The organism is Roseateles chitinivorans, assembly GCF_050632145.1.
Lineage (GTDB): Bacteria > Pseudomonadota > Gammaproteobacteria > Burkholderiales > Burkholderiaceae_C > Roseateles > Roseateles chitinivorans_B.
Genome location: NZ_CP192577.1, coordinates 1 through 450815 on the forward strand (window position 1 = coordinate 1; position 450815 = coordinate 450815).

A 450815-nucleotide genomic window follows, 5' to 3' on the forward strand; every position below is an offset into this window, starting at 1 on the left:
CCTGACATCCCCGACAGTTCCTTTCGAGGACCGCCGCAAGACATTTGTCTGTGCAGCGAAGACAGCGACTGTAGCACGGCGTCGGAGCGGTTCGCAAGAACTGCAAAGGAAAGTTGTTGACAGTTGACCGCATCTCGCACGAGTCATCGCCAAGCCATTGATTCGTCTTGGATTGAGCGGCCGACCCATCAAGAAAAAGACCCGCCAAGGCGGGTCTTCGATGAGGGATTGAGGGGCGGTCCGTCAGTCCGCGTCCTGGAATGCCTCTTCGCGCTTGTTCTTGATGGACGGCAACATCACGACCACCACCATCAGCGCTGCGGCGATCAGCAGCCCCGCCGACAGGGGCCGGGACATGAACGTGGTCCAGTCGCCGCGCGACAGCAACAGGGCGCGACGCAGGTTCTCTTCCATCATCGGCCCCAGGATGAAGCCCAGCAGCAACGGAGCCGCTTCGCAACTCAGCTTGTAGAAGAGATAACCGATCACCGCGAACGCCGCCGTCATGTACACGTCGAAGTTGTTGTTGTTCAGCGTGTAGGTGCCGATGCAGCAGAAGACGGCGATCGCCGGGAACAGGAAGCGGTAGGGCACCGTCAGCAGCTTGATCCAGATGCCGATCATCGGCAGGTTCAGGATCACCAGCATCAGGTTGCCGACCCACATCGACGCGATCAGCCCCCAGAACAGTTCCGGATTGCTCGTCATGACCTGGGGGCCAGGCTGGATGCCCTTGATCGTCATCGCGCCCACCATCAGCGCCATCACGGCATTGGGCGGGATGCCCAAGGTCAGCATCGGGATGAACGAGGTCTGAGCGCCGGCGTTGTTGGCCGATTCCGGACCCGCCACCCCTGGATGGCGCCCTTGCCGAACTTCTCCGGTGTCTTGGAGACCTTCTTCTCCAGCGTGTAGGCCGCGAAGGAGGCCAGCAGCGCGCCACCGCCCGGCAGCACGCCCAGCACCGAACCGAGCGCCGTGCCGCGCAGCACCGCCGGCCACGCATCGTGGAAGTCCTGCTTGGTCGGCCACAGGCCCTTCACGCTCTTGGTGAAGACCTCGCGATGCTCGGCCGGCTGGCCGAGGTTCGCGATGATCTCGCCGAAGCCGAAGACGCCCATGGCGATCACGACGAAGTTGATGCCGTCAGTCAGCTCCGGCACGTCGAAGGAAAAACGGGGCGTCCCTGAGATCACATCCGTGTTGATCTGCCCGAGCAGCAGTCCCAGCACGATCATCGAGATCGCCTTGATCAGCGAGCCGGAAGCCAGCACCACTGCGCCGATCAGGCCCAGCACCATCAGCGAGAAGTACTCGGCGGGACCGAACTTGAAGGCCAGTTCAGTCAGAGGCGGCGCAAAGGCCGCGATGATGACCGTGCCCACGCAGCCTGCGAAGAACGAGCCCAGGCCCGCCGCAGCCAGTGCCGGACCGGCGCGCCCCTGGCGCGCCATCTGGTAGCCGTCGATCGCCGTCACGACCGACGAGGACTCGCCAGGCACGTTGATCAGGATGGCCGTCGTCGAGCCGCCGTACTGCGCGCCGTAATAGATGCCGGCGAGCATGATCAGCGCCGGCGTTGCATCCAGCGAGTAGATCGATGGCAGCAGCATCGCGATCGTCGCGACCGGGCCGAGACCCGGCAGCACGCCGATCAGGGTGCCGAGCACTGCGCCACCGAAGGCGTACAGGAGGTTCTCCGGCGTGAAGGCCGTGCCGAACCCCAGCATCAGGTTGTTGATCAGATCCATGCGTGACTCCTCAACCGCCCAGGAAGGTCGGCCAGATGGGGATCACGAGATTCAGACCCCAGATGAAGATGGCGTAGCTGCCCGCGGTGAGGACCACGCTGCTGAGCAGCGCATCGCGCCAGCGGAACTCGTCGCTGGCGAACGAGCACATCGTGATCAGCAGCGGCAACGTGATGATCATGCCCAGGCGCGGCAGCGCGAATCCGAACATCACGATCGCGCCGACGACGATCAGCAGCGGCTTCCAGGCGAAAGCGCCGACGGGCTGACCGCCTTCCGATTCGATGGTGAGCGCCTTGAACACCACCACCGCTCCCATGATGGCGAGCAGGACGCCCAGCCCGAACGGGAAGTAACCAGGCCCGGGACGGGCGGACGTGCCAAAGCTGTAGTTGATGATCGAGCCGGCCGCGAACGCGGCGCCAACGACCAAGAACATCAGCCCTGACCAGAAGTCGCGTTGACTCTTGATCTTCATGGAGGGACCCTCTATCGGCTTGAATGGCCGCGATTCTAGGAATCGGGTCCCTCTCGGGGTCTGTGGTTATCACGTAAGGGGAGACGCCGCTCATCGCACGGGGCGTATGGCGATCTTCACGCGCCCGCACGGCGCGGGGCTCGCGCGTTGTCTGCGCGGGCTTACCCGCCCCCGTGAGCCTGGGGGGCGGCAAGCGGATGGATCCGGCGCCCTCAGGTCTCCCAGGTGGGGATGCTGCGCAGCACTTCATCCATCGTCGTGAGACCTTCCGCCACCTTCATCGCGCCGCCAAGGCGCAAGGGGCGGAGGCCTTCCTGCACCGCCTGGCGGCGCAGCGCCGTCATGTCGGTGACCGGATGCAGATGCTTGCGGATGCTGTCGGTCAGCAACAGCAGTTCATACAGCCCGGCGCGGCCACGGAAGCCGGTGTTGCGGCAGTCCAGACATCCCACCGGCCGGTAGGGCTTGACGCCGCCATTCAGGCGCCACGGCTTGAGCATCTCGTTGAGTGAGTCGCGCGTGACATCGGGATCCGGCTCCTTGCAGTTCGGACACAGCGTGCGCACGAGCCGCTGCGCCAGCACACCGATCACGGTCGCGTCGATCAGGTAGTTGGGCACGCCCAGGTCCACCATCCGGGTGATGGCGGAGGCCGAATCGTTCGTGTGCAGCGTCGAGAACACCAGATGGCCGGTCAGCGAGGCCTGGATCGCCATCTCGGCGGTCTCCAGGTCGCGGATCTCGCCGACCATGATGATGTCCGGGTCCTGCCGCATCAGCGCGCGCAGCCCCTCGGCGAAGTTGAAGTCGATGGCGGGCTGCACCTGCGACTGGTTGAAGGCGGGCTCGATCATTTCGATCGGGTCCTCGACGGTGCAGACGTTGACCTCGTCGGTGGCCAGACGTTTCAGCGTCGAGTAGAGCGTGGACGTCTTGCCGCTGCCGGTCGGGCCGGTCACCAGGATGATGCCGTGCGGACGCGCGGTCAGGCGGCTCCAGCGGTCCGCGTCGTGGGTCGAGAAACCGAGCTGGGAGAGATCCTTGACGGCGGTGTCGGGGTCGAAGATCCGCATCACCATCTTCTCGCCGAATGCGGTGGGCAGCGTCGACAGACGCATTTCCACTTCTTCCCCGGCCGGATTGCGCGTCTTGATGCGGCCGTCGAGCGGACGGCGCTTCTCGACCACGTCCATGCGCCCGAGCAGCTTGATGCGCGCGGTCATCGCGCCCATCACCGTCGGCGGCAACTGGTAGACCGTGTGCAGCACGCCGTCGATGCGGAAGCGGATCACGCCCATCTCGCGGCGCGGCTCCAGGTGGATGTCGCTGGCGCGCTGGTCGAAGGCGTACTGCCAGAGCCAGTCCACGACCTGCACCACCCCCTGGTCGTTGGCGTCGAGTTGCCGGTTGCTCCGACCCAGCTCGACGAGTTGCTCGAAGCTCGCCTGCTGGCTGGATTCGCCGGACTTCGTCGCCGCACGCACGGAACGGGCCAGCGTGAAGAACTCGGTCGTGAAGCGCGTGATCTCCTGCGGGTTGGCCAGCACGAGCTTCACACGCTTGCGCGTGTGCGATTCGATCTGCGGCACCCAGCTGGTGTCCTGCGGCTCGGCGACGGCAATGGTCACCTCGGTCAGTCCCACCTGGATCGGCAGGCAGCGGCGCGCTTCCGCGTAGCTGGCGGACATCACGTCGGCGACGCGGCCGACGTCGACCTTCAGCGGATCGATGCGGACATAGGGCAGCTTCAGGCGCCCCGCGAGCCATTCAGTCAACGCTTCGGTGTCCAGGGGGCGACCATTGGCGACCCTCACCAGCCCGGCCGCGCCCAGCCGGATCAGGGGATGCTGCGCGCTGTGGCCAGCGCCGAAGCGCGCCTCGGTGCGCTGCACCTGCTCCTGATCGACGACACCGTCCTCGGCAAGCCAATGCAGCAGTTGGCGCCAATCGAGCCGGCCGCCGCCGGTCTCGGCCGCCTTCGGCTTGGCGGGCGCCACCGGTGGCACGGGCGCCGTCGCCTGGCCGGCCGCCTTCGTAGCGGGAGCGGGAGCGGGTGCGCCGCCCTTGTCCTTGGAAGTCGTCGACGTGTTAGGTTTCATGGTCACTCGTCCGTGTCGACGGCCGCGGCCGCGTGGAGCTGATGGATCACGTTCATCGGCAGGGGCCGCACCAGCTTGAGCCACTTGGTCGCCGGCAGATCATGGCGGGCTTCGATGTGGGCGGCGCGTTGCTCGAGCACCTCGCGCTCCGGCACGGCCACGCCGCGCCCCGCGACGACGATGGTGTTGCCCTCGCGGGTCGGCGTCAGGTGCCAGACCTGGTCGGAGCCGAACACCTTCGCGATCCGGGATGCGCTGCGCGTGAAGCTGGCGCTGCGGCCGAACAGGTTGACCGTCATCAGCCCGCCGTCGGCGAGCACGTGATGGCAGTCGGCGTAGAAGGCCTCGTCGTCGAGGACCGGCGCCGCCGCCTCGTGGTCGTACAGGTCGACGTTGAGCACCTGCGCGTTGCCCCAGTTCGCGGCGTCGGCGACCCAGGCGCCGGCATCCTCGTTGACCACGCGCAGCCGCTCGTCGTCGTCGGGCAGGTGGAACCAGTGCCGGTTGGCATTGATGACGGTCGGATTGATCTCGACCGCCGTGGTCTTCATCTTCAGCTGCTTGCGGCAGAAGCGCGTCAGCGCGCCGGCCCCCAGGCCGAGCTGCACCGCCTGTCCTTGCGTCATCTCGCGGACATCGCGCCACAGCATCCAGGCCATCATCCGCTGGACGTATTCCAGCTCGAGCTTCTCGGGCTTCTTGAGCCGCATCGCCCCCTGGACCCAGATCGAGTCGAGATGGAGGAAGCGCACGCCGTCGAACTCGCTCAGGGTCGCCTCGACCCATTCGGCCTGTCTGCCGCCCTTGTCCTTCTTCGAATCCCGGTGCTTGCTCACGGCTGTCGTTCCCATGCCGGGTCCGCGGAGCCCGGTCTCGTCATGTGTCGGTCAAGCGCCCGGTCAGCTGTCGCCAGGCGCGAAGCTTGTCATCGTAGGGCATCGTGTAGGCAGGGCTGGAGCTGGGGAGCCCCAGCACCTGGTAACGGGCTGCAAGAGGTCCGAGCTGCTTCAGTCCGAAACGCAAGGCCGTGCCGCCGTTGAAACCGATCGTGCGCAGCGCCGGCAACTGCTGGATCAGGCGTCCGAGGTCGCTGGCGAAAGGGTTGCGGATCGCGCTGTCGAGGCTGCCTTCGCGTTCGGTCTCGGTGATCACGTCCCACACGGCCACGCGGTGGGCCCGCAACGCGGCAAGACGCTCGGGGTAGGCCATCGCGACCAGATCGACACCGAAGACCTCGCCGACCAGCCGCCAGAACTGGTTGCGCGGGTGGCCGTAGTACTGCTGCGCCTGCAACGAGGCGACACCGGGGAAGCTGCCCAGCAGCAGCCATTGCGCATCCGGCGCATGGACAGGGGGAGCCCCTGCCAGCGGGCGGGCTCGCGCGGTCCGGGTGGGTCGAGCGGATCACCCATGCACGGCCGGAGCGTCCAGCGCGCCCAAACGCGGCAGCGCGGCGCGCGCATTGCGACCGGTGATCGCGGCCGTCTCCTGAACCGTCCAGCCGCGCAGTCCGGCGAGGATCTCGCCGATGCGCGGCAGTTCGCCCGGCTCGTTGCGCGAGCGGGCGCCCGCGGCGCGCTCCTCGGCGGTCCGGTACAGCCAATGCGGGGGAATGTCCGGCGCGTCGGTCTCGAGGACCAGCGCCTCGGCCGGCAGCTCCACGGCGAGGCGACGGATCTGCAGCGAACGCTCGAAGGTCAGCGTGCCGCCGAAGCCGAGCTTGAAGCCGAGCTCGAGGAACGCGTCGGCCTGCTGCCGACTGCCGTTGAACGCATGGCCGATGCCGCCGGTCTGCAGACCGATGCGACGGAGACCGCCGAGCAACTGGTCCGCGCTGCGGCGTACGTGGAGGATCACCGGCAGCCCATGCCGTTTCGCAAGCTTGAGCTGCTCCACATAGAAGTGCTGCTGCGTGGCCGCGTCGAGGTCCTTGACGAAGAAGTCCAGGCCGATCTCGCCGATGCCGACGAGGCGCGGATCGTCGCGGCACTCGGCCAGCATCCGGTCGAGGCGGCCGAGGTCCTCGTCGCGCGCGTGCATGACGTACAGCGGATGGATGCCCAGCGCATAGCTGAAGCCATGCGCATGGGCCAGCGCCCTCGCCCGGTCGAAGTTCCCCGCGACGACTGCCGGAATCACGACCTGCGACACCCCTGCCGCCAAGGCGCGCGCGACGACGGCGTCGCGGTCGGCGTCGAACTCCGAGGCGTCGAGATGGCAGTGCGTGTCAGTCCACATGACGACCCAGGGAGGGTGGAAGCGGAACGACCGAGGCGGCGCTCAGCGGAACACGACCGTGCGGTGGCCGTTGAGCAGCACGCGATGCTCGGCATGCCACTGGATCGCACGGGCGAGCGTCACGCACTCGACGTCGCGACCGATCGCCACGAGCTGGTCGGGCGTCATCGAGTGGTCGATGCGGGCGACGTCCTGCTCCACGATCGGCCCCTCGTCGAGGTCGGAGGTCACGTAGTGCGCGGTCGCGCCGATCAGCTTGACCCCGCGCTCATGCGCCTGGTGGTACGGGCGGGCGCCCTTGAAACTGGGCAGGAAGCTGTGATGGATGTTGATCGCCCGCCCTTCCAGGAAGCGGCACAGCTCCGGCGACAGGATCTGCATGTAGCGCGCCAGCACGACGAGGTCGATCTGCTGTTCCTCGATCAGTTCGCGGATCTTGCGCTCCTGCGCCTGCTTCTGCTCATCGCTCGCCTGCAGCAGCGGCAGGTGATGGAACGGGATGTCATGCGACGCGGCCAGCTGATAGAAATCGCGGTGGTTGGACACGATCGCCGGGATCTCGATCGCCAGATGCCCGGTCTGCACGCGGAACAGCAGGTCGTTCAGGCAATGTCCGAGCTTGGACACCAGCAGCAGCACGCGCGTCTTGCGCTGCGCGTCGACCAGTTCCCAATCCATGGACAGCCGGGCGGCCAACGGCGCGAAGGCCTCGCGCAACGCGGCCGCCGGGCGGGCTTCGGCGCATTCGAACTCGATGCGCATGAAGAAGCGCCGGTGATCGGCATCGCCGTGCTGGGCCGAGGTCAGGATGTTGGCGCCCTGCTCCAGCAGGACGCCGGTCACGGCATGGACGATGCCGGCCTGGTCGGGACAGCTGAGCTTCAGGATGAAGCGGGTGGACGGGGATTCCGAGGAAGGCTTCGATGCGGTCATGATGACCCGCATCGTAATCGAGCGCTCAGCGGCTGTTCAGGCCGCCAGCGGCTGCAAGGCGCCGGCGACCAGCCGGCGCTGATGTTCGCAGCGCGCCGCCAGGTCCTGGTCGTGCGTGACCATGACGAAGGCGGTGCCCAGCTCGCGGGCCATCTCCAGCATCAGTTCGAAGACCGTGGCGGCCGTCGAGCGGTCGAGGTTGCCGGTCGGCTCGTCGGCCAGCACGCAGGCCGGGCCGGTGACCAGCGCGCGGGCGATCGCCACGCGCTGGCGCTCGCCGCCGGACAGCTCGCCCGGACGGTGCAGCACGCGCGGGCCGAGACCCACGCGCGTCAGCACCTTCGCGGCCTGCTCGCGCGCCTGCTCCTGCGGCATGCGGCGGATGCGCAGCGGCATCGCGACGTTGTCCAGCGCGCTGAACTCCGGCAGCAGATGGTGGAACTGGTAGATGAACCCGAGGTGCTGGTTGCGCCAGTCGCCGCGGGCCTTCTCGCCGAGCACGCCGAGGTCGCGCCCCATGAGTTCGACGCGTCCGGCGGACGGCTTGTCCAGCCCGCCGAGCAGATGCAGCAGCGTGCTCTTGCCCGAGCCCGAGGCGCCCAGCACCGCCAGCGTCTCGCCGGCCTTCACCGTGACGTCGAGGTTGTGGAAGACCTGCACGTCCAGCGGCCCTTCGACGAAGCGCTTGCCGAGGCCCTGCCCTTGCAGCACCACCTGTCCGGCGGGAATGCGCGCGCCCGTCGGCGAGGCGTTCTTCTTGACGTCATTCATAGCGCAGCGCCTCCGCGGGCTGGACGCGGCTGGCGCGCCAGCTCGGATAGACCGTCGCGACGAACGCCAGGATCAGCGAGGTCACGGTGATGGGCACGATGTCGGACCACTGCGGATCGCTCGGCATGTGGCTGATGACGTAGATGCTGGCCGGCAGGAAGGTGGTGTGCAGCAGCTTCTCGATGGCGGGGACGATCACGTCGAGGTTGTGCGCGACGACCAGCCCCAGTCCGAGGCCGCCCAGCGTGCCGATCACGCCGGCGAGCGCGCCCTGGATCATGAAGATCCCCATGATCGAGCGCGGGCTGGCGCCGAGCGTGCGCAGGATCGCGATGTCGGCCTGCTTGTCGGTGACGGTCATCACCAGCGTCGACACCAGGTTGAATGCGGCGACCGCGACGATCAGCGTCAGGATGATGCCCATCATCCGCTTCTCGACCTGGACCGCGTCGTACCAGTTGGCGTTGGTGCGGGTCCAGTCGCGGACATAGATCGCCTGTCCCGCCTGCAGCAGGTCGCGCTGCAGCTGCGCGCCGACCTGGCGGGCCAGTTGCACGTCGCGCAGCTTCAGCTGCACGCCGCTCGGCGTGCCGGTACGGAACAACCGGGCGGCATCGCCCACGTGGATCAGCGCCAGACCGCTGTCGTACTCGTAGTGGCCGGCTTCGAAGACGCCGACCAGCGTGAACTGGCGCAGCGTCGGCTGGACGCCCAGCGGCGTCACCTGCCCCGACGGGATCGCCAGCGTGATCTTGTCACCGCGCTGCACGCCCAGCTGGCGCGCCAGCTCGACGCCCAGGATGATGTTCCATTGGCCCGGCTGCAGGCGCTCCAGCAGACCGTCCTTCGCGAGTTTCTCGGCGATCGGCGTCACCGTCGGCTCCAGCGCCGGATCGATACCCCGCACGATCGTGCCCCGCATGTCCGAGCCCCGCGCGATCAGCGCCTGGCCCGACACGAACGGCGCTGCGGCGGCGACCTCGGGATTCTTCTTCGCCTGGTCCGCCACGGCGCGCCAGTCGGGCAGGCCCTCGCCCGTGTCGTTCAGCAGCTCCACATGCGCAATGACGGACAGCATCCGCTCACGGACCTCCTTCTGGAAGCCGTTCATCACCGACAGCACGATGATCAACGCGGCGACGCCCAGCGCGATGCCGAACATCGACACGCCGGAGATGAAGGAGATGAAGCGGTTGCGGCGCCCTCCACGCCCGGCTCGCGTGTAACGCCAGCCGATCTGCAACTCATAGGGCCAATTCATAGGGGGTGGATGCTAACCGCTCGCCCTGCTCTCGCCGCTTAGGGCTGGCTGATGAGCAACGGACACCAGGGCGGGCCCCAGGCCGCTGTCGCATCTCGCTCGGGCGCCAACTCGCTCCGCTCACCTGCGGTTCGCTCTGCTCGAACAGACGGCGCCCAAGTCAGTTTTTGGAAGGCTCGATGCGACAGCGGCCTGGGGCCCGCCCCGGTGTCCGCGATGCAGCGAGCCGTCCGTCAGTGGGCCTCGTCCCAGTTGGCGCCGACACCGACTTCCGCCAGCAGCGGCACCTTGAGCGCGGCAACGCCGGCCATCAGCGTCGGGATCTCGGCCTTCACCCAGTCGAGTTCCTCGTCCGGCACCTCGAAGACCAGTTCGTCATGCACCTGCATGACGACCTTCGTCTTCTTGCCCTGCTCGTCCAGCGCCTGCTGCACCGCGAGCATCGCCAGCTTGATCAGGTCGGCCGCCGTGCCCTGCATCGGCGCATTGATCGCTTGACGCTCAGCAGCGGCCTTTCGAGGGCCGTTGCCGCCCCTGATCTCAGGAAGCCACAGACGACGCCCAAACACCGTCTGCACGTAGCCCTTCTCTTGGGCGAACTGCTTCGTGTCGTCCATGTAGCTGCGCACACCGGCGAAGCGCGTGAAGTAGCGATCGATGTAGTCCTTCGCCGCCTTCTGCTCGATGCCCAGCGACTGCGCCAGCCCGAACGCGCCCATGCCGTAGATCAATCCGAAGTTGATCGTCTTGGCGTAACGACGTTGCTCCGGCGTGACCGCGTCCAGCGCGGCACCGAACACCTCGGCCGCCGTCGCGCGGTGCACGTCCTGCCCTTCCTGGAACGCCTTCAGCAGGCCCGGGTCCTCGCTCATGTGCGCCATGATCCGCAGCTCGATCTGCGAATAGTCCGCCGACACGATGTGATGCCCCGCCGGCGCGATGAAGGCCTCGCGCACGCGCCGGCCCTCCGCCGTGCGGATGGGGATGTTCTGCAGGTTGGGTTCGTTGCTGGACAGCCGCCCCGTGACCGCCACCGCCTGCGAGTAGGTCGTGTGGACGCGCCCGGTCGTGGCATTGACCATCAACGGCAGCTTGTCGGTGTAGGTGCTCTTGAGCTTGGCCAGCGAGCGGTACTCCAGGATCTTGGCCGGCAGCGGGAAGTCCGCCGACAGCTTCTCCAGCACTTCCTCGTCCGTCGACGGCGCGCCGGTCGCGGTGCGCTTCACCACCGGCAGGCCGAGCCGGTTGAACAGGATCTCGCCGATCTGCTTGGGCGAGCCGATGTTGAACGGCTGTCCCGCGATCTCATAGGCCGCCTGCTCCGCCGCCACCATGCGCTGGCCGAGGTCGGCGCTCTGCGCCTGCAGCCGGCCCGCGTCGATCAGCACGCCGGTGCGCTCGATGCGCGCCAGCAGCGCGGACACCGGCATCTCGATCTGTTCGTAGATGAACTTCAGGCCGGCGTCCGCCTCCAGGCGCGGCATCAGCGTCTGGTGCACGTGCAGGCACATCTCGGAGTCCTCGCAGGAATACTCCGACGCCTTCGCCACTTCCACCTGCGCGAACGGGATCTGGTGCGCGCCCTTGCCGCACAGGTCCTCGTAGCTCAGGCCCTTGCGGCCCAGCACGCGATCGGCCAGCGCTTCCAGGCCGTGGCCGCGATGCGCCTCCAGCACGTAGCTCTCCAGCATCGTGTCGAAGGCCGTGCCCTGGACCGCGATGCCGTGGTTGGCCAGCACGTGGGTGTCGTACTTGACGTTCTGCGCGACCTTCTTCTTCAGCGGATCCTCGAGCCAGGGCTTCAGCTTCGCGAGCACCTCGTCCATCGGCAGCTGCTCGGGCGCGTCCGGGCCGTCATGACGGATCGGGATGTAGGCGGCCTCGCCCGGCTTCACGCTGAAGCTGATGCCGACGATCCGCGCCTGCATCGGATCCAGCGAATCGGTCTCGGTGTCGAAGGCGGACAGTTCCGCGGCGTTCAGCTGCTCGACCCAGGCATCGAGCCGGGACATGTCCAGGATGGTCTCGTAACGCTTGTCGACGGGGATCGCCGGGGGTTGGGCCTGCGCATGCGGATCGGTCGCGCCCGCCGCGCCGACGTCGGCTTCCGGCTTGGTGCGCTTGGGCGCGTCGCCGCCGAGCTTTCCTTCCAGGTCGCGTTTCCAGGTCTTGAAGCCGTTGCGCGTGTAGAAGTCGAGCAGTCCGGCCTCGTCGACCGGGTTGAAGGCCAGCGCCTCCAGCGCCGGCCAGCCCGTGACATGCGTGCACAGGTCGCAGTCGACCTTGACCGTCACCAGCTTGCGACCCATCGGCAGCCAGTCCAGCGCCTTGCGCAGGTTCTCGCCGGCCACGCCCTTGATCTGGCCCGCATTGGCGATCACGCCGTCCAGCGAGCCGTGCTCGCCGATCCACTTGGCCGCGGTCTTCGGGCCGACCTTCTCGACGCCGGGCACGTTGTCGACGGTGTCGCCCATCAGGGTCAGGTAGTCGATGATGCGGTCCGGCGGGACGCCGAACTTGGCCAGCACGCCGGCCTCGTCCAGCTTCTCGTTGCTCATCGTGTTGATCAGCGAGACGTCCGGCGTCACCAGCTGCGCCAGGTCCTTGTCGCCGGTCGAGATCACCACCTGGTGCCCCGCCTGCGCCGCCACCCGCGACAACGTCCCGATGCAGTCGTCGGCCTCGACGCCGGGCACCGTCAGCACCGGCCAGCCCAGCAGCTTCACCACCTCGTGGATCGGGTCGATCTGCTCGCGCAGCGCGTCCGGCATCGGGGCGCGCTGGGCCTTGTACTCGGGATACCACTCGTCGCGGAAGGTCGGGCCGGAGGCGTCGAAGACGCAGGCGGCATGCTCGGCGCCGTAGTCGTCGCGCAACTTCTTCAGCATGGCCACCATGCCATGGATGGCGCCGGTGGGCTGCCCGCCGGGACCGCGCAGGTCGGGCATGGCGTGGAATGCGCGATAGAGGTAGCTGGATCCGTCGACCAGCAGCATCAGAGGTTTGCTCATCCCGGCATTGTTGCAGGCGCGCGGCACCCCGCCTGTCAGGAGGCCGGGCCTTCAACCGGCACTCGCCCGGGGGGACGGGGTTTTCCTGGGGCCCGGCTTAGAATCGACATCACCATGAAAACCACCCGCCTCGCCCCGCTGCTGGCCGTCCTGGCCGCCCTCGCGTTCCAGGCCCACGCCGCCGGTGCATCGACACCGACCCCGGCGCCCATCCCCGCCGAGCCGCTGAAGTTCCGCGACGTGCCCGAGGTGAAGATCGAACAGCTCGTCAGCGAGGACGACAAGGTCCGGATCGAGGAGACGCGGGTGCGGGGCCTGACCCAAAAGGTCGTGGTCAAGAACAAGGACAGCAAGGCGCCCGAGTACGAGATCCTGCTCGGCGACACCGGCCGTGACATCCCCACCCGCCAGGGCGACGACCGCGGCAACGCGGGCGCGCGGGTCTGGCGCCTCTTCAATTTCTGACCCGGGTGGGCCGATCCGTTCCGGTCGGCCTCCGGTCCGTTCCCTTTCCTTTTCATGGCCGTATTCACCGACGTCTCGACCGAGCAGGCGCAAGCGCTGCTGGACACGCTGAGCCTGGGCGAACTGCAATCGCTCAAGGGGATCACTGCCGGCATCGAGAACACCAACTACTTCGTCACCACGACGCGCGACGGCCAGCAGCACGACTACGTGCTGACGATCTTCGAGCGCCTGAGCTTCGAACAGCTGCCGTTCTACCTGGAGCTCATGCGCCACCTCGCGCGCAAGGGCGTGCCGGTGCCCGCGCCGCAGCCCGACGCGCAGGACCGCATCCTGCACACCGTGGCCGGCAAGCCGGCGGCGGTCGTGGACAAGCTGCTCGGTGGCCATCAACTGGCCCCGGACGTCTTCCATTGCGAGCAGGTCGGTGCCGGCCTCGCCCGGATGCACCTGGCCGGCCAGGATTTCCCGCTGCACCAGGACAACCTCCGCGGCCTGCCCTGGTGGCGTGACACGGTGCCCGTCGTGCTGCCGCACGTGACGCCCGACCAGGCCGAACTGCTGAGCGCCGAACTGGTCTTCCAGGAACAGCTTGCCGCCGGCGCCGCGGCGCTGCCGCGCGGCCCGGTCCATGCGGACCTGTTCCGCGACAACGTGATGTTCGACGGCCTGCCCGGTCGCGAGCGGCTCAGCGGTTTCTTCGACTTCTACTTCGCCGGCGTCGACAGCTTGCTGTTCGACCTGTGCGTCTGCCTGAACGACTGGTGCATCGACCTGGACAGCGGCCGTCTCGACGAGCAGCGCGCCGGTGCCTTCGTCAAGGCCTACGAGTCGGTGCGCCCGCTGACCGGGGCCGAGCACCGCCTGCTGCCCGGGCTGCTGCGCGCGGCGGCGCTGCGCTTCTGGATCTCCCGGCTGTGGGACTTCCACCTGCCGCGCGAGGCCAGCCTCCTCAAGCCTCACGACCCCACCCATTTCGAGCGCGTCCTGCGCGAGCGCATCGCCAGGCCCTGGCATGCGCTGGAGTCCCTGCCATGATCCTGCACCTGCAAACGGTCCCGCCGCGCAACGGCCTGCTCTGGGTGCGCCACGGGCTGAAGGTGCTGCGGCGCAAGCCGATCGCGCTGATCGGCCTGTTCGCCGTCTTCCTGCTGGTCTCGTCGCTGCTGCAGCTGGTGCCGCTGCTGGGGCAGCTCGTGGTGCTGGCGGCGCTGCCGCTGGTGTCGCTGTCCTTCATGCTGGCCTCGCACCAGGTCCTGCAGTCGCACACGCCGACGGCCGCGGTCTTCGCGCAGCCGCTGCAGCTGACCAAGGAGCGCCGCCGCGACCAGTTGATCCTCGGCCTGCTCTACGCGCTCAGCACGATCGCCGTGATGTTCCTGGCCCATTGGCTGGACGGCGGCGCCCTGGTGCGCGCGGTCGAGCAGGTGGCCGCGGCCGGCGGCGCCGGGACCGGCAAGCCCGATCCGAAGGCGATCGAGGCCACGATCGCCGATCCGTCGCTGACCACCGGCATCGGCCTGCGCCTGCTGCTGACCGGCCTGATCTCGATCCCGTTCTGGCACGCGCCGGCGCTGATCCATTGGGGCGGTCAGGGCGTGATGCAGGCGCTGTTCTCCAGCACGCTGGGCGTGTGGCGCAACAAGGGTGCGTTCGCCTTGTCCGGGCTCGTCTGGGTCGGCCTGACCTTCGGCGCGACGATGGCGCTGACCATCGTCGGCATGCTGCTGGGCCTGGCCAACCTCCTGCCCTTCCTGCTCGTGCCGCTGGCGATGATCCTGACGACGGCGTTCTACTGCTCGCTGTACTTCACCTTCATCGACTGCTTCATGTTCGGCGCGCCGAAGGACCTCCCGGAGACGCCGATCACCCCGGTTTGATGCCGGTTTGATGCAGGTTTGATGCCGATCTGACGTCGGTCGGACACCTGTCCGCCCCTCGGGCACGATCAAGTCCACCGTCTCCCGTCACCCCAAAGCCGGTGACAGGTCTTGCCCCTGCGACGGCCCGTCGCTTCCCCGGCATTTGCTTCGCCATTCGCACCGACAGGCCGCGAAGGATTTGCTAACGGCTTTTTCACGGCGCCGTCACTTGCCCTTCGCAGAATCCGCCCGCCTTTCCATTGCAGCGGAGCCTTCACGAATGAGCAAGCAGCACGACATCGTTGCCAGCCAAGACAGCATCAACGAGTACGACGAGGACGCGGTGGTCAATCCGTCCGCCAACCCGCATTTCGAAGACATCCTCGCCGCGCGCCTGTCGCGGCGCGTCGCCCTCAAGGGCGGCATCACCACGGCGGCCTCCGCGCTGCTCGGCGGCTCGATCCTGAGTGCCTGCGGCAGCAGCGACGACGCCCCGGCCCCCGCGCCGGCACCGACGCCCGCACCGCTGAAGATCGGCTTCAACGCCGTAGCCAAGAACAAGAACGACCTGGTGACCGTGGCCGACGGCTACAACGTCAGCATCCTGCACGCGCTGGGCGACCCGCTGCAGTTCGGCGAAGAGTCCTGGAAGGACGACGGTTCGGAAACGGCCGACTCGTACAACCGCCGCATCGGCGACGGCCATGACGGCATGTACTGGTTCGGCATGAGCGACGCCGGCGCGTTCGACGCCAAGCGCTCGGACCGCGGCCTGCTGGCCGTCAACCACGAGTACGTCGTCGCGCCCTACGCCCTGCACCCGGCCGGCCGCGCCACCGGCGCCGCGCGCAACGCCACCGAGGTCGAGAAGGAGATCTACGCCCACGGCGTCTCCATCTGCGAAGTCAAGCGTGACACCACGGGCACCGGCATGAGCATGGTGCGCGGCTCGAAGTACAACCGCCGCGTGACCTCGGCCACGACGATGGACTTCACCGGTCCGGCCAAGGGCAACGTCCAGCTGCAGACCTCGTTCAGCCCGACCGCCGTGCAGACCCGCGGCACCAACAACAACTGCGCCAACGGCTATACCCCGTGGGGCACCTACCTGACCTGCGAGGAGAACTACCTCAACGTGATCAGCCGTGCCGCGGGCGACGACGCGCAACGCAGCGCCAAGGACGTGGCCAGCCTCAACCGCTACGGCCTGCCGCAGAACCGCAAGAGCCCCTACCTCTGGGAAACGGCCGGCAGCGCCGACCTGTACGCCCGCTGGAACTCGTCGGTGACCGGTGCCGCCGCGACCGCCGACTACCGCAACACGATCAACACCTTCGGCTGGGTGGTCGAGATCGATCCGTTCGTGACGGACTCGGTCCCGGCCAAGCGCACCGCGCTGGGCCGCTTCAACCATGAGGGCGCCTGGCCCGCCGAGGCGGTCGCCGGCAAGCCGATCGTCATCTACATGGGCGACGACTCGCGCAACGAGTACATCTACAAGTTCGTCTCCAAGGCCAACTGGGATGCGGCCGACGTCGGCAAGGGCATGGCGGCCGGCGCGAAGTACCTGGACGAAGGCACGCTGTACGTGGCCAGGTTCAATGCGGACGGCACCGGCAACTGGATGCCGCTGACCTTCGGCGCGAACGGGCTGACCGCCAGCAACACGACCTATGCCTTCACCGATCAGGGCGACGTCGTGATCAATGCGCGCATCGCGGGCGACATCCTCGGCGCCACGAAGATGGACCGTCCCGAGTGGGGCGCGGTGCACCCGACCAATGGCGAGGTCTACATGACCTTGACCAACAACAACGACGCGAACCGCGTGGCGCCCACGGCCACGCCGACGGGTCGCCAGGCCAGGCCGGACGCCGCGAACCCGCGCTACTACGAGGACCTGAAGGGCACGACCTCGCAGAAGGGCAACCCCAACGGCCACATCATCCGCTGGAAGGAAGACGCGACCGACGTCACCAAGCTGACCTGGGACGTCTACCTGTTCGGTGCCCAGGCCGATGCGGCGGCGGACGTGAACCTGTCGGCGCTGGCCGACAGCAACGACTTCTCGAGCCCGGACGGCCTGTACTTCGACAAGCGCGGCATGCTGTGGATCCAGACCGATGACGGCGCCTACACCGACATCACCAACTGCATGATGCTGGCGGCGCTGCCGGGCAAGGTCGGCGACGGCGGCGTCGCGAACGCCGCAGGCGGCACGCAGACCCGTGCGGGCGCCAAGGCGACGTCGGACACCCTGCGCCGCTTCCTGGTCGGCCCGAAGGAATGCGAGATCACCGGCATCGCGATGACGCCTGACTACAAGACGCTGTTCTTCAACGTGCAGCACCCGGGCGAGGAATCGACGCCGGACTGGAACGCGAAGACCTTCGGCAGCTACTGGCCGGCCAACCAGGCCGACCCGACGGTGAAGAAGCGCCCGCGTTCGGCGACCGTGGTGATCACCCGCAAGGACGGCGGCGAGATCGGCATCTGATCTAGCGGGCGATCTCCGAAGCGAGCGCGGCCTGGCGGTCGCTCTCGCCCAGGAGGCGTCCGAGCACACGCTCGATCACGGGCTGCGACACCTCGCCCGCGAGCTCACGAGCCACCCCTCCGCCTGTGCGCGCACCAGCTCGCACAGGCGTTTCAATTCCAGCGTGATGCTGCGCGGCGCGATGTCGCAGTCGCGAGCGAAGCCCGCCCATGCCTGCGCATCGAACGCCCGGGCCTGCCCGTCTCCGAGCGTGAAGCCATGCGCCGGCGCCACGCGCAGCCCGCCGTGATCGACGAAGAAGGACAGGTCCGTCCCGCCCGTGCCTTCGCAGCCGATGAGCTGGCGGAACATCGTCCAACGCAGCAGCGCACGGCTGTCGACCAGCGGCGTGGGGCTGTGCGCCAGCAGCGAGAAGAGCTGCGCGAACGTCACCTCGTCCTGATCGGACGGCGGCACGCCGAGCGCCTGGCAGGCGTTGATCGCGTGCAGGCGACGCACGCGGCCGTCCTCGAGCCGCTGCCGATCGACGCGCTCGACCACGAGCACCAGCTCCGGCACGCGCTGCCACTGCACGGGCGCCACGTCCAACCCCACGCGCGCGGCGAGCCGCATGCAGAAGAACTCGTTGAAGAGCGCATCGTCCGGCCCATCCGCGTCGGGCGCGGGCTTCAGCACATGCGTCGAGGCCATCTGCGGTCCGTCGACGAAGTACCAGCCCCCATCGCGTTCGACATAGAGGCCGAGCTGGTCCCGGGCACCGCCGAGTGCGCCCCGCACCTGGCCCTCCCACACCGCGAAGGGCCGCTCATCGCGGTGGCGAATGCGCTCCGAGAGTTCATCGCGTGGGATCGCCCGTTGCACCGGACCCGCCGGACGTTGAAGTCCGTCCGCGATCAACCTCACGGCGCCGGGCAGGTCCCGGCCCATCAGGCGCAAGGCGCCGTAGCTGTCGTCGGGCGCCAGCCCCAGCGCCGCGAAGATCCGCCGTCGGGCCTCGTCGGCGGGCAGCAGGTGGTCGAAGAAGGCGAGCACCGCGTCCGTCGCGGACTCGCTGCCCGGTCCGCCGCGCGGCGGCATCGGCAGCGACGGCGCCAGCGGAAATGCCAGCACTTCCGAGGTCCATCGTTCGAGATAAGCCAACGACAACCGGCGCCGTGCGCCCGTTGTCGCGGGCACGACGTCCGCCGGCTTCAACCAGCCGACTTCATGCTCGTCGAGCCAGACCTCCACACCGTTCATGCATCGTCCAGGTCGGAGAACTTCGAGTCGCGCGCGGTGCGGATCGCGCGCCGGACGACCTCCCGCTGCTGCGACGGCACGGCGAAGAGGCTCACGCCGAGCGCCCTCGCCGCCTTGAGCACGGTGGACAGGCTCACGCCGCCCTGGCCCGTCTCGATGTTGATCAGCGTCTGGCGCGACATGCCCAGCGCCTCGGCGGCCTCGACCAGCGGCAGCCGCGCGGTGGTCCGGGCGGCGCGGACAGCGGCGCCCAGCGCCAGGGCATCCTCGACCATCGGGTCGTCGGGCGGATCGATCGGTACAACAGTGCGCATGGAGATTCCAGGATCAAAGACGTCATCGTCGGATCTCCCTCCCGGGCAATCGTGATTCCTGTTTGCTGGAATCTTTATCGCTCACCGCCCATTCTGCGCCTGGAGGCACGCCTCGCGGCGTGCTCCGTACGATATCCGCTCAGTCGATCGGGGTCAGCTTGGCGACGCTGAGCGCCAGCCACTTCGTGCCGTGCCGGCCGAAGTTCACCTGCGCGCGCGCATCCGGTCCGCTGCCCTCCAGCGTGAGCAGCACGCCCTCGCCGAACTTGTTGTGGAACACGCCCTTGCCGACGCGCAGGCCGCCGTGCTCGTTGCCGGTCTTCTCGGCGGCCGACTGCTTCATCGCCTTGGGCACCGGCGCCTGCGGGAACGCCGACGGATCGACGCGGCCCGCGCCGACCATCGACTTCAGCCCCGAGCCGCGCTGCCACGCCTGCTGGTAGTCCTTCGCGAAGCCCGAGCCGAAGCCCTGGTTGCGCGGCGTCAGCCATTTCAAGGTCTCCTCGGGGAGCTCCTCCATGAAGCGGCTCTTGATGTTGTAGCGGGTCTGGCCATGCAGCATCCGCGTCTGGCAGAAGCTGATGTACAGCCGCTGGCGCGCGCGCGTGATCGCGACGTACATCAGCCGGCGTTCCTCCTCCAGGCCGTCCGAGTCGGACAGCGAGTTCTCATGCGGGAACAGGCCCTCTTCCATGCCGGTGATGAACACCGCGTCGAACTCCAGGCCCTTGGCCGAGTGCACCGTCATCAGCTGGATCGCGTCCTGGCCGGCCTGCGCCTGGTTGTCGCCGGCCTCCAGCGACGCATGCGTCAGGAAGGCGGCCAGCGGCGACATGATCTCGCCGGTCTCCGCATCCGGTGTGGCCGGCGCGGCCGGCGCGACCGCCGCCGGCAGCCCCGCCGCGATCGCGCCGGGCGAGTGCTCGTCCACCGGCAGCGCCACCGCGTCCTTGCCGAAGCCCTCCTGCGTCACGAAGGCCTCGGCGGCGTTGACCAGTTCGCTCAGGTTCTCCAGCCGGTCCTCGCCTTCCTTCTCGGCGCGATAGAACGCGGTCAGGCCGGAGTGCTCGATGATGTGCTCGATGATCTCGCGCAGCGTCAGTCCGGCCGTGGCCTCGCGCATCGCGTCGACCAGGCCGACGAAGCCCGCCAGGCTCGCCCCGCCCCGCCCCCCGACCGCGCCGATGCTCTGCACCAGCGAGCGCCCGCTCGGCCGTGCCGCGTCCTGCAGCTGCTCGACGGTGCGCGCGCCGATGCCGCGCGCCGGGAAGTTGACGACGCGCAGGAAGCTGGTGTCGTCGTTGGGGTTCTCGATCAGGCGCAGGTAGGCCAGCGCGTGCTTCACCTCGGCGCGCTCGAAGAAGCGCAGGCCGCCGTACACGCGGTACGGGATGCCGGCATTGAACAGCGCCGACTCGATCACCCGCGATTGCGCGTTGCTCCGGTAGAGCACCGCGATCTCCTTGCGCTCCACCCCTGGCGGTGCAGCGCCTGCGCCTCCTCGAGCAGCCATTGCGCCTCGGCGAAGTCGCTGCTGGCCTCGTGCACGCGCACGGGCTCGCCCGGGCCGGCCTCGGTGCGCAGGTTCTTGCCCAGCCGGTGGCTGTTGTTGCTGATCAGCGCGTTGGCCGCGTCCAGGATGTTGCCGAAGCTGCGGTAGTTCTGTTCCAGCTTCACGACCTGGCGCACGCGGTACTCGCGCTCGAAGTCGGCCATGTTGCCCACGCGCGCGCCGCGGAAGGCGTAGATGCTCTGGTCGTCGTCGCCGACCGCGAACACGCCCTGACCGCGCCCCGGCGGCGCGAACATCTTCAGCCAGGCGTACTGCAGCTTGTTGGTGTCCTGGAACTCGTCGACCAGCACGTACTGGAAGCGGCGCTGGTAGTGCTCGCGCACCGCCTGGTTGTCGCGCATCAGCTCGAACGAGCGCAGCATCAGCTCGGCGAAATCGACGACGCCCTCACGCTCGCACTGGTCCTGGTAGGCCTGGTAGATCTCGACCAGCTTGCGGGTCTGCTCGTCGCGCAGGTCGATGTCCTTGGGACGCATGCCGTCCTCTTTCGCGCCGGCGATGTACCAGGAGACCTGCTTGGGGACGAAGCGTTCCTCGTCGAGCTTCATCGCCTTGATGACGCGCTTGACGGCGGAGAGCGTGTCGCCCGAGTCCAGGATCTGGAAACCTTGCGGCAGGCCGGCCAGTTTCCAGTGCGCGCGCAGGAAGCGGTTGCACAGCCCGTGGAAGGTGCCGATCCACATGCCGCGCACGTTCACCGGCAGCATCGCGGACAGGCGCGTGACCATCTCCTTGGCGGCCTTGTTGGTGAAGGTCACCGCCAGCACCGAGGCCGGCGTCGCATGGCCCTGGCTCATCAGCCAGGCGATGCGCGTCGTCAGCACGCGCGTCTTGCCGGAGCCGGCGCCGGCCAGGATCAGCGCGGGTTCCTGGCCCAGCGTCACCGCGGCGTGCTGCTCGGGGTTGAGGTTGTCCAGCAGACCGCGCGGCGCGCGCGGCGTGAACAGGTCCTCTTGCGGCGGGGTCGGGCGCTCGTCGCCAAAATCCTGGGAATTCATCCAGCCATTCTAGAGAGACTGGCATCATGCCGCCTTCATGAAGACAGAAAAATCCAAGACTGCGGCGAACAGCGGGGCCAACCGCGCGGCCCACAGCGCGACGAACGGTGCGGCCAAGCAGGCGACGGCCGCCGGCTCAGAGGGAAGTCAGTGCCCCTGCGGCACGGGCCGCTCGTACACCTCGTGCTGCGGCGCCTTGCACCGCGCCTTCGCCGAGACCGGCGCGCTCATCGCAGCGGACGCGCAGGCCTTGATGCGCTCGCGGTACACGGCCTACACGATGGACCTGATCGAGTATCTGCTCGCGACCTGGCATCCGAGCACCCGTCCGGCGTCGCTCGATCGGGGGAGCAGGACCTGAAGTGGCTGGGCCTCGAGGTGCGTCGGCACACGCGCCAGGACGCGGACCACGAGACGGTGGAATTCATCGCGCGCAGCAAGGTCGGCGGGCGCGCGCACCGCATGCGCGAGGTCAGCCGTTTCGTGCGGGAGCGCGGGGCGTGGCTGTACGTGGACGGCCAGATCGACTGACCAGCCGCACGGCCGGCGTGCGCCGCACGACGCCACCCAAGGCCGTGACGAGCCGGACCAGGAAGGACCGGTGACCGATGTGAAACTCCTGGGGCATGGCGAACTCCTGCTGGCGACGGCGGTGCGGATCGAGGGTCCCGCCATCGACGATCGATGGCGCTGAAGGCCTGCTGCGATGATGCGCAGTCGGCATGACAGGATTTTGGCGAACCACCCTGTGACTGGCCCCTCCCCCAAACGGGGAAAAGAGGGCAAAAAGCGCTCCAGGCGTGCGCACACCGTCCCCTTCAGCGATGACATCTCCCGCCCCACCCCATCCCTGCGTCCTGTCCTTCGTGCCATCCCGCGTCGATGGGGCACCGACAGGCTCGCCGTCGCCGTCGCCGTCGTCCGCCCTGTTTCGAGCGCTGCCGCTGCGCCACCTGGATGAGCACCTGGCGGTGATCGACAAGCCCGCGGGGCTGCTGGTGCACCGCACCGCGATCGATGCCCACGAGGAAGACGCCGCGCTGCAACGCCTGCGCGATCAGCTCGGCCGGCCGGTCTGGCCGGCGCATCGCCTGGACCGCGGCACGTCGGGCGTGCTCGTCTTCGCGCTGAGCGCCGAGGTCGCCAGCCTGCTCGGCGTCGCCCTCGCGGAACGTCGCACGCACAAGCGCTACCTGGCGCTGGTGCGCGGCTGGCCCGCCGCCGATGCCGGCGTCATCGACCATCCGCTCGCCCGCGATCCGGAGTTGCCGTCCGCCGGCCAGCCGCATCTCGACGCGCAGACCGAGTGGACCTGCCTGCGTCGGCATGAAGTCCCGGTCAGCACCGATCCTCGCTTCCCGACGACGCGGCTCGCGCTGCTCGCGTGCGAGCCGGTGCAGGGACGGCGCCACCAGATCCGCCGGCATCTGAAGCACCTCGCGCATCCGATCGTCGGCGACGCCAACCACGGCAAGGGGCCGCTCAACCGCGCGCTCGCGGCGCACTTCGGCCTGCAGCGCCTGTGGCTGCACGCGCAGCGGCTGACGTTGACGCATCCGATCACCGGCGCGGCGCTGGAACTCGACGCGCCGCCCGGACCGGAGTGGGCCCCCTTCCTCTGAGGCGGAGGCCTCAGCCGAACCGCACCGTGTAGATCGGCGGCAGGTGCCCCGACACGAGCGACCAACGGTCGCCGGCATCGTCGGTCGCCCACAGGTTGCCGGTCGTGCTGCCCATCAGCAGGCGCCGCCCGTCGTCGTGCGCGGCCAGGCCGTGGCGGTAGACGAGGTCGTAGCAATGCGCCTGCGGCAGGCCGTTGCGCAGCGTCTCGAAAGTCTTGCCGCCATCGCGCGTGCGGTTCACCACCAGCGCACCGTCGACCGGCAACCGCTTCTCGTCCTTCACGCCCGGCACGAACCACGCGGTGTCCGGATCGCCCGCATGCGCGGCCACCGCGAAGCCGAAGCCCGACAGCGGCGGCTTGATCTCGCCCCAGTTCGCGCCGCCGTCGACCGAGCGCCAGACGCCGTTGTGATGCTGGCACCAGAGCACGTCCGGATCGGCGGCGCTGGCGACGATGCGGTGCGGGTCCTGCGTGTTCTCCTCGCCCTGCTGCTCCGGCGGCAGGAAATCGGCGCGCATGCCCTTGGCGCTGATGTGCCAGGTCGCGCCGCCGTCGTCGCTGCGCCAGGCGCCGCCGCAGGAGATGCCCAGCAGCAGCCGCCTCGGATCACGCGGATCGACGTTGATCGAGTGGATGCCCGGCGCGTCGTAGCCGCCGCCGAACCAGCCCAGCCGCTCGGGCTTGTCCCAGAGCGTGTCGACGAGCTGCCAGGTCTCGCCCTGGTCGTCGCTGACGAAGAGGCCGCCGGGGATGGTGCCGGCCCAGAGCCGCCCGTCGCCGCCGCGCTCCAGCGCCCAGATCTGCTGGAGCTTCCAGGGCGGGCCTTCGGCCCCTTCCGGCTGTTCCGGGAACGCGGGTGAGGCGAGTTCGCGCCACGTGACGCCGCCATCGTCGGACGCCTGCAGCTTGGCGCCGAAGTGCCCCAGGTTGAGCGCCGCGAACATCCGGCCGCCACCCGCCGGAGCGGGCAGCACCATGCTGACGGGGTCCCCCACGAAGCTGTGGCGGTCGATCGACCATCCGCCACCGGCGGGATCGCTGCGCAGTTCGAACAGACCCTTGCGGGTCGCGGCCCAGGCGGTGGTGGTCATCGGTGTCTCCTTGCGATGGCTGGTGTTGCGATGGCGGACATCACCTCCCACGACGATCGGGCGTCGCGGTTCTCGACAGGCCAGGGGCGGCAGCGTTCAGCCGCCCGACAACGCCTGCAGCACGTAGACCTTGGACTGCGCCGTCAGCGGGTCGCTGAGCGCCTGCCGGTCCCGCGCGCGGTGGCCGTCGATGAACACGGCGACGTGGGTGCGCAGGTGCCCCTGCTCGTCCAGGATGTAGCCGCGCAGGCGGGGATTGCAGTCGAAGGCGAGCGTGAGCGCCTCCCCCAGGGTGCCGGCGTCGCAGTCCAGCTGGGGGTGTCGACGAAGCGATGCAGTTGCGACGTGAATTCGACGTGGGCCATGGTGTCCATCCTGCGACGAAGCGGTCCGCCTGAAAAGAGCAGAATCGCGGGCCCTCGCGCCCGCAGCACCCATGACCAACGACACCTCGACCGCCGCCGATACCCCAGACGCCATCAGACACGCCCGCACCGGGATGCTCTACGCCGCGCTGGCCTACATCGCCTGGGGGCTGTTCCCGCTGTACTTCAAGCGGCTGAGCGACGTCAGCGCGTTCGAAGTCATCGCGCACCGGACGCTGTGGTCCATGGTCTTCGTCGCGATCCTGCTGACGGCGCTGCGCCGCTGGGCCTGGCTCGGACCGGTGCTGCGCTCGCCGAAGCTGCTGGGGACCTGCGCGGTGTCGGCGATGCTGCTCTCGACCAACTGGCTGGTCTATGTGTGGGCGGTGCAGCACGGCCATGTCGTCGAGGCCAGCCTGGGCTACTTCATCAACCCGCTGGTCAACGTGATGCTGGGTTTCGTGTTCCTGCGCGAACGGCTGCGACCGGTGCAGTGGCTGGCGATCGCACTCGCCGCGGCCGGCGTGATCTGGCTGACGGTGACCGCCGGACGGCTGCCGTGGATCGCGCTGGTGCTGGCGTTGAGCTTCGGGATCTACGGGCTGATGCGCAAGACGGCGCATCTGGGGGCGCTGGAGGGACTGTCGCTGGAGACGCTGATCCTCTCGCCCTTCGCCGCTGTCGCGCTGTTCTGGTGGACCAGCCAGGGCACCAGCGCATTCGCGACCGGCGACGCCGTTCACATCGGCTGGCTGCTGCTCGCCGGGCCGCTGACGGCCGTGCCGCTGCTGCTGTTCGCCGCCGGCGCCCGCCGCATCACGCTGACGACGCTCGGCCTCGTGCAATACCTGTCCCCGACGATCCAGTTCCTGCTCGGGGTCTGGCTGTATCACGAGCCGCTCGCCGGCGCGCGGCTCGTCGGCTTCGTGCTGATCTGGTCGGCGCTCGCGGTCTACAGCGCGGAGAGCCTCTGGCGCAGTCGGCGTTGAACCCCACAAACGACTGACGCCCCTTTCGGGGCGTCAATCAGGGGGCTGAACCGCGATCAGTTCCGGATGATGTGGTCGAAGGCGCTGAGTGCCGCCTTCGCCCCATCGCCGGCCGCGATGATGATCTGCTTGAACGGCACCGTCGTCGCATCACCCGCAGCGAACACGCCCGGCACCGAGGTCTGACCCTTCGCGTCGACGATGATCTCGCCGTGCTTGGACAGCTCGATCGTGCCGCGCAGCCACTCGGTGTTGGGCACCAGGCCGATCTGCACGAACACGCCTTCGACCTCGACGCGCTTGCTTTCGCCAGTGGCGCGGTCGACGTAGTTCAAGCCGTCGAGCTTGCCCGCCGTGCCGGTGAACTCGCTCGTCTGCGCCTGCTTCAGGATGACGACGTTCGGCAGGCTTTCGAGCTTCTTCACCAGCACCGCATCAGCGCGCAGCTGGTCGCCGAACTCCAGCAGCGTCACGTGCGACACGATGCCGGCCAGGTCGATCGCCGCCTCGACGCCGGAGTTGCCGCCGCCGATCACCGCCACGCGCTTGCCCTTGAACAGCGGACCGTCGCAGTGCGGGCAATAGGCCACGCCCTTGTTCTTGTATTCTTGCTCGCCGGGGACGTTGACGTTCCTCCAGCGCGCGCCGGTCGAGATGATCACCGTCTTGCTCTTCAGCGAGCCGCCGTTGGCCAGCTTCAGCTCGACCAGTCCGCCCGGCGTGGTCGACGGGATCAGCTGATCCGCACGCTGCAGGTTCATCACGTCGACGCCGTAATCCTTGACGTGCGACTCCAGCGCCATCGAGAACTTCGGACCGTCGGTCGACAGCACGGAGATGTAGTTCTCGATCGCCAGCGTGTCGTTGACCTGACCGCCGAAGCGTTCCGCCGCGATGCCGGTGCGGATGCCCTTGCGGGCCGCATACACCGCCGCCGCCGCGCCGGCCGGACCGCCGCCGACGATCAGCACGTCGTACGGATCCTTGGCCGACAGCTTGGCCGCGTCCTTCTCCGCCGCGCCGGTGTCCAGCTTGGCGGCGATCTCTTCCACGGTCATGCGGCCCGAGCCGAATTCCTGGCCGTTCAGGTAGATCGTGGGCACCGCCATGATCTCGCGGGCGTTGACTTCGTCCTGGAACAGCGCGCCGTCCACGACCACCGTCTTGACGCGCGGATTCAGCACCGACATCAGCGACAGCGCCTGCACGACGTCCGGGCAGTTGTGGCAGGTCAGGGACATGTAGACCTCGAAGAGGTAGTCCCCGTCCAGGCCCTTGATCTGGTCGATGGTGGACTGCTCCACCTTCGGAGGATGACCGCCCGTCCACAGCAGGGCCAGCACCAGCGAGGTGAACTCATGGCCCAGGGGAATGGCGGCGAAGCGCAGGCTCTGCTCGGTGCCGGTGCGCTTCAGGCTGAACGACGGCTTGCGCGCGTCGTTGCCGTTCAGGTTCAGCGCGATCTTGTCGGACATCGCGGCGATGTCCTGCAGCAGCTGCTTGAGCTCTGCGGCGCTCTCGGAGTCGTTCAACGAGGCTTCGATCTCGAACGGCAGCGTGACCCGCTCCAGGTAGGCCTTGAGCTGCGCCTTCAGGTTGTCGTCCAACATCGTTGCTTCCTTCCAATATTCTTAAGCGACTTCGAGAACCGGCCTCCCTGTCAGATCGAAGGGGCGGCCGAGCACACGCCCGCGGACCGGATCGGTCCACGCGCGATGCGTTTGCAGTGAGGGGAGAGGAACGTCCTCATCCGGATCACCGGTCCGGGGGGAAAGGCGTCCGCTCGGCCCGCCTTCCTCCCCCGAAGGGCGAGATCCTTAGATCTTGCCGACCAGGTCCAGCGACGGGGCGATGGTCTTGTCGCCTTCGTTCCACTTGGCCGGGCAGACCTGACCCGGGTTCTTGGCGACGTACTGGGCCGCCTTCAGCTTGCGCAGCGTTTCCTTGACGTCGCGGGCGATCGCGTTGTCATGCACTTCCAGGGTCTTGATGACGCCGTCCGGATTGATCACGAAGGTGCCGCGCAGGGCCAGGCCTTCTTCCGGGATGTGCACGCCGAAGGCGTTCGTGAGCGCGTGCGTCGGGTCGCCGACCAGCGGGAACTTGGCCTTGCCGACGGCCGGCGAGGTTTCGTGCCACACCTTGTGCGAGAAGTGCGTGTCGGTCGTGACGATGTAGACCTCGGCGCCCAGCTTCTGGAACTCGCCGTAGTTGTCCGCCGCGTCTTCGACTTCCGTCGGGCAGTTGAAGGTGAAGGCGGCCGGCATGAAGATCAGCACGGACCACTTGCCCTTGAGCGACTCTTCAGTGACCTCGATGAACTTGCCGTTGTGGAACGCTTGGGCCTTGAAGGGTTGGACTTGGGTGTTGATCAGGGACATTGCTTCGTTCTCGCTGTCTGGGGTTGATGGGATGGGAAGAATGATAGGGGGACGAGGCTATCGGTGGGTTTGAATTCCCCAATGCAGCCTATTGCGTATCCCTATTGAGCCAAGCTATCAAAAATCATTTGTGCGATAGCAAAAACGTCATATCGGCGACAAACCGCTGTCAAAACCGCCAGATCGGCCTTCCCCGCGTTCAAACCCGACGAACGACGATCAGACCGCTTCCAGCGCCAGCAGTTCCTCGACGGTCTGGCGACGGCGGATGAGTCGGTCCGAGCCGCCGTCGACCAGCACTTCGGCGATCAGCGGCCGGCTGTTGTAGTTGCTGGACATGGAGGCGCCGTATGCGCCGGTGTCGTGGATGACCAGCAGGTCGCCGACCTGGGCTCGCGGCAATTCCCGCGCCAGGACGACGCCGCCCTCGGCTTGGGTGAACACGTCCCCGGATTCGCACAGCGGACCGGCCACCACGGTCTCCTGGAGCGGTCGGCGCTGGCCATCCGCAGGGATCAGGCTCATCGCGTGGAAGCTGCCGTACATCGCCGGCCGCATCAGCTCATTGAAGCCGGCGTCCACCAGCAGGAAATGCTGACGGCCCTGCGCCTTGACCGCGCGGACCTCGGCCAGCAGCACGCCGGATTCCGCCACCAGATAGCGACCCGGTTCGATCTCCAGGTCCAGCGGATGGCCGACGACGTTCTCCGCCTCCTTCCGCGCGGCATCCCACAGGCTGAAGTAGTGCGCGGTATCGATCCGCTCGCCGCCCTCCTGGTAGGGAATCGACAGACCGCCGCCCGCCGAGATCGCCAGCAGGTCCAGGCCGCTGCCCTTGACCGTCCGGACCAGGTCGACCATGGCGCTGCCGACGCGGCCCAGATGCTCGTAGTCGACCCCCGACCCGATGTGCATGTGCAGCCCGATCAGCGTCAGCCCGCGGCGCGCGATCACGGCCAGCGCGTCCGTCAGCTGTTCGTGCCAGATGCCGTGCTTGCTGTGTTCGCCGCCGGTGTTGGTCTTGTTGCTGTGGCCGTGGCCGAAGCCCGGGTTCAGGCGCAGCCATACCGGGTGGCCGGGCGAGACCTCGCCGAGCTGCTCCAGCATGTCGATCGAACCGGCGTTCACCGGGACGCGGTGCTCGACGACGGTCTGGAGCGTCTCGCGGTCCAGCAGGTCGGCGGTGAACACGATGTCCGAATGGACCGCGTCCGCGCCTGCGCCGACGGTGAAACCGGCGGCGAAGGCGCGCAGCAGCTCGCCGCGCGACACGGAATCGACCTTCACGCCCTGCTCCCGCATCAGCCGCAGGATGTGCGTGTTCGAACACGCCTTCTGGGCGAAACGGATCGTGTCGAACCCGCCCAGCGCGCCGATGCGCTCGCGGATGACGGCGGCGTCGTAGACCCACAGCGGGGTGCCGTACTTGGCGGCGAGCGCCTGCAGTTGCTGTTCGCGGACGGGGGTCAGGGCTTGCGGCATGTCAGAAATCCTTGCGTCGAACGCATCGTGAACGTCCCGGAGTGATGACCGCAAGCATCCGTCGGACGTTGTATTCAATCAAATGCTTTGTTTTGCTTGCTGAATTCATTTCTGATATGCACTGATATCCTGCCGGAATGTCCCTGCCGATCACGCACCGCCACATCGAGGTCTTCCGCGCCGTCATGACCGCCGGCAGCGTGACCGGCGCCGCGCAACTGCTGTTCACGTCCCAACCGACGATCAGCCGCGAGCTGGCACGGATGGAATCGCTGCTCGGCTACGCGCTGTTCGAACGCACGGCGGGGCGGCTGCGTCCGACGGCGCGGGCGCTCGCGTTGTTCGACGAAGTCCAGCGTGCCTACCAGGGTCTGGACCTGGTGGTCGCGCGCGCCCAGTCGCTGGGGCGCGCCGAGGACGAGCGCCTGCGCGTCCTCACGCTTCCGGCGCTGGCGCACGCGCTGCTGCCCGATGCGAGCGCCGATTGGCTCGCCCGGCACCCGCAGGCGGCGCTGACGCTGACGCCACAGGAATCGCCGCTGCTGGAGGAATGGATGGCGGCGCAGCGTTTCGACATCGGCCTGAGCGAGGTCTCCGCCACCGTGCCGGGCACACGCAGCGAAACGCTGGCCGAGCTCGACGAGGTCTGCATCCTCCCCGCCGGACACCGGCTGCTGGAGCGCGCGGTGCTCACGCCGCAGGACTTCGAGGGCGAGCGCTTCGTCAGCCTGTCGGCCGAGGACCCCTATCGCCGCCAGTTCGACGCCATCTTTGCAAGTGCCGGCGTGCGGCGTCGTCTGCAAATGGAGACACACAGCGCGATCGCCGTCTGCGCGCTGGTTCAGAAAAACCTGGGCATCGCGCTCGTCAATCCGTTGACGGCGCGGGCCTGCGCCGGCCCCGATCTGCACCTGCGACCGTTCTCGGTGTCGGTCCCCTTCCGCGTCCAGGCGCTGTGGCCGCTGCACCGCGCCGCGCATGCGCTGACGCAGGACTTCATCGACGCGGTGAAACGCGCGCTCGCCCCCGCGCTGGTCAAGTCGCCCGACCGACCGGGGCTGCAGGCGGCCGCCAAGGCAAAACGGCGCTGACCGCGAGGCCAGCGCCGTTCGAAGGACAGCTCCAGGGAACGCGTGCGCCGCTCAGGCGGCCTTGATCGCCACCGGCGCCACGGTCGTCAGGAAACGCTCGCGGATCGAGCGCTCGATGCCGGCGGCATCCAGCCCGCACTGGGCCATGAGCTTGCCGGGTTCGCCGTGCTCGACGTATTCATCGGGCAAGCCCAGCTGCAGCACCGGCAACGACAGGCCTTCGGCCTGCAGCGCTTCCAGCACCGCGCTGCCGGCGCCACCCATGACGCAGCCGTCCTCGACGGTCACCAGCGCGTCGTGCGTGCGGGCCAGTTCCCTGACCAGCTCGACATCCAGCGGCTTCACGAAACGCATGTTGGCGACGCTGGCGTCGAGCGCCTCCGCCGCCTTGAGCGCCGGATGCAGCAAGGTGCCGAAGGCCAGGATGGCCACCCGCGGCGCATGGGCGCCGGCGCGACCGCCGGTCGACGGCTGCGACGAGGTCCGGCGCATCTCGCCCTTGCCCCAGGGCAGCGCGACCATCTCCTTCCGGATCTCCGCACCGATGCCGGCGCCGCGCGGATAACGGACCGTCACCGGGCCGTTGTGCACGTGGCCGGTGTACAGCGCCTGGCGGCACTCGTTCTCGTCCGACGGCGTGATCACGCTCATGTTCGGAATGCAACGCGTGAAGGCGATGTCGTAGTTGCCGGCATGCGTCGCGCCGTCGGCGCCGACCAGGCCCGCGCGGTCCAGCGCGAACAGCACCGGCAGGTTCTGCAGCGCCACGTCATGGACCATCTGGTCGTAGCCGCGTTGCAGGAAGGTCGAGTAGATCGCCACCACCGGACGCAGCCCCTCGCAGGCCAAGCCGCCGGCGAAGGTCACCGCATGCTGCTCGGCGATGCCGACGTCGTAGTACCGCGTCGGGAAGCGCTTGTGGAACTCGACCATGCCCGAGCCCTCGCGCATCGCCGGCGTGATGCCGACCAGCGTGGGATCGACCTCGGCCATGTCGCACAGCCAGTCGCCGAACACCGTCGTGAAGGTCTTCTTCGCCGGCGCGGTCGACGGCTTGATGCCTTCGGCCGGGTTGAACGGCGTCGGGCCGTGGTACTTGACCGGGTCGGCCTCCGCCAGCTTGTAGCCCTGGCCCTTGCGCGTGACCAGGTGCAGGAACTGCGGGCCCTTCTTGTCGCGCAGGTTCTCCAGTGTCGGGATCAGCGCGTCCAGGTCGTGCCCGTCGATCGGGCCGACGTAGTTGAAGCCGAACTCCTCGAAGATCGTCCCGGGCACGAACATGCCCTTGGTGTGCTCCTCGAAGCGGCGGGCGAACTCGTACAGCGGCGTGTGCTTGAGCACCGACTTCGCGCCCTCGCGCGCGGCGGCGTAGAACTTGCCGCTCATCAGCCGGGTGAAGTACTTGTTCAGCGCGCCGACCGGCGGGCTGATCGACATGTCGTTGTCGTTCAGGATCACCAGCACGTCGCCGAGCAGGCCGCCATGCGCGACGCCGGCGTTGTTCAACGCCTCGAAGGCCATGCCGGCGGTCATCGCGCCGTCGCCGATGATCGCGACCACGCGGCGCGACTCGCCCTTGATCCGGGCCGCCATCGCCATGCCGTGCGCGGCCGAGATCGAGGTGCTGGAGTGCGCGGTGCCGAAGGTGTCGTACTCGCTCTCGTCGCGGCGCGGGAAGCCGGAGATGCCGCCCTGCTGGCGCAGCGTCGCCATCGCGTCGCGGCGGCCGGTCAGGATCTTGTGCGGGTAGGTCTGGTGGCCCACGTCCCACACCAGCCGGTCGCGCGGCGTGTCGTAGACGTAATGCAGCGCGACCGTCATCTCCACGGTGCCGAGGTTCGACGACAGATGGCCGCCGGTCTTGGACACGCTGTTGAGAATGTGCGCACGGACCTCGTCGGCCAGTTGCGGCAGTTGGCCACGCGACAGCCGGCGCACATCCGCGGGGCTTTCGATGGTCGACAGCAGCGTCTGCGCGGCCGTCGCGTTCGATGGGTTCTCGCTCATGGCGTCGCCTCTCCTTGTCGCAGCGTCCACGCCGGATCCTTTCCGGATCCGGCAAGGATCTCAGTTGTCGCGCTCCACCACCTTGTCAGCCAGCAGGCTGAGCCAGGCGGTGTCGGCCAGGCCGCTGCCGGCGAGCGCCTGATGCGCCTCGTCCCGCAGGCGGAGCGCGTACGCGCGGGCGGGCTCCAGGCCCAGCACGCTGACGTAGGTCGGCTTGTTGTTGTCCTGATCCTTGCCGGCGGTCTTGCCGAGCACGTCGCTGTCCTGGGTGACGTCCAGGATGTCGTCGACGACCTGGAAGGCCAGGCCGATCGCGGCGCCGTAGCGGCTCAGCGATTCCCACGCGGCCGGCGTCAGTTCGCCGCAGGCGGCGCCCATCAGGACGCTGGCCTGCAGCAGCACGCCGGTCTTGCGGCGGTGCATGTCGCGCAGCGACGCCTCGTCCAGCGGCTTGCCGATGCTGGCCAGGTCGATCGCCTGGCCGCCGGCCATGCCGTCGTAGCCGCTGGCGCGCGCCAGCAGCCGGCACAGCTTGGCCTGCAACGCGGGCGCGACGCCCTCGTCCGGCGTCAGCACGTCGAAGGCCAGCGCCTGCATCGCGTCGCCGGCCAGCATCGCCTGGGCCTCGCCGTACTGCACGTGCAGCGTCGGCTTGCCACGGCGCAGCACGTCGTTGTCCATGCACGGCATGTCGTCATGCGCCAGCGAGTACGCGTGGATCAGCTCCACCGCGCACGCCGCGCGCATCGCGGCCTCGCGCTGGCCGCCCGCGGCGTCCGCCGCGGCCAGCACCAGCAACGGGCGCAGGCGCTTGCCCGCGCCGAGGACGGCATACCGCATGGCCTCGCCCAGGCCCGCCGGCGCCGCCTCGGGCACCCAGGCCTCCAGCGACCGCTCGACGTCCTCGAGCGATTGCTTCACCCAACGTTCAAAAACCCCTGCATCCACTTATTCATCTCCCCAAGCCTGCGCGCCGCCGCCTTCAATGACCTGTACTTGTTGTTCGACGGCCTGAAGTCGGGTGCGGCAGTATTTGAGCAAGGCGGCTCCCCGCTGGTAGCTGGCCAGCAGCTGATCCAGCGGCAGTTGACCGGCTTCCATGGCCTGCACCAGACGTTCCAACTCCTCGACCGCCAGCTCATAGCTGGCAGGCTCCTGCTCGTGGATCGCGGGCTGCGCCGGTTTGGCGCTGGCGGAAGGCTTGCTCATTTCAAAACACGAAAATGAGGATTGTAAGCACCGTCAACGCTCCGCCCGTCGTCCGACCGTCGGGGGATGTGAGCCGAGCGCCACAGGCGTCAGCGGCTGTTTCGGGCGCTGGGTAAAGCTTGACACCCTCGCGTTTCCCCGCCATTGGTAGCCCGGGTACAATCACCGGTTCCCTTGCCCGCTCCGATCCCCTAAAAGGGGCCAAAACGGGGCCGGCGATCAGTTTCACTCAGTCCCCACGCATGCCGGCCCGTTCACCTGGGGGGCGGCCGTCACGGTTGACATTGGAGTCTTGGAGACCCTCTTGGATCATGTCCGACCTGAGCATCCCTCTCAGCGCGCTTGAACGCAACGGCACGGGCAGCACGGCCCCCAGCCACCCCCAGCTACCGGTCACCTCCTACTTCGACGAGGACCTGTTCCGCCGCGAACAGGAACTGATCTTCCAGCATGGCCCCCGCTACCTCGGTCACGCGCTCGCCGTGCCGGAGGTCGGCGACTACTACGCCCTGCCGCAGGAGGGCGAAGGCCGCGCCATCGTGCGCAGCGCGCAAGGCCTGGAACTGATCTCCAACGTCTGCCGGCACCGGCAGGCGGTGATGCTGCGTGGCCGCGGCAACACGCAGAGCAACATCGTCTGCCCGCTGCACCGCTGGACCTACGACCTCAAGGGCGAGCTGGTCGGCGCGCCGCACTTCAAGCAGGACCCCTGCCTGCACCTGAACCGCTACAGGATCCGCGAGTGGAACGGCCTGCTGTTCGAGGACAACGGCCGCGACATTGCCGCCGACCTGGCGAAGCTGGGGCCGCGCGGTGCGCTGGACTTCAGCGGCTACCAGCTCGACAAGGTCCATGTCCACGAGTGCGACTACAACTGGAAGACCTTCATCGAGGTCTACCTGGAGGACTACCACGTGGGCCCGTTCCATCCGGGCCTGGGTCACTTCGTCACCTGCGACGACCTGGCGTGGGAGTTCGGCCGGGACTATTCGGTGCAGACGGTGGGCGTGAACAAGGCGCTCGAGAAGCCGGGCTCCGAGGTCTACGCCAAGTGGCACGACCAGGTGCTGGGCTTCTCCGGCGGCCAGTCGCCGGAACAGGGCGCCATCTGGCTGACCTACTACCCCAACATCATGGTGGAGTGGTATCCCAACGTGCTGGTGGTGTCGACGCTGTTCCCCAAGGGGCCGCAGAAGACGACCAACATCGTCGAGTTCTACTACCCGGAAGAAGTGGTGGCCTTCGAGCGCGACCTCATCGATGCCCAGCAGGCCGCCTACATGGAGACCTGCATCGAGGACGACGAGATCGCGCTGCGCATGGACGCCGGCCGCAAGGCGCTGATGGAACGCGGCGACGACGAGGCCGGCCCATACCAGACGCCGATGGAAGACGGCATGAAGCACTTCCACGAGTGGTACCGCGGGCTGATGAAGCGCTGACACCACGCCGACGGCGGGTTCACACGCCAGCGCACACGTCGCGCACCCGCCCCGCCCCTGCGCCACCGCGGGGCGCACAACGCCCCGCTCTTGCGGGGCGTTCGTTTTTGCGGCTCGCCACAACAGGCCGGACCGACCTTCGGCGCGAGAATCGACCGCATATGTCTGCCCCCTTCTGATGGTCCTGGCGACCTTGCTGTTCGCCACCATGGGTGTCTGCGTCAAGCTGGCTTCGGCCTACTACGGCGCGGGCGAGATCGTCATGTATCGCGGCCTGGTCGGTACGCTGTTCCTGTTCGCGCTCTCGCGGGCCAAGGGGCTGTCGCTGAAGACTTCCGTGCCGGCGATGCATTTCTGGCGCAGCCTGTCCGGCGTGATCGCGCTGTCGCTGTGGTTCTTCGCGATCAGCAAGCTGCCGCTCGCCACGGCCATGACGCTGAACTACATGTCCTCGGTCTGGATGGCGCTGTTCCTGATCGGCGGCGCGGTGCTCATGGGCGCGGCCAAGGTCGATCCGCGGCTGATCATCACCGTGCTGCTGGGTTTCGTCGGCGTCGGGCTGGTGCTGCAGCCGGCGATGGAGGACCAGCAGGTCTGGCACGGCCTGGCCGGGCTCGCGTCCGGGATGCTGTCGGCGATGGCCTACCTGCAGGTGACCTCGCTGGGCCGCGCGGGGGAGCCGGAATTCCGCATCGTCTTCTACTTCTCGATGGGCGGCGTGGTCGCCGGCGCGTTGACGACGATCGTGTCGCACGGCGGCTGGCACGGCCACACCTGGACCGGCGCGGCGCTGCTGCTGGCCGTCGGCGTGCTGGCCACGGCCGCCCAGCTCCTGATGACGCGCGCCTACGGCACCGGCAAGCCGCTGGTGAACGCATCGCTGCAGTACCTGGGCATCGTGTTCTCGGCGTTGTATGGTGTGCTGATCTTCGGTGACCTGCTGGGCCTGCTCTCGTGGATCGGCATCCTGCTGATCGTCGTCGCGGGCCTGGGGGCGACGCTGTTGCGCGCCCGGAACACCCCCAAGGACGCCCAGCATTCTGTCCAGGAATCTTGAACGGCCATGACGACTTCAGCGACGCCTCACCCGGTTCCTTCCTCGGCATCCCCGTCGACGTCCCCCGAGGCGTCGTCGACGCGCCCCGCTCCGGCGGGCCTTGACGGGCTGATCTCGGTCGAGCAGTTGCGGGCGCTGGTGAACTCGTCCGCGCCGCCGCTGATCGTCGACGTCCGCTTCGATCTGGCCGACACGGCGGCCGGCGAGCGTGCGTACGCGGCCGGCCATCTGCCCGGTGCGTTCTACCTGAATCTGGACCGCGACCTCAGCGGCCCGAAACAGGACGCCGTCGGTGCGTTCCGCGGCCGCCACCCGCTGCCCGAGCGGGAGGCCTTCGCGGCCCGCCTGCGGGACCTCGGCATGGCGCCGGGCCGGCAGCTCGTCGCCTACGACGCCGCCGACGGCATGTACGCGGCCCGCCTGTGGTGGATGCTGCGCTGGCTGGGCCACGCGCAGGTGGCCGTGCTCGACGGCGGGTTCGCGGCCTGGCAGCAGGCCGGCGGCGTGGTGACGTCGGAGATCCCCCCTCGGCCCCACCGCCTCCTTTGAACCTGCCGCCCCGCTCGAGGCCCCCTGGTCCGCCCAGGACCTGCTCGCCGGACTCGGCCGCGTCCGGCTGATCGACGCCCGCGCGGGCGAGCGCTTCCGCGGCGAAGTCGAACCGCTGGACACCCAGGCTGGCCACATTCCTGGTGCGACGAACCGCTTCTTCAAATCCAACCTGACACCGGAGGGCCGCTTCAAGCCGGCCGACCAACTGCGCGAGGAATTCAGCGCGCTGCTCGGCCCGCAGGGACCGGACGGCACGGTGCACCAATGCGGATCGGGCGTGACCGCCTGCCACAACCTGCTGGCGATGCATCACGCCGGGCTGCCGGGCAGCCGGCTCTACCCCGGATCCTGGAGCGAATGGAGCGCCAACCCGCGGCTGCCGCTCGCAAAAGGCTGACTGAAGGGCTGACAAAGGGCTGACCGACGTGCTGACGCCGGCCCTTATTGACATTGCGCATGGCGCGAGCACCATGGGAAGCCCAGACTGCGAAGGCAAGCCCTGACCCCGCCCGTGGTGCGGGTCGGGACCACCCAGCCCCACCCCGTTCGCTCGAAGGAGGCTCGCCATGTTCCAGCGCATCCTGATTCCCACCGACGGTTCCGACATCACCGCCAAGGCGATCTCCACCGCCATCCAGCTGGCGAAGTTCCACAATGCGCGGCTGTTCGCGATCAGCGTGAAGGAACCCTTCCCCTACAGCGCCGTCTCGGAGATGCAGCCGACGCCGCCGCAGGAGTTCTTCGACGCCCAGGAGCGCATCGCGCAGGAGCGTCTGGCCCATGTGCTCTCGCTGGCGCGGGCCGAAGGCCTGGAGATCGACGCCCACAGCGTCGAGGCGTTGCACCCCTGGGAAGCCATCATCGAGCACGCCAAGCGCGTCGACGCCGACCTGCTGGTCATGGCCACGCACGGCCGACGCGGGCTGCAGGCGCTGCTGCTCGGCAGCGAGACGCAGAAGGTGCTGTCGCACTGCGCCTTCCCGGTGCTGGTGGTGCACGGCGAGGGCGCGCCTCAGTAGGCGCCTCCGGCCAGCAGTCGCTCAGTGGAGCAGTCGCTCAGTGGGCGTGTTTGCCGCCAACGACGATCAGCACGAACACGATCCCCACGCCCAGCCACAGCAGCTGCAACGCGGTGTCCTTCCAGGGCAGCCGACGCTGCAGCTGCGGGATCAGGTCGGCGACCGAGACGTAGACGAAGCTGCTCGACGCCGCCACCAGCAGGTAGGGGAACAGCTGCTGCCATGGGCCGACGACGTAATAGCCCACCAGCCCGCCGACCACCGCCGCCATGCCCGACACGGCGTTGAAGAACAGCGCCTTCTTCCGTGTGAAGCCGGCGTTCAGCAGCACGATGTAGTCGCCGACTTCCTGCGGGATCTCATGGGCGACGATCGCCATCGCGGTGACCCACCCCAGGTGGTGATCCGCCAGGAAGGCCGCGGCGATGATGATGCCGTCGCAGAAGTTGTGGATCGAGTCCCCCACCAGCACCGACAACCCACCCCGACCGGCCTGCTCCTGGTCGAAATGATGGTGGTGGTGGTGCCCGTCCCCCTCATGGTGGTGCGTGTGGCGGTAGAGCTCCGCCTTTTCCAGCAGGAAGAAGAACATCAACCCGCCCAGCAGCGCCAGGAACAGGTTGTGCGGATCCGCCCCGCTCTCGAACGCCTCCGGCAGCACGTGCAGCAGCGCGGTCGACAGCAGCACGCCGGTGGACAGGCTCACCAGGTGCTTGACGATGCGGCTCAGCAGGCCGACCGTCAGCATCGCCGCGATCGTCACGGAGGCAAGTCCACCGGCGAAGGTCACCAGCAGGATGTAGGTCAGGGTCATGGATAAAAAAGGCGCACCACTGAGGGTGCGCCGGTTGGGTTCCCAAAATTGTCTCAGACTCGTCAAGCCCCCGCTTTGGAAGGCTCTGGCATCACGGCGTGGGGGAGCGCAGGCTCGAGGAATGACTCCGAGAAGCCGGGCGCGGGCTCTCCACGGGGCATGAGGGCTCCCTCCTGGACCCTCGAGCCCCATGCCGGCCCCAGCCTCTCTCGCTGACTTCGGGCCGTTGGCGTTCAGACGCCGTGCTGTTTGAACCAGGCCTGGCAGCGGGCCCAGCCGTCCTTGGCGGGCTCGGACTTGTAGCTCGGGCGGTAATCAGCGTGGAAGGCGTGGCCGGTGTCGGGGTAGACGACGAACTCGCTCGCCTTGGCGGCGGCGCTGCCCTGCTTGAGCGCCTCCTGCATCGCCGCCACCGTGGAGACGGGAATGCCGTTGTCCTGGGCGCCGTACAGGCCCAGCACCGGCGCGTTCAGTTGACCGACGACGTCGATCGGATGCTTCGGGGTCATCGCATTCGTCTGGCCCTGCAGGCGGCCGTACCAGGCCACGCCGGCCTTCACCGCCCTGCTGTGCGCCGAGTACAGCCACACGATGCGGCCGCCCCAGCAGAAACCGGTGATCGCCAGCTTCGAGGTATCGCCGCCCTGCTGCTTCGCCCAGGCGACCGCGGCGTCCAGGTCGTTCATGACCTGCGCGTCGGGCGTGCGCTGGATGATCTCGCTCTGCAGCTTGGCGATGTCCGAATAGACCTTGGCATCGCCTTGCCGCGCGAACAGGTCGGGCGCGATCGCCAGGTATCCGAGCTTCGCGAAGCGGCGCGCGACGTCGGCGATGTGCTCATGCACACCGAAGATCTCGCTGATCACGAGCACGACGTGCGCATTCTTCTTGCCCGCCGGCTGCGCGACATAGGCCGGCATCTTGAAGTCGCCGACCGGGATAGCCACCGGTCCCGCATCCAGGCCCTGCGTGTCGGTGGTGATCGTCTGCGCCGAGACCGGCAGCACCGCCGCCGCGAAGCCGCTGCCCACCGCCGTGCCGACGAACGCGCGCCGGCTGAAGGCGCGTCCCGGGGTCAGCGTGTCGATGTCGTCGCGGATCGCGTCGACCAGTTCGGGGGACACGCCGGCGGCGCCCTCGTCGCGGGAATCGGAATTCGTCATCTGCGGCTCCTCGGTTGGGATGCGGGGTGGACGGAACGCCGGATGCTAGCGCGAGTGAAGATGAAAGCACTTCGTTCCCGGAAGGGACACCAAACACCGCGACAATCCCGACCCATGACGCAAGCGCAAGTTCCCCTGACCCTGGCCGCCATCGACATGGGCTCCAACAGCTTCCGTCTGGAACTCGCCCAGTTGCAGCACGGGCAGTACCGCCGCCTGGATTACCTGAAGGAAACGGTGCGCCTGGGCGCGGGCCTGGATGCGATGAGCATGCTGACCGAGGAAGCCACCGAGCGCGGGCTCGCCTGCCTGCGCCGTTTCGCGGAACGGCTGTCGGGCCTGCCGGGCCGCCAGGTGCGCGCGGTCGCGACGCAGACGCTGCGTGAGGCGCGCAACCGCAACGCGTTCCTCGCGCGCGCCCAGGAGGTGCTGGGCCATCCGATCGAAGTGATCTCCGGCCGCGAGGAGGCCCGCCTGATCTACGCCGGCGTGGCCCGGCTGCAGACGGCCGAGGATCCGCGCCTGGTCATCGACATCGGCGGCCGCTCCACCGAGATGATCCTGGGCCGCGGCCCGCAGCCGGTGAGCACCGAATCCTTCCAGATCGGCAGCGTCAGCCTGTCGATGCGCTTCTTCCCGGACGGCCGCTTCACGGCCGAGGCCTTCCGCGCCGCGCAGGTCGCCGCGGGCGCCGAACTGGAAGAAGCCATCACCCAGTTCTCCCGCCAGTCGTCCCAGCCGAGATGGCAGCAGGCACTGGGCTCGTCGGGCACCGTCGGCGCCGTCTCGCAGATCCTGGCCGCCAGCGGCGTGAGCCCGGACGGCTCCATCACCCTCGACGGCCTGCGCTGGTGCATCGAGCAGTGCCTGGCCGCCGGTCGCGTCGACGCGCTCAAGCTCCCCGGGCTCAAGGAGGATCGCCGCGCCGTCGTCGGCGGCGGACTGTGCATCCTCTACACGCTGCTCACGCATTTCGACATCGATCGCCTGTATCCGGCGAAGGGGGCCCTGCGCCAGGGCGTCGTCTTCGACCTGGCGGAACGCCTCGACCCACGCCTGCTCGCCGCCGGTCGCGACATGCGCGAACAGTCGGTCGCCGAGCTGCAGCGCCGCTTCGCCGTCGACCGGGCGCAGGCCGGTCGCGTGCAATCGCTCGCGCAGCGGCTGCACATGCAGCTGTCGCCCAAGGCCGAGGAAGAACACCGCCGCGAACTGTCCTGGGCCGCCGCCCTCCACGAGATCGGCATGATGGTCTCGCACCACGACCACCATCGCCACAGCGCCTACCTGCTGTCTCACGTCGACGCGCCCGGCTTCTCGCAGAACCAGCTGCGACGCCTCGGCGATCTCGCGCTCGGTCAGCGCGGCGGACTGCGCAAGCTGGAAGAACAGCTGCAGGAAGAACCGATGGTCTGGCAGCTGCTGGCGCTCCGGCTGGCAGCCATCAAGTGCCACGCCCGCACGAACGTCGATGCGGGCGACATCAAGATCCGCCGAGAAGGCATGGACGTCACCATCGAGATGCGCAAGGGCTGGGCCGATACCCATCCCCGCGCCCACTTCCTGCTCCGGGAGGAGCTGGAGGCCTGGGCCAAGGTGGGGAAGGTGCAGCTGGCGCTCGACGCCTAGGGGCGAGCGCGACGGGCATGGCCCGGGCCGGCGACGGCGTCGAGCGGGCGCCAACTCGCTCTGCTCACCTCCGGTTCGCGCCGCTCAGACAGACGGCGCCCAGTCAGTTTTTTGAAGCTCGACTTCGTCGCCGGCCCGGGCCATGCCCGTCCATCGGGAACGAGGACTTCGGAGGGCGTCCGAGCGCCGTCAGAGCTCTTCGCGGTACAGGCGCATCAGCGCCTGCTGTGCACAGACGCCGTTGGGGTTGTCCTCGGTACCGATGCGCTGCGAGGTGCCGTCAGGTCCCAGTTGCCAGGCGTCCAGCGTGTCGTACAGGTAAGGCGTGAGGCCCTCGTCGATCACGCGCTGACGCAGCTTCGCGTCCGTGATCGGCCACGCCACCTCGATGCGTCTGAGCATGTTGCGCGCCATCCAGTCGGCGCTCGACAGGTACAGCGCCTCCTGCTCATCCTTGCCCCAGCGGAAGTAGAAGATCCGCGAGTGCTCGAGGAAACGACCCACCACCGAGCGCACCAGGATGTTGTCCGTCTCGCCCGGCAGGCCCGGCGGCAGCATGCAGGCGCCGCGCACGATCAGGTCGATCTTCGCGCCGGCCTTGCCCGCCCGGATCAGGCCGTTGATCAGCTCGGCATCGGTCAGCGCGTTGATCTTCAGGACCACGCGCGCCGTCTCGCCGCGCTTCGCCGCTTCCTCGACCTGCGTCAGCAGCTCGCACATCGTGCGGTGCAGGTTGAACGGCGCGAGCAGCAGCTTCTTCGGCGCCTTGAACTTGGACAGCGACGCCAGCTGGCTGAACACCAGGTCCATGTCGGCCGTGATCTCGGCGTCGGCCGTCAGGTAGCCGAGGTCGGTATAGAAGCGCGCGGTCTTCGGGTTGTAGTTGCCGGTCGACAGGTGCCCGTAGCGGCGCAGCTTGCCGCCCTCGCGGCGCGTGATCAGCATCAGCTTCGCGTGCGTCTTCAGGCCGACGATGCCGTACACCACCTGCGCGCCGACGGCCTCCAGCCGCTCCGCCCAGTTGATGTTGGCCTCCTCGTCGAAACGCGCCTTCAGCTCGACGACCGCCAGCACTTCCTTGCCCCGCCGCGCCGCCTCGATCAGCAGGTCCGCCAGCACCGACTGGCTGCCGGTGCGGTAGATCGTCTGCTTGATCGCGAGCACGTCCGGATCCTCGACCGCCTCGCGCAGCAGCTGCACCACCGGATCGAAGCTCTCGAACGGGTGATGCAGCATCACGTCGCCCTTGGTCCGCAGCTTGTCGAAGATGGACTTGCCGCGTGGCAGCCGGCCCTTGGGCCAGCTCGGCTCGTAGGGCTGGAAGCGCAGGTCCTCCGCGTCGGTCTGGTCGATCAGCTCGTTCAGGCGCACCAGGTTGACCGGGCCGTTGACGCGGTACAGCGCCGCCTCCGGCAGATCGAACTGCTCGAGCAGGAACCGCGACAGCTCCTCGGGGCAGGTGTTGACCACTTCCAGCCGCACCGCGCGGCCGAAGTGGCGCGTCGTCAGGCCGGAGCGCAGCGCGTGGCGCAGGTTGGCGATCTCTTCCTCGTCGACTTCCAGATCCGAGTCGCGCGTGACGCGGAACTGCGAGAAGGCCTCGACGTGCCGCCCCGGGAACAGCTCCTCCAGATGCGCGCGGATGACGCTGGTCAGCAGCACGAAGCTCTGCTTGCCGCCGCTGATGGCCGCCGGCACCTTGATCACGCGCGGCAGCACGCGCGGCACCTTGACGATGGCGATGCGGTTGTCGCGGCCGAGCGCGTCCTTGCCCGACAGCCGGGCGATGAAGTGCAGCGACTTGTTGCCGACCTGCGGGAACGGATGCGCCGGGTCCAGGCCCACCGGCACGAGCAGCGGACGCACTTCGCGCTCGAAGAACTTGGCGACCCACGCGCGCATCTCGTCGGTGCGGTCGGCGTGGTTCAGGATCTGGATGTTGTGCTCGCGCAGGGCGGGCATGACCTGGTCGTTGAAGATCGCGTACTGCTCGTCGATCAGGTCGTGGGCGGCGCGGCCGACGCGCTCGACGTCGCGCGGCGTCACCAGGCCGCTGCCGTCGCGCTGCATGTCCAGCATGTCGGCGAAGCGCACCTCGAAGAACTCGTCGAGGTTGCTGGACACGATGCAGATGTAGCGCAGCCGCTCCAGCAGCGGCACGTCGACGCGCTGGGCCTGGGCCAGGACGCGCCGGTTGAACTCGAGGATCGCGTTTTCGCGGTTGAGCAGCGGGACGTCGGGCAGAGTCATGAACTGATTCTATGAAGCTGGTGTGACAGCCCAATGACCCTCTTTCGGGCGGGTTCCGCACGGTTTCACCGAAGTCGGGCCGTCCCGTCGCCTCGGCGGACGACAGGCGTCGTCATCGAGCGGGCGGCGTGCGACGATGAAGCGAGGGAGGGAGGCGTCAGGCCGGCTGGCGCATCGCCGCGGCCAGCGCTTCGGCAGTTCCCTGCTCCGCGAGCATCCGCTGGCGCTCGGCCCAGTCCAGGATCTCGAGGTGGCCGTCCGGGTGCTCGACCAGCGCGGTGAGGCTCTCGACCCAGTCGCCGTCGTTGGCGTAGGTGATGCCGTCGATGTCGCGCAGCTCGGCGTGGTGGATGTGGCCGCAGACGACGCCCTGCACGCCGCGCTTGCGGGCCTCGCGGGCGAGCGCCTGCTCGAACTCGCCGATGAACGAGACCGCGCGCTTGACCTTGAGCTTCAGGTACTTGCTCAGGCTCCAGTACGGCAGGCCCATCCGGGCCCGCAGCGAGTTGAGGTGGCGGTTCAGCTTCAGCGTGAACTCATAGAGCGTGTCGCCCAGATGGGCCAGCCACTTGGCATGCTGGATGACGCCGTCGAAGAGGTCGCCATGGGTGACCCAGAACTTGCGGCCGTCGGCGGTCTCGTGGATCCACTCGTGCGCGACCTCGATGCCGCCGAAGCTGTGCTGCAGGTACTTGCGGGCGAATTCGTCGTGGTTGCCAGGCACGTAGATCACGCGCGTCCCCTTGCGCGCCTTGCGCAGCAGCTTCTGGACGACGTCGTTGTGTTCCTGCGGCCAGTACCAGCTGCGGCGCAGCTGCCAGCCGTCGACGATGTCGCCGACGAGGAAGAGCTGCTCGCACTCCACCTCCCGCAGGAAGTCGAGCAGCGCCCGGGCCTGGCAGCCCGGCGTGCCCAGGTGCAGATCGGAGATCCACACCGTGCGCACGCGGATGGATCCGCCGTCTTCGGGTTCCGCCGCCTCGGCCCCAGGCGGTTCGTTCGAAATCGCGGCGGCCATGAGCGTGTCGGTCAGCATGGCCCCACAGGTTGCCGACCCTGGATGAAAGCTTGATGACCGGACCCCCGATAATCCCCGCCATGCACCTGATGATCCCCTTCGCCAGCTCGCTGGACCCTCATTTCGAGGGCGCCCTGCGCGAGCTGGAGCTGCCGAACCTGGGCCGCCTGCTCGGGTTGCTGGCCCCGGTGGAGGATGTCGGCGACGCCGACGAGACCGCCCCGCTCCCCCGCACGAACTCTTTCTGGCGCGCCGCCGCGGCGTCACCGACGACCCCCCCATCGCCGCGTGGCGCGTGCGCGCAGCGGGCCAGGATCCCGCCGGCGCCGCCTGGGCGCTGCTGACGCCCGCCCATTTCGCGATCGGCACCGAGGGCGTCACCGCGCTCGGCCCCGAGACGCTCGATCTGGACGATGCCGAATCGCGCGCCTTCCTCGATGCGCTGTCGACCGCGCTGTTCCCCGCCGCCGAAGGCTGGCGGACCGCGTGGCTGTCCAGCGGCGAATGGGCGATCGCGCATGACGATCTCGACGGCCTCGACGCCGCCAGCGCGGATCGCGTGCTCAACCGGGGCGTCGAGACCTGGTACCCGCGCGCCCGTCGCCTGCGCACGCTGCTCAACGAGGCGCAGATGCTGCTGCACGACCACCCGCTCAACCAGGCGCGCGAGCAACGCCGCCTGCGGCCGCTGAACGCCGTCTGGATCGGCGGCGGCGCGCGGGAGCGCGGTCATGCGCTGCCCGCCGACCTCCTGATCGACGACCGCCTGCGCGCGCCGATGCTGACCGGCGATCTCTACACCTGGAGCGAAGGCTGGAAGGCGCTGGACCAGGGGCCCATCGGGCAGGCGTTGAACGCCGCGCGCGCCGGCGGGCCGGTGGCGCTCACGCTGAGCGGCGAGCGTCTCGCGCGCACCTGGAGACGGCAGCCGGCCGGCACCTGGCAGCGGCTGAAGGAGAAATTCGCGTCGCCGAGCGCGTCCGTCGCCACGGCCATGGAGTCCCTGTGATCAGCCCCCGCCTCCTGACCCGCGACGTCCCGCCGGACTCCGCCCACGCGCTGCAGGAAGCCGGCTTCTCGCCGCTGCTGTCGCGCCTCTTCGCGGCACGCGGCGTGCTGTCGCGCGACGAAATCGATCCCGACCTGAAGCATCTGCTGCCGCCCGAGGGGCCGTTGGGCATGCTCGGCATCGACAAGGCCGCCGTACTGCTGGCCGACGCGATCACCGCGGGCGAGCGCATCTGCATCGTCGCGGACTACGACTGCGACGGCGCCACCGCCTGCGCGGTGATGCTGCGCGGCCTGGCGTTGCTGGGCGCGCAGCCGGGCACGGTCAGCTACGTGGTGCCCGACCGCGCAGTGCACGGTTACGGCCTGACGCCGACCATCGTCGAGCTGGCGCTGAAGCACGAGCCCCAGCTGCTGGTGACGGTCGACAACGGCATCGCCAGCCACGCCGGCGTGGCCTTCGCGCGCGCGCTGGGCCTGAAGGTCCTGGTCACGGACCATCACCTTCCCGCGGTCACCGCCGACGGCCAGCCGACCGTGCCCGACGCCGACGCGCTGGTGAATCCCAACCAGCCGGGCTGTCCCTTCCCCGGCAAGAGCCTGGCGGGCGTCGGCGTGGCGTTCTACGTACTGACGGTGCTGCGCGGCGAGCTGCGCCGCCGCGGCGCCTTCGGTGAGAACCCGCCGCCGCGGCTCGACGGCCTGCTCGACCTGGTCGCGCTGGGCACCGTCGCCGACGTGGTGAGACTCGACGCCAACAATCGCCGCCTGGTGGCGCAGGGCCTGCGGCGGATGCGCGCCGGCCGCATGCAGCCGGGCGTGCAGGCGCTGTTCACCGCGGCGAGCCGCGACGCCTCGCGCGCCAACAGTTTCGACCTCGGCTTCGCGCTCGGTCCCCGCATCAACGCCGCCGGTCGCCTGGACGACATGACGCTGGGCATCACCTGCCTGACGACGGACGACAGCGAGCAGGCGCTGGCCCTCGCGCGCGAGCTCGACCGCATCAACCGCGAGCGCCGCGAGATCGAGGCCGGCATGCAGGAACAGGCCCTCGCGCTGCTCGAGCGCCTGATGACGGACCCGCGCCTGAACGGCGCACCGCCGCCCGCGCTGGCGCTGTTCGACGCCGATTTCCACGAAGGCGTGGTCGGCATCGTGGCCTCGCGGATCAAGGACCGGCTGCACCGCCCGGTGTTCGTCTTCGCCGAGGGCGCGGACGGCCAGCTCAAGGGCTCGGGCCGATCGATCCCCGGCTTCCATCTGCGCGACGCGCTGGACCTCGTGTCCAAGCGCCATCCCGAGCTGCTGAAGAAATTCGGCGGCCATGCGATGGCGGCGGGCTGCACGCTGGGCCCAGGCGGCGTCGACGCCTTCCGCGCCGCCTTCGAGGACGTCGCCCGCGAATGGCTTGACGAGGCCTCGCTCACCCGCACGCTGCGCACCGACGGCCCGCTGCCGCCGGAGGCCTTCTGCGCGGAGACGGTCCAGGAGCTGGAGGCGCAGGTCTGGGGCCAGGCCTTCGAGGCGCCGCTGTTCTGCGACCGCGTGCAGGTCGTGAACCAGCGCATCGTCGGCGAGCGCCACCTCAAGCTGCGCCTGCGCCAGGGCGCCTGGATCCGCGACGCCATCTGGTTCGGCCACACCGAGCAGTTGCCCGAGCAGGTCACGCTGGCCTACCGGCTCAGCCTCGACGAGTTCCAGGGGCAGCAGCGTGTGCAGATGGTGGTGGAGGCGATGGCCGAGTAGTTCAGCCGAGCAACTGCTTGCGCACCCACTCCACGATCGCCGCCGCCGGCATCGCGCCGGACTCGCGCGCGACCTCCTGCCCGTCGAGGAACAACAGCATCGTGGGAATGCTGCGGATGCCGTAGCGCGCGCTCTGCTGCGGCGCGGCCTCGGTATCGAGCTTGACGAAGCGGACTTCCGGCAGCATCGCGGCGGCTTTCTCGAACTGAGGCGTCATCATCCGGCAGGGGCCGCACCACTCCGCCCAGCAATCGACGACGACCGGCAATTCGGTGCCGGCGATGAACTTGTCGAACACCTCCGGCGTGAGATCCAGGGCCTGCGCCTGCATGAGCGGCGTGCTGCAACGCCCGCAGTCGGGCGATTCGCTCAATCGCTCGCGCGGCACGCGGTTCTTCGCGCCGCAGGACGGGCAGACGATGTGAAGGCTGACGGCGGCGGAGTGATCGGTGTCCATGGCGGTCTCATGTCGAAGGATCCGGTGCAATGTACCGGCGGGCAAGCCATGTTCCCTGCTCCTCGCTCGCTCATCGACGCTGTGGGCCGCCCGGCGTCATGCGACCGAGGTACGGCGATTGCCACCCTTCCCTCAACGAGAACTCTGTTGAAGGAACCAAGATGGCTGCATACAAGGACGATGGGAAGCTGTGGGTGCTGGTGGCCGACGAGGGCGTGGCGCGTCTGCTGAAGCTGCCGGAGGAAGGCGGCGACCTGGAGGACGTCACGACGCTGAGCGACGCCGCCGCCCACGCGAACAACGCCGACCTGCGCCGCGATGCCGAAGGCCGTCGCGGCAACAACGTGACCTCGTCGGCGGGTGTCGACGAATCGCACCAGGAAGCCATCAGCTTTGCCGCGCGTGTGGCCAAGACGCTGGACGACGGCTACAACAACGGCGAGGTGACGCAGCTGCGCGTCGTCGCCGCGCCGCGCTTCCTCGGCCTGCTGCGCAAGGCGCTGAGCCCGCAGATCGCCAAGATCGTCATCGACGAGACCAACGTCGACGTCGTGCACGAGAGCCTGGGGGCGCTGACGACGCGGCTGTTCCCCGAGCGGGACTTCAGCAAGCAGAAGCCGTGAGGTCCTTCACACCTGACCCCTGCTGTAACAGTTTGTCAAATCGATGACATAGAGGCCACCCAGAATGGGGACACCACATGGCGCACCGTCCATCGTGGTGTCTCCGCATGCCGACCACCCATCTGCTTCCGCCCGACCCGCTCAGCATCGCCCTGTCCGCCATCATTCGCGACGGCGCGTTGGACATCCACTTCCAACCGCTGGTCGAGGTCGAGCGCGCGAACATCCTGGGCTACGAAGCGCTGACGCGCGGGCCCGCCGACACGCCGCTGCATTCGCCGCTGGTGCTGTTCGAGACCGCCGCTCGGCTGGGCCGCCTCGTCGAACTGGAACGGATCGTCGTGCGCCGCGCGCTGCGCCGCTTCAAGGAACTCAACCTCCCCGGCCAGTTGTTCCTCAACCTGACCGCCGACACGCTGCAGGCCACCAGCGACCGCGGCACGCTGATCGCGCGCGAGTTCGCGCAGCTCGACCTGCCCGCGTCGCGCGTGGTCATCGAGCTCACCGAGACGCGCCCCATCCTCGAGCCCGAGCGGCTGCAGGACGCCATGCGCAGCCTGCGCGAACTGGGCTTCGTCGTCGCACTGGATGACCTGGGCGAGGGCTTCGCCAGCCTGAAGCGCTGGATGGACATCCGGCCGGACTTCGTCAAGATCGACCGGCACTTCATCGACGGCATCGCGCAGGAACCGCTCAAGCAGCAGTTCGTGCGCTCGATCCTGGAGATGGCGGCCAGCTCCGGCTGCACCGTCGTCGCCGAAGGCCTCGAACAGCTGAGCGACCTCACCGTGCTGCGCCGCCTGGGCGTGCCGGTCTGCCAGGGCTACCTGCTCGCGCGTCCAAGCGCCGCGCCGCGCGCCGCCCTGCGGGCCGAGGTGGACGCGCTGCTCGCGCCCGAACACCGCCGCCGCAACGCCGACTGGATGCGGCTGCCGCCCGACGCGATCACGACCGCCGCGCAACTGGCCCGCCGCAGCCACACGGTCACGCCCAAGCTCAACTGCCAGACGGTCGCGGACATGTTCCAGCGTGACGAGCAGCTGTTCTCGATGCCGGTCCTGGACGACTCGAACCGCCCGATCGGCATCCTGCGGTCGCTGCAGGTGCTCAAGCGCAGCGCGGAGCGCTACTTCATGGACATCCATGAGAAGCGCTCCTGCACCGCGCTGATGGACCCTCAACCGCTGATCTTCGACGCCAGCACCTCGCTGCGCGAGATGAGCGACGCCATCTCCAGCCTCGACGACCGGCTGATGGTCGACGGCTTCATCGTCACCCGCAACGGCGAGTACTTCGGCACCGGCCGCAGCACCGACCTGCTCAAGGCCGTCTCCGACCTGCAGGTCCACAGCGCGCGCTACGCCAATCCGCTGACGCTGATGCCGGGCAACGTGCCGACCGACCAGCACCTCGACGCCTTGCTGCACGAGGGCCGCGAGTTCGTCGTCGTCGCCTGGGACATCGACCACTTCAAGCCGTTCAACGACGTCTACGGCTACGCCGCCGGCGACGACATCATCAAGCTCTGCGCGCAGATCCTGCAGGACGCCGCCGACCCCGCGGTGGACTTCGTCGGCCACATCGGCGGCGACGACTTCGTGATGGTGCTGGGTTCGCCCGACTGGACCGCCCGCGTCACCCGCGTCTGCCGCGAGTTCGACCGCCAGATCCGCCCCTTCTTCTCCGCCGAACACCAGGCGCTGGGCGGCTACGTGACGCTGAACCGGCAGAACCAGGAATCCTTCAATCCGCTGCCGACGCTGAGCGCCGGCGTGATCCAGGTGCAGCCCGGCGCCTTCGACAGCGTCCGCGCGCTGTCCGCCGCGCTCGCCGAACCCAAGCACGTCGCCAAGTGCGGCACCGGGCCGAGCCGCTATTTCGTCGACCGCCGCCGATCCAGCACCGGCGTCACGGACATGGCGCCGCTCCTAGAATCGGCGGGGTGAACACCCCTTCCCCCGTTTCGACGACGCCACCGGCTCCGCCGGCCTCTTCCGCCGCCAACGACGCGCCGCCGGCTCCCGCCGCCGTGCCCGGCGGCATCGGGCGGCCGGCGCTGCACGCGCAGACGAACGCGGATCTCCATTGCCACTCGACCGTCTCCGACGGCACGCTGGCGCCCGAGGCCCTGGCCGCGCGCGCCAAGGCCAACGGCGTCGAACTCTGGGCGCTGACGGACCACGACGAGGTCGGCGGCCAGTCGCGCGCGATGGCGGCGGCGAAGGCGGCCGGGCTGCCCTACCTGACCGGGGTCGAGATCTCGGTGACCTTCGCCGGCAAGGTCGTGCACATCGTGGGACTGGGCTTCGACCATGAAGACCCGCGCATGGCCGCCGGACTGCGCGCCACGCGTGGCGGCCGCGGCGCACGGGCGAAGGAGATGTCGGACGATCTGGCCAAGGCCGGCATCCATGGCGCCTATGAAGGCGCGCTCAAGTTCGCCGGCAATCCGGAGCTGATCTCCCGCACCCATTTCGCGCGCTTCCTGGTGGAGACCGGCCAGTGCTCGGACGTGCCCGAGGTCTTCCGCCGGTACCTCACCGAAGGCAAGCCCGGCTTCGTGCCGCACCGCTGGGCGGCGCTGCGCGACGCGATCGGCTGGATCGTCGACGCAGGCGGTCTGGCCGTGATCGCGCACCCGGGCCGCTACGGCTTCACGCCGACCGAGGAATACGCGCTGATCACCGAGTTCATCGCCCACGGCGGACGTGGCATCGAGGTCGTCACCGGCAGCCACACCGCGGCGGACATGATCCAGTACACCGACACGGCGCTCGAATTCGACCTGCTCGCGTCGCGGGGCTCCGACTTCCACAGTCCGGAGGAAAGCCGCGTCGACGTCGGCAAACTCGACCAGCACCTCTCCGGCCGGTTGAAACCGGTCTGGGACGCGCTCGAGCACCGCATCCACTGGCCGGACTGATCCTCGCGGATCGCGGCACCGGACGCTGCGGATGACGGCGGATCGTTTCGGATCGACCGGCATCCCGACCCCGCATCAACGGCATCATCCGCCGGCGCAGGCCGGCTCCATGATCGGCCCGCACGCCGATTGCCCCAGGTGAGGACCATGGCCCAGATCTTCGAAGTCCATCCCGACAACCCGCAGCCCCGCTTCCTGCGCCAGGCGGCGCAGATCCTGAGCCAGGGCGGCATCGGCGCGATCCCGACGGACTCCAGCTACGCGCTGGTCTGCCAGCTTGACGACAAGGCCGCCGCCGAGGCGCTGCGCCGCATCCGCGGCGTCGACGACAAGCATCACATGACGCTGCTGTGCCGCGACCTCAGCGAGCTCGGCAGCTACGCGCGCGTCGACAACAAACAGTACCGGATGATCAAGACGGCCACGCCGGGGCCGTTCACCTTCATCCTGGAGGCGACCAAGGAAGTGCCGCGGCGCCTGTCGCACCCATCGCGCCGCACCATCGGCCTGCGCGTGCCGGACCACCGTGTCACGCAGGACCTGCTGGCGCTGATCGGCGGTCCGCTGCTCGCCACGACGCTGATCCCGCCCGGGGAGCACGAGCCGGTCAACGACCCCGAAGAGATCACCGCACGCTACGACAAGCTGATCCAGCTGATCATCGACGCGGGCGCCTGCCCGATGAAGCCGACCACGGTGGTCGACCTGACGGCGGAGCCGCCGGTGCTCGTGCGCCGCGGCTGCGGCGATCCGGCCTGCCTGGGCCTGGAACTCGAAGAGGCTGACGCCGGCGAGTGACTCGCGAGGGGCGATACGCCCGTTCGAGGCTCCATGCAAAACGCCGGCACGAAGCCGGCGTTTTGCATGAAGAGGCCCTTGGCCTCGACGAAGCTCAGACCGCCGCGGTGATCACGATCTCGATCTTCCACTCGGGCTTGGCCAGCTTGGCCTCGACCGTCGCGCGCGGCGGCGTGTGGCCGGCCGGCACCCAGGCGTCCCAGGCGGCGTTCATGCCGGCCAGGTCCTTGACATCGGCGATGTAGAGCTGCGCGCGCAGGATCTTCGTCTTGTCGCTGCCGGCGCGGGCCAGCAGCTTGTCGATCATCGCCAGCACCTGCTCGGTCTGGCCCTTGACGTCGGCGGTGGCGTCCTCGGGGACCTGGCCGGCCAGGTAGACCACGCCGTTGTGGATGGCCATCTCGGAGAGACGCGGGCCGACGTCGAAGCGTTCGATGTTGCTCATTTGCTGTGCTGGTTGGGCTTGTTGGAAGGCTTGGAATTCGGCTTGGGGTCGCGCTGGGCATGGCCCTTGTGACCCCGCTTGTGCTCATGCCGGTGCGCGCGCGCCTCTTCGTGGCGATGTGACTTGGCGGCGGGCACATGCGGCACAGGGGCCGACTTCTGGCCGAGCTTGCTCTCGGTCCCTGCCATCAACTTCTTGATGTTGGGGGCATGGCGCCAGATCAGCAGCAGGCTCATCAGCGCGATGGCCGGCAGCTCGGGGCCGACATCCCAGATCAGCATCTGCAGCAGCGGCGCGGCGACGGCGGCGGCCAGCGACGCGAGCGACGAGTAGCGGAACACCGCCGCCATCACGATCCACACGCCCAGCACGGCCAGGCCGAGCCACGGATTGATCGCGAGCAGCACGCCGGCCGCGGTGGCCACGCCCTTGCCGCCGATGAACCTGAAGAACACCGGCCAAAGGTGGCCGACGAAGGCGGCCAGACCGACCAGCGCGGCGGTGCCCTCCTCCAGGCCGTACGGCGCGCCGAACCTCAGCACCAGCACGACGGGGATGTAGCCCTTGAGCGCGTCGAAGACCAGCGTCAGGATGGCGGCGGCCTTGTTGCCGGAGCGCAGCACGTTGGTGGCGCCCGGGTTGCCGCTGCCGTAGCTGCGCGGATCGGACAGGCCCATCAGCCGGCTGACGATCACCGCGAAGGACAGGGAGCCGATCAGATACCCGGCCAACACGGCCGACAAGGGGAACAGGACACTTTGCATGGGGCGCTATTCTGCCCCGGACTTCAGCGCGCACTCGACCGGACGGGCCTCGAGCAGCTCCGTCAAAACCCGGGGCTCGATGCTGATCAGGTAACCGCGGCGCCCGCCGTTGATCAGGATCCGGGGCAGCGCCAGCACCGTGGATTCGACGAATACGGGCATCGCCTTGCGCGTTCCGAACGGCGACGTGCCTCCGACGAGGTAGCCGCTGTGGCGCTGCGCGACGTCGGGCTTGCAGGGCTCGACCTTCTTGCAGGGGATCTGCCGGGCGAGTTCCTTCAGGCTGACGGTGCAGTCGCCGTGCATCAGCACGATCAGCGGCTGCGCCTTCTCGTCCTGCATCACCAGCGTCTTGACGACCTCGTGCTCGGGCACGCCGAGCTGCTTGGAGGACTCGCCGGTGCCGCCATGATCGACGTAGTCGTAGACATGTTCCCCGAACGCGACCTTGTGCTGGCGCAGCATCTGCGTCGCCAGCGTCTCGCTGACATGGGCGGATTTCTTGCTCATGGCGCGATTCTCCGCGCTGGCCGCGCCAGGTGCTTGTACGAGCTTGCTGCGCGCCGCACCTGCCGCACGTGCCGAGCGGGCGGCCGTCCCTGCGCAAGGCCTGCTGACAACCGATGGCAGCGCCCGCGCTACGCTCCGGCGCACTTCGTGTTCACCGGACCCTCATGACGGACGCCGCCTCGACCTCCAGCTACAACCTCAAGGACCTGATCGGCGAGACCGCGCTGCGATCGCTGGCGACCGTGTTCGCCGAAGCGGCCCCAGGCTTCCAGCGCAAGCGCTTCCTCGCCGTGGCGACCGAGGGACTCGAGCCGCTGTCGATCATGCAGCGTGTCCATCGCGTGGCGGAGGCACTCGACGCCGCGCTGCCCGGCAGTTTCGCGGCGAAGCTCGATGCCGTCGTCGCGGCAGCGCCGAAGACCGGCGGCGCGTTCATGAACATGGGGCTGTGCGACTTCGTCGCGAGCTACGGTTTGCACGATCCCGCCGCGTCGCTGAAGGCGCTCAAGCGGATGACCGGACACGGCACCGCCGAGTTCGCGATCCGCCCCTTCCTGCGCCAGGACCTGGCCGGCACGCTGAAGACGATGACGCGCTGGACCACCGACCGCGACGAGCATGTCCGCCGTCTCGCCAGCGAAGGCAGCCGGCCGCGGCTGCCGTGGTCGTTCCGGCTCGACGCGCTGGTCGCCGACCCGGCGCCGCTGGCGGAGGTCCTCCAGGCGCTGCGCACCGACGACAGCCTCTACGTGCGACGCTCCGTCGCCAACAACCTGAACGACATCACCAAGGACCATGCGGACTGGGTCTTCGCGCACGTCGCCGACTGGGATCTGACGGACGAACGCAGCGCGTGGATCGTCAAGCATGCGCTGCGCTCACGGATCAAGCAGGGTGACGCACGAGCGCTGAAGCTGATTGGCGCGAGCGAGGGCGCGCTGGCTGTCGTGGAGCGGCTCGCGATCGAGCCGTCCCGTGTGGCGCTCGGCGGCGAGGTCGAGATCGCTTTCGAGCTGCGATCGACCGCCGAGGCGAAGCAACGACTGGTCGTCGACTACGCCGTCCACTATGTGAAGAAGAACGGCCGCGCCTCGCCGAAGGTCTTCAAGCTGAAGACGGTGGAACTCGAAGCAGGCGCGTCGACGCCCATCCGCATCCGGCGCGCGCTGCGCAACTTCACCACGCGCACGCACTACGCGGGCACGCACGCGATCGAGGTGATGGTCAACGGCCAGAAGCTGGCCGGCGGTACGTTCGAGCTGATGATTGATTGATTGATCGATTGATCGGCTGACCGGCGCTCACTGCGCCGGATCGCGGATCTCCCATCGGATGCGGTCGATTCGGGCCAGCGTGTCGGCATCGAGGGTCCGGCCGAGCGCCGCGATGTTCTCGTCCAGCTGCGCCGCCGTCGTGACGCCGATCAGCGTGCTCGCCGTCTGCCAGCGCGAGCTCACCCACGCGATCGCCAACGTCGACGGCGTCATCCCCAGTTCCGCAGCCAACGCGTTGTAGCGCCGCGCCGCGGCCAGCGTCTCCGGCCGTGCCCAGCGCTGCTTCTTCATGCTCTCGAAGATCGCCAGCCGGCCTGGCTTGGCAGGATCGGCCAAGCCGTGCTGGTCGTACTTCCCCGTCAGCGAGCCGAAGCCCAGCGGCGAGTACGCCAGCAACCCGACCTGATGCCGGTACAGCGCCTCGTCGAGACCGTTCTCGACGATGCGGTTCACCAGGCTGTAGGCGTTCTGCACGCTGACGATGCGCGGCAATCCGTGCTGCGCGGCCAGATGCACGAATTCGCCGACGCCGTAGGCCGTCTCGTTGGACAGGCCGATGTGGCGGATCTTCCCGGCGCGCTGCAACTGCGCGAGCGCCTCCAGCTGTTCATGGATGGACGCGACCGGCTTGTCCTTCGCCGGCTCGAAGTAGACCCCGCCGAACATCGGCACATGCCGCGCCGGCCAGTGGATCTGGAACAGGTCGATGGTCTCGAGCTGCAACCGCTTCAGGCTGTCCTCGCAGGCCTGCACGATCTGCGCGCCGGTCAGGTCCAGGCTGCCGTCGCGGATCCAGTCATAACCGCGCGAGGGACCCGCGACCTTGGTCGCGACGACGACCCGCTCGCGCATCCCGGGCCGTGCCTTCAGCCAGCGACCGATGATCTCCTCGGTCCGGCCGAAGGTGTCGGCGCGCGCAGGCACCGGGTACATCTCGGCGATGTCGAGCAGGGTGATGCCGGCGGCGACCGCGCGATCGAGCAGCGCGTGGCTGCCGGCCTCGTCGACCTGCTCGCCGAAGGTCATCGTGCCCAGGCCGATGCGGCTGACCGAGAGGTCGGACTGTCCAAGGGTGACGCGTTCCATCTTGTTCTCCATGACATGCGCGGCGTGATCGCAGACCGGCGCGCCGGCCATCGTCGATGACCGGTGCGCTCAGGAACCGCGCGCCGCAATCGGCCAGTGTGCATGAGGCGGCCCGCCGCCGCCGGAGGTCGGCGCGATGGCCGGGCGATCGGCGCGCGGGCCCCGGCGCATGCCTTTACGCGGCAAGTCATTGCGCCAAGGAAATTATTGTTTTACAGTAATTTCTTGCCACCCGACGGTAAGACCATGAGCGACACGACCTTCCCCGCCAGCCTGCGGCGCATCCGCTGGATCGCCCACTGCGTGCGCGCGATGGCGCTGCTCGCGATGGCGGTGGTGGTGGGTTTCCACGCGATGTTCTGGCCCAACCGCGGCCTGGTGGAGCGCACCGCGCGCAAGGACTGGTGCCTGGACTGCCCGATGCAGTTCGATGCTGTCTCACGGGCCTGGGGCCTGGCGGTCAACCTGCCGCAGGCGCTGCTGACGCTGTTCGCGCTGCTGTGCCTGTGGCGCCTGTTCGGTGCCTATCTGCGCGGCGAGGTCTTCACCGACGGCGCGACGCGTCATCTGCGGCGCCTCGGTCAGTCGGTGACGGCGATGGCGCTCGTGATGCCGCTGACCGACACGGTCACCATCCTGGCGCTGACGCTCGGCAACCCGCCGGGACAACGGATGCTCTCCGTCCACCTCGGCAGCCAGCACTACGTCGTGCTGCTGCTCGGCCTGGTGCTGACCGCGATGGCGATGGTGATGCGCGAGGCCCAGCGCATGGCGCAGGAGAACGCCGAGTTCGTCTGAGCGGACCGGCCCAGGAATCCCGCCCATGCCCATCGTCGTCCGACTCGACGTGATGCTCGCGCAGCGCAAGATGCGCTCGAAGGAGCTGGCCGAGGCCATCGGCATCACCGAGGCCAACCTCTCGCTGCTGAAGTCCGGCAAGGTGCGCGGGGTGCGCTTCGACACGCTGTCGCGGATCTGCGCCGTGCTGCAGTGCCAGCCCGGCGATCTGCTCGCCTGGGAGCCGGGCGACGAACCCGAGGACGGAGGACCCGATGGCGGCGCTTGATCCAGCGGCTTCGCGTAGCGGGGTTGCTTCGCCTGGCCCGGGTGCGTCGAAGCGACGCGTCGGTCCGCGCGCGCTCGCGCTCGGCGCGGTGCTGCTCCTGCACGTCGCGCTGATCGCTTGGCTGCAGCATGCCTGGCACCGGGCCGAGACGCACCGCGAGCAGCGCAGCTCGACCGTCCGGATGGTGACGATCCAGTTGCCGCCGCTGTCAAAGCCTGCCCCGGCAAAGACACACACGACGAAGACGACGACGACGGCCCGATCTCCCGAGCGTCGAGCAAGTCCTGACCCCCAGGTGCCGCCTCCCGGCGACGCTCCGTCGACGCGTCCGTCGGCCCGCGTCCAGTCGCCCCGGCCCGACGTCGATCGCCACGAGGAAGAGCCCCGTTCCACCGTCGTGATCGCCGCGCCCGCGCCGGCCTCCTCGAGCGCGTCCGGTCCGAGCGGCCGGGACCTGATGTACGGCGCCGCGACGCAGCGCGCGGTCCGTCAGGGGACGCAGGGCCAGCCGCTGCTGGCCGAGCGGGCCGACAACGCCAGCCTCGCGCCCGACCGGGTCGACGCGTCGACGAAGCTCGGCAACGAGATGATGAAGGGCGCCACCGGCGACTGCCTGAAGGGCGAGTTCGCCGGCGCCGGCGCGGGCCTGCTCAGCCTGCCGTTCTGGGTGCTCGCCGAGGCGCGCGGCAAATGCCGGCGATGAGCCCGGTCACGGGCGCGCAGGCGCAGGCACCGGCACAGGCGCACGCGATCGTTGAAACCCCGATGCGGGACAGAGGCCTCGTCAACCCGCACCGGCCGCACACCGTTCAGCGCAGATCGCATCCGCGACACCCGTCTTGCGACACAGGGAGAGAGTTGAAGTGAAGCCCCAGCAGTTCACCCGCGCGGCGCGCCGCGCTCCGGTCGTCGCGCTCGCCGTCGCCGTGATGAGCCTTCTCGCCGCCTGCGATCCGGTCGCCGCGGCGACCGCCGCGGAAACGGTCTCGGCGGTCCCGGCGGCTCCGGCGTTGCCGACAAGCCCGGCCGCCTCGTCGGCCGCCGCCTCCGGCGCGATTGCCCTCCCCGCGGTCCAGAGCGACATGAAGCGCGGCGCGTCCTTCCCCTACAAGCGGCTCAACGAGTTGCTGCAGAAGCTGCGCACCGAGGGCGAAGGCCTGTTCGTGAGCCGCTTCGTGCTGACCGACGCGAAGGACAACACCAAGCCGCCGCCGGCCGGCACCAAGCTCGCGCTGATGAGCGACGACGACTACATCCCCATCCCCGTCGACGACCAGGGGCGCTTCGACCTGCCGACCTTCTCCGAGCAGCGGGTCAAGGACATGGACTTCGGCACCAACGTGCCCAAGGGCGACCTGGGCGTGCGGCTGAGCATCGACCTCGCGACGCCGCCCGAGATGCTGGACATGGGCACGGTCCGCCGCATCGTGTCGGTCGGCCAGCGGCTGCGGACCGAGCTGCTGCCCTGGTACGTGCGCTGGATGTTCCCGCAGATCGACGGCGTCATCGTCTGCAGCGACCAGCCGCAATGGACCCTCGACTGGATGGAGGGCGGCCAGCACCTGCGCCTGCCGCTGCCGTCCGAGGCGAAGCAGCGCGAGCCGGAGACACCCAAGGACAAGCCGTCCCGCGCCTGCACCGTGCTGACGGGCCAGGAGCAATGGCCCGATGCGGCGCTGCTGCAGCCGCAGCCGGGCGCCAACACCAAGCTCTACGTCAAGCTGCGCAACACGCGCGCGAGTTGAGCGGCCGGTGCAGTCAACGGATCAGACAACGCGTCCCGTCGCCCGGTCCGCTTCCAGCTGCCGCAGCACGCGGCGCTGCACCTTGCCCGTGGTCGTCATCGGCAGCGCGTCGAGGAACTCGATCTCCTTCGGATACTCGTAAGGCGCCAGCCGCTGCTTGACGAAGGCCTGCAGCTCCGCGATCAATGCGCCCGACGGCTGCCGCCCCGGCGCCAGCACGACGAAGGCCTTGACCAGCGCGCCACGCTCCGCATCCGGCTTGGGCACGACGGCCGCGTTGGCGACGGCGTCGTGTCGCACCAGGCAGTTCTCGATCTCGCCCGGTCCGATGCGATAGCCCGCGACCTTGAACTGGTCGTCGGCACGCCCCTGGTACCAGAGATAGCCGTCCTCGTCGGCACGGGCGAGGTCGCCGGTGCGGCACCAGCTGTCCGCCGGATCGCCGGTGAACTTCGCGGCCGTGGCCGCTTCGTTACCCCAGTAGCCGAGGAAGAAGATCGGATCCGGCGCGCCGTGCGCGTCGCGACGATGGACAGCCACTTCGCCGATCTCGCCGTGGGGGCAGACCTGACCCTCGTCGTCGATGACGGCGACGCGATGACCCGGATAGGCACGACCCATGCTGCCGGGCTTGGCCGGCCACAGCCTCGCGCAGTTGCCGACGACGTAGTTGATCTCGGTCTGGCCGAACATCTCGTTGATCGTGACGCCGAGTTCGCGCTGCCCCCACTCGAAGACGGCATCGCCGACGGCTTCCCCGGCGCTCATGACGGCCTGCAGCTGCAGCGTGTAGCGCCCGGCGGGATGCGGCACGGCCTTCATCATCGCCTTCAGCGCGGTCGGGAACAGGAAGGTGTGGCTGACGCGATAGTGCTGCATCAGCTCGAAGGCCTTCTCCGGCGAGAAGCGGCCCTGGTAGCCGAGGATGGGCCGGCCGAAGCACAACGACGGCAGCAGCGCGTCCATCAGGCCGCCGGTCCAGGCCCAGTCGGCGGGACTCCAGAACACGGCCTCGCTGCGCACCGTCGGATCGTGCGGATGGAAGCCGAACCAGTTCTGGCTCGCGATGAAACCGGTGAGGTTGCCCAGCAGCGCGCGCTGCGGCAGCAACGCGCCCTTGGGCGCGCCGGTCGTGCCGCTGGTGTAGATCAGGATCGCGGGATCCTCGGCCGCGTTGTCGCGCGCGGCGAAGCGCGCGTCCTCGGGCTGCAGCGCGGCCATCCAGCCGATCTCGCCCTCCCGGGCATCGGACTCGCCGACGACCAGCACGTGGCGCAGCGCCGGGGACGACGCGCGCACCGAGCGCAGCGCCTCGAGCGCGCCGCCTTCGACGATGGCGACCTTGGCCTCGCTGTCCTTGAGCCGGTACTCGAGCGCATCGGGGCCGAAGAGCATCGACAGCGGCATCGCGACCGCGCCGAGCTGGTTGATCGCGATGTGCGCGACGGCGGTCTCGAAGCGCTGCGGCAGCACGATCGCGACGCGGTCGCCGGCCTCGACGCCCAGGCGCCTCAGCGCGTTGGACAAGCGGTTGGCCGCGCGTTGCAGTTGACCGAAGGAGTACTGCGCGCGGCATCCGCTGTCGCTGTCGAACAGGATGGCCGGCGCATCGGGCGTCTCGCGGGCCCAGCGGCCGCAGCAGAGCTCGGCGATCGCGAGCCGCTCGGGCACCTGCCAGCGGAAGGCGCCGTGGACCAGCGCATAGGCGTCGGGCGCGGCCCGCGTCGCCGCGGGGGCGCGGTGATGCCGTCGGCCGGGCCGGCGTCCTTGGCGGTCTTGCCGGTCATCGGGTCTCCATCCTGGTCTGGCACAAGAGCGTGGATGCTAGCGAGCGGGTCCTGGGCGGTCTTCATGGAAAGCCCGTAGCGCCATGTCGGTGCCTGGCGTGAACGGCGATGCCCGCGAGAGGTGCATGGGCGGACGGTGGGCGATCCGCATATCGATATCCGGATCGTGCCTCCTACACTGGTCCGCATGACGCTCAAGATCCTGCACAACCCCCGCTGCTCCAAGTCGCGCGAGGCGCTCGCGCTGCTGGAGTCCCGTGGCCTCCATCCCGAGGTCGTCGAGTACCTCGAGACGCCGCTGACGCTGCCCGAGCTGCAGACGCTGCACCAGCAGCTCGGCACGCCGGTGCGCGCGATGGTGCGCGACAACGAGGACGACTATCGCGAGCTGGATCTGGCGGACACGTCGCTCACCGACACGCAGCTGCTGCAGGCGGTCGCGGACCGTCCGAAGCTGCTGCAGCGGGCGATCGTCGTGCAAGGCGAGCGCGCGCTGATCGCGCGTCCGCCGGAGTTGCTGAACGACTGGCTGAAGTGATCGGCCGGGGCTGGGTCAGCCGGTGATCTTGCCGGCAGCCTCAGTCCCCTCGCTTGCTGCTTTCGGATTCGTAGAGCGCCTCCACCGGGTTCGCCGCCTCTGCCCACTTCAGCAGTGGGCTGAAGGATCGTGCGTCCTCGCGGCGGGGCCCGAACTGAACGAGGTCCCGTGAGAAGGACGGCGGGTCGGAGAGAGGATTGCGGCATTCCGCGTTCATCACCACCTTCTCGCCTCGCACGACCGAGAGCCGGCCATCACTCGTGCAAGTGCCCCCTGAGCATTCAGTCATCAGATAGCGCACGTTGCCGCGGTCGAACCAGACTTGATTGATCCGGGCGCGTGGATCGATCTGCTGCGAAAACGCAGAGAACGTCTTGCCGTTGTCGGGTGCTGCGGTGTATTCGAGTTCGACCTTCTCGGCGGTGCCAAATCGATAGGTCAACGCCCGCACCTCACCACTTGCTGGAGCGGCGCACAGGGAAGCCGACTTCTCTCCGATCAGACAGTGGTACTTGACGGTTTCGTCAGGCCGGCAAAGAGCGTCCGGCGACGCCGTCGCTGCGAACGGCGCAAACAATACCGCCGCAAGTCCGCAGAGGCCGATTGACTGCTTCACAGGACTGCTCCGATGGAATCTCTCAACCACTGAAATGGTCAGCCCTTGAACCGCGCCAGCGCATCGCCGGCCAGACGGCACAGCCGCCAGTCCGGCATGATCGTCGCGCCCATCTTTTCGTAGAAGCGGATGGCGTTCTCGTTCCAGTCGAGCACGCACCATTCGAAACGGCCGTAGTCGCGCTCGATCGCGATCTGCGCCAGGCGCGTCAGCATGCGCTTGCCCAGGCCCGCGCCGCGATGCGCGGGCTGCACGTAGAGGTCCTCGAGGTACATCCCCGGCTTGCCGAGGAAGGTCGAGAAGTTGGTGAAGGTCAGCGCGAAGGCGACGACGGTGCCGCTCTCGTGCTCGGCGACCATGGCCTCGCAGACGGGGCGCTCGCCGAAGAGATGCGGGAGCAGCTTTTCCGGCGTCACGTCCATCAGGTGCGTGAGGTGCTCGAAGTCGGCGAGCTCGCCGATCAGGCCGACGATGGCGGTCAGATCGTCTGGGCGCGCGGGGCGCAGCATGTAGGTATCGGGCGTGGCGGTCATTCGAACCCGGCTGGCCGGCTCAGTGACAAAGGCTCGGAGCGTACACGGTGTGCTGGCTAGCGCCGCCCTCTGATCGATAAACTCCAACAGCCCGCCCGAACGGCTTCCCCATCCCTCCATGCGCGAGTTCTTCCTCTCTTCAACCTTGCCCATCCCAGTCACCGAACTCGACCGCGTGCTGGATCAGCGGCGGGAGCCGAAAGGCGCAGGTCAATGGCCCGGAACCCGCACGGTCCGTAAGCGCAGCTTGCTGTTGAGCAGTTGGTCCCACGAGCGCAAGGTGTCGCCCGTGCCCGGCGGTTGCAAGCTCGAGGATGCCGTCCGCTTCGAACCGCGTTTCGGCTTCCTCGCCGCGTGGCAGAAGGCGTCCTACCTCATGAGGTTGCTTCGGTTGCATCAGTCGCTTCGAAGCGCGCACGGCGAGATCAAAGGGGACTGAACCGCTACACGCTCAAGCGCGAACAGGTCTGATCCTTGTCTCCATGGCGAAAGCGCCGATGAGCGCGCGGCACTACAGTCGCGCTCCATGAGCACCGCACCGAGTTCCTCGCCCTCGTCCGAGTACACCGTCCGCCGTCCGCATCGCAGCGGATTCCTGACGCTGCGCGGCCTGCGCCACCACGTGTTGCGCTGGGGTCCGAGCCCGACGGGCAGCGGCCGCTGCTCGTGATGGTCCACGGGTGGATGGACGTCGGCGCCTCGTTCCAGTTCATGGTCGACGCGTTCCGCGAGGATCGCAGCGTCGTCGCCATCGACTGGCGCGGCTTCGGGCTCACCGATTCCAACGGCGGCGACGCGTACTGGTTCCCGGACTACCTCGGCGATCTGGACGCGCTGCTCGACGCCGTCAGCCCGGATGCGCCCGTGGACCTGCTCGGCCACAGCATGGGCGGCAACATCGCGATGACCTATGCGGGCGTACGCCCGCAGCAGCTGCGCAAGCTCGTGAACCTCGAAGGCTTCGGTCTGCCGGACACGACGCCCGACATGGCGCCGGCGCGGCTCGAGAGCTGGCTCGACGAGCTCAAGGCGCCGCAGAGCCTCAAGACCTACGACAGCGTCGACGGCGTCGCCCAGCGGCTGATGAAGACGAATCCGCGGCTCTCCGCCGACAAGGCCGCGTGGCTCGCGCCGCATTGGTCGCGCCAGGGCGACGACGGGCGCTGGCACATCCTCGGCGACCCCGCGCACAAGCGGACCAATCCGGTGCTCTACAAGAAGGCCGAGGCCCTCGCCTGCTGGTCGCGCATCGCGGCGCCGACGCTGTGGGTCGAGGGCAGCGAGACCCAGCTCTCGCAGTGGTGGGGCGACCGCTATCCGCGCGAGGACTTCGAGACCCGGCTCAGCGTCGTCAAGGACCTGCGGCGCATCACGCTCCAGCAGGCCGCGCACATGATGCATCACGACCAGCCGGAGGCGCTGGCGCGGGCGGTGCAGGAGTTCCTGGGGTCGACCTGAAGCGCCCGGAAGTCGGACGCCCGCGGCCTCAGGCAACCACTCGGGCCGGACCGCCGCGATAGCGCCAGAACGTCGGCAGCAGGAAGCCGGTGGCCACCACGCCGACCACGCAGATCACTCCGCCGACCCAGATCGCGCTGAACACGCCGATCGCGTCCGCGCTGAAGCCGGCGCGCGCATTCCCGATCAGCGGACCGGCCAGGTAGCTGATCATCTCGATGCCGGCCAGCCGGCCGCGCAGGTGGTTGGGGATCGTCTCGTTCCAGATCGTGCCGCGGAAGACCCCGCTCACCATGTCGGCGGCGCCCGCGACCGCCAGGCAGACCATGGCCCACCAGAGTCCGGGCGCGAATCCCAGCGCCACCGTCCCCGCCGCCCAGACGGCGGCGGCCACGACGACGGCGCGGCCGTGCCGCGTCACCCGCCCGGTCCATCCGCTGAAGGTGGCAACGACCAACGCGCCGATCGACATCGAGGACAGCAGCCAGCCGACCGACTCCGTCTGGCCGTAGGCCTGCGCCATCGCCGGAAACAGCGCCACCGGGAACGCGAACGCCATGGCGACGTTGTCGACGATGTAGGTCCCCAGCAGCTCCGGCTTGCTGCGGGCGTAGCGCACGCCTTCCGCCAGATCCGCCAGCAGGTGCGGCGTCTCCAGCCCGCGCTTCGCATCGTCCACGAGCGCTCGCGGCAACCGTGCCAGCAAGGCCATCGACAGCACGAACGAGGCGCAGTCGAACACGTAGGCCCACACGGCGCCGCCCGCCGCCAGCAGCACGCCGGCGAGGGCGGGACCCGCCACCATGCCGAAGGTGCCCCTCAACGACGACAGCGCGGCCACGGCCGCGTATTCATCGGGCCGCGCCGCCTTCTGCGTCAGCGCCTCCAGCGCGGGACGATGGAAACCGCTGGCCCCTTGCAGCAGGGCCACCAGCAGGTAGATCGCCACGACGCTCGGCACCTCCGCGTGCGCGTTGAGCAGCAGCCCGGACACGCACAAGGCCATCACGGCCTCGGACCCGATCAGCAGGCGCTTGCGATCGACCCGGTCCGCCACCGCGCCTCCCAGCAGCCCGCAGATCACCACCGGTCCGAGTTGCGCCAGGCCCAGCAGCCCGACCTGCATGTTGGAGCCCGTCAGCTGGTACAGCTGCCAGGGCACGGCCACGTAGCTGACCATGGTGCCCAGCGCGGAAAAGAACTGGCTGAGGAACAGCAGGCGGAAGGCCGGGTTGCGGCGAAGGGGACCGATGTCGATGAGCATGGGGGTCGACGTGACGCGGATGGGCGCGGATGAAAAGGGGAACGTCGACGGTAGCCGGCGCTTCGTCGATGCGACGTCGACGCCATGACAACTTCTGTCGATCGACGGACAGGATCGCAAAGGAGCCGCGCGCTAACGGAAGTATCTGGACGGCGTGGTCCCGAACATCGCGTGGAAGGCCGCCACGAAACTCGAGGTGGACTCATAACCGACCTGCTGCGCCACCTCGGTGACGGTCTCGCCGTCGGCCAGCAGTTCGATCGCCGCGAGCATCCGCTTGCGCAGACGCCACGCGCCGAAGGACATCCCCGTCTCCTCGACGAACACCCGCATCAGCGTCCGGGCGCTGGCGCCCACCCGACCGGCGAGCACGTCGGCCGACTCCCGGTTCCCCGGCTCGGCCGCGAGCAGATCCGCCACCTTGCGGGCGCGCCGGTCCTTCGGGAGCGGCACGTCGACGCGCGCCTCCGTCGCGGGCACGGCCTCATCCAGCAGCACGCCCGCCAACCGGGCCTGGGCCGCATCCGCCTCGTCGCCGTGGTCCCGCGTCGCGCATTTCAGGATGATCTCCCGCAGCAGCGGGGACACCTCGACGAGCAGGCACTCCGCGCCCGGCGGCAGCGCATGGACCTCGGGACTGACGTACATCAGCTTGATCTCGGCCGTCCGCTTCACTGTCAGCGCGTGCTGAACGCCGGCCGCGATCCACAGCGCCCGGCTCGTCGGGAGGACCCAGGAAGCGGTCCGCGTCTCGACGTGAACCACGCCGTCCGACGCGTAGATGAGCTGATGCCGATCGTGGGCGTGGAAGCCGAGGCCGCCAGGTTTCCACCGCTCCGACAGCCCGACGACGTGCGCGACGGCGAAGGCCTTGCGCACGGCCGGACTGAGTTGGCGATTGATCGACATGGGACGTCATCCTATCGATATCCGGACGACGGACCGGTCGCTACGCTGAAGCCCAGGCCTGCTTCCACGACTCGTCACCCCGGAATCCCGACATGCAACGACCCCAGCGTCCCCCTGACCACCCTTCCCGCGCTGTGCGCGCTCTGCGCCGTCCTGGCGGCCTTCTCCCCGCCGGGTACCGCCGCGACCATCGGCTCGCGCGCCGTGATTCCCGACGGCGTGGATGTCTACGAGCACGTCCGCCCGGACGCCGACCACGTGCGTCGCGAAGTCATGATCCCGATGCGCGACGGCACGCGGCTCTTCACGGTGATCCTGATGCGCAAGGGCACGTCGAACGCGCCGCTGCTGCTGTCGAGGACACCCTACGACGCGAAGTCCACGACGAACCGGCTGCCGAGCCAGCGCCTCGCGGATCTCGTGCCGGTCGCCGACATCGAGTTCGTCGACGACGGCTACATCCGCGTGCTGCAGGACATCCGCGGGACCCATCGCTCGGAGGGCGATTTCGTGATGACGCGGCCGATCGCCGGCCCGCTGAACGACTCGGGCGTCGACGAGTCCACCGACGCCTACGACACCATCGACTGGCTGGTCCGCCATGTCCCCGAGAGCAACGGCAAGGTCGGCGTGATCGGGAGCAGCTACCTCGGCTTCACGACGCTGATGGCCGAGATCGATCCGCACCCGGCACTGAAGGCGGCCGTCGCGATGAGTCCCCAGGTCGACGCCTGGATCGGTGACGATTACTTCCACAACGGCGCGTTCCGCGTCGGCAGCCTCGACTACGTCGTCTCGCAGAGCACCGGGAAAGGGGCCGCCGGCGCCGCCATCGCGCGCGGCACGGGCGACGACTTCACGGCCTACCTCGAAGCCGGATCCAGCGGCGACTTCGCGCGTCGCTGGGGCGTCGACCGATTCCCCTATGCCCGCAAGCTGATGGAGAACCCGGCCTACACGGCGTTCTGGTCGTCGCAGGCCGTGGACCGCTGGCTGGCGCTGCGGCCGCTGACCGTGCCCACGATGCTGGTGGTCGGGCAGTGGGACCAGGAGGACAGCTACGGTGCCACCGCGGTCTACCGCGCGCTCGCACCGAAGGATGTCCGCCACGACATGGTGTCGCTCGTCATCGGCCCGTGGCGCCATTCGGGCGTCAACCACTACGGCCACGACCTCGGGCCGTTGACCTTCGCCGGCGACACGGCGCTGCAGTTCCGGACGGAGACGATGAAACCCTTCCTCGACCGGCATCTCAAGGGCGTCGACGGCCCGCGGACGCCGCCCGTGCTGAGCTACGCGACGGGCATCCATCGGTGGCAGGCCTCGGACCGGTGGCCGGTGGGCCGGCTGACGCCGCTGTTCCTCGACGGGCAGTTCACCGCGAGCTTCGATCGGCCCGAGCGCGAGGGTCACGACGACTACGTCTCGGATCCCGCCCGCCCCATCCCCTTCGTCGCACGTCCGGTGCGCCTCAAGGCATCGACCCCGCAATGGCGGACCTGGCTCGTGCAGGACCAGCGCTTCGTCTCGGATCGCCCCGACGTCCTGTCCTACCGCACCGCCCCGCTGCGCCAGTCCGTCCAGATCATGGGCGCGCCGGAGGTCAGCCTCTTCGCGGCGACGTCCGGCACCGACAGCGACTGGGTCGTGAAGCTGATCGACGTCTATCCGGACGAGGCGCCGGAAGGCGCGGACCAGGGCGCCAAGCCGACGATGGCCGGTTATGAACTGCCCATCGGCATCGAGATCTTCCGCGGTCGCTACGTCCACGGCTTCGCGACGCCGGCGCCGCTGACGCCGGGCCAGGCGGAGCACTACCGCTTCGCGCTGCCGAACGTCAACCACGTGTTCCTGCCCGGCCACCGGATCATGGTGCAGGTGCAGTCCAGCCTCTTCCCGGTGTACGACCGCAACCCGCAGACCTACGTCGGCAACATCTTCAACGCCGCGCCACAGGACTACCGGCCGGCGACGCAGCAGATCCACCGGGGCGGCGCGAAGGCCAGCGCCCTGCTGCTGCCGATCGTCGGCGGCTCAGACGCCGTCCGATGACGGACCGGCCACCACCGCCGCCTGATACGCCGCGACGAACTCCGGCGGCATCCGCTTCGGACGGCCGCCGCTGATCTCGATGCAGACCAGGTCCCAGCGACCGCGCATCAGCGTCTGGCCGTCGCTCGCCCGGCGCAGTTGGAAGCGGCGTTCCATCGCGAGCTTGCCGTCGCCGGACGTCAGCCAGGTGCCCAGCACTAGCGCCTCGCCTTCGAAGGACGGCAGCAGGTAGTCGTAGCCGCCGTGGCGGATCGCCATCGCGCGGTCCAGCCGGCGGTAGTCCTCCAGGTCCAGCCCCAGCGCCACCGAGTGCGACCACGCCACCTGCTCGCACCACTTCACGTAGACCGCGTTGTTGGTGTGGTTCAGGCCATCGATGTCCGCCGGTTGGGGGCTCACGGCCAGCCGGTGGGGGGACGGGTGGTCCCAGCCGCTGGACAGCGGATCGACGGGGTCCTGGATCGCTTCGCTCATCGGGGGGCGCTCATCTGGGGGTGGGTTCCGTGGGATTTCCGACGCTGCTGCTCGGGGAGCGACAGGGTAGCGCCACGAGGCAGGCAGAATGCCGCCCTTTTCCGGCGTCGTCCGTCGCCCGTGCGACCTGCGCGACAGCCGCACATTCCAGAGCATTCCGAACATCGCGCCGACAGGGCCCCGCCCTGCCGGCTCCGCCTCCCCGCCGTCCGCTGCCCGTCCCCATGAACATCATCGTCACCGAAGAACTCAAGGCCTACATCGATCCCCTGACCGAGGACGAACACGCCGCGCTCGAGCGCAGCATCCTCGCCGAGGGCTGCCGCGACGCGCTGGTGCTCTGGGGGGACATCCTCGTCGACGGCCACAACCGTCACGGCATCTGCACCAAGCACGGCATCCCCTTCCAGACGGTCCAGAACACCCGCTTCAAGTCGATGGAAGACGTCCACTTGTGGATGATCGACCAGCACCTGGGTCGCCGCAGCGTCTCCGACTTCCAGCGCGGCGTGCTCGCCCTGCGCAAGAAGGAGATCATGGAAGCGCGCCGGCTGGCTGTGCTCAACGATCCGGCCCCGGAAGCCCCGGCCGCCGACGCGAGTGCCACGCCGGTGCCCGACGCCCCGCCGCTGAAGAGCCGTGAAGCGATCGCGCGCGCCGCGCGCATCAGCAGCGCGACCGTCACGCAGATCGAGAAGATCCAGAAGGCCGCCGCCCCCGAGCTCGTCGCCGCCGTGCGGTCGGGCGAGGTGTCGATCAGCGCCGCTGCCGTCATCTCCGACCTGCCCGCCGAGGAGCAGGCCGCCGCCGCCGCCGGCGGCAAGAAGGAACTGCGCCAGGCCGCCAAGCGCGTGCGCGAGTCCAAGGTCGGCAAGAAGGCCGCGGGCGACGCGGTCTCCGAAGTGGCGGTCGCCCTGCTGGACGTGCCGACGAACGAGGACGGTGAGCTCGAAGCCGATCCGGCAGTCGCCCTGCTGCGCGCTCAGGTCGGCGCGCTGCAGGACGAGAACGTCAAGCTGCGCGCGCAAGTCGCGGAGCTGCAGGCGCAGCTTGCCGCCGCGAAGCAGGACGCGTCGCCGTTCTGAGCCTTTGACCCCGCCGTCGGCAGAAGCCGGGGTGGGGTCTCCTCATACGTCTCGCAGGCTCCACAAATCGTCGACCCCACCCCGGCTTCCGCCGCCTCGAACCGAGCCCCCGCACGAGACATCGTGAGAGTCCTCGGTAGCAAATCCGTGGAAGGACGGCAGTGGTCGGGGACGGTGAGGTGTGGGGTTTCCGCGCTTGCCGCGGGGGCCCCATACCTCGGCGGCCAACGCCCAGGCCGAGGCAGGTAGGCGGCCCCTCAGAACCCCGTGATCGGCCCGGCGCGCTCCTTCTCCGGGCGTTTCGACTCCATCTCGTCGAAATACGGTGCCGGGTCTTGCACCCCCGCCTCCGCTTCCCGGCGGTTCATGACGGTCGCATAGATGACCACGATCGCCACGTAGACGATCAGCGCCCCCTGGGATCCCACCCAGAAGCTGAACGGCCAGCCGAAGAAGTCGAAGCTGAGCACCCGCGCGAAATACGCGACGCCGAAGGTCACGAGCGCCCACACGACGAGCAGCATCAGCGTCAGGCGCCAGTTCCCGCGGCGCACCCAGCGGCGCCGGGCGCGGAACATGCCGGAGGGGGTGCCGACGGAGGGAACTCCGGGCGTTCCGGAGCGGTAACCCGCATCGGGGACAGGCGGTTTCGGACGCATCCCGGCATCTTAGGGAGCCCGTTCGCCTCAGCATGAGAAAATACCCGGCTTCGGGTCCCCCTGTCGGGGGCTCCACCCTACGAACGCTTCGAGCGAATCATGGAAATCGAACACATCAATGCGATCGGCAACACGCTGACCGATCTGCAAGCGCGTACCGACGCGCTAAGGGGGTACCTTTGACTACGACCGCAAAGCGCTGCGGTTGAATGAAGTCAACGCCGCCCTGGAGAACCCCAACGTCTGGAACGACCCCAAGCGGGCCCAGGAGCTCGGCAAGGAAAAGCGCACGCTGGAACAGGTCGTCGAGACGATCAACCACCTGACGTCCAACATCACCGACAACCTCGAGCTGTTCGAGATGTCCAAGGACGACAACGACGTCGCCGGCATCCAGACCATCGAGGCCGAGTCCGTCAAGCTGGCGGAGAAGGTCGAGGAGCTCGAGTTCCGCCGGATGTTCAACAACCCGGCCGACCCGCTGAACTGCTTCATCGACATCCAGGCCGGCGCCGGCGGTACCGAGGCCTGCGACTGGGCCGGCATGCTGCTGCGCCAGTATCTGAAGTACTGCGAGCGCAAGGGCTTCAAGGCCGACGTCGAAGAGCAGACCGACGACGAGATCGCCGGCATCAAGAGCGCCACCATCAAGGTGGAAGGCGAGTACGCCTTCGGCCTGCTGCGCTCCGAGTCCGGCGTGCACCGCCTGGTGCGCAAGAGCCCGTTCGACTCCTCGGGCGGCCGCCACGCCAGCTTCGCCTCGCTGTTCGTGTATCCGGAAGTGGACGATTCGATCGAGATCGACATCAACCCGTCGGACGTCCGCACCGACACCTACCGCGCGTCCGGCGCCGGCGGTCAGCACATCAACAAGACCGACTCGGCGGTGCGCCTGACGCACATCCCGACCGGCATCGTCGTCCAGTGCCAGGACGGCCGCAGCCAGCACAGCAACCGCGACGTCGCCTGGAAGCGCCTGCGCTCGCGCCTGTACGACCATGAGATGAAGAAGCGCATGGCCGAGCAGCAGAAGCTCGAGGACAGCAAGACCGACGTGGGCTGGGGCCACCAGATCCGCTCGTACGTGCTGGACCAGAGCCGCATCAAGGACCTGCGCACCAACGTCGAGATCTCCAACACCCAGAAGGTGCTGGACGGCGACCTCGACGCATTCATCACCGCCTCGTTGAAACAAGGCGTCTAAGAAGACTCCGAGACAAATGCCCCGGCGCTCGATCCCCGGCCCGGGGCTTCTTCATTCCTACAAGGAAGCCCGCCATGCGTGAAGGCACTGCCACCCTGATCCGCCGCGCCGATTACGTCGCGCCGATCTTCTGGATCCGCACCGTCGACCTGTGCTTCGACCTCGATCCGATGAAGACGCTGGTCGCCAGCAAGATGCGCCTGGAACGCAATGCCGCGGTGCCTCACGGCCCCCTGCGCCTGCATGGCGAAGAGCTGAACCTGCTGCGCGTGCTGATCGACGGCGAGAGCGTGTCCTTCCGCCAGGAAGGCCATGAGCTGATCATCGACAACGTGCCCGACGCGGACTTCACGCTCGAGATCCGCAACACCTGCTGCCCCGACAAGAACACGACGCTGTCGGGCCTCTACACCTCCGGCGGCAGCTTCTTCACGCAGTGCGAGGCCGAAGGCTTCCGCCGCATCACCTACTTCCTGGACCGCCCCGACGTGATGGCGGTCTACACGGTGACGATGCGCGCCGACAAGGCCAGATTCCCGGTGCTGCTGTCCAACGGCAACCTGGTCGAGTCGGCCACGCTGGACAACGGCCGCCACCTGGCGAAGTGGCGCGACCCCTTCCCCAAGCCCAGCTACCTCTTCGCGATGGTCGCCGGCGACCTGGTCGCACGCGAGCAGCGCATCCGCACCCGCGGCGGCAAGGACCATCTGCTGCAGGTCTACGTCCGCCAGGGCGACCTGGAGAAGACCGAGCATGCGATGAACTCGCTGATCGCCTCCGTCGTGTGGGACGAGGCGCGCTTCAACCTGCCGCTGGATCTGGAGCGTTTCATGGTCGTCGGCGTGTCCGACTTCAACATGGGCGCGATGGAGAACAAGGGGTTGAACATCTTCAACACCTCGGCGCTGCTGGCCTCCCCGCCACCGCGACCGACGCGGACTTCGCCCGCATCGAGTCCATCGTCGCGCACGAGTATTTCCACAACTGGACCGGCAACCGCGTCACCTGCCGCGACTGGTTCCAGCTGTCGCTCAAGGAAGGCCTGACCGTCTTCCGCGACCAGGAATTCAGCCAGGACATGGCCGCCACGCCGAGCGCGCGCGCGGTCTGCCGCATCGAGGACGTGCGCGCGCTGCGCGCCCGCCAGTTCCCCGAAGACGCCGGCGCGATGGCCCATTCGGTCCGTCCCGACGAGTACGTCGAGATCAACAACTTCTACACCGCCACCGTCTACGAGAAGGGCGCGGAAGTCGTCCGGATGTACCAGACGCTGGTCGGCCGCGACGGTTTCGCCAAGGGCATGGCGCTCTACTTCGAGCGCCATGACGGCCAGGCCGTGACCTGCGACGACTTCGCGCAGGCGATTGCGGACGCGAACACGGGCTCGCCGCTGACGACGCGCCTGGACGCGTTCAAGCGCTGGTACGCGCAGGCCGGCACGCCGCGTCTGCAGGCCCGCGGCGTGTACGACGCCGCCGCGCAGACCTGGACGCTGACGCTGACGCAATCGAGCGCGGCCGCGCAAGGCCAGGCGGCCAAGCTGCCGCAGGTCATCCCGGTCTCGCTGGGCCTGCTGTCGCGCGACGGCCAGTCGCTGCCGCTGATGCAGCAAGGTGAAGACGGCGCCGCCGGCGCCACCGACACCGAGCGCGTGCTGGTGCTGGACCAGGCCGAGCAGTCCTTCGTCTTCGTCAACGTGCCATCCGAGCCGGTGCCCTCGCTGCTGCGCGGCTTCTCCGCGCCGGTGGTGCTGGACGACGGCCTGGGCGACGCCGAGCTGCTGGTGCTGCTCAAGCACGACAGCGACGCCTTCAACCGCTGGGAAGCCAGCCAGCGCCTGGCCCTGAACCGCATCCTCGGCGCGGTGCGCTCCGGCCAGCCGCTGGTGCTGGACGCCGCCTACGTCGACGCGATGCGCGCCGTGCTGCGTCATCCGGAATTGGATCCGGCCTTCAAGGCGCTGGCGCTGCAACTGCCCGACGAGGCCTACATCGCCGAGCAGCTCGACGTCGTCGACCCGCAGGCCATCCACGCCGCCGTCGAAGCGGCGCAGACGCAGCTGGCCTCGGCGCTGCAGGCCGACTGGGCCTGGGCCTTCGACGCGCACCAGGTGACCACCGGCTACAACCCGGATCCGGTGCAGAGCGGCAAGCGCGCGCTGGTGAACCTGTCGCTGGCGATGCTGGTGTTGAACGCGACCCGCGGCGGCGACGGCGTGTGGCCGGGCCGCGCGTACCAGCGCTTCAAGGACGCCACCAACATGACCGACCGCATGGGCGCGCTGTCCGCGCTCGTGAACGCGCACGCGGAACTGGCCGACAGCGCGCTGGCGCGCTTCCACGTCCAGTTCAAGGGCGAGGCGCTGGTCATCGACAAGTGGTTCGCGCTGCAGGGCCGCGCGGCCGAGCGCGACGGCAAGACCTTCGCGAAGGTCAAGCAGCTGATGAAGCACGTCGACTTCACGCTGAAGAACCCGAACCGCGCGCGCAGCCTGATCTTCTCGCTGGCGATGTTCAATCCGGCCGCCTTCCACCGCGCCGACGCGGCGGGCTACGTCTTCTGGGCGGAGCAGGTGCTGGCGCTGGACGCGATCAACCCGCAGGTCGCTGGTCGTCTGGCGCGCGTGATGGACCGCTGGACCGCACTGGCCCAGCCGTACCGCAGCGCCGCCCGCGAGGCCATCGCCCGCGTCGCCGCCAAGCCGGACCTGTCCAACGACGTGCGCGAGATCATCCAGCGCGCGTTGGCGTCCGACACGCAAGCCGCGGTGCCGGAGTCGACGTCCGGAGCGGCGACCGGCGAGCCGGCGGCACAGCCCTGATTCCGCGCCCGGAGCGGTCCGTGCGCCGGGCCGTTCCGCGGCGCACGAGATTTGCAACCATCGGAGTCGTTTCATGAGTCAACGCGTCAGCCTGACCCAATACCTCGTCGAGCAGCAACGTCTGCACGGCCACATCCCCCAGCAGTTGCGGCTGCTGATCGAGGTGGTCGCGCGGGCCTGCAAGCGCATCGCCATCAGCGTCAACAAGGGCGCGCTGGGCGACGTGCTGGGCACGGCCGGGTCCGAGAACGTGCAGGGCGAGGTCCAGAAGAAGCTGGACATCATCGCCAACGAGGTGCTGATCGAGGCCAACGAGTGGGGCGGCCACCTGGCGGCGATGGCCTCGGAGGAAATGGAAAGCATCCACCTGGTGCCCAACCGTTTCCCGCAGGGCGAGTACCTGCTGATGTTCGATCCGCTGGACGGCTCGAGCAACATCGACGTGAACGTGTCGATCGGGACCATCTTCTCGGTGCTGAAGAAGGTCGAGGGCAGCAAGGGCGTCAGCGAGGAGGACTTCCACCAGCCCGGCACCGCGCAGGCGGCGGCGGGCTACTGCGTCTACGGACCGCAGACGACGCTGGTGCTGACGGTGGGCGACGGCGTCGCGATGTTCACGCTGGACCGCGAGCAGGGTTCGTGGGTGCTGACCGCCGACGACGTGAAGATCCCCGCGGACACCAAGGAGTTCGCGATCAACATGTCCAACATGCGGCACTGGGACGAGCCGGTGAAGCGCTACATCGACGAGTGCCTGGCCGGCACGACCGGTCCGCGCGGCAAGGACTTCAACATGCGCTGGATCGCGTCCATGGTCGCGGACGTGCACCGCATCCTGACGCGCGGCGGCGTGTTCCTGTACCCGTGGGACAAGCGTGAGCCGAACAAGGCCGGCAAGCTGCGCCTGATGTACGAGGCCAACCCGATGGCCTTCCTGGTCGAGCAGGCCGGCGGCGCGGCCACCAACGGCCGCCAGCGCATCATGGACCTGCAGCCGGGCAAGCTGCACGAGCGCGTCTCGGTCGTGCTGGGCTCGAAGAACGAGGTCGAGCGGGTCACGCAGTACCACCTGGAGGCCGACAAGGCCAAGTGACCTCTCGGAGGTGACCTGACGCCGCGATCCGGCACGCGCCGGATCCGGCGCATCCATCAACGAAGGCCGCTCGATGAGCGGCCTTCGTGCGTTCCGGCAGCCTCAGAACAACTGGCCGTCGTCGTCGTTGCCGCGGTTGTCGGCGGCAGGCTCGTCCGCCGCGGGCTTGTTGGCTGCGGCGTGGTCGTTGCCCTTGAGCTCGGCGAACTTGCCGGCCATCGTGGGATTGCCCTTGGTCAGCTTCTTGATCGTCACGTCCTGGGCCTTGTCGTTGGCCAGGCGCAGGTTGCGATCGGTGCCGAGCAGCGCTTCCTTGGTCTTCTGCAGGTGGTCGATGGACTTGTCGATCTCGTCGATCGCGGTCTGGAAGCGCCGCGACGCCAGCTCGTAGTTCTTGCCGAACGCCGACTTGAAGCTCTCGAGCTGGGTTTCGAAGTGGGTGATGTCGATGTTCTGCGCCTTGACCAGCGCGAGCTCCGACTTGTACTTGAGCGAATTCATCGCCGCGTTGCGCAGCAGCGTGATGATGGGCAGGAAGAACTGCGGCCGCACCACATACATCTTCGGATAGCGGTGGAACACGTCGACGATGCCGGTGTTGTAGAGCTCGCTTTCGGGCTCCAGCAGCGAGACCAGCACCGCGTACTCGCAACCCTTCTCGACGCGATCCTTGTCGAGCTCCTTGAGGAAGTCCTCGTTGCGGTTCTTCGTCGCGGTGCGGTCGTTCTCGTTCTTCATCTCGAACATGATCGAGACGATCTCGGTGCCGGACTCATCGGCGTCGCGGAAGATGTAGTCGCCCTTGCTGCCCGAGCGCGCGTCGTTGTCCTTCTCGAAGTAGGCGCGCGGGAACGCGGTGGCGCGGATGCGGTTGAACTCGGTTTCGCAATGCAGTTCGAGGGTCTCGCCGACCATCTTGGTCGACAGCCGCGCCTTCATGTCGCGCAGGCGCTCGATGGCGTCGTCGCGGTCCTTGATCTGCGTCTCGTACTTGTCCTTGAGCGACTTCTCGGCGAGCTGCTTCTCGAGTTCGGCGCGCTCGAGCCCGCTGCGCAGCTGGTCGCGTTCCTTCTCCACCGCGCCGACGGCCTGCGACATCGCCAGTTGCTGCGTCACGCCGGCCGCGTCGAGCTTGGCCTTCAGGCTCTGGATCTCCGCGTCCTTGGCCGCGGCGGACTGCTGCGCCTGCTTCTCCAACGCGGCGAGCGCCTCGCTCACCGCGAGCTTGCGCTGCACCTCGCCGGCATCGAGCCGGGCCTTCAGTTCCTGGATCTCGCCGTCCTTGAGGGCAGCGGCCTTCTGCAGCTCGCCGGCGGTCTTCGCCTGCGCAAGTTCGACGGCATTGCGCTTGTCCTGCTCGGCCAGCGCCAGCCGCTCGTGCAACTGCTTCTCGAAGTCGGTGTCGCGCACCTGCTTGAGGATGTCGGCGTAACCCGCCTCGTCGATCTTGAAAGCCTTGCCGCAGTGTGGGCAGATGATGTCATGCATGGGGGCTCCCCTTCTCTTGTTCTTCAAAGACGTCGCCGATGGCTTGGGCCGCAGCGGCGGGCGCGCATTGCAACAGCATATGCGGCGCGTCGATATCAACGATGGTGCATCGCGGGTTCCGGGCGGCGATCTCAGTGGCCGCTCCCGCAGCGACAATGCGGTCCCGCGACGCCCGCAGGCAGAGGATGGTCACGGCGACGCGTGACGCCTCCGCGGTCGCGTCGAAGGACAGCACCTGCCGCGCTCGACGCGCCATCACGGCGGGCGCCACGCGACCCACCGCGCGATGCAGCGCCTCCTGCCGCGTGGCGGTCGCGAAGCCGCCCAGCAGCGGCACGCTCATCGCACCCTTCGGGAGCAGGTGCATCGGCACCCAGGTTGCCATCGGCTTGAGCAACGCCAGTGCGCGATTCGGATATCGCGCGAACGACGCGGCCAGCACGACGCCGCGAAGGCCGAGCGGATGTTCGGCCGCCAGCTTCAACGCGATCGGTCCCGAGAACGACTCTCCGAGCAGGATGAACGGCTCGTCGTCAGGCAGCGCGCGGCGCGCCTGCGCGAGGACCTCGTCGTCGTCGAGCCAGCGGTCCGCCGGATAGCGCACGACCACCGGTCGCAAGGTCGACGGCAGCGCGCTCAGGAACGGCTCGAACAGATCGCCGGTCCCGTCCATGCCGGGCAGCATCACGAGCGCAGTCATCGATTCAGAGCCACTTCAGGCGCACATCGAAAGGAGTTCAGAAGAACGTCCGCACACCGCCGATGACGCGATAGGTGTCGTCCACCGTGTAGAGCAGTGGCCACTTGTCGAAGGTCGTGCAGGGGTGGCCGACGCCGAAGGCGATCAGGTCGCCGACCTGCAGCAGCAGCGCGCCGCCGTCGGAACCGGTGCCGCTCGCCCCGCCGGCATCGACATAGGCGTGCTGGTCGTTGAGCTTCGTGACGGCCCAGTGGGCCGGCGTCGCCCGCGGTGCGTCATGCAGGCTCGGCCGGTACCACCACAGCGGTTGCGGCAGGCAGGCGTCGTAGCTGAGATCGCGGCGGCCGGCCGTGCAGATCGCGCGGCCGGGTTCAGGCACCGACTGCACATAGGCCCAGACCTCGATCGCGTTGCGCAGTCCGGGGCCTTCGCCCCACAGCGCGCCGGCGCGCTGTCGCATGCGGTCCTGCATGCGCTCGTACTGCAGGCTGTCGTGGCTGAGGTAGCAGCCGCTGCGCAGCACCACGCGCAGCGCGTGTCCGGTGCCCGCGGCCTCGACCGACGCCAGCGTCTTCGCCGCCATGTCGAAGAACGCCGAGCCGCCCGCCGTCAGCAGCACCTCGTCCGCGGCGAACCAGCCTTCGGCGCAGCCCAGTCGCGTCAGCTCCGCCACCGTCTCGATCATCGTCAGCGCGCCGAGTTCCACGCGCGCCGTGTCGTCGCCGCTGTAGACGCCCTCGAACGCCTCCACGCCGCGCAGCACGATCGTCGGCGCGGCATCGCGGATGAGGCGACCCAGCGTGGCCCCCTCCTCCGTCGTCCGGACGCCGGTGCGCCCGCCCGGCGTACCGACTTCCAGCAGCACTTGAAGCGGTCGCTTCAATCCGCGCTCCTCGGCGGCACGGCGCAGCAGATCCAGGCCTGCGGCGGAGTCGACCAGCAGATAGAAGTCAAAGTCCGGGGAGGCTTCCAACTCGCGGAACACGAGCTCCAGATCCGCCTTGCCGATCAGCTGATTCGCGAGCAGCACGCGCGGCACGCCGAAGCGCCGGTAGGTGCGCACATGCGCCGCCGTCGCCGCCGTCATGCCCCAGGCGCCTTCGTCGAACTGGCGCTGGAACAGCTGCGGCGACATCGTCGTCTTCCCGTGCGGCGCGAGGCTCACGCCGGCGCGCGCCGTGAACTCGCGCATCCAGCGCGCGTTGTGGGTCAGCGCCGAGTCCTTGAGGATCGCCGCGGGGAGCGGCAGGTCGCCCGCCAGCAGCGACAACCCCAACGCGCCGAGCCCGCCCAGCGGCACGCCCTCGGCGATCGCGGGCAGGCCCTTGAGCGTGCCGGGCAGCGGCTCGGTCTCGAGGGCGGCGAGCGTGAGCGTCACCGGCGCGTGGCCGGGCCGATCATCGGGGTCTTGGTCGTGTGGGCTCATGGCGTGCCATGTTGCCACCGACCGCGCGCGCCCGTGGCGCGACGCGCCCGCCAATCGTCAGGGGATGGTCGGGCGTTCGGCGCTCAACGCGACGAACGCTGCCGGCGGCGCTGCCAGAACAGCAGCCCCCGGCGGCAAAGGCCAGCGCCAACGAGTTCGGCTCCGGCACCTCGGCCGCGCGGAACGCGATCGAGTCGACCTTCAGCGCGCTCCAGACATAGGGATCCTCCGTCTGCTGGACGCCGAAGAAGATCGACCACAACCCGCCCTGCCCGAACGTGTAGGACGAGACGTTGCCGCGCAGGTCGACCACGGCTTCCGTGCTGCCGTTGTAGGCCACGAAGAAGGCGTTGTCGACGTTGCCGGGGAAGCCCACGTTGCCGGAGGCCACTTCACCCAACCGTTGCGAGACCCACTCCAGCGTGTCGCCGGCCGCGACCGTCACGTCCTGCGCGATGAAGCCGCCGCGCAGGTAACGCCCCGCGACGTTCTGCGAGAAGAAGCTCGGGGCGCCCGCGCCGGACGGGCTGAACGGCACCGGCAGTGGACAGGCGACGTTCCAGATGTCGGACGCGCAGGTCACGTTCTGGTTCAACGGCCACGTCGACATCGCGACGATGAGCGCCGAGTTGTTGCCAGCCAGTGCCGGATAGCCGTTGCCGGCGTTGACGATGGCGGTCGAGGAGCCGTTGACGTTGGCTCCGGTGGCGTACCACCCGTTCAGCGTTCCGCCTTCGAAGTTGCCGTTCACCACGGCGGCGCCGTGCGCCGACATGACCGCGGCCGCGCTCAACAGCGCGACGCCCAATGCTCGTTTCATCTCACTCCCCCTTGATCGCGACGCGCGACATGCGCAACGGCGGATGCTAGGAAGTGACCCGGCCGGCGGGCATCCACAAGGCTGAGGAGACCTGTCCCCGAAAAGAAACAGGCCGAAGGAAAAGGGCCAGAAGAAGAAGGCCAAAGAAAAAGCCGCCTGGGAGAACCCAAGCGGCTTTTCTGGATTGGTGCCGATGAAGAGAGTCGAACTCCCGACCTTCGCATTACGAATGCGCTGCTCTACCAACTGAGCTACATCGGCGCTGTCGCGAACAACAGAGTCTGCGACTATAGCGCAGATTTTCGACGCCGACAATTTCCGCGCCCTCGTCGCACACAGACAACGCCGCGGTCGATTCACTCCTCGCCCAGATTCGCCTGCACGCGCTTCAGCAGCGCGGCGAGCTGCACCTGCTCCTCCGTGCTCAACCCGGCCAGCGCCTGCACCGACACCTGCTTCGCCTGCCGCTTCAGTTCGCGCTGCACCGTCAGGCCCGCCTCGCTGACGCTCAACCGCACCTGGCGACGATCGACCTCGTCGGTCTTCGCCTCCAGCAGGCCCTTGTCGCGCAGCGTCTTGATCAGCCGCGCCAGCTGCGCCTTGTCCCGGCCGCTGTGCGATGCGAGATCGCTCTGCGTGGCCTGCGGATGCCGCTCGAAGAAGAACAGCACCTTGCCTTCCATGTGCGTGATGTCCTGCGGACCGTCGCGCAGGAAACGGTACTGCAACGCGCGGTAGCGATGCATCACCGAATGCACCAGCTCCAGGACGTCGTCGTCCTTGCCCCTTCGGCCAGTGGTGTTAGTTGACATTGTCAATCGTTCCGTCGCAAGATGGATGACATTGTCAACGATATCGAAGCGCACCGCAATGAAGCCCGACACCCTGAACACCCCGAACCTCCCCAGCCCCTCCGCCGCACCCGCCGAGCCAGCCGCGAGCCGCGTCCAGCGCGTGCGCCACGAGCTCAAGCGCCGCGAACTGACCGTGACCGGCGTCGACGACGTCACACCGAACTTCCGCCGCGTGACGCTGACCGGCGACTCGCTCGTCGACTTCATCAGCGCCTCCTTCGACGACCACGTGAAGCTGATCTTCGAACCCGATGCCGACGGCGCCCCGGTCATGCGCGACTACACGCCGCGCCGCTTCGACAACGCGACCCGCGAGCTCGTCATCGAATTCGCGCAGCACGGCGACGGCCCCGCCGCGGCCTGGGCCGCACAGGCTCAACCGGGCGACACGCTGACCGTCGGCGGGCCGCGCGGCTCCTTCATCATCCCGACGGACTTCGCCTGGCACCTGCTGGTTGGCGACGAGACCGCCCTGCCCGCCGTCGCGCGCCGCCTCGAGGAACTGCCCGCCGGCACGCGCGTCATCGCGCTGCTCAACGTGCCGGAGAGCGACCGCCGCGACTTCGGCACGCCGGCCGGCCTCGACCTGCACTGGGTCGACGGCGACGACGCGTTGCTGGCCGCCACGCGCGCGCTGATCCTGCCGTCCGGCGAGGGCTACGCCTGGTGCGCCGGCGAGGCCGCGGCGATGGCCGCCGTGCGCCGCATCCTCGTCGACGAGAAGGGCCACGACCGCCATGCGGTCCGCGCCTCGGCCTACTGGAAGCGCGGCGCCAGCCATCATCACGAGCACCTGGAGTGACCGGCGACGGAGGAGGCGGCGGCGCGTGTGGGCGTGTGGGCGCCTCCTCACTTTCGCTTCACACGTGCGTGGCACACTGACCCGCATGTCTGAAGCCCTGCATGACCCGCGCTGGCGCAACGCCTGGCGCTTCCTCTTCCTGGCGGTGGTGGCCGGTGCGAGCTGGCTGGCGTTCTCGCCCCATCCGCCGCCCGCGGCCGACCTCGGCTGGGACAAGGCGAACCACTTCACCGCCTTCGGCACACTGGCCTTCATCGGCATGCAGTGCCTGGCCGCCGGCCCGCGCCGCCGCTGGATCGTGCTGGCGATGCTGCTGGCCTACGGCGTGGCGATCGAACTGGTCCAGTCGCAGATCCCCGGTCGCGACGCGGACGCACAGGACGTGCTTGCCGACATGATCGGCGCCGTCATCGGCGTCGCCGTGCACGCGCTGGCGCTGCGCCTCTTCACGCCGCGGGCGACTCCGGCTCGCTGAGTTCCCGGCGCGACATCGCAATCGCCACCGCCTGCGCGCGGTTGTTCGCACCCAGCTTGCGCAGGATCTTGCGCACGTGGTTCTTGACCGTGAACATGCTGATGCCCAGCTGGATCGCGATCCCCTCGTTGCTCAGGCCCGCGCGCAGTCCCTCGACGATCTGCTGCTCGCGCGGCGTCACCAGCGAGCCCGCGCGTCGCGGCAAGGCCTGACCCCGCGGTTGCAGCCGCGCGCGCCGCCAGGCCGCGTGCAGCGCCGGCGTCAGGAGCTCCAGGCGGCGCAGGTGATCGTCCTGCCAGCCCTCCCCCGCGAACAGGAACAGGCTCTGCGGCCGCTCGCCGTCGGCAGCGACGCCGTGCAGCGCCAGCTCGCGCAGGCCCGCCTCCAGCAGCGGCTGGAACAACGCCAGCTCGGACTCCCGCGTCAGGTCGATGTGCAGCGGCCGCCGACCGTCTCCCCAGCGCCGGATCAGGTGCAGCCACAGGCCGTGGTCGGCCGATTCGAGCTGCGTGTGCAGGCCGTCGCCGATGGGCTTCAGGTGGAAGAGCTGCGCCGCCAGCCGCGGCGAGGGCGGCTGGTCGCCGACGCAGACCATCAGCCGGTGCGGCAGCAAGGGCTGCAGGCGGCTCTGGCTCCACACGAAGAATTGCGCCGGGGTCGCGGGCTGGCGCGCACTCCACAGCGCCTCCAGCAGACGCTCCGACAGCACATGGTCCTGCAGCCAGGACAAGGGCAACCCGTCCCCGTCGATCCCGCCGTACAACGGCATCGCCGCGGTCACCGCCGGAAGCACGGGCGGCGGGACGACGGGCCCGGTCGCCGACGACAGGGCGGGTGCGGCGGTCGAAGGCAGCGTCGGCGGCGACAGAGACGGGGACGTCGAGGGCGGCATCATGGGCATGGGCAGTGGCGTTGAGCCGGGTCGCCGTGAGCCTGCCCGCGCGGCGTGACGCCCCGATGAATCGCCGCCGTCGCGGCTCGAGGCTTCCCGCGGCGGGCGGCGGGTACCCGACTTGCCCTACCTGACATCGGGTGGCAGTTGAGCCGTCCCGCCTGCGTCCGCCGAGCGGCCCGCGCCGGGCGTGGACACGGCAAATCGGCTACCGTTGTCGTCCGGCCCTTCCTCCCCCGGGGCCGCAGGAGTTGCTTGCATGTCGGATCACGATCTGCCGCTGCCGCGGCGCGATCTCGCGCGCCGTTTCGAAGCGGTCCGGCGCCACACGCTGACGCTGGCCGAGCCGCTGTCCGCCGAGGACCAGGCCGCGCAGTCGATGCCGGACGCGAGTCCGGCCAAGTGGCACCAGGCCCACACGAGCTGGTTCTTCGAGGCGCTGCTGTTGCGCCCGCACCTGCCGGACTACCGGCCGCTGGACGAGTCCTTCCACTTCCTCTTCAACTCGTATTACGAGGGCCTCGGCCCACGCCATCCGCGCCCGCAGCGCGGCCTGCTGACGCGCCCCTCGCTGGGCGAGGTGCGTGCCTACCGCCGCCATGTCGACACGCACATCCAGCAGCTGATCGCGCGCTGCACCGACGCGGTGTGGCACGAGATCGCCCCGACGCTGGAACTCGGCCTGAATCACGAGCAGCAGCATCAGGAGCTGCTGCTGACGGATGTGCTGCATCTGCTGTCCTGTCATCCGTGGCGGCCGGCGCTGATCGATGCGCCGCCGGCCCCGATCGCGGGCGGCTCGAGCGAATGGCTGCGCCACGACGGCGGTCTCGTCGAGATCGGCCATGACGCGCGCGCGGCAGATGCCGCGGCGACAGGTTTTGCCTTCGACAACGAAGGCCCGCGCCACCGTGTCTGGCTGGAGCCCTTCGAGATCGCGAGCCGCCTCGTGACCTGCGGCGAGTTCCAGCGCTTCATCGACGACGGCGGCTACCGCGAGCCGCGCTGGTGGCTGTCCGACGGCTGGGCCATGGTTCAGCAGCAGGGCTGGAAGGCGCCGCTGTATTGGGTCGACAACAGCGAGAACAACGACGACAGCGACGGCGGCGGGGACACGGCCAGCGCCGGCTCGCGCTGGTCGGTGTTCGGCCTGCACGGGCTGCGTCCGATGGACCCGGCCGCCCCGGTGATGCAACTCAGCTTCTACGAGGCCACCGCCTTCGCGGAATGGGCCGGCGCGCGGCTGCCGAGCGAGCCGGAATGGGAAGCCGCCTCGGCCTTGCCCGGCATGGCACAACTCGACGATCAAGCCTGGCAGTGGACCCGCTCGGCCTATCACCCGTATCCCGGGTTCCGCCCGCTGGACGGCGCAGCCTCCGAATACAACGGCAAGTTCATGGTCGGCCAGCTGGTGCTGCGCGGCGGCAGTCTCGCGACGCCGCCCGGTCACACACGCCCGACCTACCGCAACTTCTTCCCGCCGGCCGCCCGCTGGCAGTTCACCGGGCTGAGACTGGCCCGCGATGCGCGCCCGCGCACGGAGACCCACGCATGAGCAGTTTCGCCGAGGACCTTCACGCGGCGCTCGCCGGCCCCGAGCACGCGATCTCGCCCAAGTACTTCTACGACGCCCAGGGCTCGGCCCTCTTCGAACAGATCTGCGTACTGCCCGAGTACTACCCGACGCGCACGGAGCTGGCGCTGCTGAAACGGCACGCCGACGAGTTCGCCGCCCGCATGGGCCCGGGCGCGCAGTTGATCGAGTACGGCGCCGGCGCGCTCGTGAAGGTGCGCCTGCTGCTGGAACGCACCGAGGACCTGCACAGCTTCGTTCCCGTGGACATCTCCGGCCCGCACCTGCTGGCCGCCTGCGACGCGCTGCAACGCGAGCAGCCCGCGCTGCGCATCCTCCCGGTGGTGGCGGACTTCACCCGCATGCATGTGCTGCCCGATGCGCCGACGGACGGACGGCGGGTCGGCTTCTTCCCGGGCTCCAGCATCGGCAACTTCAACCCGGACGAGGCGCTTGGATTCCTGCGTCTGCTGCGCGAGGAACTCGACGGCGGGGCGCTGCTGATCGGCGTGGACCTGATCAAGGATCCGGCCCGGCTGCATGCGGCGTACAACGACGCGCAAGGCGTGACGGCTCGCTTCAACCTGAACCTGCTGCGTCATGCGCAACGGGAGCTGAAGCTGGAGTGCGACCCCAGCGGCTTCGACCATTACGCGTTCTACGACCCGCGCCAGCACCGCATCGAGATGCATCTGCTGCCGCGCGGCGAGCAGCACCTGCAACTGCAGGGCCGGCGCTACACGCTGGTGCCAGGCGAAAGCCTGCACACGGAGAACTCCTACAAGTACAGCGTGGAGAGCTTCCAGGCGCTCGCGCGGGAAGCCGGCTTCAAGCCGTCAGCGCACTGGACGGACGAGCAGCGCTGGTTCAGCCTGCATTGGCTGGAAGCCTGAGGAGGAAAGACCGTCGGGAGGCGATCCCTTCGGGGATCGGAGGCGCCTGCGTTCAGGCGCGACGCCCGGTCAGGCGTCGTAGCCGTAAACGTCCGCGAGCTTGCTCAGCAGCGTGGGCTCATCCTTCGGGGAGAAGGCATACGGGTACAGGGTGCGGGAGCGGTTCTCGTCGTCGTTCAGGCTGCCGCCGTGCTTGCGGACCTTGCCCTCGACATAGTTCAGCGACAGGCTCATCAGCACCGCCGGCGCGCCGACGCTGCGATGCATGCGCTGTTCGCCGTGCGGTTGGAAGTCCAGCATCCGGCGGTAGAACGCGGTGTGGCGAGGATTGACTTCGATCACCAGGAACTCTGCGCCCCAATGATGGGCGGCATGCAGGTAGGCCAGATGGAACAGGCTGGCCAGCACCAGCTTGGACGGGCCCTCCGGGTCGGCGGCCAGTCGCGTGAACTCGCACAATTGCCAGCCCTGCTGACGCATGCCGGTCATCTCGCCCGGGAAGCTCTGATCCGCGGCGAGGTTGCCGCCGTCGCGGCGCAGCCCGAGCGTCGCCACCAGGCGACCTTCCCAATAGGCACCCAAGGTCACGTCCGCGGAACGGCTCAGCCTGTAACCCCGTGACGCGTACCGGCGCTCCAACAGCGCATGACCGGTGCCTTCCATCAGCGCACGGATCTCGATGCGGCCGAACTCCGTATCGCGGGAAACGAGCTCCACGGAGTCGGAGCGGACGAACGACATCCCCGAACCAATGGACTGCAGCGCCTGCAAGGGGCTTGCGGGCGCTTCCAATTCAATGTTCGACATGCGAGATTCGTCGCTCATTCCCAACTCCAGACTGCTTGGTTATCAAGGGCGAGTCTATGGCCCACTCAAAGTAATTACTGCAGGCCGCTACGATAGTTAACAAATGCGACCCTCGTCTTACGGGTCTGTCCCGGGTTCTTACGGGGGTCAATCCCTTGCCAGGCTGAAACCCCGCATTTGAGGGAATTCAGTTACATAGCGGGCACGGCAGCGGACAGCGGGGTCGGGTCTCGTCCACGTGCGTATTCATCGAATCCGCCGCCCGGGTTTGGCGCGCTTCCCGGCCGCCCGTTTGTTGCATGTGTAACCAGATGCTTTTCGTTCAGATAACGAATTCATGGGACACCAGGCTCCACTTTTTGCGGAAAGCCGTACGGCATCTGGGGATATTTGTCGCTTCGCACGCGATTCGACCGCTGAGCGACCAGGAAGTTCGTATCGCGTTGCGTCCTGACGCCAGTCGTGAAACCGGTCACGAACCGCTCACGCACACGGTCGCGCGGCGAGCGCGTCGAGGCGCTGGCGCGCCTCGGCCATCAAGGCGTCGACACGGCCGTCGGCCTGGGCAGCGATGGCATTCAGGTCGAACATGGCCGAAAGTTCGCTGTCCGAAATTGCCATCGCCGGGAGATCACCGACATCGACCGCCGTACGCAGCAGCTGCTCCAGCGAGCCTTCCCCCTGCCGTACCCGGTGGATCAGGTCGCGGATCATCGCGCCGGTTCGCTGACGGCCCAGCCGCGGCATCAGCAGGTGCTCGAGGCGCTCGCTGGCCACCAACCCCTGACGCTCGAGCACATGCGCCCGCATCCGGTCGGTCCGGATGACCGGTTCAGCCAGTGCGCGGTTGAGGGCCTGTACCGCCGCATGCGCGCCACCCATCAATCCGCTCCATTCGGCCAGTTCGGCCTGGTGCTGGCCCAGCCCGCGTTCGTGCTCCGGCGTCATGCAGCTCATCAGCCCGGCCACCCGCTGCGGCGCGCGCTGCACCGCCGCCATCGCCTGCAGCGCCGCGACCGGGTTCTTCTTGTGCGGCATCGACAGGCAGGCGCCGTAGCCCTCGCCGGGCGGTTCGTGGAGCTCGTCGACCTCGGCCTGGGCCATCAGCGCGAAATCCTGCGCCAGCTTGCCGAGGTTGCCGCAGAGCAGGCCGACCTCCAATCCCAGCCGCAGCCAGCGGTCGCGCTGCGTGTGCCAGCACATGTCCGGTCGGGGGAGCGAGAGTTCCGCGGCGACGGCGGCCTGCATGTCGTCCGCGCGGTCGCCCATCGCGTCCAGCGTGCCGACCGCGCCGCCCAGCTGCAGCAGCAGCGACGCCTGGCCCTGCTCGCGCAGGCGCTCGGCGCTGCGCAGCAGCGGCATCAACCAGTTCATGAGCTTGAAGCGCAGGCTGATCACCTGCGCGGGCTGCATCATCGTGCGGCCCAGCATCGGCACGGCGACGTGGCGCTCGGCCAGATCCAGCAACTGCCCGCAGAGCTGCTGCAGGTCGTCGTCGAGCAGGCGCAGCGCCTCGCGCGTGCGCAGCACCATCGCGGTGTCGATGAGGTCCTGTGCCGAGGCGCCGCGATGCACGTAGACCGCGGCGGCAGGGTCGAACAGCGCGACCGTCTCGCGCAGGCGCTGCACGACCGGCAGCGCCAGGTTGCCGCTGTGCGGCGCGGCGGCGATCAAGGCCGGCACGTCGTAGAGCTCGGCGCGGCACAGGCTCGCGATCGCCTGCGCCGCCGGCGCCGGGATCAGGCCCACGCGGGCCGCCGCGCGGGCGAGCGCGGCCTCCACATCCATCATCGCCTGGACCACCGCGGTCGGCGAGAACACCGATTCCATCGCGGTGGACGACAAAAAAGCCTCGAACAGCATCCAACGTCCTTTAAGGACTTCCGATGCTATCGAGGCTCCCGTGTACGCCGTACTCAAGCAAACCCGCTTGGGGTTTGTCTCAGCCGGTGATCGCCCGACCGGCCCCTTCGACGGGGTCGTCGAGGGGCCCCTCGGGCGAGGGTCGCGCCGCTCAGTTCGCCGGCACGTACATCTGCGCCAGGCGGCTCATCAGACGCAGCGACAGGCGATGCATCGTGATGACCTCCAGCAGGCCGTTGCGGTGCAGCTCGACGATCTTCGCGTCGGGCAGCTCGGCCAGGGCCTTCTCATTGATGGTCAGGAAGCCGTCCACGTCCAGCTTCTCGCCGCTGGGCAGCTGCGCCTCGAAGCGCATGTCCTGCAGCAGGTCCAGGTCCTGCAGCAGTTCGCAGGCCTGGCGGGTGCGCTCGGCTTCGCGCTCGAAGTCCTCGCAGAACTGCTTGGCGTTGAGCAGCAGCTCGGTGGCCTCGCCGTCCGCCTTGAACAGCGGCTCGCCGTCGGTCTCGGAGAACGCGCCGGAGCCCAGGTCCAGGCACAGCGCCATGTCGGAGGTGCTCTCCTCGATGCGGGCCATCGCGAACGGCCAGCGGCGGATGTAGGCCGGCACGTAGCGGCCGGTCCACTGGCCGTCCTTCACGAACAGGTTGCTGCCCTGGCGCAGGCCGAACACCGCCAGCGGGGCGACCGCCGGACGCTGGCCGTCGGTCGCCTGGCCGACGCGCACGAACACCACCGGGTATTCGAGGCTGGCGTCGGCGAATTCGGCCACGGCGACGAACAGCGAGTTCAGCTGCGTCACGCGGTCCAGCACCGGCGCGCCGACCTTCATGCGCGTGTTCTTGTGCTGCACCCGGTCCACGGGGACCAGGTTCTCATACATCGGGGGGTTGCTCATTGATTCACTCCATCGTCCGCCAGTCGCGAGACCAGCACCTTGTCCACACGCTTGCCGTCGAGGTCGACCACCTCGAATCTCCACGCGTCCCACTCCGCCACGTCGGCCGTGCGCGGCAAGCGCCCCAGCAGCAGCATCACCATGCCGGCCAGGGTGTTGTAGCGCCCACGGTCCTCCTCGGGCAGTTCCTTCAGATCCAGGCGGTCCTTCAGCTCGGTGACCGGGATCAGGCCGTCCATCAGCCAGCTCCCGTCCTCGCGCTGGACCGCCCAGGCGTCTTCTCCATCGGACGAGTTGAACTCGCCCGCGATGGCCTCCAGGACGTCGCGCATCGCGACGACGCCCTGCACTTCGCCGTATTCGTCGACGACGAACACGAGCGGCGTTTCCGCGCCGCGCATGTGCGCGAGCAGTTCCATGCCGGACAGCGTCTCGGGCACGAAGACCGGCGGTTCCAGGCCGGTCGACAGATCCAGCGACTCACCGGCCAGCGAGCGCGCCAGCAGGTTCTGCGCGCTGACCGTGCCGACCACGTCATGCAGCCCGCCGCGGCAGACCGGGTAGCGGCTGTAGCCGTGCGCGCGCAGGATCTGCAGCATCTGGTCCGGGCGGTCGCTGATGTCGAGCCACGCGATCTCGGCGCGCGGGATCATCATCGAGCCGATCTGGCGCTCGTCCAGGCGGAACACGTTGCGCACCATCTGGTGCTCGTGCTCCTCGATCACGCCGGCATCCAGGCCTTCCTCGAGGCTGGCGGCGATCTCCTCTTCCGTCACCGCGCGGTTGGCGCGTCCGCCCATGCCGAGCAGCTTCAGCGTGAACTCGGTGCAGAAGCTCAGCAGCTTGACGAAGGGCCGCGTCACCAGCGACATGATCTCCATCGGCGGCGCGACCAGGCGCGCGACGTTTTCCGGGTACATCTGGCCCAGACGCTTGGGGACCAGCTCGCCGAAGATGATGGTGACGAAGGTCAGCACCAGCACGACCAGGCCGGTGGCGGTGATGTCGGCGGCGCGGGCGCTCAGCGGCGTGCTGGCGCGCAGCACGTCGGCCAGCGGACCGGAGAAGGCGGCCTCGCCGACGATGCCGTTGAGCACGCCGATGGAGGTGATGCCGATCTGGACCGTGGACAGGAACTTCGTGGGGTTCTCGTGCAGGTCCATGGCGGCCTGCGCCCCGCCCTCCCCGCTTTCCACCATCACTTGCAAGCGTGCCTTGCGGGACGCCGTGAGGGCCATCTCCGACATGGCGAACAAACCGTTGAGCAGGATCAGGAAGAGAACTAGGGCGGTATCCATTGACAGCGCGGACCGGGTACTAACCCCGAGTCGCGCCCAAAACACAAGGTCGGCAAGGTTAGCAGAGCCTGTGTGACATCGGCACCGCAGAATCCCGCTATGCATTACCTCATCGGCGATCTCCAAGGCTGCTGCGACGCGCTGGCGCGACTCCTGGACAAGATCGATTTCTCCCCGTCCCGCGACCGGCTCTACCTCCTGGGGGACCTCGTCAACCGCGGCCCCGATTCCCTGACGACGCTGCGGCGCCTGCAGTCGCTGGGCGACGCGGCGCAGTGCCTGCTGGGCAACCACGACCTGCACCTGCTCGCGACCGCGGCCGGCGTGCGGGCCCCGCACAAGGGGACACGCTGGACGCGATCCTGCAGGCGCCGGACCGCGAGGCGCTGCTCGAGTGGATGCGCCGGCAACGCCTGGCGATGCGGTCGCAGGGCTGGCTGATGGTGCACGCGGGCGTGGTGCCGCAGTGGGACGCGGACCAGACGCTGGCACTGGCGGACGAGGTGCACGCGCTGTTGCGCGGGCCGGAACTGGCGGAGTTCCTGCCGCAGATGTACGGCAACGAGCCGGATCGCTGGAAGGACGAGCTGACGGGCGTGCCGCGACTGCGCTTCATCATCAACGTGCTGACGCGGATCCGCTTCTGCAACGCGAAGGGGCGGCTGGACTTCAAGACCAAGGAAGGTCTGGGGACGGCGCCGGAAGGCTTCATGCCCTGGTTCGAGGTGCCGGAACGGCGCACGGCCGGTCATCCGATCGCCTTCGGGCACTGGTCGACGCTGGGCCTGGTGCAGCGGCCGGACCTGCTGGCACTGGACACCGGCTGCGTCTGGGGCGGCCAGCTGTCGGCCGCTCGCGTGGCGGAGGGTCAGGCGCTGGAGATCATCCAGGTCGACTGCGTGCAGGCGAAGAAGCCGGGAGCGGATTGAGCGGCACTCGCCGGCGGCCTCTCCGGGCACGCTTAGAATGTCGACTTCTCCTGTGACAGGAGACGTGGCTCGATGTGTCTGTCGGCCGCACTGAAGGAAGCGTGGCCGAGTGGTTTAAGGCACTGGTCTTGAAAACCAGCGACGGGCAACCGTCCGTGAGTTCGAATCTCACCGCTTCCGCCACTCACTTTTCGAACGCGTCCCGCCTTCCAGCCCGCAGTTGAGGAGCTCATCGATGGCCTCCACATTCGACGTTGCCAAGTACATCACCGAGCAAACGGGTGAGGTCTCGGCCATGAAGCTGCAGAAGCTGATGTTCTACGCGCAGGCCTGGAACCTGGTGTGGGAAGAGGCGCCGTTGCTCGACGAGGAGTTCCAGGCCTGGGCCAACGGCCCCGTGCTGCCGAGCCTCTATCAGAAGCACCGCGGCATGTTCAAGGTCGATGCCACCCTGTTCCAGACTGCCGACAGCGCACGGCTGTCACCGGCGGAGCGCGGCAACATCGATCGGGTCCTCGCCTTCTACGGCGACAAGACCGCGCAGTGGCTCAGCAATCTGACGCACCAGGAAGATCCCTGGAAGAACGCCCGCGGCGACACGCCGATAGGCGAAGCGTCCACCACGGTGATCAGCCAGGGCGCGATGCACGAGTACTACTCGTCCCTTTGATGGGTTGACGGCTCGATGGGCAAGAAAAGCGAGGACCGCGCCCGCAGGAAGGCCGCCGCCCAAGCCAGGTTCGAAGCAGGCAAACCGGCGATGCTCGCCCGGGTGCCGACGGCAGACGCCCCCCGTCATGCCATGGCGCCCGCGCCCAATGCCGAGCCCCGCTTGGCGCCTCATCTCGCCCGCGCTGCGACGGTCGCTGCGCGCGCGCCGAAGACGCGCGAGGACGGCAGTCGCTTCCATGCCCGGATGACGTGGTGCACCACGCGCGCGGACAAGGACGATCACTGGTCCTGGGGTGAACCCCGCGCCTGGTCGGAGGAAGAGTGGGACGAGACCATCCACCCTCCGATGCGCGACCTCGCAGGACTCACGTGGGGCGAGATCGACAAGCTCGCTTCAGGCTCCGGCCACAAGATGCATCACCTGCACGAAGTGGGTGACCTGATTGAAGAAGCCCAGCAACGCTGGGTGAGCCTGGACCTGGATCAATTCGACTCGGTCTTCCGGTTCCGTCTCAGCGGCCAGAAGCGTCGCGCGTGGGGATTCATCGTCGACGCGCACTTCCACTTCGTGTGGTGGGACCGCGAGCATTCCCTGTATCCCACCGAGCCCCATTGAGAGTCATGTCGACCCGTCCCACGCTCCACGCCCCTGCCCTGCTCGCCCTCATCGGCGGCAACGAGGACCGGCTGACGCCGGGGACGGTGCTGCGCGAACTGATCGCGGCGTGTGATGAGGGGCGATCGGCCAGTCCGATGGCAGCGCCGCTGCAGGTCGTCGTCCTCAGCACCGCCAGCGGCGAGCCCGACCTGCTCTGGTCCCAGTACGAACCCGCCTTCCGAGCACTCGGTGCCGAGCCGCGCTGGCTCGATCCACGTGACCGTGACGCGGCCGGCGCCACCGATACGCTCGATGCCGCGCGAGCGGCCGATCTGCTCTTCATGACCGGCGGCGATCAGGAGCGGCTGGTCGACGTGATCGTCGACACGCCGCTGCATGCGCTCATCCGCGAACGCCATCGTGCCGGGGAGCTCGCCGTCGCCGGCACCAGCGCCGGAGCGTCGGCACTCGGCGCACACATGCCGGTGGGTGATCTCGACGAGCAGTTCGCGGGGCCGCCGCAACCGCTGCACCGCGCGCTCGGGCTGATGCCCGCGCTCGTCGTCGATCAGCACTTCGCGCAGCGCAAGCGCCATGCTCGGCTGCTGCGGCTCGTGTCGCTCGATCCGAGACGGCTCGGCGTCGGCATCGACGAGGACACCGCGCTGCTCGTCCGTCCGGATGTCGGCCTGCAAGTCGTCGGCAGCGGCGCGGCGACGGTCATCGAAGCCGGCCGCGCCAGCGATCGACGCGAACCCGCCGGCGTCATCGCGCTGGAGAACCTCGGCTTCTACCTGCTCGCCGCGGGCACGTCGTTGCGCTTCGGCGATCCGGCGGTGCCGCCGCATCTGCTGCGCGTTCTGCACGCGATCGCCGCCTCGGCCTCGCTGCGCGACTGACGCGCGATCAGAGACCTGCGGCCACGTGCGCCGCGAAGCCCGTGACGCCCGGTGCGACGCCGTCTCCCAGCTCGTGCCCGTCGGGATAGTCCCCGCCGTTCTGCGCGCGGAAGGCCACCGGCGCCTCGTCGAACACATGGGCCAGCCGCTCGCGCCAGGCGGCCGATGCCGCCTCGACCGCTTCCGGCATCATGCGCCCCGCGCCATGCACCGCATGCGTCTTCAGCACCGACATGCCCGGATAGAACAAGGTGCCATGCGTGATCGGGAACAGCAGCTGATCGATGGGTCCGTTGATGCCGCGCGGGCCGTAGTCGGCGGCCGGACCGCCGGTCGTGACCGACACCATCGCACGCCGGCCTTCGAAACCGCCTTCGCCGTAACGCACCCGGTTGCCCTGCCCGTTGCGGCCGTAGGCCAGTCCGCGCGCCCAGACGCGGTCGATCCAGCCCTTCATGATCGCCGGCATGCCGAACCACCACAGCGGGAACTGCAGGATCACCAGATCCGCCGCGAGCAGCTTGCGCTGTTCCTCGACGACGTCGGCCGGCTGGTGCCCCTGCTCGAAGGCATGGCCGGACTCGCGCACGAAGTCCAGGCGTCCCGTGTCGGTGCGGACCGGGAAGTCCTGCTCGTCGTAGACGGCCTTCCAGCCCATCGCATACAGGTCGGACTGCAGCACCTCGTGGCCGGCGGCACGCAGCGTCTGCCCGGCGACGTCGACCAGCGTGCGCGTCAGGGAGGTGCGCTCCGGTTGAGCGTGGACGATCAGCACGGTCTTGCGATCGGGGAAGTCGGTATCGGGGGAACGGGTCATGGAAGGCTCCGGAAAGTCGAAGTGGCTGGGAATGAACGGGAAGCAATGAACGCAGTCTGACGATCCGCGACCCATCCGTGAAATCACGTCTTCTCTGTCCTACTATCGATTTCATGGATACCAGCCGCATCGACCTGAACCTGCTCGTGACGCTCGAAGCACTGCTGAACGAGCGCAACGTGACCCGCGCCGCCGCGCGCCTGAGCCTGAGTCAACCGGCCGTCAGCGCGCAGCTCGCGCGGCTGCGCGACGTCTTCGACGATCCGCTGCTGCTGCCCGCGCAGCGCGGCATGACGCCGACGGCGAAGGCGCTGTCGCTGCTGGAACCGCTGCGTCTGGCGCTGGACCAGGTCCGCAACGTCGCGAGTTCGCACCTGAACTTCGACCCCGCCACCGCCGACCTCACCGTCACGATCGCGGCCTCGGACTACCTGCAGACCAGCGTCCTGCAGCCGCTGGTGCTGCGGCTGCGCCGCGAGGCGCCCGGCATCCGCATCGCCGTGCGCCACATGGACCCGGCCCAGCACGCCGCGCAGATGGCGCGCGGCGATGTCGACCTGGGCCTGATGCAACCGATCGAAGCCGCGCCGAGCCTGCGCATGCGCGCGCTGTTCCACGAACGTTATGTGCTGATCGCCCGCCGCGGTCATCCGGCGCTGGCAGGCAAGCCGGGCGGGCAGGCGATCGGCAAGCTCAGCGCCAAAGCTTTCGCCAGGCTGGAGCAGGTCATCGTCTCCCTCGCTGGCGGCGCCTTCTCGACGCCCGTCGACCAGGCCCTGGCCGGCCTCGGCCTGAAGCGCCAGGTCGTGCTCTCCGCCGCGTCCTTCCTCTTCGTGCCGGACATCGTCAGCCGTTCCGACCTGGTGGCGCTCGTGCCCGAACGTCTCGTCAAGGGACGCGCCGCAGGTCTGCAAGTCCTGACCCCACCGCTGCCGATCGAGGGCTTCGACATCGCCATGGTCTGGCACGAACGCAACCAGGGCCATGCCGCCCAACGCTGGCTGCGCGAGCAGGTGCTGGCGGTGGGCGGGGCGTGACGACGTCGTGAATCAACGACGATTCGACGTCGTCAAAACACTCATACAACGTATGACAAACAGGTTCTTAACCTGAAGCTGTCCGCAAGCTGTCGAACCACCTTCGATGAGCCATCGCTGCGCAGAAATGCGTACGACACGGCAGAGCGGCGCCGGAACCATGGGCACATCTCGATACCTCCCGGTGTGCCATGACCCTCAATCGTTCACTCGTCCGAGGCCTGTTCCTCGCCGCGGTGGCCCTGTTCTTCGGACTGGGCGCGCTGCGTTATCCCATCGGCCGCATGGACCATGCCGGCGCCGGCATGTTCCCGCTGATGATCAGCATCCTGCTGGGCCTGGTGGCCATCTCCACCATCGTGCGCGGCATCGTCGCCGGCGGCCCCGGCCTGGAGTTCCAGGTCAAGAACATCGGCCTGATCCTGGCCGCGCTGACCGCGTTCTCGCTGACCTCGCGCTTCGTCAACATGTCCGCCGGCATCGTCGTGATGGTGTTCATCGCCACGGCCGCCGGCAGCAACTACTCCTGGAAACGCAACGTGGTGATCTCGATCGGCCTGCTGGCCATCGCCTTCGCCTTCCAGAAGTTCCTCGGCCTCAACCTGCCGCTGCTGTAAGGCCCCGACCATGGAAATCCTCCACAACCTCGCGTTCGGCTTCGAGCACGCGCTGACCTGGCAGAACCTGATGTTCTGCGCGATCGGCTGCGTCGTCGGCACCCTCGTCGGCCTGCTGCCGGGCCTCGGCCCGCTGGCCACCATCAGCGTGCTGCTGCCGCTGACCTACTCCATCCCCGTCAACGGCGCGCTGATCATGCTCGCCGGCATCTACTACGGCGCGCAGTACGGCGACAGCGTCAGCGCCATCACGATGAAGATCCCGCATGCGAGCTCCATCGTGGCCTGCATCGACGGGTACCAGATGACCTTGAAGGGGAAGACGGGCCTGGCCCTCTTCACCGCGGGCATCTCGAGCTTCATCGGCGGCACCGTCGCCATCGTCGTGCTGGCCTGCCTGGCACCGACGCTGGGTGAAGTGGCCTTCCTGTTCGGCCCGGCCGACTACTGCTCGCTGATGCTGCTGGGCTTCCTCTGCGTGAGCTTCGTGACCACCGGCAGCCTGCTCAACGGTCTGGCGATGTGCCTGATCGGCGTGCTCTTCGGCCAGATCGGCACCGACGTCAACAGCGGCCTGGAGCGCTACACCTTCGACATGCCCTTCCTCGCCGAAGGCGTGGGCCTGGTGAGCATCGCGCTGGGCTGCTTCGGCATCGCGGAGATCTCCAAGAACCTGGACGCCAAGAACGAGCGCACGCCCTTCAACGGCAAGATCCACCTGATGCCGACCTGGCCCGAGTTCAAGCGCATCATCCCGAGCGCCCTGCGCGGCAGCGTGATCGGCTCGGTGCTGGGCATCCTGCCCGGCGGCGGCCCGACGATCGCCCAGTTCGCGGCCTACGCCGTGGACAAGAAGGTCAGCAAGTACCGCCACGAGATCGGCGACGGCGCCATCGAAGGCGTGGCCGGCCAGGCCGCGGCCGACGAGGCCGCCGCCCGCACCAGCTTCATCCCGCTGATGTCCATCGGCATCCCGGAGAACCCGGTGATGGCGCTGATGATGGCCGCGTTCATCATCAAGGGCATCCAGCCGGGTCCCAACATGATCGGCGGACACCCGGACATCTTCTGGGGCCTGGTCGCCTCGATGTGGGTCGGCAACGTGTTCCTGGTCGTGCTGAACGTGCCGCTGGTGCGCTACTGGCTGTCGGTCTTCAAGATCCCGTACAACGTGCTGTTCCCGTCGATCCTGTTCTTCTGCTGCATCGGCACCTTCAGCGTCAACAACAACCTGGACGACATCTTCGTCACCGCGGCCTTCGGCCTGGCCGGCTACATCTTCATGCGGCTGGACATGGACCCCGCGCCGCTGATGCTGGGCTTCATCCTGGGCCCCATGCTGGAAGAGAACTTCCGACGCGCGATGCTGATCAGCCGCGGCCACTTCGACGTCTTCGTGCAGCGCCCGATCAGCGCGACGCTGCTGGCGATCATCGCGTTCTTCATCGCGTGGCAGTTCATCGCCTTCATCCTGTCCAACCGCAAGGGCACGAAATCCGCGGGCGGTCATGACGACGACGACACCAAGGGCAAGGACGGCGGCGGGGTGACGCCGCAGGTGGCTTGATTCATCCCCCACCGGCGCGGCGACCACCGCCGCGCCGGGCGCGTTCGGGCGCGCTCCGCCACCTTCAGCCGCCGGCCGTGATCACGACCGGCGGCTTTTTCTTGCCGCGTCGGCGAGCGCCGGACTCAGGCCGTGCCCAGCATGCCCTTCTGCTCGATGAAGGCGACCACCTCGTCCAGTCCGCTCAGCGTCTTGAGGTTGGTCATCACGAAGGGCCGCGTGGGCCGCATGCGTGTCGTGTCGGCCGCCATCACGTCGAGGTTGGCGCCGACATGGGGCGCGAGGTCGGTCTTGTTGATCACGAACAGGTCGCTCTTCGTGATGCCGGGCCCGCCCTTGCGCGGGATCTTCTCGCCGGCGGCGACGTCGATGACGTAGATCGTCAGGTCGCTCAGTTCCGGGCTGAAGGTCGCGGCGAGGTTGTCGCCGCCGGACTCGATGAACACGACGTCCGCCTCGGGGAACTGGGCCAGCATGCGATCGATCGCCTCGAGGTTGATCGACGCGTCCTCGCGGATCGCGGTATGCGGACAGCCGCCGGTCTCCACGCCCAGGATGCGCTCGGCGGGCAGCGCGCCGCTGATCGTCAGCAGGCGCTGGTCCTCCTTCGTGTAGATGTCGTTGGTGATCGCGACCAGGTCCCACTTCCCGCGCATCGCCTTGCACAGCATCTCCAGCAGCGTCGTCTTGCCGGAGCCGACCGGTCCGCCGATGCCGACGCGCAACGGCGGCAGGCGCTTGGTGCGGCCGGGGATGTGATGGAGGGCGGAGGTGGACGTCGTGCTCATGATCGGAACAATCGGGAGTACTGGGTTTCGTGGCGCGCCGCGAGGACGGACAGCATCGGCGCGAACAGCTGCCGCCGCGCGGGCGGCGTGGCGATGGCCTCGGCCACCGCGGCGGGGATCTCGGACGCGAGCCGCGTCAGCACGCGCTGGCCGGCGGTCTGGCCCAGCGGCACGGCCTTGAGCGCCGCCTGGACCTGGTTCTCCGCCCAGCCGAAGGCCTGCGTGAACAAGGCCTGCTCGAGCGGGACATCGATCGTGGCGAGCGCCAGCGACATGACGAAGGCGTAGGGCAGCGGCTGCCCGTCGGCGCAGGCCGTGAGCAACGCGAGCTGCGCGGGCGAGGCCATCGGCTGGCCGCGCAGCCAGACCAGCAGCGACTGGCCCATCTGCTCGCTCTGCAGGCGCGCCTCGGCACCGTCGCGCGTGACGCGCAGCCAGCGCGCGATCTCGCGCAGCGCGGGCTCGTCGCCGGACCGCCACGCGGCGATGCCCTGGGCGATCGCCGCGAGGTCACCGCGGGCGAGCAGCCGCAGCTGCTGGCTGAGCCACGCGCCGGCGCTGGTGTCGTCGTGCACGAGACCGTGCTCGACCGCCGCTTCCAGCACCTCCGAATACGAGAACGCGCCGATCGGCAAGGCCGGCGACGCGAGCCACGTCAGCCGCAGCAGCGGCGGAACGGGATCGAAGACGGGATCAGTGGTCGTGACCACAGCCCGGACCGTGCACATGGGGCGCCGGAGCGGCCTGGATCGCGATGGTCTTCTTCGCGGCGGGCTTGTGACCGTGATCATGCGAGTGTCCGTGCGAATGCTCGTGGCCATGGTCATGCGCGGCGTCGTGCGAGTGTTCCTTGCCGTGGTCATGCGCATGCGCGTGGCCATGACCTCCGGCCGCGTAGGCGCCGGCCTCGGGCTCGAAGCCTTCCTCGACCTCGTTCACGATCAGGTGCATCGCGCGCAGCATGTCGGCGAGCACATGGTCGGGCTCGATCTTGAGGTGATCCGGCTTCAGCTCGATCTGCACGTGGCGATTGCCGAGGTGATAGGCCGCGCGGATCAGGTCGAACGGCGAACCGTGCGCCGTGCAGGCGGTGATGCGGAGCAGCGCCTGCGGCGCCGCCACGACGCGGACCAGCGAGCCGTCCTCGGCCACCAGCACGTCGCCGCCGCGCACCGTGGTGCCGCGCGGCAGGAAGACACCGAGCTCGCGGCCCTGGCTGTCGGCAACCTGGAAGCGGCTCTTCTGGCGCGTGTCCCAGTCGAGCGTCACGGACGCGGCGCGCTTGAGCAGCACGGGGGCCAGGCCGGCGCCCTGCGCCAGCAGTTTGGAGACTTGGATCATTCAGAACAGGAAGTAGCGCTGCGCCATCGGAAGCACCGAGGCGGGCTCGCAGTGCAGCAGCAGGCCGTCGGCGCGCACCGCATAGGTCTGGGGGTCGACCTCCATCCGCGGGGCATAGTCATTGTGGACCATGTCCTTCTTGCCCACGCCACGGATGCCCTTCACCGCGACCGCGGTCTTGGCCAGGCCGTAGCGCTGCGGCGCCCCGGCGGCGATCGCCGCCTGCGACACGAAGCTCAGCGAGGCCCGCGCCAGCGAGCCGCCGAAGCTGCCGAACATCGGCCGGTAGTGCACCGGCTGCGGCGTCGGGATCGACGCGTTGGGATCGCCCATCGCCGCCATCGCGATCACGCCGCCCTTGAGGATCAGCGAGGGCTTCACGCCGAAGAAGGCCGGCTTCCAGATCACCAGGTCGGCCCACTTGCCGATCTCGATGCTGCCGACCTCGTGGCTGACGCCGTGCGCGATCGCCGGGTTGATCGCGAGCTTGGCGACGTAGCGCTTCACGCGGCCGTTGTCGTGGCGCTCGCTGTCGCCGGGCAGCTGTCCGCGCTGCTGCTTCATCTTGTGCGCGGTCTGCCAGCAGCGCAGCACCACCTCGCCCACGCGGCCCATCGCCTGCGAGTCCGAGCTGAACATGCTGATCGCGCCGAGGTCGTGCAGGATGTCCTCGGCCGCGATCGTCTCCTTGCGGATGCGGCTCTCGGCGAAGGCCAGGTCCTCGGCGATCGCCGGGTCCAGGTGGTGGCACACCATCAGCATGTCGACGTGCTCGTCGAGCGTGTTGATCGTGTACGGCCGCGTCGGGTTGGTCGAGCTCGGCAGCACGTTGGCCTCGCCGACCACCTTCAGGATGTCGGGCGCATGGCCGCCACCCGCGCCTTCGGTGTGGAAGGTGTGGATCGTGCGGCCCTTGAAGGCGGCCACCGTGTCCTCGACGAAGCCGCTCTCGTTGAGCGTGTCGGTATGGATCGCCACCTGCGTGTCGGTGACCTCGGCCACGTCCAGGCAGTTGGAGATCGCCGCCGGCGTGGTGCCCCAGTCCTCGTGCAGCTTCAGGCCGATCGCGCCGGCCTCGATCTGCTCGACCAGTCCCTCGGGCCGGCTCGCGTTGCCCTTGCCGAGGAAGCCCAGGTTCATCGGGAACGCGTCGGCGGCCTGCAGCATGCGCTCGATGTGCCACGGTCCCGGCGTGCAGGTGGTGGCGAAGGTGCCGGTCGCGGGACCGGTGCCGCCGCCCAGCATGGTCGTCACGCCGCTGGCCAGCGCCTCCTCGATCTGCTGCGGGCAGATGAAGTGGATGTGCGAATCGATCGCGCCGGCGGTGACGATCGCGCCCTCGCAGGCGATGACCTCGGTGCCGGGGCCGATGACGATGTCCACGCCCGGCTGCGTGTCCGGATTGCCGGCCTTGCCGATCGCGACGATGCGGTGGTCCTTCAGGCCGATGTCGGCCTTCACGATGCCCCAGTGGTCCAGGATCAGCGCGTTGGTCATCACCGTGTCGACGGCGCCCTGCGCGCGCGTGCGCTGCGACTGCGCCATGCCGTCGCGGATGGTCTTGCCGCCGCCGAACTTCACTTCCTCGCCGTAGCCGCCGGCGCGCAGGGTCAGGTCCTGTTCGACCTCGATGACGAGCGCGGTGTCGGCCAGCCGGACACGGTCGCCGACGGTCGGGCCGAACATCTCGGCGTAGGCGCGTTTGCCGATGCGGGCCATCAGAGGGCTCCCTGGATCAGGCCGCGGAAGCCCCAGACCTCGCGGCTGCCGGCGTAGTCGACCAGCTCGACGGTGCGCTGCTGGCCGGGCTCGAAGCGCACGGCGGTGCCGGACGCGATGTTCAGGCGCATGCCGCGCGCGGCCTCGCGGTCGAAGACCAGCGCGCCGTTGGTCTCGGCGAAGTGGTAGTGGGAGCCGACCTGGATGGGCCGGTCGGCGCCGTTGACCACGGTCAGCGTCAGCGTGCGGCGGCCCGGGTTCAGTTCGAGTTCGCCCTCGTCCACCAGCAGTTCGCCGGGCGTCATGCGACCACCATGCGGGCGAGCAGACCCAGGCCGAGCAGCGCGATGACGCCGCCCGCTGCGCGCGACCAGACCGGCGCGAGCGAACGCAGCTTCATCCCGAGGGCGAGACCGCCCGCATGCAGCAGCGCGGTCGCCAGGACCATGCCGGCAAGCGCGGCGCCGCCTTGCAGCTCGGCGCCGTGCGCCAGGCCATGGAAGACCGCAAAGGCGCCGACCAGTGCGGCCGACATCGTCGTGCTCAGCCGCCAGCGCGCGGCGGCGACCAGTCCCAGCACGAGCACCGAGGCGGCGACCATGGGCTCGACACCTGGCACCTGGAAGCCCTCGTCCGCGAGTGCGAATCCGGTCAGCGCGCCCGCCAGCAGCAGCCCGGCGAAGGCGAACGGCGCCGCCAGCATGCGGCGTCCGGTCTGCGTCAGCGCGCTCCACAGGCCGACGGCGAGCATCGCGGCCAGATGGTCGAGCCCGGTGAACGGATGGGAGAAGCCGGCGCCGAACACGGCAACGGCGCTCTGGGTGCCGTGGCCGTGCGGAACGCCTTCGCCGGTATGGGCGAAGACGAAGACGGGCAGCACGGCGGCGACGGTCAGGGCGAGCGCCTGGAGGGCCGTCACGGCGGCGTCGGCGAAGGACGCGGGAAGGAGTCGAGCGGTCATCGCGGTCCTCAGGGGAATCAATGGATCGGGGGATCGTCGATCAGGGGATCGGCTGGTGGACGGTCACGAGCTTGGTGCCGTCGGGGAAGGTGGCCTCGACCTGGATGTCGGGGATCATCTCGGCCACGCCGTCCATGACGTCGTCGCGGGTGAGGAGCTCCCGCCCCTCCTTCATCATCTGGGCGACGGTCTTGCCGTCGCGGGCGCCTTCCATGACGGCGGCGCTGAGGAAGGCGACGGCTTCCGGGTAGTTGAGCTTCAACCCTCGCGCCTTGCGCCGCTCGGCGAGCAGCGCGGCGGTGAAGATCAGCAGCTTGTCTTTTTCGCGGGGCGTGAGTTCCATGGCCGGCGGTGATGTGGCGACGACGCGCCATTCTTGGTCCCGGTCCTGTCTCTAGCAAGCCCCATGCCGGTGCGGGCACGGTTCATGCATTTCCTGGACGGCCCCCGCCCATGGACGCTCCCCTGCCCTCCCAAGACGCCCCGCAGCACATCATCAAGCTGCGGCGGGACTACAACGCCTGGGTGGCGCGGGAGACGATGGAGGACTACGCGCTGCGCTACACGCCGCAGCGCTTCCGGCGCTGGTCGACCTGGCGCGTGGCCAACACCGCCTTCGGCGCCGCGTCCTTCCTGATCCTGGAGGCCGTCGGCGCGACGCTGCTGCTGCATTACGGCTGGACCAACGCCGCGCTGGCGATCCTGGCCACGGGGCTGATCATCTTCCTGGCCGGCCTCCCGATCAGCGTCTACGCGGCCCGCCACGGCGTCGACATGGACCTGCTGACCCGCGGCGCGGCTTCGGCTACATCGGCTCGACGCTGACTTCGCTGATCTACGCCAGCTTCACCTTCATCTTCTTCGCGCTCGAAGCGGCGGTGATGGCCTACGCGCTGGAGCTGGCGCTCGACATCCCGCCGCAGTGGGGCTACCTGATCTGCGCGGTGGTCGTCATCCCGCTGGTGACCCACGGCATCTCTGCCATCAGCCGGCTGCAGCTCTGGACCCAGCCGCTGTGGCTGGCGCTGCTGGTGCTGCCCTTCGCGTGGGTGGGATGGCGTCATCCTGGTGCATTCGATGGCATCACGACCCAGGTTGGGTCGCAGTCGGGCACCGCGGCCTTCGACGTGCACGCCTTCGGTGCGGCGCTGACCGTCGGCGTGGCGCTGATCACCCAGATGGGCGAACAGGCCGACTACCTGCGCTTCATGCCCCGCCAGACGAAGGGGAACCGCCTGCGCTGGTGGGCCGCCGTGCTCGCCGGCGGACCGGGCTGGATCGTGCTGGGCGTGCTGAAGATGCTGGGCGGCGCGCTGCTGGCCTACCTTGCCGTCAGCCATGCGGTGCCGGCCGAGCGCGCGGTCGATCCCAACCAGATGTACCTGGCCGCCTACGAGTACGTGTTCCCGCAGTACGGCTGGGCGGTCGCGGTGACGGCGCTGTTCGTCGTCGTGTCGCAGCTCAAGATCAACGTCACCAACGCCTACGCCGGCTCGCTGGCGTGGAGCAACTTCTTCTCGCGCCTGACGCACAGCCATCCCGGCCGGGTCGTGTGGGTGGTGTTCAACACGCTGATCGCGTTCATGCTGATGTCGATGAACGTGTTCGAGGCGCTCGGGCACGTGCTCGGCCTCTACGCCAACATCGCCATCGCCTGGATCATGGCCGTCGTCGCGGACCTGGTGATCAACAAGCCGCTGGGCCTCTCGCCACCCGGCATCGAGTTCAAGCGCGCCCACCTCTACGACGTCAATCCGGTCGGCGTCGGCGCGATGGCGCTGGCCTCGGTGCTGTCGGTGGCGGCCCACCTGGGCGTGATGGGCACGCTGGCGCAGGCCTGGTCGGCGGCGATCGCGATGGTGACCGCGCTGGTCACGGCGCCGCTGATCGCGTGGGCGACGAAGGGGCGCTACTACCTCGCGCGGCCGGCGGCGGAAATCGCCGCGGCGACGACCGAGGGCGTGCGCCGCTGCGTGATCTGCGAGCGCGACTACGAAGGCCCGGACATGGCGCACTGCCCCGCCTACCGCGGCCCGATCTGCTCGCTGTGCTGCACGCTGGACGCACGCTGCGGCGACCTGTGCAAGCCGCAGGCGAGCCTGGCCGCACAGTGGACCGCCGCACTGCGCCGCGTGCTGCCGCAACGCAGCTGGCGCTACATCGACACCGGGCTCGGCCACTACCTGCTGCTGATGGGCGTGATCACCCCGCTGCTGGCGACGCTGTTCGGACTGCTCTATCACCAGCAGCTGCAGCAGTTGCCGCCGCTGCTCGATCTGGCGGCCCAGGAGGCCCTGCGCGTCAGCCTGCGCTCCGGGATGCTGAAGACCTTCCTCGCGCTGCTGCTGGTGGCGGGCACGGTCGCATGGTGGCTGGTGCTGGCGCACCAGAGCCGCGTCGTCGCCCAGGAGGAATCGAAGCGCCAGACGCAGGCGCTGATGCGCGAGATCGACTCGCACCGCCGCACCGACGAGGCGCTGCAGGGCGCGCGGCTGCAGGCCGAGCGCGCGCAGGCCGCGGCCGAGGCCGCCAACCAGGCCAAGAGCCGCTACATCAGCACCATCAGCCACGAGCTGCGCACGCCGCTGAACAGCATCCTCGGCTACGCGCAGCTGATGGCGGCGGACGCCTCGCTGCCGCCGCAGCGCCGACAGGCGGTGCAGGTCATCAAACGCGGCGGCGAGCACCTGATGCAGCTGATCGACGGCACGCTGGACATCGCGCGCATCGAGGCCGGCCGGCTGAGCCTGGAGCCCGCGCCGGTGCGCTTCGACGAGCTGCTGCGCGAGCTGGCCGACATGTTCGAGCCGCAGGCGGCGGCAAAGGGCCTGAGCTTCCGCTTCGAGCCGCAGGGCGCGCTGCCCGAATGGGTGCGCGCGGACGAGCAGCGTCTGCGCCAGATCCTGATCAACCTGCTGGGCAACGCGATCAAGTTCACCACCGAGGGCGAGGTCACGCTGCGCGTGCGGCACGGCCGCGAGATGGCCACGCTGGAGATCGCCGACACCGGCCCCGGCATGGACGCCGCGGAGCTGGCGCGCATCTTCGAGCCGTTCGCGCGCGGCACCAGCGGCGCCGGCGGCGCGCCGGGCGCGGGGCTCGGACTGACGATCTCCAAGATGCTCACGGCGCTGATGGGCGGCGAGATGTCGGCGATCAGCGAGCCCGGCCTCGGCTCGACCTTCAAGGTCCGCCTGTTCCTGCCGGAACTGCACGGCCGCATCTGGGACACGCCTCGCATGCGCCGCGCGGCCAAGGAACGCCTCGGCCTGGACGGCGTCTCGCCGCGGATCCTGATCGTCGACAACGAGTCGGATGACCGGCAGCTGCTGATCGAACTGCTGGAGCCGCTCGGCTTCACGGTGCGCGACGCCTCGAGCGGTCATGATGCGCTCGACCTCGTCGCGGCGGGCTGGGTACCGGACGCGGTGCTGATGGACCTCGCGATGCCCGGCATCGACGGCTGGGAGACGATCCGTCGGCTGCGCCGGATGCTGGGCGATCTCGGCGTGAACGCGCCGGCGGTGGCGGTGGTATCGGCGAATGCGTTCGAGCGCGGCCAGGACAACGACGCCGGCATCGCCGCGCGCGACTTCATCCTGAAGCCGGTCCGGCACGAGCTGCTGCTGGACTGGCTCACCGAACAGCTGTCGCTCTCGTGGCGCGTCGGTCCCGAACGCGTGGCGGCCGGTCCGCCGCCCGCGCCCGAGCCGATCGAGGTCCCGCCGGTCGATCGATTGACCGGGCTGCGCGAGGCGCTGCAGCTCGGCTACTACCGCGGCGTGCTGCAGCAGCTCGATGGGATCGAAGCGGCCGACGCGGTGTGGCGCCCCTTCTGCGAGGCGCAGCGTGCGCTGGCGCGGCAGTTCCAGTTCGAAGCGATGCTGCGCGGCCTGACGCGCAGCGAGAACCCCGCGTGAGCCCGGCCATGACGACGCCCGTGATCCCCGCGATGCCCATGGCCTTGACCGCGACAGATGTTGGACGACCTGCGATGAACTCTCCGCTTCCTTCCGCCGTGGCCGCGCTGCTGGACCAGCAGCAAGGGGATCGCGTCCTGATGGTGGACGACGTGCCGGACAACCTGTCGCTGCTGCACGACGCGCTCGACGAGCACGGCTACATCGTGCTGGCGGCGACCAGCGGCGAGGCCGCGCTGGCCTGCGTGCAACAGGGCCGGCCCGACATCGTGCTGCTGGACGCGATGATGCCGGGCATGGACGGCTTCGAGGTCGCGCGGCGGCTCAAGGCCGATCCCTCGACGGCGCACATCCCGATCATCTTCATGACGGGGCTGACGGAGACGGAGCACCTCGTCGCCGCGCTGCAGGCCGGCGGCGTCGACTACGTGACCAAGCCGCTCGATCCGCGCGCGGTGCTGGCGCGCATGCAGGTCCACCTGCAGGGCGCGCGGCAGGCGCGGCAGACGCGCCAGGCGCTGGACGCCTTCGGCTACGCGAGCATCGCGGTCCGCGCCTCGTCGGGCCGGCTGCTCTGGCAGACGCCGCTGGCGCGCGAACTGCTGCAGCTCTACTACGGCACGATCGCGCCGCAGACGCCGGCGCCGGTGCTGGCCTGGCTGCGCAAGACGCTCGACGAGATGGCGGCGCACACGCCCGCGGACGGCATGCCGCCCCAGGAGCCGGCCCGGCTGTGCGCCGAGCTCGGCGCGCGGCGGCTGAGCTTCCGGCTGCACCACTGCATCGGCGGAGAGGACACGCCCGGCGTCGCGGGCGTGGGGGCGGCGGCCGGCGGCGACTGGCTGATCGTGATGCGCGAGGTCTCGGACGTCGCCGTGATCCGTTCGCTGGGGCTCGCGTTCAGCCTGACGGCGCGCGAGGCGGAGGTGCTCTACTGGGTCGTGAAGGGCAAGATCAACCGCGACATCGGCGAGATCCTCGGCGCCAGTCCGGCGACGGTGAAGAAGCACCTGGAGCGCATCCACGCCAAGCTCGGCGTGGAGACCCGCACCGCGGCCGCGTCGATGGCACTCACGCGGGTCAGGGAGATGCATCCGCAGTGGGAGGTCTGAGGGGGCCGGGCCGATGGCGCGATCGGATGACAGGCTGGCGGCATCGGATTGGCGCGCAGGTGATCGCCTGCGGACGATGACGGCACGTCGACCTCCAGTTCCCCGACATGCGTCCCGCGCCTCCGATCAATAGGGCGAGTTGGGAATCTCGACCGTCTTCATGCGCTCCTCGGAGAACCAACCCATGGCCATCCCGTCAATCCTGCCGGACACGACGTTGGCGTAGTCCTTCGCCTGCTTGGCCCGCTTCTCTGCCCACATCTGCTCTTCGCTGACGATCGTCACCTTGCAGCGGAGTTTCGGCTCCTCCGCTTTCTTCACTTCTTTCCTTCGTTGATTGCGCTTCATGCTCTGATTCCTCAAGAGTTGGATCAATGAAGTCGTCGATTGCCTCACGCGCCCACTTGGAAAGAAATAGCAGATTGTTGGAAACCTCAAGGTTGGATTTAGTCCCCACGGACGACCATGCCTTTTTCATGCAACTCATAATGTTGCATGAAATCCAACAGCCAGCTGTCCGACGTTCTCCACGTGCTGCTGCACATGGCCGAGGGGAAGGCCCTTCCACGTCCGAGTCGCTCGCCGCCGCGATGCAGACCCACCCCGTCGTGCTGCGCCGCCTGATGGGCGGCCTGCGCGAGGCGGGCTTCGTCGCCTCCGCGAAGGGCCACGGCGGCGGCTGGGTGCTGTCGTGCCCGCTGGAGCGCATCACCCTGCGCGACGTGCATGAGGCGCTCGGCGGTCCATCGCTGGTGTCCCTGGGCTTCCGCGAGGAGCACCCGGAGTGCCTCGTCGCCCGCGCCGTCAACGACGCGCTCGGCACCGCCGTGCAGGAGGCCGAGGCGCTCCTGCTGAAGCGGCTGGGCGCGGTGACGCTCGCCACGCTGTCCCGCGACTTCCACCAGCGCATGGTCGAGCTCGGCCACGCGCCTCACCGACTCGAGGAGCATCACCATGAAGATTGATTTCGCCGTCATCGGCGGCAGCTACGCCGGCATGGCCGCCGCGCTTCAACTGGCGCGGGCGCGACGCCAGGTGCTCGTGGTCGACGCGGGTCGACGACGCAACCAGTGCGTCGACGACCACGACGGCGAAGCGCACGGCTTCCTGACGCAGGATGGGCGAGCCCCCGCCGCGATCGCCGAGGAAGCCCGCCGCCAGCTGCGGCTCTATCCGACCGTGCAGTGGATGTCCGGGCTCGCCGATGACGGCCGCGTGGCGCCGGACGGTCGCCTCGAATTCCGCGTCGGCGACGTCGCGGTCAGCGCCGGGCGGCTGATCCTCGCCACCGGCGTCCGCGATGAACTGCCGCCCGTGCCCGGCCTGGCCGAGCGCTGGGGACGCAGCGTCTTCCATTGCCCGTACTGCCACGGGTACGAACTGGACCAGGGCCGGATCGGCATCGTCGCGGCATCTCCGCTGGCGCAGCACCACGCGATGATGCTGCCCGACTGGGGCGTGCCGACGCTGTTCCTGAACGGTGTCTACGAACCCAGCGCCGAGGACCTCGATGAGTTCGCCCGCCGCGGCACGCGCGTCGAGCCGACGCCGATCGCCCGCATCGACGGCTTCGCCGACGTGGTCCTGCGCGACGGCCGGACGCTGACGATGGACGGTCTCTTCACCCAGCCGCGCACCACCCCGTCGAGCACCATCGCCGCGCAGCTCGGCTGCGCGATGGAGGACGGGCCCATGGGGCCCTTCATCAAGGTGGGAACGATGCAGGACACCAGCGTGCCGAACGTCTTCGCCTGCGGCGACGCGGCCCGCGCGGCCGGCAGCGTCACGCTCGCCGTGTCCGACGGCGCGATGGCCGGCTTCGGCGCGCACCGCTCCACGATGTTCTGAAGCGACGAAGGCCCCTCGCGGGGCCCTCGTCATCCGGCGCTCGATCGCCGGACCTTCATGCGGCCGCCGGAACGGCCCGCCAGATTCAGGGCAACCGGATCCGGTCGCCTTCGCGCACCTCGCGCGTCTGCTCCCCGCTGCGGCCGACCGTGAAGGTCACGCGCAGCGTCTTGGTTTCACCGTTGGCGGGATCCGCGCCGATCAGGTCGTTGTCGACGCGGACGTCGAGCACACCGCCACGGATGTTGCTGCGCAGACGTTCCGTCACGTCGAGGACGCGGCCGCCCTTGCCGTAGGTGGCGCGCACGATGTTCAGGCGCTGCCCCTGGGCCGGCCCCTGTCCACCGGGGTTGTAGCCGCCCGGATTGGCGCTGCCGGGCCGGCCGTCCCAGCCGCCGTTCCAGCCGCCCTGGCCCCATTCGCCGCGACCCCAGCCGGTGAACTGGCCGCCGTCGATCCACGCGCCCTCGCGGTAGTCGAAGGTGCGCACCTGGCCGCTGCGGTCGCGCGCATAGATGCGCAGCGTCTTCGTGCGGCCCACCGCCGGGTCGTCGCGGAACAGGTCGTTGGTCACGCGCACCTTGGCGTCGCGGCGCGCCAGTTCGCGCAGGCGGCCGGTGACGTCGATGCTGGCCTCGGGGATGCCGTACCGCGCGCCCAGGATCGCGTAGGCGCCGTCATCGTGACCGCCGCCGCCCTCCCAGTTGCCGTGGCCGCCGCCCTGGCCCCAGTCGCCGCCGCGCCAGCCGGTGAAGTCGTTGCCGTCGATGACGCTGCCCTCGCGGAACTCGAACGTGCGGTTGTCGCCGTTGCGGTTGCGCGCGTAGATGCGCAGCGTCTTCGTCTGGCCGTAGGCCGGATCGTTGCCGAACAGCTCGTTGGTCACCCGCACGCGGTCGTCGCGCCGCGCCAGGTCGCGCAGCCGGTCGGTCACGTCCATGTTGCGCTGCGCGGTGCCGTAGCGCGCGCTCAGGACCTGCCACTCGCCGTCATCGCGCGCCGCCCAGGCCGACGACCCCGTCAGCATCGCCACCAGCAGCATCAGCGCCGCCAGCATCGCCCGGCTGATCTGCGCGATCGCGCGCACCGGCCTCGGGGCGGTCCTCGTCATTCCAGTCATTCCAGTCATCTCAGTCGTCGCAGTCCTCGTCATCGCGGGTCCTCCTGGTTCTTTCGTGTTGTTCGACGTTGTGCGTCAGCCCCCGTTCCCCGAGGTCACGACCTCGTCCCGGAACGGGCTCGCATGTTGCATCAATGACGTCTCAACGACGTGACCGCAGCGGCGGTGCACGCACAGCTCGTCGAGGTGTTACGAACGGTCACCACCGCCGAAGGTCGAATCGAACCGCTAGTCGAACCGGGAATCGAACCGGGAATCGAACCGGGAATCGAAGCCGGAGTCGAACTTCGAATCGAACCTGGAATCGGCGACATCGACCGTCGGCGCGTACATCACGTCCGAGCGCAGCACGTACTTGGTCCCCGAGGTCACGGGCGCGCCCTCGTGCCAGGTGTCGTGGACGAAGACCAGCGCACCGCCGGTCCTGGGCCGCACGGCGAAGTCGCGGAAGCCCGTCTCGCCGCCCTCGAAGCCCTCGTTCAGGTAGACCAGGAAGGTCAGCCGGCTCACCAGGCCGTCCTCGCGCCACGGCCCGTCCTTGTGCATCCGGAACCGCTGGCCCGCCGAGTACTTGTAGAAGCGCAGCTCCCGCGGCAGGCCCACCGGGCGCGAGCCGTCGAGCTCCGGCAACGGCAGCTGCCGCAATCGCGCCCACAACCGGCTGACCCAGGCGGCGCTGGCCACCAGGGTCCGCTCGTTGTTGCGGATGTGGGCCAGCAGCTGCTGCCCCGCCTCGAGCCGGACCGTCGCGGCGTCGAAGCCGCTCTGCTCCGCCAGCGCGATCACTTCGGTGCATTCCTCGGGGGAGAGGAAACCCGGCACGGTGAACACGCGATCGTTGTGGGTCTGGATGTCCATGACCCATTCTCACCGGATGTACGCCATGTGCCGTATATGCCGCGCGTCCCCTACTTCCTAGCATCCGCTCACTTCCCGAAGTCCTGCGAAGTCCGTCGAAGTCTTCCTTCATCCACCGGAGCTCCCCATGTCCTCGCAACCGAAATCCCCCCGCCCGCAAGGTCCCCGGCGCCGCCACGCGCTCAAGACCCTGGCCGTCGCCGGCGCGCTGACCGGCCTGAACCTCGCCGCCCTGCCCGCCTTCGCCGCCGACACCATCAAGGTCGGCGTGCTGCACAGCCTGTCGGGCACGATGGCGATCTCGGAGACCGTGCTCAAGGACACCGTCCTGATGGCCATCGACGAGATCAACGCCAAGGGCGGCGTGCTGGGCAAGAAGCTGGAGCCGGTGATCGTGGACCCGGCCTCCAACTGGCCGCTGTTCGCCGAGAAGACGCGCCAGCTGCTGACCCAGGACAAGGTCGCGGTGATCTTCGGCTGCTGGACCTCGGTGTCGCGCAAGTCGGTGCTGCCGGTGGTCGAGGAGCTCAACGGGCTGCTCTTCTACCCGGTGCAGTACGAGGGCGAGGAACTCAGCAAGAACGTCTTCTACACCGGCGCCGCGCCCAACCAGCAGGCGATCCCCGCGGTCGACTACCTGATGAGCAAGGACGGCGGCGGCGCCAAGCGCTGGGTGCTGCTGGGCACCGACTACGTGTACCCCCGCACGACCAACAAGATCCTGCGCGCCTACCTGAAGAGCAAGGGCGTGAAGGACTCGGACATCGACGAGAAGTACACCCCCTTCGGCCACAGCGACTACCAGACCATCGTCGCCGACATCAAGAAGTTCTCGGCGGGCGGCAAGACGGCGGTGGTGTCGACGATCAACGGCGACTCCAACGTGCCGTTCTACAAGGAACTGGGCAACGCCGGGCTGAAGGCCAAGGACGTGCCGGTGGTGGCGTTCTCCGTGGGTGAGGAAGAGCTGCGCGGCGTCGACACCAAGCCGCTGGTCGGCCACCTGGCGGCGTGGAACTACTTCATGTCGATCAAGAACCCGACCAACGATGCGTTCATCAAGAAGTGGTCGACGTACGCGAAGGCCAAGAACCTGCCGGGTCACAAGGACAAGCCGCTGACCAACGACCCGATGGAGGCCACCTACATCGGCATCAACATGTGGAAGCAGGCGGTGGAGAAGGCCCAGTCGACCGACACCGACAAGGTGATCGCGGCGATGGCCGGCCAGACCTTCAGCGCACCGTCGGGCATCACGTCCAAGATGGACGAGAAGAACCACCACCTGCACAAGTCGGTGTTCATCGGCGAGATCCGCGCGGACGGGCAGTTCAACGTCGTGTGGAAGACGCCCGCGCCGGTGAAGGCCAAGCCGTGGAGTCCGTACATCGCCGGGAATGAAGGCAAGCCTGACGAACCGGCGAAGAAGTGATGCGGCGCGCCCTGCTCCTCGGAATCCTGCTGGCGATCGGCGGCCTCGCGTCGACAGCGCAGGCGCTGACGCAGCCGCAGGCGCTGTCCGTGGCGCAGGGCGAGACCGATGACCGGATCACCGCGCTCGGCAGGCTCGTCGCGGCGCCGGATGCGCGCACCGCCGTGCTGCTGCAGGCGCTGTCCGACGAACGCGTGAAGCTCGGGCCCGATCAGCGCGTACTGATCACGACCGACGCCGGCGTCGTCGACGCCGCCACCGGCGCGGCGGTGACGCTGTCGCCGGACGCCCAGTCCTCGCTCGAGGACGTGATGCTCAACAACCGACTGCGCGGCGAACTCGACGGCGCGCTGGCCGCGCTCCATCTGTCGAGCGCGGACAAGGCCGAGCGCCTCGCCGCCGCGAAGGCGCTGATGGAAGCCGGCGGCGACGACGCCCGCGTCGCGCTGCTGGACACCGCCATCGCGAAGGAACGGGACGCCACCGTCCTCGACGCGCTGAAGCTCGCCCGCGCCGCCGCGCTCGCCGCGAGCCCGGACGCGACCAAGCGCCTCGCCGCCGCCAAGCTGCTCGGCGAATCGCACAGCCCCGAGACGCGGCTGCTGCTCAACCAGCGCCTGTCCGACGAACAGGACCCCGAAGTCAAACGCGCGCTGCAGCGCTCGCTGCACGCGGTCGAGGACACCCTCGCCTGGGGCGAACGCCTGGGCGCCCTCTTCACCGGCATCAGCCTGGCCAGCATCCTGCTGCTGGTCGCGCTCGGCCTGGCCATCACCTACGGCCTGATGGGCGTCATCAACATGGCCCACGGCGAGCTGATGATGATCGGCGCCTACGCGACCTACCTCGTGCAGGTCGCCTTCCGCCAATGGCTGCCGGGCTGGTTCGACGCCTACCTGATCGTCGCCATGCCGGTCGCCTTCCTCGCCTCGGCGCTGGTCGGCGCGGCGCTGGAGCGCACCGTGATCCGATGGCTCTACGGCCGGCCGCTGGAGACGCTGCTCGCCACCTGGGGCCTGAGCCTGGTGCTGATGCAGGCGGTGCGCTCGCTCTTCGGCGCACAGAACGTCGCGGTGGAAAGCCCGTCGTGGATGGGCGGCTCGCTGGCGCTGATGCCCGGACTCGCGCTGCCCGCGAACCGGCTCGTGATCATCGTCTTCTCGCTGGTGGTGCTCGGCGGCATGTCGCTGCTGATCGCGCGCACGCGGCTCGGCCTGTTCGTCCGGGCCGTCACGCAGAACCGCCCGATCGCCTCCTGCATGGGCGTGCCCACCGCGCGCGTCGACACCTATGCGTTCGCGCTCGGGTCCGGCCTCGCGGGACTGGCCGGCTGCGCGCTCAGCCAGGTCGGCAACGTCGGCCCGGACCTCGGCCAGAGCTACATCGTCGACGCCTTCATGGTCGTGGTGCTCGGCGGTGTCGGCCAACTCGCCGGCACGGTGCTCGCAGCGCTCGGGCTGGGGCTGGCCAACAAGGCGCTGGAAGGCGTCGTCGGCGCGGTGCTCGCCAAGATCGCCGTGCTGCTCTTCATCATCGTCTTCATCCAGAAGCGGCCGCAGGGCCTGTTCGCGGTCAAGGGCCGCGCGCAGGAGTCCTGAATGCGCAGGGATCCCCTCATGACCGCGACCTCTCCCGCTTCCACCGCGCCACCCGCGGCGCTGCTGCTGCCTCAGCGCCCCGCCCTGCTGAGCCGCGGCGGCTGGCTCGCCGTGCTGGCGGCCCTGACCGTCGCCTGCGTGCTGCTCCCATCGCTGAACCTGCTCGTACCGGCCGGCCATCCGCTGCACGTCGACGGCTACTGGATCAGCCTGCTCGGCAAGTTCTGCTGCTACGCGATGTGCGCGCTGGCGATGGACCTGATCTGGGGTTTCGCCGGCATCCTGTCGCTGGGCCACGGCCTGTACTTCGCGCTGGGCGGCTACGTGATGGGCATGTACCTGATGCGCCAGATCGGCACCGACGGCCAGTACCGCAGCGCGCTGCCGGACTTCATGGTCTTCCTCGACTGGAAGGCACTGCCCTGGCACTGGGCGCTCAGCGACAGCTTCCTCGCCACGATGCTCCTGGTGGCACTGGTCCCGGGCGGCATCGCCTTCGTCTTCGGTTTCTTCGCGTTCCGTTCGCGCATCAAGGGCGTGTACTTCTCGATCATCACCCAGGCGATGACCTACGCCGCGATGCTGTTCTTCTTCCGCAACGAGAGCGGCTTCGGCGGCAACAACGGCTTCACCGACTTCAAGCGGCTGCTGGGCCTGTCGATCACGACGCCGGGCATGCGGATGACGCTGTTCGTGCTGAGCGCCGTGGCGCTGGTCGGCTGCTATCTCGGCCTGCGCTGGCTGACCCGCGCGAAGTTCGGCCGCGTGCTCAGCGCCGTGCGCGACGCCGAATCGCGGCTGATGTTCTGCGGCTACTCCCCGCTGCCCTACAAGCTGGCCGCGTGGGTGCTGTCGGCGTTGATCTGCGGCCTGGCCGGCGCGTTGTACGTGCCGCAGGTCGGCATCATCAACCCCGGCGAGATGAGCGTCGCCAACTCCATCGAGATCGCCATCTGGGCGGCCGTCGGCGGCCGCGGCACGCTGGTCGGTCCGATCGTCGGCGCCTTCGCGGTCAACGGCGCGAAGAGCTGGCTGACGCAGGTCGCGCCGGAGTACTGGCTCTACCTGCTGGGCGCGCTGTTCGTCGCGGTCACGCTGTTCATGCCGGACGGCATCGCGGGGCTGCTCAAGCGCAAGTTCGGGAAGAAGCGCGGCGGCCTCCCGGCGGGCGGCGCCGAGGAGACGACCCCATGAACCCCGACCTGCTCGAACAGGGCGCCGAACGGCTGCGAGCCGCGAGCGGCCCGGGCTACGGTCGCGTCGTGCTGCCGGGCCAGCTGGACCTGGCGCACGGCCGCATCCTGTACCTGGAGGACGTGCACGTCAGCTTCGACGGCTTCCACGCGATCAACGGCCTGTCCATCGACATCGCGCCCGGCGAGCTGCGCTGCATCATCGGACCGAACGGCGCGGGCAAGACCACGATGATGGACATCATCACCGGCAAGACCCGGCCCGACTCGGGCACGGTCTTCTTCGGCGGCACGATCGACCTGCTGCGTCACAGCGAGGCCGAGATCGCGCAGCTCGGCATCGGCCGCAAGTTCCAGCGCCCGACGGTGTTCGAGGCGCTCAGCGTCTACGAGAACCTCGAGCTCGCGCTGCAGGGGTCGCGGGCGCTGCGGGCTTCGCTGTGGGGCGTGCTCAGCGGAACGCAGCGGGACCGGCTCGCGGAAGTGCTGACGCTGATCCGCCTGCAGGACCGGATGACGCGCGCCGCGGGGCTGCTGAGCCACGGGCAGAAGCAGTGGCTGGAGATCGGCATGCTGCTGGTGCAGGACCCGAAGCTGCTGCTGCTCGACGAGCCGGTGGCCGGCATGACCGACCAGGAGACCGAACGCACCGCCGAGCTGATCCTCACGCTGAAGGGCAGGCACAGCATCATCGTCGTCGAGCACGACATGGGCTTCGTCGACCGCATCGCGGAGAAGGTGACGGTCCTGGCCGAAGGCTCGGTGCTTGCCGAGGGAACGCTCGCCCAAGTGCAGGCAGACGAACGCGTGATCGAGGTGTACCTTGGAAGATAGGGCCCACCCCTACCGGCTTCGCCGGCCCCTCAAGGGGCGACCCCGATGGCCCGGCAGAGCCGGTTCCATGGGGTCCGCTTGGTTTGATAACGACGAGATGCCTGTCCATGCTCATCGCTGAGTCCATTCAACAGTACTACGGCGGTTCGCACATCCTGCGCGACGTGTCGGTGAGCGCCTCGCCGGGACGGATCACCGTGCTGCTCGGCCGCAACGGCGTCGGCAAGACCAGCCTGTTGAAGAGCCTGATGGGGCTGGTGCCGATCCGCTCGGGCAGCGTCGCGCTGGCGGGCGCGGACATCACGCGTGCGACGCCGTACCAGCGCGCGCGTGCGGGCATCGGCTACGTGCCGCAGGGGCGCGAGATCTTCGCGCGGCTGACGGTCGAGGAGAACCTGCGCATGGGCCTGGCCGGCAAGCCGGGTGGCACGCCGGTGCCGGAGCACCTGTACGACCTGTTCCCCGTGCTGAGGCAGATGCTGAGGCGACGCGGCGGCGACCTGTCGGGCGGCCAGCAGCAGCAGCTCGCGATCGCGCGGGCGATGGCGGCATCCCCGAAACTGCTGATCCTCGACGAGCCCACCGAAGGCATCCAGCCCAGCATCATCAAGGACATCGGCCGCGTCATCCGGCGCCTGGCCGACGAGGGGCTCGACGGTCACCCGGTCGCGATCCTGCTGTGCGAGCAGTACTACGACTTCGCGGCGGAACTCGCCGACGAGTTCCTCGTGCTGGAGCGCGGCAGCGTCATCGCGCGCGGCGACAACGCGGCCATGCAGACGGCGGAGATCCGCGGGCTGGTCGCGATCTGAGCGGGACCGGCTGCCGCAGGGTTCAGCGGGCCGCGCTGGCGGCGTCCGCCGGCGGCGCCGCCACCTTGGGCACGCTCACCTCCACCGTCGCGCCCTTGCCGCGGATGGCCTGGAACGCGGAGCGCTCCGCCAGATAACCGAGCTTCTCGGCAAGCTGCGCCGGCGACATGATGTCCGCCACATCGTTCACCGCGGCCATGGGATCGTGATACTTGTTGGCGTCGAACTGCTGCTGGCGCTTGAGCACCGTCAGCGTGCGCGCGTCCAGCGCGATGCGCTCGAAGAACATGTAGGGGGCGACGAAGATCTTGCTGCGCACGACCTCCCCCGTGTTCGGATTCACCACGCGCTGACCGCCGTCCTCGGTGTCCCCGGGCGGCAGCGAGGCGTCGATCATGTCGCGCCCCCGCCCAGCGGCTGCACGTACACGCCGAGGCCCTGGAGCTTCGTGCCCATGCCGCGCGCCTCGTATTGGCGGTACCTGGGCACGATCACCTCGATGCGGTCCCATCCGGCGCGCTCGGGCACCGCGCGCAGGTGATCGATCAGCGCGTCCAGCAGGACGCTGTCACGGCCGCTGCCCTTGATGTCGTCGAGCCGCGCCTCCAGCTCGGGCGGCGGATTCCAGGTCAGCAGCACGCGTTCGGCCTCGGGGTACTCCTGCTCGATGCCGCTGTCCAGACCGCGCAGCACGGCGGTGTTCAGCGACTGGCCGGGCACGCGCAGCGGCGTGCGGACGTAGGGATCGAGGTGGGTGCCGACGCTGCGCTTCTGGCGGACCACCGTGAGGCGGTCGCCGACCGCCGCCATCAGGGCCACGACCTTGGGTTGCTCGGCGTTGCCCGAGGGCGAGGCGCAGGCCCAGGGGCTGCAGATCGAGGCCAGGCCTCCCAGCGCCAGCGCGGCAATGAGGATTCGCATGTGTGTGGAGCTCCCTGCGGGCCGCGCGTGAGGTGGTCTTGAGGTATCGCGCGGCGCGACGGATTATGGGAGCACCAGATCGGGAATGCGGATCACCCCTCCGGGGGAGTCGCGCGCGATGGCCCGGGGAGCGCCGGGCTCAATCCGCCTGGATCTTGGCCGACGAGATCACCTTGCCCCAGCGCAGGAACTCCGCGTCCGAATGCGCCTGCAGCTGCTGCGGGTTCATGTAGTCGGCGGTGGCGCCGAGTTCGGCGGCCTTCTTCCTGAACTCGGGCGTCGCCATGATCTTCTGGATCTCGGCCGTGAGCTTGTCGACCACCGCCTGTGGCGTCTTCGCCGGCGCGAAGACGGCGAACCACGAGCCCGCATCGAGGTTGGGCAGCCCGGCCTGCGCCGCGGTCGGCACGTCGGGCAGCGAGGACAGGCGCTCCTTGCCGGTCACCGCGACCGCGCGCAGCTTGCCCGCGGCGATGAAGGGCATGAACGGCGGCGGGGTGCCGAAGGTCAGGTCGACCTGCCCGCCCAGCAGGTCCTGCAGCGCCGGGCCCGTGCCCTTGTACGGGACGTGGATCATCTGGATGCCGGCCTGCTGCTCCAGCATCACGCCGGTGACGTGCTGCAGCGAGCCGTTGCCCGAGGACGCGAACGACAGCTTGCCCGGGTTCTTCTTCGCGTAGGCGATCAACTCGGCGGTGGTCTTCGCGGGCACGCCCTCACGCAGGACGATCAGCTGCGGCGCGGTCAGCACGTTGGCGACCGGGCGCAGGTCCTTCAGCTCCCACGCGCCCTTCTGGATGTGCGGCGTGATCACGTGATAACCGGAGTACTGCATCAGGATCGTGTAGCCGTCCGGCTCAGCGCGCTTGGTCGCGACGGCGGCCAACGCGCCGCTGGCGCCGGAGCGGTTGTCCACCACCACGGTCTGTCCCAGCGCCTTGCCCAGCGGCTCGGCCAGCATGCGCGCGGCGATGTCGGTGGTGCCGCCGGGCGCGGCGCCGACCAGCATCGTGATCGGCTTGTTCGGATACGACTGCGCCCATGCGGCGGTCATCGGTGTCAGCGCGGCGACGGCGCCCGCAAGCAGCGCGACGGCGGGTGCGCCCACGGCGAGGCGGCGGATTCGGTTCATGGTCTTGTCTCCAGGAGGCCGCTCGTGGCGGCGTTGTCGTTGGGGGTGAAGCGGAAAACGTCCTGCGGCAACGGTCTTGCAGGAAAAGGCTTGCGGGCGCGGGGCCGGCGGTCAGGGGTGGACGGGCGCTCAGGCGTCGCGGGCCAGCGCGCGCTCGCGGATCGCATCGAAGTCGCGCGGCCGCGGATGCAGGTCCAGCCGGCGCCCGGCGCTGACGATCTGGCTCGGCACGGCGTGGCCGATCAGCGGCGGCAGGCGCTTCGCCGCGGCGATCAGCCGCTCGAGGTCCACGCCGGTGTCGCAGCCCATGCACTGCAACGCATGGACGATCTCCTCGGTGCAGACATTGCCGGTCGCGCCCGGCGCGTACGGGCAGCCGCCGATGCCGCCGAGCGACGCATCGAAGCGGTCCGCGCCGGCGTCGATCGCCGCGATCAAGTTGGCCAGGCCCATGCCGCGCGTGTTGTGGAAGTGCAGCGTGAGCTGCGCCTCGGGCCAGCGCTCGCGGAAGGCGCGCACCAGCGCGACGACCTGCGTCGGATAAGCCATGCCGGTGGTGTCGCACAGCGTCACGCCGCGCGCGCCGAGGTCCTCGAGGAAATGGCCGCACCAGCCCAGCACCGTGTCGACCGGCACGTCGCCCTCCATCGGGCAGCCGAACGAGCACGACAGCGACACGTTCACCGCGGTGCGGGCCTGGTGCGCCATCGCGGCGACCTCGGCCAGCCCGGCGAAGGACTGCTCGCGCGTCATGCGCAGGTTGGACAGGTTGTGGCTCTCGCTGGCGGACATCACCAGGTTGAGCTCGTCGGCGCGGGCCTCGATGGCGCGCTCGGCGCCGCGCACGTTGGGCACCAGCACCGTGTAGATCACATCCGGCTTGCGCGTGATGCCGGCCATCACCTCGGAAGCGTCGGCCAGCACAGGGATCGCCTTCGGCGAGACGAAGGCCGTGACTTCGACCTTGGCCAGGCCCGCCTCCGACAGCGCATCGACGAGCGCGATCTTGTCGGCGGTCGGCACGAAGGTGGTCTCGGCCTGCAGGCCGTCGCGGGTGCCGACGTCCTGCATGAAGATGCGCCGGCCGGCGCCGGTCCAGACGTCGGAAGGCGCGCGGGCCGTCGCGCCCGCGATGGCGCCGGATGCGGAGGAAGAAGTGGAAGAAGAGGAAGCAGTCATCACGGACCTTCAGGAAACGATCTTGCGGTCGCGGAGCGCGGCGATCTGGTCGTCGGTGAGCCCGATCTCGCGCAGCACCTCGTCGGTGTCGCCGCCCAGTCGCGGCGCGGCGCGGCGCACGGCGCCGGGGGTGCCCATCAGCTTGGGCACGATGCCCGGCACGTCGAGCTCGTGGCCGTCGCGCGTCTGCTGCTTGATGATCATGTCGCGGGCGCGGAAGTGCGGGTCCTCGACGATGTCCTTGGCGGTATAGACGCGGCCGGCGGGCACGCTGGCCTCGCCCAGCGGCGCCAGCACCTCCTCGACGGTGCGGGTCGCGGCCCAGGCGCCGATCGCGGCGTCGATCTGCTCGACGCGGGCGACGCGGCCGGCGTTGTTGGCGAGCGCCTCGTCGTTGGCAAGGTCCTCGCGGCCGATCACCTGCATCAATCGCTTGAAGATCGAATCGCCGTTGCCCGCAATCAGCACGACGCCATCCGCGCACGGATAGGCGTTGGACGGCGCGATGCCGGGCAGCGCGGAGCCGGCCGGGCCGCGCACGGCGCCGAAGGCGCTGTACTCGGGGACGAGGCTCTCCATCACGTTGAGCACGGCGTCGGTGAGCGCGACATCGATGACCTGGCCGCGGCCGCCGTTGACCTTGCGGTGGTAGAGCGCGGTGAGCACGCCGATCGTGCCGTGCAGCGCGGCGAGCGTGTCTCCGATGGAGATGCCGCAGCGCACCGGCACGCGGCCGGGCTCGCCGGTCAGGTGACGCAGGCCGCCCATCGCCTCGCCGATCACGCCGAAGCCCGGCAGGTCGCGGTAGGGACCGGTCTGTCCATAGCCGCTGATGCGCAGCATGATCAGGCCCGGATTGGTCTGCGCGAGTTCCTCATAGGACATGCCCCAGCCCTCGAGGGTGCCAGGTCTGAAGTTTTCGATCAGCACATCGGCTTCGGCGATGAGCTGCCGCGCGATGTCCTGCCCGTCCTTCTGACGGAGGTCCAGGGCGATCGAGCGCTTGTTGCGCGACTGCACCTGCCACCAGACGGAGGTGCCGTCCTGGATCATGCGCCAGTTGCGCAGCGGGTCGCCGCTGCCGGGGGCCTCGATCTTCACGACGTCGGCGCCGAAGTCGCCGAGCGTCTTCCCGGCGAACGGACCGGCGATCAACTGCCCCATCTCGACGATGCGCAGCCCGTGCAGCGCCTGCAGACCTTCCATGGCTCGATGTCTCCTTGTAATGGAGACGGATTCTGGGAAGGACCGCCTCCGGTGGGAATGCCGGAGTGGCGGCGCCAGCTTTCACGGATCGCGAAAGCGGGCTGGGGTTGCCACCTAGGTCAACTGGGCGAACCTACGCGCGTCCCTTCTTGCTCCCTCTCCCGCAAGCGGGAGAGGGAGCAAGAGAAATACCGAGCGGTGGTCACAAGCAAAGGTGATCGATGAACACCCGCACATGCCTCGGGAGCGCGTCGAGATCGCGCACCCCGATGAGCAGCGTGCGATCGGACCAGTCCTCGTCGAGTCCCACGCGCCGCAGGTTCAGCGGCTTGAGCAGCGGTTCGACCGCCACGTCCGGCAGCACCGCGATGCCCATGCCCGCGGCCACCATGCGGCACATCGCGTCGAAGCTGCGGACCTGGATGCGGTTCTTCAGGCGTCGGCCGAGCTTCTCGGTCTCCATCTCCAGCCGCTTCTGCAGCGAGGTCGCCTTCGCCAGCGTCACGAAGTCGTGTTCGACGGCCTGCTCCCAGCGCACCGTCCTGCGTTTCGTCAGCGGGTGACCGACCGGCGCCACCAGCACCAGCCGGTCGTGCCGGTAGTTCAGGACGTGCAGGCCCAGCGCCGGCGTGCGGTCCGCGAAGATGCCGAGGTCCGCGCGGCCGTCCAGCACCGCGACCACGATCTCGTGGCTGTCCGCCTCTTCGAGCTCGATCCGGATGCGCGGGTTGTCGCGCACGAAGGCCGAGACCTGCTCCGGCAGGAACTGCGTCACCGCCGAGGTATTCGCCCACAGCCTCACGACACCGGTCAGGCCGGACGCGTAGTCGGACAGGTCGGCCGTCATCTGGTCCACGTCGCTCAGGATGCGCTGCGCGTGCTGCTGCAACGCCAGACCCGCCGCCGTCAGCGTGACGCCGCGCGAATGGCGCTCCAGCAGCGTGGTGCCCAGCGAGTGCTCCAGGTCGCTCAGGCGCTTGCTCGCCGCGCCCACCGCCAGCGCGGCCAGTTCCGCCCCCTTGCTGATGCTGCCCGTGCGGGCCACCAGGCTGAAGAGCGACAGCGAGACGAGATCGACGCGATGCAGATTCATGGCGGGCGAAGTATCCGTCCGGCGGGCGCCCCGAGGCGACCGCTAACATGCCGCCCGATGCTGAATCGCATTTCCTTCCGCCAGATGCTGCTGATCGGCTTCCTGTCGATCGCCGGCCTGCTCGCCGCCGCGTCGCTGGGCGGCCTGCTGACGCTCGAACGCCTGACCGTGCAGAGCCGCGAGGCCGTCGTGCGCGCCGCGCGCATGAGCTCGGAGGTGCAGCAGCTCGGCGATCGCGGCGTCAGCATGGAGCGTGCCGCGCGGCAGTACGCCGTACTGGAAGACCACGTGCTGCGCCAGCGCTTCGAGGAGGACGCCGACGACGCCGAGCGCCTGCTCGGCCTGCTGCGCGGGCAAGGCCTGGCCCCCGCGCCGCTGGACGCATGGAAGACCAAGCTCGCCGAGGTCCGCGCGCTGATGGACACGCCGCGCGGCCTCAACCCGCGCAAGCGCGAGACCGACCTGATGACGCGCTTCCGCGAACTCGGCGGCCTGACCGGCGGCCTGGCCGACGACGTCCGCAAGCACGCCGAGTCCAGCAACCGCGTGCTGCAGGACAAGCTCGAGAACAACCGCGTGCTGCTCGGCCAGCAGGTCCTGGGCGCGATCGCCCTCGCCGCGCTGCTGTCGCTGGTGTTCGGCATCTTCCTGACGCGGCCGCTGCGCCACCTGGCCCGCGCCATCAAGGGCCTGGGCGAGAACCGGCTGGACGACCGCATCGAGATCCGCGGCCCCGCCGACCTGCGCGTGATCGGCCAGCGCCTGGACTGGCTGCGGCTGCGGCTGGCCGAGCTCGATGCCGACAAGGCGCGTTTCCTGCGGCATGTCTCCCACGAGCTCAAGACCCCGCTGGCCGCATTGCGCGAAGGCACCGCGCTGCTGGAGGACGAGGTCGCCGGCCCGCTCAACGAGAAGCAGAAGGAAGTGACGCGCATCCTGCGTGACAACACCGCCGTGCTGCAGCGCCAGATCGAGGACCTGCTGCGCTTCAACGCCGCCGCCTTCGAGGCGCGCGACCTCAAGCCGCAGCGCACCGAGCTCGTGTCCCTGATCCAGGGCACGATCGACCATCAGCGGCTGCAATGGCAGGCACGCGGATTGCAAGTGTCGCTGTCCGGCGGACCGCTCGAGGCGGAGGTCGACCCGGCCAAGATCGCGGCCGCCGTCGGCAACCTCCTCTCCAATGCGATACGCTTCGCCCCGCCCGGCGGCCGCGTCGACATCGCCCTCGCGCGCCAGGGCGGCCAGCTCACCATCGATCTCCGCGACAACGGCCCGGGCGTCGCGCCGACGGACCAGGCCCGCATCTTCGAGCCGTTCTACCGCGGCGAACGTCAACCCGACGACGCGCTCAAGGGCACCGGCATCGGCCTGTCCATCGTCACCGAATACATCGCCGCCCATGGCGGTCACATCGACCTGCTGCCTGCCGATCAAGGCGCCCATTTCAGAATCACGCTGCCATGCGCCCACACGCCCCGGTTCCTGAAGTCCTCGAACGCATGACCTCCGCGACGCGCACCCTCGCCGTGACGCTGGCCGCGGCGCTCGCCGCCGGCTGCGCGCAGCAGCCGCCCAAGACCATCATCAAGGAGGTGCGTGTGCAGGTGCCGGTCCAGGTGCCCGTGGTCGCGCCGACCGACAACGCCGCGCGCATCGTGCTCAACCTCAACGACCGGCTGCGCCAGATGAGCCCGCTGGAGCTCGCGCAGGAAGTCGCCCCGCGCGACGACGCCGCGCTGCCACCCGGCAACGCGGTGCAGCTCGCGCTCGCGCTGATGTTCAGCCACGCCAACGGCGAGACCTTCCGCGCCCAGACGCTGCTCGACCAGGTCCTGCGCGACGCCCGCCCCGAGGCTGACGAATGGCGCCCGATGGCGCAGTTCCTCGTCGACCGGGTCGCGGAACAGCGCCGCATGGAAGGCGAGCTCGACAAGACGCGTCTGGCCCGCGACGACCTGCAGCGCCGCCTGGACGACGCGAACCGCAAGCTCGAGGCGCTGAAGGCGATCGAACGCAGCCTGGGCGGTCCGCGCTCGGCGTTGGACAAGCCATGAGCGCCGCGCAAGGCCACCCCGAGCCAGCGAGCGTCCCCTCGGGCGACAAGCTGCGGCGTGCCGCGGACGAGGGGCTCACATGAGCGGTGGTGCACGGCTCCTGATCGTCGACGACGACGCCGACCTGCTGAAGCTGCTGCAGATGCGGCTGGAAGCCGCCGGCTACGACGTCACCGCCGTCGGCAGCGCCGAGGCCGCGCTGGCCAAGCTCGACGTGCAGCGGCCCGCGCTGGTGCTCAGCGACGTGCAGCTGCCGGGCATGGACGGCCTGGCGCTGTTCAACACGATCCGCGAACGCCACCCCGCCCTGCCCGTCATCCTGCTGACTGCGCACGGAACGATTCCCGACGCCGTGGCCGCCACCGCGCAGGGCGTCTACACCTACCTGACCAAGCCCTTCGACGGCCGCGCGCTGCTCGACACCATCGCGCAAGCCCTGACCCTCACCGCCGTCCACCAGGACGACAGCCCCGACCAGCTCTGGCGCGAGTCCATCGTCAGCCGCTCCAACGTGATGGCCGAGGTGCTGGCCGAGGCGCGGCTGGTGTCCGCCTCGCAGGCGCCGGTGCTGATCCGCGGCGAGAGCGGCAGCGGCAAGGAGCTGCTCGCCCGCGCGATCCACGCCGCGAGCCCGCGCGCCAAGCGGCCCTTCGTCGCCGTCAACTGCGGCGCGATCCCGGAGCCGCTGCTGGAGTCCGAGCTCTTCGGCCACGTCAAGGGCGCCTTCACCGGCGCGCTGGCCAACCACCGCGGCCTGTTCCAGGCCGCCGACGGCGGCACGCTGCTGCTCGACGAGATCGGCGACATGCCGTTGCCGCTGCAGGTCAAGTTGCTGCGCGTGCTGCAGGAGCACCAGGTGCGCCCGGTCGGCGCCAGCGCCTCGGTGCCCATCGACGTCCGCATCCTGTCCGCGACCCACCGCGACCTCGAGGCCGCGCTGGCCGAAGGCCAGTTCCGCGAGGACCTCTACTACCGCCTCAACGTCGTCAGCCTGACGCTGCCCACGCTGGACGAGCGCCGCGAGGACATCCCGCTGCTGGCGCAGCACTTCCTGCAGAAGCTCGCGACCAAGTACGACAAGCGCCTCAACGGCTTCGCGCCCGATGCGCTCAAGGCGCTCACCATGGCCGCCTGGCCGGGCAACGTGCGCCAGCTCCACAACGTCGTGGAGCAGGTCAGCGCGCTGGCCACCTCGCCGCTGATCCCGCTCTCGCTGGTGCAGCGCGCGCTGCGCTCGCCCAGCATCGAAGTACTTCCTTACGCCGAGGCGCGACAGCGCTTCGAGCGCGAGTACCTGGTGGGCCTGCTCAAGCTCACCGACGGCAACGTCGCCGATGCGGCGCGGCTCGCCGACCGCAACCGGACCGAGTTCTACCGTTTGCTGCAGCGCAACGGGCTGGACCCCTCCATGTTCCGCGCCGATGGGCCTGTCGCTGAATAGCGACAAGAAAATCCCTTTCAAATCAATCACTTGGAAGAACCGGCGGCAATCGCGTCGCCCTCCGGCGACAGAAATTCCCGTGTGCGGCACCGCACCAACGACGCAAGTTGTTGATTTAGAACAGATTTTCCATGTGGCACAGGCCTTGCAATAGGCGTGTCACATGAGAAATATTCACACCCCCTCCTCTCGGATCCTCATCCAGGCGGCCAGTGCCCGCCTCCAGGCCGGCCAGCGTCGGTGGATGGGGTCGTTCTTCGGGCTCGCGGTCGGCGCCGCGCTGCTGGCGGCCACCGCCGCGGCGCACGCCTTCGGCTTCGACGAGGTGGCCGAGCGCGCCAAGGCGCTCGCGGCCAAGCCCTACGTCGCGCCGCCGGACACGCTGCCGGCCGAGCTGAAGAACCTGAACTACGACCAGATGCGCGACATCCGGTTCAAGCCGGCGCGCGCGCTGTGGCGCGAGGAGAAGCTGCCCTTCGAGCTGATGTTCTTCCACCTGGGCCACTACCAGACCCAGGCCGTGCGCATCAACGAGATCGTCGGCGGCCAGGCAAGACCTGTCCCCTTCAAGCGCGAGGACTTCGACTACGGCAAGAACAGCCAGCTGTCGCCGCAGAAGTGGGGCGACGTCGGCTACGCCGGCTTCCGTGCGCACTACGCGCTCAACAACGACAAGTACAAGGACGAGCTGGCCGTCTTCCTGGGCGCGAGCTACTTCCGCGTCCTGGGCGCCAACCAGCATTACGGCCTGTCGGCGCGCGGTCTGGCCATCGACACCGTCGGCGGCAAGGGCGAGGAATTCCCGCGCTTCACCGAGTTCTGGATCGAGCGCCCCGCCGCCGACGCCAAGTCGCTGACCGTGCACGCGCTGCTGGACACGCCGCGCGCCAGCGGCGTCTACACCTTCGTGATCAAGCCGGGCGCCGAGACCGTGGTCGAGACGCGCGTGCGGCTGTTCATGCGCTCGCAGGTCGCGACCCTCGCGCTGGCCCCGCTGACCAGCATGTACCTGTTCGGCGAGAACCAGCCGCAGAAGGGCGACTTCCGGCCCGAGGTCCACGACAGCGACGGCCTGATGGTGGCCAGCTCGACGGGCGAATGGATCTGGCGTCCGCTGATCAACCCGAACGGCACGCTGACGACTTCGTTCACCCTGCCCGGCGTGAAGGGCTTCGGCCTGATGCAGCGTGACCGCAAGTTCGCCAACTACGAGGACACCGAGGCACGCTACGAGATGCGTCCCTCCGCCTGGGTCGAGCCGACCAGCGACTGGGGTCCGGGCCGCGTCGAGCTGATGTCGCTGCACACGCCCGACGAGACGCACGACAACATCGTCGCCTACTGGGTGCCCGCCAAGCAGCCGGCCCCGGGCCAGCCGCTGGACTACTCGTACCGCCTGCACCTGCAGGGCGAGCAGCAGCAGCGCCCGCCCGGCGCCTGGGCCGTGCAGTCCCGCACCGGCTACAGCTACGCCAAGCTCGACAAGAACGAGCAGCAGTTCATCGTCGACTTCGAAGGCCCCTCGCTGGCCGCGCTGCCGGCCGGCGCCGAGGTCAAGGCCGTCGCCAGCACCAACGGCAACGGCGAGGTCACCGAGGTCAACGCCTACCCGAACCCGGTCACCGGCGGCTGGCGCATGGCCGTCCGCATCAAGCAGGTCCGCCCCGGTCAGTCGACCGAGCTGCGCGGCTTCCTCCAGACGAAGCAACAGGTCCTCACCGAGACCTGGAGCCTGATTCTTCCTCCCCAGTGAAGGAGCACGACATGATCGAATCCACGCACACCGCCACCGTGCACCAAGCCGCCGCGGCCCCCGGGCCGGTCGGTCCGAGCGCCCCGGCGATCAAGCGCGGCGCGATGGTGCCCCGCGCCTGGGGCCAGCGCAATCCGCCGGTGGAATCGCTGCCGGACGCCGAGCCGCCCGAGGCCTGGGAGACGGCCGCGAAGAACCGCCGCAACGCGCTGAAGCTCTCGATCATCGGCGCCACGGCGCTGGCGACCGGCGTGCTCTGGCAGACGCATCGCGGCTGGGCCTCGGACCCGTGGGCCTTCGCGCTGCAATGCGTGCACCTGGGACTGTTCGCGCTGCTGTTCGCCTGGGTCAGCGCCGGCTGCGTCACCGCGGTGATGGGCTTCTGGGTCATGCTGCGCGGCGACCGGCACGCCATCAGCATCAAGGACGCCGGCAATGACGCGCTGGGCGCCGACGCGCGCACCGCGCTGGTCATGCCGATCTGCAACGAGGACGTCACCACCGTCTTCGCCGGCCTGCGCGCCAGCTGCGAGTCGCTCGCGGCGGCGGGCGCGCTGCGCCTGTTCGACGTCTACATCCTGTCCGACAGCTCCGACCCCGAGTGCCGCACGCAGGAGCTGGCCGCCTGGGCCGAGCTGCGCGCGCAGTTCGCCGGCCGCGGCCGCATCCATTACCGCTGGCGCCAGCGCCGGGTGAAGAAGAAGGCCGGCAACGTCGCCGACTTCTGCCGCCGCTGGGGCCGCAACTACCGCTACATGGTGGTGCTGGACGCCGACAGCGTGATGAGCGGCGACTGCCTGCTGGGCCTGGTGCGCCTGATGGAGAAGCATCCGCGCGCCGGCATCCTGCAAGCCGCCAACCAGGTCTGCGGCCACGACACGCCGCACGCCCGCGCACAGCAGTTCGCGAGCCGCGTGACCGGTCGCCTCTTCGCCGCCGGCATGCAGTTCTGGCAGCTGGGCGAGGCCCATTACTGGGGCCACAACGCGATCATCCGCGTCGAGCCCTTCATGAAGCATTGCGCCCTCGCCCCGCTGCGCGGCAAGGACATCATGTCCCACGACTTCGTCGAGGCCGCGCTGATGCGCCGCGCCGGTTATCAGGTGTGGCTGGTGGCCGACCTGCCGGGCAGCTATGAACAACAACCGCCCCATCTGCTGGCCGAGCTGCAACGCGACCGCCGCTGGTGCCAGGGCAACATCCAGAACGCCGGCCTGATCGCCGAGCCGGGCCTGCACGGCGTCCACCGCGCGATGCTGGTGACGGGCGCGCTGTCCTACCTCGCTGCGCCGCTGTGGCTGCTCTACGTGGGCCTGGGCGTGCTGCTCTGGAACGTCGGCGGCAACGAGGCTTTCCAGCCCTTCCTGGAAGACGGCTCGCTGGCCCCGGGCGTCGCTGCGCTCTGGCTGGGCACGATCGGCATGCTGGTCCTGCCGCGCCTGCTGTCCGTGGCCGCGCTGATCCTGCGCGGCGAGCAGTCGCAATACGGCGGCTCGCTGAAGCTGGTGGCCTCCTGCGCCACCGAGGCCGGCATGTCGCTGCTGCAGGCCCCGCTGCGGATGGTCGCCCACTCGATCTTCTGCGTGGTCGCGCTGACCGGCATCTCGCTGGACTGGAAGTCGCCCCCGCGGGCCGCCGAGGACGTGTCCTGGCGCGAGGCCTTCGCCGCCTACGGCCGCATCAGCCTGGTGACGCTGGCCATCACCGCGGTGATCGGCGCGCTGAGCCCCTCGACGCTGATCTGGATCGCCCCGATCGCGCTGCCGCTGCTGCTGGCTGCGCCGATCACGGTGCTGTCGAGCCGGGCCAGCCTGGGCGAGCGCATGCGCAGCGCCGGCCTGCTGGTGATCCCGGAAGAGAGCCTCACGCCGACGGTGCTGCGCAACGCCTGGGCCTATGGTCGCCAGGAGCGCCGTCTCCCGGCTTCGCCGACCTGCTGGCCAGCCGCCGCCTGACCGCACTGGCCGCCGAGGCGATGGGCCGCCGGGACGTCGGCCTGGGCAAGCGCGCCGAGGTGCGCGCCCGCCGCCTGGGCGAGTTGACGGCACAGCCGGGCGTGATCGATGCGATGAGCAACGCCGACCGCATGCGCTTCCTGAGCGAACCGGGTCACCTGCTGCGCCTGGCGCAGCCGCTGCGACCGGCCACGCTGACCGAAGTCCGCCCGGACCTGCGTCTGGCGGCCTGATCGGACACGAAGAACGCCCCATCGGCCCGGGCGCCCCGTCGACGAGTCATGGCGGAGGCGCGGTGCCCGGGACCGATGGTGTCCCACAACCCGCGGTCAGCGAGATCCTGTGGGGCCGGAACGATGCTGGAGGTTCGCGGACGCGAGGCCTCCTGCATCGTGGAGTGCCCGCGCCAGGCCTTCCGCAGTGAATTCGGGCTGGGCGGATCACCCGCTACATCGGGTCCTTGTCATAGGTCCTGACCTCCTCCGGCAACCGGACCCAGCCGTGCATGCGGCAGGTGTAGACCGAGTCCTGGGGCGGCGGGAACGAAGGATCCCCGAACCCCCCGACCGCGACGCCGACGGAGCCTTCCACGCCCTCCTCCGTGTGGAAGACGTTGCTCCCGCAGACGGGGCAGAAGTGGAAGCGGAAGCGTGCGCCCTGATCGCCGGCGCGCACGAACTCGGTGGCGATGCCGACGACCTCGTAAGGCTCGGCGAAAGCCGCCAGCGTCGCGAAGACACTGCCCGTGCGACGCTGGCACGCCAGGCAGTGGCAGAGGCCGGTTCCCAGCGGCTCTCCCTGCACCACGATCTTCAATTGGCCGCAACTGCACGAAGCGGTACGTGAAGCCATGCGATCACCTCCCTGGAGACCGTCTGTGGAGAGGCCATGCTAAGCGCTGGCTTGGTGCGCTGGCTACAACTCTGAGACATCGTTGCCACAACGACATCAGCGGGCGTCCCCAGAGTGGGGGATGCGCCCGGGCCGGGGTCTTGCCCTGGACGCCGGTGGCGCGCGCCCCGCTACATCGCCCAGAGGCGCGGCGCGGTTCCGTCCAGACCCCACAAGACCTGGCGCCAGGCGGCCCAGCAGCGGCGCAGCAGCAACGCGACCGGCTCGACGACCGGGCCCAGCGCACGCACCACCAGCACGCCCTCCTGGGCCGCCGTCGCGCCGGCGGTGAGGCGCAGCGGATCGGCCTCGATCAGCGCACGGACGGCGTCCAGGGCCTGCTCGCGGCGCTCGCGACCGATCGCGGCGCCGGCCGCGAACACCAGCGTTCCCAGGCACCGATGGCCCGCGAGCCCGAGGTCGCCGTCCATCAGCAACGCGTCGGCGGCGTCGAGCAGTCCGCGTTCGAGCCACACGCCCGGGATCTCCAGATGCTGCTGGAAGCGTCCCGACGCATACGGCTGCCCCGCGCCGGGCAGGCCGAGCGCGGTGATGTCCCACGCGAAAAGTTCCGCCGTCGGCGCCAGCGTGAAACGGGCGTCGTTCAACGCCTCGCAGCCGGGATAGGCGATGGCTTCGAGCGGCAGCCACTCCAACCGCGCGCGATCGCCCAGCGTCGCCTGCACACGCTGCGTGGCCAGCGCACCGGTCGGGCTGCGATAGAACCGCGTCGCACCCGGCGTCGTCACCAGCGCATGAGCGCCCTCGCCCACCGTCACCGCGATGTCCAGCGTATCGCCGCCGACCAGCCCGCTCGGCGGATGCACCAGCACGCTGTGGCAGATCGCTTCGCCCTCCGGGTAGAGGCTCTTCAGCAGGCGCAACGGCCCTTCATGCCCGTGGCTGACGACGCAGCGTCCTCGTTCGTTCCGGTAATCGGCGCGTAGCCGCGCCAGCCATTGCTTCTCGACGCTGACGATCATCTCAGGGGGACCATTCATTTCGGCAGTGTCACCCAGGCGTAGTCCAGCCAGTTGTCGGCGCGATGCACCGCCTTCACGCCCTGCCGCACCGCCCAGGGCGCCGCCTGCCGATGCAGGGGCAGGACGTGGATCTGCTCGCGGTATTCCTGCAGCGCCGCGCGGATCAGCTGCTCGCGCTTGGCGGGATCGGCTTCCGTGGAGGACGCGCCCGCCAGTTGATCGAACTTCGGATTCTTCGACCGGCCGTAGTTGTAGTAGCCGGCGCCGGAGGGCCTGTCCTCGCTGCGGTAGACCGGCGTCAGGATGGTCTCCGCGTCGGTGATCGCGCCGCCCCAGCCCATCAGGTAGAGGCTGGTCTCGTAGCGTTCCAGCTTCGGGAAGTACAGCACGCGCGGCATCGCGTTGACTTTCACCTTCACCTTGATCTGCGCCCACATCGACGCCAGCGCGAGGCAGATCGCCTCGTCGTTGACATAGCGGTTGTTGGGGCAGTCCAGCGTCACCTCGAAGCCGTCGGCGTAGCCGGCGTCCGTCATGGCCTTGCGCGCGGCGGCGAGGTCGAACGGCAGCCGCGTCTCCAGCGCGGGATCGTTGAAGGCGCCGAGCGGCGACGGCGTCAGACCGCCGGTGGGCTGCGACAGGCCGTTCATCAGCCGCTTGTGGATGGCATCGACGTCGATGGCCTGGTACATCGCCCGCCGCACCCGCAGATCCTGGAACGGATTCTTGCCGTTGGGCGCGCGGCCGTAGACCAGCGTGTCGCGCGCCTGGTCCATGCCGACGAACACCAGCCGGTTCTCGAGTCCCTCGATGACCTGCACGCCGGGCGTGGCGCGCAGGCGCGGCACGTCCCGCGGCGCCGGATCCAGCAGCAGGTCGACCTCCCCGGAGACGAGCGCGGCGAGCCGTGTCGCGTCGTTGGAGATCGGCGTGAACTGCACCTCCTGCACGTTGCCCTCGAAACGACCCCACCAGTTGGGATTGCGCTTGTAGACGGTGCGGATGCCGGGCTGGCGGCGGACCAGCATGAACGGACCGGTGCCGTTCATGTTGAAGCCGGCGAAGCTCTCCTCGTTGTCCTTGAAGCTCAGCGGCTTCGTCACCTTGTGCTGCTCGCTCCACGACTTGCTCATGATGAAGAGCAGGTCCAGATGCTGCAGGAAGATCGGGTTGAAGCGCGGCTGGGTGATCTCGACGGTGAGGTCGTCGACCTTGCGCACGGTGCCCACGGCGTTGGCGTAGACCGCGACCTGCGAGGTCGGCGCCTTGGCGCGCTGGATCGAGAAGACGACGTCGTCGGCGGTGAACGCGGTGCCGTCGTGGAACTTGACGTTGGGGCGCAGCTTGAAGCGCCAGACCAGCGGGCTGACCTGGGTCCACTCGGTGGCAAGACCCGGCACGATGTTGAGCTGGCGGTCGCGGGCGGTGAGGCGCTCGTAGACCTGCGAGTTCATCCCGTTGGTCAGGCTCTCGTTCTGCGAATGCGGGTCCATCGTCTGGGCGTCGCCCTGGCTGGCCCATCGCAGCGTCTGCGCGTGGGCCGGCGACGCGCCGCCGATCGTTCCTCCGACCACGCCGGCGCACAGCGCCAGCAGCATGAGCCTTCGTGTCATCCCGCGCTCCCCGACGTCGTGTGATGTCGCGGAGTGTAGGGAGCGCAGGGTCAGCGGGAGGTCGGGGTCTTTCCGGACGGCCTTTGATCCGCCGGCTTTCGATTGGGCTCGAACAGCCTGGGGTTCGACGCGATGATGTACTTCAGCATCCGTCGCTTGGATTGCATGATCAGGTCAAATGGCAGCGTGGTCTTGATCATCAGAACAGTCCTTGAAGTCAAAGGGAAAGGATTGAAGAGAAACGACAGGGCTCGTCTCCTGCGCCCCAGCAGCCAACCAATGGGCATATCGTTTCGCGATAGATCGAAAGGGGTCGCCGACCTGCCAGACCCTTCGGAAGAGCGTCCGTGCTTCCTTTCGGTCGATCACAAAGGAATGACAGGGGTAGCCGGACACAAGTTCCGCCAACTTATCCTGCTCGATGTTGCAGCCACGCTCCGTCAGCCGTTGCCCGTAGGCATGGGCAATCGACACCGCGCGATGCATCTCCGCCAGACGTTGCGGGTTGACCTGCTCGGCCAACGGTCGAATCAGTTTCGCGGCAAGTCCGGCCGCGATGTCCGAGGCCACTTTGGTGGAAAGTCCATGATGGGACAAGTCCGCCATTGAAACCTTGAAAACGTCCAGGTACTGCAAGAGCAAGATGTCCGCTGCGGTACGCTGCTCCAGACCCGAACTTGTTGCACCGATCTCGTCGCCGCGAGCGACCTGGATATCCAGCGGTCCCAATTCGCTCCGGTCATCCATGTGGAGCGCCGACGCCCCGAGGGCGATCAAGGTGCCGGCGCTCTTGCAATAGCGGGGATCAAGGCATGCACACGGCCATAGTGGAATCCCAGCGCGCGGGCGATGCGAAATGCAGCATCGGGATCCCCGCCAGCGGTCTCCAGGATCAGCAGCACGTCCTCGTTTCGCTTCTTGCTTTCGAGAAGGTCGCTCAGGCGCTCGTACCCGTCAATGGTAACGGGGCCAGCATAGGCAACGACGTCAAACGGCGCCTGCAGCGGAACCTCGTCGACCTCGACCTCGGCGGCCAAAGACTCGGAAGTTGATGTGCTGGCCACGTCCACGCCGCCGTCTTTCCAAAGTACCGCCATCGGATGCCCTCCAGCGCCATTCATCAGCGCGAGGTCTGCATCTTCCGGCGGACGGTTCAGGCGAACCATGGCCTGAACTAGGAGACTTTCGCCTCAGAGATTGAAGAGCATTGCCGCTCTGAGTCAGCGGCGACTACCGAGACTTGCTCGCGCCGTGTGCGCAGTCTCTCCCGAGACCGCGCGCCCAGGCCCCGGCATCACTTCGCCGGCGCCTGCCAGAGTTCGTCGAGCCGCTGGAAGCCCCAGGTGGCCGGGTCCTCGCGGCCGACGATGCGGTCGCCGGCATTCTGCGAGGACAGGTCGAGCACCAGCGTCGGGATCGGCATCTGCGACTTGGTCGAATAGAACACCCGCACCCGCGGCGCCGTCAGCGCCGTGGCGTTCTGCTCCAGCACCACGCCCAGCCGGCCCGACTGCAGCTTCACCAGCGTGCCCACCGGATAGATGCCCACGCACTTCACGAAGGCCTGGAACACCCGGGGGTCGAAATGCCCCGTCCACTGCGCCATCCGCGCCAGCGACGACGCCGGATCCCACGCGTTCTTGTAGGGCCGGTTCGAGGTGATCGCGTCGTAGACGTCGCACACCGCGCCCATGCGCGACAGCAGGCTGATCTGCTCGCCCGCCAGCTTGCCGGGGTAGCCCGAGCCGTCCATCTTCTCGTGGTGCCGCAGCGCCACGTCCAGCGCCGCCTCCGGCACCGAGGTGCCTTCCTTGAGCATCTCGAAACCGCGCGTCGGGTGGTCGCGCATGATCGCGAACTCGTCGTCGGTCAGCGCGCCCGGCTTGTTCAGCACGTCCAGCGGCATCATCATCTTGCCGACGTCGTGCAGCAGGCCCGCCAGGCCGGCCTCGCGCGTCTGCGGCTCGTCCAGGCCCATCTGCCGGGCCAGCGACACCATCAGCGCGCACACCGCCACCGAGTGCATGTAGGTGTAGTCGTCCTTGGTCTTCAGCCGCGCCAGGCTGATCAGCGCCGACGGATTGCGGACCACCGAGCTCGCCACCTCCTCCACGAGGGGCAGGCATTGCTCGGCGTCGATCGCCTTGCCCAGCCGGGCCTCGCCGAACAGGTGCATCACCGCGCGCTTGGAGCGCTGCATCACCTGCGTGGCGCGTTCGAGTTCCTCGCCCATCGACGCGGGCGCGGTGCCGAGCTCAAGTCGGGGAGAGGCCGTCACGACGGCGGGGGCGGCCGGCGGCTCCGCAGCGGCGGGCGCTGCCGCCGCAACGGGCGCAGACGCTGGCGGTGCCAGGGACGCCTTCGGCGCCTCGGGCGCGTCGACATCCAGACCCTTGGACGCATCGATCCAGCAGAACGGCACGCCGCTGGCCTTCAGCGCCTTCAGATCCTCGGGATCGGTGAGGACGAATTTCGTCTTCCAGAAAGGGTGCGACAGCCACGACCCTTCCATCCCCTGCAGGAACATGCCCAGCTTCACCTGGGTCGTGGGAATCTTCTTCAGCATGACTGGCGTTTTCGTCCAGGACAACACAGTATGGCGCCCTCCTTGGCGCACGCACAGTCAGATCAACCATGAAAAAACCGCCCCGGTGGGCGGTTTGGCTACTTCTCTTCGCTTGAACCCGAGGCTGGCTGACAGCCTGCCACGTTTCAGCGGAACCGCGATTGCGGGACTGTACGTAGTTCGGACGGCAAACCCGCCAGATACTGTGAAAGAAGCTTCAGTTCCGCGTGACTGAATTGCTTGACCTGCCCTGCCATCACCGCGTTGGTGCGTCCGTGATACGGCTTGCCCTCGATCTGGTAGGACTTCAACGCGACGTAGAGATAGTCGGCGTGCTGGCCCGCGATCTTCGGGTAGGTGCCGTCGATCGGCTTGCTGAAGTTGGCGCCGTGACAGCTCGCGCAGGCGCCCTTGTCCAGCAGCTTCTTGACGTCGGCCGGGGCCTCGACCGTCGCGGGCACCGGATCGACCTTGGCCAGGCCGGCGTAGTAGTTGGAGATCTCGGCGATGTCCCGGTCGCCCAGCGGCAGGGCGATGCCGCGCATCGTCGGATGCTTGCGGTCGCCCTTGGCGTAGGCCGCCAGCGCGTTGGCGATGTACTGGGCGTTCTGCCCCGCGATCATCGGCACCTTGTGCACTTCGGGGAAAGTGGCCTGGTAGCCGGGGATGCCGTGGCAGCCGATGCACATGGCCACCTTGGCCTGCACATTGGCCTGGGGGCCGGGTGCGGCCTGGGGGCCAGGTGTTGCGGTCGCGGTTGCGGCGGTGCTCGCCGCGGGGTTGGACGTCGACGGCGCTTGTCCCGGCGCGGGCGACGAAGGAGCGTTGGACTGAGCGGCTACAACAAACGCACTTCCGGCCAGCATCAACGCGAGGGAGATCTGCAGTTGTCTTCTCATGGTCCCGATCTTCTAGGATTTGGGGCGGCGCGATTATAGGGGGGCCCTATATACTGGTTTTCACCCCTGCGCTAGAGAAGCCCCTCATGAAATTCCAAGGTTCCCAGGACTACGTCGCCACGCCCGACCTGATGCTGGCGGTCAACGCGGCCATCACGCTGACGCGGCCGCTGCTGGTCAAGGGCGAACCGGGCACCGGCAAGACGCTGCTGGCCGAGGAGGTCGCCAAGGCCCTGGGGCTGCCGCTGCTGCAGTGGCACGTGAAGAGCACGACCAAGGCGCAGCAGGGCCTGTACGAGTACGACGCCGTCAGCCGGCTGCGCGACAGCCAGCTCGGCGACGACAAGGTGCGCGACATCGCCAACTACATCGTCAAGGGCACGCTGTGGGAGGCCTTCGCGTCGGACACGCCGGTGGCGCTGCTGATCGACGAGATCGACAAGGCCGACATCGAGTTCCCCAACGACCTGCTGCGCGAGCTCGACCGGATGGAGTTCTACGTCTACGAGACCCGCGAGTGGGTCCGGGCGAAGCACCGGCCGCTGGTGTTCATCACCTCCAACAACGAGAAGGAGCTGCCGGACGCCTTCCTGCGCCGCTGCTTCTTCCACTACATCAAGTTCCCCGAGGCCGACACGATGCAGGCCATCGTCGACGTCCACTTCCCCGGGCTGAAGAAGGACCTGCTGGCCGCCGCGCTGAAGACCTTCTACGACGTGCGCAAGCTGCCGGGGCTGAAGAAGAAGCCCTCGACCTCGGAACTGATCGACTGGCTCAAGCTGCTGCTGGCCGAGGACATCCCGCTGGAGGCGCTGCAGACGCAGGACGACAAGGTCGCGATCCCGCCGCTGGTGGGCGCGCTGCTGAAGAACGAGCAGGACCTGACCCTGTTCGAGAAACTCGTCTACATGCAGAGCCGCAACCGTTGACCGCCGCCCGTACGATCCCGGCATGAGTCAAGACTTCAACACCGCCTGGCGCGCCGCGCTGGCCGACGCGCTCGGATTCGTCGGCGGCGGCGTGATCGGCCTGCTGGCCGGCCGCGCGCTGGGATGGGAATTCATCGGCGAACCCGGCTGGGGACCGACGCAGATCCTGGGCCTGCTGACGATCCTCGTCGGGATGGGCGGCTGCCGCTGGGCGCTGCGCCGGCTGCTGCTCGGCAACAGGGGCTGAGGACTCCGCCTCGCCCGTCCCTGCACCTCACCTCTTTCCTCGCACTGCCGGCCGAGGGTCGGCTCGATCCATGACCGCACCCAACCCCTTCACCGCGCCGGTCTCGCTGACCGGCCCGCATGCGCGGCTCGAGCCGCTCTCCCCGACCACCGCGAGGCGCTCGTCGACGCGGTCGCCGACGGCGAGCTCTGGAAGCTCTGGTACACGTCCGTGCCGACGCCCGACCGCATGGGCGCCGAGATCGACCGCCGGCTCGGACTGCGCGACGCCGGCTCGATGAACCCGTTCGTCGTCTTCGACGCCGACGGCCGCGTCGCCGGCATGACGACCTTCATGAACATCGACGCGGCCAACCGCCGCGTCGAGATCGGCTCGACCTGGACGCGCGCATCCAGCCAGCGCAGCGGGCTGAACACGCAGTGCAAGCTGCTGCTGTTGAAGCACGCCTTCGAGACCCTCGGCTGCATCGCGGTGGAATTCCGCACCAACCGCCTGAACACGCAGAGCCGCCGCGCGATCGAGCGCCTGGGCGCACAGCTCGACGGCGTCCTGCGCTCGCACATGATCATGCCCAACGGCCTGCCGCGCGACACCGCCGTCTACAGCATCACCGCGGCCGAATGGCCGACCATCCAGACCCACCTGCAGTGGCTGATCGACAAACCCCGGAGCGCCTGATGGCCACCTCGAAGAAGAAGCAATCCGCCGACCTGAAGACCTTCGACGTCGATGCGTTGTGGGCGCTGGCGCGCATCGGCGCGCCCAGCCTGTCGCCGGACGGCGCGCAGGCGGTCGTGCCGGTCACCCGCCACGACATGGAGAAGAACAAGGGCGCGACCTCGCTGTGGCTGCTGTCGACGCTGGGCGGCGAGGCGCGCCCGCTGACCTCCGCCGGAGAGAAGGACGGCCAGCCGTGCTGGAGCCCGACCGGCGATGCCATCGCCTTCGTCGCGCGCCGCGAGCAGGAGGGCGACAAGGACGAAGCGCCGCAGCTCTACGTGATCCCGCCCGACGGCGGCGAGGCGCGCCGGGTGACGAAACTGCCCTTCGGCGTCGAGTCCTTCAAGTGGTTCCCGGACGGCAAGCGCCTGGCCTTCGTGTCCTGGGTCGACCCGGGCCTGAAGGGCCAGGCCGCGCAGGCGGAGCGTCGCAAGGCGGACAAGGACCGCAAGGACTCGGCCTACGTGACCGAGGAAGGCTTCTACCGTTTCTGGGACCACTCGCTGCCGATGAACCGCGTGCCGCACCTGCACGTGATCGACCTGGCCAGCGGCGAGGTCCGCGACCTGTTCGAAGGCACCGGCTTCGAGCTCAGCCGCGCCGAGCCCGACGCCGACACCTTCGACATCTCGCCCGACGGCCGTCGCATCGTTTTCAGCTTCGACCCGTACACGCCCAAGACGCTGGAACACCGCAACGCGCTGGCCGAGATCGACGTCAGATCCGGCCGCGCGCAGGTGTTGCTGCATGAGCCGGGCTGGGACCTGGTCGCGCCGGTCTACAGCCACGCGGGCCATCACATCGCCTTCATCGCCACCCATCAGGGGCTGAAGCACACGATGCCGCGGCAGCTGGCGGTGCTCGACACGCATGGCAACTGGGCGGTGCTGTCGGAGGAGTGGGACCAGGACGTCACCGCCCCGCTGCGCTGGGACGAGGACGACCTCGGCGTGCTCTTCTGCGCCGAGGACCAGGGCCGCCGCCACCTCTACCGCTTCGACGTGAAGACGCTGCACGCGTTCCCGCTGTGCGAGGGCGGCCATGTCGGCGCGTTCGCGCTGGAGGCCGGCACGCTGGTCGTGCTGCACGACAGCGCCTCCTTTCCGCCGCAGGTGTCCGTCGTCGATCGCGAAGGCGACGCCGAGGAGCAGGTGCTGCACCGCATCGAGTCCTTCAACGATGCGGCGCTCGCCACGTTGCGCTTCGGCGAGGTCGAGGAGCTCTGGTACGAAGGCGCGCTGGGCGAGCTCGTGCAGATGTGGCTCTATCACCCGCCTGGCTTCGATCCGAAGCAGAAGACCAAGGTGCCGCTGATGCAGCTGATCCACGGCGGTCCGCACACGGCGATGGGCGACAGCTGGCACTGGCGCTGGAACCATCAGGCGATGGCGTCGCAGGGCTACGTCGTCGCCTGCGTGAACTACCACGGCTCGTCGAGCTTCGGGAACCGCTTCGCCGACTCGATCACCGGCCGCTGGGGCGAGCTGGAACTGCAGGACGTGGAGATCGCGACCGACCTGCTGCTCAAGCAGCCCTGGGCCGATCCGGAGCGGGTCTTCGCCACGGGCGGCAGCTACGGCGGCTACATGGTCGCGTGGATGAACGGCCACGTGCCGGCTGGCCGCTACCAGGCCTACATCTGCCACGCGGGCTGCTTCGACTGGACGGCGATGTTCGCGAACGATGCCTACCTGTGGCATGCCAAGGAGTTGGGCACGGCGTACTGGAAGGATCCGGCCAAAGTCGCCGCGCAGAGTCCGATCGGCTACGCGCAGCACTTCAACACGCCGACGCTGGTCATCCATGGCCAGCTCGACTACCGCGTCCCCGACGCGCAGGGCCTGGCCTACTACAACACGCTGAAGGCGCAGGGCGTCGACGCCCGCCTGGTCTGGTTCCCGGACGAGAACCATTGGGTCATGAAGCCGCGCAACTCCAAGCTCTGGTACGGCGAGTTCTTCGATTGGCTCAAGCGCCACGACACGGCGGGCGCGAAGGGCGGCGCCAAGCCCGCGAAGGCCACGAAGGCTGCAGTCAAGGCCGGGGTCAAGACCGGCGCGAAGGCTGGCGCGAAGAAGAAGCGCGCCTGACCAGCCACGCCAGCAACGCAAGACCCGCCGCGGCCATCGCGAAGGTCGAGGGCTCCGGCACCGCCGGCGGCGGGAGTTCATCGACACGCGGCGGCAGCACGAACAGCGGCGTCGGGATCGACGTCGGCGGCGGTCCCGCGGCCGGCGGACCGATCGACACGCGCGGCGGGTTCGCGAACGAACCGGGCGGCGTGTTCGGCAGCCCCGTCAACAGCGGCGGCGGCAAGGTCGACAAGGGCGGCACCGCCTCCGGCACCGGCGCCGGCGCACCGGCCCCCGGCGGATCGAACGGCAGTTCGCCCTCGCCCGGCGGCGGGACGGGGCCGCCCCCGCTGCCCGGCACCCGCGCGATGCGGCTCACGTTGCGGCACACGGTCGGCACCATCACGCAGGCCGTCCCCTCGCAGTAGACCAGCGCGCGTTCGCGTTGCTCATCGGACCAGCGGTCCCGGCTCACGCTCGCACACACGCGGCCTTGTCCGAAATGCATGTCGCGGATCTGCGGCTCGTAGCTCGCGTCGCCCGCGATCCGATCACGCGAGATCTCGACGATGTCGTTGTAGTCGTGCGCCCGCATGCGCGCCTTCAAGCGCTCGCGCACGTCCGGCGCGATGTCCGTGTAGCGATCGACGGCGGCGGGCACATCGCCCATGAAGCTGTCGTGCCCCGGGCGGTCCCATGAACAGGCGGCAGGCGCCGCGGCCCTCGCAGGCGCATGGGCGAGGAGCGCCCCAGCCGCAAGCGCGGCAAACAGGTACTGCAGTCGTGACATGGGAGGGCAGCGGCCCCGCAGGACCTCGGCGGAAGTGGACCCGCCCTCCTTTGGCAAGTCCTGGACCCGGGGACAGGCCTTGCGGGGGTCGTACTCCGTATGGCCAAGCGCGGGCACTCCACGGTGCAGGGGGCGTCCCTCCGGGAACCCCCAGCACCATTCCGGCCCCACCCTCTCCCGCTGACCGCGGGCCTGGGGAGTGCGAGTGACGTCTGGGTCTGGGTCTGGGTCTGGGTCTGGGTCTGGGTCTGGGTCTGGGTCTGGGTCTGGGTCTGGGTCTGGGTCTGGGTCTGGGTCTGGGTCTGGGGCTGGGGCTAGACCTCGTCCCAGTCCAGATCACCGCACAGGACGCGCAGGCGACCGTCCTGCCAGTAGGCGACCGACACCGTCACGCACATCCTGGCCCCGTGCAGGCTCAGGTAGGGACGCGTGGTCTGGACCTCGCCGACGGTCTCGACCGCGCGGCGGAAGTACGGTCGACGCGCCCAGCGTGCATCGCCGGCACGCTCCATCGGCAGGAAACGCGGGTCGATCGCCGCCGGGCCCGACGCCGGCACCGCACGGGCACCGATCTCGCGGCCGTCGTCATCAAGCAGATAGGTCATCTGCGCGCCGTCCAGCTGGAGGAAGGAGTGGCAGGCCTCGGCCAGCGGCCGCCCCTGCTGCACCGCCTGCAGCGACAGCGCGAGCGCCGTGCGGAACGGCGTCAGCCGGTCCAGGTGGTCGCGCCGCAGCTGCGCCTGGCGTTCGTTGAACAGGCTCCAGACATCCTCGAGCGCGGACACGCCCACCCCGTCGCGCAGGAACGGCGCCGGATGACCGAAGGCGAAGCCCTGCACCAGGTCCACGTCCGCATCCATCGCGAGCTGCGCGTCCTCGACGGTCTCGATGCCCTCCAGCAGGACCAGCGATCCGCATTCGTGCAGCAGCGCCACCATCTGCGACAGCACCCGCGCCATGCGCCGCGACCCGCGCGAACGCACCAGCAGCGAACGGTCCAGCTTGACGATCTCCGGCCGGATCCGCCAGATGCGGTCGAAGTTCGAATGCCCCACGCCGAAGTCGTCCAGCGCCAGCAGGCAGCCGGTGGCGCGCGCGGCCTCGACCGCTTCCTCGAAGCTGTCGTCGCGCGCCATCACGGCCTCGGTGACCTCGAAGACCAGGCGGTGCGTGGGCAGGCCCAGCTGATGGACGACCTCCACGGCACGCGCCAGCATGCGCACCTGCAGCGCCGCGTGCATGAAGACGGCCGGATGGATGTTCAGGAAGAGCCAGCAGTCCGGCTGCCGCTGCGCGACGAAGTTGTGCACGTGCAGCAGCCGGCACAGGCGGTCCAGCCAGATCTGCTGCTCGAAATTGCCGACGCCTTCGAAGGCGGTGACCGGGGTGATGGGGCGGCCACGTTCGTCCTCGACGCGGATCAGGCCTTCGTAACCGACCGGTCGGCGGTGCGGATAGCTGTAGACCGGCTGGAACGCGCTGGTCAGCCGGTAGTTCTGGAAACTGCCGACCCAGCGGCCACGTTCCTCGCCGATCGCGCCGTACAGCGCCTCCAGCATGCCTTCGACCTCGGCGTTGTCGTCGCCGCTGCCTGTCCCGTGATCCATTCGCCCGACCCCAACGTTGGAGGCGCCCCAGTCCCGCGACCGCAGCGCCGTGTTTGTCGCCGATGCTACGCCTGCGACCCGCCGGTCGGCATGGATAATGCCCTGATGCCCCGGAGTCTAGGGGAGGCCCATGCTGATCCAGTTCTTCTACACGCTGCGCGCCGCCAAGCTGCCTGTCTCCGTCAAGGAGTACCTGACCCTGCTCGAAGCGATGAAGGCCGGCGTGCTCGACGACACCGACATCGGCGGCAGCGGCCCCACGGTGGACAAGTTCTACGCGCTCGCCCGGACCTCGCTGGTCAAGGACGAAGCCCTGTTCGACAAGTTCGACCGCGCGTTCGCCGCCTACTTCAAGGGCGTCGAGCTGATGGGCGACCTGTTCAAGGCGCTCCCGCAGGAATGGCTGACGAAGCAGCTCGAACGCGAACTGACCCCGGAGCAGCTCGCGCAGCTGAAGGCGCTGGACTGGGACGAGCTGATGGACACGCTGCGCCAGCGGCTCGAGGAACAGCAGGAACGCCATGAAGGCGGCAGCCGCTGGATCGGCACCGGCGGCACGAGTCCCTTCGGCAACGGCGGCGCGAACCCGCGCGGCGTGCGCATCGGCGGCCCGGGCGGCCAGCGCAGCGCGGTGAAGGTCTGGGACCAGCGCGCCTACAAGGACTACGACGACAACATCGAGCTGGGCACCCGCAACATCAAGGTGGCGCTGCGCCGGCTGCGCCGCTTCGCACGCGAGGGTTCGGAGCTGGAACTCGACCTCGACGACACCATCCACAAGACGGCCGCCAACGCCGGCATGCTCGACATCCGGATGATCCCGGAGCGCCACAACAAGGTGAAGCTGCTGCTGCTGATGGACGTCGGCGGCACGATGGACGAACACGTGCACCGCGTCGAGGAACTCTTCTCCGCGGTCAAGAGCGAGTTCAAGCACCTGGAGTTCTTCTACTTCCACAACTGCGTCTACGACTTCGTGTGGAAGAACAACCGGCGCCGCTTCGCCGAGAAGACCTCGACCTGGGACCTGATCCACAAGTACAACCGGGACTACAAGCTGATCTTCGTCGGCGACGCCACGATGAGCCCCTACGAGATCCTCCAGCCCGGCGGCAGCGTCGAGTACAACAACGAGGAAGCCGGCGCCGAATGGCTGCAGCGGCTCACCGCCCATTTCAACAAGCACGTCTGGATCAATCCCGAACCGGCCGGGGTCTGGCAGTACCGCCAGAGCATCTCGCTGATCCAGCAGTTGATGCAGCAACGCATGATGCCGCTCACCATGGGCGGCCTCGAACAGGCGATGCGCGTGCTCAATCGATGACGGCGACGACCTCAACGCTCCCCGTGATTCGATGGCTGCGATGCGCGCGGCCGATCCTGGCGATCGGTGCGGCGCTCGCGCTGCTGAGCGGCTGCTCGCTGCTGCCCACCGACCGCAAGGCGGAGGTGAAGGTCGCGGTGACAGAAGAGGCCGACGCGAACAACCCGTACGTGACCAGCACGCGCAAGATCTCGGCCTATGAGCTGACCATCGAGGCGCCGCCCGAGCTGCGCTCGCTGCTGATGGAACACCTGGACCTGGCGCGCTTCCGCGACACGCCGGAGGACATGCGCCTGACCGCCGGCGAGTTGCGCCGGCTCGCCGCCGTCGCTCCCGAGCAGGCGACCAAGCTGCTGGAGACCGCCGGCTACTTCAACGCCAAGGTCCGCACCGAGGAAGTGGGTGACCTGTCCGACGGCGTCCGCAACCTCCGGCTGATCGTCGACACCGGCCCGCGCGCGCTGGTCCGCCAGATGGACCTGCGCGTCGAGGGGCCGCTGAAGACCGCCGCCGAGCGCGGCGACAAGCTCGCGACCGCACTGGACCGCACGCTGACGCAGAGCTGGCTGCTGCCGCCGCAGACCGGCTTCAGCCAGGGCGACTGGGCCGCCGCCAAGAACGCGCTGCTGACGCGGGCGCGTGCGCAGGGGTATCCGCTGGCCCGGATGACGCACAGCGAGGCCGTGGTGCAGGCCGACGACAACCAGGTCGACATCGCCGTCACGCTGGAAAGCGGACCGCTGTTCACGCTCGGCGAGCTGACCGTCGAGGGCCTGAACCATCAGCCCGAGGAAAGCGTGCGCCGGCTGGCCGGCTACCAGCTGCACCAGCCCTACAACGAGAAACTGCTGCTCGACTTCCAGGAACGGCTGGTGGGCACGCAGCTGTTCGACAGCGCCAGCGTCGAGATCCAGCCCGAGGGCGTCACCCCGCCGCCCGGCGCCGAGACGGTCGAGGTGCCGGTGACCGTGAAGATCCGCGAGGCCGCGCGCCAGCAGGTGGTGCTCGGTGTCGGTTACCGGACCGTCGACGGCCCGAGCACCAGCATCGAATACACGCACCGCAAGCCGTTCGGCCTCAACATCCGAGAACGCAGCAAGCTCGAGCTGTCGCGCGTGCGCCAGGCGCTGGACACGGAAATCAGCTCGCACCCGCAACCCAACATGCAGCGCAGCCTGGCGCTGGTGAAGGTCGAGCGCATCGACGACAACGACCAGGTCAACCTCAACCTCAGCACGCGCTTCGGTTATGCGAAGGAGACTGAACCCGAGGACCGGCTGACCTATGTCGAGGTGATCCGCGCCTGGGAACACAAGCCCGACCTCCCGACGACGGTGGCCGGCGCGGTCTCGCTGAACCAGCAGATGACGTGGCGGCGGCTCGACTCCCGCGTGCTGCCGACCAAGGGCTGGAGCGCCACGGCCACGGTCGGCGGCGGCTGGGCCGACAGCTCGTCGGAGAAGAACGGCCCGTTCGCGCGGGCCACCGGCAAGATCTACTGGTACTCGCCGCTGTCGGGGCGCTGGCTGTTCTCGACACGGCTCGAGGGTGGCCAGATCCTCGCCAAGGGCAAGCTCGGCCTGCCCGAGGCGCTGCGCTTCCGCACCGGCGGCGACGACAGCGTGCGCGGCTACGGCTACAACGACCTGGGGCCGGTGAACTCCACCGGCGCGCAGACCGGCGGGCGCGTGATGCTCAACGGCAGCGTCGAGGTCTCGCATCCGCTCACGCCGCGCATCCCGCAGCTGATGGGCGCCGTGTTCCTCGACGCCGGCCAGGCCGCGCAGAACTGGGGCGACTACCACCCCGCCTGGGCCTACGGCACCGGCCTGCGCTACCGCAGCCCGGTCGGCGTGCTGCGCTTCGACTTCGCCAAGGGCAACCTGGTCGACAAGTGGCGCCTGCATTTCAGCGTCGGCATCAACCTGTAATCCGATGAGCGACCCGCGCGACGATCTCCCCTCGCCTGCGTCTTCGGACGCGGCGCCTGCGCCGCCTCCCGCGGCTGAAGCGGCACCGCGGCGGCGCCGTCGCGGCCGTGGCCTGCTGTGGGTGCTGCTCGCGGTGCCGGTGCTGATCGGCCTTCTCGCGCTCGCCCTGACCTGGGCGCTGAAGACCGAAGGCGGCACCGCCTATGTCCTGGCGAAGGTGCCGGGCCTGTCGCTGCAGAACGCGCGTGGCCGGTTGCTGGGCGACTTCGACGTCGACCGCGCCGAGCTCGTCCTGCCGGGCACCGAGGACCGCATCGTCCTCGAACAGCTGCAGTGGCGGAACGTGCGGCTGGTCTGGAACCGGTCGCCGCTGCTGTGGGGCGAAGTCCGGGCGGACCGGCTGGCGGTCGAGCGCCTGCGGGTGCAGGTCGCGCCCAGCGCCTCGAACGAACCGGCCAAGCCGCCGCTCAGCCTGCTGTCGCCGGTCGCGATCACGATCGCCGACCTGGAGATCGGCGAGGTCTTCGCGCCCGGCCTCGCGCAGCCGCTGCGCGGCCTGCGCGGCAGCGCGGCGCTGGGCACCGACGGTGGCCAGGCACACGCGCTGACCGTGAAGTCGCTGGGCTGGCAACAGCTGACCCTCGCGGGCGAGGCCCGCATCGCGACGCAGGACGACCTGAAGCTGGCCAGCCGCTGGACGCTGAGCCAGCCGAGCGGCGAGCTGCCGTGGAGCGCGCCGTTCCAGCTCGACGGCCCGATCGCGGACCTGACGCTGAAAGGCTCGCTGGAGGCGGCGAAGCAGCGGCTGCAGGTGCAGGCGCGTCTGCAGGCGTTCGCGCCCTTCCCCGTCGCGCAGCTGCAGACGCAGGCCAAGGACCTGGACCTCGCCGCGCTGCTGCCCGGCACCGACGGCGTGCCGCGCACCGGCTTGACGGGCAAGGTCACGATGACGCCGAACGCGGACAAGTCGCTCAGCGTCAAGGCGGACCTGGACAACGACGCCGCCGGCCGCCTCGATCAAGGCCGTCTGCCGCTGCGCGAGCTCCAGCTGGACCTGCTGCTGGACCCCTCGAACTGGACCCGACTGCGCCTGCCGCGACTGGATGCGCTGGTGGCCGGCGGTGGCCGGCTGCAGGCGATGGGCCAGACCAGCCAGGCCGACGGCAGCGTGCTGACGCTGAAGCTGACCGGCCTCGACAGCCGCCAGATCGACGCCCGCTGGCCGCTGGTCCAAGCGCGCGGCGAGCTCAAGCTCAGCACCAAGGCCAGCCTCGTGAAGGCGTCCGCGGACCAGTCGCTGCAGGTCGACGGCGATCTCACCGGGCAACTCGGCCAAGGCAAGTTGCAAGCGCCTTTGTCCGTGACCTTGGCCGCCGAGCTGCGCACCCGGTCGATCGATCTGCAACGCCTGCAGGCGCGCTCCGGCCCCGCCACGCTGAACGCCGAGGGCGAGTTCACGCTGAACGAGGCGCTGGACTTCGCGTCGGGCTGGAAGACACGCGTGGAGGCCTCGGTGCAGGGCCTGGACCCACGGCGCCTCAGCCCCGAGCCGCTGCCCGCGGGTGCGGCGCCACAGGCGCTCAACGGCCGGCTGAAGGCCGCGCTCCAGTCGGTGCGCGGCAGCCTGTGGCCGCAAGGCAAGGCCGAGCTCGACCTGCAGCCCAGCGAATGGCAGGGCCTGCCGCTGAGCGGCCAGGTCCGCTACAGCCGCAACGGCAGCGCGGCACCGGACCTGCTCGCCGACCTGCGCCTGGCCGACGCGACGCTGCAGGCGCGCAGCCGCATCAACGCCGCGGCGCGGCGCGAGCAGGTCGACTTGTCGATCTCCGTGAATGCCCCCAGGCTCGCCAGCCTGCAGCCGATGCTGCGCACGCAGTTCCCGCAGGCGACGATCGTCGGCAGCGCCCAGGCCCAGGCGACCGTCGTGCTGATCCAGCCCGGTGCCCGCCAGGCGCAGTACGGCAGCGACGGCAAATGGCAGTTGCAAGGTCTCGGCCTGTCCGGCGTGCCGGGGCTCCCCGCCAACTCCGGCAGCCGCCCGGCGCTGCAACTGGACAACGCCTCGGGCCAGTGGACGCTGTCCAGCCTCAAGGACGCGAAGCTCATGTGGACCACGCAGTTGCGCAACCTGCGGCTGCCGCAGCAGAGCACGCGACTCGACGAACTGCAGCTGGAGCTCTCCGGGAGCTGGGCGCAGCATCGCCTGACACTGGCGACACAGGGCCAGGTGCCGCTGCCGCCGGTGCTGACGCAGCCGACGCAGACGAAGGTCGTCGCACGGGCGCAGGCGGCGAGCGCGAATGGTTCCGCCCTCGCGCAGACGGTGCCGCTGGACCCGCAAGGCGCGCGGGCCAGGATCGCGCTGGACGGCGCGCTGGAGGCCGATCCGCTGCAGGCCTGGCGCCAGGGCGCGCTGTGGCAGGCGCGCGGACTCACGCTCGCGCTCGAGGCCAGCCAGCAGCCCACGCCGCTGCTGAAGGCCGGCCCGCTCGCGCTGGCACTGCGCCTGAACCCGGGGCTGGAGCCGCGCCAGGCGACGCTGGCGCCGGGACGGATGGAGTTGCTCGGTGCCGGTGTCCGCTGGGACCGGATGGCGTGGCAGACCTCGTCGCAGCCGAACCTGCCCTCCGGTGAATGGGACGTGCAGGCGGTGCTGGAGCCGCTGGCCGCCGCGCCGGTGCTGAGCAAGCTGCAGCCGGACTTCGGCTGGGGCGGCGACCTGCAGATCGAAGGCCGGTTCAAGTCGAGGCGCGACGCGCGGGGCCTGACCGTGGACGCGATGATCGAGCGCACCCGGGGCGACCTGACCGTCACCGACGAAGTCAGCACGCAGCGGCTCGCGCTGACCGACCTGCGGCTGGGCGTGATCGCCGACCAGGGCGTGTGGCACCTGGTGCAGGGCGTGGCCGGCGAGAACATGGGCGCGATCGGCGGCGCGGTGACCTTCCGCACCGCCAGCGCGCACGCGCTGCCGACGCCGGGCGCCAAGCTCGAAGGCGGCATCGAGGCCAAGGTCGACAACATGGGCAATTGGGGCCCGTGGCTCCCGGCGGGCTGGCGCCTGGGCGGCAGCCTCGCCGCGACACTGAACTTCGGCGGCACGCTGGGCGCGCCGGAAGTCCGCGGTCAGGCCGGCGCGCAGAAGCTGTCGCTGCGCAATCCGCTGATGGGCGTGGACATGCAGCAGGGCGAGCTCGCGCTGACGATGAGCGGCCGCGAGGCCAAGCTCGAGAAGTTCACCGCCCGCGCCGGCAACGGCACGGTCAACATGGACGGCACCTTGCGCTTCGGCGCGCAGCCGAGCGCGGAGCTCTCGCTGAAGGCGGACACCTTCGCGCTGCTGCAGCGGGTGGACCGGCGCGTCGTCGCGACCGGCGCCGCGCAGCTCAAGGCCAGCGCGCAACTGCTGGACCTGAAGGGGCAGTTCGTCGTCGTCGAGGGCCTGTTCGACTTCTCGCGCGGCGACGCGCCGCAGCTCGACAGCGACGTGCAGGTCGTGCGCCAGAACGCGCCGCCCAAGGCCGTCGACGGCAGCGGCAAGCCGATGCGTCTCAAGCTCGACCTGGACCTGGACCTCGGCCGACGCCTGCAGCTCAAGGGCTACGGCATCGACACCAAATTGCGTGGCCTGCTGCACCTGGCGCAGGACGGCCAGCCGCGGCCGCAGATGACCGGCGAGGTCCGCAGCGAGGGCGGCACCTTCAACGCCTACGGCCAGAAGCTGGTCGTGGAGCGCGGCATCTTCAGCTTCGTCGGGCCGCTGGACAACCCGCGGCTGGACGTGCTGGCGATCCGGCCCGACATGGAGAACGAGGCCGTGCGCGTCGGCGTGACGGTCACCGGCACGGCCAGCAGCCCGCGGATCAAGCTCTATTCCGAGCCCGACCTGAGCGAGACCAGCAAGCTGTCCTGGCTGGTGCTGGGACGCGCGCCGGACAACCTGGGCCGCAGCGACACCGCGCTGATGCAGCGCGCCGCGATGGCGCTGATCAGCGGCGACGGCGAAAGCGCCAGCGACAAGCTGATCCACAACATCGGACTGGACGAGCTCTCGTTCAGCGGCGAGGGCGACGATGCGCGCGGCACCGTGGTGCGGCTGGGCAAGCAGGTCAGCCGCAACGTCTTCGTCGCGTACGAGCGCGGACTGAACGCGACCACCGGGTCGTGGCAGGTCATCTACAAGCTCGCCCAGCGCTTCACGCTGCGGGCGCAGGCCAACGAGTACCAGCAGGGCCTGGACGTGATCTGGCAGTGGAAGTGGGAGTAGCGGCGGCAGCCGCGCTTTCTTCCATGCGAGAATCCGCCGCTTTCGCGGACAGGGCCCACCCGGGCCGGTTCACGCGGGCTCTCCGTAGTTCAATGGATAGAACGGCCGCCTCCTAAGCGGCAAATACAGGTTCGATTCCTGTCGGAGGGACCAACGCTCCGCGTTGGTTCCGGCGCCTCCCGGCGCTGTTCAGTGCTTATCGCTTCAGCACGATCGTCACCAGCGCCGACGCGTCCACCACGCCGGTCACCGCGTGCACCACGCCCCCTTCGAGATAGCACAGCTGCCCCGCGCGCAACGCCTGGCGCTGTTCCGTGCCGTCGCGCTGGACGCTCAGCTCGAGTTCGCCTTCCAGGCAGTGCAGCGTGATCTCGCCGTCGACCTTGTGCGGCGGCAGCGACTTGCCCTTGGGCAGCACGATGCGCATCACCTCCAGGCCGTCCGACTTGAACAGCGCGGACGAAGGCGTCGTGGTCAACGCGGCACCGAGCGGCGCGACGTCGACGGGCTGGGCGGGGGCGGCATGCGGCAGGGCCATGGAACTCCTCCTGGTGGGCGGGCGACTGCGATGACGACAAGGTCGCACCGCGGCTGGCGTTGCATCGATCATGGCACCGACCGTGCCCGATCGCACCCCCGGTCCGGCCACACCCTGCCGGAAGTCATTCCCCGGTCACCAGCCGTTGCCACGGCACACCCGGAATGCGCGCAAGATGCGCGCGATACGCGTAAATGCGGGGTAAACCGGCGGTTGATGCCGGGCCGGGTTTTTGCCGGACACATATACTGGGAACGCCTTTGTTCCGTCCCGCGCAACGGGGACGGACCATGCGGCGCCAAGCAGCCAGGCTGTACTGATTCAAGGTTTTTCATCATGGGCGCCAAACTGAAAGTCGCGGGCTGGGTCGCATTGGGTGCGATGGCCGGCGTCATGACGACGATGCAGCTGCAGGCCAATGCCCGCAGCACCACCAGCCCCCTTCCGCTCGAGGAACTGCAGCAGCTCGCCGCCGTCTTCGGGATCGTGAAATCCGACTACGTCGAATCCGTCGACGAGAAGAAGCTGATCAACGATGCCATCTCCGGCATGGTCAGCGGCCTGGACCCCCACTCCCAGTTCTTCGACAAGAAGAGCTTCAAGGAATTCCGCGAAAGCACCTCCGGCAAGTTCGTCGGCGTGGGCATCGAGATCGGCATGGAAGACGGCCTGGTCAAGATCGTCTCCCCGATCGAAGGCAGCCCCGCCTTCCGCGCCGGCCTCAAGAGCGGCGACCTGATCAGCAAGATCGACGAGACGGCCGTGCGCGGCCTGACGCTCGACCAGGCGGTCAAGAAGATGCGCGGCGAACCGGCCACCAAGGTCACGCTGTCGATCTACCGGAAGTCGGAAAGCCGCACCTTCCCCGTCACGATCGCCCGCGAGGAAATCCGCGTGCAGAGCGTGCGCGCCAAGCTGGTCGAGCCGGGCTACGCCTGGGTCCGCGTGAGCCAGTTCCAGGACCGCACCGTCGAGGACTTCACCCAGAAGCTGGCCGACCTCTACAAGCAGGACCCGAAGATCAAGGGCGTCGTGCTGGACCTGCGCAACGACCCGGGCGGCCTGCTCGAAGGCGCGGTGGCGATCTCCGCCGCCTTCCTGCCCAAGGGCGTCGAGGTCGTGTCGACCAACGGCCAGCTCGCCGAATCGAAGGCCAGCTACCGCGCCGATCCGGACTTCTACGCCCGCCGCGGCTCCGGTGACCCGCTGCGCCGCCTGCCCGACGCGATCAAGAACGTGCCGATGGTGGTGCTGGTCAACGAAGGTTCCGCTTCGGCGAGCGAGATCGTCGCCGGCGCGCTGCAGGACCACAAGCGCGCCACCGTGATGGGGCTGCAGACCTTCGGCAAGGGCTCGGTGCAGACCGTGCGCCAGCTGGGCCCGGACACGGCGGTCAAGCTGACCACCGCCCGCTACTACACGCCGAGCGGCCGCTCCATCCAGGCCAAGGGCATCGTGCCGGACATCCCGCTGGACGAAACCGCCGAAGGCAACGTGTTCGCCGAGCTGCGCATGCGCGAAGCCGACCTCGAGAAGCATCTCCACGGCTCGGACGAGAAGACGGAAGAGACGCGCTCCAAGGAACTGGAGAAGATCCGCGAGGAACGCCGCCAGAAGCTGGAAGCCGACTACGCCAAGCGCGCCGAAGCACCGAAGCCGCTGCCCGAGTTCGGCAGCGCCGAAGACTTCCCGCTGCGCCAGGCACTGAACCAGCTGCAAGGCAAGCCGGTCGCGGTGTCGAAGGTCGCGCAGGAACGCAAGGCCGAAGCGAAGACGGAATGATCGAAGCCGGCGAAAGCCGGTTCCGCAAAGACAGACGCCCGATGCTTGCATCGGGCGTTTTGCTTGGTGGGTGCTGAGGTGCCGGGCGGGGGACCGCCCAACTTCGCCGGCCAAGCGCGGGCTCTCCACGCAGCAGGGGGCATCCCTCCGGGAACCCCCAGCAGCATTCCGGCCCCACTCACGTCGGCGGACTTCACCGGCTTGGGGCGGCGGACTCCGGGAGTCTTCTGGTGCTTCAATGAAAAACGCCCGATCGTGATCGGGCGTTTGCCTGGGGCGCCGCGGCGTCAGCCGGTGGTGCCGTTGCTTTCTTCCGCTTCGGCGTCCGGGGCCTTCGAATATCTGGCGAAGGCGTTGGCGGCCCAGAGGCCCACTTCGTAGAGCAGGCACATCGGGATCGCGAGCGCGAGCTGCGAGACGATGTCCGGCGGCGTGATGACCGCCGCGATGACAAAGGCCAGCACGATGAAGTAGCCGCGGAACTGCTTGAGCTGCGGAACCGTGACCAGGCCCATGCGCGCCAGCACCACCACCACCACCGGCACCTCGAAGGCCGCCCCGAAGGCGATGAACATGTTCATCACGAAGCCGAGGTAGGCCTCGATGTCCGGCGCCGCCGTGATGCTCTTGGGGGCGAAGCTCTGGATGAAGGTGAAGACCTTGCCGAACACGAAGAAGTAGCAGAACGCCACCCCCGCGAAGAACAGCAGCGTGCTCGACACCACCAGCGGCATCACCAGCCGCTTCTCGTGCGAGTACAGGCCCGGCGCCACGAAGGCCCAGACCTGGTACAGCACCACCGGCAAGGCCACCAGGAAGGCCGCCAGCAGCGTGATCTTCAAGGGCACGAGGAACGGCGAGAGCACGTTCGTCGCGATCATGGAGCTGCCCTGCGGCAGGTGCGACACCAGCGGCACCGCCAGCAGGTCGAAGAGACCGCCAGGACCCGGCCATGCGCACAGCACCCCGAACGCGACGGCGACCGCGAGCAACGCCCGGATCAACCGGTCGCGCAGCTCCATCAGATGGGAAACAAAGGGCTGTTCGGTGCCGGCCAGTTCGTCTTCTTGGGGGCTGCTCATGGGGCTCGGCGGGAAGGACGGAAGCGCGCCACGCGGGCCGCGCCGGATTGGGCGTGGCGACGCACGCCCTGCTGCTGCTTGAACCAGACCGGCGTGGCGCCCCGCTTGAGGCGCCAGTTCTTCTTGGGACGTTCATAGACCGGCACCGCGCTGCCGTAGCCGCCGATCGTGCCGTCCGCATTCGTCCCGTCCACGGACAGGTCGGACCAGGTGGACTGCAGCGACTGGTTCGCGGCGTCCATCTGCTCCTGCACGCTGGACTGCACGTCGTTGACGGCCGTCTGGAACTGGCCCTTCATCTTCTGGAGTTCCTCCAGCTCGATGGACCGGTTCACTTCCGCCTTCACATCGGACACGTAACGCTGCGCCTTGCCCAGCAGCGTGCCCACGGTGCGGGCGACGCGCGGCAAGCGCTCAGGGCCGAGCACGACCAGCGCCACGGCGCCGATCAGCACCAGCTTGTCAAAGCCGAAATCGACCATGCGGGCCGCGCTCAGTTGCGCGTCTTGGCGTCGACGTCGACGGTGTTCGGATCAGCCGCCTTGTTGGCGTTGGCCACCTGCTGAGGCGGCGCGTCGGACGAGGTGCCGTCCTTCATGCCGTCCTTGAAGCCCTTGACGGCAGCACCCAGGTCGCCGCCGACGTTGCGCAGCTTCTTGGTGCCGAAGACGGCGATCACGACGACCAGCACGATCAGCCAGTGCCAAATACTCAAACCACCCATGACAATCTCCAGAGTCGGAAGCCGAAATTCTACGGTGCGCGCATGACAGGCATGTCGGCGATCAATGCCCGTCCATGACCGCATCAGCGGCTTATGGACCTCTCGCTACCCGCTGAGCGAACACCGACTGCGGAAAACCGGCGCAGCGTCGCTCGTTAAATGAGGCTGGCGCTCAGCCTTTCAACCAGGGGCGCGGGCCGCCGACCGCGTGCATGTGGAGGTGGAACACCTCCTGGCCGCCATCCGACCCGGTGTTGATCACGGTCCGGAAACCATTCGTGACGCCGAGTTCCTTCATCAGCTTGGGCACCAGCACCGACATCTTGCCCAGCAGCGGCGCGTGTTCAGGTTGCAGCTCGGCCATGCTGGCGATGTGCTGCTTGGGGATCAGCAGGAAGTGCACCGGCGCCCACGGGTGGATGTCGTGGAAGCCGATCACGTCGTCGTCCTCGTAGACCTTCTTCGCGGGGATCTGGCCCTGGACGATCTTGCAGAACAGGCAGTGGGGGTCGTGGCTCATGGTCGGAGGCGGTGGGAAGCGGTCAGGAAACGATCACAGGGGCATGGGCCGGCGGTCGTTCATGGCCAGCCAGCCGCGCACGATGCGGTAGAGGAACCAGATCGAGATCAGGCACCAGGCGATCCAGCCCGGGATGATGAAGGCGAACCACAACGGGATCGTGATGACGTACAGGATGCCGCACCACAGTACGCTGCGCAGGCGCCACGAGAAGTGCGTGGCCTGCCAGGTGCCGGCGGCTTCGTCGCGCTTCACCAGGTCGACGATCACGGCGACGATCAGCAGCACGATGCTGGCCTGCACGCCGGGCAGCAGCGCGCCGATCGCGACGACCGCGTGCAGCGCGTAGCTGATGATGCCGATGGTGCGCAGGCTGGCTTCGCGCTCGGGATCGAGCACGACGTCGGGCGACTGCGGTTCGAAGGTCTGGGTCATGCGGTCTCCTTCATGCGGCCTCTTGTGAAGCGGGGGCGGGGCTTCGGCGGGCGAATTCCTCGAGGCCGGACAGGCCTTCACGGCGGGCCAGCTCGGCCAGCACCTGCTCGGGTCGCAGGTCGAAGGCCGCCAGCGCAACGATCGAATGGAACCACAGGTCGGCGACCTCGTAGACCACCTTGTCCGGCGCACCGTCCTTGGCCGCGAGCACGACCTCGGTCGCTTCCTCGCCGACCTTCTTCAGGATCTGGTCCAGGCCCTTGGCGAACAGCTTGGCGACGTAGCTCTTGTCCGGATCGCCCTCGGCGCGGCGTTGGGCGACGACATCGCCCAGGTGCGCCAGGACGTCCGTGCCGGTCAGCGGGGCCGTCTCATGGACGATCGGCGGCGCCGTCACCGCGGGCGACGGGCTGTCGGGCGGGAATGGCGTGTCAGGGACTGCGGGCGTGTCAGGCGTGCTCATCGCGCTCAAGCCTTGTAGATGCTGGCCGGGTCCTTGAGGACCGGCTCGACCGCCGTCCACTGCCCGTTCTCCAGCTTCTGGAAGAAGCAGCTGTGGCGGCCGGTGTGGCAGGCGATGCCGGGTTCATGGCCGTGCTGCGTGACGCTCAGCAGCACGACGTCGTTGTCGCAGTCCAGCCGGATGCCGTGGACCTGCTGAACATGGCCGGACTCCTCGCCCTTGTGCCACAGCCGCTGTCGCGAGCGGCTCCAGTAGACCGCCTCGCCGACCTCGGCGGTGCGGGCCAGCGCCTCGCGATTCATCCACGCGAACATGAGGATGTCGTTCGAGCCCTGCTCCTGGGCGATGACGGGCACCAGCCCGTCGCGGTCCCACTTGATCTGATCCAGCCAGTCCATCGCGGCAGTGTAGTCCGCGGTCGCTGCGCCGGCATCGGTCACACCGTCGGTCGTGCCTTCAGACGACATGGGTCGCCCCGACGTGGAAGCGCTCGGCGGCGAACCACTGCAGCACCGGGATCGTGCCCGGCAGCACCGGCTGCACCTGCACCGGCAGGTGCTGCCAGCTCATCGCCTGGCCCTCGCGCATCTCGAACTCGCCGTGCCACTCGTACACCTTGCAGAAGTGCAGGCGCACCTTGGCGTGCGGGTACTCCATCAGTTCGATCTTCCAGGGCGACGCGGCACCGATGGTGATGCCGAGCTCCTCGTGCAATTCGCGGCGCAGCGCCTGCTCCACCGTCTCGCCGGCCTCGAGCTTGCCGCCCGGGAACTCCCAGTAGCCGGCGTAGACCTTGCCCTCGGGGCGCGAGGTCAGCAGGAACTCGGTTTCGCGGCCGTTCGGCTCGCGGCGCACCAGCACGCCGACCGCCACGTCCACCGGCACGCGATCGCTCGCGGCGGAGGGGCTGTGCGGATTCGCGGATTCGTTCTTGTCGGGCATGGACGGGTTGGACATGGACTTGTCAGACATGGTCGAGCCCCTCCGGCACATCGCCGTCCCGGGCCGGCGAGGCCGCGCCGACGTCGGCGGCATTCCCGGCCGGCCCCTGCCCCGCCAGATCGCGGGCGAACTGGTAGGCCACGCGACCCGAGCGCGATCCGCGCTCCAGCGCCCAGACCAGCGCCAGCTGGCGCGAGGCCTCGATGCGGGCGGCATCCAGGCCGAAATGCGTCAGCCACTGCGCGACGATCGCCAGGTATTCCTGCTGGCTGAAGCTGTAGAAGCTGATCCACAGGCCGAAGCGCTCGGACAGCGAGATCTTCTCCTCCACCGCCTCGCCCGGATGCACCTCGACGTTGCCGTCGCGCTCCGAATAGGTCGACGCGAGGTTGTCCTTCATCTGTTCGGGCAGCAGGTGGCGGCGGTTGCTGGTCGCGTAGATCAGCAGGTTGTCGGTGGCCGCGGCGACGGAGCCGTCCAGCATCGACTTCAGCGCCTTGTAGCCGGCCTCGCCTTCGTCGAAGCTGAGGTCGTCGCAGAAGATCACGAAGCGCTCCGGCCGGTCGGCGACGAGATCCGCCAGGTCCGGCAGATCGACCAGATCACCCTTGTCGACCTCGATCAGGCGCAGGCCCTGGCCGGCGAATTCGTTGAGGCAGGCCTTGATCAGCGAGCTCTTGCCGGTGCCGCGCGCACCGGTCAGCAGCACGTTGTTGGCGGGTTGCCCCTGCACGAACTGGCGCGTGTTGCGCAGCAGCCGCTCCTTCTGCGGCTCGACCTCCTTGAGGTCGGCCAGGCGGATCGCGGACAGGTGCTTCACCGGCTCCAGCCGGGCGCTCGCGCCACGCTTGCGGTAGCGGAAGGCCACGGCCGCGTCCCAGTCGGGCGGCGTCAGGGGCTGGGGCAGCACGGCCTCCAGGCGGTTCAACAGCGCGTCGGCGCGCCGCAGCAGGGCATCAAGGGCGTCGGACATGACGCCGAGTGTAGGTCGCGGCTCGGGATCCTCCGGGCGGTTGGCATCGCGAAAGCTCAGGCGAGCATTCGCATCGCGGCATCCAACTGTTCGGTCGGAAGACGCTTGAAGCCCGAGCGCGCGTAGCGCTGCAGCCGGCCGATGATGAAGCTCACCAGCACCGAGGCCTGCGCCTGCGCCTCGACGGTCGGGGTGGTCGAGCCCGAGGCCTCCGCGGCGGTGCGCAGTCCCTGCCGCAGCGCCGACTCGACCTTGTCGAAGAACTGGTTCATGCGCGCGACCAGGCGCTCGTTCTCGTAGACCAGCGCGTCACCGACCATCACGCGGGCCATGCCCGGGTTGCGCTCGCCGAACTGCAGCAGCACCGCGACGATGCGCTGCGCCTGCGCCAGCCCGTCCGTCTCGCGCTCGGCGATCTGGTTGAGCAGCGAGAAGATGCTGGTCTCGATGAATTCGATCAGGCCCTCGAACATCTGGGCCTTGCTGGCGAAGTGGCGGTAGAGCGCCGCTTCGCTGACCTCGAGCCGGGCCGCGAGGGCGGCCGTGGTCACGCGTTCCGCGCCGGGCTGCTCCAGCATGCTGGCCAGCGTCTGGAGGATCTGCACCCGGCGCTCGCCCGGCTTGAGCCGCTTGCGTGGCAGCTCCGCCGGCTTGGCAGCGGCAGAGTCCGGGGTGTCCGAGGAACTGGGGTGCATGGAGGGGGCCGAAGTGTGCGGCGATTCTGTCACAGCCGGAACGCCGCCTTGACGCCCATGCCGGACGGCGTACGCCGCCCCGCCCCTTCGCTCAGTCTCTCAGCCAGCCGAGCCGGCGTGCCTCGTAGATCGCCTCGACCTTGGAGCGCACCTGCAGCTTGCGGTAGGTGCGTTTCACGTAGGTCATGATCGTGTGCGGCGACACGTTCATGAACTGCGCGATCTCGTCGAAGGTGAAGCCCTTGGCGGCCAGGTGCAGCACGCGCGATTCCTGCTCGGACAGCGCGACGACCTGTTCGTCGACCAGCGGCATCGGGGCCGAATCGCCGAAGCCGCGCGGATGCGCGCCCGCGCCCTGCGGCGCCAGGCGCAGCAGCAGCCGGCGCGCGATCACCGGCGAGATCGGGCTGCCGCCCGCGCGCAGCGAGCGCAGCTGGCCCGGCAGGTCCAGCGCCAGCGAGTCCTTGAGCAGGTAGCCGGTCGCGCCGGCTTCGATGCTCGAGAGCACGTGCTGCTCGTCCCCGAAGACGGAGATGACCATCACCTCGCACTCCGGCGCGACGTGGGCCGCGTGGCGGATCAGTTCGATCCCGCTGCCGCCGGGCAGGTCGAGATCGACCAGCAGCACGTCGGGACGCGTCTGGTCGAACATCTTCCGGCCCTGCTGGAGATCGGTGGCCATGCCGACCAGACGGATGTCCGGCGCTTTCTCAAGGGCATGGGCGAACGCTTCGCGGAAACGAAGCTGATCCTCGACGATCAAGACGCTGAAAAGTGACATGCAATCCCTCACGGCCTGCGGAGCCGTTTCGTGGCGCATTCTGGGATGTCGCGTGTTTCAGCGGCAATCCCCAGCTTGCAGTGGTATGACCTTCGACCAAGCCGGGCGGCCAGCGGGTCACCGTAGGGCAAGCATCGATCCCGCACGTCCCCGTAAACGACCGAGCCCCCTCGTTCGGAGGGGCTCGGTGCGGGGATCCACCCATCAGGGGGATCCGGAGGCGCATTCCCGGCCTGCGTCAGCGCCCACCGCTGGCGCGGGACGGGCGGTGGAAGCGGCCGGGAGGCTTCCGCTCAATGCGAGCGGATCATCGTGCCGTAAGCCTGTTCGGAAAGGATTTCCAGCAGCATGGCGTGCGGGACGCGGCCGTCGATGATGTGGACGGCCTTGACGCCGCTGCGGGCGGCGTCCAGCGCGGAGGCGATCTTGGGCAGCATGCCGCCCGACAGCGTGCCGTCGGCGAAGAGCTCGTCGATCTCGCGCGCGGACAGGTCGGTCAGCAGGTTGCCCTGCTTGTCGAGCACGCCGGGGGTGTTGGTCAGCATCACCAGCTTCTCGGCCTTGAGCACCTCGGCCAGCTTGCCGGCGACGACGTCGGCGTTGATGTTGTAGCTCTCGTTGCTCTCGCCGAAGCCGATCGGGCTGATGACGGGGATGAACTGGTCGTCCTGCAGCGCCTTCACGACGCTGGGGTCGATGGAGACGATGTCGCCGACGGAGCCGACGTCGTGTTCCTTGGCCGGGTCGTCCTTGTCGATCAGCTTGAGCTTCTTGGCGCGGATCATGCCGCCGTCGCGGCCGGTCAGGCCCACGGCCTTGCCGCCGGCGACGTTGATCAGGCCGACGATGTCCTGCTGCACCTCGCCGGCGAGCACCCATTCGACGACGCTCATCGTCTCCTCGTCGGTGACGCGCATGCCCTGGATGAAGTGGCCCTTCTTGCCGAGCTTGTTGAGCGCGTCCTCGATCTGCGGGCCGCCGCCGTGCACCACCACCGGGTTCAGGCCGACCAGCTTGAGCAGCACCACGTCCTCGGCGAAGTCCTGCTGCAGCGCCGGGTCGGTCATCGCGTTGCCGCCGTATTTGATGACGATGGTCTTGCCGTGGTACTTGCGGATGTAGGGCAGCGCCTGGGAGAGCAGCTCCGCCTTGTCGCGCGGCGGGATGTGGCTCAGGTCGGCGTCGTGGACGGGCGGGGTGTTGCTCATGGGGCTGTCCGGCTTGATGAAGAAGGAAGACGGTGGGATTGGCGAACGGCGCGAATTGTAGGACCGGCAAAATCGGCGCCATGCAAGTGCAGCAATATCTGAAACTGTCCGCCGGCGTGGCCGTGCTGACCATCGCCCTGAAGACGGCCGCCTGGTGGTGGACCGGGTCGGTGAGCCTGGCTTCCGATGCGCTCGAATCGGGGGTGAACCTCGCCGGGGCGCTCTTCGGACTGGCGATGGTGACCGTCGCCCGGCGGCCGCCCGACGACGACCACCCCTTCGGCCACCACAAGGCCGAGTACTTCTCCAGCGCCTTCGAGGGCGCGCTGATCCTGATCGCGGCGCTGGGCATCGCCTGGGCCGCGGTCGAGCGGCTGCGCGCGCCGCAGCCGCTGGAACAGCTCGGCCTCGGCATGGCGCTGTCGCTGGTCAGCACGGCCATCAACGGCGCGCTGGCGTGGAAGATGCTGCAGGCCTCGCGCGAGCACCGCTCGATCGCGCTCGAGGCGGACGCGCGCCACCTGTTCACCGATGTCTGGACCTCGGTCGGCGTCGTGGCCGGCCTGATCGGCGTGATGCTGACGGGCTGGACCTGGCTGGATCCGCTGCTGGCGATCCTGGTCGCGCTGAACATCCTGCGCGAGGCGGTGCACCTGATGTGGAAGTCCACCGGCGGGCTGATGGACATGGCGCTCGAGCCCGAGGACCAGCAGGCGATCGCCGCGGTACTGGCGCGCTTCGAGTCGCCCGAGCTGCGTTTCGATCACGTCGCGACGCGCGTGGCCGGGCAGCAGCGGCATGTCGATTTCCATCTGCACGTCCCGGCGCGCTGGACGCTGGGCGAGGCTGCCCAGTTGCGCGGCGAGATCGAGCAGGCGCTGATGCGCGCCCTGCCCGGCCTCCGGGCCAGCATCCAGCTGCTGCCGGTGAACGTCGAGACGCGCTTCGCCGAACAGGCCGCGCGCGAAGAGGCGGCCGGGACGGACCCCGCATCGGTCGCCATCGACATCCCCCCGAAGGAAGGACAAGCATGATCGCGCTGCTGCAACGGGTGAAGGAAGCCCGGGTCGATGTCGGCGACCGCTGCACCGGACAGATCGGCCCGGGCCTGCTGCTGCTGATCTGCGCCGAACCGCAGGACACCGAGGCGGTGGCGGAGAAGCTGCTGCAGAAGATCCTGAAGCTGCGCATCTTCAGCGACGAGGCCGGCAAGATGAACCGCAGCGTGCAGGACGTGGGCGGCGGTCTGCTGATCGTCTCGCAGTTCACGCTGGCCGCGGACGTCTCGGGCGGCAACCGGCCGAGCTTCACCGGCGCGGCGCCGGCCGAACTCGGCCGCCGGCTCTACGACCATGCGGTCGCGTTCGCGCGGTCGCAGCATCCGGTCGTCGGGACCGGCGAGTTCGGCGCGGACATGCAGGTCGCGCTCGTGAATGACGGGCCCGTCACGATTCCGATCCGGATGTGATGAGAATGCGGCCCTGGCACCGAAGATCGCATTGAGGAACACACCATGATCAGTTACGTCACCCTGGGCAGCAACGACCGCCGCGCCGCCAAGGCCTTCTACGACGCCGCGCTCGCGCCGCTGGGATTGAAGCCGGGCTACTCGGACGACGAGATGGTCGGCTACGGCCCCGAAGGCGGCGAGACGCAACTGTGGGTGGTGCAGCCCTTCAACGGGCTGGACGCGACGGTCGGCAACGGCTCGATGCTCGCGCTGGCGGCATCGACGCGGGCGCAGGTGGACGCGGTGTACGCCGCGGCGATCAGCGGCGGCGGCAAGGATGACGGCCGTCCCGGCCCGCGCGAGAACTACGGGCCGAACTTCTACGCGGCCTATTTCCGCGACCTGGACGGCAACAAGGTGGGCGTGGTGTGCCGGTCGCCGGCATGACGATGGTCGCCTGAGGCCGGCCCTCCGGCCAGGCCGATGAACAGACGCCAATGAACAGACACCAATGAAAAGGCCCGCCGGAGGCGGGCCTGTCGGGGAAGCGGGTCATCCCGCTCCGGGTGTCTTCGTCGATCAGTCGGCGTACTGACCCGCCGCCTTGATGATCGGCGTCCACTTGTTGATCTCGTCGGCGACGAACTTCTTGTGTTCGGCCGGGTTCACGCGGTTGTCGGTGACGATGACCGCGCCCAGCGCTTCCTCGCGCTTGTGGAACTCGGGATCCTTCAGCGCCGTCTTCAGCGCCGTGTTGATCTTGTCCAGCACCGCCTTCGGCGTGCCCTTGGGCGCGTACATGCCGTGCCAGATCGTCACGTTGAAGCCCTTCAGGCCGGACTCGTCCAGCGTCGGCAGCTTGGCCAGCGAACCGCCCAGGCGCTTGGTGGTCGAGACCGCGTAGGCCTTGACCTTGCCGCCGTCGATCTGGGTCGTGGTGTTGGTCGTCTGATCGCACATCAGGTCGACCTGGCCGCCGATCAGGTCGGTCATCGCCGGGCCCGTGCCCTTGTACGGAACGGTGGTCATGTCAATCTTGACCGTGCTCATGTACAGCAGGCCGCACAGGTGCGAGGCGGACCCCAGGCCGGCGTTGGCCAAGTTGATCTTGCCCTTGTTGGCGCCCAGCCACTTCACCAGGTCGGCGTAGTTCGCCGCCGGCAGGTTGGGGCGCGAGATCAGCGTCATCGGCACTTCGTTGATCAGGCCCAGGTACTCGAAGTCGTCCAGCGTCTTGTACTGCAGGTTGCGGTACAGGGCCGGCGAGGTCGAGATGCCGATGTGATGCAGCAGCAGCGTGTAGCCGTCCGGCGAGGCCTTGGACACCTTGGTGGCGCCGAGCGTGCCGCCGGCGCCGCCGACGTTCTCGATCACGATGGTCGCGTTCAGCGGCTTGCGCAGCGCCTCGGCCAGGTCGCGGGCGACCTTGTCGGTCGGGCCGCCGGCGGCGAACGGGACGACGATGGTCACCGGCTTGTCCGGATAGTCGGCCCAGGCGGCGCCGACGCTCAGCGCCGCGACGGAGGCGAGCAAGATCTTCTTCATGGTGTCTCTTCCTCGTTGGAAGTGTGGGTGATGGCGCGGATGCTAGGTCGCTGTCCCACATTGCAACTTACGGAAACTACGTAAGCCGGGATACCCCCGAGGAAGGAAACGGGAATTCAGTCGAACTTCCGCAGGTCCTCGATGACTTTTCCGTCGTTGGGCAGGGCGCCCCGTTCGACGAACACCACCTCGCCGCGCAGCTTGGTCACGTCGCGCAATGCCACGGCCAGGCCGTCCGCCAGGTCCTGGGGGACGCCGCCGTCGGTCTCGACGCGCAGCGTCATCCGGTCCTGCGCCATCTCGCCCTCGACGACCAGCCGCCCGCGACGCGCCTGCGGGAAGCGCCGCAGCACCTCCGCCACCTGCCCGGCGTGCACGAACATGCCGCGCACCTTGGCGCTCTGGTCCGCGCGCCCCATCCATCCCTTGATGCGGACGTTGGTGCGCCCGGTCGGGCAGGTGCCGGGGAGCACCGCCGACAGGTCGCCGGTGCCGAAGCGGATCAGCGGGTAATCGGGATTGAGCGTCGTGACGACCACTTCGCCGACTTCCCCGTCGGGCACCGGATCGCCCGTGCCGGGCCGGACGATCTCGAGGATCACGCCCTCGTCGACGACCAGTCCCTGCCGCGCCGCGGTCTCGTAGGCGATCAGCCCCAGGTCCGCCGTGGCGTAGCACTGGAAGCCGGCGACGCCGCGTTCGCCGCACCAGTCGCGCAACGCGGCGGGGAAGGCCTCGCCGCTGACCAGCGCCTTGCGCACGGACAAGGGCTGCCCCTGCTCCGCCGCCTTGTCGAGCAGGATCTTGAGGAAGCTCGGCGTGCCGACGTAGGCCTGCGGCCGCAGCTCGGCCATCGCCTGCAGCTGCAGCTCGGTGTTGCCCACGCCGCCGGCGAAGACCGTGCAGCCGAGGGCCTCCGCGCCGCCTTCCATCATGGCGCCGGCCGGCGTCAGGTGATAGCTGAACGAGTTGTGGACCAGGTCGCCCGCGCGCAGCCCCGCCGCGTGCAGCGCGCGGCCGACACGCCAGTAGTCGCGCCCGTGCCCTTCGGGCTCGTAGATCGAGCCCGGGGACTGGAACACGCGACGCGCGCCGCCGTCGCGCTTGAGGCCGCGCCAGCCGATCGTGGAGAACCCGCCGAAGGGCTCGAACGGCACGCGCCCCGCGTCGGCGCGCACCGCCTGCTGACGCGCCAGCAGCTCCGACTTGCGCGTCACCGGCAACCGCGCCAGCGCGTCGCGCGTGCGGACCAGGTCCGGCTCCACGTCGGCCAGCAGTTCGCCGAAAGCCTCGGCGTTCTGACGCGCGTTGGCCACCTGGTGCGGCAACGCCGCCAGCAGCGCGGCTTCGCGCGCTGCCGGGTCGCGCGTCTCCAGCGCGTCGTAGAAATCGCGATCGGCGGCGCCCATCACTCCTCCGCCCACTGCGCGAGGCGACGCTTGAGGTCGTCCTGCAGCTTGCGCACGTCGGCCGCGTTGCGGCACACGCGCGTCTCCCAGTCGGGGCTGCGCGCCGGCCTCTTCGCCAGCTTCGCGGTGATCTGGCCCTCGGCGGCCGCGAGCTGGAGCACCTCCTGGTTCTCGAAGCTCCAGCCGGTGCCGCGCTCGGTCAGCGCGCGCAGGTCGCGCAACGCGCGCTTCAACTGCACCAGCGCCTCCTCGGCCTTGAACGGCGGGGGCGCGAAGAAGTCGTTGTCCATGAACTGCTCTCCCATCAATCCTTCAATGCGGCGATGCCTCGGCGGGCTCGCTCAGGCGATGCCTCGGCGGGATCGCTCAGGCGAGCCAGCGCTTGCGGCGCTTGTAGCTCTTCACGTCGCGGAAGCTCTTGCGGTCGGTGCCGCCCATGCCGAGGTAGAACTCGCGCACGTCCTCGTTGTCGCGCAGCGCCCTGGCCTCGCCGTCCATCACGACCCGGCCGTTCTCGAGGATGTAGCCGTAGTCGGCATAGCGCAGCGCCATGTTGGTGTTCTGCTCGGCCAGCAGGAAGGTCGTGCGCTCCTTCCGGTTGAGGTCGCGCACGATCTCGAAGACCTCCTCGACGATCTGCGGCGCCAGGCCCATCGAGGGCTCGTCCAGCAGCACCATCTTCGGATCGGCCATCAAGGCCCGGCCGATCGCGCACATCTGCTGCTCGCCGCCCGACGTGTAGGCGGCCTGCGAGGTCCGCCGCGTCTTCAGCCGCGGGAAGTAGGCGTAGACCTTCTCCAGCGTCTGCGCGACCGCCGCCTTGCCGTCGGTGCGCGTGTAGGCACCGGTCAGCAGGTTCTCCTCGATCGTCAGGTGCGCGAAGCAATGCCGCCCCTCCATCACCTGCACCACGCCGCGGTGCACGAGGTCCGCCGGCGTGAGCCGCTCGATGCGCTCGCCGCGCAGTTCGATCGATCCCTTGGTGACCTCGCCGCGTTCTCCTGCCAGCAGGTTGGAGACCGCGCGCAAGGTCGTGGTCTTGCCGGCGCCGTTGCCGCCGAGCAAGGCCACCACCGCCCCTTCGGGCACGCGCAACGAGACGCCCTTGAGCACGAGGATCACGTGGTGATAGATGACTTCGATGCCGTTGACGTCGAGCAGTGCGGGCGTCGCCGCACCGACCGGCGCGGCGGTGGAAGGAACGGAAGTGGCTGGCATGGCGGTCTTGCTCAGGCAGGGTTCGGACGCGATCCGGTTGATCTTCAGCCGCAGCTGCGCGGCTTCAGGTTCTTGTCCTTGGCGTACTTGGCGGCGTACTCCTTGACCATCGGATCGATGTGGGTCTTGTCCGACGTGTACCAGTCGGAGGCGATGTTCCACTTCGCGCCGTCCCACTGGACGATGCGCGCCCAGTCGTTGCCCATGTGGTTGGCGCAGCTGGTCTGCACCGGGCGCATGACCTCGCCGAAGCCCAGCGCCTTGAGCCGGTCCGCGGTCAGGTTCAGGTTCTCGAAGCCCCAGCGCACCTGCTCGGGCGTCATGACCTTGCCCTTGCCGTACTTCTCCTGCGCGGTGCGGATCGCCTCGACCTGCAGCATCGAGATCATCATCCCGCGCGTGTGCGCCAGCGCGCCGATGCCGGTGGCCGGGCCGGTGCCCTGCCCCTTGTCGTAGACGAACTTCTTCAGCTCGTCATGGACCTTGTCCTTCGCGGCGCTGTTGTGCAGCGTGATCGCGTTGTAGCCCTTGGCGCCGGCGCCGATGTCCTTGACGTCGTGGTCCGAGCCGGCCCACCAGATCGCGTAGATCTTCTCGCGCGGGTAGCCGCTGGCCTGCGCCTCGCGGATGCCGGCCGGGGTCATCACGCCGGCGGACCAGAACAGAACGTAGTCGGGCCGCTGCTGGCGGATCTGCAGCCAGGTCGACTTCTGCTCGACCCCGGGCGGCGTGACCGGATACAGCACGACCTCGAAGCCTTCGGCCGCGGCACGCTTCTGCAGCAGCGGGATCGGCTCCTTGCCGTAAGGGCTGTCGTGATAGACCAGCGCGATCTTCTTGCCCTTGAGCGAGCCCTTCTCCTTCTTCGCGATGTCCTGCAACATCACGTCGGCGGCGGTCCAGTAGGTGCCCAGCAGCGGGAAGTTCCATTCGAAGACGGTGCCGTCGGCGGACTGCGACAGGCCGTATCCCGGTGTCTCGACGACCACCTTGTCGACGAAGGCCTTGTCGGTGACCGCGAAGGTGATGCCGGTCGACTGCGTGTCGAAGCCCGACGCGCCGCCGCCCTTGCCCTTCAGGCGCTCGTAGCACTCGACGCCCTTGGCGGCGTCGTACGCGGTCTCGCACTCCTCGAAGGCGAGCTTGACGCCGTTGACGCCACCGTCGCGCGCGTTCACCAGTTTCAGGTAGTCCTGCTTGCCGTCCGCCCAGGGCATGCCCAGCGGCGCGAACTGGCCGGTGCGGTACACCAGCAGCGGGATGAACTGTTCGTTGGCGGCTTGCGCCTGCGCGGCGACGGGCAGCAACGCGCCCGCCAGTGCCGCGAGGGATAGCGCGCCACGCGCCAGGGTCTTCAAGCTCATGGTGTCGTCTCCTGATGGTGCACTCTGCGGTGCGGTTTGAAATCTCGTCGGTCCTGCGAGTTCAATGCGGGAAGGGCCACAGCCTCAGCTTTTGACGGGCGGTGGACCACAGGCGAGCCAGGCCGTGCGGCTCGACGATGAGGAAGAACACGATCAGCGCGCCGAAGATCATGTGCTCCAGGTGCGAGGCCGTGGCTGTCGACAGCGGCAGGCCCAGCCAGTGAGGCACGTGGTTGAGCAGCAGCGGCAGCAGCACGATGAACGCGGCGCCGAAGAAGCTGCCGACGATCGAGCCCAGCCCGCCGATGATGATCATGAACAGCAGCTGGAAGGACTTGTCGATGCCGAAGGCCGCCGGCTCCCACGCGCCCAGGTGGACGAAGCCCCACAGCGCGCCGGCCACGCCGACGATGAAGCTGCTGACCGCGAAGGCCGTCAGCTTCGCGTGCACCGGCCGGATGCCGATGACGGCGGCGGCGACGTCCATGTCGCGCATCGCCATCCACTCGCGGCCGATGGCGCCGCGCACCAGGTTCTTGGTCAGGATGCCGCACACGACCACCAGCGACAGGCACAGCAGGTAGCGCTGCGCCGGCGTCTCCAGCGGCAGCCCGAACAGCTGCAGCGTGCCGACGCTCACCGACCCGGAGGACGAGTTGTTCGTCACCCACGGCATGCGGTTGACGAACCAGTCGATGAAGAACTGCGCCGCGAGCGTGGCGACCGCGAGGTAGAGACCGCGGATGCGCAGGCTGGGCAGCCCGAAGACCACGCCACAGACCGTCGCGGCCAGGCCGCCGCCGATCAGCGACAGCAGCAGCGGCATGCCCTCGATGCGCACCTGCAGGTTGAAGGCGGCGTAGGCGCCGACGGCCATGAAGGCACCGGTACCCAGCGAGATCTGCCCGCAGTAGCCCACGAGCACATTCAGGCCCAGCGCCGCCAGCGACAGCACGAGGAAGGGGATCAGCACCGCGCGGAAGGTGTAGTCGCTCGCCAGCCAGGGCACGGCGACGAAGGCCGCCAGCGCGAGCGCGAGCACCGCCCGCCGGTCCTGCGCGACCGGGAACAGCGCCAGGTCCGCGCGGTAGGAGGCCTTGAACTGGCCGTTTTCACGATAGAACACGGTCGTTGCTCCTTACACGCGATCGATGATCTTGTCGCCGAAGAGGCCCTGCGGCCGCACCAGCAGGAAGCCCAGCGCGAGCACGTAGGCGAACCAGTTCTCGATGCCGCCGCCGACGGTGGGACCGAGGTAGATCTCGGACAGCTTCTCGCCGACGCCGATGATCAGTCCGCCGACGATCGCGCCCGGCACCGAGGTCAGGCCGCCGAGGATCACGACCGGGAAGGCCTTCAGCGCGACCAGCGAGATCGAGTACTGCACGCCCAGCTTGCTGCCCCAGATGATCCCGGCGACCAGCGCGACCAGGCCGCCGACGGACCAGACGATGACCCAGATGCGCGACAGCGGGATCCCGATGGACTGCGCGGCCTGATGATCGTCGGCGACGGCACGCAGCGCGCGGCCGGTGCGGGTCTTCTGGAAGAACAGCGACAGCAGGGCCACCAGCGCCGCGGCGATGACCGCCGAGTACAGGTCTTCCTTGTTGAGCAGCAGGCCGCCGGGGAAGCTGTCCTCGAGCACGAAGAGCGGATCCTTTGGCAGGCCGACGTCGATCTTGTAGGTCGAGCTGCCGAAGAGCAGCTGGCCGGCGCCGTCCAGGAAGTAGCTGATGCCCAGCGTCGCCATCAGCAGCGTGATCGCCGGCTGGTTGACGAGGCCGCGCAGCGCGAGCCGCTCCACCAGCCACGCCACGACCACCATGCAGGCCGCGGCGGCGGCCAGCGCCAGCACGTTGGCCAGCAGCAGGCTCTCGAAGCCGAACCACTGCGGGAACCATTCGGCGAAGCGCGCCATCGCCAGCGCCGCGAACAACACCATCGCGCCCTGCGAGAAGTTGAAGACGCCCGAGGCCTTGAAGATCAGCACGAAGCCCAGCGCGACGAGCGCGTACAGCATGCCGGCCATCAGGCCGCCGAAGACGGTTTCGAGGAAGAAGCCCATGATCGTTTCCTTGTCCTGCGTCGTGCTCGCGCCGTCACTCGCCGGCGCCGAGGTAGGCGCGGATCACTTCGGGATTGGCGCGCACCTCGTCGGGCGTGCCGTCGCCGATCTTCTTCCCGTAGTCGAGCACCACGACGCGGTCGCTGATGTCCATCACCACGCCCATGTCGTGCTCGATCAGGACGATGGTCGTGCCGAACTCGTCGTTGACGTCCAGGATGAAGCGGCACATGTCCTGCTTCTCCTCGACGTTCATGCCGGCCATCGGCTCGTCGAGCAGCAGCACCTTGGGCTCCATCGCCAGCGCGCGGCCCAGGTCGACGCGCTTCTGCAACCCGTAGGACAGCCCGCCGACGGGCGTCTTGCGGTGCGCCTGGATCTCGAGGAAATCGATGATGCGCTCGACCTTCTCGCGGTGCTCGATCTCCTCGCGCACCGCCGGGCCGAGGCGCAGCGCCTGCCACAGGAGGTTGCGCTTCATGTGCAGGTTGCGGCCGGACATGATGTTGTCCAGCACGCTCATGCCCTTGAACAGCGCCAGGTTCTGGAAGGTGCGCGCGACGCCGCGCTCGGCCATGCGGCGCAGCCGCGTCCGCGGACTCCACTTCCGGACGTCCTCGCCGCGATAGCGGATGTCGCCCTGCTGCGGCTGGTAGACGCCGTTGATGCAGTTCAGCATCGAGCTCTTGCCCGCGCCGTTGGGGCCGATGATGGCGCGGATCTCGTGCTCGCGGACGTCGAAGCTGATGTCGTTGAGCGCCTTCACGCCGCCGAAGGACAGCGAGATGTGCTCGACCTCGAGGATCACCTCGCCGATGCGACGGCCCGGCGCCGCGTCGCCCGCGGACCGTGGCGACGCGGCGCCCTGCGCCGGCGTCGACGGGGGCACGGCGGGGCCGGCCTCCTGGAACTGCGCCCCGGCCGAGGCCGCGGCTGCGGCGGTCGCTGCATGGACGGTGAGACCGGCGCTCATCAGGCAGCCCTCCGGGTGTGCGGGAAGGTGGTCGCCGCCTCGATGCGCAGGTCGGCGCTGACGCTGCCGCTGCGGCCGTCCTCGAAGCGGACCGCCGTCTCGATGTACTGCGACGCCTTGCCCGCATAGAGCGCGTCGATCAGCGCCGCGTACTTGTCGGCGATCGCGCCGCGGCGGACCTTGCGCGTGCGGGTGAGCTCGCCGTCGTCGGCGTCGAGTTCCTTGTGCAGCACCAGGAAACGCGTGATCTGGCTGCCGGCCAGCCGCTCGTCCTGCGCGAGGTCGGCGTTGACCTTCTCGACGCAGTCCTTGATCAGTCCCAGCACCTCGGGCTTGCCCGCGAGGTCGGTGTAGCCGGCATAGGCGAGGTTGCGGCGCTCAGCCCAGTTGCCGACGGCCTCGAAGTCGATGTTGACGAACGCGCAGACGTGGTCGCGGCCGTCGCCGAAGGCCACCGCCTCCTTGATGAAGGCGAAGAACTTCAGCTTGTTCTCGACGTACTTGGGCGCGAACATCGCGCCGTCGAACGCACCGCCGCGCAGCCGGCCGACATCCTTGGCGCGGTCGATGATCTTCAGGTGACCGCCCGCGTCGAGGAAGCCCGCGTCGCCGGTGCGGTACCAGCCGTCGGCGCCCAGCACCTCGGCCGTCGCTTCCGGGTTCTTGTAGTAGCCCTGCAGCAGCCCCGGCGAACGCACCAGGATCTCGCCGTTGTCCGCCAGCCTGATCTCGACGCCGTCGATGGGCACGCCGACGGTGTCGGACTTCGCTTCGTGGTCCGGCTGCAGGCAGACGAAGACGGCGGTCTCGGTCGAGCCGTAGAGCTGCTTCAGGTTGATGCCGATCGAGCGGTAGAAGCTGAAGAGATCGGGCCCGATCGCCTCGCCCGCCGTGTAGGCCACGCGCACGCGCGAGAAGCCCAGCGCGTTGCGCAGCGGCCCGTAGATCGCGAAGTCGCCGAGGCGGTACTTGAAGCGCTCCCAGCCGCCGACGTCCTTGCCGTCCATCAGCGCCGGTCCGACGCGATTCGCCAGCGCCATCGCCTTCGCGAACAGCCAGCGCTTGGGCGCGCCGGCGTCCTCCATGCGGATCATCACGCTGGTGAGCAGGCCTTCGAAGACCCGCGGCGGCGCGAAGTAGTAGGTCGGTCCGATCTCCTTGAGATCGATGCTGACGGTGCTCGCCGACTCGGGGCAGTTGACGACGTAGCCGCAGGCCAGCCACTGTGCGTAGCTGAAGACGTTCTGGCCGATCCACGCGCACGGCAGGTAGGCGAGGACCTCTTCCCCGGCGGTCAGCTTGTCGAAGCGCGCGCCGGCCTGCGCGCGGTCGATCAGCGAGGTGTGCGTGTGCACCACGCCCTTCGGATGGCCGGTGGTGCCGGAAGTGAAGAACATCGCCGCCACGTCGCCGGCGCGGCCGGCCTCGACCTCGCGCTCGAACCAGCCGGGATGGCGCATCGCGTGCGCGCGGCCGTCGTCGCACAGCGCGTCGATCGAGGCCAGGCCATCCGCCGCGTAATGACGCAGGCCGCGCGGATCGTCGAACCAGATGCGCCGCAGCGCGGGACATTGATCGCGGATCTCGAGCAGCTTGTCGACCTGCTCCTGGTCCTCGACGACGACGAAGGCGACCTCGGCGTTCTGCAGCGGATAGGCGAATTCGGCGGCGACCGCATCCTGGTAGAGCGGTACGGGGATCGCGCCGAGCGATTGCGCGGCGAGCATCGCCGCGTAGAGCCGGGGGCGGTTCTCGCCGATCACGACGAGGTGCTGGCCGCGCGTCATGCCGGCGACGGCGAAGCCGTGCGCGAGATCGCGCACCAGCGCCGCCAGCGCCGCCCAGTCGAGCGTCTGCCAGATGCCGAGCTCCTTCTCCCGCAGCGCCGGCGCGTGGGGGCGCTGGGCGGCGTGAGCGAGCAGCAGGCGGGGGAAGGTCTGTTCCACCGTTGTCTCCTTGTCGCCCCCGCTGTCGCCGTCTCTGAGGGAAGCGCTCTGGCTGCGGGGTTGCGCCGACTGTAGGCCGGGCCATTGACGCCGTGTTGTCATTGCAACGACATTCCTAGGGACAGTTCGGGGAAGCGTTTTCCCCAGGGGGTCGCGTCAGGTTCCTGTCATGCGCGGGCGCGATGAACGGGGGATGGCTCCGAACATCGACACCGTTGTCCACGCCGCGCCGGGTTCACCCCCGCCCGCGGGCCTGCAACCGTCCCTGTCCGGAGCTCTGCCCACGCAGCCGATCCGGCTGCGCGCGCGGGCCGCGAGCGCGCAGGAGATGGGCGCCATCCCGTGGTTGAAGGCGATCGAGCCTGAACTGCGCGAACGCGTCGCCTCGAGCATCCAGGTGGCGGAGGTCGAGGTCGGCGAGCGGATCTGCCGCATCGGGCGCGAGGCCAACTTCTGGTTCGGCGTGATCGACGGCCTGCTGAAGATGAGCAACGACGAGGCGGCGGCGCGGCAGGTGACGTTCACCGGCGTCCCGCCGGGTGGCTGGTTCGGCGAAGGCACGCTGCTCAAGCGCGAGGCCTACCGCTACAACATCCAGGCGCTGCGTCGCAGCGTGGTCGCGGGGCTGCCGCTGGAGAGCTTCCACGAACTGCTGGCGACCAGCCTCGCGTTCAACCGCTACGTGCTCAACCAGCTCAACGAGCGGCTCGGGCAATTCATCGCCGCGCGCGAGATCGATCGACAGAGCGACCCCGACCTGCGCGTGGCGCGCAACCTGGCGGCGCTGTTCCATCCGCTGCTCTACCCCGGCGTGAACGGGCTGCTGCGCATCACGCAGCAGGAGCTGGGCCACCTGGTGGGACTCTCGCGCCAGCGCGTCAACGAGGCGCTGCGCCATCTGCAGGAGCAGCGCCTCATCGCCGTCGAGTACGGCGGACTCCGGGTGCTCGATCTGGCGGGGTTGCGGGTGTATCCGCAGCAGTAGGGCTGCGGGCGTCCGGACCGGCGAAGAAGCCCGCGCGAGGCTGGGCGTCGAGGCACGCGTCGACGACGGTCGAGGCCCTCGGCCTCAGGCCCCGAACGGCGTCGCTTCCGGCGGTTCCTGCGGCAGGGCCGCGTACTGCCCGGCGTTGATCTCGTAGAGCAGGCTCGCCGCCTCGCCCGGGCAGTCGGCGACCGAGCCGGTCAGGCGCAGGCCGACGCGTTCCAGCGTCTTGCGCGCCGCCGTGTTGCCCGGCGCCAGCAGTGCGTGCACCGAGGTTGCGTGCAGGCTGTCGAAGGCCAGCGCCAGCGCGGCCGTCGCCATCTCCGCCGCGTAGCCGCGGCCCCAGTGGTCGGACAGGAAGTGGAACTCCAGCAGCAGCGCCGGCGCGCCGCAGATGCGGCCCCGGCTCAAGCCCCCGAAACCGATCGCGCCCAGCGCGGGCTGCTCCCGCAGCGCCACCGCCCACGGCCCCAGGCCGTCACGGGTCCAGAGCGTGCGCCAGAGCTCCAGCCGCTCGGACGCGGCCGGACCGCCCGCGTCGAAGCGACGATTCGCGGGATCGGTCAGCAGCTCGCGGAACGTGCGGGCATCCGCCGCGGCGGGCGGACGCAGGCTCAGCCGGCGGGTCGCGGTGAGCCGCTCGACGGCGGGGATGGAGATGAAGGGTGCAAGCATAGGGTTAACCCGCAAATTATGCGCCCAAGCGGAATTTCAAGTGCAGCGTCGACCGGACGGTCGGGTGACAGGCCCGGACTTGCGTCACGAAACGTGACGAAGCGGATGGAACCGGAGAAGCTTTGAGCCGGTCGCCCGTCCGGTGCCCGCCATTCGCCCGGATGAGGGGGATGCCCCTCGCCGGATCGATGCCGACAGCCCGCGGACAGGTCGGGAGGTCCCCGCTGGCATAGCATTCCCGGCATCCGCGGGTCTCGCGGGGGAGTCCTCTCCCCTCCGGGTCCCGTTCCCCACGACGACGCGGCGCCCGGCGCCGCAGGAACGAGAGCCTCGTGATGAAGCTGCTGGTCATCGAAGACAACCCGGACATCGTCGCGAACCTGTTCGCCTACCTGGAGCCGATGGGCTACGCGCTGGACGTGGCCCGCAACGGCCTGGGCGGCCTGGCGCAGGCCGCCGCCGGCTCCTACGACGCGATCGTGCTGGACCTGACCCTGCCCGGCCTGGACGGCCTGGACGTCGCCCGGCGCCTGCGCAAGGACTTCCGCCGCCCCACCCCCATCCTCATGCTGACCGCCCGCGACACGATCGCCGACAAGGTCACCGGCTTCGAGAGCGGCGCCGACGACTACCTCGTCAAGCCCTTCTCGCTGGTCGAGCTGGAGATCCGCCTCAAGGCGCTGATGCGGCGCTCCCACGGGCTGAACCTCAGCTCGGCGGTCAGCTACGCCGACGTCAACTTCGACCCCGACACGCTGGAAGCCACCCGCGCCGGCAAGCCGCTGCAGCTGACGCCGACCGGCTACAAGCTGCTGTCCGCGCTGCTGCGCGAGGCGCCCAAGCTGGTCCGCCGCGAGGACCTCGAGCGCGAGGTCTGGGGCAACGATCCGCCCGACAGCGACGCGCTGCGCACCCACATCCACGCACTGCGCGCGGCGCTGGACAAGCCCTTCCCCATCCCGCTGCTGAAGACCCATCCGGGCATCGGCTACCGGCTGGTGTCGCCCGATGCGGGATGAGCCGCGGCGGGACCGCGGCCATCCACGCGACGACAAAAGCGGCGCCGGCCGCTCGACGGCCGCGCCGACGACGCTGCGCACGCGCGTGGCCGCCGCCTTCCTGCTGCTGACGCTGCTGGTCTGCGGCGCCTTCGCGGTGGCCGCGGTGCGCATCGCCTCCAGCATCGAGGACCGCCTCGTCGACCAGCGCCTGGACCGCACCGCCGACGAGCTGATCGCCCGCGAGAAGCAGGGCCTGGAGGCCGACCTGCCGCCCAGCGTCACGCTCTACCGCGGCGACGCCATCCCGCAGGCGCTGCGCGGCAAGCCGCCGGGCAAATACACGCTGCCGCAGGACGACGCCACCTTCACCGCGCTGGTCCGCGACGACCTCGGCGAGGTCTTCGTGCTGACCGACCGCGACGAGGACTTCGCCAAGATCGAGGCCGGTGTCTACGGCCTGCTCGGCCTGGCCTTCGTCTGCTGCCTGGGGCTGGCGCTGTTCCTGGCGCAGCTCACCGCCAGCCGCATCGTCGCCCCGGTGACCGCGCTGGCCCGCGCCGTCCAGACCGACGCCGCACCGCGTGAATATCCGCTGCTGGACTCCACCGACGAACTGGGCCTGCTGTCGCGCGCGTTCGCGGCCAAGACCGAGGCCCAGCAACGCTACCTGGACCGGGAGCGCTGGTTCACCGGCGACGTCAGCCATGAGCTGCGCACGCCGCTGGCGGTCATGCTGGGCGCCGCCGAGATCCTGAAAGCGCGCCTGCACGGCCGCGACGACATGGTCGAGCTGGCCGAGCGCATCCGGCGCACCGCGGCCGACACCAGCGAGCGCGTGGTCGCGATGCTGCTGCTGTCGCGCGACCCGGCCAGCATCGGCGCGCCGCCGACCGCGCTGCTGCCGCTGCTGCGCCAGGAGATGGAGCGCTGCCGGCCGCTGCTCAAGGGCAAGGAGGTCGAGATGACGCTGCACGCCACGTCCGCCGACGCCGGCCTGGAAGTGCCGGCACGGCCCGAGCTCGCGGCCATCGCGCTGGGCAACCTGATCCGCAACGCCTGCCAGTTCACCGACCAGGGCTGCGTCGACATCCGGCTCGAGGCCGGCCGCGTGATCATCGAGGACACCGGCATCGGCATCCCGCCGGCCGTGCGCGACCGGATCTTCGACCGCTTCATGCAGGTCGACCCGGCCGGCGCCGGCAGCGCGGGCCTCGGCCTGGCCATCGTCAAACGCGTCGCCGAGCACCTGGGCTGGACCGTCAGCCTGGAGGCGCCGGCCCGCGGCGGCACGCGATTCGTCCTTGCTTTCCCCACCTCGCCCACGCCCGGGCCCGTGCCTGCGGAGGCGCCGCCCCGCCATCCGGACATTCTCCCGACTTGAGTTGAAACAGCCCTGGACGGGGCGGGTCGTCGTCCTATACTGTATGCAAATACAGTGATTCCACGCCGGTTCCCCAACCGGCGTTTTTGTCTCTCGACGACGCCCGCCATGCCGCCCCTGTCCACCCCTCTTGCCCCGCTTCCGCCGGCCGTGGCCGACGCGCTCTGGCGCGGCGACGAACTGGGTCGCGGCACGGACACCGTCTGGCCGAGCGGGTTCGACACGCTCGATGCCGAACTGCCCGGCGGCGGCTGGCCCGGGCGCCAGCTGACCGAGATCCTGCTGCCGCAGTTCTCGCTCGCCGAATGGCGGCTGGCCGGCCCGGCATTGCGACGCGTGGTCGCCGATGGCGCGGCGGTGGCGATGGTCGGACCGCCCAAGCGCCCCCACCTGCCCGGCCTGATGCACCTGGGGCTGGATGAGCGGCACCTCGTCTGGATCGACGCGCGCGCGCGTCGGAGCGGCTCTGGTGCGCCGAACAGCTGATCAAGTCCAACGCGGCCGGCGCGGTGCTGGCCTGGATGCCGCAGGCCGCCCCCGAGCAGCTGCGGCGACTGCAGGTGCTGGCGCAGTCGTTCGAAGGACCGGTGTTCCTGTTCCGTCCGCTGGCGGCCCGTCATGACCCGTCGCCGGCGCCGCTGCGCGTGGTGGCGACGATCGCTGTCGACTGGGCCCTGGACGTGCAGATCCTCAAGCGCAAGGGGCCCGCGCATGAAACCCCGCTGAGGCTGGCCTCGATCCCCGGCGGCCTCGAGCAGGTGCTGACGCCGCGCGTGATGCGGCCCAGCACGATGCGCCCGGTGGCGCCGGTCGTGGTGCCGGCCGAGCCGGTCGAACCGGCCGTCGGGTCGGCCCTCGAGTCGGCCGCCCCTGTTCGCGAGCCCCTGCCGCTCGCCCTGTTCCCGGAGTTCTCCCATGTTATGGGTCGCGCTGATATTGCCGCCTCGTCCGCCGGCGCCGTTTGAGGACCCGGCGACCGCGCCCCGCCGCATCCCTGGGGAGTCTGCGCGGAGGCCCAGTCGGGCCTGGCCGTGTGGTGCCTGCAGTTCACGCCGCGCGTGGCGCTGATGGAGGACGCGGTCGTGATGGAGGTCGAGGCCAGCCTGCGGCTGTTCCGCGGTCTGCCGGCGTTGAAGGCGCGCCTGAGCGACGAGGCGCCCGACCTGGGCGCCGTCGGCATCGGCTGGGCGCCGTCGGCCACGGCCGCGCTGGTACTGGCGCGTTGCGGCGTGCTCGACCTCGGCGGGCGCCTGTTGCAGGCGGTGCTGGACCCGCTGCCGCTGCAGGCGCTGAGCGCCGGCGCGGACCATGCCGAAGCGCTGAGCCGGGCCGGCATCAACACGTTGGGCCAGTTGCGGGCGCTGCCCCGCGGGGGCATCGGCCGGCGCTTCGGTGCGCCGCTGCTGACGATGCTGGACCAGGCCTACGGACTGCGGCCCGAGGCGCACGCCTGGGTCGCCCTGCCCGAGGACTTCCACGCCCGCATCGAGCTGCCCAGCCGCGAGGACCATGCGCCCGCGCTGCTGCTGGGCACGCGACCGCTGCTGATGCGGCTGTGCGGCTGGCTGGCCGCGCGCCATGCCGGCGCCACCGGCGTCACGCTGCACTGGGTGCACGACTCGATGCGCGCCAAGGACGCCGGCGACGGCGGGTGCCTCACGGTGCGCACCGCCGAGCCGATCCGCGAGCTCGAACACTTCTGCCGCCTGATGGCCGAGCATCTGGCCAAGACCCAGCTGCTGGCGCCGGTCGGCGAGCTGCGGCTGGAGGCGGTCGGCGTGCAGTCGCTGGTCGAGGACAGCGGCTCGCTGCTGCCCGACGTGGTGCGCACCGGCGAGACGCTCTACCTGACGCTGGAGCGCATCGCCGCGCGGCTCGGGCCGGAGCGCGTGCTGCAACCGATCCTCGCCGACGACCATCGTCCGGAATGGATGACGCGTTGGCGCCCCTGCGGCGATGGCCGCACGCCGTCCCGCCGCAAGGGCCGGCAGGCGGCGATGCGTGCGCCGGACGTGCCGGAGCCGGCCTTCCTGCTCGATCCGCCGCTGCGGCTGGCGGTGCGCGACCATCGGCCGCATTACCAGGGGGCGCTGACGCTGCTGGTCGGGCCCGATCGCGTCGAAGGCGGCTGGTGGGACCGCGTGCCCGCCTGTGAGCAGGTGCCGCAGCATCACCGCCAGGTCGCACGCGACTACTGGATCGCGGTCAACGAGAACGCCGGGGTGATGGCGATCTACCGGGAGCATCGCGCCAGGAGCCGGAGCGAGGACGACGGCAAGGGCGGCGAAGGCGAAGGGAGGGGCGATCGCAAGGGCCACGCGGACGACAGGGGCGACAGGAACAACAGGGACGACAGGGACGACGCCTGGTTCCTGCACGGCATCTATGCCTGAACGCCTGCCCCCTACGCCGAGCTGCGCTGCCTCAGCAACTTCAGCTTCCTGAAGGGCGCGAGCTGGCCCGAGGAACTCGTGCTGCGCGCCAAGGAGCTCGGTTATGCCGCGCTCGCGATCACCGACGAATGCAGCATGGCCGGCATGGTGCGCGCGCACGTGGCCGCGAAGCAGCACGGCATGACGCTGCTGGTGGGCAGCCAGTTCCTCCTCGAGCCGGCCTCGGACGACGAGGGGCCCTTCACGCTGGTCGTCCTGGCCTGCAGCATCAACGGTTACGGCAACCTGTGCCAGTTCATCTCGCGGCTGCGGCGCTCGTCGGAGAAGGGCACCTACCGCTGCACGCTCGCCGACATCGGCCCGCAGACGCTGGACGACTGCGTCGTGATCGCCTGTCCGGACCGGCATGCCGCGCCGGCGCAATTGCTGACGATGGCGCGCTGGCTGCTGACGCGCTTCACCGGCCGCTGCTGGCTGGGCATCGACCAGCCCCAGCATGCGGACGACGAAATCCGCCTGCTGCGCCTGCGCGAAGCCGGCGCACTGACCGAGATCCCGCTGGTGGCCGTCGGCGACGCGACCATGCATGTGCGCAGCCGCAAGCCGCTGCAGGACGTGCTGACCGCGACGCGATTGGGCAAGCCGCTGACCGACTGCGGCCAGGCGCTGGACCGCAACGCCGAGCGCCACCTCCGCCACCGCAGCCGCCTCGCGCTCAGCTTCCCGGCGGACCTGCTCGAGGAGACGCTGCGCGTGGCCGAGTGCTGCGAGTTCAGCCTCGACGAACTGCGCTACCACTACCCGTCCGAGGTCGTGCCCGACGGCGAGACACCGGCCAGCCACCTGCGGCGGATCACCTACGAGGGCGCGGGCCGGCGCTGGCCGGGGGCGTGCCGGCCGCGGCCAGCGAGCAGATCGAACGCGAGCTCGCGCTGATCGAGGAGCTGGGCTACGAGCACTACTTCCTGACGGTGGCCGACATCGTCCATTTCGCGCGCTCGCAGGGCATCCTGTGCCAGGGCCGGGGCAGCGCGGCGAACTCCATCGTCTGCTTCTGCACGCACGTGACCGAGGTCGACCCGGAGCGGATGCAGGTGCTGTTCGAGCGCTTCATCAGCAAGGAACGCAACGAGCCGCCGGACATCGACATCGACTTCGAGCACGAACGCCGCGAGGAAGTCATCCAGTACCTCTACCGCAAGTACACGCGCGAACGCGCGGCGCTGGCGGCGGTGGTGATCTCGTACCGCGTGAAGAGCGCGCTGCGCGACGTCGGCAAGGCGCTGGGTTTCGAGCCCGAGGTGCTGGACACGCTGTGCAGCAACCACCAGTGGTGGGACGGCCAGACGATCGATGCGGAGCGGCTGCGCGAGTCCGGGCTCGAGGCCGACGACCTCGCGGTGCAGCAACTGGTCAAGATCACCTCGGAGCTGCTCGGCTTCCCGAGACACCTGTCGCAGCACCCGGGCGGCTTCGTGCTGACGCACGGCCCGCTGACCCGCATGGTGCCGGTGGAGAACGCCTCGATGCCGGACCGCACCGTCATCGAGTGGGACAAGGACGACCTCGACGCGGTGGGACTGCTGAAGGTCGACGTGCTCGGGCTGGGCATGCTGACGGCGATCCGCAAGACGCTGGACTTCGTCGGCAAGCGCCAGCGCTATCCGTTCGAGCTGAAGGACATCCCGAGCGAGGATGTTCCGACCTACGAGATGATCCAGCGCGCCGAGACGATCGGCGTGTTCCAGATCGAGAGCCGCGCGCAGCGCAGCATGCTGCCGCGGCTGAAACCGAAGGAGTTCTACGACCTGGTCATCGAGGTGGCGATCGTGCGACCAGGACCGATCCAGGGCGGCATGGTTCATCCCTATCTGCAGCGCCGTCAGGGCTTCGAGGACGTCGTTTATCCCCAGGGACTGGAGACGGTCCTGAAGCGCACGCTGGGCGTTCCGGTCTTCCAGGAGCAGGTGATGCAGATCGCGATGATCGCCGCCGGGTTCACGGGCGGGGAAGCGGACGATCTCCGGCGTTCGATGGCCGCGTGGAAGCGCAAGGGCAACCTCGAGAAGTACCGCCAGAAGCTGATCGACGGGATGCGGGAGCGGGGCTATCCGGTGTCCTTCGCCGAGCAGATCTTCGAGCAGGTCAAGGGCTTCTCGGAGTACGGCTTCCCGGAGTCGCACGCGGCCTCGTTCGCACTGCTGGTCTACACGAGCAGCTGGCTGAAGCGCCATCATCCGGCCGAGTTCCTCGCGGGCCTGCTGAACGCGCAGCCGCTCGGCTTCTATTCGCCGAGCCAGCTGGTGCAGGAGGCCAGACGCCAGGGCAAGGACAAGGAGGCCGTCGAGGTGCTCCCGCCCGACGTGATGCACAGCGACTGGGACTGCACGCTGGAGCGCGCGGACGGCCGCGTCATCCGGCCGGCGCGGCGCGGCGCGGACGCCGACACGCTCGATGCCCTGCCCCTGGACAAGGACGGGATCGTCATGGAGGACGACGGCGACCCCTACTTGGACACCGAGGAAGCCCTGGCGGCCGACGCGGCGCCGGTCAAGGTGCGATTGGGTCTGCGGCTCGTCAAGGGCCTGCAGCGGTCCTCGGCGGCGCTGATCTGCCGCGAGCGTCGGAACGGTCCGTTCAACGATGCGGAGGACCTGGCGCGTCGTACCGGACTGAACCAGCAGCAGATGACGATGCTGGCCTCCGGCGATGCGCTGACCAGCATCAGCGGCCACCGTCGCCAGCAGATGTGGGACGCGGCCGCGCAGCATGCGCCGCCGCCGCTGCTGGCCTCGGCGCCGGTGCAGGAGGACTTCCTCGCGCTGCCGCAGGCGCCGGAGGGCGAGGAGATCGTCTTCGACTACGCGTCGCTGGGCCTGACGCTGCGCCGCCATCCGCTGTCACTGCTGCGGCCGCTGCTGCGCGAGCAGCGCTGGATGTCGGCCGCAGAGCTGAGTGATCTGCCCGACGGCCGACCGGCGCGGGGCTGCGGGATCGTGACGGTCAAGCAGCAGCCGGCGACGGCCAAGGGCACGATCTTCATCTCGCTCGAGGACGAGACCGGCGACATCCAGGTCATCGTCCACCGCGCGCTGTGGCAGCGGCAACGCCACGTCATGCTGCATTCACGGCTGATGGCGGTGAAGGGGAAGTGGCAGCGCAGCGGCGACGTGCGCAACCTCATCGCCGGACACCTGGAAGACCTGACCCCGATGCTGGGGCGCCTGAGGACGGAGAGCCGGGATTTTCATTGATCTCCCGCATGGCCGGCCTCTGTGCCTCGATCGCGATTCGCTTCAATGCCCGGATCGCTTTCCTGTCGAAGGTCATGTGAACCCTTCCGCCAAGCACAGCGCCCTCAAAAGCAATGACGCCATCTGCGAAATCGCCGCCTTCTTCGAGCACGTTCACCCCTGCTTCCACCGCTCCCCAATCCACGCGGATGGCCCTGGCACGGAGCAGGGTCCTCATCGCCTCGGCGATATCAGCGGTGGCGTATCCATAGGAACTCCGCAAGACCCACGCGAATTCGCAAAGGCAGGACACGCCGATCGCGATCGCATCGGCCGTTGCAAACAACTGCTGAACGGCCCGCGTTTGCGTCGCATCGTCCTCGATCACGAGGCGGACCAGCACATTGGTGTCCAACGACACCTTCACAGCTCACCTTCCCGGCCTTTCTCGATCGCTTCATTCATGTCGCCGATCGACACGTCGCCCTCGACCGTGCGCGGCTTGTGCGCAAGAAAACCGATGAAATCGCGGATGTCACCCGTACGGGCAGCCCGCATCACACAGCGGCCTCGGGGCAGCAGGTACACCTCGATCTGGCCGCCGGGTTTGACATCGAGGTACTCAAGCAAATCCCGGTCGATGGTGACTTTCCTGCGGCTTGAAACAGTCATCGGCGAAATATCGTTCGAATCCTTCATCAAAGCGTTCTCCTGGCTGGAAAAAGAATCTCGGAGTCAGAAAGCCTAGTCCTCGAAGCTCCCTGAAAACCGTCTCTCCCCCTGACTTCCGTCAATGGTGGGAGAGATCGCCGGACCTCCCCGGATGTAGGCCCTGTCCGACGATCACATGCGACCTTGAGGGGATGCCCCTGCCGCGCGGCTTGCGGAAAGATCGGTTCAACTGTCCTTCTGCCGACCTCGCCGCGGACCTCGCAGGTCATGTCGGAAAGGCGGCCTCCAGACCATGAAGAAGATCGCCGCCCTTCGCGATGCGATGCCCGTGCCGGCACCGGTCATCTGTTCTCCCTCCTGGGCCCTGCTCGGCATCGAGCCCTTGCGGGCCGCGATGGAATACGCGAGCTGCCGGATGATGGACCGCAGCGGCCATCCGCCCGGCGACGGACATCCCGTCATCGTGTTCCCGGGCCTCGCGGCCGACGCGCAGTCGATCGCGCCGCTGGTGGGCTTCTGCCACGGGCTCGGTTACGCGGCGCGCGACTGGGGCCGCGGCATCAACACCGGCCCGACCGGCGACATCGACCTGTGGCTCGACACGCTCGCCGCCGACATCGAGGCGCTCGTCTCCGGACAGGCTGGCCAGTCGCAGCCGATCTCACTGGTCGGCTGGAGCCTCGGCGGCATCTACGCGCGGGAGATTGCCAAGCGCATCTCGCTGCCGGTGCGCCAGGTCATCACCATCGGCACGCCGATCACCGGCGAGGCGGCGCAGACCAACGTCAGCCTGATCTATCGCTGGGTCAACGGCGCGCTGCCGGTGCTCGACGACGACTTCAAGTCGCGCCTGATCGCGGCCCCGCAGGTCCCGACGACCTCGATCTACAGCCGCAGCGACGGCGTCGTCGCGTGGCAGGCCTGCGTGCAGCCCGAGGACCATCCGATGATCGACAACGTCGAGGTCGACGGCAGCCACTGCGGCCTGGTCTGGAATCCCGCCGTGCTCAGGGTCGTGGCGGACCGGCTGTCCCACGCGCCCGGCACGTGGCGCCGCTACGGCGACACCATCGACGCCGCTGCTCCGGCGGTGAACTGACCGCCACGTCCGCGCCGGAGGTTCGAGCAGAACGTTCGAGAAAAACGTTCAAGCAAAGGGAAGCGGGGGCAGTGGTGCTGCCCCCGCTTCCTCGTTGCGCTCTCCTTTTGCATCGTGCGCGGACCAGCGCCCGCGCGCCTGACGCTACCGGATCAGCGCGATCAGGATGATGATGGGAATGGGCACGCCCAGCATGTAGAGCAGGATCGATCGCATGTGAGGTCTCCTTGTCTTACTCGATGAGGTCGCGCTGACGGCCGCCGAGGGTGGCCAGCAGGCTCGCGGTGAAAGCGCCGATCAGCAGCGCGACAACCATCCACAACGCGGTCGTCAACGCCGTCTTGCGGGCAGCGTCAGCCGCTTCGCGCGCACGGGTCTCCAGCGCCTGCGCCTCGGCACGGGCACGCTGCAGCGTCTCGGTGACGCGCCGCTCGGCCTCCGCCTGCGTCAGGCCGGTCCGCTGGGCGACGAGTTGCGACGCCGCCCGCGTGTCCTCCGGCGACAGGGTGCCGCCGTCACGGATCGCGCGCACCAGCAGGCGGTTCAAGGACGCCGACGACTGCTCATCCGCATGGACCATCGACGCATCCGGCCAGGCCCGCAGCGTCGCCGGGTTGGCCCCTGCAGGCGCGGCGGAGGTCGTCGCGGTGGTCGAAGGCGCAGTCGCCGCGGGACGCAACAGCGTGTCCACGTAGTAGCCGAAGTCGCCGCTGCCGAGCGAGGTCCGGGCCGCCGTGCCGGAAGCACCGCCCTTCGCGCCGGCATCGTCGGCAGCCGCGCCGGCCGTCGCAGTGACCGCCGCGGCCCCGGTCGCTGCCGTTCCGGCCGCCACCGCCGCCCCCTTCACGCCGATGCCGGCGATCGCGCCGACCGAAGCGGTCAGCACGGCAGCCGTGAACAGCGTGGCCACGGCCCACGACAGCAGGCCATGTGCCGTGTCGCGGAAGTGGACCTCGTCGGCATCGGTATCGCGCCATCGCACCCGCAGCCGGCCGGCGAGATAACCGCCCAGTCCGGATGCCGCCAACTGCGTGAACGCGAGCCACACGATGCCCGCCACGCCCAGGGTCGCGGCGCTCGCGCCGTCGTTGGCCCAGGGCGACGCGGCGGCGAGCCCCAGCCCCACGCCGAGCAGCAACAGGATCAACGACAGCGCCGCCGCCGCGGCGGCGCCGGCCAGCACCGCGCCCCAAGACACCGCGGAGGTCGACGCGCGCGGCACGATCGCCCCGCCGACGCCGGTCTCGCCCGGATACCAGGCCTCATTCTTCGCCACCATGGCAGTCCCCTCGAGTTGTGATGGAGAGCTACAGGCAAGGGGCGGGCCCGACGTTTCGTTACTTGTCTCCGGCGCGTGAGACGTGGCCCGCCATCGCGATCGTCTTGACGTTTCCTTTGCACGAGCTCGACCCGGGCGCGGCGCGCCTCGCAACCTGCGTGCTGAACCTGCGTCCTGAACCTGGATGCGTAACCTGCATGCGTAACGCCCGTTACGCCAATGCCGTCACATCGCCGATCCGCGCGGCGCAGAATGCGTCTCCGATGACTGTTTCCCCCGCTTCCACCGCTCCTGCCGCGCCCACCGCCGACCTGCCGTCGCATCGCCTCCAGCTGCTGCCGCAGGGCCTGCGCATCGAAGGTCTGCCCGAACTGCGCAGCCGCCTGCTGCCGCGCCTGATCGCCGCGCTGCTGCAGGCGCACGAGCAAGGGCTCGCCCGCGTCGACAGCCCTGCTCGCGCGCCGAGCTGCGCGAGCGCATCGCCGGCATGGCCGAGCTGCACCGCACGCAGGTCTGGCGTGCGCTCGCGCTGTTGGACGACGGCCCGCTGGCCGCGCTGATCGAGGCCAGCGCCCGCAGCAGCGGGCCGTTCTGGCTCAACGCCGCGCTGCTGCCTGCCTGCCGCTTCGAGATCGACGGCGAGCCCGCCACCGGCGAGGCACTCGCGCGCTGGCTGGGCCAGCAGCGGCCGGTGCGCGCGCCGGCCGCCGCGCCATTGCTGCCGCTGGCCTACGCCGAGGCGCTCGCCCGCGCCGACTACCTGCTGGACCGCGGCGAGCTGTATCCCGCCCGCCTCGCGCTGCAGCAGGCCGCACCGCACGTGCCGCCGGGCGACGACGCCGCGGCCGCCGCGCTCGGCCTGCGACGCGCCCGCATCGCGCGCCGGCTCGGCGACTGGGCGGCGTTGCAGGACGAACTGCGCGAACTCGGCCAGGCGCTCAACAACAGCCGCCTTCCGCGTCTGGAGCGCCGCCAGCTGCGCGCCCGCGTCGCGATCCTCGCGGCCTGGCACTGGTTCGGCAGCCTGGGACAGGCGGCACCCGCCCTGGACAAGCTCGACGAGGTCGATCCCGACGTGCTCGCCGCCGACTCCACGCTGCGCTGCGACCACGGCAACCTTCGCGGCATCGTGCTGCGCGACCTCGCCATCGCCCGCGGCGACGCGGCGCTCGCGGCGCAGTCGCTGGCCAGCCTCGGCGACGCGTTGCGCAGTGCCTCGCTGGCCGGACTGCCCGACGCGCTCCAGGTCTGCGCCGCCAATCTCTCCAACGCGCTCGGCCGGCTCGTCGAGGCCGACCTGCTGCCCGCCGAGGGTCCAGGCATCGAGGACGCGCTGCGATGGCTGCTGCTCAGCGACGCGCTCTGCGCGCGCTGGCAACTCGGACGCAGCTCGCTGCTGAACACCATCTTCCTGTTGCGGCTTGCGGCGCTCGGACGCCTCGACTTCGCGGCGCTGCAGCGCCTGGCCACCGCGCAAGGACTGCCCCTGCCGGCGACGTCCTTCGGCGACCTCGCGGCGCAGCGCTGGGCCTCCTGCCGGGCGCGTCAATCGCAGATCCCCGCGGATCAGCGCTGTGCCTTCCTGCTCCTCTGGGCCCGGCATGCGCTCGATGAAGGTGACGCGTTCAGCGCCACCGACCTGGTGCGACAGGCCAGGCTGCAGGCGCGCAAGCTGCGCGATGAAGAGGCGCGGCGGCGCTACCTCGATGAGGCCCAGGCGCTGATGCCGCAGTCGCGGCGGGCGTGAGGTCGTCGAACACGGCGGGATGCCAGGCGCGGGCACTCCACGACGTGGGGGGCATCGCGTCCGCGAACCCCCACATCATTCCGGCCCCGGCAGCACTCGCTGTGACCGGGCCTGGGCGGAACGGGCGCAACGGGCGTAACGGCACTTCGACGACTTCCGGCGAGGGGGACTTCGCACACTGGCGACATCCCTATCGACCGGAGACCGCCATGTCCTTTCCCCGACTGATGGCGAGCGCGCTGCTCGCCTGTCTCGCCCTCACCGCCTGTCGCGCCTCGATCGCGCAGACCACGCCCGCGAATGAACGCGAACGCTGGGAGACCCGCCCCGAACTGCAGCGCCACTTCGATGAACTGAGGACGAAGGGCACGATCGCCGTGCTCGACACCCGCGCGCATCGCTGGATCGCGTCGGACAGCGTCCGCGCCTTCGAGGGCTTCCTGCCGGCGTCGACCTTCAAGATCCCGATGTCGCTGATCGCGCTGGAGACCGGCGCTGCCGTCGACGAGACGCAATCGTTCAAGTGGGACGGCACGAAGCGCCGCATCGAGGACTGGAACCGCGACCAGACGCTGGGCTCGGCCTACCAGGTCTCCGCGGTGTGGGTGTTCCAGTCGCTGGCGCGGCAGATCGGCCAGCCGACGGTGCAGCAGTTCGTGCGCGACTTCCGCTACGGCAACGCCGTCGCCGGCCCGGTCGGCGACCGCTTCTGGCTGGACGGCGGCCTGCGCATCTCGGCCGTCGGCCAGATCGAGTTCCTGCGCCGCGTGCACGACCGCGCGCTGCCGCTGTCCGACCGCACCTACGACATCGCCCGCCAGGTGATGCTGCGCGACCAGGGCCCCGGCTGGCGTCTCTACGCCAAGACCGGCTGGGCGGACAACGCCAACCCCGGTCTCGGCTGGTTCGTGGGCTGGGCGGAGCAGGACCGCGACGCGCGCCCCGTCTACTTCGCCCTCAACATGGACATGAAGGATCCGTCCTTCTCACAGAAGCGCGTGGAGATCGTCCACCAGGTGCTGCGCAGTCTGGGTGCCTTGGAGACGCAGAACCCCGACCGCAGGCAATGAATCGCCGCACTGCTCGGTCCGAGCCTGAGGGAACGCGTGCCCCCCGGCCGACTTGGGGAGCCTGCGAGTCGTAGGAGGCCGGGGGCAAGCGTTCCCTCAGGCAAGCGATGTGGCGGATACTTCCTGACCCCTCATAGATCCTGGATTGGACGCCCGATGAAGTTCCGTTCCCTCGCCCGTCTGGCTGTTGTTCCCGCCCTGCTGCTGACGGCCGGTCTGGCGCAGGCCCAGGTGGTCGTCGCCGACGCCTGGGTGCGCGCGACGGTGCCGCAGCAGAAGGCCACCGGTGCCTTCATGCAGATCAAGTCGCCGACGGCGGTGAAGCTGATCTCGGTCAGCACGCCGGTGGCCGGCGTGGCCGAAGTGCACGAGATGGCGATGGACGGCGACGTGATGCGCATGCGCCCCGTGGCTGCGCTGGCGGTGCCCGCCGGCAAACCGGTGGAGTTGAAGCCGGGCGGTTATCACGTGATGCTGATGGACCTGAAGGGGCCACTGAAGACCGGCGACGCCGTGCCGCTGACGCTGGTGTTCGAAGGCGCGGACAAGTCCCGTTCGACCGTCACGATCCAGGCGCCGGCAAGGACTGGCCCCGTGGCCTCGCCCGATGCCAAGGACCCGCACGCGGGTCACGGCGACCACAAGCATTGAACGGCGCCCGTTGAACGACGGCGCCTCCTGGCCCGTCAGCGCCTGAGCCCCTCCGCCAGGTGGTCCACCAGTGCCTTCAGCCGTTGTGGCAGGAAGCGCTGGCTGGGCATCAGCGCATGGAGCGGCATCGGCCGCCCGATCCAGTCCGGCAGCACCTCGACCAGCGCCCCGCTGGCGAGGCTGTCGCGGATGTCCAGACAACTCTTGTAGGTCATCCCCCGCCCTTCGAGGGCCCACTGGTGGGCGATGCCGCCGTCGTCGGCGGTACGGCGTCCCTGCACCGTCACATCCACCGGTGCCGCCTGCATGGCGTCGCGTCGCCAGAAGCGCCATTCGCGTTCCAGACGGTCGCCGATCTTGAAGCGGATGCAGTCGTGCTGCGCGAGTTCCGCGGGATGGGATGGCCGGCCGTGCCGCGCCAGATAGTCCGGTGACGCCACCAGCAGCCGGCGCCCGTCGTGCAGCTTGCGCGCCACCAGCCGCGAATCCGCCAGCTCGCCATACCGCAGGGCCAGGTCGACCTCATCGCGCACGACGTCCTGCAACGCGTCGCCGACATTGAGCTGCAGCTCGATCCCGGGATGCCGGTCAAGGAAATCATCCAGCAGCGGCAGCACGATGCGCCGTGTCAGATCGCTCGACGCGCTGACGCGGATGCGCCCGCGCAGCGCGGTCGCGCCGCGTCCCTTGGCGGTCGCGTCGTCACCGCCCTCGGTGACCAGCGCCAGGCCCTCGTCCAGCAGCTCCAGCGCGCGCTGGGCGTAGTCCCTCAGCCGCTCGCCCGCCGCCGTGAGGCGCAATGCCCGGGTGCTGCGCTCGGCGAGCCGCACGCCCAGGCGCGCCTCCAGCTTCTTCAGCATCGCGCTGGCCGCCGCGGGGGTGATGCCCATTTCCCGCGATGCCGCCGTCAGGCTGCCGCCGCGCGCGCACTCGATCAGCAGGCGCAGCTCGGCGGTGTTCTCGATGTCCATGACGGTCTCTCCCCCGGGGATTTTCAATCCGATGTTGAAACTGATAGCGATTCAGCGGTCTTCATTGATTCTGCCGGAAGGTCCACCATTCGTTTCCGCAGCATCCCGCTTCTCCCTTTTCCCTTCCCCCTTCCTTTCCTCCCTCCCTTTCGTCGAACCCAAGGAGTCCCGCCATGAAAGCCGTCGGCTACTTCAAGTCCCTGCCCATCACCGAGGCCGAGTCGCTGATCGACCTCGAACTGCCCACGCCCGCCCCCGGTCCGAAGGACCTGCTGGTCGAGGTCACCGCGATCGCCGTCAATCCGGTCGACACCAAGGTCCGCGTGCGCCGCGCCAGCGCCGACGGCACGACGCCCGTGATCCTCGGCTGGGATGCCGTCGGCACGGTCCGCGCGGTCGGGCCGGAGGTGGCCGGCTTCGCCGTCGGCGACCGCGTCTGGTATGCCGGCGACATCACCCGGCCGGGCAGCAACGCGCAGTTCCAATGCGTCGACCATCGCATCGCGGCCAAGGCGCCGACCTCGCTCAGCGACGCCGAAGCCGCCGCGCTGCCGTTGACGGCGATCACCGCCTGGGAGCTGCTGTTCGACCGCCTGCAGGTGCAGCAGCAGCCGGAGCGGCCGGTCAGCCTGCTGGTCACCGGCGCGGCCGGCGGCGTGGGCTCGATCCTGGTCCAGCTGGCGCGCCGTCACGCGCACCTGACGGTCATCGGCACCAGCTCCGAGCCGGACGGCGAAGGCGGCAAGTGGCTGCATGCGCTGGGAGCCCACCACGTGATCAACCACCGTGAACCGATCGCCCCGCAGATCGCCGCGCTGCAGAAGGCCGGCGTCCCGCCGCTGCGCTACGTGACCAGCCTGACCCACACGCCGCAGCATTTCCAGGGCTTCGTCGAGGCGCTGGAGCCGCAGGGCAAGCTGGCGATGATCGACGACTTCGGCCCGCACGATCTGGATGTGATGGCGCTAAAGGGCAAGTCGCTGTCGCTGCACTGGGAGTTGATGTTCACGCGCAGCATGCATGCGACGCACGACATCGCCGCCCAGGGCCGGCTGCTGGCCGAGGTCGCCGCGCTGGTCGATGCGGGGACGATCCGCACGACGCTGGCCGACGTCGTCGGCCCGATCTCCGCCGACACCCTCAAGCGCGCCCACGCCTTGCAGGAGAGTCAGCGCCAACGTGGGAAGCTCGTGCTGCAGGGCTGGCCCGTCTGAGCTTCGTGCGCTGTACGGCTCGCGTTGCGCGTTTGCCGCACTTTCCGTCACAACTGTGACGTCTTACCGCCCCGGCCCGCCGGGGCGTTTTCATTCGTGGGGTCTCCCGGGAAAACCTCCAGTGCGCGCGCCCTCCGCGCAGGCGATACCTCGGACTCGGACGCCACAACGCAGTTCCGGCGACAAAGTCAACGGCCGACCCCGGCCACGAAGAACAAGAGGGATCGTCATGAACATCCGCCAGGTCCTGGCCATCGTGCTGCCAGCCGCCCTGCTGTGCGCCGCTGCGCCGACCACCGCCGCCACCATCGGCGTCATCCTGCCGGGCAGCTATCCGAGCGTCGAGCAGGCCGAGCAACTCCAGCTCGGCATGACGCTCGCGCTCAAGACCTGGCCCGGCGACGCCGCCCCCAAGCTGATCGTCAAGGACAGCGGCTGCGACGCCCGCAAGGCGCTCGCCATCTCCCAGGAATTCATCGCGGCCAAGGTCGACGTCGTGCTGGGCAACTGGTGCGAGATCAATGCCGGCGCGGATGCGCTGCGCGTCGCGGGCATCCCGTTCATCTCCAGCAATGCGGAGCGGATGAAGGACCAGGACCTGCAGCTGCAGCTGGGCCGCATCGAGCTCAATGCCGGCGAGAAGATCGCCGCCGACCTGCGCCGGCAGACGGGGCTGCGGATCAGCGCGCGGACCTCGTGCTGGATGGACTTCGACGCCGCGCTGTCGGAGCGTGTCGACGCCGTGTTGTGCCCGGTGCTGACGATCGACCGCGGCCGCTGGGACCAGGTGGCCAACACCTACGGGGCCGCGTTCCGCAAGCCGTTCACGGCCTCGGCCGCGCGCGGCTACGCGGCGATGGAAGTGGCGCTGAACTACCTGCGCCGCGCCAAGGGCATGAAACCCGCCGCGGCGCTCAAGGAGACGTTCTCGATGGCGACGCTGCTCGGCCCGGTGCCCGCGGTGGACGCGCCCGCGCCGACGACGGCACTGCAACTGGTCTTCCGCCACGACCTGCCCAAGCTCAATCCGCAGCAGTCGCAGACGCTGGACAAGCTGGTCAAGACCAAGGGCTGCGGCTGCCCGGGCGGCACGCTGCGCAACGGCTGCCCGCGCGATTTGGGCCCGTGGGGCGAACTGCCCTTCGTCGTGCGCGGCGGCGGCACGCCGCCGGCCTGCGCGAAAGCGATCGGGGTGCTGGAGCTCTGATCCGCGGGGGCACGATCGAGGGCGCGCGGCGCCCGGCCCACGGCGCCTCATCCGCCGCACGATCGGATCAGCGCAGCAGCTTCGCCGCAATGCGCAGCGCGATCTCGATCAGCGTGGGCGGCAAGCCTTCCCCCGGCGAGGACCAGCCCGACGAGGCCCAGCCCCGCCCGCCGTCACGATGCCGCTCGCGGCGATCGTTCTCCTCGTCGTAGCGCTTCTCGTACTCGCCCTTCCAGAAGAGGCCGTGCTTGCCGCCGGCCGGGTCGCGGTGCTCGAAGTTGTAGGACGCCAGCCGCTCGCGGCGTTCGCGTTCCATCTGGGCGTCCGCTTCGTGCCCGTCGTGTTCGAGGGCGTCCAGCAGCGGCCCCAGGTCGTCCATCGACGGCGCCACCACCGTGTGGTGGCAACGCCCGCAGCGCGTCTCGCGCGTCGGGTCCATCGGCGCACCGCAACCGCGGCAGGCCCAGCCCACGGGCTTGCCGCCGTTGGGCATCAGCAGTGGTTCCGACGGCGGGCGCCGGCGCAGCGCGTTCGCCAGGCGCGGCATGTCCACCATCAGCAGCGGGCTCTTGCACCACGAGCAGTCCTCGCTCTTGCCGTCCGCCGGACCGCCGCAGTTCAGGCAGGACAGCTGGCGCTTCTCGGCCTGCAGCGCGTAGCGCTCGCCCGGCAGCAGCGGGCGGAGCAGTCCGCGCTCGGCCAGCATGCCGGCCTGGCTGTGCAGATGACCGCCGCAGTGGCCGCATTCCAGGACCGGAAAGCGGCCGAAGCGCGTGAGGTTGCGGACCTCCTTCAAGGTCTTCGCGCACAGCGGGCAGGCGCGTGTGGGCCGATGCGGCCGGTCGCTCCGGCGCAGCCGGTCCAGGTCGCGCAGCAGTTGGATCCAGGCGGCCGTCGACAGCTGCACCGACTCGCGCGCATCGAACCAGACCAGGCCGCAGGGACCGCAGTGATCGATGTCGACCGTCGCCGGCGCGTGGTGGCCGGGCAGGGTCACGTGGCGCATCGTCGCGCGACACTGCGGGCAGTCGATGAACGCCCCCTTGCGCAGCGGCAGTTCGCGGTCCATCGCGATCGGCGGCAGGGCCGGCGGCGCCTCGGGCACGGTGTCGGGAAAATCGGTCGGCGAGGACATGCGCGCTATTCTGGCCTCTGCGCCGTTCGCCCCGATGGGGGTTGCGAGACAGGTCGAAGTCAGCGTGCAGCAGGACACGCCGCCTATAGTCCGGCTTTCGGCAAGCGACGGGTGTCAGCCCCCGGCCCGCGACGACAAGGAACGCCCATGGTCAAGAAGCAACAGAAGACGGCCACGCCCAAGCCGGCGCAAGGCCGCCGCAGGAACGCCGCGCCCGCCTCGCCCCAGGCGGCGGACACGCCGTTCGCGGAGCAGGTCCGGACCTCGGCGCAGCAGATCTGGTCGGCCGGCCTGGCCGCGTTCGCCAAGGCGCAGGACCAGGGCGGCGCGGCCGTCGGCAAGGCCGAGGCGCGTCTCGACAGCGCCGCGCACCGCATGAGCGACCTGGCCGGGGAGGTCGGCGCCCGTGCGGGCCAGCACTGGGACAAGCTGGAGTCGATCTTCGAGGACCGCGTGGCGCGCGCGCTCGCGCGCCTGGGCATGCCGGCGGCGGACGAGGTCGCGCAGTTGAAGGCACGTGTCGACGCCCTGTCCGCGGAGGTGGCGATGCTGCGCGCCGCGCGGCCCGGTGCCGCGTCGGCAATGCCGGCCACGACAGCGCCGACGATGAAGAAACCTGCATCGAAGCAGCCGGCGGCAAAGAAGACGACCGCAACAGGCGCGACGAAAACACCCGTGAAGGCGTCCTCGAAGCAACCCGCGGCCAAGGCCCCCGCGAAGTCCGCGGCGAAGTCCACCAAGACGGCCAAGGCCGCCCGGGGCGGCAAGCGCACCACCTGACCCTCCGCCGCCGCCGGGCGGCGTGCACTGCGTCACGAAACGTATCGCCATCCCCATCGCCCAGGGGGATGGCACCGGTGAGGCGGCCTCGAACAATTCGACACAAGCGCAGACGTTCCTGCGCACCCCTTGTCGAACTCCCGAGCCCGCCCCATGAAGCGCCTGATCACTGCCCTCCTCTTCGCCGCCCCCTGTTCGCCCTGGCGACCCCGGTGAACCTGGTGACCAACGGCAGCTTCGAGACGCCCGCCGTCGGCCCGGGCACCTGGACCATCGTCAACAGCGCGGTCGGCTGGACGGTCGGCCCGAACGGCCTGGAGATCCGCAACAACGTCGCGGGCAGCGCCTTCGCCGGCAGCAACTTCGTCGAACTCGACACCACCGCCAACAGCTGGATCAGCCAGGCGTTGAACACCATCGCCGGCCAGACCTACTCGCTGAGCTTCGCCTACACGAACCGTCCGGACAACCAGGGCGCCGCCAGCAACGGCCTGGCCTGGAGCATCGGCGGCCTGAGCGGCACCGTCGGCGACAACATCGACACGTCCTGGGCCACCTTCTCGACGACCTTCGTCGGCACCGGCAGCCCGATGACCCTGCGCTTCGCCGCGGTCGGTCGCAGCGACGGCTACGGCACCTCGCTGGACAACATCATCGTCAACACCGTCGGTGCAGGCAGCAACGCCGCCGCCGTGCCGGAGCCGGAAAGCCTGGCGCTGATGCTGGCCGGCCTGGGCGCGATGGGCATCGTCCTGCGCCGCCGCAAGACGGCCGGCAAGGCCTGACCCCACCACAAGGCATTTCGAGTCCTCGACGACTCGTTGGGAGCGCCGTGGGTAGAGACCGCGGACGCGCAAGAAGAAAAGGGCACCCCTCGCGGGGTGCCCTTTTCGTTGGTGCCGCCGGCGCGGTGAACCGGCGGCGCGGTGGCGATCAGCCCAGGTAACGCGACTCGAGGTGCCGGCGGAAGTGCGCCGGGTTCAGCGCCTCGCCGCTGGCGCGCTGCACCAGTTCGGGCGTCTCCCAGCGGCTGCCCTGCGACCACACGCGCGCCTTGAGCCAGTCGAAGACCGGCGCAAGTTCGCCGCGCGCGATCTCCGCGTCCAGCGTCGGCCGCTCGCGGCGCATCGTCGCGAACCACTGCGCCGCGTACATCGCGCCCAGCGTGTAGCAGGGGAAGTAGCCGTAGAGCCCGCAGCCCCAGTGCACATCCTGCATGCAGCCGTCCTTGTAGTTGCCGCGCGTGTCCAGGCCCAGCAGCTCCTGCATCTTGGCGTCCCACAGCGCGGGGATGTCCTCGACCTCGATCTCGCCCTCGATCAGCGGGCGTTCGATCTCGTAGCGCAGGATCACGTGCGCCGGGTAGGTCACCTCGTCGGCGTCGACGCGGATGTAGCCCGGTGCGACCCGCGTCATCAGCTTGTGCAGGTTGTCCGCGGCGAATCCGCGCTGCGGGCCGAGGTGGCGTTCCACCAGCGGCTGCAGCAGGCCGGCGAAGCCGGGATGCGAAGCCAGCTGCATCTCGAAGGACAGGCTCTGGCTCTCGTGCAGGCCCATCGACCGCGCGCCCGCCACCGGCAGGCCCAGCCACTCGCGCGGCAGGTTCTGCTCGTAGCGGCCGTGACCGGTCTCGTGGATGGTGCCGGTGAGGCTTTGCAGGAAGCCGTCGTCGCGGTAGCGCGTCGTCATCCGCACGTCCTCCGGCACGCCGCCGCAGAACGGATGGGCGCTTTCGTCGAGGCGGCCCGCCTCGAAGTCGAAGCCCAGCAGCGTCATCGCGTCCAGGCCCAGCGCGCGTTGCGACGCGGCGGGGAACGGCCCCTGCGGGTGGACCACGCGGTCGGTCGACTGACGCGCCATCACCTCGCGGATCAGGCCGGGCAGCCACTGGCGCAGGTCGCCGAAGACCCGGTCGATGTCGGCCGATCGCATGCCGGGTTCGTAGTGGTCGAGCAACGCGTCATAGCGGCTCAGGCCCGAGTCATCGGACAGGCATTGCGCCTCTTCCCGCGCGTAGCGCACGACCGGACGGAGGTTCTCGACATAGCCGGTCCAGTCGTTGGCGGCGCGCTGGTGGCGCCACTCATGCTCGCAATGCGAGTTGGCCAGCGAACGCGCTTCCACGAGCCGCTGCGGCACCGCGTTGGCCGAGCGCCACACGCGGCGCATCTCGCGCAGCGAGGCGCGCTGGAAGTCGTCGAGCGGCTCCTGCGCCGCATCGTCGAGCAGCTGGCGCAGCGCCGGGTCGGTGCCCAGCTGGTGCAGCAGCCCGCCCATCTCGGCGAGCGCCTCGGCGCGCGCCTGCGCGCCTCGCGTCGGCATGAAGGCGGACTGGTCCCACGACGCGATCGACTGCAGGTGGGAAAGACGGTGGATGCGCTGATGGCGCTGGCACAAGGCGTCGTACGCCGGGGTGCTGGGGGTGCTCATGGCGGGGCTCCTTCGAATGCCCCGTGATTGTGCAAGCTCGGGCCATCGTCGCCACCCGTCCCCCCGCAGTGGCGAGTGCCTCCGTGCGCTCACTCGAAGATGGCGACCCCGATGGCGGTCATGAGCAGGTAGCGCAGGAACTTGCCGACCGCCATGTACGCCACGCACGGCCAGAACGGCAGCCGCAGCCATCCGGCCAGGGCGCATAGCGGATCGCCGACGATGGGCAGCCAGCTCATCAGGCAGGTCTTCGCGCCGAAGCGTCGCAGCCAGCCCAGCACGCGCTGGTCGCGCGGCGTGTGGTGCACGGCGGCCTCGTAGGCGCGCTCCGCGCCGTAGCCCATCCACCAGGTGATCGCGCCGCCGATCGTGTTGCCTGCGGTGGCCACGAGGATCGCGGGCCAGAACAGCTCCGGCTTCGCATGCACCAGCAGGAGCACGACCGGCTCCGATCCCATCGGCAGCAGCGTCGCCGAAATCAGCGCGACGACGAACACCGCGCCCAAGCCCACCTGCGGGAGAGATAGGGTCTCCAGCATCAGGTGAATCATCTGTTGCAGCCAAGCTTCCATGCGTGGGATTATCTGAAGACCATGTCCTTGCGCCGCCTCGCCGTTTCGTCGTTCACGTTGATCGGCTTGGCCGTCGCCGGTCCGATGGGGATCGGCCCGGCACCGTTCCACAGTGTCGCGCTCGCGCAGACCGCGGCGCCGCCTTCAGCGCAGGCAAGCGCGGCGCCCGGTCCTCCGGCCGCCGCACCGACGCCGCCGGGTCCGATCGCCGGTTGTCCGATGCTCGTCGCCTCGGGCAACCCGCAGTACCCGCCTTACCTCTGGCGCGATCCGGCGGACGAGCAGAAGCTGCTCGGCGCCAACGCCGACCTGATGCAGTGGCTGGCGGCGGAGATCGGCATCCCGATCGAGACTCGCTACGTCGGTCCCTGGGGCCGCGTGCAGGAGGAGATGCGCGCGGGTCGCATCGACCTGATCGCGGGCGCGTTCTTCACGCTGCCGCGCACCGAGTACATGGACTACTTCCATCCCGCGTTCCGCGAGACGCGCAGCGTCATCTGGACGCGGACCGCGGCGCCGGTGGCCTACAAGCGATGGAGCGACCTGGCGCCCAAGCAGGGCGTGACGGTGATCAACAACAGCTTCGGCGTGGAGTTCGACAACTACGCGCGCCAGTCGCTGAAGATCAGCCAGGTCGCCAGCATCGAGCAGGCGATCCTGATGCTGCAGCGCGGCCGTGCCGACTACCTGATCTACGAGGACACGCCGGCCGAGGCCTACGCCGCGCGCAACGGCGGTCCCGCGATCCAGCCGCTGATGCCGGCGATCGCACGCGAGGGCCTGTACCTGACGCTGGCCCACCGTTCCCGCTGCAACACCCCGGAGCTGAGGGGCCGCATTGCGCGCGCGGTCTACAAGCTGTCGCAGGACCGCGTCATGAACCGCTTCGTCGACCAGGGTTTCGTCCTCTGGCGCAAGCAGCCGTCCCTCTAGAACCCTGCCCCGCAGTCCTCGTTCGGAGCCCACGGGAACCCGGGCGCCCCCGACGATTTGTGGAGCCTGCGACAAGTATGAGGAGGGGGCGCCCGGGTTCCCGTGGGCGATCGGGGGCCCGTGCGATCGAGGGTGCCAACGGCGGTATACTTCTGCCTCTTTTTGTGCAACCGCCTCACTATTCCCGATGTCCACGCCGCTGCCCGGCTCCCTCGTGCTGGGTCCCTACGTCCTGCCGAACCGTCTGTTCGTCGCCCCCATGGCGGGAGTGACCGACCGGCCCTTCCGCGTGCTGTGCAAGAAGCTCGGCGCGGGGTATGCGGTGAGCGAGATGGTGACCTCCCGCAAGGACCTGTGGAACAGCCTGAAGACCTCGCGCCGCGCGAACCATGAGGGCGAGTCCGCGCCGATCTCGGTGCAGATCGCCGGGACCGACGCGCAGATGATGGCCGAGGCCGCCGCGTACAACGTGGATCGCGGCGCGCAGATCATCGACATCAACATGGGTTGCCCGGCCAAGAAGGTCTGCAACAAGTGGGCCGGTTCGGCGCTGATGCAGGATGAGGCGCTGGCGCTGGAGATCGTCGAGGCGGTGGTCGCCGCGTGCGCGCCGCGCGGCGTGCCGGTCACGCTGAAGATGCGCACCGGCTGGTGCCAGGCGGAGAAGAACGCGGTGGCGCTGGCGCGCGCGGCGGAGTCGGCCGGCATCGCGATGGTCACGGTGCACGGTCGCACGCGCGAGCAAGGCTACAGCGGCTGCGCCGAGTACGACACCATCGCCGCGGTGAAGGCCGCGCTGCGCATCCCCGTGGTCGCCAACGGCGACATCGACACGCCGCACAAGGCCCGCGAGGTGCTGGCCGCGACCGGCGCGGACGCGATCATGATCGGCCGCGCGGCGCAGGGCCGGCCGTGGATCTTCGCGGAGATCGCGCACTTCCTGGCCACCGGCGAGGAACTGCCCGCGCCGCGCATCGCCGACGCCAAGGGCTGGCTGATCGAGCACCTGCACGACCACTACGCGCTGTACGGCGAACTCACCGGCATGCGCAGCGCGCGCAAGCACATCGGCTGGGCCGTGCGGGCGCTGCCCGGCGGCGAGGACTTCCGCCGTCGCATGAACACCCTCGAGAGCTGCGACGGCCAGGTCCGCGCGCTGACGGACTGGCTGGACGCGCTGGCGGACGACCATGACCGCCTGCCCTACCTGCCGGCCGACAACGGCCCCCTCGACGACGCAGACGCAGCCGCCGCCGCGAACGACGAACACCAAGACCAAGAAAGAAGGCTGACGGCATGACGCCAAAACCGATCGACTCCTGCATCCGCGAAAACCTGGAGGTCTACTTCAGGGACCTCGGCGGCGAAGTGCCGCACTCGATGCACGAGATGCTGATCCGCCTCGTCGAGAAGCCGCTGCTGGAAGTGGTGATGCAGCACAGCGACGGCAACCAGAGCAAGGCCGCCGAATGGCTGGGCATCAACAGAAACACGCTGCGCCGGAAGCTCGTCGAACACAAGCTGATCTGAGCGCCCGCGCCGAACCGAATCCCCTTTAGAGAGCTCCCATGGCCCAACTCACCGCCCTGATCTCGGTCTCCGACAAGACCGGCATCGTCGATTTCGCCAAGGCGCTGCATGCGCTGGACGTGCGCCTGCTGTCCACCGGCGGCACCGCCAAGCTGCTGGCCGACGCCGGCCTGCCGGTGACCGAAGTCGCCCAGCACACCGGCTTCCCGGAGATGCTGGACGGCCGCGTCAAGACGCTGCATCCGAAGATCCACGGCGGTCTGCTGGCCCGTCGCGACCTGCCCGAGCACGTCGCCGCGATCGAGCAGCACGGGATCGACACGATCGACATCCTGGCGGTCAACCTCTATCCGTTCGAGTCCACCGTCGCCAAGCCCGGCTGCACGCTGGAGGACGCGATCGAGAACATCGACATCGGCGGTCCGGCGATGGTCCGCAGCGCGGCCAAGAACTGGAAGGACGTGACGGTGCTGACCGACGCGTCGCAGTACGCGCTGGTGCTGGAGGAACTGAAGGCCCATGGCAAGACCAGCGACAAGACGCGCTTCGCCGCGTCGGTGGCCGCGTTCAACCGCATCGCCCAGTACGACGCCGCGATCAGCAACTACCTGAGCGCGCGCCTGGAAGACGGCTCGCTGGCCGAGTACCCCGCGCAGATGAACAGCAGCTTCATCAAGGTGCAGGACCTGCGCTACGGCGAGAACTCGCACCAGACCGCCGCGCTCTACCGCGACCTGCATCCGGCGCCCGGCTCGCTGGTGACCGGCAGGCAGCTGCAGGGCAAGGAGCTCAGCTACAACAACATCGCCGACGCGGACGCCGCGTGGGAATGCGTGAAGAGCTTCGAGGTCCCCGCCTGCGTGATCATCAAGCACGCCAACCCCTGCGGCGTGGCCGTCGCGGCGAACGCCGCCGACGCCTACGCGAAGGCCTTCAAGACCGACCCGACCAGCGCCTTCGGCGGCATCATCGCCTTCAACCGCGAGGTCGACCGCGCCGCCGCGGAACTGGTGTCCAAGCAGTTCGTCGAGGTGCTGATGGCGCCGTCCTTCAGCGCCGAGGCGCGCGAGGTCTTCAAGGGCAAGGTCAACGTGCGCCTGCTCGAGATCGCGCTGCCGCCGGGCGGCGCGCGTCCGTGGGACCAGGGCCGCAACGCGCAGGACGTCAAGCGCGTCGGCTCGGGCCTGCTGGTGCAGACCGCCGACAACCACTTCCTGACGAAGGCCGACCTGAAGGTCGTCACCACGCTGCAGCCGACCGCGCAGCAGCTCGACGACCTGATGTTCGCGTGGACCGTCGCGCAGTACGTGAAGAGCAACGCGATCGTCTTCTGCGGCGGCGGCATGACGCTGGGCGTCGGCGCGGGCCAGATGAGCCGCATCGACTCGGCGCGCATCGCCTCGATCAAGGCCGAGAACGCCGGCCTGACGCTGACCGGCTCGGCCGTGGCGAGCGACGCCTTCTTCCCGTTCCGCGACGGCCTGGATGTGCTGGCCGACGCCGGCGCCTCCTGCGTGATCCAGCCGGGCGGCTCGATGCGTGACGAGGAGGTCATCGCCGCGGCCAACGAGCGCGGCATCGCGATGGTGCTGACGGGCGTGCGCCACTTCCGTCATTGATCGTCCCCCACGATCCGCTGCGCCGTCGTGCGCGGTGATCAAGCCCGGCCCTGTGCCGGGCTTTTCTTCTGGTGCCGCCACAAGCTGGTCCTCGTCGGACATGCCTGTGAAGGCCACATCAAATCGAGATCGACTGTTCGCACAAATCGCCCCTCCAGAGGGGGAATGACAGCCCGGCCCTCCGCAGAGGACGTCGTCGTGCGACAACGGAATTCGTACTTTTTTACAAGGGCGTGACGAGTGTCATGGGGCTCCGGGGGCAGGCGTTGATACCTTCTGCCCGCCGCACCGCCAAGGTGCGGTTTCACTCATCAAGAGAAGTATTCAAATGATCAAGATCTCTGTCGTCGCCGCTGCCGTCCTGCTGGCCGCCGGTGCCGCGCAAGCCCAATCGCAAGCCACCAACGCCGTCTACGGTGAACTGGGCTACACCTTCGCCAAGGTCAAGGACGATTTCTACAACGTGTCGTTCAAGCCGGGCGCCATCCGCGGCATCGTCGGCTGGGACCTGCACCCCAACGTCGCCCTCGAAGGCATGCTGGCCGGCGGCGTGTCCGATGACACCTCGCAAGGCGTGAAGACCAAGATCACCCGCAGCGTCGGCTTCTACGTGGTGCCGAAGTACTCGTTCAACCCGCAGTTCGAAGTGTTCGGCCGCCTGGGCTATGCCGACTCCAAGGTCAAGTTCTCGTCGAGCCTGGGTTCGGCCTCGGGCAGCGACAGCAGCTTCTCGTGGGGCCTGGGCGCCAAGTACAACTTCAACAAGCAGGTGTACGGCGCGGTCGACTACATGTCCTACTTCGACAAGGACACGACCACCGTCACCGGCGTGACGCTGAGCGTCGGCTACCGCTTCTGATCGATCGCTCCCGATCGATGCGGGGCGCTCCGGCGCCCTGCTCCGAAAGCCCGGCCCCGGCCGGGCTTTTTCATGGGCGGACGGCGACGCACGCCTAGGCGCGCCTCCCTAGTCCAGGGTCCCCGCGCTTGGCCGGCGGCACGAATGGGCATAGCCTTGGTCCCCACAAGAGCAACAACGGAGACCCCATGGACCAAGCCCTGCATGAGCGCCTGCACCTGATGCTGGAGCAGCAGCGCGCCGCGTTCGACCGCGAGCGGATGCCGACCTACGCGCAACGCAAGGACCGTCTGGCGCGGCTGCTGCGGATGACCGCGGACCACGCGGAGGCGCTCGCCGACGCGATGTCCCGCGACTTCGGCCACCGCTCGCGTCACGAGAGCCTGCTGGCCGATCTCTTCACGGTCCAGTCCGGTGCCCGGCATGCGATGCGGCACCTGAAGCGCTGGATGGCCGTCAAGCGCGCGCCGACCGCCCTGCACTTCCTGCCCGCCGGCAATCGGCTGATGCCGCAGCCGCTCGGCGTGGTCGGCATCGTCTCGCCGTGGAACTATCCGTACTACCTGGCGATGGCGCCGGCACTGGCAGCACTGGCCGCCGGCAATCGCGTGATGATCAAGCCGTCCGAGCTGACGCCGGCCACCTCGGACCTGATGGCCAGACTCGTCGCCCAGCATTTCGCCCCCGACGAGATGACCGTCGTCACCGGCGACGCCGAGGTCGGCAAGGCCTTCACGCAACTGCCGTTCGATCATCTGTTCTTCACCGGCTCGACGCCGGTGGGTCGCCTGGTGGCGCAAGCCGCCGCGCAACACCTGACCCCGGTCACGCTGGAACTCGGCGGGAAATCCCCGGCCATCGTCGACCGCAGCGCCGACCTCGCCCGCACCGCCGAACGCATCGCCTTCGGCAAGCTGCTCAACGCCGGTCAGACCTGCGTCGCGCCGGACTACGTGCTCGCGCCACAGGAACTCGTGCAACCGCTGACCGAGGCGATCGTCGCCGCCGTGCGCCGGCTGTATCCACGCATCGAAGGCAATCCGGACTACACCGCCATCGTCAGTCCGCGCCATCACGCGCGCCTGCGGGGCCTGCTCGATGACGCGCGCGCCCGCGGCGCGACGCTGCGTCCGACGCACGACGACGCGCCCGGGGACCGCCGCCTCGTCCCGACCCTGGTGCTCGACACCTCGCCGGAGATGGCCGTGATGCGCGAGGAGATCTTCGGTCCGCTGCTGCCCATCGTGCCGTACGGCCATCCGTCCGAGGCGATCGCGCGCGTCAACGCCGGCGACCGGCCGCTGGCGCTGTACTGGTTCGGTGAGGACCGGGCCGCGCGCGACGACGTGCTGGCCCGCACGCACGCGGGTGGCGTCACGGTCAACGACTGCATCTGGCACCTCGGCCAGGAGGAGCAGCCCTTCGGCGGTGTCGGCGCCAGCGGCATGGGGTCGTACCACGGCGTCTGGGGCTTCAATACCTTCAGCAAGCTCAAGCCGGTGTTCCTGCAGTCGCGCTTCGCCGGCACGAAGCTGTTCCATCCGCCGTACGGCGCGACCTTCGACCGTCTGCTCGGCCTGCTGAAGAAGATCGCATGAGCACCGCGAACGGGTTCGAGGCCGACGTCGTGATCGTCGGCGGCGGCTCCGCGGGCGCGGTGCTGGCGAGCCGGCTCAGCGAGGACCCGACCTGCCGCGTGCTGCTGATCGAGGCTGGCGGTCGCGGCGACGGCTGGGTCACGACGACGCCCTTCGCCGGCGCGCTGCAGGTCGCCGCGAAGATCAACAACTGGGGCTTCGAGACCGAGCCGCAGCCCGGCCTGAACGGCCGTCGCGGCTACCAGCCGCGCGGCAAGGCGCTGGGCGGCTCATCGGCGATCAACGCGATGGTCTACACGCGCGGTCATCGGAGCGACTACGACACCTGGGCCGCGGCCGGCAACGTCGGCTGGAGTTACGACGACCTGCTGCCCTTCTTCATCAAGGCGGAACGCAACGAGCGCCTTGGCGCGCCCTGGCACGGAACGGACGGCCCGCTGCGCGTCGGCGACCTGCGCACCGACTCGCCGATCCACGACGCCTGGCGGGCGGCGGCGCGCGAGGCGGGCCATGCGGTCCTCGACGATTTCAATGGCGCGGACATGGCTGGCCTGGGCGTCTACCAGGTCACGCAGCACCAGGGCGAGCGATGGAGCGTCGCTCGCGGTTATCTGGAGCCGCACCTCGGTCGACGCGCGAACCTGCGCGTGGAGACCGGTGTGCGGGCCTTGTCGCTGGTGCTGGAGGGGCGACGCGCCGTCGGCGTCGAAGTGCTGCAAGGCGGTCATCGCCGCACGCTTCGGGCAGCGCGCGAACTCATCGTCTGCGCGGGCGCGCTGCAGTCACCGCAGTTGCTGATGCTGTCGGGCATCGGGGACGGCGCGCAGTTGCAGTCGCAGGGCATCACGGTCCGGCACCACCTGCCCGGCGTCGGCCGCAACCTCCACGACCATCCGGACTTCGTCTTCGGCTACGAGTCGGATTGCCTCGATCTCGCGGGGATCTCCGCGCGCGGCAGTGCCCGCTTCATTGGGCAGGTGCAACGCTATCGGCGCGAACGACGCGGGCTCGTCACCAGCAACTTCGCCGAATGCGGCGGATTCCTGTCGACACGCCCTGGCCTGCCCGCGCCGAACGTGCAGCTGCACCTGGTCGTCGCGCTCGTCGAGGACCACGCGCGCAAGTTGCGGCTGGGCCATGGCCTCTCCTGCCACGTGTGCCTGCTGCGACCGCGCAGTCGCGGCACGCTGACGCTCGCCAGCGCCGATCCGCTGGCCGCGCCGCGCATCGACCCCGCCTTCCTGCAGGATCCCGAGGATGTGCGCGAACTCGTCGAAGGCTACAAGCTGACGCGGGACCTGATGCGAGCGTCAGCGATGAAGACGTTCTGGCGCAAGGAGCTCTGGAGCGCGGATGTCGACGCGGACGTCGACATCGAGGCGCTGCTGCGTCGTCGCGTCGACACGGTCTATCACCCGGTCGGCACCTGCCGCATGGGTAGCGATGACCAGGCCGTTGTCGACAACCACCTGCGCGTGCGCGGCATCGAGGGGCTGCGGGTGGTGGACGCGTCCATCATGCCGAGCGTCGTCAGCGGCAACACGAATGCGCCGGTCGTCGCCATCGCAGAGAAGGCATCGGATCTGATCCGCAAAGCCTCAATCGCTGAATGAAGAATGCCCCACGCGAGGCGGGGCATTCGTTTCAGCAGGTCGTGCAGGAACCTGAGTCGCGATGCCGGCTGTCAGACGCCAGCCGGTGGTGGAATGTCAGACCAGAGGGCAAAGTTCCTGTCAACACTCTGATTGCCCACAGCGTCGACCTGATGGACCTGCACCGTGTGCGACTCCGTCGACGCCGACGTGTTCACGAAGGCACTCCCTGCGATTTGGCTGCCACTCCCCTGGATCCAGTCCCCTTTCTTGTCGACCCGGTACCACCACGTCGCACCCCATTCAAGGTCGAGCACATCGACGTGGTCCGACAAGTCGTTGATCCGCCCATCGCTCAAATAAAGCGTCGGCGCATCAGGCGAGGTGACATCCACGGTGAAAGACGCCACGGCAGACCGACTGACATTCCCGGCGGCGTCAGTGACGTACGACTCGACGGAGTGAGTACCCTCGCCGTACTGGAAGCCCTGGAACTGGTCGTGTCCGGGCGTACCGCCGGGCTGGATGACCCGGCCATCGAGTTTGACCGTGAGTTGGGCGCCCGGTTCGACATGTCCGATCTGGACATAGCCGCTGGCATTCATGAGCCATTTCCCGGTGGATGAAGTCAGGGTCGGCGTGTCGGGCGCGGTGGCATCCAGGTCCACCAGCGTCGTCGTCGCCTCGCCGGCGTTGCCCGCCGCGTCGATCTGCCGGATCTGGACGCTGTTCTCACCTTCGTCCAGCACCCGCGACGACAGCTGATGTCCGCCGCCGTGACGCCAGTGGTCGTCGCCGTTGACCTTGTACTCCCAGCTGGCGTCCTGCTCCAGGTTGTCGATCGACACGTAGCCCGTGGCGTTGATCAGATGGTTCAGCGCCATCGCGCCGTCTTGCGTTCGCGCCGCTGACATCACGGCATCGGGTGGCGTGGAATCCAGCGTCACGGCCAGCGAATCGACCTCGCTCACATTGCCGGCCACATCGCTCTGGCGCACATCCACCGTCTGGCCGCCTTCGTGCAATGCGGCGGCCCCCAGCGTGGCGCCATGGCCCACGAGCCAGTCGCCGCCGTCGATCCGGTACTCCCAGGTCGCGGCGTCTTCCAGGCGATGGACCAGCAGGCTGCCTTGCGCATTGATCAGCGGCAGGCCGTTGCTGGTCACCAGATCGGGCCGGTCCGGCGCGATGCTGTCACGCGTGACGGTGATCAGGGTCGCGGCACTCTCGTGGCCGGTACTGTCGGTCTGCATCAGCGTCACGTCGTTGCGACCTTCAAGCAGATGGTTCGCCGACAGTTGCGAACCATCGCCCACATGCCAGTCGTTCTCGCCGTTGATGCGGTACTTCCAGGTCGCACCGGCCTCGATGTTGTCGAGCACGATGGCCCCCTGCAGGGACACGAGGTTGCCGTGCCCGCCCTCCACGTGCGCCTGCAACGGATCGGGCGCCTCGAGGTCCTGCCGGACCGTCAACGTCGCCGCGGCGCCGACGTTGCCTGCGGCATCGACCTGCACGACGTCGACATGGTTCTCTCCCGCCGCCAGTGCGTCCGCCGGGATGCGGCCGTCGTGGCCTTCGATCCAGTCGCCCTGCCCGTTCACGCGGAACCTCCAGCTCGCGCCGCCTTCGATGCCGGAGACATTGATGAAATCGTGCGCGTTCAGCAGGTCGGTGCCGTTGCTGGTCTGCAGCAGCGGTGCCGCCGGCGGCGTCAGGTCCAGCGTCACGGTCAGGCTGGTCAGCGGTCCGTGCTCACCGCCGGCGTCGACCTGGTAGGCCTCGACCCTGTTCTGGCCCGCGACGAGCGCGCCGGCCGGCACCTGGCCATCCTTGCCCTCCACCCAGTCGGTCGCCCCGTTCACGCGGTAGAACCAGGTCGCCCCCGTCGTCAGGCCGGAGACCAGGACCGTCCCGTCGTTGGTCAGGCCGTCGGAGGCCGAGCTGCCGTTGTCATGCGCCAGCGTCAGCGTCGGCGCGAGCACCTCGTCGTGGACCCGGACCGCCAGCGTGGCGACGTCGCCGCGGCGCCCCTGGTCGTCGAGTTGCGCGACCATCACGGCGTGAACGCCGCGGCTGAGGGTGTCCGCGTCGATGCGGCTGCCCTGCCCGGCGTGCCAGGTGTCGTCGCCGTCCAGGCGATACACCCAGGACGCCCCCGGGGCTGCGAGCGCGACGTCCACGTGGCCGGCGCCGTCGATCGTGTCCTTGCCCGAACTGGTGGACAGATGCGGCGCGGCGGGGAGCACGGGCGCCGGTGGCGCTGGCGGTGGAGGGGGCGCGGCCGCCGAGGCGTGGCTGTCGCTCCCCCGGCTGCTGGCCGCGGCCCCGCCGGCCAGCAGGATGCCGGAACCGGCGATCATCCACGGCCACACCGCGGACTGGTTGCAGTCCTCCTCCGTGCCGTCGCGGCGGATCTGCCGGCATTCCGGCTGTTCAGCCTGCTCGAATGCCGGTTCGGCGCCGCGTTCGCCGGCCGACGCCGCACCCGCCGGCTGATTGCCATCCTCAACGCTGGCCGCCGATGCCATCGGGTCTTCGGCCGTCACGGGTGCCTGTACCAGGTCCGCGTCGTTGGCATCCTCGACTGGCACCGCCGTCGCGGACTCATCGGTGTGTCGGGGCTTGGCCACGCGCGTGTTCGAAGGCGCGGGCACGGCGACGGCGGGGCCCTCTGCGGAGCGCATCGGCAACGAGGGCTGATCGGAATTGGCGGTGTTCATGGAAGTAGGGAATGGCTGGAGGAAAGCAGTGCTCGCAGTGTCCTGGGAGGACCCGGTGGCGCGCGATGACACATAGCGGTCAAAAGCACCGCCCTCACTGACCCATTTGTCGACTCGGCCCGTCAATGCCGTAGTCCGGGATAATCCATCCCATGGTCCTTGCCGAAATCACCGGCCTGTTCCTGTCCTGGCTCGCGCGCCTGATCACCGGCGCGCAGGGACACTGGAAAGGCTGTCCCCCGACGTCCGAACAACGCATCTACTTCGCCAACCATCAGAGCCACTTCGACTGGGTCCTGATCTGGGCGTCGCTGCCCGGCGAACTGCGCGCGCGCACCCGCCCCATCGCCGCGCGCGACTACTGGACGAGCTCCGCGCTCAAGACCTGGATCACGACGGCCGTGTTCAACGCGGTCTACGTCAGCCGCACGCGCGCGACGCCCGACGAGGATCCGCTCGAGCCGCTGGTCGACACGCTGCAGGGCGGCGACTCGCTGGTCATCTTCCCGGAGGGCACGCGCTCCAACAAGGGCGCGCCGCAGGCCTTCAAGGCCGGCCTCTACCACCTGTCCGAGCAGTTCCCCGACGTGCAACTCATCCCCACCTGGATCGACAACGTCCAGCGCGTCATGCCCAAGGGCGAGGTCGTGCCGGTGCCCATCCTGTGCACGGTCACCTTCGGCGCGCCGATCCGGATCGAGCCCGGCGAGGACAAGCGCGCCTTCCTGGAACGCGCCCGCGCCGCGGTGATGGCGCTGCGACCCGGAGGGTGGAAGGAATGAGGTGGCTCAAATCCTTGAACAGCGGCGAGCAGGTGGCCTTCCTGTTCGTCGTGCTGTTCGGCGCCTTGCTGCTGGTGAGCATCGGCTCGGTGCTGTGGTCGCTGCGCGAGCGCCCCGACCACGAGCAGGAAGCCTGGCAGGCGCGCTGGGCGCGCTTCCGCCACGAACTCAACATGGTCTGGGTCGGCGCCTGCCTGTTCTGGGCCGCATGGGTCTCGGGACCGGTCGGCGCGACGCTGCTGTTCGCCGTGTTCTCGTTCCTGGCCTTCCGCGAGTTCATCACGCTGCTGCACACCCGCCGCGCCGACCATCGCGGGCTGATCATGGCCTTCTTCGTGATCCTGCCGCTGCAGTACGTGCTGGTGGGCACGCGCCACTTCGACCTGTTCTCGGTGCTGATCCCCGTCTACGGCTTCCTCGCGATCCCGGTGGCCAGCGCGCTGGCCGACGATCCGGGGCGTTTCCTGGAGCGCAACTCGAAGATCCAGTGGGGCATCATGGTCTGCGTCTACGGCCTGTCGCACGCGCCGGCGCTGCTGCTGCTGGAGTTCCCGAAGTACGAGGGACGCGGCGCCTTCCTGCTGTTCTTCCTGGTGGCCGTGGTGGCCTGCGGACAGATCGCGCAGGCGCTGGCGACCAGCCGCTTCCGCGCCAAGCCGGTGGCGCGCCGCATCAGCCGCTCGTTCACGATGAAGGCCTGGTGGATCGGCGCGTTCACGGCGGCGCTCGTGGGCGCACTGCTGTACTGGATCACGCCGTTCAAGGCGGGTCAGGCGGCGATCGCCGCATTCGTCGCGGCGGGCTGCGGCAGCTTCGGCGTGTTCGTGATGCAGGCGCTCAAGCGGGACGCGGGCATCAACGCCTGGGGCAACCGCAGCGCCATCACCGGCGCGGTCGGACTGCTGGACCGCATCGCGGTGATGTGCTTCGCGGCGCCCGTGTTCTTCCATTCGGTGCGGTGGTACTTCCGCGCCGGCACCTGAACCCGGAAGGAGGCGACGGCATGCGCATCCTCGGCATCGACCCCGGCCTGCAGACGACCGGCTTCGGCGTCATCGACGCCGACGGGCCGCGGCTGTCCTACGTCGCCAGCGGCACGATCAAGACCAACGCCCTGCCGACCGGCGATCTGCCGGGCCGGCTGAAAATCCTCTTCGACGGCATCCGCGAGGTGGTGTCGCGCTACCAGCCGACCTGCGCGGCAGTGGAGATCATCTTCGTCAACGTGAACCCGCAGTCGACGCTGCTGCTGGGGCAGGCGCGCGGCGCGGCGCTGACGGCACTGGTGTCCTGCGACCTGCATGTGTCGGAGTACACCGCGGTGCAGATGAAGAAGGCCATCACCGGGCATGGCGGCGCAGCCAAGGCGCAGGTGCAGGCGATGGTGGCGCGGCTGCTGAAGCTGCCCGGAGAACCCGGCAAGGACGCAGCCGACGCGCTCGGCATCGCGATCATGGACGCGCATGCGCGCGTGTCCTTCGAGGCGATGGGCAAGCAGACGACGCTGCAGCGGCGCCAGCACGCGCAGTTCAAGGGGTCGCGGACCTACTGAGCCCCAGGATCGCCGGGCCTGATCGAGGCCGCGCGACAGGCTTCAGGGCTCGTCCTGCCAGTAGTCCAGGTCGCCCTCGCCGACCTTGCGGATGGCCTCGAACGGGCGTTCCGCCTTGTCGGGACCGTGCTCGGCCATGAACTTGTTCGAGTCCGGATAGACGCAGATCTCCGGCTGCTCCATCGTGCTGACGGACAGGTAGCGGATCGGCGCGTCCGAGGTGTTGATGATGTGATGCGGGTACTCGGGTCCCGCGGGGATGAAGACCACGTCGCCGGCCTTGATCGGCAGGCGCTCGCCGGCGACGCGCAGCGTGCCGGAGCCCTCGAGGATGATGAACATCTCCTCCTGCGCGTAATGCAGATGGTACGGGCAGGTGGTCTTGCCGGGTTCGACGATGTCGTACGACGCGCCGAGCTTGCGCGCGGCGGTCCCGCGCGCCAGGCGCGCGAAGCGGGACTCGTACAGCGGCTCCCGCTTGAACGAGGTCAGCTCGGCTTCATGGAAGTTGCGGATCAGCTGGGCGGCAAGCGCCTGGGCGCGGTCGGTCATGCTGGGGTCTCCTGGCGGTTCTCGACGAGCCACGGTACCCGCGCCCGCGGGGACTGACCAGTCCCGTCCGTCATGCGATCACACCGTCGTCGTCGCACCCGCGCCATACCGGTTCGGCTGGCTCGGCTGGACGAGCCAGTAGATCATCACGATCCAGCCGATCAGCGGGATGAACCACACAAGCTGCCACCAGCCGCTGCGGTCGATGTCGTGCAGACGGCGCGCGTTGACGGCGATGTTCGGCAACAACGTGAGCAAGGTGAAGACCAAGCTCAGCTTGTCCGAGAACACGCCCAGGATCGCCGACCCCAGCGCCAGGAAGAGAAAGAACCACCAGAACTCGGGCCGGCTCGCGGTGCCGGTGAAGTCCGCGTACTTGCGCAGGCAGGTCTGGATCGAATCGCTGAAATTCATGGCACGCCCTCTTCCTCGTGTGAACATGGACACCCCGGATCCGGGGACCGTCGGATCCTAGGGACACGCCTCGGATGTGGCGATCCCTCGGAGGGTGGACAAACGGACTCATGGAATAAGTGGCCCGGCCCCGGTGTTCATGCAATACCCCCACCTGAACTTCAACCCAGGAGACTCCGCATGACGAAGACCTTCCAACTGACCGCCGCCGCCTTCCTGATGGCCGCCGCCGGCCTCGCCGCCGCGCAGACGGCCCCCGCGACCGCCAAGGGCGACGCGCTGGTCGGCCCGAACGACATGACGCTCTACACCTTCGACAAGGACACCGCCGGCAACGGCAAGAGCGTGTGCAACGGCGGCTGCGCGACCAACTGGCCGCCGCTGATGGCCCGCGCCGAGGACAAGGTCTCCGGCGACTGGTCCATCATCACCCGCGACGACGGTTCCAAGCAGTGGGCCTACAAGGGCAAGCCGCTGTACTTCTGGGCCAAGGACGCCAAGCCCGGCGACAAGACGGGCGACGGCATCAACCAGGTCTGGCACACGGCCAAGCCGTAAAGCCGTAACGCCGTAGAGGCAGAGCTCCCGCAGACCGACTCGCCCATGCCCCTGGTCCTCGACGAAGCGCTCCCGCTGCTTCCCCGCCTGCGCCGCCACGCCCGGCTGCTGTGCGGCGACCACGCCCGGGCGGACGACCTGCTGCAGGACACGCTGGAACGCGCCGCCCGCAAGGGCGCGCTGTTCCATGCCGAGCCCGGACCGACGCGCCAGGACGCGCTGCGCAACTGGCTGCTGACGCTGATGCACCGCCTCTACCTGAACCAGCGGCGCGACGCGCGCGAGGCGCTGCATGACTCGCTGGACGAGGACGACGCGCCGCAGCCGGCAATCGAGGAGCCGCAGCAGCGGGTGGCCTTGCGGCTCGATCTCGAACGGGCCCTGGCGGCCCTGCCCGCGACGGCGCGCGAGATCCTGCTGCTGGTCTGCGTCGAGGAACTCAGCTACCAGGACGCCGCCCGCGTGCTGGACGTGCCGGTGGGCACGGTGATGTCGCGGCTGTCGCGCGCCCGCGAGCGGCTGCGCCTGTCGATGGACGGCGCGGCACCGGGTCGCCCGCCGTTGCGGGTGGTGAAATGAGCGCCGCACCATGACGCCCGACGACATCGATTTCGACGAATCCACCCTCCACGCCTACGTGGACGGGCAACTTCCCCCGAGCGCGCCGCGCAGGTCGCGGACTGGCTGCTGCGCCACCCACGCGCCGCGCAGCAGGTGCTCGGCTGGCGTGAACAGCGCGAATCGCTGAAGGCGCTGCATCGCGACTGGCTGGACGAGCCCGTGCCCCCGTCGCTGACCACCGCGCTGCGTCCGCCCGCCGCGAATGGCCCGCGCTGGCCGCGCGCCTGGGCCGCGGCGCTGCTGCTGGCGGTCGGCCTGGGGGCCGGTGTCGCCGGCGGCTGGGGCGGTCACGCCTGGTGGTACGGCAAGAAGGAAGCCGCCGAGATGGCCGCCGCCGCTGCCGCCGCGCGCGCCGCCGGCCGGGATCCGTCCATCCCCGAATACGTCCGCGACGCTGCCATCGCGCACGCCGTGTACCAGCCCGAGAAACGGCACCCGGTCGAGGTCGGCGCCGACCAGGCCGACCACCTGATGCAGTGGCTGAGCAAGCGGCTCGGCCAGCCGCTGTATGCGCCGATGCTGCGCGACTACGGCTGGAAGCTGGTCGGCGGCCGGCTGCTGCCGGCGGGCGATGACGCCGCGGCGGGCACGTCCGCCGGAGCCTCCACCGGCACGGCGCTGGCCCGCGCGCAGTTCATGTACGAGAACGAAGCCGGCGAGCGCTTCACGCTCTATGTCAGCACCGGTGCGGCGTCGCCCGAAGCGCCGGTGGCCTTCCGCCTGATGCAGCGCGTCGAAGCGGGCCAGACCACGCGCAGCCTCTTCTGGATCGACGGCAAGCTGGCCTACGCGCTCAGCGGCAACTTCGACGAGCGGCGCCTGCGCGTGCTGACCGACCTGGTCCACGCCCGCATCGGCATGATCGCGCGGGCGTCGTCCGCGCCCTGAACCCGCGCCCTGAGGCTCGCCCGGACCATGCCCCTGACCTTCCGGCGGTCAGAGCCCGGCGGGCACAATGCGCCGCCATGTCGTCGTCCCTCTCACGCCTGATCCTCGGCCATATCCGCGGCCACTGGCGGCCGTACGCGGCCAGCGCGCTGATGCTCAGCACCATCGCCGTCCTGACGGTCTGGATCCCGCGGCAGGTCGGTCACGTCGTCGACGCGCTGGTGTCGCACCGCCTTGCCGGCTGGGACCTGATCGGGCAGCTCGGCCTGCTGGTGCTGGCCGGCCTCGCGATCTACCTGCTGCGCGTGGGCTGGCGCCTGGCGCTGTTCCGCACCGCCTACGAACTCGGCCGCCAGCTGCGGATGCGGCTGTATGCGCAACTGACGAATCAGGGCCCCGCGTTCTTCCACGCGCAGCGCACCGGCGACCTGATGGCCTTGGCGACCAACGACGTCGACGCGATCGAGATGGCCGCGGGCGAAGCGCTGCTCGCCGCCTTCGACGGCTCGCTGACGCTGGTCCTCGTGCTCGGGATGATGACGATCAGCGTCGACTGGCGGTTGGGGCTGGCCGCGCTGGTGCCCTTCCCGCTCATGGCCTACGCGTTCTGGCGCATCTCGTCGCGTATCCACGTGGCCTCGGCCGACTCGCTGAAGCGCTTCTCGACGCTGAACCAGCAGGTGCAGGACAGCCTCGCCGGCGTGCGCACCGTGCGCGCGCTGGGCCTCGTGCGACGCAGCCGCGAGCAGTTCGGCGACCTCGCCCGCGAGGCCGGCGACGCCGCCTACCAGGCGCAGCGCTGGGAGGCGATGTTCGAACCGGCCGTGGGCCTGTCGCTCGGCGCGGCGACGGTGATCGCGCTGGGCGTGGGCGCCTGGCTCGTCGGCACGAACGTCATCAGCATCGGCCAGCTGACCGCGTTCACGATGTACCTCGGCCAGTTGATCTGGCCGATGTTCGCGGCGGGCTGGGTGCTGTCGCTGCTGGAGCGCGGCCGCGCGGCCTGGTCACGGTTGCAGCCCGTGCTCGACGCGCCGGTCAGTCTGGTGGACACCGGCGCCCACGAGGTGCCGGCACATGCCGACCTCGCATGGGATCAAGTGTCCTTCCGCTATCCCGGCATGTCGCAGCCGACGCTCGAGGACATCGCCCTGACGCTGCCGCCGGGCCGCACGCTGGGCATCGTCGGCGCGACCGGTTCGGGCAAGTCGACGCTGCTGCGCCTGCTGCTGCGGCAGTACGAGCCCGATGCGGGCGCCGTGCGGCTGGGCGGCGTCCCCGCGCCGGAGATCCGCCTGGCCGCGCTGCGACGCACGCTGGCCTGGGTGCCGCAGGAGCCTTTCCTGTTCTCGGCATCGGTCGCGGACAACATTGCCCTCGCGCGCCCGGAAGCGACGCGCGAACAGGTCCGCGCGGTGGCGGAACTGGCCGCCGTGCACGACGACATCACGCGGCTGCCGCAGGCCTACGACACGCTCGTCGGCGAGCGCGGCGTCACGCTGTCCGGCGGACAACGCCAGCGCATCGCGATCGCGCGGGCGCTGCTGGCCGAAGCGCCGGTGCTGCTGCTGGACGATGCGCTGTCGGCCGTCGACAGCGGCACCGAGACGCAGATCCTCGACCACTGGCGCGAGCTGCGCCAGCGGCATCCCGAGCGCAGCCTCGCCGTCGTCAGCCACCGGCTGTCGGCGGTGATGGAGGCCGACGAGATCGTCGTGCTGAAGCAGGGCCGCATCGTCGAGCGCGGCCGTCACGACGACCTCCTCGCGCTGGGCGGCTGGTATGCCGGCCAGTGGCGATATCAACAACTGGAGGCCAGCCTTGACGCCGCCTGAGACCGCGTCCGGCAAGGACGGGAAGCGCCCGACGAACCCGACGAATCCGCAGAACGACCACTCGCCGCGCGAAGCGCTGGCGCTGCTGGCGCAGGCCGCCGCGCCGGAGCGCCGCGGGCTGGTGAAGGGCCTGGGCTGGCTGGTCGTCGCCGCGGCGCTCGAGGCGATCGGACCGATCCTCGGCAAGCACTTCATCGACGCACATGTGTTGACGCGCCACTTCGAGCTGGTCCCGATGGCGCTGCTGCTGGGGGCCATGCTGCTCGCCGGCTGGACCGCCAGCCTGCTGCGCTACGCGCAGCTGCGGCGCATGGCCTCGGTCGCGCGGCGGTCGGTGCTGCGCCTGCGCGAGCAGGTCTACGCCCACGTGCTGGCGCAGCCGATGGCCTTCTTCGACCGCAGCATCACCGGCCAGCTGCTGAGCCGCATCACCAACGACACCGACGCGGTCAACAACCTGTACCGGCAGGTACTGTTCGTGATGCTGGACTCGACCATCGTCGTGGCCGGCGCGCTGGTGGCGATGGCCTGGCTGGACTGGCGGCTGATGCTGATCGTGCTGGCGCTGGTGCCGGCGAGTTCCGGGATCATCTGGCTCTACCAGCGCGCGAGCAGCGGCCCGGTGCAGCGGGCCCGCGCGCTGCGCGCCGAGCTCAACGCGCAGATGGCCGAGAGCATGGCCGGCATGGCGATGCTGCAGTCGGCCGGCGCGGCGCAGCGCTTCGCAGCGCGCTACGAGACCGCCAACCGCGCGCAGCTGGAGGCCCGCGTGCAGGAGCTGCGCGCCAACGCCTGGCTGCTGCGTCCGGCGCTGGACCTGCTCAACGTGCTGCTGATCGTGACGGTGATCTACGGCTTCGGGCTGCGCGAGGTGTCCGGCATCGAGGTCGGACTGCTGTACGCGTTCCTCGCGTACATCGCGCGCGTCGTCGAGCCGCTGATCCAGATCACGATGCAGTTCAGCCAGCTGCAGCAGGCCCTGGTGGCCGCCTCGCGCGTGCGGGCGCTGCTGCGCGAACCCAGCGAGCCGCGGTCATATCGGCCAGACCTTGTCGTCGGCGCGGGCGCGATCCGTTTCGAGCACCTGCAGTTCGCGTACAAGCCGGAGCAGCCGGTGCTGCGCGACCTGGACCTCGACATCCCGGCCGGCAGCTTCGTCGGCATCGCGGGGCATACGGGTTCGGGCAAGTCGACTTTGCTGGCGCTGCTGCTGCGCTTCTATCAGCCGCAGCAGGGCCGCATCCTGATCGACAGCCAGCCGCTCGATCAACTGCCCGACGAGACCTTCCACGCCGCGCTCGGCCTGGTGCCGCAGGAGCCCTATCTGATCGCCGGCAGCGTGCGCGAGAACATCCGCATGGGACGCGCGATCTCCGACGAGAAGATCGAGGCCGCCGCCCGCGCGTCGCGCGCGCACGAGTTCCTGAGCGCGCTGCCGCAGGGATACGACAGCCTGCTCGGCGATGGCGGGCTGGCGGTGTCGACGGGGCAGAAGCAGTTGATCGCGCTGGCGCGCGCGCTGGCCGGCGATCCGCGCATCCTGCTGCTCGACGAGGCGACGGCCAACATCGACAGCGCCACGGAGGCGCAGGTCGGCGAGGCGCTGCGCGCGCTGCGCGGCCAGGTCACGGTGATCGCGATTGCGCACCGGCTGTCGACCATCCGCGAGGCCGACCAGATCGTGGTGCTGAACCACGGCCACCTGGACGAGCGTGGCACGCACGACGAACTGATGGCGATCGACGGCGGGATCTACCAGCGGCTGGTGCAGTTGCAGGCGCTGGAGGAGTAATGCCAGCGAGCGCGCAGTCCTGAACAACAGAAGCCCGGTCTTTCGACCGGGCTTCCAAAGGCCTCGAAGGGCGGTTTTCCAGAAGATTCCCCGAAGGGCTGGAAGCAGGATAGGCCTCAAAGGGCAGAACGGATTTTGACCGCAGCCAACTCCGGCATCAAGTCGTCGATTTGAGTGGTCGAACCCCTCGATGAGCATCGCCTGTTCAGTGATCGGAATCAGCAACGCACTGGCGTTCAGCGCCTTGATGGCTGCCCGTTGAACGAGCAGCACGAGTTCCGTATTCAGCACCCATTCCACCAAGCGACCTTCCGCCGTCAGCGGCATCAGGCGTCGACTACTTACCGTATGAACGCAGTCCGCCTTGGCCCATCGCCGACATGATGTGAAGTAGTCGAAGTCGCAGATCGCATCGGAAGCGATTTCCACGTGCACGCCGGCATGCGTCTTGGATAGATCCTGCGAACGGGACAACGGTACGACGATGCTGGACTGTCGGCTCAAACGCCCGTTCAGCACAACCACCAGCCTGTTCTTCACCATCTCCGGCGGGATTCGTCGATTGAAGTCTGGCGGCCCTTGCGCTGCCATCGCGGCAGCAGAGAACTGTCCGAACTGGCATTGAAGAATTTGACCGACCCTCGGCGCGAAATTGATCGCCATACCGCACCCCGGCATTGGAAGAAGCGATGCAGTGTTGCGAGCAGGAGCAGCTCCGAAAATCAGCGCGAAGGGGGATGTGGCGATTCGTGCTCGCCCTCAGGGGCGACATGCTCGAGAGGTCCCCGGTTGGAAGCGTGAAGCCTCGCCCCTGAAAGCATGAAAGCCGCTCGATCGAGCGGCTTTCATCATTCGGAGCGGAGCGACGCTGTGACGACTACACCAGCAACACCAACCGCTCCAGGATCAGCACCGCGAAGAAGCCGATGCCGGCGGTCACGGTCCACTTGATCAGCAGGATGCCGCGGCGACGCCAGACCGGCTGCTTCGTGCCGATGTACACGGCGAAGCAGAGCAGGCCCGCAACCAGCAGCAGCGCGAAGACGAGGCGGAAGACGAGCACCTTCAGCGATCCCCGCGGCTCACCACGCCGGCGCCAGCTCGGCGAACCCCGCCGGCGCGTCGCGTTCGTCCTCGAAGGTCACGATCTCGTACGCCTCGGCGTCCGACAGCAGCTCGCGCAGCAGCAGGTTATTCAGCGCGTGCCCACCCTTGAACGAGGTGTACGCCGCCAGCAGCGGATGCCCCACGACCTGCATGTCGCCGATCGCGTCCAGGATCTTGTGCTTCACGAACTCGTCGTCGTAGCGCAGCCCCTCGGCGTTCAGCACGCGGTAGTCGTCGACGACGATCGCGTTGTCCATGCTGCCGCCCAGCGTCAGCCCGCGCGAGCGCATCAGCTCGATGTCCTTGGTCATGCCGAAGGTGCGCGCCCGCGCGATCTCGCGCTTGTACTGGCCGCTGCCCATGTCGAACACGTACTGCTGCCCCGTCGCCGACACCGCCGGGTTGTCGAACTCGATCTGGAAGCTCAGCGTGTAGCCGTGGTGCGGCGTCAGCTTCGCCCACATCAGGCCCTTGCCCTCGCCCTTGCGCACTTCCACCGGTTTCTTCACCCGCAGGAACTGCTTGGGCGCGTTCTGCAGCTCGATGCCCGCCGACTGCAGCAGGAAGACGTAGCTGGCCGCCGAACCGTCCAGCACCGGGACCTCGTCCGCGTTGATGTCGATCAGCAGGTTGTCCAGCCCCAGGCCCGCGCAGGCCGAGAGCAGATGCTCGATCGTCTGCACCTTGGGCAGCCCCGGATCGCCCTGCGGGCTGATCGTCGTGGCCATGCGCGTGTCGCAGACGCTGTGCGTGTTCACCGGGATGTCGACCGGCTGGGCCAGGTCGACGCGCCGGAACACGATGCCGGTGCCGGGCGCCGCCGGACGCAGCGTGATCTCCACCTTCTGGCCGCTGTGGATGCCGACCCCGACCGCGCGGGTCAGCGATTTGATGGTGCGTTGCTTGATCATGGGCGTATTGTCCCAAATCGGGGTCAACCCTGCTGGGCGCTGGCCTGGATCACCGCCTCGTGATCGGCCACCGCCACCGGCAGCCGCAAGGTCACCACCGTGCCGTGGCCCGGACTGCTGTCGACCCGCAACGAACCGCCCAGCACCTTCGCGCGCCGCTGCAACCCCCGCAGCCCGCGGCCCTGCGCGATCGAGGCGACATCGAAGCCCTCGCCGTCATCCTCGACGCGGATCTCCACGCGCTTGCCGAGATCGCGCGTGACCACCCGCACCCGCGACGCCCGCGCATGCTTGAGCGCGTTGGTCAGCGCCTCCTGCATCAGGCGCAGCACGTGCAGCGCGTCAGGCGGCTCCAGCCACTCCAGCGGCGGCAGGTCGTGCACGTCCCACTCCAGCTTGAGCCCGCCCAGCTGCAACCGCTTGCCCAGCCGGTAGCGCATCGTCGCCAGCAGCGACACGATGTCGTGGCCCACCGGCTCCAGCGAGTCGATCACCAGCCGCAGGTCGTCCACGCACTCGCGCAGCACGGTCACGACCTGCTCCTGCGGCATCGTGCCCTGCTCCACCGCCACCATCGCCGACAGCAGCGACGAACCCAGCCCGTCGTGCATGTCCTGCATGATCCGCTGCCGCTCCAGCAGCAGCGCCTGCTGGCGCTCGACCTCGCGCAGCTTGTCGTGCTGCGCGCTCAGCTGCGCGCTCTGCTCCTGCAGCCGCTGGCCGAGTTCCCCGTTGGCCCGTTCCACGCCGCGCAGCGCCTCGATGTAGCGGAACTGCACCGCATACAGGAAGCTCGCCAGGATCACCAGCGTGGCGAACGGCATCAGGTAGATGTGCTCCGGCCACCACCAGCCCGCGAGCAGTCCCAGGTCATGCACGCCCAGCACGACGCCGATCACCAGCGCCCCCGCCATCACGCGCAACTCGCGCGTGCCCTGGCGCCAGGCCACGCTCGCGACGAACCCGGTGCCCGCCAGGCCGACGACCGCGTTGCAGATGTGCAGCAGCACCAGCGCGTCGAAACCGTTGCCCCACAGCGGCACCGACGACAGGCTGGAGATCAGCACGAAGAGCGCGACGCCCTTCTCGAAGCGGGCGAAACGCTGCTGCGCGAATCGCAGCGCGAAGAGGAAGGTGAGCAGCATCACCCACGACATCGACGCGTGCGTGACCCACCAGAACCATTCGAGCGCGTCGCGCGTGCGCGGCAGGTCCAGGTGGTAGTGCAGGTTGCGGACCAGCCATGCGACGGTGGCCAGCGAGAACAGCAGGTAGGAGGAATCCTCGCGGCGCTTGATCCACAGCACGAGCGCGAACAGCCCCAGCGTCACCAGCGTCAACCCGGTCGCCTGCGGCACGCCGATCTGCAGCACCCAGCGGCGGTCGTGGCGCGGCTCGAGATCCTCGCGCGCGCCCAGCCGCACGCTGGACACCGAGTAGTAACCGGCCTGCATCACCGGCACGGCGATGACGACCTCGATCTCGCGCGCCTGCTGGATCTCGGTCAACGCCGCCGGCAGCACCACCCACAGCGGCCGCACCCACTGCTCGCGGGCGCCGGACTGGTTGTCGAAGATCGGCCGCCAGCCGTCGTCCGTCTTCACCAGCACCGCCGCCGCCAGCGCCACCAGACGTGGCATGTACAGCGCGACGCTGGTCGGCCAGCGGCCGTTCGGCGCGGCGTAGCGGACGCGGTACCAGCGCATCTGGAAGCGCGCATCGTCGGCGCCGCTGGCGGCGCCGCGCTGTTGCACCTCGGGCAGCTCGACCGGCTGCCACGCCTTCGGATCCGACGGCGGCAGCAGCCCCTGCGGCAGCGCGCCGTCCGCGCCGTCCATGACGCGCAGCGCACGCCACCAGGCCTTCAGCTGATCCTGCGTCCAGTCGCTGGTGGCGACCTCCGCCACGACCGCGCGCTGCGCCCCCGCGGGCTGGGCGATCTCGGGCACCGGCCGCGCCGGTCCGAGCGGCGACGCCTGCAGCACCTGCGCATGCGGCGCCGCGCCGGTCGCATGCGCGGGTTGCCCGCCCTGCGCGCGCCCCACGTCGGGCGCCAGCACGAGCAGCGCCAGCACCAGGCTGGCCAGCAGCGCGATCAGCAGCGGCGTGGACGGACGTCGCACCCACGCTCGCGCCCGAAGCGCGCGCGCGGCCGACGACGTTTCCCCAACCTCACCCTGGACCATGCATCCGCTCTGTCTTGTGATCGCGCGCCAGTGTGCCGAAGTTCACAGTCCGGGACGAGCCTTCAATTGCAACAAAGGCCCCTCGAATGCGGGCGCCCAGCAGCCGCCACAGCCACCAGTTGGGATGCACCGCTAGGCGCAAACCGCAGCCATAGCCCAGCTATGGCGAGGATTTGCAACGACGCGGGGCGCCCAACTGGCGGCTGTGGCGGCTGCTGGGACGAAAAAGGCCGTGGCCCCGGAGGGACACGGCCTTGAAGCTGATGGCGTTCGAGGGAGGTCGGTCTCAGTCCGCCTGCTTGCGCAGGAAGGCCGGGATCTCGATCTCGTCCATGCCGTTGGACGACAGCGCCTCGACCTTGGCCGCGGCGGTGCGTCCATGGCGCCAGACGCTGGGCACGCTCATGCCGCCGAAGTCGGAGGCCGACATCGGCGCGGCGGCCGGCGAGCCCTGCGCGGCGGCCGAGCCCGGCATCACCACCGGCTGCGTCAGCACCGGCATGTTGTCGGTGCCGGTGCGCAGCTGCGGCTGCTGCACGACCAGCTGCGGCTGCTGGCGCGCCGCGGCGCGCTGGCTCAGGCCGGTCGCGATCACGGTGACGCGCAGCTGGTCGCCCAGCGATTCGTCGTAGGCGGTGCCGTAGATGATGTGCGCGTCTTCAGCGGCGTAGCGCTTGATCGCGGTCATCGCGTTGCGGCTCTCGGCCAGCTTGAAGTTGTTGCGGCTCGCCGCGATCAGCACCAGCACGCCGCGCGCGCCGGACAGATCGATGCCTTCCAGCAGCGGGCAGGCGACGGCGCCTTCCGCGGCCTTGGACGCGCGGTCCGGACCGGCCGCCACGGCCGTGCCCATCATCGCCTTGCCCGGCTCGCTCATCACGGTCTTGACGTCTTCGAAGTCGACGTTGACCAGGCCCGGCATGTGGATGATGTCGGAGATGCCGCCGACCGCGTTCTTCAGCACGTCGTTGGCGTGCGCGAAGGCCTGGTCCTGGGTGACGTCGTCGCCCAGCACTTCCAGCAGCTTGTCGTTGAGCACGACGATCAGCGAGTCCACGTTGGCCTCGAGTTCCTGCAGGCCCAGGTCCGCGGCCTTGCCGCGGCGGTTGCCTTCGAACTCGAACGGCTTGGTGACCACGCCGACGGTCAGGATGCCCATTTCCTTCGCCACGCGGGCGATCACGGGCGCCGCGCCGGTGCCGGTCCCGCCGCCCATGCCGGCGGTGATGAACAGCATGTGCGCGCCGGTGATGGATTCGCGGATGCGCGCCTCGGCTTCCTCGGCGGCGGTTTTGCCGACCTCGGGTTTCGCGCCGGCGCCCAGGCCGGTATGGCCCAGTTGCAGGAGTTGATCGGCCTTGGAGCGATTCAGGGCTTGGGCATCCGTGTTGGCCACGATGAATTCCACGCCCTGGACACCTTGGCTGATCATGTGCTCGACCGCGTTGCCGCCGCCGCCGCCCACGCCGATCACCTTGATCTGGGTGCCTTGATCAAACTCTTCGATCATCTCGATCGCCATATCAAACCTCCTGTCCATATTGTGCAGTTGCCATCAGCAAAATAGAAGTGGGATCGGCCCTTTTTTAGGGGGCAAAACCCTCAAACGTCGTAAAGAAAGCGTGAGCCGGTCAGTGCCAGCTTCTTAGAAATTCCCCAGGAACCAGTCCTTGGCGCGACCGAACAAGGTCTTCACGGACCCCGCCTGCTGCGCCGCCTTGAATCCCCGTGTGCGCGACAGCCGCGCTTCCTCCAACAATCCCATCACGGTGGCCGAACGGGGATTGGCCACCATGTCGAACAACGCGCCGTTGTAGGTCGGATTTCCCCGACGTACCGGTTTCAGGAAAATATCCTCGGCCAGTTCCACCATCCCCGGCATCACCGAGGAACCGCCCGACAGGACGATTCCGGAAGAAAGCAGCTCTTCGTAGCCGGATTCCCGGATGACCTGGTGGACCAGCGAGAAGATTTCCTCGACCCGAGGTTCGATGACCCCGGCCAAAGCCTGCTTGGAGAGCATGCGGGGTGCCCGGTCGCCCAAACCCGGCACTTCCACCTGATCGGACGGATCGGCCAGCAATTGCTTGGCCACGCCGTGCTCGACCTTGATTTCTTCTGCGTCCTTGGTCGGGGTCCGCAGCGCCATCGCGATATCGCTGGTAATCAGGTCGCCGGCGATCGGAATCACCGCGGTATGACGGATCGAGCCGCCCGTGAAAATCGCCACGTCGGTCGTGCCGGCGCCGATGTCGACCAAGGCGACGCCCAGGTCGCGCTCGTCCGAAGTTAGTGCCGCCAAACTGGAAGCGCTAGGATTCAGAACGAGTTGCTCGACCTCGAGCCCGCAGCGGCGCACGCACTTGACGATGTTCTCCGCCGCGCTCTGGGCGCCGGTCACGATGTGGACCTTGACCTCCAGCCGGCCGCCGCTCATGCCGATGGGCTCTTTCACCTCATGGCCGTCGATCACGAATTCCTGGGGTTCGACCAGAAGCAGGCGCTGATCGTTAGGGATATTGATCGCCTTGGCGGTTTCCACCACCCGGGCGACATCCACTGGCGTGACTTCCTTGTCCCGCACGATCACCATCCCGGTCGAGTTCTGGCCGCGGATATGGCTGCCGGTAATCCCGGTATAAACCCTCGAGATCCGGCAGTCGGCCATCATTTCGGCCTCTTTCAAGGCCTGCTGGATGGACTGGACGGTGGCGTCGATATTGACCACGACGCCGCGCTTCAGACCGTGGCTGGGCGCAACCCCCAGACCGGCGATGCGCAATTGGCCGTCCCCCATCACCTCGGCCACGACCGCCATGATCTTGGCGGTGCCGATGTCCAACCCGACGACCAAATCCTTGTATTCCTTGGCCATGCCTGTCCTCAATTCTTCTTGGCGCCCTTGGGCGCAGTGGTAACCGTCGTCACGCCCGCGAGCCGGACCGCATATCCGGATTCGTGGCGGAGGTCCGCCGATACCAGCGCGGTGCGGTAGCGGGCGGTGATCTGGGGAATGCTGGCGATGAATTGGCCATATCGCGCGACGACTTCCGCCTCGCTGCCGCGGCCGAGTTCGACAACCGCCCCCTTTTCCAGGGTGGCCTTCCAGGAGCCGCGGCCGGACAAATCCAGGCGGGCGACGCCCTCGTCCAGTTTTCCGTGGGTCAGCGGATCGAGTTGCCGCCACATCGCCAGCATCGCGGCCGAGGATTTGGCGGGGCCGGCCAGCGTGGGCAGGTCTTCGTCCTCGACGTCGCCGAGATTGGCCTCGAAAACCTCTCCGAAACTGTTGACCAGCCGGGTATCGACGACCGCCTCGCTGTCCGCGTCGGCGTTGTCGGCCTTGGTTTCCCAGTAGGCGGCGGGCCGGTGTTCCTCGAGCGCGACGATCAGGTGCAACGGCCAGACACGGCGAACCGTGGCATGACGCACCCAGGGCACCGCCTCGAACGCGGCGCGCGCCTGCTGCAGGTTCATCGTCAGGAAGTTGCCGCTCAGCCGGGGCAGCGCGTTCGCGCGCAGCGACGCGCTGCTGTTGCGGCTCACGTCGCCCTCCACCGTGATCGACTTGATCGAGAACGCCGGTTGTCTCGCCAGCCAATGCAGACCCACGGCCCCCGCGGCCAGCGCCACGATGGCCAGCAGCAGGCCGGCCACGCCGTTCATCACGCGGATGTCCGGCGGCAGCGGGCTGGCAGTGTGGGTGAAGGTGGCGCCCATGGCGATGGCTCGGGTCTCGTGTGCGTGTGTCGCGTGTTCGTCGAGGGCCGACTCAGGCCTGGCTGTCCAGCCGCGATTGCGACAGGAGGTAGAGGCACAGCTTCGGATAGGAGATGCCGACGGCGGCCGCCGCCTTCGGCACCAGCGAATGGGAGGTCATGCCCGGCGAGGTGTTGATCTCGAGGAGGAACAGTTGGCCGTCCGACTTGCGGCGCATCACGTCGACGCGGCCCCAGCCGCGCGCGCCGAGCGACCGGTAGGCGGCGAGGACCAGGTCCTGCACGCGGGCCTGCTCGTCGGCCGGCAACTGGCCGACCAGATACTGGGTGGTGTCGGTGAAGTACTTGTTCTGGTAGTCGTAGTTGCCGCCTTCGGCGCGGATCTCGATGACCGGCAGCGCGATCGCCTCGGCGCCCTCGCCCAGCACCGGGCAGGTCAGCTCGGCGCCGTCGACGAATTCCTCGCACAGCACTTCGGCGTCGTACTTCGCGGCGAGTTCGACGGCTTCCTGCATGTCGGAGTAGCCCATCACCTTGCTCGCCCCGATGGAGGAGCCCTCGTGCGGCGGCTTGACGAAGATCGGCAGACCGAGTTCATCCGGCACGGCGCGCACGCGCTCGCGCTGCAGCTCGCCGCGCTTGAGGCTGACCCAGCGCGGCGTCGACAGCTGGTCGGCCAGCCAGACACGCTTGGTGGTGATCTTGTCCATCGCGATGGCGGAGGCCATCACGCCGGAACCGGTGTACGGGATGCCCATCAGTTCGAGCGCGCCCTGCACGGTGCCGTCCTCGCCGTGGCGGCCGTGCAGCGCGATGAAGGCGCGCTGGAAGCCTTCGGCCTTCAGTTCGAGCAGGTTGCGCTGACCCGGGTCGAAGGCATGCGCGTCCACGCCTTCCGACTGCAGCGCGGCCAGCACGCCGCTGCCCGACATCAGCGAGACCTCGCGCTCGGCGGAGTCGCCGCCGAAGAGCACGGCGACCTTGCCGAGCGACTTCGCGTCGATGCCGTCGATGCCGAGGTGTTGATACAGCGCGGACGGCGCCGAGGGTGCGGGCGGCGTCGGAGACGCGGAAGCATTGTTGAGGTCCGTGGTCATGCGCGGCCTCCCTTCGTCATGAGTTCAACGGTGCGCGCGGGGACGGCGGCGATCGAGCCGGCCCCCATCACGATCACCACATCGCCGGCGCGCGCCTGGTGGGCGATCGCCTGCGGCAGTCCCTGCCAGTCGCCGACGAAGCCCGCCGCGGTGCCGCGGTCGGTCACCGCGCGCGCCAGGCTTTCGCCGCTGATGCCGGGCAGCGGGGACTCGCTGGCGGCATAGATCTCGGTCAGCAGCACACCGTCGGCCTGCGCCAGGACGTCGGCGAATGCCTCGAAGCAGTCGCGGGTGCGCGTGTAGCGGTGCGGCTGGAAGGCCAGCACCAGACGGCGGCCCGGATAGGCGCCGCGCGCGGCCTTCAGCACGGCCTGCATCTCGACCGGGTGGTGACCGTAGTCGTCGATGAGCAGCACGGTGCCGGCACCCGCGGCACCGCCGGAGGCCGCGACGCCAGAAGTGCTGTCGGCGCCCTCGCCCGCCGCCATCACCGGCAGCTCGCCGTAGGACTGGAAGCGGCGGCCCACGCCGCCGAAGTTCGCCAGGCCCTGCAGCAGCGCGGCGTCGTCGACGCCCAGCTCCATCGCCATCGCGATCACCGACAGCGCGTTCAGCACGTTGTGCTGGCCGTTCAGGCGCAGCAGCACCTCCAGCGGCGGCAGCTCGCGACCCTGACGATCGCGGCGCAGCGCGACGAAGCGCATGCCGCCGCCGGCCTCTGCGGCGACGTCGGTCGCGCGCACGGCATTGCCGGCTTCCATCCCGTACAGGATCACCGGCCGCGACAGCATCGGCACGATGCTGCGCACGCCTTCGTCGTCGCCGCACAGCACGGCCGCGCCCCAGAAGGGCATCCGGTGCAGGAAGTCGACGAAGGCCTGACGCAGACGGGCCATGTCATGCCCGTAGGTGTCCATGTGGTCGGCGTCGATGTTGGTGACGATCGCCAGCTGCGGCAGCAGGTGCAGGAAGGAGGCGTCGGACTCGTCCGCCTCGACGACCATGTGCAGCCCGCCGCCCAGCGCCGCGTTGGCGCCCGCGGCCAGCAGCTGTCCGCCGATCGCGTAGCTCGGATCGAGGCCCGCCTGCTGCATCACCGTCGTCAGCAGCGAGGTCGTCGTCGTCTTGCCGTGCGTGCCGGCGACGGCGATGCCCAGACGCGGGCGCATCAGCTCGGCCAGCATCTGCGCGCGCAGCAGCACGGGGATGCCGAGCTGGTGGGCAGCCATCAGCTCGGGGTTGTCGGCCTTGATCGCGCTGGACTTGACCAGCACCTGCGCGGCACCGACGTGCTCGGCGGCATGTCCGATCATCACGTCGACGCCGAGCGTGCGCAGGCGGCGCGTGGTGTCGCTCTCGCCCTGGTCGGAGCCGCTGACGCGATAGCCTTGCGCCACCAGCAGTTCGGCGATACCGCTCATGCCGGCGCCGCCGATGCCGGTGAAGTGGATGCGTTGGAGGGCGTGTTTCATGCGCGCGCCCCGTTGCCCGACTTGGCGTCGCGCTCGTTGACGAGCGCTTCGAGTTCATCGGCCACGCGGCCTGCTGCGCGCGGACGTGCCAGCGAGCGCGCCTTGGACGCCATCGCCAGCCAGTGCTCGCGCGGCTGCTGCAGCAGGTCGAACAGCGCCTGCGCGCTGAGCTCGCCCTGCGGCAGGTGCGTGCCCGCGTTGTGCTGCGCCATGTACTGCGCGTTGTCGCGCTGGTGCGAGGTCGTGCTGACGACCAGCGGCACCAGGATGCTGGCGACGCCGGCGGCGCACAGTTCGGACACCGTCACCGCGCCGGCGCGGCAGATCACCACGTCGGCCTCGGCCAGGCGCTGCGCCATGTCGTTGATGAAGGGCACGACCTCCGCCTGCACGCCGAGCTTCGCGTAAGCGGCCTGCACGAGCGGGAAGTTCGCCTCGCCCGTCTGGTGCGTGACCAGCGGACGTTGGTGCTCGTCCCACAGCGCGAGTGTCTGCGGCAGCACGTCGTTGATCGCGCGCGCGCCCAGCGAGCCGCCGACCACCAGCACCTTCAGCGGACCGGTGCGATCGGCGAAGCGCAGCTCGGGCGCGGGCAGGTCCTCGATCTCGACGCGGACCGGATTGCCGGTGACGACGCTCTTCTTCTGCTGCGCGGCGGCGAGGCCGTCGAAGCCGAAGGCGATCTTCTTCGCGACCGGCGCGAGCGCCTTGTTGGACAGCAGCAGCGCCGCGTCGGCATTCACCAGCATCAGCGGCCGGCGCATCACCCAGGCCATCAGGCCGCCGGGGAAGCAGACGTAGCCGCCCATGCCGAGCACCGCGTCAGCCTTGCGCGCGCTGAAGACATGCGCACTCTGACCGAGCGCCTTGAACATGCGCACGACGCCCAGCAGCGAATGCTTCAGGCCCTTGCCGCGCAGACCGGCGAAGGACAGGCGGTCCATCGGCAGGCCGGACGGCGGCACGAGCTTGTTCTCCATGCCGGCTTCGGTGCCGAGCCAGGACACGGTCCAGCCGCGGCGCTGCATCTCGGCGGCCACTGCCAGTCCGGGAATCACGTGGCCGCCGGTTCCGGCGGCCATGACGACGAGGTGACGCGTGCTCATGCGCGGCCCCCTCGCATCAGTTGTCTGTTCTCGATGTCGATACGCAAGCAGATGGCCAAGGCAATGCAATTCAAAACGGTGGCGGAACCGCCGTAGCTCATCAGCGGCAGCGTCAGGCCCTTGGTCGGCAGCGCGCCGAGATTGACGCCCATGTTGATGAAGGCCTGGCCGCCCATCCAGATGCCGATGCCCTGCGCGTAGAGACCGGCGAAGACGCGGTCCAGCGCCACGGCCTGGCGGCCGATGTGGAACAGCCGGCGCGACAGCCAGAAGAACGCGAAGATCACGATGGCCACGCCGATGAAGCCGAGTTCCTCGCCGATGACGGCGAGCAGGAAGTCGGTGTGGGCCTCGGGCAGGTAATGCAGCTTCTCCAGGCTGGAGCCCAGGCCCTGGCCGAAGAACTCGCCGCGTCCGAAGGCGATCAGCGAGTGCGTCAGCTGGTAGGCCTTGCCCTGCGCGTACTTCTCGTCCCACGGGTTCAGGTAGGCGAAGATCCGTTCGCGGCGGAAGTCGCTGAAGGTGATCATCAGCACGAAGGCGCCGATCAGCACCGCGACGCTGAGGAAGAACATGCGGCCGTTGACGCCGCCCAGGAACAGGATGCCCATCGCGATGGCCGCGATGACCATGAAGGCGCCCATGTCCGGCTCGGCCAGCAGCAGCATGCCGGTGAAGGCCAGCGCGGCGGCCATCGGCCAGACGGCGCGGACGAAGTTCTCCTTCACCTCCATCTTGCGGACCATGTAGTTGGCCGCGTACATCGCGATGGCCAGCTTGGCCAGCTCGGACGGCTGGAAGTTCATGACGCCCAGCGGCAGCCAGCGGCGCGCGCCGTTGACGCCCTTGCCGACGTGCGGGATCAGCACGATCATCAGCAGCGCCAGCGCGACGACGAAGAGCTTGGGCGCGTGACGTTCCCAGAAGCTCACCGGGACCATCACGGTGATCCAGCCGGCCAGCAGGCCGATCACGATGAACAGGCTCTGACGCACGAAGAAGTGCATCGGCTGGTACTTCGCGAACTTGGGGTTGTCCGGCAGCGCGATCGACGCCGAATAGACCATCAGCAGGCCCAGCGCCAGCAGCGCCAGTACCACCCAGATCAGCGTCAGGTCGAAGCCGAGCAGACGCGTGGGCTGGCCGGCCGAGGTCGACACCCAGTCGCGCACCGGCACGTCGACGCCGCCCGCGCCCGCGGCGGCCGGACGGCGCGAGGCCAGCGCGCGCACGCGTTCGCTGACGGTCTCGAAGAAGGACGCGGCGCTCATCCGATGAGGCCCTCGTCTTCGGCCATCTCGCGCACCGTGGCGATGAACACCTCGGCGCGATGGGCGTAGTTGCGGAACATGTCCAGGCTGGCGCAGGCCGGGCTCAGCAGCACGCTGTCGCCGGCTTGCGCCTGCGCGAGCGACCAGTGCGTCGCGGCTTCCAGCGAGTCGTGGCGATGCATCACCACGCCGCAGTCCTGCAGCGCGGCCTCGATCTGCGGCGCGTCGCGGCCGATCAGCGCCACGGCGCGGGCATGCAGCGCGATCGGCGTCGCCAGCGGGGAGAAGTCCTGCCCCTTGCCGTCGCCGCCCAGGATCATCACCAGCTTGGCCGGCGCGCGGTCGGCGCCCAGCCCCATCACGGCGGCGACGGTCGCGCCGACGTTGGTGCCCTTGGAGTCGTCGTAGAAGTCGACGCCCTTGATCGAGGTGACGAACTCGACGCGGTGCGGTTCGCCGTGGTACTCGCGCAGGCCGTGCAGCATCGGCGCCAGCGGGCAGTCGATGGACGTGGCCAGCGCCAGCGCCGCCAGCGCATTCGCTGCGTTGTGGCGGCCGCGCACGCGCAGCGCGTCGGCGGGCATCAGGCGCTGGATGATGAGTTCTTCCTCATCGTCCTTGCGGCGCTTCAGGCCCTTGAGTTCTTCTTCCTGCTCGCGGGCGCGCACCAGCCAGGCCATGCCGTTCTCGACCAGCAGGCCGAAGTCGCCCGGACGGCGCGGTGCATCCAGGCCGAAGCGGACGACGTTGCGTTCCACGACTTTCGCCGGGCGGCCGCGGCCCTGCTTCACCGTGATCGGCGCGGGGATCAGCGCTTCGACCTCGGGGTCGTCGCGGTTGATGACCAGCACGCCGTGCTCGCCGAAGACGCGGCCCTTGGCGCGCGCGTAGGCCGGCATGTCGCCGTGCCAGTCCAGGTGGTCCTGCGTGATGTTCAGCACCGCGCCGGCGCTCGGCTCGAAGCCCTTCACGCCGTCCAGCTGGAAGCTCGACAGCTCCAGCACCCAGACCTGCGGCAGCACCTCGAACTCGGCCGGCTTGGGCGGCGGCGGCTTGATCGGCAGCGGCTGTTCGTCGAGCAGCTCGGCGACGGTTTCCAGTGCGGTGCGGTCGTCGACCGGCGCTTGCGCGGCAGCGGACTCCGCGACCGGCTCAACCGGTTCCACAGGTTCGACCGGCTCGATCTCGTTCGTATCGAACGACTCCAGCAACACATCGGCGTTCGGCACTTCGGGCACGTCGCCGACGTCTTCGATGACCACGGTCTCGCCGGGCTCCGTCGACACCACGGACGCCACGGCCAGGTCGACGACGGCTTCATCCGCAGCCTCGGCTGCATCGGCCTCGGCAGCGATGTCGGCGGCGACCTCGTCCTCCTTGGGCTGCGGCATCGGCTCCTTGTCGAGCGCGTCGCTCAAGGTCCCCAGCAGCGTCGGGCCGATGTTGCCCGCCATCGCGACGCGACGGCCGGCGCGCTCGACCAGCAGCGCGGTCATGCTGGTGGTCGTCGTCTTGCCGTTGGTGCCGGTGATCGCGAGCACGCCGGGCTCGTAGCGGTAGAGCGTCTTCAGCTCCGCCAGCGCCTGCGCGAACAGTTCCAGCTCGCCGCGCACGCGCAGGCCGATCTCTTCCGCCCGCTCGAACAGCGGCTTCAATCGCGCGTCCAGCGGCGACAGGCCGGGGCTCTTCAGCAGCACCCAGCTGTGGTCGATCGTGGCCAGCAGTGCCGGCGAGAACTCGCCGTGCTCGAACGCGGCCTCCGGCAGACGCTCGCGCAGCGCGGCCAGTTGCGGCGGCTGCTCGCGGCTGTCCCAGACGGTGACGCGCGCGCCCAGGCGCGCCGCCCAGGCCGCCATCGCGAGCCCGGAGTCGCCCAGGCCCAGCACGAACGCGTGCCGGTCCTGGAAGAGCGCCGGGAAGTGGAGGGAGGACATCGTCGTTCCGTTCCCGCTCAGCGCAGCTTCAGGCTGGCCAGGCCGACCAGGCACAGCAGCATGGTGATGATCCAGAACCGGATGACGACCTGCGTCTCCTTCCAGCCCGACTTCTCGAAGTGGTGGTGCAGCGGCGCCATCTTGAAGATGCGCCGGCCCTCGCCGTACTTCTTCTTCGTGTACTTGAACCAGGTCACCTGGAGCATCACCGACAGCACCTCGGCGACGAAGACGCCGCCCATGATGCCGAGCACGATCTCCTGGCGCGTGATGACGGCCAGGGTGCCCAGGCCGCCGCCCAGCGCCAGCGCGCCCACGTCGCCCATGAACACCTGCGCCGGATGCGCGTTGAACCACAGGAAGGCCAGCCCCGCGCCCGCGAGCGCGGCGCAGAAGATCAGCAGCTCGCCGGCGCCGGGGATGTAGGGGAACAGCAGGTAGCGGCTGTACACCGACGAGCCCGTTACGTAGGCGAAGACGCCCAGCGCCGAGCCCACCATCACCACCGGCATGATCGCCAGGCCGTCCAGCCCGTCGGTGAAGTTCACCGCGTTGCTGGTGCCGACGATGACCAGGTAGGACAGGCCGATGAAGCCGAACACGCCCAGCGGATAGCTGATCGACTTGAAGAACGGCAGCATCAGGTCGGCCTTGGGCGGCAGCTCGGTCGAGAAGCCGCTCGTGACCCAGCGGAAGAACAGCTGCACGACGCCGAGGAAGCTGGTCTCCGACACGCTGAAGGCCAGGTAGATCGCGGCGATCAGGCCGATGATCGACTGCCACAGGAACTTCTCGCGGCTGCGCATGCCCTCGGGGTCCTTGTTGACCACCTTGCGGTAGTCGTCGACCCAGCCGATCAGGCCGAAGCCCATGGTCACCAGCATCACCACCCAGACGAAGCGGTTGGACCAGTCGAACCACAGCAGCGTGGACACGCCGATGCCGATCAGCACCAGCACGCCGCCCATGGTCGGCGTGCCGCTCTTGGCCAGATGCTGCTGCACGCCGTACTCGCGGATCGGCTGGCCGATCTTGAGTTCGGTCAGGCGGCGGATCACCCACGGGCCGAAGGCCAGGCCGATCAGCAGCGCCGTCAGCGCCGCCATCACCGCGCGGAAGGTGATGTAGTTGAAGACGCGGAGGAACCCGAGTTCAGAGTAATTGGCCTGCAGCCACTGGGCCAGACTAAGCAGCATGGGGGTCTCCTGGGCCGCCGGACTGCAAGGCGGCCACGATCTGTTCCATCTTCATGAAGCGCGAACCCTTGACGAGGATGTTCTGCACTTGCGGCGCGTCCTTCAGCGCGACGATCAGTTCGGCGACGGTGTCGAACGAGCGGGCGCCCGCGCCGTAGGCGGTCGCGGCGTCGCGCGCGGCGGCGCCGGCGGTCCACAGCGAGGCCAGGCCCTGGTCGGCGGCATGCGCGCCGACTTCCTGGTGGAAGGCGGGGCCCTGCTCGCCGACCTCGCCCATGTCGCCGAGGATCAGCCACGACGCGCCCGGCAGCTTGGCCAGCACGTCGATGGCGGCGCGGACGCTGTCGGGGTTGGCGTTGTAGCTGTCGTCGATCAGCGTGATGCGACGGCCCTGCCACACCGCCGTCTGCAGCGCGGAGCGGCCCTTCACGGCCTTGAACGATTGCAGTCCGTCGCGGATCGCCGCGAGCGGCGCGCCCGCGGCCAGCGTGCAGGCCGCGGCGGCCAGCGCGTTGCGGACGTTGTGCTGGCCGGCCATCGCCAGCGCGACCGGGACCGTGCCCGCAGGCGTGAGGATCTCGATCGCCCAATGTCCGGCGCTGCCGGTGGCGGCGGTCGCGTCGGTCGGCGCGACCCATTGCGCGCGGCCCATGACGTCGGCCTGCCCTTGCAGTGCGAAGGTCAGCGTCGCGCGGCCCACGGACTGCGACTGCCACACCGGCGCGCACGGATCTTCAGCAGGGAACACCGCGACACCGGCCGTGCCGAGCGCGCCGATCACAGCGCCGTTCTCGCGCGCCACCGCCTCGACGGTGTGCATGAACTCCTGGTGCTCGCGCTGCGCGTTGTTCACCAGCGCCACCGTCGGCTGCGTCATCGCGGCCAGCGGCGCGATCTCGCCGGGGTGGTTCATGCCGAGCTCGACCACCGCCGCCCGATGCCACGCGGCCTCGTTCTGGCGCAGGCGCAGCAGCGTCAGCGGCACGCCGATCTCGTTGTTGAAGTTGCCTTCGGTCGCGAGCATCGCCGCGTCGCCCAGCCAGGCGCGCAGGATGGACGCGATCATCTGCGTCACCGTCGTCTTGCCGTTGCTGCCGGTGACGGCGATCACCGGCAGGTGATGCTGCTCGCGCCAGGCTTGGGACAGCAGGCCCAACGCGGCTTTTGCGTCAGGCACCTGCAGGCCCGGAAGACCGGCCTCGGCCAGGCCGCGCTCGGCGATGGCTGCGGCGGCGCCGGAGGCCTTCGCCTGCGCGAGGAAGTCGTTCGCGTCGAAACGCTCGCCACGCAGCGCGACGAACAGGTCGCCCGCACGCAGCGAGCGCGTGTCGGTGTGCACGCGCAGCAGCGGCGTGGACGGCTCGCCCACCAGCGTCGCGGCCGGCAGCAGCGGCGACAGCAGCTCGAATGCGCGGGCGAGCGTCATCATCGGCGCACTCGGCATGCCCGAAGCTGCGGAGCCGGCGTTGATCGGGGTGGCGTCGCTCACAGCCCCGCCCTTTCGATCAACGCGGCGCGAGCCGCCTGCACGTCGGAGAACGCCCGGCGCTCGCCATGGATCTCCTGGTAATCCTCGTGCCCCTTGCCGGCGACCAGCACGACATCGCGGGCGCCCGCCTGATCCACGGCATGCGAGATCGCCTCGGCGCGATCCGCGATCACCTCACGCGCGACACCGGCCGGCAGGCCGGCCTCGATGTCGGCGAGGATCTTCAGCGGGTCCTCGGTGCGCGGGTTGTCGCTGGTCAGCACGAGGTGCGCGGCCAGCCGCGCGGCGATCGCGCCCATCAACGGACGCTTGCCCGGATCGCGGTCGCCGCCGCAGCCGAACACGACGCGCAGCTCGCCACCGCGAGCGGCGGCCAGCGGCCGCAGTGCGCTCAGCGCCTTGTCCAGCGCATCGGGCGTGTGGGCGTAATCGACCACCAGCTGCGGCAGTTCACGGCCGCTGCCGACGCGCTGCATGCGGCCCGGCACCGGCGTGACCAGCGCGGCCACGCGCGCGATGTCTTCGAGTCCATGGCCCAGCGCCCGCAGGCCGGCGATCACGCCGAGCAGGTTGGACACGTTGTAGTCGCCGATCAGGCCGGTCTGCACCGGCACCGACGCGGCGCCCTCGCGCAGCGTGAACGCCAGACCGCTCGCGTCGTGACGCAGGTCGACGGCGCTCAGGCGCGCATCGGCACGGTCGAGGCCGTAGGTCCACACGTCGAGCTTGCCGGCGGCGCCCAGCTCGGCGGCGAGCGCGACGCCCTTCGGATCGTCGAGGTTCAGCACCGCGGCCTTCAGGCCGTCCCAGTCGAACAGCTTGCGCTTGGCCACCCAGTAGGCATCCATGCCACCGTGGTAATCCAGGTGGTCCTGCGTGAAGTTGGTGAACAGCGCGACCTGGATCGTGGTGCCGCTCAGCCGGTGCTCCTCGATGCCGATCGAGGAGGCTTCGATCGCGCACGCGCCATAGCCGTCGTCGGCCATGCGCTTGAAGGCTTCCTGCAGACGGACCGGGTCCGGCGTCGTCAGGCCGGTGGCTTCGATCGTCGCGTTCGTCGTCGCGCCCGGCACCGGCGGCTGACCGACACCCAAGGTACCGATCACGCCGCAGCGCGATCCGAGCAGCGTCAGCGCCTGCGCGATCCACCAGGCGCTCGAGGTCTTGCCGTTCGTGCCGGTGACGGCGAGCACGTTCAAGCGCTTGCTCGGCTCACCATAGAACGCCGACGCGATGCGGCCGCAGTTCAGCTTCAGATCGGGCAGCGACGCGATGCGCGCGTCGGTGAAGCCGTACTCGGCCGCACCGGCGTGTTCGACCAGCGCGGTCGCCGCGCCGGCCGCCAGCGCGCCCGCGACGAACTGCCGCGCGTCCTTGGCATAACCCGGCCACGCAATGAATGCGTCGCCCGCGCCCACCGCACGGCTGTCCGTGCGCAGCTGGCCGCTCGGGGTCCATTCCTGCAGCCAGCGGGCGGCGGCTTCGGGGGATTTCAGATGCATCAACATGGTTCGTGCCCGCTCAGAAACTCTCGTCGACGGCCTGCAGCCGTTGCTGCGCCACGATCTGCGGCTTCACGTCGAGGTCCGGCGCCTCGCCCAGCAATCTGAGCGTCTGCGCCACGACCTGGCTGAAGACCGGCCCCGCCACGGCACCGCCGAAGTACTGGCCGTTCTTCGGCTCGTCGACCATCACCGCCACGATGATGCGCGGCCTGGAGATCGGTGCGATGCCCACGAACCACGAACGGTATTTGTGGCTCGCGTAGCCCTTGCCTTCCTGCTTGTGCGCCGTGCCGGACTTGCCGCCGACGCTGTAGCCGGGAACCATCGCCTGCGGCGCGGTGCCGCCCGGGCCGGCCGCCATCTGCAGCATCCCGCGGATGTCCGCGGCGACCTTGGGGCTGAAGACCTTGATGCCGTTCACCGGCTGGTCGGCCGGGTGCTTGGTCATCGTGATCGGGATGATGTCGCCGTCGCGCGCGAAGACCGTGTACGCACGCGCCAGCTGCAGCAGCGACGCGGACAGGCCGTAGCCGTAGCTCATCGTCGCCTGCTCGATCGGGCGCCAGCTCTTCCACGGGCGCAGCTTGCCGGTCACCGCGCCGGGGAAGTCGATCTGCGGCCGCTGGCCCAGGCCGATCGCGGTGAACATCTCGTGCATCTCGCGCGGCTGCATCATCAGCGCCATCCGCGCGGCGCCGATGTTGCTGGACTTCTGGATCACCTGCGTCACGGTCAGGTCCCCGTGCGGGTGCGCGTCGGTCGGCGACCAGCCGGAGATGACCACGCTGCGCGGCCCGGTGCTCAGCAGCGTGTCGGGCCGCACGCGGCCCGTCTCCAGCGCCAGCGCGGTGGTGAACGGCTTCATCGTCGAGCCGGGCTCGAAGACGTCGGTCAGCGCGCGGTTGCGCAGCTGCTCGCCGGACAGGTTCTGCCGGTGGCCGGGGTCGTAGCTCGGGAAGTTCGCCAGCGCGAGGATCTCGCCGGTGTGCGCGTCCAGCACCACCACCGAGCCCGCCTTGGCGTTGTTCTCGGCCACCGCGTCGCGCACGCGCTGGTAGGCGAAGAACTGCACCTTCGCGTCGATGGACAGCTCGATGTCCTTGCCGTTGGTCTCGGGCACGCGCTCGCCGATGTCCTCGACGACGCGACCCAGCCGGTCGCGCACGACCGAGCGCGAGCCGTCACGGCCCTGCAGGTCCTTCTGGAACGCGAGCTCGATGCCCTCCTGGCCCTGCTCCTCGATGTTGGTGAAGCCGACGATGTGCGCGGCGGCCTCGCCCTCGGGGTACTGGCGCTTGTACTCGCGGTCCTGGAACACGCCCTTCAGGCCGAGTTCCTTGATCTTGCGGGCGGTCTCGTCGTCCGCCTGGCGGCGCAGGAAGACGAAGCGGTTGGCCGGGTCGAGGCGCTTGTCGAGTTCCGAGCGCGACATGTCGAGCAGCTTCGCCAACTGGCGGCGCTTGTCGGGATCGGTGTCGACTTCCTTCGGGAACGCCCAGATCGACGGCACGGCCACGCTGGCGGCCAGCACCTGGCCGCTGCGGTCGCTGATCTTGCCGCGGCTGGCGGGCAACTCCATCTTGTGGGCGTAGCGGGCCTCGCCCTGGCGCTGGAAGAAGTCCTCGCCGATCAGCTGGATGTAGGCCGCGCGCGCCAGCAGGCCGGTGAACGCGAGGCCCACCAGCGCGACCAGGAAACGCGAGCGCCACGGCGGCGTCTTCGACGCCAGCAGCGGGCTGCTCGAATAGCTGACGCCGCGCGTCGAGCCGTTTCTGGCGGCACTTCTGGAAACGTTTCGCGAGGCGTTGCGGGCGCTGTTCCCCAGCTTCTTGCGGAGCTTGCCGATCATCGGGCCGCTCCTGGGGTTCCCGCCTGCGCCGCGGCTTGCGGACGTCCGCGCACGCCGCTGGCCTCGATCGCCGGCGCCTCGGGATTGAAGGTGATCGCCGGCGAGATCGGGCGCATCTTCAGGCGCTCGCGCGCGACCTGCTCGACACGCAGGTTGGTCGCCTGCGCCTGGCGGTCGGCCATCAGCTTCTGGTAGTCGGCCTCGAGCCGGCGGCCCTCGGTCTGCGCGCGGTCGAGTTCGGTGAACAGCCGGCGCGAGTCGTAGGCGCTGCGCACCATGTAGACGCCGGAGACGAGCACCGCGACGATCAGCAGCAGGTTCAGGCGTCCGATCATCGGCGACCGCCCTTCTTGCGCTTGCCGGTGTCTTCCGGCACCGGCGGCGGCAGCGGGGCGTCGGTGCGCTCGGCCACGCGCAGGATCGACGAGCGCGAGCGCGGGTTGGCCGCGACCTCGGCCTCGCTCGGCTTGATGCGTGCGATGGCGCGCAGCGGCTGCGGCTTGGGCTCGGCGAAGGGCGCGCGGCGGTCGAACACTTCCTTGCTGTGCTCGGCGATGAAGTTCTTGACGATGCGGTCCTCCAGCGAATGGAAGCTGATGACCGCCAGCCGGCCGCCCGGCTTGAGCTTGGACAGCGCGGCCTTCAGCCCCTGCTGCAGCTCCTCAAGCTCGGCGTTGACGAATATCCGTAGAGCCTGAAATGTGCGCGTCGAAGGGTCCTTGCCCGGTTCGCGGGTTTTGACTGCACCAGCCACGACTTGGGAAAGCTCGGCGGTTGTCCGGACAGGGCGCCCGCCTTCCCGGCGAGCCACAAGCGCCTTTGCAATCGGGAGAGCAAACCGTTCTTCACCATAGTCGCGGATCACCTGTGCAAGTTGGTCCACCTCCGCGCGGGCGATGAAGTCCGCGGCGCTTTCGCCCCGCGTCGTGTCCATGCGCATGTCGAGGGGGCCGTCGAAGCGGAAGCTGAAGCCGCGCTCCGGGTTGTCGATCTGCGGGCTGGAGACGCCCAGGTCCAGCAGGATGCCGTCGACCTGGTCGACGCCCAGCGCGTCGAGCTGCGCGGCCATGTCGGCGAACGCGCTGTGGCAGATGTGGAAACGCGGGTCGTCGACCCGCGTTGGTCCGGACGTCGCGGCCGCGACCGCCTCCGGGTCGCGGTCGATGCCGATCAACCGCCCCTTCTCCCCCAGCCGCGACAGCAGCAGGCGCGAGTGGCCGCCACGCCCGAAGGTGCCGTCGACGTAGATGCCGTCAGGGGTCGTGAACGCGCCGTCGACCGTCTCGTGCAGCAGCACGGTCGTGTGCGTGAAGGCGGGGGCGGCGGAGGAAGGGGACTGCTCGCTCATGTCGGTCAGAAGCTGAAGTCCTGGAGCACGGCCGGCATCTCGGACTGCATGACGGCGGCCTCATGGGCGGCGTAGGCCTGCGCGTCCCACAGTTCGAAGTGGCTGCCCATGCCGAGCAGCATCGTGTCCTTCTGCAGGCCGGCGGCGGTGCGCAGCTCGGGCGCGATCAGCACCCGGGCGGCGGAGTCGATCTCGACGTCCTGGGCATTGCCGAGGAACACGCGCTTCCAGCCGGCGGCCGACATGGGCAGCGCGGCGACCTTGTCGCGGAACTGTTCCCAGGCGGGACGGGGGAAGAGCATCAGGCAGCCTTCGGGGTGCTTGGTCAGCGTGAGCTGGCCGCCACACAGGGCCTGCAGGACCTCGCGGTGCCGTGCAGGGACGGTCAAGCGCCCCTTGGCGTCCAACGCCAAGGCACTCGCCCCCTGAAACACGACATTCGCCACTTTGCCCCACCGAATTGCACTTTCTCCCACTTTAATGGCGAGATGTATCCCGGTCAAGGAAATTTGGCGTTTTTCCCAATCAAATCAATTACTTAGCTCCCATTTTCAAGCCAGCTCATGAAATAAAAGTCGTTAAGAATGAAGGACTTAAGAACTGCTGTGCAAGTGATGGATCAACTCAAGCCGTGGCTTGTACCCCCTGAAACCAGGACAGCGGTACCGGCGGCTTTGCCCCATGCGCGGGCCGACCACCCCGTCATTCCCCCGGTCATCCCCCGTCATTCCGCCTCGGAGAGCCCCGAGCCGCCCGGAAGCGTCCGCAAAGTGGGAGCAATGCAAAAAGCCCGGCGGAGCCGGGCTTTTGGGGGAACGGTCGAGGGGAGGCCGCTCAGGGTGTCGCCGCAGAAGCCGACGGCGCCCGATCCGGACCCGCCGTGACGGGCGAGGCAGCAGCAGCCCCCTGCCACCACTGCGGCGTCGGCCCCGGCTGCTCGATCGCCAGCGGTGAACCGATCACCGGCGTCACCAGTTCCACGTTGCGCAGGCGAGCCAGCGCACTGATGCGTTCGAACGGGTCCTGCCAGCGGTGCATCGCCAGGTCGAAGGTGCCGTTGTGGATCGGCAGCAGGCGCTTGCCCTTCAGGTCGACGTGCGCCTGCATCGTCTGCTCGGGCTGCATGTGGACATAGGGCCAGCGCGGGTCGTAGGCGCCGGTCTCCATCAGCGTCAGGTCGAAGGGACCGAAGCGCTCGCCGATCGCCTTGAAGCCGTCGAAGTAGCCGGTGTCGCCGCTGAAGAACACGCGCAGGTCGTCGTCGATCAGCACCCACGAGGCCCACAGCGTCGAGTTGCGGTCGCTCAGGCTGCGGCCGGAGAAATGCTGCGCCGGCGTCGCCGTCAGTTGCACGCCGGCGATCGAGGTGCCCTGCCACCAGTCGAACTGCTGGACCTTGGCCGCCGGGACGCCCCAGTCGATCAGGCGCTGCCCGACGCCCAGCGGCGTCACGAAGTGGCGCACCTTGGGCGCCAGCGCCAGCACGGTGTCGTGGTCGAGGTGGTCGTAGTGGTCGTGCGACAGGATCACGGCCTCGATCTCCGGCAGCTCGTCGAGCGCGATCGGCGGCGCGTGGAAGCGCTTCGGGCCCATGAACGAGAACGGCGACGCACGTTCCGAGAACACCGGATCCGTCAGCCAGAAGCGGCCGCGCAGCTTCAGCAGCACCGTCGAGTGGCCGAGGCGGAACAGCGTCCGGTCGGGCGCGGCCAGCAGCTGGGCCTTGGTCAGCGCCTGCACCTCGATGGGCGCGTCCGGCGCGGTGCCGGCGGGCTTGTGGAACATGAAGTCCCACATGATGCCCATCGTCTTCCAGAAGCCCTGCTCGGGCTCCACGGCCGGGTTGTGGAACTGGCCTTTCGCCCATTGGGGCGACTGCTCGAGGGCGGGCTGGGTGCCCTCCGGCGCAGGGGCGGAGACCCCGTTCGAGGGCACCACGGCGGGCGAGGACATCACGCGGGAAGCGGTCATGGCAAGGGCTCCAACAATCAGGACGGCGGCGACGCCGCTCAGGGCAGTGAGCGAGCGCGGCATCAGCGCGCGGGCAGTACGGACGACGGGGGGTCGGGGAGGTTGCGGGCTCATTTGAAAACTTGCACTACACAGTGTAGTTTTTCAGCAGTCTAGACGCTGGAATCTGAAAAGTAAACTCCCCGGTGTAAGATTGATCCCATGACTTCCGACGCCGTCCGCCCCCTGCCCGCGCCGCTCGCTCCCGAAGAACTCGCCGCCATCGGCGACGCCGAGCGGGTGCGGCTGACCGACCGCAAGCGGCAGGCGATCGTCGATGCGGCGATCGCCGAGTTCCGCGAGCACGGGTTCGAGGTCGCGAACATGGACCGCATCGCGGGCCGCGCGCAGGTGTCCAAGCGCACCGTCTACAACCACTTCAGCGGCAAGGACGCGCTGTTCGACGCGATCCTCGAGCGTCTGTGGGTCGCGACCGAAGCCAAGCTGAAGCTGACCTACCGCGCCGACCTGCCGCTGCGCGAGCAGCTGCTGACGCTGGTCGAGCAGAAGCTCGCGATGAGCGACGACCCGCAGTTCCTGGACCTGGCGCGGGTGCTGATCGCCGAGGCGATCCATGCGCCGCAGCGGGCGCGGGAGATGTTGTGCCGGCTCGGCGGCCGCGAGGAAGCGCTGACCGTGTGGATCCGCGTGGCGATGGCGGACGGCCGGCTCAAGGCGGGCGATCCGGCCTTCGCCGCGGCGCAGCTGCAGGCGCTGGTGAAGGGCTTCGCGTTCTGGCCGCAGATCACGATGGGGCAGCCGCCGCTGGACAAGGCGCAACAGCGTCAGGTGGCGGATTCGGCGACCGACATGTTCCTGCGCTTCCACGCGGTCGATCCGGCGCGCTGAGCAACACGCCCGGCATCGCCGTCCTGCGACGGCCGCTGGCCCTCACCCCTTCCCTCTCCCGCAAGCGGGAGAGGGGGCAAGAAGGGCGGGGATCAGAACGTCGTCGGGGACGTCGACGCCGAGCCGCTCAGGCGGAAGGTGCCGACGACGTCGGCCAGCTTTTGCGCCTGGTCCTTGAGGCTCTCCGCGGCGGCGGCCGATTCCTCGACCAGCGACGCGTTCTGCTGGGTGACCTGATCCAGCTGCGCGACGGCCACGTTCACCTGGCCGATGCCGTGGCTCTGCTCCTGCGCGGTGTGGCTGATCTCGCCGATCATCTGCGCCACGCGCTGCACGCTGCCGACGACCTCGTTCATCGTCTCGCCGGCGGAGGACACCTGGCGCGCGCCGGTGTCGACGCGCTCGACGCTGGCCGTGATCAGCGTCTTGATCTCCTTGGCCGCGCCCGCCGAACGCTGCGCCAATGCGCGCACCTCGCTCGCCACGACCGCGAAGCCGCGGCCCTGCTCGCCCGCGCGCGCCGCCTCGACCGCCGCGTTCAGCGCCAGGATGTTGGTCTGGAACGCGATGCCGTCGATCGTGCCGATGATGTCGCCGATCTGGCGCGAGCTGGTGCTGATCGCCTGCATCGTCGAGACCACCTGCCCCATCGCCTCGCCGCCCTGGCGTGCGACGCGGCTGGCGGTGTCGGCCAGTTGCCGCGCCTGGTCGGCGCTCGCGGCGCTGTTGGCCACGGTGCTGTTGAGTTGCTCCATCGAGCTGGCGGTCTCCTGCAGGTTGCTGGCGGTCTCCTCGGTGCGCTGGCTCAGGTCATGATTGCCGGCGGCGATCTGGCGCGAAGCGACCGCGATCGACTGGCTGGTCTCTCGGACCTGCAGCATGACCTGCTCGATCTTGTGCACGAACTGGTTGAAGCCGCGCGAGATGTCGGCGAGCTCGTCCTCGCCGCGCACCTGCAGACGCTGGCTGAGGTCGCCCTCGCCGGCGCCGATGTCGTTCATCGCGCGCTTGATGCCGGCCAGGCCCTTCAGCAGCGCGCCCACGGCGGCCGCCGCGACCAGCGCCGCCACGACCGTGACCACGAGCATCGTCAGGCCCGCGTTGCGCAGCACGTCGGACAGCGCGGCCAGGGCCTCGTTGCGTTCGGCGGCGGCGACCAGCACCCAGTCCGTGCCGGGCACGTCCACGGCCTTCAGGAAGAAGCGGTGGGCGCCGACCTCGGCCAGCGTCGGCTCGTCGCCGTGCGCGGTCGTCAGCAGCGCGCCGTCGATCGCGGCGGACAGGTCCTTCACCGGCTTCAGCGTCAATGCCGCGTCCGGGTGGGCGATCACGGTGCCCTGCTTGTCCAGCAGCATCGCGAAGCCGCTCGCGGTCGGCTTGATGGACTTCATCGTCGCGACGATGTCGTCCAGCGCCACGTCGGTGCCGACCACCGCCTTGATCTCGCCGCCCGCGTGCACCGCGCTGGCGAAGGTCACCACCAGCTTCTTGCTCGACGCCGCCACGTAGGGCGCGGTGATCACCGGCTGGTCCGTGCCGGAGGCCAGCTTGTACCAGCCGCGACCGGTGGGGTCGTACTCCGCCGGACGCTGGCGGTCAGGGATGGAGATCATCCGCTTGTCCGCGCCGCCGACGTAGGCCAGGTCCAGCCGGCCCGACTGCAACGCCTGGGTCAGCACGGCGCGCGGGTCCTCGAGCGTCGCGGCCGGCGCCATCGCGGCGACCACGTCCTTCTGCGTCTTCACCCAGGCGGCGACGCCCGCGGCGTTGGCGGTGGCCAGATCGGTCAGTTGCGCCTGCACCTGGCGGCGCGCGTGATCACGCACGGCCCAATAGCTGGCGAAGGTGGCGAGCGCGACGGCAGCCACCACGATGAGGATGCTGATCGCGATCAGGCGTGACTTGATGGTCTTCAACACGGCGGGGTCCTGGGAGAAGAGCCCCTCCGAGGACGGAGCAGGCGGATGAGGATTCGCCGCAAGTCATTGATGCAAATCAAGAATCGCGCAGATCGCGATCGCGGCGGCCCGGATTCTCCCGGCGTTTCGGCCCAAGCCAAGGGTTTCCACCAAGAAGAAGGCCGGTGCCGTGACGGGGGTCACGACGCCGGCCCGAAGCGGGACCCCAGGGTCCCGCGGCTCAGTTCGATTCCTTGATCAGACGGCCCGACGGCGCCTGCAGCGGACGCGCATTCATCGGATACAGGTGCGAGAACACCGAGATCTGCTGCGACGAGACCTGCACCGGCTGACGCAGGACCAGCCACAGCACGCCTTCGGTACAGGGGGGCGTTGTCATCGAGCCCATGTACGAGAAGTAGCCCTGGTCCTTGGGCAGCAGTTGCGTGAGGTCGATGGGGACCGGCGCCGTGTAGGTGTCGCCGCGCTCGAGCGGCAGGTGGTTCCAGACGGTCTGGATCAGCGCCTGGTCCTGGCCGCGCTCCAGCAGCACCGCGACGGTGGCCTCCTTCCCCGCGGCATCCTTGTGGACCAGGTGGGCGACCATGTCGTACTGGCGGCCGTTGATGCGTTCCTCGCTCGGGCGGTGGAAATGGAACTGCTGCAACTCGTACCGCCGACCCATGATCGTCAGCCCGTTGCCCGGCGCCACGTTCACCTGGATCGTGTGGCCGTTGTCGACCACCGAGAAGCTGCTGGGCTTGTAGTCGAACTGGATGCGCTCCTGGTCGACCTTGATCGTGTCGCGCAGGTCGATCGGGCTCTGGCGGGTCCCGATCGCGCACTGGCGGAACTCGGGCTGCAACTGGCCCCATTTGTCGGGCGCGCCGTCGCCGGTGTAGGACCACGGCGTCGACGACTTCGCGCCCGAGGCGGCCACGGCGGGCTTGGCGGCACGGCGGGCGCGCAGGTCGACCGGGTTGTTCGTCTTGACGTCCGCGGCCACGCCGGCGGGCTTGGTGCTCAGCTTGAGCGCGGCCGCGTCCTCTTTCAGGCGGTCCGCCAGTCGATCACGCAGTTGTTCGCCGGACGCCTCTCCCTTCGGCGCCGGCGCGGGCTCGGCCGCGCGCAGCGTGGCGGGCAGCAGCAGGGAGAGGCTGAGGCAGAGGGCGGCCGGCAGCGAGGCGCCGGATCCTGGACGGTCAGACATGAAGGAAGGCTCCGGGAACAGGTCCGCGCAACAGCGCCGGGCAGCGCGGGACAGAAGGATCACCCTTCTATTTCGGAGCCTGGCCCGCCATCTTGAGGCCGGCCGCGATGTTCCGATGCCCCGATGTCACACCGGCGGCGGCGCCGCGGACACCTCGCGCTTGACCCAGGTCCAGGCGACCAGGCCGATGCACATCATGGCGGCGGACGTCACCGCCAGCGCCAGCATCGAATGCATCACCATCGGCACCAGCACGCCGGCGACCAGGCCGTTGGCCGCGCTGCCGATGCAGGCCTGCAGCGAGGACGCCATGCCGCGGCGCTCGGGCGCCTGGTCCAGCACCAGCAGCGTCACCACGGGCACCATCAGCGCCCAGCCGAACGCGAAACTGCTGATCAGCGGGAAGGCCCAGAACGCGCTGTGCGGCAGCGTCAGGTTGCAGACGACGTTGGCGATGGACGTGACGCCCATGATCAGGAAGCCGCGCCGGATCTGCTTGCGCGGCGCGATCCTGCCGGCGAGCCGGCCGCTGAGCCAGGCGCCGCCCATGATCCCGCCGATGCTGAACAGGAAGAAGATGAAGAACTGCGTCGGCGCCAGGCCCAGGTGCTCACCCAGGAACACCGGCGCGGCCAGCACGTACAGGAACATGCCGTTGAACGGGATGCCGCTGGCCAGCGCCAGCAGCAGGAAGCGGCGGCTGCCGACGAGCGACCGGTAGCCCCGCAGCAGCGACCCGACGTGGAACGGCTGGCGGTGGTCGCGGTGCAGGGTCTCCGGCATCAGGCGCCAGGTGACCGCGAACAGCAGCGCGCCGATGAAGACCAGGAACCAGAAGATCGCGTGCCAGTCGGCGTGCACGTAGAGGAAGCCGCCGATCATCGGCGCGATCGCCGGCGCGAGGCCGAAGAAGATCGTCACCTGCGACATCACCCGCTGCGCCTCCGACGGCGGGAACATGTCGCGGATGATGGCGCGCGAGACGACCACGCCCGCCCCGGCCGACAGGCCCTGGACGGTGCGCCAGAACACGAGCTGGCCGATGCTGCCGGCCAGCGCGCAACCCATCGAGGACAGCGCGAAGACGGCCATGCCCCACAGCACGACCGGCCGGCGGCCGAAGCTGTCCGACAACGCGCCGTGGAAGAGGTTCATCACCGCGAAGCCGAGCAGGTAGCCCGACAGCGTCTGCTGCATCTCGATCGGCGTGGCATCCAGCGCCTTCGCGATGCCCGCGAACGCCGGGATGTAGGTGTCGATCGAGAACGGCCCCACCGTGGCCAGCGCGGCCAGCAGGATGGCGAGGGCCCAGCGCGGGGCGCGCCACAGTTGGCTGGCTTCGGGGTTCATGCGTGGGTGCGGTGCGAGCGTGCGGACGGAATCTGCCGACGATAACGCCCGGCAGTCGGGGGACCGGCGGTCATGCCGACCGGGAACGCCGCTTGCGGGCGAAGCGTGCGCGGGTCGCCCGGGCGGCCCGCGCGATGACCGGCAGTGTAGCGGGGCCCCTACACTGCGGGACTTTTGCGGAACTTCGGGCGGGGAACGTGGTGCCAGGCGTATTGAGCATTGGGGTGGTCGGACTGGGCGTGATGGGGCAGCGGATGCTGGCCCGTCTGGCCGGGCATGCCCGTCTGCGGGTGACCCGGGTCTGGGACCAGAACCCCGAGGTGCTGGCGCAGGCGCTGGCCCACTACCCGCTGCTGCGCGCGGCCACCAGCGCCGAGGCGCTGATCCGCGAGCCGGGCCTGCACGGCCTCTACATCGCGACACCGCCGGGACCGCACATCGCCTTGACGGAGCAGGCCTTCGACGCCGGCCTGCCGGTGCTGTGCGAGAAGCCCTCACCACCGACTTCGAGGCCGCGCGCGCCTGCATCGAGCGCATCGAGCGCGAGCGGCAGCGGGCGGCGGTCAACTATTCGCTGGCCTCGTCGACCGGCCTGGCGCAGCTGCAGCTGGCGTTCGGCGCGGGGTCGCGCCGCCCGATGGGCGCGCTGCAAAGCGTCGGCATCGACCTGCGTTTCGCCGCCTGGCCGCGCCCCTGGCAGGCCGGCGCGGGGGCCTGGCTGGCCCAGCGCGCTGAGGGCGGCTTCTCGCGCGAGGTGCTGTCGCACTTCATCTTCGTGCTGCAACGGGTGCTGGGACCGGCGCAGGTCGTGCGCAGCCGCGTCGAGTACCCGGACGACGGCGTCGGATCGGAACTCTCGGTGGAGGCGGAACTGGTCGCCGCCGGCGTCCCGGTGACGATCAGCGCGGGCCTGGGCGGTGAGCGCGCCGACGACAACCGCATGCTGTGGCGCGCCAACGAAGGCGAGATCGAATTGCGCGACTGGTTCGGCGTGACGCAGCAGCGCCAGGGCGAACGCATCCAGAGCATGGGCGACGCGGAGACGCTGCGCATGAACGGCATGACCGACCAGCTCAGCCACTGGTCGGCGATGCTGGACGGCCACTCGCACAGCCTGCCGGGTTTCGCGGAAGCGCTGGCGGTGCAGAAGACCATCGAGACCCTGCTGGCCGGCAAGGCCTGAACCGCCTCCGGGCGGGGGACACCGCAGGGTAAACTCGCCCCCGTGAAGCAAGCCAGACCGCCGCTGGTGCGATCGTGGAAACACGGCACTGGAGGAAGGTCCGGACTGCATAGAGCGGCGTAGCAGCTAACGGCTGCCCGGCGAAAGCCGAGGATCAGAGCAACAGAGACGAGTCGGTGCGGGCGCAAGCCCGCATCGGGTGAAACGGGCAATCTCTACGCGCAGCAACACCAAGTAGGCCAGCGTCGATGCGGCTCGCAGAGCTGGCGGGTAGGTGGCACCGAGCCGGGCAGTGATGCCCGGCCCAGAGGAATGGCGGTCACGCGGCGAATCGCAAGAGGATCCGCGCACAGAATCCGGCCTATCGGCTTGCTTCACACTTATGACAACGCTGCAAGCGAACATTGGCTTGCAGAACTTTGCAGGGTCTTTCGCGGATCCCGCCCGGTTGGGCACATCGGTTGCTACCTTCGGGCCATGCAGATCGAACCTCTCGACCCCCACAGCCCCGCCGCGATGTCCCTGCTGGCGCAGTCGGACGCGTACATGGCGGCCCTCTACCCGAGCGAGAGCAACCACCTCGAAGACCCGCAGGCGCTGGCCCAGCCGCGCGTGCGCTTCATTGGCGTGTGGCTGGCGGAATGGCTGGCCGGCTGCGCGGCGGTGAAGGTCGTCGACGACGCCGAGGGGCCGTACGGCGAGATCAAGCGGGTGTTCGTCCAGCCGCACTTCCGGGGACGCGGAATCTCCAAGGTGCTGATGGAAGAGCTCGAGTCCCATCTCAGGGCGCAAGGCATCGGACTGGCGCGCCTGGAGACCGGCGTGCACCAGCCCGAGGCGCTCAAGCTGTACGAGACCCTGGGCTACGACCGCCGCGCGCCGTTCGGCAGCTATGCCGAGGACCCGCTGTCGGTCTTCATGGAAAAGCGGCTGACGGCCAGTTGAGGTCGATGCAGGGTCACCGCAGAGGCGGGCGGTGAAGGGCTGAAGCGGGAGTGATGCAGGGTCGACGGCGCGGACGCTGTCCCCTGCAGGGGTTCCCCGTCCCGGGGGACCTCGGGTGACCGGACGACGCCGGGCCGCCGTACCGTGCGAGGCTGTCCTGGCTCTCGCCGACGCGCTGCCGCCTCATGGCTCCGACCGCCTCTCCATGGGCTGGCTCCCACGCCGGTTCACACGCGCCGAAACTGGCCTCGATCGAGGCGGCCCGCGCGCTCGCCGCGCTGGCGGTGGTGCTCATGCACGCGACGCACCTCATGCGCGTCCCCCAGTTCACCGGCCATGTCGCGCTGGGCGGCCTGTTCGACTTCGGCTACGTCGGCGTCGATTTCTTCTTCGTGCTGAGCGGCTTCATCATCACCTTCGTCCACCACGCGGAACTGGGCCGCGGCGCGGCGCGCTGGCCGGGCTACCTGTGGAAGCGCTTCGTGCGCGTGTTCCCGATCTACTGGATGGTGCTGGCAATGACCGCCGGACCGTCGATCCTGTCGCGGCTCCTGGCCGGCCGCACGCCGGTCTCGGAACTCGGCAGCGACGACATCCCCGGCACGCTGCTGCTGTGGATCGGCGGGAACCCGCCGGAGTACGTCGGCGTCGCCTGGTCGCTGCAGTACGAGGTGCTGTTCTACCTGAGCTTCTGCGTGCTGCTGCTGCACCTGCGCGGCGGCCTCGCGCTGTACGGACTCTGGGCCGTGCTGGTGGTGGCGCAGGCCTTCGGCGCGCTGCCGGGCGAACTCCCGTGGAAGCTGGGCGATCCGCACTGCCTGCAGTTCCTGATGGGCGTCGCGACGGGGCTGCTGGCCCGCCGCGCGACGCTGCCGCTGATCCGCCGGCAAGGGCTGTGGGTGGGCGCGGCCTTCGTGGCCGCCGTGCTCTACGAGCGGCTCGGCCCGCAGGGCGCGCATGCGTTCGGCGGGCGCGTTGCCCTGGGACTGGCCTCCGCGCTGGTGCTGGCGACGCTCGTGGCCAGGGAGCGGCGCCAGGCGGTGCGGGTTCCGGCATCGCTCGCGCAGCTGGGCGCGGTGTCGTATTCGCTGTACCTCGCCCACTGCCTGCTGATCAACATCGTGCTGGCGCTGCTGGCGAAGGCCGGCCTGTATCACGCGCTGCCGGAGGTCGTGACCTTCTCGATCGCGGTCACGCTGGCCGTTGCCGGCGGCTGGCTCATCGGACGGTGCCTGGAGCTGCCGGTGGTCGCCTGGCTGCGCCGGCGCACCGCGCCACGCGCGGTGCCGATCCCGGCGACCACGGCCTGAAGCCTGAGCCCCGAGCCGGCCTGCTACTCCTCGTTGTCGCCGCTGCCGCCGGCCTGCTCGTTGCGCTTCTCCGCCTGCTTCAGCAGCGGCGCCTCGAGCTGGTCCATGCCGTCGATGAAGCTGTCCACGGGCTTCGGCGAGACCAGGCGCAAGGACGGCGGCGCCAGCGTGGCCATGTAGTTCGGGCCGAGCCAGTATTGCTGCTCGGTGCGCCGTCCCACGGTCAGCACCAGGCCGACGACGCACATCGCGCCGATGCCCACCGCCACGCGCCGCGAGGCGCGCGGCCAGACCACCGTCGCATGCCACCACAGCAGCAGCGCGGCCCCCACCGACATGAGCACCGGCTCCACCGCCAGCAGTCTCGGTGCGTTGACCATGTAGGCCAGCAGCGGCAGCAGCAGGTCCAGCAACTGCATCGCGACGGTCGCGACCAGCGCCCGCCACAGGTGCGCGCCGAACGCGAACCAGTGACGGAACAGCTGCGTCACGAGTGCCCAGAGCGCCGACCAGATCAACGCCACGCCGATCGGCGCGAGCAAGGCGCTCACCGTGTCGACCCAGCTCGCGGAGCCGTCGTAGGCGGCCCAGTTCGCGCCCCACAGCATCAGCGCCCACAGGGCCAGCAAGGCCGGCAGCGCCCACGCGGGCCGCGCATCGCGCCTGACCGGCTCGTCGGCACGGTTCATGAGCCTCTCGGCGGGCAGCGGGTCGAGCACGGTGCGCAGCCGCAGCCGCGTGGTGCCGATCTGCAGCAGCGCCGACGACGGCCACGGCGCGCGACTGCCCGCCGCGAGCCGGCGTCCGTCGAGCCATCCGCCGTTCTGGCTGGGCAGCAGCTCCAGCACCGGGCCGCCGGACACGGGCGCGGCCTGGGCATCCCCGGTCTCGTCGCTGCGCTCGGCCGCGGGCTCGCCGCGGTCCCAGTGCAGCAGCGCATGCGCGCCGGCCAGGTGCGGGTCGGACAGCACCAGGTCGCAATCGGGCGACCGGCCGATGCGCAGCGGCCACGCGCGCACCTTGTGGCTTTCCCGGCAATGACCGTCCCGGTCGACGATCTCGATTACCGCGGCGTGGTCCATGCGAATCCTTGGAGATAGTGACGCGTCAGCTTGGTGGCGTTCGCGAAGCTGACGCCGCGGGCGTCGAATCGTCCGAGGGCGCCTTCGGTCGAGGCGTCCACGTTGGTGACCAGCACGGTCAGGTCGAAGAGTCCCTCCAGCTTGCGGTAGGCCCGCAGGCAGGCGACCGCGCGCAGCGGCGGACCGTCCTTCTGCTGGACGAAGTCCTCCTTGCAGTACGGCGCGGTGCGATCCCGGTCCGGACCGCCCAGGCGCTCGTTGCGGAAGCTCGCCGAGTAGATCGCCGAGAAGCGGACCGCACCGAGCTTGCTGCCGTCGTAGACCTCCTCGGTGACACCGAAGTAGCCGGTCTGCAGCGACTCGTTGATGAAGAGCGCGTGCTCCATGCGGCACTGCGTGCGCTGCATCTGCAGGCCCTGCTCCTCGGCGGAGGAACCGCTGCCCCAGCAGCGCATGTATTCCTCCTGCGGGATCGGGAAGCGGTAGCGCGGATGCGTGAGCGTGCGCCACGGCTGCGCGAGGAAGTTGCGCGAGAGCTCGTCCTGGTAGGCCATCAGCTGCTGGCGCAGCCTGGGCCAGGCGGCGCCCTTCATCGGCGTGGCGTTGCGGCTGCGCGCGAGCAGTGCGGCCGCGTGCTCCGCAGGGACCAGGAAGCTCATCTGCTGCGCGAAGATCATCGTCGACACGTTGATGCCGACGATCTCGCCGTCCTCGTCGAGGACCGGCCCGCCGCTCATGCCCGGGTTGATCGAGCCGGAGTAGTAGATCAGCGGATCGAAGCTGCGCTCGACCAGGCCGTTGTAGGTGCCCTCGACAACGGCGAACGCGACGTCGTGCGGGTTGCCCATCGAGTAGATGCGCTCGCCCTTGGCCAACGGCTGCTCGGCCTTGCGGAACACCAGCGGCGTGGCGGTCATGCGAGCGATCACCTGCTTGGGATCGCCCTTGGGATCGGCGGCGTCGCCCTTGCGCACGATGCGCAGCAGCGCGAGGTCGCGACGGGCGTCGAAGTCCAGCAGCTCGATGTCGCCGCCGTCGCCCTCGGGCGTCTGGTACTGGAGGCGGTAGCGCTCCGGCTCCAGCGCGTGCTGGCTGACGACGTGGTAGTTGGTGATGACGTGGCCTTCGGCGCTGACGACGAAGCCCGAGCCCACCGAGGCCTGGCTGCCGTTGTACAGCGTGCGGACCTGCAGCAGCTGGGCGCGGCTGCGGTCATAGAGCCGGCGGGCGCTGGCCGAGACCGGCGCCGACGGCATCGCCTGGCTGGCGGCGATCGCCGGGGCGCTGGCAGGGATCGCCGGCATGACCGGTACGACGGGCGCGGCCGGCGGCGGCGCGGGGCGTGTCTGCGCCGTGACGGGCAGGCCCAGTGCCGCGGTCAGCAGCAGCAGGACCGCCCCGGCGGCGGCACGCCCGGGGGTGAGAAGTTTTCGCGACAACGCAGGAGACTCCAGGAGAAGAGCGGGAAGGGCAGGAAGGGCAGACAAAAGGAACCGGAAGGGGAACAGGAACGGCGCAACGAGAGCGGACGCCGCATGCTAGCGGCTTTGCCAAGGCCGCCAGCAATCGGGATGCCGGACGGCCTTGCCGGCGTGCGCGACCGGCACGCCCTGCCCCCGCGCTCACTGCGGGGGCGCTCGCCGGCCGGCGGCTCCTCGGCCGCGGCCGGTTGCTTAGGACGGGCCTCGCCGGGCCAGGGCCGGAACAGCGGCAGCGGCATGCGCACCGGCGTCACGTCCAGGTAGAGGTTGACCACCGTGTAGTCCTCCGGCCCGAGCTCGTCGGTGCTCCAGCCGATGCTGCCCGGTCCCTTGTAGAGCCGGAACAGGAAGCCCAGATCCGCCAGCTTGTCGCCGGCTTTCGGCGCGGCCTCGAAGCTCAGGCCGCGGAACTCCGGCTGCACGCTGTCGATCAGGATGGACATCGCCGTGGCGATCGTCGAGTCGCCCAGCATGTCCGTGTAGAACTGCGGCAGCGTGTAGTAGGGCTTGTAGTCGGGCGCGCCGGGCTCGAGCTTCTGTCCGCGCAGCTTCAGCGCGGAAGGCGTGACGCCACGCGTGCGCAGGTTCATCCGGTCGCCATGGTCGAGGTAGGTGAGCCGCGCGTTCTTCAGGTTGAAGACACCGAGCTGGCGGTCGGACGAGGCCTCGCTGAGATCGACCAGCAGCGCGCCCTTGTGGCCGATGATCTCGACCTCGTCGCCACGGATCACGGCGGCGGAGTTCTCGTCCACGCCCAGGCCCAACTGGTAGTTCTTGGCCAGCATCAGCGGCACCATGCGGCCGAAGCGCCCGCGCTTGAGGAAATGCTGGTCGACGAAGAGGTTCGGGCCGACGAAGCCGAGGCCGCGGTCGATCTGCTTGCCCTCCTCCCACTGGCCCTTGAGGATGCTGATGACGCTGGGCGCGTCGCGGAACATCACCGTGCTCATGATCGCCGCGCCGGCCGAGGTCCCGGCCACGACACCGCCCTTGCGGTAGACGTCCCAGATGGCGTCGAGCATCGGCGTCGATTGTCCGCCCGGATAGAGCACGTCGACGATGCGCTCCTGCGAGCCGCCGGTGAAGAAGATGCCCTTGGCGTTGCGCACCTTCGCGATCAACGCGGCGTCGCGCACGACCTTGCTCAGGTCGACCCACGAGAACTTCGGCGCGACGGGCAGCGCCTCGGCGAATGCGCCCCGGCGCTGCAACTGCTCGACGACCTGCTTCGCGCTGGCTTCGGGGTCCTCGGCGGCGGTGCCGAACACGACGAATCGCGCGCCGCGCCCGCCGGCCAGGGCGATCAGGCGGTTCCAGACTTCGTCGTTGTCCGCCTTCAGCGCGCCGCCGATGGCCATCGCGTGGCCTTTAATGGGGACATCTGAAGGAGGGGCAGGCGTTGCCTGGGCACCCGAGGCGGGGACGGCGGGAACGTTGGCGGCAGAGGACGCGGCAGAGGGCGCGGCGGGCTTCGCGGCGGTCGCCGCGGTGGCGGGCCGGGGCGGCGCAGGTTTGGCGGGCGGCGCGGCGAATGCCGGCAGCACGGACCACGTCACCAGGAGCGCGCCGACGGCGCGGCGCAGCAGACAGCGATCGAACATCGTCAGGGCCTCCCGCCGCGCGGGGCGGCTTTGCGTATCACCATAGCCTCACCCACCCACCAACGGGTGACCATTGGTCACAGGTCAGTTGCTTCGTCGCGACTGTCGCGGGTCATCACCCTTGTCCGTGACGGTCCGCTCCCTAGACTGGTCCGACAGAGCCACCCCCTATCGGCCCCCGGGAGCCCACCATGACCCTCCGCACGTCGCGCGTCCGCCACGTCTCGCATCGCCCGCCGTTCGCGCCCCGCTGCTGTGCGGCCGCGGCACTGATCGCGCTGTGCAGCGTCGGACTGACGCAGGCCGCGCACGCGCAGGTCGCGCCGCCGGAGTCCGCCGCGTCGGCGCCCGCCTCGCCACCCACTTCGCCGCAGGCCGCGCAGAAGCTGCAGCGCGTGCAGATCACCGGCTCGGCCATCAGGCGCATCGCCGACGAAGGCGCGCTGCCGGTGCAGGTGATCAACCGTACCGACATCGTGAAAGCCGGCGTCACCACGGCGGCGGAAATCATGGCGACGGTCTCGGCCATGAGCAACGCGTTGACCGACGGCGTCAGCATCGGCACCGGGGGCGTGCGCGACCAGATGGGACTGAACTCCGCCAACCTGCGCGGGCTGGGCACGTCCTCGACGCTGGTGCTGCTGAACGGCCGACGCATGGCCAACTTCGCCTCGCCGGGCGACGACAACGGGGTCGACCTCAACAACATCCCCGCCGCCGCGATCGAGCGCGTCGAGGTGCTGCTCGACGGCGCCTCCGCGATCTACGGCACCGACGCCATCGGCGGCGTCGTCAACTTCATCACCCGCAAGGACTACCAGGGCGTGCAGCTCGACGTCTACGGCGGCAAGACCGGCGAAGGCGGTGCGGGCAAGCGCACCGCGTCCATCGCCGCCGGCCACGGCGACCTGTCGCGCGACGGCTTCAACCTGATGGGCGTGCTGGACTTCCAGAAGACCGACGCGTTGCGGACCTCGCAACGCGACTTCATCTCCGACCTGCGCATCCCGGAACGCCTGCCGCATCTGCTGTCGGGCGTCGGCTTCCCGGGCAACATCCGGTTGAGCGCGGACCAGCGCGACTACCTGCAGGAACAGGGCTTCCTGCTCAACGGCAGGCCCATCACGAACCGCACGATCAACCTCAGCATCCCCGACTGCCAACCGCCGCACACGCTCTATCTGCCGGCCGGCATCGGGGGCGTCGACGGCTGCTCGTACGACTACATGCGCGACCTCGAGCTGTATCCGAAGACCGAGAAAAGCAGCTTCCTCGGCCGCGGCGTGCTGGCATTGGGCGGCAACCACCAGCTCTTCGTCGAGGCCTCCTACTCGCGCAGCAAGAGCTGGTACGTGGGCACCAGCAACCGGATCGACGCGCTGCTCGACGTGTCCATGATCCCGGCGCTGGCCGCGACCGGCCTGGCCGACGTGGATCCGGAGATCGAGGTCCGCACCCGCATGCTCGAGGCCGGCATGCGCGCCAGCGAGCTCACCAGCACCGGCAGCCGCGTGGTGCTGGGCATGACCGGCACGGTCGGCGCGTGGGATTACGACTGGGGCTTCAACCACAGCGTGAACCGCATCTCGGACCGCGACGTGCGCGGCTACCTGCCGTACAACGCGACGATGCAGGCCTATGCCGACGGCATCCTCAACCCGTTCGGACCGTCCAGCCAGGCGGGCCTCGACTTCCTGCGCGACAACAACATCAACCAGGAGGTGCGCCGCGCGCGCGGCACCATGGACAGCCTGGACTTCAAGGCCACGCGCACGCTCAGCCGGATGGCCGGCGGAGACATGGCCGTCGCGGTGGGCGCGGAAGTGCGACGCGAGAAATCCGACTCGGCGGCCAGCGACCTGCTCCTGTCCGACGACATCCTCGGCGACTCGACCCCCGGCGATGCGCAATTCACCAAGAACGCGCGCAACATCTGGGCCGCCTACGGAGAACTGCTGGTGCCCTTCGCCAAGGAATGGGAGCTGCAGCTCGCCGTGCGTCACGACCATTACCAGAAGATCGGCGGCTCGACGAACCCCAAGATCGGCCTGCGCTTCGCGCCGATGAAGGACCTGACCTTCCGCGCCTCGGCGGGCACCGGCTTCCGCGCGCCGTCGATGAACGACCTGTACCGCTCGGTGAAGACCAGCACGACGCCGGTGCTGGCCGACCCGGTCTGCATGCGCGAGAACGACAACGACCTGACCAGTTGCTCGGACTTCTGGGAAACGCGCATCTACTCGAACCCCAAGCTGAAGCCGGAGAAGTCGCGGCAGTTCTCGATCGGGGTGCTGACGGATCCGACGCCGAACTGGAGCGTCGGTCTCGACTACTGGAACATCGAGAAGCGCAACCTGATCAGCACGATCGGCGAGGACGTGATCCTGGCCAACGCCGACAAGTACGCGTCGCTGATCCATCGCTACAACGATGCGACGCCGGTCGCGGGCTGCGATTTCGATCCGGACGATTCCGAGATCTGCTTCATCGAGCTGCACAAGGAAAACCGCGGCAAGCAGAAGGCCTCCGGGCTCGACCTGACGCTGCAATTCCGCTCGCCCGCCACCGACTGGGGACGCTTCGGCGCCAAGCTGGTGGGCACGCTGACGCTGGCATCGAAGAAGCAGACCGGCGACGGCGATCCGTTCATCAGCAACCTCGGCCGCTTCGTCACCGACGGCGTCGTGCAACGCTGGCGCCACCGGTTGAACTTCGACTGGTCGCGCGGGCCGTGGAGCCTCAATCTGGCCAACAGCTTCTACAGCGGCTACGACGATCAGAACACCGCCATCGACAACGACGCCGGCAACATCGTCTCGAAGAACAAGGTCAAGGCGTACTCGCTCTGGGACCTGTCCGGTGGATGGGAAGCGACCTCCGCGCTGACGCTCCGGGCGGGGGTGAAGAACCTGTTCGATACGGCGCCGCCGTTCTCGAACCAGGCGTACTTCTTCATCTCGGGGTATGACCCGAGCTACACGGATCCGCGGGGGCGCTTCTTCTATCTGTCGGCGTCGTATCAGTTCAAGTGAGGGTCAGTCGAGCTTCCAGCTCATGACTTCGCCGCCGCGCAGCGGCTTGAGCTGGGCGGCCTCGCCGAAGGGGACGGCTTCGGGGAGCGTCCAGTCGGTCTTGCGCAGCGTCACCTGCGTGGTGTTGCGCGGCAGGCCGTAGAAGTCGGCGCCGTTGAAGCTCGCGAAAGCCTCGAGCTTGTCGAGCGCGCCCGCGGCCTCGAAGGCCTCGGCGTAAAGCTCGATCGCGGACAGCGCGGTGAAGCAGCCGGCGCCACACACCGAGTTCTCCTTCATCACCGAGGCATGCGGGGCGCTGTCGGTGCCGAGGAAGAACTTCGCGCTGCCCGACGTGGCGGCCTTGATCAGCGCGAGGCGATGCTCCTCGCGCTTGAGCACCGGCAGGCAGTAGTAGTGCGGCCGCAGACCCCCCATGAAGATCGCGTTGCGGTTGTAGAGCAGATGCTGCGGCGTGACGGTCGCGCCGGTGAAGCGGTCGGCACCAGTCACGTACTGCGCGGCTTCCTTCGTCGTGATGTGCTCGAACACCACCTTCAGCTCGGGGAAGTCCTTGCGCAGCGGCTGCATCACGCGGTCGATGAAGAAGGCCTCGCGATCGAAGACGTCGACGTCGCCGTCGGTCACCTCGCCGTGCACCAGCAGCAGCAGGCCGGCCTTCTGCATGGCCTCCAGCGTCGCGTAGGTCTTGCGGATGTCGGTGACGCCGGCATCGCTGTTGGTCGTGGCGCCGGCCGGATAGAGCTTGAGCGCAACGACGCCCGCGGCCTTGGCGGCGGCGATGTCCTCGGGCGTGGTGCGGTCGGTCAGGTAGAGCGTCATCAGCGGCTCGAAGTCCACGCCGGCGGGCACCGCGGCGAGGATGCGCTGGCGATACGCGAGGGCCTGCTCGGCCGTCGTGATCGGCGGCTTCAGGTTCGGCATCGCGATCGCGCGCGCGAACTGGCGCGCGGTGTACGGGACGACGCTCTGCAGGGCGGCACCGTCGCGCAGGTGCACGTGCCAGTCGTCGGGACGGGTCAGGACAAGGGTTTCGCTCATGGGGCGGGATTGTCTCATCGTGTCCGCTCGGCGGATTTCCGCACTCCGACCCGGACGCACGTGCGGCTCACCACACACAACCCACTCCACCCGGAAGAACTGCAGACGAAAGCAAAGGCCCGCACCTTGCGGAGCGGGCCTTCGAAGCGGTACGCGGGACGCCGGAGGCGTCGCCGTTCAGTGCTGCAGGATCTTCGCCAGGAAGTCCTTGGCGCGCGGCGAGCGCGCTTCCGGATCGCTGAAGAACTCGTCGCGGGTGCAGTCCTCGATGATCTTGCCGGCGTCCATGAAGATGACGCGGTTGCTGACCTTGCGCGCGAAGCCCATCTCGTGCGTCACGCACATCATGGTCATGCCTTCGTTGGCCAGTTGGACCATCACGTCCAGCACCTCGCCGACCATCTCGGGGTCCAGCGCCGAGGTCGGCTCGTCGAACAGCATCACGATCGGGTCCATCGACAGCGCCCGGGCGATCGCCACGCGCTGCTGCTGGCCGCCCGAGAGCTGGCCCGGGAACTTGTCCTTGTGCGCCATCAGGCCCACGCGCTCCAGCATCTTCAGCCCGCGGGTCTTGGCGTCGGCCATGTTGCGGCCCAGCACCTTGACCTGCGCCAGCGTCAGGTTCTCCGTCACCGACAGGTGGGGGAACAGCTCGAAATGCTGGAACACCATGCCCACGCGCGAACGCAGCTTGGGCAGGTTGGTCTTGGGGTTCGTCAGGCTGGTGCCGTCGACGACGATGTCGCCCGCCTGGATCGGCTCCAGCGCGTTGACGGTCTTGATCAGCGTGGACTTGCCCGACCCCGACGGGCCGCACACCACCACCACCTCCCCTTCTGGATGTTGGTGGAGCAATCGGTCAGCACCTGGAACGGGCCGTACCACTTGGAGACGTTCTTGATTTCGATCATGGAGCGGACCTCAGCGGATGATGGCGATCTTCTTCTGCAGCCGGCGGACCAGCATGGACAGGCTGAAGCAGATCACGAAATAGACGACGGCGACGAAGAGGTAGGTCTCCATCGGCCGACCGAAGTTCTTGCCGGCGACCTCGAAGCCCTTGAGCAGGTCGTACGCGCCGATCGCATACACGAGCGACGTGTCCTGGAACAGCACGATGGTCTGCGTCAGCAGCACCGGCAGCATGTTGCGGAAGGCCTGCGGCAGCACCACCAGGCTCATGGTCTGGCGGTAGGTCATGCCCATCGCGTACCCGGCGAAGACCTGGCCCTTGGACACCGACTGGATGCCCGCGCGCATGATCTCCGAGTAGTAGGTCGCCTCGAACAGCGTGAAGGTGATCAGCGCCGTCTTCTCCGGCCCCAGCGGCCCCGCGATGTACGGGATCAGCAGGAAGAACCACAGGATGACCATCACCAGCGGGATCGAGCGCAGCGTGTCGACGTAGATCGCCGCCGGCTTCTCCAGCCACCACTTGCCCGACAGCCGCATCAGCGCCAGCACCGTGCCCAGCACGATGCCGCCGATCATGGCCGACAGGGTCAGCTGGATCGAGAACCACAGCCCCTTGGCCACGAAGGACGTCAGGACGTCCCAGGTCAGGAACGAGAAATCGAGTTGCGTCATGTCACTTCGCCCCCAGGATGCCAGGCACGCGGACGTACCACTCGATGACCTTGGCCACGCGGTTGATCGCGTAGGCGGAGACGAAGTACAGGATCGTCACGGGCAGGAAGATCTGCACGAAGCTCGACTGCTCCGACGCCTGCAGCGCGAACTGCGCCAGGTCGGGAATGCTCACCGCGAACGCCACCGCCGAGTTCTTGACGATGTTCATGCTCTCGCTGGTCAGCGGCGGGATGACGATGCGGAACGCCATCGGCAGCAGCACGTGGCGGTAGGTCTGCGGCAGCGTCAGCCCCAGCGCCTGGCCCGCGTAGCGCTGGCCCTTGGGCAGCGTCAGGATGCCGGCCTTGACCTGCTCCGAGATCCGCGCCGACGTGAACAGCCCGATCGCGATCACCACCAGCACGCTGGGCGGCAGGTCCAGCACCGGGAACAGCCGCGGCACCACGTGATACCAGATGAAGAGCTGGACGATCAGCGGAATGTTGCGGAACAGCTCCGTCCAGGACTCCCCGAACATCGCCAGCTTCCTGTTCGGCACCGTGCGCAGCACGCCGATCAGCGACCCGGCCACCAGCGCGACCAGCAGGCCCACGACCGAGACGAACATCGTCCAGCCCCAGCCGTGGATCATCGCGTCCAGGTAAGTCTCATAACCGGGGGCGCCGAAACACTTCGGCGCGACCTCCTCGGTCACCATGTCTGTGCAGTACAACTGCCAATCCCAGCTCGCCATGGCGTGCTCCATCCTTCAAAACGAAGGCCTGTTGCGACAAGGCGCCCCGCGGGGCGCCTTGTGCTCAGGCAAGGACTATCACTTCTTGAGGTATTCCTCGACCGGCTTGTCGTTCGGATTCGCCCACGCGTCCTTGGTCGCCGCCGTCGCCGGCAGGCCGACCTTGGTGTTGGTCGGCGGGATCGGCTGGATGAACCACTTGTCGTACAGCTTCGAGATGTCGCCCGACTTCATCAGGCCCTTGATGCTGTCGTCCACGGCCTTCTTGAAGGCCGGGTCGTCCTTGCGGACCATGATGGCGATCGGCTCGACCGACAGCACTTCGCCGACGATCTTGAAGCCCGCCGGGTTGCGCGACTTGGCGATGTTGCCGGCCAGGATCTGGCCGTCCATCACGAAGGCGTCGGCACGGCCCGACTCCAGCAGCAGGAAGCTGTCGGCGTGGTCCTTGCCCAGCACTTCCTTGAAGTCCACGCCGTTGGCGCGCTCATGCTTGCGCAGCAGCTGGACCGAGGTCGTGCCGGTGGTCGTCGCGACCGTCTTGCCGTTGAGCTGGGCGATCGAGGTGATGCCGGAATCGGCCTTCACGGCGATGCGCACTTCCTCGACGTAGGTCGTGACGGCGAAGGCCACGTCCTTCTGGCGCGTCAGGTTGTTGGTGGTGGAACCGCACTCGATGTCCACGGTGCCGTTCTGCACCAGCGGCACCCGGTTCTGCGAGGTCACCGGCAGGTACTTGATGTCCAGCTTGGCCAGGCCCAGCTGCTTCTGCACGTCGGCCAGCACGCGCTGGCAGATCTCGACGTGGTAACCGACGTACTTGCCGTCTCCCAGGGTGTACGACAGGGCGCCCGAGGACTCGCGAACGCCCATGGTCACGCTGCCTGTGTCCTTGATCTTCTTGAGCGTGTCGGCTTGCGCCACGCCAACCAACGCCGCGCCAAGGGCCAGTACCAGCAATGCCTTCTTCATAGATGCTCCTGCTTCGTTCGGATTCAAAAAGCGGATTCGAGGGAGGTTCGACCGGTGAGCCCCCCAACCGGCAGAGCAGACCATGAGCGGTCGCTTTGCTGGGTAGGGAGTATCACGCATCTCGACTTGTTGCGTGGCTTACGTATGCAGGTTCCGTGCCTGCTTCAGCCATCCCGATTCTCAACTTGAGTCAGGAAGTTCCACAGCGCCTGCGCCACCGGTTTGACGCGCCGCGCCGACCCCTGGCGTTCGCGGTACATGCGCAGTTCCATGTTGAGTTCGTACTGGCCCGGCTCGGCGGCCCGCACCAGACGGCGCGCCTTCACTTCCTTCTTCACCGAGCTGGCCGGCAGGAAGGCCAGCCCATGGCCCTCGAGGGCCATGGCCTTGAGGCTCTCGGCCATGTCCGTCTCGAACACCGATTCGAGGTTCAGCGGCTGCGCCGCGCCCTTGACGATCAGTTCCACCAATCGCCCGAGATAGGCCCCCGACGCGTAACTGAGGAAGGGGATCTTCTGACCCGGGTGTCCGGAAATCCGGAACATCGGCGCGCCGGCTGTGTCACCTTTCGCATAGGCGGCCAGCGTCTCGTGACCGAGCGAGACCGATTCGTAACGTTCCGGGTCCAGCTGCAGCGGCTGGCTGGGGTGGTGGTAGACGACCAGCAGGTCGCAGTTGCCTTCGCTGAGCTGCAGCGTCGCGTCGTGCACGTTGAGCGCGTTCAGCCGGCACTTGACCTCGCCGAAGCGCTGGCGCAGCTCCATCAGCCAGTGCGGGAAGAAGCTGAAGGACAGCGAGTGCGGCACCGCGAACTCGATCATGTCCTGCCCCGCCGACTGGTGGCTGCGCAGCATGTTGCGCGTGGCCTGCAGGTTGCCGAGCAGGTCCACCGCCTGGCCCAGCAGCGTCTCGCCGGCGGCGGTGAGCCGCGTCGGATAGGACGAGCGGTCGACGAGGTCGACGCCCGCCCAGGCCTCCAGCGCCTGGATGCGGCGCGAGAACGCGGGCTGCGTGACATGCCGCAGTTGAGCCGAGCGGGAGAAGCTGCGCGTCTCCGCCAGGCTCACGAAGTCTTCAAGCCATTTGGTTTCCACGGCGGCGGAGTTTATCCGCGCGGATCCGCCGGGTCCTGACCATCCTGCTGGAGGGCCCACATCTGGGCGTACCGGCCGCGCTGCGCGAGCAGCGCCGCATGCGTGCCGCGCTCGACGATGAGGCCCTGCTCCATCACCAGGATCTCGTGCGCGTCGACGACGGTGGACAACCGGTGCGCGATGACCAGCACGGTCTTGTCCTGCGCGGCGGCCTCGAGCTCGGCCTGGATGGCGCGCTCGTTGCGCGAGTCCAGCGCGGAGGTCGCCTCGTCGAAGATCAGGATGGGCGGATCCTTCAGCAGCGTGCGCGCGATCGCGACGCGCTGCTTCTCGCCGCCGGAGAGCTTCAGGCCGCGCTCGCCGACCATGGTCTGGTAGCCCTGCGGCAGGTGGCGGATGAAGTCGTGGATGTGGGCGGACTTGGCGGCGGCCTCGATCTCTTCCGTCGTAGCCTCGGGCCGGCCGTAGGCGATGTTGTAGGCGATGGTGTCGTTGAACAGCACGGTGTCCTGCGGCACGATGCCGATCGCGCGGCGCACGCTGTGCTGGGTGACTTCGGCGAGCGACTGGCCGTCGATGGCGATGCGGCCCGACTGCGCGTCGTAGAAACGGTACAGCAGCCGCGCCAGCGTGCTCTTGCCCGAGCCGCTCGGTCCGACGACGGCGACCTTCTTGCCCGCCGGGATCTCCAGGCTCACGCCCTTCAGGATGGGGCGCTGCGGCTCGTAGGCGAAGTGCACGTCGTCGAAGCGCACGGCCGCGCCGCTCACGCGCAGCGGCTGCGCGCCGGGCGCGTCGGCGATCTCGCGCTCGCGCGCCAGCAGGCCGAACATCTTGTCCAGGTCGGTCAGGCTCTGCTTGATCTCGCGGTAGATCACGCCGAGGAAGTTCAGCGGGATGTAGAGCTGGATCATGAAGGCGTTGATCATGACCAGGTCGCCCAGGCTCATGCGGCCGTCGACGACGCCCTGCGTCGCGCGCCACAGCATCGCCACCAGCGCGACCGCGATGATCACCTGCTGCCCGCTGTTGAGCAGCGACAGCGTGCGCTGCGACTTCAGCTGCGCGCGGCGCAGGCGCTCCAGGCTCTGGTCGTAGCGGGCGGCCTCGAAGTCCTCGTTGTTGAAGTACTTCACTGTCTCGTAGTTCAGCAGCGAGTCGATCGCCTTGCTGTGCGCGTGCGAGTCCAGCTCGTTGAGCAGCTTGCGGTACTTGGTGCGCCACTCGGTGACGACGATCGTGAAGCCGATGTAGAAGACCAGCGCCGCGCCGGTGATCCAGGCGAAGAGCACGTCGAACTTCACCGCGAGCAGGCTGAGCACCAGCACGACCTCGACCAGCGTCGGGAAGATGCTGTAGAGCGAGTACGAGATCAGCGCATGCACGGCGCGCGTGCCGCGCTCGATGTCGCGGGTCATGCCGCCGGTCTGGCGCTCGAGGTGGAAGCGCAGGCTGAGGTCGTGGAGATGGCGGAACACCTGCAGCGAGATGCTGCGCGAGGCGCCCTCGGTGGCCTTGGCGAAGATCAGCTCGCGGGCCTCGGTGAACAGCGAGGTGCACAGCCGCAGCATCCCGTAGGCCAGCAGCAGGCCGACCGGCACGACCATCAGCGCCTGCGCGCTGCCGGCGGGGATGTCGAGGCTGTCCACCAGTTGCTTGAGCAGCAGCGGCACGCCGACGTTGGCGAGCTTGGCCGCGACCATGAAGCCCAGCGCGATGCCGACGCGCCAGCGGTAGCGCCAGAAGTACGGCAGCAGGCGGGCGATGGTGTGCCAGTCGCCGCGCGCTTCAGGTACGGACGTGGGCGCGGCCGCGGCGGAGCCGTCGGTGGGAGGGGCTGGGGGCGTCGGCGCGGTGCCGGCGAGTGTGGAGCGGCGCATGGAGGAGGAAGCGTGGGCCTGCCGTGGAGTCGGGCATCCGCCCTGGCGAGGGCGGACATGCTGGACGACAATGCCGCTCATTGTCACCGTTTGCCCATCATGAGCGACTCCACCGATTCGAATGCCCCCGCCGCGTCGCCCTCGCCGTCGACGTCCACGACGCCCGGCAGCCTGCTCTCCCCCGAGACCATCGGTCCGCGCGAGCTCGTGATGCGCGTGATGCCGATGCCGGCGGATGCCAACGGCAACGGCGACATCTTCGGCGGCTGGATCATGGCGCAGGTCGACCTGGCCGGTTCGGTGCTGCCGGCGCGCATCTCGCGCGGCCGCATCGCGACGGTGGCGGTCAACCAGTTCATCTTCAAGCAGCCGGTGTCGGTCGGCGACCTGCTGAGCTTCTACGCGCAGGTCACGCGCATCGGTCGCACGTCGATCACGGTGCACGTCGAGGTCTTCGCCGAACGCAACCCGGCCAACCCGCATGTGGTCAAGGTCACCGAGGCCAACCTCACCTACGTCGCGATCGATCGCGAAGGCAAGTCGCGCGTCTTCGGCCAGGAGGCCTGAGCGCCCCCTCCGCACGACTCGAGCGACGCCGTCACGACCGGAAAGCGACCGGAACGCGACCGAGGCGCGACGCGCGGTGCCCGCCGGCCGTCCTCGTTGCCCGTTCGTGAACGGCGCGGCCCCGGGATGGGGCCATCCGGCTGGTCTGCGCCCAGCAGGGCGAATGGGCATTCGCGCACCAGGGTAAGTACGTAGATCCCGCACACACCGTGAAAAACTGGGTGGGATACTGCCCGGCCAGGGTGCGCAGACACGCCGGTGACGGCGCCTGCGGCCACCCGCAACCGGAGCCGACCCCCATGCTGACCCCTTCCGCCTCCGCCACGCCGGCCGCGCCCGTGCCGTGGTATCGCCACCTCTACCTGCAGGTGGTCATCGCGATCCTGATCGGCATCACGCTGGGCCATTTCGAGCCGGCCCTGGCCGTCAAGTTCCAGCCGCTGGGCGACGCCTTCATCAAGCTGGTGAAGATGATCATCGCGCCGGTGATCTTCCTGACCATCGTGACCGGCATCGCCAGCATGACGCAGCTGAGCGCCGTCGGCCGCGTGTTCGGCAAGGCGATGGCCTACTTCCTGTTCTTCTCCACGCTGGCGCTGATCGTCGGCCTGGTGGTGGCCAACGTCGTGCAGCCGGGCGCCGGCATGAACGTCAACGTGGCGGACCTGGACCAGAAGGAAGTGCACCGCTACGTCGAGAAGACGCACGACCTGACCCTGGTCAGCTTCCTGATGGACGTGATCCCGAAGTCGCTGATCGGCGCGCTGGCGGACGGCAACATCCTGCAGACGCTGTTCGTCGCGGTGCTGTTCGGCATCGCGCTGGCGCTGACGGGCGAGCGCGGCAAGCCGGTGCTGACCTTCTTCGAGTCGCTGACCGCGCCGGTCTTCCGGATGGTGCACATCCTGATGAAGGCGGCGCCGGTGGGCGCGTTCGGCGCGATGGCCTTCACCATCGGCAAGTACGGCGTGGCCTCGCTGCTCAACCTGGGCATGCTGGTGGGCAGCTTCTACCTGACCTCGCTGCTGTTCGTGCTGGTGATCCTGGGCATCGTGGCGCGGCTGTGCGGCTTCTCAATCCTGAAGCTGATCCGCTACCTGAAGGCGGAGCTGCTGCTGGTGCTGGGCACCTCGTCATCGGAGTCGGCGCTGCCGTCGCTGATGGAGAAGATGGAGAAGGCCGGCTGCAAGAAGACGGTGGTGGGGCTGGTCGTGCCGACGGGCTACTCGTTCAACCTGGACGGGACCAACATCTACATGACGCTGGCGGCGCTGTTCATCGCGCAGGCGACCAACACCGAGCTGACGCTGACCCACCAGATCACGCTGCTGCTGGTGGCGATGCTGAGCTCCAAGGGCGCGGCGGGCGTGACCGGCGCGGGCTTCATCACGCTGGCGGCGACGCTGTCGGTGGTGCCGGAGGTGCCGGTGGCCGGCATGGCGCTGATCCTGGGCGTCGACCGCTTCATGTCGGAGTGCCGCTCGCTGACCAACTTCGTCGGCAACGCGGTGGCGACCATCGTCGTGTCCAAGTGGGAGAACGCGCTGGACCACGACGCGCTGGACCTGGCCCTGTCGGGCAAGACCGCCGATCCGGACGACCTGCCGGTCCGCGTGGCCGGACCGGCCGAGACGGCGTGAGCGAACCCCACGCATGAACGACAACGCGCCTCGAGGGGCGCGTTGTTCATTCTTCTTCGTACGGCCGGCGTCATGGCGAGGCCCTCACGCGGGGTTTGTTGGCGGTCCTGGCCCGGATGGCGCGAGCCATCGCGGCGTCGGCCTCAAGGAGTTCAGCTTCGCTGAGCAGAGCGGACCCCACACCTTCCGGCAAGAACCATCCGATCACGCATTGCGGGTCGCGGAGCGCAAGCTGAAGATGCGTGCCCACTCGAAACTCACTGCCGTCCAGGATCGGACGCCCCTGATAAAACGCTGCCCGCAGCAATTGAACCGGCCCCAGCCCTTCGCGCTCCCGCATTTCAGGACCCATGTTGAATACCGCGCAATCCAGACCGCGAATCAACGTCTCTTCGTCAAGGGCATCAGCGGAACGATTGATTGGCATGGATCGTCCAGTGGCGCTCACCACCTTGCGCAGCTCGTCATGCGCCTCCAGATAGTCCTGTCGCCCGCCAACCGTCGTCATGTCCCAGCATCGCCAGACGCACAGGATCACCCCTGCCACTGAAGGCGTCACGATCGGTCGAGCCGACAGCAGTTTTGACGACTGCAAGCATGCTGCTTCGGCAAACTCCATCGCCCGCTGAGCATCCCCTTCGAAGAAGTAGACGCCTTCGCCCAGCCAGTCGTATCGGTTCGACGAAGGCGTCAGGCGAGGCAGATGGCCCTTGACCAGCCGATCTCGCACGGTGATGTCGCACCCGTGATACGCGATGATCAATTGACCTTCGGTCATTGGTACCTCGGCATCAGATTCCCGTCGAGGTCGATGATCCCCGCAGCGATCGCGCATTCGCGAGCCTCTTCCAGCGAAAGCGCACGACGCTTTGTCCGCAGCAGACTGAAATCTCCAGCCTTGTGCGCCCAGTTCGGAGGCTCTTCGACCTTCACCGACGCGTTGGCGACCAACCCGCACCGCTCGCAAAGGCTCTTGCGCTTGGCCGGCTTCGCGCTTTTTCCGTTCGACTTCTTGCTCATCAGGAATCACTCCAATCAACAGAGGAGTCCTCATGATTCCGAGGCGGCGCTGCCGCGCCAATCGCCTCTTGTCGTGCAATCGCCGTCAGCGATGACTTGGGAAAGTCGCGGCCTCCTCCGAATGAGGAGTCGTCCGTCGTGCTTCGCGACGCCCGCCGCGCCTTCGGACCTGCGGGACCACCCGGCGACAGGACTGATACGGAATTGATCCACCCCAGGGATAACCGCAACACAGTGATGCAAAAGAGTATCTGCAGCTGAGCTTCCAGGTATCAACGGAGCAACTGCGAGTGGCTATCGTTCGACCTCAGCGCCGGCTCGACCCGGTGGCCAAGACCGATACCCATAACAGGAGACTCCCGATGCCCCGCTTCGTCCGTATCGACCGGTCGCGCCCGACCGTGTTCACCGCCCTCACGCTCGCCGGCCTAGTCGCCCTCAGTGGCCTCGTCGGCACGGCCCAGGCCCAGACGCCGACCGAGCTGGTGATCGCCACCGTCAACAACGGCCACATGATCGAGATGCAGAAGCTCAGCAAGCATTTCGAGGACGCCAACCCCGACATCAAGCTCAAATGGGTGACGCTGGAGGAAGGCGTGCTGCGCCAGCGCGTCACCACCGACATCGCCACCAAGGGCGGCCAGTTCGACGTGATGACCATCGGCCTGTACGAGGCGCCGATCTGGGGCCGCAAGGGCTGGCTGCAGGAACTCAAGACCGACGCGGCCTACGACGTCGACGACCTGCTCCCCACCGTGCGCAGCGGCGTGTCGGTGGACGGCAAGCTCTTCGCCGCGCCGTTCTATGCCGAGAGCTCCATGCTCATGTACCGCAAGGACCTCGCCGACAAGGCCGGCGTGCAGCTCGGCGACCATCCGACCTGGACGCAGGTGAAGGACCTGGCCGCCAAGATCCACGACCCCAAGCACGGCGTCTACGGCATCTGCCTGCGCGGCAAGCCGGGCTGGGGCGACAACATGGCCTTCATCACCACGCTGGTGAACACCTTCGGCGGCCAGTGGTTCGACATGCAGTGGAAGCCGCAGCTCGAGTCCAAGCCCTGGAAGGACGCGACCGCCTTCTACGTCGACCTGCTCAAGCAGTACGGCCCGCCCGGATCGGCCTCCAACAGCTTCAACGAGATCCTCGCGCTCACCAACGCCGGCAAGTGCGGCCTGTGGGTGGACGCCACCATCGCCGCGTCCTTCGTCTCCGATCCCAAGCAGAGCCAGGTGGCCGCGCAGATGGCCTTCGCGCAGGCGCCGACGATGAACACGCCCAAGGGCGCGAACTGGCTCTGGTCCTGGAACCTCGCGATCCCGGCCGGCTCGCGCAAGGTCGCCGCGGCCCAGAAGTTCATCACCTGGTCCACCAGCAAGGACTACATCCAGCTCGTGGCGAAGACGCAGGGCTGGGCCAAGGTGCCGACCGGCACGCGCAAGAGCACCTACTCGAATCCGGAATTCCAGAAGGCCGCACGCTTCGCCGCCGCGGAGAAGGCCGCCATCGACTCGGCCAGCCCGAACGACGCCACGCTGCCCAAGAGCCCGTATGTCGGCATCCAGTTCGCCGCGATCCCGGAGTTCCAGGCCATCGGCATCGCGGTCGGACAGCAGCTGAGCGCCGCGCTGGCCGGCAAGACCACCGTGGATGCCGCGCTGAAGTCGGGCCAGACGACGGCCGAGCGCGAGCTCACCAAGGCCGGCTACTACCGCAAGTGAGCGGCCATGAATCGTTCCATTCCGCGCCTGCTGCTGGCGCCCGCGGTCGGCACGCTGTTCCTGTGGATGATCGTGCCGCTGGGCATGACGATCTACTTCTCGCTGATCCGCTACAACCTGATGCAGCCGGACGAGACCGGCTTCGCCGGCCTCGAGAACTTCACGTTCTTCGTCACCGATCCGTCCTTCGGCACCGCGGTCACCAACACGCTGCTGCTGCTGGGCAGCGTGATCGCGATCACCGTGCTGATCGGCGTCGCCCTGGCGCTGCTGATCAACGAGCCCTTCCCCGGCCGCGGGATCGTGCGCGTGCTGCTGATCTCGCCGTTCTTCGTCATGCCCACGGTCAATGCGCTGCTGTGGAAGAACATGATGATGAATCCGATCTACGGCGTGCTGGCCCAGGTCTGGACCTTCTTCGGCGCGCAGCCGGTGGACTGGCTGACCGACCATCCGCTGTTCGCCGTGATCGTGATGGTGGCCTGGCAATGGCTGCCCTTCGCGACGCTGATCTTCATGACCTCGCTGCAGAGCCTGGACCGGGAACAGCTGGAGGCCGCCCGCATGGACGGCGCCAACTACCTGCAGCAGGTGCGCTTCCTGGTCCTGCCGCACCTGGCGCGATCGGTCGCCGTCGTGGTGATGATCGAGATGATCTTCCTGCTGGGCGTCTTCGCCGAGATCTACACCACCACGGCCGGCGGCCCCGGGGACGCCAGCACCAACGTGACCTTCCTGATCTTCAAGCAGGCGCTGCTGAACTTCGACGCCGGCGTCGCGTCCGCGGGCGCGCTGTTCGCGGTGCTGATGGCCAACATCGTGGCGGTCTTCCTGATCCGCCTGATCGGCAAGAACCTGGACCGTTGAGGAGACGCCCCCATGACCGCAAGACCCGCAAGACGACGTCCCCCGTTCCCGCTCGTCCCGGTGATCCGCACCGCGACGGCCTGGTCCGTGGCGCTGCTGCTCTTCTTCCCGCTGGCCTGGCTGGGCCTGACCGCCTTCAAGACGGAACTGCAGGCCGTGGCCGTGCCGCCGCAGTGGCTGTTCACGCCGACGCTGGAGAACTTCCACGAGGTCCAGGCGCGCAGCGACTACCTGCTGCATGCCCGCAACTCGGTGGTGACCAGCGTGCTGTCCACCGTGCTCGGGCTGCTGCTGGCGGCGCCGGCGGCCTACGCGATGGCCTTCTTCCGCGGCCGCTGGACCCGCGACCTGCTGATGTGGATGCTGTCCACCAAGATGATGCCGGCGGTGGGTGCGCTGGTGCCCATCTACGTGCTGGCGCAGAAGAGCCAGCTGCTGGACACGCAGCTCGCCTTGATCATCGTCTTCGCGCTGTCCAACCTGCCGATCATGGTGTGGATGCTGTACTCGCACTTCCGCGACATCCCGCCGGAGATCCTCGAGGCCGCGCGCATGGACGGCGCCACGCTGTGGCAGGAGGTGCGGCTGGTGCTGCTGCCGCTGGGCATGGGCGGCATCGCCTCCACCGGCCTGCTGTGCCTGGTGCTGTCCTGGAACGAGTCGTTCTGGAGCCTGAACCTGAGCGCCGCCAAGGCCGGCACGCTGGCCACGCTGATCGCCTCCTACTCCAGCCCCGAAGGCCTGTTCTGGGCCAAGCTCTCCGCCGCCTCGCTGATGGCCATCGCGCCCATCGTCGTGTTCGGCTGGTTCAGCCAGAAGCAGCTCGTGCAGGGGCTGACCTTCGGCGCCGTCAAATAAACCGGACCTCTTCCATGGCATTCCTCCAACTGAGCGGCATCGAGAAGTACTTCGCCCAGCATCGCGCCATCCGCGGCATCGACCTGAGCATCGAACGCGGCGAGTTCATCGTCTTCGTCGGGCCCTCGGGCTGCGGCAAGTCGACGCTGCTGCGACTGATCGCGGGCCTGGAGCGCATCGACGGCGGCTCGCTGATGCTCGACGGCCGCGACATCACCGACGAGCCCTCCAGCCGACGCGACCTGGCGATGGTGTTCCAGAGCTACGCGCTCTACCCGCACATGAGCGTCTACGACAACATGAGCTTCGCGCTCCGGCTCGCCGGCGTCGCGCCCGCCGAGATCCGCGCGAAGGTCGAGCGCGCCGCCGCGGTGCTGAACCTGACCGCCTACCTCGACCGCACGCCCAAGGCGCTGTCCGGCGGCCAGCGGCAGCGCGTGGCGATCGGGCGGGCCATCGTGCGCTCGCCCAAGGTGTTCCTCTTCGACGAGCCGCTGTCCAACCTGGACGCCGCACTGCGCGGACAGACGCGGGTGGAGATCGCCAAGCTGCACCGGGACCTCGGCGCGACGACGATCTACGTGACCCACGACCAGGTCGAGGCGATGACGCTGGCCAGCCGCGTGGTGGTGCTGCGCGACGGGCAGATCGAGCAGGTCGGCACGCCGCTGGAACTCTACGACCGGCCGGCCAACCAGTTCGTGGCCCAGTTCATCGGCACGCCGCAGATGAACCTGCTGCCCTGCGGCCGGCTGCCCGAGGCGCTGCAGCGGCAGGCGCCGCGCGCCGCGGCGAACGGCAGCCTGGGCCTGCGGCCGGAGGCGGTCGGCGTCGGTCCCCGCGGCCAGGGCGCGATGGGCGGCACCGTGGAACTGGTGGAAGCGCTGGGCGCCGAAACGCTGCTCTACGTGCGCACCGTCGAAGGCACGCAGCTGGTGGCGCGGCTCAGCGAACGCACGCGTTGCGAGGCAGGGGACGAGGTCTCGCTGCAGCTCGACACCGCGCAGGCCCTGTGGTTCGACGACGCCGGCCGTGTCGTGCCCGCGGGTCTGGCCGCCTGACGCCGCCTGACGCCGCCGCGCCCGCAACGACTTTCCTCCGAACGAACGACGCATCCACCGACGTCCTCATGACCATCGCCAACGACACCGCCGAGCCGACCTTCACCATCCTCCACCTCGGACTGGGCGCCTTCCATCGCGCGCATCAGGCGCTCTACCTGCAGGCGCTGCACGACCGCGACGACACGCGCTGGGTGCTCGCCGGCGGCAACCTGCGCCCGGACATGCCCGAGACCATCGCGGCGCTGCAGGCGCAAGGCGGCGCGTACACGCTGGAGACGGTGTCCGCGCAAGGCGAGCGCCGCTACACCTGGGTGCGATCCATCCGGACCGTCGTGCCGTACACGTCGGACCTCGCCGGCCTGATCGCCATCGCCGCGGATCCCGCCACGCGCATCCTGTCCTTCACGGTGACGGAGGCCGGCTACTACCTGGACAGCCGGCACGACCTCGACTGGGCGCATGCGCCGGAGCTGGACGCCGACCTCGCCGCGGCCCGCGAGGGCCGCCCCGTCGCCACGCTCTACGGCGCGCTGACGGTCCTGCTGCGCGCGCGCAGGGCGGCGGGGGCCGGCGCGATCACGCTGCTGAACTGCGACAACCTGCGGCACAACGGCGACCGCTCGCGCCACGGCCTGCTGCAGTTCGTGCGCGCGCTGGGCGACGACGCGCTCGCGGCCTGGATCGAATCGCACACCACCAGCCCGAACGCGATGGTCGACCGCATCACGCCGCGCCCGACACCGGAGGTCCCGGCCCGCGTGCGCGCGGCCACCGGACGCGAGGACCCCGCCGCACTGATGAGCGAGAGCTTCACGCAATGGGTCATCGAGGACCGCTTCGCCGCCGGCCGGCCGGCCTGGGAGCAGGTGGGCGTGGAACTGGTCGATTCGGTGCTCCCCTACGAGGAGGCCAAGATCCGCCTGCTGAATGCGACGCACAGCTGCATCGCGTGGGCGGGCACGCTCTCCGGCTACCGCTTCATCCACGAAGGCACGCAAGATCCGCGCATCCGCCAGATGGCGGTCGACTACGCCACCGACGACGCCATCCCCGTGCTGCAGCCCAGCCCGCTGGACCTGGCGGCCTACCGCGACGTGGTGCTGGAGCGCTTCGCCAATCCGGCCATCGCCGACACCAACCAGCGCGTGGCCATGGACGGCTTCAGCAAGATCCCGGGCTTCATCACGCCGACGATCCGCGAGCGCCTGGCGCGCGGCGAGGGGATCGCCAGCGTCGCGATGCTGCCGGCGCTCTTCCTCGCCTACCTGCAGCGCTGGCATGCCGGTCAGCTGCCTCACGACTACCAGGATCAGGTCATGGACATCGACGCGGCCCATGCGATCTGCGCCGCCGACGATCCCGTCGTTGCCTTCGCCGCCGATCGCCTGCTATGGGGAGAATTGGCGGGTGATCTCCGGTTGGAGGCGGCCTTGCGCGCGGCCACCGACCGGGTCGGACACTTCATCGCGCGGATCCCGGCGACACCGCCGCGGTGAACCGCGGGAAGCACCGGCAAGCCGCAGCGCACCCGATCCGTCCCCACCTTCGACCGTGGCCTCGCACCAGGAGCCCTTGATGCCGACGACACAAGCCGCACCGCGACGCACCCAGCCCGAGCTGGAGTACGCCTATTCCCGATCGCCGGAGCTGGGCTACGAGCCGTCGGAGAACGCCGGCTTCATCCGTTGCCTGTCGCACGGCTTCCCGACGCCGCTGGCGCGCTGGCACTGTCACGACGAGTACGAGCTGCACCTGATCACCGCCTCGTCCGGCAAGGTCTTCGTCGGCGACTGGATCGGCCAGTTCCAGCCGGGGCAGCTGGTGCTGACGGGCCCGCGCCTGCCGCACAACTGGATCAGCATGGACGTGCCCGAGGCCGGCATCCCGGAACGCGACCTGGTCGTCCAGTTCCCGCATGAGCCCCTCGCCGCGGCCGCCGACGGCATCCCGGAACTGCGCGAGGTGATGCCGCTGCTGGAGCGTGCCCGCCACGGCATCGAGTTCTTCGGGCTGCAGGCGCAGGCCACCGCGCACTGGCGCCGCGTCAAGGAGCGCCAGGGCCTGGCGCGTTTCGGCGCCTTCTGCGACTGGATGGGGGAACTGGCCCGCTGCAGCGACTACCGCCTGCTGTCCAGCGCGCCGCTGCGCAGCGAGGACAGCGACCTCGAGCTCGCGCAGGTGGATGTGCTGGTCAGCCGCATCACCGAGCAGTTGGGCGCGCCGCTGTCGGCCGCCGACCTGGCGCAGGAGATGGGCATGACGGAGAGCCGCTTCTCGCGCTTCTTCCGCCGTGCCACCGGCAACACCTTCACCGATTTCGTGAACCGGGTACGCGTGAACCGCGCCTGCCAGCTGCTGCAGGAGTCGGACCGCACCATCACGCTGATCGCCTACGAAGTCGGCTTCAACAACATGGCCAACTTCAACCGGCGCTTCCTGGACATCAAGGGCGTGACGCCCAGCGAGTACCGCAAGCGGTCGGCCGGCCGCTTCGGCGTGAAGTGATGAAGTGAGGACCCCGCCATGACCTTCGCGCCCTTCCCCATCGACACGCCCTCGGGCGGACGGTCCATCCAGGCCGCCGTGGCCGGCGAGGCGCTGATCGACCTGATCGGGCAACCCGACGGCCGGTACCAGCCCTGCCTCGGCGGCGCGCCGTTCAACCTGAGCCGCGCCCTGTCCCGGCAAGGCGTCGGCACGCACTACCTCAACCCGCTGTCGACCGACCGGTTCGGCCGGCAGCTGGCTGGACAGCTGGTCGCGGACGGCGTCCGGCTGTCGCGGCCGGAGCCTGTTCAGGCGGTCACCTCGCTCGCGGTGGTGGAGGTCGATGTCCACGGTCATCCGCAATACGCGTTCTATCGCGACGGCGTCGCGGACCGGGCCGTCGATGCGGACGGGCTGACGCGGCATTGCCGCGCCCTGCCTGACCTGCGGCTGGTGTGCACCGGCGCGCTCGCGCTCGATGCGCGGGACACGGACCGCTACCTGCCCTGGCTGGCGACGCAGCGCGCCGAGCGCCGCTGCGTCGTGGTGGACGCCAATCTGCGGCCGTCGGTGATGCCCGACCTGGACGACTACCGCGCCGCGGTGCATCGGGCGCTCGCGCTGGCGGACATCGTGAAGGTCAGCGACGAGGACCTGGTGCACCTGGGCATGCCGGGCGACGACCCGCTGGTGCGCTGCGGCAACCTGCTGGACGCGCATCCGCAGATCAGCCTGATCGCGCTGACGCTGGGCGCGGAAGGCGCGTGGCTGCTGCATCGCAACGGCATCCACTGTTTCGCCAAGGAGTCGCGGCGCCTCAAGGTCGTCGACACGGTGGGCGCCGGCGACAGCTTCCTCGCCGGGCTGCTCGCCCACCTGCTGTGCCAGGCGCAGATGGCCCGGGCGGCCAATCTGGTGGAGATGCTCCAGAACCTGCTGTACCACTCCTGCGACCAGGCGCTGCAGCACGCGCTCGGCAGCGCGAGCCTGTGCGTGCAGGTCAGCGGCGCCGGCGCGCCGACCTGGCAGCAGGTCAGGGAGTGGGTGGGCCGCGGCGAACGCTACGCGGCATGACGGGACACGACGCGGCGGGCTGTCCAAGCCCGCCCGTCGGACGCGCCGCGGACCGGGTGACCGCGACGCGCGCCGATCAGAACTTCGAGAAGTCCGGCTGGCGCTTCTGGAAGAAGGCCTGGAAGGCCTCCGTCGCCTCGGGGCTGCGCAGGCGCACGCTGAAGATCTCGGCCTCGGCCTGGATCGTGGCCAGCAGCTCGTCCTTCGACGCACGGCGCATCAGCTGCTTGCTCTCGCGCACGGCGCTCGGGGGCAGCTTGTTGAAACGCTCGGCGATGCGGCGGGCATGCGCCACGACCTCGCCGGCCGGCAGCACCGCGTTGGCGACGCCGCATTCCACCGCCTGCTCGCCGGTGAACGGATCGCCCAGCAGGATCTTCTCGGCGGCGCGGCGCGGGCCCATCAGGCGCGGCACCAGCAGGCTGGAGCCGAACTCCGGCACCAGGCCCAGGCTCACGAAGGGCATCGCCAGACGCGCATCGTCGGCCACGTAGACGAAGTCGCAATGCAGCAGCAGCGTCGTGCCGATGCCGATGGCCGCACCGTTCACGGCCGCCACGATCGGCTTGTCGCAGCCGACCATCGCGCGCATGAACTGGAACACCGGCGCGTCTTCATCGCGCGGCGGGCTGCCCATGAAGTCCTCGATGTCGTTGCCCGACGTGAAGATCTGCGGCTGGCCCTGGATCAGCACCGCGCGCACGGCGTTGTCGGCGTTGGCCGTGACCAGCGCGTCGGCCATCTCCTGGTACATCGCGCGGGTCAGCGCGTTCTTCTTTTCCGGCCGTGCGATCTCGATGGTCTGCACGCCGTTGACGATGGCGGTCTTGATGCTCATGGAGCACTCTCCTCGTTGGGTCTGCCGTTTCTCAACGGCTGGTGTATTCGGACGATGGTGTTCGGATGGATGTCGCGATCATGCCAGCCACGCGCTGACCTGCGGCCAGAGGCTGCGCTCGAAGCGATCGCGGAAGAAACCGAAATGGCCGATGCGGCGCTCGCCGATGTCCTTGGGGGCGATGCGGCGCATCTCGGGGTGCGCGCCGGCATAGAAGCCGTGCAGGGATTCGGTGTTGCGGCGGGACATGAACTCGTCGTCGGTGAAGGCCAGCGAAAGCATGGGCATGGACAGCGACGCGTACTGCGCGCGCAAGGCGTCGCCGCCCTCGCCCATCATGTACTCGCGGTCCAGGCACCAGCGGCGCCATTGGGCCATCACGCCGCGCGGGAGGTCGCCGACCTTGCGCAGCTTGCGGCCGGGGAAGTAGCCGAAGGTTGGCAACGCCAGCGGGACGACGACGTACCAGAGCCACCAGACGTAGCGGCGCAGGCCGATGGAGTTCTCGCGCCAGTAGCCGCTGCCGCAGCCGACCGTCACGGCGCGCGAGACGCGCGAGCGGTTGGGGAGCATGCCGAGGATCTGGCCGCCGAGGCTGTGACCCAGCCAGTGGATCTCGCGGCGGTCGCCGAGCAGGTGGTCGAGGTGCGACAACGCGGCCGCGGCGTCGCGCTCGGCCCAGGTGTGGATGTCGGCCTCGAGCCCTCGCAAGGAGCGCTTCATCGCGTCAGGACGCGAGGCGCCCATGCCCCGGTAGTCGAAGCTCAGCACCAGCCAGCCCTGCTCCGCCATCCAGCGGGCGAAAGCGGCGTAGTACCGCTGCTCCACACCCATCGCCGGAGCGATCAGCAATCCCGCCTTCGCGGTCGCCGCGTCGCCGTACAGATGGCCTCGAAGCTCGAATCCATCCTCCGCTCGGAAACTGATCATCGCGATCTCCCCCGATGCCGTTCGGCGTCCTGCTCAGGGCGCCTGCCTGCGCTTGGCCAAGCGCGGGCTCTCCACGGTGCAGGGGGCATCGCGTCCGCGAACCCCCAGCACCATTCCGGCCCCACTCGCAGTCACTGACTGCCGAAGACCGTACTTGGAGAACCGAGCGCTTCTTACAGGCGCTCGATGATGCCAGCCGCGCCTTGGCCAGCGCCGACGCACATGGTGACCATGCCGTACTTGCCGCCCGTGCGACGCAGGCCGTGGATCACGGAGGCCGCACGGATAGCGCCCGTCGCGCCCAGCGGGTGACCCAGGGCGATCGCGCCGCCGTTGGGGTTCACCTTGGAACGGTCCAGCACGATGCCCTTGCTGTCCAGATCGTTCAGCACGGCCAGCGATTGCGCGGCAAACGCTTCGTTCAGCTCGATCCAGCCCAGGTCCTCGGCCTTGATGCCGGCCAGCTTGAGCGCCGCCGGGATCGCCTCGATCGGGCCGATGCCCATGATCTCGGGCGGCACGCCGCGCACGGCGAAGGACACGAAGCGCGCCAGCGGGGTCAGGCCGAAACGCTTGACCGCGGCTTCCGAGGCCACGATCAGCGCGCCCGCGCCGTCCGAGGTCTGCGAGCTGTTGCCGGCCGTGACGCTGCCCTTGGCGGCGAACACCGGCTTCAGCTTGGCCAGGCCTTCCATCGACGTGTCCTTGCGCGGACCTTCGTCGGTGTCGACGATGCGGCTCTTGACGATGACGCCGTCACCGTTCAGGTCCGGCTGGCGGTCCTTCAGTTCGAACGGGGTGATCTCGTCCTTGAAGAAGCCGCCTTCGATCGCGGCCAGCGCGCGGCGATGCGATTCCAGCGAGAACTCGTCCTGCGCCTGGCGCGAGACCTTCCACTTGTCGGCGACCTTCTCGGCCGTCAGACCCATGCCGTAGGCCAGGCCGATGTTCTCGTCGCGCTCGAAGATCGCGGGCGGGAACGAGGGCTTGTTGCCGCCCATCGGGACCATGGACATCGATTCGACGCCGCCGGCGATCATCACTTCGGATTCGCCGATGCGGATGCGGTCCGCCGCCATCGCCAGGGCGGTGATGCCCGACGCGCAGTAGCGGTTCACCGTCACGCCGCCGACCGTGTTCGGCAGGCCCGACAGCACGGCCGCGACGCGGGCGATGTTCATGCCCTGCTCACCTTCGGGGAAGGAGCAGCCGATGATGGCGTCCTCGATCACCGACGGGTCCAGGCCCGGCACCTGGGCCATGGCGGCCTGGATGACGCGCGACAGCATCTCGTCCGGGCGGGTGTTCTTGAAGTAGCCCCGGCCCGACTTGCCGATGGGCAGACGGGTGGCGGCGCAGATGTAGGCGTCTTGAACTTGCTTGCTCATGATGGATTCCTTGTGTGCCGCTCGGATCAGTTGCGGACCGGCTTGCCGGTTTGCAGCATGCCCATGATGCGTTCCTGGGTCTTGGGGTGCTCGAGCAGGCTGCAGAAGTGCTTGCGCTCCAGCGACATCAGGTATTCCTCGGTCACCAGCGAGCCGGCTTCGACTTCGCCGCCGCAGACGACGTCGGCGATCAGCGAGGCCAGATGGAAGTCGTGCGCGCTGATGAAGCCGCCGTCACGCATGTTGGCCAGCTGGGCCTTCACGGTGGCGATGCCGGAACGGCCGGCGACCGGGAACTTGGCCTTGAGCGGCGCGCGGTAGCCGGAGTCGGCCATCGCCTTGGCCTGGGCCGTGGCGACGTACAGCAGCTCGTCCTTGTTGGGGACGATGATGTCGCTGTCGAGCAGGTAGCCCAGCTTCTGCGCTTCCAGCGCGGAGGTCGCCACCTTGGCCATCGCGGCGTTGGTGAAGCCGTCCTTGAGGAAGGCGAAGATGTCCGCGTTGGCGTTGCCGGCCGAAGCCATCTCCGCCGCGCGACGCGCGATGTAGGTCAGGCCGCCGCCGCCCGGGATCAGGCCGACGCCCACTTCCACCAGGCCGACATAGGACTCCATGTGCGCGACGCGGCGGGCGCAATGCACCGCCAGTTCGCAGCCGCCGCCCAGCGCCAGGCCGCGCATCGCGGCGATGACCGGGACGCTGGCGTAACGCACGCGCAGCATCATGTCCTGCAGCTTCTTCTCTTCCGGGGCGATGCCCTTGGCGCCCTTGGTCATGAAGACCGGCATCAGCGCTTCGAGGTTGGCACCGGCGGAGAACACGTCGTCCGGCGACCAGATCACCAGGCCCTTGTACTTGGCCTCGGCGATCTCGACGGCCTTGAGCAGGCCCTCGGTGACCGTCGGGCTGATCAGGTGCAGCTTGGCGTTGATCGAGGCGATCAGCACTTCGCCGTCCAGCGACCAGACGCGGACTTCCTCGTTCTTGAACTCTTCGGTGCCGGCCTTCAGCGGCTCGACGGCGCCTTCGCCGACCAGCGCTTCGGGGAAGGCCTGGCGCTCATAGACCGGCAGCTTGGCGCGCGGCTTGAACTTGCCTTCGGCGGCGCTCCACGAGCCGTCCTTCGAGTGCACGCCGCCGTTCTCGGCGACCGGGCCTTCGAAGACCCAGGCGGGCAGCGGCGCGCTCGACAGCGTCTTGCCGGCGTCGATGTCGGCCTTGACCCACTCGGCGACCTGCTTCCAGCCGGCGGCCTGCCACAGCTCGAAGGGGCCCTGCTGCGAGCCGAAGCCCCAGCGCATGGCGAAGTCGATCTCGCGCGCGGTGTCGGCGACGGTGTCCAGGTGCACGGCCACGTACTGGAACGAGTCGCGCAGGATGGACCACAGGAACTGCGCCTGCGGGTTGCTCGATTCGCGCAGCAGCTTGATGCGGTCGGCGGCCGGCTTCTTCAGCATGCGCGCGACGATCTCCTCGGCCTTGCCGCCGCCGGCGACGTACTCACCGGTGGCGAAGTCCAGGCGCTGGATGTCCTTGCCGACCTTCTTGTAGAAACCCGCGCCGGCCTTCTGGCCCAGCGCGCCCTTCTCGATCAGGCCTGCCAGCACCTTGGGCGTGGCGTAGGTCGAGTAGAAGGGATCGTCCTTCAGGTTGTCCTGCATCGTCTTGACGACGTGCGCCATCGTGTCCAGGCCCACCACGTCCGCGGTGCGGAAGGTGCCCGACGAGGCGCGACCCAGCTTCTTGCCGGTCAGGTCGTCGACGACGTCGACGGACAGGCCGAACTTCTCGGCCTCGATCATCGTGGCCATCATGCCGGCGATGCCGACGCGGTTGGCGACGAAGTTGGGCGTGTCGTTGGCGCGCACGACGCCCTTGCCGACGGCCGAGGTCACGAAGCTCTCGAGCTGATCGATGACTTCGGGGTTGGTGGTCGGCGTGTTGATCAGCTCGACGAGGTACATGTACCGCGGCGGGTTGAAGAAGTGGATGCCGCAGAAGCGCGGCTTGATCGATTCCGGCAGGACTTCCGACAGCTTGGTGATCGACAGGCCCGAGGTGTTGGACGCCACGATCGCGTGCGGCGCAACGAACGGCGCGATCTTGGTGTACAGGTCCAGCTTCCAGTCCATGCGCTCGGCGATGGCCTCGATGATCAGGTCGCAGTCCTTGAGCAGCTCGAGGTGCTCCTCGTAGTTGGCCTGCTGGATCAGCGCGGCGTTCTCGGCCACGCCCAGCGGCGCCGGCTTGAGCTTCTTCAGGCCTTCGACCGCCTTGGTCACGATGCCGTTCTTCGGGCCTTCCTTGGCGGGCAGGTCGAACAGAACGACCGGCACCTTCACGTTGACCAGATGGGCGGCGATCTGCGCGCCCATCACGCCGGCGCCGAGCACGGCGACCTTGCGAACTTGGAATCGACTCATGGTTTCTCCAATGAACATCCCGAGGATGTAGGAATGTGGTTTGTACGAGGCGCCTGTGACGGAACTGGTGACGGCGCTGGGTTCAATGCTTTATTCGACGCGGATCCAGGTCTGCGTGCGGCCCAGCATCGGCATGCCGATGAAACCGCGGACCTCCAGCTTCTTGCCTCCGTCGACCGGACGCAAGCGGACGCGATAGACCTTGCCGTTGCCCGGGTCGAGGATGTCGCCGCCGTCCCAGAGCGCCGCGTCGCCGGTGTTCTTCTTGACGCCGCGCAGGATGGTCAGGCCGAGGATGGGCTGGCCCTTGCGCTCGTCGCTGCATTCGTCGCACTTGGCGTCCTGCTTGCTGGCGTCGGTGATCTTCTCGATCTTGCCGGAGAGCACGCCGTTGACCTCGCTGATGCGGACCGTCGAGCGCTCCTGCTTGGTGTCGTCGTCGATGGTCTTCCAGACGCCCACGGGGGTGGTGACCGTCGCGGCGGGGGCCGAGGCCTGCGCGAGCGCGAGATTGGCGGACATGCCGAGGCCCAGGGCGACGGCGGTGGCGAACAGCGGTTTCATCGTGTCTCTCTCCGGTTTTTTATGGAATGCGGGTGGCGACGTCTGCCGGTGAACGCGGGCGCCCCGCTCGAGGGGGCGCCCGTGACGCTGTCCTTAGAACAGCGCCTCGTCCATTTCCATCAGCGGGCTCAGGCCGGCACGGGCGGTGCGGATCAGGCTGGCGGTCTCGGGCAGCAGCTTGGCGAAGTAGAAGCGCGCGGTCGACAGCTTGGCGGTGTAGAACGGATCGCCGCTGTCCTTCTTCTCGAGCGCCAGCTTGGCCATGCGCGCCCACATGTAGGCGAAGCACAGGTGACCGACGACGCGCAGGTAGTCCACCGCGGCAGCGCCGACTTCATCGGGGTTCTGGAAGGCCTTCATGCCGATCTCGGTGGTCAGCTTGGTGACCTTGTCGCCGATGTCGGCCAGCGGGTTGATGAACTCCTGCATCGCTTCGCTGGTGCCCTCTTCCTCGACGAACTCGGCGATCTTCTTGCCGAACTTCTTCAGGGTCGCGCCGTTGTTGCCCAGGATCTTGCGGCCCAGCAGGTCCAGCGACTGCACGGTGTTCGTGCCTTCGTAGGTCATGTTGATGCGCGAGTCGCGGACGAACTGCTCCATGCCCCATTCGTGGATGTAGCCGTGGCCGCCGAAGACCTGCATGCAGTGCGAGGTCGCGATCCAGGCGTTGTCGGAGATGAAGGCCTTGATGATCGGGGTCAGCAGGGCGACCTCGTCCTCGCAGGCCTTGCGCTCGTCGGCGTCGTCGCTGCTCAACGCCTTGTCCAGCTGCAGCGCGGTGTAGGCCGACAGCGCGCGGCCGCCTTCGGCGAAGGCGCGCGCGGTCAGCAGCATCTTGCGGACGTCGGGGTGGACGATGATCGGATCGGCCGGCTTGTCCGGCGACTTCGGGCCCGACAGGGCGCGCATCTGGATGCGGTCCTTGGCGTAGACGACGGCGTTCTGGTACGCGACCTCGGTCAGGCCCAGCGACTGGTTGCCGACGCCCAGGCGGGCGGCGTTCATCATCACGAACATCGCCTGCAGGCCCTTGTTGGGCTGGCCGACCAGCGTGCCGACCGCACCGTCCAGCACGATCTGCGCGGTGGCGTTGCCGTGGATGCCCATCTTGTGTTCCAGGCCGCCGCAGTAGACCGGGTTGCGCTCGCCCAGCGAGCCGTCGGCCTTGACGTTGAACTTGGGCACGACGAACAGCGAGATGCCCTTGGAGCCTTGCGGCGCGTCCGGCAGGCGGGCCAGCACCAGGTGGATGATGTTCTCGGCCAGGTCGTGTTCGCCGGCGGAGATGAAGATCTTCTGGCCGGTGATCTTGTAGGTGCCGTCGGCCTGCGGTTCAGCCTTGGCGCGCAGCAGGCCCAGGTCGGTGCCGCAATGCGGTTCGGTCAGGCACATCGTGCCGGTCCACACGCCCGAGGTCAGCTTGGGCAGGTAGGTGGTCTTCTGCTCGGGCGTGCCGTGCGCATGCAGCGCCTCGTACGCGCCGTGGCTCAGGCCCGGGTACATCGTCCAGGCCTGGTTGGCCGAGTTCATCATCTCGTACATGAACTGGTTCAGCAGGACCGGCAGGCCCTGGCCGCCGAACTCCGGATCGCACGACAGCGCGGGCCAGCCGCCCTCGACGTACTGCGCGTAGGCTTCCTTGAAGCCCTTGGGCGCCTTGACCTCGTGCGTGGCCTTGTCCAGCGTGCAGCCTTCCTGGTCGCCCGACAGGTTGATCGGGGTCAGGACTTCCGAGGCGAACTTGCCGCCCTCTTCCAGCACCGCGTTGATGGTGTCCTCGTCGATCTCGGCATGCGCGGGCAGCAGCTTCAGCTCGTCGACTGCGTGCAGCAGCTCGTGCAGCACGAACTGCATGTCGCGCAGGGGCGGGTTGTACTGGGGCATGGGGCTCTCCTGAGGAATGGTTCTATGAAAGGATCGGAAGGGTCTCGCCCCGCTCAGGCGCGCGGGCGTCCGGGGACGGTCCCCGGGGCGGCGGTGGCGGAGTGAGGAAGGGATTGCCGCGTCTCGGCGTCGGCCTTGCGGCCGGCCGGCGTGGCGAAGCTGCCGAGGATGCGCTCCAGGCCCGTGCGGGCCCGGGCCAGCGCGCCCTCGCTGCGCAGGAAGCGCGCGTCGTGATGCAGCGACAGGATCAGGCCGTGCATCTCGAAGAGGATCTGGTCCGGATCGGCGTCCGGCACCAGGTGGCCGACCTCCTGCGCCAGCAGGATGGCCTTGCGGATCGCGGCGTGCCAGTCGCGCACCATGCCGACCAGCGCGTCGCGCACCAGGCCCGGCCGGTCGTCGAATTCCACGGCGCCGCTGATGTAGATGCAGCCCGAGTCGACCTCGACCGAGGTGCGGTGCACCCAGCGCTCGAACAGCGCGCGCAGGCGCGGCAGGCCGCGCGGCTGGCGGATCGCGGTGTAGAAGACTTCTTCCTCGAACTTGGCGTGGTACTCGCGCACCACGGCGATCTGCAGTTCCTCGCGCGAGCCGAAGTGGGCGAAGACCCCGGACTTGCTCATCTTCGTCACGTCGGCGAGCGCGCCGATGGACAGCCCCTCCAGCCCCATGTGCGAGGCCAGGCCCAGCGCCGCGTCGAGGATCGCGGCCCGGGTCTGCGCGCCCTTCTGCAACGAGCGCGAGCCGCTGCGCGAGGACGCGAGCGGCTTGGCGGCGGCAGGCTTGGCGGGGGTGAAGGAGGAGGTGGACACGGTGCCCGGAATAATAAAACGAACGATCGTTCTATTTTGAGCAGTTCCGGGCCGGAAACGCAATCCTTGACCACCCTTTTTTAGTGATGCCGGCCTAAAAAAGCCAGCGCCCCTGCCCTCGGCGCGGCCGCTGTCGGCCCCCGCCGGGCTCGAGTTCAGCAGGCCGGGATGACCGCTTCAAGACCATCGGGGGTAGCGCGGCATCGACACGAGGGTTTACCCGAACCCGCGCGGTCGACTTCTCTGCGACGCTGGGTCACCTGCAGGGCGCAAGCCGGAGCGACCTTCGACAAGAGTGACCTTCGACGACGCGGGCCTGCCGGATGCCGGCATAGACTGGCCTAAACAGGGAGCCAGAAGAATGTACAAGCCATCGAATGGCGTGTTGCGCGTTCTGGTGTGCCGGGTGCAATCCCGGTTGTGCGGCCTGCCGCTGGACGCCGTCGAGGAGACCCTGCGCCCGCAACCGTTGCGGCCGCTGGTGTCGCCGGTCGTCCACGTCCAGGGTCTGGCGCGCGTCCGCGGCGACTGGGTGCCGGTCGTCGACCTGACCGGGCTGCTCGGCCTGGCCTCCGGACCCGGCGACGATCCGCCCCGGCGCTACGTGCTCGTGCGCGCGGGTGAGCGCCGCGTCGCGCTGGCCGTGACCGAGGTGCTCGGTCTGCAGACCCTGCCGGCCGACGGCGTCCGCGCCCTGCCCCCGTTGCTGCGGGACCGCGAGCACGGCGCCATCGCCGCCCTCGCCGAGCGCGACGACGACCTGATCGCCGTGCTCGACCAGGCCCGCCTGCTGCCGGCCGAGACCCTGGCCTCGTTCCATGACGCCGTCGGACACGATGGCGACACGCCCCCTCACGCAGGGGCCGCCTCATGACGCGCGCCGCGCCGGCCGACGTCGACATCCCCGCCCTGCTGCCGCGGCTGCGCGCACTGCTCGCCGCCCGGCTCGGACTGCACTTCGACGAACGACAGGACGACCGGCTCACCGCGGCGCTCACGCGCGTCGCGGGGCCGGTCAGTCCAGCGCGCTTCCTCGACCAGATGGAGCTCGCGCCGACACGCGCGCGGCTCGACGCGCTGGCGGCGGAACTGACCGTGGGCGAGACCTTCTTCTTCCGGCATGCCGAGCAGTTCGACGCGTTGCGCTTCGACCTGCTGCCGTCGATGGTGCGCGGCCTGTCGGAGTCCGCGCCGACCGTGCCGGGCCAACCCGGCGCCCCGGGCCGCCGGCTGCGTGCGTTGTCCGCCGGCTGCGCCAGCGGCGAGGAGGCCTACACCCTCGCGATCACGCTGCACCGCGCCGGGCTGCAGGCGCAGGGCGTCGACTGGGAGGTCCTCGCCGTGGACCTGAACCCGGCCGCGCTGACCCGGGCCACGGCCGCCCGCTACGGCGAATGGAGCCTGCGCGCGACGCCGCAGGACCAGCGCGACCTCTGGTTCCATCGCGTCGATCCCGGCGCATGGACGCCGCTCCCGGCGATCCGGGAACGCGTGCGCTTCGCGCAGCGCCACCTCGGCCAGCCCGACGCGATGTTCTGGGCGCCCGGCAGCTTCGACATCATCTTCTGCCGCAACGTGCTGATCTATTTCGAGCCCGGCGCGCTGCGCCAGGCGATCCGCAACCTGACCGGGGCCCTCGCGCCGGGCGGCGCGCTCTTCCTGGGCCACGCGGAGACCCTGCGCGGCAAGGACGTGGCGACGGAAGCCGGCCTGGTGCTGCGGCAGGCGCACGGCTGCTTCTTCTACCGTCGGGAGTTGCCGGAGAACGGTCGCGCCTGGCCGTTCGCGTGGAGTGCGACGGCCACGGCCGGCGCCGGTGACGTCCCGTCCGCCGGACCGTCCGTCGACGTGTCCGCCGGAGCGGCGGCCGCATCGCCCGCCGGACGACCGGCCGGCACGACCGGCGTGGAGACATCCTCCGACGCCACCGGCACGGACGCCGGCGCCGATCAGGCCTTGCTCGACGAGGCGCTGCACCTGATCGAGGCCGGCCAGGTGGAAGAAGGCCTGCTCGCCTGCGCCCGGCTGATCACGCCCGGCACGCCGGCGGCGCTGCAGGCCGAGGGCCTGTTCCTGCACGGGCTGGCGATGGAGGAACGCGGCCAACTGCCCGCCGCCGAATGGCACCACCAGCGTGCCGCCGCCAAGGACGCCTCGTTCGCGCTGCCCCACCTGCGGCTGGGCCTGCTCGCGCGGCGCCGGGGCGAGGTCATCGCCGCGCACCGCGAGTTGCGCCGGGCGCTGGAACTGCTGGACGAGGAATCGACCGAGCGGCTGCGCCGCTTCGGCGGCGGCTTCGACCGCGACGACCTGCGGCGCCTGTGCCGCGATGAGATGCAGGAGACCCGCGCATGACGCAAGCGTCCCGCGAACTGCTGGCCGAATGGCGCGACGCCTTCGACCGCTCGTTCGGCGAGCCCCGACGCCACGCCGACGAGGAGGCCGTCCTCGATGTGCTGGGCATACGGATTGCCGGCGACCCGTTCGCCCTGAACTTGGCCGACCTGGCCGGACTCACACCCGCCATGCCCGCCGCCCCGTACCCCGCCGTCGCCCCCGGGCTGCTCGGACTCGCGGGTCATCAGGGCCAGGTCTTGCCGCTGTACGACCTGCAGGCGCTGATCGGTCGCGGCCATGCCGGCGACGTGCGCTGGTGGGCGATCGCGCGCGCGGCGCCGCTGGCGCTGGCCTTCGAGGGCTTCGACGGCCAATGGCGGCTCGCCGCCGGCGACCGGCTGCAGCAGAACGACGCCGCCGGCACCGGCTGGGCCGTGCGCTGCGGCGGCGCGCTGCGCCCGCTGATCGAGCTGGACGGCCTGATCGCGGCCGTCTCCGCGAACTCGACCACGACAAGCGCCGGCGCCGCCGGCCAATGACAGGGAGACCCGTGCCATGTGGACCTTCGGAAGAAAGCTGTCGGTGGGCTTCGCGCTGTCCTTCGCGCTGCTGCTGCTCATCGGGATCCTGTCCTACCGCGGCGTGGACGTGCTGACGCAGACCAGCTACCAGGTGACCCGCACGCATGCGGCGGTGGGCCACATCGGCTCGCTGATGAGCTACATGAAGGACGCCGAGACCGCGCAGCGCGGCTACCTGCTCACCGGCGAGGAGCCCTACCTCGAGCCCTACCGCAGCGCGCTCGCCAACGTGCCCCGCGCACTGGCGGAACTCAAGCCGCTGCTGCGCGACAGCCCCGCGCAGCAGACCCGGTTCAGCCAGGCGAGCAGCATGATCGACGGCCTGCTGCAGCTGCACAAGGAGCGCATCGAGTCGCGGCGCGCCAGCGGCCTGGAGGCGGCGCTGAAGATGGTCGCGCTGGGCGAAGGCAAGCGTCGCATGGACGAGCTGCGCGCGGTCGTCGGCCAGATGGAGGAGGAGGAGAACGACCTGCTGCGCGAACGCGCGAAGGACGTCGAGTCCACCGCCACGACGGTGCGCGCGGCCATCGTCTGGGGCACGGTGGCGGGCGCGCTGCTGGTGCTGATCGCGGCGCTGACGCTGAGCCGCGCGCTCAGCGGCCAGGTCGGCACGGCGGTGAAGCACGTGCAGCGCTCGTCCGCGGAGCTGCAGGCCGCCGCGAACCAGCAGGCCGCCGGCGCGCGCGAGACGGCGACCTCGATGACCGAGATCTCCACCACCATCTCCGAACTGCTGGCCACCTCGCGCCAGATCGCCGACAGCGCGCAGCGCGTCGTCGTCATCGCGGAGCAGACGGCCGGCCTCGCCCGCGGCGGCGACGGCACGCTGCAGTCGGCGCGCGAGAGCATCGCCGCGATGCGGCGGCAGATCGACCTGGTCGTCGACCACATGCTGGACCTGGGCCGCAAGTCGCAGCAGATCGGCGTCGTGCTGGACCTGGTCGGCGAACTGGCCGAGCAGACCAACATCCTGGCCATCAACGCGACGATCGAGGCCACCGTGGCCGGCGACGCCGGCCGGCGCTTCAGCGTCGTCGCGGACGAGATCCGCAAGCTTGCCGACCGCATGACCGCCTCGACCAAGGAGATCCGGCTGCAGATCGACGACGTGCGCGGCGCGGTCAACACCACGGTGATGGCGACCGAGACCGGTTCCAAGGCCGTCGACGCGGGCGCGCGCCAGTTCGACGACGTCGCCGCGAGCTTCGCCAAGATCGCCGGCCAGGTCGTCACGACGACCGACGCGGCGCGCGAGATCGAGCTGTCCACCAAGCAGCAGGCCACCGCCGTCGAGCAGCTCAACGTCGCGCTGTCCAACACCGCCCAGGCCTCGCGCGAGACCGAGGCCAGCTCCGGCCAGACCTCGCAGACCGCCACCGAGCTGGCCGAGATGTCCCGCGACCTGCTGCGCCTGGTGCAGTCGCAGCCGACCTGATCGGGACACCCACGCCGTGGCCAAGGACCCCTACCGTTTCTTCCGCGTCGAAGCCCGTGATCTGCTGCGGCAGATGGGCGAGGCCGTGCTCGCCGCCGAGCAGGCGCCGGCGCCCGACCTGCCGCCCCGGCTGCTGCGCCTGGCCCACACGCTCAAGGGCGCCGCCAGCGTGGTGCGCCTGCCCGCGATCGCGGCGCAGGCGCATGCGATCGAGGACCTGCTGACGCCGCTGCGCGACGCCGACGCGGCGCCGGGCCGCGCCGAACTCGACGCGCTGCTGGCCTTGATCGACGCGGCGGAGGAGTCGATCACGGCGCTCGATGTCCCCGCGGCCGGCGCGCCGGCCACCGCGGACAAGTCCCGGCCCCCGCCTCGGCGCCGAAGGCCGAGGCGTCCGCCGAGCCGGCTCAGGTCGCACAGGTCACACAGGAGGCCGAGTCAACGCCCGTCGACGATCCCGTCGGCGCGGTGCTGACGATCCCTCAACTGATGCCTGAGGAACTCGACGGCCTGCTCGCCGACATCGCGCGCACGCAAGGCCACCTCGCGCCGCTGGAGCGCGCCGGCATGCTGCTGCGCGAGCTGCGCGGCACGCTCCAGGGCCAGCAGGAGATCCTGGCCGGCCCGCTGGCGCGCATCGAGGACCAGGTCGAACGCGGCGCGCGCCAGCTCGCGCGCGAGCTCGTCGCCTTGCGCGACAGCGCCGAGCAGTTGCGGCTGCTGCCGGCCTCGCAGCTGCTCCTCCCCTGCAGCGCGTGACGCGCGACGCCGCGCGCTCGCAGGACAAGCAGGCCCGGCTGACCGGCCACGGCGGCGACGTGAAACTGGAGGCGGCATTGCTGAACGCCATCTCCGGCGCGCTGGTGCAGATGGTGCGCAACGCCGTGGCCCACGGGATCGAACCGCCGGCCGAACGCGTCGCCGCCGGCAAGCCGCCGCAGGGACTCATCGAACTGCGCATCGAACGGCGCGGCCGGGAGGTCCTGTTCTGCTGCTCGGATGACGGGGCCGGCCTGGATCTGGACGCCGTGCGGCGCACCGCCGTCGACAAGGGCATTGCCGGCGCGGCCTATCTCGACGACGAGGCCCTCGTCGAACGCCTGCTGCGTGGCGGCCTGAGCACCGCGCGGCGCGTCGACTCGCTCGCCGGACGCGGCGTCGGCATGGACCTGGTGCGCGACACCGCCGACCGCCTCGGCGGCCGCCTGACACTCCGCAGCCGACGGGGCGAAGGCACGACGGTCGAACTGTGCGTGCCGATGCAGCTGGCCGCGCTGCGCGCGATCCGCCTGTGCGCCGGCACCGTGTCGGCCTGGGTGCCGCTCGAGGCCGTCGAATGCGTGCTGCAGCGCCCGGAGCTGAACGGCTCGCACGTGGCCGTCGGCGACGAGCTGCTGCCCCACCTCTCGCTGGCCGAGGCGCTGCGCCCCGGCGTGGCCGCCCCGGCACCGCGCTCGGCCCTGGTGCTGCGCGCGGGCGGACAGCGCGCCGTGCTGGGCGTGGATTCGCTGGACGGCGTCACCAGCGTCGTGCTGCGTCCGCCGCCGGCGCTGCTGCCGGCGTCGCCGCTGATCTCCGGCCTGGCGCTCGACGCGGCCCAGCAGCCGGTGCCGGTGCTCGCGCCCGAAGGCCTGATCGCCGCGGCGCGCCAGGCGCGGCCCCGTCCGGTCGCGGCGCCCGCCCGGACCGGCACCATCCTGGTCATCGACGACTCGCTCACCACGCGCATGCTCGAGCAGAGCATCCTCGAGGCGGCCGGCTACCGCGTCCACATGGCCGCCTCCGCCGAGGACGGCCTGGAGGCCGCCAGGCGCGAGCGTTATGCGCTGATCCTGTGCGACGTGGAGATGCCCGGCATGGACGGCTTCGAATTCATGTCGCGCATCCGCGGCGACGCCGCGCTGCGCGACATCCCGGCGGTGCTGGTGACCTCGCGCAACGCGCCCGAGGACCTGGCGCGCGGCAAGGCGGTCGGCGCGGACGGCTACATCGTCAAGGGCGAGTTCGCACAGAACGAGTTCCTCGCGCAGGTCGCGCGGCTGGTCGCGCGCTCGGCGCAGGCGGCCTTCAGCGCCGCGTCGGCGCAGGGAGCGTCCGCATGAGCGCCGGTGCGGGCATGGGCAGCGGCATGGGTGGCGGCATCGGGGGCCTGGGCGGCAGCGCGCCGCCGTCGACGAAGACGCTGCGCGTGCTGGTGGTCGAGGACTCGATCACCGTGCTGGCCCACATCCGCGAGGTGCTGGCCGCGCAGAGCGACATCGAGGTCGTGGGCGAGGCCCACGACGGCGCGACCGCCGTGGCGCTGTGCCAGCAGCTGCGGCCGGACGTGGTCTCGATGGACATGATGCTGCCCGGCATGGACGGCCAGGCGGCGACCGAGGCCATCATGGCCCACTGCCCGACGCCGATCCTGATCGTCTCGTCGTCGACCAACCGCGGCGAGCTGCTGCGCACCTACGAGGCGCTGGCCGCCGGCGCCGTCGAGGTGCTCGAGAAACCCAGCGCCGGGCAGCCCGAAGGGGAATGGGAGCGGCACTACGTGCGGCTGCTGCGGCTGGTGTCGCGCATCCGCGTCATCACGCATGTGCGGGCGCGCATCGGCAGCCGGCCGGGCGCGCGCCTGCCGGCATCGCCTCCGCCGCCCCTTCCGCCGCCGATGCCGCGCCGCGCCGTGCTGGCGCTGGGGGCGTCCACGGGCGGTCCCGGCGCGCTGATGAAGGTGCTGCAGGCGCTGCCCGCGCCCTCGCCGCTGCCGGTGCTGATCGTGATGCACATCAACGCCGTGTTCAGTCGCGGCTTCGCCGAGTGGCTGGACGCGCAGACGCCGCACCGCGTGCGCTACGCCCACGGCGGCGAGCGGCTGCGCGACCTCGCGGGCCAGGTGGTGCTGGCGCCGCCGGACGTGCACATGGTCGTGCGCGACGGACAGATCGCACTCAGCCACACGCCGCCGCGACACTCGTGCCGGCCGTCGGTGGACGAGCTGTTCGAATCGCTGGCCGCGGAGATCGGCCCCGGCGTGGCGGCGGCGCTGCTGACCGGCATGGGACGCGACGGGGCGCTCGGCCTGCTCGCGATCCGCCGCGCCGGCGGCGCGACGCTGGCGCAGGATGAAGCCAGTTCGATGGTCTACGGCATGCCGCGGGAGGCCGCCCAGCTGGGCGCCGCCGAGCGCGTGCTGCCGTTGGCCGACATCGGCCCCGCCCTGTTGGGCTTGAGCGGGATGGCCTGGGGAGGAGCCCACACATGAACAAGAGAACCCTCATCGTCGAGGACAGCCTCACGGTCCGGATGGACCTGCGGGAGGCGCTCGAGGACGCCGGCTTCGACTGCGTCGAATGCGCGACGCTGGCGCAGGCCCGGGCCGCGCTGGCCGAGGCCATGCCGGCGCTGGTCCTGCTGGACAACCAGCTGCCGGACGGCGACGGCGGCAGCTGGCTGGCCGAGCTGCGCGCCACGCCGCAGGGCGGCGCCGACTGCGTCGTGCTGATCCTGTCCAACGCGTCGCAGACCAGCGACCGGTTGCGCGGCATCGCGCACGGCGCGGACGAGTACGTCGGCAAGCCCTACGACCGCAGCTACGTCGTCGACCGCGCCCGCGAGCTGGTGCGCCAGCGGCAGGCCCGCGTGCAGACGCCGGAGCCGCACGTCGCCTCGGTGCTGCTGATCGACGACAGCGAGACCTTCCGCGAGGCGCTGTGCGAGGCGCTGGAGCCGCACGGCTACGACATCTACATGGCCGCCAACGGCGAGGAAGGCCTGCGCCAGGCCGCGGCGCTGCGGCCCAACGCGGTGATCGTCGACCAGCACATGCCGGGCATCGACGGCGCGGCGGTCATCCGCCGGCTGCGGCTGGACCCGGCGCTGCGCCACACGCCCTGCCTGCTGCTGACCGCGGACGAAGGGCCGGAGGCGGAACTGCGCGCGCTGGAGGCCGGCGCCGACGCGTTCGCGCGCAAGCAGGACGACGTGGACCTGATCCTGGCGCGCGTGGCCGCGATGCTGCGCAGCGCCAAATCGAGCCTCCCGGAACAGGGCGCGAGCCTGTCCGGTCCGAAGCGGCTGCTGCTGGTCGACGACAGCGCCAACGTGCTGGCGGAGCTCGGCGCGACGCTGCGCGACGACGGCTACGACGTGATCGCCGCCGGCACCGGCGAGCTGGCGCTGGAGCTGCTCGCGGTGCAGCCGGTGGATGCCGTGCTGCTGGACGTGCAGATGCCGGGCATCGGCGGGCTGGAGACCTGCCGGCGCATCAAGTCCGCGCCGGCGCTGCGCGACATCCCGGTGGTGCTGCTGACGGCCTTCGAGGGACGCGCCTCCATGCTGGCCGGCCTCGAGGCCGGCGCCGACGACTACGTCGTCAAGGCCAACGGCGAGGTGGAGCTGCTCAAGGCGCGGCTGCGCGCGCAGCTGCGTCGCAAGCAGTTCGAGGACGAGGCCCGCCGCGTCCACGCCGAGCTGCACAGCAACGCGATGGAGGCGGCCGAGGCCCGCGCCGCGCGCGACCTGGCCGACAGCCGCGCGGAGCTGCTCTCCGTGCTGCAGCAGCGCAACGATGCGCTGGAGCAGCTCAACGCCGAGCTCAGCCGCGCCAGCAGCGCCAAGACCGCCTTCCTGTCGACGATGTCGCACGAGCTGCGCACGCCGCTGAACGCCGTGATCGGCTTCGCCCAGCTGATGCGCGACGGCGCGGCCGGCCCGGTCAGCGAGCGCCAGTCCGAGTTCTGCAACCACATCCACAACGCGGGACAGCATCTGCTGTCGCTGGTCAACGACCTGCTGGACATGGCCAAGATCGAGGCCGGCCGGGTCGACCTCGACATCGAGCCGGTAGACCTCGACGAACTGCTGCGCGACGCGCTGGCGATCGTGCAGGAGCGCGCGCGGCTGAACCGCATCCAGATGGACTTCTTCGGCGTCGGCGGCAGCCAGCGGCTGTGCGTCGATCGTCGCCGGCTGCGGCAGATCATCTACAACCTGCTGTCCAACGCCGCGAAGTTCACGCCCAAGGGCGGCAACATCCGGCTCGAGGCGCGCCGCGTGACGCGGCTGCGCGCGCGCGAGGCCCTGCCGGGCTTCCCCGACGGACGGCGCTCGGAGCTGCCGGACAGCGAGTACGGCGAGTTCATCCAGATCAGCGTCACCGACAACGGCATCGGCATTCCGCCGGAAGGGCTGGACAAGCTCTTCCAGCCCTTCAACCAGGTCCGCAACGTGCTGACACACAAGGTCGAGGGCACCGGCCTGGGCCTGGCGACGGTGGCGCGCCTGGTGCAGCTGCACGGCGGCGCGGTGGCGGTGAGCAGCGCGCCGGACAAGGGCAGCTGCTTCACCTGCTGGCTGCCGTGGCGCGATCCGGTGGTGCCCGACGTCGTCCTGCCGGACGAACCCGGCGCGCGCCCGCTGGCGCTCGTGATCGAGCACAACGAGCCGGCCGCGGCGCTGATGCAGACGCAGCTGAACGCCGCGGGCTTCCGCGTGCGTCACGTGGCGTCGGCCGAGGCGGCACTGGAACTCGCGCCGCAGCTGCGGCCCGACCTGATCACGCTGGAGGTCAACCTGCCGGGCGGGCTGGACGGCTGGGAGCTGCTGTCGCGCCTCAAGAACCTGCCCGGCTGGGCGCACATCCCGGTGGTGGTGGTCTCGGTGGACGCGGGCCAGGAGGTGGCGCTGTCGCTCGGCGCATCGGCGGTCCTGCACAAGCCGGTGTCGCGCAAGGCCCTGAGCAAGGAGCTGGAGATGCTCGGCTTCAAGCCGACGGCCACGCGCAAGTTCCTGGTGCTGGCGATCAGCGATGCGCCGGGCGACCTGCAGTCGCTCAGCGCGCACCTGTCGCAGCCCGGCTTCTCGGTGCTGCGCGCGACCGGCGGCAAGGAAGGCATCGACCTGGCGCGGCGCCACGTGCCCGACCTGATCGTGCTGGACCTGCTGATGACGGAGGTCGACGGCATCGGCGTCGTCGAGGCGCTGCAGCGCGATCCGCTGACGGCGGCGATCCCGGTGATCGTCGTCGCGGCCTCGCAGCTGACGACGCGCGACCGCGAGCTGCTGAACCGCCACGTGCAGCGCGCGACGCGGGAACCCGCGATCGACGGCGCGTCACCGGCGCCCGCGCCGGGCGCGCCTGGAACGCCTGGCGCGCGCGCGCCGTCGAATCCTCAAGGACACTTCATGGACGAGGTCAAACGCGCGATCAGCCGCACGAGCTGGGGTGACCTCGATCCGCTGGACGAATGACCGACCACCTCACGATGCAAGCGACTGCGATTCCCATGACCATCGTCCTCGTCGAGGACTCGTTGACCATCCGCCGCCAGTTGCTGCAGCGGCTGGACACCGTGCCCGGGCTGCGGGTGGTCGGCGAGGCCGCCGACGAGACCACCGCCCTCACCCTGATCGGCCATCTGCGGCCTGACGCCGTGCTGCTCGACCTCTCGCTCGCGCAGGGCGGGTCCGGCCTGACGGTGCTGAAGGCGCTGCGCAAGCAGGGCTATGCGGGACAGGTGCATGTGCTGTCGCACCAGACCGACGCGTACCGCGCGGCGGTGCTGGCGGCCGGTGCGAACGGCTTCTTCGACAAGGCCGAGGAACTCGACGTGATGCTGCGCCAGCTGATCGGTCAGGCGGAGGTGCCCGCGCCGGAGCCGCTCTCCCCGGCGGCGCTGCGGGAACGGCTGGACCAGACGGTGAAGCTCGCGATGCGGGACGGCTCGGAGGTCGTCGTGCACGTGATCGCGGGGCCGCCCGCGTCGCTGCCGCCGCTGGCGGCGCAGCTGATCGTCGCGCTGGACAGCGCCGACCTGATCGGCTGGAGCGGCGCGCCGGGCGATGCGCAGCTCTGCGTCGTCCAGATCGACAGCGACGACGCGCCCCCGATGCAGGAGCGGTTGGCGGCGCTCGCGCCGGACACCCGGCTGGGGCAGGCCCGGTTGCCGGACGACGCGCTGTCCGCCGGCGGCCTGGTGGCGGTCGCGGAACTCCGCGCCCTGGGGAAACTGGCGTCCTGAGCCCGTGACGACCGTGCGACCCGGAGGCCTGACCCGGAAGAGTCAGCCCATCCTGGTCATTTCCCGACTTGAACCTCGCTGATCGGGCGCCTAAGTTCGGCGAACAGCTGAAATAACGTCTCGGCGGCACCACCGTGCGCGTCTGGCACTTGAGTTGCCCCCTCCGACTGGATTACTCTCTGTCGCAGGAGGTCAACGACCGTGGACGTTCTCCAGCTGGACATCTCGGGCCGCCCGCAGGCCTGGATCTCGTCGAAGGAAGCAGCGGTGCTCTATGCCAGCGACGCCGTCGCGTGGACGCTGGGAGAGCCCTTCCACGTCCTGCGCGGCGGGTACCAGCGGCTGACCGGGCTGCAATCGCGGATCGAGCTGCATCCGATCGTCGCGGTCCGCGGCGCGGTCCCCAGCCGGGCGTGGCGCCAGGCGCCGGCGCTGTCCAACTTCAAGCTCTTCGCGCGCGACCGCCATGTCTGCGCGTACTGCGGGCATGTGCTGCATGCCGACCTGCTGACGAGGGAGCACATCCAGCCGGTGTCGCGCAACGGCCGGGACACGTGGATGAACTGCATCACCGCCTGCCGCGCCTGCAACGGCCGCAAGGGCAATCGCACCCCGGAAGAGGCGCACATGGCGCTGCTCTACCTGCCCTACGTGCCCAGCCTGCACGAGGACATGATCCTGCGCGGCCGCCGCATCGTGGCGGACCAGATGGAGTTCCTGCTGGCGAGCGTGCCCAAGTCGTCGCGGCTCTACACCTCGTAGAGATCCTCGACGCGGATCGGCAGATGCCGGACGCGCTGACCCGTCGCGTGGAACACCGCGTTCGCCACCGCCGCGGCGACGCCCACCATCACGACCTCACCCAGTCCCTTCACGCCCTGCGCATTGAGCTTGGGATCAGGCTCGTCGATGAAGTCGACGTCGATGCGGCCGATGTCCGCCGCGACCGGGATCACGTACTCCGCCAGGTCCGCGTTGAGGAAGCCGCCGTGGCGCGGGTCCACCTCGCTGATCTCGCGCAGCGAGGCACCGATGCCCCAGACCACGCCGCCTTCGACCTGGCTGCGCGCGGTGCGCCGGCTCACGACGCGGCCGCAATCGATGACGCTGGCGCATCGCGCGACACGGATGCGGCGCGTGGTCGGCTCGACGTGGACCTCGATGAAATGGGCGGCGTAGCTGAACGCGACGAAGTCCGGATACACCGGCCCTGCCGCGGCGGGCAGGCCGCCATCCAGGCGACCGAAGACCTGTTCGGGCTGTCCCGGCGCGCGCGTCTGGCTGCGGGCTTCGGCGACCTCCTGTCCACTGGCCTTCAGCAGGTCGAGCAGGCTGCCGGCGCCGTTCGCGCCGGCCTTGGCGCGCAGGTCCTCCATGAGGCGGCGGCACGCCTCCTCGACGGCCGGCAGCGCCGTCGCCGTGCCCCACGAGCCCGCCGTGACGTGCTGCGGCGCGACCTGCGTGTCGCCGATGCGGATCTCGATGGCGGCGACCGGCGCGCCCGTGAGGCGCGCGACGCTCGTGGCGATCGCGGTGCGCATGCCCTGCCCCATCTCATGACCGCCCACCGACACCTGCAGGCGGCCCGAGGACTCGAGCCGGACATGCGCCCGGGCCGGCGCGGAGGCCGCCTTGTAGGCGCCGATCGCCACGCCCAGTCCCACCAGCATGCCGTCGGGCAAGGTCATCGACCGCGGCGCGGCGCTGCGCCGCTTCCAGCCGATCAGGTCGGCACCGCGCCGCAGGCAGGCGCCCACGTGGCGCGACGAATACGGCTTGCCGGTCAGCGGATCGGCGGTGCCGTCGTTCAACAGCCGCAGCGCGACCGGATCGATGCCGGTGGCGGTCGCCAGTTCATCCATGGCGAGCTCGAACGCGAAGACCGACGGATGCTCGTGCGGGCCGCGCATGAAGCCCGGCGTCTGGACGTCGGTGCGGATCAGCCGGTCGGCGCTGCGGAAGTGCTTGATGTCATACAGCCGCGCGGTGGTGTCGCTGCCCGTCGACGGGAAGAAGTCGTGGCGCGAGGTCTGCTGGTCGGTCTCATGGATCGCCGCCAGCACGCGCCCCTGGCGATCGGCCCCCAGGCGAACGCGCTGCACGCTGCGCGGCCGGAAGGAGGTGTTGTGGAAGAGCAGCGCGCGCGGCACGACCAGCTTCACCGGCCGCCCCAGCCGCCGCGCGGCGATGGCGACCAGCACCGTCTGCGATTGCAGCGAGTTCTTCTGCCCGAAGCCGCCGCCGATCGTCGGTGACATCACGCGGACGGCAGACGGCGGCAGGCCGAGCTGGCGCGCCAGGCCGTGGCGCAGGGACTCGGCGTTCTGCGTCGGTTCATGGACGGTCAGTTGATCGCCGTCCCAGAGGGCCAGCGTGGCGATCAGCTCCATCGGGTTCTGATGCTGCGGCGGCATCTGCGCCGTGACGTCGATCCGCACCGGCGCCTGCGCGACAACCGCATCCGCGTCGCCGACCCGCTTGTCGGCGAGGAACGGGAGCGGCAGCGCCGTCGGCTGTCCGATCGTCTGGGCGCCGGGCGACTCCGGCGTGGCGGCGACCGGTGCGGGCGTGATCCGCGCCGAGACGCGCTGCGCGCCTTCGCGGGCGGCCTCGAGCGACTCCGCCACGACCAGCGCGATGTACTGGCCGCGGTAGGCGATGTCCGCGCCCGACAGGGGCTGCAGGCTCTGGAAGCCGAAGCCGCCGCCCATCAGGAACCCGGCGCCCTGCAACGGTCCGATGTTGGCGTGCGTGAGCACGAGGCGCACGCCCGGCACGCGCTCCGCCGCCGCGGTGTCGATCGCCTCGATGCGGCCGCGGCCGACGGGCGCCGGCACCAGCGCCGCATGCAGCACGCCGGCGGGGACGTGGTCGGCCGCATAACGCGTCGCGCCGCGCACCTTGTCGCGCGCGTCGACGCGCTCGGGCCCGTCGCGGCGGCTGGGGGAAGCTGGGGAGGACGTCGCCATGTCAGAGCCTTTCCTTCGATTGCATCAGCGCGTCGGTGAGCGTGTCGATCCCGAGCGCGATCTTGAAGCGGTTGTACGGCAGCGGCCGCGCGTCGGCGAAGACCAGCTCGGCCGCCTGCCGCGCGGATTCGCGGGTCAGCGCGCGGCCGCGCAGGTGGCGCTCCGCCGCGACCGCACGCCAGGGCCGCGTGGCGACGCCGCCCAGCCCGATGCGCACGTCGAGGACCTGCCCCGCCGTCATCTGCAGCCCGACGGCGGCGGACACCAGCGCGAAGGCGTAGGACTCGCGATCGCGCACCTTGTGATAGACCGAGGCCTTCATCGCCGGGGAGCGCGGAATGCGGAGGGCGACGATCAGTTCATCCGGTGCCAGCTGCGTCTCGATGTGCGGCGTGTCGCCGGGCTCGCGGTGCAGCTCGAGGAAGGGCACGCTGCGCGCACCGCGCGGGCTGCGCAGGTCGACCACCGCATCGAAGGCGGCCAGCGTGATGGCGAGGTCGCCGGGATAGGTCGCGATGCAGTGGCTGCTGCCACCGAACAGCGCGTGACCGCGGTTCGCGCCCTCCAGCGCGGAGCAGCCGCTGCCCGGCTCGCGCTTGTTGCACGGGTAGGCGGGCGTGCCGCGGAAGTAGGCGCAGCGGGTGCGCTGCAGCAGGTTGCCGCCCAGCGTGGCCATGTTGCGGATCTGCTGGGACGCCGCCTTCCACAACGACTCGCTGAGCGCGGGGAATTCGCTGCGCACGCGCTCGTGGTCGGCGACCTCCCCCATCGTCATGCCGGCGCCGAAGCGCCATTCGGTGCGGCCCAGCTCGATCGAGCGGAGGTCCTGGCAGCGCGTCACGTCGATCAGCGCGGTGGGCGCCTCGACATTCAGCTTCATCAGGTCGAAGAGCGTCGTGCCGCCGCCGAGATAGCGCAGGCCGGGCGCCTCGTCCGCCGCGCGCCGCGCCAGCACGGCGTTCGCGCTGTCCGGGCTGCCGTAGCTGAAGTCACGCATGCTCGCCCCCTTCATCCGGCGGGCGCCGTCGCGCACCGCCTCGAGGATGGCGACGTAGGCGCCGCATCGACAGAGGTTGCCGCTCATGTACTCGCGGATCTGATCGTCGGTCTGCGCATGCCCTTCGCGCACGCAGGCGATGGCGGCCATGATCTGGCCGGGGGTGCAGTACCCGCATTGCAGCGCGTCGTGATCGATGAAGGCCTGCTGCATCACGTGCAGGGCGCCGTCGGCGCGCTCCAGGCCCTCGATCGTGCGGACCTCTCGGCCGTCGCACTTCGCCGCGAGCGTCAGGCAGGACGCCACGCGGCGGCCGTCGACATGCACGGTGCAGGCGCCGCACTGGCCGTGGTCGCAGCCCTTCTTGGTGCCGGTCAGTTGCAGGTCTTCGCGCAGCACGTCGAGCAGCGAGGCACGGGCCTCGATCCGCAGCGCGTGGCGCCGGCCGTTGACGACGACTTCGCAGCGCGGCGCGCTCGCGGATGGCGGCGTGGCGGGGCCGGGCGCGGCGCATCCGGCAGTCAGCGCTGGACCCGCGACGCTCGCGGTGGTTACCATGAACGCTCGGCGATCGAGGGTCGTGGATGGGGAGGAATCACTCATCGGACGGGTCCTTCGGCAAGGGGGATGCGCGAGCCTAGGGGCCCGTGAAGAGCCTGTGAAGTACGCACTTTTCGGACGCCTGATTACCTGCCGGTAACCTTTGAACCCCGCCATGACCACGCCGACATCCCCCGCCGCACCCCCGCATCAGTTCGTTCATCCCCACAGCGGCGAGCCGCTGGATCCCGCGGTCGAAGGCGTGGTCCGAGACATCATCGGCAGGGTCGCGGACAAGTGGTCGCTGATCGCGCTGGAGGTGCTGACGGAGCACGGCCGGCTGCGCTTCACCGAGGTCCGGCAACGCGTCGGGGCGGTGAGCCAGAAGGTGCTCACGCAGGTGCTGCGCGGCATGGAGGAGGACGGCCTGCTCACGCGCACCGTGCATGCGGAAGTGCCGCCCCGCGTGGAGTACGAGCTGACGCCGCTGGGCCGCGAATTGAGCCGCGCGCTGTGTGGCGTGTGGCAGTGGGCGGAACGCCATCGGGAGGAGATTGCGCAGGCGCGGCAGCGCTTTGCGACGCGCGCTGAGGTCAAGGCCGCCCGCATCGCGTGAACCGCCGGGCGACGGATTTGCCCGTGTAGGCGGTGCAGTCGTCCGACCTGGCTTAAGAGCCTCCAAAGCCGGCTGCTGTAGAGTCTCTCCACGCCGCCTTCACGGGCGGCAGGCCCGATGGCGGCGAGGTAAAGACTTGTTGCCTGGTCAACGGGAACACCCGATTGTTCGTTGGCCGGGCATCGACTTGGAGAACTGAGATGAAGAAGCTGCTGATTGCCACGATGGTGGTGGCCCTGGCCGCCTGCACGACGACGAATCCCGACGTGATCCAGCGCGGTGACGCGCAGCGCCTGTCGCAGGTGCAGGACGCGACGGTGCTGTCCTCGCGGCCGGTGACGGTGGACGGCTCGCAGAGCGGCGTCGGTGCCGTCGCGGGCGCGGTGGCGGGCGGCGTGGCCGGCGGCAGCGTCGGCGGCAGCCGTGAGGGCGTGATCGTCGGCGTGCTGGGCGCGGTGGCGGGCGCGGCGCTGGGCAACGCGGTGGAACGCGGCACGACGAAGGAACAGGCTGTCGAGATCCTGCTGCAGCTGCGCAACGGCGAACGCCGCGCGATCGTCCAGGCGCAGGGCAACGAGAACTTCGCCTCCGGCGAGCCGGTGATCATCGTCACCACCGGCGGCAAGTCGCGCGTGATGCGCGCGCCGGCGGCGACACGCACGAACTGAGCGCTGCTCAGGCGCCGCGCTCAGACGAGCGTTGCACGCTCATCACGATGAAGGGCCTTGCGGCCCCTTCTGTCGTTTCTGGATCCGATTTCAGCCTTGGTTGAACGCGGACGCCCTCACCGCAGGCAATTGCCTCAACAGGTCGACAAGGCGGACATCCACCGTGTCCCAGATCACGTCGATGTTGATGTCGACGGCGCGGTGGGCAATCCGATTGCGTATGCCCCTCATGAGGCGCCACGGCACGTGCGCATGGGCGGCGAGGAAGGCCTCATGTTCCGCCAGCAGCCTCGCGGCAGCTTCTTCCCAACACCAGAATGTTGAAGAGCACAGCGTGTTGCGTTTTCTTGTCTGCCAGAAATTCGGCCTTGCCGAGTCCATCCACATGGCTGCACGCGAAGCTCGCAGCTTCCTGCATGTGCTCCAAATGGTCGACCAAGCTGAAACTGCTCATACGGGTCGCGCATCGGCAAGAACCTGGCTGCGATACCTCACCGGCACCTCAGGAGGCGTCAGCAGGCTCACGGGAACACCCAGCAACTCTTCGAGGTCCGCGTAGAGGCCACCCAGATCGAACAGTGTGGTCCCAGGCAACGCGTCCACCAGAAAGTCCAGTTCATCGTTGTCCCGGTCCTTGCCGTGCAGCACCGACCCGTACACACGCAAATTGGCTGTGGTGGGATATCGGGCCACGATGGCGCCCAGTTGGTCTCGCTTCTGAGCGAGTGCTTCAGAGGGTTTCATTCACTCTCCTTCCACTGCGGCAACCTCACCGCAGTCAGAAAAGGATAAGCCCGCTCCGCCCCGCTCAAAACGAGCGGTGTTGCGGAATCACTTCACCCGCTGCTTCTCCAGCTTGCGTGCCAGCGTGCGCCGGTGCATGCCCAACCGCCGCGCGGTCTCCGAGATGTTGAAGTCGGTCGCCGCCAGCGTCTCGTGGATGTGTTCCCACTCCAGCGTCTTGATGGACGTGGTCGCGCGGTCGGTGACCTCGACCTCGGCATCGCCCTGCGCGCGCGCGAATGCGGCCTCGATGTCGTCGGTGTTCGCCGGCTTCGCGAGGTAGTGACGCGCGCCCAGCTTGATCGCCTCCACCGCCGTCGCGATGCTCGCGTAGCCGGTGAGCACGACGATCACCATCTCCTGGTCGTGCTCGTGCAGCGTCTGCACGCAGGCCAGGCCCGAGCCGCCGCCCGCCAGCTTCAGGTCGACGACCGCGTACTCCGGCGCCTCCTCCGGCCCGCGGTCGGCCAGCAGCTTCTGCACCTGCTCCACGGTCGTCGCGCGCAGCACCTGGTAGCCGCGGCGCTCGAACGAGCGCGACAGCGTGCGCGCGAACGCATCGTCGTCCTCGACGATCAGCAGCAGGCGGTCGGTATCCGCGGCGAGGTCATCCGTGGTCATGGGCAGCATTGTCAGGGAGTCCCAAGGGCGCGAGTGCGGACAGGGGCATCCGGATTTCCACCTCGGCGCCGCCGCCCTCTTCCGCCAGCCGGTTGCGCGCCTGCAGCTTCCCGCCCAGCGAGCGCACGACGTTCAGCGCGAGGAACAGCCCCAGCCCGCCGCCCGCGCGGCCCTTGCTCGATTGATAGGGCTTGCCGAAGCGCTCCAGCATCTCCGGCAGGAAGCCGGCGCCGCGATCGCTGACGCGCAGCACCAGCTCGCCGTCCTCGGCCAGCGCGCGCAACGTCACCGGTCGACCCGGCGCCGCCTCGAGCGCGTTGTCCAGCACGTTGTCGATCATCTGCTTGAGCCCGACGTCCGACACGATCCGCACCTTCGGCAGGTCCGACGCCGGCAGGTACTCCAGGCCGTGGTGCGGCCGCGTCGCGCGCCAGTGCTCGGCCAGGTCGTCGAGGAAGGCCTGCAGCGTCGTCACCATCGGCGCCTCGCCGCGCAGCTCGCCCGCCGACATCAGGATCCCGCTGACGATCGCCTTGCAGCGGCGCAGCTGGATCTGCATCTCCTCGATCTCCTCGCGCAGCTCCGGATCGCCGGCGAACGGCGCCATCCGCGACCAGTCGCCCAGGATCACCGACAGCGTCGCCAGCGGCGTGCCGAGCTCGTGCGCCGCGCCCGAGGCCAGCAGACCCATGCGGACGATGTGCTCCTCCTCGGCCGCGCGTTGGCGCAGGTCGGCCAGCCGCGCGTCGCGCTGGCGCAGGTTGCGCCCGATGCGCTGGATGAAGATCACCAGCAGCGCCGCGTTGATCGCGAAGCAGATCAGCAGGCCGCCGATGTAGTGCGTCGGCAGCGCCAGCCCTTCCATGTCCGGCACCAGCAGCGGCAGGTGCCACTGCGTCAGCGCCACGAAGCAGCCGCCCGTCACCGCCACCGTGAACCAGATGTAGCGCGAAGGCAGCAGCACCGCGCCCACCGCGATCTGCAGCAGGAACAGGAAGATGAAGGGGTTGGTGACGCCGCCGCTGTAGTACAGCTGGCCGCTCAGCACCGCGATGTCGACGAGCAGGCCGGCGAAGAGCTCGGCATTGCGCACGCTCGGCACCCAGCGGGTGCGCAGCCAGCAGGCGACGTTGAACAGCACCAGGATCGCCAGCAGCGTCAGCATCTCCGGCATCGGCAGCCGGATGTGCAGCGCGAAGTGCACCGACAGCACCGTGCCGAACTGCCCCGCCGCCGCCAGCCAGCGCAGCTGCACCAGCTGCTGCAGGTTGTTGCGGCCGGCCTGGAGCGCGCCCTCGCCCGAGGAGTCCTCGATCCCCAGCGCCCCCGCCGCGCCGTCCAGGTAGCGGCTGTCGTCGGGGTGGTCGTCGTCCGGATCGGGACGGCTCAAGGGCATGGTCGCGGCCTCAGTCCGTCGTGCGGCGACGATCGAAGCGCCAAAGCCAGAGCCCCACGCCCGCGAGCATCGCCGCCATCGCGAACCAGGTCAGCGCGTACTGCAGGTGATGGTTGTTGAAGCGCACCACCGTCAGCCCGCCGCGCGGCCATTGCGTCTGGTCGTCCGCTGCGGCGGCGTCGACGAAATACGGCGCCACCGGGCCTTCGACCACCTTCCTCGCCTTGGCGATCGCGGCGACGTCGCGCGAGTACCAGCGGTCCTGCGCCGGCTCGTTCTTGCGCAGCAGACTGCCGTCGGGCTCTGTGAGTCGCAGCAGGCCGATGACACGGTCCTCGCCCTGCGTCTCCGACGCCGTGCGCGACGCACGCGTCTTGAACTCCGGCGGCACGAAGCCGCGATTGACCAGCACCCAGTCGCCGCGCTCCGTGCGCAGCGGCGTCAGCACCCAATAGCCGGTGCCGAGCTCGGTGCTCGCGCCGACCAGCGTCTCGCGCGAGTGGTCGAAGGCGCCGGTGAGCGCGACCTTGCGGTACTCGTCGCCGTCCTTCGTGATCGCGTCCCAGCGGTCCGCGCCGGGCGCGCGCTCTGGCGCCGCCGCCAGCCGCTTGTCCAGACGCGCGATCAGGTCTTCCTTCCAGGCCAGCCGCTGCACCTGCCAGACACCAAGGGAAATGAACACCGCAAATGAAAGGGCCGCGCCCAGCAGCAACGCCCAGAAGGCGATGCCGCGGCGCGGCCGCAGCGGTTCCGGGTGGAACTCGGTCATCAGGGCATGTTGCGCATGTCGTGGACCGGCATCATGTTGCTGTTCAGGTGGAACATCACCCAGATCGAGCCGGCCAGCATGATCACCACGACGGCGATCGTGAAGATCAGCGACAGCATGGACCAGCCGCCCTCGACCTTCGAGTTCATGTGCAGGAAGTAGACCATGTGGACCACGATCTGCACGGCCGCGAAGCCCAGCAGCACGATGCCCATCGCGGCCGACGACGAGATCGACTTCGTCATCACCAGGAAGAACGGGATCGCCGTCAGGATCAGCGACAGCAGGAAGCCGATCAGGTAGCCCTTGACGGTGGCGTGGTAGCCGACGTCCTCGTGGTCGTCGTGGCCGTGGCCGCCGTGGCCGTGGTCGTCATGACCGTGGCCGTGCTCGTGTTGGTGGTTGTTGCTCACGGCAGCACTCCCATCAGATAAACGAAGGTGAAGACACCGATCCAGATCACGTCCAGGAAGTGCCAGAACATCGACAGGCAGATCAGGCGGCGCTTGTTCTCCTTGGTCAGGCCCAGCTTGGAGACCTGGATCATCAGCGTCACCAGCCAGATGCAGCCGAAGGTGACGTGCAGGCCGTGCGTGCCGACCAGCGTGAAGAAGGAGGACAGGAACGCGCTGCGCTGCGGACCCGCGCCTTCATGGATCAGGTGCGCGAACTCATAGAGTTCCACCGCCAGGAAGCACAGGCCGAGCACGCCGGTGACCGCCAGCCAGGCCAGCGTGCCGGTCTTCTTGTTGCCCAGCATCTTGATCATGGCGAAGCCATAGGTGATCGAAGAGAGCAGCAGGAAACCGGTGTTCAGCGCCACCAGCGGCAGGTCGAAAAGGTCGGCGCCCGACGGGCCGGCCGCGTAGCTGCGGCCCAGCACCGCATACGTCGCGAACAGCACCGCGAAGATGAGGCAGTCGCTCATCAGGTAGATCCAGAACCCGAGCAGCGTGCCGTGCTGCGGGTGGTGGTCGCCGTTGTCGTAGAACACCGGCGCGCCGGTGTCGTTCGTCAGGGTCGTTGCTTGCATTTGGAGTTCGCTCGCTGCGGAATCAGGCCTGGGCGGCCAGCACCTTGGTGCGGGCTTCTTCCGTGCGGGCCACTTCATCCGCGGGGATGTAGTAGTCGCGCTTGTAGTTGAAGGTGTGGACGATCGCGGCGATCACCGTCACCGCGAAGGCGACACCCGCCACCAGCCACATGTGCCAGATCAGGGCGAAGCCGAACAGCGTCGACAGGCCGGCCAGGATCACGCCGGCGCCGGTGTTCTTCGGCATGTGGATCTCCTTGAAGCCGTCGACCGGGCGCTGGTGGCCGCGGGTCTTCATGTCGTGCCACGCGTCATGGTCGTGGACCACCGGCGTGAACGCGAAGTTGTACTGCGGCGGGGGCGACGAGGTCGACCACTCCAGCGTGCGGCCCTGCCACGGATCGCCGTCGAAGTCGCGCAGCTGGTCGCGCTTGAAGTAGCTCACCACCAGCTGGATCAGGAAGCTGCCGATGCCCGCGGCGATCAGCAGCGCGCCGAAGGCGGCGATCTGGAACCAGATCTGGAACGACGGGTCGTCGAAGTGGCTCATGCGGCGCGTCACGCCCATCAGGCCCAGGACGTACAGCGGCGTGAAGGCGACGAAGAAGCCGATCTGCCAGAACCAGAACGAGCACTTGCCCCAGAACGGATCCAGCTTGTAGCCGAAGGCCTTCGGGAACCAGAACGAGATGCCCGCCAGCAGGCCGAACAGCACGCCGCCGATGATCACGTTGTGGAAGTGGGCGATCAGGAACAGCGAGTTGTGCAGCACGAAGTCGGCCGGCGGCACCGCCAGCAGCACGCCCGTCATGCCGCCGATCACGAAGGTGACCATGAAGCCGACGGTCCAGTACATCGGGACCTCGAACTTGATGCGGCCGCGGTACATCGTGAACAGCCAGTTGAAGATCTTCGCGCCCGTCGGGATCGAGATGATCATCGTCGTGATGCCGAAGAACGAGTTGACGCTGGCCCCCGATCCCATCGTGAAGAAGTGGTGCAGCCACACGAGGTAGGACAGGATGGTGATCACGACGGTCGCGTAGACCATGGACGCGTAGCCGAACAGCTTCTTCTGGCTGAAGGTGGAGACCACCTCGGAGAAGATGCCGAAGGCCGGCAGCACCAGGATGTAGACCTCGGGGTGGCCCCAGATCCAGATCAGGTTGATGTACATCATGGCGTTGCCGCCAAGATCGGTCGTGAAGAAGTTGGTGCCGGCGTAACGGTCCAGCGACAGCAGCGCCAGGGCCGCGGTCAGGATCGGGAACGAGGCCACGATCAGGATGTTGGAGCACAGCGAGGTCCAGGTGAAGACCGGCATCTTCATCATGGTCATGCCCGGCGCGCGCATCTTGATGATGGTCGCGATCAGGTTGATGCCCGAGAGCGTGGTGCCGACCCCCGCCACCTGCAGCGACCAGATGTAGTAGTCCACCCCCACGCCCGGACTGGCGAGCAGCCCCGACAGCGGCGGATAGGCCAGCCAGCCGGTGCGCGCGAATTCGCCGACGAACAGCGAGGCCATGCACAGCACGGCGCCGCCGGTGGTCATCCAGAAGCTGAAGTTGTTCAGGAACGGGAAGGCCACGTCGCGGGCGCCGATCTGCAGCGGCACGACGTAGTTCATGAAGCCCGTGATCAGCGGCATCGCCACGAAGAAGATCATGATCACGCCGTGGGCGGTGAAGACCTGGTCGTAGTGGTGCGGGGGCAGGAAGCCCAGCTGGTCGCCGAAGGCGATGGCCTGCTGCGCGCGCATCATGAGCGCGTCGGCGAAGCCGCGCAGCAGCATGACCAGGCCCAGCACGATGTACATGATGCCGATCTTCTTGTGGTCGATGCTGGTCACCCAGTCGCGCCAGAAGGGGCCCCACAGCTTGAACTTCGTCATCAGGGCGAGGACGAAGAGGCCGCCCAGGGCGACCATCGCGAAGGTGCCGATCAGGATCGGCTCGTGCAGCGGGAGCGCCTCTAGGCTGAGGCGCCCGAAGATGAGCTTTTGAGCGTCAATCATCTTGGATCTCTGTTGTGCTTTCGATCCCGGCGCTGCTGGTCAGAGCAAACGCGCCGGGAAGCCGATCAGTTACGGGTGGCCGAGGCCTGCCACTGCGAGGCGTACTGCCCCGCGTTGTCAGGCGTGCACAGCGCGGCCACGAAGATCCGCTTCTGCTCGTTGCTCCAGGACTTGCTGGCCAGGCCGTCGATGGCGCCCTTGCCGCCGCCGCCGGCCGCGTCGATGGCCATCATCTGGCCCATGCACATCTTGGCGCCGTCGACGCAGCGATTGACGACCGCGTCGAACAGGCCGGGGGCGATGCTGGAGAAGCGGCGCACCGGCTGACGCTCGGACGGCTTCTCGAGATCGAGGTACAGCTCCTTGGTCAGCGCGACGCCGTCGGCCTTGTTGCGCTCGACCCAGGCGGCGAACTCGTCGTTGCTCAGGCCGTGGAACTTGAAGCGCATGTGCGAGAAGCCGTCGCCGCTGAAGTTGGCGGAGAAGCCGTCATACACGCCGGGCTTGTTGATCACGGCGTGGAGCTGGCTCTGCATGCCGGGCATCGCGTAGATCATGCCGGCCATGGCGGGCACGTAGAACGCGTTCATCACGGTCGACGAGCTGATCTTGAAGTGGATCGGGCGATCCACCGGCGCGACCAGTTCGTTGACGGTCGCCACGCCCTGTTCGGGGTAGATGAACAGCCACTTCCAGTCCAGCGCCACGACCTCGACGTTCAGCGGTTCGACGCCGGCCGGGATCGGACGCTGCGCGTCCAGGCGCTCCAGCGGGCGGAACGGGTCCAGCTTGTGGGTGCTGATCCAGGTCATCGCGCCCAGCGCGATGATGATCAGCAGCGGCGCGCCCCAGATGATCAGTTCCAGCCGCGTCGAGTGGTCCCACTCCGGCGAGTAGGTCGCCTGGGTGTTGGACGCGCGGTAGCGGAAGGCGAAGACCAGGGTCAGGATGATCACCGGGACGATGATCAGCAGCATCAGCAGCGTCGATGCGACGATGAGCTGCGCCTGCTGGTTCGCGATGTCGCCCGAAGGTTTCATCACGACCATGTTGCAGGCGGTGAGGGGCAGCGCCAGAGCCAGCAGCCCGAGACGGGCCAGTGACCGGATGGGGCCGGCGGGACTTGTTTTTGCAGATGCTTTGAGGTACATGGGACTCAGCAGACCATCAGGCGTAGTTCACGCGGAACCCCTCTTCGCCTCGCCTTGCGGCGGGTTCCCGTCCTCGGAAACCTGGTCGGGTTTCTTCCGAAGGGAAAGCGATAAAGGGGAAAACGACACTTGTCGACCGTTGCACGCCGGGCGCAGATTTTGCCCGATTGACCAAAGCTAACTATTGGACATTTTGTCCCAGGTAGGAGACGTATGAACAGCAGCACCCTTCCGACAGCCGGGCAACACCTGGCGACCGTGGGCCAGCCGCTGCCGCGAGGCAACGGGGTGGCGACGAAAGAGGAACAGGACGCGGTCGCCCCGGGCGACATCGCGGTGGGCGTGGTCATCGGGCGGGCGTCGGAGTACTTCGACTTCTTCGTCTACGGCATCGCCTCGGTCCTGGTGTTCCCGTCGATCTTCTTCCCGCACATGGAGCGCCTGGAGGGGACGCTGTACGCTTTCGCGCTGCTGGCGCTGGCCTTCGTGGTGCGCCCGATCGGCACGCTGGTCGGGATGGAGATCCAGCGGCGCTTCGGCCGCAGCGTGAAGCTGACGGTGGCGCTGTTCCTGCTGGGCATCTCGACCTGCACGATCGCGGTGCTGCCCGGGTTCAACACCTGGGGCGGCGCGGCCATCGGGCTGCTGGCGCTGTGCCGGATCGGTCAAGGCCTGGCCCTGGGCGGTTCCTGGGACGGCCTGCCCTCGCTGCTGGCACTGAACGCCCCTGCGGGTCGCCGCGGCTGGTACGCCATGCTGGGGCAGCTCGGCGCGCCGATCGGCTTCCTGATCGCCGCGGCGCTCTACGCCTACCTGTGGAGCAGCCTGGCCACCATCGACTTCCTGAGCTGGGGCTGGCGTTTCCCGTTCTTCGCCGCGTTCGCGATCAACGTCGTGGCGCTGTTCGCCCGGCTGCGCCTGGTCGTGACGCACGAGTACGAGAAGAACCTCGAGGAGCATGAGCTCGACCCCTGCGACGTCGACGAGCTGTTCGAGAAGCAGGGCGCCAACCTGTTCATCGGCGCGTTCGCGGCGCTGGCCAGCTATGCGCTGTTCCACATCGTCACGGTGTTCCCGCTGTCGTGGGTGATGCTGTACGGCGACCAGAACGTCACCCAGTTCCTGGTCGTGCAGATCATCGGCGCCCTGCTGGCGGCGGGGGCCATGCCCATCTCCGGGCTGATCGCCGACCGCATCGGCCGGCGCAGCACGCTCGGCATGCTGGCCACGACGATCGGGATCTTCAGCCTCTTCGCCCCCATCCTGCTGGACAGCGGCGCCATGGGCCAGAACATCTTCATCCTGGTCGGCTTCGTGCTGCTGGGGCTGTCCTACGGCCAGTCCTCGGGCGCGGTGACGTCCAACTTCCTGCCCCACTTCCGCTACACGGGCGCGGCGCTGACCTCGGACCTGGCCTGGATCATCGGCGCGGCCTTCGCCCCGCTGGTGGCACTGGGGCTGTCGGCCAAGTTCGGGCTGTGGGCGGTCACCGCCTACCTGCTGTCGGGCGCGATCGTCACGCTGGTGGCGCTGCGGACCAACCGCATGCTGACCATGAAGGACAAGGATTGACCCCCAGCGCGTCGGCCGCCCTGCGCGCCTGACGCCCGAATCTCGCGACACGGGCTTGACAGCCCGCGACGCGAAAAGCAACGGCCGATCGAGAGATCGGCCTTTTCTTTTGCCCTCGCCTGCCCAGGCCTGGCCAGGCCTGGGCAGGACATGACCGCTCGATCGAAAGACCCTACTTAATTAGATAGCAAGCTACCTAATTAGAATCGCGGTCATGACGTCCTCGAATCCCAAGCCGCCCCGCGCCCTGACGCGCACCGCCCGCGAAACGGCGCTGATGTCGATCGGCATGACGCTGCCCGTGCTGGAGCGGGCCTACCGGGCCAGGGCCAACCTGGCCATGGCGCACGTGGGACTGTCCCAGGCGCTCGCCTGGCCCCTGGTGATGATCGGCCGCAGCGGCGACGGATTGCGCCAGGGCGAGCTGGCGACGCTGCTGGGCATCGAAGGGCCGTCGCTGACGCGTTCGCTGGACCAGTTGATCACCGGCGGCTTCATCGAACGCCACGAGGATCCCGGTGACCGCCGCGCCAAGACGCTGCACCTGACCGTCCTGGGCGCGGGAGCCTGCGAGCAGATCGAGGACACGCTGCGCGACCTGCGCAACGCGCTTTATGAGGGCATCGCGGATGCCGACATCGAAGCCGCGCTGCGCGTCTTCGCCACGCTGTCCGAACGCGTCGGCGCGCCGAAGGCGGTCGTTCCGCCGCGGCGCAAGTAAGACCGCCACGAGCAGTACAGCGGCCATGAAGTTCCCCGCCCTCTCCTTCCCCGCCTGGCGCCGGCCCGCATGGCGCATGCCATCGCGACCCGCGATGCCCCGCCTGCCGACGCTGCCGGCCCTGCTGCGGCCCGGCTTCACCGCCGCCGAGTGGCTCTTCTCGTTCAAGGCCTTCGCCGCGGCGATGCTGGCGGTGTTCCTCGCGAGCTGGGCCGGCCAGCCGCGGCCGTTCTGGGCGTTGATGACGGCTTACGTCGTCGCGAATCCGCTGGCGGGCGCGGTGCGCTCGAAAGGGCTGTTCCGCTTCATCGGCACGCTGATCGGCGGCTCGGCGGCGGTGCTGCTCGTGCCGCGCTTCGCCAATGCGCCGGAGCTGCTGAGCCTGGCGCTCGCGCTCTGGGTGGCGGGCTGCCTGTGCCTGTCGCTGCGCGACCGCACGCCGCGCGCCTACGCCTTCATGCTGGCGGGCTACACCGCCGCGCTGATCGGGTTCCCCTCGGTGGATTCGCCGCTGGCGATCTTCGACACCGCGGTCGCGCGGCTGGAGGAGATCGGCCTGGGCGTGCTGGCCGCGACGCTGGTCCACAGCATCGTGCTGCCCAAGAGCCTCTCGACCTCGGTGCTCGGGCTGCTGGACCGCACGCTCGGCGACACGCGCGCCTGGCTGACCGACATCGCCGGTCGCCGCGACGGCGGCGCGGACCGCCGCCGCGTCGCCGGCGACATCACGCAGTTGCGGCTGCTGTCCATCCACATCCCCTTCGATACCAGCCATCTGCGCTGGACCGCCGACGCCGTGCATGCGATGCAGGACGGCGTGGCCGCGCTGACGCCGCTGCTGGCGGGCGTCGAGGATCGGCTGCAGGCGTTGGAGGCCCACGCCGGCAACGCGGCGAGTGCCACGAATGTCGCCGATCCGGCCGACGCCGGCAGCAGCGATCGCCACGCGCTTCCCGACGACGTGCGCGCGATGCTCGACGCCATCGGCCCGTGGCTCGCGCTGACGGCGGTCGACGCTGAAGCGCAACTGCCCGCCCTGCGCGCGCAACTGGCCGCGCTGACCGGCGAGGCGGCACGCGCCCGCCTGGCCGACGATCCGTGGGCACGCCTACTGCGCGTCGCGCTGGCGGAGCGCCTGGGCGAGCTGCTCGACGGCTGGTTGCAGTGCATGCATCGGCGTGCCGACATCGACCGCGGCCTCGCCGGCGAGGCCATGCGCTCGCGGCCCGGGCCGGCACTGAGCGGCCCCAAGCTCCACCGCGACATGGGCATGGCGCTGTGGTCCGGCGCGGCCGCGCTGATCGCGATCCTCGTCTGCTGCGCGTTCTGGATCCTGACCGGATGGCCGATGGGCTCGGCCGCCGCGATGATGGCCGCGATCTTCTGCTGCTTCTTCGCGGCGATGGACGATCCGGTGCCGGCCATCCACGGCTTCCTCCACTGGACCGTGCTGTCGATGCCCTTCGGCGCGCTCTACGTGCTGGTGCTGCTGCCGCTGGTGCAGGACCTGTGGACGCTGATGGCCGTCTGCGCGCCGATGTTCCTGATCGTCGGCGCGTATGTCGGCCGGCCATCGACCTTCGGCGCCGCGCTGCCCTTCCTGTTCGGCGTCATCGGCACGCTGGTGATGCACGACACGGCGCAGGCGGACCTGACGAGTTTCCTGAACTCGATGTCGGGCCAGTTGGCCGGCGTCTTCGTCGCGGCGCAGGTCACGCGGCTGATGCGCTCCGTCGGCGCGGACTGGAGCGCCCGTCGCATCCAGCGCGCGACCTGGCGCGAACTCGACGAGCTCGCCCGCCTGCCGCGCTCCGCCGGCCGCGCCCAGGCCTATCTGCTGCGCATGCTGGACCGCATCTCGCTGCTGGCGCCGCGGGTCGCGCAGGCGGGCGGCTCGGTGCCGGGTGTGCCGACCGACGACGCGCTGCACGACCTGCGCGTGGGCGCCGACCTCGTCGCGCTGCAGGGCGCGCGCGGCCGGCTGCCGGGTGAGGCGACGCTGCCGCTGCAGCCGCTGCTCGACGCCCTCGGTGCCTGGCAACGGGCACGCATCGCCGGTCGTCCCGACGCGATCGCGGGACCGCCCGCGGTCCTGCGGGATCGACTGGATGCGGCGCTCGCCGGGCTGGTGGCGACCTATCCCGCCTCGCTGCCGCTCCCGGCGGAAGCGATCCCCGCAGCGAGCGCGCTGATGGGTCTGCGGCGCAACCTGTTCCCTCAGGCGCCGACGCCGTGGCTTCCGGTCGACGCCGTCGGGTCCCCGCACGACGCCGCGCCGTCTGACGCGATCGAGTCGTCCGGAGGGATCGAACCCTCGGACGGCGCGGGGCCGCTCCCACCCATCGACGCGACCGATCCCATCGATCCAAGCCATCCCATCGATCCCGACAAGGAGAACCCGGCATGACCGGTGCAGTGGATTTCTTCGGGCTCTACCTGCCCTGGCTGATGCCGCTCGCGGCGCTCGCGCTCCTGGCGCTGTCCGCGGTGCGGCGTGTGCTGGCCTGGGCCGGCGCCTACCGCTGGATCTGGCATCCGGCGCTGTTCGACCTCGCGCTCTACGTGCTGCTGCTGTGGGGCCTGAGCGTCGCCTCGCTGCGCGTGCTGCACGGACCCGGATGACGACGCCCCGCCGGCCGATCAACGAATGACTTTCTCCGGCTGCCCGGACCTGACGACATGAACACTTCCTCCTTTCCCTTCCGCCGCGTGATCTCGATGGCCGTCACCCTGGCGGTGGTGGGCGGCGCCCTGTGGGCGGCCGGCAAGCTCTGGGACCGCTACGAACTCCAACCGTGGACGCGCGACGGCCGCGTGCGCGCCAACGTCGTGCAGATCGCCCCGGATGTCTCCGGCCTGGTGACCGCCGTGCCGGTGCAGGACAACCAGCAGGTCGCCGCCGGCGCGCTGCTGTTCGAGGTCGACCGCGCGCGCTTCGAGCTCGCGCTGCGGCAATCGCAGGCGCAGCTGTCGGCGCAGAAGGTCGTGCTGGCGCAGGCGCTGCGTGAGGCGGACCGCAACCGCGGTCTCGGCACGCTGGTCTCCCAGGAAGCGAGCGAACAGACCCGCAGCCGTGCGGAGCAGGCGCGCGCCGCCGTCGCACAGGCCGAGGTGGCCGTCGACAGCGCGAAGCTCAATCTGGCGCGCGCCGAGATCCGTGCGCCGTCCGCCGGCACGATCACCAACTTCGACCTGCGTCAGGGCGCCTACGCGAGCGCCGGCCATCCGGTGCTCGCGCTGGTGGATGCGGGCTCGCTCTACGTCGAGGGCTACTTCGAAGAAACCAAGCTGCCCCGCATCCACGTCGGCGACGCCGTCGAGGTCAAGCCGATGGGCGCGAGCCGCGCGCTCACCGGCCGCGTGGAGAGCCTGTCCGCCGGCATCGCCGACCGCGACCGCAGCACCAGCGCCAACCTGCTGCCCAGCGTGAACCCGACCTTCAACTGGGTGCGGCTGCCGCAGCGCGTGCCGGTGCGGGTGAAGCTCGATCCGCTGCCGGCGGGCGAGCGGCTCGTCGCCGGGCAGACGGTCACCGTGCAGGTGGTTCCGGGATCGACGCCCACGGCGACGACCGCAACGACCGCAACGACCGCAACGACCGCGACAACGGCGACCACTGCGGCAATGAAGACGGGGTTGAAGTCATGAGAAACGCGATGAAGCCCCTGCTGGCGGTGATCGCAGCCGCCGCGCTGGCGGCCTGCTCCACCGCGCCGAAGGGCCCGGACTACCAGGTGCCCGCCGAGGCCGTCGTGCTGAAGCCGCGCGCATCGGCGAACTTCCTGGAACAGCAACGCGCCGCAGAGACCGCGAAGGCTGACGCTGATGCCAAGGGCTCGGCAACAGCCTCGGCCCCCTTCGACGCCGCACCGCTGCCGCCGCACTGGTGGCGTCTGTTCCAGGATCCCCGGCTGGATGGACTGGTCGAGCAGGCGCTCGCGCGCAACACCGACCTGCGCCAGGCCGTGGCGAACCTCGAACGGGTCCAGGCCCTCGAATCCGAAGTCGCCGGCGGCGAGAAGCCGACCGTCAGCGTCAACGGCGGCCCGAGCTACGGCCACCCGTCCGGCCTGTCGATGCTGAAGAAGGACTACGTGCCGCCCGACACCTACCGCTACAGCGCGGGGGTGGGCCTGTCGTACCAGCTCGATCTGTTCGGCCAGATCCGGCGTGCGATCGAGTCCTCCCACGCGAGCACCGAAGCCGCGTCGGCCGCGCTCGATCTCGTCAAGGTGAACGTCGCGGCGGGCACGGCGCGCGCGTATGCGGAAGCCTGCGCGACCGGCCAGCGACTCACGTCCGCACAGCACTCGGTCGATCTGCAGCGCGAAGCGATCGACGTCACCGAGCGCCTGCAGCGCGCGGGCCGCGTCGGCGAGATCGACGCCGCCCGCGCCCGCAGCCAGCTCCAGCAGTTGCGCGCGGCGCTGCCGCCCTGCTGGCGCAGCGCCAATCGGCGCTGTACCGCCTCGCGACGCTGACCGGCGAATTGCCGGAGGAGTTCCCGCGCGAGCTGGCCGACTGCCATGTCGCGCCCCAGGTGACCGGCACCCTCCCGGTCGGGGACGGCGCCGCGCTGCTGCGCCGCAGGCCCGACATCCGGCAGGCCGAGCGCGAACTGCATGCGGCCACGGCCCGCATCGGCGTCGCGATCGCGGACCGGTATCCGAAGATCAGCCTGGGCCTGTCGGCCGGCTCGGCGGGCACGCTCGCGGGCTTCGGCAAGAGCGACACGCTGAGCTGGAGCCTCGGTCCGCTGATCTCGTGGACGCTGCCGAACAACGGCATCGCCGACGCGCGGATCGTGCAGGCCGAGGCCGGCACGCGACAGGCCGCGGCCCGTTTCGACGGCACGGTGCTGAACGCGCTGCGCGAGACCGAGACCGCCCTCAACCAGTACGCGCGGGAGCTGGACCGGCGCGCGGCGCTGCAGGCCTCGCGGGACGAGGCGGCGATCGTCGCCGGACAGGCGCGGCGGCTGTATCAGGGCGGCAAGGTGGCCTACCTGGACGCGCTCGATGCCGAACGGGCGCTGGCCGCGAGCGATGCCGCGCTGGCTGCCTCCGAGGCCACGCTGATCGACGAGCAGGTGCAGCTGTTCCTCGCGCTGGGCGGCGGCTGGGAATCGTCCGCGGAGCGGACCGAGCAGGAAGCGCACGCGGCGCGCTAACGAAAAAGGCGGTCCTTCCCGGGACCGCCTTCCTCTGACTTCAACGGCTGCAGGCCCTCACCCCCGCCCTTGTATGTAGCAAAGTACGCCCAGGCCGCCACAGGCCGATCCGCCCAGGGTAGGCGCTAAGGCGCGATGCCGAGGGAGAGCGAGGGTCGTGGCGGCCTACTTCGGTCGCCGTGACGGATAGCCCGAACGGTTGTGAGGTCCATCGAGGCCGTATCGAACACAAGGAAGGGCAACGTCATGAGCGACGAGATCTTTGTTGGCGTCGACGTTTGCAAGGCTTGGCTGGATACGGCCCAGGTCTGCAGTTCAACCACAGCCGTGCCAGGCGAGTTGACTGCGCGGGTGAACAACGATGAGGCTGGGCGGGCGGAGGTGGTGAATCAGCTCAAGCGACTGTCGCCGACGCTGGTGGTGCTGGAGGCCACCGGTGGCTTCGAGGCAGCGCTGGCCAGCGAGTTGTGCGCAGCAGGCGTCGCGGTGGCCGTGGTCAATCCCAAGCGGGTGCGCGACTTCGCTCGGGCGGCCGGCGTCCTTGCCAAGACGGACCGGCTGGACGCTCAGGTGTTGGCTGAGTTTGCCCATCGCATGCGCCCCCAGGTGTACGCGCTGCCTGACGAGACGCAGCAAGAGATCATCGAGTTGGTGGACCGACGAGCGCAGCTGGTGACCATGCGCGCGCAGGAGAAGAACCGCTTGGCCACGGTCAAGCACGTGGCGCGCACGAGCGTGCGACATCACATCGAGTGGCTGGACAAGCGGATCAAGGAGATCGACAAGGATCTGGACGGTCGCTTGAAGGACTCGACGATCTACCAGCCCAAGTACGAGCTGTTGGACAGCGTGCCGGGCATTGGCCGAGTCACGATCTCGATGCTGCTGGGACGCTTGCCTGAGTTGGGCAGCTTGGACCGTAAGCGCCTGGCGGCGCTGGTGGGGCTGGCGCCGATGGCCGACGACAGCGGCAGGCGGCGCGGCCAGCGCTACATCCAGGGCGGACGAGCAGACGTGCGCGCGGTGCTGTACATGGCCGCGCTCACCGCCAGGCGCTGCAACGGGCCGATCAAGGAGCTGTACTCGCGCCTACGCGCCTCAGGCAAGCCCTACAAGGTCGCCATGACCGCGTGCATGCGCAAGCTACTGATCATCCTCAACGCCATCCTCAAGTCCGGTGAGCCTTGGAGAAATCCCACCGTCGCTTGACACGGTTGCTCTCCCGCAAGCGGGAGAGGGAGCAAGAGTGAGTGCGCTCGCGCCTCCTCCTCCTCGGCCGCCCCTCAGCGGCCGTGTTCCTTCATCACGGATAGCTGATCGTCAGCTTGTAGGGCGCGGTCGTGCTCGATCCCGCGTACGACATCACCTTGATGTAGACCGTCTGCGCGGTCGCGCCGTTCTGGTACGTCAGCGATTCCGTGCTGCCGACCGCTTCCGAGCGCGCCAGGCCGGTGCCGGTGGACTTCACCACGTACAGGTCGTAGTCGATGCTCGGCGAGGTCGGGCCGGTCATGTCCACGCGCAGGCGCTGGTTGGCGGCCAGGGTGACCTTGAAGAAGTCGATGTCGCTGGCCGAGCCGATGAAGCCCGTCAGCTGGTTGCGGCTGCCCAGCGCATTCGCGGCGGCGATCGTGTTGTTGGGCTCGACTTCATCGGCCGCGTCGACGACGTTGTTGATGGTGAAGCTCACCGGCGTCGAGGTCGTCGTGTTGCCGGCCGCGTCGTAGGCCTTGGCCGCCAGGCTGTGCGTGCCGTTGGTCAGCTGGGTCGAGTTGACGTCGATCGAGTACGGCGCCGTCGTGTCGATGTCGCGCAGCGCGCCGTCCAGCCAGAACTCGACCTGCGTCACGCCGACGTTGTCGCTGGCGGTGGCGGAGAACGTGATCGTGCCGGTGGTGCCGTTCACCGCGGCCGTCACCGACGGCGGCGTGGTGTCGCCGCCGCTGACGCCCTGGTTGACCCAGATCGGCGCGGACCACAGCACCTTGCCGTCGTCCTGCGTGACCTTGGCGTAGTAGAAGTGCTTGCCGTTGGCCGGCGTGACGGTGGCGGTCGGGTTGCTGCTCAGCAGCGTGACCGTGCCGTTGCGGCCGGGGACGCCTTCCCAGATCTCGGTCTGCACCACCGTGCGGCCGTTCGGGTTGTAGAACCCGACGTTGAGCGACAGCGCGCCGGCGTTGTCGAAGCGCTCGCCCATGATCCTGCCGTTGGCGCTGAAGATCAGCTGCGAGTTCTTGTCCAGCGTCGCGAAGACGCGGCGCGCCTTCAGCGCGTCGACCAGCGCGGCCTTGCTCAGCGGCGTGCCCGTGGGGATCAGCACCGCGGTGCGGTTGGTGTAGGACTTGCCCCAGTTGGCGCAATGGTTGTCCTGGTTGGTCGCCGGCGCGACGTGGAAGCCGCGCTCCAGCAGCTTCTTCCACGAGCCCTCGTACGAGCTGCGCGAGGTCTCGGTCTCGGTCGTGTTGGACGAGAACGCCGAGGTGTTCATCACCTCGGACATCACCATCACCTCGTCGCCGTCGGCGCTGTAGGCCATGTCGGTGCCGTTGATGATGAACTGGCCGCTCGAGTCCGGGTGGTTGAACTGGCCGATCAGGCCTTGCGCGCGCATCACCGAGTACAGCGTCGCGTAGTCGCTCTTGGCGATGTAGCGGTCGCCGAAGAGCTCGTTCTGCGCGTTGTATTCCCAGGAGAACAGCTCGTTGCTGTTGAAGATGTTCAGGTGGCCGCCGTTGCTGATGACCCCCACTCCATGCCGTACACGGCCAGGAAGCCGGGCGTGGACGCGGTGTAGTCGGCCGCGATCTGCAGGCCGCGCTGGTAGCGCGCCTTGGCCGCGGTGGCGCTGCCGCCGGTGTTGGTGCTCGACGAGCCGTCGTAGTAATGGTTGTGGTCGGTGTTGGCGAAGATGTCCAGGCCCGCGCTCTTGGCGTACGGGAAGGCCGCGTCGGGGCCGAAGGCGCCGGTCTGCGCCGGCTGCGACGAGCTGCAGCTGCCGATGGCGCCGCCGCCGTCGGAGTCGTTGGTCTGGCCGTGGAAGCTGCCGTAGTAGATCGTGTAGGGCCAGGAGCCCGCGCCGATCACCGCCGACTGCGCGCGCACGCGCTGGTCGGCCTCGCCCGAGGCGCCCCTGGCCAGCGGACGCAGCGTGCCCATCGCGATCTTGGCCGGCTTGCCGAGGGCGAAGTTCCAGCTCTGCTCGACCGCGTGGCCGCCGTCGCCGGCCTGCTGCGCGGCGAGGATCTCGGCGAACTGCGCCTCGGCGTCCAAGCCCTTGAGCGCCGTCTCCGCCTTCGCGCTGAGCGCGGTCAGCGTCGCGGTGTAGATGCCGTCCGGCAGGCCGGCGTTGCCGCGGCCGGCCCAGTTCAGCGTGACGCTCTTGACGTCGCCGGCGTACTTCTCGACGCCGCTCCAGCGCTTGACGACGGCACCGGCGGGCGAGCGCAGCTCGACGCGGTAGGCCAGCAGCGTGCCGGCAGGCGCGCCGACATAGTCCAGATGCACCGCGAAGTCGCGGGCGCCGGTGCCTTCGGCGCCGGTGAACGGCACGTCGAGCGCGGCGTCGAACTCGTGATGGTCGGGGTACTTGGCCGCGGGATCGGCGGTCAGCGCGGTCGCGCGGTCGTCGGGCGTGGTGGCCTGCGACTGCGTCTGCGACTTCTCGCCGTTGAGGCCGCCGCCGCAGGCGGTCAGCACGACGGCCATCGCGCTCAGCGTGGTGACGCGCAGCACGGCGCGTCCGGTGACGGGGAACAGGGTGCGGAAGTTCATGGGGGTGTTCTCCTCGACGGGGTTCAGGCCTGCTTGCGGCGGCGGATGCTCACGCCCATCGCGCCCAGCGCGACCAGGCTCAGCGCGATCGAGGCGGGCTCGGGCACTTCCGGCACCTCGACTTCGGGGATCAGGGATCCGGCGAACAGCACCATGTCGTAGCGGATGGTGCCGCCGGTGCCGTAGTTGCCGCCGGTGCCGACGTAGCCCTGCGTGCCGGGCGCGAACATGCTGACCAGCTGCACGGCGAAGTTGGCGTTGTTGTCGACGCCGGCGATGTCGGAGAAGTCGAAGCCCAGGCCCTTCACGAAGACGCTGTCGCGCAGCATGCGGAAGGTGGTGGCCTCGATCCAGTTCTCGCCGTCGAGCGTGTACTGCAGCGCGGTCCAGGCGGACGCGGTGGCGCTGTTGCGCTGGTCGAAGGTCAGGACGATGTCCTGGAAGCCGGTGGTGTCGATCGAGAACCGCACGCCGGTCGTGCGGTCGCCGGTGCCTTGCGCGGCGTAGCCGGCGGTGTTCAGCGCCATCGATCCGGCGGTGGTGTCCGACGAGCCCGACTGGCTGACGAAGGTGGTGCTGACGCCCAGCGGGTCGAAGGACGCGTTGCCGTTGTCGGTGTACGTCGGCTTGGTGGAGACGATGCCGCCGCGGTCGGGGCTGTAGCTCCAGAGCGCGACGGTGTCGGCCTGCGCAATACCCGTCAGCAGAAGACCTGCGGCGAGCAGGATGGATTTGAATGTCATGGCGACCCCTCGGACTGGCTTTGGTTGGATCAAAAGTTTGCGCAAACGTTTACGGCAAAACTTTGTCAGCAAATGTGTGATGTTGTGCGCTTGACTTCACGCACGTGAAGGAACGGGCGGAGCGTAGGGTCGCTTCGTGACAAGCAGGTTGCGGGGAAGCCCGGAGGCGGGAATGCCGCACCCCGCGTTTGAGGGGGATGTTCCCGGAGATAGGCCCAGCCACGGTGCAACGGCGGGGCTGACATCGCGATCGCGGTGCGGGTCGCACCGTCATGAGTCCGGGGTTGCGACGCCCGTAGGACAAGACCTGCCGTCGAAGGCGCCGCTCTCCGACGGCCGTGGCGGGCAGTCCCTCGAATACTGTCCACACCGCCACCCGAGAGGCCGCCGATGACCGTGATCCGCAAGGGCCAGCAGCCTGCGGCGCTGACCCGCGAGCAGTTCCACGAGCGCTTCATGCGTCGTTTCCAGGACCCGGCCTACCGTGCCGAGCACGAGGCCATCGCCCGCCTGGAGACCATCGCCTTCGAGGCGATGAAGGAAGGCCGCAAGGCACCGATCACACGCCCGGCAGGCAACGGTTTCAAGGATCCGTCGTACGAGGTCGCGGTCGAATGGCTGGACACGCATCAGCGCCTCAAGATGGCCCAGCAGCGCTGGAGCGATCCCGCGACCCGTTCACGCGTGCTGCTGGTCTGCGGCAGCGACCGCAATGACGGCACCTGCCCGGGCGAGATGTCCAAGACCTGGCGTCTGACGCAGATCGCCAAGGAGCAGCTCAGCCGCCACGACGTGATCATCGACGTGCTCGACCTGAGCCTGATCACCTCGGAGTACGGGCGCCAGATCCATCCCTGCAAGGGCTGCGTGTCGACCGCGATGCCGCTCTGCCACTGGCCTTGCAGCTGCTATCCGAACCACGCGCTCGACCAGTCCAGCGACTGGATGAACGAGATCTATGAGCGCTGGGTGTCCGCGCACGGCGTGATCCTGCTGACCCCGACCTACTGGTACCAGTCGCCCAGCGCGCTGAAGCTCATGATCGATCGTCTGGTCTGCGCCGACGGCGGCAACCCGGATCCGACCTCCACCCATGGCAAGAAGGCCGAGGAAGCCAAGGCCATCGAGGAACAGGGCTGGGACTACCCGAAGCACCTCGAAGGCCGCGCCTACGGCCTGGTGGTTCACGGTGACGTGGCCGGTGTGGAGGCGCAACGGCGCAACCTCGGCGACTGGCTGGACTGGATGGGGCTGATAGCCGCCGGCAAGCTCTCGCAACTCGACCGCTACATCGGCTACTTCGAGCCCTACTTCAACAGCCACGAGGCGCTCGATCGCGACGAGGCCCTGCAGAACGAGGTTCGCCTGGTGGCCGACCTGGTCGGCGACGCGGTCCGGCAGTTGCGGGAGGGAAACCTGCCCCGTCCCCATCGCCAGGCCGTCCGCCCGAAGTGACGGCGGCCTCGCCATTCCGTACGACCTCCCCCAGCCTTCATCGACTCAAGGAGCACTCCGATGGCCCACTCCCCTTCCCGTCCGACGCAGCAACTCCGTCCGGAACTGCCGGCCGACGTGCCGCCGTTCCCTACCACCGACAACGACGTCGATGCCGACGACCTCGACAGCGTCTACGGCCAGCTCGTGAAGGGCGTCGGTCATGAGTTCGTCACCGAGGGCAATGTCGACGAACTCGCGCGCCGCGCGGACTCGGACGGCCATCCGATCCTCGCGACCGAACTCAGGGAATGGAAGGCGCCCTGCTGACGCCTCGGCGTCGATGCCGCGCCGACCCCGCGCGGCTTCTCCGCCGATGTCCGTTCTCCAATGAGACAGGGCCCCATTCGGGGCCCTGGTCTCCTTTGCCGCCTTCAGGCTTGCGCGGGGGTCAGCACTTGATGCCCGCATGCAGCGCCACGACGCCGCCGGTCAGGTTGTGCACGTCCACGTGGCCGAAGCCCGCCGTCTTCATCATGGCCTTGAGCTCGGCCTGCGGCGGATGCATGCGGATCGACTCCGCCAGGTAGCGGTAGCTGTCGGCGTCGCCGGCGATCAGCGAGCCGATGCGCGGCAGGATCTTGAACGAATACCAGTCGTAGGTCTTGCGCAGCGGCTCGGCGACCTGCGAGAACTCCAGCACCAGCAGCCGGCCGCCCGGGCGCAGCACGCGATTCATCTCGGCGAGGGCCCGGTCCTTGTGCGTCATGTTGCGCAGGCCGAAGGCCACGCACACCAGGTCGAAGGAGCCGTCCTTGTAAGGCAGCGCCTCGGCGTCGCAGAGGTTGGTCGGCAGGACCATGCCCTCGTCGATCAGCCGCTCGCGGCCGGTGCGCAGCATGGCCTCGTTGATGTCGGTGTGCACGACCATGCCGCGCTCGCCGACCTTCTTCGCGAACAGCCGCGCCATGTCGCCGGTGCCGCCGGCGATGTCCAGCACGCGGTCGCCCGGCTTGAGGTTGGCCACGGCCAGCGTGTACAGCTTCCAGGCCCGGTGCATCCCCATCGACATCAGGTCGTTCATGAGGTCGTAGCGCGACGCGACCGAGTCGAACACGCCGCGCACGCGCTTGGCCTTGGCGGTTTCGTCGACGGACTCGAAGCCGAAATGGGTGGAGCTCATGGTGGGGTCCTGCTGAATGGGGAGCGTCGGGGGGCGATGGCCGCGGGAGGGCGATCGATCAGTGGCTGCTGCAGCTGCCGCCGCCGCCGTGCGAATGGCCGCCCGGGCCCTTCGTCGCCATGGGCGCATCGCGGTCCAGGCCCGCGGCGGCCAGCTTGTCTTCGTAATCGCGCATCAGGGCGTCCTGGTCGCGGCCGAGTTCGTACAGATAGGCCCAGGTGAACAGGCCGCTGTCGTGACCGTCGGAGAAGGTCGGCTTCAGCGCGTAATGGCCGACCTGCTCGACCGCGACGATGGTGACGTCGCGCTTGCCGGTCTGCAGCGTCTCCTGGCCGGGACCGTGGCCCTGCACCTCCGCCGAGGGGCTGCGCACGCGCATCAGCTCGAACGGGATGCGGAACCGCGCGCCGTCGGTGAAGGCGAGCTCCAGCACCCGGGACTGCTGGTGCACGACGATGTCGGTGGGAAGCGGCGAATTGGGGGCGAGACCGGCCATGGAACCGCGCGGGAACGCGTTGGAAATCGAGCCGGCAGTGTAGCGGCCCGCTCCCCCGCACGACGCCCGCCGTCCATTCCCCGGGCCAGCGAAAAAATCCCGCCAGCTTTCACTGGCGGGATTCAACGGGAGCCCCGTTCGGGCCCGAGGCACCCGGCTTACCAAACGAGGAGCATGGCAAGTCCTGGCGAGCGCATTACCAGCTCAGGTTGAGCGAGTAGGTCCCGCTGCCACCCGAGTAATAGAGCGCCCGCACATACACGACGATCGAGGACGATCCGCTGTTCGTGTATGTGAAGCTGTCGACGGCGCCGGCGCCGTTTTCACTGGCCTTGAGCTGCGTGCCGCTGCTGTTCTGCAGGTACAGGTCGAAGTCCTTGCCGGCCGCCGGCGTCAAGGTCGCGCTGAGGGTCTTGCCCGCCGGCAGCGTGATCTTGAAGTAGTCGTTGGTGTCGGACGAGGACAGGCTGCCCGTCACCTTGACCGGCGCGCTGATCGTCTGCGGCGCCGTGCGGCTGTTGTTGGGCTCGACCTCCGGGATCGTGCCGCCGCCACCGCCGCCGCCCTTGATCGCCGTGACGGCGGCGTTGGCGTCCAGGATGCCGGCGCCGCACTGGCTGCAGCTGCCGGGGAAGGCCCGGGCGCTGCTCTTGAGCGCGGCCGTGATCTCGTCCGGCGTCGCGGTCGGCTTGGCGCTGTACATCAGCGCCGCGACGCCCGCCACGTGCGGCGTGGCCATCGACGTGCCCTGGTAGTAGGCGTAGCTGTCGGCGCCCGGCGTGCTGGTGCCGGCGTTCAGCGTCGACAGGATGCCGTTGCTGGCGCTGGAGCGCACGTCGCCGCCCGGTGCCGCCAGCGTCACGATCGAACCGTAGTTCGAGTAGTACGCCCGCGCGCCGTTGCGGTCGGTGGCCGCGACCACCACCACGCCCGAGCAGTTGGCCGGGCTGGAGTTGGAGGCGTTCTGGTTCTCGTTGCCCGCCGCGACGATGACGCTGGCGCCGCGCGAACGGGCGCCGTTGATCGCCGTCTGCGTCGTCGTGTCGCAGGCGCCGCCGCCGCCCAGCGACAGGTTCAGCACCTTGGCCGGCGTGGTGTTGGTCGGCAGGCCGGAGACGCTGCCACCGGACGCCCAGGTCATGCCGTCGGCGATGTCGGAGGTGTAGCCGCCGCACTTGCCCAGCACGCGGATCGGCTGGACCTTGGCGTTGAAGGCGATGCCCGCCACGCCCAGGCCGTTGTTGGTCTTGGCCGCGATCGTGCCGGCCACGTGCGTGCCGTGCCAGCTCGAGGTGGCGGCCGGATCGCCGGCCTGGCATTCGTTGGCGGCGTTGAAGTCGCCGGGGTCGCTCGGGTCGTTGTCACGGCCGTTGCCGTCCACCGAGACCGTGGTGTCCACGATCATGTCGTAGCCGGCGACGGTCTGGCCCGACAGGTCCGCATGGGGCCGGTAGCCGGTGTCGATCACCGCCACCACCACGCCGCTGCCGGTCGCCTGATCCCAGGCCTGCGGCGCGCGGATGCCGCCGGCGGTCTCGGACAGGTCCCACTGCTGGCCGTAGCTGGTGTCGTTGGGCACGAACAGCGCGTGCATCTTGCGGTCGGGCTCGACGTACTCGACGTTGGCGTCCTGTGCCTTGATGCGGTTGCCCAGCTCGCGCAGTTCCTGCAGGTTCATCCGGCGGTCCAGCCGGAACACATGGGCGCCGGTGCCCATCTGGCGCACCAGCGACAGGCGGGCGCCCAGCGGAGCCGCCAGCTGCTGCAGGCGCTCGGTACGGGCGCCGATGGCATCGCTCGCCACCGATTGCGCCTGGATCGCGGCGCCCAGGCGCCCTTGCACGACGGTGCTGCCGTCCTTGTATTTCACGATCAGACGATCGGTCTGTTCGCTCAGTTGCCGCGGGGCCTTGTCGATGTCCACCGACGACACGCCCGCCTGGGCGGCGCCCATCGTGACGAGACCCACAGCCAGCGCGACGCTGAGCTTGTTCAATCGCAACATGCTTGTCATCTCCAGAGTTCCTCGATCGACATCGGGTTCACCGACGCCAGCAAAGCCCCGAACGCCCTGGCGCGTTGGCACCTCTGGTGGGGCACGCCGACCGGCCTATCCGATTGGCGTGCGATGCAGTGTAGGAAGACAGTCGGACGCCAACCGCCCCCACCTGCAACAGTTAACAGGAAGGAATACCCCTATAACCTTTTTGTGTCCAAACGCACAATTTGGTCCGCCAATCGCCCCTTTCTTACACCTAAAGCGCTGATTCGTAAGGTTTGCGCGCGGTTTGCGCGGCCACGCGGATGGCGTGCCCGGGGTGCCGGAAGCCATGCGCGGGACGCCTCCGATGGCGGGGTTGGAGGGGCTCGATTAGCCTGTGCGGCTTGTCGTTTTCGCCACACATTGGTGACAAATAACCATGTTCCCTCTACGCCTGATAGCCGCCGCGGCCGCCTCCACCCTGGCCCTGGCCACCGCGCCGGCCCGCGCGCTCGATGTCGCGAGCTTCTCCCCCGATGTGCAGCCCTGCGCGGATTTCTATGACTATGTGAACGGTCCCTGGGTCGCCCGGACCGAGTTGCCGGCCGACCGCACCCGCATCGGCAGCTTCGATGCGCTGCGCGTGGCCAACGACCGGCTGCTGGGCGACGCGCTGGCGGAGCTGCTGTCCAGACCGGCGCTGCAGAAGTCGCCGGGGTTGAAGCAGGTCGCCGCGTACTACGCCAGCGGCATGGACCGCGCCGCCATCGAGGCGCAGGGCCTGAAGCCGATCAAGCCGCTGCTGGACCGGGTCGCGTCGATGAAGTCGGCCGACGACCTGCCCTTCGCGCTGGCGCAGCTCGGCCGCGTGGGCATCGCCGCGCCGGTCGGCGCCGCCGTGCGCGCCGACGTCAAGAACACCCGCGTGCACGTGCTGACGCTGGGTCAGGCCGGCCTGGGCCTGCCGGATCGCGACGACTACTTCAAGGACACCGACATCGCGAAGAAGCTGCGCGCAGCCTACCGGCTGTATGCGCAGCGGCTGCTGTCGTCGGCCGGCTTCGACGCCACGCCGGCGACCATCGACGCGCTGATGGCCTTCGAGGGCCAACTGGCCGATGCGACGACACCGCGCGCGCAGTTGCGCGACCCGCTCAAGGTCTACAACCCGATGACGACGCCGGAGCTCGTCGAGAAGGCGCCGGGGCTGGCCTGGGACGCTTATCTGAAGGCATTGACGCGCAGCGACACGCGCGCAGGCGGCGTCGAGCGGCTGATCGTCGCGCAGCCCGCATTCCTGACGCGCGTCGCACAGATGGCCGGCAAGGTGCCCCTCGCCACCTGGCAGACCTACCTGCGCATGCGGGTGCTGGAGAACAGCGCCGCCCGCCTGCCCAAGGCCTTCGCCGAGGCCGACTTCGACTACCGCGGCGCGACCATCTCCGGGCTGGAGCAGCCGATGCCGCGCAACGAGGAGGTCATCCAGCTGATCGGCGGCCGCACCGGCGGCAGCCCGCTGGGACTGGCGCTCGGCGAGCTGTTCGTGTCCAAGGCCTTCTCGCCCGAGGCGCAGCGCCGCGCGACACTGCTGATCGGCGACGTCAAGGCTGCGATGAAGACACGCATCCAGAACCTGGCCTGGATGAATCCCGAGACCAAGGTCAAGGCGCTGGAGAAGCTCGACGCGATGCAGCCGAAGATCGGCGCGCCCGAGACCTGGCCGAAGTACGAGGGCATGGCGCTGGACCCGAAGGACTTCGCCGGCAACCAGCTGCGCGCCGCGGCCTGGTTCCACGGCGAGCAGATCAAGGACCTGGACCGCCCGAGCGACCGCACGCGCTGGACGATGTCGCCCTACATCGTGAACGCGCAGGCCGGCGGCCTCAACGAGATCACCTTCCCCGCCGGCATCCTGCAGCCGCCGTTCTTCGATGCCAAGGCCGACGACGCCGTCAACTACGGCGGCATCGGCATGGTGATCGGCCACGAGATCGTCCACCACTTCGACGATCGCGGCCGGCAGTTCGACAGCATCGGCAGCCTCAACGACTGGTGGACCGCGTCCGACGCCGAGAACTACAAGGCCCGCGCCGACCGCGTCGTGGCGCTCTACGAGAGCTATGAGCCGGTCAAGGGCACGCACATCGACGGACGGCTGACGCTGGGCGAGAACATCTCCGACATGGCCGGCATGCCGATCGCCTTCGACGCGCTGCAGAACGCGCTGCGCCGCACGGGGAAGACCGACAAGATCGACGGCTTCACGCAGGAGCAGCGCTTCTTCCTGTCCAACGCCATGGTCTGGCGCAACAAGTCGCGCGAGGCGGCGCTGCTGAACCAGCTGCGCACCGATCCGCATTCGCCGGGCAAGTTCCGCGTGCTGGCGCCGATGTCCAACATGCCGGAGTTCGCCAAGGCCTTCAGCTGCAAGGGCGGCGACGCCATGGTGGCCGCCGACCCGATCAAGGTGTGGTGACGCGCTGAGCCCGTCGCGGCGAGCGCTCGCCGCGACCTCCGGGGCCTGCCCGCCGTGAGGCGCGGCAAGCCCCGTGCCATTCAGGACCCATGCCTTTCGGGACCGGCGCGCGGAAGTCATGGGCCCGGCGCCTCATGCACAGGGTCAGGTCTTGTCACCGCCTCGTCACAGGCTCCGACGACAAACGTCATGCATGACTTTTCACCCGATGGATACTGGGGAAAGTCGATTCACGGCCTGTCGGTCCGACGTGCATTTCATCGCGATATTCGGGCGCTTGAGGCCTCGGCTTCGACGCTTGGTCGCGTGCCGCTTGGTCGATGCCCGGGTGCTGCCTACGCTGAAAAAAGACCGATCGTTCCGCCACCGTGATGCGGGTCGCGACGGTTCCTCAGCCCACAGGAGCACGACATGCACGCCACCACCCGCCCCACCCTTCCGGTCCGCCCCGCTCGCACGAACCTCCTGCGCGCCGCCACCAGCCTCGCGGCCGGCGCGGTCTTCGCCGTCCTGGCCGCCGGTGCCGCGCAGGCCGCCCCCGACGACCTGCAGCGCGTGGAAATCTCCGGCCGCCGCCCCGGCGAGACGCCGCGCACCGACGTGCGGGCCACCTGCCCCGGCGTCGACAAGGCACTCAGCGACCGGCTGAACCGGGTCCAGTACCTGGAAGGCAAGGAAGGCCTCTCCACCATCAGCTTCCGGCTCAACGGCCAGGTCATCAGCGACGTGCAGGAGCGCGGCCTCCTCGTCTACCGCGTCCCGCTGCGCCGCGCCGTGCGTGCGCTGCAGTGCCAGGGTGCGGCGCGCGACACGCTCTACGTGATGCAGGTGGCCTTCAGCAACGAGGCCTCGGGCGACGACAGCGGCGGGCGCATCGCGCTGCTCGAGATGGCGCCCACGGCCGCAGGCGCGGCGACCGGCCCGGCCAGCGCGGCGATGGTCGACGGGCGCTGATCGGGTTGTTCCGGGAGGGCGCTCCCCCGGCGGCTGGCTAGGATGGCCGGCACGACCACCCGGAGACCCGCCCCATGCCCGTCCGCCCCCCGATGCCGCGCGCCGTTCCCTGCTGATCACGGGCGCCCTGGGCGCCACCGCCGGCGCACTCGGTTGGCCCGGGGTGGCGCACGCGCAGAGCTGGCCCGCCAAGCCGGTGCGGTGGGTGGTGGCCTATCCGGCAGGCGGCGGCTCCGACTTCCTCGCGCGCCAGCTGGCGCCGGTGCTCGGCAAGGCGCTGGGGCAGACCCTGGTCATCGACAACAAGCCCGGCGCGGCCGGCATCATCGGCACCGACAACGCCGCCAAGTCGCCGCCGGACGGCTACACGATCCTCACCGGCGACAACGGCGCGATGGTGTTCAACAGCGCGCTCTACAAGAAGCTGCCCTACTCGCCGGCGGACTTCGCGCCGGTCGGCTTCATGGCCCGTTTCCCGCTGCTGCTGGTGGTCAACCCCAACGCCGGGTTCAGCTCGGCGAAGCAGTGGCTGGACACCATCAAGTCGAGGCCGGGGAAGTACAGCTACGCCTCCCCCGGCGTCGGCAGCCCGCACCACCTGGCGATGGAGCTGCTGAAAGACCGCACGAACAGCTACATCGTCCACGTGCCCTACCGCGGCACGGCGTTCTCGACGCAGGACCTGATCGCCGGGGTCGTGCCCATGGGCATCCTCGACACCGCCGCCGCCCTGCCCCATCTGCGCGCGGGCAAACTGAAGGCGCTGGCGGTGCTCGCCCCCGGCGCATCGCCGCACTGCCCGACGTGCCCAGCGTCGACGAGACCGGCGTGACCGGTGTCGAGGTCAGCGCCTGGCAGGGCCTCTTCGTTCCGAAAGGCACGCCCGAGACGATCGTCGCGCGCCTGGGCGTCGAACTCGGGAAAGCGCTCTCCCAACCGGAACTCAAGGCCCGGCTGGAGGATTTCGGCCTGGAAGTCGCACCGGGCGATGCCGCCGCGTTGGCCCGTTTCATCCAGGCCGAAACCCTGAAGTGGCACGCGCTGATCCGCAGCCGCGGCATCTCGGCGGAATGACGCATCGGGCGGGCCGGACGACCCGCGGGAAAGATCGACCGTCCGGTCGGTTGCCGATCCCGGGGTGATAGCGCTGTCCTCCTCTGAGGGCGGCCCGCGCTCATTACTTCACGTGTCCGTGAAATAGCCCCGGGTTATCCCTCGAAGGGCGATACGTGAAACGGCCTCGGACGCTGCCATACGCAATACAGTTTGACGCTGCGCAAAGACAAAACGACAACGACGCGCTAGGAGACCTCCCCCAACCACTCCCGTTCCGCCTCTCCGCGGAGCCGTCCGGTCATGAACAACAACAATGCCGTGCGCGCGACGGTGGCCCGTCGCGTTTCCATCTGGTCCAGTGCTGCGATCGCGGTGCTCCTGATCGTCATCTGCGGCACCCTGTCCTGGGTGCTGACCAACCAGGCGCAGCAGCGCACGCTGGACTACATGTCGGCGGAGGCCGCCTCGGTGGCGCGCGTCGCGGATGCCCTGGACCGCACGGCGCGGGATTCGGCCAACCGGCTGTACGACGTGCTGGCCGGCGACTTCGAAGGCGGCGCCTTCACGCTGGACGGCGACGGCGAGCTGGCCTTCAACGGCCAGAAGCTCAACGGCAATTTCGACGCGGTGGACCGCTTCACGCGCCGGACCGGCGGCGTGGCGACGATCTTCGCGCGCAAGGGCTCGGACGATTTCATCCGCATCACGACCTCGCTGAAGAAGGAAGACGGCTCCCGCGCCGTCGGCACGACGCTGGACCGCGCCGGGGCCGCCTACGGCAAGCTCTCCGGCGGCGACACCTACGTGGGGCCGGCGACGCTGTTCAAGGTGCCGTACATGACGCGCTACTCGCCGATCAAGGACGCCGGCGGCAAGGTCGTCGGCATCCTGTTCATCGGCTTCGACATGCGCGGCCTGCAGCAGGAACTCGTGAAGATGGCCGACGCGGTCAAGCTCTACGGCAGCGGCGGGCTCTACCTGCTGGATCCGGGCAAGACGCCGGCCGACGCGCTGCTGCGCGCCCACCCGCGCGCGCAGGGCAAGAAGCTGTCGGAAGTGATGCCGGCCGATCAGGCCGAGCAGTACGTCAAGACGCTGACCAACGATGGCGACGGCGTGCTGGAGAAGGTCGAGGCCGTCTACGGCGACAGCTACAAGGATGCGTTCGCCGTGGCCCGCAAGTCCGAGGCCACCGGCTGGTGGGTCGTCGCGGAAGCGTCGCGCGCGCAGGCGCTGGCGGCGCACAACACGACGCTGTGGGTGCTGTGGGGCCTGATCCTCGCGACCGTCGTGCTGCTGGGCCTGGGCGTGACCTGGATGCTCGGGCGCTGGGTCGGCCGCCCGCTGGCCGACCTGAACGAGGCCGTCAGCGCGGTCGCGGCGGGCGACCTCACCCGTCCGGTGCTCGTGCGCCAGCAGGATGACCTGGGCGCGCTGGCCGAAGGCGTGGAGCGCATGCGGCAGCAGCTGTCGCGCACCATCAACGAGGTGCGCCAGGCCAGCGATTCCATCGGCACCGCCTCGGCGGAAGTCGCCGCGGGCAGCCGCGACCTGTCGGCGCGCACCGAGCAGTCGGCCAGCCACCTGCAGGAGACCGCCTCCGCGCTGGAGGAACTCGCCAGCTCGATGAGCCAGACCGCCGCGTCGGCCGCGCAGGCCCATCAACTCGTCGGCGAGTCGGATCGCGCGGCCCAGCGCGGCGGCAACGTCGTCGCCCAGGTCGTGACCACGATGGACGAGATCTCCGCCGCCAGCCGCCAGATCGGCGACATCATCGGCACGATCGACTCCATCGCCTTCCAGACCAACATCCTGGCGCTGAATGCCGCGGTGGAAGCCGCGCGCGCCGGCGAGCAGGGCCGCGGCTTCGCGGTCGTCGCCTCCGAGGTCCGTCACCTGGCCCAGCGCAGCGCGGAAGCCGCCAAGCAGATCAAGGGACTGATCACCGCCAGCGGTGAGCGCGTCGAGTCCGGCGCCAAGCTCGTCGGCGACACCGGCGAAGCGATGCGCGACATCGTCACCAGCGTGAAGCGGGTCACCGACATCATCGGAGAGATCTCCACCGCGTCGCGCGAGCAATCGCAAGGCGTGACGCGCATCAACGGCGCCGTCGCCCAGCTCGATCAAGGCACGCAGCAGAACGCCGCGCTGGTCGAGGAAAGCACCGCCGCGGCGGAAAGCCTGCGGGAGCAGGCGCATCGGCTGGTGGCGCAGGTCGGACAGTTCCGCGTCTGACGCGACGGCCCGCCCAAAAACAAAGCCCGCCGGAAGGCGGGCTTTTCGTTGGCGCTCCAGCCGGGGCAGGCCTTCAGACCAGCACCCGCTCGATGCCCCCGTTGTTGGCCTTGGCGACGTACTCGGGCATCCAGTTCTCCCCGAGGATCTTGCGGGCCATCTCGACGACGATGTAGTCCGCCTCGAGCAGGCCGTTCTGCATGTCGTCGCCGTAGCGGCTGAGTCCTTGCAGGCAGGACGGGCAGCTGGTGAGGATCTTGAGGTTCTCCTGCGCGCCCACCTTGCCGGCGTCACGCAACTGCGTCTCCGCCTTGCGCAGCTCCTCTTCCTTGCGGAAGCGGACCTGGGTCGACACGTCCGGCCGCGTGACGCCGAGCGTGCCGCTCTCGCCGCAGCAGCGCTCGCTCTTCATCACCTCGGGGCCGACGAGCGCCTTCACCGTCTTCATCGGCTCCTGCAGCTTCATCGGCGAATGGCAGGGGTCGTGATAGAGGTAGGCCTGCTTGCTGTCGAGCTGGATGCCCTTCTCGAGCAGGTACTCGTGGATGTCGATGATGCGGCAGCCGGGGAAGATGTCCTCGAACTTGTAGCCCTGGAGCTGGTCGTAGCAGGTGCCGCAGCTGACCACCACCGTCTTGATGTCAAGGTAGTTCAGCGTGTTGGCCACGCGATGGAACAGCACCCGGTTGTCGGTGATGATCTTCTCGGCCTTGTCGAACTGGCCCGAACCGCGCTGCGGGTAACCGCAGCAGAGGTAGCCCGGCGGCAGGACCGTCTGCACGCCCGCGTGCCAGAGCATCGCCTGCGTCGCCAGTCCGACCTGGCTGAACAGCCGCTCCGACCCGCAACCCGGGAAGTAGAAGACCGCCTCCGCTTCCGCCGAGGTCTTCTGCGGGTTGCGGATGATGGGGACGTAGTCCTTGTCCTCGATGTCGAGCAGCGCGCGCGCCGTCTTCTTCGGCAGGCCGCCCGGCAACTTCTTGTTGATGAAGTGGATGACCTGTTCCTTGATCGGCGCGGTCCCCACCGTCGCCCGCGGCGCGGCGGTCTGCTTGCGCGCGACGCGCTTGAGCAGGCTGTTGGCGATGCGCTGGGCCTTGAAGCCGACGCCGACCATCGCCGCGCGGGCGATCTTGATCGTCTCCGGATTGGTCGCGTTGAGCATCAGCATCGCCGCGGCGTTGCCGGGACGGAAGCTCTTCTTGCCCATCTTGCGCAACAGGTTGCGCATGTTCATCGTGACGTCGCCGAAGTCGATCTTCACCGGGCACGGGTTGACGCACTTGTGGCAGACCGTGCAGTGGTCGGCGACGTCCTCGAACTCTTCCCAGTGCTTGATGGACACGCCACGGCGCGTCTGTTCCTCGTACAGGAAGGCCTCGACCAGCAGCGAGGTCGCCAGGATCTTGTTGCGCGGGCTGTAGAGCAGGTTGGCGCGCGGCACGTGCGTCGCGCAGACCGGCTTGCACTTGCCGCAGCGCAGGCAGTCCTTGATGGACTCGCTGATCGCGCCGATGTCGCTCTGCTGCATGATCAGCGACTCGTGGCCCATCAGCCCGAAGCTGGGCGTGTAGGCGTTGGTCAGGTCGGCGAAGGTCGTCTGGCCGCCCTGTCCGCCGGTGCCCGGGCGCAGCAGCTTGCCCTTGTTGAAGCGCCCCTCCGGATCGATGCGCGCCTTGTAGCCGGCGAAGCCCGCCAGTTCGTCGTCGTTCAGGAACTCGAGCTTGGTGATGCCGATGCCATGCTCGCCCGAGATCACGCCGTCCAGCGAACGCGCCAGCGTCATGATGCGCGCGACCGCCTCGTGCGCGGTCTGCAGCATCTCGTAGTTGTCCGAGTTCACCGGGATGTTGGTGTGCACGTTGCCGTCGCCGGCATGCATGTGCAGCGCCACCCAGACGCGACCGCGCAGCACCTCCTTGTGGATGCGCTTGCACTCCGCGAGGATGGGCGCGAACGCGCCGCCCGCGAAGACGTCCTGCAGCGGCTTCAGGATCTGGCGCTTCCAGCTCGCGCGCAGCGTGTAGTCCTGCAGCTGCTCGAAGTAGGACCGGTCGCCTTCACGGGGAAGGTCCAGTTCCTGCATCCACGTGCGCCATTGCAGGCCGGTCTCGTCCAGCAACGCCAGCGCCTGCGCGACGCGGTCTTCAAGCAGCTCGGCGCTCGGGATCTCGCCGGCGTCGTCGCCCTTGCCCAGCGGCAGGTTGCCGTTGGCGAAGAAGGTGCGCAGCGCGTCGATCAGCGCCAGCTTGTTGCGCAGCGACAGCTCGATGTTGATGCGCTCGATGCCCAGCGTGTACTCGCCCATGCGGGGCAGCGGGATCACGACGTCCTCGTTCACCTTGAACGCGTTCGTGTGCTTGGAGATCGCCGCCGTGCGCTTGCGGTCCAGCCAGAACTTCTTGCGCGCATCGGCGCTGACCGCGACGAAGCCTTCGCCCGATCGGCCGTTGGCCAGGCGCACGACCTCGCTGGTGGCGCGCGCGACTTCATCGGCGTCGTCGCCGACGATGTCGCCGATCAGCACCATCTTCGGCAGCCCGCCGCGCTTGCTCTTGGTCGCGTAGCCGACGGCCTTCAGGTAGCGGTCGTCCAGATGTTCGAGGCCGGCGAGGATCGCCCCGTTCGGCTTCTTCATCTCGCCGAACATGAAGTCCTTGATGTCGACGATCGACGGCACGCAGTCCTTCGGATTGCCGAAGAACTCCAGGCAGACCGTGCGCACGTGCGCCGGCATGCGGTGCACGATCCAGCGCGCGCTGGTGATCAGGCCGTCGCAGCCTTCCTTCTGGATGCCCGGCAGGCCCGCGAGGAACTTGTCGGTCACGTCCTTGCCCAGGCCCTCCTTGCGGAAGGTGCGGCCGGGGATGTCCAGGCGTTCGGTGCGCTCCAGCGTCCTGCCGGTCGCGTCGTAGTAGTGCAGGTCGAAGCTCGCGACCTCGACGTCATGGATCTTGCCGAGGTTGTGGTTGACGCGGACGACCTCGAGCCACTTCGCGTCCGGCGTCACCATGCGCCACGAGGCGAGGTTGTCCAGCGCCGTGCCCCACAGCACCGCCTTCTTGCCGCCGGCGTTCATCGCGACGTTGCCGCCGATGCATGAGGCTTCGGCCGAGGTCGGGTCGACGGCGAAGACGAAGCCGTGCAGCTCCGCCAGGTCCGACACGCGCTGCGTGACCACGCCGGCCTCGGTCCAGATGGTCGGGACGTCCCGGTCCAGGCCCGGCAGGCGTTGCATCTCGACGCCGCGCATGGCCTCGAGCTTCTCGGTGTTGATCACCGCGCTGTTCCACACCAGCGGCACCGCGCCGCCGGTGTAGCCGGTGCCGCCGCCGCGCGGGATCACCGTCAGGCCCAGTTCGAAGCAGCCGGCCACCAGCGCGGCCATCTCGGCCTCGGTGTCGGGGGTCAGGACGACGAAGGGGTACTCGACGCGCCAGTCGGTCGCATCGGTCACGTGCGAGACGCGCGACAGGCCGTCGAACTTGACGTTGTCCTTGGCGGTGATCTTCGCGAAGACCTTCACCGCGCGCTTGCGCAGCTCCGCCACCTGCTCGAACTGGTGCGAGAACGCGGCCACCGCCGCTTCGGCCGCGGTCAGCAGTTCGCCGACCCAGGCGTCGCGCTTGGCGTCGTCCTCCGGATGACGACGACGCTGCACTTCGCCCAGACGATGGCGCAGCGCGCCGATCAGCGCCTCGCGACGCTTGGGGTTGTCCAGCAGGTCGTCCTGCAGATACGGATTGCGCTGCACCACCCAGATGTCGCCCAGCACCTCGTACAGCATCCGCGCGGATCGGCCGGTCTGGCGCTCGGTGCGCAGCTGGTCCAGCAACTCCCAGGCGCGGGCGCCGAGCAGACGAAGGACGATTTCGCGATCGGAGAAGGACGTGTAGTTGTACGGAATCTCGCGCAGCCGGGCGGCGGGCGCGTGCGGCTGGTTCAGGTCGCCGGCCATCGCGGGGTCGGCGGGCATCAGCAGATGCGGTGCATTCATGGCGGCCAGGTGCTCGCGCACCGGGGTTGCGGCAGGCCGGCGTCCAGGGAGCGAACACCGATGCCAGGCTGGAAAGACAAGCGGAGAGAGCTGCGGCCGTGGACCGGACAGCGCCCCGGACTTGTGGTCCCCGCGCCGGCTGGACACAGGCGTGGAAGGGGCGTTCGCGAAAGGCCGCGATCGGCGGCCGGCCCGGTCTGGGCAATGGTCGGAATCCTAACCCACCACCAGAGGGCAATCCCGGGCGAGGGACTCTAAGTTCGCCAGTGTCACAATCGCCGAATAAGCTCGCCGGCCCTCGGCGGACCGTCCACCCGACGACGTCCGCCGCGGACCGCAGAACCACCCTCCCCGAGCATCGGAGACCCATGAAGCACCTCCCGACTTCCCTGCTGGCCACCTCGGCCGTCGCGCTCGCCGCGCTGATGTCCCCCGCCGCCGCGTCGGCTCAGACCGAGATCCAATGGTGGCACTCGATGGGCGGCGCCCTCGGCGACTGGGTCAACGACCTGGCCAAGGACTTCAACGCCAGCCAGAAGGACTACCGGATCGTCCCGACCTACAAGGGCAGCTACGACGAATCGATGCCCGCGGCCATCGCCGCGTTCCGCGCCGGCAACGCGCCGCACATCCTGCAGGTCTTCGAGGTCGGCACCGCCACGATGATGGCCAGCAAGGGCGCGATCGTCCCGGTGGGCCAGGTCATGCAGCAGGCCGGCGTCAAGTTCGACAACAACGCCTACGTGCCGGCCGTCGCCGGCTACTACACCGCGCCCAACGGCCAGATGCTGAGCTTCCCGTTCAACAGCTCGACCACCGTCTTCTTCTACAACAAGGACGCGTTCAAGGCCGCCGGCCTGAATCCCGAGAAGGCGCCCACCTCCTGGCCGGAGGTCGTGTCCGCCGCGGCCAAACTCAAGGCCGCCGGCTCCAAGTGCCCGTTCACCACCAGCTGGGTGGGCTGGACGCAGCTGGAGAGCTTCTCCGCCTGGCACAACACCGAGTACGCGACCAAGAACAACGGCTTCGGCGGCCTGGACGCGCGGCTGGTGTTCAACTCGCCGCTGCACGTGCGCCACATCGAGAACCTGGCCAACATGGCCAAGCAGGGCCTGTTCGTCTACAAGGGCCGCGGCAACAGCGCCGACTCGAGCTACTTCTCGGGCGAGTGCGCCATGATGACCGCGTCCTCCAGCCTGTACGCCAACGTCAAGAAGAACGCCAAGTTCAACTTCGGCATCTCGACGCTGCCGTACTACCCCGACGTGCCCGGCGCGCCGCAGAACACCATCATCGGCGGCGCCAGCCTGTGGGTGATGGCCGGCAAGAAGCCCGCCGAGTACAAGGGCGTGGCCGCCTTCTTCCAGTACCTGGCGCAGGCGCAGGTCGCCTCCGACAGCCACAAGCGCACCGGCTACCTGCCGGTGACCAAGGCGGCCTACGAGCTGACCGAGAAGAGCGGCTACTACCAGCAGAACCCCGGCACCGACGTGCCGGTGCAGCAGATGATCCGCAAGACGACGGACAAGTCGCGCGGCGTGCGCCTGGGCAACCTGCCGCAGATCCGCACCATCGTCGACGAGGAACTGGAACAGGTCTGGGCCGGCAAGAAGCAGCCCAAGGAAGGCCTGGATGCCGCGGTCAAGCGCGGCAACGAGCTGTTGGAACGCTTCCAGAAAGCCAACAAGTCCTGACCACCGGCTGACCCGCCGGAGCGGCCCGCGCCGCTCCGGGCCCGCCGCTTTCGTCCTTCCCTTCCCTCCTTCGTCGTCGCCCCCGGATGTCCCAACAGAAACGCGTGGTGTTCCGATCGCGCTGGCTGCCCTGGCTGCTGCTGGCGCCGCAGGCGCTGGTGATCGGCGTGTTCTTCTTCTGGCCGGCGGCGCAGGCGCTGCTGCAGAGCCTGCAGCAGCAGGACGCCTTCGGGCTGTCGACCGAGTGGGTCGGCCTGGACAACTTCCGGACCCTGTTCGGTGACGACAGCTACCTCGCCTCGTTCAAGACGACAGCGGTGTTCTCGCTGCTCGTGGCCGTGCTCGGGCTGGCGGTGTCGCTGCTGCTGGCCACGATGGCCAACCGCGTCGTGCGCGGCGCGCCGGTCTACAAGACGCTGCTGATCTGGCCCTACGCGGTCGCCCCGGCGATCGCGGGCGTGCTGTGGATGTTCATGTTCGCGCCGTCCATCGGCGTCGTGTCCTACGGACTGCAGCAGCTCGGCATCGACTGGAACCATCTGCTCGACGCCGACCAGGCGATGGCGCTGGTCGTCATGGCCGCGGTGTGGAAGCAGGTCTCGTACAACTTCCTCTTCTTCCTCGCAGGGCTGCAGTCCATCCCCAAGTCGCTGCTGGAGGCCGCGGCCATCGACGGCGCCGGCCCCTGGCGCCGTTTCTGGACGATCACCTTCCCGCTGCTGTCGCCGACCTCGTTCTTCCTGCTGGTGATCAACGTGGTCTACGCGTTCTTCGACACCTTCGGCATCATCGACGCGGCCACCCACGGCGGCCCCGGCAAGGACACCGCCATCCTCGTCTACAAGGTCTACTACGACGGCTTCAAGGCGCTGGACCTGGGCGGTTCGGCCGCGCAGAGCGTGGTGCTGATGGCCATCGTGATCACGCTGACCGTCCTGCAATTCCGTTTCGTCGAAAAGAAGGTGCAGTACTGACATGGTCGAGCGCCGCCCCGCATTGACGATGCTGTCGCACCTGATCCTGGTGCTCGGCGTATTGATCGTCGCCTTCCCGCTGTACATCGCGTTCGTCGCCTCGACGCACACGGCCTCGGAGATCGTCCAGGCCCCGATGCCGCTGCTGCCCGGATCGCACTTCCTGGACACCTGGTCGGCCGCGCTGTTCGGCAACAGCGGCGGCGGCTCCAAGGCCCCCGTCGGGCAGATGATGTGGATCAGCTTCGCCTCCGCGATGATCATCGCGGTGGGCAAGATCGCGATCTCGCTGCTGTCGGCCTTCGCGATCGTCTATTTCCAGTTCCCGGCGAGGAACTTCTTCTTCTGGGCCATCTTCGTCACGCTGATGCTGCCGGTGGAGGTGCGCATCGGGCCGACCTACCAGGTCGTCTCCGACCTGAAGATGCTCAACAGCTACGCCGGGCTGACGGTGCCGCTGATCGCCTCGGCGACCGCGACCTTCCTGTTCCGCCAGTTCTTCCTGACGATCCCGGACGAGCTCGTCGAAGCCGCGCGCATCGACGGCGCCGGGCCGCTGCGCTTCTTCCGCGACGTGCTGCTGCCGTTGTCCAAGACCAGCATCGCCGCGCTCTTCGTCATCCAGTTCATCTACGGCTGGAACCAGTACCTGTGGCCGCTGCTGGTCACGACCGACGAGAGCATGTACCCCGTCGTCATCGGCATCAAGCGGATGATCAGCGGCGGCGACGCGGCCAACGACTGGAACATCATCATGGCCACGGCCCTGCTGGCGATGATCCCGCCGGCGCTGGTCGTGGTGCTGATGCAGCGCTGGTTCGTCAAGGGCCTGGTGGACACCGAGAAGTAAGCGCCAAGAAGCAAAGAACGAGAGAAGACTCCGATGGCAAGCATTTCCCTGCGCAACGTCGTCAAGCAGTACGGCACCGGCGCCAAGGCCAACCCGGTCATCCACGGTGTCAACGCCGAGATCGCGGACGGCGAGTTCGTCGTCATCGTCGGCCCGTCGGGCTGCGGCAAGTCCACGCTCCTGCGCATGGTCGCGGGCCTGGAGGAGATCAGCGGCGGGGAGATCGCCATCGGCGACCGCGTCGTCAACGAGATCGAGCCGGCGGACCGCGACATCGCGATGGTGTTCCAGAACTACGCGCTCTACCCGCACATGAGCGTGTACGAGAACATGGCCTACGGGCTGAAGATCCGCAAGCTGTCCGAGACCCAGATCCGGGAGCGCGTCGACAAGGCCGCGCGCATCCTGGAGCTCGCCCACCTGCTGCAGCGCAAGCCGCGCGAGCTGTCCGGCGGCCAGCGCCAGCGCGTGGCGATGGGCCGCGCGATCGTGCGCGATCCGCAGGTGTTCCTGTTCGACGAACCGCTGTCCAACCTCGACGCCAAGCTGCGCGTGCAGACCCGGCTCGAGATCCAGAAGCTGCACCGCGAGCTGGGCGTGACCTCGCTGTTCGTCACCCACGACCAGGTCGAGGCGATGACGCTGGCGCAGCGCATCGTCGTCATGAACGGCGGCCGCATGGAGCAGTTCGGCACGCCGGAGGCCGTCTACGGCCGCCCGGCGACGACCTTCGTCGCGAGCTTCATCGGCTCGCCGGCGATGAACCTGCTGAAGGGGCGCGTCGAGGGACGACGATTCATCATCGGCAATGCGGCGTTGCCGCTGCCGCAAGCGGCGCCGCGCGAGGGCGAGCTGATCCTCGGCCTGCGTCCGGAACACGCGCTGCCGCACGACGGCCAGATCGTCGCCGGCGACACGACCGCCTGGCCGCTGAAGGTGGAGATGGTGGAGATGCTCGGCGCGGAACGGCTGGTGTACGGCCGGCTCGGCGACGCGGCCTTCACGCTACGCATCGACGGTACCGACACGCCGCCGCAACCGGGCGACGAGGTGCTGCTGAAGGCGCCGGCCGAGCGGCTGCACTGGTTCGATCCGGCGACCGGCCAGCGCGTCGACTGAGCGCGAAGGCGCCCTCACCTCGAGGATCCTCGACCAGGGAGAACGACATGACGCTCCGCACCCCCTCCTCGACGACGAGAGCAACTGGCCTTGGTCGCTGCCCTTCTGGGTGGCGCACCGCGGCGCCGGCAAGCTGGCGCCGGAGAACACGCTGGCCGCCTTCCGCGAAGGCGCGCGCCACGGCTACCGCGCCTTCGAATGCGACGTGAAGCTCAGCGCGGACGGCGTCCCCTTCCTGCTGCACGACGCGACGCTGGACCGCACGACCAGCGCGCGCGGCCGCGCCGCGGACCGGACCTGGAGCGAGCTGTCACGGCTCGACGCGGGCCGCTGGCACAGCCGTGCGTTCGCGGGCGAGGCGCCGCCCAGCCTCGAGGCCATCGCCGCTTTCGTGCGACGCAACCAGCATGCGCTGAACATCGAGATCAAGCCCACGCCGGGCGACGAGTTCCGCACCGGCGAGGTCGTCGGCGGCGAGGTGCTTCGCTTGTGGGAAGGCTCGGCCCCGGACTCGGTACTGTTCAGCAGCTTCCAGCCGGAGGCACTGCGCGGCGCGCGGGAGTCCGCACCGCAGGTGCCGCGCGGGCTGCTGCTCGACAAGCTCGACGGCGACGGCTGGCTGCAGCTGGCGCAGTCGCTGGGCTGCCGCGCCGTCATCACGCATTACGCGCTGATGGACCAGGCGCTGGTCGCGCGCCTGCACGAGGCGGAGATGAAGGCGCTGGTCTACACGGTCAACGACGCCGCTGCCGCGCAATGGCTGATCGCCAACGGCGTCGACGGCATCATCACCGACGCGGTCGACCGCTTCAGCCCGACGGCCTGAGCCGCGGTCCAGCGCTCGACGTTCAGCGTTCAGCGCAAGGGGTCGATCAGCTCGTTGATCGAAATCATCCCGTAGATGCAGGTGTCGCTGAGCTGGCCGTTCACATTGAGCGCGTCGTCGCGCAACAGCCCCTCGAGCGAGAAGCCGCAGCGCTCGGCGACCGCGCGACTGGACGCGTTGCGTGAGTCGGTGCGGATCTCCAGGCGACGTGCGCGCAGCGGCCCGAAGGCCATCCGCGCCAGCGCCACCACCGCCTCGGACACCAGACCGCGCCCGACGTGCGCCGGGCCTATCCAGTAGCCGAGCTCGTAGCGACGCACCGTCCATTCCAGCATGTGCAGACCGGCGCCGCCGATCAGCCGGCCGGGTTGTCCGTCCGGCTCGCGCTCATGCAGGTAGTAGGCCAGGTGCTGCCGTTGCAGGAACTGCGCCTGCATGCGGCGCGCGACAGCCTCGGACTGTTCGACGCTGGGCGTCTCGTGCGCCCAGGGCATCCAGGGCTTGAGATGCTCCTGGGCATCGAGGACGGCCCGGTTGAGGGTGGGCCCGAGGCCCGCGCGCGGTGCCAGGAGCAGGAGACGGGCGGTCTCCAGGCGCTCGGGCACCTCGATGAGGAGGGGATCGTCGGCGGGCATGACTCTCATGATGGGGCCGGATCAGTTGCCGTTGACCGGCTGCAGGGTCGTGCTGCTGGCCTGGCTCGCAGGAGGAATGCCGGGCATCGCTTCCGCGCCCAGCGGCGGGTCTTCCCCCTCGACCTTGGGCAGCACCTTCACCGAGCGGATGGCCTGGACCTGCCAGGCCAGCACCGCCAGCAGCATCGCGCCCACGCCCGCGAAGCCCAGCGCGGCGCGCAGGCTGACGTGCTCGCCGAGCCAGCCGCCGATCAGCGCGCCGGGACCGGCGGGGATCAGGATCAGCCAGCGCATCGTGCTGGTCATGCGGCCCAGCAGCGGCCCGGGCGTCACCGCCTGCCGCAGCGACAAGAAGTTGATGAAGATGAAGACCGCGCCGACGCCGAACATGAACAGCGTGAAGGCGAACGCCGCGACGCCCCAGGCGTTGGCGGGGGCCACGCACAGCGCCGCCCAGCCGACGCCGCACAGCGCGAAGCCGCTGACGAGGCAGGGGCCGGGCCCGAGGCGCGCGCTGACGCGATGGCCGATGGCGCTGGCCAGCACCGTGCCGGCGCCCAGCGCGATGTAGGACAGGCCGACGCTCTGCGCCGACAGCCCGAGCACACGCGTCGCGAACAGGATCTGCACGACCTGCGCCGCCTGGTTGAACATCTGCCAGCCGCCGACCGCGCAGGCCAGCGCGACCAGCATCGGTTTGCCGCGGACGAAATCGACGCCGGCCTTCAGGTCGCGCCAGAAGTGCGCGCCGTCGAGACGGTGCAGGGTCTCGTTGACCTTGACGCCGCGCAGGATCGCCGCGGAGGCGACCAGCAGCAGCGCGTCGACCGCCAGCGCCAGCGGCGCGCCGACCAGCTTGATGAGCGCGCCCGCGACGCCGGGACCGGCGACTTCCGCGCCCGAGGAGGCGAGCGCGTTCTTCGCATGCGCCTCGACCAGCCGGTCGCGGCTCACGACCTGCGTCAGCACGATCTGCGAGGCGCTGCCCGCGATCGTGTACACGGTGCCCAGCAGGAAGCCGACGAAGTACAGCCAGGGCATGCCCAGCCAGCCCAGCCAGTGGGCGACGGGCACGCTGAACACGGCGACCGCCAGCGTGAGTTCACCGACGATGTAGACCGGCAGCTTGCGCACGCGGTCCAGCCAGACGCCGGCGGGCAGCGAGAACAGCACGAAGGGCGCGAGCTCCATGGCCGTCAGCACGCCCATCTGCGTCGGCGAGGCATGCAGCAGCACCGCCGCGGTCAGCGGCAGCGCCAGCAGCGTGATCTGCCCGCCGAGCGAGCTGATCAGGATCGACGTCCAGAGACGCCGGTAGACGAGGTTGCGCAGCAGATCGCCGGCGGGGAGCTGGATGAGATCCAGCAGGCGGTCGAGCAGACGGTCGACCCACGTGGTTTGCCTCTTGGGCATCATGATGAAACTCCGGATGCGGTCCGAGCGGGGCGTCGTGCGCCGGGTTGCGGACCGGGCGAGCCGGACGCTGTCAGCGTCGCGCTCGCGGAAAGCCTAGGACCTGGGAGGCCGGCCGCGTCGGGCCGGCGGGCGTCGTGAAGACGCCTAAGGTCGTCGCGCCCAGCCGGCCTGCCCAAGCGCGCGCACCGACGCCAGGGCGTCGTTCTTGGTGCGGTCTAGCAGCTTGGTCATGGATCGGCTCCGATCGTGGATCGTGGCGTGAGAGCTTCCGGGGAGGAAGAAGGCACTGATGCTATCAGCGCCATCCTGTCATCGACAAGTGAGAAAAGGTGGGAGGCCCGCCGCGTGACGCCCGTGTCGCGGGCTCACCACCCGGCGGCGGCGCCGTCGCGTCGCGGATCGCTCGCCGCGACGTAGCCTTCCACCGCCGGATCGCCGAGGCGCCAGATGAACTGGCCCGCGCCGAAGTCCTGGTAGCTGTCGTTGATCTCCGCGATCTGGTGGCCGAGCGCGCGCAGACCCGCGACGGTCCCGGGATCCATCGTCGACTCGACGTTGATCGACAAGCCGGCGTTGTAGCGCCAGCGCGGCGCGTCGCAGGCGGCCTGCGGATGCTGCCGGTGGTCGACCATCCGGACCAGCGTCTGCAGGTGGCCTTGCGGCTGCATGTTGGCGCCCATCACGCCGTAGCTCATCTGCGGCTGGCCGTCCTTCATCAGGAAGGCCGGGATGATCGTGTGGAAGGGCCGCTTGCCCGGCGCGACGACGTTGGCATGGCCCGCCTCGCGCGTGAAGCCGTGACCGCGGTTCTGCAGCGACAGGCCGTACCCGGGCACCACGACACCCGAACCGAAGCCGTGATAGTTGCTCTGGATGAAGCTGACCATCATGCCGCTCTCGTCGGCGGCGGTCAGATAGATGGTGCCGCCCTTGACCGGATTGCCGGCCTGGAAGTCCTGCGCCTTGCGGCGGTCGATCAGCTTCGCGCGCTCGGCGAGGTAGGCCGGATCCAGCAGCTCCGCAGCCTGGACCTTCATCGTCCGCGCATCGCTGACGTAGCGGTAGGTGTCGGCGAAGGCGAGCTTCATCGCCTCGATCTGCAGGTGATGCGACTCGGCGCTGTCCACCGGCAGCGACGCGATGTCGAACTGCTTGAGGATGCCCAGCGCGATCAGCGCCGCGATGCCCTGCCCGTTCGGCGGGATCTCGTGCAGCGTGTGGCCCGCGTAGTCCATCGAGATCGTGGCGACCCATTCCGGCGCATAGGCGGCGAAGTCGGCGGCGGTGATCGCGCCGCCGGTCTGGCGCGCGAAGGCCGCGGTGGCCTCGGCGATCTCGCCGCGGTAGAAGGCCTCGCCTTTCGTTTCGGCGATCAGGCGCAGCGTGCGCGCGGCCGCGGCGAAGCGGAACACCTCGCCCACCTCCGGCGCGCGGCCCTTCGGCAGGAAGGCCTCGGCGAAGCCCGGCTGCGACACCAGGTCCGCGACCTTCGAGGCCAACTGCCACTTGCCCTGCACGATCACCGGCACGGCGTAGCCGCGCTCGGCGATCTCGATCGCGGGCGCCATCAGGTCGGCGAAAGGCAGCTTGCCGTAGCGCTCGCTCAGGGCGACCCAGCCGCCCACCGCCCCCGGCACCGTCACCGCGTCCCAACCGCGCAGCGGCAGCGAAGCGGTGGCACCGTACTTGCGGTCGAAGTATGCGGGCGTCCACGCCTGCGGCGAGACGCCGGAGGCATTCAGTCCCTGCAGCGTCTTGCCGTCCCACACGATCGCGAAGGCATCGGAGCCCAGGCCGTTGCTGCACGGCTCGACGAGCGTCATGCACGCCGCGGTCGCGATCGCGGCATCCACCGCGTTGCCGCCCTGCCCCAGGATGCGCAGGCCCGCCTGCGCGGCCAATGGGTGCGACGTCGACACGACGTTGCGCGCGAAGACCGGACTGCGTTGGCTCGCGTAGCCGCGATTCCAGTCGAAGGCGTGATGGGGGGCGGTCATCGATGTCTCCTGAATGCGTGCGCGGCATCTTGCCCGACGTCCCGCGCGTCCGACAGCGCGCAAGACCTGACGCGTGAAGGACCCGTGCGGATTGCGTAACCCAATGCAAAGCTGCGATGACCTGTCAACACATCGTGTCGCCGCGTCGTTGTCTGCTCACCTTGTTCAACCCGCTGGAGAAACCAGATGCAAGCCTTCAAGACCATCAAGACCCTGGCCCTGATCCCCGCCCTGCTGATTGCCGGCGCCGCGATGGCCCAAGGCACCGCCACCCCGGCGGCGCCCACCACGCAGGCCGCTCCGGCAGCGACCGCCGCGCCGGCGTCCGACGCCAAGGCCGAGCACAAGGGAGCGAAGCATCACAAGGCCACCGGTGACAAGACCGCTGCGCACAAGGCCGGCCACAAGAAGGCCGACAAGGCTGAGAAGCCGGCCGAAGGCGCTTCCGCCGCCAAGTAACCGGCGCGCCGGATGCGAGGCACGGAGACGCGAGGATCGCGTCCTCCACGCCAAAGAAACCGCAGCACCGGGTGACCGGTCTGCGGTTTTTCTTCGTCCGGATCCGTGTCCGGAAAGGCTGATCAGGCGGCCAGTTGTGCGATCGGGATGATGCGCGACGGGCTGGCGCAGGTCACGCCGTGCGACGCGGCGCAGGCGCGCAGCGCCTCATTGAAGACGTCGCGCGCGCAGTCGTGGCAGCTGCCGCAGGCGGAGGCCACCTGCGTCTCGTCCTGCAGCACGTCGAAGTTGTGCACGCCGTCGGCAACGCTGCGACGGATGTCGCGGTCGGAAACTCGGTGGCAGAGGCAGACGATCATGGCGGCGCGGGGTCAGGTGGAACCTGGGATGGCCGTGATACTAGCGCAAACGCGAATTCCTCTCAATTAGATTGCAGAGCCCCCTCGACGCGTCGGACAACTGTCGGTGAACAACGACACGGAAGGCCGTCCCTCGTCATGCAGACCTCGCATTTCCCGCCGAGCGGACGAAAAAAGCCCCGCTGGGCGGGGCTTGGGGTTCCTGGCGGCGGCTGGGGCCCCGGGACGGGCGGGCTGGCGTTCAGCTGGCTTCGCCCATCTGGCTTTGCAGCCAATTCTGTTCACCGATCTGCGCGATCAGCTCGATCTGGGTCTCCAGATGGTCGATGTGCTCTTCGGTGTCGGCGAGGATCTCCTCGAGCACCTCGCGGGAGATGTAGTCGCGCACGCTCTCGCAGTAGGCGATGGCTTCCTTCAGGAGCGGATGGCTGCCCATCTCGATCTTCAGGTCGCAATGCTGGGCCTCGACGGCGTTCTCGCCGATGTAGAGCTTGCCCAGGTCCTGCAGGTTCGGCAGGCCTTCCAGCAGCAGGATGCGATCCATCAGCTTGTCGGCGTGCTTCATCTCCTCGATGGACTCGGCGTACTCGTGCTTGGCCAGACGCTCCAGGCCCCAGCTCTTGTACATCTTGTAGTGCAGGAAGTACTGGTTGATCGCGGTCAGCTCGTTCTTCAGCTGTGCGTTCAAGTACTCGATGACCTTGGCGTCGCCCTTCATGTTCTTCTCCTGGGATGCGATGGAATTCGGTGGGATGGGGCGCATTGTCGTCATCCCTACGCCGAATGGGGACAAGACCCGCCGGCCCCGCTCTGCATGCGAAGTATTCGCAGCCCGTTTCCATCGAAAAATAAATCGTCGCGATTCTTGGTTGCTATTGCGAATCGTTCTCATTAAGATGCGTCGCATGAATGCCCATCACCACCCCCATCTTGAAGCCCTGCAAGCCGTTGCGCTGGACAGCGCACGGGTCGCCGCAGGTTCGCCGCGCGAAGCGGTTCCGCTCGTCCAACGCCGCCGCATCAGCAGCCAGGCGCTGATGGGCAACGACCGGGAGGTCGAGATCGAACACGCCGGCTCGCTCTACCGGCTGCGTGTGACCTCGCTGGGCAAGCTCATCCTGACCAAGTGATCCGCTGGGCGGCGCGGCCGGCCGAGGACCGGTCCGCCCGCCCGTGATCCACGTCTCCGTTTCCGTTTTCCGTCATCTCTGAACCGCCGGCCGTCCGCGAGGACCGCCCGCCCGCACCAGCCCGCGTCGTGCCAGCCCGTGCGAGATCCCAAGAACTACAAGGATTTCGTCACCATGCAACTGCGCCCGACGCCCGTCGCGCTCGCCCTGTCGTTGGCTTTCCCGCTGGCATTCGCCCAGACGCCGGCTCCCGCGAACACACCGACCGCCGAGAACCCCCAGCAACTCGGTGAACTGACCGTCTCCGCGACCCGCACCGAACGCTCGGTCGACGCGGTGCCCAACACGGTCACCGTCAAGAACCGCAAGCAGCTCGACCGTCGCGACGCGCGCGACCTCAAGGACCTGCTGTCCGACGAGGTCGACCTCGACGTCAAGGCGATGACCCCGCGCTTCACGGCGGCGGGCGCTTCCACGGGCCGCTCGGGCAATGAAGGCATCAACATCCGCGGCCTGGAAGGCAACCGGGTGCTGATGATGGTGGACGGCATCCGCGTGCCGCAGAGCTTCGCGTTCGGCGCGTTCGCGAGCGGCCGGGCCGACTTCGTCGACCTGAACAGCCTGGCGAGCGCCGAGGTCCTGCGCGGCCCGACGTCCACGTCCTACGGCAGCGACGGCCTGGCCGGCGCGCTGAGCCTGCGCACGCTGTCGCCCGAGGACCTGCTGGTGGACGGCAAGACCTTCGCCGGCTTCGCGAAGCTGACCGGCATGAGCGTCGACGACTCCAAGCGCGCGAGCGCCGCCGTCGCCTTCGGCGCGGGCGACTGGAGCAGCCTGGTGCAGGCGACGGTCCAGCGCGGCCATGAGACGAAGAACGAGGGCGACAAGGATGCGCCCAACGCCACGCGCACCAAGCCCAACCCGACCGATGTCGAGAGCAACAGCGTGATGGCCAAGCTCGGCTACCGCGTGAACGCGAACCACCGGCTGATGGGCACGCTCGAATACCGTGAGCGCAAGATCGACACCAACGTGCTGACCGCGGTGACGGCGCCGCCGCCGACCGGCAACCTCGCGTCGACAGCCGTGCTGGCGCTGGACGCGCACGACAAGATGGAACGCACGCGGGTCTCTCTGGAGCATCGCTACGAGGACCTCAACGCGGCCTGGGTCCAGCAGGTCACCACCCACCTCTACGTGCAGGACAGCGAGACGCGCCAGTTCTCCTCCGAGGACCGCAACACCGCCGTCGACCGCACGCGACTGGGCTCCTACAAGGAGCGGGTGATCGGCCTCAGTTCGCAGGCGCAGACGCAGCTCGCCAGCCAGCGGCTGAGCTATGGCATCGACATCAGCCGCAACACGATCGAGGGCCTGCGCGACGGCACCGTGCCGCCTCAGGGAGAGACCTTCCCCAACAAGCCCTTCCCGGACACGAAGTACACGCTGGCCGGCGCCTTCATCCAGGACGAGATCGAGGCGGGCGACTTCACGATCATCCCGGCGCTGCGCTTCGAGCACTACAAGTTGTCCCCGGACGGCGCCGGCTACACGGCGCCTGCCGGCAGCCCGCTCGTGTCGCTGTCCGACCAGGCGGTGACACCTCGCCTGGGCCTGATCTGGCGGGCGTCACCGCTGGTGCAGCCCTACGTCCAGTGGGCCAAGGGCTTCCGCGCCCCCACGCCGGACCAGGTCAACAACGGCTTCAGCAATCCGGCGCAGATGTACCGGTCGATCGGCAATCCGGACCTGAAGGCCGAGCACGCCGACAGCGTGGAACTCGGCCTGCGCGGGAAGCTCGCCGAGACGCTGCGCTGGCAGCTGAGTGCGTACGACAACCGCTACCGGGACTTCATCTCGCAGGAGATCGTCGGGGGTGACGGACTCACCAGCCCGTTGATCTTCCAATACGTCAATCTGGCCGATGCCCGCATCAAGGGCGTCGAGGCGCGCTTCATCTGGGACCTGATGCCCGGCTTGAACCTGAACGCCTCGGTCGCGAAGTCGCGCGGCCACAGCACCGAGAACGGCGTCGAGACGCCGCTGGACAGCGTCCAGCCGCTGCGCGGCAAGGTCGGCGCGCGCTACGAGACCGGACCGTGGGTCGTCGAGACCACCTGGCTCCACAGCTCGGGCAAGAAGCCGTCGGACGTCAGCACGGCCGGCTGGTTCACGCCGAAGAAGTACGACGTGGTCGACCTCGGCGGCGCCTACCGCTTCGACAAGACCTTCTCGGTGTCGGCCTACGTCACCAACCTCTTCGACAAGAAGTACTGGCGCTGGGGCGACGTGACCGGCGTCAGCGTCGCGACGCCGGCCGCCGCCGCCGTCATCGACAGCTACACCGCCCCCGGCCGCGCCTTCCAGGTGACCCTGCGCGCCGATTTCTGATCAGGAGTCTTCCGCCATGCATGCCAGCTTCACCGCCCTGCGTCAGGCTTTCGCCACGGCGCGCCAGGAGCGCAAGGCCCGCCACCGCGACATCGCCAGCGACCTGCGCATCTCCGAGGGCGAGCTGCTCGCCGCCCACGCCGGCCCGTTCGCCGATGACGAGTCCCGCTGCGCGCGCAACGCCTGCGCGCGGAATGGCAGGACCTGATTGCCGCGCTCGAGCCGCTGGGCCCGGTCATGGCGCTGACCCGCAACGAGTCCTGCGTGCACGAGAAGGTCGGCGTCTACACCGCCGTCAGCGCGATGGGGCCGCAGCGCCAGATGGGCCTGGTGCTCGGCGGCGCGATCGACCTGCGCGTCTTCTACAGCCACTGGCGCCACGGCTTCGCCGTCGCCGAGCGGCTGTCCGACGGCGCGCTGCAGCGCAGCCTGCAGTTCTTCGACGCCGCCGGCCAGGCCATCCACAAGGTCTTCGTGAAGCCGGAGAGCGACCTCGCCGCCTACGAGGCGCTGGTGGCGCGCTTCCTGGCGGAAGACCAGAAGCCCGGTTTCGAGCCCGGCGACGCCTGGCAGGACCCGGCGGAAGTGCCGGACGCACGCGTCGACGTCGCGACCTTCCGCAGCGAATGGGCGTCCCTGCGCGACACGCACGACTTCTTCGGCCTGCTCAAGCGTCACGGCCTGAGCCGCACGCAGGCGCTGCGCCTGGCCGAGCCGCGTTTCGCGCAACCGCTGGCGCTGTCCAGCGCGCAGGAACTGCTGAGCCGCGCCGCGCAGGAGAACGTGTCCATCATGGTCTTCGTCGGCAACCCCGGGATGATCCAGATCCACAGCGGTCCGGTGAACAAGGTCGCGATGATGGGCCCGTGGATCAACGTGCTGGATCCGGGCTTCAACCTGCATCTGCGCGAGGACCACATCGCCTCCGCCTGGCTGGTGCGCAAGCCGACGGTCGACGGGCTGGTGTGCTCGCTGGAGCTGTTCGACGCGCAGGGCCGCACGATCGCGATGCTGTTCGGCGAACGCAAGCCCGGGCAGGCCGAGCGCTGCGACTGGCGCAACCTGCTGGAGAGCCTGGTCGAAGGCGCGCCGGCGGAGACCGTCCCGTGCTGAGCCGCCGCCACGTCCTCTCGCTGGCGCCGGCTGCGGCGCTGCTGTCGATCGGCGGCCGCGCGTGGGCCGCGCCGCAGCGCGTCATCGCCGTCGGCGGCGCGCTGACCGAGCTGATCTACGAGCTGGGCGCGCAGGGCGAGCTCGTCGGCGTGGACAGCACCTCGCTGTACCCGACGGCCGCGACGAAGTTGCCCAACGTCGGCTACGCGCGCACGCTGGCGGCGGAAGGCCTGCTGTCGCTGGCGCCGACGATGGTCGTCGCCACCGAGGAAGCCGGCCCGCCCGCAGTGCTGCGTCAGCTGGAAACCGCGAAGGTGCCGTTGCACGTGCTGCGCGCGGAGCACCGGTTCGAAGGCGTGCTCGAGCGCACCAAGGCGCTCGGCGACCTGCTCGGTCGCCAGCAGCAGGCGGCGGCGCTGTCGCAGAAGCTGCAGGCCGAGTGGACCGCGAGCCGTGCGCAGGTGACGAAGCTGGCCGCCGGTCATCGTGCACCGCGCGTGCTCTTCGTACTGTCGAACGCCGCCAACCAGGCGCGCATCGCCGGCGCCGCCACGGCAGCGGACGCGATGATCGGCTACGCCGCCGCGGTCAACGCACTCGGCGATGCGCAGGGCTACAAGATGCTGTCGCCGGAAGCCGCGATCGCGGCCGCGCCGGACGTGATCCTCGCGACGACGCAGGGCCTCGAGGCCAGCGGCGGCATCGACGGCCTGCTGAAGCTGCCCGGCCTGGCGCAGACGCCCGCCGGTCAGAACAAGCGCGTGGTCGTGATGGAAACGATGGAGCTGCTCGGCTTCGGACCGCGCACGCCGAAGGCGTTGACGACGCTGGCCCAGGCTCTGCATGCGCCGGCGGGCACGGGCAAGACGGCGTGAGCGTCGGGCAACACCCGGCACCACACCCGACCCGACGACCCGCACGACGAACCGCACGACTGACCCAGCGATGAGCACCGTCGGATCCGCCCTGCCCTCGCCCATCACCGCGGTGTCGGTCCGACGCACGTGGTCGCGGCCGATGCTGCTGACGGCGGCGCTGCTGCTCACGGTCATCGTGGCGGTGCAGTTCGGCGCGGTGCCGATCGCGGCGGCGGACTGGCTCAACGGCCCGTGGAGCGACGCGCCCAAGACCGGCGGCGCGCATGTGCTGTGGCAACTCCGCCTGCCTCGCCTCGGGCTGACGCTCGCGGTGGGCGCGGCGCTCGGCCTGGCCGGCGCGCTCAGCCAGGCGCTGTTCCGCAACCCGATGGCCGAGCCCAGCCTGCTCGGCGTCACCAGCGGCGCCGCCGCGGCGGTGGCGCTCACCCTCACCGTCTTTGCCGGCATGCACGCGGCGCTGCCCGTCGAGGCCCGCCTCTGGCTGCTGCCGCTGGTCGGTTTCGCGGGCGCGCTGGCCGTGTGTTTCTCGCTGGACCGCCTGTCGCGCTGGCTCGCGCCGGGGTCGATCGCGGCGCTGCTGCTGTGCGGCCTCGCGCTGCAGGCGATGACCTTCGCGATCGTCGGCCTGTGCAGCTTCATCGCCAACGACGAACAGCTGCGCGCCATCAACTTCTGGACGCTCGGTTCCCTGGCCGGCGCCAACTGGATCATGGCCGCGGTGATGGGCGGCGCGCTGCTCGTCCTGGGCACGGCGGCGTTGCGGGTCGCACCGCGACTGAACGCGCTCGCGCTGGGCGAGGCGGCGGCCGCGCATGTCGGCATCGACGTCGAACGTCTGCGCTGGCAGTGCATCACCATGGTCGCGCTGCTTTCCGCGCTGGCCGTGGCCTGGTGCGGGAACATCGGCTTCATCGGCCTGATGGCGCCCCACCTGGCGAGGCAGCTCGTCGGCGCGGACCAGCGCCATGTGCTGCCCAACGCGATGCTCGCGGGCGCCTTGCTGCTGGTCGTGGCGGACACGTTCGCCCGCACGCTGGCCGTGCCGGCGGAGATCCCCGTCGGCGTGTTCAGCGCGCTGATCGGCGCGCCGTGGTTCCTCGTCCTGCTGCGCGGCGCGGTGCGCCGCATGGGAAGCGCGTGATGGGATCGCTGCTGACCTTGCAGGACGTGCGCGTGACGCTCGGCAACGCGGCGATCGGACCGCTGACGCTGCGCGTCGATCCGGGCGAGCGCATCGCGATCCTCGGCCCGAGCGGCGCCGGCAAGTCGACCTTGCTGCGCCTGATCGCCCGCGAACTGCGACCGGCGGCCGGCGTGCTGCACTTCGACGGACAGCCGCTGGGCGCGTGGTCGCCGGCCGAGCTGGCACAACGCCGCGCGGTGCTGCCGCAGCAACACGGCGTCGCCTTCGGACTGCCGGTCGAGCTGGTCGTCGCCCTCGGCCGCGTCGCGCGCCAAGGCGACGGTCGCCACGACGCGATCGTGCGCGACGCCCTGACGCAGGCGCAGGCCGAGCACCTGCACGGTCGCCGCTTCGACACGCTGTCCGGCGGCGAACAGGCGCGCGTCCAGCTGGCGCGCGTGTTCGCGCAGGCCTGGGATGCGCGCGACGGGCTGCTGCTGGTGGACGAACCGGTGGCGGCACTCGATCCGGGACTGAGCGTCTCGCTGATGGCGGCGATGTCGGACTTCGCGACGCAGCGCGGCCATGCGCTGGTGGCGGTGCTGCACGACCTCAACCTCGCGATGAATCATTTCGACCGGTTGTGGCTGATGAAGTCGGGTCGGCTGCTGGCCGACTGCGACGCGCTGCCGGCGACCTTGCCGCTGCTGGAACAGCTCTACGACACGCGCCTGCGACTGCTGCGCGATGAGCACGGCCTCGCGATCCTGCCGATGCTGGCCGGCGCGGTGGGAGCGCGCGCATGAGCCCGGCGGCGCTGGCGCAGCCGCCACTGCAGCTGCGCGGCGGCCACGGTCGCTGGGGCGGCTGGGCCGTGACCGGCGCGATCCACCTGGCGATGCTGCTCGCGCTGGCGAGCGCCTTCGCGCCCAAGCGCCCGCCCGCGCCCGCGCCCGTGCCGTTGACGATCAGCGCGCGCCTGGTGCCTTCGACACCCCCGTCGGAAGCGACGCCCCCGTCGTCCATTCCCATCGAATTGCCCCGCTCCGCATTGAGCGCTCCTCCGATGCCGGAGATCCCGCCACCGCCGGTGCAGATCGAGATCACACCGCCGATCGCCGTTGCGGCGACGCCGCTGCGATCCGATCCTCCCGCGGCGGCGCCGGCCGATCAGGGCTCGACCGCCGCCCGCCCCATCGCAGTCGCTGCGGTTGCCGCCGTCCCGACCACTGCGACGGCATTCCCGCAGGCTCCGGCGACGGTGCCCGCGCCGCCGACGACCGATGTCCCGGTCCAGATGCCCGCCGACCACCGCGCCTGCAGCGCGCGACAGATCGAGCGTCACTACCCGGGGATGCTGCGCGATCGCGGCATCGAGGGTCGGGTCGTGCTGCGCGTGAAGGTCGACGCCGACGGGCACGCCGCCGAGGTCGTCGTGGCCGGCGGCAGCGGCTGGCGGCTGCTGGACGAGGCCGCGCGGCGCGTCGCCGAATCCTGTCCCTTCGTCCCTGCCCGGCGCGGCGACCAGCGACTGGTCAGCTGGGTCGAGTACCCGGTGCGTTTCGCGCTCCAGGCGTCCCCCTTGCAGTAAGGAGTCCACCCCATGTGCGACAAGCCCACCCCTCTTCGCTCCTGAGCCTGCTGGCGCGCGCCGACGCGGGCGCTTCCGGCCTGCCGGGCGATTCCCCGTTGCTGGCCTCCGCCGCCACTGCGGTGACGGGCGGCGGCGTGTTCATGCAGGAGGGCGACCCCGTGCCCGCCGCGGTGGCCGGTCTGCCGCTGGCGCAGGCGCTGGCGCGCGGGGACGCACGCTCCGCTTCATCGCCCTCCTCGTCCTCGTCGTCCTCGTCGTCTTCCTCCGACGACACGCCGGTGCCGCGCGGCTCGCGCCGTCGCCGCCTGTGGGAACTGCCCGCGCAGGCGCTGTGCCCGGTGATCGGCGTGTGCCTGCCGATGCCGGTGCTGCGTCGCAAGCTGGGCAAGATGCTCGGCGGCGAGGCGCTGGCCAACGACTACGAGATGCATTGCGGCGCGATCAACGAATGCGCGCGTCGCGGGCCGATCTCCGAGATGCTGCAGAAGGAACTGGACCAGCGCTTCTCGATCGCGCTGCGGCAGTCCGCGCAGCACAAGACGGCGGAGTCGCTGACGCGCTGGTGGAATGCCGCGCAGCAGGGCAACGACGTCGGCGGCGCGCTGTGGGGCGCGTTGACGCATGCGCGTTGCGACGCGGCGCTGCAGGAGCAGGTCCTGCGCGACATCCACATGCTGCAGCACCAGGTCGGCGCGGCGAACCGCGCGGACCTGCAGCGCCTGGACGAGCTGCAGGACGAGCACGCGATCCTGACGCGCGAACTGGCGCAGGCGCAGTCGCGCAGCACGCGACTGCTGGCGGAGCGGGCGCGCGAGCTGGAGCTGTCGCAGGCCGAATGCCTGCGCCTGCGCGGCGAGCTGCTGGCGCGCGACACGCTGGCCGCGGGGCTGCGCGAGGAGCTGCAGCAGCTGGAGGAGAGCATCCCCGGCCTTCGCCACCGCCATGAACAGGCCAGGCACCTGCAGACGCAGCAGGACCGCATCCATCAGCTGGAGCGCGCGCTGCTGACCTCGCGCCAGCAGGCCGAGCGCGAGCAGCGCCGGGCGGACGAATTGCAGCAGGCGCTGGCGCAGTCGGAGCGTCAGCGGGAGCAGCAGACACAGACGGCGCAGCAGTCCGAATCACCGCCGAACGCGGAGTCCGCACTGCCGTCGCTCGACGAGCGCTCGGTGCTGTGCGTCGGCGGCCGGCCGGCGGTGGTGCCGATCTACCGCCAGTTGATCGAACGCACCGGCGGTCGATTCCTCCACCATGACGGCGGCGAGGAAGACGCGGTCTCCAAACTGGATGCGAGCCTCGCTGCGGCGGACCTCGTGATCTGCCAGACCGGCTGCATCAGCCACGACGCATACTGGCGCGTGAAGGACCACTGCAAGCGGCACAACAAGAAGTGCGTCTACATCGAGTCGCCGAGCGCGAGCGGCATGCGCCGGGCGCTGGGGTCGCTGAGCGGCGCCGACATCGAGGACCCCGAGGTGTCCCAGGCCGCGCGCGAGGGTTGAGACTGCGAAGGTTCGCTCAGCCGTACACCGCCCGCCGCACATCCTTGTGCAGCGCCTCGTCGAACGGGAATTTCTGGGCGAAGAACACCACCGCGAGCTGGTTCGCCGGATCGACCCAGAACAGCGTCGAGGCCGCGCCGCCCCATGAGAACTCGCCCACCCTGCTGGCCGGCTCGTCGGCCGTGGTCGGCGCAATGCGCACCGAGCCGCCAAGACCGAACCCGAGCCCCGGGCTCTTCAGGAAATGGCGCGGCGAGATCGCCGGATCCAGGTGGTCCACGAGCATCAGCTTCACGGTCGCCGGTCGCAGCACGCGCACGCCGTCGAGCTGGCCTTCGCCCAGCAGCATGCGCGCGAAACGCAGGTAGTCGTCGATCGGCCCGATCAAGCCCGCCCCGCCGCTGGCGAAGGTGAAAGGCACCTCGGGCTCGCGCTGCGCCGGACCGTCGGCACCGAAGCGGTAGGTCGCGGCCCTCCGGTCCTTGACCGCATCGGGCGGCGTCCAGTCCGTCTCCTTCATGCCCAGCGGCTGCAGGATGTGGCGACGGACGTGCGCGTCGAAGGGCTCGTCGCCCAGCACCTCCACCAGGCGCGCCACGATGTCCGTCGAGGTGCCGTAGTGCCAGGCCGTGCCCGGCTCGTGACGCAACGGCAGCGCCGCCACCGCGCGGCTGAACGCGGCCAGGTCGCGCGAGGTCTCGAGCGGATTCGCCGCGCGGAACGCGCGATCGGCCGGCCCGTCTTCCATCGCGTAGGTGAGTCCCGACGTGTGCCGCAGCACATCGCGCACGAGGATGGGCCGCTCGGCCGGCCGCTCGCCGCGACCGTCGTCGGCGTGGACGCGCATGGCCTTGAACTCCGGCAGGTAGCGCGCGATCGGATCGTCCAGCCGGAAGCGCCCCGCATCCCACAGGCGCATGAGCGCCACCGACGCCACCGGCTTGGTCATCGACCAGATGCGCGCCAGCGTGTCGCGCGCCATCGGCCGTCGTGCCTCACGGTCCGCCAGGCCGAAGGCGCCGAAGTAGCGCTCCGTCCCGCCTTGCCAGACGACCGCCGAGACCCCCACGGCGCGACCGTCGGCCACCACGCCGCGGAGCATGCGCTCGATGCGCTTCGGGGAGAGCGACAGGGACGAGCCGCCCGGGCGGGGAGCGCCGCTCGATCCGCCCGTTGCAGCAGTGGCAGCCGTGGCCGCTGTTGCGGCGAAGGCCGCGGTGGGCGCGGCGAGTGCCACGCCGAGGACGTGGCGGCGGGAGGGTGCTTGCGTCATGGTCCGATGCTAGGGCCGTACCTGCGTGTAATCGCTCCGCTCGTCGCCTCGCTGGTCTAGACTGGCCCGATCACCGCTTCGAGGGAACGCCATGAAGAGACTGGTCGCATCGCTCCTCGCCGTCGCCTGCGCCCCGGCAGTCCTTGCCGCCGACGCGCCCTCCGCCGCCTGCGCGGCTAAACGGGCCAGCATCGAATCCCGGATCTCCGAAGCGACCGCCAACGGCAACCGCCGTCAGCTCTCCGGCCTGAAGTCGGCGCTGGCGGCCAACAAGCGCCATTGCACGGACGCCTCGCTCGAGGCCGATCGGCAGCGCGACATCGCCGCCGCGACGAAGAAGGTGACCCGTCGCGAGGCCGATCTCGCGACCGCGCAGGCGAAGGGCGATCCGAAGAAGATCGCGAAGGAACAGAAGCAGCTCGACGCAGCGCGCGAGGCCCTGGCCGAGGCGCAGAAGCCGCTGTCCCAGTAGCGCGGGGGCGACCCGAAAGAGGTAACGGATCGACCCCCAGGGACCTTCTTTCCGGCGAAGGACGCCGCTTGTCGGAAGTCCCGGCCGCCGTTCCCACAGTCGCCCAGCTGTTACCGCAACCATCATCCTATTGATCACAATGGGCGGTCCCGCACGCCAGCTGCCGCACTCACCATGACCCTTGCCATCGCCCGCCGCCTGATCACCCTCCTGTGCCTCGCGGCCGCCTCGACGGCGCATGCCGACATCGTCGTCGGCCAGGTGGCCCCGTTCACCGGACCGCAGGCCGTCACCGGCAAGGCGATCCGCGCCGGCGCCAAGCTGTGGATCGACGACGTCAATGCGCGTGGCGGCGTCCGCGGCCAGAAGATCAAGTTCGTCACCCGCGACGACGCGCAGAAGCCCGAGGAAACCGTCCGGCTGGTCAAGGAGCTGATCAGCACCGACGCGCCCACGGCGCTGATCGGCACCGTCGGCACGTCCAACCTCGAGGCGCTCAAGCAGGACGGCGTCCTCGAGAAGACGCGCGTGTCCATGGTCGGCGCCGTCTCCGGCGCCAACAGCGTGATCACCGCGCGCAACATGTACCCGGTCAAGGCCAGCTACCGCGAGGAGGTGGACCGCCTCTTCAAGCAGCTCGGCGAGATGGGCCGCACCAAGGTCGCGGTCGTCTACCAGGACGACGGCCTGGGCCGCGACGCGCTGGCCGGCGCGCAGGCCTCGGCCAAGACCTATGGTCTGACGCTGGTCGCGCAGTCGGGCTACGCCCGCAACACCACCGAGGTCGGCAAGGCCGTGGCCGACATGATCAAGCAGTCGCCCGACGTGATCTTCCTCGCCGCGACCACCGCGGCCGCCATCGAGTTCACCGACAAGTACCAGACCGCCGGCGGCCGCGCCGCCCTGTACGGCATGTCCATCATCGACGTGCAGGCGCTGCTGGCCAAGCTCGGCCCGGACCGCGCCCGCGGCTTCGCGTTCTCGCTGGTGCTGCCCACGGACGATCGCGCCGACCGCGAAGTCGTCCGCGACTACCAGCGCCTGCGCGGCAACGCCAAGGATGCGGACCTGTCCTCGCGCTCGCTCGAAGGCTTCATCGCCGCGCGCGCACTCGTGAAGGCGCTGGAACGCACGACCGCGCCCGGCCCCGTCGGCCTGACCGAGACCCTGGATCGCGGTTTCGAGACCGATGTCGGCGGCCATCGCCTGACCTTCGGCAAGGGCCCGACCTCGCGCTACGTGGACTTCGCCGTCCTCGGCGTGGGCGGCAAGCTGGTGCGTTGAACCGGCGAGCCCCTTGCACCCGATCCTGATCCTGCTGGGGTTCGCCGTCGCGGCCTTCCTGCTGGTCCGCCTCATCCGCCAGGCGCGGGATGCGGCAGCCGATGAGCAGTGGACGGCGTGGCCTCTGATCCGATCCCTCGTCGCACCCTTGGCGATCGGGATCTACCTGCTCGTCGTGACCGTGCGCGACCTGATCCGGGGCGAAGTGGCCTGCTCCGGCAAGGGCGGCTGCAAGGTCGACACTTTCCTGCGTACCGAACATCCCGAGGCCTACTGGGTGAACCTCGGCCTCACCGCCTTGGCGTCCGCCTTGCTGCTGTGGGTGGCGCTGCGCAGTTACCAGCGCTGGCGCGCGTCGACGCCCTGACAGCGCCGCGGCCACGGCCGCGGATCACAGCCACTTGGGGTGCTCAGGGGTAGTGCTCCGCGTCCGCGGGCGGGACGACCCACCCGTGCTTCCGGCTCTCGTAGACCGAGACGTTCGGCGCCGGGAAACCCGGCTCCGCGAACGCGCCGACGGGGATCGCGAGAAAGTCGGGCTGCGCCTCCATCTCGTAGTAGACCGTCGCGCCGCAGGTCGGGCAGAAATGGAAGGTGGCCGTTGTGCCTTCGTCCCCCGTGATCGGGTACGTCGACGACAGGCCCGACGGGGTCACGTCTTGACGACGGAACCGGGCCTGTTCGGCGAAAGGGCCGCCGGTCCTGCGCTGGCAGTTCAGGCAATGGCAGATGGAGATGCGCACGGGCTCGCCCACGACCCGGGCCGTGAGCCGACCGCAGCTGCAGGAGGCCAAGCGTTGCGTCATCAGGAAATCCTCGCGGGGTTTCAGCCATCTTGCCACGCCCGGGCCGCCGACCACGGCAGCCGCCGGTCCACCGCGTAAGCCCCGCCGCCGCGCACGACCATGTAGGCCGCCAGCGCCGCCATCAGCACCGGGTACTCGATGCCGCGGTCGATCCACGGCCAGGTCGGGCCGAGCGCGACGCAGATGCCGATCATCTCCAGCGTGAACGCGAGCGCCACCCAGCGGGTGCAAAAGCCGATGGCCAGCGCCGCCGCGCCGACCGTCTCCAACAGCATGACCAGGACCGCCAGCTGCGGCGCGAACGGCAGCCCCATCACCTGATCGATGAGCCGGATCGAGCCGGCCATCGGATCCGCCATCGACCCGTGCGAGGTGCCCAGCGCCTTCGGCAGCCCGTGCGTGAAGAGGATGGCGCCGAAGGCGAAGCGCAACAGCGCATACGCCGCCGGTTCGAGGCGGGAGGCCGCATCGCGGCGTCGCGTCGCTGGCCGCGCGGGCACCAGGGTCGCAGGGGTTGCAGGCGTCGCACGGGACATGGCGGGAATTTCCGAGTGGCTGGTCGTCTGCATTCTTCGGATCGCGGCCTCTCGGGTCGAGAGGCGTCCGCGAGCATGTGAATTCAAGGAGACCCAACAATGCGCGGCGCCCGGCCCGCCGATGGCCCCGATGCGCCCGTGCCGCCATCGCCGGGCACCGCGCCAGCCATCGCCCTCTGCCGCCCATCGCCATGCCACCGCCCACCGCCGACACCGACAACGAACGCCAGCAGACGAAGACGCGCCTGGCCGAGATCGAAGCCGCCCTGCACGGCAGCGAGGAACGCTTCCGCGCGTTTGCCAGCGCGACCTCGGACGTGGTCTACCGGATGAATCCCGACTGGACGGAAATGAGGCATCTGCGCGGCCGCGAATTCATCCGCAACACCGATGAGCCCAGCCGCGCCTGGCTCGACGACTACATCCCCCGTCGAGGACCGCGCCGCTGTCGACCGTGCCATCGCCACCGGCAGCGTCTTCGACCTCGAGCACCGCGTCATCCGTGTCGACGGCAGCATCGGCTGGACGCACTCCGACCGGCGCCGCCATGAGATCGCCCTGCGGGAGGCGGACCGCCGCAAGGACGAGTTCCGCGCGAGGCTGGCCCACGAGTTGCGCAACCCGCTCGCGCCCATCCGCACCGGGCTGCACATCCTGCGGCTGGCCGGCGCCGACTGCGCCCCCGCCGACCAGGTGCTGCCGATGCTGCAACGGCAGGTCGACCACATGGTCCGGCTGGTCGACAACCTGCTGGAGGTCTCGCGCATCACCGGCAGCAAGATCGAGCTGCCCGGCGCCAGGCGAGCCTGGCCGCTTGTGTCCGGCGCCCACATCTGCCGACATCTCGATACCTCCGCGCCCGCGCCGTCGCGCTCGACAACCGCTTGTCACCAACGAAACGAAGTTCCGAGGGTTTTCCCGCAAGACGAACTGAAAGCGCTTTCAGATAGTGCGGCCTAGAGGCGGCGGCGCGTCGACGAGTGATCGGCGACCTGCCAGCGGCCCCGTTGGCTTACTTCCGATCTCGGGCGTCGACGCCGGTCCTTCGCGACCGGGCCACCAGGAGACGCCGCCGGTTCCTCGCGCGCGTCTCCTCCACCACTGGTTCTGAGGAGATCCCATGACACGCTGGATTCGATCGCTCGCCGCGGTCGCGCTCACCCTGACGGGTGTCGCGGCGCAGGCACAAAACTGGCAACTCGTCTGGCAGGACGAATTCACCAACGGCATCGGCCCGCAATGGCGGTTCGAGACCGGCACCGGCTCGGGCGGCTGGGGCAACAACGAGCTGCAGTTCTACCGGCGCGAGAACGCGACCATCGAGAACGGCCAGCTCGTCATCACCGCCAAGCGCGAGGACTTCGGCGGCATGCGCTACACGTCGGCGCGCATGACCACGCAAGGCCTGGCGCAATTCAAGTACGGCCGCATCGAGGCGCGCATCAAGGCGCCGTCGAGCTCGGGCATGTGGCCCGCGTTCTGGATGCTGGGCAGCAACATCAACACGGTCGGCTGGCCCGCGTCGGGCGAGATCGACATCATGGAACATGTGAATGCCGATTCGGACATCCACGGCACCATCCACTGGCAGGGTCCGGACGGCGGTCACGCGTCCTACGGCGGCCACACCGGCAACAACGTCGCGGACTATCACATCTACGCGGTGGAATGGGACGAGAAGGCGATCCGCTGGTTCGTCGACGGCCGCCAGTTCCACGTCGCCGACATCACCAACAGCGTCAACAGCACCGAGGAATTCCATCGCGACTTCTTCCTGCTGCTGAACCTGGCGGTGGGCGGCAACTGGCCGCAGTGGAACATCGACGAGAGCAAGCTGCCCGCGAAGATGTACGTGGACTACGTGCGCGTCTACAAGAAGGATGCCGGCACGGCGTTCTCGACGACGCTGCAGGCGGCCAACTTCGCGCTGCAGTCGGGCATGCAGCTGGAGGCGTCCACCGAAGGCGGACAGAACCTCGGCTGGATCGATACCGGCGACTGGGCGGTGTGGAACCTCAACCTGCCGCAGGGCGGGACCTACACGGTCGAGTACCGCGTCGCCAGCCAGAACGGCGGCGGCAGCCTGCAGCTGGAGATGGCCGGCGGCGCGCCGGTGTACGGTTCGCTCGGCGTGCCCTCGACGGGCGGCTGGCAGAACTGGACGACCATCTCGCATCGCGTGACGCTGCCGGCCGGCCAGCAGCAGATCGCGGTCAAGGCCAACGGCCCGGGCTGGAACCTGCGCTCGGTGAAGATCACGAAGTCGTGATCCCGCGCGACCTCCGGTCCGGCAGGGCATGAGGTCGCGAAGTCGTGATGCAATGCGGCGGATGTCACCCGTCCGCCGCGTTGCCCCTCCGACCGACAGCCAGCTCGCGCCGACCTACGCCGGCGCGAACCTGGCCGATGCCTTCGCCGTCACGCTCGCGGACGACGCGCCCGACGATGCGATGACGCTGGCCCGCGCGACGCTGGCCGATCCGCCGTGGTGGTTCCGCGCCCTGCTCGCGATCCGCGATGCAGCAGTGAAGCCCCTCGGGCTGAAGACCTCCGCGGCGATGCGCCACCACCTCGACGAGATCGGGGTCGAGCACGTCGACATCTTCCGCGTGCTCTCCTCCTCACGCCATGAGGCCCTCTTCGGCGAGCAGGACCAGCACCTGGATTTCAAGCTGTCGATCCTGATCCGCCGCGTCGAGGGATCGACGCGCCGCGAAGCGGTGGCGACCACCGTCGTGAACTGCCACAACCGGCTGGGCCGGTTCTACCTCGCGCTGATCCTGCCGGGGCATGTGCTGGTCGTGCGATCGCATCTGAAGGCGGCGGCACGGCGGTTCGGCGCCACCGCGCAGAACCCCGGACAGCCGCCCGCCCGCTGATGGGTCAGAATCGTCCGTCATTGGACCAGCAGAAGCGGGGACACGATGGACTGGCGATTGAAGGTGAGCCGACAGGCTGTCCTCACGCGGCTGCCGTTCGGTCGACTCCTGCGGGTCGTGAAGCGCAGGCTCGTGGGCTACCGACCCGATCCGGACAACCTCAGCCACACGCTGAAGAACTGGTCGCAGATGCGGGCGGCGCTGGCGCACACGGGCGGCTCGATCGAGGGCGCCACGGTGCTGGAGATCGGCACGGGCTGGTTCCCGACCATCCCCGTCCTGCAATGCCTGCAGGGCGCCAAGCACGTCTACATGTCCGACCTCCACGCGCATCTGGACGATGTCAGCTTCTCCGCCACGCTGGACTTCCTGCGACGGGTGGACCCCACGGAGCAGCGGCTGCGCGAGATACGGACGCGCAAGGACCTGCCGCTCACCTACCTCGCGCCGTTCGACGTGAACGCGCTGGCGGACGGGTCGATCGATCTCGTCACCTCGCGGACCGTGCTGGAGCACATCCCGCCGGACGTGCTGGTGCAGCTGCTCAAGTCCCTGCGGCCGAAGCTCACCGCGCGCGGTCGGATGGTGCATCTCGTGGATCACTCGGACCATCTGGAGCACGCGGACAAGTCCATCAGCAAGATCAACTTCCTGACCTGGCCGGAGCGCAAGCACGCCTGGATCAACCGGCTGACGCGCGAAGGCGAGAACCGGCTGCGGCACCACGAATATCCGCCGCTGTTCGCGCTGGCCGGCTACCGCCTGCTCCTCGAGCAGGACAAGATCCACGAGCCGACACGGCAGCTGGCCAAGTCGCTGCCGCTGCAGTGGCGCTTCGCGGCAATGACGCCGGAACAGCTGGCGACGATGTCGTCGCTGTACGTGCTGGCGCCCTGAGCCTCGACGGCGTCGGTCCGCGTGTCAGGCCGGCCGGCCGGGACGATCGATGCCTTGATCCGCTCCTGGCTCGCCGGACAGTTCGTAGAGCACATCGGGGCAGCGCTCCTCGTTCTCCTGGCCGTCCGAATAGGCGAGCACCTCGAAACCATGCCGCTCGTAGAAGGCCCGGGCGCCCGCATTGGCCTGGAAGGTGTACAGCCTGACCGGGCGAGGCAGGATCGCCAGGGCATGCACCAGCAGCCGCGCACCGATGCCCTGCCCGGTCCATCCCGGCATCAGGTAGAGCTGCTCGATCCACGCCGCATCGTCACCGCGCGACGTCGCCAGCACGCCGACGATCCGGCCGTCCTCGCAGGCCACCGTCACATCGCCGGAGGGCACCAGCACATCGCGCACCCAGCCTCGAACCTCGGACTCCGTATGAGCCATCGGCGCGAACGGCAGGTAGGCCTTGCGCGACGCCATCAACACGGTCGCCACGTCGGACGCGTCCTCGTCGATGGCCGGTCGCAGCGCGATGCTCATGACGCCGTGTCTCGACGGCTCAGGCGGCGGGTGCCGCCTTCTCCTGATCGCGCCGGCCGGCGGTGAGCCACAGCATCACCGCGAACACCGCGCCCCCGACGCTGGCCAGGCCGAAGAACAGCATCATCGACTCGTAGCCCGCGGGGTTCTGCGCGCTCGCGCCGGCGCGGTCGTTGAGCCAGCCGGCCACGAGGTTGGCCCCGGCGATGCCGGCGTTCTGCGCCACCCACATCAGGCCGATGGCCGTGCCGAAGCGCTGCGGCGAGACCAGCTTGCTCGCCAGCGGCCACATCACCGCGGGCACCAGCGAGAAGCTGACGCCGATCAGCGCAGTCGAGATCCACAGGCTGGCCGAGGTCAGCGCCATCAGGGCCATCGCGACCGGCAGCAGCACCGCGCCGAAGGCCAGGAACGGCGCATAGCGGCCGAAGCGGTCGCACAGCCAGCCGAAGGCCGGCGTCGCAAAGACGGCGGCGAGGAACACGTAGCTGTTCATCGCGCCCGCCGCGGCCAGGTCCAGGCCGTGCGCGTGCTGGAAGTACTTGATGGCGAAGGTGCTGCGGAACGCGAGGATCACCGAGTACCAGAGCACGCACAGCGTGAGCAGATACCAGTAGGCCTTGCCGAAGTGCAGCAGGTCGCGCCACACGAAGGGCTGGGCCTGCTGCTCGGCCTGGCCCTTGTCGGCGGCGGCGACGCGGCGGTCCAGGCCCCAATAGAGCAGCGACACGGCGAACGACGCGGCGGCCATGCCGGCGGCGATCATCAACGGCGGCTGCCAGCCTTGCGCGTACGCATGGGGGAACCAGGTCGGCGACATGTCCGAGGAGAACGAGCCGAGTCGGCCGATCGACAGCGCCAGTCCCATCGAGAACGCGACGTTGCCGCCGCCGAAGTACTGGGCCAGCGCGGCGAGCGTCGCGATGCTGAAGGTCTCGGCGCCGATGCCGAAGAGCAGCCGGCCCGCGGCCATGCCGGCGAAGTTGGGGCTGAGCGCGGTCAGCACCGCGCCGAGCAGGCAGACGCCGGCGGTCCAGACGGTCATGCGCGCGGCGCCGAAGCGGTCGACGAGCACGCCGCCGACGAGGATCAGCACGACGTTGGGCAGGCTGTAGATCGCGTTGAGCAGGCCGATCTGCTGGTCGCTGAAGCCGCGCTGGCTCTGCAGCGCATCGGCGACAGGGCCGATGGAATCGTAGACGTAGTAGTTGCCGTACAGCGCCGCAGCCACCAGGGCGCACACCAGCCACGCGACGGCGCGGCTCGGGGACTTGTCGTTCATGAGGAAAGCCTCGGGGATCTTGTGCGGTCGCAGGGGACCGAAGGGGCGGATTCTCGCCTCCCCCTGGTAACCGCCCGTAAAGCTGCCGTCACGACGCGACATTCAGCGACGCAGCCACCCATCGGTGGGGGCCGGGTTCGCCCGCATTTGGGATAAGGTCCGGGCCGTTCTTGGCCCCCTTTTTGGCTGTCGCCGCTGTTGCGCTCAGGAGATCCCCATGGCATTCGCGCGTTCCTCCGTCTCCTTCGGCCCGTCCCTGTCCCGCGTGGGCGGCGTGCTCGCCGTCGGTCTCGCCGTGGCGATGCTCGCCGGCTGCGGCAAGCAGGGCGCGACGCTGGGCGACGGCAGCTCGGAGATCACCGGCTCCGCCGGCCCCGCCGGCGCGAACAAGGCCAACCGCGAACTGATGAAGTGCGACGCGCCGGTCGCCACGCTGTCGCTGATGGAGAACCCCAACGGCTACACGATCAGCGCGCCCAACGGCCTGCCGAATTCGCCGCTGCCGCTGGTGCGCCTGCTCGCGCAGCAGAGCGGCTGCTTCCGCGTCGTCGACCGCAACTCGGGCCTGAAGGCCACGATCCGGGAGCAGGAGTTGAAGGACTCCGGCATCCTGCGCAAGGAAGGCAGCACCGTGCAGAAGGGCAAGGGCTACGAGGCCCAGTACACGCTGATCCCCAGCCTGACCTTCAGCGAGCAGGACGCCGGCCGCCAGGTCGGCGGCATCCTCGGCATGATCCCGGTGCTCAACAAGTTCGTCGGCGCAGCCGAGCACATCAAGCTCAAGGAAGCGCAAGTCGCGCTGCTGCTGACCGACAACGAGACCACCGAACAGGTCGCCGCCGCGACGGGCTCGGTGCGCGTCACCGACCTCGGCATGGGCGGCCTGGTGCTGGGCAAGCTCGGCGGCGCCGCCGGCGCGGGCTGGGCCAACAGCAATGAAGGCAAGGTCATCGCCGCCGCGTTCCTCGACGCGCACAACCAGCTCGTCGTCCAGGCCCGCATGCTGCAGGCCAAGGACCTGCCGGATCCGGTGCCGATGAAGAAGGCCGGCGACCTCGCCAAGAAGGCGGCCGCAGGCGCCTGACGCCTCCCCTGACGCCCTCCCGCAGGGGACGCGGTCCCCGGCAGGGTGCGCCTGCGCACACCCGGGAGAGGTAGTTTTCCCTCGGCGCTTACGGCTGATTGCAGCTCTTGCGTCTACCCGTTGGAACCGCTTTCAAGGCGCGGGAAGAATGGCCGTCGACTCACAACGAGAGACGAGCATGCCCCCTTCTTCCCGCCCGGACTTCGGAAAGCTCCAGGCCGCGCCGACCACGATCGCGCTGGCCGTCAGCCTGCTGCTGAGCGCCTGCGGCGGCGCCGACGCCCCGGACTCGACGGCCTCCCCCGCGGGTACGACGGGTACGGCGGTCTCCGATCGCGCGACCGCCCAGGCACTGGCCGCGGACCCGTCCCCGGTGGTGGCCGCGGGCCGCTATGTCCTCATGAACGCGCTGACCGGCAAGTGCGTCGAGGCCGTGCCCAGTGCGGCGGACGGCGGGCGCGTTCAGCAGAACGCCTGCGGTGACGGCCTGAACCAGGCCTTCGACCTGAGCGTCCAAGGGAACGGCTTCTACAAGCTGGTCAACGCCGGCACGTCGAAGGTGCTGGAACTGGCCGGCGCTTCGCGCGCCGACGGCGCGGCGATCCAGCAGGCCAGCAGCAACGACGGCGACGCGCAGCGCTTCCGCCTGTGGCGCGCCAACGGCAACCGGGTCCGCGTCGTCAACGTGTCCAGCGGCAAGTGCCTCACCCTGCCCGGCCGGTCCGCCGCCAACGGCGTGCAGATCCAGCAGGCCAGCTGCCTGACCGCGGAGGCGGTGCACCAGTTCTTCCTGTATCCGCGTGAGACGGCGCCGCGCGGTCCGCTGCCCGTGGGCCAGTACAGCGTGCGCGGCGTTCAGTCGAACCTGTGCGTGGCCGTCGAAGGCGCCGCCACGGTCGATGGCGCGCTGACGCTCCAGGCCGCCTGCAACAACGCCGCGAGCCAGCGCTTCGAAGTCCGCGCCGCAGCCGACGGCAGCTACGCCTTCCTCAACGTCAACAGCGGCAAGGCGCTCGATGTCAGCGAGATCTCCACGGCGAACGGTGCACTGATCCATCAGTGGGGCTACGTCGGCGGCGCGAACCAGCGCTTCGCCGTCATGGCCAAGGGCGATGCCTTCAACATCGCCGCCAAGCACTCCGGCAAGTGCCTGGACGTGAAGGAATTCAGCGTCGCCGTCGGCGGTCGTATCCAGCAATGGGATTGCGGCAACAACGACAACCAGCGCTTCCAGCTGCTGGCCACGGACGCGCAAGGCCCGGCACCGACACCGGCCCCGTCGCCCGCACCGGCCCCGTCACCGACGCCGCCACCAGCGCCGGCGCCCTCGCCCACACCGCCGCCGGCTCCCGCACCGTCACCCACGCCGCCACCGCCGCCGCCTCCCCCGGCACCACCGCCCGCTCCAGCGCCAGGCCCCGCCCCCGCCCCGGGTCCCGCACCGGCCCCGGCGCCGGTCCCCGGCCGCGGCGCCAACGTGCCGTGGGTCGAGTACCAGGCCGAAGACGGCCAGACCAACGCGCAGATCCTCGGCCCCAGCCGCCAGAAGTGGGACGCGAACCACATCGAGGCGGAGGCCATCGGCCGCAAGGCGGTGCGCCTGAACCGGACCGGCGACTACGTGTCCTTCAAGACCACCCAGGCCGGCAACGGCGTGGTGGTGCGTTTCTCGATCCCCGACGCGCCGAACGGTGGCGGCATCGACGCCACGCTGGGCCTCTACGTCAACGGCGTGCGCGTGAAGTCGCTGCCGCTGACCTCGCGCTACAGCTGGTCCTACCAGGGTGGCCTGATCGGCGATCCGATCGTCGACAAGCCGGCCGGCCAGCCGCACACCTTCTTCGACGAGGTGCGCACGCTGCTGCCGGACGACATCCCGGCCGGCGCGACCGTCATGCTGCGCCGCGACGCGCAGGACACCGCCGCCTTCTACGTGATCGACCTGGTCGACATCGAGCCGGTGCCGAAGCCGTTGGCGATGCCGGCGGGCTTCACCTCGGTGACGGCCTTCGGCATCCAGCCCAACGACGGCAAGGACCACGCGGACGACGTGCTGCGCGCCATGCGCTCGACCAGCAAGCTGTGGTTCCCGCCGGGCGACTACCTGCTGCAGAAGATCAGCGGCGGCAACGTCGGCCTGGACAACCCCGGCATCGAGGTGCGCGGCGCGGGCATGTGGCACACCAACCTGCGCGGTCCGAAGTCGATGTTCTTCTGCTATGGCGCGAGCGCGCGCTGCGTGTTCGGCGACTTCTCGATCCTGGGCGAGTCCAAGGCCCGCGCCGAGGAGACCGAAGGCGTGCAGAAGGCCTTCGCCGGCCCGATGGGCGCCAACAGCCTGATCGAGAACGTCTGGATCGAGCACGTGGTCGGCGCGATCTGGGTCGGCAACGATCCCCCGTACCAGGCCCAGCCGACGCAGAACCTGACGATCCGCAACTGCCGCATCCGCAACACCTATGCGGACGGGATCAACCTCGACAACGGCACGTCCAACTCGCTGGTGGAGAACTGCCACGTGCGCAACACCGGCGACGACGCGCTGGTGGTGTGGTCCATCAAGTGGACCGACTGGGTGAAGGACAAGACCTTCCAGTTGGGCGACGGCTTCATCCCGCCCGCCGGCAAGAACGCGCCGGACCAGGGACAGGGCGTCAACAACGTGTTCCGCAACAACACGGTGCAGATGCCGTGGCGCGCCAACTGCTTCGCGGCGTACGGCGGCGCGGGCAACGTGTTCAAGGACAGCATCTGCGAGGACGTGCTGACCTACCCCGGCATCCTGATCGACAACGAGTTCAGCCCCTATCCGTTCGGACCGGGGACCACGACCTTCAGCAACATCTCGCTGATCCGCGCGGGCGGGCCGATGTTCAACGAGAACACGGGCAACCCGTGGCAGCACGGCGCGCTGAAGTTCTACCTGCGCGAGGGCGACGTGAACGACATCCTGGTGGAGAACGTCGACATCATCGATCCGACCTACTCCGGCATCGAGTTCCGCGGCTTCGGCTCGGCCTTCGTCTCGCCGGGCGAGAAGTTCCATCCGGACCTGCTGCGCGACGCCGACAACGCGAAGTTCCGCAACGTGAGGCTGAAGAACATCCGGATCACCAACCCCGGACGCTACGGCATCGAGGTGCTCGACAACGGTGGGCGCGGCGCGGTCAACTTCGACGGCGTGACCGTGTCCAACCCGGCGCTCGGGGGGTTGAAGCAGGACAACGCGCCGGCCAGCTTCTTCATTCGAGGGAGCGGCAACGCCGGCTGGTGACGCCGGTTCTCCTGCCTCGTTGCGCGCTCGGGGCAGGCGAGAGCACTGTCGTACTTCCACCGCCGCTGGCCCTCACCCCGACCCTCTCCCGCAAGCGGGAGAGGGAGCAACGGCTGCCGCTGCATTCGTTTGGCACGGTCGCTCTCCCGCAAGCGGGAGAGGGCGTGGGGTCAGGCTTCGAGTCGCAGTTGCCCGAACGCGTCGGGCACATGGAAGTTGGGCTTCTCGCTGCCGGTGGGATTCCAGGCGCTGAACTGCCGCGACTCCTTGTTCCCTTCGATGCGGAACAGGTTGATCCGCCAGCCGTCGAGCGACTGCGCGTTGCGCGGCATCGGCACGACGAGCTCCGCCGTCCACATCCGGTGGTAGTCGTCCACCGACGTGCGCGCCCTGCTCTCACCGACTAAGCGCTTCCGCCCCTTCCCCTGCACCTCGAGGTCCATGACCAGACCGTTCGGCGAGACCTCGACCTCGCGGTAGCGGTCCGTGCCCGCATCCTGCGGGGCCTGCAGGAAGACTTCGACGACATCGCGCTCCCACAGCGGCCAGACGTCCGTCGAGGAGGCCTCGCGCTCATACGTCGTCAGCGCGTTGTAGCGGCTGCTGAAGCGAAGATGCAGCGCACCGTCCGCATGCAGCAGCTGCACGCGCGTCGACTGCGTGCCGGTCAGCGGCCGGCCGCGCCAGTCATGCGCGAAGAACAGCGCCGGCGCCTCTTCCCACGCCGAGGCCAGTGCGAAGCCATCGCGCCCGATCAGCCGTGACGGCAGCCGCGCGGCGCGCGCCAGCGGCCGCTCGATCGCGGAGGTCAGGACCGCCTCGATCAGCAGGTTGTCCTTGAAGCCCACCTTCAGCGTCGGCTTCGCCGCATCGACCGCGCCGAGGTCCACGCCGTTCACGTAATCGCGGATCTTCCAGACACCCGGGCCGAGCCCACGCAAGGTCACCGTGCCGTCGAAGCTCGGCGCATAGAACGCGTAGTGCATCACCCCGTTCTTCTCGACGACGTGCGTCTCCGGCTTGTCGAACGCGATGTCGTAGAGCTCGCCGCGATAGGCGCCGTCGGACAGCCCCTTCGCGTTGTGCGCGGTGATCCACTTGCGCCAGTGCGTCTCGCGTTCCGGCGTCAGCAGGAACGAGTCCTTGGGCTTCGGATCCTCGGGCCAGGTGAACTTGGTCGACACCACAGCGCCGACACCGACCGACGACGCGAAGTCCTGCCCGCCGGTCGACAGCTCGACGTGGTCGCCGGCATACGCCGACCAGCGTCCCATCTGCGCCTTCAGCGCCTTGCCCTTGTGGCGCACCTGCCAGCTCGACAGCGGGTCGGACGCCGGCGCCTGGTCGATCCACGGCATGTTGTGGAAGGCGTAGCTCGTGCCGCAGGGGCAGACCTCGACCACGGCTTCCGGATTCACCGCATGGCAGGCCTCGAACATCACGCGGTAGAAGTCCGCCATGTGCTCGTACGAGTCCTCGGGCTTCTTGTGCTGGTGCTTCGGGTTGAAGCACGGCGCCACGCCGTTCAGGTGCTGGCCGTCGATCTTGACGCCATCGAAGCCCCACTCCTGGATGATCTTGCGGAACATCGCCGCCGTGCGCTCCTGCGTGCCCTTCGCGCCGGGGCACAGGTAGAGGCAGTTCCACCACGTGATCATCTGCGGCGCACCGTTCTGGTCGAGCAGCAGCAGATCCGCGTGTCCGTGCAGCTCGTCGCTGCCCGGCGCCACCGCCAGCGGAGCGATCCACAGGCGCGCCTTCATGCCGCGCGCATGGATGTCGGCGACCAGCGCCTTCATGTCCTCTTCGCCGCGCGGGAACTTCTTGAGGTCGATGTCGAACCAGTCGCCCGTCTGGCGCTGCCAGCCGTCGTCGAGCACCGCCCACTTCAGGCCCAGTTCCTGCGCCTTCGGCAGCGTGGCGCGCACGCGCTCCAGCGAGAAGTCGCGCTCATAACCCCACGCGCACCAGACCGCGTCGTGCGCGCTGCGCGGCGGCTCCGGCGCGATCAGGCCCTGCGCGTTCATCAAGCGGCGGTAGCGGTCCAGCGGGACGAAGCAATCGCCCTCGTGCACCGCGACGAAGGCCAGCGGCAGCGCCAGCGTCTCGCCCGGTGCGAGCGTGCGCGGCTCGTCGCCGCGCAGCGCGATGTCGACCTGCTCGCCCACCGCCTTCACCGGCAGCGAGACCAGGCGCGGCAGCTTGTCCAGGTGGCCGACCGCGACCCCCAGGTCGCGCCGCCACACGTCCACGAGCGGCGTGCCGCCGCCGTAGTCGGACGAATCCATGCCGAGGAAATTGCGCTGCTCGAAGCCGCGCTTGACCGGCTGCATCCAGTCGCGCCGGTCCGTGTGCGTGGCGCCCGAGTAGGTCCACCATCCGCCCGCGTGCCGCGGTGCCGCCAGCAGGCGATGCGACGCGACGGTCCAGCCCTGGACCCTCAGCGGCTTGTCCGAGCGGTTGACGAAGGCGACCTCGATCAGCGCGACGCCAGGATGCTCGTCGAGCAGCGTCACCGTCATCGTCTTCTCGACGGCCGCGCCTTCGGCCTTGCCGGTCAGCGTCAGCCGCTGGCCCGCGCCGAACGGCGTGGCGCCGCTGCTCGGGACTGCGCTCGTCAGCGCAAAGCGCTCGAGCGTCCGGGAGGTCGTCGGCGGCGGTGCGCCCGCCGCTTCTGCGCCGAGCGCCGCGGCACCGGCCGCCGCGGGCTTCAGTTCCGCGATGACGAGTTGCTCGCCCGCGTCGAAGCCGGTCAGCGCCAGCGGCCGCGCGCCGCCCAGCCGGACGATCCGGCTGCGCATGCGCTCGTCGAATTGCAGCGAGAGCCGCTCGTCCTGCAGCCGCACATGGCCGCGTCCGAGGTCAGCCGCCCGCGCCGACGTCGCACCCCCGGCCGTCGCGGCCAACGCCAGCGTCGGGGTGATCGTCGCGACCGGCGCGGCACCCAGCCATTGGAGGAACGCGCGGCGCCCGGTCATTGAGCCGCCTTCCAGGCGGTGGGAAAGCTCTTCTCGGCGTTGAGGTGGTACAGCTTGTCGACCACCGCCTTCGGCAGTCCCAGGCCCTTCACCGGCTTCTTGAGATCGGACACCTTGAACGACTCCTCCGTGTTGAAGTAGCGCCAGTGCATGCGCCACACCGGCTCGACTTCCTTCAGCAGCTCGGCCCCCGATTGTTGCGGCGGTTGCGAGACGTCGGTGCCGTACATCAGACGGTCCTGGTACTTGATCATGAAGGCACGCACCTTGGCGCGGTCCAGCTGGCTCTGGTACTGCAGCTGCCCGATGCGCGCGGCCAGGTCGACCTTGGCCAGCGGGAAACGGTCCAGGAACGCGGCCAGCTCGTCGACGTTGCGCTCGAGCGAGGCCATGTGCATGCCGATGAACTTGAGCTTCGGATGCGCCGCGACCATGCGGTCGCGCGCGGCCATCTGGTCCTCCCAGCTCGGCATCTCCGGATGCAGCGCCATGTGGTACTGCGGATGGTGCGCGAAATACTCGCGGTCGTTGATGACCGTCATCTTGTCCAGCGGCAGCCAGCAGTTGTGCGGCTCGCCCTGGTGGCCCAGCATCGTGATGCCCTGGTCCTCGAAGTAGGTGAACAGCGGCTTGAAGCGCGCGTCGTCGATCATGACCAGCTGGCCCTGCTTGTCGCGCAGGCTCATGCCGATGTTCTTCCACACCTTCACGCCGACCGCGCCGGCGCGCAGGCCGGCATCGACGCGTTGCTTGGTCGCGTCGAGCCAGCCTGGTTGATCCGAGGTGTCCGACGAGAAACTCACCGCCCAGGCCACGTCCGCCGGACGCGCCTTGCGCAGCTCGATCGCCGCCTGCTGCTGCTCGTCCAGCGGCGGGAAGTCCGGATAGTCGACGTTGATCGTCAGCACCTTGAAACCGAGCTGGCGCGCGGCGTCGATGAACGCCGGATCGGCGTTGTGCAGATGCACGTGCGAATCGATCTTCGGGACCTTCGCGAAGTCCGCCATCGTGTAGCGGTCTGCGTCGTTGTCCCTGGACTTCGGTGCCGCCAGGACGCCGGAGGAGGCGGCCATCGCGACGGCCGTCAGTGCGGCGCTCAGCAGGGCCGGCAGCGCGGCGCGGACGGGAGTTCTCGTCATGTGGGTCATTCGGTCAACTACGGTGGAAGCAGTGGATGAAGGTCAATTGCAGCTGTAGCGGTACGCGTCGTCCAGGTCCAGCGGCAGCACCAGCGTGCGGATCTTCGCGGCGGTCATCTTCGTGCAGAGCTTGTCGCGCGCGCCGTTGGTGTTCTTCTTGTACTTGGACGCGTACTCGGCGTTGAACACGGGCTTGTTCTTGCTCGTGAACACCGAGTAGCCGCCGCACTCGTCGTACTGGTTGCACTGCTCGTTGACGGCCATGTCGAAATATGGCTCCAGCTGCGCCAGCTGGTCGACGTCGTTCTTCAGCGCGATCGCCAGGCCGCGGCCGTGGGCGGCGTTGGCGAGGTACTTGTTGTAATCGAGCTGCGTGGCCGACGTCAGCGGGAAGCCGGTCGAGTTGGTGTAGCCGTCGACGTTGTCCGGCTCGACACCGTCGCAGCCCTTCGCGACGGCCAGGTCCAGCCGGCTCAGCATCACCGCGCGCACGTTGGCCGAACGGGTGTCCAGCCACTTCTCGCCGGCCCAGCCGTCCAGCGCCTTGCCCATGTCAGCGGCATTGAAGCTGCCGAAGTCGGCGCGCCAGTTCTCCGAGCTGCCGGCGGAGAAGTAGCAGACGACCTTGCGGCCCTGCGCCTTCAATCCGGCGATAGTCTGCGCGGTGGTGTCGAACAGGTCGATGTCGTACATGGCCACGTTGTAGCCGCTGTTGAGCGTGCCCGTCAGTTGCCACTGCCAGGTCGTGTTCACGCCGGGCTTCCACCACGACTGCGCTTGCGCGCCGGTCGCGGCGGTGAGGCCAAGCGCCAGTGCGGCGGCGGTGGCGAGGCCGGTGGCCATCGAACGGATCAGCGATCGTTTCATGAGTTCTCCTGGGATGCGGCCGGCAATGCGGCCTGCTTGTTGTGGAACGCCCAACGTCCTCTCAAGAACATCCCGATTCGAATGCGGCGACAGGATGACGCCGACTGGTTGACCCAGTCCGGCGTCTCCCGTCTGTCCTGCTTGCTTGTCTTGCTCGTCTTTTTTGGATCAGCGCGGCGTCAGAACTTGATGCTCGCCCCGAGCGTGAAGGCCCGGCCCCAGCGGTTGTAGCCCTGCGGCAGCGTGATGTTCCCGTCGCCCAGCGTGTACTCCTGCTTGGCGTCGGTCAGGTTGCGGCCCTCGATGGAGACGCGCAGCCACTTGTTGACGTCGTACGCGGCCTGCGCGGTCAGCCAGGTGATGGCCTTGGCGCGCTCGTTGAAGCCGGGGCCGATCACGTTGATCGCCGACACGAACTCGTCCGTGTGGTCGGCCGTGGCGCTGAGGCTCCACGGGCCCTTCTCGTACAGCAGGCCCAGCGACGAGGTCGCCGGCGCGATGCCTTCCAGCGGACGCTTCTCGCCGCCGACCCAGCTGTCGGAGCGGTTGCGCGTGTACTGCGCGCGCACGCCGAAGCCGTTGTCCCACAGGTGCTGGAAGCCGATCTCCATGCCGCGGACCTTGGCCTTGTCGCCGTTGATCGGCCGCATCACGTTGAACAGGTGGCCCGGCACGCCGATGTCGACGCCGGTGGTCCAGCTGGTGGTGATCTGGTTCTTGATGTCCTTCTGGAACACCGCGAAGGTCAGCGCCGAGTTGCGCGCGTAGTACCACTCCAGCGAGGCGTCGTACTGCTTGGCGCTGTAGGGCTTCAGGTCGGCGTTGCCGCCGAAGACCTGCGTGAAGTCGCCCCAGGAGACGCTGCCCGTCGTGCTGGTCGGCGCGAGCTGCTCGACCGACGGACGAGCCATCGTCTTCGCGGCGCCCAGGCGCAGCTGCAGCTTGTCGGTGAAGTGCCAGACGAAGTTGGCCGACGGCAGGCCGTAGGTGTACTCGGCGTCCTGGCTGACCTCGGTCGGGGCGGCGTAGTGCGGCGTGTAGTTGAAGGGGCCGTTCTCGACCAGGCCGTCGATCTTGGCGTCCCAGGCCTTCGCGCTCGTCTTGGTCTTGACCAGGCGCACGCCGACATCGGCGTTCCACTGGTCGCCGGACAGGTCCGCCTCGACGAAGAACGAGGTCGTCTTCTCGCGCACGCGGTAGCTCTGGAGCGGGTTCCAGACCGGCTGCGCCTTGCTGAAGTCGTAGGTGCCGCCACCGGGACGCGGCTGGCCGTTGTAGGCCTGCAGCGCGGCGAGGTAGCTGGGCACGTCGAAGCCCAGGAAGCTGCGCGGGAAGTTGCCGCTGACGCCGCTCATGAAGTTCGGCGGGCTCAGGTGCTGGTTGAGCACGTTGCCGCCGAGCTGGCCGACGTTGATCGCGTAGTCGCCGGCGTAGTAGTCCTGGCCGCTGTTGATCGCGTTGTCGACCAGGTCGCGGTTCTTGTCGCGCCGCGTGGCCTGCACGCCGAACTGGATCTGGTCGACGTTGAAGCGGTCCACCGACCACGCGCCGTTCAGCGTCAGGCCGCGGATCTTGTCGTCGATGTTGTCGCCGCTCAGGCCCAGGAAGTGGGTGTTGAAGTCGCTGGCGCCGAACTGCCCGGCCGCCAGGCCCGAGACCAGGTCCCGGCCGTCGTTGAAGGTGGTGCTGATGTTGGGCACCTGACCGCCGGTGAGCTGCACCGTCGTCACGTTGGGCTGGTTCATGCGCAGCACCGTGTAGGTGTCCTGCCCGCCCGAATGCCGCTTCGACGTCGACTGGTAGACGTCGCCGTTGAACTTCAGCGTCTCGGTGGCCTTCCACTCGGCGTTGACGCCGTAGACGGCGCTGTCGACGACGCGGTGCGTGGTCAGGTTCAGCAGCTCGGGATTGAGCTGCTTGCTCGGATCCGCGTTGTTCATCGTGAAGCCGGTGACCACGCCGTTCTGGATCTGCATGTTGGACCAGCGGCCCGGCTCGAACAACGTGTAGTACGACTGCTGGTAACCGACCTGCGGCGAATTCAACCGCGTCTTGATGCCGTCGACGGTGACCTTGAGGGAGTCGCTCGGACGCCACTCGACCTTGCCGGACAGCGCGGTGCGCTTCTTCTGTTCCTGGATGGTGCCGACGCGGAACTGGCCCGGGCCGATCAGGCCTTCCTCGTCCTTGTCCAGCACGCCGTTGCCGTTCGGGTCGATGTTGCCGCCCCAGGCGTTGCCGGTCCAGTTCGCGGCCGGATCGGAGATCGGGTTGCGCGTCCAGCCGCCGTCGTTGCCGGCGGTGTCGGTGCGGACCTTGCGGTCGGCGTAGACCACGCCGAACAGCACGCCCAGCTCCTTGCCGAAAGTGTTGCTGTAGGTGGCCGAGAGCTTGCCGCCGTTGAGCTTGGACATCGTGTTGCGGTCGCCCTCGACGCGCAGGATGCCGTGCTGGCCGGGCTGGTCGAAGGGGCTGGCCGAACGCAGGTTCACCAGGCCGCCGATCGCGCCTTCCATCACCGAGGCCTGCGCGGACTTGACGACGTCGGCGCCGCTGATGATGTCCGAGGGCAGCACGTCGAAGGCGAAGTCGCGGCCTTCGCCGTCGGTGGCCAGGATGCGGTTGTTGAAGGTCGTCAGCGTGTACTCGGGGCCCAGGCCGCGGACGCTGACCTTCTGGCCTTCGCCGCCGGCGGTGCGCGAGATCGACACGCCGGTGATGTGGCTCAGCGAGTCGGCCACGTTGTCGTCGGGGAAGCGGCCCAGCTCGGTCGCGCTGATGCTGTCCTGCACGCCCGACGCGCTGCGCTTGAGGTTCAGCGAACGCTGCAGGCTGGCGCGGGTGCCGGTGATCTCGACGCGGTCGAGCGTCTGGTCGGCGTCCTTGGCCTTGGCGTCGGCCTTGGCTTCGGCGGGCGCCGACGCGGCCGCGGCCGGCGGCTGGACCTGCGCCTGGGCCGCGCCCATGGCGGTCAGCGCGGCGATCGCGGCAGCGGCGGCGACGGGCCGCGGCGCAAAACCGGCGATCAGGAGGGAGGACAGGGGAGCTCGCATCTCAGGTTCCTTTTGTTGGCTTGTCCGCTGCCAGTCCTGGACCTCGACCGGCTTGCCGCAAGTCTAAGCAGTCTTTCGAATAATTTCGCATATCGTTTTTACCGACGTTTATTCTTTCGAATTGATGACTATCGAAAGAATTCGAGCTACATATTTTGACGAATGCACCGCATCGGCGCCTGACGCCTCCGGGTTTTCCCGCGAAATGCGCGTGTTCGGGGCCCGGCACGGTTTCTTCCGTTGTGTTTCCGGTTTCCTTGCCCTATTCTTTCGTTCGAAAGCTCTCGACAGAGATCGAGGCTCCCCCAAGAAAGAAAGCGATCCCATGCAACGACATTGGCTGACCTACGCGCTTGTCACGACCCTGTTCTGGGGCGCGTGGGGGGCGCTGACAGGCTTGTCTTCCGAACGCGGCTTCCCGGACACGCTGGTCTACGTCGTGTGGGCGCTGACGATGATCCCGCCGGCCGTGTTCGTGCTGGCCCGTGCCGGCTGGAAGCTGCAGCGCGACCGCCGCGCCGTGATCCAGGGCCTGACGGTCGGACTGCTGGGCGCGGGCGGGCAGATGCTGCTGTTCCGCGCGGTCGAGTCCGGCCCCGCCTACCTGATCTTCCCGATCGTGTCGCTGTCGCCGGGGGTCACGATCGCGCTGTCCTACGGACTGCTGCGCGAGCGTACCGGCAAGCTCGGCGTCGCCGGCATCGTGCTGGCGCTGTTCGCCCTGCCGCTGTTCGACTACCAGCCCGGCCAGCAGAGCCAGGCGCTGGGACTGTGGTTCGCGCTGGCCCTCGTGGTGATGCTGGCGTGGGGGCTGCAGGCCTACTTCCTGAAGACCGCCAACAACGCCGCCAGCGCCGAGAGCATCTTCTTCTACATGACCCTCAGCGCGCTGCTGTGCATCCCGGCCGCGCTGTGGATGACGGACTTCTCCAAGCCGATCCCCTGGGGCTGGGACGGCCCCGGCCTGGCCGCCTGCATCCAGGTGCTCAACGCGATCGGCGCGCTCACGCTGGTCTACGCCTTCCGCTACGGCAAGGCGCTGGTCGTCTCGCCGCTGGTCAACGCCGGCGCCCCGCTGCTGACGGCGCTCGCGTCGATGGCGATGAGCGGCGCCGCTCCCGGCGGTTTCAAGCTGGCCGGTGTCGCGCTCGCGCTGCTCGCCGCGCTGCTGCTGGCCCTCCAACCCGAAGGCGACGCCAACAAGGCCTGACCCCCAGGTCCCGCGTCCGCCCCACCCTCATTCGACAGGAAGGATTCCCCTTGAAGCTCATGCTCGATCTCGTGCGGCGCCACAAGCAGTCGGCGCCCGGCGCCGGCGCTCCGGCCATCGGCATTCCCTCGATGTGCTCGGCCCATCCGGTCGTCATCGCCGCCACGCTGCGCGAGTGCGGCGCGCTCGGCCGCCCCGCGCTGATCGAGGCGACCTCCAACCAGGTCAACCAGGACGGCGGCTACACCGGCATGACGCCGGTGGACTTCCGCCGCTTCGTCGAGGCGATCGCCAAGGCCGAGGGCGTCGACCCCGGCCTGCTGATCCTCGGCGGCGACCACCTCGGCCCCAACGCCTGGCGCAAGCAGCCGGCGGCGCAGGCGATGGCCAAGGCGGAGGTGATGGTGGCGCAGTACGTCGCGGCCGGCTTCCGCAAGATCCACCTGGACTGCTCGATGTCCTGCGCGGACGATCCGGTGCCGCTGTCCGAGGCCGAGATCGCCGCCCGCGCGGTGCGCCTGTGCCTGGCCGCCGAAGCCGCCTGGCGCGACACGCCCGACCGCGGCGAGCCGCCGGTCTACGTCATCGGCACCGAGGTGCCGGTGCCGGGCGGCGCGCATGAAGACCTGGAAGACCTCGCCGTGACCTCGCCGGAAGCGGCCGGCGCGACGCTGTCGCTGCACCGCGACGCCTTCGCGAAGTCCGGCCTCGACGCCGCCTGGGAACGCGTGATCGCGATGGTGGTGCAGCCGGGCGTCGAGTTCGACCACCACAAGGTCATCGACTACCAGCCCGAGAAGGCGCGCGCGCTGAGCGCCTTCATCGAATCGCAGCCGGGGCTCGTCTTCGAGGCCCACTCGACCGACTACCAGACCCCCGACCGCCTGGCGCAACTGGCGCGCGACCACTTCGCGATCCTGAAGGTCGGCCCCGGCGCGACCTTCGCGCTGCGCGAGACGCTGTGGGCGCTGGCCGCCGTCGAGCGCGAATGGCTGGGCCCGCAGGCCGGCCACGACAACCTCATCGACACGGTGCTCGGCGTGATGCGCGCGGAGCCCGGCCATTGGGCGCCCTACTACCAGGACCCGGCACGCGTGCAGGTCGACCTGGCCTACAGCCTGAGCGACCGCATCCGCTACTACTGGGCGCATCCGAAGGTGCAGACCGCCTGCGCGGCGCTGCTGGACCGGCTGGAGCACTCGCCGCCGCCGCTGACGCTGCTGAGCCAGTTCCTGCCGCGCCAGTACGACGCGATCCGCGACGGCCGCCTGCGCAACCGCCCCGCGGAACTGCTCCGCGACGGCGCCGCGCAGTCGCTGCGGCCCTACCTCGCGGCCTGCGCCGCTTGAACCACAGAACGCCTGAACGTCCGGATGCCTGAACGCGTGCCCCCCTCAACCGCTTCGACAGCCGGCCCTTTCCCATAAAACAAGACCTGTCACGATGAGCCTGCTCAACTTCGAAACCGCCGAACTCGCCCGCCGCGGCGCGCCGCACACCGCGCGCGAGATCGCCCAGCAACCCGAGGTCTGGCGCACGGTGCACGCGCTGGTGCAATCGCAGCGCGCGGCGATCGACGCCTTCCTGAAGCCGCTGCTGGCGCTGCCGGACCTGCGCATCGTGCTGACGGGCGCGGGCAGCTCCGCCTTCATCGGGCAATGCCTGGCCCCGGCGCTGCTGCAGCAGCTGGGCGCCAAGCCCGGGATCCGCGTCGAGGCGATCGCCACCACCGACATCGTCTCCAACCCCGCGCAATGCCTGCAGCCCGGCGTGCCGACGCTGCTGGTGTCGTTCGCCCGCTCGGGCAACAGCCCGGAGAGCCTGGCGGCGGTGGAGCTCGCCGACGCGACCGTCCGCGACTGCCACCACCTCGCGGTGACCTGCGCGGCGGAAGGCACGCTGGCGCGCCGGCTGGGCGACCGCGAGCGCGCCCACGTGCTGCTGCTGCCCGACGAGACGCATGACCGCGCCTTCGCGATGACCTCGAGCTTCACCGGCATGCTGCTGGCCGCGGCCTGGGCCTTCGACATGGCGCTGCCGTCGCCGCAAGCGCTCGGCGACGCCGCGCGCCAGTTGCTCGCCACCGAGGCCGCGCGCCTGGACGCACTGAACGCGCAGCCGTTCGAACGCGTCGTCGTGCTCGGCAGCAACGGCCTGCAGGGCCTGGCGAAGGAAGCCGCGCTGAAGGTGCTGGAGCTGAGCGACGGCCGTCTCGTCGCGCTGGCCGATTCGCCGCTGGGCTTCCGCCATGGTCCGAAGACGGTGCTGAACGACCGCACGCTGGTGCTCATCGTGCTGTCCAACGACAGCTACACCCGCCGCTACGACCTGGACCTGCTGCGCGAACTGCGCCGCCAGGGCCGCGGCCGCGTCGTCGCGCTCAGCACCTCGGCGCTGAACGCCGAGGACGCGCTGGCCGAAGACGACGTGCTGCTCGACCTGCCGGTCAACGCGCCCGACCTGGCGCTGGCGCCGGTGGCGCTGGTCTTCGCGCAGTGCCTGGCGCTGCTGGCCTCGCTCAAGCTCGGCATCACGCCGGACAATCCGAGTGCGTCGGGCACCGTGACGCGCGTCGTCAGCGGCGTCATCATCCATCCGCTCGCCACTTCGGCGCCCTGATCCGCAGCTTCCTTGCAGCAATGACCCACGGCACCCACGACAGCGCCGACCGACCGATCTTCCTCGGCATCGACGGCGGCGGCACCAAGACCTCCTTCCTGCTGCTGGACGGCGACGGCCGGCTGCTGGCCCGCCACACGACGACGACCAGCTACTACCTGGAAATCGGCTTCGGCGCGCTGCGCGCGCTGCTGCGCGACGGCGTCACCGAGACGCTGAAGCTCGCCGGCGTGGCGCCGGAACAGGTCACGTCCGCCTTCGCCGGTCTTCCGGCCCACGGCGAGGACAGCGCGCTGTCGGCCGACTTCGACAGCCTGCTCGCCGGCGCCCTGCCGCGCGCGGTCATCGGCAACGACATGGTCTGCAGCTGGGCGGGCTCGCTCGGCGGAGACGACGGCATCAGCCTGGTCGCCGGCACCGGCTCCATCGCCTACGGCGAATGGCAGGGCCGCGGTGCGCGCTCCGGCGGCTGGGGCGAGGTCTTCGGCGACGAGGGCTCGGCCTACTGGCTCGCGCGCGAAGGCCTCGCCCTGTTCTCGCGCATGGCCGACGGCCGCGCCGCGCCGGGCCCGCTGCTCGGACTGGTGCGGGAGCATTTCCAGCTGGCGCACGACCTGGACCTCTGCGCGGCCATCAACGGCGACGCGGCGCGCAGCCGGCTCGCCCAGTTCGCGCGGCTCGTGTCCGCGGCGGCCGCCGACGGCGACACCCAGGCGACCGCCCTCCTCGGCCGGGCCGGCGACGAGCTCGCCGCGCTCGCCGGGGCCATCGCCCGACAGCTGGCACTGCCGGCGGACGCTCAGGTGCTGGTCTCGTACACCGGCGGCGTCTTCGAGGCCGGCGCCACGGTCACCGACGCACTGCGCCGCGCGCTCGCCCGCGACGTGCCGGGCGCGACGCTGATCGCGCCGCGATTCGGTCCCGAGCTCGGCGCGGCGATGTACGCCGCGCGACTGGCGGGTTTTCGCCTACGACCTGCTACCTGATTCGGGGCCTTCCGAACGCGTCCGCCTCGATATCATTCGAAAGTTCCCGACTTCCGGATCGTCATGACCACCTCGACCCCCACCATCGCTGAAAAGCCTGACGCCGCGCTGCTGATCGACGAGCGCCGGCGGCTGATCCGCGAGCAGGTGCAGGCGCAGGGCAAGGTGACGGTGGAGGAACTGGCGGAGCGCTTCGGCATCTCGGTCGTGACCATCCGCAGCGACCTCAACGCGCTGGCCTCGACCGGCGCGCTGCTGCGCACGCACGGCGGCGCGCTGGCGCATCGCGACACCGAGGAGGTGCCGATCAGCGTCAAGCAGAAGCTGCACCACGAGCAGAAAGTGCGCATCGCCGTCGAGGCGGCCAAGCTGATCCGCGATGGCGACACCATCCTGCTGGATTCCGGCTCGACGACGGAAGAGATCGCCAAGCAGATCCGCGGTCTGCGGCTGCAGTCGCTGAACGTGATCACCAACGCGCTGAACATCGCGGTGCTGCTGGCCACGGTCCCGGGCGTCAACGTCATCATGCCGGGCGGGCTGCTGCGGCAGAACTCGTACTCGCTGTCGGGTCCGCAGGCGGTCACGGCGCTGCAGAGCCTCTACGCGGACCGCCTGTTCCTCGGCGTCGACAGCCTGGATCCGGAGATCGGCCTGATGACCCCGCACCTGCTCGAGGCGCAGCTGAACGCGCAGATGATGAAGATCGCGCGTCAGATCGTCGCGGTCGCGGACGCGTCCAAATTGATGAAGCGCAACCTCTCGGTGATCGCGCCGGTCGAGCAGATCGACATGCTGATCACGGACAAGGACGCCGACGAGGCGATCGTCGGCGAGCTTCGACGCCGCGGTGTCGAGGTCGTGCTGGCCTGACGCCACTCCCACGGCCCCCGCCCTCTTCCCTGCTCCGCAGTCCTCGGTCGCAAAACCGTGAGAGGACGACAGTGATGGGGGACGGCATGGCTTGGGGTTCAGCCGCTTGCCGGCTGCGGCCCCATGCCATGGCGGCCAACGCCCGGACCTTGGCAGGTGGGCGGTCTCAACGGCGCATCACTTCCTGAACTGCGCGCAGGGATCCTCTCGAGACGGTGCCGGCGCGCGTTCGACGCGGTCATAGCCGCCGGCGGTCGTCGCGCTGCCCGGCTCCAGATAAGCGATGGCGTCGATGTCCGACGCCGGCACGCCGGCCGCCTGCAGGTAGACCGGCACCGCGACATCGCGCCGCACATGGCCGTTCCCTGCGATCAGCACGACGCGCTTCGCGCCCGAGTTCTTGGCGTCGAGCATCGCCTGCGCCATCGCCGCGTCGCGCGCGCGCTGCGCCTGGACCATGCCGGGCAGCATGGCATCGGGCATCGCGCCGCAGTGGCCGACCTGGATGTCCTGGCGCAACGCGTCCTGCTGCGTGCCGGTCCACGCGGTGCGATCGCGCAGCGCCAGCAGATCGGCGGGCCAGGCGGCGTCGCCTTCGCGGACGATCTTGCGGATCTGGTCCCGATCGATGTTGCCGCCGCGGACTTCCGCGCCCGACTGCAATGCGGCATCGAACAGCGGCTGATGCAGCGGCCAGCGCCAGCCCTTGCGGTCGAACTTGGCCGCGTCGATGACCGCGTTCACGTCGCCCGGCGACGTCTTGCGCGCCTGCGCCACGGCCGCGTCCTCGCTGCGCGAGAACTGCTCGAACACGACCACCGTCTTCGGCTCCTGCGCGATCAGGCGCCGCAGCTGCTCCGCGCGGGCGCGGTGGTGGTCGGGGTTGTCGTGCAGTTCGCCGAGCAGGACGAATTCAGGTTCGACCCTGGAGGACGACGGCATCACGCTCGTCTTGTCCGTCGCGTTCGTCGTGGACGACGCACACGCCGCGAGCAGCATCGGAAGGAGCGCCAGCGCGGCGCCACGGAAGGCAGTGTTCATGGGTTCGGTCCTGGGGAGAACGGGAATCGGAACAGGCCTGCCGAGCGATGGCTGGGTCGGGCGAAGGGATCAGCGACGGATTGTCGTCGCGGATCCGTCGCGGGGAAGCAGGGTCAGCGGATCGACATCGTCGATCTCATCGCCTTCACGGCGCCCTCGCCCATCGCCGCGCCGAAGCGCTTGGCGATGCGTTCGGCGACGTTGTCGCGCGGCGTGTAGTCGACGACGTCCTCGGCCTTCACGACTTCGCGCGCGACGTAGTCGAGGTTGCCGGTGCCGTCGGCCAGGCCGAGCTGGATCGCCTGCTCGCCGTTCCAGAACAGGCCCGAGAACATCTCCGGCGTTTCCTTCAGCCGCGTGCCGCGACCTTCGCGAACGACCGCGATGAACTGCTGGTGGATCTGGTCCAGCATCGCCTGCGCATAGGCCTGCTGCTTCGGCGTGACCGGCGAGAACGGATCCAGCATCCCCTTGTTCTCGCCCGCCGTCATCAGGCGGCGCTCGACGCCGACCTTCTTCATCACCTCGGTGAAACCGAAGCCGTCCATCAGCACGCCGATCGACCCCACCACCGACGCCTTGTCGACGTAGATCTCGTCCGCGCCCGCGGCGATGTAGTACGCGCCGGACGCGCAGATCTCCTCGACCACCGCGTAGACCTTCTTCTTGTGCAGCGCCTTCAGGCGCTTGAGCTCGTCGTTGACGATGCCCGACTGCACCGGGCTGCCGCCCGGCGAGTTGATGCGCAGCACCACCGCCTGCGAGCCCGGATCCTCGAACGCCGCCTTGAGCGCGGCGTTGATGAGCTCGGCGCTGGCCTCGGTGTCGGGCGCGATCTCGCCGCGCACCTCGACGAGCGCCGTGTGCGGCCCGGTCGTCGCGCCGCCGTGGTGCTTCGCGGAGAACATCGACCAGATGAACAGCAGCAGCACCGACACCCAGATCAGGCGGAAGAAGGTCTTCCAGCGCCGGTCGCTGCGGCGGTCGCGCAGGTAGTCATGCGCGAACTGCTCGATCACGTGCTCGTAGCGGCCGGGCGCCGCAGAGGCGGCAGAGCCGGTCGCGGCGTGGCCGGCGGCCGCTGCCGCCTGCGCCGGCGCGGCGGACGACGTGGCGTTCAGGATGTCCTCCGGACGCGCCGTCGCGTCGGGGATGGGGCGCGGCAGGTCGCTGCCGGCGCCGGAGTCGTCGTTGGGGTTCATTCAATCCTCGAAAACGGGTCGCGTGTCGCGCGAGGGATACCAGAAGACCTGGCCGTCCTGTTCACGCACGTCGAGCTTGGTCAGGCCGAAACGGCCACACATGCCGGTCACGCAGCGTCCGTCGCGCGGGTGGTACACGGCGCCGTGGATGCTGCAGATGATGTGTTCCTTCTTGCTGTCGAGGAACTCGCCTTCCTGCCAGTCCATCTCCGTCGGCACATGCGCGCAGCGGTTGAGGTAGCCGACGACCTCGCCGTCGAAGCGCAGCGCGAAGGCCGTGGCCGGCTGCCGGAACTGCAGCACGTCGAAGGTGTGCGCGCGGCCACGTTCCTCCAGTTCGGAGGAGGCGCACAGCGGCACCGGGGGCAGGTCTTGCTCGGACGTCATTCGGAAGGGATCCAGTCAATCCTCAGGCCGTGGCCAGCAGCCACTCGTGCAGCGTCGCCACGTCGTGCGCGACCAGCAACGGCTCGAAGCCGCGCAGCGATTCATGTTCGTGCGCGCCGTAGGTGACCGCCACCGCCGGGCAGCCGGCATTGCGCGCCAGCTGCAGGTCGTGCGTCGTGTCGCCGATCATGAGCGTGCGCTCCGGCTCGGCGCCGAACTCGCGCATCAATTCCAGCAGCATCTGCGGATTGGGCTTGCCGGCAGTCTCGTCCGCGGTGCGGGTGCCGTCGAACAGCGACTTCATGTCCACGGCGGCCAGCGCCTCGTCCAGGCCGCGCCGGCTCTTGCCGGTCGCGACCGCCAGCCAGTGGTGCCGCGCCTTCAGGTCGCGCAGCAGTTCCGGCACGCCGTCGAACAGCGTGACTTCATGCGCCGACGCGAAGTAGTGATGGCGGTAGCGCTGGCCGAGCTCCGGATACCGCGACGGGTCCAGGCCCGGCAGCGCGTACTGCAGCGCCTCGATCAGGCCCATGCCGATGACGTAGGCGGCACGCTCGCGCGACGGCGGCGCCAATCCGAGGTCCGCGGCGGCGTGCTGCATGCAGCGCACGATCAGCGCGGTGGAATCGAACAGGGTGCCGTCCCAGTCGAACACGATCAGGTCGAAGCGTTGAGGCATGGTGATCCGGTGGAGGTCGTCAGGGCGCCGGGCGTCGCAGCGCGGCCAGGAGTTTCTCGCACTCCGGCGGCAAGGGCGCCTCCAGGGTCAAGGTCTCGCCGGTGGCCGGGTGCACCACGCGCAGCAGCCGGGCATGCAGGAACATCCGGTCGAAGCGCAACGCCCCTCGCGCGATCAGGCGGTTGGCCTCGAAGTCTCCGTACTTGGGATCCCCGACGATCGCGTGGCCCTCGTGAGCCAGGTGGACCCGGATCTGGTGCGTCCGGCCGGTCTTGATGGTGACGTCGAGCAGGCTGTAGCCTGAACAGGCTTCGACCACCTTCACCAGGCTGATCGACCGCTTGGCCTGGTCCGCCTGCGGATCCTTGGGATCGGGCACCGCCCTCACCCAGCGCTCGCCGTCGCTGCCGACGAACTTCAGCAGCGGGACGTCGACCACCTTCTTGCCCTTCGCCCACGTGCCGGCCACCAGCGCCGCGTAGGTCTTGCCGGTCTCGCGGTCGCGCAACTGGTCCTGCAGGTGCGTCAGCGCGCTGCGCTTCTTGGCGATCATCAGCAGGCCGGAGGTTTCCTTGTCCAGCCGGTGCACCAGTTCCAGGAACTTGGCCTGCGGGCGCGCGCGGCGCAACTGCTCGATCACGCCGAAGCTCACGCCCGAACCACCGTGCACCGCCACGCCGGCGGGCTTGTCGACGACGATCAGGTGCTCGTCCTCGAAGACGATCGGGAATTCGCGGGCCGGGACGGCGGCGGCGTGCTCGGCCGGCTTCTCCGCCAGACGGATCGGCGGCACGCGCACGACGTCGCCCACTTCCAGCCGGGAGTCGGCGCTGCAGCGGCCCTTGTTGATGCGCACCTCGCCGGACCGGATGATCCGGTAGACCAGCGTCTTGGGTGCGCCCTTCAGTTCACGGATCAGGAAGTTGTCCAGCCGCTGTCCGGCGGAGCCTTCGTCGACGGTCAACTGACGGACCTGGGCCGGCGCGGCCTGCGCCGCTGGTTCAGCCGGCGCGGTCGGCTTGACCGAAGTCGGGGGTGATACCGGCGTCGATGCCGGTCCCGATCCCGGTTTCAGTCCCTGCTTGGGGAGCGGCCGGGGGCCGGGTGTCGACCCCGGTTTCGGAGGTGCGGCCTTCCTCGCGGCACTGCGGGCAGTCCCTGGGGCGGCCTTGCGGGCTTTAGCCCCTATAATGCTGCTTGCCACGTTTCCGTTCTAAGTATTTGATTTTTCTCATTTTACTCGGACGCGCGCGTTCGAGGTCGGCGAGAACGTGGCAGTGAGCAGCGATTGTGAGTAGGCTGCTCATCACTTTTGGTGATGCAACGTCAGGTCATCGATGTCGGGCCCGCTTCCCAAAGCGAGCGGGCAGGTACCGAGGCCGGACGGCAGAGCAACATCGTCAGAACCATGCCCACGCGGCCGGTCGCATTCCAGGATGTCGGCAGACGGCGCGGGCAGTACAACAAGGTTTCACGACGTCAGAAGACGGGCCGCAAGGCTCCGGCGCTGACGTCAGCACCCAGGCTCCGTTTCCGGATGTTTTCTTCGGTCCATTCCACCCCCGCCGCCTGCGAGCGCGTGTTGGCTTCGTCCACACGCCAGGCTCCGGCCGTGGTCGGGTCGCGCCTCAGTCGGCGCGCTTGCGGACCAAGACAGCCGATCCGGGCCTGCGGCGCACGCGCCAACGCTGCATCGCTGAACGGTCGAACGAGCCGTTCAATTTGCAGTCCAGGGCGATCCTTTCATTGGTTCTTTCGTGTTTCTCGTGCATCGGTCGAATCGCCCGCCGGTGACCCACCGGCGGCGGTTCTGAAGCACGCGCGTCAGCGGCAAGGCCCTGGCGCGGAGGAGAACTGATGAAACGCATGCTGATCAACGCGACGCAGCAGGAAGAGCGTCGCCTGGCCATCGTCGATGGACAGAAGCTGTTGGACTTCGAGACCGAGATCGAAGGCCGCGAACAGCGCAAGGGCAACATCTACAAGGCGGTCGTGACGCGCGTCGAGCCGTCGCTGGAGGCCTGCTTCGTCGATTACGGCGAGGACCGCCACGGCTTCCTGCCGTTCAAGGAAATCTCGCGCACCTACTTCCGCGAAGGCGCCGACGTGCGCTCCGCCAAGATCCAGGACGTGATCAAGGAAGGCCAGGAGCTGCTGGTCCAGGTCGAGAAGGAAGAGCGCGGCAACAAGGGCGCCGCCCTGACGACCTTCGTGTCGCTGGCCGGCCGCTACCTGGTGCTGATGCCCAACAACCCGCGCGGCGGCGGCGTCTCGCGCCGCATCGAGGGCGAGGACCGGGAAGAGCTGAAGGACGCGCTCGACCAGCTCGAGTACCCGAAGGGCATGTCGCTGATCGCCCGCACCGCCGGCATCGGCCGTTCCGCCGCAGAACTGCAGTGGGACCTGAACTACATGCTCAAGCTCTGGACCGCCATCGACGAAGCGTCGGGCGGCAAGGGCGCCTTCCTGATCTATCAGGAGTCGTCGCTGGTGATCCGCGCGATCCGCGACTACTTCACCGCCGACATCGGCGAGATCCTGATCGACACGGACGACATCTTCGAACAGGCCCACCAGTTCATGTCGCACGTGATGCCGGAGACGGCACACAAGGTCAAGCGCTACCGCGACGACGCGCCGCTGTTCAGCCGCTTCCAGATCGAGCACCAGATCGAGACGGCCTTCAGCCGCACGGTGAACCTGCCCTCGGGCGGCGCCATCGTGATCGACCACACCGAGGCGCTGGTCTCGGTGGACGTGAACTCGGCGCGCGCCACCCGTGGCGGCGACATCGAGGAAACCGCCACCCGCACCAACCTGGAAGCCGCCGACGAGATCGCGCGCCAGATGCGTCTGCGGGACCTGGGCGGCCTGATCGTCGTGGACTTCATCGACATGGAGGAGTCCAAGAACCGCCGCGAGGTCGAACAGCGCCTGCGCGACGCGCTGCGCCAGGACCGGGCCCGCGTGCAGTTCAGCTCGATCAGCAAGTTCGGCCTGCTGGAACTGAGCCGCCAGCGCCTGCGCCCGGCGCTGAGCGAAGGCAGCCACATCACCTGCCCGCGCTGCAACGGCACCGGCCACATCCGCGACACGGAATCCTCCGCGCTGCAGATCCTGCGCATGGTCCAGGAAGAGTCCATGAAGGACAACACCGCCGCCGTGCACGTGCAGGTGCCGGTGGAGGTGACCTCGTTCCTGCTGAACGAGAAGCGCACCGAGATCACCAAGATCGAGCTGAAGCAGCGCGTGACCGTGCTGCTGGTGCCCAACCGTCACCTCGACACGCCGAACTACAAGCTCGAGCGGCTGCGCCACGACGATCCCCGCCTGGAGAACCTGCAGGCGAGCTACACGATGATCGAGGAGCAGCAGGAAGAGGAAAGCATCACCCGCCGCGGCGCCGAGAAGAAGAACAAGCAGGAGCCGCTGATCAAGGGCATCCTGCCGGAGCAGCCGGCCCCGATGCCGGTCGCTGCCGCGCCCAAGGCCGTCGAGCCGGTGGCTGCCGCCCCGGTGGCCGCCCCTGCGCCGGCCGCGCCCGTGGCCGCCGGTGGTGGCTTCTTCGGCTGGATCAAGAGCCTGTTCGGTGGAGAACCGGCGCCCGCGCCGGCACCGGCCCCCGCGGCCAAGTCGGCCGAGCCCGCCAAGAAGGAACGTGGCGAGCGCGGTGAACGTGGCGGCGAGCGCGGCGAACGGGGCGGTGATCGCGGCCGTGGCGGCGATCGCAACCGCCGCGGTGAGCGTGGTGAACGCGCTGGCGGCGAACGCGGCGAGCGCGGTGAACAGAAGGCCCGCGACGGCAAGCCGCGCGGCGAAGGCAAGCCGCAGCAGGAAGGTCGCGGCGAGCGTCCGGAACGTGGCGATCGCGCCGAGCGTGGTGAACGCGCCGAGCGCGGCGACCGTGCCGAACGCGGTGACCGCGGCGGCGAACGTGGTGGTGAACGTGGCGAGCGCGGCGGTGACCGTCCGCGTCGCAACGAGCGCGCCGACAAGCCGGAACAGGCCGTCGACGGCGCGCCGCGTCAGGAACGCACCGAGCGCGGTGATCGTCCCGAACGTGGCGATCGTCCCGAACGTGGTGAACGCGCCGAGCGCGGTGACCGGGGTGAACGCGGCGAAGGCCGCCGCCGCCGCGAGGAACGCCCGGCCGACGGTTCGCAGGAGCAACTGACCGCCCTGGCCGGCACCGAAGCCGCCAACGTCGAATCGCCGATCGCGTTCGCCGACACGCAGCCGCTGGAGAACCCGCTGGGCGAATCCGGTGACGAGCGTCAAGGCCGTCGTCGTCGTCGTCGCGGCAACCGCGACCGCGGTGAAGGCGTCGAGGGCGCGGAGCAGGTCGAAGGCGCGCTGGTCGAAGGCCAGGCGCAGTCCGGCGACACCTCGTTCACTGAAGGTGCCGGTTCTGCCGCCGCCGCGGTGGTCGACGGTGAAGCCCCGGCCGGCGAAGAAGGCTCGGACGGCCAAGGCCGCCGTCGTGGCCGTGGTCGCGACCGCTATCGCCGTGACCGCCGCGAAGGTGAAGGCGCACCGGCCGACGGCGTGACTGCCGAAGGCGACGTCGCCGCCACGCCGGCCGTCGCTGCGCTGGACGGCATCGTGCTGGATGCCGGCGCTGCGCCGCGTCAGCTGGAACTGGGCGACGAGCCGAAGCAGGCACCGGTGCAAGCCCCGGTGGCGGCTGCCGCTCCGACGCTGGCTCCGGTCCAGGCCCCTGCCCCGGCTCCCGTTGCCGCCGCTCCGGCTGCTGTGGCTGCGCCGGCTCCCGTTGCTGCTCCGGTGGCGCCGGTGGCTCGTTTCGAGCTGCCGATGACCGAGCTCAGCGCTGTCGCCGAAGGCGCCGGCCTGGTCTGGGTCAACAGCGACGCCGACAAGATTGCCGCCGCCAAGGCCGCGATCGCTGCCGAGCCGGCCGCTGCGCCGCTGGGTCGCGAACCCGCGCCGGTGGTGGTGGTCGACGAAGGCCCGCTGGTGCTGGTCGAGACCCGCAAGGACCTCAACCAGATCAAGCTTCCTTTCGAGGCCTGATTCGAAGCTTGATGACGGCATGAACTCCCTCCCCCGCTTGCGGGAGAGGGCGGGGGGTGAGGGCCAGCGACCGCTGAAGTCCCCCACCCCCACGAGACCAAGAGCCGGAACACCACAGCCGCCGAGACACCCCTCGGCGGCTTTCCTTTGGGGCGTCACGAGCGCCCCGACCTGACGGAGACAGCCACTTGACCACCTCCTCCACCATCGCCGCCCAGCCGGGCGACGTGGCCGGCACCAAGGCCGCGCCGAAGATGCCGCCGCAGATCCCGTACATCATCGCCAACGAGGGCTGTGAGCGTTTCAGCTTCTACGGGATGCGCAACATCCTGACCGTGTTCCTGATGACCAGCCTGCTGCTGGCCATCCCGGAGCCACTGCGCAAGGGCGAGGCCAAGGAGGTGTTCCACACCTTCGTCATCGGCGTCTACTTCTTCCCGATGCTGGGCGGCTGGCTGTCGGACCGCTTCTTCGGCAAGTACAACACCATCTTCTGGCTGAGCCTGGTGTACTGCGCCGGCCATGCCTGCCTGGCGATCTTCGAGAACAACCTGCGCGGCTTCTACTTCGGCCTGTTCCTGATCGCGCTGGGTTCGGGGGGCATCAAGCCGCTGGTGAGCTCGTTCATCGGCGACCAGTTCGACAAGAGCAACCGCACGCTGGCGCAGAAGGTCTTCGACGCCTTCTACTGGATCATCAACTTCGGCTCGTTCTTCGCGTCGCTGCTGATGCCGATCTTCCTGGACAAGCTGGGCGCGAGCATCGCCTTCGGCATCCCGGGCGCGCTGATGTTCCTGGCGACGGTGATCTTCTGGAGCGGCCGCCGCAAGTACACGCACGTGCCGGCCGGCGAGTCGCACCGCGACCCGCACGGCTTCCTGAAGGTCGTGCGCACGGCGCTGCTGTCGCAGGCGCCCGGCCAGGGCCGCGGCGGGCTGATGGTCGCGGGCCTGGGCGTGGTGCTGGCCATCGGTGCGCTGGCGCTGACGCCCAACCTCGGCTTCGTGATCGCGTTCTGCTCTGCGCTCGTGCTCGTCATGGGCTTTGGCGGCGTCGGCGCGTGGATGCAGCTGGAACGCGCCCGCGCGGTGCATCCGGACGAGGCCGTCGAAGGCGTGCGCACGGTGCTGCGCCTGCTGGTGCTCTTCGCGCTGGTCACGCCGTTCTGGTCGCTGTTCGACCAGAAGGCGTCCACCTGGGTGCTGCAGGCCGACCAGATGGCCAAGCCCGAGTGGTTCAAGTCCTCGATGATGCAGGCGCTGAATCCGGCGCTGGTCATGATCCTGATCCCGTTCAACAACCTGGTGCTGTATCCGCTGCTGTCGAAGATGGGCCTGAAGGTCACCGCGCTGCGCCGCATGGGCGCGGGCATCGCGTTCGCCGGCATCGCCTGGATCGTCGTCGGTGGCCTGCAGCTGTGGATCGACGGCGGCCACGCGGTCGACATCACCTGGCAGGTCCTGCCCTACGCGCTGCTGACGCTGGGCGAGGTGCTGGTGTCGGCGACCGGCCTCGAGTTCGCCTACAGTCAGGCGCCGCTGGCGATGAAGGGCGTGATCACGAGCTTCTGGAACCTGTCGGTGACGATCGGCAACCTGTGGGTGCTGCTGGCCAATTCCAGCGTCAAGGGCGCGGCGGTGACGGCCTACATCCAGTCCACGGGGACCAGCGTCACGGCCTTCCAGATGTTCTTCTTCGCCGGCTTCGCGCTGCTGGCGGCGCTGCTCTTCGCGCTGTATGCGCGCGGGTACCGGATGCAGGACAACTACCGCGGCTGACGAGGCTCCGCCCGCCGATTCCAATCGATTCACACAGAGACCAGGGAGACACGCACATGGCTCGATTCCTTTCACTCGTCGCCGCGCTGGCGGTGCAGGCCGCGGTGGCGGCGCCCGCCGCGATGGCGCAGGACAGCGTCAAGCTCAACATGGTGCCGCTGCCGTCGTCGCGGCAGCAGGTGGACATGACGATGGACATGAAGATGAACATGTCCATGGAGCTGCCGCCCGAAGCGACCGAGCAGCAACGCGCGCAGATGGCGCAGATGCAGGCCACGATGCCGATCACGATGAAGATCGGCATGCGCCAGGACCTGTCGACGACGGCCAAGGGGCCGGACGGCTCGTACACCTTGAACGCCGAGGTCGCGACGCTCAAGAGCGAGATGCGCGACGCGACGGGGCAGTCGCGCCCGATGCCCGCGCAGGGGCCAGTGCGCTTCTCCGCGCGGCTGAAGGACGACCAGTTCGAGAAGATCGATCTGCAACTGCCCAATGCCGCGCAGGCGCAGGCCTTGAGCAAGGAGATGCAAGAACAGGTCTTCAACCAGAGCTTCGACTGGATGCGCAAGTTCAACGGCAAGACGCTGAAGGTCGGCGAGACCATCGAGGTGCCGATCGAGATGAACGTGCCGATGGCGGGTGCGAAGGCCGGCAAGCTGCTGGGGCGCTACACGCTGACGTCGGTCAGCAAGGGTGTCGCGTCCTTCGCCGTGGAGGTGCGCATGGACATGAGCTTCGCCGCGCCGGCCAAGCCGGCATCGGGCGCATCGTCGCCGGCTTCGGGACCTCTCGAAGGCGCGATGACCGGCTCGGGCAAGGGCAGGATGGATCTGCGGATGGCGGACCGGTTGATGCTGCGCAACACGATGGCGATGACCATGGGGGTGGACATGGCCGGGCCGCAGGGCAACAAGATGCGCATGGACATGGAGATGGCCATGAGCGGCACCGGCAAGACGCTGCCTCCGGCGGCGAAGAAGCCGGCCGCGCCGGCCAAGCCCGCGCCCAAGGGCTGAATCGGGCGCTGCCACGCCTTTGGGTAAGAGCCCTGACGGCACCATGAAGAAGACCGCCCGAGGGCGGTCTTTCTTCTTCGGCAGGCCATCGACGTCGCTCCCATCTCAACCGACGAACTTCAATACCGTCACCAGCACGCCCAGCAGCCCGACGCTGCTGCACATCACGACCACCGTGGACTTGTGAATGTCCGACAGGCGCTGAAAAAAGTCCGCCCTCAGATCGGAGATGCTCGACTCCAGCCTCCGGATGTCGGACTTGGTCTCGACCGTGAGGTCCGAGATGCTCGACTCGAGCCTCCGGATGTCGGACTTGGTCTCGACCTTGAGGTCCGAGATGCTCGACTCCAGCCCTCGGATATCGGACTTGGTCTCGACCGTGAGGTCCGAGATGCTGGACTCCAGGGTCCTGATATCGGCCGTGGTGGCGACCCCCTTCTGAGCCTCACGGACTTCCTCAGCGACGCCACTGCGGATGGCCGTGGCGGCATGGCGGGCATCCGCATCAGGCACGCCCGCGCTCTTCAACGCCAGAAACACTTCGATTTCCATTCATCACCTCACTCTCGGAAAGTGGATACGAAGGCAGAAATCTACGCGTCGCGGCAAGTCCTGGCACTGACTGGTTCTGGTGTTCTTTGTCGTGATTCGGGACCAATGAGCCGTTCTGATCCTCATTCTTCAGTGAGCATCACGTCCTGGCGCGGCGGCGCACCTCACGCATTCCCCGCATCGTCGGAATGACCTCGCGCATCACCTGCTGGAACGCGCGCAGACGCGCGGGCTGGAGTCGGCGCGACGGATAGACGAGTGAAATCGGAAGGGCCGTCGCGCACCATTCGGGCAGGATGCGCACGAGGCGTCCTTCGGCCATGTCGTCGAAGACGGCCCATTGCGACACCAGCGCGAGGCCCAATCCCCGACGCGCCGACTCGATCAGCGCGAAGAGGCTGTCCGTCCCCAGGCGCGGACGGAACGCGATGTGCATGCGCTCTTCGCCGTCCGCGGCGCGCAGGTCCACACCATCGCGATAGAACGCCAGCAATGCCAGCCACGGTTGCGCACCGAGCAGTGCCGCGATCTCCTCCGGCGGCCGCTTGCCCAGGCCCTTCGGCAGCTTCTTCGCGAGCTGCGGCGTCGCGACCAGCACGCGGGGGATCTCGGCCAGCTGCGTCGCGATCAGGTTGGGCTGGCTGATCTCGCCGACCAGCAGCGAGCAGTCGACGTTCTCGCGGCTGAAGTCCGGCAACTGGTCCTGCAGCATCCATTCCACCGACACGCGCGGATGCCGGGTGAGGAAGGCCGCGAGCGGCTCGATCAACTGGCTTTGTCCGAAGGCATGCGGGACACGCAGCCGCAGCGTGCCGGACAGCTCCTCGCCGCCCTCGAGTTCCTCCGCCAGCGATTGCCAGCCGTCGATCAGGTCCTGGGCCTGCGCGGCGCAGCGCTCGCCCTCCTCCGTCAACCGGAGTCCGCGCGTCGAGCGCTCGACCAGGCGTGCGCCGAGCAGCGACTCCAGCATCTGCACGCGCCGGCTGACGGTCGGTTGCGTGGTCGCGAGCTGCAGCGCGGCGGCGGAGAAGCTGCCCGCCTCCGCCACGCGGAGGAAGGTCTGCAGCAGTGCGAGGCGGTCCTGGCCGCTGTCCCGGTTGGCGTCGTTCATGGCTCGCTTTATACGCCGTGCGTATGGGCGCTGTGCGAGCCGGCCCGGTTCCCGCGCTGCCCCTGAATACGAAGAATGCAGGGCATCCGGTCCTCACCCGACCTTCCGCACTTCTTCTTCACGCCCTCTTGAATCATCCTCCGGGAGTTGCCATGTCCAGCCTTCCCATGCCTTCGACCGCCGCCGCCGTGCCACGCGACCCTGCCACCCCGTCCGCATCGCTGATCGTGCTGCTGGCGGCGTCCGCCGGCCTCGGCGCCGCGTCGCTGTATTACAGCCAGCCGATCCTGGCGCCGCTGGCCGAGGACCTGCACGCCTCGACCGCCGGCATCGGCGCGGTACCGATGCTGACGCAGCTTCGGCTACGCCGCCGGCATCCTGTTGCTGACGCCGCTGGGCGACCGCTTCGATCGCCGCAAGGTCATCCTCACCAAGTTCGTGCTGTTGATCGCCACGCTGCTGCTGTGTGCGTTCGCGCCGGGCTTCGCGCCCTTCCTCGTGGCCAGCGCGGTGCTGGGCCTGACGGCCACGCTGGCGCAGGACGTCGTGCCGATGGCCGCAACCCTTAGCCCCATGGCGCATCGCGGTCGCATCGTCGGCCAGGTGATGACGGGATTGCTGCTCGGCATCCTGCTGTCGCGCGTGATGAGCGGCGTGATCGCGCAGGCATTCGGCTGGCGCTGGGTCTACGGACTGGCGGCGCTGGCGCTGACGGTCACGGGACTGGCCAGCTGGCGCTGGCTGCCGTCCTCGCCGCCGGCGATGCGCACCACGTATGGCGCGCTGCTGCGCTCGCTCGGCGGGCTGTGGCGGACGCTCCCGACCCTGCGCCGCGCCGCGATCGCCCAGGCGTTGTTGGCGGTGGCCTTCAGCGCGTTCTGGTCGACGCTGGCCGTGATGCTGCACGAGCGTTTCGGCCTGGGCAGCGCGGTCTCCGGCGCGTTCGGCCTGGCGGGCGCGGCGGGAGCGCTGGCCGCGCCGCTGGCGGGCCGTTTCGCCGACCGGCGCGGTCCCGGCGTGGTCACGAAGCTGGGCTCGCTGCTGGTGGCGCTGTCCTTCGCGGTGATGTCGGTGACGGCGTGGCTGGATCGCGGCGCGGCCATCGTCGTGCTGGTCGTGCTCGCCATCGTGTTCGACTTCGGCGTGCAAGCCGCGCTGGTCGCGCACCAGACGATCGTCTACAGCCTCGATCCGGCCGCGCGCAGCCGCCTCAACGCGCTGCTGTTCACGGGGATGTTCATCGGCATGGCGACCGGCGCCGCGCTGGGCAGCGTGCTGCTGACCCACTGGGGATGGGTCGGCGTGACGGCCCTGGCGACGGTGGCGAGCGTCGGCGCGTTGCTGGTGCGGCTCACCGCGGACGAGTGAGGACGCCGCGCAGGCATGGGCGGAGGTCGTCGACGGGACGGCCCCGCGGCATCACCGCCGTGTCCGTCAGGCGGGCCGGCGCGCGATCGCCTCGTCCGTCAGGATCGGCTGATCCGCGCAGACCCGTTCCCACAGATCCTGGTAGACGAGCACCTCCGGCACCACGAGCTCACGGAGCGACTCGGGCACGTTCTGCACCTCGAAGTACTGCTCCCTGCCGTCCGGCATCGTCCGGAACACTTCCTCGTAGTCTTCCGAGTCGAGGTCCTGCCGGGCATCGAAGCGCACCAGGGCCTCGAGCCTGCCGGCGCTCATCATGTGCTCGTCCTGGAGCCACAGGGTCGTGCGGACGCGGCCCTTGAGCCACAGCTCGCCGTGGTTGTAGCAGCTGACGACCGCCTCGGCGATGTCGGCGTCGCCATGGGCCGTGATGGTCGCGCCGCCGCTGGCGATCGCACGCGCGGTCAGGTGGCCGGTCACGACCAGGAACGGCCCGCCTTCCTTGTTGATGTTGAGCACCGAGCCGCCGAGCCGCAGGTCGCCGATCACGGCAATGCCGGCGATGTCGAACCCCTGCGCGTTTTCGGGAATGCCGAAGCCCGCCGGCCACGCCGCGTCGCCCCAGCCCGGCCAGTCGAGGACCAGCGAGCCGTCGAGGTGCCAGTCGCCCTCGTGGACGAGCACGTGATGGTTCGACAGATCGCGCAGGTAGTTCATCGACGACGAGGACAGACCGAATCGTTCGGCCGCCTCGGCGCAGGTCATCACGGAGAACTGGGGCATGGCTCGCGGTGCGGGAATGGCAATGCGGAGATGCTAGCGAGCGGCACACCGATTCCGACGTCGGCGGGTCGGCTGAAAGTCACTTCCTGCATGCGCGGCAGGGGCCGGGATCGCTACTCCGCCCACGCCGGCTTGCGCGTCGTCGCGCAGAAGCGTGTCGCCTCGTCCTTGCCCATCGGCTCCACGTGCGGGTCCAGCGGCTGAAGCACGGTCATCACGGCGGGATTGCCGCGGTACTTCCTCTTCAACGCGGCCAGGCGCGCGTCGGTGCCGGGGCAGCTCTGACACATGCCCCACTCGATGTCCCGCCGACGCTCCGCGTCGCCTTCCCCCGGCTCGCCGAGCCAATGCGTGCAGGTCCCGTGTCGTTCGACGAGCGCCGTCACCTCCGCCGGGAGCGCCGCGGGCGCCGCGGAGGCCGACAGGGACAACAACGCGGCGAGGCCTGCCATCGCGCCTCGGGCGACGAGTCGCTGGAACGACGGATCGCCGGAGGCCCTCACGCGCCCTCCGTCGGCGACGGCACCGCGTCATGGCACACCACGCACAGCTTGTTCCCGTCCGGATCGCGGAAGTAGGCGCCGTAGTAGTTCGGGTGGTAATGCGGTCGCGGGCCGGGTTCGCCTTCACAGGTGCCGCCGTGGGCGATCGCAGCGGCATGGACCTCGTCGACCATCGCGCGCGATGCCGCCATGAAGGCGGTCATCTGTCCGTTGCCGAAGCAGGCCTCGCCCTCGAGCGGCCGACCGATCAGGAACAGCGGTCGCACGGTCTGGGCGGACTGCCAACCGGCGCGCTGAGACGTCGGATCGGTGAACCGGTGCGGCTGCTTCAGCGCCGCCATCACCGGCGTGTAGAACGCCAGCGCACGATCGAAGTCGGTGATGCCGACGAACAGATGAGAGAACACGCTTTCCTCCACGCCGGGATGCCGGCCATCACGTCGACATTAGCAGGCCGGCCCGCGCCTGCCGGAAGCAAGGACGCCGATCTTTCGGGGGCTCGCAGCGGCGCCGGGCCTCATTGCGTGCGGCCGCGCCAGCCCAGCAGGCTGACACCCAGCGCGACGAAGCACGCGCCGAAGGTCCGGTTCATCAGCTTCACGCGCGTCGGCGAGGCCAGCCCGCGCCGCAGTGCCCGCGCCAGCAGCACGTAGAACGCATGCGCCAGGACCGCGCAGGACGAGAAGGTCAGCGTCAGCACGACGAAGTCGCGCATCGCCGACTCCGGGTGGTTCATGAACTGCGGGAACAGCGCGGAGAAAAACAGGATCGCCTTCGGGTTCGTGAGCGCGACCATCACGCCGCGCGAGAACAGGGCCCGGCGCGTCAGCCCCGCCGCTTCCGCTGCGGCGGTGTCGCCGGAGGCCATGGACATCCGCGCGCCCTGGCGCCACTGCTTGATGCCCAACCAGATCAGGTAGCAGGCGCCGAGCAGCTTCACGACGAGGAAGGCCATCGATGAGGTGCTCAGCAGCACGCCCAGGCCGACCGCCGTCGCCGCGGACACGGCCAGCAGGCCCGTCGCGTTGCCCAGCGAGCCCACCATCGCCCGTCGCGGTCCGACACTGAGCGAATTCGAGATCGCCATCAGCACGCCGGGTCCCGGCGTGAACGTGACGAACAGCGCCACACTGACAAAGCCCAACCAGCTGGTCACATCCACCGCGATCTCCCTAGCGCACGACACAGAGAACACCGATGTTAGCGGCGACGGCTTCAGGGCTAGGATCGTCCGATCGATCACCCCTGCCCGGGAGTCCCCATGCGATCCGTGTTCCACCTGGCCTATCACGTGCGAGACCTGGACGACGCCCGCGCCTTCTACGGCGGCGTGCTCGGCTGCGAGGAGGGCCGCAGCACCGACACCTGGGTCGACTTCGACTTCTTCGGCCACCAGATCTCGCTGCACCTCGGCGAGCCGTTCAAGACCGGCAACACCGGCAAGGTCGGCGACCACCTGGTGCCGATGCCGCACCTCGGCGTGATCCTGGCGATGCCGGACTGGCGCGCGCTCGCCGACCGGCTGGAGTCGCGCGGCACCGACTTCGTGCTCAAGCCCAGCATCCGCTTCGCCGGCCAGCCCGGCGAGCAGGCGACGATGTTCTTCCTCGACCCGTCGGGCAATCCGATCGAGGTCAAGGGCTTCGCCTCCACGGACGGGATCTTCGCGACCTGATCAGGCGGCGATGACCGTCCACACGTCCGTCCCTGCCCGCGACCGCCTCCCCGCCCAGCCGCGATGAACGAGGCCGTCGCCCTCGGCCCCCTGGTGCTGCCGTGGGCCTTCCTGCATCTCTGCGTCGCGATCGCCGCGTCGCTCGCCGTCGCCGCGCTGCTCACGCGCCGGCACAAGCCGGACGCGGGCCCGCTGCTGTGGCGCAGTCTCTGGATCGCGCTCGTGTTCGCGCGGCTCGGTTTCCTCTACCAGTACAAGGAGCTCTATGCGGAGCACCCGCTCAGCGTCCTCAACCTTCGTGACGGCGGCTGGTCGCCCGAGGTCGGCATCATCGCGATGTGGATGTACGCGACCTTCCAGCTGAGGAACTCGCCGGCAATGCGCCTCTCGGCGACAGTGCCACTCGCGCTGGGCACCGCGATCGTGATCGCGGGGCAGATCCAGCTCGTCATGCGGCCCGCGGCCGAACCGCTGCCGGCATTGCGCTTCGAGCAGTTGAACGGCGAGCCCATCGATCTCGCCGCGCTGCGCGGCAAGCCGGTGCTGATCAACCTGTGGGCGACCTGGTGCGGGCCATGCATCCGAGAGATGCCGATGCTCGAGCAGGCGCAGCACGACCAGACGGATGTGCACTTCGTCTTCATCAACCAGGGCGAGGATGCCGCCCATGTCGCGAAGTGGCTCGGACAGCAGCGCCTGACGCTGGGCAACGTCGCCATCGATGAACGCCGCCAGGCCAGCGCGGTGTTCAAGCAGGCGGGGTATCCCACCACGCTGCTCTTCGACGCCTCGGGGCGACTCGTCGGGAAGCGGACCGGCGAGCTGTCGCAGCCGGCGTTGGCGGCGATGTTGACGCGGCTACGTTGAGGCCGGCAGCCTCACGAAGAGCCGGTCGGACGCATCGATCTCAAAGCTCCGGGAGAGGTCGGCATCGGCACCGGTGAAACCGAGCCGCGCCAGCAAGGCGATCGAGCGCGCGTTGCCGGCGTCCACCGATGCCAGCCATCGTCGAACGCCGTGAGCGCTGCGGAGGTAGTCGATCATCGCGGCCACCGCCCGCGTCGCATGGCCCTGCCCTCGCCCTTCGGGCGCGAGCACGTAGGCGATCCAGCAGGTATCCGGCGACTCGACCGTCGCCTGCGCATAGCCGATCAACCGACCGTCCTCCCGACGGATCATCCAGTTGAACCACTGCTCACCGCCGTCGGGCGACTGGCCCTTCGCACGGCGCGCATAGGCCTCGCGCAGCCATTCGAGCGTGGGGGGCCCTTCCTCATCGAGGAACTCGTAGATCGACGGATCGGCGAGCACCGCATGCATCTCATCGGCATGTTCGACGGAGACGGGTTCGAGGCGCAGCGGTGGTGCGTCCAGTGGCGGGAATGCAGGCATGGCAACAGTGTCCATCAAGCGCCGAGCGCCTAACATGGCTGATCCCCTGACGCCCATCAGCCATGCAGCTTCGCCCACTCTCCCTCGCCGACACTTCCGCCATCCACCTGGTGGCCGAGCGCATGCGCGAGACCTTGATCGAGGTCGAGGGCGAGGCCGCCGGCGGGACCATGTATTCGATGGACTGGCTGCGCGACCGCGTGTGCTGGCACCTGGACGGCCGGGCCGCGGAAGTCGTCGTCGCCGAGGATGCGACGGGCGGCATCGTCGGACACACGATCTACCGCGTCGAGTCCGATGGCGCCGCGCCGTTCGGTCTGATCTCGACGACCTACGTCGCGCCGGAGGCACGCCGGCTCGGCGTCGCGCAACGTCTCCTGGCACGCGCGGAGGACTGGTTCCGCGAGCGGCAGGTGCCGATTTCCTGCACCTGGACGTCGGAGACCAACCGACCGCTCATCGCGCTGTACGCCCGCAACGGCTACGCTGAAGCCGAACGCGGTCCCAATCAACTGACGCAGACGATGATGGTCCGGCTGGCCAAGGCGCTGACCCCATGAGCACCTTCACCACCGCCGCCTTCGACGGCCCCAAGCCGGGTCTGGCCGCGCTGGTCGACGCCGGTCTCGACCAGCACAACGAGGCTGTCGGCGATCACGGCGCCTTCGACGGGCAGCGCGGGCTGTCGAGCGCGGCGCACGACGCCGGCGGCCGTGTCATCGGAGGCGCGGTCGGCCGCACGCTCGGACGCTGCTGCGAGCTCAAGCAGCTCTGGGTCGACGCCGCCCACCGCCACGTCGGGGTCGGCAGTGCCGTCGTCCGCGCTTTCGAGCAGCGCGCGATCGAGCGCGGCTGCGACACCTTCTACCTCAGCACCTTCAGCTTCCAGGCCCGCCCGTTCTACGAGCGGCTCGGCTATGCGGTCCAGCTGGAGATCCCTGGCCACGGCGCGGCGGGCTCGAAGTTCTTCATGGTGAAGAAGATCGCCCTCTGAACACCACGACGGCGCGCCCGGCAGGCACGCACCTTGCCGCCATCCCGGCATGAATACCCCCACCCGCACCGTCCACCTCTACCTCTTCGAAGGCTTCGCCGACTGGGAGGCCGCCTACGCGGTCGCGGGCATCAACACGCCCGAATTCCAGAAGACGCCCGGCGACTGGCAGGTGAAGACCGTCGCCGCCGCCGGCGCCAACCTGGCGCGCTCGATGGGCGGCCTGTCGGTGATGCCCGACATCCGCCTGTCGACGCTGTTCCCCGACGACAGCGAACTGCTGATCCTTCCCGGCGGCGCCGGCTGGGACAAGGGCGAACACATGGAAGCCGCGAAGAAGGCCAGGGAGTTCCTCGACGCCGGCAAGCGCGTCGCCGCGATTTGCGGCGCGACGGCGGGTCTGGCGCGACTCGGCGTGCTCGACGACCGGCAGCACACGAGCAACGCGTTGTCCTACCTGAAGGGCGTGGCCGAGTACGCGGGCAGCGACCGATACGTCGACGAGCCCGTAGTGATCGACCGCGGCCTGCTGACCGCGGGCGGCATGTCGGCGCTGGACTTCGCGCGAGCGATCTTCGACACGCTCGACATCTACGAGCCCGAGACGCTCGAGGCCTGGTACCAGCTCAACAAGACGGGCAAGTCGGCGTACTTCGCGAAGATGGCGCAGGGCGCGAGCGGCCGTTGAGGCCGTTGGGGCCGTTGGGGCCGAACCGTCCGCCTTGCCCGGACCGCGCGGCGACCCCGCCTCAAACGCCCTTCGCCGCCGTCACGATCCCCTGCCCCGCCGCCCACGCGCCGATGTCGTCGCGCCGGATCGCCGCGGCCATCAGGCCCGGGAAGGCGTCGGGTGTGCAGGCGAACGACGGCACACCCAGCGCCGCCAGCTTGGCCGCGAGCGCGCGGTCGTAGGCCGGCGCGCCCTCGTCGCTCAGCGCCAGCAAGGCCACGCACTGCACGCCGCTCTCGACCAGGGACGCCGCGCGCCGCAGCAGTTGCGGTTCGACGCCGCCCTCGTACAGATCGGAGATCAGCACGAAGATCGTGTTGCGCGGCTCGCGGATCAGCGACTGGCAATAGGCCACCGCGCCGTTGATGTCGGTGCCGCCGCCCAGTTGGACGCCGAACAGCAGATCGACGGGATCGTCGAGCTGCTCGGTCATGTCGACCACCGCCGTGTCGAACACGACCAGCTTCGTACTCACCGCCGGCAGCGACGCCAGCACCGCGCCGAAGATGCTCGAGTACACGACCGAATTCGCCATCGATCCGCTCTGGTCGATGCAGAGCACCACCTCGCGCTGCGGCCGCCGCGCCTTGCGGCCGTAGCCATGCAGCGTCTCCGGCACCACGGTGCGCAGTTCCGGCTGCCAGTGGCGCAGGTTGGCGCGGATCGTCCGGTGCCAATCGATCTCCGCCAGCCGCGGACGACGGTTGCGTTGGCTGCGGTCCAGCGCGCCGGTCACGGCCGCGCGCATCGGTTCCTCGAGCCGCTTCATCAACTCGTCGACGACCTGGCGCACGACCCGACGCGCCGTGTCCTTCGTCCCAGCCGGGATCACCCGCGACAAGGCCATGAGATTGGCGACCAGATGCACGTCCGGCTGGACGCCTTGCAGCATCTCGGGCTGCAGCAGCATGTCGCGCAGGTTCAGACGCTCCAGCGCGTCCTTCTGCATCACCTGCACGACGGAACTCGGGAAGTACTTGCGGATGTCGCCGAGCCAGCGCGCCACGCGTGGCGCCGAGTTGCCGCGGCCGCCTCGGCGGTCGTCGCTCAAACCGGCGCCATCGCCGTACAGCGCGCTCAAGGCCTGGTCCATCTCCACCGCGTCGCCGCGCAGGCCGCCGCAGCTGTCCTCGGCCTCGCCGCCGAGCACCAGGCGCCAGCGGCGCAGGCGATCCGCGTCGGTCATCGCGGGGTCAGCCACAGTCGCCGCCGCGATCGCGCCGACATCAGCACCGGGATCCGCCGTCGGATCCGTCAAGTCGTCAGGCGCGCTCATGCCGTCACTCCCAGCATCAGTCGCAGCAGCGGCAACGGAAGCACCGCGTGTGCGTCATCCCAGTCCGCCGCGGCCGTCACGGCGCCGGCACCGCTGCCCTTGCGCGCCGCGCGTTGACCGAGGTCGCGTCGCTCGCCCGCGTCGAAGTGCGCGAAGGTGCGTCGCACCAGCGGCAGCACGCGGATGAAATGTTCGTCGTCGAGTCCGCCCAGCCAGGCGTCCACGAGCGGCCAGACGCCGTCGTGATGCAAGAGCACGACGGCATTGCGGTTCAGGAAGCCGTCCAGCCACGCGGCCGCCTTGCCCGGCTCGGCCGCGCGCGAGAGCTGCAGCGACATCGCCGTGCCCGCGTCGTCGGCCGTGATCAGGCCGTCATCCAGCAGCAGCCGCGTGCAGAGGCCCCGCAGCAACGCGTGCGCGCCCTCGCGCGCCGCCAGCTGCGCGATCGCGGCACGCCATTGCGTCGAGGGGTCGGACCGGCGGCCCGGATCGCGCAGCCGCACCGCCGCCTGCGCGCCGAGCAGCCGATCGCGCACCTGTTCCGCCGCGGCCTCGTCCAGCGAATCGCCCACCAGCGGCAGGCTGATCGCCGCGCGCGTCACGAGACCGTCGAAGACGTGGCCCACCATCGCCGCGTCGGTCTGCCGCACGTTGCCGTAGCGGAAGACGTTGGCCAGCGGCGGCAACGCCCCCAGCAGCTGGTCGGCGTCACCGGTGACCGCCGCATGGTCCTGCAGCGCGCCCGACGCGATCGTCACCGCCTCCGGCAGGTCGGCGAGCAGCACGCGGTCGACGAGCTCCGCCAACGCCGCCAGGTTCGCCGACTGTCCGCATCGCTCGGCGACCGCGCTCGTTGCGGCCTGCGCGACGGACGGTCCCCAGCGACTCGCCTCGATCACGCGCAGCGCGAACTCCGGCTGCCACTGCAGCGTCCAGATCTCGTGGAAGGTCCCGCGCGAGGACTTGCCCGTGCGCGCGATCTCGCCCCAGGGCAGATCGATCAGCCGCAGCCGGTGCAGCAGATGGCTGCGCGCCAGGTCGTTGGGCTGCCGCAGGTCGAGGTCCAGCGTCTTCTGCGTCGCCTCGGGCTTCATGCGCAGCGACTTCTGCAGCTGTTCCAGGTTGCGCTGCAGCGGCACCGTGGGCACGTCGGCCGGCACGCCGCCCAGACGATCGCCGATGACCAGTTCGTCCCGGATGAAGCCGAGCACCGCCTCGTCACCCAGCGTCATGACCGTGCGCGTGGCCTCGTGCAGTTCGTCCAGGCCCGGTGCGGGCCGCTGACGCAGCGCGGCCAGCGTGTCGGCGAGCCGGGCTGCCTCGATCAGGTGGGCGGAGGAGCAGTCGAGGTCGCGCTCGCGCATCAGCCGCGCCACGCGCGCCAGCCAGCCGATCGCGCGGGGACGGCGCTCGCCGTCCTGGCCGCTCAGCCACAGGTGCTCGTACCAGCCGGGCGAGTGGATGCCCGCGCCGTAGCCGCTCTCGCGGGCGAGGTGACGGTAGGTCCACGGCACCCAGGTGCTCGTGACCTTGAGCTTGGGGACGCCCTTGAGCAGCGCCTGGTCCGCCTTGGCGGTGACGTCGGCCCGCAGCCCGCCCAGGTGCCATGCGCCGCAGACGACCGCGATGCGCTCGAAGCCCTCCTTGCGCGCCGCGCGGATGCACTGGCGCATGTGGGCCTCGCGCAGCACCTCGCGGTGGGCGTGAGGCGTCCGGGGATCGAGGGTCTCGTCCTCGCCGGACTCGGCGCGCAGCGTGGTCATCGCCTCGGAGATGGCGGCGAACAGGTCCTCGCCGTCGCCCCGCTCCTCGACCATGTGGTTCCACCAGGCCTCGCCGTCGGCGTAACCCGCCGCGCGGGCGAACCAGTCCAACGGATCGCCGCGGCGCGTCGAGCGTTCATCGGCAGGCTCGGCATCGGATGTCTCCGCCGAGCCAGGCTCCGAGGTTTCAGCGCCTGCGGGCGGGGACTCCGCCGCCTGTCCGGCCGCCTCCTCCCTTGCCTTCTCCAGCGCGAGCGACACGCCGACCGGCAGATCGATGAACCGCACCGGCACGCCGGCCAGCCCGGCCCAGCGCAAGGCCTGCCACTCCGGCGAGAAGCTCGCGAACGGGTGATAGACCGCGCGGCCCGATTCCTCGACGCCATGCGTCAGCAACGCCACCGGCGGCGTCATCGCGGGGTCGAGCACGGCGGCGACGAGGCCGTCCGCCTCGGGCGGACCCTCGATCAGCACGCAGTCGGGCTTCAGCGCCTCGAACGCGGCGAGCAGGCTGCGCGCGCAGCCCGGGCCGTGGTGGCGCACGCCGAAGTAGTGGACCGGATCGCTCATGACCGCTGTGGAAGGCTCGTGGAGGCGTTGGATGGCCGATGGATCCGAGGGTTCAGGACTGCTCGCGGCAGGCGCGGTACAGGTCCTTCCAGTCGGTGCGTTCCTTGACGACCGTCTCGAGGTATTCGTTCCAGACGACCTGGTCCTGCACCGGATCCTTGACGATCGCGCCGAGCAGGCCCGACGCCACGTCGCGCGGACGCAGCACCCCATCGTCGAAGTGGCCGGCCAGCGCCATGCCGCTGTTGATCACCGAGATCGCCTCCGCCGTCGACAGCGTGCCGCTGGGCGACTTCAGCTGCGTCTTGCCGTCCTCGGTGCGGCCGTTGCGCAGCTCGCGGAAGATCTGCACGATGCGCCGCACCTCCTTGAGCGCCGGCGGCTCGGCCGGCAGCTGCAGCGCGACGCCCAGCTCGGCCACGCGCTTGACGACGATGGACACCTCGGCGTCCTCGCTCGCCGGCACCGGCAGCACCACGGTGTTGAAGCGGCGCTTCAGCGCGGCGGACAGTTCGTTGACGCCCTTGTCGCGGTTGTTGGCCGTGGCGATCACGCTGAAGCCGCGCGTGGCCTGCACCTCCGAACCGAGTTCCGGCACCGGCAGCGTCTTCTCCGACAGCACGGTGATCAGGCAGTCCTGCACGTCGGCCGGGATGCGCGTCAGTTCCTCGATCCGCGCGATCTTGCCGTCGCGCATCGCCTTCATCATCGGACTGGGCACCAGCGCCGCCTCGCTCGGCCCGTTGGCCAGCAGCTGCGCATAGTTCCAGCCGTAGCGCAGCTGTTCCTCGCCGGTGCCGGCGGTGCCCTGGATCAGCAGCGTCGAATCGCCGCTCACCGCCGCCGCCAGGTGTTCCGACACCCACGACTTCGCCGTGCCCGGCACGCCGTACAGCAGCAGCGCGCGGTCGGTCGCGAGCGTGGCGACGGCGATCTCCATCAGCCGCTCGTCGCCGATGTATTTGGCGCTGACCTCGAAGCCGTTCTCCAGCGTCCCGCCCATCAGGTAGCGCAACACGGCCCAGGGCGACATCGCCCAGTTCCCCGGGCGCGTCCGCGTGTCCTGGCGCTTCAGCTCGGCGAGCTCCTCGGCGAACTGGTGCTCCGCGTGGCGGCGCAGCACGTGCGAGGCGTTGGCGGTCTCGGTGGAAGTCGTCATGAGGTCCTCGGGATCGGATCGGGTGGGAGGGCTTGCCCCGGAGCGTGCCGGAGTGCGAGCAGGGCGCGGCGCAACGCGGCCGTCTGCGCGACGGCCTGCAGCTGCTCCGCATGGGCGGCGGTCTCGTCGGCGGCGCGGATGTCGGCCAGCGACGCATACGCCGGCAGGCTGTCGGCGTGCACGACCGCGCCGAAGTCGGCCAGCATCGCCCGCACGGCGTAGTCGTCCTTCAGCGTGCCGGCCCGGGCACGGGTCAGCAGTTGGTCGGTCAGCGCCGTCGAGAGCGCCGCGCCGAGCGTCTCGCCGCCACTCGCCGCCGCGATCAGCGCCGACAGGGGCAAGGCCCCCTGCTGCAGATGTCGCAGCCAGTGCCGCTCGCGCCGGGCTTGCGGCAGCCAGTTGAGCGCCTGCGCGGCCTGGTGCATCTGCAGCGGGACGTTCACCTGCGCTTGCGCCTGCGCCGGGTCGCTGCCGGCACCGGTGATCTGGGAGGCGTCGAGGAAAGCTTCGCACCACGCGACGTCGCGCGTCGCGGCGAGGGCATCGAACCAGCCGCGCTTCAGCGCGTCGGCCCAATCGGTCCTGGCGGCCCAGCCGAGGAGTTCTGCGGGCGTCATCGCGGTCGTCGTGGTCCACCAGTCCAGCGGGACCTGGCGCACCAGCTGATGGAGCCACCACGCGCGTTCGCCGAGCTTCTCGCTCGTCGGGCGGGCGGCGACGACCTGATCCGCCGCCCAGTCCGGCGCCGCGGCCTCCGGCGCGTCGATGGCCCACTGCTGGCGCAGCAACTGGCGCTCCGGCCTCAGCAAAGGCGCGATCCGTTCGATCGCGCGACGCGGATGCGCGGCATCCGGCAGGCGCAGCAGCAGGTCGAGCGCGACGTCGCGCACTTCACGGCTGCGGTCCGCGCGCAGACGGTCGAGCAAGGGCTCATCGTCCATGCCGAGTCGGACCGCGAGTTGCGCCGCCAGATCGGCACGCTCCTTCGCGGCGAGTTCCGTCATCGCCGATTCGAAACGGCGCCGGCCGGCCGCCGCGTCGGTCGCGCGCTCGCGGGCGAGGAAGGCGCGACGCTGCTCCAGCGTGCCGTCGGTCCACTGCGTCTCGCCGGGCGCCTCACCGCCCGCGCCGGCGGCGTAGTGCCAGTCCTCGCGCTGCCGGGCCAGCCACAGCCCGCGTTCGCCGAGCACCGGCAGCAACGGGCCGCGCAGTGCGACGGCACGTCGTCCGACATCGAGCGCCAGCGGCAGCAGCATCTCCGGCAGTCGCAGGCCCGCCGCGGCCAGATCCGCGAAGACCTGCTGCTGCAGACGCCCGGGCGCGTCCGTGAGGGCCCAGCGGAGCAGCGCCCGCAGCGAACCCGAGCCGGCGACACCGTCCAGACGTTCGGGAACGACAGGCAGTCGGTCGTCCGCGGCGGCTTGCAGCGGCGAAGCCGACCAGGCGCGATCCTGCGTGCCCGCGGCTTCGCACGTCGCGATCACCGCCATCGCGCGCAAGACCTGCCCCGCGGGACTGTCCGCGACATCGGCGGCCTGTGTGGCGCGCGCCACCAGCGCGCCGATGTCGCCGGGCCATTCGGGGCAGGGCCCCGGCTGTCGATCCGTACCCACCATCGCGACGGGCAGCAGCGGCGTCCACGCGCTCATGCGGCGCTCCTCGCCCAGGCGGGCGCTGTCGTCCCCGACCGCCACGCGGTCAACGGGCGCAGCGCGCGGCCGTCCCATTCGCCCATCACGGCGAGCGGATGCCCGCCGGCGACCGCCATCAGCGACCACCAGTCGGCATCGCCGACCCGCAGCGGCACGGCACGGCCGTCGGCGGTCAGATGCGGGCCGGCTTCCGAGGCGACCGGCGTCGCGTTGGCGAGCACGACGGGATGCAGCAATGCAAAGGGATGGGCGGCCACGCGTTCAGCGACGCGTTGCCATTCGTCCGACCAGGCGTCGGAACCGACGACAGGCGCAATCCCGGACGCACCCTCCGGTTCGGACACTGATCTCGGTTCGGATCCGGGACCGGATCCGGATTCGGATTCGGATTCGGGCGTGAGCAGCGGCGCGGCATCGACAGCCAGCGCGCGCAAGGGCGCATTGCCGGGATAGAACGCGAGCGTCAGGTCGGCGGCGATGCCGGGCAACCACAGGCCTTCGAAGCCGCGACCGCCGTGCGTGTGATCGAGGAGCCACGCCCGCCGGCCCGAGCGCGCGCCATGCAGCCAGACGCGGCGTTCGTTGAGACGCCCCTCGCGCTCCTCGACGATCACGCCGAGCACCGCCCAGCGATCGGTGACGCGCTCCCCGGTGGCGAGCACCTCGGCCTGGTCGAGCGGCCAGCCGCAGACGGTGCGCAGATCGGCTTGAACGGGCGCCGGCAGCGTCTCGCGACGGGCAAGGCCCTCGCAGGCGAGCTGCAACAGACCCAGCCGGGCGAGCGTGCGTTCCGGCCAGTCGGTGCCGACGCGCCAGCCGTCCGCGGCGGCGGCGATGCGCTGACCGAGGCCCGGCGCCTGGGCATCCACCATCCGCGCCGCCATCGTCCGCCAGCCACGGATCGCGGCGTCGTCGAGCGCGCCGAGGCCACGGCCGATCTGGTCGCCAAGCCAACGTTGCAGTTCGGCGGCGGCGTCCTCGATGCGACGCCACCGCTGCGACTCACGCTTGATCGCATTGTCGGGATCGGCGAGCGCCGACGCGGCCTGCGCGGGATCGACACCGTCGGCGATCTGCGCGGCACGCTCGGTCGCGCGCTCGACGGCCTTCTGGTCGCGCTCCCCCTTCTTCTGCGCCCGATCGCCGCGCGAGGCGATCCATTCGGCGACCCAGGGGGCGGCTCGCTGGCGGTGAAGCGGGAGGCGTCCTGCGCCCTGAGCATCAGCAGCGCCAGCCCGTGCTTGCACGGGAACTTGCGACTCGGACAGGAGCAGCGGAAGGCGGGGCCGTTGAGGTCGACCTGCGTCTGATACGGCTTGGAACCGCTGCCCTGGCACTCGCCCCAGACGGCGGCGTCATCGGCACCGAGCAACGGCCATTTGGCCGGCGAGGTCAGTCCTCGCGCGGCCTTCGCCGATGCCTCGTCCGGCGCCAGCGCCAGCACGCCCTCCATGGTCAGCGACATGCTGGCCCGCTCCCTGGTCGAATCGTTGTGGGTGAATTTGCAGGCGAGTCTAGCTGCAGTGAATGACACCGCGCCCGCCCGGTTCCCGGGGCAGCGCTGCATGTCGCCGCGACGGCGACCCGTCGCTGTCAGGGCTGCGTCTTGAACGCCTCGAGCTGCTTGATACGCAACTGCGCGTGATCGCGCAGGCAGGCGAGGTACTGCACGTTGCGGATCGATCCGTCGGACCACAGGTCGAGGACCGCCTTGCAGTCGGCCTCTCGGAACTTGACCCACAGGCGCTGTGCGGCGACCAGACTGTCCTTGGGCTTCGCCGGCTTGACGCTGCCGACCTTGACCGGCGTTTCCGCCAGCACGCGGCGATAGACGTCGTTCAACTGCTTCTCGACCTGCTGCTGTTCCTGCTTGGCGCAGTCGTTCATGTCGACCGTGCTCACGGCGTTCGCGCAATCCAGCGCATGCGCGGACGAGGCGGCAAAGATCGCCAGTGCCGCGAAAGCGAGTCGTCGTGCGATGGCAAGGTCGGGGTGGAAATCGTTTCTCTTCATGGAAGCTCCTTGTGATCGGAAGGAAGTACGGATCGATAGACGGCCTGGATACGCTCGGGATCCGGGGCGTGGGCCACATGAACAACGATCAGTTCGTCCAGCGGCTCAGCGGGATGACTGGCGCACCGAATCGCAAAGTCGAAAACCTCGCTCAGCGTCTCATCGTCATGCCAGCTCGTCAGGATGAGAGGACCTTCCGACACCTGCACGAGATCGGTCCTGGCGATGGCGGCCCAGTCGATCGCATCGTCCCAACTGCTCGCGTTCACGCCCCATGCCATTGCGTAGAGGCAGCCTTGAGCAACGAGCCAGTCACTGATGCGATTCTGTTGACTGGTGGTGACAGAAACTTCAGCCACGATCACCGCGCGGAACGGTGCTGTCATCCCGAGCGCGGGCAGCGCCGCGTCGGGATCGGCATGCTGGTAGAGCGGCAACCGGCCATCCATCGCAGAATCACGCATGTGTCGGAATGTTGTGTCGTTGCATCCGGTCCGCGGAGCGATGACCTTCGACAGCGGTCGATCGCCTCGCGCGGCGGTCCAATGGTGACATGTCCCTGCTCAAGCCCGCCGTCGCCCTGTGCCTTGCCTTGACCGGCCATCAGGTCTGGGCATCGCCTCAGCCCTTCAGTTGCCCTGCCGAATGGGCCGCCACCAGGCAGGAGGCCTCGGAGGTGCCGGACGGCTTCGCCGTCGCGCGCGAGGCGCCCCAGGTCAGGCACGCCCTCAGCGGTTTCCAGATCAGCCAAGGAGCCATCGAGGAGCATCAGGGCGCGATCTACGACGACGTGAAGACCCAGCGCGATGCGAAGGGCGGCGCCACCGAAACGCTGGTCTGGAACGTCACCGCGCTCGATCGACCGCTCGCGATCTGCAGCTACGTCGGCACCCGGCTCGTGCTGACACGGCCGCTCGCCGGCCACGTCCAGTGCACGGCCGTCCTGCGCAAGGAGCCCGGCGCGATGATGACCCTCCGTTCCGCCGACTGCCGCTGAACGGCGCGTCGCGCCGTCCTCAAGGCAGGCGCGCCAGCGCCTCCAGGTAACGCGGCGCCAGCATCAGCTCATCCCAGGTCAGCGGCGCCGACTGCGGCACCAGCGCCGCGCGGCGGGCCTCGCTGTCGATCGCGGGCGTCCACGCGCCCTTCGCCTGCGCGTCGGCCAGGCCGTCGAGCAGCTCGTCGATCGCGCGGCCGCCCTGCTCCAGGCTCTGGTTGCACAGCAGCACCAGGTCGCAGCCCGCGCCCAGTGCCGCCAGCGCCGCCTCGGTATAGCCCACCGGCCGGCCTTCGATCACGCGCGCCGCGGCCATGCCGAGGTCGTCGCTGAACACCGCGCCGGCGAAGCCCAGGCGGTCGCGCAGGATGTCCTGCAGCCAGCGCTGGCTGAAGCCCGCCGGCCGGCTGTCCACCTTGCGATAGATCACGTGCGCCGGCATCACCGCCGACAGGCTCAGGCTCAGCCATTCGAAGGGCCTCACGTCCTCCGCCAGGATGGCCTTCAGCGACCGTGTGTCCACCGGCACGCCGACGTGCGAATCGACGCTCACCGCGCCGTGTCCCGGGAAGTGCTTGCCGCAGCTCGCCATGCCCGCGAGCGCCAGACCCTGCATCAGGCTCTGCGCCAGCAGGCTCACCACGCGCGGATCGCTGTGGAAGCTGCGCGATCCGATCACCGCGTTGATCGACTGGCGTCCGTCGTCCTGATGGTCCAGGTCCAGCACCGGCGCGAAACTCATGTCGACGCCGCAGGCCCGCAGTTCCAGCGCCAGCACGAGACCGGTCGCGGTCGCGGCCTGCACCGCGCGCATCGCGTCGTCCATCCACAGCTCGCCGAGCGCGCGCATCGCCGGCAGCGCGGTGAAGCCGTCGGTGCGGAAACGCTGGACGCGGCCGCCTTCCTGGTCCACCGCGATCAGCAGGTCGGGACGGATCGCCTTGGCCTCGGCGCACAGCGAGGTCAGCTGTGCGCGGTGCTCGAAGTGGCGCGCGAACAGGATCATCCCCCCGTCAGCGGATGCGCCAGCCGGCGGCGATCGTCCGCCGTCAACGTCGTGCCGGCGATGTCCAGGATCACGGGCGAATGCAGATGCTCGGTCATTGACTGTCTCTCTTTCAAATTCAAGCTCGGGTCTCGACGACGACGAACGCCGTCGCATAGTCGGTCTCGTCGCTGACGCTGACATGGGCGCTCAGGCCCTTGGCCTCGAACCACTCGGCCAGCGCGCCGTGCAGCTGGATGCCCGGCTTGCCGCTGCGCGCCTTGACGATCTCGCAGTCGCGCCAGGTCATCGGCATCCGCATGCCCATGCCGATCGCCTTCGAGAAGGCCTCCTTGGCCGAGAAGCGCGTCGCCAGGTAGGCGATGCCCCGCGCCTCGACCTTGGCATGCCGCTCGCGGAACACCTCGAGCTCGTGCGGACCCAGCACCTTCTCGGCGAAGCGCTCGCCGCGCCGTTCGAACGTCTTGCGGATGCGCCGGATGTCGCAGACGTCCGTGCCGATGCCGTAGATCATCGCGACCCTTTCTTGCGCGACCTGTGCGCGTCTGGTGCCCGCCGTGTGGGTTCCGTGCGGGCTTTGTGTGGCCGTCTGGTGCGGAAATGCAATCAGACGTACGCGCGCTGGATGCAGCGCTGGTAGTCCCGCACCGCCTCGGTGTAGCCGAGTTCCAGCGCGTCCGCGATCAGCGCGTGGCCGATCGAGACCTCCGACACGCCCGGCACCTCGCGCAGGAAGCGCGTCAGGTTGTCGCGGTTCAGGTCGTGGCCCGCGTTGATGCCCAGGCCTTGCGCCAGCGCGGCGCGTGCCGTGGCCGCGAAGGCCGCGGCCACCTCGGCCTCGCGCGGCGTGCCGAAGGCGCTCGCCCAGGTCTCGGTGTAGAGCTCGATGCGGTCCGCGCCCACGGCGGCGACGTGCGCCATCGCCTCGGGCAGCGGGTCCATGAACAGGCTCACCCGCACGCCCAGCGACTTGCACTCGGCGATCATCGGACGCAGGCGTTCGGCATCCGCCGGCAGGTTCCAGCCGTGGTCGGAGGTGAACTGGTCCTCGCCGTCCGGCACGAAGGTCGCCTGATGGGGCTTGGTCTCGCGGATGAAGTCCATCAGGTTCTGCGTCGGGTTGCCCTCGATGTTGTACTCGGCCTGCGGCCAGGCTTTCATCAAGGCGGCGAGCTCGCGCACGTCCTGCGCGCGGATGTGGCGCGCGTCGGGCCGCGGGTGCACCGTGATGCCCTGCGCGCCGGCCTCCAGGCACAGCTGCGCCGCGCGCGTCACGCTGGGGATGCCCAGGTGCCGGGTGTTGCGCAGCAGCGCCACCTTGTTGACGTTGACCGACAGCGCGCATCGCGCGTCGTGGCGGCCGGATTCGGGAGCGATCAGCGGATTCATGTGAGCAGCTTCTGGACGTCGAGCAGCACTTGCCGCGTCCGCAATGGACGATGCCCCAGATGATAGTGAAGCAATGCGCGCGACAGCGGCTTCAGCGCCGGGCCCGCGAGTTCGCAGGCCTGCTGCAGCGCCGCCTGGCTGCCGTGCAGCAGGGCGGCCTGGAGCTGGACGAAAGCCTGGCCTGTCAGCTGCGGCGCATCGTGTGTCGGCACGATGACGCCGGACTCCGGCGCGAGCATGTACAGCCGCTCCGGATCCAGCGGCGCCTGCGTCGTCGAGAGGACGCTCAGGTCCGGCAGCAGGCCGCAGATCGACAGCATCTTGAGCTCGAAGGCCCGCAGCGCCGCCTGCGCGTCGTCCACCGAGCGCAGTTGCGGCAGCAGGGCCGCGTAGGCATCGAAGAGTTCCGGCTGAGCCTCCTGCCGGGGCAGGAACTTCAGCAGCAGCTCGTTGACGTAGTAGCCGCTGAACAGCGCCGCGCCGCCGGGCAGCGTCTGCCCGCCGACCCACTCCGCGCCGCGCAGCGACTGCACCTCGGCCGCGCCGTCCTCGTTCATCTTCGACGGCTTGGACAGCGTCACCTTGCAGCCGCAGGAACGGCAGCAACACCGATCTCAGCTGCGAATAGGGCCGCTTCGCCCCCTTGGCGATCACCGCAAGCCGACCGTGCTCCCGGCTGAACAAGTCCAGCACGAGGCTGGTCTCGCTCCAGTCGTAGTGGTGCAAAACAAAAGCCGCCTGCGTGGCGGGCGGCTTCGGGGCGCGGGTGGCCATGGGCCTCACTCGTAGCCGTAGCTTCTCAGATGCTCTTCGGAGTCGGCCCAGCCGGACCGCACCTTCACCCAGAGCTCCAGGAACACGCGCGCGTCCCACAGCTTCTCCAGCTCCTGGCGGGTCTCGGAACCGATGCGCTTCAGGCGCTCGCCGCCCTGGCCGATGATCATGCCCTTCTGCGCGTCGCGCTCGACCACGATGGTGGCGGCGATGCGGCGCAGGTTGCCCTCCTCCTCCCAGCGATCGATGATCACCGTGGCTTCGTAGGGCAGCTCGTCGCCGGTCAGGCGGAAGAGCTTCTCGCGGATCATCTCCGCGGCCATGAACTTCTCGCTGCGGTCGGTCAGCGCGTCTTCCTCGTAGAACCATTCCTGGTTCGGCAGGTACGGCTTCAGGATCTGGAACAGGCGCTGCACGTCCGAATCCTTCTTCGCCGACAGCGGCACGAACTCGGTGAAGTTGCGTCGCTCCTGCATGCTCTTGAGCCAGGGCATCATCTCGGCGCGCCGGGTCACCGCGTCCAGCTTGTTGGCGACCAGCACGACCGGCTTGTTCTGCGGCAGCAGCGACAGCACCTTGGCGTCGTCCAGGCCGAAGCGGCCCGCCTCGACGACGAACAGCACCAGGTCCACGTCCGCCAGCACGCCCTGGACCGTGCGGTTCAGGTTGCGGTTCAGCGCGCTGCTGTGCTTGGTCTGGAAGCCGGGCGTGTCGACGAAGACGAACTGCGCCTCGTCGACGGTACGCACCCCGGTGATGCGGTGGCGCGTGGTCTGCGCCTTCTTCGAGGTGATCGAGACCTTCTGGCCGACCAGCGCGTTCAGCAGCGTCGACTTGCCGACGTTGGGCCGACCCACGATCGCGATCAGGCCGCAGCGCAGGTCGCCCTCGTACGGCATCGCGCCGATGCCGCCCTGGACCTCAGGCAGCGCCTCGCCATCGTCGTCCTCGCCCTCGTCGAGCTCATCGTTCTCGACGTCGGCATTGGTGTCGGCGTCGGCGTCGTGGTCCTGCGACGTATCGGCGTCGTGCGGCGTGGCGGGGTCGTGCGGGGTGTTCAGATCGGGGTCCTCGGAAACAGGGGAAGGAGATTCAGAAAGGGAATCGGAAATGGCATCGGACGGGGACGTCGGTTTCGGCGTCCTCGGCGTTCTGGGTGCGTTCATCGCGGGCTCCGCGTCAGTCGCGCAGGCCGGTGCCGGGTCGATCGCCGGCGAGCAGTTCGTCCAGCACCTGCCGGGCCGCCTCCTGCTCCGCAATCCGGCGCGAGCGGCCTTCGCCGCGGCGCGACAGCGTCAGCGAGGCCACTTCGCATTCGACGGTGAACGTCTGCGCGTGGGCCTGGCCCCGCGTCTCGGCGATGCGATAGGACGGCACCGGCAGCTTGCGCGCCTGGAGCCACTCCTGCAACGCCGTCTTCGAATCCTTGGCCCACTGCTCGATGCCGCTCGCGGCGATGGTCTCGCCCAGCAGCCCGCGCACGATCTCACGCGCGGCCTCGTAGCCGCCGTCCAGGAACGCGGCGCCGATCACGGCCTCCAGCGCGTCCGCCAGGATCGACGGCCGCTGGCCGCCGCCGCCGCGGGCCTCGCCCTCGCTCATGCGCAGCGCTTCGGGCATCTGCAGCACCAGCGCCAGGCGGTGCAGGCTGTCCTCGCGCACCAGGTGCGCGCGGATGCGGGTCAGGTCGCCTTCATCCGACCCGGCGAACCGGTCGAACAGCAGCGCCGACACCGTCAGGTTGAGCACCGCGTCGCCCAGGAATTCCAGACGCTCGTTGTGCTGCTGGCCGAAGCTGCGATGCGTCAGCGCGCGCTGCAGCAGCCCAGGCTGCTTGAAGCGGTAGCCGAGGCGTTGCTGGAGGGCGTCGAGCGCTTGCGGTGTCATGGACGGTCGGGCGGTGGTCAGTGCGACTCGCCTTTGTACTTGATCACCAGGAACACCGGGTTGAACAAGGGCACTTCCTTCTCGTAGGCGAAGCTGATCTTCACCTTGTCGTCGACCTTGGTGATGACCAGGTCCTTGGGCTCGATGCTGACGATCGAATATTCGATGTCCTTGGTCCGCTGGAAACTGTCGCGCGCCGAAGCCACCGTGGGCGGGTTGTCCCGGGCGATCTTGTCGACCGCCCTCTGGATCGTGTAGTACTCCATCACCGTCGGCACCACGCGCAGCAGGATCACCGACCCGCCGCCGATGATCACCGCCCAGAACAGCAGTCCCAGCAGGCTGATGCCCCGTTGAATCTTCCGTGCCCTCATCACGCGTCGCTCCGATGGTTGTCTTTGGAACAGAGTAGTCGATGGTTGGCCGGCCGTCGGCCGGCCGGTGTGTCAACCCGTGTTATTGGATGCCGCCGATGCGCTTCAGGCTGCCGAAGTTCATCCAGACCACGAAGGCGCGGCCCACGATGTTCTCATCCGGCACAAAGCCCCAGAAACGCGAGTCCAGCGAATTGTCCCGGTTGTCGCCCATCATGAAGTAGTGGCCGGCCGGCACCTTGCAGGTCACGCCTTCCAGCGTGTACTTGCAGTTCTCGTTGTACGGGAAGTCGTATTGCTTCTGGATGCGCCCCTGCGGCTGCGCGTCCACCAGGATCTGGTGCTCGACCGCGCCCAGCTTCTCCGTGTAGCGGCTGCGGAAACGCATCGAGTTGGGATCCTCGTCGAAGAACTCGCCCTGCGACACCGTCTCCACCAGCTTGCCGTTCACGTACAGCTTCTGGTTGAGGTAGGCGATCTCGTCGCCCGGCAGGCCCACGGCGCGCTTGATGTAGTCCACGCTCGTGTCCCGCGGGAAGCGGAACACGACCACGTCGCCACGCTGCACGTCGTTGTTGCTGATGATCTTCTTGTTGATCACCGGCAGCCGCACGCCGTAGTGGTACTTGTTGACCAGGATCAGGTCGCCGATCAGCAGCGTCGGCACCATCGAGCCGGACGGGATCTTGAACGGCTCGAACATGAACGAACGCAGCAGGAAGACGATCAGGATCACCGGGAAAAGGCCAGCGGTCCAGTCCAGCCACCAGGGCTGGCGCAGGATCTCCTCGCGGGCGCCCTCGACGTCGCCGTCGACGCGCTGGATGCCCTGCGCAGCCAGCGCGGCGCGGCGCTGCGCGTCGGACTCGGTCAGCCGCGCGGCGGCACGTTCACGGGAAGGCTGGAAGTGGAAGCGCTCGGCCAGCCAGTACGCCAGCGTCACCGTGGTCAGGATCAGCAGCAGCAGCGAGAAGTTGCCGCTCCAGTAGCCCCGGTACCAGCCGCCCAGGTAGGCGATCAGGGTCACGTACAGCAACCCGGTCAATGCGCTCATGGCTTTCATGCGGAGACTTATTCTTCGACTTGGAGGATGGCCAGGAAGGCTTCTTGCGGCACCTCCACCGAACCGATTTGCTTCATGCGCTTCTTGCCGGCCTTCTGCTTTTCCAGCAGCTTGCGCTTGCGGCTGATGTCACCGCCGTAGCATTTTGCCAGCACGTTCTTGCGCAGCGCCTTGATGTTCTCGCGCGAGATGATGTTGGCGCCGATGGCCGCCTGGATGGCCACGTCGTACATCTGGCGCGGGATGATCTCGCGCATCTTGGCGGCCACCTGGCGGCCGCGGAACTGCGACTGCGCCCGGTGCACGATCAGCGACAGCGCATCGATGCGGTCGCCGTTGATCAGCATGTCGACCTTGACGACGTCGGAGGCGCGGTATTCCTTGAACTCGTAGTCCATCGAGGCGTAGCCGCGCGAGACCGACTTCAGCTTGTCGAAGAAGTCCAGCACGATCTCCGCCAGCGGGATCTCGTAGGTCAGCATGACCTGACGGCCGTGGTAGGCCATGTTCAACTGCACGCCGCGCTTCTGGTTGGCCAGCGTCATGACCGCGCCGACGTACTCCTGCGGCATGTACAGGTGGACCGTCACGATCGGCTCGCGGATCTCGGCGATCTTGCTCTGCTCCGGCATCTTCGAGGGGTTCTCGACCTCGATCACCTCGCCGTCGCCGAGCTGGACCTCGTAGACCACGCTGGGCGCGGTCGTGATGAGGTCCTGGTCGAATTCGCGCTCCAGGCGCTCCTGCACGATCTCCATGTGCAGCAGGCCGAGGAAGCCGCAACGGAAACCGAAACCCAGCGCCTGGGACACCTCCGGTTCGAAACGCAGCGACGCGTCGTTCAGCTTGAGCTTCTCCAGCGCGTCGCGCAGCTGGTCGTACTCGCTGGCTTCGGTCGGGTACAGGCCGGCGAAGACCTGGGGCTGGATCTCCTTGAAGCCGGGCAGCGCCTCGGTGGCCGGCCCCAGGTTGTTCGGGAGCTTCTTTTCCAGCGTGATGGTGTCGCCCACCTTCGCCGCGGACAGCTCCTTGATGCCGGCGATGATGAAGCCCACCTCGCCCGCGTTGAGCTGGTCGCGCTTCTCCGACTTCGGCGTGAACACGCCCAGGTGTTCGGCCGGGTAGATGGCGTTGGTCGCCATCATGCGGATGCGTTCGTTCTTCTTCAGCGTGCCGTCCACGACGCGGACCAGCATCACGACGCCGACGTAGTTGTCGAACCAGGAGTCGATGATCATCGCGCGCAGCGGCGCCTCGACCGTGCCTTGCGGCGGCGGCATGCGGGCGATGACCGCCTCGAGGATCTCGTCGATGCCCATGCCGGTCTTGGCCGAACACGGGATCGCGTCGGTGGCGTCGATGCCGATGACTTCCTCGATCTCCGTCTTCGCGCCTTCCGGGTTCGCCGACGGCAGGTCCATCTTGTTCAGCACCGGGACGACTTCGACGCCGAGTTCCAGCGCGGTGTAGCAGTTGGCCACCGTCTGCGCCTCGACACCCTGGCTGGCGTCGACCACCAGCAGCGCGCCCTCGCAGGCGGACAGCGATCTGCTCACCTCATACGAGAAGTCCACGTGTCCCGGCGTGTCGATCAGGTTCAGGTTGTAGACCTGCCCGTCCGCGGCCTTGTACTGCAGCGCGGCGGTCTGCGCCTTGATCGTGATGCCGCGCTCGCGCTCGATGTCCATCGAGTCCAGCACCTGCGCTTCCATCTCCCGGTCCGACAGCCCGCCGCAGCGTTGGATGATCCGGTCGGCCAACGTGCTCTTGCCGTGGTCGATGTGGGCAATGATGGAGAAATTGCGGATGTGGTTCATGGACTCGGACGGAGACCGCGCGCTTCGTCCGCCACTTCAACGGTGCTCAAGCGGAGCACGCGGAGACACGCTGGGGACGTCGGTCGGGGCGGTGATGCAGGGCCCTTCGCAGGACCTGAACGGGACATAAAAAAAGGCACGTCTAAACGGTGACGCGCCTTCCAACAAAACGTATGGCAACTGCTTGTTGGGCTTTCATTGTAGCCAAAAGCACCGCCCTGGAAACCGCATGGATGCGAGCTTCTCGCGCGTTGCCCTTCGCCAACAGCGATTTTATGCACAGGTTATCCACAAAACGCGGGGACATCCTGTGGATCGCTGAGCCCATCAAAATGATGCCTTCCGATTCACCGTCGGAACAGCGACAAAGCTGCCCGAACGCGGCTTGATTGTAGCGGAGCGGGGCACCAATACCCCGCCTTGGTCACATCCGTTAGCAAGCACCAACCGACGTTGAGTTGTGCACCGGATCACGCGCCACCGGCCAGATTTTCCGCATTACGGAAAGCCCCATGCCGGCGGTGGGTTGACGGTGCCCGATTCAGCCCTTGCCGGGCTTCAGCACGACGTAGGTCGCGACTTCGCCACGGCGCACCAGCATCTGGAGCGACTTGCCTTTCTCGAGCTTGGCCAGCGCCACCTGGAACTGCTTGACCGTCTTCACCTCGGCGTTGTTGGCCGAGAGGATGACGTCGCCGATCTTCAGCCCGGCACGCGCCGCCGGACCGTCGACGGAATCGATGCGCAGGCCGCCGTCGACCTTGAGTTCCTTGCGCTGCGCATCGGTCAGCTCGCTCACCGTCAGCCCCCACGCCGACGCACCGGTCGCGGCCGGCGTCTCGGCTTCCGGCGTCGCCGCGGCGCGGTCGTCCGGCAGCGCCTCGAGCGTCGCGGTCAGGTCCTTGTAGGCGCCGCGCCGGAACACCTGCAGCGGCACCTTGGTGCCGGGCTTGGTCGCCGCGGCCAGACGACGCAGGTCGACAGCCTTCTCGACGGTCTTGCCATCGAACTTCGTGATCACGTCACCGAGCTGCACGCCGGCCTTCTCGCCGGGGCCGGCCGGCGTGATGCGGCTGATCAGCGCGCCTTGCGGCTTGCCCAGGCCGATCGCCTCGGCGACTTCCTTGCTCACGTCGTCCGGATAGACGCCCAGCATGCCGCGCGTCACGCGACCGCCGGCACGCAGCTGGTCGGCCACGCGCATCGCCTCGTCGATCGGGATCGCGAACGAGATGCCCATGAAGCCGCCCGACTGGCTGTAGATCTGCGAGTTGATGCCGACCACCTCGCCGCGCAGGTTCAGCAGCGGACCGCCGGAGTTGCCTGGGTTGATCGCGACGTCGGTCTGGATCAGCGGCAGCAGGTCGCCGGTGTCGCGCGCCTTGGCGCTGACGATGCCGGCCGTGACCGTGTTGTCGAAGCCGAACGGCGAGCCGATGGCCATCACCCATTCGCCGACCTTGAGCCGGGTCACGTCGCCCATGCGCAGCATCGGCAGGTTGTTCGCGTCAATCTTGAGCACCGCCACGTCCGTGCGACGGTCCAGGCCGACCACCTTGGCCTTGAACTCGCGCTTGTCGGTCAGCGTGACGGTCACCTCGTCGGCATCGTCGACGACATGCGCGTTGGTCATCACGAAGCCGTCGGCGCCGATCACGAAACCGGAACCCAGGCCGCGACGCTGCGGCGCGTCGTCGTCGTCATCGTCGTCGGGGGTCGGCGCAGGGGCCGGCGCCGCGCCGGGAGGCGCACGACGCTGCTGCGGCACGGGGATGCCGAAGCGGCGCAGCAGTTCGCGCATCTGCTCGTCGATCTGGGCGTTGGCGACCTTCACCTTCTCCGAGGTCCGGATGTTGACGACGGCCGGGCCGGCCTGCTCGACCAGGGCGCTGAAGTCCGGCAGTGCGCGCGCCAGGTCCGGCGTGGCAACGGGCACCGGAGCGGTCACCGGGGCGGCAGGAGCAACGGGGACGGCCGTGGCGGCAGGTGTCGCGGGCTTTGTCGCAGCCTGGGCGACGGCTCCTAGCGAAGCGCTCAGCAAGGTGGAACCGGCGAGCGCCAGGGCAAGACGTCGAAGGGAACAGGTGCGGTCGGAATTGAGCATGAACACTCGCAGGTGGCGATGCAAAAACGGAAGGCCCACATCATGCCCGGAATTCAGAAACGACATGGTGTCAGGCTGCAGCGAGAAAGAGGTGGAGCCGGAGCGACGCCCACTGCGATTCGTGCGCGCGTCGCGACAGCGCGATCCAGCGCTCGGGCGGCGCACGACCACGAACACCGTCCGCATCCGTGGCGGCGTTCAGCCGCAGCAGCATCCATTGTTCGAGGTCGATGACGACGCCCGGCGTGACGGCAAGCGGCTCTCCCGCGCGCTGCCACCACCACTGCGCGCCGTCCCATCGCAGCACGGCCCTCGCCGGCGTGCGCACGGGCAGCGCGCCGCCCGCGACAGCGGCGAGCACGATCGCTGCCCCGACGCCGATGCCGTCGGCGACACCCGCCTGGAGCAACGCCGCGACGATCGCCGCCGCGACGCCCCCGAACAGCGCCGCGCGCTGCACGCGCATCCACCGCGTATCGTCCGTCAATGAAAAACGCCGGGCAGTGGCCCGGCGTGATGTCGATCGGACCGGCGTCATGAGTCGCCGTCCGGATCGTGCTTCAGAAGCGTGCTGCGATCAGCAGATCAGATCCGCTTGAAGATCAGCGTGCCGTTCGTGCCGCCGAAGCCGAAGTTGTTCTTCGCGGCGTACTCGATCGGCATCTTCCGCGCCTCGTTGGCGCAGTAGTCCAGGTCGCACTCGGGATCCTGGTTGAAGAGGTTGATCGTCGGCGGGGCGACCTGGTCGTGCAACGACTTGACGGTGAAGACGGACTCGATGCCGCCCGCGCCGCCCAGCAGGTGGCCGGTCATCGACTTCGTCGACGACACCACCAGGCCGTTCTTCGCATGGTCGCCGAAGGCCTTCTTGATCGCGTTGGTCTCGTTCGCATCACCCAGGGGCGTGGACGTGCCGTGCGCGTTCATGTACTGGATCTGGTCCGCATTCAGTCCGGCGTTTCGCAGCGCGTTGCGCATCGAGCGCGTCGGGCCGTCCACGTCGGGCGCGGTCATGTGATACGCGTCGGCGCTCATGCCGAAGCCGACCAGCTCCGCATAGATCTTGGCGCCGCGCTTCTTGGCGTGTTCGTACTCTTCGAGCACCAGCACGCCGGCACCCTCGCCCAGCACGAAACCGTCGCGGTCCTTGTCCCAGGGACGGGACGCGGTCTTGGGGTCGTCGTTGCGGGTGGACAGCGCGCGGGCCGCGGCGAAACCGCCGACGCCCAGCGGGGACACCGTCGATTCCGAACCGCCGGCGACCATGACGTCGGCGTCGCCCGCCTCGATCATGCGACCGGCGGTGCCGATGCTGTGCAGACCCGTGGTGCACGCCGTCACGATGGCCAGGTTCGGGCCCTTGAACCCGCACTTGATCGAGACGTGGCCCGAGATCATGTTGATGATCGAAGCCGGCACGAAGAACGGACTGACGCGGCGCGGGCCGCGGTTGGTCAGTTCCGCGTGGGTCTCCTCGATCATCGGCAGACCGCCGATGCCGGAGCCGACGAGCACGCCGATGCGTTCCGCCAGTTCCGGGTCGAGCGCGTCGCCGGTGGGCAGACCCGCGTCGCGGATCGCCTGCAGCGAGGCCGCCAGCCCGTAATGGATGAACGTATCCATGTGGCGGGCTTCCTTCGCGGGGATGTACTCATCCACCTTGAAGTCCTTGACCTCTCCCGCGAAATGGCAGGCGAGGATCGAGGCATCGAAACGGGTGATGGTGTCGATGCCGGACTTGCCAGCCACGATGTTGGCCCAGCCTTCCTCGACCGTGTTGCCCACGGGCGAGATCAGGCCGAGACCGGTGACGACGACGCGACGACGGCTCATGCTGCTTGCTTACGCCTTCTGGTGCTTGACCGCGTAATCGATGGCCAGTTGCACGGTGGTGATCTTCTCGGCCTCTTCGTCCGGGATCTCGATGCCGAACTCGTCTTCGAGGGCCATCACCAGTTCCACGGTGTCCAGAGAATCAGCGCCCAGATCGGCGACGAAGGCCTTTTCATTGGTCACATCGGCTTCGGGCACGCCGAGCTGCTCGGCGATGATTTTCTTGACACGTGCTTCGATATCGCTCATGACTCCTCCAGGAGGGGGTGGTTTGCTAGAACAACCCGGGATTCTAAGGCCTTAGAGTGGCGCCCCTAGTCGGACCTCCCGAGACACGCCTTCCACGATGGAGACGGCGCGCGCTCGCACTCTATCAGCCCTACACCGGCCGGGTGAATCCGGTGGGTGGACCGTCCACGCCGTGTGCGTGGGACGGGGTCCACCTCAATTCATGTACATGCCGCCGTTGACGTGCAATTCCACGCCCGTGATGTAGCCGGCTTCCGGGGAAGCCAGGAACGCCACGGCATGGGCGATCTCGGCCGGATCGCCCAGGCGGCCGGCCGGGATCTGGGCCAGCAGCGCGGCCTTCTGCGCCTCCGGCAGCACCTCGGTCATGTCGGTGGCGATGAAGCCGGGCGCGACGCAGTTGACGGTGACCGAGCGGCTGCCGAGCTCACGGGCCAGGGCACGCGTCATGCCCGCGACGCCGGCCTTGGCGGCGGCGTAGTTGGCCTGGCCGGCGTTGCCGGATGCGCCCACCACCGAGGTGATGTTGATGATGCGACCGTAGCGCTGCTTCATCATCGGGCGCATGACGGCGCGGCTGGCGCGGAAGACAGCCTTCAGGTTGGTGTCCAGGACGGCGTCCCAGTCCTCGTCCTTCATCCGCATGGACAGCTGGTCCTTGGTGATGCCGGCGTTGTTGACCAGCACCTGGATGCCGCCGTCCTGACCGACGATCGCGTCGATCAGCGCATTGACGGCCGCGCCGTCATTGACGTTCAGCACCGCGCCACGGCCGCCGTGCGGCGCCAGGGTGTCGGTGATGGCCTGGGCGCCGGACTCGCTGGTCGCGGTGCCGATCACGACGAAGCCCTTCTGGGCCAGCGTCAGTGCGATCGCGCGGCCGATGCCACGGCTGGCGCCAGTCACGAGCGCCACTTGCTTGTTGTCGGACATGAAGAACCTCGGGATTCGGGATGAAGGGGCGGTGATCAGGCCAGCAGGGCCCTGGCCTCGGTCAGCGAAGCCGGGTCCAGCACCGTGGCGCTGACCAGATCCGCATCGATGCGCTTGGCCATGCCGGCCAGCACCTTGCCGGGGCCGCACTCGATGACGGTCGTCAGGCCCCGGGCCTTGAGGGCCTGCATGACCTCGACCCAGCGCACCGGACCGAAGGCCTGGCGGAACAGCGCATCGCGCAGCGCCTGGGCGTCGTCGGTCACGGCGACGTCGATGTTGTTGATCACCGGGAAGGCGGCCGGCTGGAACGACACGGCGGCGAGCTTCTCGCGCAGGCGTTCGGCAGCCGGCTTCATCAGGCTGGAATGGAACGGCGCCGACACCGGCAGCGGCAGCGCGCGCTTGGCGCCGGCGGCCTTGAGGGCTTCGTTGGCCTTCTCGACGCCCGCCTTCGAGCCGGCGATCACCGTCTGCTTCGGATCGTTGAAGTTCACGGCCTCGACGACCTCGCCCGACTCGGCGGCGACCTTCTGGCAGACCTCGCGGACCACGGCCGCATCCAGGCCCAGGATGGCCGACATCGCGCCGGTGCCGACCGGCACGGCTTCCTGCATCGCCTGGGCGCGGAAGCGCACCAGCGGGAGCGCGTCGGCCAGGCTCAGCGCACCGGCGGCGACCAGCGCCGTGTACTCGCCCAGCGAATGGCCGGCAGCAGCGGACGGGACCAGGCCCGTCTCCGCGATCCAGGCGCGGTAGTTGGCGATGCCCGCGGTCAGCATCACGGGCTGGGTGTTGGTCGTCAGGTCCAGTTGCTCCTTCGGACCGTTCTTGATCAGCGCGCCGATGTCCTCGCCGAGTGCGGCCGAGGCTTCCGCCAGCGTGCGCACCACTTCCGGGTGATCGCCCCAGGCGTCCAGCATGCCGACCGACTGCGAGCCCTGGCCGGGGAAGACGATTGCGAAGTTCTTGCTCATGGTTCGAGTCCGAGACTATCTATGAGGAGGGAGAAGCGCGCGTGACAGCGGCGCGGCACCTCGAGTGCCGCCGCTGCGCGCGCGGGTCCGGCGGCCAGGATCAGGCACCGGACGGCGTCGGCCATCAGAAGTCCAGCAGCACCGCGCCCCAGGTGAAGCCGCCGCCGACGCCTTCCAGCATCACCGTGTCGCCGCGCTTGATCTTGCCGGCGCGCACCGCGACGTCGAAGGCCAGCGGGATCGACGCGGCGGACGTGTTGCCATGCTCGTCGACGGTGGCGATCAGCTTGTCCAGCGGCATCTTCAGCTTCTTGGCCGTGCCCTGCATGATGCGGATGTTGGCCTGGTGCGGGATCAGCCAGTCGATGTCGGCATCGGTGCGACCGGCCTTGTCGAGGACCGAACGCGCGACCTTCTCCAGGACGCCCACCGCCAGCTTGAACACGGCCTGGCCGTCCATCTTCAGCAGCGGATGGCCGAGGACCTCGCCCCCGGACACGGTGCCCGGCGTGCAGAGGATGTCGGCATGGCGGCCGTCGGCATGGAGTTCGCTGGCGAGGATGCCGGGCTCGTCGCTGGCGCCGACGACCACGGCACCGGCGCCGTCGCCGAACAGCACGCAGGTCGTGCGGTCCTTGAAGTCGAGGATGCGCGAGAACACCTCGGCGCCGACCACCAGCGCCTTGCTCGCGGCGCCGCTCTTGATCATCGAATCGGCGATCGTCAGCGCATACACGAAGCCCGAGCACACGGCCTGCACGTCGAAGGCGGCGCAACCGTGGATGCCCAGCTTCTGCTGCAGCAGGCAGGCGGTCGAGGGGAACACCATGTCCGGCGTGGACGTGGCGACGATGATCAGGTCGATCTCGTCGGCGCGCACGCCGGCGGCCTCGAGCGCCGCCAGCGAGGCCGGCAGGGCCAGGTCGCTGGACGTGACGTGCGGGTCGGCGAAGTGACGGGCGTGGATGCCGGTGCGCTCGACGATCCAGTCATGCGAGGTCTCGATCCCGTCGCGGGCGAGGCGTTCCGCCAGGGCCGAATTGGTGACGCGGTTCGCGGGCAGGTAGCTGCCCGTTCCGAGGATGCGGGCGTGGCGCGTGGAAGCAGTGGTCATGCAGCGTGGGCGGCGGTGGCCGCCGTGTCTCCTGCATCGCCGCCCTCCTCATTGGCAGGCGCGGGGAGCGCCTGCAGCGTCGCGACGATGCGATCGTGAACCCGGTCTAGGAGCCGGTTGCGGGCCGCATCATACGCCCGGTTCAAAGCCTGCTCGAAAGCGAAGGCATCGGCCGAACCGTGGCTCTTGAACACGAGACCTCGCAGGCCCAGCAGCGCCGCGCCGTTGAAGCGGCGATGGTCGACGCGGTCCTTGAAACGCTGCAGCACCGGCATCGCCAGCAGCGCGATCGCCTTGGTCCACCAGTTGCGGGTGAACTCCGCCCGGATGAAGCTGGAGATCATGCTGGCCAGGCCTTCCGCCGTCTTCAACGCGACGTTGCCGACGAATCCGTCGCAGACGACGATGTCCGTGGTGCCCTTGAAGATGTCGTTGCCTTCCACGTTGCCGTGGAAGTTCAGCTGGTCATGCGAGGCGGCCTCGCGCAGCAGTTCGCCGGCGCGCTTGATCGTCTCGTTGCCCTTGATCATCTCTTCGCCGATGTTCAACAGGCCGACGGTCGGGTTCTCCTTGCCGTCCACCGCCGACACGAGCGCGCTGCCCATCACGGCGAACTGCAGCAGATGTTCCGGGCCGCAGTCGACATTGGCGCCCAGGTCCAGCACCGTCGTGAAGCCGCCGATCTGGTTGGGCATCACGGTGGCGATGGCGGGACGGTCGATGCCCTCCAGCGTCTTCAGCAGGTACTTGGCGACCGCCATCAACGCCCCGGTATTGCCCGCCGAGACGCAGGCATGCGCCTGCGCGGGGGTGCCGTCCTTGGCCGGCTTGAGCTGCGAGATCGCCACCCGCATCGACGAATCCTTCTTGCGCCGCAGGGCGATCTCGATCGGATCGTCCATGCTGACGACCTCGCTGGCCGCGACGATGCGCGTGCGAGGCCAGGTTTCAGCAGCCTGGAGCGCGTCGGGCAGGCCGACCAGCACGAGTTCCGCCTGCGGATGCGCGGCGAGGAAGGCCTTGCAAGCCGGGAGGGTGACGGCGGGGCCGTGGTCGCCGCCCATGCAGTCCACCGCCAGGCGGAGTGGCTCGGCGGATGGCGATGAGCGGGTGGCGGGAATTGCGGTCATCGAAACCTGAGAAGAACACCGGTCGAAGGTGCGACTGTAGCGACCCCGCAAGAAGCGTGCGCGACAGGGGAAGCCTTCCGGAAGAAGGGGAAGCCTTCGGAGGGAAGGATCGGAAATGCGAAAGCCCGGCAACGCGTGATGCGGAACCGGGCTCTTCTTGCTCGTGCGACCAGGCGGAGGCTCCTGAGAGCACTCCGGACCGGCTGATCGAATCGATCAGGCGGCGTCAGCCTTGGTCTTCAGCACCTTGCGGCCACGATAGAAGCCGTTGGGGCTGATGTGGTGACGCAGATGCACTTCACCGGTGGTCGGCTCGATCGCGGTGCCCGGGGTGACCAGGGCATTGTGCGAACGGTGCATGCCGCGCTTCGAGGGGGACTTCTTGTTTTGCTGAACGGCCATGGTTAATTCTCCTAAAGGCTTCGGCTGGCTGGTGATTCGAGGTTGCTCGGGCTCTCGAGAGAACTCGAGCTGTACCGCGGATCCGACAAGGATGTTCCGCTACCGACGCCTCGGTCCCGGCGCCGCGTGCCCACCCTGAACCAATTCAGGTGGACGCACTTCGATCCGGGAAAGCCGGAAACTATAGCACAGCACCTGACCGGTGTCACGCCTTGCCGCCGGAGCCCTTCTTCAGCGCCGCCAGCGCCGCGAACGGGTTGGGGCGCTCTTCCGCCGGCAGCTCGTCCTCCTCGACGTTGGCGTGCGGCAGCGGCTCCGGGCACACCTCGTGGCGCGGCACGACGGGCAAGGTCAGCAGGAGTTCGTCCTCGATCAGCTCGCGCAGGTCCAGGTGGCGCGGCAGCGCCAGGACGTCGTCGTCGGAGTCCATGTCCATCTCCGCCGCCATGTCCTCATCCTTGACGAAGCGGAACCAGCGCGACACCGCCAGGTCCTCGCGCACCGGCTGGAGGCAGCGCTGGCAGGTCACCGCGACCTGCGCCTCGGCGGTCAACTCGAGCCACGCCTGCGGCTCGCCGCCCTTGGGTGTACGCAACTCGCCCCGGGTGGACCAGGACACGGGCGGCCACTGGGCCGGATCGGACTCGGGCGCGGCGGCTTCGGCCAGGCGCGTCAGGCTGGTCGCGGGCCACTCGCCCTCCAGCGTGCCGCCCTCCCGGGCAAAGACTCCGACATCGAGCTTCAATGGATCGAACGAACGCGGTTTCATGGGTGGCAAGTGTACGAGCCACCTCCGGCCCGATGGGACAATCCACGCCCATGACTGCCGCCTCCCCGCCCGTCCGCCCGCTCGTACTGGGCTCCACCTCCCGCTACCGGCGCGAGTTGCTGGAGCGCCTGCGGCTGCCGTTCGAGACGGCGGCGCCCGATGTCGACGAGACCCCGCTGCCGGGCGAAACGCCCGAAGCGCTCGCGCGCCGACTGGCCCTGGCCAAGGCCCGCGCGGTGGCGACTCGGTTCCCGCAGGCGCTGGTGATCGGCTCGGACCAGGTCGCCGACCTGGACGGCCAGCCGATCGGCAAGCCGGGCACGCATGAGCGCGCCGTCGAACAGCTGCGTGCGATGCGCGGGCGCACCGTCGTGTTCCAGACGGCGCTCGCCGTGGTCTGCGAGGCGACCGGCTTCGTCGCGGAAGACCTGGCCCCGGTGCGCGTGCGCTTCCGCGACCTGAGCAACGCCGAGATCGAACGCTATCTCCGCGCCGAGCAGCCCTACGACTGCGCCGGCAGCGCCAAGGCCGAGGGCCTGGGCATCGCGCTGCTGGAGGCAATCGAGTCCGACGATCCGACGGCGCTGATCGGCCTGCCGCTGATCCGCACCACCGCGCTGCTGCGTCGCGGCGGGCTGGACGTGCTGAGCCGACCCGCCTGAACGCACTTCCCTGACCCCACCCTTGTCGAGAACAACAATGACCCGCGGCCGCCTCTTCCTCGTTCCCAACACCCTCGACTTCGGCATGAACGGCCAGGAAGTCGACCTGCGCGAGGTCCTGCCGGACGCCGTGCTCGCGCGGGCCGCCTCGATCACGCATTGGGCCGCCGAGAACGCCAAGACCACCCGCGCCTTCCTGAAGCGCGTCGGCGCGATCCATCCGCTGGCGGTGCCGCTGCAGGAGCAGCACATCGAGGAGCTGCCGCGCCCGGCCAAGGGCCGCGGCCCGGCGGCCGGCGCCGTCTCGGCGTCGTCGAGCGAAGAGAAGCTCTGGCTGGCGCTGCTGGAGCCCGCGATGGCCGGTCACGACATCGGCCTGATCTCCGAGGCCGGCATGCCCGCCGTCGCCGACCCCGGCGCGAAGCTGGTCGCCGCCGCTCACGCGGCGAAGGTGCAGGTGGTGCCACTGACCGGACCGAGTTCGCTGCTGATGGCCCTGGCCGCCAGCGGACTGAACGGCCAGAGCTTCGCGTTCGTCGGGTATCTCCCGCTCGACGCCGCCGAGCGCACCGCGCGCATCAAGGCGCTGGACACCTTCTCGGCGCGCGAGCAGCAGACCCAGTTGATGATCGAGACGCCCTACCGCAACGGCGCGCTGCTGCAGGCGCTGCTGGCGGCGTTGCGGCCGGGCTCGCTGCTGTCGGTCAGTTGCGGGCTGAGCCTGAAGGACGCGTGGACGCACACGGCGACGGTCGAGCAATGGCGTCAGGCGCCGAAGGCGCTGCCGGACAAGGTCCCGGCGGTGTTCGCGATCCTCGGCTCCCGCTGAGCAGGGCCCTGCTGATCAGGCCCTCGCTGATCGGGACGCGTTGACCAGGGCACGCCGATCCGCTCCCGCGGATCAGGGCGCCTCCGATCAGGATTCGCTGTCGGCGGTGACTGGCGGCCGCTTGGCGCCGAACAACGCCGCCACCTTCTTCTTCGGCTTGATGTTGGACGACAGGCCGCCGCGCGGCGCGTTGGCCGGGCCCTTCTCCCAGGCCGGCACGTCGCCGCCCTGAGTCGCCTCATACGGCTTGTCGAACAGCGGGTCGTAGGCCTGACGCGACGCACGCGCCGGTGCATGCGAATGCGACCCCTGCGATCCGTAAGCCTCATCGCGACGATCCTCGCGTTCACGACGGAAGTCGCGACGCTCGCCGCCCTCGCCTTGCGGCGCGCGCTCGGCACCACGATCACCGCGGTCGGAGCGCTCGCCACGCGGGCCGCGATCGCCGCGTTCGCCACGGTCACCGTCGAAGCGGCGACGCTCACCCTCGAGCTCGATCGGCTCCAGGTCCAGCTTCTTCTTGATCAGCTTCTCGATCTCGCCGACCAGACGCGCATCGCCCTTGGTCACCAGCGTGAAGGCCAGGCCCGACGCGCCGGCGCGGCCGGTGCGGCCGATGCGGTGCACATAGTCCTCGGCGTTGAACGGGACGTCGAAGTTGAAGACCGCCGGCAGGTCGGCGATGTCCAGGCCCCGCGCGGCCACGTCGGTCGCGACCAGCAGGTCCACCTCGCCGCGCTTGAACGCTTCCAGCGACTTCAGGCGCTCGTCCTGGGACTTGTCGCCGTGCAGGGCGGCGGTCCGCAGGCCGTCACGCTCGAAGGCGCGGGCCAGGCGCGCCGCGCCGAGCTTGGAGTTCACGAACACGATCGCCTGACGGATCTCGCGCTGGCGCAGCAGCTGCTTGACCGCGGCGCGCTTGTCGTCGTCGTCGACGCTGAAGAAGCGCTGCTCGACGGTCGACGCCGTCGCGTTCGGGCGGGCGACTTCCACCAGCTCCGGCTCCTGCAGGTAGCTCTGCGCCAGCCGCTTGATCTCCGGCGAGAAGGTCGCGGAGAACAGCAGCGTCTGACGCGTCTTGGGCAGGTAGCTCAGGATGCGCTGCAGGTCGGGCAGGAAACCGATGTCCAGCATCCGGTCGGCCTCGTCGAGCACGACGTACTCGACGTGGTTGAGCACGGCGTTCTTGGCTTCGATGTGGTCCAGCAGCCGGCCCGGCGTGGCGATCAGCACCTCGACGCCGGCCTTGAGCTGCAAGGTCTGGGGCTTCATGTCGATGCCGCCGAAGACGCAGGCCACGCGCAGGTTGGTGTGCTTGGCGTAGGCCTTGACGTTGTTGGCGACCTGGTCGGCGAGTTCGCGGGTCGGAGCCAGCACCAGCGCGCGCACCGGGTGGCGGGCCGGGGACATCGAGGCGTTCTCGTGCTTGAGCATGCGCTGCAGCAGCGGGATCGAGAACGCGGCGGTCTTGCCGGTGCCGGTCTGGGCGGCGCCCATCACATCACGGCCGGCGAGGACGATCGGGATCGCCTTGGCCTGGATGGGCGTCATCGTCGCGTAGCCCTGATCGGACACGGCGCGCAGCAGCTTGGGATCCAGCGGCAGCGTGTCGAAAAGAGGGTTTGGCGTCGGGGTGGTGTCGGTCATGGGCGCGGATTATCCTCCAAGCCCTGGAAAGCCCCGGGAAACCACCGATCCGCGCACGCGGACCGGCGACGGATCACTGCGCGGAACGATCGGTGAGCTTGCGCTGGTCGCCGCGGAAGACCATCCACTTCGGGGTCCGGAATCGCACGATGCGCCAGTAGAGCGCAACGTAGGCGACGCCGAACAGCACCATGCAGGCGCCGATCATCAGCGTCGAGTCCCAGAACAGCAGCGCCGGCGCCAGCGACGAGAGGCACAGCGTCCAGAGGTACGGCGCCGTCATCGAGTTGCGACGCGTCATCAGGCGCGCATCCCGTGCGCCAATCGCCCAACGCATCAGGCGGCGGTAGATGAGCGAGTGCAGATGGATGCCATCCGGATCCCCCGGACTGGTATTGCGCAGGAAGCGTCGGCGGTAGATGGAGAAGACCGTCTCGAACACCGGATAGATGCACACCATCAGCGCGAACAGCGGCGAGACCTGCGGATGGCGATGAATCAGCAGGATGGCGATCTCCGCCAGATAGAAGCCCATGAAGTACGCGCCGCCGTCGCCCAGGAAGATCAGGCCGGCGGGGTAGTTCCAGACGAAGAAGCCGAGGATGGCGCCGACGCCGGCCAGCGCCCAGAGGGCGAGTTCGGTGTCGCCGACCTGGTAGGCCACGTAGGCCAGGGTCAGCAGCATCAGGCTGACGCACATCGACGACAGGCCGTTGAAGCCGTCGATGATGTTGACCGAGTTGGCCACGCCGGCCACGACGAAGATGGTGATGACCACCGCGCCGACCGTCGTGCCGACGATGAAGTCGAGGCCGGGGATGTCGGTCCGCGTGATCATGGCCTGGAGCAGCCAGCAGCCGAGGCCGGCGGAGATCGCGGTGGCGATCAGGCGCTCTCGCGGCGAGACCTTCTTGGTGAAGTCCTCGATCAGGCCGGCACCGAAGGCGGGCAGTCCGCAGAGCAGCAGCAGCAGGCCGGTCTTCGCCTGCGGATGCTTCAGCAGGTAGGCCAGCGCGACCATGCCGGCCAGGCCCACGAAGATGCCCAGGCCGCCGATGCGCGGCACGGGCCGGGCGTGGAACTTCTGCGGGCCGGACAGGTCGTGGTCTGCGGACAGATGGCCGTGCGCCGTGGACGAGTGCACCACGTAGAGCGTGATCGCCGCCGCCAGCGCGAACGGGATGAGCAAATACAACATGGGCGGCAGTGTAACGATGGGCTTCCGGGTCGAGGCGGTTTTGACGCAACAGCGCTGCCATAGAATGCGCCGCTGGTCGCTCCGACGCCCTGGTCATCAGGCCCGTCGCTGACGGCCTCGTTCATCTGAGACGAGATCACGCATGGAACATTGCGCCCACCGCGCCCTCTCCCCGGCCACGACGACCCCCACGTCCGCCCGCCCCTCCTCCAGCCTCGCCTCGCGTCTCGCGTTGTCCCTGCTTGCGGGCTGCCTGATGACGGCGCCGCTCCGGGCGCAGACCTCGGGCTCGCAGGCGCAGTCGATGTTCGAGTCATCCGACATCGGCGGCCCCGTGCGACTCAACCCGACCAGCCGCTCGACGTCGCAGGACGCGTCGCAGGCCACGATCCAGCAGTCCGATCAGCGGATCAGGAAGAACAAATATGTGCCGGGCGAATTCGAGCTCTACGTCAACAAGCTGCTCGGCATCGACCTGAAGGATCCGGACGTCGTCGAGCAACTGAGGCGGGTCGATCTCGACGCGTCCGATCAGGCGTCGCGCACGCAGCAGCAGGCATCGAACTTCGCGCAGACCAAGGTGATCACGCCCGACATGGTGATCCGCCGGATCGGCACGGACCTCATGCTGGACGAACAGCGCGGCCCGAACGGCGAAGCCGACGGCCCGCGCCAGGCCCCGGCGGACTACCTGATCGGCGTCGGCGATGAAGTCCAGGTCACAGCCTGGGGCTCCGTCGATGCCGACCTGCGCCTGACCGTCGACCGCGCCGGCCGCATCACGATCCCCCGCGTCGGCCCCGTGCTGGTGGCGGGCGTACGCTACGGCGACCTGAACGACGTCGTGCGCGCCCGCTTCGCCCAGGTGTTCAAGAACTTCCAGGTCAGCACGTCGCTGGGCAAGCTGCGCACGATCCGCATCTACGTCACCGGCTTCACCGCAAAGCCCGGCGCCTACACGGTCAGCAGCCTCGCCACGATCGTCAACGGCCTGATCCGCGCCGGCGGCCCGTCCGCGGCGGGCAGCTTCCGCCAGATCGAACTGCGCCGCAACGGCCAGGTCGTCGCCAACTTCGACGCCTACGACCTGCTGCTCAAGGGCGACAAGGCCAGCGACCGCGCGCTGCAGGCCGAAGACGTGATCCACATCGGACCGATCGGACCGCAGGTGGCCATGCTGGGCAGCGTGAACCGGCAGTCGATCGTCGAACTCAAGCCGGGCGAGACGGTGGACGACGTGCTGTCGATGGCCGGCGGCTTCAGCGCCGTCGCCGACCGCTCACGCGTGTCGATCGAGCAGTTGAGCGAACGCAACGACCGCCGGGTGCGTGAGCTGGAACTGCCGGCGCAGCAGAAGACCGTTGCCAGCAACGGCGACGTGCTCCGCGCCTTCAGCAGCGTCAACGCGTTGCTGCCATTGGGCAAGCAGTACAAGCGCGTGACGGTGGAAGGCGAGGTCGCCCGTCCCGGCGAGTACGTGCTCCCGCCCGCAAGCACGCTGCAGGACGCGATCGCCGCGGCAGGCGGGCTGACGCCGCAGGCGTACGTCTTCGGCACCGACTTCTCGCGCGAAAGCGTGAAGCAGTCGCAGCAGGAGAACTACGACCGGGCGCTGCGCGACCTGGAGACGGAGTTCACCAAGTACAGCAGCACGCAGCGCGCCACGACGGCGGACGAGGCGGCCGGCAATGCGCAGCGTGCCGCCGGCACCGAACGGCTGGTGCAGCGCCTGCGCGCGGTGAAGCCGACCGGTCGCGTGGTGCTGCAGCTGGAGCCCGATGCGCGCCAGTTGCCGATGCTGACGGTCGAGGACGGCGACCGGCTGCTGCTGCCGTCCAGGCCCACGACGGTGGGCGTGTTCGGCAGCGTCTTCAACGCCGGCGCCTTCCTGCTGAAGGATGGCGCCTCGGTCGACGAGATGATGAAGCTCGCGGGCGGCCCCACGCGCGGCGCGGATGCCAGCGGCGCCTTCGTGATCCGCGCCAACGGCACGGTCGTGAGCGCCCGCCAGTCGAGCAGCGGCTGGCTGGGCTACGGCTCGAATCTGGCGGGCTTGCAGGCCTTGCCCGGCGACACGGTGTTCGTGCCTGAAGAGATGAACAAGTCCACGTTCATCCAGGACGCGAAGGACTGGACGCAGATCCTGGCCAACTTCGGCCTGGGCATCGCGGCGCTGCAGACGATCAAGAACTGACCCTACCGCCGGAGCCTTTCGTGAGCGCAACGCATTCCGATCCCAGCGTCGCGTCGACCCGGCCGGTCGACGACGGCGACGACATCGCCATCCTGGACATCCTGGCCACCCTGGCCCGCCATCGCAAGATGCTGGTCCTCACCCCCTCCTCGCCGGAGCGCTGGCGCTGGGGGCGACCTACCTGATGACGCCGATCTACACCGCCAAGACGGTGTTCATCCCGCCGCAGCAAGGCCAGAGCTCGGCCACCTCCGCCCTGGCGTCGCTGGGCGCCCTGGGCGGTCTGGCAGGGCTTTCCGGCGGCATCAAGACGCCGGGGGACCAGTTCGTCGCCCTGCTGCAGAGCGTCAACGTGGAGGACCGCCTGATCGACCGTTTCAAGCTGATGGCGCTTTACGAGTCCAAATTCCGTTCGGGCGCCCGCAAGCAGCTGGAGGACAACACCCGGGTCACCCTGGGCAAGAAGGACGGCCTCATCACGATCGAGGTCGATGCCGAGGATCCGAAGATGGCCGCCGCCATGGCGAATCAGTACGTCGCGGAATTGCGCCGCCTGACCGGGGCGCTTGCACTGACCGAATCGCAGCAGCGTCGCATGTTCTTCGAGCAGGAGATGAAGCAGGCACGGGAGAATCTCGATCGTGCGCAGGCGCGTCTTCAGGAAGTCGGATTCAATGCCAGCGCGGTCAAGGCGGAACCCAAGTCCGCGGCGGAAGCGTATGCCCGCATCCAGGCTGAACTGACCTCGGCTGAAGTGCGCCTGCAGACCATGCGATCCAGCATGGCGGACAACTCTCCGGTCATGCAGCAGCAGGCCGCCATGGTCGGCGCCTTGCGTGGGCAGGTCGCACGGTTGGAAGCCAGCGCCGGAGAATCGAAGAACGATTCGAACTACCTGGGGCGCTATCGCGATTTCAAGTACCAGGAAACCTTGTACGAACTGCTCTCCAAGCAATTCGAAGCGGCGCGCCTGGACGAGGCCCGCGACGGTTCGGTGATCCAGGTGATCGACGAGGCCACCCCGCCGGAACACAAGAGCAAGCCGCGCCGCGGCGTGATCGCGTTGGGCACGGCGTTCGGCAGCCTGCTGCTGCTGATACTGGGACTGGTCACGAGGCTGCTGTGGCGCTCCGCGCGCAACGACCCGTCCAGCGCCTCCAAGTTCGAGGCGCTGGACGCGGCACTCAGGAGCAGGCGCGCCTGACCCGGGCCTGTCGCATCCGCTCCACGCCGGAGAGAAAACGGGCGACAGGCATGCTAGAGTCGCACCCGTTCAACGATTGAACGGATGGCATGCCCGAGTCCCTGCCCCCTCACGACGACCTTGACTACGAGATCCTGCGCCAGATCGGCGAGCAGGAGAACACCAACCAGCGCGCCCTCGCGGAGCGCATGGGCGTGAGCGTCGGCAAGGTCAACTACTGCCTCAAGGCGGTGGTCGAACGTGGCTGGGTGAAGGTCAACAACTTCCGCCGTGCGGACAACAAGTGGGCGTATGCCTACCTGCTCACCCCGTCCGGGGCGAGTGCCAAACTGCGGCTGGCCCGCGCCTTCCTTGATCGCAAGGAGCGCGAGTTCGAGCAACTCCAACAAGAGATCTCGGCGCTTCGCCAGGAGATCCGTTCAGAACAATCGAGCGAATGAATACCAACGCCAAGATCTTCGTGACGGGCCATCGCGGCATGGTGGGCAGCGCGCTGGTGCGCCAGCTCAATGCCCAGGGCTATGCCAACGTGGTGACACGCTCGCGTGAACAGCTCGATCTGCTCGACCAGCGCGCGGTCACCGCGTTCATGGCCGCCGAGCAGCCGGACTACGTCTTCATCGCCGCGGCCAAGGTCGGCGGCATCCAGGCCAACAACCTGTACCGCGCGGACTTCCTGTACCAGAACCTCATGATCGAGGCGAACCTGATCCACGGCGCGCACCTGGCTGGCGTGCAGCGGCTGATGTTCCTGGGCTCGAGCTGCATCTACCCGCGCGACTGCCCGCAGCCGATCAAGGAGGACTACCTCCTGACCGGCCCGCTGGAGCCGACCAACGAGCCCTACGCCATCGCCAAGATCGCCGGCATCAAGCTGGCGGAAAGCTACAACCGCCAGTATGGCCGCGAGTACGTCAGCGTCATGCCGACCAATCTCTACGGCCCCAACGACAACTACGACCTGGCCAACAGCCACGTGCTGCCGGCGCTGCTGCGCAAGGCCCATGAGGCCAAGGCCCGCGGCGACGCCGAGTACGTGGTCTGGGGATCGGGCACGCCGCGGCGCGAGTTCCTGTACGTCGACGACCTGGCGGACGCCTGCGTGTTCCTGATGAAGCAGGGTTACGCGGGCCCGCTGCTCAACGTCGGCACCGGCGAGGATGTGACGATCCGCGAGCTGGCGGAGATCGTGATGGAGACGGTGGGCTTCTCCGGCCGCATCGTCTACGACAGCACCAAACCCGACGGCACGCCGCGCAAGCTGCTGGACGTCGGACGGCTTGCCGCCCTGGGCTGGCGCGCCACCACCGGCCTGCGCGACGGCATCCGCAAGGCCTACGACAGCGCGCCCTTCCGCGCCTGACCCTTCCGTCATCCCTTTCAGAAGAACGAACCATGACTCAACGCAAAGTCGCCCTGATCACGGGTATCACGGGCCAGGATGGCGCCTATCTGGCCGAGCTGCTGCTGGACAAGGGCTATGAGGTGCACGGCATCAAGCGCCGCGCCAGCCTCTTCAACACCGACCGTGTCGACCACCTGTACCAGGACCCGCACGTCAACAACCAGCGCTTCAAGCTGCATTACGGCGACCTGACCGACAGCACCAACCTGATCCGCATCATCCAGCAGGTGCAGCCGGACGAGATCTACAACCTGGCCGCGATGAGCCACGTGGCGGTCAGCTTCGAGACGCCCGAGTACACGGCCAATGCCGACGGCATCGGCACGCTGCGCATCCTGGAGGCCATCCGCATCCTGGGCCTGGAGAAGAAGACCCGCTTCTACCAGGCCTCGACGTCCGAGCTCTACGGCCTGGTGCAGGAGATTCCGCAGAAGGAGACGACGCCCTTCTATCCGCGCAGCCCGTACGCGGTGGCCAAGATGTATGCCTACTGGATCACGGTGAACTACCGCGAGGCCTACGGCATGTACGCCTGCAACGGCGTGCTGTTCAACCACGAGAGCCCGCTGCGCGGCGAGACCTTCGTGACCCGCAAGATCACCCGTGCGATCGCGCGCATCGCGCTGGGTCTGCAGGACTGCCTGTACCTGGGCAACATGAGCGCGCTGCGCGACTGGGGTCACGCCAAGGACTACGTCGAGATGCAGTGGATGATGCTGCAGCAGGACCAGCCCGAGGACTTCGTCATCGCCACCGGCGTGCAGTACTCGGTGCGCCAGTTCGTCGAGTTCGCCTGCAACGAGCTGGGCATCGGCCTGACGTTCACCGGCGAAGGCGAACAGGAGATCGGCACCGTGACGAGCGTCGCCGATGCCGCGCGCGCCTACTGCAAGGTCGGCGACGTCATCGTCAAGGTCGACCCGCGCTACTACCGTCCGACGGAAGTCGAGACGCTGCTGGGTGACCCGACCAAGGCCAAGGAGAAGCTGGGCTGGACGCCCAAGACCAGCGCTGCGCGAGCTGGTGGCCGAGATGGTGGAAGCCGACTATCAGGCCGCCAAGCGCGACAGCCTGGTCAAGTCGGCGGGATTCCAGGCTTACGACTACAACGAATGAGCCTGAACGCGGCGATGTTGCGGGCAAAGCTCGCGACCATGGATGCAAGGCTGTTGCGCGTGATCGCGACCGCCGGCGCCAGCTATCTCGGCCGTTTCGGCATGGGTATCGCGGTGCTGGTCACCTTGCCCATGGCTCGCCGCACCTTGGATCCTGAACTCTTCGGCGTCTGGATGATGCTGAGCGCACTCCTGGGCTTCATGGCCTTCGCGGACCTGGGCATCGGCAACGGTGTGCTGAACAAGACCACGCAGGCGAAAGCGTCCGGGGACGCCGTCGCGCTGCGACGCGTCCTGGTCTCGGGCTACGTGTGCACCGGCCTGGTCGGGGTGGCGGTGTACCTGCTCTGGCTGCTGTGGACGCAACTGAGCCCGGCGCCGACCCTCGTCGCCGGCGCCATCCAGGAGGCCAACCGCGCGGAAGTCCTGCAGGCCCTGCATGTCTTTGCCGCCGTGCTCGCGATCAACATTCCGGCCAGCCTGGTCCAGCGGGTGCAGCTGGGCATGCAGCAGGGCTACTGGAACGGCATCGCGCAATTCGCCAACGCCGTGCTGGTGCTGATCGCCGTGCCCCTGACGCTGCATCACGGCGGCGGACTGCCCGCACTGGTGATGGCGACGCTGGGGGTGCAGGCGGCGGTCAACATCGCCAACACGGTCATCTACCTGTGCCGCAGCGGCCTGCTGGGGAGAGGCTGGCTCGGCGCGCTGCACGTCGACACGATGGGCGGACTGCTTCGCACAGGCAGCCTGTTCTTCATCCTCCAGATGGCTGCGGCGTTCGCGTTCCAGTCCGACTCGATCGTCATCACGCAGACCCTCGGCCAACAGGCCTATGGCGACTTCGCGGTCGTGCAGCGGCTGTTCCTGTTCATCTCCATGGTGATGAACGCGGCGATGGTCGGACTGTGGCCCGCCTTCGGCGACGCGATCGCCAGCAACAACACGGCCTGGGCGGTCCGCGTGCTTCAGCGCACGATGGTCGTCGCGGCCCTCGTCGCGCTCGTCGGCACGGCGCTGCTGTCGGCCGCCATGCCCTGGTTCATGTCGCACTGGCTCAAGGTGTCCTGGACGCCGAGCTGGGGGCTGCTGGCAGTGCTGTCCGCATGGACCATCGTCGACGCCGTGTCGGCCGCGACCGCGGCCTACATGAACGGCGCCAACATCCTGCGCCTGCAGGTGATCTTCGCCATCGTCATGGCGGCGACCGCCTTCGGCATCAAGTGGATCCTGACGCCCCGGTTCGGGACGACCGGATCCGTGCTGGCGACCCTGGTGGCCTATTCGGTCATCTCGATCCCGGGCCAGATCTACGTCTTCAGGCGCATTTTCAAAAGCAAGGACTAGTGCCGTGAGCAAGTACAGCATTCCCATCTATCAACCCGATCTGGGCGGCAACGAGAAGAAGTACGTCAACGAGTGCCTGGACACGTCCTGGATCTCGTCGCGCGGGCGCTTCGTGACCGAGTTCGAGCAGCGTTTCGCGGAACGGATCGACGTGGAACATGCCGCCTCCGTCTCCAACGGCACCGTCGCGCTGCATCTGGCCCTGATGGCCCTGGGGATCGGCCCCGGCGACGAGGTGATCGTTCCCACGCTGACCTACATCGCGTCGGCGAATGCGGTCGCCTACACCGGCGCCAAGCCGGTATTCGTCGACTCCATCCGCTCCAGCTGGCAGATCGACCCCGAAGACGTGCGCCGCCACATCACGCCGCGCACGCGCGCGATCATGCCGGTCCATCTGTACGGCCAGGCCTGCGACATGGACGCGCTGACGACGATCGCGGCGGAGCATCGCCTCTTCCTCGTCGAGGACTGCGCCGAAGCCTTCGGCACGATGTACAAGGGCCGCCATGTCGGCACCTTCGGCGACATCTCCACCTTCAGCTTCTTCGGCAACAAGACGATCACCACCGGTGAAGGCGGCATGGTCGTCTCCAACGACAAGACGCTGATCGAGCGCGCCCGCCATCTGAAGGGCCAGGGCCTGGCCGCGCATCGCGAGTACTGGCACGACGTGGTCGGCTACAACTACCGCATGACCAACATCCAGGCTGCGATCGGCCTGGCGCAGCTGGAGCGCGCGGACGAGTTCATCGACCGCAAGCGCGCGCTCGCCGCCCGCTACACGGCGGCGCTGGAAGGTCTGCCGGTCGAGGTGCACAAGGAAGCGACGGACACCGTCCACAGCTACTGGATGTTCTCGATCCTGGTGGAGCGCGCGGAGCAGCGCGACGCGTTGCGCGAGCACCTGGCCAAGGACGGCATCGAGACGCGTCCGCTGTTCTATCCGATGCACACGATGCCGATGTACGCACACAACTACCGCAAGCACAGCGTGGCGGAAGATCTGGCGTGGCGCGGCATCAACCTGCCGAGCTGGCCTGGCCTGTCCGACGAGAAAGTCGACACGATCGTCGGCAGCATCCGGTCGTTCTACGCTGCCGGCCGCTGATCCGCTGATCAGCGACCCGCCAGGATTCCGGAGCTCCGCCCATGTCCGTCACCACCAAGATCGCCGACATCGCCGACTACATCCCGCAAGGAAGCTGTCCAACGAGGACCTTGCGGCCCTCTATCCCGCGTGGCCGGCCGAGAAGATCCTCGAGAAGACGGGCATCCGGTCCCGCGGCATCGCCGCGCCGGACGAGACGGCGGGTGACCTGGCCTTCGCCGCCGCGCGCAAGCTCTTCGAGCAGGGCGCCATCCGGCCGGCCGATGTCGACTTCGTCATCCTGTGCACGCAGGCCCCCGACCACATCCTGCCCACCACCGCCTGCATCCTGCAGGACCGCCTGGGGATTCCGACATCCGCCGGCGCGCTCGACGTCAACCTGGGCTGTTCCGGCTACGTCTACGGCCTCTCGCTGGCCAAGGGGCTGATCGAGACCGGCGCGGCGCGCTGCATCCTGCTGCTGACGGCGGACACGTACTCGAAGTACATCCATCCGATGGACAAGAGCGTGCGCACCCTGTTCGGCGACGGCGCGACGGCCACGGCGCTGCTGGCGGACGAGACAGGGCGGGACTCGATCGGCCCGTTCGTGTTCGGCACCGACGGCAGCGGCGCCAAGCACCTGATCGTGCCGGCCGGTGGGTTCCGCCGCCCGGCCGATGCGGCGTCGGCCGAGGAAGTGAGCGACGCGTCGGACAATGTCCGCTCCGCCAACCACCTCTACATGAACGGCGCGGAGGTCATGGCCTTCACGCTGCGCGAGGTGCCGCGCTCCATGGATGCGCTGCTGTCCAAGGCTGGCCTGACCGCCCAGGACATCGACCACTTCGTCCTGCACCAGGCCAACCGCTTCATGCTGGAGTCGCTCCGAAAGAAGCTCAAGATCCCGGCGGAACGGATGCCGGTACATCTCGAGGAGGTGGGCAACACCGTCTCCTCCACCATTCCGCTGACGCTGCATGCGATGCTGAAGCAGGGTCAGTTCAACACCACCAAGCGCCTGATGCTGATCGGCTTCGGGGTCGGACTGTCATGGTCCGCTTGCATTCTTACCATTCAAGGAAGTGAAAAATGAGCGAGTTCTACGCGGGCATTGCCGAGATCCTGGAAGTCGACGAATCGGCCATCAATCCCGCCTTCGATCTGCACAGCGCCGAGGCCGCCTGGGATTCGCTGGCCGTCGTGTCGGTGATCGCGCTGGTGGATGACTGCTTCAGCGTCATGCTCAACGGCCAGGCCCTGACGGCCTGCGCGACGGTGAGCGACATCGAGGCGCTGGTCGAAGCCGCCAAGAAGGGCTGATCATGAGCCAGGCCATCGGCAGGGAAGCCCGCACCACCGGCGGGCGCGTCGTCGGTGTCGTCTCCTGCGTGCCTGCCAAGGTGCGTGGGAACGATGATTTTGTCGGCACGTTCGGCGAAGCTGGCGTTGCCGATGTGGTGAAGATGATCGGCGTGCAGTCCCGCCGCCAGGTGGACGGGGACACCACCACGCGCGACCTGTGCCGCTTCGCGGCGCAGCGTCTGCTGTCGGACCTGGGCTGGGAAGCAGACTCGGTCGACGCGCTGATCTTCGTCTCCCAGACGCCGGACTTCCGCCTGCCGCCCACGGCCTGCGCCCTGCAGGCCGACCTGGGCATCGGCCCCGCCTGCATCGCCTTCGACATCAACCTGGGCTGCTCCGGATACCCCTACGCGCTGTGGCTGGGCATGACGATGATCCAGACCGGCGCGGCACGCCGCGTGCTGCTGGCTGTCGGCGACACGATCAGCCGCATCGTCGATCCCGGCGACCGCGCCACCGCGCTGCTGTTCGGCGACGCCGGCACGGCCACCGCGCTGGAAGCCGGCGAGGATGCCGGCGCCTGCCAGTTCATCCTGGGCAGCGACGGCCAGGGTGTGAAAAACCTGATCGTGCCCACCGGGGGCTTCCGCGACTACATGGCCTGCGGCGACAGCCGTCTGGCGGGCCGCGCGGGCGACGCGCTGTACATGGACGGCGGCGAGATCTTCAATTTCACGCTGCGGTCCGTCCCCCGCTGGTGGCGCGCACCGTGGAGCTCGGCGCGGTGGACGGCCGGACGCCGGACTACTATCTGTTCCATCAGGCCAACCAGTTCATGCTGAAGCACCTGATCAAGAAGGCGAAGCTGTCTCCGGACCAGGCGCCGCTCAACATCGACGAGTATGGCAACACCAGCTCGGCGTCGATTCCGCTGCTGATGACGACCAAGCTCAAGGCGGCCCTGCGCGAGCGGTCGCACCGGCTGGGCCTGTTCGGCTTCGGCGTCGGCTATTCCTGGGCATCTGCCTGTCTGGACATCGGCCCGCTGCGCGTGGTCGACACGATCGAGGTCTGACGCATGTCGGTGAACATCTTCAAGAATGACCTGCTGGCCGGCCAGCGTTTCCTCATCACCGGCGCCTCGTCGGGCCTGGGCCGCGCGGCCGCCGAACTGATCGCCGCCTGCGGCGGCCAGGTGCTGGGCGCCGGCCGCAACGCCGAGCGGTTGCAGGCCGCGATCGCGTCATGGTCCGGCACCGGTCACGTCGCCTGCGTGCAGGAGCTGGGCAACGCCGACGCCACCGCCGACTGGGCCAAGGACCTGGCCCAGCAGCACGGCCCGTTGAACGGCATCTTCCACGCCGCGGGCACCGAACTGCTGCGCCCGATCCGCATGAGCAAGCAGGCCCAGTTCGACGAAGCCTTCGGCAGCGCCTTCTTCGCCGCCGCGGGCCTGGCCCGCGCCGCGGGACAGAAGGGCGTGATGGTGGACGGCGGCGCACTGGTGTTCATGTCCTCGGTGGCCGGATCGGCCGGCAAGGTCGGCATGGCCGCCTATTCGGCCAGCCGCGCCGCCGTCGAAGGCATGGTGCGCTCGCTGGCGTGCGAGTTCGCCCCACGCGGCATCCGGGTCAACGCCATCGCGGCCGGCGCCGTACAGACGCCGATGCACGACCGCATCACCCAGGGGGCCGCCCAGGAGGTGGTCGACGCCTACGCGTCCAGCCACCTGCTGGGCTTTGGCGAGCCCGGCGACATCGCCAGCGCCGTGGTGTACCTGCTCGGTCCCGCCGGCCGCTGGATCACCGGCACAACCATGGCCGTCGACGGCGGCTACCTCTGCAAATGAACGCCACCTCCCTGACCCTGGTGGGCTGCGGCGCCTATGCCCGCGAGCTCATCAACTGGATCGCCGATGCAACGACCGCCGGCCGGCTGCCGCCGCTGACGGCGTTCCTGGACGCCACGCCGGACTCACTCTCCGGCTTCCCCTACACCCTGGCCTACCGCGGCCGCGTCGAAGACTACGCACCGGAACCCGGCGAACTGCTGGTCATGGCGATCGCCAACCCGGACGCCAAGCGCCGGGTCGCCGCGGAACTCAAGGCCAAGGGTGCGCAGTTCGCGACGGTGATCCACCCGTCCGCGGTGATCGCGGGCTCGGCGCGGCTGGGCGAAGGTGTGACGGTGTGCCCGTTCGCGCTGATCTCGGCGGACGCCGCGGTCGGGGACTTCGTCGCGATCAATGCGATGAGCAGCGTCGGTCACGACGTGCAGTTGGGCGCCTATTCGACGCTGAGCGCGCACGTCGACCTGACCGGCCGCGTCGCTGTCGGCGAAGAGGCTTTCTTCGGCACCGGCGCCAAGGTGCTCCCGGGCGTCAAGATCGGCGAACGCGCCAAGGTCGGCGCGGGCGCGCTGATCATGCGCAGCGTCAAGGCCGACGCAGTCATGTACGCGCCCCCTGCCAAGCAGCTGTGATGGACCTCGACCAATCCCTGATGCGGGACTACTGGCACCTGCTGTGCCATCGCAACGAGCTGCCCCAGCCCGGCGACTTCCTGCGCTTCGAGACCTGCATCGGCGACGTCGTCGTGTTCAACGACGGCAACGACCTGGTGGTCTACGACAACCGCTGCCCGCACCGCGGCGCGCTCATGTACACGGGCACCCACGGCAACCAGCCGGCGACCTGCTCGTACCACGGCTGGACCTATGCGCGCGGCCAGATCATCGTGCCGCATCGCGAGAACTATCCCGGCTGCGAGCTCGACAAGGCCCGGCTCGCCACCTTCGACGCCGACTGGTGCGGCGACTTCCTGTTCTTCGCGGTGACCCCGCGGCAGACGCTGTACGACCAGCTCGGCGACGCGGCCGAGATCCTGGAGAACATCTCGTTCAACATCGGCGCCAGCGCCGACGTCAACCAGTACGTCTACGACTGCTACTGGCCGCTGGCCGTCGAGAACGCGCTGGAGCCCGATCACATCTCGCTGATCCATCCCCAGACCCTGTCCAAGCTCGAGCTGGAGGACGGCGAGAACCTCTTCATGGGGCTGAACTCGGTGTGGAAGGCGCCCGTGGGCAACGCCCGGTTGCGCAAGCAGCTGAGCGCCCTGCGCCGCTTCTTCACGATCGACTACGGGTACGAGGGCTACATGAGCCTGTACCTGTTCCCCTTCACGATGCTCTCCTCGACCTACGGCTACTCGTACTCGCTGCAGAGCTTCTTCCCGCGCGACGGGCAGCAGGACACCACGAGCTTCAGCAGCCGCCTGCTGACCGCGCCGCTGCGCGACGCGCAAGCCGCCGCCGCACTGGAATCGTTCTTCGCCTCGACCGCGCAGGTGAACCGTCAGGTCTTCGACGAGGATCACGCCGTCTGCAAGCGCATGCCGCGCACGTCCTGGAGCACCGACCCGCTGCGATTCGCCAGCCGGAGCGAGGCCAAGATCCAGCACTTCCGCGCGTCGTGCCGCGCGCACCTGGAACAGACGGGCGCCGCGTGACGTCCGACCACGCATCGCACCGTGCCGCCGTCGCCCGACCCCGACGACTCGGCCTGCTCGCCCACGGCTTCGCGAGTTGGGGCGGCGGCCTGGATTTCCTGCGCGGCATCGCGACAGGCCTGCACCACGCGGACGCCACGCTGGAGCTGCACGTGCTGGCACCCATGCGCGGCCCCCTGGTGATGGCACGCAACCTGCGCGACGCCGCCAACGGACTGCTGGGACGCCCGAACATGGCGGCACACCGTCCCCAGCCCGCCCACCTCGAGCGGGCCTTGGCCGGCACCGGCGCCATCCTGCACATGATCGACATCGG

At 69.0% G+C, this 450815-nt stretch carries 395 protein-coding genes, 3 tRNA genes, 1 other RNA gene and 25 pseudogenes (1 of these 424 running past the window's edge); 200 read left to right on the plus strand and 224 right to left on the minus strand.

What is annotated here, in order from left to right:
* Positions 1 to 243: 243 nt before the first annotated feature.
* The 10 genes and pseudogenes from ACQ86G_RS00005 to polA form a co-directional block, all read right to left on the minus strand.
* Positions 244 to 1751 (minus strand): annotated as a pseudogene (locus ACQ86G_RS00005) (tripartite tricarboxylate transporter permease).
* A gap of 10 nt (positions 1752 to 1761) precedes the next feature.
* Positions 1762 to 2229, minus strand: coding sequence for a tripartite tricarboxylate transporter TctB family protein (locus tag ACQ86G_RS00010; protein WP_431258752.1), 468 nt, complete (start codon positions 2227 to 2229; stop codon positions 1762 to 1764).
* Between the two features lie 212 nt (positions 2230 to 2441).
* Entirely contained in the window at positions 2442 to 4328 is a 1887-nt protein-coding gene (locus ACQ86G_RS00015) for a GspE/PulE family protein (RefSeq protein ID WP_431258753.1), read from the minus strand.
* A 2-nt stretch (positions 4329 to 4330) separates the two neighbouring features.
* Positions 4331 to 5179, minus strand: coding sequence for a spermidine synthase (locus ACQ86G_RS00020; protein ID WP_431258754.1), 849 nt, complete (start codon positions 5177 to 5179; stop codon positions 4331 to 4333).
* Between the two features lie 25 nt (positions 5180 to 5204).
* Positions 5205 to 5696, minus strand: coding sequence for a DNA-deoxyinosine glycosylase (locus ACQ86G_RS00025; RefSeq protein WP_431261537.1), 492 nt, complete (start codon positions 5694 to 5696; stop codon positions 5205 to 5207).
* A gap of 36 nt (positions 5697 to 5732) precedes the next feature.
* On the minus strand, positions 5733 to 6566 hold the full coding sequence (locus ACQ86G_RS00030) for a TatD family hydrolase (protein WP_431258755.1): 834 nt from the start codon (positions 6564 to 6566) through the stop codon (positions 5733 to 5735).
* 42 nt (positions 6567 to 6608) lie between these two features.
* Positions 6609 to 7499, minus strand: a complete 891-nt coding sequence (gene purU / locus ACQ86G_RS00035) for a formyltetrahydrofolate deformylase (protein WP_088408715.1) — start codon at positions 7497 to 7499, stop codon at positions 6609 to 6611.
* Between the two features lie 36 nt (positions 7500 to 7535).
* Positions 7536 to 8270 carry an ABC transporter ATP-binding protein gene (locus ACQ86G_RS00040; RefSeq protein WP_431258756.1) on the minus strand — a complete coding sequence of 245 codons (735 nt, stop codon included), beginning with the start codon at positions 8268 to 8270 and terminating at the stop codon, positions 7536 to 7538.
* On the minus strand, positions 8263 to 9531 hold the full coding sequence (locus ACQ86G_RS00045; protein WP_431258757.1) for a lipoprotein-releasing ABC transporter permease subunit: 1269 nt from the start codon (positions 9529 to 9531) through the stop codon (positions 8263 to 8265). The genes ACQ86G_RS00040 and ACQ86G_RS00045 overlap by 8 nt, the downstream gene beginning before the upstream one ends.
* A gap of 233 nt (positions 9532 to 9764) precedes the next feature.
* Complete coding sequence (polA, locus tag ACQ86G_RS00050) at positions 9765 to 12542, minus strand: DNA polymerase I (RefSeq protein WP_431258758.1); 2778 nt, start codon at positions 12540 to 12542, stop codon at positions 9765 to 9767.
* A 114-nt stretch (positions 12543 to 12656) separates the two neighbouring features.
* On the opposite strand from polA, the gene ACQ86G_RS00055 reads away from it, so the two are divergent.
* From ACQ86G_RS00055 to ACQ86G_RS00070, 4 genes are all read left to right on the plus strand, one after another.
* Positions 12657 to 13007, plus strand: coding sequence for a hypothetical protein (locus ACQ86G_RS00055; protein ID WP_431258759.1), 351 nt, complete (start codon positions 12657 to 12659; stop codon positions 13005 to 13007).
* A gap of 54 nt (positions 13008 to 13061) precedes the next feature.
* Positions 13062 to 14045: a homoserine kinase gene (locus tag ACQ86G_RS00060; RefSeq protein WP_431258760.1), complete on the plus strand. Its 984-nt coding sequence runs from the start codon at positions 13062 to 13064 to the stop codon at positions 14043 to 14045.
* The gene (locus ACQ86G_RS00065) at positions 14042 to 14887 is read left to right on the plus strand and encodes a BPSS1780 family membrane protein (RefSeq protein WP_431258761.1); all 846 of its coding nucleotides are present in this window, start codon (positions 14042 to 14044) and stop codon (positions 14885 to 14887) included. The genes ACQ86G_RS00060 and ACQ86G_RS00065 overlap by 4 nt, the downstream gene beginning before the upstream one ends.
* 262 nt (positions 14888 to 15149) lie before the next feature.
* A complete protein-coding gene (locus ACQ86G_RS00070) occupies positions 15150 to 17366 on the plus strand; it encodes a PhoX family protein (protein ID WP_431258762.1) in 2217 nt (738 codons plus the stop codon).
* Positions 17367 to 17441: 75 nt separating this feature from the next.
* Here ACQ86G_RS00070 and ACQ86G_RS00075 read toward each other — a convergent pair whose 3' ends face one another.
* From ACQ86G_RS00075 to ACQ86G_RS00085, 3 genes and pseudogenes are all read right to left on the minus strand, one after another.
* The gene (locus ACQ86G_RS00075) at positions 17442 to 18605 is read right to left on the minus strand and encodes a HipA domain-containing protein (RefSeq protein ID WP_431258763.1); all 1164 of its coding nucleotides are present in this window, start codon (positions 18603 to 18605) and stop codon (positions 17442 to 17444) included.
* Positions 18602 to 18919 (minus strand): helix-turn-helix transcriptional regulator, encoded by a 318-nt coding sequence (locus tag ACQ86G_RS00080; RefSeq protein ID WP_088408724.1) that lies wholly within the window; start codon positions 18917 to 18919, stop codon positions 18602 to 18604. The genes ACQ86G_RS00075 and ACQ86G_RS00080 overlap by 4 nt, the downstream gene beginning before the upstream one ends.
* A 139-nt stretch (positions 18920 to 19058) precedes the next feature.
* Positions 19059 to 21490 (minus strand): annotated as a pseudogene (locus tag ACQ86G_RS00085) (UvrD-helicase domain-containing protein).
* 196 nt (positions 21491 to 21686) lie between these two features.
* Between ACQ86G_RS00085 and ACQ86G_RS00090 the strand changes: the two are divergent.
* Positions 21687 to 22021: pseudogene (locus ACQ86G_RS00090) on the plus strand (YchJ family protein).
* Between the two features lie 335 nt (positions 22022 to 22356).
* Entirely contained in the window at positions 22357 to 23112 is a 756-nt protein-coding gene (locus ACQ86G_RS00095; protein ID WP_431258764.1) for a pseudouridine synthase, read from the plus strand.
* A 10-nt stretch (positions 23113 to 23122) separates the two neighbouring features.
* Here the strand turns inward: ACQ86G_RS00095 and ACQ86G_RS00100 are convergent, their stop codons facing one another.
* The gene (locus ACQ86G_RS00100; protein ID WP_431258765.1) at positions 23123 to 24205 is read right to left on the minus strand and encodes a WD40/YVTN/BNR-like repeat-containing protein; all 1083 of its coding nucleotides are present in this window, start codon (positions 24203 to 24205) and stop codon (positions 23123 to 23125) included.
* 96 nt (positions 24206 to 24301) lie between these two features.
* A pseudogene (locus tag ACQ86G_RS00105) lies at positions 24302 to 24570 on the minus strand (MoaD/ThiS family protein).
* Between the two features lie 71 nt (positions 24571 to 24641).
* Between ACQ86G_RS00105 and rarD the strand changes: the two are divergent.
* Positions 24642 to 25559, plus strand: a complete 918-nt coding sequence (rarD, locus tag ACQ86G_RS00110) for an EamA family transporter RarD (protein ID WP_431258766.1) — start codon at positions 24642 to 24644, stop codon at positions 25557 to 25559.
* A 56-nt stretch (positions 25560 to 25615) separates the two neighbouring features.
* Here rarD and ahpF read toward each other — a convergent pair whose 3' ends face one another.
* The 3 genes from ahpF to lysA form a co-directional block, all read right to left on the minus strand.
* The gene (gene ahpF / locus ACQ86G_RS00115) at positions 25616 to 27169 is read right to left on the minus strand and encodes an alkyl hydroperoxide reductase subunit F (protein WP_431258767.1); all 1554 of its coding nucleotides are present in this window, start codon (positions 27167 to 27169) and stop codon (positions 25616 to 25618) included.
* Between the two features lie 207 nt (positions 27170 to 27376).
* A complete protein-coding gene (gene ahpC / locus ACQ86G_RS00120; RefSeq protein WP_067283909.1) occupies positions 27377 to 27940 on the minus strand; it encodes an alkyl hydroperoxide reductase subunit C in 564 nt (187 codons plus the stop codon).
* Between the two features lie 219 nt (positions 27941 to 28159).
* Positions 28160 to 29422: a diaminopimelate decarboxylase gene (lysA, locus tag ACQ86G_RS00125; RefSeq protein ID WP_431258768.1), complete on the minus strand. Its 1263-nt coding sequence runs from the start codon at positions 29420 to 29422 to the stop codon at positions 28160 to 28162.
* A 137-nt stretch (positions 29423 to 29559) separates the two neighbouring features.
* Here lysA and ACQ86G_RS00130 point away from each other — a divergent pair, with 137 nt between their 5' ends.
* Positions 29560 to 30513, plus strand: coding sequence for a LysR family transcriptional regulator (locus ACQ86G_RS00130; protein ID WP_431258769.1), 954 nt, complete (start codon positions 29560 to 29562; stop codon positions 30511 to 30513).
* A 51-nt stretch (positions 30514 to 30564) separates the two neighbouring features.
* Here the strand turns inward: ACQ86G_RS00130 and dxs are convergent, their stop codons facing one another.
* From dxs to ACQ86G_RS00145, 3 genes are read right to left on the minus strand one after another with little or no spacing between them, the layout of a single operon-like run.
* Positions 30565 to 32520 (minus strand): 1-deoxy-D-xylulose-5-phosphate synthase, encoded by a 1956-nt coding sequence (gene dxs / locus ACQ86G_RS00135; RefSeq protein WP_431258770.1) that lies wholly within the window; start codon positions 32518 to 32520, stop codon positions 30565 to 30567.
* Between the two features lie 60 nt (positions 32521 to 32580).
* Entirely contained in the window at positions 32581 to 33441 is an 861-nt protein-coding gene (locus ACQ86G_RS00140) for a polyprenyl synthetase family protein (protein WP_431258771.1), read from the minus strand.
* A 27-nt stretch (positions 33442 to 33468) separates the two neighbouring features.
* The gene (locus ACQ86G_RS00145; protein ID WP_431258772.1) at positions 33469 to 33729 is read right to left on the minus strand and encodes an exodeoxyribonuclease VII small subunit; all 261 of its coding nucleotides are present in this window, start codon (positions 33727 to 33729) and stop codon (positions 33469 to 33471) included.
* Between the two features lie 311 nt (positions 33730 to 34040).
* Between ACQ86G_RS00145 and ACQ86G_RS00150 the strand changes: the two genes are divergently transcribed.
* From ACQ86G_RS00150 to ACQ86G_RS00165, 4 genes and pseudogenes are all read left to right on the plus strand, one after another.
* The gene (locus ACQ86G_RS00150; protein WP_431258773.1) at positions 34041 to 35171 is read left to right on the plus strand and encodes an aromatic ring-hydroxylating oxygenase subunit alpha; all 1131 of its coding nucleotides are present in this window, start codon (positions 34041 to 34043) and stop codon (positions 35169 to 35171) included.
* A gap of 178 nt (positions 35172 to 35349) precedes the next feature.
* The gene (locus tag ACQ86G_RS00155; RefSeq protein WP_431258774.1) at positions 35350 to 36228 is read left to right on the plus strand and encodes a DMT family transporter; all 879 of its coding nucleotides are present in this window, start codon (positions 35350 to 35352) and stop codon (positions 36226 to 36228) included.
* A 6-nt stretch (positions 36229 to 36234) separates the two neighbouring features.
* Positions 36235 to 37177, plus strand: a pseudogene (locus ACQ86G_RS00160) (sulfurtransferase).
* Positions 37178 to 37346: 169 nt separating this feature from the next.
* Positions 37347 to 37799 carry a universal stress protein gene (locus ACQ86G_RS00165; RefSeq protein ID WP_431258775.1) on the plus strand — a complete coding sequence of 151 codons (453 nt, stop codon included), beginning with the start codon at positions 37347 to 37349 and terminating at the stop codon, positions 37797 to 37799.
* A 37-nt stretch (positions 37800 to 37836) separates the two neighbouring features.
* Here the strand turns inward: ACQ86G_RS00165 and ACQ86G_RS00170 are convergent, their stop codons facing one another.
* Positions 37837 to 38613: a ZIP family metal transporter gene (locus tag ACQ86G_RS00170; RefSeq protein WP_377156871.1), complete on the minus strand. Its 777-nt coding sequence runs from the start codon at positions 38611 to 38613 to the stop codon at positions 37837 to 37839.
* A gap of 233 nt (positions 38614 to 38846) precedes the next feature.
* Entirely contained in the window at positions 38847 to 39776 is a 930-nt protein-coding gene (locus tag ACQ86G_RS00175; RefSeq protein ID WP_431258776.1) for a dienelactone hydrolase family protein, read from the minus strand.
* A 114-nt stretch (positions 39777 to 39890) separates the two neighbouring features.
* Between ACQ86G_RS00175 and ACQ86G_RS00180 the strand changes: the two genes are divergently transcribed.
* Positions 39891 to 41405, plus strand: a complete 1515-nt coding sequence (locus ACQ86G_RS00180) for an exopolyphosphatase (protein WP_431258777.1) — start codon at positions 39891 to 39893, stop codon at positions 41403 to 41405.
* 189 nt (positions 41406 to 41594) lie between these two features.
* On the opposite strand, the gene ppk1 is transcribed toward ACQ86G_RS00180, so the two are convergent.
* Positions 41595 to 43655, minus strand: coding sequence for a polyphosphate kinase 1 (gene ppk1, locus ACQ86G_RS00185; RefSeq protein WP_431258778.1), 2061 nt, complete (start codon positions 43653 to 43655; stop codon positions 41595 to 41597).
* A 157-nt stretch (positions 43656 to 43812) separates the two neighbouring features.
* Positions 43813 to 44673 carry a UDP-2,3-diacylglucosamine diphosphatase gene (locus tag ACQ86G_RS00190; protein ID WP_431258779.1) on the minus strand — a complete coding sequence of 287 codons (861 nt, stop codon included), beginning with the start codon at positions 44671 to 44673 and terminating at the stop codon, positions 43813 to 43815.
* An 80-nt stretch (positions 44674 to 44753) separates the two neighbouring features.
* Between ACQ86G_RS00190 and ACQ86G_RS00195 the strand changes: the two genes are divergently transcribed.
* From ACQ86G_RS00195 to recJ, 3 genes are read left to right on the plus strand one after another with little or no spacing between them, the layout of a single operon-like run.
* A complete protein-coding gene (locus ACQ86G_RS00195; protein ID WP_431258780.1) occupies positions 44754 to 45017 on the plus strand; it encodes a hypothetical protein in 264 nt (87 codons plus the stop codon).
* Complete coding sequence (locus tag ACQ86G_RS00200) at positions 44969 to 45682, plus strand: hypothetical protein (protein WP_431258781.1); 714 nt, start codon at positions 44969 to 44971, stop codon at positions 45680 to 45682. Before ACQ86G_RS00195 ends, ACQ86G_RS00200 begins: the two co-directional genes overlap by 49 nt.
* A complete protein-coding gene (gene recJ, locus ACQ86G_RS00205) occupies positions 45679 to 47427 on the plus strand; it encodes a single-stranded-DNA-specific exonuclease RecJ (RefSeq protein ID WP_431258782.1) in 1749 nt (582 codons plus the stop codon). The genes ACQ86G_RS00200 and recJ overlap by 4 nt, the downstream gene beginning before the upstream one ends.
* A gap of 1 nt (position 47428) precedes the next feature.
* Here recJ and trxC read toward each other — a convergent pair whose 3' ends face one another.
* Entirely contained in the window at positions 47429 to 47884 is a 456-nt protein-coding gene (gene trxC, locus ACQ86G_RS00210; RefSeq protein ID WP_431258783.1) for a thioredoxin TrxC, read from the minus strand.
* Between the two features lie 161 nt (positions 47885 to 48045).
* Between trxC and ACQ86G_RS00215 the strand changes: the two genes are divergently transcribed.
* The 4 genes from ACQ86G_RS00215 (at position 48046) to ACQ86G_RS00230 (ending at position 52228) form a co-directional block, all read left to right on the plus strand.
* Positions 48046 to 48507 carry a host attachment protein gene (locus tag ACQ86G_RS00215; RefSeq protein ID WP_431258784.1) on the plus strand — a complete coding sequence of 154 codons (462 nt, stop codon included), beginning with the start codon at positions 48046 to 48048 and terminating at the stop codon, positions 48505 to 48507.
* A gap of 107 nt (positions 48508 to 48614) precedes the next feature.
* Complete coding sequence (locus ACQ86G_RS00220) at positions 48615 to 50453, plus strand: bifunctional diguanylate cyclase/phosphodiesterase (protein WP_431258785.1); 1839 nt, start codon at positions 48615 to 48617, stop codon at positions 50451 to 50453.
* Positions 50454 to 50563: 110 nt separating this feature from the next.
* On the plus strand, positions 50564 to 51430 hold the full coding sequence (locus ACQ86G_RS00225) for a 3',5'-nucleoside bisphosphate phosphatase (RefSeq protein ID WP_431261538.1): 867 nt from the start codon (positions 50564 to 50566) through the stop codon (positions 51428 to 51430).
* Positions 51431 to 51577: 147 nt separating this feature from the next.
* Positions 51578 to 52228: an L-threonylcarbamoyladenylate synthase gene (locus ACQ86G_RS00230; protein WP_431258786.1), complete on the plus strand. Its 651-nt coding sequence runs from the start codon at positions 51578 to 51580 to the stop codon at positions 52226 to 52228.
* 94 nt (positions 52229 to 52322) lie between these two features.
* Here ACQ86G_RS00230 and ACQ86G_RS00235 read toward each other — a convergent pair whose 3' ends face one another.
* The 3 genes from ACQ86G_RS00235 to ACQ86G_RS00245 are packed head-to-tail and all read right to left on the minus strand — an operon-like array spanning position 52323 to position 53947.
* A complete protein-coding gene (locus ACQ86G_RS00235) occupies positions 52323 to 52673 on the minus strand; it encodes a RidA family protein (RefSeq protein WP_377156888.1) in 351 nt (116 codons plus the stop codon).
* The gene (gene plsY / locus ACQ86G_RS00240; protein WP_431258787.1) at positions 52670 to 53437 is read right to left on the minus strand and encodes a glycerol-3-phosphate 1-O-acyltransferase PlsY; all 768 of its coding nucleotides are present in this window, start codon (positions 53435 to 53437) and stop codon (positions 52670 to 52672) included. The genes ACQ86G_RS00235 and plsY overlap by 4 nt, the downstream gene beginning before the upstream one ends.
* A gap of 6 nt (positions 53438 to 53443) precedes the next feature.
* Positions 53444 to 53947 (minus strand): aminoacyl-tRNA deacylase, encoded by a 504-nt coding sequence (locus ACQ86G_RS00245; RefSeq protein ID WP_431258788.1) that lies wholly within the window; start codon positions 53945 to 53947, stop codon positions 53444 to 53446.
* Positions 53948 to 54111: 164 nt separating this feature from the next.
* Here ACQ86G_RS00245 and ACQ86G_RS00250 point away from each other — a divergent pair, with 164 nt between their 5' ends.
* Positions 54112 to 55221 (plus strand): DNA alkylation repair protein, encoded by a 1110-nt coding sequence (locus ACQ86G_RS00250; RefSeq protein WP_431258789.1) that lies wholly within the window; start codon positions 54112 to 54114, stop codon positions 55219 to 55221.
* 27 nt (positions 55222 to 55248) lie between these two features.
* Here ACQ86G_RS00250 and ACQ86G_RS00255 read toward each other — a convergent pair whose 3' ends face one another.
* Positions 55249 to 56307 (minus strand): aldo/keto reductase, encoded by a 1059-nt coding sequence (locus tag ACQ86G_RS00255; RefSeq protein WP_431258790.1) that lies wholly within the window; start codon positions 56305 to 56307, stop codon positions 55249 to 55251.
* 246 nt (positions 56308 to 56553) lie between these two features.
* On the opposite strand from ACQ86G_RS00255, the gene ACQ86G_RS00260 reads away from it, so the two are divergent.
* The 4 genes from ACQ86G_RS00260 (at position 56554) to ACQ86G_RS00275 (ending at position 59118) form a co-directional block, all read left to right on the plus strand.
* On the plus strand, positions 56554 to 57105 hold the full coding sequence (locus ACQ86G_RS00260) for a DUF2975 domain-containing protein (protein WP_431258791.1): 552 nt from the start codon (positions 56554 to 56556) through the stop codon (positions 57103 to 57105).
* A gap of 25 nt (positions 57106 to 57130) precedes the next feature.
* Entirely contained in the window at positions 57131 to 57373 is a 243-nt protein-coding gene (locus ACQ86G_RS00265; RefSeq protein ID WP_431258792.1) for a helix-turn-helix domain-containing protein, read from the plus strand.
* A gap of 88 nt (positions 57374 to 57461) precedes the next feature.
* Complete coding sequence (locus ACQ86G_RS00270) at positions 57462 to 58076, plus strand: hypothetical protein (protein WP_431258793.1); 615 nt, start codon at positions 57462 to 57464, stop codon at positions 58074 to 58076.
* Between the two features lie 160 nt (positions 58077 to 58236).
* Positions 58237 to 59118 carry a hypothetical protein gene (locus ACQ86G_RS00275; protein ID WP_431258794.1) on the plus strand — a complete coding sequence of 294 codons (882 nt, stop codon included), beginning with the start codon at positions 58237 to 58239 and terminating at the stop codon, positions 59116 to 59118.
* Between the two features lie 21 nt (positions 59119 to 59139).
* Here the strand turns inward: ACQ86G_RS00275 and ACQ86G_RS00280 are convergent, their stop codons facing one another.
* On the minus strand, positions 59140 to 60816 hold the full coding sequence (locus tag ACQ86G_RS00280) for an acyl-CoA synthetase (RefSeq protein WP_431261539.1): 1677 nt from the start codon (positions 60814 to 60816) through the stop codon (positions 59140 to 59142).
* Between the two features lie 276 nt (positions 60817 to 61092).
* Here ACQ86G_RS00280 and arsC point away from each other — a divergent pair, with 276 nt between their 5' ends.
* Positions 61093 to 61443, plus strand: a complete 351-nt coding sequence (gene arsC / locus ACQ86G_RS00285; RefSeq protein ID WP_431258795.1) for an arsenate reductase (glutaredoxin) — start codon at positions 61093 to 61095, stop codon at positions 61441 to 61443.
* 40 nt (positions 61444 to 61483) lie between these two features.
* Here the strand turns inward: arsC and ACQ86G_RS00290 are convergent, their stop codons facing one another.
* Positions 61484 to 62059, minus strand: a complete 576-nt coding sequence (locus ACQ86G_RS00290) for a hypothetical protein (protein ID WP_431258796.1) — start codon at positions 62057 to 62059, stop codon at positions 61484 to 61486.
* Positions 62060 to 62097: 38 nt separating this feature from the next.
* Positions 62098 to 62592: a GNAT family N-acetyltransferase gene (locus tag ACQ86G_RS00295; RefSeq protein ID WP_431258797.1), complete on the minus strand. Its 495-nt coding sequence runs from the start codon at positions 62590 to 62592 to the stop codon at positions 62098 to 62100.
* Between the two features lie 118 nt (positions 62593 to 62710).
* On the opposite strand from ACQ86G_RS00295, the gene ACQ86G_RS00300 reads away from it, so the two are divergent.
* Both ACQ86G_RS00300 and ACQ86G_RS00305 read left to right on the plus strand, forming a co-directional pair.
* On the plus strand, positions 62711 to 63031 hold the full coding sequence (locus ACQ86G_RS00300) for a hypothetical protein (RefSeq protein ID WP_431258798.1): 321 nt from the start codon (positions 62711 to 62713) through the stop codon (positions 63029 to 63031).
* An 87-nt stretch (positions 63032 to 63118) separates the two neighbouring features.
* A pseudogene (locus ACQ86G_RS00305) lies at positions 63119 to 64050 on the plus strand (alpha/beta fold hydrolase).
* Between the two features lie 28 nt (positions 64051 to 64078).
* On the opposite strand, the gene ACQ86G_RS00310 reads toward ACQ86G_RS00305, so the two are convergent.
* Both ACQ86G_RS00310 and ACQ86G_RS00315 read right to left on the minus strand, forming a co-directional pair.
* Positions 64079 to 65314 carry an MFS transporter gene (locus ACQ86G_RS00310; RefSeq protein ID WP_431258799.1) on the minus strand — a complete coding sequence of 412 codons (1236 nt, stop codon included), beginning with the start codon at positions 65312 to 65314 and terminating at the stop codon, positions 64079 to 64081.
* A 132-nt stretch (positions 65315 to 65446) separates the two neighbouring features.
* Entirely contained in the window at positions 65447 to 66223 is a 777-nt protein-coding gene (locus ACQ86G_RS00315; RefSeq protein WP_431258800.1) for an AraC family transcriptional regulator, read from the minus strand.
* 204 nt (positions 66224 to 66427) lie between these two features.
* On the opposite strand from ACQ86G_RS00315, the gene ACQ86G_RS00320 reads away from it, so the two are divergent.
* Entirely contained in the window at positions 66428 to 68275 is a 1848-nt protein-coding gene (locus ACQ86G_RS00320; RefSeq protein ID WP_431258801.1) for a CocE/NonD family hydrolase, read from the plus strand.
* On the opposite strand, the gene ACQ86G_RS00325 is transcribed toward ACQ86G_RS00320, so the two are convergent.
* Complete coding sequence (locus tag ACQ86G_RS00325) at positions 68258 to 68749, minus strand: acyl-CoA thioesterase (protein WP_431258802.1); 492 nt, start codon at positions 68747 to 68749, stop codon at positions 68258 to 68260. The two genes, ACQ86G_RS00320 and ACQ86G_RS00325, sit on opposite strands and share 18 nt — an antisense overlap.
* A 224-nt stretch (positions 68750 to 68973) precedes the next feature.
* On the opposite strand from ACQ86G_RS00325, the gene ACQ86G_RS00330 reads away from it, so the two are divergent.
* Positions 68974 to 69834 (plus strand): plasmid replication/partition related protein, encoded by an 861-nt coding sequence (locus tag ACQ86G_RS00330; protein ID WP_431258803.1) that lies wholly within the window; start codon positions 68974 to 68976, stop codon positions 69832 to 69834.
* Positions 69835 to 70091: 257 nt separating this feature from the next.
* On the opposite strand, the gene ACQ86G_RS00335 is transcribed toward ACQ86G_RS00330, so the two are convergent.
* Positions 70092 to 70493, minus strand: coding sequence for a DUF4212 domain-containing protein (locus ACQ86G_RS00335; RefSeq protein ID WP_431258804.1), 402 nt, complete (start codon positions 70491 to 70493; stop codon positions 70092 to 70094).
* Positions 70494 to 70592: 99 nt separating this feature from the next.
* Between ACQ86G_RS00335 and prfB the strand changes: the two genes are divergently transcribed.
* The 3 genes and pseudogenes from prfB to ACQ86G_RS00350 all read left to right on the plus strand — a co-directional run bounded on the left by prfB (position 70593) and on the right by ACQ86G_RS00350 (position 75611).
* A protein-coding gene (gene prfB, locus ACQ86G_RS00340; protein WP_431258805.1) for a peptide chain release factor 2 occupies positions 70593 to 71697 on the plus strand; the annotation gives its coding sequence in 2 pieces (ribosomal slippage) (positions 70593 to 70673 and positions 70675 to 71697; 1104 coding nt in all).
* A 74-nt stretch (positions 71698 to 71771) separates the two neighbouring features.
* A pseudogene (gene pepN / locus ACQ86G_RS00345) lies at positions 71772 to 74446 on the plus strand (aminopeptidase N); the annotation flags it as partial.
* Positions 74447 to 74591: 145 nt separating this feature from the next.
* On the plus strand, positions 74592 to 75611 hold the full coding sequence (locus ACQ86G_RS00350) for a class 1 fructose-bisphosphatase (RefSeq protein WP_067283841.1): 1020 nt from the start codon (positions 74592 to 74594) through the stop codon (positions 75609 to 75611).
* 102 nt (positions 75612 to 75713) lie between these two features.
* Here the strand turns inward: ACQ86G_RS00350 and ACQ86G_RS00355 are convergent, their stop codons facing one another.
* From ACQ86G_RS00355 to ACQ86G_RS00380, 6 genes are all read right to left on the minus strand, one after another.
* Entirely contained in the window at positions 75714 to 77099 is a 1386-nt protein-coding gene (locus ACQ86G_RS00355) for a DUF2130 domain-containing protein (protein WP_431258806.1), read from the minus strand.
* Positions 77092 to 77784 (minus strand): serine aminopeptidase domain-containing protein, encoded by a 693-nt coding sequence (locus ACQ86G_RS00360; RefSeq protein ID WP_431261540.1) that lies wholly within the window; start codon positions 77782 to 77784, stop codon positions 77092 to 77094. The genes ACQ86G_RS00355 and ACQ86G_RS00360 overlap by 8 nt, the downstream gene beginning before the upstream one ends.
* Positions 77785 to 77836: 52 nt before the next feature.
* Positions 77837 to 79225, minus strand: coding sequence for an alanine racemase (locus ACQ86G_RS00365; protein WP_431258807.1), 1389 nt, complete (start codon positions 79223 to 79225; stop codon positions 77837 to 77839).
* Complete coding sequence (locus ACQ86G_RS00370) at positions 79197 to 80045, minus strand: hypothetical protein (RefSeq protein WP_431258808.1); 849 nt, start codon at positions 80043 to 80045, stop codon at positions 79197 to 79199. Before ACQ86G_RS00370 ends, ACQ86G_RS00365 begins: the two co-directional genes overlap by 29 nt.
* Positions 80046 to 80230: 185 nt before the next feature.
* Positions 80231 to 80306, minus strand: a tRNA-Thr gene (locus tag ACQ86G_RS00375).
* A gap of 95 nt (positions 80307 to 80401) precedes the next feature.
* Positions 80402 to 80857, minus strand: coding sequence for a MarR family winged helix-turn-helix transcriptional regulator (locus ACQ86G_RS00380; protein WP_431258809.1), 456 nt, complete (start codon positions 80855 to 80857; stop codon positions 80402 to 80404).
* A gap of 58 nt (positions 80858 to 80915) precedes the next feature.
* On the opposite strand from ACQ86G_RS00380, the gene ACQ86G_RS00385 reads away from it, so the two are divergent.
* Both ACQ86G_RS00385 and ACQ86G_RS00390 read left to right on the plus strand, forming a co-directional pair.
* On the plus strand, positions 80916 to 81701 hold the full coding sequence (locus tag ACQ86G_RS00385) for a siderophore-interacting protein (RefSeq protein ID WP_431258810.1): 786 nt from the start codon (positions 80916 to 80918) through the stop codon (positions 81699 to 81701).
* A gap of 85 nt (positions 81702 to 81786) precedes the next feature.
* Positions 81787 to 82176, plus strand: a complete 390-nt coding sequence (locus ACQ86G_RS00390) for a VanZ family protein (protein ID WP_431258811.1) — start codon at positions 81787 to 81789, stop codon at positions 82174 to 82176.
* Here the strand turns inward: ACQ86G_RS00390 and ACQ86G_RS00395 are convergent.
* Positions 82148 to 83071 carry a helix-turn-helix domain-containing protein gene (locus tag ACQ86G_RS00395; protein WP_431258812.1) on the minus strand — a complete coding sequence of 308 codons (924 nt, stop codon included), beginning with the start codon at positions 83069 to 83071 and terminating at the stop codon, positions 82148 to 82150. The two genes, ACQ86G_RS00390 and ACQ86G_RS00395, sit on opposite strands and share 29 nt — an antisense overlap.
* Before the next feature lie 256 nt (positions 83072 to 83327).
* On the opposite strand from ACQ86G_RS00395, the gene egtB reads away from it, so the two are divergent.
* Entirely contained in the window at positions 83328 to 84623 is a 1296-nt protein-coding gene (gene egtB, locus ACQ86G_RS00400; RefSeq protein ID WP_431258813.1) for an ergothioneine biosynthesis protein EgtB, read from the plus strand.
* Positions 84620 to 85534, plus strand: coding sequence for an L-histidine N(alpha)-methyltransferase (gene egtD, locus ACQ86G_RS00405; protein ID WP_431258814.1), 915 nt, complete (start codon positions 84620 to 84622; stop codon positions 85532 to 85534). The genes egtB and egtD overlap by 4 nt, the downstream gene beginning before the upstream one ends.
* Positions 85535 to 85603: 69 nt before the next feature.
* On the opposite strand, the gene ACQ86G_RS00410 is transcribed toward egtD, so the two are convergent.
* From ACQ86G_RS00410 to ACQ86G_RS00425, 4 genes are all read right to left on the minus strand, one after another.
* Complete coding sequence (locus ACQ86G_RS00410; RefSeq protein ID WP_431258815.1) at positions 85604 to 86251, minus strand: N-acyl amino acid synthase FeeM domain-containing protein; 648 nt, start codon at positions 86249 to 86251, stop codon at positions 85604 to 85606.
* Positions 86252 to 86824: 573 nt separating this feature from the next.
* Positions 86825 to 88204 carry a lyase family protein gene (locus ACQ86G_RS00415; protein ID WP_431258816.1) on the minus strand — a complete coding sequence of 460 codons (1380 nt, stop codon included), beginning with the start codon at positions 88202 to 88204 and terminating at the stop codon, positions 86825 to 86827.
* 151 nt (positions 88205 to 88355) lie between these two features.
* Positions 88356 to 89099, minus strand: a complete 744-nt coding sequence (locus ACQ86G_RS00420; RefSeq protein WP_431258817.1) for a SapC family protein — start codon at positions 89097 to 89099, stop codon at positions 88356 to 88358.
* Entirely contained in the window at positions 89096 to 90397 is a 1302-nt protein-coding gene (locus ACQ86G_RS00425; RefSeq protein WP_431258818.1) for a hemolysin family protein, read from the minus strand. The genes ACQ86G_RS00420 and ACQ86G_RS00425 overlap by 4 nt, the downstream gene beginning before the upstream one ends.
* A 99-nt stretch (positions 90398 to 90496) precedes the next feature.
* Here ACQ86G_RS00425 and ACQ86G_RS00430 point away from each other — a divergent pair.
* From ACQ86G_RS00430 to ACQ86G_RS00450, 5 genes and pseudogenes are all read left to right on the plus strand, one after another.
* Positions 90497 to 91326, plus strand: a pseudogene (locus ACQ86G_RS00430) (symmetrical bis(5'-nucleosyl)-tetraphosphatase).
* A 95-nt stretch (positions 91327 to 91421) separates the two neighbouring features.
* Positions 91422 to 91509, plus strand: a tRNA-Ser gene (locus ACQ86G_RS00435).
* Between the two features lie 52 nt (positions 91510 to 91561).
* Positions 91562 to 91996 carry a Panacea domain-containing protein gene (locus ACQ86G_RS00440; protein ID WP_431258819.1) on the plus strand — a complete coding sequence of 145 codons (435 nt, stop codon included), beginning with the start codon at positions 91562 to 91564 and terminating at the stop codon, positions 91994 to 91996.
* 15 nt (positions 91997 to 92011) lie between these two features.
* Positions 92012 to 92614 (plus strand): hypothetical protein, encoded by a 603-nt coding sequence (locus tag ACQ86G_RS00445; protein ID WP_431258820.1) that lies wholly within the window; start codon positions 92012 to 92014, stop codon positions 92612 to 92614.
* Between the two features lie 5 nt (positions 92615 to 92619).
* The gene (locus tag ACQ86G_RS00450) at positions 92620 to 93495 is read left to right on the plus strand and encodes a cyanophycinase (protein ID WP_431258821.1); all 876 of its coding nucleotides are present in this window, start codon (positions 92620 to 92622) and stop codon (positions 93493 to 93495) included.
* 7 nt (positions 93496 to 93502) lie between these two features.
* On the opposite strand, the gene ACQ86G_RS00455 is transcribed toward ACQ86G_RS00450, so the two are convergent.
* The gene (locus ACQ86G_RS00455; RefSeq protein ID WP_431258822.1) at positions 93503 to 94312 is read right to left on the minus strand and encodes an NAD(P)H-dependent oxidoreductase; all 810 of its coding nucleotides are present in this window, start codon (positions 94310 to 94312) and stop codon (positions 93503 to 93505) included.
* Positions 94313 to 94425: 113 nt separating this feature from the next.
* Here ACQ86G_RS00455 and ACQ86G_RS00460 point away from each other — a divergent pair, with 113 nt between their 5' ends.
* The 3 genes from ACQ86G_RS00460 (at position 94426) to ACQ86G_RS00470 (ending at position 97533) form a co-directional block, all read left to right on the plus strand.
* Positions 94426 to 95349: a LysR family transcriptional regulator gene (locus tag ACQ86G_RS00460; RefSeq protein WP_431258823.1), complete on the plus strand. Its 924-nt coding sequence runs from the start codon at positions 94426 to 94428 to the stop codon at positions 95347 to 95349.
* Between the two features lie 191 nt (positions 95350 to 95540).
* Positions 95541 to 95966, plus strand: a complete 426-nt coding sequence (locus ACQ86G_RS00465) for a tripartite tricarboxylate transporter TctB family protein (protein WP_431258824.1) — start codon at positions 95541 to 95543, stop codon at positions 95964 to 95966.
* Positions 95967 to 95976: 10 nt separating this feature from the next.
* Positions 95977 to 97533, plus strand: coding sequence for a tripartite tricarboxylate transporter permease (locus tag ACQ86G_RS00470; protein ID WP_431258825.1), 1557 nt, complete (start codon positions 95977 to 95979; stop codon positions 97531 to 97533).
* A 125-nt stretch (positions 97534 to 97658) separates the two neighbouring features.
* Here the strand turns inward: ACQ86G_RS00470 and ureG are convergent, their stop codons facing one another.
* Genes ureG through ACQ86G_RS00505 form a run of 7 tightly spaced genes read right to left on the minus strand, consistent with a single transcriptional unit; the run spans position 97659 to position 102685 of the window.
* Positions 97659 to 98321: an urease accessory protein UreG gene (ureG, locus tag ACQ86G_RS00475; RefSeq protein ID WP_431258826.1), complete on the minus strand. Its 663-nt coding sequence runs from the start codon at positions 98319 to 98321 to the stop codon at positions 97659 to 97661.
* A complete protein-coding gene (locus ACQ86G_RS00480; protein WP_431258827.1) occupies positions 98318 to 99031 on the minus strand; it encodes an urease accessory protein UreF in 714 nt (237 codons plus the stop codon). Before ACQ86G_RS00480 ends, ureG begins: the two co-directional genes overlap by 4 nt.
* The gene (gene ureE, locus ACQ86G_RS00485) at positions 99015 to 99662 is read right to left on the minus strand and encodes an urease accessory protein UreE (RefSeq protein WP_431258828.1); all 648 of its coding nucleotides are present in this window, start codon (positions 99660 to 99662) and stop codon (positions 99015 to 99017) included. The genes ACQ86G_RS00480 and ureE overlap by 17 nt, the downstream gene beginning before the upstream one ends.
* Positions 99663 to 101381 (minus strand): urease subunit alpha, encoded by a 1719-nt coding sequence (gene ureC / locus ACQ86G_RS00490; RefSeq protein ID WP_431258829.1) that lies wholly within the window; start codon positions 101379 to 101381, stop codon positions 99663 to 99665.
* Positions 101381 to 101686: an urease subunit beta gene (locus tag ACQ86G_RS00495; RefSeq protein ID WP_431258830.1), complete on the minus strand. Its 306-nt coding sequence runs from the start codon at positions 101684 to 101686 to the stop codon at positions 101381 to 101383. The genes ureC and ACQ86G_RS00495 overlap by 1 nt, the downstream gene beginning before the upstream one ends.
* Positions 101683 to 102342 carry a HupE/UreJ family protein gene (locus ACQ86G_RS00500; protein ID WP_431258831.1) on the minus strand — a complete coding sequence of 220 codons (660 nt, stop codon included), beginning with the start codon at positions 102340 to 102342 and terminating at the stop codon, positions 101683 to 101685. Before ACQ86G_RS00500 ends, ACQ86G_RS00495 begins: the two co-directional genes overlap by 4 nt.
* A 40-nt stretch (positions 102343 to 102382) precedes the next feature.
* Entirely contained in the window at positions 102383 to 102685 is a 303-nt protein-coding gene (locus tag ACQ86G_RS00505) for an urease subunit gamma (RefSeq protein ID WP_431258832.1), read from the minus strand.
* Positions 102686 to 102795: 110 nt separating this feature from the next.
* Here ACQ86G_RS00505 and ACQ86G_RS00510 point away from each other — a divergent pair.
* Positions 102796 to 106262: pseudogene (locus ACQ86G_RS00510) on the plus strand (hybrid sensor histidine kinase/response regulator).
* Positions 106263 to 106336: 74 nt separating this feature from the next.
* Positions 106337 to 107374: a response regulator gene (locus ACQ86G_RS00515; protein ID WP_431258833.1), complete on the plus strand. Its 1038-nt coding sequence runs from the start codon at positions 106337 to 106339 to the stop codon at positions 107372 to 107374.
* A gap of 126 nt (positions 107375 to 107500) precedes the next feature.
* On the opposite strand, the gene ACQ86G_RS00520 is transcribed toward ACQ86G_RS00515, so the two are convergent.
* A complete protein-coding gene (locus tag ACQ86G_RS00520) occupies positions 107501 to 107722 on the minus strand; it encodes a hypothetical protein (protein ID WP_431258834.1) in 222 nt (73 codons plus the stop codon).
* Between the two features lie 147 nt (positions 107723 to 107869).
* Here ACQ86G_RS00520 and ACQ86G_RS00525 point away from each other — a divergent pair.
* Positions 107870 to 108339, plus strand: a pseudogene (locus tag ACQ86G_RS00525) (Rrf2 family transcriptional regulator).
* Positions 108329 to 109222, plus strand: a complete 894-nt coding sequence (locus ACQ86G_RS00530; RefSeq protein ID WP_431258835.1) for an NAD(P)/FAD-dependent oxidoreductase — start codon at positions 108329 to 108331, stop codon at positions 109220 to 109222. The pseudogene ACQ86G_RS00525 and the gene ACQ86G_RS00530 overlap by 11 nt, the downstream one beginning before the upstream one ends.
* A gap of 85 nt (positions 109223 to 109307) precedes the next feature.
* Here ACQ86G_RS00530 and ACQ86G_RS00535 read toward each other — a convergent pair whose 3' ends face one another.
* Together ACQ86G_RS00535 and ACQ86G_RS00540 are read right to left on the minus strand one after the other, a co-directional pair.
* Complete coding sequence (locus tag ACQ86G_RS00535) at positions 109308 to 110333, minus strand: hypothetical protein (RefSeq protein ID WP_431258836.1); 1026 nt, start codon at positions 110331 to 110333, stop codon at positions 109308 to 109310.
* A gap of 237 nt (positions 110334 to 110570) precedes the next feature.
* Positions 110571 to 111200 (minus strand): prolyl hydroxylase family protein, encoded by a 630-nt coding sequence (locus tag ACQ86G_RS00540; protein ID WP_431258837.1) that lies wholly within the window; start codon positions 111198 to 111200, stop codon positions 110571 to 110573.
* 127 nt (positions 111201 to 111327) lie between these two features.
* On the opposite strand from ACQ86G_RS00540, the gene urtA reads away from it, so the two are divergent.
* The 5 genes from urtA (at position 111328) to urtE (ending at position 117069) form a co-directional block, all read left to right on the plus strand.
* Positions 111328 to 112632, plus strand: coding sequence for an urea ABC transporter substrate-binding protein (gene urtA / locus ACQ86G_RS00545; RefSeq protein WP_431258838.1), 1305 nt, complete (start codon positions 111328 to 111330; stop codon positions 112630 to 112632).
* On the plus strand, positions 112632 to 114230 hold the full coding sequence (gene urtB, locus ACQ86G_RS00550) for an urea ABC transporter permease subunit UrtB (RefSeq protein ID WP_431258839.1): 1599 nt from the start codon (positions 112632 to 112634) through the stop codon (positions 114228 to 114230). The genes urtA and urtB overlap by 1 nt, the downstream gene beginning before the upstream one ends.
* A gap of 18 nt (positions 114231 to 114248) precedes the next feature.
* A complete protein-coding gene (gene urtC, locus ACQ86G_RS00555) occupies positions 114249 to 115424 on the plus strand; it encodes an urea ABC transporter permease subunit UrtC (protein ID WP_431258840.1) in 1176 nt (391 codons plus the stop codon).
* Positions 115421 to 116257 (plus strand): urea ABC transporter ATP-binding protein UrtD, encoded by an 837-nt coding sequence (gene urtD, locus ACQ86G_RS00560; RefSeq protein WP_431258841.1) that lies wholly within the window; start codon positions 115421 to 115423, stop codon positions 116255 to 116257. The genes urtC and urtD overlap by 4 nt, the downstream gene beginning before the upstream one ends.
* Positions 116258 to 116364: 107 nt before the next feature.
* Positions 116365 to 117069: an urea ABC transporter ATP-binding subunit UrtE gene (gene urtE, locus ACQ86G_RS00565; protein WP_431258842.1), complete on the plus strand. Its 705-nt coding sequence runs from the start codon at positions 116365 to 116367 to the stop codon at positions 117067 to 117069.
* A 22-nt stretch (positions 117070 to 117091) separates the two neighbouring features.
* Here the strand turns inward: urtE and ACQ86G_RS00570 are convergent, their stop codons facing one another.
* The 6 genes from ACQ86G_RS00570 to ACQ86G_RS00595 all read right to left on the minus strand — a co-directional run bounded on the left by ACQ86G_RS00570 (position 117092) and on the right by ACQ86G_RS00595 (position 122600).
* Entirely contained in the window at positions 117092 to 117466 is a 375-nt protein-coding gene (locus ACQ86G_RS00570) for a hypothetical protein (protein WP_431258843.1), read from the minus strand.
* Positions 117463 to 117990, minus strand: a complete 528-nt coding sequence (locus tag ACQ86G_RS00575; protein ID WP_431258844.1) for a hypothetical protein — start codon at positions 117988 to 117990, stop codon at positions 117463 to 117465. Before ACQ86G_RS00575 ends, ACQ86G_RS00570 begins: the two co-directional genes overlap by 4 nt.
* 139 nt (positions 117991 to 118129) lie before the next feature.
* Positions 118130 to 119122, minus strand: a complete 993-nt coding sequence (locus ACQ86G_RS00580; RefSeq protein ID WP_431258845.1) for a Bug family tripartite tricarboxylate transporter substrate binding protein — start codon at positions 119120 to 119122, stop codon at positions 118130 to 118132.
* A 129-nt stretch (positions 119123 to 119251) separates the two neighbouring features.
* Positions 119252 to 120193 (minus strand): hydroxymethylglutaryl-CoA lyase, encoded by a 942-nt coding sequence (locus ACQ86G_RS00585; RefSeq protein WP_431261541.1) that lies wholly within the window; start codon positions 120191 to 120193, stop codon positions 119252 to 119254.
* Between the two features lie 117 nt (positions 120194 to 120310).
* Complete coding sequence (locus tag ACQ86G_RS00590; RefSeq protein ID WP_431258846.1) at positions 120311 to 121507, minus strand: CaiB/BaiF CoA transferase family protein; 1197 nt, start codon at positions 121505 to 121507, stop codon at positions 120311 to 120313.
* Positions 121508 to 121709: 202 nt separating this feature from the next.
* The gene (locus tag ACQ86G_RS00595) at positions 121710 to 122600 is read right to left on the minus strand and encodes a LysR family transcriptional regulator (RefSeq protein ID WP_431258847.1); all 891 of its coding nucleotides are present in this window, start codon (positions 122598 to 122600) and stop codon (positions 121710 to 121712) included.
* A gap of 57 nt (positions 122601 to 122657) precedes the next feature.
* Between ACQ86G_RS00595 and ACQ86G_RS00600 the strand changes: the two genes are divergently transcribed.
* From ACQ86G_RS00600 to ACQ86G_RS00625, 6 genes are all read left to right on the plus strand, one after another.
* The gene (locus tag ACQ86G_RS00600; RefSeq protein ID WP_431258848.1) at positions 122658 to 124106 is read left to right on the plus strand and encodes a sensor histidine kinase; all 1449 of its coding nucleotides are present in this window, start codon (positions 122658 to 122660) and stop codon (positions 124104 to 124106) included.
* Positions 124103 to 124657 carry a hypothetical protein gene (locus ACQ86G_RS00605; RefSeq protein ID WP_431258849.1) on the plus strand — a complete coding sequence of 185 codons (555 nt, stop codon included), beginning with the start codon at positions 124103 to 124105 and terminating at the stop codon, positions 124655 to 124657. Before ACQ86G_RS00600 ends, ACQ86G_RS00605 begins: the two co-directional genes overlap by 4 nt.
* A gap of 79 nt (positions 124658 to 124736) precedes the next feature.
* On the plus strand, positions 124737 to 126098 hold the full coding sequence (locus tag ACQ86G_RS00610; RefSeq protein ID WP_088408824.1) for a sigma 54-interacting transcriptional regulator: 1362 nt from the start codon (positions 124737 to 124739) through the stop codon (positions 126096 to 126098).
* 244 nt (positions 126099 to 126342) lie between these two features.
* Positions 126343 to 127851, plus strand: coding sequence for a glucan biosynthesis protein (locus tag ACQ86G_RS00615; RefSeq protein ID WP_431261542.1), 1509 nt, complete (start codon positions 126343 to 126345; stop codon positions 127849 to 127851).
* An 11-nt stretch (positions 127852 to 127862) separates the two neighbouring features.
* Positions 127863 to 129806 (plus strand): glucans biosynthesis glucosyltransferase MdoH, encoded by a 1944-nt coding sequence (gene mdoH / locus ACQ86G_RS00620; protein ID WP_431258850.1) that lies wholly within the window; start codon positions 127863 to 127865, stop codon positions 129804 to 129806.
* Between the two features lie 20 nt (positions 129807 to 129826).
* Positions 129827 to 130039: a hypothetical protein gene (locus tag ACQ86G_RS00625; RefSeq protein ID WP_431258851.1), complete on the plus strand. Its 213-nt coding sequence runs from the start codon at positions 129827 to 129829 to the stop codon at positions 130037 to 130039.
* Positions 130040 to 130253: 214 nt separating this feature from the next.
* Here the strand turns inward: ACQ86G_RS00625 and ACQ86G_RS00630 are convergent, their stop codons facing one another.
* The 8 genes from ACQ86G_RS00630 to ACQ86G_RS00665 form a co-directional block, all read right to left on the minus strand.
* On the minus strand, positions 130254 to 130658 hold the full coding sequence (locus tag ACQ86G_RS00630; RefSeq protein WP_088406050.1) for a GFA family protein: 405 nt from the start codon (positions 130656 to 130658) through the stop codon (positions 130254 to 130256).
* A 170-nt stretch (positions 130659 to 130828) separates the two neighbouring features.
* Positions 130829 to 131698, minus strand: a complete 870-nt coding sequence (locus ACQ86G_RS00635) for an urease accessory protein UreD (RefSeq protein ID WP_431258852.1) — start codon at positions 131696 to 131698, stop codon at positions 130829 to 130831.
* Positions 131695 to 133293 carry an ABC transporter substrate-binding protein gene (locus ACQ86G_RS00640; protein ID WP_431258853.1) on the minus strand — a complete coding sequence of 533 codons (1599 nt, stop codon included), beginning with the start codon at positions 133291 to 133293 and terminating at the stop codon, positions 131695 to 131697. Before ACQ86G_RS00640 ends, ACQ86G_RS00635 begins: the two co-directional genes overlap by 4 nt.
* A 50-nt stretch (positions 133294 to 133343) precedes the next feature.
* A complete protein-coding gene (locus ACQ86G_RS00645) occupies positions 133344 to 133493 on the minus strand; it encodes a hypothetical protein (RefSeq protein ID WP_431258854.1) in 150 nt (49 codons plus the stop codon).
* A complete protein-coding gene (locus tag ACQ86G_RS00650) occupies positions 133468 to 134040 on the minus strand; it encodes a hypothetical protein (protein WP_431258855.1) in 573 nt (190 codons plus the stop codon). The genes ACQ86G_RS00645 and ACQ86G_RS00650 overlap by 26 nt, the downstream gene beginning before the upstream one ends.
* A 26-nt stretch (positions 134041 to 134066) precedes the next feature.
* A complete protein-coding gene (locus ACQ86G_RS00655; RefSeq protein ID WP_431258856.1) occupies positions 134067 to 134459 on the minus strand; it encodes a hypothetical protein in 393 nt (130 codons plus the stop codon).
* Between the two features lie 128 nt (positions 134460 to 134587).
* Entirely contained in the window at positions 134588 to 135859 is a 1272-nt protein-coding gene (locus ACQ86G_RS00660) for an HD-GYP domain-containing protein (RefSeq protein WP_431258857.1), read from the minus strand.
* Between the two features lie 146 nt (positions 135860 to 136005).
* Positions 136006 to 136758: a c-type cytochrome gene (locus tag ACQ86G_RS00665; RefSeq protein ID WP_431258858.1), complete on the minus strand. Its 753-nt coding sequence runs from the start codon at positions 136756 to 136758 to the stop codon at positions 136006 to 136008.
* A gap of 86 nt (positions 136759 to 136844) precedes the next feature.
* On the opposite strand from ACQ86G_RS00665, the gene ACQ86G_RS00670 reads away from it, so the two are divergent.
* From ACQ86G_RS00670 to ACQ86G_RS00685, 4 genes and pseudogenes are all read left to right on the plus strand, one after another.
* Positions 136845 to 137687, plus strand: coding sequence for an AAA family ATPase (locus ACQ86G_RS00670; protein ID WP_088406056.1), 843 nt, complete (start codon positions 136845 to 136847; stop codon positions 137685 to 137687).
* Between the two features lie 22 nt (positions 137688 to 137709).
* Positions 137710 to 137934, plus strand: coding sequence for a hypothetical protein (locus tag ACQ86G_RS00675; RefSeq protein ID WP_431258859.1), 225 nt, complete (start codon positions 137710 to 137712; stop codon positions 137932 to 137934).
* A 70-nt stretch (positions 137935 to 138004) separates the two neighbouring features.
* A pseudogene (locus tag ACQ86G_RS00680) lies at positions 138005 to 138612 on the plus strand (GNAT family N-acetyltransferase).
* Positions 138612 to 140744, plus strand: a complete 2133-nt coding sequence (locus ACQ86G_RS00685) for a S9 family peptidase (RefSeq protein ID WP_431258860.1) — start codon at positions 138612 to 138614, stop codon at positions 140742 to 140744. The pseudogene ACQ86G_RS00680 and the gene ACQ86G_RS00685 overlap by 1 nt, the downstream one beginning before the upstream one ends.
* On the opposite strand, the gene ACQ86G_RS00690 is transcribed toward ACQ86G_RS00685, so the two are convergent.
* Together ACQ86G_RS00690 and ACQ86G_RS00695 are read right to left on the minus strand one after the other, a co-directional pair.
* On the minus strand, positions 140701 to 141516 hold the full coding sequence (locus tag ACQ86G_RS00690) for an MHFG family PEP-CTERM protein (protein WP_431258861.1): 816 nt from the start codon (positions 141514 to 141516) through the stop codon (positions 140701 to 140703). The two genes, ACQ86G_RS00685 and ACQ86G_RS00690, sit on opposite strands and share 44 nt — an antisense overlap.
* Positions 141517 to 141830: 314 nt before the next feature.
* Positions 141831 to 143123 (minus strand): EAL domain-containing protein, encoded by a 1293-nt coding sequence (locus ACQ86G_RS00695; RefSeq protein ID WP_431258862.1) that lies wholly within the window; start codon positions 143121 to 143123, stop codon positions 141831 to 141833.
* Positions 143124 to 143253: 130 nt separating this feature from the next.
* On the opposite strand from ACQ86G_RS00695, the gene ACQ86G_RS00700 reads away from it, so the two are divergent.
* The 4 genes from ACQ86G_RS00700 to ACQ86G_RS00715 all read left to right on the plus strand — a co-directional run bounded on the left by ACQ86G_RS00700 (position 143254) and on the right by ACQ86G_RS00715 (position 150798).
* Positions 143254 to 144447: a vWA domain-containing protein gene (locus ACQ86G_RS00700; RefSeq protein ID WP_331617690.1), complete on the plus strand. Its 1194-nt coding sequence runs from the start codon at positions 143254 to 143256 to the stop codon at positions 144445 to 144447.
* A gap of 23 nt (positions 144448 to 144470) precedes the next feature.
* Positions 144471 to 146378 carry an autotransporter assembly complex protein TamA gene (locus ACQ86G_RS00705; protein WP_431258863.1) on the plus strand — a complete coding sequence of 636 codons (1908 nt, stop codon included), beginning with the start codon at positions 144471 to 144473 and terminating at the stop codon, positions 146376 to 146378.
* A 4-nt stretch (positions 146379 to 146382) separates the two neighbouring features.
* The gene (locus tag ACQ86G_RS00710; protein WP_431258864.1) at positions 146383 to 150645 is read left to right on the plus strand and encodes a translocation/assembly module TamB domain-containing protein; all 4263 of its coding nucleotides are present in this window, start codon (positions 146383 to 146385) and stop codon (positions 150643 to 150645) included.
* A 78-nt stretch (positions 150646 to 150723) separates the two neighbouring features.
* Positions 150724 to 150798, plus strand: a tRNA-Arg gene (locus ACQ86G_RS00715).
* 43 nt (positions 150799 to 150841) lie between these two features.
* Here the strand turns inward: ACQ86G_RS00715 and ACQ86G_RS00720 are convergent.
* Positions 150842 to 151183: a cupin domain-containing protein gene (locus tag ACQ86G_RS00720; protein ID WP_431258865.1), complete on the minus strand. Its 342-nt coding sequence runs from the start codon at positions 151181 to 151183 to the stop codon at positions 150842 to 150844.
* A gap of 336 nt (positions 151184 to 151519) precedes the next feature.
* On the opposite strand from ACQ86G_RS00720, the gene ACQ86G_RS00725 reads away from it, so the two are divergent.
* The gene (locus ACQ86G_RS00725) at positions 151520 to 152965 is read left to right on the plus strand and encodes a S41 family peptidase (protein ID WP_431258866.1); all 1446 of its coding nucleotides are present in this window, start codon (positions 151520 to 151522) and stop codon (positions 152963 to 152965) included.
* 287 nt (positions 152966 to 153252) lie between these two features.
* On the opposite strand, the gene tatC is transcribed toward ACQ86G_RS00725, so the two are convergent.
* From tatC to argB, 12 genes are all read right to left on the minus strand, one after another.
* Entirely contained in the window at positions 153253 to 154047 is a 795-nt protein-coding gene (gene tatC / locus ACQ86G_RS00730; protein ID WP_431258867.1) for a twin-arginine translocase subunit TatC, read from the minus strand.
* Positions 154044 to 154529 carry a Sec-independent protein translocase protein TatB gene (gene tatB, locus ACQ86G_RS00735; RefSeq protein ID WP_431258868.1) on the minus strand — a complete coding sequence of 162 codons (486 nt, stop codon included), beginning with the start codon at positions 154527 to 154529 and terminating at the stop codon, positions 154044 to 154046. Before tatB ends, tatC begins: the two co-directional genes overlap by 4 nt.
* A gap of 11 nt (positions 154530 to 154540) precedes the next feature.
* The gene (gene tatA, locus ACQ86G_RS00740; protein WP_431048334.1) at positions 154541 to 154771 is read right to left on the minus strand and encodes a Sec-independent protein translocase subunit TatA; all 231 of its coding nucleotides are present in this window, start codon (positions 154769 to 154771) and stop codon (positions 154541 to 154543) included.
* A gap of 172 nt (positions 154772 to 154943) precedes the next feature.
* The gene (locus ACQ86G_RS00745; protein WP_431258869.1) at positions 154944 to 155291 is read right to left on the minus strand and encodes a histidine triad nucleotide-binding protein; all 348 of its coding nucleotides are present in this window, start codon (positions 155289 to 155291) and stop codon (positions 154944 to 154946) included.
* A 33-nt stretch (positions 155292 to 155324) separates the two neighbouring features.
* Positions 155325 to 155726, minus strand: coding sequence for a DUF4870 family protein (locus tag ACQ86G_RS00750; RefSeq protein ID WP_431258870.1), 402 nt, complete (start codon positions 155724 to 155726; stop codon positions 155325 to 155327).
* 10 nt (positions 155727 to 155736) lie between these two features.
* A complete protein-coding gene (locus ACQ86G_RS00755) occupies positions 155737 to 156189 on the minus strand; it encodes a phosphoribosyl-ATP diphosphatase (protein ID WP_431258871.1) in 453 nt (150 codons plus the stop codon).
* A 5-nt stretch (positions 156190 to 156194) separates the two neighbouring features.
* Entirely contained in the window at positions 156195 to 156587 is a 393-nt protein-coding gene (gene hisI / locus ACQ86G_RS00760) for a phosphoribosyl-AMP cyclohydrolase (RefSeq protein WP_331618164.1), read from the minus strand.
* A 58-nt stretch (positions 156588 to 156645) separates the two neighbouring features.
* The gene (locus ACQ86G_RS00765) at positions 156646 to 157131 is read right to left on the minus strand and encodes an NUDIX domain-containing protein (protein ID WP_431261543.1); all 486 of its coding nucleotides are present in this window, start codon (positions 157129 to 157131) and stop codon (positions 156646 to 156648) included.
* A gap of 22 nt (positions 157132 to 157153) precedes the next feature.
* Positions 157154 to 158104 (minus strand): ATP-binding protein, encoded by a 951-nt coding sequence (locus tag ACQ86G_RS00770; protein ID WP_431258872.1) that lies wholly within the window; start codon positions 158102 to 158104, stop codon positions 157154 to 157156.
* Positions 158105 to 158160: 56 nt separating this feature from the next.
* Entirely contained in the window at positions 158161 to 158799 is a 639-nt protein-coding gene (gene slmA, locus ACQ86G_RS00775) for a nucleoid occlusion factor SlmA (protein WP_067276753.1), read from the minus strand.
* 91 nt (positions 158800 to 158890) lie between these two features.
* A complete protein-coding gene (locus tag ACQ86G_RS00780) occupies positions 158891 to 159580 on the minus strand; it encodes a response regulator (protein WP_067276757.1) in 690 nt (229 codons plus the stop codon).
* Between the two features lie 293 nt (positions 159581 to 159873).
* The gene (argB, locus tag ACQ86G_RS00785) at positions 159874 to 160788 is read right to left on the minus strand and encodes an acetylglutamate kinase (RefSeq protein ID WP_431258873.1); all 915 of its coding nucleotides are present in this window, start codon (positions 160786 to 160788) and stop codon (positions 159874 to 159876) included.
* Between the two features lie 80 nt (positions 160789 to 160868).
* Between argB and ACQ86G_RS00790 the strand changes: the two genes are divergently transcribed.
* From ACQ86G_RS00790 to ACQ86G_RS00800, 3 genes are read left to right on the plus strand one after another with little or no spacing between them, the layout of a single operon-like run.
* Positions 160869 to 161822, plus strand: coding sequence for a cation diffusion facilitator family transporter (locus ACQ86G_RS00790; RefSeq protein ID WP_431258874.1), 954 nt, complete (start codon positions 160869 to 160871; stop codon positions 161820 to 161822).
* Positions 161819 to 162256 (plus strand): D-aminoacyl-tRNA deacylase, encoded by a 438-nt coding sequence (gene dtd / locus ACQ86G_RS00795; protein ID WP_431258875.1) that lies wholly within the window; start codon positions 161819 to 161821, stop codon positions 162254 to 162256. Before ACQ86G_RS00790 ends, dtd begins: the two co-directional genes overlap by 4 nt.
* 45 nt (positions 162257 to 162301) lie before the next feature.
* Complete coding sequence (locus ACQ86G_RS00800) at positions 162302 to 162685, plus strand: VOC family protein (RefSeq protein ID WP_067276770.1); 384 nt, start codon at positions 162302 to 162304, stop codon at positions 162683 to 162685.
* 132 nt (positions 162686 to 162817) lie between these two features.
* Here ACQ86G_RS00800 and ACQ86G_RS00805 read toward each other — a convergent pair whose 3' ends face one another.
* The 9 genes from ACQ86G_RS00805 to ACQ86G_RS00845 all read right to left on the minus strand — a co-directional run bounded on the left by ACQ86G_RS00805 (position 162818) and on the right by ACQ86G_RS00845 (position 172761).
* A complete protein-coding gene (locus ACQ86G_RS00805; RefSeq protein WP_431258876.1) occupies positions 162818 to 163783 on the minus strand; it encodes a tripartite tricarboxylate transporter substrate-binding protein in 966 nt (321 codons plus the stop codon).
* Positions 163784 to 163899: 116 nt separating this feature from the next.
* On the minus strand, positions 163900 to 165192 hold the full coding sequence (locus ACQ86G_RS00810; protein ID WP_431258877.1) for a phenylacetate--CoA ligase family protein: 1293 nt from the start codon (positions 165190 to 165192) through the stop codon (positions 163900 to 163902).
* Positions 165192 to 165482 (minus strand): hypothetical protein, encoded by a 291-nt coding sequence (locus ACQ86G_RS00815; protein WP_431258878.1) that lies wholly within the window; start codon positions 165480 to 165482, stop codon positions 165192 to 165194. The genes ACQ86G_RS00810 and ACQ86G_RS00815 overlap by 1 nt, the downstream gene beginning before the upstream one ends.
* Positions 165483 to 165558: 76 nt before the next feature.
* On the minus strand, positions 165559 to 166410 hold the full coding sequence (locus tag ACQ86G_RS00820; RefSeq protein ID WP_431258879.1) for an ABC transporter ATP-binding protein: 852 nt from the start codon (positions 166408 to 166410) through the stop codon (positions 165559 to 165561).
* Positions 166411 to 166454: 44 nt separating this feature from the next.
* On the minus strand, positions 166455 to 167774 hold the full coding sequence (locus ACQ86G_RS00825) for an ABC transporter substrate-binding protein (RefSeq protein ID WP_431258880.1): 1320 nt from the start codon (positions 167772 to 167774) through the stop codon (positions 166455 to 166457).
* Between the two features lie 61 nt (positions 167775 to 167835).
* Positions 167836 to 168900, minus strand: coding sequence for a branched-chain amino acid ABC transporter permease (locus ACQ86G_RS00830; protein WP_431258881.1), 1065 nt, complete (start codon positions 168898 to 168900; stop codon positions 167836 to 167838).
* A gap of 12 nt (positions 168901 to 168912) precedes the next feature.
* On the minus strand, positions 168913 to 169842 hold the full coding sequence (locus tag ACQ86G_RS00835) for a branched-chain amino acid ABC transporter permease (RefSeq protein ID WP_431258882.1): 930 nt from the start codon (positions 169840 to 169842) through the stop codon (positions 168913 to 168915).
* A 34-nt stretch (positions 169843 to 169876) separates the two neighbouring features.
* Complete coding sequence (locus tag ACQ86G_RS00840) at positions 169877 to 170815, minus strand: ABC transporter ATP-binding protein (protein WP_431258883.1); 939 nt, start codon at positions 170813 to 170815, stop codon at positions 169877 to 169879.
* Positions 170815 to 172761 carry an AMP-dependent synthetase/ligase gene (locus tag ACQ86G_RS00845; RefSeq protein WP_431258884.1) on the minus strand — a complete coding sequence of 649 codons (1947 nt, stop codon included), beginning with the start codon at positions 172759 to 172761 and terminating at the stop codon, positions 170815 to 170817. The genes ACQ86G_RS00840 and ACQ86G_RS00845 overlap by 1 nt, the downstream gene beginning before the upstream one ends.
* Before the next feature lie 328 nt (positions 172762 to 173089).
* Here ACQ86G_RS00845 and ACQ86G_RS00850 point away from each other — a divergent pair, with 328 nt between their 5' ends.
* On the plus strand, positions 173090 to 173746 hold the full coding sequence (locus tag ACQ86G_RS00850) for a Crp/Fnr family transcriptional regulator (RefSeq protein WP_431261544.1): 657 nt from the start codon (positions 173090 to 173092) through the stop codon (positions 173744 to 173746).
* An 84-nt stretch (positions 173747 to 173830) separates the two neighbouring features.
* On the opposite strand, the gene ACQ86G_RS00855 is transcribed toward ACQ86G_RS00850, so the two are convergent.
* Positions 173831 to 174421, minus strand: a complete 591-nt coding sequence (locus tag ACQ86G_RS00855) for a GNAT family N-acetyltransferase (protein WP_431258885.1) — start codon at positions 174419 to 174421, stop codon at positions 173831 to 173833.
* Positions 174422 to 174756: 335 nt separating this feature from the next.
* On the opposite strand from ACQ86G_RS00855, the gene ACQ86G_RS00860 reads away from it, so the two are divergent.
* From ACQ86G_RS00860 to ACQ86G_RS00885, 6 genes and pseudogenes are all read left to right on the plus strand, one after another.
* Positions 174757 to 175440 (plus strand): response regulator transcription factor, encoded by a 684-nt coding sequence (locus ACQ86G_RS00860; protein WP_431258886.1) that lies wholly within the window; start codon positions 174757 to 174759, stop codon positions 175438 to 175440.
* Positions 175430 to 176803, plus strand: coding sequence for a sensor histidine kinase (locus ACQ86G_RS00865; protein WP_431258887.1), 1374 nt, complete (start codon positions 175430 to 175432; stop codon positions 176801 to 176803). Before ACQ86G_RS00860 ends, ACQ86G_RS00865 begins: the two co-directional genes overlap by 11 nt.
* Before the next feature lie 108 nt (positions 176804 to 176911).
* Entirely contained in the window at positions 176912 to 177289 is a 378-nt protein-coding gene (locus ACQ86G_RS00870; RefSeq protein WP_431258888.1) for a hypothetical protein, read from the plus strand.
* Positions 177290 to 177312: 23 nt separating this feature from the next.
* Positions 177313 to 177768, plus strand: a complete 456-nt coding sequence (locus tag ACQ86G_RS00875; RefSeq protein ID WP_431258889.1) for a hypothetical protein — start codon at positions 177313 to 177315, stop codon at positions 177766 to 177768.
* A gap of 66 nt (positions 177769 to 177834) precedes the next feature.
* Positions 177835 to 179196, plus strand: coding sequence for a Y-family DNA polymerase (locus tag ACQ86G_RS00880; protein ID WP_431258890.1), 1362 nt, complete (start codon positions 177835 to 177837; stop codon positions 179194 to 179196).
* Between the two features lie 21 nt (positions 179197 to 179217).
* A pseudogene (locus ACQ86G_RS00885) lies at positions 179218 to 182450 on the plus strand (error-prone DNA polymerase).
* Here ACQ86G_RS00885 and ACQ86G_RS00890 read toward each other — a convergent pair.
* Both ACQ86G_RS00890 and ACQ86G_RS00895 read right to left on the minus strand, forming a co-directional pair.
* Positions 182377 to 182844 carry a type II toxin-antitoxin system VapC family toxin gene (locus ACQ86G_RS00890; RefSeq protein ID WP_431258891.1) on the minus strand — a complete coding sequence of 156 codons (468 nt, stop codon included), beginning with the start codon at positions 182842 to 182844 and terminating at the stop codon, positions 182377 to 182379. The pseudogene ACQ86G_RS00885 and the gene ACQ86G_RS00890 sit on opposite strands and share 74 nt — an antisense overlap.
* A gap of 8 nt (positions 182845 to 182852) precedes the next feature.
* Complete coding sequence (locus tag ACQ86G_RS00895; protein WP_431258892.1) at positions 182853 to 183128, minus strand: AbrB/MazE/SpoVT family DNA-binding domain-containing protein; 276 nt, start codon at positions 183126 to 183128, stop codon at positions 182853 to 182855.
* A 265-nt stretch (positions 183129 to 183393) separates the two neighbouring features.
* Between ACQ86G_RS00895 and ACQ86G_RS00900 the strand changes: the two genes are divergently transcribed.
* The gene (locus ACQ86G_RS00900) at positions 183394 to 184200 is read left to right on the plus strand and encodes an esterase/lipase family protein (RefSeq protein WP_431258893.1); all 807 of its coding nucleotides are present in this window, start codon (positions 183394 to 183396) and stop codon (positions 184198 to 184200) included.
* A 232-nt stretch (positions 184201 to 184432) separates the two neighbouring features.
* Here the strand turns inward: ACQ86G_RS00900 and ACQ86G_RS00905 are convergent, their stop codons facing one another.
* Positions 184433 to 185479 carry a hypothetical protein gene (locus ACQ86G_RS00905; protein WP_431258894.1) on the minus strand — a complete coding sequence of 349 codons (1047 nt, stop codon included), beginning with the start codon at positions 185477 to 185479 and terminating at the stop codon, positions 184433 to 184435.
* Between the two features lie 263 nt (positions 185480 to 185742).
* Between ACQ86G_RS00905 and ACQ86G_RS00910 the strand changes: the two genes are divergently transcribed.
* From ACQ86G_RS00910 to ACQ86G_RS00925, 4 genes are all read left to right on the plus strand, one after another.
* Positions 185743 to 186039, plus strand: coding sequence for a hypothetical protein (locus ACQ86G_RS00910; protein WP_431258895.1), 297 nt, complete (start codon positions 185743 to 185745; stop codon positions 186037 to 186039).
* Positions 185967 to 187226 carry a hypothetical protein gene (locus ACQ86G_RS00915; protein WP_431258896.1) on the plus strand — a complete coding sequence of 420 codons (1260 nt, stop codon included), beginning with the start codon at positions 185967 to 185969 and terminating at the stop codon, positions 187224 to 187226. Before ACQ86G_RS00910 ends, ACQ86G_RS00915 begins: the two co-directional genes overlap by 73 nt.
* A gap of 209 nt (positions 187227 to 187435) precedes the next feature.
* Positions 187436 to 188296, plus strand: a complete 861-nt coding sequence (gene blaOXA, locus ACQ86G_RS00920; RefSeq protein WP_431258897.1) for a class D beta-lactamase — start codon at positions 187436 to 187438, stop codon at positions 188294 to 188296.
* A 156-nt stretch (positions 188297 to 188452) separates the two neighbouring features.
* Positions 188453 to 188947, plus strand: a complete 495-nt coding sequence (locus ACQ86G_RS00925; RefSeq protein WP_431258898.1) for a copper chaperone PCu(A)C — start codon at positions 188453 to 188455, stop codon at positions 188945 to 188947.
* A 35-nt stretch (positions 188948 to 188982) separates the two neighbouring features.
* Here ACQ86G_RS00925 and ACQ86G_RS00930 read toward each other — a convergent pair whose 3' ends face one another.
* Positions 188983 to 189918, minus strand: a complete 936-nt coding sequence (locus ACQ86G_RS00930) for a LysR substrate-binding domain-containing protein (RefSeq protein ID WP_431258899.1) — start codon at positions 189916 to 189918, stop codon at positions 188983 to 188985.
* Between the two features lie 173 nt (positions 189919 to 190091).
* Between ACQ86G_RS00930 and ACQ86G_RS00935 the strand changes: the two genes are divergently transcribed.
* Both ACQ86G_RS00935 and ACQ86G_RS00940 read left to right on the plus strand, forming a co-directional pair.
* Positions 190092 to 191132, plus strand: a complete 1041-nt coding sequence (locus ACQ86G_RS00935; RefSeq protein ID WP_431258900.1) for a zinc-binding alcohol dehydrogenase family protein — start codon at positions 190092 to 190094, stop codon at positions 191130 to 191132.
* Between the two features lie 229 nt (positions 191133 to 191361).
* Entirely contained in the window at positions 191362 to 192339 is a 978-nt protein-coding gene (locus ACQ86G_RS00940; RefSeq protein WP_431258901.1) for a hypothetical protein, read from the plus strand.
* A gap of 67 nt (positions 192340 to 192406) precedes the next feature.
* Here the strand turns inward: ACQ86G_RS00940 and ACQ86G_RS00945 are convergent, their stop codons facing one another.
* Positions 192407 to 193474 (minus strand): zf-TFIIB domain-containing protein, encoded by a 1068-nt coding sequence (locus tag ACQ86G_RS00945; protein WP_431258902.1) that lies wholly within the window; start codon positions 193472 to 193474, stop codon positions 192407 to 192409.
* 147 nt (positions 193475 to 193621) lie between these two features.
* On the opposite strand from ACQ86G_RS00945, the gene ACQ86G_RS00950 reads away from it, so the two are divergent.
* A complete protein-coding gene (locus ACQ86G_RS00950; protein ID WP_431258903.1) occupies positions 193622 to 194254 on the plus strand; it encodes a phasin family protein in 633 nt (210 codons plus the stop codon).
* A gap of 212 nt (positions 194255 to 194466) precedes the next feature.
* Positions 194467 to 195039: a PEP-CTERM sorting domain-containing protein gene (locus ACQ86G_RS00955; protein ID WP_431258904.1), complete on the plus strand. Its 573-nt coding sequence runs from the start codon at positions 194467 to 194469 to the stop codon at positions 195037 to 195039.
* A gap of 148 nt (positions 195040 to 195187) precedes the next feature.
* On the opposite strand, the gene ACQ86G_RS00960 is transcribed toward ACQ86G_RS00955, so the two are convergent.
* Both ACQ86G_RS00960 and ACQ86G_RS00965 read right to left on the minus strand, forming a co-directional pair.
* Positions 195188 to 196684, minus strand: coding sequence for a carboxypeptidase M32 (locus ACQ86G_RS00960; protein WP_431258905.1), 1497 nt, complete (start codon positions 196682 to 196684; stop codon positions 195188 to 195190).
* An 89-nt stretch (positions 196685 to 196773) separates the two neighbouring features.
* Positions 196774 to 197256 carry a YqaA family protein gene (locus ACQ86G_RS00965; RefSeq protein ID WP_431048371.1) on the minus strand — a complete coding sequence of 161 codons (483 nt, stop codon included), beginning with the start codon at positions 197254 to 197256 and terminating at the stop codon, positions 196774 to 196776.
* A gap of 21 nt (positions 197257 to 197277) precedes the next feature.
* Between ACQ86G_RS00965 and ACQ86G_RS00970 the strand changes: the two genes are divergently transcribed.
* The 7 genes from ACQ86G_RS00970 to ACQ86G_RS01000 all read left to right on the plus strand — a co-directional run bounded on the left by ACQ86G_RS00970 (position 197278) and on the right by ACQ86G_RS01000 (position 205408).
* On the plus strand, positions 197278 to 198189 hold the full coding sequence (locus ACQ86G_RS00970; RefSeq protein ID WP_431258906.1) for a substrate-binding periplasmic protein: 912 nt from the start codon (positions 197278 to 197280) through the stop codon (positions 198187 to 198189).
* 187 nt (positions 198190 to 198376) lie between these two features.
* Complete coding sequence (gene dusB / locus ACQ86G_RS00975; protein ID WP_431258907.1) at positions 198377 to 199489, plus strand: tRNA dihydrouridine synthase DusB; 1113 nt, start codon at positions 198377 to 198379, stop codon at positions 199487 to 199489.
* Entirely contained in the window at positions 199486 to 199719 is a 234-nt protein-coding gene (locus ACQ86G_RS00980; RefSeq protein ID WP_088406111.1) for a helix-turn-helix domain-containing protein, read from the plus strand. The genes dusB and ACQ86G_RS00980 overlap by 4 nt, the downstream gene beginning before the upstream one ends.
* Before the next feature lie 38 nt (positions 199720 to 199757).
* Positions 199758 to 201338 carry a bifunctional phosphoribosylaminoimidazolecarboxamide formyltransferase/IMP cyclohydrolase gene (purH, locus tag ACQ86G_RS00985; protein ID WP_431258908.1) on the plus strand — a complete coding sequence of 527 codons (1581 nt, stop codon included), beginning with the start codon at positions 199758 to 199760 and terminating at the stop codon, positions 201336 to 201338.
* 328 nt (positions 201339 to 201666) lie between these two features.
* Positions 201667 to 202197 (plus strand): outer membrane beta-barrel protein, encoded by a 531-nt coding sequence (locus ACQ86G_RS00990; protein WP_431258909.1) that lies wholly within the window; start codon positions 201667 to 201669, stop codon positions 202195 to 202197.
* A 188-nt stretch (positions 202198 to 202385) separates the two neighbouring features.
* The gene (locus ACQ86G_RS00995) at positions 202386 to 203795 is read left to right on the plus strand and encodes a coniferyl aldehyde dehydrogenase (RefSeq protein ID WP_431258910.1); all 1410 of its coding nucleotides are present in this window, start codon (positions 202386 to 202388) and stop codon (positions 203793 to 203795) included.
* Positions 203792 to 205408, plus strand: coding sequence for a GMC family oxidoreductase (locus ACQ86G_RS01000; protein WP_431258911.1), 1617 nt, complete (start codon positions 203792 to 203794; stop codon positions 205406 to 205408). The genes ACQ86G_RS00995 and ACQ86G_RS01000 overlap by 4 nt, the downstream gene beginning before the upstream one ends.
* Positions 205409 to 205479: 71 nt before the next feature.
* Here the strand turns inward: ACQ86G_RS01000 and ACQ86G_RS01005 are convergent, their stop codons facing one another.
* Positions 205480 to 208236: a hypothetical protein gene (locus ACQ86G_RS01005; RefSeq protein WP_431258912.1), complete on the minus strand. Its 2757-nt coding sequence runs from the start codon at positions 208234 to 208236 to the stop codon at positions 205480 to 205482.
* Between the two features lie 26 nt (positions 208237 to 208262).
* Between ACQ86G_RS01005 and ACQ86G_RS01010 the strand changes: the two genes are divergently transcribed.
* The 3 genes from ACQ86G_RS01010 to ruvC are packed head-to-tail and all read left to right on the plus strand — an operon-like array spanning position 208263 to position 210444.
* Entirely contained in the window at positions 208263 to 208892 is a 630-nt protein-coding gene (locus tag ACQ86G_RS01010) for a lysophospholipid acyltransferase family protein (protein WP_431258913.1), read from the plus strand.
* The gene (locus tag ACQ86G_RS01015; RefSeq protein WP_431258914.1) at positions 208889 to 209875 is read left to right on the plus strand and encodes a phosphatidate cytidylyltransferase; all 987 of its coding nucleotides are present in this window, start codon (positions 208889 to 208891) and stop codon (positions 209873 to 209875) included. The genes ACQ86G_RS01010 and ACQ86G_RS01015 overlap by 4 nt, the downstream gene beginning before the upstream one ends.
* A 20-nt stretch (positions 209876 to 209895) precedes the next feature.
* Positions 209896 to 210444, plus strand: a complete 549-nt coding sequence (ruvC, locus tag ACQ86G_RS01020) for a crossover junction endodeoxyribonuclease RuvC (RefSeq protein WP_088406119.1) — start codon at positions 209896 to 209898, stop codon at positions 210442 to 210444.
* A 42-nt stretch (positions 210445 to 210486) separates the two neighbouring features.
* Here ruvC and ACQ86G_RS01025 read toward each other — a convergent pair whose 3' ends face one another.
* Positions 210487 to 210996 carry a cupin domain-containing protein gene (locus tag ACQ86G_RS01025; protein ID WP_431258915.1) on the minus strand — a complete coding sequence of 170 codons (510 nt, stop codon included), beginning with the start codon at positions 210994 to 210996 and terminating at the stop codon, positions 210487 to 210489.
* A 78-nt stretch (positions 210997 to 211074) separates the two neighbouring features.
* Positions 211075 to 211410: a DUF805 domain-containing protein gene (locus ACQ86G_RS01030; protein ID WP_431258916.1), complete on the minus strand. Its 336-nt coding sequence runs from the start codon at positions 211408 to 211410 to the stop codon at positions 211075 to 211077.
* A gap of 180 nt (positions 211411 to 211590) precedes the next feature.
* Here ACQ86G_RS01030 and ACQ86G_RS01035 point away from each other — a divergent pair, with 180 nt between their 5' ends.
* From ACQ86G_RS01035 to ACQ86G_RS01055, 5 genes are all read left to right on the plus strand, one after another.
* On the plus strand, positions 211591 to 211968 hold the full coding sequence (locus ACQ86G_RS01035) for a COG4315 family predicted lipoprotein (RefSeq protein WP_431258917.1): 378 nt from the start codon (positions 211591 to 211593) through the stop codon (positions 211966 to 211968).
* A 45-nt stretch (positions 211969 to 212013) separates the two neighbouring features.
* On the plus strand, positions 212014 to 212547 hold the full coding sequence (locus ACQ86G_RS01040; RefSeq protein WP_431258918.1) for an RNA polymerase sigma factor: 534 nt from the start codon (positions 212014 to 212016) through the stop codon (positions 212545 to 212547).
* Positions 212548 to 212682: 135 nt separating this feature from the next.
* Entirely contained in the window at positions 212683 to 213477 is a 795-nt protein-coding gene (locus tag ACQ86G_RS01045; RefSeq protein WP_431258919.1) for an anti-sigma factor family protein, read from the plus strand.
* Positions 213478 to 213554: 77 nt separating this feature from the next.
* Positions 213555 to 215312, plus strand: a complete 1758-nt coding sequence (locus ACQ86G_RS01050; protein ID WP_431258920.1) for an ABC transporter ATP-binding protein — start codon at positions 213555 to 213557, stop codon at positions 215310 to 215312.
* The gene (locus ACQ86G_RS01055; RefSeq protein ID WP_431258921.1) at positions 215299 to 217104 is read left to right on the plus strand and encodes an ABC transporter ATP-binding protein; all 1806 of its coding nucleotides are present in this window, start codon (positions 215299 to 215301) and stop codon (positions 217102 to 217104) included. The genes ACQ86G_RS01050 and ACQ86G_RS01055 overlap by 14 nt, the downstream gene beginning before the upstream one ends.
* A gap of 330 nt (positions 217105 to 217434) precedes the next feature.
* On the opposite strand, the pseudogene ACQ86G_RS01060 reads toward ACQ86G_RS01055, so the two are convergent.
* The 20 genes and pseudogenes from ACQ86G_RS01060 to ACQ86G_RS01155 form a co-directional block, all read right to left on the minus strand.
* Positions 217435 to 217782: pseudogene (locus ACQ86G_RS01060) on the minus strand (type II toxin-antitoxin system PemK/MazF family toxin); the annotation flags it as partial.
* A 199-nt stretch (positions 217783 to 217981) separates the two neighbouring features.
* Positions 217982 to 218167: a hypothetical protein gene (locus tag ACQ86G_RS01065; RefSeq protein ID WP_431258922.1), complete on the minus strand. Its 186-nt coding sequence runs from the start codon at positions 218165 to 218167 to the stop codon at positions 217982 to 217984.
* A gap of 19 nt (positions 218168 to 218186) precedes the next feature.
* Positions 218187 to 219122, minus strand: a complete 936-nt coding sequence (gene lpxC / locus ACQ86G_RS01070; RefSeq protein WP_431258923.1) for a UDP-3-O-acyl-N-acetylglucosamine deacetylase — start codon at positions 219120 to 219122, stop codon at positions 218187 to 218189.
* Between the two features lie 23 nt (positions 219123 to 219145).
* Complete coding sequence (locus tag ACQ86G_RS01075; RefSeq protein ID WP_431258924.1) at positions 219146 to 221245, minus strand: ATP-binding protein; 2100 nt, start codon at positions 221243 to 221245, stop codon at positions 219146 to 219148.
* 349 nt (positions 221246 to 221594) lie between these two features.
* Positions 221595 to 222830, minus strand: a complete 1236-nt coding sequence (gene ftsZ / locus ACQ86G_RS01080) for a cell division protein FtsZ (RefSeq protein ID WP_088406129.1) — start codon at positions 222828 to 222830, stop codon at positions 221595 to 221597.
* A 123-nt stretch (positions 222831 to 222953) separates the two neighbouring features.
* Positions 222954 to 224183, minus strand: coding sequence for a cell division protein FtsA (gene ftsA / locus ACQ86G_RS01085; protein WP_431258925.1), 1230 nt, complete (start codon positions 224181 to 224183; stop codon positions 222954 to 222956).
* An 8-nt stretch (positions 224184 to 224191) separates the two neighbouring features.
* A complete protein-coding gene (locus ACQ86G_RS01090; RefSeq protein WP_431258926.1) occupies positions 224192 to 225028 on the minus strand; it encodes a cell division protein FtsQ/DivIB in 837 nt (278 codons plus the stop codon).
* Positions 225029 to 225080: 52 nt separating this feature from the next.
* Positions 225081 to 226124, minus strand: coding sequence for a D-alanine--D-alanine ligase (locus ACQ86G_RS01095; protein ID WP_431258927.1), 1044 nt, complete (start codon positions 226122 to 226124; stop codon positions 225081 to 225083).
* Positions 226121 to 227596 carry a UDP-N-acetylmuramate--L-alanine ligase gene (gene murC, locus ACQ86G_RS01100; protein ID WP_431258928.1) on the minus strand — a complete coding sequence of 492 codons (1476 nt, stop codon included), beginning with the start codon at positions 227594 to 227596 and terminating at the stop codon, positions 226121 to 226123. Before murC ends, ACQ86G_RS01095 begins: the two co-directional genes overlap by 4 nt.
* Positions 227593 to 228702: an undecaprenyldiphospho-muramoylpentapeptide beta-N-acetylglucosaminyltransferase gene (gene murG, locus ACQ86G_RS01105; RefSeq protein WP_431258929.1), complete on the minus strand. Its 1110-nt coding sequence runs from the start codon at positions 228700 to 228702 to the stop codon at positions 227593 to 227595. Before murG ends, murC begins: the two co-directional genes overlap by 4 nt.
* Complete coding sequence (ftsW, locus tag ACQ86G_RS01110; protein ID WP_431258930.1) at positions 228699 to 229973, minus strand: putative lipid II flippase FtsW; 1275 nt, start codon at positions 229971 to 229973, stop codon at positions 228699 to 228701. The genes murG and ftsW overlap by 4 nt, the downstream gene beginning before the upstream one ends.
* Complete coding sequence (murD, locus tag ACQ86G_RS01115) at positions 229970 to 231907, minus strand: UDP-N-acetylmuramoyl-L-alanine--D-glutamate ligase (RefSeq protein ID WP_431258931.1); 1938 nt, start codon at positions 231905 to 231907, stop codon at positions 229970 to 229972. The genes ftsW and murD overlap by 4 nt, the downstream gene beginning before the upstream one ends.
* A gap of 17 nt (positions 231908 to 231924) precedes the next feature.
* The gene (mraY, locus tag ACQ86G_RS01120; RefSeq protein WP_088406135.1) at positions 231925 to 233103 is read right to left on the minus strand and encodes a phospho-N-acetylmuramoyl-pentapeptide-transferase; all 1179 of its coding nucleotides are present in this window, start codon (positions 233101 to 233103) and stop codon (positions 231925 to 231927) included.
* Positions 233093 to 234547, minus strand: coding sequence for a UDP-N-acetylmuramoyl-tripeptide--D-alanyl-D-alanine ligase (locus ACQ86G_RS01125; RefSeq protein WP_431261545.1), 1455 nt, complete (start codon positions 234545 to 234547; stop codon positions 233093 to 233095). The genes mraY and ACQ86G_RS01125 overlap by 11 nt, the downstream gene beginning before the upstream one ends.
* Before the next feature lie 41 nt (positions 234548 to 234588).
* Positions 234589 to 236100 (minus strand): UDP-N-acetylmuramoyl-L-alanyl-D-glutamate--2,6-diaminopimelate ligase, encoded by a 1512-nt coding sequence (locus tag ACQ86G_RS01130; RefSeq protein WP_431258932.1) that lies wholly within the window; start codon positions 236098 to 236100, stop codon positions 234589 to 234591.
* A gap of 13 nt (positions 236101 to 236113) precedes the next feature.
* Positions 236114 to 237946 carry a peptidoglycan D,D-transpeptidase FtsI family protein gene (locus ACQ86G_RS01135; RefSeq protein WP_431258933.1) on the minus strand — a complete coding sequence of 611 codons (1833 nt, stop codon included), beginning with the start codon at positions 237944 to 237946 and terminating at the stop codon, positions 236114 to 236116.
* Positions 237943 to 238281: a cell division protein FtsL gene (gene ftsL / locus ACQ86G_RS01140; protein WP_431258934.1), complete on the minus strand. Its 339-nt coding sequence runs from the start codon at positions 238279 to 238281 to the stop codon at positions 237943 to 237945. Before ftsL ends, ACQ86G_RS01135 begins: the two co-directional genes overlap by 4 nt.
* Positions 238278 to 239294: a 16S rRNA (cytosine(1402)-N(4))-methyltransferase RsmH gene (gene rsmH / locus ACQ86G_RS01145; RefSeq protein ID WP_431258935.1), complete on the minus strand. Its 1017-nt coding sequence runs from the start codon at positions 239292 to 239294 to the stop codon at positions 238278 to 238280. Before rsmH ends, ftsL begins: the two co-directional genes overlap by 4 nt.
* Before the next feature lie 5 nt (positions 239295 to 239299).
* The gene (gene mraZ / locus ACQ86G_RS01150) at positions 239300 to 239728 is read right to left on the minus strand and encodes a division/cell wall cluster transcriptional repressor MraZ (RefSeq protein ID WP_067282905.1); all 429 of its coding nucleotides are present in this window, start codon (positions 239726 to 239728) and stop codon (positions 239300 to 239302) included.
* A gap of 400 nt (positions 239729 to 240128) precedes the next feature.
* Positions 240129 to 241247, minus strand: a complete 1119-nt coding sequence (locus ACQ86G_RS01155; protein ID WP_431261546.1) for an MBL fold metallo-hydrolase — start codon at positions 241245 to 241247, stop codon at positions 240129 to 240131.
* Positions 241248 to 241466: 219 nt separating this feature from the next.
* On the opposite strand from ACQ86G_RS01155, the gene ACQ86G_RS01160 reads away from it, so the two are divergent.
* Entirely contained in the window at positions 241467 to 242153 is a 687-nt protein-coding gene (locus ACQ86G_RS01160; protein WP_431258936.1) for a TetR/AcrR family transcriptional regulator, read from the plus strand.
* Between the two features lie 92 nt (positions 242154 to 242245).
* Here the strand turns inward: ACQ86G_RS01160 and ACQ86G_RS01165 are convergent, their stop codons facing one another.
* The 3 genes from ACQ86G_RS01165 to ACQ86G_RS01175 form a co-directional block, all read right to left on the minus strand.
* Positions 242246 to 244072, minus strand: a complete 1827-nt coding sequence (locus tag ACQ86G_RS01165; RefSeq protein WP_431258937.1) for a methyl-accepting chemotaxis protein — start codon at positions 244070 to 244072, stop codon at positions 242246 to 242248.
* 220 nt (positions 244073 to 244292) lie between these two features.
* Positions 244293 to 245261: a carbonic anhydrase gene (locus ACQ86G_RS01170; RefSeq protein ID WP_431258938.1), complete on the minus strand. Its 969-nt coding sequence runs from the start codon at positions 245259 to 245261 to the stop codon at positions 244293 to 244295.
* Positions 245262 to 245387: 126 nt separating this feature from the next.
* The gene (locus tag ACQ86G_RS01175; RefSeq protein ID WP_431258939.1) at positions 245388 to 246611 is read right to left on the minus strand and encodes a multidrug effflux MFS transporter; all 1224 of its coding nucleotides are present in this window, start codon (positions 246609 to 246611) and stop codon (positions 245388 to 245390) included.
* 134 nt (positions 246612 to 246745) lie between these two features.
* Between ACQ86G_RS01175 and ACQ86G_RS01180 the strand changes: the two are divergent.
* From ACQ86G_RS01180 to ACQ86G_RS01200, 5 genes and pseudogenes are all read left to right on the plus strand, one after another.
* Positions 246746 to 247045, plus strand: a pseudogene (locus tag ACQ86G_RS01180) (Gfo/Idh/MocA family oxidoreductase); the annotation flags it as partial.
* A 47-nt stretch (positions 247046 to 247092) separates the two neighbouring features.
* Entirely contained in the window at positions 247093 to 247794 is a 702-nt protein-coding gene (locus ACQ86G_RS01185) for a hypothetical protein (RefSeq protein WP_431261555.1), read from the plus strand.
* Between the two features lie 44 nt (positions 247795 to 247838).
* An RNA gene (gene rnpB / locus ACQ86G_RS01190) (RNase P RNA component class A) lies at positions 247839 to 248174 on the plus strand.
* A gap of 97 nt (positions 248175 to 248271) precedes the next feature.
* Complete coding sequence (locus ACQ86G_RS01195; RefSeq protein ID WP_431258940.1) at positions 248272 to 248739, plus strand: GNAT family N-acetyltransferase; 468 nt, start codon at positions 248272 to 248274, stop codon at positions 248737 to 248739.
* 185 nt (positions 248740 to 248924) lie between these two features.
* Positions 248925 to 250049 carry an acyltransferase family protein gene (locus tag ACQ86G_RS01200; protein WP_431258941.1) on the plus strand — a complete coding sequence of 375 codons (1125 nt, stop codon included), beginning with the start codon at positions 248925 to 248927 and terminating at the stop codon, positions 250047 to 250049.
* A 23-nt stretch (positions 250050 to 250072) separates the two neighbouring features.
* Here the strand turns inward: ACQ86G_RS01200 and ACQ86G_RS01205 are convergent, their stop codons facing one another.
* Genes ACQ86G_RS01205 through ACQ86G_RS01215 form a run of 3 tightly spaced genes read right to left on the minus strand, consistent with a single transcriptional unit; the run spans position 250073 to position 254213 of the window.
* Positions 250073 to 251131, minus strand: coding sequence for an FHA domain-containing protein (locus ACQ86G_RS01205; protein WP_431258942.1), 1059 nt, complete (start codon positions 251129 to 251131; stop codon positions 250073 to 250075).
* Positions 251113 to 252570 carry a S1 family peptidase gene (locus ACQ86G_RS01210; RefSeq protein WP_431258943.1) on the minus strand — a complete coding sequence of 486 codons (1458 nt, stop codon included), beginning with the start codon at positions 252568 to 252570 and terminating at the stop codon, positions 251113 to 251115. Before ACQ86G_RS01210 ends, ACQ86G_RS01205 begins: the two co-directional genes overlap by 19 nt.
* Positions 252510 to 254213, minus strand: coding sequence for a cyanophycinase (locus ACQ86G_RS01215; protein WP_431258944.1), 1704 nt, complete (start codon positions 254211 to 254213; stop codon positions 252510 to 252512). Before ACQ86G_RS01215 ends, ACQ86G_RS01210 begins: the two co-directional genes overlap by 61 nt.
* 191 nt (positions 254214 to 254404) lie before the next feature.
* On the opposite strand from ACQ86G_RS01215, the gene ACQ86G_RS01220 reads away from it, so the two are divergent.
* Entirely contained in the window at positions 254405 to 257245 is a 2841-nt protein-coding gene (locus tag ACQ86G_RS01220; RefSeq protein ID WP_431258945.1) for a TonB-dependent receptor, read from the plus strand.
* Positions 257246 to 257248: 3 nt separating this feature from the next.
* Here the strand turns inward: ACQ86G_RS01220 and pyrC are convergent, their stop codons facing one another.
* The 7 genes and pseudogenes from pyrC to ACQ86G_RS01255 form a co-directional block, all read right to left on the minus strand.
* Positions 257249 to 258283, minus strand: coding sequence for a dihydroorotase (gene pyrC, locus ACQ86G_RS01225; protein WP_431258946.1), 1035 nt, complete (start codon positions 258281 to 258283; stop codon positions 257249 to 257251).
* 177 nt (positions 258284 to 258460) lie between these two features.
* Positions 258461 to 259194 (minus strand): annotated as a pseudogene (locus tag ACQ86G_RS01230) (amino acid ABC transporter ATP-binding protein).
* Between the two features lie 10 nt (positions 259195 to 259204).
* Positions 259205 to 259870, minus strand: coding sequence for an amino acid ABC transporter permease (locus ACQ86G_RS01235; RefSeq protein WP_431258947.1), 666 nt, complete (start codon positions 259868 to 259870; stop codon positions 259205 to 259207).
* A 1-nt stretch (position 259871) separates the two neighbouring features.
* Positions 259872 to 260606, minus strand: coding sequence for an amino acid ABC transporter permease (locus ACQ86G_RS01240; RefSeq protein WP_431048417.1), 735 nt, complete (start codon positions 260604 to 260606; stop codon positions 259872 to 259874).
* A 78-nt stretch (positions 260607 to 260684) separates the two neighbouring features.
* Positions 260685 to 261578: an amino acid ABC transporter substrate-binding protein gene (locus ACQ86G_RS01245; protein ID WP_431258948.1), complete on the minus strand. Its 894-nt coding sequence runs from the start codon at positions 261576 to 261578 to the stop codon at positions 260685 to 260687.
* A gap of 164 nt (positions 261579 to 261742) precedes the next feature.
* The gene (locus ACQ86G_RS01250; protein WP_431258949.1) at positions 261743 to 262672 is read right to left on the minus strand and encodes a LysR substrate-binding domain-containing protein; all 930 of its coding nucleotides are present in this window, start codon (positions 262670 to 262672) and stop codon (positions 261743 to 261745) included.
* An 11-nt stretch (positions 262673 to 262683) separates the two neighbouring features.
* On the minus strand, positions 262684 to 264552 hold the full coding sequence (locus ACQ86G_RS01255; protein WP_431258950.1) for an ABCB family ABC transporter ATP-binding protein/permease: 1869 nt from the start codon (positions 264550 to 264552) through the stop codon (positions 262684 to 262686).
* A gap of 99 nt (positions 264553 to 264651) precedes the next feature.
* Between ACQ86G_RS01255 and ACQ86G_RS01260 the strand changes: the two genes are divergently transcribed.
* Positions 264652 to 265119 (plus strand): acyl-CoA thioesterase, encoded by a 468-nt coding sequence (locus tag ACQ86G_RS01260; RefSeq protein ID WP_431258951.1) that lies wholly within the window; start codon positions 264652 to 264654, stop codon positions 265117 to 265119.
* Between the two features lie 299 nt (positions 265120 to 265418).
* On the plus strand, positions 265419 to 266759 hold the full coding sequence (locus ACQ86G_RS01265; RefSeq protein ID WP_431258952.1) for a dicarboxylate/amino acid:cation symporter: 1341 nt from the start codon (positions 265419 to 265421) through the stop codon (positions 266757 to 266759).
* A gap of 70 nt (positions 266760 to 266829) precedes the next feature.
* On the opposite strand, the gene ACQ86G_RS01270 is transcribed toward ACQ86G_RS01265, so the two are convergent.
* Both ACQ86G_RS01270 and ACQ86G_RS01275 read right to left on the minus strand, forming a co-directional pair.
* Complete coding sequence (locus tag ACQ86G_RS01270) at positions 266830 to 267537, minus strand: hypothetical protein (protein WP_431258953.1); 708 nt, start codon at positions 267535 to 267537, stop codon at positions 266830 to 266832.
* On the minus strand, positions 267534 to 267779 hold the full coding sequence (locus ACQ86G_RS01275; protein ID WP_431258954.1) for a hypothetical protein: 246 nt from the start codon (positions 267777 to 267779) through the stop codon (positions 267534 to 267536). Before ACQ86G_RS01275 ends, ACQ86G_RS01270 begins: the two co-directional genes overlap by 4 nt.
* A gap of 362 nt (positions 267780 to 268141) precedes the next feature.
* Here ACQ86G_RS01275 and ACQ86G_RS01280 point away from each other — a divergent pair, with 362 nt between their 5' ends.
* From ACQ86G_RS01280 to ACQ86G_RS01310, 7 genes are all read left to right on the plus strand, one after another.
* Positions 268142 to 269500: an ABC transporter substrate-binding protein gene (locus tag ACQ86G_RS01280; protein ID WP_431258955.1), complete on the plus strand. Its 1359-nt coding sequence runs from the start codon at positions 268142 to 268144 to the stop codon at positions 269498 to 269500.
* 6 nt (positions 269501 to 269506) lie between these two features.
* Positions 269507 to 270367 (plus strand): carbohydrate ABC transporter permease, encoded by an 861-nt coding sequence (locus tag ACQ86G_RS01285; protein ID WP_088406160.1) that lies wholly within the window; start codon positions 269507 to 269509, stop codon positions 270365 to 270367.
* A gap of 12 nt (positions 270368 to 270379) precedes the next feature.
* Positions 270380 to 271225 carry a carbohydrate ABC transporter permease gene (locus ACQ86G_RS01290; RefSeq protein ID WP_431258956.1) on the plus strand — a complete coding sequence of 282 codons (846 nt, stop codon included), beginning with the start codon at positions 270380 to 270382 and terminating at the stop codon, positions 271223 to 271225.
* Between the two features lie 14 nt (positions 271226 to 271239).
* On the plus strand, positions 271240 to 272286 hold the full coding sequence (locus ACQ86G_RS01295; RefSeq protein ID WP_431258957.1) for an ABC transporter ATP-binding protein: 1047 nt from the start codon (positions 271240 to 271242) through the stop codon (positions 272284 to 272286).
* A gap of 68 nt (positions 272287 to 272354) precedes the next feature.
* Positions 272355 to 273785 (plus strand): D-arabinitol 4-dehydrogenase, encoded by a 1431-nt coding sequence (gene dalD, locus ACQ86G_RS01300; protein WP_431258958.1) that lies wholly within the window; start codon positions 272355 to 272357, stop codon positions 273783 to 273785.
* 79 nt (positions 273786 to 273864) lie between these two features.
* The gene (locus ACQ86G_RS01305) at positions 273865 to 274794 is read left to right on the plus strand and encodes an AraC family transcriptional regulator (protein WP_431258959.1); all 930 of its coding nucleotides are present in this window, start codon (positions 273865 to 273867) and stop codon (positions 274792 to 274794) included.
* A gap of 18 nt (positions 274795 to 274812) precedes the next feature.
* The gene (locus tag ACQ86G_RS01310) at positions 274813 to 275850 is read left to right on the plus strand and encodes a PfkB family carbohydrate kinase (RefSeq protein ID WP_431258960.1); all 1038 of its coding nucleotides are present in this window, start codon (positions 274813 to 274815) and stop codon (positions 275848 to 275850) included.
* 76 nt (positions 275851 to 275926) lie between these two features.
* Here the strand turns inward: ACQ86G_RS01310 and ACQ86G_RS01315 are convergent, their stop codons facing one another.
* The 7 genes from ACQ86G_RS01315 to ACQ86G_RS01345 all read right to left on the minus strand — a co-directional run bounded on the left by ACQ86G_RS01315 (position 275927) and on the right by ACQ86G_RS01345 (position 284689).
* Positions 275927 to 276688: an enoyl-CoA hydratase gene (locus ACQ86G_RS01315; protein ID WP_431258961.1), complete on the minus strand. Its 762-nt coding sequence runs from the start codon at positions 276686 to 276688 to the stop codon at positions 275927 to 275929.
* A 78-nt stretch (positions 276689 to 276766) separates the two neighbouring features.
* Positions 276767 to 277618, minus strand: coding sequence for an alpha/beta hydrolase family protein (locus ACQ86G_RS01320; protein ID WP_431258962.1), 852 nt, complete (start codon positions 277616 to 277618; stop codon positions 276767 to 276769).
* Between the two features lie 173 nt (positions 277619 to 277791).
* Complete coding sequence (locus ACQ86G_RS01325) at positions 277792 to 279006, minus strand: acetyl-CoA C-acyltransferase (RefSeq protein WP_431101977.1); 1215 nt, start codon at positions 279004 to 279006, stop codon at positions 277792 to 277794.
* A gap of 26 nt (positions 279007 to 279032) precedes the next feature.
* On the minus strand, positions 279033 to 281429 hold the full coding sequence (locus ACQ86G_RS01330; protein WP_431258963.1) for a 3-hydroxyacyl-CoA dehydrogenase/enoyl-CoA hydratase family protein: 2397 nt from the start codon (positions 281427 to 281429) through the stop codon (positions 279033 to 279035).
* Positions 281430 to 281519: 90 nt separating this feature from the next.
* Positions 281520 to 281993, minus strand: a complete 474-nt coding sequence (locus tag ACQ86G_RS01335; RefSeq protein WP_431258964.1) for a DUF2147 domain-containing protein — start codon at positions 281991 to 281993, stop codon at positions 281520 to 281522.
* A 93-nt stretch (positions 281994 to 282086) separates the two neighbouring features.
* Positions 282087 to 283877 carry an acyl-CoA dehydrogenase C-terminal domain-containing protein gene (locus ACQ86G_RS01340; RefSeq protein ID WP_431258965.1) on the minus strand — a complete coding sequence of 597 codons (1791 nt, stop codon included), beginning with the start codon at positions 283875 to 283877 and terminating at the stop codon, positions 282087 to 282089.
* A gap of 53 nt (positions 283878 to 283930) precedes the next feature.
* The gene (locus tag ACQ86G_RS01345; RefSeq protein WP_431258966.1) at positions 283931 to 284689 is read right to left on the minus strand and encodes a TetR/AcrR family transcriptional regulator; all 759 of its coding nucleotides are present in this window, start codon (positions 284687 to 284689) and stop codon (positions 283931 to 283933) included.
* A 361-nt stretch (positions 284690 to 285050) separates the two neighbouring features.
* Between ACQ86G_RS01345 and ACQ86G_RS01350 the strand changes: the two genes are divergently transcribed.
* The 11 genes from ACQ86G_RS01350 to ACQ86G_RS01400 all read left to right on the plus strand — a co-directional run bounded on the left by ACQ86G_RS01350 (position 285051) and on the right by ACQ86G_RS01400 (position 296811).
* Complete coding sequence (locus tag ACQ86G_RS01350; RefSeq protein ID WP_431258967.1) at positions 285051 to 285563, plus strand: chemotaxis protein CheW; 513 nt, start codon at positions 285051 to 285053, stop codon at positions 285561 to 285563.
* The gene (locus ACQ86G_RS01355) at positions 285560 to 287044 is read left to right on the plus strand and encodes a CheR family methyltransferase (protein ID WP_431258968.1); all 1485 of its coding nucleotides are present in this window, start codon (positions 285560 to 285562) and stop codon (positions 287042 to 287044) included. The genes ACQ86G_RS01350 and ACQ86G_RS01355 overlap by 4 nt, the downstream gene beginning before the upstream one ends.
* On the plus strand, positions 287041 to 287565 hold the full coding sequence (locus tag ACQ86G_RS01360; RefSeq protein ID WP_431258969.1) for a chemotaxis protein CheW: 525 nt from the start codon (positions 287041 to 287043) through the stop codon (positions 287563 to 287565). The genes ACQ86G_RS01355 and ACQ86G_RS01360 overlap by 4 nt, the downstream gene beginning before the upstream one ends.
* A 16-nt stretch (positions 287566 to 287581) precedes the next feature.
* Positions 287582 to 289042 carry a CHASE3 domain-containing protein gene (locus ACQ86G_RS01365; RefSeq protein WP_431258970.1) on the plus strand — a complete coding sequence of 487 codons (1461 nt, stop codon included), beginning with the start codon at positions 287582 to 287584 and terminating at the stop codon, positions 289040 to 289042.
* A 16-nt stretch (positions 289043 to 289058) separates the two neighbouring features.
* Positions 289059 to 289517, plus strand: coding sequence for an Hpt domain-containing protein (locus tag ACQ86G_RS01370; RefSeq protein WP_431258971.1), 459 nt, complete (start codon positions 289059 to 289061; stop codon positions 289515 to 289517).
* Positions 289511 to 289801 carry a hypothetical protein gene (locus tag ACQ86G_RS01375; protein WP_431258972.1) on the plus strand — a complete coding sequence of 97 codons (291 nt, stop codon included), beginning with the start codon at positions 289511 to 289513 and terminating at the stop codon, positions 289799 to 289801. Before ACQ86G_RS01370 ends, ACQ86G_RS01375 begins: the two co-directional genes overlap by 7 nt.
* Positions 289798 to 291144 (plus strand): response regulator, encoded by a 1347-nt coding sequence (locus ACQ86G_RS01380; protein WP_431258973.1) that lies wholly within the window; start codon positions 289798 to 289800, stop codon positions 291142 to 291144. Before ACQ86G_RS01375 ends, ACQ86G_RS01380 begins: the two co-directional genes overlap by 4 nt.
* On the plus strand, positions 291141 to 292292 hold the full coding sequence (gene cheB, locus ACQ86G_RS01385; RefSeq protein ID WP_431258974.1) for a chemotaxis-specific protein-glutamate methyltransferase CheB: 1152 nt from the start codon (positions 291141 to 291143) through the stop codon (positions 292290 to 292292). Before ACQ86G_RS01380 ends, cheB begins: the two co-directional genes overlap by 4 nt.
* Entirely contained in the window at positions 292289 to 295279 is a 2991-nt protein-coding gene (locus tag ACQ86G_RS01390) for a response regulator (protein ID WP_431258975.1), read from the plus strand. The genes cheB and ACQ86G_RS01390 overlap by 4 nt, the downstream gene beginning before the upstream one ends.
* A gap of 35 nt (positions 295280 to 295314) precedes the next feature.
* Positions 295315 to 296049 (plus strand): response regulator, encoded by a 735-nt coding sequence (locus tag ACQ86G_RS01395; protein ID WP_431258976.1) that lies wholly within the window; start codon positions 295315 to 295317, stop codon positions 296047 to 296049.
* Positions 296050 to 296250: 201 nt separating this feature from the next.
* The gene (locus ACQ86G_RS01400) at positions 296251 to 296811 is read left to right on the plus strand and encodes an HNH endonuclease (RefSeq protein WP_431258977.1); all 561 of its coding nucleotides are present in this window, start codon (positions 296251 to 296253) and stop codon (positions 296809 to 296811) included.
* Here ACQ86G_RS01400 and ACQ86G_RS01405 read toward each other — a convergent pair.
* Both ACQ86G_RS01405 and ACQ86G_RS01410 read right to left on the minus strand, forming a co-directional pair.
* The gene (locus ACQ86G_RS01405) at positions 296799 to 299018 is read right to left on the minus strand and encodes a xanthine dehydrogenase family protein molybdopterin-binding subunit (protein WP_431258978.1); all 2220 of its coding nucleotides are present in this window, start codon (positions 299016 to 299018) and stop codon (positions 296799 to 296801) included. The two genes, ACQ86G_RS01400 and ACQ86G_RS01405, sit on opposite strands and share 13 nt — an antisense overlap.
* A 1-nt stretch (position 299019) precedes the next feature.
* Positions 299020 to 300573 carry an FAD binding domain-containing protein gene (locus tag ACQ86G_RS01410; protein ID WP_431258979.1) on the minus strand — a complete coding sequence of 518 codons (1554 nt, stop codon included), beginning with the start codon at positions 300571 to 300573 and terminating at the stop codon, positions 299020 to 299022.
* A 157-nt stretch (positions 300574 to 300730) separates the two neighbouring features.
* Between ACQ86G_RS01410 and ACQ86G_RS01415 the strand changes: the two genes are divergently transcribed.
* Together ACQ86G_RS01415 and ACQ86G_RS01420 are read left to right on the plus strand one after the other, a co-directional pair.
* The gene (locus ACQ86G_RS01415) at positions 300731 to 301171 is read left to right on the plus strand and encodes a winged helix-turn-helix transcriptional regulator (RefSeq protein WP_431258980.1); all 441 of its coding nucleotides are present in this window, start codon (positions 300731 to 300733) and stop codon (positions 301169 to 301171) included.
* Between the two features lie 200 nt (positions 301172 to 301371).
* Positions 301372 to 301839 carry a glycine zipper 2TM domain-containing protein gene (locus ACQ86G_RS01420; RefSeq protein ID WP_431258981.1) on the plus strand — a complete coding sequence of 156 codons (468 nt, stop codon included), beginning with the start codon at positions 301372 to 301374 and terminating at the stop codon, positions 301837 to 301839.
* A gap of 90 nt (positions 301840 to 301929) precedes the next feature.
* Here the strand turns inward: ACQ86G_RS01420 and ACQ86G_RS01425 are convergent, their stop codons facing one another.
* From ACQ86G_RS01425 to cyoA, 9 genes are all read right to left on the minus strand, one after another.
* A complete protein-coding gene (locus ACQ86G_RS01425; protein WP_431258982.1) occupies positions 301930 to 302226 on the minus strand; it encodes a HepT-like ribonuclease domain-containing protein in 297 nt (98 codons plus the stop codon).
* A 63-nt stretch (positions 302227 to 302289) separates the two neighbouring features.
* Complete coding sequence (locus ACQ86G_RS01430) at positions 302290 to 302583, minus strand: nucleotidyltransferase family protein (protein ID WP_431258983.1); 294 nt, start codon at positions 302581 to 302583, stop codon at positions 302290 to 302292.
* An 87-nt stretch (positions 302584 to 302670) separates the two neighbouring features.
* Entirely contained in the window at positions 302671 to 303243 is a 573-nt protein-coding gene (locus ACQ86G_RS01435; RefSeq protein ID WP_431258984.1) for a response regulator transcription factor, read from the minus strand.
* Positions 303230 to 304639, minus strand: a complete 1410-nt coding sequence (locus ACQ86G_RS01440; protein WP_431258985.1) for an ATP-binding protein — start codon at positions 304637 to 304639, stop codon at positions 303230 to 303232. Before ACQ86G_RS01440 ends, ACQ86G_RS01435 begins: the two co-directional genes overlap by 14 nt.
* Positions 304640 to 304649: 10 nt before the next feature.
* Positions 304650 to 305408 (minus strand): SURF1 family protein, encoded by a 759-nt coding sequence (locus tag ACQ86G_RS01445; RefSeq protein ID WP_431258986.1) that lies wholly within the window; start codon positions 305406 to 305408, stop codon positions 304650 to 304652.
* Positions 305408 to 305821: a cytochrome o ubiquinol oxidase subunit IV gene (gene cyoD / locus ACQ86G_RS01450; RefSeq protein ID WP_431258987.1), complete on the minus strand. Its 414-nt coding sequence runs from the start codon at positions 305819 to 305821 to the stop codon at positions 305408 to 305410. Before cyoD ends, ACQ86G_RS01445 begins: the two co-directional genes overlap by 1 nt.
* A complete protein-coding gene (cyoC, locus tag ACQ86G_RS01455; protein WP_067277119.1) occupies positions 305818 to 306441 on the minus strand; it encodes a cytochrome o ubiquinol oxidase subunit III in 624 nt (207 codons plus the stop codon). Before cyoC ends, cyoD begins: the two co-directional genes overlap by 4 nt.
* 22 nt (positions 306442 to 306463) lie before the next feature.
* Positions 306464 to 308458 (minus strand): cytochrome o ubiquinol oxidase subunit I, encoded by a 1995-nt coding sequence (gene cyoB / locus ACQ86G_RS01460; RefSeq protein WP_431258988.1) that lies wholly within the window; start codon positions 308456 to 308458, stop codon positions 306464 to 306466.
* Positions 308459 to 308523: 65 nt separating this feature from the next.
* The gene (gene cyoA, locus ACQ86G_RS01465; RefSeq protein WP_431258989.1) at positions 308524 to 309609 is read right to left on the minus strand and encodes a ubiquinol oxidase subunit II; all 1086 of its coding nucleotides are present in this window, start codon (positions 309607 to 309609) and stop codon (positions 308524 to 308526) included.
* A gap of 213 nt (positions 309610 to 309822) precedes the next feature.
* On the opposite strand from cyoA, the gene ACQ86G_RS01470 reads away from it, so the two are divergent.
* The 7 genes and pseudogenes from ACQ86G_RS01470 (at position 309823) to ACQ86G_RS01500 (ending at position 318281) form a co-directional block, all read left to right on the plus strand.
* Positions 309823 to 311181 carry an MFS transporter gene (locus ACQ86G_RS01470; RefSeq protein WP_431258990.1) on the plus strand — a complete coding sequence of 453 codons (1359 nt, stop codon included), beginning with the start codon at positions 309823 to 309825 and terminating at the stop codon, positions 311179 to 311181.
* Between the two features lie 214 nt (positions 311182 to 311395).
* Positions 311396 to 311902 carry a MarR family winged helix-turn-helix transcriptional regulator gene (locus ACQ86G_RS01475; RefSeq protein WP_431258991.1) on the plus strand — a complete coding sequence of 169 codons (507 nt, stop codon included), beginning with the start codon at positions 311396 to 311398 and terminating at the stop codon, positions 311900 to 311902.
* A gap of 94 nt (positions 311903 to 311996) precedes the next feature.
* Positions 311997 to 314309 (plus strand): FUSC family protein, encoded by a 2313-nt coding sequence (locus ACQ86G_RS01480; RefSeq protein ID WP_431261305.1) that lies wholly within the window; start codon positions 311997 to 311999, stop codon positions 314307 to 314309.
* Positions 314306 to 314524, plus strand: a complete 219-nt coding sequence (locus ACQ86G_RS01485) for a DUF1656 domain-containing protein (protein WP_431258992.1) — start codon at positions 314306 to 314308, stop codon at positions 314522 to 314524. Before ACQ86G_RS01480 ends, ACQ86G_RS01485 begins: the two co-directional genes overlap by 4 nt.
* Before the next feature lie 57 nt (positions 314525 to 314581).
* On the plus strand, positions 314582 to 315550 hold the full coding sequence (locus ACQ86G_RS01490) for an efflux RND transporter periplasmic adaptor subunit (protein WP_431258993.1): 969 nt from the start codon (positions 314582 to 314584) through the stop codon (positions 315548 to 315550).
* Positions 315551 to 315558: 8 nt separating this feature from the next.
* Positions 315559 to 317072 (plus strand): annotated as a pseudogene (locus ACQ86G_RS01495) (TolC family protein).
* 246 nt (positions 317073 to 317318) lie between these two features.
* Entirely contained in the window at positions 317319 to 318281 is a 963-nt protein-coding gene (locus ACQ86G_RS01500; RefSeq protein ID WP_431258179.1) for an IS110 family transposase, read from the plus strand.
* A 94-nt stretch (positions 318282 to 318375) separates the two neighbouring features.
* On the opposite strand, the gene ACQ86G_RS01505 is transcribed toward ACQ86G_RS01500, so the two are convergent.
* From ACQ86G_RS01505 to ACQ86G_RS01515, 3 genes are read right to left on the minus strand one after another with little or no spacing between them, the layout of a single operon-like run.
* Complete coding sequence (locus ACQ86G_RS01505) at positions 318376 to 319821, minus strand: Ig-like domain-containing protein (protein ID WP_431258994.1); 1446 nt, start codon at positions 319819 to 319821, stop codon at positions 318376 to 318378.
* The gene (locus tag ACQ86G_RS01510) at positions 319791 to 320843 is read right to left on the minus strand and encodes a hypothetical protein (RefSeq protein WP_431258995.1); all 1053 of its coding nucleotides are present in this window, start codon (positions 320841 to 320843) and stop codon (positions 319791 to 319793) included. The genes ACQ86G_RS01505 and ACQ86G_RS01510 overlap by 31 nt, the downstream gene beginning before the upstream one ends.
* A gap of 23 nt (positions 320844 to 320866) precedes the next feature.
* Entirely contained in the window at positions 320867 to 321586 is a 720-nt protein-coding gene (locus ACQ86G_RS01515; RefSeq protein WP_431258996.1) for a PEP-CTERM sorting domain-containing protein, read from the minus strand.
* 390 nt (positions 321587 to 321976) lie between these two features.
* Between ACQ86G_RS01515 and ACQ86G_RS01520 the strand changes: the two genes are divergently transcribed.
* Together ACQ86G_RS01520 and ACQ86G_RS01525 are read left to right on the plus strand one after the other, a co-directional pair.
* Complete coding sequence (locus tag ACQ86G_RS01520) at positions 321977 to 323041, plus strand: flavodoxin family protein (RefSeq protein WP_431258997.1); 1065 nt, start codon at positions 321977 to 321979, stop codon at positions 323039 to 323041.
* A gap of 60 nt (positions 323042 to 323101) precedes the next feature.
* A complete protein-coding gene (locus ACQ86G_RS01525) occupies positions 323102 to 323350 on the plus strand; it encodes a hypothetical protein (RefSeq protein WP_431258998.1) in 249 nt (82 codons plus the stop codon).
* Positions 323351 to 323471: 121 nt separating this feature from the next.
* Here the strand turns inward: ACQ86G_RS01525 and ubiE are convergent, their stop codons facing one another.
* The 3 genes from ubiE to ACQ86G_RS01540 all read right to left on the minus strand — a co-directional run bounded on the left by ubiE (position 323472) and on the right by ACQ86G_RS01540 (position 326704).
* On the minus strand, positions 323472 to 324203 hold the full coding sequence (gene ubiE, locus ACQ86G_RS01530) for a bifunctional demethylmenaquinone methyltransferase/2-methoxy-6-polyprenyl-1,4-benzoquinol methylase UbiE (protein ID WP_431258999.1): 732 nt from the start codon (positions 324201 to 324203) through the stop codon (positions 323472 to 323474).
* Between the two features lie 58 nt (positions 324204 to 324261).
* On the minus strand, positions 324262 to 324699 hold the full coding sequence (locus ACQ86G_RS01535) for a gamma-butyrobetaine hydroxylase-like domain-containing protein (RefSeq protein WP_431259000.1): 438 nt from the start codon (positions 324697 to 324699) through the stop codon (positions 324262 to 324264).
* Positions 324700 to 324895: 196 nt separating this feature from the next.
* Complete coding sequence (locus tag ACQ86G_RS01540; protein WP_431259001.1) at positions 324896 to 326704, minus strand: S8 family peptidase; 1809 nt, start codon at positions 326702 to 326704, stop codon at positions 324896 to 324898.
* A 415-nt stretch (positions 326705 to 327119) separates the two neighbouring features.
* Here ACQ86G_RS01540 and ACQ86G_RS01545 point away from each other — a divergent pair, with 415 nt between their 5' ends.
* From ACQ86G_RS01545 to ACQ86G_RS01560, 4 genes and pseudogenes are all read left to right on the plus strand, one after another.
* Entirely contained in the window at positions 327120 to 329156 is a 2037-nt protein-coding gene (locus tag ACQ86G_RS01545; RefSeq protein ID WP_431259002.1) for a M13 family metallopeptidase, read from the plus strand.
* A gap of 411 nt (positions 329157 to 329567) precedes the next feature.
* Positions 329568 to 330110, plus strand: a complete 543-nt coding sequence (locus ACQ86G_RS01550) for a hypothetical protein (protein ID WP_431259003.1) — start codon at positions 329568 to 329570, stop codon at positions 330108 to 330110.
* A 262-nt stretch (positions 330111 to 330372) separates the two neighbouring features.
* Positions 330373 to 331184 (plus strand): annotated as a pseudogene (locus tag ACQ86G_RS01555) (Bug family tripartite tricarboxylate transporter substrate binding protein).
* Between the two features lie 282 nt (positions 331185 to 331466).
* The gene (locus ACQ86G_RS01560; RefSeq protein ID WP_431259004.1) at positions 331467 to 333401 is read left to right on the plus strand and encodes a methyl-accepting chemotaxis protein; all 1935 of its coding nucleotides are present in this window, start codon (positions 331467 to 331469) and stop codon (positions 333399 to 333401) included.
* Between the two features lie 73 nt (positions 333402 to 333474).
* On the opposite strand, the gene ACQ86G_RS01565 is transcribed toward ACQ86G_RS01560, so the two are convergent.
* The gene (locus tag ACQ86G_RS01565) at positions 333475 to 337377 is read right to left on the minus strand and encodes a DUF3683 domain-containing protein (protein ID WP_431261306.1); all 3903 of its coding nucleotides are present in this window, start codon (positions 337375 to 337377) and stop codon (positions 333475 to 333477) included.
* Positions 337378 to 337766: 389 nt separating this feature from the next.
* On the opposite strand from ACQ86G_RS01565, the gene ugpB reads away from it, so the two are divergent.
* From ugpB to ugpQ, 5 genes are all read left to right on the plus strand, one after another.
* Positions 337767 to 339092, plus strand: a complete 1326-nt coding sequence (gene ugpB, locus ACQ86G_RS01570) for a sn-glycerol-3-phosphate ABC transporter substrate-binding protein UgpB (protein ID WP_431259005.1) — start codon at positions 337767 to 337769, stop codon at positions 339090 to 339092.
* Positions 339093 to 339178: 86 nt separating this feature from the next.
* Positions 339179 to 340066 carry a sn-glycerol-3-phosphate ABC transporter permease UgpA gene (gene ugpA, locus ACQ86G_RS01575; RefSeq protein WP_431259006.1) on the plus strand — a complete coding sequence of 296 codons (888 nt, stop codon included), beginning with the start codon at positions 339179 to 339181 and terminating at the stop codon, positions 340064 to 340066.
* A gap of 1 nt (position 340067) precedes the next feature.
* Positions 340068 to 340916 (plus strand): sn-glycerol-3-phosphate ABC transporter permease UgpE, encoded by an 849-nt coding sequence (ugpE, locus tag ACQ86G_RS01580; protein WP_431259007.1) that lies wholly within the window; start codon positions 340068 to 340070, stop codon positions 340914 to 340916.
* 33 nt (positions 340917 to 340949) lie between these two features.
* On the plus strand, positions 340950 to 342035 hold the full coding sequence (locus ACQ86G_RS01585; protein WP_431259008.1) for a sn-glycerol-3-phosphate import ATP-binding protein UgpC: 1086 nt from the start codon (positions 340950 to 340952) through the stop codon (positions 342033 to 342035).
* Positions 342036 to 342132: 97 nt separating this feature from the next.
* A complete protein-coding gene (gene ugpQ / locus ACQ86G_RS01590; protein WP_431261307.1) occupies positions 342133 to 342861 on the plus strand; it encodes a glycerophosphodiester phosphodiesterase in 729 nt (242 codons plus the stop codon).
* A 29-nt stretch (positions 342862 to 342890) separates the two neighbouring features.
* On the opposite strand, the gene ACQ86G_RS01595 is transcribed toward ugpQ, so the two are convergent.
* From ACQ86G_RS01595 to ACQ86G_RS01605, 3 genes are all read right to left on the minus strand, one after another.
* On the minus strand, positions 342891 to 343505 hold the full coding sequence (locus ACQ86G_RS01595) for a GNAT family N-acetyltransferase (protein ID WP_431259009.1): 615 nt from the start codon (positions 343503 to 343505) through the stop codon (positions 342891 to 342893).
* Between the two features lie 12 nt (positions 343506 to 343517).
* On the minus strand, positions 343518 to 344912 hold the full coding sequence (locus tag ACQ86G_RS01600; protein WP_431259010.1) for an MFS transporter: 1395 nt from the start codon (positions 344910 to 344912) through the stop codon (positions 343518 to 343520).
* 365 nt (positions 344913 to 345277) lie between these two features.
* Positions 345278 to 346909, minus strand: a complete 1632-nt coding sequence (locus ACQ86G_RS01605) for a gamma-glutamyltransferase family protein (protein ID WP_431259011.1) — start codon at positions 346907 to 346909, stop codon at positions 345278 to 345280.
* A 186-nt stretch (positions 346910 to 347095) separates the two neighbouring features.
* On the opposite strand from ACQ86G_RS01605, the gene ACQ86G_RS01610 reads away from it, so the two are divergent.
* The gene (locus ACQ86G_RS01610) at positions 347096 to 347368 is read left to right on the plus strand and encodes a hypothetical protein (protein WP_431259012.1); all 273 of its coding nucleotides are present in this window, start codon (positions 347096 to 347098) and stop codon (positions 347366 to 347368) included.
* A 122-nt stretch (positions 347369 to 347490) separates the two neighbouring features.
* On the opposite strand, the gene ACQ86G_RS01615 is transcribed toward ACQ86G_RS01610, so the two are convergent.
* Both ACQ86G_RS01615 and bfr read right to left on the minus strand, forming a co-directional pair.
* Positions 347491 to 347727 carry a (2Fe-2S)-binding protein gene (locus tag ACQ86G_RS01615; RefSeq protein ID WP_431259013.1) on the minus strand — a complete coding sequence of 79 codons (237 nt, stop codon included), beginning with the start codon at positions 347725 to 347727 and terminating at the stop codon, positions 347491 to 347493.
* A gap of 241 nt (positions 347728 to 347968) precedes the next feature.
* A complete protein-coding gene (gene bfr / locus ACQ86G_RS01620) occupies positions 347969 to 348445 on the minus strand; it encodes a bacterioferritin (RefSeq protein ID WP_067277196.1) in 477 nt (158 codons plus the stop codon).
* On the opposite strand from bfr, the gene hemP reads away from it, so the two are divergent.
* The 8 genes and pseudogenes from hemP to ACQ86G_RS01660 all read left to right on the plus strand — a co-directional run bounded on the left by hemP (position 348444) and on the right by ACQ86G_RS01660 (position 357458).
* Positions 348444 to 348857 (plus strand): hemin uptake protein HemP, encoded by a 414-nt coding sequence (gene hemP / locus ACQ86G_RS01625; RefSeq protein WP_431259014.1) that lies wholly within the window; start codon positions 348444 to 348446, stop codon positions 348855 to 348857. The two genes, bfr and hemP, sit on opposite strands and share 2 nt — an antisense overlap.
* A gap of 174 nt (positions 348858 to 349031) precedes the next feature.
* The gene (locus ACQ86G_RS01630; protein ID WP_431259015.1) at positions 349032 to 351248 is read left to right on the plus strand and encodes a TonB-dependent hemoglobin/transferrin/lactoferrin family receptor; all 2217 of its coding nucleotides are present in this window, start codon (positions 349032 to 349034) and stop codon (positions 351246 to 351248) included.
* 16 nt (positions 351249 to 351264) lie between these two features.
* Positions 351265 to 352361 (plus strand): annotated as a pseudogene (locus ACQ86G_RS01635) (hemin-degrading factor).
* A complete protein-coding gene (locus tag ACQ86G_RS01640; protein ID WP_431259016.1) occupies positions 352355 to 353236 on the plus strand; it encodes a heme/hemin ABC transporter substrate-binding protein in 882 nt (293 codons plus the stop codon). Before ACQ86G_RS01635 ends, ACQ86G_RS01640 begins: the two are co-directional and overlap by 7 nt.
* Positions 353237 to 353306: 70 nt before the next feature.
* The gene (locus tag ACQ86G_RS01645) at positions 353307 to 354380 is read left to right on the plus strand and encodes a FecCD family ABC transporter permease (RefSeq protein WP_431259017.1); all 1074 of its coding nucleotides are present in this window, start codon (positions 353307 to 353309) and stop codon (positions 354378 to 354380) included.
* Positions 354380 to 355168: an ATP-binding cassette domain-containing protein gene (locus ACQ86G_RS01650; RefSeq protein WP_431259018.1), complete on the plus strand. Its 789-nt coding sequence runs from the start codon at positions 354380 to 354382 to the stop codon at positions 355166 to 355168. Before ACQ86G_RS01645 ends, ACQ86G_RS01650 begins: the two co-directional genes overlap by 1 nt.
* Positions 355165 to 355953 carry an energy transducer TonB gene (locus tag ACQ86G_RS01655; protein WP_431259019.1) on the plus strand — a complete coding sequence of 263 codons (789 nt, stop codon included), beginning with the start codon at positions 355165 to 355167 and terminating at the stop codon, positions 355951 to 355953. Before ACQ86G_RS01650 ends, ACQ86G_RS01655 begins: the two co-directional genes overlap by 4 nt.
* Before the next feature lie 14 nt (positions 355954 to 355967).
* Positions 355968 to 357458 carry a DUF2325 domain-containing protein gene (locus tag ACQ86G_RS01660; RefSeq protein WP_431259020.1) on the plus strand — a complete coding sequence of 497 codons (1491 nt, stop codon included), beginning with the start codon at positions 355968 to 355970 and terminating at the stop codon, positions 357456 to 357458.
* A 16-nt stretch (positions 357459 to 357474) separates the two neighbouring features.
* Here ACQ86G_RS01660 and ACQ86G_RS01665 read toward each other — a convergent pair whose 3' ends face one another.
* The gene (locus ACQ86G_RS01665; RefSeq protein WP_431259021.1) at positions 357475 to 358731 is read right to left on the minus strand and encodes a serine hydrolase domain-containing protein; all 1257 of its coding nucleotides are present in this window, start codon (positions 358729 to 358731) and stop codon (positions 357475 to 357477) included.
* A 91-nt stretch (positions 358732 to 358822) separates the two neighbouring features.
* Here ACQ86G_RS01665 and ACQ86G_RS01670 point away from each other — a divergent pair, with 91 nt between their 5' ends.
* The 3 genes from ACQ86G_RS01670 (at position 358823) to ACQ86G_RS01680 (ending at position 360854) form a co-directional block, all read left to right on the plus strand.
* Positions 358823 to 359203 carry a DUF1090 domain-containing protein gene (locus tag ACQ86G_RS01670; protein WP_431259022.1) on the plus strand — a complete coding sequence of 127 codons (381 nt, stop codon included), beginning with the start codon at positions 358823 to 358825 and terminating at the stop codon, positions 359201 to 359203.
* 174 nt (positions 359204 to 359377) lie between these two features.
* Complete coding sequence (locus ACQ86G_RS01675) at positions 359378 to 360487, plus strand: ABC transporter substrate-binding protein (RefSeq protein ID WP_431259023.1); 1110 nt, start codon at positions 359378 to 359380, stop codon at positions 360485 to 360487.
* A 13-nt stretch (positions 360488 to 360500) separates the two neighbouring features.
* On the plus strand, positions 360501 to 360854 hold the full coding sequence (locus ACQ86G_RS01680) for a hypothetical protein (RefSeq protein ID WP_431259024.1): 354 nt from the start codon (positions 360501 to 360503) through the stop codon (positions 360852 to 360854).
* Positions 360855 to 360897: 43 nt separating this feature from the next.
* On the opposite strand, the gene ACQ86G_RS01685 is transcribed toward ACQ86G_RS01680, so the two are convergent.
* Positions 360898 to 361293 (minus strand): GFA family protein, encoded by a 396-nt coding sequence (locus ACQ86G_RS01685; protein ID WP_431259025.1) that lies wholly within the window; start codon positions 361291 to 361293, stop codon positions 360898 to 360900.
* A gap of 20 nt (positions 361294 to 361313) precedes the next feature.
* The gene (locus ACQ86G_RS01690; RefSeq protein WP_431259026.1) at positions 361314 to 361829 is read right to left on the minus strand and encodes a DoxX family protein; all 516 of its coding nucleotides are present in this window, start codon (positions 361827 to 361829) and stop codon (positions 361314 to 361316) included.
* 390 nt (positions 361830 to 362219) lie between these two features.
* On the opposite strand from ACQ86G_RS01690, the gene ACQ86G_RS01695 reads away from it, so the two are divergent.
* The 4 genes from ACQ86G_RS01695 to ACQ86G_RS01710 all read left to right on the plus strand — a co-directional run bounded on the left by ACQ86G_RS01695 (position 362220) and on the right by ACQ86G_RS01710 (position 365605).
* Entirely contained in the window at positions 362220 to 362789 is a 570-nt protein-coding gene (locus tag ACQ86G_RS01695) for a PAS domain-containing sensor histidine kinase (protein ID WP_431259027.1), read from the plus strand.
* Positions 362790 to 362949: 160 nt separating this feature from the next.
* Positions 362950 to 364098, plus strand: a complete 1149-nt coding sequence (locus tag ACQ86G_RS01700; RefSeq protein WP_431259028.1) for a carbohydrate-binding protein — start codon at positions 362950 to 362952, stop codon at positions 364096 to 364098.
* A 61-nt stretch (positions 364099 to 364159) separates the two neighbouring features.
* Entirely contained in the window at positions 364160 to 364708 is a 549-nt protein-coding gene (locus ACQ86G_RS01705; protein WP_431259029.1) for a DUF2867 domain-containing protein, read from the plus strand.
* 45 nt (positions 364709 to 364753) lie between these two features.
* Positions 364754 to 365605: a class I SAM-dependent methyltransferase gene (locus ACQ86G_RS01710; protein ID WP_431259030.1), complete on the plus strand. Its 852-nt coding sequence runs from the start codon at positions 364754 to 364756 to the stop codon at positions 365603 to 365605.
* Positions 365606 to 365629: 24 nt separating this feature from the next.
* Here the strand turns inward: ACQ86G_RS01710 and ACQ86G_RS01715 are convergent, their stop codons facing one another.
* Both ACQ86G_RS01715 and ACQ86G_RS01720 read right to left on the minus strand, forming a co-directional pair.
* Positions 365630 to 366133 (minus strand): GNAT family N-acetyltransferase, encoded by a 504-nt coding sequence (locus ACQ86G_RS01715; protein ID WP_431259031.1) that lies wholly within the window; start codon positions 366131 to 366133, stop codon positions 365630 to 365632.
* A gap of 19 nt (positions 366134 to 366152) precedes the next feature.
* Entirely contained in the window at positions 366153 to 367415 is a 1263-nt protein-coding gene (locus tag ACQ86G_RS01720; RefSeq protein ID WP_431259032.1) for an MFS transporter, read from the minus strand.
* A 217-nt stretch (positions 367416 to 367632) separates the two neighbouring features.
* On the opposite strand from ACQ86G_RS01720, the gene ACQ86G_RS01725 reads away from it, so the two are divergent.
* Together ACQ86G_RS01725 and ACQ86G_RS01730 are read left to right on the plus strand one after the other, a co-directional pair.
* On the plus strand, positions 367633 to 368499 hold the full coding sequence (locus ACQ86G_RS01725) for a CsgG/HfaB family protein (protein ID WP_431259033.1): 867 nt from the start codon (positions 367633 to 367635) through the stop codon (positions 368497 to 368499).
* Positions 368500 to 368677: 178 nt separating this feature from the next.
* Complete coding sequence (locus ACQ86G_RS01730) at positions 368678 to 371773, plus strand: RICIN domain-containing protein (RefSeq protein WP_431259034.1); 3096 nt, start codon at positions 368678 to 368680, stop codon at positions 371771 to 371773.
* Between the two features lie 170 nt (positions 371774 to 371943).
* On the opposite strand, the gene ACQ86G_RS01735 is transcribed toward ACQ86G_RS01730, so the two are convergent.
* The 4 genes from ACQ86G_RS01735 to ACQ86G_RS01750 all read right to left on the minus strand — a co-directional run bounded on the left by ACQ86G_RS01735 (position 371944) and on the right by ACQ86G_RS01750 (position 379810).
* The gene (locus ACQ86G_RS01735; protein WP_431259035.1) at positions 371944 to 374751 is read right to left on the minus strand and encodes an alpha-galactosidase; all 2808 of its coding nucleotides are present in this window, start codon (positions 374749 to 374751) and stop codon (positions 371944 to 371946) included.
* Positions 374748 to 375890, minus strand: a complete 1143-nt coding sequence (locus tag ACQ86G_RS01740) for an amidohydrolase family protein (RefSeq protein ID WP_431259036.1) — start codon at positions 375888 to 375890, stop codon at positions 374748 to 374750. Before ACQ86G_RS01740 ends, ACQ86G_RS01735 begins: the two co-directional genes overlap by 4 nt.
* Positions 375891 to 375932: 42 nt before the next feature.
* Positions 375933 to 376757 carry an endo alpha-1,4 polygalactosaminidase gene (locus ACQ86G_RS01745; protein ID WP_431259037.1) on the minus strand — a complete coding sequence of 275 codons (825 nt, stop codon included), beginning with the start codon at positions 376755 to 376757 and terminating at the stop codon, positions 375933 to 375935.
* A 179-nt stretch (positions 376758 to 376936) separates the two neighbouring features.
* Entirely contained in the window at positions 376937 to 379810 is a 2874-nt protein-coding gene (locus tag ACQ86G_RS01750) for a TonB-dependent receptor (protein WP_431259038.1), read from the minus strand.
* Positions 379811 to 380135: 325 nt separating this feature from the next.
* On the opposite strand from ACQ86G_RS01750, the gene ACQ86G_RS01755 reads away from it, so the two are divergent.
* The 5 genes from ACQ86G_RS01755 (at position 380136) to ACQ86G_RS01775 (ending at position 385498) form a co-directional block, all read left to right on the plus strand.
* The gene (locus ACQ86G_RS01755; RefSeq protein WP_431259039.1) at positions 380136 to 381020 is read left to right on the plus strand and encodes an EamA family transporter; all 885 of its coding nucleotides are present in this window, start codon (positions 380136 to 380138) and stop codon (positions 381018 to 381020) included.
* Between the two features lie 50 nt (positions 381021 to 381070).
* Complete coding sequence (locus tag ACQ86G_RS01760; protein ID WP_431259040.1) at positions 381071 to 382369, plus strand: D-tagatose-bisphosphate aldolase, class II, non-catalytic subunit; 1299 nt, start codon at positions 381071 to 381073, stop codon at positions 382367 to 382369.
* Positions 382370 to 382463: 94 nt separating this feature from the next.
* Positions 382464 to 383639 carry an SIS domain-containing protein gene (locus ACQ86G_RS01765; RefSeq protein WP_431259041.1) on the plus strand — a complete coding sequence of 392 codons (1176 nt, stop codon included), beginning with the start codon at positions 382464 to 382466 and terminating at the stop codon, positions 383637 to 383639.
* A gap of 20 nt (positions 383640 to 383659) precedes the next feature.
* Complete coding sequence (locus ACQ86G_RS01770; protein ID WP_431259042.1) at positions 383660 to 384625, plus strand: N-acetylglucosamine kinase; 966 nt, start codon at positions 383660 to 383662, stop codon at positions 384623 to 384625.
* A 63-nt stretch (positions 384626 to 384688) separates the two neighbouring features.
* A complete protein-coding gene (locus ACQ86G_RS01775) occupies positions 384689 to 385498 on the plus strand; it encodes a DeoR/GlpR family DNA-binding transcription regulator (RefSeq protein WP_431259043.1) in 810 nt (269 codons plus the stop codon).
* A 177-nt stretch (positions 385499 to 385675) separates the two neighbouring features.
* Here the strand turns inward: ACQ86G_RS01775 and ACQ86G_RS01780 are convergent, their stop codons facing one another.
* From ACQ86G_RS01780 to ACQ86G_RS01800, 5 genes are all read right to left on the minus strand, one after another.
* Positions 385676 to 386539 carry a ChaN family lipoprotein gene (locus tag ACQ86G_RS01780; protein ID WP_431259044.1) on the minus strand — a complete coding sequence of 288 codons (864 nt, stop codon included), beginning with the start codon at positions 386537 to 386539 and terminating at the stop codon, positions 385676 to 385678.
* Positions 386540 to 386652: 113 nt separating this feature from the next.
* Positions 386653 to 387741 (minus strand): S49 family peptidase, encoded by a 1089-nt coding sequence (locus tag ACQ86G_RS01785; RefSeq protein ID WP_431259045.1) that lies wholly within the window; start codon positions 387739 to 387741, stop codon positions 386653 to 386655.
* A complete protein-coding gene (locus ACQ86G_RS01790) occupies positions 387742 to 388128 on the minus strand; it encodes a Rieske (2Fe-2S) protein (protein ID WP_431259046.1) in 387 nt (128 codons plus the stop codon).
* A 22-nt stretch (positions 388129 to 388150) separates the two neighbouring features.
* Positions 388151 to 388807: an HAD family hydrolase gene (locus tag ACQ86G_RS01795; RefSeq protein ID WP_431259047.1), complete on the minus strand. Its 657-nt coding sequence runs from the start codon at positions 388805 to 388807 to the stop codon at positions 388151 to 388153.
* 19 nt (positions 388808 to 388826) lie between these two features.
* The gene (locus ACQ86G_RS01800) at positions 388827 to 389771 is read right to left on the minus strand and encodes an RluA family pseudouridine synthase (protein WP_431259048.1); all 945 of its coding nucleotides are present in this window, start codon (positions 389769 to 389771) and stop codon (positions 388827 to 388829) included.
* Positions 389772 to 390664: 893 nt separating this feature from the next.
* On the opposite strand from ACQ86G_RS01800, the gene ACQ86G_RS01805 reads away from it, so the two are divergent.
* The 3 genes from ACQ86G_RS01805 (at position 390665) to ACQ86G_RS01815 (ending at position 396635) form a co-directional block, all read left to right on the plus strand.
* Entirely contained in the window at positions 390665 to 393838 is a 3174-nt protein-coding gene (locus ACQ86G_RS01805; protein ID WP_431259049.1) for an Rne/Rng family ribonuclease, read from the plus strand.
* A gap of 254 nt (positions 393839 to 394092) precedes the next feature.
* On the plus strand, positions 394093 to 395616 hold the full coding sequence (locus tag ACQ86G_RS01810) for an oligopeptide:H+ symporter (RefSeq protein ID WP_431261308.1): 1524 nt from the start codon (positions 394093 to 394095) through the stop codon (positions 395614 to 395616).
* A 56-nt stretch (positions 395617 to 395672) separates the two neighbouring features.
* Entirely contained in the window at positions 395673 to 396635 is a 963-nt protein-coding gene (locus tag ACQ86G_RS01815) for a hypothetical protein (RefSeq protein WP_431259050.1), read from the plus strand.
* Between the two features lie 105 nt (positions 396636 to 396740).
* Here ACQ86G_RS01815 and ACQ86G_RS01820 read toward each other — a convergent pair whose 3' ends face one another.
* Both ACQ86G_RS01820 and ACQ86G_RS01825 read right to left on the minus strand, forming a co-directional pair.
* Entirely contained in the window at positions 396741 to 397187 is a 447-nt protein-coding gene (locus ACQ86G_RS01820; protein WP_431259051.1) for a hypothetical protein, read from the minus strand.
* A gap of 139 nt (positions 397188 to 397326) precedes the next feature.
* Positions 397327 to 398298: a LysR family transcriptional regulator gene (locus tag ACQ86G_RS01825; protein WP_431259052.1), complete on the minus strand. Its 972-nt coding sequence runs from the start codon at positions 398296 to 398298 to the stop codon at positions 397327 to 397329.
* A 152-nt stretch (positions 398299 to 398450) separates the two neighbouring features.
* Between ACQ86G_RS01825 and ACQ86G_RS01830 the strand changes: the two are divergent.
* Positions 398451 to 399666, plus strand: a pseudogene (locus tag ACQ86G_RS01830) (MFS transporter).
* Positions 399667 to 399732: 66 nt separating this feature from the next.
* Here the strand turns inward: ACQ86G_RS01830 and ACQ86G_RS01835 are convergent.
* From ACQ86G_RS01835 to ACQ86G_RS01850, 4 genes are all read right to left on the minus strand, one after another.
* Positions 399733 to 400449 carry a hypothetical protein gene (locus ACQ86G_RS01835; protein WP_431259053.1) on the minus strand — a complete coding sequence of 239 codons (717 nt, stop codon included), beginning with the start codon at positions 400447 to 400449 and terminating at the stop codon, positions 399733 to 399735.
* Positions 400450 to 400562: 113 nt separating this feature from the next.
* A complete protein-coding gene (locus ACQ86G_RS01840) occupies positions 400563 to 400901 on the minus strand; it encodes a hypothetical protein (protein ID WP_431259054.1) in 339 nt (112 codons plus the stop codon).
* A gap of 47 nt (positions 400902 to 400948) precedes the next feature.
* Complete coding sequence (locus ACQ86G_RS01845) at positions 400949 to 401359, minus strand: VOC family protein (protein ID WP_431259055.1); 411 nt, start codon at positions 401357 to 401359, stop codon at positions 400949 to 400951.
* 110 nt (positions 401360 to 401469) lie between these two features.
* Positions 401470 to 402114, minus strand: a complete 645-nt coding sequence (locus tag ACQ86G_RS01850; protein WP_431259056.1) for a LysE family translocator — start codon at positions 402112 to 402114, stop codon at positions 401470 to 401472.
* Positions 402115 to 402213: 99 nt separating this feature from the next.
* On the opposite strand from ACQ86G_RS01850, the gene ACQ86G_RS01855 reads away from it, so the two are divergent.
* Both ACQ86G_RS01855 and ACQ86G_RS01860 read left to right on the plus strand, forming a co-directional pair.
* The gene (locus ACQ86G_RS01855; protein WP_431259057.1) at positions 402214 to 402627 is read left to right on the plus strand and encodes a VOC family protein; all 414 of its coding nucleotides are present in this window, start codon (positions 402214 to 402216) and stop codon (positions 402625 to 402627) included.
* A gap of 63 nt (positions 402628 to 402690) precedes the next feature.
* Positions 402691 to 403494 carry a TlpA family protein disulfide reductase gene (locus ACQ86G_RS01860; protein WP_431259058.1) on the plus strand — a complete coding sequence of 268 codons (804 nt, stop codon included), beginning with the start codon at positions 402691 to 402693 and terminating at the stop codon, positions 403492 to 403494.
* On the opposite strand, the gene ACQ86G_RS01865 is transcribed toward ACQ86G_RS01860, so the two are convergent.
* Entirely contained in the window at positions 403486 to 404019 is a 534-nt protein-coding gene (locus tag ACQ86G_RS01865; protein WP_431259059.1) for a GNAT family N-acetyltransferase, read from the minus strand. The genes ACQ86G_RS01860 and ACQ86G_RS01865 overlap by 9 nt on opposite strands.
* A gap of 62 nt (positions 404020 to 404081) precedes the next feature.
* Between ACQ86G_RS01865 and ACQ86G_RS01870 the strand changes: the two genes are divergently transcribed.
* The 3 genes from ACQ86G_RS01870 to ACQ86G_RS01880 are packed head-to-tail and all read left to right on the plus strand — an operon-like array spanning position 404082 to position 405701.
* Entirely contained in the window at positions 404082 to 404579 is a 498-nt protein-coding gene (locus ACQ86G_RS01870) for a GNAT family N-acetyltransferase (protein ID WP_431259060.1), read from the plus strand.
* Entirely contained in the window at positions 404576 to 405013 is a 438-nt protein-coding gene (locus ACQ86G_RS01875) for a GNAT family N-acetyltransferase (protein ID WP_431259061.1), read from the plus strand. The genes ACQ86G_RS01870 and ACQ86G_RS01875 overlap by 4 nt, the downstream gene beginning before the upstream one ends.
* Positions 405014 to 405062: 49 nt before the next feature.
* On the plus strand, positions 405063 to 405701 hold the full coding sequence (locus ACQ86G_RS01880; RefSeq protein ID WP_431259062.1) for a DJ-1/PfpI family protein: 639 nt from the start codon (positions 405063 to 405065) through the stop codon (positions 405699 to 405701).
* Between the two features lie 61 nt (positions 405702 to 405762).
* Here the strand turns inward: ACQ86G_RS01880 and ACQ86G_RS01885 are convergent, their stop codons facing one another.
* The 8 genes and pseudogenes from ACQ86G_RS01885 to ACQ86G_RS01920 all read right to left on the minus strand — a co-directional run bounded on the left by ACQ86G_RS01885 (position 405763) and on the right by ACQ86G_RS01920 (position 414640).
* Positions 405763 to 406929, minus strand: coding sequence for a VWA domain-containing protein (locus tag ACQ86G_RS01885; protein WP_431261309.1), 1167 nt, complete (start codon positions 406927 to 406929; stop codon positions 405763 to 405765).
* Between the two features lie 86 nt (positions 406930 to 407015).
* A complete protein-coding gene (locus ACQ86G_RS01890) occupies positions 407016 to 409352 on the minus strand; it encodes a DUF5682 family protein (RefSeq protein WP_431259063.1) in 2337 nt (778 codons plus the stop codon).
* A 52-nt stretch (positions 409353 to 409404) separates the two neighbouring features.
* Complete coding sequence (locus ACQ86G_RS01895) at positions 409405 to 410511, minus strand: ATP-binding protein (RefSeq protein ID WP_431259064.1); 1107 nt, start codon at positions 410509 to 410511, stop codon at positions 409405 to 409407.
* The gene (locus ACQ86G_RS01900; protein WP_431259065.1) at positions 410508 to 412160 is read right to left on the minus strand and encodes a DUF5691 domain-containing protein; all 1653 of its coding nucleotides are present in this window, start codon (positions 412158 to 412160) and stop codon (positions 410508 to 410510) included. The genes ACQ86G_RS01895 and ACQ86G_RS01900 overlap by 4 nt, the downstream gene beginning before the upstream one ends.
* On the minus strand, positions 412157 to 413410 hold the full coding sequence (locus tag ACQ86G_RS01905; RefSeq protein ID WP_431261556.1) for an SWIM zinc finger family protein: 1254 nt from the start codon (positions 413408 to 413410) through the stop codon (positions 412157 to 412159). Before ACQ86G_RS01905 ends, ACQ86G_RS01900 begins: the two co-directional genes overlap by 4 nt.
* Positions 413410 to 413730 (minus strand): annotated as a pseudogene (locus ACQ86G_RS01910) (hypothetical protein); the annotation flags it as partial. The pseudogene ACQ86G_RS01910 and the gene ACQ86G_RS01905, both read right to left, overlap by 1 nt.
* A 26-nt stretch (positions 413731 to 413756) precedes the next feature.
* The gene (locus ACQ86G_RS01915) at positions 413757 to 414176 is read right to left on the minus strand and encodes a lysozyme inhibitor LprI family protein (protein WP_431259066.1); all 420 of its coding nucleotides are present in this window, start codon (positions 414174 to 414176) and stop codon (positions 413757 to 413759) included.
* The gene (locus ACQ86G_RS01920) at positions 414173 to 414640 is read right to left on the minus strand and encodes a DUF7684 family protein (protein WP_431259067.1); all 468 of its coding nucleotides are present in this window, start codon (positions 414638 to 414640) and stop codon (positions 414173 to 414175) included. Before ACQ86G_RS01920 ends, ACQ86G_RS01915 begins: the two co-directional genes overlap by 4 nt.
* 89 nt (positions 414641 to 414729) lie before the next feature.
* Between ACQ86G_RS01920 and ACQ86G_RS01925 the strand changes: the two genes are divergently transcribed.
* Positions 414730 to 415173, plus strand: coding sequence for an STY0301 family protein (locus ACQ86G_RS01925; RefSeq protein WP_431259068.1), 444 nt, complete (start codon positions 414730 to 414732; stop codon positions 415171 to 415173).
* A 19-nt stretch (positions 415174 to 415192) separates the two neighbouring features.
* On the opposite strand, the pseudogene nagZ reads toward ACQ86G_RS01925, so the two are convergent.
* The 20 genes and pseudogenes from nagZ to ACQ86G_RS02025 form a co-directional block, all read right to left on the minus strand.
* A pseudogene (gene nagZ, locus ACQ86G_RS01930) lies at positions 415193 to 416277 on the minus strand (beta-N-acetylhexosaminidase).
* 20 nt (positions 416278 to 416297) lie between these two features.
* The gene (gene acpS, locus ACQ86G_RS01935; protein ID WP_431259069.1) at positions 416298 to 416693 is read right to left on the minus strand and encodes a holo-ACP synthase; all 396 of its coding nucleotides are present in this window, start codon (positions 416691 to 416693) and stop codon (positions 416298 to 416300) included.
* Positions 416694 to 416785: 92 nt separating this feature from the next.
* Positions 416786 to 417568, minus strand: coding sequence for a pyridoxine 5'-phosphate synthase (locus ACQ86G_RS01940; RefSeq protein ID WP_431261310.1), 783 nt, complete (start codon positions 417566 to 417568; stop codon positions 416786 to 416788).
* Positions 417565 to 418149, minus strand: a complete 585-nt coding sequence (recO, locus tag ACQ86G_RS01945) for a DNA repair protein RecO (protein ID WP_431259070.1) — start codon at positions 418147 to 418149, stop codon at positions 417565 to 417567. Before recO ends, ACQ86G_RS01940 begins: the two co-directional genes overlap by 4 nt.
* Positions 418150 to 418213: 64 nt before the next feature.
* Positions 418214 to 418342, minus strand: a pseudogene (locus tag ACQ86G_RS01950) (recombination protein O N-terminal domain-containing protein); the annotation flags it as partial.
* Between the two features lie 5 nt (positions 418343 to 418347).
* Positions 418348 to 419241, minus strand: coding sequence for a GTPase Era (gene era / locus ACQ86G_RS01955; RefSeq protein WP_377161555.1), 894 nt, complete (start codon positions 419239 to 419241; stop codon positions 418348 to 418350).
* A gap of 280 nt (positions 419242 to 419521) precedes the next feature.
* Positions 419522 to 420229 (minus strand): ribonuclease III, encoded by a 708-nt coding sequence (gene rnc, locus ACQ86G_RS01960; RefSeq protein ID WP_088406278.1) that lies wholly within the window; start codon positions 420227 to 420229, stop codon positions 419522 to 419524.
* A 17-nt stretch (positions 420230 to 420246) separates the two neighbouring features.
* Positions 420247 to 420603, minus strand: coding sequence for a DUF4845 domain-containing protein (locus tag ACQ86G_RS01965; RefSeq protein ID WP_431259071.1), 357 nt, complete (start codon positions 420601 to 420603; stop codon positions 420247 to 420249).
* 82 nt (positions 420604 to 420685) lie between these two features.
* Positions 420686 to 421657, minus strand: coding sequence for a signal peptidase I (lepB, locus tag ACQ86G_RS01970; RefSeq protein ID WP_431261311.1), 972 nt, complete (start codon positions 421655 to 421657; stop codon positions 420686 to 420688).
* A gap of 17 nt (positions 421658 to 421674) precedes the next feature.
* A complete protein-coding gene (gene lepA, locus ACQ86G_RS01975; protein ID WP_431259072.1) occupies positions 421675 to 423483 on the minus strand; it encodes a translation elongation factor 4 in 1809 nt (602 codons plus the stop codon).
* 541 nt (positions 423484 to 424024) lie between these two features.
* The gene (locus ACQ86G_RS01980) at positions 424025 to 425587 is read right to left on the minus strand and encodes a DegQ family serine endoprotease (protein ID WP_431259073.1); all 1563 of its coding nucleotides are present in this window, start codon (positions 425585 to 425587) and stop codon (positions 424025 to 424027) included.
* 70 nt (positions 425588 to 425657) lie between these two features.
* On the minus strand, positions 425658 to 426125 hold the full coding sequence (locus ACQ86G_RS01985; protein ID WP_431259074.1) for a hypothetical protein: 468 nt from the start codon (positions 426123 to 426125) through the stop codon (positions 425658 to 425660).
* 47 nt (positions 426126 to 426172) lie between these two features.
* Positions 426173 to 427420 (minus strand): beta-ketoacyl-ACP synthase II, encoded by a 1248-nt coding sequence (gene fabF, locus ACQ86G_RS01990; RefSeq protein WP_431259075.1) that lies wholly within the window; start codon positions 427418 to 427420, stop codon positions 426173 to 426175.
* Between the two features lie 9 nt (positions 427421 to 427429).
* Complete coding sequence (gene acpP, locus ACQ86G_RS01995; RefSeq protein WP_058936430.1) at positions 427430 to 427669, minus strand: acyl carrier protein; 240 nt, start codon at positions 427667 to 427669, stop codon at positions 427430 to 427432.
* A gap of 195 nt (positions 427670 to 427864) precedes the next feature.
* Positions 427865 to 428602: a 3-oxoacyl-ACP reductase FabG gene (gene fabG, locus ACQ86G_RS02000; RefSeq protein WP_431259076.1), complete on the minus strand. Its 738-nt coding sequence runs from the start codon at positions 428600 to 428602 to the stop codon at positions 427865 to 427867.
* A 35-nt stretch (positions 428603 to 428637) separates the two neighbouring features.
* Positions 428638 to 429579 (minus strand): ACP S-malonyltransferase, encoded by a 942-nt coding sequence (fabD, locus tag ACQ86G_RS02005; protein ID WP_431259077.1) that lies wholly within the window; start codon positions 429577 to 429579, stop codon positions 428638 to 428640.
* Positions 429580 to 429703: 124 nt separating this feature from the next.
* Entirely contained in the window at positions 429704 to 430693 is a 990-nt protein-coding gene (locus ACQ86G_RS02010) for a beta-ketoacyl-ACP synthase III (RefSeq protein ID WP_431259078.1), read from the minus strand.
* Entirely contained in the window at positions 430690 to 431823 is a 1134-nt protein-coding gene (plsX, locus tag ACQ86G_RS02015) for a phosphate acyltransferase PlsX (protein ID WP_431259079.1), read from the minus strand. Before plsX ends, ACQ86G_RS02010 begins: the two co-directional genes overlap by 4 nt.
* A 216-nt stretch (positions 431824 to 432039) precedes the next feature.
* Positions 432040 to 432225: a 50S ribosomal protein L32 gene (rpmF, locus tag ACQ86G_RS02020; RefSeq protein WP_067065736.1), complete on the minus strand. Its 186-nt coding sequence runs from the start codon at positions 432223 to 432225 to the stop codon at positions 432040 to 432042.
* Between the two features lie 205 nt (positions 432226 to 432430).
* A complete protein-coding gene (locus ACQ86G_RS02025; protein WP_431259080.1) occupies positions 432431 to 432994 on the minus strand; it encodes a YceD family protein in 564 nt (187 codons plus the stop codon).
* Positions 432995 to 433044: 50 nt separating this feature from the next.
* Between ACQ86G_RS02025 and ACQ86G_RS02030 the strand changes: the two genes are divergently transcribed.
* The gene (locus ACQ86G_RS02030; protein WP_431259081.1) at positions 433045 to 433656 is read left to right on the plus strand and encodes a Maf family nucleotide pyrophosphatase; all 612 of its coding nucleotides are present in this window, start codon (positions 433045 to 433047) and stop codon (positions 433654 to 433656) included.
* Between the two features lie 37 nt (positions 433657 to 433693).
* Positions 433694 to 434485 (plus strand): SAM-dependent methyltransferase, encoded by a 792-nt coding sequence (locus ACQ86G_RS02035; protein ID WP_431259082.1) that lies wholly within the window; start codon positions 433694 to 433696, stop codon positions 434483 to 434485.
* Between the two features lie 87 nt (positions 434486 to 434572).
* Here ACQ86G_RS02035 and ACQ86G_RS02040 read toward each other — a convergent pair whose 3' ends face one another.
* On the minus strand, positions 434573 to 436132 hold the full coding sequence (locus ACQ86G_RS02040) for a DEAD/DEAH box helicase (RefSeq protein WP_431259083.1): 1560 nt from the start codon (positions 436130 to 436132) through the stop codon (positions 434573 to 434575).
* 73 nt (positions 436133 to 436205) lie between these two features.
* Complete coding sequence (locus ACQ86G_RS02045) at positions 436206 to 437330, minus strand: MraY family glycosyltransferase (RefSeq protein ID WP_431259084.1); 1125 nt, start codon at positions 437328 to 437330, stop codon at positions 436206 to 436208.
* A gap of 256 nt (positions 437331 to 437586) precedes the next feature.
* On the opposite strand from ACQ86G_RS02045, the gene ACQ86G_RS02050 reads away from it, so the two are divergent.
* The 15 genes and pseudogenes from ACQ86G_RS02050 to ACQ86G_RS02120 all read left to right on the plus strand — a co-directional run.
* The gene (locus ACQ86G_RS02050; protein ID WP_431259085.1) at positions 437587 to 439524 is read left to right on the plus strand and encodes an SLBB domain-containing protein; all 1938 of its coding nucleotides are present in this window, start codon (positions 437587 to 437589) and stop codon (positions 439522 to 439524) included.
* Positions 439525 to 439544: 20 nt separating this feature from the next.
* Positions 439545 to 439709, plus strand: a complete 165-nt coding sequence (locus tag ACQ86G_RS02055) for a hypothetical protein (RefSeq protein ID WP_431259086.1) — start codon at positions 439545 to 439547, stop codon at positions 439707 to 439709.
* A complete protein-coding gene (locus tag ACQ86G_RS02060) occupies positions 439709 to 440728 on the plus strand; it encodes a lipopolysaccharide biosynthesis protein (RefSeq protein ID WP_431259087.1) in 1020 nt (339 codons plus the stop codon). The genes ACQ86G_RS02055 and ACQ86G_RS02060 overlap by 1 nt, the downstream gene beginning before the upstream one ends.
* Positions 440729 to 440817: 89 nt before the next feature.
* Entirely contained in the window at positions 440818 to 441168 is a 351-nt protein-coding gene (locus tag ACQ86G_RS02065; protein WP_431259088.1) for a MarR family EPS-associated transcriptional regulator, read from the plus strand.
* The gene (locus tag ACQ86G_RS02070) at positions 441165 to 442091 is read left to right on the plus strand and encodes a GDP-L-fucose synthase family protein (RefSeq protein ID WP_431259089.1); all 927 of its coding nucleotides are present in this window, start codon (positions 441165 to 441167) and stop codon (positions 442089 to 442091) included. Before ACQ86G_RS02065 ends, ACQ86G_RS02070 begins: the two co-directional genes overlap by 4 nt.
* A gap of 32 nt (positions 442092 to 442123) precedes the next feature.
* A pseudogene (gmd, locus tag ACQ86G_RS02075) lies at positions 442124 to 443249 on the plus strand (GDP-mannose 4,6-dehydratase).
* A 101-nt stretch (positions 443250 to 443350) separates the two neighbouring features.
* Positions 443351 to 444595, plus strand: a complete 1245-nt coding sequence (locus tag ACQ86G_RS02080; RefSeq protein ID WP_431261312.1) for a lipopolysaccharide biosynthesis protein — start codon at positions 443351 to 443353, stop codon at positions 444593 to 444595.
* 4 nt (positions 444596 to 444599) lie between these two features.
* Entirely contained in the window at positions 444600 to 445706 is a 1107-nt protein-coding gene (locus ACQ86G_RS02085) for a DegT/DnrJ/EryC1/StrS family aminotransferase (RefSeq protein WP_431259090.1), read from the plus strand.
* 41 nt (positions 445707 to 445747) lie between these two features.
* Positions 445748 to 446781, plus strand: a pseudogene (locus ACQ86G_RS02090) (ketoacyl-ACP synthase III).
* The gene (locus tag ACQ86G_RS02095) at positions 446778 to 447008 is read left to right on the plus strand and encodes an acyl carrier protein (protein WP_431259091.1); all 231 of its coding nucleotides are present in this window, start codon (positions 446778 to 446780) and stop codon (positions 447006 to 447008) included. The pseudogene ACQ86G_RS02090 and the gene ACQ86G_RS02095 overlap by 4 nt, the downstream one beginning before the upstream one ends.
* Positions 447009 to 447010: 2 nt before the next feature.
* Positions 447011 to 448065: pseudogene (locus ACQ86G_RS02100) on the plus strand (ketoacyl-ACP synthase III).
* A 15-nt stretch (positions 448066 to 448080) separates the two neighbouring features.
* Positions 448081 to 448839 (plus strand): SDR family NAD(P)-dependent oxidoreductase, encoded by a 759-nt coding sequence (locus ACQ86G_RS02105; RefSeq protein WP_431261313.1) that lies wholly within the window; start codon positions 448081 to 448083, stop codon positions 448837 to 448839.
* Positions 448836 to 449471, plus strand: a complete 636-nt coding sequence (locus tag ACQ86G_RS02110; RefSeq protein WP_431259092.1) for an acetyltransferase — start codon at positions 448836 to 448838, stop codon at positions 449469 to 449471. The genes ACQ86G_RS02105 and ACQ86G_RS02110 overlap by 4 nt, the downstream gene beginning before the upstream one ends.
* Positions 449471 to 450499, plus strand: coding sequence for an aromatic ring-hydroxylating oxygenase subunit alpha (locus ACQ86G_RS02115; protein ID WP_431259093.1), 1029 nt, complete (start codon positions 449471 to 449473; stop codon positions 450497 to 450499). The genes ACQ86G_RS02110 and ACQ86G_RS02115 overlap by 1 nt, the downstream gene beginning before the upstream one ends.
* Positions 450496 to 450815 carry the 5' end (the start) of a glycosyltransferase gene (locus tag ACQ86G_RS02120; RefSeq protein WP_431259094.1) on the plus strand. Its footprint extends 913 nt past the window's final position, so the window shows 320 of its 1233 coding nt (coding positions 1–320); its start codon is at positions 450496 to 450498; its stop codon lies off the right edge, out of view. The genes ACQ86G_RS02115 and ACQ86G_RS02120 overlap by 4 nt, the downstream gene beginning before the upstream one ends.

Excerpts from the sequence above, each read along its gene's own strand:
- ACQ86G_RS00010 (WP_431258752.1), bottom strand. The coding sequence starts at position 2,229 with ATGAAGATCAAGAGTCAACGCGACTTCTGGTCAGGGCTGATGTTCTTG.
- ACQ86G_RS00015 (WP_431258753.1), bottom strand. The coding sequence starts at position 4,328 with ATGAAACCTAACACGTCGACGACTTCCAAGGACAAGGGCGGCGCACCC.
- ACQ86G_RS00020 (WP_431258754.1), bottom strand. The coding sequence starts at position 5,179 with ATGGGAACGACAGCCGTGAGCAAGCACCGGGATTCGAAGAAGGACAAG.
- ACQ86G_RS00030 (WP_431258755.1), bottom strand. The coding sequence starts at position 6,566 with ATGTGGACTGACACGCACTGCCATCTCGACGCCTCGGAGTTCGACGCC.
- purU (WP_088408715.1), bottom strand. The coding sequence starts at position 7,499 with ATGACCGCATCGAAGCCTTCCTCGGAATCCCCGTCCACCCGCTTCATC.
- ACQ86G_RS00040 (WP_431258756.1), bottom strand. The coding sequence starts at position 8,270 with ATGAATGACGTCAAGAAGAACGCCTCGCCGACGGGCGCGCGCATTCCC.
- ACQ86G_RS00045 (WP_431258757.1), bottom strand. The coding sequence starts at position 9,531 with ATGAATTGGCCCTATGAGTTGCAGATCGGCTGGCGTTACACGCGAGCC.
- polA (WP_431258758.1), bottom strand. The coding sequence starts at position 12,542 with ATGAGCAAACCTCTGATGCTGCTGGTCGACGGATCCAGCTACCTCTAT.
- ACQ86G_RS00055 (WP_431258759.1), top strand. The coding sequence starts at position 12,657 with ATGAAAACCACCCGCCTCGCCCCGCTGCTGGCCGTCCTGGCCGCCCTC.
- ACQ86G_RS00060 (WP_431258760.1), top strand. The coding sequence starts at position 13,062 with ATGGCCGTATTCACCGACGTCTCGACCGAGCAGGCGCAAGCGCTGCTG.
- ACQ86G_RS00065 (WP_431258761.1), top strand. The coding sequence starts at position 14,042 with ATGATCCTGCACCTGCAAACGGTCCCGCCGCGCAACGGCCTGCTCTGG.
- ACQ86G_RS00070 (WP_431258762.1), top strand. The coding sequence starts at position 15,150 with ATGAGCAAGCAGCACGACATCGTTGCCAGCCAAGACAGCATCAACGAG.
- ACQ86G_RS00075 (WP_431258763.1), bottom strand. The coding sequence starts at position 18,605 with ATGAACGGTGTGGAGGTCTGGCTCGACGAGCATGAAGTCGGCTGGTTG.
- ACQ86G_RS00080 (WP_088408724.1), bottom strand. The coding sequence starts at position 18,919 with ATGCGCACTGTTGTACCGATCGATCCGCCCGACGACCCGATGGTCGAG.
- ACQ86G_RS00100 (WP_431258765.1), bottom strand. The coding sequence starts at position 24,205 with ATGACCACCACCGCCTGGGCCGCGACCCGCAAGGGTCTGTTCGAACTG.
- rarD (WP_431258766.1), top strand. The coding sequence starts at position 24,642 with ATGACCAACGACACCTCGACCGCCGCCGATACCCCAGACGCCATCAGA.
- ahpF (WP_431258767.1), bottom strand. The coding sequence starts at position 27,169 with ATGTTGGACGACAACCTGAAGGCGCAGCTCAAGGCCTACCTGGAGCGG.
- ahpC (WP_067283909.1), bottom strand. The coding sequence starts at position 27,940 with ATGTCCCTGATCAACACCCAAGTCCAACCCTTCAAGGCCCAAGCGTTC.
- lysA (WP_431258768.1), bottom strand. The coding sequence starts at position 29,422 with ATGCCGCAAGCCCTGACCCCCGTCCGCGAACAGCAACTGCAGGCGCTC.
- ACQ86G_RS00130 (WP_431258769.1), top strand. The coding sequence starts at position 29,560 with ATGTCCCTGCCGATCACGCACCGCCACATCGAGGTCTTCCGCGCCGTC.
- dxs (WP_431258770.1), bottom strand. The coding sequence starts at position 32,520 with ATGAGCGAGAACCCATCGAACGCGACGGCCGCGCAGACGCTGCTGTCG.
- ACQ86G_RS00145 (WP_431258772.1), bottom strand. The coding sequence starts at position 33,729 with ATGAGCAAGCCTTCCGCCAGCGCCAAACCGGCGCAGCCCGCGATCCAC.
- ACQ86G_RS00150 (WP_431258773.1), top strand. The coding sequence starts at position 34,041 with ATGTCCGACCTGAGCATCCCTCTCAGCGCGCTTGAACGCAACGGCACG.
- ACQ86G_RS00155 (WP_431258774.1), top strand. The coding sequence starts at position 35,350 with ATGGTCCTGGCGACCTTGCTGTTCGCCACCATGGGTGTCTGCGTCAAG.
- ACQ86G_RS00165 (WP_431258775.1), top strand. The coding sequence starts at position 37,347 with ATGTTCCAGCGCATCCTGATTCCCACCGACGGTTCCGACATCACCGCC.
- ACQ86G_RS00170 (WP_377156871.1), bottom strand. The coding sequence starts at position 38,613 with ATGACCCTGACCTACATCCTGCTGGTGACCTTCGCCGGTGGACTTGCC.
- ACQ86G_RS00175 (WP_431258776.1), bottom strand. The coding sequence starts at position 39,776 with ATGACGAATTCCGATTCCCGCGACGAGGGCGCCGCCGGCGTGTCCCCC.
- ACQ86G_RS00180 (WP_431258777.1), top strand. The coding sequence starts at position 39,891 with ATGACGCAAGCGCAAGTTCCCCTGACCCTGGCCGCCATCGACATGGGC.
- ppk1 (WP_431258778.1), bottom strand. The coding sequence starts at position 43,655 with ATGACTCTGCCCGACGTCCCGCTGCTCAACCGCGAAAACGCGATCCTC.
- ACQ86G_RS00190 (WP_431258779.1), bottom strand. The coding sequence starts at position 44,673 with ATGGCCGCCGCGATTTCGAACGAACCGCCTGGGGCCGAGGCGGCGGAA.
- ACQ86G_RS00195 (WP_431258780.1), top strand. The coding sequence starts at position 44,754 with ATGCACCTGATGATCCCCTTCGCCAGCTCGCTGGACCCTCATTTCGAG.
- trxC (WP_431258783.1), bottom strand. The coding sequence starts at position 47,884 with ATGGACACCGATCACTCCGCCGCCGTCAGCCTTCACATCGTCTGCCCG.
- ACQ86G_RS00215 (WP_431258784.1), top strand. The coding sequence starts at position 48,046 with ATGGCTGCATACAAGGACGATGGGAAGCTGTGGGTGCTGGTGGCCGAC.
- ACQ86G_RS00220 (WP_431258785.1), top strand. The coding sequence starts at position 48,615 with ATGCCGACCACCCATCTGCTTCCGCCCGACCCGCTCAGCATCGCCCTG.
- ACQ86G_RS00230 (WP_431258786.1), top strand. The coding sequence starts at position 51,578 with ATGGCCCAGATCTTCGAAGTCCATCCCGACAACCCGCAGCCCCGCTTC.
- ACQ86G_RS00235 (WP_377156888.1), bottom strand. The coding sequence starts at position 52,673 with ATGAGCAACATCGAACGCTTCGACGTCGGCCCGCGTCTCTCCGAGATG.
- plsY (WP_431258787.1), bottom strand. The coding sequence starts at position 53,437 with ATGCAAAGTGTCCTGTTCCCCTTGTCGGCCGTGTTGGCCGGGTATCTG.
- ACQ86G_RS00245 (WP_431258788.1), bottom strand. The coding sequence starts at position 53,947 with ATGAGCAAGAAATCCGCCCATGTCAGCGAGACGCTGGCGACGCAGATG.
- ACQ86G_RS00250 (WP_431258789.1), top strand. The coding sequence starts at position 54,112 with ATGACGGACGCCGCCTCGACCTCCAGCTACAACCTCAAGGACCTGATC.
- ACQ86G_RS00255 (WP_431258790.1), bottom strand. The coding sequence starts at position 56,307 with ATGGAACGCGTCACCCTTGGACAGTCCGACCTCTCGGTCAGCCGCATC.
- ACQ86G_RS00260 (WP_431258791.1), top strand. The coding sequence starts at position 56,554 with ATGAGCGACACGACCTTCCCCGCCAGCCTGCGGCGCATCCGCTGGATC.
- ACQ86G_RS00265 (WP_431258792.1), top strand. The coding sequence starts at position 57,131 with ATGCCCATCGTCGTCCGACTCGACGTGATGCTCGCGCAGCGCAAGATG.
- arsC (WP_431258795.1), top strand. The coding sequence starts at position 61,093 with ATGACGCTCAAGATCCTGCACAACCCCCGCTGCTCCAAGTCGCGCGAG.
- ACQ86G_RS00295 (WP_431258797.1), bottom strand. The coding sequence starts at position 62,592 with ATGACCGCCACGCCCGATACCTACATGCTGCGCCCCGCGCGCCCAGAC.
- ACQ86G_RS00300 (WP_431258798.1), top strand. The coding sequence starts at position 62,711 with ATGCGCGAGTTCTTCCTCTCTTCAACCTTGCCCATCCCAGTCACCGAA.
- ACQ86G_RS00310 (WP_431258799.1), bottom strand. The coding sequence starts at position 65,314 with ATGCTCATCGACATCGGTCCCCTTCGCCGCAACCCGGCCTTCCGCCTG.
- ACQ86G_RS00315 (WP_431258800.1), bottom strand. The coding sequence starts at position 66,223 with ATGTCGATCAATCGCCAACTCAGTCCGGCCGTGCGCAAGGCCTTCGCC.
- ACQ86G_RS00325 (WP_431258802.1), bottom strand. The coding sequence starts at position 68,749 with ATGAGCGAAGCGATCCAGGACCCCGTCGATCCGCTGTCCAGCGGCTGG.
- ACQ86G_RS00330 (WP_431258803.1), top strand. The coding sequence starts at position 68,974 with ATGAACATCATCGTCACCGAAGAACTCAAGGCCTACATCGATCCCCTG.
- ACQ86G_RS00335 (WP_431258804.1), bottom strand. The coding sequence starts at position 70,493 with ATGCGTCCGAAACCGCCTGTCCCCGATGCGGGTTACCGCTCCGGAACG.
- ACQ86G_RS00350 (WP_067283841.1), top strand. The coding sequence starts at position 74,592 with ATGAGTCAACGCGTCAGCCTGACCCAATACCTCGTCGAGCAGCAACGT.
- ACQ86G_RS00355 (WP_431258806.1), bottom strand. The coding sequence starts at position 77,099 with ATGCATGACATCATCTGCCCACACTGCGGCAAGGCTTTCAAGATCGAC.
- ACQ86G_RS00360 (WP_431261540.1), bottom strand. The coding sequence starts at position 77,784 with ATGCTGCCCGGCATGGACGGGACCGGCGATCTGTTCGAGCCGTTCCTG.
- ACQ86G_RS00365 (WP_431258807.1), bottom strand. The coding sequence starts at position 79,225 with ATGAGCCCACACGACCAAGACCCCGATGATCGGCCCGGCCACGCGCCG.
- ACQ86G_RS00370 (WP_431258808.1), bottom strand. The coding sequence starts at position 80,045 with ATGAAACGAGCATTGGGCGTCGCGCTGTTGAGCGCGGCCGCGGTCATG.
- ACQ86G_RS00380 (WP_431258809.1), bottom strand. The coding sequence starts at position 80,857 with ATGTCAACTAACACCACTGGCCGAAGGGGCAAGGACGACGACGTCCTG.
- ACQ86G_RS00385 (WP_431258810.1), top strand. The coding sequence starts at position 80,916 with ATGAAGCCCGACACCCTGAACACCCCGAACCTCCCCAGCCCCTCCGCC.
- ACQ86G_RS00390 (WP_431258811.1), top strand. The coding sequence starts at position 81,787 with ATGTCTGAAGCCCTGCATGACCCGCGCTGGCGCAACGCCTGGCGCTTC.
- ACQ86G_RS00395 (WP_431258812.1), bottom strand. The coding sequence starts at position 83,071 with ATGATGCCGCCCTCGACGTCCCCGTCTCTGTCGCCGCCGACGCTGCCT.
- egtB (WP_431258813.1), top strand. The coding sequence starts at position 83,328 with ATGTCGGATCACGATCTGCCGCTGCCGCGGCGCGATCTCGCGCGCCGT.
- egtD (WP_431258814.1), top strand. The coding sequence starts at position 84,620 with ATGAGCAGTTTCGCCGAGGACCTTCACGCGGCGCTCGCCGGCCCCGAG.
- ACQ86G_RS00415 (WP_431258816.1), bottom strand. The coding sequence starts at position 88,204 with ATGCTGTTCGAGGCTTTTTTGTCGTCCACCGCGATGGAATCGGTGTTC.
- ACQ86G_RS00420 (WP_431258817.1), bottom strand. The coding sequence starts at position 89,099 with ATGAGCAACCCCCCGATGTATGAGAACCTGGTCCCCGTGGACCGGGTG.
- ACQ86G_RS00425 (WP_431258818.1), bottom strand. The coding sequence starts at position 90,397 with ATGGATACCGCCCTAGTTCTCTTCCTGATCCTGCTCAACGGTTTGTTC.
- ACQ86G_RS00440 (WP_431258819.1), top strand. The coding sequence starts at position 91,562 with ATGGCCTCCACATTCGACGTTGCCAAGTACATCACCGAGCAAACGGGT.
- ACQ86G_RS00445 (WP_431258820.1), top strand. The coding sequence starts at position 92,012 with ATGGGCAAGAAAAGCGAGGACCGCGCCCGCAGGAAGGCCGCCGCCCAA.
- ACQ86G_RS00450 (WP_431258821.1), top strand. The coding sequence starts at position 92,620 with ATGTCGACCCGTCCCACGCTCCACGCCCCTGCCCTGCTCGCCCTCATC.
- ACQ86G_RS00455 (WP_431258822.1), bottom strand. The coding sequence starts at position 94,312 with ATGACCCGTTCCCCCGATACCGACTTCCCCGATCGCAAGACCGTGCTG.
- ACQ86G_RS00460 (WP_431258823.1), top strand. The coding sequence starts at position 94,426 with ATGGATACCAGCCGCATCGACCTGAACCTGCTCGTGACGCTCGAAGCA.
- ACQ86G_RS00465 (WP_431258824.1), top strand. The coding sequence starts at position 95,541 with ATGACCCTCAATCGTTCACTCGTCCGAGGCCTGTTCCTCGCCGCGGTG.
- ACQ86G_RS00470 (WP_431258825.1), top strand. The coding sequence starts at position 95,977 with ATGGAAATCCTCCACAACCTCGCGTTCGGCTTCGAGCACGCGCTGACC.
- ureG (WP_431258826.1), bottom strand. The coding sequence starts at position 98,321 with ATGAGCACGACGTCCACCTCCGCCCTCCATCACATCCCCGGCCGCACC.
- ureE (WP_431258828.1), bottom strand. The coding sequence starts at position 99,662 with ATGATCCAAGTCTCCAAACTGCTGGCGCAGGGCGCCGGCCTGGCCCCC.
- ureC (WP_431258829.1), bottom strand. The coding sequence starts at position 101,381 with ATGGCCCGCATCGGCAAACGCGCCTACGCCGAGATGTTCGGCCCGACC.
- ACQ86G_RS00495 (WP_431258830.1), bottom strand. The coding sequence starts at position 101,686 with ATGACGCCCGGCGAACTGCTGGTGGACGAGGGCGAACTCGAACTGAAC.
- ACQ86G_RS00500 (WP_431258831.1), bottom strand. The coding sequence starts at position 102,342 with ATGACCGCTCGACTCCTTCCCGCGTCCTTCGCCGACGCCGCCGTGACG.
- ACQ86G_RS00505 (WP_431258832.1), bottom strand. The coding sequence starts at position 102,685 with ATGGAACTCACGCCCCGCGAAAAAGACAAGCTGCTGATCTTCACCGCC.
- ACQ86G_RS00515 (WP_431258833.1), top strand. The coding sequence starts at position 106,337 with ATGAACTCTCCGCTTCCTTCCGCCGTGGCCGCGCTGCTGGACCAGCAG.
- ACQ86G_RS00520 (WP_431258834.1), bottom strand. The coding sequence starts at position 107,722 with ATGAAGCGCAATCAACGAAGGAAAGAAGTGAAGAAAGCGGAGGAGCCG.
- ACQ86G_RS00530 (WP_431258835.1), top strand. The coding sequence starts at position 108,329 with ATGAAGATTGATTTCGCCGTCATCGGCGGCAGCTACGCCGGCATGGCC.
- ACQ86G_RS00535 (WP_431258836.1), bottom strand. The coding sequence starts at position 110,333 with ATGACGAGGACCGCCCCGAGGCCGGTGCGCGCGATCGCGCAGATCAGC.
- ACQ86G_RS00540 (WP_431258837.1), bottom strand. The coding sequence starts at position 111,200 with ATGGACATCCAGACCCACAACGATCGCGTGTTCACCGTGCCGGGTTTC.
- urtA (WP_431258838.1), top strand. The coding sequence starts at position 111,328 with ATGTCCTCGCAACCGAAATCCCCCCGCCCGCAAGGTCCCCGGCGCCGC.
- urtB (WP_431258839.1), top strand. The coding sequence starts at position 112,632 with ATGCGGCGCGCCCTGCTCCTCGGAATCCTGCTGGCGATCGGCGGCCTC.
- urtC (WP_431258840.1), top strand. The coding sequence starts at position 114,249 with ATGACCGCGACCTCTCCCGCTTCCACCGCGCCACCCGCGGCGCTGCTG.
- urtD (WP_431258841.1), top strand. The coding sequence starts at position 115,421 with ATGAACCCCGACCTGCTCGAACAGGGCGCCGAACGGCTGCGAGCCGCG.
- urtE (WP_431258842.1), top strand. The coding sequence starts at position 116,365 with ATGCTCATCGCTGAGTCCATTCAACAGTACTACGGCGGTTCGCACATC.
- ACQ86G_RS00570 (WP_431258843.1), bottom strand. The coding sequence starts at position 117,466 with ATGATCGACGCCTCGCTGCCGCCCGGGGACACCGAGGACGGCGGTCAG.
- ACQ86G_RS00575 (WP_431258844.1), bottom strand. The coding sequence starts at position 117,990 with ATGCGAATCCTCATTGCCGCGCTGGCGCTGGGAGGCCTGGCCTCGATC.
- ACQ86G_RS00580 (WP_431258845.1), bottom strand. The coding sequence starts at position 119,122 with ATGAACCGAATCCGCCGCCTCGCCGTGGGCGCACCCGCCGTCGCGCTG.
- ACQ86G_RS00585 (WP_431261541.1), bottom strand. The coding sequence starts at position 120,193 with ATGCAGGACGTCGGCACCCGCGACGGCCTGCAGGCCGAGACCACCTTC.
- ACQ86G_RS00590 (WP_431258846.1), bottom strand. The coding sequence starts at position 121,507 with ATGGAAGGTCTGCAGGCGCTGCACGGGCTGCGCATCGTCGAGATGGGG.
- ACQ86G_RS00595 (WP_431258847.1), bottom strand. The coding sequence starts at position 122,600 with ATGAATCTGCATCGCGTCGATCTCGTCTCGCTGTCGCTCTTCAGCCTG.
- ACQ86G_RS00600 (WP_431258848.1), top strand. The coding sequence starts at position 122,658 with ATGCTGAATCGCATTTCCTTCCGCCAGATGCTGCTGATCGGCTTCCTG.
- ACQ86G_RS00605 (WP_431258849.1), top strand. The coding sequence starts at position 124,103 with ATGACCTCCGCGACGCGCACCCTCGCCGTGACGCTGGCCGCGGCGCTC.
- ACQ86G_RS00610 (WP_088408824.1), top strand. The coding sequence starts at position 124,737 with ATGAGCGGTGGTGCACGGCTCCTGATCGTCGACGACGACGCCGACCTG.
- ACQ86G_RS00615 (WP_431261542.1), top strand. The coding sequence starts at position 126,343 with ATGGGGTCGTTCTTCGGGCTCGCGGTCGGCGCCGCGCTGCTGGCGGCC.
- mdoH (WP_431258850.1), top strand. The coding sequence starts at position 127,863 with ATGATCGAATCCACGCACACCGCCACCGTGCACCAAGCCGCCGCGGCC.
- ACQ86G_RS00625 (WP_431258851.1), top strand. The coding sequence starts at position 129,827 with ATGGGCCGCCGGGACGTCGGCCTGGGCAAGCGCGCCGAGGTGCGCGCC.
- ACQ86G_RS00630 (WP_088406050.1), bottom strand. The coding sequence starts at position 130,658 with ATGGCTTCACGTACCGCTTCGTGCAGTTGCGGCCAATTGAAGATCGTG.
- ACQ86G_RS00635 (WP_431258852.1), bottom strand. The coding sequence starts at position 131,698 with ATGAATGGTCCCCCTGAGATGATCGTCAGCGTCGAGAAGCAATGGCTG.
- ACQ86G_RS00640 (WP_431258853.1), bottom strand. The coding sequence starts at position 133,293 with ATGACACGAAGGCTCATGCTGCTGGCGCTGTGCGCCGGCGTGGTCGGA.
- ACQ86G_RS00645 (WP_431258854.1), bottom strand. The coding sequence starts at position 133,493 with ATGATCAAGACCACGCTGCCATTTGACCTGATCATGCAATCCAAGCGA.
- ACQ86G_RS00650 (WP_431258855.1), bottom strand. The coding sequence starts at position 134,040 with ATGGATGACCGGAGCGAATTGGGACCGCTGGATATCCAGGTCGCTCGC.
- ACQ86G_RS00655 (WP_431258856.1), bottom strand. The coding sequence starts at position 134,459 with ATGGTTCGCCTGAACCGTCCGCCGGAAGATGCAGACCTCGCGCTGATG.
- ACQ86G_RS00660 (WP_431258857.1), bottom strand. The coding sequence starts at position 135,859 with ATGCTGAAGAAGATTCCCACGACCCAGGTGAAGCTGGGCATGTTCCTG.
- ACQ86G_RS00665 (WP_431258858.1), bottom strand. The coding sequence starts at position 136,758 with ATGAGAAGACAACTGCAGATCTCCCTCGCGTTGATGCTGGCCGGAAGT.
- ACQ86G_RS00670 (WP_088406056.1), top strand. The coding sequence starts at position 136,845 with ATGAAATTCCAAGGTTCCCAGGACTACGTCGCCACGCCCGACCTGATG.
- ACQ86G_RS00675 (WP_431258859.1), top strand. The coding sequence starts at position 137,710 with ATGAGTCAAGACTTCAACACCGCCTGGCGCGCCGCGCTGGCCGACGCG.
- ACQ86G_RS00685 (WP_431258860.1), top strand. The coding sequence starts at position 138,612 with ATGGCCACCTCGAAGAAGAAGCAATCCGCCGACCTGAAGACCTTCGAC.
- ACQ86G_RS00690 (WP_431258861.1), bottom strand. The coding sequence starts at position 141,516 with ATGTCACGACTGCAGTACCTGTTTGCCGCGCTTGCGGCTGGGGCGCTC.
- ACQ86G_RS00695 (WP_431258862.1), bottom strand. The coding sequence starts at position 143,123 with ATGGATCACGGGACAGGCAGCGGCGACGACAACGCCGAGGTCGAAGGC.
- ACQ86G_RS00700 (WP_331617690.1), top strand. The coding sequence starts at position 143,254 with ATGCTGATCCAGTTCTTCTACACGCTGCGCGCCGCCAAGCTGCCTGTC.
- ACQ86G_RS00710 (WP_431258864.1), top strand. The coding sequence starts at position 146,383 with ATGAGCGACCCGCGCGACGATCTCCCCTCGCCTGCGTCTTCGGACGCG.
- ACQ86G_RS00720 (WP_431258865.1), bottom strand. The coding sequence starts at position 151,183 with ATGGCCCTGCCGCATGCCGCCCCCGCCCAGCCCGTCGACGTCGCGCCG.
- ACQ86G_RS00725 (WP_431258866.1), top strand. The coding sequence starts at position 151,520 with ATGGGCGCCAAACTGAAAGTCGCGGGCTGGGTCGCATTGGGTGCGATG.
- tatC (WP_431258867.1), bottom strand. The coding sequence starts at position 154,047 with ATGAGCAGCCCCCAAGAAGACGAACTGGCCGGCACCGAACAGCCCTTT.
- tatB (WP_431258868.1), bottom strand. The coding sequence starts at position 154,529 with ATGGTCGATTTCGGCTTTGACAAGCTGGTGCTGATCGGCGCCGTGGCG.
- tatA (WP_431048334.1), bottom strand. The coding sequence starts at position 154,771 with ATGGGTGGTTTGAGTATTTGGCACTGGCTGATCGTGCTGGTCGTCGTG.
- ACQ86G_RS00745 (WP_431258869.1), bottom strand. The coding sequence starts at position 155,291 with ATGAGCCACGACCCCCACTGCCTGTTCTGCAAGATCGTCCAGGGCCAG.
- ACQ86G_RS00750 (WP_431258870.1), bottom strand. The coding sequence starts at position 155,726 with ATGACCCAGACCTTCGAACCGCAGTCGCCCGACGTCGTGCTCGATCCC.
- ACQ86G_RS00755 (WP_431258871.1), bottom strand. The coding sequence starts at position 156,189 with ATGAGCACGCCTGACACGCCCGCAGTCCCTGACACGCCATTCCCGCCC.
- hisI (WP_331618164.1), bottom strand. The coding sequence starts at position 156,587 with ATGGACTGGCTGGATCAGATCAAGTGGGACCGCGACGGGCTGGTGCCC.
- ACQ86G_RS00765 (WP_431261543.1), bottom strand. The coding sequence starts at position 157,131 with ATGCCCGACAAGAACGAATCCGCGAATCCGCACAGCCCCTCCGCCGCG.
- ACQ86G_RS00770 (WP_431258872.1), bottom strand. The coding sequence starts at position 158,104 with ATGTCCGACGCCCTTGATGCCCTGCTGCGGCGCGCCGACGCGCTGTTG.
- slmA (WP_067276753.1), bottom strand. The coding sequence starts at position 158,799 with ATGCACCCCAGTTCCTCGGACACCCCGGACTCTGCCGCTGCCAAGCCG.
- ACQ86G_RS00780 (WP_067276757.1), bottom strand. The coding sequence starts at position 159,580 with ATGTCACTTTTCAGCGTCTTGATCGTCGAGGATCAGCTTCGTTTCCGC.
- argB (WP_431258873.1), bottom strand. The coding sequence starts at position 160,788 with ATGAGCAACACCCCGCCCGTCCACGACGCCGACCTGAGCCACATCCCG.
- ACQ86G_RS00790 (WP_431258874.1), top strand. The coding sequence starts at position 160,869 with ATGCAAGTGCAGCAATATCTGAAACTGTCCGCCGGCGTGGCCGTGCTG.
- dtd (WP_431258875.1), top strand. The coding sequence starts at position 161,819 with ATGATCGCGCTGCTGCAACGGGTGAAGGAAGCCCGGGTCGATGTCGGC.
- ACQ86G_RS00800 (WP_067276770.1), top strand. The coding sequence starts at position 162,302 with ATGATCAGTTACGTCACCCTGGGCAGCAACGACCGCCGCGCCGCCAAG.
- ACQ86G_RS00805 (WP_431258876.1), bottom strand. The coding sequence starts at position 163,783 with ATGAAGAAGATCTTGCTCGCCTCCGTCGCGGCGCTGAGCGTCGGCGCC.
- ACQ86G_RS00810 (WP_431258877.1), bottom strand. The coding sequence starts at position 165,192 with ATGGGCGCCGCCGATCGCGATTTCTACGACGCGCTGGAGACGCGCGAC.
- ACQ86G_RS00815 (WP_431258878.1), bottom strand. The coding sequence starts at position 165,482 with ATGGACAACGACTTCTTCGCGCCCCCGCCGTTCAAGGCCGAGGAGGCG.
- ACQ86G_RS00820 (WP_431258879.1), bottom strand. The coding sequence starts at position 166,410 with ATGCCAGCCACTTCCGTTCCTTCCACCGCCGCGCCGGTCGGTGCGGCG.
- ACQ86G_RS00825 (WP_431258880.1), bottom strand. The coding sequence starts at position 167,774 with ATGAGCTTGAAGACCCTGGCGCGTGGCGCGCTATCCCTCGCGGCACTG.
- ACQ86G_RS00835 (WP_431258882.1), bottom strand. The coding sequence starts at position 169,842 with ATGGGCTTCTTCCTCGAAACCGTCTTCGGCGGCCTGATGGCCGGCATG.
- ACQ86G_RS00840 (WP_431258883.1), bottom strand. The coding sequence starts at position 170,815 with ATGAGCGCCGGTCTCACCGTCCATGCAGCGACCGCCGCAGCCGCGGCC.
- ACQ86G_RS00850 (WP_431261544.1), top strand. The coding sequence starts at position 173,090 with ATGGGCGCCATCCCGTGGTTGAAGGCGATCGAGCCTGAACTGCGCGAA.
- ACQ86G_RS00855 (WP_431258885.1), bottom strand. The coding sequence starts at position 174,421 with ATGCTTGCACCCTTCATCTCCATCCCCGCCGTCGAGCGGCTCACCGCG.
- ACQ86G_RS00860 (WP_431258886.1), top strand. The coding sequence starts at position 174,757 with ATGAAGCTGCTGGTCATCGAAGACAACCCGGACATCGTCGCGAACCTG.
- ACQ86G_RS00865 (WP_431258887.1), top strand. The coding sequence starts at position 175,430 with ATGCGGGATGAGCCGCGGCGGGACCGCGGCCATCCACGCGACGACAAA.
- ACQ86G_RS00870 (WP_431258888.1), top strand. The coding sequence starts at position 176,912 with ATGCCGCCCCTGTCCACCCCTCTTGCCCCGCTTCCGCCGGCCGTGGCC.
- ACQ86G_RS00895 (WP_431258892.1), bottom strand. The coding sequence starts at position 183,128 with ATGAAGGATTCGAACGATATTTCGCCGATGACTGTTTCAAGCCGCAGG.
- ACQ86G_RS00900 (WP_431258893.1), top strand. The coding sequence starts at position 183,394 with ATGAAGAAGATCGCCGCCCTTCGCGATGCGATGCCCGTGCCGGCACCG.
- ACQ86G_RS00905 (WP_431258894.1), bottom strand. The coding sequence starts at position 185,479 with ATGGTGGCGAAGAATGAGGCCTGGTATCCGGGCGAGACCGGCGTCGGC.
- ACQ86G_RS00910 (WP_431258895.1), top strand. The coding sequence starts at position 185,743 with ATGACTGTTTCCCCCGCTTCCACCGCTCCTGCCGCGCCCACCGCCGAC.
- ACQ86G_RS00915 (WP_431258896.1), top strand. The coding sequence starts at position 185,967 with ATGGCCGAGCTGCACCGCACGCAGGTCTGGCGTGCGCTCGCGCTGTTG.
- blaOXA (WP_431258897.1), top strand. The coding sequence starts at position 187,436 with ATGTCCTTTCCCCGACTGATGGCGAGCGCGCTGCTCGCCTGTCTCGCC.
- ACQ86G_RS00925 (WP_431258898.1), top strand. The coding sequence starts at position 188,453 with ATGAAGTTCCGTTCCCTCGCCCGTCTGGCTGTTGTTCCCGCCCTGCTG.
- ACQ86G_RS00930 (WP_431258899.1), bottom strand. The coding sequence starts at position 189,918 with ATGGACATCGAGAACACCGCCGAGCTGCGCCTGCTGATCGAGTGCGCG.
- ACQ86G_RS00935 (WP_431258900.1), top strand. The coding sequence starts at position 190,092 with ATGAAAGCCGTCGGCTACTTCAAGTCCCTGCCCATCACCGAGGCCGAG.
- ACQ86G_RS00940 (WP_431258901.1), top strand. The coding sequence starts at position 191,362 with ATGAACATCCGCCAGGTCCTGGCCATCGTGCTGCCAGCCGCCCTGCTG.
- ACQ86G_RS00945 (WP_431258902.1), bottom strand. The coding sequence starts at position 193,474 with ATGTCCTCGCCGACCGATTTTCCCGACACCGTGCCCGAGGCGCCGCCG.
- ACQ86G_RS00950 (WP_431258903.1), top strand. The coding sequence starts at position 193,622 with ATGGTCAAGAAGCAACAGAAGACGGCCACGCCCAAGCCGGCGCAAGGC.
- ACQ86G_RS00960 (WP_431258905.1), bottom strand. The coding sequence starts at position 196,684 with ATGAGCACCCCCAGCACCCCGGCGTACGACGCCTTGTGCCAGCGCCAT.
- ACQ86G_RS00965 (WP_431048371.1), bottom strand. The coding sequence starts at position 197,256 with ATGGAAGCTTGGCTGCAACAGATGATTCACCTGATGCTGGAGACCCTA.
- ACQ86G_RS00970 (WP_431258906.1), top strand. The coding sequence starts at position 197,278 with ATGTCCTTGCGCCGCCTCGCCGTTTCGTCGTTCACGTTGATCGGCTTG.
- dusB (WP_431258907.1), top strand. The coding sequence starts at position 198,377 with ATGTCCACGCCGCTGCCCGGCTCCCTCGTGCTGGGTCCCTACGTCCTG.
- ACQ86G_RS00980 (WP_088406111.1), top strand. The coding sequence starts at position 199,486 with ATGACGCCAAAACCGATCGACTCCTGCATCCGCGAAAACCTGGAGGTC.
- purH (WP_431258908.1), top strand. The coding sequence starts at position 199,758 with ATGGCCCAACTCACCGCCCTGATCTCGGTCTCCGACAAGACCGGCATC.
- ACQ86G_RS00990 (WP_431258909.1), top strand. The coding sequence starts at position 201,667 with ATGATCAAGATCTCTGTCGTCGCCGCTGCCGTCCTGCTGGCCGCCGGT.
- ACQ86G_RS00995 (WP_431258910.1), top strand. The coding sequence starts at position 202,386 with ATGGACCAAGCCCTGCATGAGCGCCTGCACCTGATGCTGGAGCAGCAG.
- ACQ86G_RS01000 (WP_431258911.1), top strand. The coding sequence starts at position 203,792 with ATGAGCACCGCGAACGGGTTCGAGGCCGACGTCGTGATCGTCGGCGGC.
- ACQ86G_RS01010 (WP_431258913.1), top strand. The coding sequence starts at position 208,263 with ATGGTCCTTGCCGAAATCACCGGCCTGTTCCTGTCCTGGCTCGCGCGC.
- ACQ86G_RS01015 (WP_431258914.1), top strand. The coding sequence starts at position 208,889 with ATGAGGTGGCTCAAATCCTTGAACAGCGGCGAGCAGGTGGCCTTCCTG.
- ruvC (WP_088406119.1), top strand. The coding sequence starts at position 209,896 with ATGCGCATCCTCGGCATCGACCCCGGCCTGCAGACGACCGGCTTCGGC.
- ACQ86G_RS01025 (WP_431258915.1), bottom strand. The coding sequence starts at position 210,996 with ATGACCGACCGCGCCCAGGCGCTTGCCGCCCAGCTGATCCGCAACTTC.
- ACQ86G_RS01030 (WP_431258916.1), bottom strand. The coding sequence starts at position 211,410 with ATGAATTTCAGCGATTCGATCCAGACCTGCCTGCGCAAGTACGCGGAC.
- ACQ86G_RS01035 (WP_431258917.1), top strand. The coding sequence starts at position 211,591 with ATGACGAAGACCTTCCAACTGACCGCCGCCGCCTTCCTGATGGCCGCC.
- ACQ86G_RS01040 (WP_431258918.1), top strand. The coding sequence starts at position 212,014 with ATGCCCCTGGTCCTCGACGAAGCGCTCCCGCTGCTTCCCCGCCTGCGC.
- ACQ86G_RS01050 (WP_431258920.1), top strand. The coding sequence starts at position 213,555 with ATGTCGTCGTCCCTCTCACGCCTGATCCTCGGCCATATCCGCGGCCAC.
- lpxC (WP_431258923.1), bottom strand. The coding sequence starts at position 219,122 with ATGATCAAGCAACGCACCATCAAATCGCTGACCCGCGCGGTCGGGGTC.
- ftsZ (WP_088406129.1), bottom strand. The coding sequence starts at position 222,830 with ATGGCGATCGAGATGATCGAAGAGTTTGATCAAGGCACCCAGATCAAG.
- ftsA (WP_431258925.1), bottom strand. The coding sequence starts at position 224,183 with ATGGCCAAGGAATACAAGGATTTGGTCGTCGGGTTGGACATCGGCACC.
- ACQ86G_RS01090 (WP_431258926.1), bottom strand. The coding sequence starts at position 225,028 with ATGGGCGCCACCTTCACCCACACTGCCAGCCCGCTGCCGCCGGACATC.
- ACQ86G_RS01095 (WP_431258927.1), bottom strand. The coding sequence starts at position 226,124 with ATGACCACGGACCTCAACAATGCTTCCGCGTCTCCGACGCCGCCCGCA.
- murC (WP_431258928.1), bottom strand. The coding sequence starts at position 227,596 with ATGAAACACGCCCTCCAACGCATCCACTTCACCGGCATCGGCGGCGCC.
- murG (WP_431258929.1), bottom strand. The coding sequence starts at position 228,702 with ATGAGCACGCGTCACCTCGTCGTCATGGCCGCCGGAACCGGCGGCCAC.
- ftsW (WP_431258930.1), bottom strand. The coding sequence starts at position 229,973 with ATGAGCGCCGCGTCCTTCTTCGAGACCGTCAGCGAACGCGTGCGCGCG.
- murD (WP_431258931.1), bottom strand. The coding sequence starts at position 231,907 with ATGTCCTCCCTCCACTTCCCGGCGCTCTTCCAGGACCGGCACGCGTTC.
- mraY (WP_088406135.1), bottom strand. The coding sequence starts at position 233,103 with ATGCTGCTTAGTCTGGCCCAGTGGCTGCAGGCCAATTACTCTGAACTC.
- ACQ86G_RS01125 (WP_431261545.1), bottom strand. The coding sequence starts at position 234,547 with ATGCCGAGTGCGCCGATGATGACGCTCGCCCGCGCATTCGAGCTGCTG.
- ACQ86G_RS01130 (WP_431258932.1), bottom strand. The coding sequence starts at position 236,100 with ATGTTGATGCATCTGAAATCCCCCGAAGCCGCCGCCCGCTGGCTGCAG.
- ACQ86G_RS01135 (WP_431258933.1), bottom strand. The coding sequence starts at position 237,946 with ATGATCGGCAAGCTCCGCAAGAAGCTGGGGAACAGCGCCCGCAACGCC.
- ftsL (WP_431258934.1), bottom strand. The coding sequence starts at position 238,281 with ATGATCGGACGCCTGAACCTGCTGCTGATCGTCGCGGTGCTCGTCTCC.
- rsmH (WP_431258935.1), bottom strand. The coding sequence starts at position 239,294 with ATGAGCGAGCAGTCCCCTTCCTCCGCCGCCCCCGCCTTCACGCACACG.
- ACQ86G_RS01155 (WP_431261546.1), bottom strand. The coding sequence starts at position 241,247 with ATGTCCTCGCCCGCCGTGGTGCCCTCGAACGGGGTCTCCGCCCCTGCG.
- ACQ86G_RS01160 (WP_431258936.1), top strand. The coding sequence starts at position 241,467 with ATGACTTCCGACGCCGTCCGCCCCCTGCCCGCGCCGCTCGCTCCCGAA.
- ACQ86G_RS01170 (WP_431258938.1), bottom strand. The coding sequence starts at position 245,261 with ATGTCTGACCGTCCAGGATCCGGCGCCTCGCTGCCGGCCGCCCTCTGC.
- ACQ86G_RS01175 (WP_431258939.1), bottom strand. The coding sequence starts at position 246,611 with ATGAACCCCGAAGCCAGCCAACTGTGGCGCGCCCCGCGCTGGGCCCTC.
- ACQ86G_RS01195 (WP_431258940.1), top strand. The coding sequence starts at position 248,272 with ATGCAGATCGAACCTCTCGACCCCCACAGCCCCGCCGCGATGTCCCTG.
- ACQ86G_RS01200 (WP_431258941.1), top strand. The coding sequence starts at position 248,925 with ATGGCTCCGACCGCCTCTCCATGGGCTGGCTCCCACGCCGGTTCACAC.
- ACQ86G_RS01205 (WP_431258942.1), bottom strand. The coding sequence starts at position 251,131 with ATGGACCACGCCGCGGTAATCGAGATCGTCGACCGGGACGGTCATTGC.
- ACQ86G_RS01215 (WP_431258944.1), bottom strand. The coding sequence starts at position 254,213 with ATGTTCGATCGCTGTCTGCTGCGCCGCGCCGTCGGCGCGCTCCTGGTG.
- ACQ86G_RS01220 (WP_431258945.1), top strand. The coding sequence starts at position 254,405 with ATGACCCTCCGCACGTCGCGCGTCCGCCACGTCTCGCATCGCCCGCCG.
- pyrC (WP_431258946.1), bottom strand. The coding sequence starts at position 258,283 with ATGAGCGAAACCCTTGTCCTGACCCGTCCCGACGACTGGCACGTGCAC.
- ACQ86G_RS01235 (WP_431258947.1), bottom strand. The coding sequence starts at position 259,870 with ATGACGCAACTCGATTTCTCGTTCCTGACCTGGGACGTCCTGACGTCC.
- ACQ86G_RS01240 (WP_431048417.1), bottom strand. The coding sequence starts at position 260,606 with ATGGCGAGCTGGGATTGGCAGTTGTACTGCACAGACATGGTGACCGAG.
- ACQ86G_RS01245 (WP_431258948.1), bottom strand. The coding sequence starts at position 261,578 with ATGAAGAAGGCATTGCTGGTACTGGCCCTTGGCGCGGCGTTGGTTGGC.
- ACQ86G_RS01255 (WP_431258950.1), bottom strand. The coding sequence starts at position 264,552 with ATGCGCCGCTCCACACTCGCCGGCACCGCGCCGACGCCCCCAGCCCCT.
- ACQ86G_RS01260 (WP_431258951.1), top strand. The coding sequence starts at position 264,652 with ATGAGCGACTCCACCGATTCGAATGCCCCCGCCGCGTCGCCCTCGCCG.
- ACQ86G_RS01265 (WP_431258952.1), top strand. The coding sequence starts at position 265,419 with ATGCTGACCCCTTCCGCCTCCGCCACGCCGGCCGCGCCCGTGCCGTGG.
- ACQ86G_RS01270 (WP_431258953.1), bottom strand. The coding sequence starts at position 267,537 with ATGACCGAAGGTCAATTGATCATCGCGTATCACGGGTGCGACATCACC.
- ACQ86G_RS01275 (WP_431258954.1), bottom strand. The coding sequence starts at position 267,779 with ATGAGCAAGAAGTCGAACGGAAAAAGCGCGAAGCCGGCCAAGCGCAAG.
- ACQ86G_RS01280 (WP_431258955.1), top strand. The coding sequence starts at position 268,142 with ATGCCCCGCTTCGTCCGTATCGACCGGTCGCGCCCGACCGTGTTCACC.
- ACQ86G_RS01285 (WP_088406160.1), top strand. The coding sequence starts at position 269,507 with ATGAATCGTTCCATTCCGCGCCTGCTGCTGGCGCCCGCGGTCGGCACG.
- ACQ86G_RS01290 (WP_431258956.1), top strand. The coding sequence starts at position 270,380 with ATGACCGCAAGACCCGCAAGACGACGTCCCCCGTTCCCGCTCGTCCCG.
- ACQ86G_RS01295 (WP_431258957.1), top strand. The coding sequence starts at position 271,240 with ATGGCATTCCTCCAACTGAGCGGCATCGAGAAGTACTTCGCCCAGCAT.
- dalD (WP_431258958.1), top strand. The coding sequence starts at position 272,355 with ATGACCATCGCCAACGACACCGCCGAGCCGACCTTCACCATCCTCCAC.
- ACQ86G_RS01305 (WP_431258959.1), top strand. The coding sequence starts at position 273,865 with ATGCCGACGACACAAGCCGCACCGCGACGCACCCAGCCCGAGCTGGAG.
- ACQ86G_RS01310 (WP_431258960.1), top strand. The coding sequence starts at position 274,813 with ATGACCTTCGCGCCCTTCCCCATCGACACGCCCTCGGGCGGACGGTCC.
- ACQ86G_RS01315 (WP_431258961.1), bottom strand. The coding sequence starts at position 276,688 with ATGAGCATCAAGACCGCCATCGTCAACGGCGTGCAGACCATCGAGATC.
- ACQ86G_RS01320 (WP_431258962.1), bottom strand. The coding sequence starts at position 277,618 with ATGATCAGTTTCCGAGCGGAGGATGGATTCGAGCTTCGAGGCCATCTG.
- ACQ86G_RS01325 (WP_431101977.1), bottom strand. The coding sequence starts at position 279,006 with ATGAGCAAGCAAGTTCAAGACGCCTACATCTGCGCCGCCACCCGTCTG.
- ACQ86G_RS01330 (WP_431258963.1), bottom strand. The coding sequence starts at position 281,429 with ATGAGTCGATTCCAAGTTCGCAAGGTCGCCGTGCTCGGCGCCGGCGTG.
- ACQ86G_RS01335 (WP_431258964.1), bottom strand. The coding sequence starts at position 281,993 with ATGAAACCGCTGTTCGCCACCGCCGTCGCCCTGGGCCTCGGCATGTCC.
- ACQ86G_RS01340 (WP_431258965.1), bottom strand. The coding sequence starts at position 283,877 with ATGCCCCAGTACAACCCGCCCCTGCGCGACATGCAGTTCGTGCTGCAC.
- ACQ86G_RS01350 (WP_431258967.1), top strand. The coding sequence starts at position 285,051 with ATGTACAAGCCATCGAATGGCGTGTTGCGCGTTCTGGTGTGCCGGGTG.
- ACQ86G_RS01355 (WP_431258968.1), top strand. The coding sequence starts at position 285,560 with ATGACGCGCGCCGCGCCGGCCGACGTCGACATCCCCGCCCTGCTGCCG.
- ACQ86G_RS01360 (WP_431258969.1), top strand. The coding sequence starts at position 287,041 with ATGACGCAAGCGTCCCGCGAACTGCTGGCCGAATGGCGCGACGCCTTC.
- ACQ86G_RS01365 (WP_431258970.1), top strand. The coding sequence starts at position 287,582 with ATGTGGACCTTCGGAAGAAAGCTGTCGGTGGGCTTCGCGCTGTCCTTC.
- cheB (WP_431258974.1), top strand. The coding sequence starts at position 291,141 with ATGAGCGCCGGTGCGGGCATGGGCAGCGGCATGGGTGGCGGCATCGGG.
- ACQ86G_RS01390 (WP_431258975.1), top strand. The coding sequence starts at position 292,289 with ATGAACAAGAGAACCCTCATCGTCGAGGACAGCCTCACGGTCCGGATG.
- ACQ86G_RS01395 (WP_431258976.1), top strand. The coding sequence starts at position 295,315 with ATGACCATCGTCCTCGTCGAGGACTCGTTGACCATCCGCCGCCAGTTG.
- ACQ86G_RS01405 (WP_431258978.1), bottom strand. The coding sequence starts at position 299,018 with ATGGCGACGTCCTCCCCAGCTTCCCCCAGCCGCCGCGACGGGCCCGAG.
- ACQ86G_RS01410 (WP_431258979.1), bottom strand. The coding sequence starts at position 300,573 with ATGGTAACCACCGCGAGCGTCGCGGGTCCAGCGCTGACTGCCGGATGC.
- ACQ86G_RS01415 (WP_431258980.1), top strand. The coding sequence starts at position 300,731 with ATGACCACGCCGACATCCCCCGCCGCACCCCCGCATCAGTTCGTTCAT.
- ACQ86G_RS01420 (WP_431258981.1), top strand. The coding sequence starts at position 301,372 with ATGAAGAAGCTGCTGATTGCCACGATGGTGGTGGCCCTGGCCGCCTGC.
- ACQ86G_RS01425 (WP_431258982.1), bottom strand. The coding sequence starts at position 302,226 with ATGTGGATGGACTCGGCAAGGCCGAATTTCTGGCAGACAAGAAAACGC.
- ACQ86G_RS01430 (WP_431258983.1), bottom strand. The coding sequence starts at position 302,583 with ATGAAACCCTCTGAAGCACTCGCTCAGAAGCGAGACCAACTGGGCGCC.
- ACQ86G_RS01435 (WP_431258984.1), bottom strand. The coding sequence starts at position 303,243 with ATGACCACGGATGACCTCGCCGCGGATACCGACCGCCTGCTGCTGATC.
- ACQ86G_RS01440 (WP_431258985.1), bottom strand. The coding sequence starts at position 304,639 with ATGCCCTTGAGCCGTCCCGATCCGGACGACGACCACCCCGACGACAGC.
- ACQ86G_RS01445 (WP_431258986.1), bottom strand. The coding sequence starts at position 305,408 with ATGACCGAGTTCCACCCGGAACCGCTGCGGCCGCGCCGCGGCATCGCC.
- cyoC (WP_067277119.1), bottom strand. The coding sequence starts at position 306,441 with ATGCAAGCAACGACCCTGACGAACGACACCGGCGCGCCGGTGTTCTAC.
- cyoB (WP_431258988.1), bottom strand. The coding sequence starts at position 308,458 with ATGATTGACGCTCAAAAGCTCATCTTCGGGCGCCTCAGCCTAGAGGCG.
- cyoA (WP_431258989.1), bottom strand. The coding sequence starts at position 309,609 with ATGTACCTCAAAGCATCTGCAAAAACAAGTCCCGCCGGCCCCATCCGG.
- ACQ86G_RS01470 (WP_431258990.1), top strand. The coding sequence starts at position 309,823 with ATGAACAGCAGCACCCTTCCGACAGCCGGGCAACACCTGGCGACCGTG.
- ACQ86G_RS01475 (WP_431258991.1), top strand. The coding sequence starts at position 311,396 with ATGACGTCCTCGAATCCCAAGCCGCCCCGCGCCCTGACGCGCACCGCC.
- ACQ86G_RS01480 (WP_431261305.1), top strand. The coding sequence starts at position 311,997 with ATGCCCCGCCTGCCGACGCTGCCGGCCCTGCTGCGGCCCGGCTTCACC.
- ACQ86G_RS01485 (WP_431258992.1), top strand. The coding sequence starts at position 314,306 with ATGACCGGTGCAGTGGATTTCTTCGGGCTCTACCTGCCCTGGCTGATG.
- ACQ86G_RS01490 (WP_431258993.1), top strand. The coding sequence starts at position 314,582 with ATGAACACTTCCTCCTTTCCCTTCCGCCGCGTGATCTCGATGGCCGTC.
- ACQ86G_RS01500 (WP_431258179.1), top strand. The coding sequence starts at position 317,319 with ATGAGCGACGAGATCTTTGTTGGCGTCGACGTTTGCAAGGCTTGGCTG.
- ACQ86G_RS01510 (WP_431258995.1), bottom strand. The coding sequence starts at position 320,843 with ATGAACTTCCGCACCCTGTTCCCCGTCACCGGACGCGCCGTGCTGCGC.
- ACQ86G_RS01515 (WP_431258996.1), bottom strand. The coding sequence starts at position 321,586 with ATGACATTCAAATCCATCCTGCTCGCCGCAGGTCTTCTGCTGACGGGT.
- ACQ86G_RS01520 (WP_431258997.1), top strand. The coding sequence starts at position 321,977 with ATGACCGTGATCCGCAAGGGCCAGCAGCCTGCGGCGCTGACCCGCGAG.
- ACQ86G_RS01525 (WP_431258998.1), top strand. The coding sequence starts at position 323,102 with ATGGCCCACTCCCCTTCCCGTCCGACGCAGCAACTCCGTCCGGAACTG.
- ubiE (WP_431258999.1), bottom strand. The coding sequence starts at position 324,203 with ATGAGCTCCACCCATTTCGGCTTCGAGTCCGTCGACGAAACCGCCAAG.
- ACQ86G_RS01535 (WP_431259000.1), bottom strand. The coding sequence starts at position 324,699 with ATGGCCGGTCTCGCCCCCAATTCGCCGCTTCCCACCGACATCGTCGTG.
- ACQ86G_RS01540 (WP_431259001.1), bottom strand. The coding sequence starts at position 326,704 with ATGTTGCGATTGAACAAGCTCAGCGTCGCGCTGGCTGTGGGTCTCGTC.
- ACQ86G_RS01545 (WP_431259002.1), top strand. The coding sequence starts at position 327,120 with ATGTTCCCTCTACGCCTGATAGCCGCCGCGGCCGCCTCCACCCTGGCC.
- ACQ86G_RS01550 (WP_431259003.1), top strand. The coding sequence starts at position 329,568 with ATGCACGCCACCACCCGCCCCACCCTTCCGGTCCGCCCCGCTCGCACG.
- ACQ86G_RS01560 (WP_431259004.1), top strand. The coding sequence starts at position 331,467 with ATGAACAACAACAATGCCGTGCGCGCGACGGTGGCCCGTCGCGTTTCC.
- ACQ86G_RS01565 (WP_431261306.1), bottom strand. The coding sequence starts at position 337,377 with ATGCCCGCCGACCCCGCGATGGCCGGCGACCTGAACCAGCCGCACGCG.
- ugpB (WP_431259005.1), top strand. The coding sequence starts at position 337,767 with ATGAAGCACCTCCCGACTTCCCTGCTGGCCACCTCGGCCGTCGCGCTC.
- ugpA (WP_431259006.1), top strand. The coding sequence starts at position 339,179 with ATGTCCCAACAGAAACGCGTGGTGTTCCGATCGCGCTGGCTGCCCTGG.
- ugpE (WP_431259007.1), top strand. The coding sequence starts at position 340,068 with ATGGTCGAGCGCCGCCCCGCATTGACGATGCTGTCGCACCTGATCCTG.
- ACQ86G_RS01585 (WP_431259008.1), top strand. The coding sequence starts at position 340,950 with ATGGCAAGCATTTCCCTGCGCAACGTCGTCAAGCAGTACGGCACCGGC.
- ACQ86G_RS01595 (WP_431259009.1), bottom strand. The coding sequence starts at position 343,505 with ATGAGAGTCATGCCCGCCGACGATCCCCTCCTCATCGAGGTGCCCGAG.
- ACQ86G_RS01600 (WP_431259010.1), bottom strand. The coding sequence starts at position 344,912 with ATGATGCCCAAGAGGCAAACCACGTGGGTCGACCGTCTGCTCGACCGC.
- ACQ86G_RS01605 (WP_431259011.1), bottom strand. The coding sequence starts at position 346,909 with ATGACCGCCCCCCATCACGCCTTCGACTGGAATCGCGGCTACGCGAGC.
- ACQ86G_RS01610 (WP_431259012.1), top strand. The coding sequence starts at position 347,096 with ATGCAAGCCTTCAAGACCATCAAGACCCTGGCCCTGATCCCCGCCCTG.
- ACQ86G_RS01615 (WP_431259013.1), bottom strand. The coding sequence starts at position 347,727 with ATGATCGTCTGCCTCTGCCACCGAGTTTCCGACCGCGACATCCGTCGC.
- hemP (WP_431259014.1), top strand. The coding sequence starts at position 348,444 with ATGTTCTTCTCCTGGGATGCGATGGAATTCGGTGGGATGGGGCGCATT.
- bfr (WP_067277196.1), bottom strand. The coding sequence starts at position 348,445 with ATGAAGGGCGACGCCAAGGTCATCGAGTACTTGAACGCACAGCTGAAG.
- ACQ86G_RS01630 (WP_431259015.1), top strand. The coding sequence starts at position 349,032 with ATGCAACTGCGCCCGACGCCCGTCGCGCTCGCCCTGTCGTTGGCTTTC.
- ACQ86G_RS01645 (WP_431259017.1), top strand. The coding sequence starts at position 353,307 with ATGAGCACCGTCGGATCCGCCCTGCCCTCGCCCATCACCGCGGTGTCG.
- ACQ86G_RS01650 (WP_431259018.1), top strand. The coding sequence starts at position 354,380 with ATGGGATCGCTGCTGACCTTGCAGGACGTGCGCGTGACGCTCGGCAAC.
- ACQ86G_RS01655 (WP_431259019.1), top strand. The coding sequence starts at position 355,165 with ATGAGCCCGGCGGCGCTGGCGCAGCCGCCACTGCAGCTGCGCGGCGGC.
- ACQ86G_RS01665 (WP_431259021.1), bottom strand. The coding sequence starts at position 358,731 with ATGACGCAAGCACCCTCCCGCCGCCACGTCCTCGGCGTGGCACTCGCC.
- ACQ86G_RS01670 (WP_431259022.1), top strand. The coding sequence starts at position 358,823 with ATGAAGAGACTGGTCGCATCGCTCCTCGCCGTCGCCTGCGCCCCGGCA.
- ACQ86G_RS01675 (WP_431259023.1), top strand. The coding sequence starts at position 359,378 with ATGACCCTTGCCATCGCCCGCCGCCTGATCACCCTCCTGTGCCTCGCG.
- ACQ86G_RS01685 (WP_431259025.1), bottom strand. The coding sequence starts at position 361,293 with ATGACGCAACGCTTGGCCTCCTGCAGCTGCGGTCGGCTCACGGCCCGG.
- ACQ86G_RS01690 (WP_431259026.1), bottom strand. The coding sequence starts at position 361,829 with ATGTCCCGTGCGACGCCTGCAACCCCTGCGACCCTGGTGCCCGCGCGG.
- ACQ86G_RS01695 (WP_431259027.1), top strand. The coding sequence starts at position 362,220 with ATGAGCCCAGCCGCGCCTGGCTCGACGACTACATCCCCCGTCGAGGAC.
- ACQ86G_RS01700 (WP_431259028.1), top strand. The coding sequence starts at position 362,950 with ATGACACGCTGGATTCGATCGCTCGCCGCGGTCGCGCTCACCCTGACG.
- ACQ86G_RS01705 (WP_431259029.1), top strand. The coding sequence starts at position 364,160 with ATGTCACCCGTCCGCCGCGTTGCCCCTCCGACCGACAGCCAGCTCGCG.
- ACQ86G_RS01710 (WP_431259030.1), top strand. The coding sequence starts at position 364,754 with ATGGACTGGCGATTGAAGGTGAGCCGACAGGCTGTCCTCACGCGGCTG.
- ACQ86G_RS01715 (WP_431259031.1), bottom strand. The coding sequence starts at position 366,133 with ATGAGCATCGCGCTGCGACCGGCCATCGACGAGGACGCGTCCGACGTG.
- ACQ86G_RS01720 (WP_431259032.1), bottom strand. The coding sequence starts at position 367,415 with ATGAACGACAAGTCCCCGAGCCGCGCCGTCGCGTGGCTGGTGTGCGCC.
- ACQ86G_RS01725 (WP_431259033.1), top strand. The coding sequence starts at position 367,633 with ATGGCATTCGCGCGTTCCTCCGTCTCCTTCGGCCCGTCCCTGTCCCGC.
- ACQ86G_RS01730 (WP_431259034.1), top strand. The coding sequence starts at position 368,678 with ATGCCCCCTTCTTCCCGCCCGGACTTCGGAAAGCTCCAGGCCGCGCCG.
- ACQ86G_RS01735 (WP_431259035.1), bottom strand. The coding sequence starts at position 374,751 with ATGACCGGGCGCCGCGCGTTCCTCCAATGGCTGGGTGCCGCGCCGGTC.
- ACQ86G_RS01740 (WP_431259036.1), bottom strand. The coding sequence starts at position 375,890 with ATGACGAGAACTCCCGTCCGCGCCGCGCTGCCGGCCCTGCTGAGCGCC.
- ACQ86G_RS01745 (WP_431259037.1), bottom strand. The coding sequence starts at position 376,757 with ATGAAACGATCGCTGATCCGTTCGATGGCCACCGGCCTCGCCACCGCC.
- ACQ86G_RS01750 (WP_431259038.1), bottom strand. The coding sequence starts at position 379,810 with ATGCGAGCTCCCCTGTCCTCCCTCCTGATCGCCGGTTTTGCGCCGCGG.
- ACQ86G_RS01755 (WP_431259039.1), top strand. The coding sequence starts at position 380,136 with ATGCAACGACATTGGCTGACCTACGCGCTTGTCACGACCCTGTTCTGG.
- ACQ86G_RS01765 (WP_431259041.1), top strand. The coding sequence starts at position 382,464 with ATGAGCCTGCTCAACTTCGAAACCGCCGAACTCGCCCGCCGCGGCGCG.
- ACQ86G_RS01770 (WP_431259042.1), top strand. The coding sequence starts at position 383,660 with ATGACCCACGGCACCCACGACAGCGCCGACCGACCGATCTTCCTCGGC.
- ACQ86G_RS01775 (WP_431259043.1), top strand. The coding sequence starts at position 384,689 with ATGACCACCTCGACCCCCACCATCGCTGAAAAGCCTGACGCCGCGCTG.
- ACQ86G_RS01780 (WP_431259044.1), bottom strand. The coding sequence starts at position 386,539 with ATGAACACTGCCTTCCGTGGCGCCGCGCTGGCGCTCCTTCCGATGCTG.
- ACQ86G_RS01785 (WP_431259045.1), bottom strand. The coding sequence starts at position 387,741 with ATGAACCCCAACGACGACTCCGGCGCCGGCAGCGACCTGCCGCGCCCC.
- ACQ86G_RS01790 (WP_431259046.1), bottom strand. The coding sequence starts at position 388,128 with ATGACGTCCGAGCAAGACCTGCCCCCGGTGCCGCTGTGCGCCTCCTCC.
- ACQ86G_RS01795 (WP_431259047.1), bottom strand. The coding sequence starts at position 388,807 with ATGCCTCAACGCTTCGACCTGATCGTGTTCGACTGGGACGGCACCCTG.
- ACQ86G_RS01805 (WP_431259049.1), top strand. The coding sequence starts at position 390,665 with ATGAAACGCATGCTGATCAACGCGACGCAGCAGGAAGAGCGTCGCCTG.
- ACQ86G_RS01810 (WP_431261308.1), top strand. The coding sequence starts at position 394,093 with ATGCCGCCGCAGATCCCGTACATCATCGCCAACGAGGGCTGTGAGCGT.
- ACQ86G_RS01815 (WP_431259050.1), top strand. The coding sequence starts at position 395,673 with ATGGCTCGATTCCTTTCACTCGTCGCCGCGCTGGCGGTGCAGGCCGCG.
- ACQ86G_RS01820 (WP_431259051.1), bottom strand. The coding sequence starts at position 397,187 with ATGGAAATCGAAGTGTTTCTGGCGTTGAAGAGCGCGGGCGTGCCTGAT.
- ACQ86G_RS01825 (WP_431259052.1), bottom strand. The coding sequence starts at position 398,298 with ATGAACGACGCCAACCGGGACAGCGGCCAGGACCGCCTCGCACTGCTG.
- ACQ86G_RS01835 (WP_431259053.1), bottom strand. The coding sequence starts at position 400,449 with ATGCCCCAGTTCTCCGTGATGACCTGCGCCGAGGCGGCCGAACGATTC.
- ACQ86G_RS01840 (WP_431259054.1), bottom strand. The coding sequence starts at position 400,901 with ATGGCAGGCCTCGCCGCGTTGTTGTCCCTGTCGGCCTCCGCGGCGCCC.
- ACQ86G_RS01855 (WP_431259057.1), top strand. The coding sequence starts at position 402,214 with ATGCGATCCGTGTTCCACCTGGCCTATCACGTGCGAGACCTGGACGAC.
- ACQ86G_RS01860 (WP_431259058.1), top strand. The coding sequence starts at position 402,691 with ATGAACGAGGCCGTCGCCCTCGGCCCCCTGGTGCTGCCGTGGGCCTTC.
- ACQ86G_RS01865 (WP_431259059.1), bottom strand. The coding sequence starts at position 404,019 with ATGCCTGCATTCCCGCCACTGGACGCACCACCGCTGCGCCTCGAACCC.
- ACQ86G_RS01870 (WP_431259060.1), top strand. The coding sequence starts at position 404,082 with ATGCAGCTTCGCCCACTCTCCCTCGCCGACACTTCCGCCATCCACCTG.
- ACQ86G_RS01875 (WP_431259061.1), top strand. The coding sequence starts at position 404,576 with ATGAGCACCTTCACCACCGCCGCCTTCGACGGCCCCAAGCCGGGTCTG.
- ACQ86G_RS01880 (WP_431259062.1), top strand. The coding sequence starts at position 405,063 with ATGAATACCCCCACCCGCACCGTCCACCTCTACCTCTTCGAAGGCTTC.
- ACQ86G_RS01885 (WP_431261309.1), bottom strand. The coding sequence starts at position 406,929 with ATGACCGACGCGGATCGCCTGCGCCGCTGGCGCCTGGTGCTCGGCGGC.
- ACQ86G_RS01890 (WP_431259063.1), bottom strand. The coding sequence starts at position 409,352 with ATGAGCGATCCGGTCCACTACTTCGGCGTGCGCCACCACGGCCCGGGC.
- ACQ86G_RS01895 (WP_431259064.1), bottom strand. The coding sequence starts at position 410,511 with ATGACGACTTCCACCGAGACCGCCAACGCCTCGCACGTGCTGCGCCGC.
- ACQ86G_RS01900 (WP_431259065.1), bottom strand. The coding sequence starts at position 412,160 with ATGAGCGCGTGGACGCCGCTGCTGCCCGTCGCGATGGTGGGTACGGAT.
- ACQ86G_RS01915 (WP_431259066.1), bottom strand. The coding sequence starts at position 414,176 with ATGAAGAGAAACGATTTCCACCCCGACCTTGCCATCGCACGACGACTC.
- ACQ86G_RS01920 (WP_431259067.1), bottom strand. The coding sequence starts at position 414,640 with ATGCGTGATTCTGCGATGGATGGCCGGTTGCCGCTCTACCAGCATGCC.
- ACQ86G_RS01925 (WP_431259068.1), top strand. The coding sequence starts at position 414,730 with ATGTCCCTGCTCAAGCCCGCCGTCGCCCTGTGCCTTGCCTTGACCGGC.
- acpS (WP_431259069.1), bottom strand. The coding sequence starts at position 416,693 with ATGATCTACGGCATCGGCACGGACGTCTGCGACATCCGGCGCATCCGC.
- ACQ86G_RS01940 (WP_431261310.1), bottom strand. The coding sequence starts at position 417,568 with ATGAATCCGCTGATCGCTCCCGAATCCGGCCGCCACGACGCGCGATGC.
- era (WP_377161555.1), bottom strand. The coding sequence starts at position 419,241 with ATGCCGTACGAGGGCGACCTGCGCTGCGGCCTGATCGCGATCGTGGGT.
- rnc (WP_088406278.1), bottom strand. The coding sequence starts at position 420,229 with ATGACACCGCAAGCGCTCGACGCCCTCCAGCAACGCCTCGGCTACCGC.
- ACQ86G_RS01965 (WP_431259071.1), bottom strand. The coding sequence starts at position 420,603 with ATGAGGGCACGGAAGATTCAACGGGGCATCAGCCTGCTGGGACTGCTG.
- lepB (WP_431261311.1), bottom strand. The coding sequence starts at position 421,657 with ATGAGCGCATTGACCGGGTTGCTGTACGTGACCCTGATCGCCTACCTG.
- lepA (WP_431259072.1), bottom strand. The coding sequence starts at position 423,483 with ATGAACCACATCCGCAATTTCTCCATCATTGCCCACATCGACCACGGC.
- ACQ86G_RS01980 (WP_431259073.1), bottom strand. The coding sequence starts at position 425,587 with ATGCTCAATTCCGACCGCACCTGTTCCCTTCGACGTCTTGCCCTGGCG.
- ACQ86G_RS01985 (WP_431259074.1), bottom strand. The coding sequence starts at position 426,125 with ATGACGCCGGTCCGATCGACATCACGCCGGGCCACTGCCCGGCGTTTT.
- fabF (WP_431259075.1), bottom strand. The coding sequence starts at position 427,420 with ATGAGCCGTCGTCGCGTCGTCGTCACCGGTCTCGGCCTGATCTCGCCC.
- acpP (WP_058936430.1), bottom strand. The coding sequence starts at position 427,669 with ATGAGCGATATCGAAGCACGTGTCAAGAAAATCATCGCCGAGCAGCTC.
- fabG (WP_431259076.1), bottom strand. The coding sequence starts at position 428,602 with ATGTCCGACAACAAGCAAGTGGCGCTCGTGACTGGCGCCAGCCGTGGC.
- fabD (WP_431259077.1), bottom strand. The coding sequence starts at position 429,579 with ATGAGCAAGAACTTCGCAATCGTCTTCCCCGGCCAGGGCTCGCAGTCG.
- ACQ86G_RS02010 (WP_431259078.1), bottom strand. The coding sequence starts at position 430,693 with ATGACCACTGCTTCCACGCGCCACGCCCGCATCCTCGGAACGGGCAGC.
- plsX (WP_431259079.1), bottom strand. The coding sequence starts at position 431,823 with ATGACCGCAATTCCCGCCACCCGCTCATCGCCATCCGCCGAGCCACTC.
- rpmF (WP_067065736.1), bottom strand. The coding sequence starts at position 432,225 with ATGGCCGTTCAGCAAAACAAGAAGTCCCCCTCGAAGCGCGGCATGCAC.
- ACQ86G_RS02025 (WP_431259080.1), bottom strand. The coding sequence starts at position 432,994 with ATGAAACCGCGTTCGTTCGATCCATTGAAGCTCGATGTCGGAGTCTTT.
- ACQ86G_RS02030 (WP_431259081.1), top strand. The coding sequence starts at position 433,045 with ATGACTGCCGCCTCCCCGCCCGTCCGCCCGCTCGTACTGGGCTCCACC.
- ACQ86G_RS02035 (WP_431259082.1), top strand. The coding sequence starts at position 433,694 with ATGACCCGCGGCCGCCTCTTCCTCGTTCCCAACACCCTCGACTTCGGC.
- ACQ86G_RS02040 (WP_431259083.1), bottom strand. The coding sequence starts at position 436,132 with ATGACCGACACCACCCCGACGCCAAACCCTCTTTTCGACACGCTGCCG.
- ACQ86G_RS02045 (WP_431259084.1), bottom strand. The coding sequence starts at position 437,330 with ATGTTGTATTTGCTCATCCCGTTCGCGCTGGCGGCGGCGATCACGCTC.
- ACQ86G_RS02050 (WP_431259085.1), top strand. The coding sequence starts at position 437,587 with ATGACGGCGCCGCTCCGGGCGCAGACCTCGGGCTCGCAGGCGCAGTCG.
- ACQ86G_RS02060 (WP_431259087.1), top strand. The coding sequence starts at position 439,709 with ATGACGCCGATCTACACCGCCAAGACGGTGTTCATCCCGCCGCAGCAA.
- ACQ86G_RS02065 (WP_431259088.1), top strand. The coding sequence starts at position 440,818 with ATGCCCGAGTCCCTGCCCCCTCACGACGACCTTGACTACGAGATCCTG.
- ACQ86G_RS02070 (WP_431259089.1), top strand. The coding sequence starts at position 441,165 with ATGAATACCAACGCCAAGATCTTCGTGACGGGCCATCGCGGCATGGTG.
- ACQ86G_RS02080 (WP_431261312.1), top strand. The coding sequence starts at position 443,351 with ATGGGTATCGCGGTGCTGGTCACCTTGCCCATGGCTCGCCGCACCTTG.
- ACQ86G_RS02095 (WP_431259091.1), top strand. The coding sequence starts at position 446,778 with ATGAGCGAGTTCTACGCGGGCATTGCCGAGATCCTGGAAGTCGACGAA.
- ACQ86G_RS02110 (WP_431259092.1), top strand. The coding sequence starts at position 448,836 with ATGAACGCCACCTCCCTGACCCTGGTGGGCTGCGGCGCCTATGCCCGC.
- ACQ86G_RS02115 (WP_431259093.1), top strand. The coding sequence starts at position 449,471 with ATGGACCTCGACCAATCCCTGATGCGGGACTACTGGCACCTGCTGTGC.